Here is a 461,373-nt window from a genome sequence, read left to right as displayed (position 1 = left end):
CGCGGCCGCGCCGCGTCGCGCGCCAAGCGCTGACCTGACGCACGTCCGGTTCGAGACCCGGCCCCCCGCACGCTGTGCGGGGGGCCGGGTCTTTCCTTGCCACTTCAGCACTTGTGTGCGACGGGGAATGTGCTTTCGGCTCTACGTTCCCGATTGTGATGTGTGCACTCGTTCCCCATGACACCTGGGAATCTCTCAAATACCTTGTGGTCCAGCGCTCTTGGGTGTCAGACCGAGGTTCGCATAAGCAAGCAAAAATGGGGGAGTGTCCATGAGTGTGGGATACGGCTAGGTGGTCAGCTGGAGCAAGTCGGCGGAGGGCGCCATCAATTGCGCCACGAAGAGCAAGTCCGGCACGGTGCAGCGCGCGGTCCATGCGTGGTGCCCGTAGCGGCTTCGGTTTGAGCGGACCGTAGTTGACGGCCCGGCGTCCGTCCCTGTGAGGGGAGGGGGGCCGCGCCGGTGTCCTGTGCTCCGCGAGGCCGTACGGGCACTTCCGGACGCGGTCGGTCAACTTAGTTTCGTGGCTCGATCGTCCGGTTATCGACCGTCGCTCTCCGAATCGCGTATTAACAGTCCGTTTCAGGGGTGTCTGTCTGGGATCGCTTTGTCCGGATTTCGAGCCGCACGCACGCCTGATGTTGTCAAACCGAGACCCTTTAAGTGTGGTTTACAGCCTGGCTGTACTCAATAGTTGGCTCCATTGAGCTCGGGTCAATGGGTCACGCGCCTTGGGGAGCGCCGACTCACGAGCACACTGGGGTAACTGATCTTCGCCGTCAGGGGTGTCGGCGCGACATCGGTTGCCCCCTCTTGCAGTGAACAAGTGGACTCATGAGGAGGAAACCCATGCGTGGTGCCAACAGCGCCAAGTGGGTCGCGGGGGCGATTGTTATCGCGCTGGCCGCGACCGCCTGTGGTGGCAGCGACAGCGGTGACAAGAAGAACGAGGGTGGTTCCAGCAAGTCTGGCGGCACCTTCAAGATCGGCATCACCGAGCCGGTCGCGATCGACCCGTACAACGCGCAGGAGTCCGAGGGCATCCTCGTCACGGACAACCTCTTCACCGGCCTGTACGAGCCCACGGCCGACGGCAAGGTCATCCCGGCGCTCGCCGAGTCGAAGGAAGTCAGCGACGACGGCAAGACCTGGACTTTCAAGATCAAGGGTGGCACCAAGTTCACCAATGGTGAGCCGGTGAACGCCGAGGCGTTCATCCGTGGTTGGAACCGCGTGGCGCAGAAGAAGTCCGCCTCGGACGTGGCCTACCACCTCGGTGGCATCGATGGCTTCGCCGATGTCCAGGCCGGCAAGTCCGACTCCCTCTCCGGTCTGAAGGCCGTGGACGAGAACACCCTTCAGGTGAAGCTCTCCGCTCCGGACTTCGAGTTCGACACCAAGACCACCCACACCGTGTTCAGCCCCGTGCCGAAGGTGGCGGGTGACGGCAAGAACGCGGCGTTCAACATGGCCCCGATCGGCAACGGCCCCTTCAAGCTGCAGGGCAAGTGGGAGCACAACAAGAAGATCACGCTCGTTCGTAACGACGACTACGGTCTGACCAAGGCGAAGATCGACAAGGTCGAGGTCAGCATTCTGAACTCGAGCAACGGCGTGACCCTTGAGTACCAGGGCTTCCAGTCCGGCCAGTTCGACTGGGCCCGGATGCCGGTTCCGCAGATGCCGGCCGCCAAGGCCAAGTACGAGCCCCAGGGTGAGTGGATCGCGGTTGACGCCAATGGCATGAACTATCTCCTCCCGATCGCCGACAACGGTCCGCTGAAGTCGGCGAAGGCGCGTGAGGCCGTCTCGTACGCGATCGACCGGGACGCCATCATCAAGGGCGTCTTCCAGGGGACGATGACCAAGTCGACGACGATCCTGCCGCCGGCCTTCGCGGACGTCTACACCAAGGACCTCTGCACGTCCTGCATCAAGCAGGACAAGGTGAAGGCCAAGGCGCTCGCCGCCGAGGCCGGCCTGAAGCCGGGCACCACGGTCGACATCGGCTACAACACGGGCGCGGGCCACGAAGAGTGGATCCAGGCCGTTGCGCAGCAGCTGAAGGACGTCCTCGGCCTCAAGGTCAACGCGCAGGGCAAGCCCTTCGCCGAGCTCCTGGCCGACCAGCAGAAGCCGAAGGCGACCGGCATGTACCGCTTCGCCTGGGGCGCGGACTACCCGACGCCGGACAACTTCCTGTACCCGCTGCTCGACACCGCGTCCATCAACAAGGACGCGTCGGGCAAGGTCACCGGTGACAACCGCGCCCGCTACAGCAACAAGAAGTTCGACGCTCTGCTGACCAAGGCCCGTGGCGAGAAGGACCTGGCGGCCCGCAACGAGATCTACAAGGAGGCCGAGAAGGTCGCCATGGACGACGTTGCGCTGATTCCGCTGTGGAACCGCACTCAGCTCCGTCTCGCCAACACCAAGAAGTGGGCGAACCTCAAGATGGACTTCCATGAGGACCCGAACCTCGCCGAGATCAGCCTGAAGTGATCAACCGCCGCTTGTGAATGCGGTGTAACCGGGGGCCGTGGCGTCAAGCTCGAGTTCGGGCTCGCTCGCCACGGCCCCCGACGACCGTCGGGAGCGGTGCGATCCGCCCTCCCGTCCCGACCCCGTCCCCACCCGGGGCGCGGATGGCTGCTCAGGTGTGGCAGTGAGGTAGAAAGGCAAGTCATGGGTAGGTATGTGGCGCGTCGGCTCGGCCAGTTGGTTGTGGTCGTGCTCGGCGCGACGATGGTCCTGTTCGTGTGCCTGTTCGTGCTCCCCGGAGACCCCGTGGGTCAGATCGCGGGCAGCGACAAGGCGCGCGACCCGGCCGTGATCAAGGAGCTGCACGAGCGGTACGGGCTCGACAAACCCTTGGTCGTGCAGTACGGCAATTACGTGGCCAAGCTGGCAAAGGGTGACCTCGGCGAGGACTTCACGCAGGGCCGCCCGGTCACGGAGATCCTGCAGCCGAAGCTGGTGAACACGGGCAAGCTCGCCATCACGGCGATCGTGTTCGACATCGTCATCGGCATGGCCGCCGGCATCCTCGCGGCGATGCGGAGATACTCGGTCTGGGATGTGTCGGTGACGTTCTTCACCACCGCCGCCATCGGTATCCCTACGTTCGTTCTGGGTATGCTGATGCAGAGCATCTTCGTGATCAAGCTGGGCTGGTTCGACCTCCTCGCCGACGGCAGCTTCAAATCGATGATCCTTCCCGCGATGACGCTGGCCATCATCGACGCCGCGCTGGTGGCGCAGCTGGCCCGGAGCGCCATGCTCGAAGTGCTGCGCGCTGACTACGTCAAGACGGCCGTGGCCAAGGGCCTTCCCCGCCGGACCATTCTCACTCGGCACATCCTGCGGAATTCGGTCATCCCGGTCATCACCTATCTGGGCATCTCCTTCGGAACCCTGCTCGGTGGCGCGATCCTCACCGAAACGATCTTCAACTGGGACGGAATCGGGCTCGCGCTGATCCAGGCGATCCAGCAGAACAACAACCCCATCATCGTGGGGGTGGTGACGATCAGTGTGGCGATCTTCGTCGTGCTGAACCTGATCGTCGACCTGCTGTATGCAGCCCTCGACCCGCGCATCCGCCTCTCCTGACCCGGCAGGGTCGTCCCGAACTAGGAGTCACACCATGACTGAGCTCGTCACGGGCACGGAGGAGCCGACGGCGGCCGATCCCGCCGCGGCGGCACAGGGTGCCGAGCCGAATGTCGCGAAGGTCAGCCAGTGGGCCGACATCCGCGCCCGGTTCTTCGCCAACAAGCTGGCAGTTGTCGGCCTGGGCATCCTGACCGTCCTGATAGTGGTGGCGATATTCGCGCCACTTCTCGCCCCCCACGATCCGCTGAAGCAGGACCTGACAGCAACCCTGCAGTCCCCCGGCGGCGCACATCTTCTCGGTACCGATTCCCTCGGCCGGGACCAGCTGTCCCGTCTGATCTACGGAAGCCGCATCGCGGTGATCGTCGGCGTCGCGTCGATCCTGGTCGCCGCCGGGCTCGGCATCATTTTCGGCTCCCTGGCCGGCTACTTCGGCCGGATCACGGACTCGATCATCATGCGCATCGCAGACGTCTTCTTCGCCTTCCCGCTGCTCATCGGCGCCATCGTCATCATCCTGCTGATGGGACGCGGCGTGCTCCCCGTCGTCCTCTCGCTGGGCATCTTCTCGTGGGCCACCTACGCCCGACTGCTGCGCAGCCAGATCCTGTCGGTGCGCGAGATGGACTATGTCCATGCCGCCGCCGCGCTGGGGGCCGGCAAGGCGAGGATCATCCGTAAGCACGTCCTGCCCAACTCGCTGACTGCCGTTCTGGTCTACGCGACCAGCAACGTCGGTATCGCGATCGTCGCGGAGGCCTCGCTCTCCTACCTGGGCGTCGGCGTCAGCCCCGAAGTCGCGGAGTGGGGCAACATGATCGCCGCCGGCAAGGACTTCATGGGCGTCAAGGACTTCATGTGGACCTACCCGAGCATCGCGATCGTGATCACGTGCCTCGGCTTCATCCTCCTCGGCAACGGTCTGCGCGACGCGCTCGACCCGAAGCTCCGGTGAGGTCCCCCCATGAGTCGAACCAATGTGAGCAAGCAGGACGAAGGTGACGGCATGACCACGGTCGACATGGCCACCTCGAGCACCGGGGCGGCCGACACCGCGCCCCTGCTCGAAGTGCGCGATCTGCATGTGGAATTCAAGGTCCGTGACGACATAGCCAAGGCCGTCAACGGAGTCAGCTACAGCGTCAACGCCGGTGAGACGCTCGCCGTGCTCGGCGAGTCGGGTTCCGGCAAGTCCGTGACCGCGCAGGCGATCATGGGCATCCTGGACAGCCCGCCCGGACGTATCTCGCACGGCGAGGTGCTCTTCCATGGCGAGGACATCCTCAAGCTGCCGGAGAGCGAGCGGCGCAAGCTGCGCGGCGCGAAGATGGCGATGATCTTCCAGGACGCGCTGTCCTCGCTGAACCCGGTCCTCTCCGTCGGCTTCCAGCTCGGCGAGATGTTCCGGGCGCACCTGGGGCTCTCCCGCAAGGACGCCAAGATCAAGGCGATCGAGCTCATGGATCGGGTCCGCATCCCCGCCGCCAAGCAGCGGGTGGGCGACTACCCGCACCAGTTCTCCGGCGGTATGCGCCAGCGCATCATGATCGCTATGGCGCTGGCCCTGGAGCCGGACCTGATCATCGCGGACGAGCCCACCACGGCCCTGGACGTCACCGTTCAGGCCCAGGTCATGGACCTGCTGGCGGAGCTGCAGCGTGAGTACAACATGGGTCTCATCCTGATCACCCACGACCTCGGTGTAGTTGCCGATGTCGCGGACAAGATCGCGGTGATGTACGCGGGCCGGATCGTCGAGACCGCGCCGATCGGCGAGCTGTACAAGCGGCCGGCCCACCCGTACACGCGTGGTCTGCTCGACTCGATCCCGCGCCTGGACCAGAAGGGGCAGGAGCTCTACGCGATCAAGGGCCTGCCCCCCAACCTGCTGAAGATTCCGGCCGGTTGTGCGTTCAACCCGCGGTGCCCCAAGGCGCAGGACATCTGCCGCACCGATGTTCCGGACCTGCTGCCGGTCACCGAGCTCGACGGTGGCGAGCTGGTCGGCCGCGGCAGCGCGTGCCACTTCTGGAAGGAGCAGCTCCATGGCTGACCTCAACAAGGCCGATGCGCCCATGGACGCCACGCCGAACGTCACCGAGGTCGAGACGGTGGATGCCGCGACGGCCGAGGAGGCCGTGGCCGCCATCAACGCTCCGGTCGAGCGCGGCGAGCCGATCCTGCAGGTGCGCAACCTGGTCAAGCACTTCCCGCTGACCCAGGGCATCCTGCTCAAGCGGCAGATCGGCGCGGTCAAGGCGGTCGACGGCATCTCCTTCGACCTGCACCAGGGCGAGACTCTCGGCATCGTCGGTGAGTCCGGCTGTGGCAAGTCCACCGTCGCCAAGGTGCTGATGATGCTGGAGACGGCGACCGCGGGCGAGGTCTTCTTCAAGGGCCAGGACATCACCAAGCTGTCCGGGCGCGCGCTCAAGGCCGTACGCCGCAACATCCAGATGGTGTTCCAGGACCCGTACACGTCGCTCAACCCCCGTATGACGGTGGGCGACATCATCGGGGAGCCCTTCGATATCCACCCCGAGGTGGCCCCGAAGGGCGACCGCCGGCGCAGGGTCCAGGACCTGCTGGATGTCGTCGGCCTCAACCCGGAGTACATCAACCGGTACCCGCACCAGTTCTCCGGCGGCCAGCGCCAGCGCATCGGCATCGCCCGCGGCCTTGCGCTCAACCCGGAGATCATCATCTGCGACGAGCCGGTCTCGGCCCTGGACGTCTCCGTCCAGGCGCAGGTCATCAACCTGATGGAGAAGCTGCAGGACGAGTTCAACCTCTCCTACATCTTCATCGCGCACGACCTGTCGATCGTCCGGCACATCTCCGACCGGGTCGGCGTCATGTACCTCGGCAAGATGGCCGAGATCGGTACGGAGACGCAGATCTACGACCACCCGACACACCCCTACACTCAGGCGCTGCTGTCGGCGGTCCCGGTTCCGGACCCGGAGGCCCGCGAGGGCCGCCAGCGGATCATTCTGACCGGTGACGTCCCGTCACCGGCGAACCCGCCGTCGGGCTGCCGCTTCCGCACCCGCTGCTGGAAGGCCGAGGACAAGTGCGCGACGGAGGAGCCGCTGCTGGCGGTCCCCGAGCGCTTCAAGGCCTCGGAGACCGCGGCCGCGCATGAGTCGGCCTGCCACTTCGCCGAGGAGAAGGACGTCGTCGGCGCGGCATGATTCTGCCTCGGCAGACATAACAACGACAGGGCGCCCGGAACACGGTTCCGGGCGCCCTGTCGTGTGCCCGCGCAGTCACTCCGGGCGGTCCCGGCAGGCGTATGTCCAGGTGCCGGACTTCGACCGGGCTGCTGCGGCCGTTCCGGTGACGGGGAAACACGGACGGCCGTAGTGCTGATGCGTTGATCTGTTGATGAGGTGATATTTGGCGCTACGTGCGATGAGGACCGATAAGGAGGCTTTCCATGCGCGGAGCCACACCGGCCAAGTGGGCCGCCTGCGCGGTTGCCGTTGCCCTGACGGCGACGGCCTGCGGCGGGGGCGGCGGTGGTGGCGGGGGTGGCGGCGCCAATGGGATGGTGAGCGCCTCCTGGGGTGACCCGCAGAACCCGCTGGAGCCCGCCAACACCAACGAGGTGCAGGGCGGCAAAGTCCTCGACATGGTCTTCCGGGGGCTGAAGAAGTACGACCCGAAGACCGGTGCGGCCACGAACATGCTGGCCGAAAAGATCGAGTCCACCGACTCGCAGAACTTCACCGTCACATTGAAGGACGGCTGGACCTTCAGCAACGGCGAGAAGATCACGGCAAACTCGTTCGTGGACGCCTGGAACTACGGCGCCCTGCTGAAGAACAATCAGAAGAACGCCTACTTCTTCGGCTACATCGACGGCTACGACAAGGTCCACCCGGACACCGGCAAGGCCTCCGCGGCCACGCTCTCCGGCCTCAAGGTCGTCGACCCCAAGACCTTCACCGTCAAGCTGTCGCAGAAGTTCTCGCTCTGGCCGGACACCCTCGGCTACCCGGCCTTCGCGCCCCTGCCGAAGAGCTTCTTCACCGACCACGCCGCCTGGGTGTCCAAGCCCGTCGGCAACGGCCCGTACACCATCGAGAAGTACACCAAGGGCTCCTCGATGAGCCTGCGCAAGTGGGACGGTTACCCCGGGGACGACTTGGCGCAGAACGGCGGCATCGACCTCAAGGTCTACACGGACAACAACACCGCCTACACCGACCTGGTCGCCGGCAATCTCGACCTCGTCGACGACGTACCGGCCTCGCAGCTGAAGAACGTCAAGGCGGACCTCGGCGACCGCTACATCAACACCCCGGCCGGCATCATCCAGACGATCGCCTTCCCCTTCTACGACAAGAAGTGGGACACCCCCGGAGGCATCAAGGTCCGGCAGGGCCTGTCGATGGCGATCAACCGGGACCAGATCACCAGCCAGATCTTCCGGAAGACCCGCACTCCCGCCTCCGACTGGACCTCCCCGGTCCTCGGCGAGGCGGGCGGCTTCAAGAAGGGGCTCTGCGGTGCCCCGTGCGAGTACAACGCGGCGGGCGCCAAGAAGCTGGTCCAGGAGGGCGGCGGGATCCCCGGCGGCCAGCTGAAGATCTCGTACAACGCAGACACCGGCTCGCACAAGGAGTGGGTCGACGCCGTCTGCAACAGCATCAACAAGGCGCTGGGCAACAACCAGGCCTGCGTCGGCGCCCCGGTGGGCACCTTCGCCGACTTCCGCAGCCAGGTCTCCCAGCAGAAGCTGACCGGACCCTGGCGCGCGGGCTGGCAGATGGACTACCCGCTGATCCAGAACTTCCTGCAGCCGACCTACTACACCAACGCCTCGTCCAACGACGGCAAGTGGAGCAACAAGCAGTTCGACTCCCTGATCGACAAGGCCAACGCCGAGTCCGACAAGGCCAAGGCCGTCTCCACGTTCCAGGACGCGGAGAGGGTCCTCGCCGAACAGATGCCGGTCATCCCGCTCTGGTACCAGAACGGCAGCGCCGGCTACTCGGACCGGATCACCAACGTCTCGCTGAACCAGTTCAGCGTCCCGGTGTACGAGCAGATCACGGTCAAGTAGGACCCGGAAGCCGGGTGGCCGGTGCACACCCCGCACCGGCCACCCGGCTTCCCCATCCCCGAGCAACTGCCCCCGCGACCCCCGGAGCCCCTCATGGGACGTTATGTGATCCGGCGGCTGCTGCAGATGATCCCGGTCTTCTTCGGCACCACGCTGTTGATCTTCCTCATGGTGAACGTGATGGGTGACCCCATTGCGGGTCTCTGCGGCGAGCGCCAGTGCGATCCGGCGACCGCCGCCCGACTCCGCGCGGAATTCGGCCTCGATAAGCCGGTCTGGCAGCAGTACCTCACCTACATGGGCAATGTCTTCACCGGCGACTTCGGCACCGCGTTCAACGGCCAGAAGGTCACCGAGCTGATGGCCACCGCCTTCCCCATCACCATCAGGCTCACCGTCGTCGCGATCGTCTTCGAGATCGTCATCGGCATCAGCCTCGGCGTCGTCACCGGCCTGCGCCGCGGCCGGCCCGTCGACACCACCGTGCTGATCCTGACCCTCGTCGTGATCTCCATCCCGACGTTCGTCACCGGTCTGCTGCTCCAGCTCCTCCTCGGTGTCCAGTGGGGCATCATCAAGCCGTCCGTCTCCCCGGAGGCGCCGGTCAACGAGCTGCTCGTCCCCGGACTCGTTCTCGCCTCCGTCTCCCTGGCGTACGTCACCCGGCTCACCCGGACCTCGATCGCCGAGAACGCCCGCGCCGACTATGTCCGTACCGCCGTCGCCAAGGGCCTCCCCAGGCGCCGGGTCGTCGTCCGGCACCTGCTGCGCAACTCGCTGATCCCCGTCGTCACCTTCATCGGTACGGACGTGGGCGCCCTGATGGGAGGGGCGATCGTCACCGAGCGCATCTTCAACATCCACGGCGTCGGCTACCAGCTCTACCAGGGCATCCTGCGCCAGAACTCCCAGACCGTCGTCGGGTTCGTCACCATCCTGGTCCTCGTCTTCCTGGCGGCCAACCTGGTCGTCGACCTCCTGTACGCCGTACTCGACCCGAGGATCCGCTATGCCTGAGCAGGCGCCGGACGAAGCGATCTCCGCGGGAGGAGCGGGTGCGGGGATGGACCTTGCTGTCGAGGAAGGGGGGACGCTGCAGAAGACCCCGGGCGGCCCCGAAGGGACCGGACCCGCGGAGAAGCCGCGCAGTCTCTGGTCGGACGCCTGGCGCGACCTGCGCCGCAACCCGGTCTTCATCATCTCCGCCCTGATCATCCTCTTCCTGTTGATCATCTCGATCTGGCCGTCGCTGATCACGGACCAGGACCCCCTCAACTGCGACCTGGGCAAGGCCCAGGAGGGCTCCCAGCCAGGCCATCCGTTCGGCTTCGACGGACAGGGCTGCGACGTCTACACCCGTACCGTCTACGGAGCCAGGGCCTCGGTCACCGTCGGCGTCTGCGCCACCCTCGGGGTCTCGCTCCTCGGCGGCATCCTGGGCGGGCTGGCCGGCTTCTTCGGCGGCTGGTGGGACTCGATCCTCTCCCGTATCACCGACGTCTTCTTCGGCATCCCGGTCGTCCTCGGCGGCCTGGTCTTCCTCTCCGTGGTGACCGGCTCCACCGTCTGGCCTGTGATCGGCTTCATCGTCCTGCTGGGCTGGCCGCAGGTCGCCCGTATCGCCCGCGCCTCGGTCATCACCGCCAAACAGAACGACTACGTGCAGGCGGCCCGCGCGCTCGGCGCCTCCAACAGCCGGATGCTGCTCCGCCACATCACCCCGAACGCCATCGCCCCGGTCATCGTCGTCGCGACCATCGCCCTCGGTACGTACATCTCGCTGGAGGCGACCCTCTCGTACCTCGGTGTCGGACTGAAACCACCGGCGGTCTCCTGGGGCATCGACATCTCCGCAGCCTCCCAGTACATCCGCAACGCCCCGCACATGCTGCTCTGGCCCGCCGGGGCGCTGGCGATCACCGTGCTCGCATTCATCATGCTCGGCGACGCGGTGCGCGACGCCCTCGACCCCAAGCTGCGCTGAGGAGCCCGTGCCATGTTGCTCGAAGTGCGCGATCTGCATGTGGAGTTCCACACCCGGGACGGGGTGGCCAAGGCCGTCAACGGGGTCAACTACTCGGTGGCCGAGGGCGAGACGCTCGCCGTGCTCGGCGAGTCCGGCTCCGGCAAGTCGGTCACCGCGCAGGCGATCATGGGGATCCTCGACATGCCGCCCGGGAGGATCAGCGGCGGCGAGATCGTCTTCAAGGGCCGCGATCTGCTGAAACTGAAGGCGGAGGAGCGCCGGAAGGTCCGCGGTCAGCAGATGGCCATGATCTTTCAGGACGCCCTGTCCTCCCTCAACCCCGTGCTCAGCGTGGGGGAACAGCTCGGCGAGATGTTCGTGGTGCACCGAGGGGCGTCCCGCAAGGACGCCAAGCTGAAGGCCATCGAGCTGATGGACCGGGTCCGCATCCCCGCCGCGAAGGAACGGGTCGGGAACTACCCGCACCAGTTCTCCGGCGGCATGCGCCAGCGCATCATGATCGCCATGGCGCTGGCGCTGGAACCGTCGCTGATCATCGCGGACGAACCCACCACCGCCCTCGATGTGACCGTCCAGGCCCAGGTGATGGACCTCCTCGCCGAGCTCCAGCGCGAGCTCAACATGGGCCTCATCCTGATCACCCACGACCTGGGCGTGGTCGCCGATGTCGCCGACTACATCGCCGTGATGTATGCGGGCCGGATCGTGGAGTCGGCCCCCGTCCACGAGATCTACAAGGCGCCCGCCCACCCGTACACCAAGGGCCTGCTCCAGTCGATTCCGCGGCTGGACCAGAAGGGCCAGGAGCTGTACGCCATCAAGGGACTGCCGCCCAACCTGCTGCACATCCCGCCCGGCTGCGCCTTCAACCCGCGCTGCCCGATGGCCCAGGAGATCTGCCGCGGCGAGGTGCCACCGCTGTTCGAGGTGGCCGAACACCGCGAGAGCGCCTGCTACTTCTGGAAGGAGACGCTCGATGCGCGCTGAACAGGGGAGCATGAGCGCGGGCGGCGAACCCATTCTGGAAGTCATCGACCTCGTCAAACACTACCCGCTGACCCAGGGCATCCTGATCAAGAAGCAGGTCGGTGCGGTCAAGGCGGTCGACGGTGTCTCGTTCGAGCTGGCCGCGGGCGAGACCCTCGGCATCGTGGGGGAGTCCGGCTGCGGCAAGTCGACCGTCGCCAAGATGCTCGTCCATCTGGAACAGCCGACGTCCGGCACGATCAAGTACAAGGGCGAGGACATCACCAATCTGTCCGGGCGTGCGCTGAAGGCCGTGCGGCGCAACATCCAGATGGTGTTCCAGGACCCGTACACCTCGCTCAATCCGCGGATGACGGTCGGCGACATCATCGGGGAGCCGTACGAGATCCACCCCGAGGTCGCGCCCAAGGGCGAGCGGCGGCGCAAGGTGCAGGACCTGCTGGATGTCGTCGGCCTCAACCCGGAGTACATCAACCGCTATCCGCACCAGTTCTCCGGCGGCCAGCGCCAGCGCATCGGTATCGCCCGCGGGCTGGCCCTCAACCCCGAGATCATCGTCGCCGACGAACCGGTCTCGGCCCTCGACGTCTCCGTACAGGCCCAGGTCATCAACCTGCTCGACCGGCTGCAGGCGGAGTTCAACCTGAGTTACGTCTTCATCGCGCACGACCTCTCGATCGTCCGGCACATCTCCGACCGGGTGGGCGTGATGTATCTGGGCAGGCTCGCCGAGATCGGTACGGACGAGCAGATCTACGATCACCCCACGCACCCGTACACCCAGGCTTTGCTGTCCGCGGTGCCGGTGCCGGACCCGATGGCGCGCGAGTACCGCGAGCGGATCATCCTGCACGGCGACGTGCCGTCCCCGGCCAACCCGCCCTCCGGCTGCCGCTTCCGTACCCGCTGCTGGAAGGCGCAGGAGCGGTGCGAACTGGAGGTGCCGCTGCTCGCGGTCCCGGCCGTCTTCCGGCTGACGGACACCGCGGCCGCACACGATTCGGCGTGCCATTTCGCGGAGGAGAAGCAGGTGGTGCCGCCGGAGGAGCTGCTGGAGGCGCCGGAGGCGGAGCCCGGGGCGTCGGAGGAGCCGGGCGGGCCCGGTGAGCCGGCTGCACCCGACGACGGCACGGGCAGGGGCGACGGGCCGGCACCCCCGTCCGGAGGCGCGCCACCGCGGCCGGGAAGGCACCCCCGGAGACGTTGACGCACGGGCAACTTGACCGTCACACGTCCGATATACGAACGCGTCAGCATGGACATCGTACGGCCGTGCGGGTGCCGTGAACCGGTCGGGGGGCTGTCATGTCCCTCCGGCCGGTTACCCGTTTCAACCTGCCGACCGAGGGCCGGCTCACGGTACCGACGTGGTTCTTCGAAACTCTCGCCGGAGTGGTGGTGCGGCCGGCCATGGCCCGCAGAGGTTTCCCCGACAGCACACCCCCGCACCCACCGCCCAGGACCGGCGCTACGGCTACCCGCAGCCCGGTGCGTCCGGGCCCCCGCCGCCCTCCCAGCCCCCACGGGCTGGTAGGACCCGCCCGGCCGGTGGAAGGCGTCGAGGGTCTCCCCCCGGGCCTTCGAGCCCGGGGGGAGACCGAGGACGGAACGCCCGCCTACCTGTCCAGCCCCAGTGCCCGCTTCAGGAAGTCCACCTGCAACAGCAGCAGATTCTCCGCAACCTGCTCCTGCGGAGTCATGTGCGTGACCCCGCTCAGCGGCAGCACCTCATGCGGCCGCCCGGCCGAGAGCAGCGCCGACGACAGCCGCAGCGAGTGCGCGACCACCACGTTGTCGTCCGCCAGCCCGTGGATGATCATCATCGGCCGGACCTGGTCCGCGGCCTCGGACAATCCCTCGTCGGTGAGGAGCGAGTTGTACGCGTACACCTCGGGCTGCTCGGCCGGATCGCCGAGATAGCGCTCGGTGTAGTGCGTGTCGTACAGCCGCAGATCCGTCACCGGCGCACCCACCACTGCTGCATGGAAGACGTCCGGCCGCCGGAGCGCGGCCATGGCCGCCAGGTATCCGCCGTACGACCAGCCGCGGATCGCCACCTTGGAGAGGTCCAGCGGGAAGCTTTCGGCGAGTGCGTGCAGCGCGTCCACCTGGTCGTCGAGGCTGAGGGCGAAATTGTTCTTGACCGCCTTCTCCCAGCCGGGTGAGCGCCCCGGTGCGCCCCGGCCGTCCGCGACGACGACCGCGAAGCCCTGATCGGCGAACCACTGCGACGTCAGGTGCGGATTATGGGCGGCGAGGACCCGCCGCCCGTGCGGTCCACCGTACGGATCCATCAGGACCGGAAGCGGACCATCCGACTCCTGATAGCCGGTGGGGAGCAGCACGGCGCACGGAATCCGCCGTGCGCCCCCCTCGGTGAACTGCACCCGGGCCGTCAGAACCGGCTCCTCCGCGTGGTTCGCGACCGTCGCGACCTGCTTGCCGCTCCGGAGCACCCGCACCTCCGTGCCGGGCCGCTCCGGCGACGCCGAGACCAGCACGGTCACCTCGCCCGCCCGGACCGCGGAGTGCACCCCCGCCCCCTCGGAGACCCGCTCCACGCCCAGCTCATTGACCCGGTAGACATGGCTCTGCCCGATCTCCGGCTCCGCCGCGTCCTCGCCCGCCGAAGCCGACACCAGGACGTCCGACTCACCGATGTCCAGGACCGCCTGGATCTGCAACTGTGCCCCGGTCAGTGGACGGTCGCCGACCGCGAGGACCCGCGCCCCGCCCTCGTCCACGATCCGCACGAGCCGCCCGTCCGGCGCCCACGCGGGCACCCCGGGGAACAGGTCCAGCCACACCAGGTCCTCGTCGACGTGAACCGTCCGCGTCGCACCGCTCTCCGTGTCCACCGCGAGGAAGAGCTGACTGCGCTGGTCACGGGCCTGCACCAGGATCAGCGGGGCGCCGTCCGACGACCAGTGCACCTGCGCCAGATACGGATACCGGGCCCGGTCCCACACCACTTCGGTACGGACCCCGTCCAGGTCCGTCACCAGAAGCCGTACCTCCGCGTTGGGCGTCCCCGCCGCCGGGTACGCGACCTCGGCGGGCTTGCCGTCGGGGTGTGCCGGGTCGGCGATCCACCACCGCTTCACCGCACTGTCGTCGACCCTTGCCACCAGCAGCCGGTCCGACTCCGGCGACCACCAGAAGCCGCGCGAGCGCTGCATCTCCTCGGCCGCGATGAACTCCGCGAGACCGTACGAGATGTGCGCGTCCTCCGGCTCCGCGAGCGCCCGGTCCCCGTCACCCTCCGCCCCCACGACGCGCAATGCGCCCTTCGATACGTACGCGACATGGCGCCCGTCGGGCGACGGACGCGGGTCCAGCACCGGGCCCGGTACCGGCAGCGCGCGTGCCGTCCCGGCCCTCAACTCGGCGACGTACACCTTCCCGGAGAGCGCGAACGCCGCCAACTCGGCCGCGGAGTCGACCGCATAGCCGACGATCCCCGCAGACCCCTCGCGGCTCCGCTCGCGCCGCGCCCGCTCCTGCGGGGACAGCTTCTCCGCCGAACCGCCCAGCAGCGCCTCGGGGTCGGCGACGACCCGCTCCTTCGGCGTGGAACCGTCCGCCAGGTCCAGCACCCACAGCCGGTTGGTGCGGTCCGTGCCGGAGGCCGACCGCAGGAAGATCACCCGCTCCCCGTCCGGTGAGACGGTGAACGCCCGCGGAGCACCAAGGGTGAACCCCTGTGTTCTGGCGTGCTGACGGGGAAACGAGAGCTTCTGCGAGGTCATACCCCGAACCCTAGGGCCTGATCGGAGCGGGAACCACGGAACCGGATACGGCGCCCGGCCGTCCGGCCGTGCGCCCCTCGTGCTGCTGTGCCCCGATCAATGCGATGGCACGGATCGTTATGATCCGTAGCGCTCGGTGGGTATGAACCTGCTGGCTCCATGTGTGCTGCCCGTCCCGACCGTACTGATGGAGGTGAACCGCCGTGGCACTCTCGATTTCGGCGGTGGTGCTGCTGGCGATCATCGTCTTCCTGCTGATCCGGAAATCCGGGCTGAAGGGCGGACATGCGGTGGTCTGCATGCTGCTCGGTTTCTATCTCGCAAGTTCGTCCATTGCACCCACCATCTCGGAGCTGACCACGAATGTGGCCGGGATGATCGGCGACATCAAGTTCTGATCCGGGGTCCTTCCGGTCATGCCGGGCTCGCGGGGTCCGGCAGGCGCTGCGACGGGCCCCGGCCCCCTCCGTGGTCGGCCCGCAGGGCAGTCGGCTCGTAGGGTGGGTTCCATGACGGACCTTCCCGCCCGTCGTCTGCTCCTGGTGCATGCGCACCCCGACGACGAGTCGATCAACAACGGCGCCACCATGGCCCTGTACGCGGCCCGGGGCGCCCGGGTCACTCTGGTGACCTGCACGCGCGGCGAGGAGGGCGAGGTCATCCCGCCCGAACTCGCCCATCTCGCGGCCGACCGGGACGACACCCTGGGGGACCACCGCATCGGTGAACTCGCTGCCGCGATGAAGGAGCTCGGGGTCACCGACCACCGTTTCCTCGGCGGACCCGGACGGTTCCGCGACTCCGGAATGATGGGCGCCGAGCAGAATCACCGCCCGGGCGCCTTCTGGAACACGGACGTGGACGAGGCCGCCGGGTACCTCGTGGAGGTGATCCGCTCGGTACGCCCGCAGGTCCTCGTCACGTACGACCCCGACGGCGGGTACGGGCACCCCGACCACATCCAGGCGCACCGCGTCGCGATGCGCGCCGCGGACCTGGCAGCCGACCCCGCGTACCGCGGCGCAATCGGTGCCCCGCACGCCATCGACAAGATCTACTGGAACCGGATGCCGCGCTCCGTCGCCGAGCAGGCCTTCGCGCGGCTGCGCTCGACGGCCCCCGACGCCTTCCCGGGGATCGCTGCGATCGACGACGTACCGGGTGTGGTGAACGACACCTGGATCACCACGGAGATCGACGGTGCCGCCCACGCGGCGGCCAAGACCGCTGCGATGCGGGCACACCGCACCCAGATCGCCGTGGACGGCCCGTTCTTCGCCCTCTCGAACGATCTGGGGCAGCCCGTCTTCACCACCGAGTACTACGAGTTGGTACGCGGAACGTCCGGAGCGCCCGCGGGTGCACGGGAACACGATCTCTTCGCAGGCGTACCGGGCGCACCGGGTGTATCGGGCGTACCGGGCGCATCGGGTGCGGAGGACGCGCCAGGGGCTGAGTCGGGAGCACGGTCATGAGCAGCGGCAAGCAGCGCCGGCCCCGCACCGGCGCCCCGCCCCGGGAGCCCGCGCCCACCGGTCTCGCCGCACCCCTGAACCCGGGCCGCATCGGGGCCTACCTGGGCCTCGCGGTCCTCGGTGCGCTCGTCGGGCTCGCGGGAGCGTTCGTCCAAGCCGCCTGGTTCCCGGGCGGTTTGCTGCTCGCGCTGGTGGCCTGCGCCGGACTGTTCTACGGGGGCCGCATGCTCATCGGGACCCAGATCGGCGCCCTCGCGCCCGCCGCGGGCTGGCTGATTTCGGTCATCGTTCTGCTCGGCGGACGCCCGGAGGGCGACTACGTCTTCGGAGACGAACTGGGGCTCACCCTCTTCATGCTGGGGGGGATGGCCGTCGCTGTGATGTGTGCCACCATGTCGCGGTCGCCCCAACAAGGCGCCGACAACGGCCGACCTGGCAAGTAATGTGCCACGTCCGATCCCGTAATGCCCCCTGTCCGTCCGGGAGGCGCACCGTCGTTTCCCCCGGTCGCGGGGTGTCTGTCGGTGGCGGCCAGTATGGTGGTTCGCGCGCCGAGCCGTCCCCTGGCCCGCGGCATGGGGGAAGTACGGGCGGCGGAGCCAATCGGGAGAACCTGCTTTGAGTCGTGAAACTGACAGTTCGTCCACCGGCCCCCAGGGGCGCGGGGGAGCCGCGTATCCCTCGGGTACGCCGCCGTACGGATCACGCCAGTATCCGTCGCTGCACCCTTCGCAGGACGCCCCGGAGGAGACCCCGGAGCCTACGGATCCGCCTCAGTCCGAAGAGCCGAGGACCGAGACGACGCTGACGACGCGTATCCGGATCAACATCCCCGGCTCGCGCCCCATCCCGCCGGTCGTGATGCGTACGCCGATGAGCGACGCGGACGCCACGCGTGAGCGCACGGGCAGCACACCGCGCCCGGGAGCACCCGCGTCCGGCGGTGCGCCCGGTACGTCGAGCGGGCCGGGTGCATCGGGGGGACCGGACACCGACGCGAGAGACGGCTCCGCGAGCGCGGACCCGAGCGCCGGGAAGCCGGCCAGGGAGAAGAGCGGCGGCGACTGGTTCGCCCCGCGCAAGGCACCGACGAACACGTCGGTGGCCGCCGCTGCGGCCGGCCCGGCCGGCAGTGCCGCCGCCGCCGGATCCGCCGGTGCGGGCGGGGGTGCCGGATCCGGTGCTCCCACCCCGCCGCGCGCCGATCTGCCGTACCTCTCGGACGGCCCGCAGCGCACCGGCGACCAGGGCGCACCCCGCCCGGGCGACGACTCCGCGGTCCCGGGCGGGCCGCGTGCCACGCCGAATCCCGGTGTGCGTACGCCGGGCCCGTCCGGCCCGACGACCGGCCCGGTCACCGGCACCTCGTCCCTGACTCCCCGCCTCGGCGGACCGGACGGCTTCGGCCCCGGCTCCGGCCCGGCAGGTCCGGGTGCAGGCCAGACGCGTCCCGGCGGACCGTCCGCTCCCGGCGCCCCCGGTGGCGTACCCCCGCGGATGTCCGACGACACGGCCGTCCTCACACCGCAGTTCGCACCGCCCGGCCCCGGCGGCCATGTCTCGGGGGAGACGCTCAACAGCGGTATCCCTGTCGTCCCGCCGGAGCACCGCTCGGCGTCCGCCCCGTCCCCGTTCTCGAACGCGGGCGGCCCGGGGGGTCCCGGTCCGCGCGCCGACCTGTCGCCCCGGATCCCGAACGACCCGATGGGCAGCGGACCGGCAGGACCGGGCGGCCCCGCCGCCCAGGCGCCCGCCCCCGCCCGCCCTGCCCCGGCCCCCGCGAAGAAGAAGGGCCGCTCGAAGCCGGTCCTGCTCGGCGCGGGCGTCGTTGTCCTGGCCGGTGTCGCCTACGGCGCGGGGCTGTTGATGAACCACTCCGAGGTCCCCAAGGGCACAACCGTCCTCGGCGTCGACATCGGCGGCGGCACGAAGGAGCAGGCTGTCGCCAAGCTGGACGAGGCTCTCGGCGAGCGCGCCAAGACCCCTCTCCAGCTCTCCGTCGACGGCAAGAACGAGAAGCTCGCCCCGGAGAAGGCCGGTCTCGCGCTGGACAGCGTGGAGACCGTGCGTGGCGCCGCGGGCAGCGACTACAACCCGGTCTCGGTGATCGGCTCCCTCTTCGGCGCCGAGCGCAAGGCCGACCCGGTGATCCCGGTCGACGAGGAGAAGCTCGGGGTCGCGCTGACGGACCTGGCGGGAGTGTCCGGGTCCGCCAACGACGGCACGATCAAGTTCGAGCCCGGCAAGGCCGTCGCGGTCCCCGGCAAGGTGGGCAAGGCGCTGGACGTCAACAGGTCGATGATCTCGGTACGGGACGCGTACCGCGCCCAGGTGCAGACGGGCAAGGCGGCGACGGTCCAACTGCCGGTCACCCCCCGCGAGCCCACCATCGCCCAGGCCGAACTGGACCGGGCGATGAAGGACTTCGCGAAACCCGCGATGTCCGGCCTGATCACGATCAAGGCAGGGCCCAAGCAGATCCAGTTCGGACCGGCGAAGTCGCTGCCGCAGATCCTCTCGATGAAGGCGGTCGACGGCCGGCTGGTCGAGGTCTACGACAAGACCGCGATCGACACCCTCTGTGACGGCGTCTTCGACGGCATCATGATCACCAAGGGTGACGGCAAGAAGCACCAGCTCAGTGCGGACGACGTGGCACACGCCATGCAGACCGCGCTGCTCGGCAAAACCCCCACCGAGCGCACCGCCACCATCGCCCTCGACGGCAACGGATAGCACCACCGAAGCACGGATCCGCATGACGCCGTCCCCCGTTCCGGGGGGCGGCGTCATGCGTGGGGCATGACATCTGTCATCCCCGATTCACGATCCGTGACCCTGCCGGGCGGACACCCCGCTCCGCCAGGCTGGACGCATGACGACGACAGCCACCGAAGCCACCACCACGCACGCCGCAGTGGTCAGCTTCGACCAGGTCAGCAAGGCGTACGGAGACGTACGCGCCGTCGACGGGCTCACCCTCGACCTGCACCCCGGCGAGACCGTGGCGCTCCTCGGCCCCAACGGCGCCGGCAAGTCCTCCACCCTCGACCTGCTCCTCGGCCTGCGCACCGCGGACTCCGGCACGGTCAGGCTCTTCGGCGCGTCCCCGCAGGAGGCGATCGCCAAGGGCCGGGTCGGCGCGATGCTGCAGACCGGCGGCCTGATGGAGGACGTCACCGTCGAGGAGATCGTCCGGCTCACCTGTGATCTGCACCCGCGGCCGCATCCGGTCGGCGACGTGCTGGCCCGCGCGGGCATCGCGTCGATCGCCGGACGGATGGTCAACAAGCTCTCCGGCGGCCAGGAGCAGCGCGTACGGTTCGCGCTCGCCACCGCCGGGGCCAATGACCTGATCGTCCTCGACGAGCCGACCACCGGCATGGACGTCACCGCCCGCCAGGCGTTCTGGGCCACCATGCGGGAACAGGCCGAGCAGGGCCGTACCGTCCTGTTCGCCACCCACTACCTCGAAGAGGCCGACGCGATCGCCGACCGCGTGCTCGTCCTCCACAAGGGCCGGCTCCTCGCCGACGGCACCGCCGCCGAGATCAAAGCGAAGGCCGGAGCCCGCCGGATCTCGTTCGAGCTGGAGGGCGCGGCCGACGAATCGGCACTGCGCGGCCTGCCGTTCCTGTCCGCGCTCGACATCAGCGGCAACCGGGTCCGTATCCAGTCGCACAACGCCGACGCGACCGTCCACGCGGTCTACGCACTCGGCCTCTACCCGCGCGAACTCGAAGTCGCAGGACTCGGCCTGGAGCAGGCCTTCGTCGCCATCACCGAGGCCGAGGAGGCCAGGACCGCATGCTGAATTTCTTCTCGTGGGCGCTCATCAAGCTCGAAGTGACCCGCACCCTGCGGAACAAGAAGTTCATGTTCTTCTCGATCATCTACCCGTCGTTCATCTACCTGCTGATCTCCGGCACCCGGAACGTCACCGACAAGGTCCCGCACACCGATCTGACCCTGCAGGCGTTCTTCATGGTCTCGATGGCCTCCTTCGGTGCGCTGACCGCCGTCCTCATGGGCAACAGCGAGCGCATCGCCAAGGAGCGCGAGAAGGGCTGGGTCCGCCAGCTGCGCCTGACCGCGCTGCCCAGCCGCGGCTATGTCCTGGCGAAGATCGCCAGTGCCGCGATGGTCACCCTGCCGTGCATCGTGGTCGTGTTCCTGGTCGCCGCCGTCGTCAAGCACGTACGGATGGAGACCTGGCAGTGGTTCGCGCTGGTCGGGGTCATCTGGGCCGGATCGCTGGTCTTCGCCGCGCTCGGGGTCGCCATCGGCTATGTCGCCAGCGGGGACTCGGTCCGCCCGATCACCATGATCATCTATTTCGGTCTGTCGATCCTCGGCGGCCTGTGGATGCCGAGCGCGACCTTCCCGCAGTGGCTCCAGAACATCTCCGAGTGGCTGCCCACCCACGCGTACGCTGCACTCGGCCAGGCCGTCGAGATGGGCGGCCCGCCGCACGCCAAGGACATCGCCATCCTCTGCGTCTACTTCCTGCTCTTCGCGGGCGGCGCGGCCTGGCTCTACCGGAAGGACACCCTGAAGGCGTGAACGACGACGAGACGTTCGTGGGGACCGGGCGCCCGCCGACCAACCGCCGTCAGGTGGGCGTCAAGCTGCTCTGGATCGGCGTCTGGCTCGCGTTCATGAGCGCCCCGGTCAAGGACCTCACCGACGGCAACCACACCCCATGGGCCTCCGCGCTGGGCGCCCTCGGTCTGGTGGTCTTCGTCGGGACGTACCTGGTCCTGGTCTTCCGCCACACGTCGAAGGCGCTGGAACGCCGCCGGGTCGGGGCGACGATCGCCTTCCTCGGCGCCCTGGCAGCCGCCCTCTCCCTGACGCTGGGCACCCCGTGGCTGGTCCTCTTCGTGTACGTCTCCGTCACTGTCGGGGCCACCCTGCCCGTGCGGACCGCCGGCTGGCTGATCCCCGTCGTCACCGCCGTACTCGTCGGCATCGGTCTGACCGGCGACCACCCGCGTGATGTCATCACCGCCCTGGTCTTCCCCGCCCTGCTCGGCGGGTTCGCCATGACCGGCGTGCGGCAGATGATCCGTACGACGATCGAGCTGCGTGAGGCCCGCGCCACCGTCGCCCAGCTCGCCGCCAACGAGGAGCGGCTGCGGCTCGCCCGCGATCTGCACGACCTGCTCGGCCACTCCCTCTCCCTGATCACGCTCAAGAGCGAGCTGGCGGGGCGGATGCTCCCCGACCACCCCGACCAGGCGGCGCTCCAGGTTGCCGACATCGAACAGGTCAGCCGCCAGGCGCTGGTGGACGTACGCGGTGCGGTCACCGGCTACCGGCGGCCCACGCTCCCCGGCGAACTGGCCGGGGCCCGTACCGCACTCGCCGCCGCGGGCATCACCGCCGACATCCCGACCGACGCCCCCGACGAACTCCCCGAGAAGCCGGAGGAGGTCCTCGCCTGGGCGCTGCGGGAAGCCGTCACCAATGTCGTACGCCACAGCGGCGCCCGCCGCTGCGCGGTCACGCTCACCCCCCGCCAGACGCTCGACGGCCGGGTCCTCGAACTCACGGTGGCGGACGACGGCCGGGGCGGCTCCGGAACGAAGCCGGGCAACGGCCTCACCGGCATCAGCGAACGACTCGCCACGGTCGACGGCACGCTCACCACCCGGGCCACCGGCTCCGGCTCCGGCTCCGGTTCCGGTTCCGGTTCCGGTTCCGGTTCCGGTAAAGGCTTCACCCTCACCCTCAGTGTTCCGCTCGGATCCGCCCTAGGATCCGGTGAATGAGCATGATCCGACTCCTCCTTGCCGAGGACCAGTCCATGGTGCGCGAGGCCCTCGCGGCGCTGCTCGGCCTGGAACCCGACATCGAGGTGGTGGCCCAGGTCGCCCGCGGTGACGAGGTCCTCGCGGCGGCCCGCGAGAATGCCGTCGATATCGCCCTCCTCGACATCGAGATGCCGGGCATGACCGGCATCGAAGCCGCGGCCGTGCTGCGCCGGGAGCTCCCGGCCGTGAAGGTCGTCGTCGTCACGACTTTCGGCCGCCCCGGCTATCTGCGCCGGGCGATGGAGGCGGGCGCGGACGCGTTCCTGGTGAAGGACGCCCCGGCGTCCCAACTCGCGGAAGCGGTACGGAAGGTGCTCGCCGGCGAACGCGTCATCGATCCGACCCTGGCGGCCGCCGCGCTTGCCGACGGCGCGAGCCCACTGACCGAGCGCGAACGCGATGTGCTGCGCACGGCGGCCGACGGTTCCACCAACGCGGAGATCGCCACAGCCCTCCATCTCTCGCAGGGCACGGTCCGCAACTACCTGTCCACGGCGATCCAGAAGACGGCGGCACGTAACCGGGCGGAAGCGGTGCGCATCGCGAGCGAGAAGGGCTGGTTGTAGCGTCCGCCCCGGGAGTGCGGCAGCCTTCGGCGCCTCCCTGACCGGGAGAAATTCCGGTTTCGCAGGATCGGCGGAGCCGGCACACTCCTGCTTCATGACGACTGGACGGAGCGCGGGCGTGACCCTGCGCGTCGGTGCGCAGGACGCGGAGCTCTCCGCCCGGCTGAGCGAAGAGCTGACGGCCTTCAACAACCATGCGACGGGCGCCCACGACGACCGGGGGCTCTCGGTGCGGGTCACCGACGAGGCGGGTGACCTGGTGGCGGGGCTCGTCGGCTGGACCTGGGGCGGGTGCGCCGGGATCTCCGAGGTGTGGGTCCGGGCCGACCGGCGTCACGAGGGGTGGGGCGCCCGACTGGTGCGCGCCGCCGAGGACGAGGCTCTGGCGCGCGGCTGCACCTCCGTGATCGTCTCGTCGATGTCCTTCCAGGCGCCCGGTTTCTACCGCCGACAGGGCTACCTGGAGACCGGCAGCGGCGGTGGACTCCCGGGCGGCCACACCCGTCATCACTTCTTCAAGGAGTTGGAACGGACGGAGAACGCCTGCTGAGGGCTGTCCCGCGACAGGGAGTGGGGGAGGCCGTTGGTTCAGGTGTTTCAGGCACGCGTCTCCTTGTCGAGATGGGCGAACACCACCACGTTGTCCTTGTAGTCCTTGGCCTTCCTGTCGTAGTTGCCGCCGCACGTGATCAGGCGGAGCTGGGCGGACGGCGTGTCGGCGTACACCCGCTTGTCGGGGAAGTTCGCCTTGCTGAAGGTCTCCACCGAATCGACCTTGAACGAGGCGACGCTGCCGTCCGCCCTCGTGATGTCGACCGTGGCGCCCGGTTTCAGGAACCGGAGCTGCAGGAACACCGCCGGGCCGGTCGTCGTATCGACGTGACCTGCGACGATGGACGCACCGCGCTCACCGGGCGTCGCGCCGTCCTTGAACCAGCCCACCAGGTTCTTGTCGTTGGGGGGCGGGGCGTTGAGCTGTCCGGTCCGGCCGATGGAGAGGGGGGTGAAAGGGGCGTCGACAGCGATCGTCGGGATCCGGAGCCGCTTCGGGGCGGAAGGAGGCATGGACAGCCCCTGGAGGGAAGCGGAGGCCGAGGGGGTGGCGGGGGCTGGGGGGGCGGGTGCCGGGGCTCCGGGAACGCCGGGCCCGGGGACGGCGGGTGCGAGCACCGCGGGGGTGGTCAACGGCTTGTTGTCGTCCGAGACGCCGAGGGAGTTGTAGATCAGGAGCAGGCCCAGCCCTGCCGCTGCCGCGGGCCAGAGCAGGGCGCGGCCGATGGCGGGGGAGCCAGGCCGGGAGGGGGTGGAATCGGACGACTGCGGGGCGGCCATGGGAGCGTGCCTTTCTTCTGTCCTTCTTCTGTGTCGCATCAGTCAGTTGGTTCTCGGTCAGCCGGCGGAACCGGGGAAACGCAGCCGCCGCGACCGCCGCCCCGGGGGACGGCGACCGCGACAGCTGCGCGAGATCAGCGGTTCAGTTCGTTCAGGCCACCGCACCGCCCGTGGCCTGACGGCGGCGCACCTTGTATGCACCGACGCCGAGCCCACCGATGAGCAACGCCGAACCGGCAGCCAGACCGCCACCGGTCACCGCGGTCCCGCCGCCACCGGTGTGCATGCCACCGCGGGGCTTGCCGCCCTGGTCGCCGCCCTGGCCGCCGCCGTAGCCGCCCTGGTCGCCGCCCTGGCCGCCCTCGTCGTCGCCGTAGCCGCCCTGGTCGCCGCCCCGGCCGCCCTCGTCGTCGCCGCCGCCGTAGCCGCCCTTGTCGCCGCGGTCGTCTCCGCCCTTCTTCGAGTGGTCGCCGGAGTCGTTGCCGGGCTGCCATTCCTTGGCCACCGTCATGGCCATGGCGCCGCCACCGGTGTGGACGCCACCGCGGGGCTTGTCGCCCTTGCCGCCGTGGTGGCCCTTGTCGCCGTGGTCGTCCTTGCGCCCGTGGTCGTCCTTGCGCCCGTGGTCGTCCTTGCGGCCGTGGTCGTCCTTGCGGTCGTGGTCGCCCCGGCCCTTGTCGCCGTGCTTGTCGCCCCAGCCGCCCTTGCCGTGGTCGGGCCGGGCGTCCTCGTTGCCGCGGTCGCCCCGGCCGCCCTCGTCGTCGCCGTAACCGCCCTCGTCGCCCTGGCCGCCCTCGTCGCCGCCGTCGTCGCTGCCTTCGTCGCCGTTACCGTAGGAGTCGCCGTCGTCGTCGCCGGCCACCGTCATGGCCATGGCGCCGCCACCGGTGCGGATGCCACCGCGGGGCTTGTCGTCGTTGCCGCCGTGGTGGTCCTTGCGGTCGTGGTCGCCCTTCTCGCCGTGGTGGTCCTTGCGGTCGTGGTCGCCCTTCTCGCCGTGGTGGTCCTTGCGGTCGTGGTCGCCCTTCTCGCCGTGGTGGTCCTTGCGGTCGTGGTCGCCCTTCTCGCCGTGGTGGTCCTTGCGGTCGTGGTCGCCCTTCTCACCGTGGTCGCCGCGGCCGCCGTGGTCGTCTTCGCGGTCGTCGCCGCGGCCGCCGTGGTCGTCTTCGCGGTCGTCGCCGCGGCCGCCGTGGTCATCGCCGCGGTCATCGCCGCGGCCGCCGTGGTCGTCGCTGCTGGAGGAGGAACCGCCGTCCCAGTCATCGGTCAGGGTGATGGCATGGGCAGCAGGAGTGGTGATGGCGAGGACCGCGGTGATCGCGGCCGAAGCGAACAGGGTGCGGGCAGAGCGCATCTGAACACATTCCTTTCGACGCGACTGCGATGAGTGACGGGCTGTCGACTCAAGGTGACGCAGTTGCGACGTGATCCACCGTTAACCGGAATGCGACTCGGCGCCATCGGGAATCTGTGCATTGGAGCTACGCCGTGGGCCCTTCGGGTGGCGAATTACCGATAATCACCCATCGGACTGCATACCATGGCGTAATCAGGTTTGGCCCCGCAGACTCATCTGTTTGCTGACACTTCCTCATGGTGACGCACCGTGCGATCGGGGCGGCGAGACCCTCGCGGTCGGCTCGAACCCGCTTGCATCGATGGCCGGTTGGCGATGTCCTGTACGCAGGTGATCGCCTGGGGGCGTCCTCCGCGTCACTCAAGAGGACCCTGCCGGGCCAGTGCGAGGAGCGGCGCGCGTGGCACGCAGGAGAGATCACGCGACCTCTCGGACCTGCGCGGCTCCCGTTCCGATCCGATGCAGGGCACTTGTGGCAGCCGCCCACCACCGCCCGCAGGGAGTCAGCGCACCGTTGACCACCGCTGAGATCGCATACCAGCAGGACCATCTCGACTTGCTTCACACCCGCGTGAAGGCCCTCCGGGCCACGCCCGGCGGCAGCTGACCGCCGTGCTGCGCGAGACCGGCGGGACCCGGCAGGGGCGGCTGGAGAGCGGGATGCCGCTGCCGCCCGCTACGCCGGGCAGGTCGCGCGGTGACGCCGCCGAGAACGGGCTCTGCTTCGGGCGCCTCGACCTGCGCGACGGCGACCAGCACTCCATCGGGCGCGTCGGGCTGCCCGCCGAGTCCGCCGCCGACGACCTGCTGCCGGACTGGCGCGCGGAGAATGCGGCGGCCGCACTGGACGACGGCCGGCCGGCGGTGATCGCCCCCGACGCGCGCCGCGACGAACTGGGCGCCGCGGTCGCGAGGCGGCCCCGGGAACGGTGTACGGGGACGAACCCGACCTGGAGAACCGGGTGGTGGCGCTGGGCGTCCGGCAGTTGAAGGGGCGGGAGTTCGACGCGGTGCTGATCGCCGGCCCGAAGGAGATCGTCGCCCGCTTCTCCCGGGGCCCGAAGGACTTGTGCGTGGCCCTGACGCGGGCGACACAGCGCCTCGGGATCCTCCACGAGGGCCAGCCCCCGGCGGTCCTCGAAGGGACGGTGGCTCCTCTCGCCTGACGACCCCGCTTCAAACCGACCGGCGGTCTTTTCAGGCCCGCCGGTCGGCATGTCGGGCCCGGTCGGCGATCGAGGTCCGAACGCCCACCGGACGACCCCGGTCCCCACGCCCGCGCACCCCTAATTCAGCAAGGCCCGCGCCGCCCGTGCCCGCACCCGAACCATCTTCGCCGCCGTCGGCTCCACCGCTTCCACCAGCTCCGCGTACTCCTCCATCTCCTCCGCCCCGCGAAGGAACTCCCCGCTCTGTACGAGCAGCTGCGCCCGCTCGTAGCGTAGCCGCGCCGGATGCGAGGGCAGCAGCAGCGACAGGTCCACCGCCCACAGCGCCACTCGCGTGCACTCCGGGCGGGCCGCCGCCCACGCCCTGATGTTGTTCAGGATCCGCAGCACGATCTCCAGAGGCCGGGCCGGCACCAGCATCGACGGCTCGAGTGGTGCCCCGGTCGCCCCCGTCACCAGAAGCTGCGCGTCCTGGCCGGTCATAGGCCTGCCGCCGGCGAACGGGTCGGCCAGCACTTGTTCCGCCGGATCGCCGAACCCGACAACGAAATGACCCGGCAGCGCCACCCCGTACACCGGAGCGCCCGCCCGCCGCGCCACCTCGATCCACACCACCGACAGCAGGATCGGCAGCCCGCGCCGGCGCCGCAGCACCTCGTGCAGCAGCGAGGACTGCAGCCGCTGGTAGTCCGTCGACGAGCCCTCGAACCCGCACCGTTCGCCGAGCAGTTCGGCCAGCGCCGAGGCCCAGGCGCGCCCGCCCCGTACACCGTACGGAAGCAGTCCCGCCAGCCGGTCCAGTTCGATCTGCGCAGCGTCTATCCCGTCCGCGTCCAGCGCCGGGTCGGCCTCCGCGGCCAGCAGCAGGCAGAGCAGCGCGAGGTCGGGGCGTTCGGCGCGGGCCTCCTCGGCGAACTGCCGGCGTGGGTTCAGCCCTGGGTTCATGGGGGACATGCTCCTGCCCCTACGCGGACCGGAAGTGGTGGTACAGGTGATGGGTCACGAACCCCATTCGGTCGTACAGCACACGTGCCCCCTCATTGTCCGTCTCCACCTGCAGCCACGCCGCCGACGCACCCTCGTCCAGCGCCTGCCGGGCCAGTGCGGTCATGACGGCGGAGGCCAGCCCCCGCCGCCGATACGCGGCATCGACCTCGACGGCCATGAAGCCCGCCCAGCGCCCGTCCACGACACACCGTCCGATCGCGGCAGGCGCGTCGCCCGCCGCGTCACCCGGCACGGTCGCGAACCACACCGAGGGCCCGCTGCCCAGCACCTTCAGTACATTCGGGCCCGGTGCGTCGAAGCGCTGGTACCGGGAGAGCCACGCCTGGTCGATCCCCCGGCTCAGCCGCACCCGCGCAACGTCCGCGTCCAGATCGCCGATCGGCGCCAGAGCCGCGATCCGCACCTGTGCCGTGACCTCGCGCCGCCACCCGTGCTCCTCCAGCTCCGCGCACAGATTCTCCTGTGTGCCCTCCGCGCCCGTCGCGGTCTGGATGTACGCGGGCAGCCCGCGGGCCTCGTACCAGCGCTCCACCCGCATGAGCGCCTCGTCGAGCGGCACCCCCGGATCGCCGAGCGGCAGTACGGAGTTGGCGCGCCGGGTGAACCCGTCCGCCGCGCGCAGCTGCCAGTCGCCGAGCGGTTCGCTCTCCACCGGCTGCCAGGCGCGGGCACAGACGTGGGCGAGTTCGGCGAACGTGGCCGACGGACCCCGGCGCCGGGCCGGCGCGGATGGGACGACCTTGCCCGCCACCAGCGAGGATTCCGCGATGTGGACGGATTCACCGCTCTTCGGTGTGATCGACAGCACATGATTTTTCCAGGATGTGAGAACCCCTACGGTGTCGGTGAATCTCCAGCCCGCCGCGCCGTCTTCCGAACGACGTCGGACTGATACCCGTTTGCCCACGTCAGCCGGGGTAATCCGGACCTCAGCCCGTCCGCCGATGGTGAATTCCACAGCTCTCTCCGCCCCTCCTGTTCGGTTCGTGCCCAGGAACGGAGATACTAGGTGCGGGCATCGACGACGCCGCGCTCCCGCGCGAGAGCCAACGCCCTACCGAGGAGGAACGACAGCGTGACCTACGTCATCGCGCAGCCTTGTGTCGACGTAAAGGACAAGGCCTGCATTGAAGAGTGCCCCGTCGACTGCATCTACGAGGGCCAGCGGTCCTTGTACATCCACCCGGACGAATGCGTCGACTGTGGAGCCTGTGAGCCGGTCTGCCCGGTCGAGGCGATCTTCTACGAGGACGACACCCCGGAGGAGTGGAAGGATTACTACAAGGCGAACGTCGAGTTCTTCGACGACCTCGGTTCGCCGGGTGGTGCCTCCAAGCTGGGTCTGATCGAGCGCGACCACCCGTTCATCGCAGCATTGCCGCCGCAGAACCAGTAACCAGCGGCCGGCACGTGCGCCGCCCCGGCCCCGTACGGCTCGTCGCCGTGCGGGGCCGAGGTGTTTTCCGGTCCGGGCCGCAGGCAGACCCGACGCCGCACGAACCATCCGAACCATCCTCGTCACCCTCGTACGAGAAAGCAGAGAGCCGTGTCCGCAGCAGTCTCCTCCCGCCTCCCGGTCTTCCCCTGGGACAAGCTCGCGCCCTACAAGTCGACCGCTGCGGCCCACCCGGACGGCATCGTCGATCTTTCCGTCGGCACGCCCGTCGACCCGGTGCCGGAACTGATCCAGCAGGCGCTCGTCGCCGCCGCGGACAGCCCCGGCTACCCGACGGTGTGGGGGACGACCGAACTCCGCGACGCCCTCACCGGCTGGGTGGAGCGGAGGCTCGGCGCGGATTCCGTGGCGCACGAGAACGTGCTGCCGGTCGTCGGCTCCAAGGAACTCGTCGCCTGGCTGCCGACCCAGCTCGGCCTCGGCGCGGGCGACAAGGTGGCGTACCCGCGGCTCGCCTACCCGACGTACGAGGTGGGTGCCCGGCTCTGCGGCGCCGAGCCCGTCGTCTACGACGACCCCACCGAGCTCGACCCGGACGGACTCAAGCTGCTCTGGCTGAACTCGCCGTCCAACCCCACCGGCCGGGTCCTGTCCAAGGACGAGCTGATCCGGATCGTGGCCTGGGCGCGCGAGCACGACGTGCTGGTCTTCAGCGACGAGTGCTACCTGGAGCTCGGCTGGGAGGCCGAACCGGTCTCCGTGCTCCACCCTGATGTCTGCGGCGGCATGTACGAGGGCATCGTCGCCGTCCACTCCCTCTCCAAGCGCTCCAACCTTGCCGGATACCGCGCGGCGTTCATCGCGGGCGACGCGACCGTCCTCGGCGAACTGCTGCTGATCCGCAAGCACGGCGGGATGATGACGCCCGCCCCGGTCCAGGCCGCCACCGTCGCGGCGCTCGGAGACGACACGCACGTGGCCGAGCAGCGGACGCGGTACGCGGGCCGGCGTACCGCGCTGCGGGCGGCGCTGGAGGCCCACGGCTTCCGGATCGAGCACAGCGAGGCGAGCCTCTACCTGTGGGCGACCCGCGACGAACCCTGCTGGGACACCGTGGCGTACCTTGCGGAGCTCGGCATCCTGGTGGCGCCGGGCGACTTCTACGGACCGGCGGGCGACCACTTCGTACGGGTGGCGTTCACGGCGACGGACGAACGTGTGGCAGCCGCGGTCAAGCGGCTGTCCTGACCTCTTGCAGGACAGGCGCGAGGGCCTCGGGAGTACGCACTCCCGAGGCCCTCCTGCATGTCCGGTACGGGGTCAGCCGATCGGCAGGCCCTGGGTGGGCAGGCCCCGCGTCGTCGGCAGACCGCCACCGGCGAGACCGCCGGTCGGCAGACTGCCCCTGGTCGCCGCACCGGTGGCCCCGCCGACCAGCTCACCGGCGTTGCCCGCGGCCTCACCGGCGACCTTCTGCGCGGCGGGGGCGGCCTTGCTGCCCGTGCTGCCGACGGTCTTGCGCGCGGCCGGGACGGCCGTCCCGACGATCTTGCCGCCGGTGGCACCCGCGACCTTGGTGCCCTGCTCGGACGCGCCGCCGAGGGTCTTGCCGAGACCGGCACCGTCGACGGTCGTCAGACCGCCGAGCTTTGAGGCCTGCGGGAGCTCCGCGGCACCTGCGGCGCCGGCCGCACCGACCACCGGGGCTGCACCCGCCGCGATCAGCAGCGCGGCACGGGCGATCCGACGGGTCAGGGGGAGGGACATGATGCTCCTTCGACGGGATGTGGAATCTGTCTGTCCGTGGATCGGACGCAGTGACAACCGTCGTGGGGGCGGGGGAGGTTGCGGTGGACCGAAGTAAAGAGTCGGTAATGCGTCACATAATCCACAGCGGAGGAACTCGGGCAAACATTGCATTCCCCAAACGTCGGATGGGCCGCCACTTCCCTTTTCCTGCAAGGGAAGTGGTGCATGAAGTGGAGAGAGCCGGAGGCGTGTGGTGACGGCAGCTTCCGGACGGACTGGATGGCCCCTGCGGGGGATCCTTCGTACTGGTGTCTTTCCCGCCAGGTTTTGCCCCTTGCACCGCCCGGCACGCCCGCTCGCCGCGTTGGCCAAAAGCCCTGGCAGCTCCTTCCCCAAGCTCTCCACTTCGTTCGAGCAGGGGAGACCCCACTGGGGGACTTCCGGCCGCCTTGCGGTCGCACTGGACGACGCTCCGCACGGGACAGCCCTTAGCGAACGAGCTGTATGCGGACCTGCGTGGTGCCTGATTCCTCATGGTCTGTTCGCCAGTCCGACCCGGCCCTCCACACCCGGCCCGCGTACGCGACCTCGTCGATGCCCAGCGATTCGGCCTGCGCCACCGCCCAGTGCGCGAGCTCCCAGCCGCGCTGCGCTCTGCCGCCGTCCCCGGTGGTCCGCGCCGCCTTCACCGGCACCGAGACCGTGCCCGCAGCCGGTGCCCCGCCCGACACCCCGTCACCCGCTTTGCCCGAGGGGGGCAGCACACCCTTGCCGAAGGCCCGCACCAGCGCCGACCGCACCTGTGCCGCATCGGCGGGCCCCGCTGCCGTCTGCGTCGGCGTGCAGGTCAGCGCGGCGGGCGTGCGGCCGGTCAGTGCGGCGGACAGCAGCGCGGCATCCGGCTCGTGCTTCGCGTACGCCTGCGGGAAACCACTGCGCTGCACCCGCTGCGCGGCGACCGTCAGCGGCAGCCGCGAGTAACCGGGGACCTCGGCCAGATGCTGGTAGAACATCCCGGCCGAGTAGACCGGGTCCAGGATCTGCTCCTCGGTGCCCCAGCCCTGCGAGGGGCGCTGCTGGAACAGTCCCAGCGAGTCCCGGTCGCCGTGCGAGATATTGCGCAGCCCGGACTCCTGCAACGCCGTCGCCAGCGCGATCGTCACCGCACGCTCAGGCATCCCGCGCGTGGTGCCGACCGCGGAGATCGTCGCGGCGTTCGCGGCCTGCTCCGGGCTCAGCCGGTATGTACGTCCCCGGCCCGCCGAACCGTCGGCGGACTGCACGGTGCACCGCTCGACGCCCTTCTTGCCCGAGATGTACTGAAAGGTCAGATAGCCGGCCAGGGTCACGAGCACGGCAAAGGCCGCCGCGATACGGAAGAGGCGGCCGCGGCCGGTGTGTCGGCGGGCGGAGGAGGGGGTCCGGGGCACGCGCCCACCGTACTGGAGGGCCCGTGGCCGGGGCCGAGGGCGAAGTCCCTCAGGGACTTTCCTTCCGGATCATGCCGGGCTCGCGGGGTCCCCGATCCGGCCCGGATCCGAAAGAAGGTCCCGGGCCCGCCCGGCGGATCAGGGCCGGACAGGCCTTAGGGTCGGGGCCATGCCCGAAAGCACCCTTGACCTCACCCTGGACGGCCCGGCCCTCACCGCCCGCCTCGTCGACTTCCCGTCGGTCAGCGGGGACGAGAAGGAACTGGCGGACGCGATCGAGACGGTCCTGCGCACGCTCCCGCACCTGACCGTCGACCGGCACGGCAACAACGTCGTGGCCCGGACCAGCCTCGGCCGCGACGAGCGCGTCGTGCTCGCCGGACACATCGACACCGTGCCGATCGCCGACAACGTCCCGTCCCGGCTCGACGAGAACGGCGTGCTCTGGGGCTGCGGCACCTCCGACATGAAGTCGGGCGTCGCCGTCCAGCTGCGGATCGCCGCGACCGTGCCCGAGCCCAACCGTGACCTGACCTTCGTCTTCTACGACAACGAAGAGGTCGCCGCGCACCTCAACGGGCTCGGCCATGTCGCAGACGCCCACCCCGACTGGCTGGCGGGCGACTTCGCCGTCCTCCTCGAAGGGTCCGACGCCCAGGTCGAGGGAGGCTGCCAGGGCACCCTGCGGGTCTTTCTCCGTACGGAGGGGGAGCGGTCCCACTCCGCACGCAGCTGGATGGGGTCCAACGCCATTCACGCCGCGGCCCCGATCCTCACGCGCCTCGCCGCCTACGAACCGCGCCGGCCGGTCATCGACGGGCTTGAGTACCGAGAGGGCCTGAACGCCGTACGCATCGAGGGCGGTGTCGCCAACAACGTCATCCCCGACGCCTGCACCGTCGTCGTCAACTACCGGTACGCCCCCGACCGCAGCCCCGAGGACGCCCTCGCCCACGTCCACGAGGTCTTCGCGGACTGCGGCGTCGTCGAGTTCACCGTCGACGACCACTCCGGCGCGGCGATGCCCGGCCTCGCCCACCCGGCGGCCAAGGCGTTCATGGCGGCGGTCGGCGGCACCGCCCGGCCCAAGTTCGGCTGGACCGACGTCTCCCGCTTCGGCTCCCTCGGCGTTCCTGCGGTGAACTACGGACCCGGCGACCCGCTCCTCGCGCACAAGCGCAACGAGCACGTGGCGGTCGACCGGATCACCCACTGCGAGGACCGGCTCCGCTCCTGGCTCACCAGCTGACCCACGGCATTCCCCTGCCCGTAACCTCCGTAGATCTACCCTGGCCTGACACAGCACGTCGTCACGGCGTCACGTCGTCGGAGGGAGCAGGTCATGGGCAACCCAGAAGAAGCTCACGTCCCCGAGGAGCAGCGGCTCGGTCCGGTACTGCGCCGCAGGGAACAGGTACAGCCCGGCACCACCGATCAGCGGTTGCTGGACTCCGAGGGCGATTCCGAGTGGGTGCACACCGATCCCTGGCGGGTGATGCGCATCCAGTCGGAGTTCGTCGAGGGCTTCGGCGCGCTGGCCGAGCTGCCGAGCGCGATCAGTGTCTTCGGCTCGGCCCGCAGCCCGGCCGACGGCCCGGACTACGAGGCGGGCGTACAGATCGGCAAGGCGCTGGTCGAGGCCGGTTTCGCGGTGATCACCGGGGGCGGTCCCGGAGCGATGGAGGCGGCGAACAAGGGGGCGCGGGAGGCGAAGGGCATCTCGGTCGGCCTCGGTATCGAGCTGCCCTTCGAGTCAGGGCTCAACCCGCACGTCGACATCGGTGTGAACTTCCGCTACTTCTTCGTCCGCAAGACGATGTTCGTGAAGTACGCGCAGGGCTTCGTCGTCCTGCCCGGCGGCCTCGGCACACTCGACGAGCTCTTCGAGGCGCTCACCCTCGTCCAGACGGGCAAGGTGACCCGCTTCCCGATCGTGCTCTTCGGCACCGCGTACTGGGGCGGCCTGGTGGACTGGCTGCGGAACACGGTGGTGGCGCAGGGGAAGGCGTCCGAGAGGGACCTGCTGCTGTTCCACGTCACGGACGACGTGCAGGACGCGGTCGACCTGGTCACGAAGGAAGTCGGCCGCTGGCCACGGTGAGCCCCTCCGGCGAATGAGGAGCGGGAACCGGGGCAGCGCCCCGGTTCGGGAAGGGGCGGGTAGGGGACACGTCTCGCGCAGCGGCCCCGCCGCCCCGGGCCCGGCTCGCGCCCGCCCCGACAGCCTCTCACCGTCGCTACGCCAGCCCGCGCCGGGCCACCGCCGGCGCCCGGTGCCCCGCGATCGACGCCACCATGTCCAGTACCTGTCGCGTCTCCGCCACCTCGTGCACCCGGTAGACCTGTGCGCCCAGCCACGCCGAGACCGCGGTCGTCGCCAGCGTCCCGATCACCCGTTCCTTCACGGGGCGGTCGAGCGTCTCCCCGACGAAGTCCTTGTTGGACAGCGATACGAGGACGGGCCAGCCGGTCTCCGCCATCTCACCGAGGCGACGCGTCGCCTCCAGTGAGTGCCGGGTGTTCTTCCCGAAGTCATGACCGGGGTCGATCATGATGCCGTCCGGCCTGACCCCGAGTTCCACGGCCCGTTCGGCCAGCCCCACCGTCACCCGCAGGATGTCCGCCATCACGTCGTCGTACGCGATCCGGTGCGGCCGGGTCCGCGGTTCGGCTCCGCCCGCGTGCGTACACACCAGCCCCGCTCCGTACCGCGCGGCCACCTCCGCGAGCTTCGGGTCGACACCGCCCCACGCGTCGTTCAGCACATCGGCACCGGCCTCGCAGACCGCCTCACCGACCTCGTGGCGCCAGGTGTCGACGCTGATCACCACATCGGGGTGGCGCCGCCGCACCTCGGCGACGAACCCGACGGTGCGGCGGGCCTCCTCCGCGGCGGTCACCTCCTCGCCGGGACCGGCCTTCACTCCGCCGATGTCGATGATCGCGGCGCCGTCGGCGACAGCCTGCTCGACCCGGGCGAGCGCGGGCTCGTCGCGGAAGGTCGCGCCCTGGTCGTAGAAGGAGTCCGGAGTACGGTTCACGATCGCCATGATCACTGGCTCGTGCGCCCCGAATTCGCGCTGCCCCAGCCTGAGCGCACCGCTTCGCATCCTGTGTTTCTCCTCTGGATAGATCCCCCGCCGCCGCCTGCGACCCTAACTGTCCGTACCGCATGGCACGATCGGAGCCGGACAGGTTTCCGCCCCAGGGGAGATGCGTGTGTTCTGGTTCTTGCTGCTGGCGATGGTCGTGGTCGTGGCCGCGGTCACCCTCGCGGTGGTCGGCGGAGGGAAGAGTGCCGTCCTGCGGGACGTGGCGCCCGAGCAGCTGACCGACCCGCTGCCCGCGACCCGTCCGGTCGGCCGCGCGGACGTCGAGGCGCTGCGGCTGCCGGTGACGGCACGCGGATACCGGATGGCCGACGTCGACGACGCGCTCGGCCGGCTGGGCGCCGAGCTCGCCGAGCGGGACGCGCGGATCGCCGAGCTGGAGTCGGCGCTCGCCGGAGCGCAGGCGACGGCGGTGGGCGGTGTCGGGCTCCTCAAGGAGCCGCAGGACCGGCCGCGGCCCGAGCGGGCACCCCGGTCGGCGCCGCAGTCCGGGCAGCAGGCCGACCGGCAGCCGGAGCCGCGTGCCTGGCCCCCGTCCGGACCCCAGTACGGACCCCGGTACGGGCCCCGGTCCGGATCCCAGCAGGAGCCGCCGCCCGGTCCACCGCCCGGTCCACCGCCCGGTCCGGAGTCCGGTCCGGAGTCCGGGCCCCGGTCCGGCGAGGAGCCGCAGCGATGAGCGGCGGCGCCGAAGCGGGGGCGGACGGCCGGCTGCGCTGTCCGTGGGGACTGTCCACCGATGACTACCTCGCCTACCACGACACGGAATGGGGCCGCCCCGTCCACGGCGACGACGCCCTGTTCGAGCGGCTCTGCCTGGAGGCGTTCCAGTCCGGGCTGTCCTGGCTGACGATCCTGCGCCGCCGGGAAGGATTCCGCAGCGCCTTCGCCGGGTTCAAGATCCGTGCGGTGGCGGAGTTCACCGACGCCGACAAGGATCGCCTCCTTGCCGACGCCGGGATCATCCGTAACCGCGCGAAGATCGAGGCGACGCTCGCCAATGCCAAGGTGCTGGCCGCATGGCCGGACGGTGAGCTGGACGAACTCATCTGGTCCTACGCCCCGGACCCGGCCACCCGCACCGCCCCGCGCATCCTTGGCGACGTCCCGGCGGTCACGCCGGAGTCCACCGCGCTCGCCAAGGACCTCAAGAAGCGCGGCCTGCGCTTCATCGGCCCCACCACGGCCTACGCCCTGATGCAGGCGTGCGGCCTGGTCGACGACCACCTGGCCGACTGCGTGGCCCGCGGCACCGGGTCGTAGCCACGCTGCGGGGCCGGCGGTGCCGTGGAGGAAGCCACCCACCGGTGAGCAACCGTCCACGCCCCCGGGCCCGGACCGGCCCCTGCCAGGCCCTATCGCCCCAGATACTTCGGCTTCGCCTTGTCCAGGAAGGCCTGCACCGCGATGGTGTGGTCCTCCGAGGCGCCCGCCTTCGTCTGGAGTTCGTCCTCCTTCTCCAGCGTCTCGCTCAGCGTGTGGCCGGCTCCGTAGGCCAGCGACGCCTTGAGCGCGGCATACGCCACCGTCGGGCCGTCCGCCAGCGTGCGGGCCACTGCCAGGGCCTCCGCGGCGAGGTCGGCCGCGGGCACCAGCTTGTTCACGATGCCCAGCTCGTACGCGTCCTGAGCCGAGATCGAACGCGGGAAGAGCAGCAGGTCGGCTGCGCGGCTCTGGCCGATCAGCCGGGGCAGTGTCCACGAGACACCTGAGTCCGCGGTGAGGGCGACCCCGGCGAACGAGGTATTGAACGACGCGCTGTCGGCGACCACCTGGTAGTCGCAGGCGAGCACGAAGCCGAAGCCCGCACCGGCGGCGACCCCGTTCACCCCGGCGACGACCGGCTTCTCCATCTCGGTGATCGCCCGCACGACGGGGTTGTAGTGCTCCTGCACGGTGCTCAGCGCATTGCCGGAACCCGACTCGCGGGTGGCGGTCAGCGTGGCGATGTGTTCCTTGAGGTCCTGGCCGACGCAGAAGGCGCGCGAGCCGGCCGCCGTGAGCAGAACCGCCCGGACAGCGGTATCGGCCGCGGCCGACTGCAGCGCGTCACGGAGGGCCACCTTGGCCGCTGTGTTCATGGCGTTCATCGCGTCGGGACGGTTGATCGTGATCGTCGCGAGTCCGTCCGTCACTTCGTAGAGCACGGTGTCGGCCACGTTGTCCGCCATTTGCTGTCCCCTTTGCGCCTCGGGCAATGCCTGTCCGGGCAAGCATGGCCGACATCACCGAGGGGGAACATGTGACCTGCGTCTAACGATTGCGCCCCGATGGAGGGGTGAGGGCGACGGAGTATCGCAGTCGGATCGCCGAATTGGGTGGTTTTGCGAGAGCGCGTTGCGCAAGCGATGCAGACCGATGTTGGTCATCGGGGTCTGTGATGCGGGATAATGGCTTGGAAGCAATGTGTTCGATGCCGGTGAGGCAGCGCCTGTCATGGGGCCGCCGGTTGTTATGAGCTGGTTTCAGGAAGGGGAACGAGCATGGCGGCCATGAAGCCGCGGACGGGCGACGGCCCGCTCGAGGTGACAAAGGAGGGGCGGGGCATCGTCATGCGCGTTCCGCTCGAAGGCGGCGGTCGGCTTGTTGTGGAGCTGACTCCGGACGAGGCCGATGCACTCGGCGACGCCCTCAAGAAGGTCGTCGGCTGACGCAGAGGCGCCCACACTTCATCACTGCCCCGGCACGGGTCCGTGCCGGGGCAGTGATGCATTCGGAACAAGCCCGTCGAAGGGGTTCCCGGTCCTTCGAGGCTGTGGGGGAGGTCGGGGGAGACCGAGGATGCCCGGCCGGCCCGGCGAGGGGCACGGAACGACGAACGGTCACCCACGCCGGACGGCGCAGAGCAACCCGTCGCCCACCGGCAACAACGTAGCCATCAGCTCCTGGCTCTCCCGCACCGCCCGCAACAGCTCCCGCAGCCGCAGTACCTCCGCCGGCTGCGCCGCGGAGTCGACCGTACGGCCGTCCGCGAAGACGCCCTCGAAGCAGACCAGACCGCCAGGTCGCAGCAGGCGCAACGATTCAGCGAGGCAGTCCAGGCTCTCCAGCCGGTCGCCGTCGCAGAACACGAGGTCGTATCCGCCGTCCGCGAGCCGCGGAAGTACGTCGAGCGCGCGGCCGGGGATGAAACGGGCCCGATTGGCCGCGAACCCCGAAGCCCGGAAGGCCTCGCGGGCGAACTGCTGCCGCTCCGGCTCCGGATCGACCGTGGTCAGCACCCCGTCCGGCCGCATCCCGTGCAGCAGATAGATGCCGGACACGCCGGTTCCGGTGCCGATTTCGGCCACCGCCTTGGCGTCGGTCGTGGCAGCGAGCAAGCGCAGCGCGGCGCCGGTGCCCGGTGACACCGAGCGGAGCCCTGCCTCCCGGGCCCGGTCTCTGGCCCAGCGCAGTGCTTCGTCCTCGGCGACAAAGGCGTCGGCGAACGCCCAGCTCGTCTGCCGGTTGGCGGTAATGACCCTCTCCTGTCCCCGTAGTTGGCGCAACGGTGACTGTATCCGCTGCACCCGGGAACCCGCAGATGGGACCGGGCGTTAGGAAAGGACAGGGGAAAGCCCATGGATCCGGCCCGCAGACCGGGCCCGGGATCATGGGCCGGCGGTTCCGGGGATGATCCCGGACCCGGCAGAAAAAAGGTTTATCCGGAGCTAACGGGCGAGGTGGCTATGGTAGGGGCTCCACTGGACACCACCAGAGCCGACAGGGGAGGTGCGGCTGCGCCTGTGGATCGGAGTGGAGTGCTGCGGCGCTTTCTCAGGTCGGCGGGTGAGCCGAAATCCGTGACCAACATTGCTGACCGTTCTTCCAACGACTCCGCACCGACCGCGACCTTCGCCTCAGATGCGGACTCCCAGGCCTGGATGCCGCCCTCATGGGAAGAGATCGTCAGCACGCACAGCGGTCGTGTCTACCGCCTTGCCTACCGTCTGACGGGAAACCAGCACGATGCCGAGGACCTCACTCAGGAGGTCTTCGTCCGGGTGTTCCGTTCGCTGTCGACCTACACACCCGGCACCTTCGAGGGCTGGCTGCACCGCATCACGACCAACCTGTTCCTGGACATGGTCCGTCGTAAGCAGCGGATCCGTTTCGACTCCCTCGGTGACGACGCCGCCGAGCGGCTGCCGAGCCGTGAGCCGTCCCCGCAGCAGGTCTTCAACGACACCCACTTCGACGCGGACGTACAGCAGGCGCTGGACACCCTTGCGCCCGAATTCCGTGCCGCGGTCGTGCTCTGCGACATCGAGGGACTTTCGTACGAGGAGATCGCCGCGACCCTCGGCGTGAAGCTCGGTACCGTGCGCAGCCGTATTCACCGCGGCCGCTCGCACCTGCGCAAGGCTCTGCAGCACCGCTCTCCCGAGGCCCGCGCCGAGCAGCGCTCGCTGGCGGGAGCCGTGGTGGCAGGGGAGGGCGGGCCGGCGTGAGTGGCACAGGTCCGACCCCTGCGGAACAGCACCTGGGGGACCGGCTCGCCGCGCTTGTCGACGGTGAGCTCAAGCATGACGCCCGAGAGCGGGTGCTCGCCCATCTCGCGACCTGCGCGAAGTGCAAGGCCGAGGCTGCCGCCCAGCGGCGGCTGAAGAGTGTCTTCGCACAGTCGGCCCCGCCGTCGCCGTCCGAGGGGTTCCTCGCCCGGCTGCAGGGCCTTCCTGGGGGGCCGGGCGGTGACGACGACCGCCAGGGAAGACCGTTCGGCGGCTCCGGGCGGTTCGCCGACGGACTTTTCCCGGTGATGCGGCCTTCCGGCAGCCGCACCGATTCGCCGTCGGGGAAGTCGCCGCTTGACCGTTTCGGCTACCTCGCGGCCCCGCACGGCTCGACGGCCGTACTCCCGGTCGACGGATCGCGTGGGTCGTTCCGGATCCATGAGGTGGGCCGGGAGGGGGACCGGTCGCCGTGGCGCGGCCGCAGGTTCGCCTTCGCGGCGGCCAGCGCCGTCTCGCTGGCGGCCATCGCGCTGGGTGGCGCCCTGCCGACAGAGTCAGGTCCCGACGCCGCGACCCGCGCCGAGGGCGCCGGAAACAACGTGACCCCGCTCGATGCCGCCGCGCGGGTCGAGAGCGGCAGCGTGACCAGCCGTCGCGGTGGCAGCAGCCTCGGCTCGTCCGGCGTGCCCGGCGGTGGTTCCACGACCGGTGACCCGGCCCAGCCGCTGAATACCGCGGCACCCGTCCCCGCCCTGTTCGGCACCGGCCGGCTCACGGCCAACCCCTTTGCCGCGGCGGCACTGACGGATATGTCCGCGTCCCCCCTGATACGTCCGACCGCCACCGGCCCGCTGTTCACACACGCGCTCGGAATCGGCCTGAACCCCGTTTCCCCCACGCCCTCGCCGACCGCGTCCTGGGCACCCACGTCTGCGGCCGCCCTGCCCACCTCCGCCGATCGCCGTCTGCCGCTTTCGGCCCGGCGCTGACGGGGGTCTGCGCAGCGATTCGTAAACCTGGTTGAATCCCCGGAGGAATTCCGGGAGGGACGTCCTTTCGGGCGCGTGCAGAGGCCAGTTGTGGCGGTTGCGGGGAGAGCATGGACGACGGGAAGCCCACCGGGCCGAAGGCGAAGTGGTGGAGCCGCCCCACGGCGGGGCGCGCCACCGCATCAGCGCCGCAGGAGGCTCCCGCCCCGGCGGTGGCACCGCCGGAGGACGTGCGGCCCGTGGGCACACCGGCCGGCGACCCGGACACCACGGTCGTCGCAGACGTGAGCCCGGCGCCCGTACTCCCCGCCCAGCCCGCACCGCCCGAGCCCGTGGCGCCCGCACCGCTGCTGGCACCCGCGCCGGTGACGCCCGAGCCCGGAGTACCTGACCCCGCAGCGATGGCCCAAGCGCCAGTGCCTGCGGTGAAGCCGTTGCACGAGCCCGATCAGTACAGCACCCCGCCGTACGGCGGCCCCGGCCCCTGGGCGCCCGCACCACCCGTACAGCGCCCGGTGCCGACACCGGCGCACGGCACTCCTGTACCGCCGCCGTACGCAGGCACCGGCACGAACGGCGCAGGCATGCCCACGGTCCCCGCGCCCCTCCCGGCCCCTGCTCCGGCCTTCACACCCCCGCCCCAGCCGCCACAGTCCTTGCAGTGGTCGCAGTACGACCCCTGGGGTGCGCCCCGGCAGCCGCTGACCCATTCCGGCCCCCCGCTCGGGTCGGACGGCGGGGGCAGGAAGAGCCGACGCGGCTCCCTGCTCGTCGGCGCGCTGCTGCTCGCTCTGGTGGCGGGCGGCATCGGCGGCGGCATCGGTGCCTACGTCGAGCGCAACGGCGGTCTGACCACGGTCGAGCTTCCGCAGGCCGCGAGGAACAGCGGCGGCCGCGCCCCCGACAGTGTCGCGGGCATCGCCGCCAGCGCCCTGCCCAGCGTGGTCACCCTCCATGTCAGCGGCACCACCGAATCCGGCACCGGCACCGGCTTCGTCCTCGACAAGTCGGGCCACATCCTCACCAACAACCATGTCGTCGCCCCGGCCGGCTCCTCCGGTTCCATCACGGTGACGTTCAGCGGCGGCGAGACCGCGCGCGCCGAGGTCGTCGGCAAGGACAGCGGCTACGACCTGGCCGTGGTCAAGGTCACCGGCGTCTCCGGACTCAAGCCACTGCCGCTGGGCAATTCCGACAATGTGCAGGTCGGCGACCCGGTGGTGGCCATCGGCGCCCCCTTCGACCTGTCCAACACCGTCACCTCCGGCATCATCAGCGCCAAGGACCGGCCGATCACCGCGGGTGGCGATAAGGGCGACGGCAGCGACATCAGCTACGTCGACGCGCTGCAGACCGACGCCCCGATCAACCCGGGCAACTCCGGGGGCCCGCTCGTCGACACCGACGCCCATGTCATAGGCATCAACAGCGCCATCCGCGCCGCCGACAACAGTTCGTCGGCCGAGGGCGGCCAGGCCGGTTCCATCGGCCTCGGCTTCGCCATCCCGATCAACCAGGGCAAGCGGGTCGCCGAGGAACTGATCAACACCGGCAGAGCCACGCATCCGGTGATCGGTGTGACGTTGGACATGAAGTACACCGGTGACGGCGCCAAGGTCGGTGCGAAGGGCGCGGCGGGCAAGCCCGCGGTGACACCCGGCGGTCCCGGGGCGAAGGCCGGCATCAAGCCGGGCGACATCATCACCGAGGTGGACGGGCAGCGGGTGCACAGCGGCGAGGAGCTGATCGTGAAGATCCGCGCGCACCGTCCGGGTGACCGCCTGGACCTCGGTCTGACCCGCGGTGGTAAAGACCTGTCCATGAGTTTGACCCTGGGGTCGGCAACCGGCACCTGACGTCCACTGGACGCTACCGTCCAGACAGTTCGGACGGGTACCGTGGGCGGGTCCGGACCTCAACCGACCTGGGCTCGGGGAACACGAGGAGCAACAAGGTGTTCAATGACATAGGCGCACTAGAGCTGGTGACGCTCGTGATCCTCGGCGTGCTGATCTTTGGCCCGGACAAGCTGCCCAAGGTCATCCAGGACGCCTCACGCTTCATCCGCAAGATCCGTGAGTTCTCCGAGAGCGCCAAGGAAGACATCCGTACCGAGCTCGGCCCGGAGTTCAAGGACTTCGAGTTCGAGGACCTCAACCCGAAGACGTTCGTCCGCAAGCAGCTCATGGACGGAAACGACGATCTCGGGCTGAAGGAGATCCGCGAGAGCTTCGACCTCCGTAAGGAGGTGGCCGAGGTCACCGACGCGGTCAACGGTCGCGAGAGCGCGTCCCAGGACTCCGCTGGCGGCGTGTCGGACAGCGCGGCGATCACCGCGGCGAACGGCTCCCCGGGCGCCCCCGACCTGCTCAAGAAGCGCGAGCAGCCCGCGAAGGACGATCGTCCGCCCTTCGACGCAGACGCCACCTGACACCGGTCAATCCCGACTCGTCCGGACGGTATCGCTATTCTCCATCTGTCCGGTTGCGAGGACGCCCGAGGGGGGCGGGCCGCTGCGGACCCCTAGGGATCGAGGAGGCGGCCGGGCAGATGGAGACGACGAGTCGGGCAGGCGCGGAAGGTGCGCCCAGCACAGTCACCGCAGAGGGGGTGCCGGCGACCCGGCGTACGGTCGACGGCTATCTGCAGGCGTCGTTCCCCTGGTACGGACTGGACGAGGCCTTCGCCGGGCCGCGCTGGCTGATGCAGGTCGGCACGGCGGCGGACGGCACGGTGCAGCACGGTTCGACCGGGCACGGCGAGGAGCCTGTGGTACGGGGCGACTCCGGCGGGGAGAAGCAGCGGTTCGCGGTCGTGGTGACGGTGGCGAGCAGTCCGGTACGGCGCAGTGGCGACGGTACGGGGGTGCTGGAGGCGACCACGGTGTCATCGGCGGCGTGGCTGGCGGGCTCGGGTCTGCTGGCGTACACGTGGCCCCCGCAGCTGGACCACACGCTGCGCGACGACTGGCTGGACCAGCAGACGGAGACGGCGTTCGAACTCGCCGACGATCTGGACGGGCCCGCGTGGTCGGTGCTGTCCCTGCCGGTGGACGGTGTTCCGGTGCCGTTCCACTACCGGGAGTCCGAGTTCGGGTGGGTGCTGGCGGGGTCGGCACCGAGCGGGGTGCACATCGGGGCGTACGGGCGGGGGATGAGCGCGTACGGGCTGGGGTTCTCCGTGGTGGAGGACATCGCGACGTACGCGTAGCGGGTGCGGTGACCGGGGTGCCCGGTTGCCGCTCCGTCCTCGGTCGCCGGACGGGCTCGATGGCGCCGCCGCGCGCCGTGGGACCGCGCGCCGAACGGGATTGACAGTGCCGCCGGGCGGGGCCCTGTGCCCTGCCCGGCGGTTGTGCTGTGGCCTCGTCAGGGGGCCGCGGTTCAGACCGACCGGCAATTGGGGGGCGGCGTCACGGGGCTGGGGCACGCACCTCACGGCGTTGTCGTCCATCACCATGTTCCCCGAGCTCTCGGCTTCGCTCGAGCAGGGGAGGCCCCATTCGCCATGGCTCAATCCTCCGCCTGGCGATGCACGCACCCCAGCCCCGCTCCTTCACCCACCCCCCAATTGCCGGCCGGTCTCAGAACTTGTTGCGGGGGGTGATGCCCAGCGACATGCCCGACAGACCGCGCCGGCGGCCACCCAGCCTGTCGGCGATCGTGCGCAGGGCCTTGCCGGCCGGGGAGTCCGGGTCCGAGAGGACCACCGGCTTGCCCTCGTCGCCGCCCTCGCGCAGGCGTACGTCGATCGGAATGGAGCCGAGCACCGGGACCTCCGCGCCGACCGTCTTCGTCAGGCCCTCGGCGACCTTCTGGCCGCCACCGGTGCCGAACACGTCGACCATCTCGTCGCAGTGCGGGCACGGCATGCCCGACATGTTCTCGACGACGCCGACGATCTTCTGGTGGGTCTGCACGGCGATCGAGCCGGCCCGCTCGGCCACCTCGGCCGCGGCCTGCTGCGGGGTCGTGACGATGAGGATCTCGGCGTTCGGGACGAGCTGGGCCACGGAGATCGCGATGTCACCGGTGCCCGGCGGCAGGTCGAGCAGCAGGACGTCCAGGTCGCCCCAGTACACATCCGCGAGGAACTGCTGCAGTGCGCGGTGCAGCATCGGTCCGCGCCACACCACCGGGGCGTTGCCCGGGGTGAACATCCCGATGGAGATGACCTTCACGCCGTGCGCCGACGGCGGCATGATCATGTTCTCGACCTGGGTCGGCCTGCCGTCCGTGCCGAGCATCCGGGGCACGCTGTGCCCGTAGATGTCCGCGTCCACGACGCCGACCTTGAGGCCGTCGGCCGCCATCGCCGCTGCCAGGTTCACCGTCACCGACGACTTGCCGACGCCGCCCTTGCCGGACGCGACCGCGTAGACCCGGGTCAGCGAGCCGGGCTTGGCGAACGGCACCTCGCGCTCCGCCGTGCCGCCGCGCAGCGAGGACGTGAGCTCCTTGCGCTGTTCGTCGCTCATCACCTCCAGCGTGACGTCGACCCGTGTGACGCCTTCGACCTTCGCCACCGCATCGGTCACGTTCTTGGTGATGGTCTCGCGCATCGGGCAGCCGGAGACAGTGAGATACACCGTGACAGCGACCGCACCGTCAGCTGCGATCTCGACCGACTTGACCATGCCGAGTTCGGTGATCGGTCGGTGGATCTCCGGGTCGTTCACTGTCGCCAGTGCTTCGCGCACCGCGTCTTCGGTAGCCATACCGACGATGTTACGGCGCCTGGTGCTACGCGTGAGTAGCACCCGTCAGCGGTCTTCGTCACTCTCGGCCGGGTACAGGGCCTGCCGGTCGTGCAGGTCCCTCGCGAGGTCTTCCAGTTCGGAGCGGATCCAGTCGCGCGTGGCGACCTCGCCGAGACCCATCCGCAGCGACGCGATCTCCCGCGTGAGGTACTCGGTGTCCGCGATGGAGCGCTCGTTCTGCTTGCGGTCCTGCTCGTAGGTGACCCGGTCGCGGTCGGCCTGCCGGTTCTGCGCGAGCAGGATCAGCGGGGCCGCGTACGAGGCCTGGAGCGACAGCATCAGCGTCAGGAAGATGAACGGGAACCCGTCGAACCGCCACGCCGCGGGCGCGGAGACGTTCCACACCAGCCAGGTGATGATGAACAGAGTCATCCAGACGATGAAGCGCCAGGTGCCCAGGAATCGGGCGATGCGCTCGGAGAGCCGGCCGAATGCCTCTGGGTCGAATTCGGGCAGCAGTCGCCGCCGCGGGGCCTTCGGCTGGTCCAGCCGGGAACGGGGCGGGCGTGCGATGCCCGAGGCACCCGCCGGCGCCCCCTTCGAGCGGTCCTCACCGGCCACGCGCGATCTCCTCCTCACCGTGGAGGTCGGTCTCCCGCCAGTCCTCGGGCAGCAGGTGGTCGAGGACGTCGTCGACGGTCACCGCGCCGAGCAGTGATCCGCTCTCGTCCACGACCGGCACGGAGACCAGGTTGTACGCGGCCAGATAGCTCGTCACGTCCGGCAGCGGAGTGTCCGGTGTGAGGGGGACGAGATCGCTGTCGACGATCGAGCTGACCAGGGCGTACGGCGGGTCCCGCAGCAGCCGCTGGAAGTGCACGGTGCCCAGGTACTTGCCGGTCGGTGTCTCGTCGGGGGAGCGGCACACGTACACCTGGGCGGCGAGCGCCGGGGACAGGTCTGCCTGCCGGACCCGCGCGAGTGCGTCGGCGACCGTCGCGTCCGGCCGCAGAATGATCGGCTCGGTGGTCATCAGACCGCCCGCGGTCCGCTCTTCGTACGACATGAGGCGCCGTACATCCGCCGCGTCGTGCGGCCGCATCAGGGTCAGCAGCCGCTCCTTGTCCTCCTCGGGGAGTCCGGACAGCAGATCGGCGGCGTCGTCCGGGTCCATGGCCTCCAGGACATCGGCGGCGCGCTCCTCCTGGAGCTTGCCGATGATCTCCACCTGGTCGTCCTCGGGCAGCTCCTCCAGGACGTCGGCGAGCCGGTCGTCGTCGAGCGCGGCCGCGACCTCGGCCCGTCGCTTCGGCGACAGATGGTGCAGCGCGTTGGCCACGTCGGTCGGCCGGAGCTGCTCGAACGTGGCGACCAGTGATTCGGCGCCCTGCCCGTCCTCCTCCAGTGAGAATCCGCTGACCGCCGACCATTCGACCGTCAGGGCCTCGCCCTTGCGCCGCAGCGCCCCGCCCTTGCCCTTGCGTACGAAGTACTTGTCGATCTCCCAGTCGCGGCGCGCCGGGAGCTGCGACACGGAGACATCGAGGATGGTGACCTCCTCGCCGGTCTCCACGAGGCGGACCCGCCGGTCGAGGAACTCGCCGAGCACCAGGCGTTCGGTGGGCCGCTGTTCGAAGCGCCGCATGTTGACCACGCCGGTGGTGATGACCTGACCGGACTCGATCCCCGTCACCCGGGTCATCGGGAGGAAGATGCGGCGGCGGCTGAGCACCTCGACGACCAGGCCGAGCAGCCGGGGCGGCCGGCCGCCGACCCGCAGCATCGCGACCAGGTCGCGGACGCGGCCCACCTGGTCGCCGTTGGGGTCGAAGACCGGGACGCCGGCGAGGTGCGAGACGAAGACCCGGGGGGCGCCTGCCGCCATGCTCTTCGCCTCCTTCCGTCCCGTAGCGAGGGGACGGTCCGTTCAGGGGTGAATTCCACCGTTATGACGGGATCAGGCTAGCCCGTACCGCTCCGGGTCGGCCCGGTGAGCAGTCCGTACGGCTCTGCGCCGGACGGCGTGGGCGACACGGGTACGCTGCGGTCTGCCAGCCCCCGACATGCAGATGAGAGGCAGTGCGCCAGTGACCTCTTTTGTCCCGCCCGTCCGGACCCGCCGCCGGACCGCTCTTGCCGTCGTGCTCTGTGCGGGGCTGACCGCAGCCCTGACGGGGTGCGGCGACGAGGATCCGGACAAGGGGACCAACGGCATCGGCAGACTCTCGGCGGCCCAGATCGAGAAGAAGGCGCAGGCGGCAGCCGACTCCGCGGACGCGGTGCGGCTGGCCGGGACCCTGGTCAGCAAGGGCGGCGCGTACAAGCTCAACATGCGGCTCAAGGTGGACGGCGGCACCGGCTCCGTCACCTCGAAGACCAGCACGTTCGAGCTGCTGCGGATCGGTGACCAGGTCTACCTGAAGGCCGACTCCGGCTTCTGGAGTCATGAGGAGAAGGACAAACAGAGCAGCGATTCCGGTGCGGCGGTGGGGGACAAGCTCCAGGACAAGTATGTGAAGGTCCCGCAGGACGACCCGACGTACAAGCAGCTGCGCGGCTTCACGGACATGAAGACCCTGCTCGACGGCATGCTGACGCTGCACGGCAAGGTCAACAAGGGCGACCGCGGCAAGGTCGGCTCCGTCCGCACCATCCAGATCCTGGGCGGCAAGGGTGAGGGCGGGGCGCTCGACGTCTCGCTGAAGGGCACGCCGTATCCGCTGCGGTTCGCCCGTGCCGGCGGCGGGGGCACCATCACGCTCGCCGACTGGGGCAAGGACTTCACGCTGGAAGCCCCGGCCAAGGACGACACCGTCGACTACGGGCAGCAGCTTCCCAAGTCGACCTCGTGACGCCGCGGTGACAGCCCTCAGCGGCGGCGCTTCAGCAGCAACCGCGGGAGGGCGTCGGGGACGGGGCGGCGGGTGGTCGCCGGGGTCGGCAGTGGCGCCGCCGCGTGCGAGGTGTCCGGCAGCTCCGTACGGAACTCGCCGGGCGTCAGCCGCAGCACCCGGCACTCGCGCGCCCAGCGCTCGGTCATCTGCTCGGCGTCCGGCGCGTTCAGCCGCTTGCCCTTGAGTTCGGCGACCGCCGCCTCCCACTCCTCGGAGTGCGGCGCGAGCTCCGTCACGGCGGCGGTCCAGGCGATCAGCCGGCCGCCCTTGTCCTTGCTGCGCACGGTCACCTCTGCGGCGGACCCGTCGGCGAGACCGGCCGGGAGCGGCTGCTCGCCGGGGCCGTCCCCGACGAGATGGGCCGCGCCTTCGTGCCATACGTGCCACAGCGCCTGCGCGGGCCCGGTGCCCCGTACCCAGATCAGACCGGACTTCTTGGTGGCCTCCTCGACGAGGGCCGGTCCGAGCAGCGAGTCAGCGGCAGCAGCAGTCATGCCATCAACTCTATTAGAGCCAGCCGTTGCGCTTGAGCGAGCGGTGGATGGAGAAGCAGACGACCCCGATGACGCCCATCACCATCGGATAGCCGTACGTCCACCGCAGCTCCGGCATGTGCTTGAAGTTCATGCCGTAGACGCCGCAGATCATCGTCGGTACGGCGATGATGGCCGCCCAGGACGTGATCTTGCGCATGTCCTCGTTCTGCGCGACGGTCGCCTGCGCCAGGTTGGCCTGCAGGATCGAGTTCAACAGTTCGTCGAAGCCGATGACCTCTTCGTGCACCCGTGCCAGGTGGTCGGCGACGTCCCGGAAGTACTTCTGGATGTCCGGATCGACCAGCCGCATCGGCCGCTCGCTGAGCAGCTGCATCGGCCGCAGCAGCGGGGAGACGGCCCGCTTGAACTCCAGGACCTCACGCTTCAGCTGGTAGATCCGGCTTGCGTCGGAGCCGCGCGGGCTGCCCTTCGCGGGGGTGGAGAAGACCTCGATCTCCACCTCGTCGATGTCGTCCTGGACGGCGCCGGCCACGGCGATGTAGCCGTCGACGACATGGTCGGCGATGGAGTGCAGGACCGCCGAAGGTCCCTTGGCGAGCAGCTCCGGGTCGTCCTGCAGCCGGTGGCGCAGCGCCCGCAGCGAGCCGTGTCCGCCGTGCCGGACGGTGATGACGAAGTCCCGGCCGGTGAAGCACATCACCTCACCGGTCTCGACGACCTCACTGGTCGCGGTGAGCTCGGCGTGCTCGACGTAGTAGATGGTCTTGAAGACGGTGAAGAGCGTGTCGTCGTACCGCTCCAGCTTGGGCCGCTGGTGGGCGTGGACGGCGTCCTCGACGGCGAGCGGGTGGAGGCCGAACTCCCGGGCGATCCCGGCGAATTCCTCCTCGGTCGGCTCGTGCAGGCCGATCCAGGCGAAGCCGCCGTCCTCGCGCACCTGAAGCATCGCCTCGTGCGGGGTCAGGCAGCCGGCGCTCTCCACGCGGCGCCCGTCGCGGTAGACCGCGCAGTCGACGACCGCGCTGGAGGCGGACGGGTCACGGGTGGTGTCGTAACTGCTGTGCAGGGCGTTGGTCTTGCGCAGGGACGGGCGCACAGCGGCGCGCAGGTCACGGATCATCGACATGGCTGGCTCCTTCACGGAGGGCCGTCGTCGGGCGCGTGGAACAGCCCGGAATGGGGACGTGTGCTCACATCCGCAAAGCGGGCGGCACCGCGGCGGCGCGATGACGGCGTTCGCTACAGACAGGCAAAAAAGAAGTGCTCTTCCGTCGTGCGCAACGCCCTGGGTTCTGACGGGGGAGGCGTCAGATCACCGAAGAAGGGTGTGGGGCGGAAGAGCGGTTGGTACTGCATGATCGACTTCGATCCATTGCAGCCCCACCTCCTCCAGCCGGTCCCCCGTGGGGGATGACGTGTTGTCGGGACTGAGAGCGACGCTTCTGCGTGCTGTCCCGACCAGCGGCCAAGACTATCAGCCGACTCCGGGCCAATCCCTTACTTTGCCCATTCCATACGCGTCCTATGCTCGCGGCATGGAAGAAATTCTTGCTCTGGTCGAGGCCCGGCTCCGTACGGCTCTCGGTGAACCGGACGCGCGCGCCGCGGTGACGTTTCTCGGTACGGACCGGATCGAGGTACTCCGTTTCGTCGACGGCGATGTGGTGCGCTACGCCACGCTCGGCATGTCCGTCCAGCCGATGTCCGATCCGACCGCGGCCCTTGCGGACCCCGTGAAGGGGCCGCGCGCCGAGCTCATTTTTTCCGTGCGGGCCGGGCTCGCCGACACCGACAAGGTGCTCCGCGGACTGGCCGTGCTGGCGGCTTCCCCGCAGGTCGAGGGGTTGATCGTGGCTCCCGGCGCCTCGCTGGACCTGGGTGAACCACTGTGGCCCGGGGCGCCGTTCAGCTCCGTACTGGTTGCCGAGCCGGGCGGGCTGGTCGAGGACCTGGACCTGAATGAGCCTGCACCGCGCAGCGGCTCCGTGGGGGGCGGCGGCCGGGAGACGGGCGGGCCGATGGAGCCGGTGCGGTTCCTGCCGCTGCTGCCGATGACGCCCAACGAGGCGGCGTGGAAGCGGGTCCGCGGGGCGCAGGAGCTCCAGGAGCGCTGGTTGTCGCACGGGACGGATCTGCGGGATCCGCTGCGTACCTCCGTGACCCTGGACTGAGACGAACGCCATACGGGCATGGGGGGAAGCCCCGCCGCGCGGCCAGGAGGGGGAGCCGCGGGCGGGGCGGAACAAGGTTCGCACAAGGGTCAGCTGGCGAAGGCGGTGACGCCGTCCTCGGTGGCGTGCTTCGGCTCCAGCTCCTCCGCCTCATGGGTCAGTGCCGTGCGCCGGACCCAGACGACGGCGGCGCCGACGACGGCCGCGACCGCGGCGACCACGAACGGGATGTGGATGTTGCTCCATTCCTCGATCTTCGGGGCGAGGTACGGGGCGGCTGCCGCGGCAAACCAGCGGACGAAGTTGTAACCCGCGCTCGCCACCGGGCGCGGCGCGTCCGAGACGCCGAGCGCCAGTTCCGTGTAGACGGTGTTGTTCATGCCGATGAAGGCGCCGGAGACGATCGTGCAGACGATGGCCGTGGTGTGGTTGCCGTAGCCGAGGATCAGCAGGTCGGCGGCGAGCAGCACCAGTGAGGCGCCGAGCACCTTGAGCGAGCCGAGGCGCTTCTGCAGCCGGGGTGCGACGAGCACCGAGAAGACGGCGAGCAGCAGACCCCAGGCGAAGAAGACCGCTCCGGACTTGTACGGCGTCATGTTCAGCACGAACGGCGTGAACGCCAGGATCGTGAAGAACGCGTAGTTGTAGAAGAACGCCGAGGTCGCGACGGATGCGAGGCCGCCGTGGCCGAGCGCCTTGACCGGGTCGAGCAGTGAGGTCTTGCGGGCGGGCTTCGGCTGTTCCTTCAGGAACGCGGTGATGCAGATGAAGCCGATCGCCATCAGGGCCGCGGTGCCGAAGAACGGATAGCGCCAGCTGGCGTCGCCGAGGAGTGCGCCGAGCAGCGGCCCGCACGCCATGCCCAGGCCGAGCGCCGACTCGTACAGCAGGATCGCCGCCGAGCTGCCGCCGGCCGCCGCGCCGACGATCACGGCGAGCGCGGTCGAGACGAAGAGCGCGTTGCCGAGACCCCAGCCGGCCCGGAACCCGACGAGTTCCGCGACGGACGACGAGGTGCCGGAGAGTGCGGCGAAGACGACGACGAGCGCGAGACCGGTCAGGAGGGTTTTGCGGCCGCCGATCCGGCTGGAGACGAAGCCGGTGACGAGCATCGCGACCGCGGTGATCAGGAAGTACGAGGTGAAGAGCAGGGACACCTGGCTGGGCGTCGCCTCGAGCCCCTTGGCGATGGACGGCAGAATCGGGTCCACCAGCCCGATTCCCATGAACGCGACAACTGAGGCGCCCGCGGTGGCCCAGACGGCCTTCGGCTGGCGCAGGATGCTGCCCGCTCCTTGATCGAACGGATCCTCTCCCTGCATGGGCCTTCTCGCTCTCCATTAGATCGATGCGTTATACACAGAATAAATTAGAGAAGCTAATGAGTGCAAATTACATCTAATTTCCCTGGTGGGAGCCACGCTGCGGACGGGTGATCGTCCTTGACGCGGCGACAGCCGGGGAGGACCGTTGGTCGCTATGAGGGGCGAACCCAGTTGCCCGAAGTGCGGAGGCCGGGTCAGGGCGCCCGGTCTTTTCGCCGACACCTGGCAGTGCGCGGTGCATGGCGCCGTGTATCCGCTCCAGCCGGTGATTCCGCCCAGCGTCGAGGCACTCGGGGTGGTGGTGGCCCGCGCCCAGGTGCCGGTGTGGATGCCCTGGCCGCTGCCGGTCGGCTGGCTGTTCACCGGCGTCTCGTACGCGGGCGACGACCGCAGCGGCGGCCGCGCCACCGTCGTCGCCTGCTCGGGCCCTGGTCCACTCGGCGGTATGGGCGAGCTGCTGCTCGTCGCCGAGGAGCTGGGGGTCGGACTCGGTGCGCGTTACGCCGGGATCGACGGCCCCGACCCCGGCCCGTCCTTCAATGTCGACGGACCTCCCGACGCCAAGGTGCTCGCCGCCGGACGCCCCACCTCGCTCTGGCACGTCAAGGGCGCCCCCGAGGACCGGGCGGTCTTCGCCGGTGAGGCGCGCGGGCTCTGGCTCTGGGCGATCGTCTGGCCGGAGCAGTCCGGGCTGCTGATGTACGACGAGCTGATACTGACCGATCTGCGCGAGGCCGGGGCGGAGGCCGATCTCGTGCCGTGCGGGGCGCTCACACCACGGCTGCTCGACCGGCCCTGACCGCCGGACGCGAGCCCGGGCGCCGTCGTGACCGGCCGGGCGCTGTTCGAATGCCGGTTATCCTTGGGCTGTCCCCCTGTCCGGCTGCGAGCACTGGAGTACGCGTCGTGCGCATCGACCTGCACACCCACTCCACCGCCTCGGACGGCACGGACAGCCCCGCGGAGCTGGTGCGGAACGCCGCCGCCGCGGGCCTCGATGTCGTCGCCCTCACCGACCACGACACCGTCCGCGGCCACGCCGAGGCGATCGCCGCGCTCCCCGAGGGCCTCACCCTCGTCACCGGCGCCGAGCTCTCCTGCCGGATCGACGGTGTGGGGCTGCACATCCTCGCGTACCTCTTCGATCCCGACGAGCCGGAACTGGCACGCGAACGCGAGCTGGTACGGGACGACCGGGTGCCGCGCGCGCAGACCATGGTCCGCAAGCTCCAGGAGCTCGGCGTCCCGGTCGAGTGGCAGCAGATCGCCCGGATCGCGGGGGACGGCTCGGTCGGCAGGCCGCACATCGCCACCGCGCTCGTCGAGCTCGGCGTCGTCGAGACGGTCTCCGACGCCTTCACGCCCGAGTGGCTCGCGGACGGCGGACGCGCGTACGCACGGAAGCACGAGCTCGACCCGTTCGACGCGATCCGGCTGGTCAAGGCCGCCGGTGGCGTCACCGTCTTCGCCCACCCGCTCGCCGTCAAGCGCGGCGAAGTGGTGCCCGAGGCGGCCATCGCGCGGCTCGCCGCCGCGGGCCTCGACGGCATCGAGGTCGACCACATGGACCACGACGAGCCGACCAGGGCCCGGCTGCGAGGGCTCGCCAAGGAACTGGGGCTGCTGGCCACCGGCTCCAGCGACTACCACGGCAGCCGGAAGACCGTACAGCTCGGCGAGTACACCACCGATCCGGAGATCTACGGCGAGATCACCCGGCGCGCCACGGGAGCCTTCCCGGTGCCGGGCGCCGGCGGGCCCCGCAACGTGTAAGCGCCTGTCCGCGCATCTCGTCCCTCCTCACCTTCTTCCCGCACGCCCGGCCGCTCACGGCTGCGGTCTGCGCACGTCCCGTCTCGACCCGCTCTCTTCTCGCAAGGCCTCACTGTGTTCGACGTTGCTGTCTTCGGATCCCTATTTCTCACGCTTTTTGTGATTATGGATCCACCCGGAATCACCCCGATCTTCCTCGCCCTCACCGCCGGCCGGCCCGCCAAGATGCAGCGCAGGATGGCGCTCCAGGCGGTTGCCGTCGCCTTCGGCGTGATTGCCGTCTTCGGTGTGCTCGGTCAGCAGATCCTCGACTATCTGCATGTCTCCGTCCCCGCCCTGATGATCGCGGGCGGGCTGCTCCTGCTGCTGATCGCACTCGATCTGCTGACCGGCAAGACCGACGAACCGACGCAGACGAAGGACGTCAACGTCGCGCTCGTACCGCTGGGGATGCCGCTGCTCGCCGGCCCCGGCGCGATCGTCTCGGTGATCCTTGCGGTGCAGCACGCCGACAGCTTCGGGAGTCAGCTCTCGGTCTGGACGGCGATCGTCGCCATGCACCTCGTGCTCTGGCTGACCATGCGCTACTCGCTGCTGATCATCCGCGTGATCAAGGACGGCGGCGTCGTCCTGGTGACGAGGCTCGCGGGAATGATGCTCTCGGCCATCGCCGTTCAGCAGATCATCAACGGGGTCACCCAGGTCATCCAGAGCTCCTGACGCGGCCCCGGACACCACAGCGCCCCCGCCACGGACCGTCCGTGCGGGGGCGCTTCGTCTTTGTACGTCGGTGAGGCGTTACGAAGCCGAGTTCTCGGCCGGGCGGATATAGATGCGCTGGCCTATCGAGGCGGCCTGCTGCACGATCCGGTTGACGGAGGCGGCGTCCACGACGGTGCTGTCCACGGCGGTACCGTCGACATCGTCGAGTCGCATGATCTCGAAGCGCATATGGCTTCCCTTCGTCTGATCCTCCTGCTGGAGAACTACTGGGAGGACGGGTGATCCGTCCGCAAGGATGTGGAGCGTCGGACATCGGCGTCCCGCGCTCCACAGGGTGTACAACGGCTTGCCTCCGGCAAACATTCCCTACGCTAAGGAAATTTTTTGGATGTCTAAGTACCAGCGGGAAATCGGCCGTGCACGGGCAATGAGGTCCGCATGAACGAGGCGGAGATCGGCGAACGCCTGGCCCGCACCAACGAGCTGCTCCAGCGCATGCTCGCCGAGGTGTCCAAAACCCCCTCGACCCACGCGATCTTCGTGGACGCGGGCTATGTGTACGCCGCGGCCGGTCTGCTCGTCACCGGCACGGAGGACCGGCGCTCCTTCGATCTCGACGCGGAAGGGCTGATCGAGGCCTTCATCGACAAGGCCCGCACCATCTTCGCGGACAGCAGACTTCTGCGTGTGTACTGGTACGACGGGGCCAGGCGCCGGATCCACACGGTCGAGCAGCAGTCCATCGCCGAACTTCCGGACGTCAAGGTCAGACTCGGCAACCTCAACGCCAACAACCAGCAGAAGGGCGTCGACTCACTCATCCGCACCGACCTCGAATCCCTCGCCCGGCACCGCGCGATCAGCGACGCGGCGCTCGTCGGCGGTGACGAGGACCTGGTGTCCGCGGTCGAGGCGGCGCAGGGCTACGGGGCCCGGGTCCACCTCTGGGGCATCGAGGCGGGCGAAGGGCGCAACCAGGCCGAACCGCTGCTCTGGGAGGTCGACAGCCAGCGCACCTTCGACCTGGACTTCTGCCGCCCGTACGTCACCAGGCGCCCCGTCACCACGTACGAGGACGACACTCCGGCCCCCTCCCGCGAGGACGTCCGCTTCGTCGGCGCGCAGATCGCCGCCGCCTGGCTCTCCGCCCGCGGCCGCGACGCCCTCGCCGACCTGCTGCCCGGACACCCCTACCTGCCGGGCTCCGTGGACCAGGACCTGCTGGTCGAGGCCGAACGGCTGCTCCAGCACTCGCTGCGCGGCCACGCCCATCTGCGCCGGGCGCTGCGCGACGGTTTCTGGCAGCACCTGCAGGCGCAGTACTGAGCTAAGACCTGCCCCAGAAGGCGGCCAGCGCGGCAGCGGTCTGCTCCGGGCGGTCCGTGTTGGGGGAGTGCTCGGCGCCCGCGATCCGGCTGCGGTGCGCGCCGAGCCGCTGCGCCATCTCGTCGAGCAACGGCACCGGCCAGGTGTCGTCGCGCTCGCCGGAGAGCACATGGACGGGCAGCGGTACGGCGGCGAGTTCGGCCACCCGGTCCGGCTCGGTCGCGAGTTGCCGCCCGGTGGCGATCAGCTGGGCGGGACGGTGACGCAGCCAACGCCGGCGCAGCCCCTCGCCGTCCGCTGCCGCCGCGTCCTCGGGCGGGTCGAGGGCGCGCATCGCGTCCCACACCTCGGCCATGGTCAGCGTCGCGAGCGCGTCGCTGAGCATCTTCACCTTGAGCTGCTGGGCCTCGACGACCTGGGCGGGGCCGGAGGACATCAGCGTCAGCGAACGGAACGGTGAGGCGTCGAGCAGCACGGCGGCGCGGGCGATCTGCCCGCCGAGCGAATGCCCGAGAAGATGCACGGAGCCACCGAGCGCGTCCGCCTGCGCGAGCACATCGCGGGCCAACTCGCTTTGTTCGTAGTCTTCCTGACGGTCCGTTCCACCGGTCTCGTACTGCCCGCGCCCGTCGGCGGCGACGATGCGGTAGCCGGCGGCGGAGAGCGGTTCGAGGAGCGCGATGAAGTCCTCCTTGCTGCCGGTGTATCCGGGCAGCAGAAGGGCAGTTCCGCGCGGTTCGGCGGGCGGCGAGGCATCCAGCACGGCGAAGGCCCCGCGCGCGGTGGGCAGCGCGTGGGCGCGGGTGCAGGGGGGCGGGGTGAAGGTGGGCGGCCGACTCATGACACGAGGCTATCGGCCTTCCCCCGGGAGCCCACTTCCTATCGCGGGGCAGGCCGTATGTCCTCACCCACCGGACGGGCCGACTGCGTCCTCGAACGCCGGACGGGCCTGAGGATGTCCTCAAGCCCGTCCGGCACGATCAAGCCCCTCCGGCAATCGAGGAGCGGGGTCCGGGGCGGAGCCCCGAACGACCATCGGCGTGTGCTCAGCCCTCGGTCCTGGCCGCGGTGCGCGGCGCCCGCCGCCTCCGCGGCTTGGCCTCGCCCTCCGCGACCGGAACCTCCACCACGGTCTCCGCCTTCGGCTTCGCCGCGGCCCGCGTCCGCCGACGCGGCCTGTCCGGCTCGGGCTCGGCGATCGGCGCGATCTGGAAGTCGACCTCGTCCTCGGCCGGCTTGGCGACGATCCGGGCGCGGCGCCGCGGCTTCGTCACCGGCTTCGCCTCCACCACCGGCTCGGTCATGGGCGCGATCTGGAAGTCGACCTCGTCCGCAGGCTTGGTGACGGTGCGGGCCCGACGGCGACGCGGCTTGGCCTCGGCCTCCGCCTCGACGACGACCGGTGTCCCGACGACGGCCGGAGCCTCCGCCAGGGCCACCGCGGCCCCGGCCGCGACATCCGGGACCGCGACCCGCGTACGGCGACGACGGCGCGGCGTGCGCGGCTCCACCGGGGCGTCAGCGGCGGGCGCGGCCACCGCAGCGTGCACGGGCTCCGTGGCCGGCGCCGGCACCGCGGCAGCGGTGCCCTCCGCGAGCGCGGATCCGCCCCGCGTACGACGACGCTGACGCGGCGTACGCGGCGCCCGCTCCTCCCGTGCGGCAGGAGCCGACGGCGCGGACGACTTGCGGCCGCGGCCGCCCGTCTCGCCCAGGTCCTCGATCTCCTCGGCCCGCAGACCCGCACGGGTCCGCTCGGCGCGCGGCAGCACACCCTTGGTGCCGGCCGGGATGTCGAGCTCCTCGAAGAGGTGCGGCGACGTGGAGTACGTCTCGACCGGCTCGTTGAACTTCAGGTCCAGGGCCTTGTTGATCAGCTGCCAGCGCGGGATGTCGTCCCAGTCGACCAGCGTGATCGCGATGCCCTTGGCGCCCGCACGGCCGGTCCGGCCGATGCGGTGGAGGTAGGTCTTCTCGTCCTCCGGCGACTGGTAGTTGATGACGTGCGTGACGCCCTCGACGTCGATACCGCGGGCCGCGACATCGGTGCAGACGAGCACGTCCACCTTGCCGTTGCGGAAGGCGCGCAGCGCCTGCTCACGGGCGCCCTGGCCGAGGTCGCCATGGACCGCGCCGGACGCGAAACCGCGCTTCTCCAGCTGCTCGGCGATGTCGGCGGCCGTCCGCTTGGTGCGGCAGAAGATCATCGCCAGCCCACGGCCGTTGGCCTGCAGTATCCGCGAGACCATCTCCGGCTTGTCCATGGAGTGGGCACGGAAGACGTGCTGCGAGATGTTGGCGACGGTCGCGCCCTCGTCGTCGGGCGAGGTGGCGCGGATGTGCGTCGGCTGCGACATGTAGCGCCGCGCGAGGCCGATGACCGCACCCGGCATGGTCGCCGAGAACAGCATCGTCTGGCGGGTCGGCGGCAGCATGGTGATGATCCGCTCGACGTCGGGCAGGAAGCCCAGGTCGAGCATCTCGTCGGCCTCGTCGAGGACGAGGGCACGCACGTGCGACAGGTCGAGCTTGCGCTGGCCGGCCAGGTCGAGCAGGCGGCCCGGGGTGCCGACGATCACGTCGACGCCCTTCTTCAGGGCCTCGACCTGCGGCTCGTACGCACGGCCGCCGTAGATCGCGAGAACGCGGACGTTACGTACTTTGCCGGCGGTCAGCAGGTCATTGGTGACCTGCTGGCAGAGCTCACGCGTGGGGACGACGACCAGCGCCTGCGGCGCCTCGGTCAGCTGCTCGGGCTTGGCCCGGCCCGCCTCGACGTCCGCGGGGACGGTGACGCGCTCCAGCAGCGGAAGACCGAAACCGAGCGTCTTGCCGGTACCGGTCTTGGCCTGTCCGATCACGTCGGAGCCGGAGAGTGCGACGGGGAGCGTCATCTCCTGGATGGGAAAGGGGGACACAATGCCGACGGCCTCAAGGGCCTCGGCCGTCTCGGGAAGAATCCCGAGGTCTCGGAACGTAGTCAGGGTGCTGCCTCTTCTGTGAGACGCGGTCCGAGGCGAACGCTGGGGGTCGTACCGTGCCGGGGTTGGTCATCCGGCCGTGGATGGGCCGGGTGGCGCGGGACCACTGCCGTCGCTCGAGCGCTCGTGCCGCTGAGGGGGCCCCTCATCTGCGGTCGTACGTGGCGTACGCCCCGCGTGGAGGGCTGTCGGGTCGGAGCCGATCGGGCCACCGACCGGGCATCCTCATTCAAATCGCCCGCTGAATGCTCGGCAGGCGCATTACCACCATACCCCGGATTCGCGCATCCGTGCTGGGGGTGCATTGCAAAGGGCCCCGCCCGGCAGTGCCGGACGGGGGCTTTCCTTATGCCGACCGCGGGCTATTCTGCGGTTCGTGACTCCTCCCCGAGGGGCTTCTCACCCGACTGCGAAGCAGTCTCATGACGGACAAGCCCTGCCCGACGCAACACGCGTGGCAGGAAAGTATCAGCCGGACGCGATGCTCCGCTGACAAATCGGAAAGGCTGCGCTGTGGCAGAGAGCGAGCACACGGGAATCGCCGCCCAGGACTGGGCCACCGCATCCGCTGAGCCGCAGTACCGTGCCGCGGTCGTGGATCTGCTGGGAGCACTCGCGTACGGGGAGCTGGCGGCCTTCGAGCGGCTCGCCGAGGACGCAAAACTCGCGCCGACGCTGGCCGACAAGGCGGAGCTGGCAAAGATGGCGTCCGCCGAATTCCATCACTTCGAGCGGTTGACGGACCGGCTGACCGCGATCGAGACCGAGCCGACCGGGGCCATGGAGCCGTTCGCCAAGGCGCTCGACGACTTCCACCGCCAGACCGCCCCGTCGGACTGGCTGGAGGGTCTGGTCAAGGCGTACGTCGGCGACTCGATCGCCAGTGACTTCTACCGTGAGGTCGCCGCCCGCCTTGACTCGGACACCCGCTCGCTCGTCCTCGCCGTGCTGGACGACACGGGCCACGGCGACTTCGCCGTCGAGAAGGTGCGCGCCGCGATCGAGGCCGACCCGCGGGTCGGCGGCCGGCTCGCGCTGTGGGCCCGGCGGCTTATGGGTGAGGCGCTCTCCCAGGCCCAGCGGGTGGTCGCCGACCGCGACGCGCTGTCGACGATGCTGGTGGGCGGGGTGGCGGACGGGTTCGACCTGGCCGAGGTCGGCCGGATGTTCTCGCGGATCACCGAGGCGCACACCAAGCGGATGGCCGCGCTCGGACTGGCTGCCTGACAGACCGCCGACGGGCCCCCTCAGGCCGCCGCTGATCGGCTCAGGCGGCGGCTGCGCGGGCGGATCAGCAGCGACAGCGTCACCGCGCCGATCAGCACCGCGCCGATCAGGGTGGGCAGGACATGTCCGGGGCCCAGCACCGAGTGCATCAGATACGCGCCGAACAGGGCACCCAGAGCACCGGTGGCGAAGACGGCACGGCCGGACGGGAGCCGGCCGGGCAGCGAGCGGAGCGCCGCCCAGGAGAGGACGAGTCCGAGCGCGACGGAGCCGAGGGATTCCCAGATCACAGACGATCACCTCGCGGGTTGCGGAGGGGTATCTCCCATGCTTCCAGAGCGATGGGGGAGGGCAAAACGGTCGTAGGCCGTACTACCCGTGGGCTGCGGAACGCAACCCTCCCGGGGACAGGTGCCGCACAGCGGAAACCGGCACTGAGCAGCGGCAGAACGCAGAAGCGGCCCGGAGGGGATACACCCCTCCGGGCCGCTTCGCACTGCCGCGCCTCTGTCCCTACAGTGCGCCGAACCCCACCCGCCGCGTGCTCGGCTCGCCGATCTCCACATAGGCGACCCGGTCGGCCGGCACCAGGACCTTGCGGCCCTTGTCGTCCGTGAGGCTGAGCAGCTGCGTCTTGCCGGTGAGAGCCTCGGCGACCGCGCTCTCGACCTCCTCGGCGGAAAGCCCGCTCTCCAGAACGATCTCCCGGGGTGCGTGCTGCACGCCGATCTTGACCTCCACGGCTATGTCCCTCCGACGGTCAGTCCTCTTGCGCGTGAGCCGCGCCGTACGCACCACACATTAGCCCGGTGAGCGGGGCTGTCAGAGGTCGGCAGGCAACGCCCGCAGCGAACACGTACCGCGGACACGGAGGAGTACCGACCGGACGTCAGTGCTGATCGATGCCGTGCAGGGGGAACCCGGCGATGCCACGCCAGGCCAGCGAGGTGAGGAGCTGTACCGCCGTGTCGCGCGGGATCGCCGACCGGCTGGACAGCCAGTACCGGGCGACGACCTGGGACACGCCCCCCAGACCGACCGCGAGCAGCATCGACTCGTCCTTGGAGAGCCCCGTGTCCCCCGCGATGACGTCGGAGATCGCCTCCGCGCACTGCAGCGAGACCCGGTCGACCCGTTCCCGTACCGCCGGCTCGTTCGTCAGGTCCGACTCGAAGACCAGCCGGAAGGCACCGCCCTCGTCCTCGACGTACGCGAAATAGGCGTCCATCGTCGCGGCGACACGGAGCTTGTTGTCCGTCGTCGACGCCAGCGCGGTACGGACCGCCTGCAGCAGCGATTCGCAGTGCTGGTCGAGCAGAGCCAGATAGAGCTCCAGCTTGCCCGGGAAGTGCTGGTAGAGCACCGGCTTGCTGACGCCGGCCCGCTCGGCGATGTCGTCCATCGCGGCGGAGTGGTAACCCTGCGCGACGAAGACCTCCTGCGCGGCGCCCAGCAGCTGGTTGCGTCGGGCGCGGCGAGGCAGGCGAGTACCCCGCGGGCGCGCCGCCTCTGTCTGCTCGATGGCTGTCACGCCGCCTCCCAAAATTGTGATCGAACACAGCCTTTTTCTGCACGCTGCGCTGTACAGCCATCGTACTTTTGAGTAACCCGGGTGCGCGCGGCGCGGACGCAGAATTTCACGGACCGGACGGCTGCGGTAGCCACAGATTCGCCGACCTGCACGGCAAAGCGGGGCGTATCAGCGGTAATCGTCCTCGTCCTCCGAGACGACGCGTGCCTGCTCCGCCGCATCCGCCTCATTTGCGCTGTCCCGGTCGATGTCCGTGAGTGGGTCGTCGCTCCTCGGCTGGAGATCGGCCTGCTGCTCGGCCGCGTCAGCCTCGGGTGCCTCCGGGTCCGGCTCGTCCGGCTGAATTCTCTCGAAGGTCTCCGGGTCGCTGGGGTCGACCGTCATGGTGACTCCCTTCCTCAGCTTCGAGCGTAGGAGCTACCCCAGCACGGCGCTACGCGATCTGTGACGGCGAACACATGAACCGCGGTGTGATCGTCTCGTAACATTGCCGCATGTCTTCGACCGAGCTGCCGGGAGTCCGAGCCGCCGCTGCGGCGGCGGCCCCCACGGTGAGCACCGTCCGGGTCGCCGAGGGGGAGGAGCTGCGCTCCGTCGCGCTCCCCGGCCTGACGCTGAACGTCCGCACCCGGCCGCCGGAGCGGACCGGGCTGCCGCCCGCCCTCTACGTGCACGGGCTCGGCGGCTCCTCGCAGAACTGGTCGGCGCTGATGCCGCTGCTCCAGGACGTGGTGGACGGCGAGGCGGTCGACCTGCCCGGCTTCGGGGACTCCCCGCCGCCGGACGACGGCAACTATTCGGTCACCGGGCACGCCCGCGCGGTGATCCGGCTCCTGGACGCGGGGGAGCGCGGGCCCGTCCATCTCTTCGGCAATTCGCTCGGCGGCGCGGTGGCCACCCGGGTCGCGGCCGTCCGCCCCGACCTGGTGCGGACGCTCACCCTCATCTCGCCGGCGCTGCCCGAGATCCGGGTGCAGTGGCCCGCCGTACCGACCGGACTGCTCGCCGTTCCGGGGGTCGCATCCCTGTTCTCCCGGATGACCAAGGACATGACGGCGGAAGAACGGACGCGCGGAGTCATGGCACTCTGTTACGGCGATCCGGCACGCATCTCCGAAGCCGGCTTCCGCGAAGCGGTGGCCGAACTGGAGCGACGGCTGGAACTGCCGTACTTCTGGGATGCGATGGCGCGCTCGGCGCGTGGCATCGTCGATGCGTACACGCTGGGCGGGCAGCACGGACTGTGGCGCCAGGCCGAGCGTGTGCTCGCGCCGACCCAGCTCGTGTACGGCGGACGGGACCAGCTCGTCTCGTACCGGATGGCACGCAGGGCGTCCGCGGCCTTCCGTGATTCGCGGCTGCTGACACTGCCCGATGCCGGGCACGTGGCGATGATGGAGTACCCGGAAGCGGTCGCCCAGGCGTTCCGGGAACTGCTCGACGAATGCGGCGGGAGCTGATCCGGGGCGTGGGACGACACAGTCGAAAAGGGCCCCAAGTCAGTGAGCGAGATATCGGTGCCGCGGCGGCGGACCGGGGGGGCGCTCGTGAGGCGGTCCGGGCGGAGCCCGGCAGCGGACGGCGCAGGAGGGTGGCCGGAGCACCGCCCGGCACGGACGGGCACACTCCGTTCCAGGGGGTCCCGCAGGTGCGTGGCGGCCATCCCGAGCAGCGCGAGCCGGGCGCTGGCTGGGGGACCGGACCGCAGCCGGTGTTCGGCGACCAGCAGGCTCCGGGGCGGCCGGGCGGCCCGGGTCTGCGGCCCGGGACGCCGCAGATGCCTCGGCCCATTGCCCGGCCGATGCCGCAGGGGACGTCGGACCGGCAGCCTGCGGCCGGTACGCGGTCGCGGATACCGGGTCCGCGGCAGGAGTTCGTCGACGCCTTCGACGCACCGCCCGCACCACCCGCCCCTCGTTCCCCGTCCGCCCCACCGGCCCCGCCGGTCGACCCGTTCACCTCGGTCGGCGACGGCGACGAGCAGCCGCCTCCCGGCGGCGCCGATGCCCCGCCGGTCACCAGGAGCAGCAAGGGGCGCACCCTCACCGGTGTCGCGGCCGCCGCCGTGACCACCGTGCTGGCGGTGGTCGTGGCCGGTCAGCTCGCGCATGACGGCAGCGGGCGGGTCGGCATGGCCGCACCCGGGGCGGGCGTCGACCGGGACAGTGGCGAGGACAGCTCCTCCCGCTCGGACGACCGGCAGACGCCGAAAGCGGTGGCGGTCGCGCCCCTTTCGTACGCGCAGAAGATGGCCATGGCCTATCCGCTCGCTCCGGAACTCAAGGGTTCCGGACACTTCGAGACGGTCCCGGGAGCGGCGAAGGCTCCGGGCCAGGGGCATAAGTATCGCTATCGGATCGATGTCGAGAAGGGTCTCGGTCTCGACGCCGGCCTTTTTGCCGAGGCGGTCCAGAGAACCCTTAACGACGACCGTAGTTGGGCGCACGACGGCGCCATGACTTTCGAGCGGATCTCCTCGGGCGATCCGGATTTCGTGATCACTCTGGCCAGCCCGGGAACCACCGGTGACTGGTGCGGGAAGTCGGGTCTCGATACGACCGAAGACAATGTCTCGTGCGATTCGGCGGCGACCGAGCGCGTGATGATCAACGCCTATCGCTGGGCGCAGGGATCGTCGACGTTCGGCCCGGAGAAGCTCTTCTCCTACCGTCAGATGCTGATCAACCACGAGGTCGGCCACCGGCTGGGTCACAATCATGTGAGCTGCCGCACGCCGGGCGCCCTGGCTCCCGTGATGCAGCAGCAGACCAAGTCCCTCGATATCGATGGCATCAAGTGCCGGCCCAACGCCTGGGTGTATCCGAACAGTTGAGACCGGCCGGACCGCCCGTCGGCCCCGCCGGCTGCCTCCCGGCCGATGTCCGCGATCGGGTCGAGTGTCCGGCCCTTGGCAAGGGCGTCCAGTATGTGGGACGACTGTCTCATTCTGCGTTGACATCAAGGGTGTCGTCGCGCATATTTCTCGGCATGTCACGCAACCCCGTCACCTTCGAACGCGCCGCCATAGAGCTGGCGCTCATCGGTGTGACCGGGCACAGCGTCGCCGACATCCACTGTTGCTGACGCCTGCCTGAGTGCGCGTCGACTCCCTTTCCCCGAGCCCTGTCTCGCAGGGAACGGCTCTTCCCGACTGCCGCGCCGGGCGTACTCCGTCCGCAGGCGCGGCAGTTTTGGTGTCCCGGTCCGGTTCATCCTGATCCTTGACCGTTTGTCCCACCCCGCGCCCTCGCTGCTGCCTGCACGGATTCTCGTTCAGCCTTCTTCCGTCAGCAGTACTCCGAGAGGTCATCTTCCGATGCGTCAACCGTCCGTCATATCGCGCCGCGTGGCAGCGGCCGTCGTGGTTCTCGTCGTGGGTTCGGGCGCCGCCGCCTGCGGGCCCCAGGACGGCAAGGGCAGCGACGGCAACTCCGGCGCTGCGGGCAAGCCCGCCAAGGGCGGCACGCTCACCGTCCTCAACAGCAACCCGCAGGAGGACTTCGACCCCGCACGGCTCTACACCTCCGGTGGCGGCAACGTCCCGTCCCTGGTCTTCCGTACGCTGACCACCCGCAACCGGGAAGACGGCGCGGCCGGCGCGAAGGTCGTGCCCGACCTGGCGACCGACCTGGGCACGCCCAGCAAGAACGCCACCGTCTGGACGTACACGCTCAAGGACGGCCTGAAGTACGAAGACGGCACCGCGATCACGAGCGCCGACATCAAGTACGGCATCGAGCGCTCCTTCGCTGCCGAACTCTCCGGCGGTGCGCCCTACCTGCGCGACTGGCTGATCGGCGGCGCCGACTACCAGGGCCCGTACAAAAACAAGAAGGGCCTCGCCTCGATCGAGACGCCCGACGCGAAGACGATCGTCTTCCACCTCAACAAGCCGGAGGGCGAGTTCCCCTACCTGGCGACGCAGACCCAGACGACCCCGGTGCCGAAGGCCAAGGACAACGGCACGAAGTACGAGAACCACCCGATCTCCTCGGGTCCGTACAAGGTCGTCAGGAACGAGGGTGACGGCGAGCGCCTCGTCCTGGAGCGCAACACGTTCTGGTCGGCCGCCACCGACGAGGAGCGCAAGGCGTACCCGGACCGGATCGACGTACGCTCCGGACTCGACTCCGCCGTCATCAACCAGCGGCTCGCCGCCTCCCGGGGCGCCGACGCCGCCGCCGTCACCACCGACACCAACCTCGGGCCGGCCGAACTCGCCAAGGTCACCGGCGACAAGACGCTCGCCTCGCGCGTCGGCACCGGTCACTTCGGCTACACCAACTACATCGCCTTCAACCCGAAGGTGAAGCCGTTCGGCAACCCGAAGGTGCGCCAGGCGATCTCGTACGCCGTCGACCGCACCTCGGTTGTCAACGCGGCCGGTGGCTCCTCGCTCGCTGAGCCCGCCACCACCTTCCTTCCGGAGCAGCCGTCCTTCGGCTACAGCGCGTACGACGCCTTCCCGGCCGGCCGGACCGGCAACGCGGCCAAGGCCAAGCAGCTGCTGAAGGAGGCCGGTTACGCCAAGGGCCTGACCATCACGCTCACGCACTCCAACGAGAAGAACTTCGCCACCAGCCCGGAGATCGCCACCGCGATCCAGGAGGCGCTGAAGAAGGCCGGGATCACGGTCGAGCTGGAGGGCCTGGAGGGCAACGCCTACTCGGACAAGATCTACAACGTGAAGAGCGAGCCCGGCTTCTTCCTCACCGGCTGGGGCGCCGACTGGCCGTCCGGCGGTCCGTTCCTCGCACCGATCTTCGACGGACGCCAGATCGTCAAGAACGGCTACAACTTCAACGCCTCCCAGCTCGACGACGCCTCCGTCAACAAGGAGGTCGACGAGATCAACAGGCTGACCGACCTGAGCGCGGCCGCGAAGCGCTGGGGCGCACTCGACCAGAAGATCGGTGAGCAGGCGGTGACCGTGCCGCTGTTCCACCCGGTCTACAAGCGCCTGTACGGCGAGTCCGTCAAGAACGTCGTCATCAGCGACTGGACCGGCGTGCTCGACATCTCGCAGGTCGCGGTCAAGTAACCATGGCCGAAGCACTGCTGGTCAAGGAGGCGGGGGCCGTTGCGGCGGCCCCCGCCTCCGGGGCCCCCTCGTTCCGGCGGCGGCTGCGCGCACGGCGCTCCGCCGTCGTGGCGGCCGTCGTCGTCGCCCTGCTGGTCCTGGTCGCGCTCGCCGCGCCGCTGCTGGCGGGCATCGAGGGCCAGGACCCCACCACGTACCACGCGAACCTCGTCGACTCCGCCACCGGCGGCGTACCGCTGGGATCGTTCGGCGGCATCAGCGCCGAGCACTGGCTGGGCGTCGAACCGCTCACCGGCCGCGACCTGTTCGCCCGCGTCGTGTACGGGGCGCGGGTCTCGCTCGGCGTCGCCTTGGCCGCGACCCTGCTCCAGGTGATCATCGGCGTGGTCGTCGGTCTGGTCGCCGGACTCGGCAACCGGTTCGTCGACCAGGCGCTCAGCCGCGTCACCGACATCGTCGTCGCCCTGCCCGTCATGGTGATCGCGCTCGGCGCGCTCGCCGTCGTCCCCGCCGGCTTCCCGCGCCCGGTGCTGATCGCCGCGATCGTCGGGCTGGTCGGCTGGTCCGGCATCTCCAAGATCGTGCGCGCCCAGACCCTCGCGCTGAAGTCGCTCGACCATGTGGCCGCCGCCCGGCTCAGCGGCTGGGGCGGCCTGCGGATCGCCCGGCGCGAACTGCTGCCCGCGCTCGCCGCACCCGTCATCACGTACGCCGTGCTGCTCTTCCCCGGAAACATCGTCGTCGAAGCGGCGCTGTCCTTCCTCGGCGTCGGCATCAAGCCGCCCACGCCGTCCTGGGGACAGATGCTCAGCGACGCCGACACCTGGTACCAGGCGGCGCCCACCTATCTGCTGATCCCCGCCCTGCTCATCTTCATCACCGTGCTGGCGCTGACCATCCTCGGCGAGGGCGTCCGCAACGCACTCGACCCGCGCGTCGCCTCCCGGCTGCGGATCGGCACCGGACGCAAGAAGGAGGCCGGAGCATGACCCGGTTCCTGTTGCGGCGCCTCGGCGGGGCGCTGTTCGTGCTCCTCGCCCTCAGCGTCGTCGTCTACGCCGCGTTCTACGTCGCCCCGGGCAACGTCGCACAGATCGCCTGCGGGCCGCGCTGCTCACCCGCCCAGGTGGCGCAGGTCAGCGACCAGCTCCGGCTCGGTGACCCGCTGTACCTGCGGTACGCGCACTTTCTCCAGGGGATCTTCGTCGGCCGCGACTACTCGACCGGCACCGGGATCCTGCACTGCCAGGCTCCCTGCCTCGGCCGCTCCTACCAGGACGACCAGCAGGTCACCCAGATGATCCTCACCAAGCTCCCGGCCACCGCCTCGCTCGCCATCGGCGCCTTCGTGCTGTGGATCCTGCTCGGCGTCGGCACCGGACTGCTCTCGGTGTGGCGGCGCGGCCGCGCGACCGAGCGGATCCTCACCGGACTGACCCTGGCCGGCATGGCCACGCCGGTCTTCGTCATCGGTCTGCTGCTGATCATCGTGTTCTGCTCGGCGCTGCAACTGCTGCCGTTCCCCGACTACGTACCGCTCACCGAGAACCCGGAGCAGTGGGCCTGGAACCTGCTGCTGCCCTGGGTCTCGCTGGCGCTGGTCTCCGCCGCTCCGTACGCCCGGATGACCCGGTCGTCCATGCTGGAGACCCTTGCGGAGGACCATGTGCGCACCTTCCGCGCATACGGGGTGAGCGAGCGGGGACTCGTCGGGCGGCATGCGCTGCGCGGCGCACTCGGCCCCGTGATCGCGCTCGGCGCACTGGACATCGGCTCGATGTTCGGCGGCGCCGTCCTCACCGAATCGCTGTTCAACATCCCCGGCGTCGGACGTGAACTCGTCGTCGCCGTGAAGAACGTCGACCTTCCGGTCGTCGTCGGCCTGGTGCTCGTCACCGGCTTCTTCGTCGTCCTTGCCAATGCCGTCGCGGACATCCTGCAGGCGATGGCCGACCGTCGGGTGGTCCTGTCATGAGCCTCGTCGAGGTCTCCGATCTGACGATCTCCTTCGACGGCGCGGCAGGCGTCCGGGCCGTGGACGGCGTCTCCTTCACGCTGGAAGCGGGCGCCGCGCTCGGTGTCGTCGGCGAGTCCGGCTCCGGCAAGAGCGCGTCCGCGTATGCCCTGCTCGGACTGCACCGGGGGACAGGCGCCACCGTCGGCGGCTCGATCCGGGTCGCGGGCGTGGACGTACAGGCGGCGGACGACGCGGAACTGCGGGCGCTGCGCGGGGCGAAGGCCGCGATGGTCTTCCAGGACCCGCTGTCGTCCCTGGACCCCTACTACGCGGTCGGCGACCAGATCGCCGAGGTGTACCGGGTCCACGCGCGTGCCTCACGGCGGGCGGCGCGGGCGCGGGCCGTGGAGGTTCTCGACCGGGTCGGTATCCCCGACGTGGTACGGCGTTCCCGGTCCCGGCCGCACGAGTTCTCCGGCGGGATGCGGCAGCGCGCCCTCATCGCGATGGCGCTCGCCTGCGAGCCGCAGCTGCTGATCGCCGACGAACCGACGACCGCGCTGGACGTCACCGTCCAGGCCCAGATCCTGGACCTGCTGCACACCCTGCGCCGGGAGACCGGCATGGGACTGCTGCTGGTCACCCACGATGTGGGCGTCGCCGCGGAGAGCGTCGACGAGGTGCTGGTCATGCAGTCGGGCCGGGAGGTGGAGCGCGGGCCGGTCGCCGAGGTGCTCGGTGCGCCGCGGCAGCCGTACACACGCGAACTGCTGGCCGCCGTACCGCGGGTGGACACGAAGCGCCCGGAACCGGTGCACGTTCCGGCGGCTCGTGTCGCGGACGGGGGCGGGCCGAGGCCCGAAGGTGCCGTTCCTCGCGTGGCGCAGGCGGGCGAGCCGCTGCTCGAAGCCGTCGATCTGCGACGCGAATTCGGGCGGGGCCGCAACCGGGTCACCGCCGTGGACGGCGTATCGCTCACCGTCCACCGCGGCGAGACGCTCGGCATCGTCGGCGAGAGCGGCAGCGGCAAGACGACGCTCGGCCGGATGCTCGTACGCCTCCTCGACCCGACCGGGGGCAGGCTCCACTACGGGGGTGCGGAGATCGGCTTCCTGTCCGACAAAGCACTGCGGCCGTACCGGCGCGAGCTCCAGATGGTCTTCCAGGACCCCGTCGCCTCGCTCAACCCGCGCCGCTCGATCGGCGAATCCGTCGCCGATCCGCTGCGCGCGGCGGGCGCACTCGACGACACCCGGATCCGGGCCCGCGTCCAGGAACTGCTGGAACGCGTCGGCCTCGACCCCGACCGGTACGACCGCTACCCGCACGAGTTCAGCGGCGGACAGCGCCAGCGCGTCGGCATCGCCCGCGCGCTCGCCGCCGACCCCAAGCTGATCGTCTGCGACGAACCGGTCTCCGCGCTCGACGTCACCACCCAGGCCCAGGTCACCGCACTCCTCGCCGAGCTCCAGCGCGAACTCGGCCTCGGGCTGGTCTTCATCGCCCATGACCTTGCGGTCGTACGGCAGGTCAGCGACCGGGTCGCGGTGATGCGGCAGGGCCGGATCGTCGAACAGGGCGGTGTCGACGACGTGTACGGGGCGCCCCAGGATCCGTACACCAAGCAGCTCCTGGCCGCCGTGCCCGCCCTCGATCCGGCGCGCGCGGCAGTGCGCCGCGCAGCCCGCAAGGAGCTGGCCGCAGCCTGACTCTGCGTAACCGATCACCTCATAGCGCGACAGAACGCTACGGGGGCGGGAAAGTTACGACGGTTCACCCCTTTCGGTGGCGCGATGGACAACCGTCCGTCGCGCCACCGGCGTATCCGCTTACGGTCGTCCCGCTGCGAGTCGCCAAACCCATGGCGGCCGCCCACTAAGGAAGATCGGGGGTGCGCTCGTGCGGATCGGACTCCTCACCGATGGTGGTTATCCGTATGCGATCGGTGAGTCCAGACTCTGGTGCGACCGTCTGGTGCGCGGGCTGACGCAGCACGAGTTCGACCTCTACGCGCTCAGCCGCTCCGCCGAGCAGGAGGCGCAGGGCTGGGTACGGCTTCCGTCCCAGGTCAGCCGGGTACGGACGGCGCCACTGTGGATGACCGACGAGGACATCCTGGGCGGCCATGCCCCCAAGGGGCTGCTCGCCCGACTGGTGACCGGAGGGGGCGGGCGGTCGTACGGACGGCGCGAACGGTGCCGGTTCACGGCGCACTTCACGGCGCTCGCCACGTCGATCTGCACGGCGGAAGCGACCGCGGAGGCCGGCGGTGGCGGATCCACGGGCGCCGCCGACACACAGTTCACCGACGGGCTGTACGGACTCGCCGAACTGGCCCGCGAACACGGCGGACTTCCCGCGGCGCTCCGCTCCGAGACCGCTGTGCGCGTACTGGAAGCAGCCTGCCGGGCCCCAGGCACCGGGCGGACCGTCCAGGCCGCGACCGTCCCCGACCTCCTCGCCCTCGCCGCGGAACTGGACCGCGTCCTACGCCCGCTCTCCCTCGACTGGTACGACGAGGAGAGCCTCGGTGCGGTCGACCTCTGCCACGCGGCGTCCGGCGGGGCAGCGGCCCTGCCCGGGCTGTTGGCCAAACGCTTCTTCGGCGTCCCGCTGCTGGTCACCGAGCACGGCGTGCAGTTGCGGGCCCACTACCTCGCAGCGGCCGGCACGCCCCTGGGTGCACCGGTACGCGCCCTGCTTGCCGTGTTCCACGGACGGCTCGCCACCGAGGTGTACCGGCAGGCCGCGCTCATCACCCCCGGCAATACGCACGCACGCCGCTGGCAGGAACGGTGCGGCGCCGACCGCGCCAAGCTGCGCACGGTCTACCCCGGCATGGAGGCGGCCCGCTTCGCAGCCCTGGGGGAGAGCGATGACGAGGGCGGTCCCGACACCCTGGTCTGGGTCGGCCGGATCGAGCCGTCCAAGGATCTGATCGCACTGCTGCACGCCTTCGCAGAAGTACGGAAGGCCGAACCGGACACCCGGCTGCGGATCGTCGGCGCGCCGGCGCCGGGCGCGGAAGGCGCCACGTACCTCGCGCACTGCCGGGCACTCGCCGCCCAGCTCTTCCCGGACGAGGCCGCCGACGCACATGCCGTCGGCGACAACCCGGTCTCCTTCGAGGACATCGGCGGTGCCGAGGTCGCGGACCTCGCCGAGGCGTACGCGGCGGGCGGGATCGTCGTCCTCTCCAGCGTCGTCGAGGGCTTCCCGATCAGTCTGGTCGAGGCGATGTTCTGCGGGCGGGCCACGGTGTCGACGGATGTCGGCGCGGTCGTCGAAGTCATCGGCGGTACGGGTCTTGTGGTGCCCCCGCGCAACCCCCGGGCGCTCGCCGACGCGTGCATCGCGCTGCTGCGCGACCCCGAGCGCCGTGCACGTCTCGGCGCGGCGGCGCGCGCCCGTGCGCTCGAACTCTTCACCGTCGAACAGAACCTTGCGGCATTTCGCGGCATTTACCTGGAGCTGATCTCCCGCTCCCCGGTGCGCAGGGAGGCGAACGGCGCCCCGCGCCCGTTCGCGACTCCGCCCGAGGCCCAGGTCCTGGGCAGCTGGACGGTTCCCGCGCACACCCCGAGCTGGGCCATCGAGGGCGTGTGCGCGGGTGCGCGCGGGACGGCGGATCGCGATGTGTGAGCAGCAGACGGACAGAAGGACGAGCCGGTCCGGCGGACCCGGCATGGATCACGGAGGATTTCCCATGGGCGGCCGCCCGACCGAGGCGCTCGACGTCTCCGGCACCCCGACGACCGACAGAAGCTGGAACCCCCGCTCGGAGGTCCTGGTCTCCGAACCCCGGGTCACGGAGATTTCCGCCCCGGCCTGGGAGCGGCCCGGGACGGGGGAGATGCCGGGCCTCGCGGGAGTGGGACCGGTGGCGCTGATGGAGCAGTCGCCGGCGAAGGGGGCGGCCGAGGGGCCGGACTTCCCGCAGGAACGGGACCCGGACGCGGATTCGCTGCGGGACCCGGCGCCGGATCGGGAATCGGCGCGGGAGCCGGACGTGACCGGGAGTCCGGCACCCGACCGCCCCGCGACCGCCGACGAGTCCCCTGCCGTCACGGGCTGGGCGCTCCCGGGCGTCGGAACCGCCGATGTGCGTACGGACCCCGCAGAGCCCGCACAGCCTGGTGCTGGTGCTGGTGCTGGTGCTGGTGCTGGTGCTGGTGCTGGTGCTGGTGCTGGTGCGGCCGGCGCTGTGCAGGGCGCCGGTGTTGCGGCGGGGAGCGGAGGCGCGTCCGAGGACGGTGTCCTCGCGGAGGCCGAGGCCGGAGCTCTCGAGCAGGCCGCCGCAGGGCCCGCCGCCTGCGCCCCGGCGGCGGCCGAGACCGAGACACGGACCGACACGCCCGACGAGGTGCGGCCGCAGACGCCGACCCGGACACACCCCGACAGTGACGACGCACCCGCCCCCACCCGACGGCCCCCCGAGATCGCGCACACCCGTGCCACCCCCGCACGCAAGCTCAGCGCCTCCCGGCGCGGGCCCGTCGATCCCGTGAAGACCCTCATGCACCGCCACCGTGACCTCTGCGAACGCGCCGTCGACCCGCTGGAGATCGCCGCCGGGCTCGAAGCCCACGGGGTCACCGACCGCACCGCCGCCCGTTACCGGCACCGCGATGTCTTCTCGCTCGCCGAGGAGCTCTACGCGCGGGTGCCCGCCGTGACGGGGGAGCCGGCGCGCGCGGTGCCTCCCGCGCCGGTGCGCGACATCGAGACGCGCGCCGTCTGGTCGCTCCTCGCGCTGCTGCCCGGCGCGGCCTGCACAGCGACCGCCGTCGTCCTGAAACTCACCGAAGGCGCACTCGGCGGTGGGGCACGGTTCACCGTGTCCCTCGGCGGGGCACTCGTCGCGTTCCTCGGGCTCGGCCTCTGCCTGCGAAGTGGCCCCCTCCGCGCCCCGGAGGGCCGCTCCTCGGCGGCAGCCACTCTGTACGTGGGCTGGCTCCTCGGCTACGTCCTGTACGGCCAGGCGCTGCTCGACCAGGTCCTCAGCGGCGGCCCGGAAGGACCCTGGGCGCTCACCCCCGCACCCCTGCTGGGACTCGCGCTCGCCGTCGCTCCCGCCGCCTGGTGCGCGCACCTCTTCTCCGTACACGCACACCGCAGACTCACCGGCAGCCGCGCACTGGAGGAGTTCGCCGCAGGGGTGCGCCCCCTCCTCTTCGGGACCGTCGCCCTCTTCCTCTGCGTGCTCTCGGGGCTGCTCCGCCTCGCCGAGCTCGGGTACGGAGGCGGCGGCACCCTCGTCGCGGCAGCCGCACTCGGCGTACTCCTCCTGCTCGCCCGGCTGCTGACCGTCCACGGCTTCCCGGAGCCCGCCACCACCGGACTCGCCGCCGCCTGCGCCGTCGAGGCGGCCGCCCCCGCCCTGATCCTGGCCGGGCGGCTGCCCGGCCTCCATGTCCTCGCCCGCCCCGTCGACGCGGTCATCGAGGCGGGCGGCACCGGAGCCGTACCCGCCATCGCCTGCGGTGCAGCCGCGCTCGGGTTGCTGATCCACGCCACCGTCGCCCTCTCCCGGGCGTCCGCCCACACCACCGCGTAAGCCGCGATGAAGAACCACTCCCTGCACGACCGCCGCGGAGCCGACGCCGCGGGCCCTTGCCCCTCGGCGCCTGCCTTTGGACCCGACAGGCACTTACCGCTCACCACCTCCCCAAGGAGACACCGGACATGACCCCCCAATCCCCCGCACCGGCAGCCCGCCGTCGGCACGAAGGGGGCACCCGATGAGGGTTCTGCTGCTCGGCGCCAACGGGTTCCTCGGCCGGTTCGTGGCCGACCGGCTGCTCGCCGACCCCGCCGTGCACCTCACGGCGCTCGGCCGCGGCGACGACGCCGACGTACGGTTCGACCTCGCGGGCGGCTCCCCCGGAGCACTCACCCGCTTCCTGGACGCCGTCCACCCCGGCGTCGTCGTCAACTGCGCGGGCGCCACCCGCGGCGGCGCCCGCGACCTGACCCGGCACAACACCGTCGCCGTCGCCACCGTCTGCGAGGCGATGCGGCGCAGCGGCTGCAGCGCCCGCCTCGTCCAGGTGGGCTGCTCCTCGGAGTACGGGCCCTCGCAGCCCGGCTCCTCGACGGCGGAGGACGCCGTCCCGCGCCCGGGTGGGCCGTACGGCGTCTCCAAGCTCGCCGCCACCGAACTCGTCCTCGGTTCCGGCCTCGACGCGGTCGTACTGCGGGTCTTCTCGCCGGTCGGCCCCGGCACCCCGGCGGGCTCCCCGCTGGGCCGGCTCGCCGAGGCGATGCGCCGCGCCATGCAGTCCGGCGACGGCGAGCTGAAGCTCAGTGGCCTCGGGGTGCAGCGCGACTTCGTCGACGTACGGGACGTCGCCCGCGCCGTGCACGCCGCCTCGCTCTCCGCCGCGCAGGGAGTCGTCAACATCGGCACCGGCCGAGCCGTACGGCTCCGCGACGCCGCCGCCGTGCTTGCCAAGGTCGCGGGTTACCCGGGTGCGCTCCACGAGCTGGACACGGCCCCGCCCCGGATGCCCATCGGCCCCCCCCGCACCTCCTCCGAGTCCGTCATCGAACACCTCTCGGCGACCCCGTCCCCGTACCCCGACGGCTGCGGCGCCTGGCAGCAGGCAGACGTCCGCACCGCCCGTGACCGGCTCGGCTGGCGTCCCCGGATCAACCTGGAGGAGTCCCTCGCCGACATCTGGATGGAGGCGGCATGCCGCATCTGACCAGCGCCGGAACGGCACGCAGGACCGGCGGCGCCGAGCAGCTCGGCTTCGGCGTCCCCGGCTACGGGCACCCACTGCTCGCCCCCACCGAATGGGCCGAACTGACCCGCCCCGGTACCCACTTGCACTGGGCGGTCCTCAACATCGACACCGGTCCCGGCGCCCGGCCCGACCCGCACTGTCTGGAAGCCACGGGCCGGCTCCGCAACGCCCGCGAACGGGCCCTGCACGGCGAGACCGCGCAGGACACCGTCCGGGCAGGCGGCGGCCGGCTGCTGGGCCACCTCGATCTGGCCCACGGCGACCGTCCGTTCGACGAGCTGATCACCGACGCGCAGTCCTTCCTCGACTGGTACCGCGTCGACGGCTTCTACCTGGACCGGTGTCCCGCCGACCGCGCCGACCTCCCGGCGGTCCGTCGCCTCACCGGCACGCTCGCCACGCTCCTCGAGGACGGGCTGCTGGTGCTCGGGCACGGGACCCATCCGTACCCCGGCTACGCCGAGACCGCCGACCAGCTGGTCACCTTCTCCGGGGCGTGGACCGACTACCGTTGGTCGCAGGTGGCGGAGTGGACCGCCGCCTACCCGCCGGGATGCTTCGCGCACTTCGTGCACGGTGTTCCGCGCACCCACCTCGACGAGGCCATGCGCATCGCCCGCTGGCAGGGCGCGGGCACGATCTTCTTCACCGACCGCACCGTGCGGAGAGGCAGCAGGGGACAAACCGATCCATTCGCGGCGCTGCCCGGGTACTGGGACGAAATTGTCTCGCGGATCGGACTTGGTATCTCGGAATGAGAGGGGGCGTGGCAGTGTTACGGCAAGAACAACCGTACGTAGATGAAGTACGTAGAAACCGACCACCTGCATTGTTGAGGTTCCTGTGTCGCTGCCACCCCTGGTCGAGCCAGCTGCTGAGCTCACCGTCGACGAGGTCCGCAGGTACTCCCGCCACCTGATCATCCCGGAGGTCGGGATGGACGGGCAGAAGCGGCTGAAGAACGCGAAGGTGCTCTGTGTGGGCGCCGGCGGTCTCGGCTCGCCCGCCCTGATGTACCTGGCCGCGGCCGGTGTCGGCACGCTCGGCATCGTGGAGTTCGACGAGGTCGACGAGTCGAACCTGCAGCGCCAGATCATCCACAGCCAGTCCGACATCGGCCGTTCCAAGGCGGAGTCCGCCAAGGACTCGGTCCTCGGCATCAACCCGTATGTGAACGTGATCCTTCACGAAGAGCGGCTCGAGGCCGAGAACGTGATGGAGATCTTCTCCCAGTACGACCTGATCGTGGACGGCACGGACAACTTCGCCACCCGCTATCTCGTCAACGACGCTGCGGTACTGCTGAACAAGCCGTACGTGTGGGGTTCGATCTACCGCTTCGACGGCCAGGCGTCCGTCTTCTGGTCCGAGCACGGTCCCTGCTACCGCTGCCTCTACCCGGAGCCGCCGCCCCCCGGCATGGTCCCGTCCTGCGCCGAGGGCGGCGTGCTGGGCGTGCTCTGCGCGTCCATCGGTGCCATCCAGGTCACCGAGGCCATCAAGCTGCTCACCGGTGTCGGCGACCCGCTGGTCGGCCGACTGATGATCTACGACGCCCTGGAGATGCAGTACCGCCAGGTCAAGGTCCGCAAGGACCCCGACTGCGCGGTCTGCGGCGAGAACGCGACCGTCACCGAACTCATCGACTACGAGGCCTTCTGCGGCGTCGTGTCCGAGGAGGCCCAGGAGGCGGCGCTCGGCTCCACGATCACTCCGAAGCAGCTCAAGGAGTGGATCGACACGGACGAGAAGATCGAGATCATCGACGTCCGCGAGCCGAACGAGTTCGAGATCGTCTCGATCCCCGGCGCGAAGCTGATCCCGAAGAACGAGTTCCTGATGGGCAACGCCCTCCAGGACCTCCCGCAGGACAAGCGCATCGTCCTGCACTGCAAGACCGGCGTCCGCAGCGCCGAGGTCCTCGCGGTCCTCAAGTCGGCGGGCTTCGCCGACGCGGTGCACGTCGGTGGCGGCGTGATCGGCTGGGTCAACCAGATCGAGCCCGAGAAGCCGGTGTACTAGGCCCGTACTTCGCGGGTCACGCTTTCAGGTCGGTGGCCAGCGGGTTTGTGTGACTTGAACGCCGAGGAGTTCGAGGAGGTTGAGCGGGACGCCGCGGGTGACCTGCACGGTCGGTGGGTCGACCACGTTTCCGATCCGCAGGTTGAGTTCGCCGAGGTGGTAGAGGATCATCCGGCCGGTGGGCCGGACTCTGCGGTTGTCCGGGTAGAGCCCGGCCATGGTCTGCTCGGGTCCCAGGGCCCGTCCGGCCTGGCGTTCGATCAGGCAGAAGACCAGCAGGGCCAGGCAGATGACCTGGATCAGTGCGGCGGCGCGGCGGTCGTGCTGGACGAAGACCGGGGTGACGGCGAGCGGGCCCTTGAAGTCCGAGTAGCGGCGCTCGACCGCGCCCTGGCCCTTGTACTGGATCAGGACCTGGGCAGGGGTGGCCTGCGCGGCGGTGATCGGCGTGATCAGCGCGTACCAGCCGTCGGCCTTGGCCTCGGCGTCGAGCACGTCCTGGTCGAAGCTCCACTCCAGTGCGGGTACGCCTGCCTCGTCCTGCTCGACATGCCAGCGCAGGCAGGCGGTCACGCGGCGCTTGGCGCGATACCGAAGACCTCCTCCACGGCCCAGACCCGTGCCCAGTCCCCGACCCGCACCAGCGGTGCCGGGGAGGTGAGCCGGTTCGCCACCAGCGCCTCGATCACCTGCCCGTGCGTCAAGTACGCGCTCGCAGCAGACGGGCACAGCCCGTCGACGATCCCGGCCACGTCCAGCCGGCACAGAAACTCGGCAGCGACAGGCAGAGCGCCCAGACGCTTCTCCACCACGGACGTCACCACGCACTCCAGGCGCTGACGCTCCGACCGTGGCCGCGGGGACCGGGAAATCATCGACACACCCGAACCAACGCCGGCGGACCGGCCTTGGACACCGCTCCCAGGCCCCAACCACTCGATTCAACGACCCGCGAAGTACGGGACTAACGACCCGCGAAGTACGGGACTAGGGTGTCGCTGATCGACTCATCGGCGGGGGCGCCGGGAGTTGTCGTCAGTCGAAACTATGGGGAGGGCGGGCTGATGTCCGGGACGTGGAAGTGGAACGCACGAAGATCCGCAGGGGCGGGCGTGTGCACGGCAGTTCTGGCGGGGGTACTGATGACGCCGCCAGCCACCGCGTCGGACGCGGACCCGGGGACTGTGGGCCGGATCTCCGAAGTGAAGGGCACGGCCGAGGGCGTGTCCCAGGGTGCCGGTCTTGGAAACGGCGAGCGCCTCGAGATCGTCGACGGTGACGTACGCATGACGGACGGGGGCGGGGCCCGCGGCAAGAGGTACGCCATCGGCTCCACGAACGGCGCGCTGGACGTACGGCCGACCGCGCTGCAGGAGCCGGTGCAGGCCACCAGGGTGGCCCTACCGACGGGGACAGGGGCGACGGCGCTGACGCAGGCGGCCGCGGCCACGTACTCCGTGAAGCTGACCATCACCAACGCCGCCGTCACGAGCAAGTACTTCTACGTCTGGGACCGCAAGACCTGGGCGGGATACGCCGTCAACAGCGACGCCGTCGGCCCGTCCTCGACCGTGAAGCTGCCGCCGGGCGACTACTTCTCGGTGGCGCTGCACAGCGACTGGCAGCGGCCCAGCTATATCCTCACCCGCGCCTTCAAGGTCGGCACGGCTGCCACGACCGTGACCTTCGACGAGCGGGCCGCCAAAGAGACCGGGATCCGGGTCGACGACACGACGGCCACCCGCGGCGGTTCCGCCGTGTGGATCGCCGTGCCCGGAGGCGGCCTCGCGGGCTTCGCAGGTTCGGGTGCGGACAAGGTCTACGTCACACCGTTCTCACAGCCGGGTGCAGCACTGCGGATCCACGACGTCCTCACCCAGCAGACCACCACGGCAAGCACGCCCAGCCCCTACCGGTACGACCTCACGCACACGTTCCAGGACGCCGTGCCCGCCTCTCCGATCGCATCGGTGAAGCGAGCTGCGCTCGCGAAGACGGTCACCCACGTACGCGCCCCGGGCACGAAGACCACCGCACTGTTGCAGACGGTCCCGAATCTCGGGGAGTGGACCGGTGTCTACGTGGGCTCAGCCGTGCCGGTGGCCGGTTCGGTCACCGAGTACGTCACCCCCGGCATCGCCTACAGCCGGCTCCTTGCCTACGGGACCGGTGACTACAGCCTCACGCTGCCCGACCGTTCCCTGGCTGCCGGACCCGCGGCCGCTGAGACAGTCGGTGAGGCTCCGCTGCAGCCGACCCTTCGCAAGTGGGGAGGGTCGCAGCGGCAGGGCGACAAGATCTGGCTGTACGAACCGTACGGCTTCAGCGACGCGGCCGGGCACGCGGGCACGGACGGCCGGTCCGTCATCTCGTACCGCCTGACGCGCGGCGGCGTCACCTACGCCGAGGCCACCGGCACGACGCCGTACGAGCAGCTGTCGGCTACCGTGCCGACCGATACCGGAACGTACGCCCTCGACCAGACCATCAGCCACCGCGTGCCCTACCGGCGACTGTCCACGAAGATACGCAACGAGTGGACCTTCGCCTCCGCCCGCGTGTCAGCGGCGACCGAACTGCCGCTGATCGACGCCCAGGTGAAACTCACGGGGCTCGACGCCTCCAACCGCGCCGGCACCGACGCCCCGGTGCGTATCACAGCTACCGCCGCCACCCGCAACTCCAACGCCGTGGAGACTGTCACCGGCATCGAGTACTCCGTCGACGACGGCGCCACGTGGACCGGTCTCCCGCTCACCGGCAACACGGCGGCCCTCACGGTTCCGGCCACCGCGTCCTTCGTCTCGCTGCGCGTGACCGCCACCGACGACCAGGGCGGCAGCTTGCGCCGCACCATCGAGCGCGCCTTCGCCGGACCGCGTCCGCAGGGCGACGAGAAGGCCGGCTCCACCCGGATCTCCAACGTCGTCGTCAACGGCGGCAAGGGTGTGGAGCTGACGAACGAACCGCTGCAGGAGTTCAAGGCGAAGTTCACCGCGACGGACCCGGCCGGCATAGCCGACGGTGACATGTACCTGTACCACGGCTCGTACGGCGCCCCGGACGGGGTCCTCTACGGGACATGGCCCGCGACCTGCACGAAGATCAACACGACAACGGCCGAGTGCGAGGCCCACTTCGCGTACATTGCACCCCGCTGGACACTTGGCCGCAATGCACTGGCGGGCACCTGGAAGCTCGCGGCCTGGGCGGAGTCGGCGGACGGCAGAAGTTTCACCGATCTGCACGCCGTCGCATCGGCACTTATCCAGCGCGACTCGACCCAGACGGTCAACGCCTCCCCCGAACCCGTGGCCAAGGGCAAGACGCTCACCATCACCGGCAAGCTCGCACGGGCCAACTGGGAGACCGGCAGCTACCACGGGTACACCGCGCAGCCGGTGAAGCTCCAGTTCCGCAAGTACGGGACGACGGCGTACACCACGGTGAAAACGGTGACGACGGACAGCACCGGCAACCTCAAGGCCACAGTGACCGCATCGGTTGACGGGTACTGGCGCTATACCTTCGCAGGCACCACAACGACCCCGCCGGCCACAGCCGCGGGCGACTACGTGGACGTCCGCTGATCCACGCACTGCGCTGGAAGGCCCCGACCGGATGTCGGGGCCTTCCGCACACGTGCTGCCGCACACGGCGAGGCTCCCGGCGCGGCCTCCAGCTGTTGGGGCGGGGGCCGCAGTAGCTGGAAGTGGCGCCCGTGGCCGGCGACGCTGGCCGCGACCCCGCGCGGGTCGAAACTCACCAGGTCGTAGCGGGCGTTGAGCTTCCCGTACGAGCCGGCGGCGCGCGGCAGTATCGAGACGCCGGAACCGCCGGGGCCACCGAAGTCGAACAGCATCGAGCCGAGCCGGCGGCCCTTGTCCTGGGCCTCCTTGCGGATCAGCGTGCGGCGGCAGGCCAGGGCCCGTGAGCCCGGCGTGATCCGGAAGGGGGCCTCGGGTGCCGCCGCCGACAGCTTCAGCGGCAGACGGTACCGGCTGCCGGGACCGTGCCGTCCAGCAGGTAGCTGCCCACCGTCTTCTTCACGCAGGCGTTGCCGCTGTTGTACGCGCCGTGCCCCTGGCCCTCGTAGGTCATCTGCACCCCGACGCCCTGCCCCAGCTCTCCCGCCATCGCCTGTGCGCCCTTGTACGGGGTCGCCGGGTCGCCCGTGTTGCCGATGACCAGAATGGGGGCCGCGCCGGGAGCGCTGACGTCCGGGGTCTTCCACGCACCCGCGACCGGCCAGCCGGTGCACTGCATCAGACCCCAGCCCAGATAGTCGCCGAAGACCGATGACGCCTTCTGGAACTCCGGAATCAGCGCCCTCGTCCCGTCGACGGTGAACCGCTGTTTCGAGTCGGCGCAGCTGACGGCCGCGTTGGCGGCCGTCGAGTTGTCGTACCGGCCGTTCCGGGAACGGCCGTTCAGCGAGTCGGCGAGGGCCAGGAGCAGCGCGCCGTTCCCGCCGTCCGCCTCGTCGACCCCCTGTTCCAGCAGCGGCCAGGTCTCCTTGGAGTAGAGCGAGGCCACGATTCCGGTGGTGGCCTGGGACTGCGTCAGCTGCCGGGAGCCCAGCCCCGGGACCGGCTGCTTGTCCAGCCGGTCGAGAAGTTCGGCGATCCCCTGCTCGACCTCCTTCCCGGTGGTACCGGGAAGCTTGCAGGCGGCGCCGCGATCCGCGCAGTTCTGGGTGAAGTTGTCCAGCGCCAGCTGGAAGCCCTTCGCCTGACTGAGGGAGAACTGCTTGTAGTCCTCGGTCGGGTCGACGACCGCGTCGAGCACCGCCCTGCCGACCTTCTCCGGGAACAAGTGTGCGTAGACGCCGCCCAGTTCGGTGCCGTACGAGACGCCGAAGTAGTGCAGCTTGTCGTCGCCGAGCACCTGGCGCATCAGATCCATGTCGCGGGCGGCGTTGGTGGTGCCGACGTAGGGGAGTTCGGGGCCGGAGTTCTTCTCGCAGGCCACGGCGAACTTCTTCTGCTGGTTGAGGAGGGCCTGCTCCTCGGCGGCGTCGTCCGGGGTGGCGTCGCTCTGGAAGCGCGCGTCGAGCTGTTGGTCGTTCTCGCACTTCACCCCGTCGCTGCGGCCGACCCCGCGCGGATCGAAGCTCACCAGGTCGTAACGGGTACGGAGGTTGGCGTACGTGGGGCCGAAGGCGGGCAGCGTGGCGACGCCGGAGGCGCCGGGGCCGCCGAAGTTGAAGATGAGCGAGCCGATTCGCCTGTTCTGGTTGGCGGCCCTGGCACGGATCAGCGCCAGCGCGATCGTGTCGCCGCCCGGCTTCGCGTAATCGCGCGGGACCTTCATGAAGGAGCACTCCCAGACGGCGCCGCCCGGGAGCGGGGTCGGGGCGGTTCCGCCGCCCTGCGCCGTGGACGGAGCGGCGCAGGGTTTCCACGTCAGTTTCTGGGAGGCCAGGGCGGCCGATCCGGATGCGTCGGCGGCGTTCGCCGCGTGCGGGAGGTTCTTCGTACGGTCCGTACCGGTGGCCTCGTTGCCGCTGTTGTCCGAACAGGCGGTGAGGGGCAGCAGAACGGTGGCGGTGGCCGCGAGGGCCGCGGCGCGCAAGGCAGGGGAGGTCCTCATCGCCCCATCGTGCGACGGCGCGCGGGGTGGCGCGCGGGACACCGGTCCAAGTGGGTGGCCCAGGGCACCCGGGTACGGGGTCGACCTGGGGCAGGGGCCGTGGGATGTTCTCCCCGGTGGGCGGTTTCCCCAGGGGGCGGCGGCGTGTCAGAGGGCGCCCTTGCGGGTGAGGCGGTTGAAGCAGAGCCAGCCGGGCAGCACCGGCAGCCACAGGGTCATCAGCCGGAACAGCAGCACGGCGGGCGCCGCGACCTCCTTCGGCAGACCGACCGCGATCAGTCCCAGCGTCAGCGCGCCCTCGACCGCACCCATACCGCCCGGCGTCGGCGCCGCCGACCCAAGTGCGTTGCCGGCGAGGAAGACCACCGCGATGCTCGCGTAGCTGAGCTGCGGCACGCCGGGACCGCTGAACGCCCGGATCGACGCGTCCAGGCACATCACGAACAGGCCGGTCAGCAGCAGCATGCCGCCGATACCGGTGAACAGCTTCTGCGGGCGCTGCACGACGTCGAGCATGCGCGGTACGACCCCGGCGAACAGTGACCGCACGCGCGTCACCACGAACTTCCGCAGGAACGGGATCGCGGTCACCACCAGGACCAGCACCGCGACCGTCAGCAGCCCGGCGATCACCGTCCTGGACGGGGCGAGCGACGACGGAGTCTTCTCGGTCCCGGTCAGGTATCCGAACGCGGCCAGCAGCAGGATGTGGCAGCCGAGCCCGAACAGCTGCGAGGCGCCGACACTCGCGACGGCGAGCCCCGGGCGTACCCCGGAACGCTGCAGGAACCGCGTGTTCAGCGCCACGCCGCCGACCGCGGGCGGCGCGACGATCTTCACGAACGAACCGGCGACCTGCGCCAGCACGGTCTTGCCGAACGGCACCCGCTCCGGCACGAACCCCAGCAGGCTCATCGCCGCCGCGACGTAACTGAGCGCCGAGAACCCGAGCGCCGCCGCCACCCAGCCCCACTCCGCCTGCTCGACGACCGCGCCGAAGTCGGCCTCCGTGACCTGGGAGATCAGGAAGTACGCGGCGATCGCACCGGCGATGAAGCTGAGCAGCGTGCGCGGCTTGATCCGCTCCAGCCGGACCGGCTCCACGGGCGCCTGCGGCCGGATCAGCAGCACCTGGCGGCGGATCTGGGTCAGCAGATCCTCCTCCCGGGCCTCGTCCAGGGCATCGTCTATTGCCCGCTTCTCCGCGCGCTTCTCCGCCTGCTTCTCGTTGCGGAGCGCCTTGCGGTCGGCAGGGACCGACGCCTGTGCCTCCTGGGCCTTGGCGAGCTTTGCCGCGTCCGACGCCGCGATCACGGCCTCGCGCTCGCGCTGCGACCGCTCACGGGCCAGCCTGCGCAGCGCCGCCCGGGTGGAGCGGCTGAGGGCGATCGGCTGGAGCAGCGGCAGGCAGTCCGCCACGGCATCGGGGCCGAGGACCTCGAGCGCCGCCGCGACGGCCCGCTCGGCCCCCACCCGCAGACCGGTGGTGGTGAGCAGCTGGGCGATGTCCATCCGCAGCACCAGATCACCGGCCGCGATCTCACCGCCGCGCAGATCGGTCACGAACACCGTGCCTGAACGATCCACCAGGATCGCGTCGCCGGTGAGCCTGCGGTGCGCGATCCGCCGGGACTGGAGCGCCTTCACCTGCCGCCAGGCGCCGCGCACCGGGTCGTCGGTGATCTCCACGTCCTCCAGCGCATCGAGGGAGCGCCCGCCGATGTGCTCGTACACCAGCATCACGGCGTCCGGACCGAGCTCCGAGGTGGCGATCAGCTTGGGGGCGTTGGCTCCGGCGGCGATCGCCGCGTACGCGAGGAGCGCCTCCTGCTCCAGGGCCTGGCGCAGCGACTGGATGGACCGGCGCTGGGTGATGCCGCGCAGGGTGAGTCTGCGCCACACCCGGTAGAAGAAACCCTGCGCCTGCTGTTCCCGGTCGACGACCGTCACATCCAGCGGTGGACCGTCCTCCAGGGAAACCAGATAGCGGCGGCCCCGGTCGCTCGGGTCGCCGGAGTCGGGGGTGTCCTCGGCGCGCATCGCGGTGACCGGGCGGAAGCCGACGTGACGCAGACCGGCCATCAGATGCTGACCGGTCGGCCGGACGTTCGGCGAGCCGACCGCGTACAGCGTGCCGTACGCGACGGTCCAGCCGATCAGCACGGTGAGGACGATCGAGAACGGGGTCGTGTAGCCGCCCACCAGCATGGCGAAGGCGTCGAGCAGCAGCACCACCCACAGCACGACCCGCCAGCGCGGCCGTCTCGCCATCCCGACCGCCGTCATGTAGGCGATCACCGGTGCGAGATAGCCGTGTACGGGATCGGTGAGCGCGGCACCGGGCTGAGGCTGGGTGAGGGCGTCCTGAATGGTGTTGGAGGCGGATTTGGCGACCCAGAGGTCGGTGGCGAGCGTCACCCCGTGCGCGAGGACGGCGGCGAGGACACCGTCCGCGATCCGCAGCCCGTCGCGTTTGATCAGCCGCTCGATGGCGAAGGCGACGGGCACCAGCAGCACCGCGATGCTGGAGACCAGGCCGGCGAGCTTGATCAGAACGTCGGGTGCTTGGTCCGTGCCCTTGTTGATGTCGTTTTCGAGACCGGTGGTCGTGCCGTGGGCGAACGCGGCGATGGAGAACAGGACGACGATCGCCAGGACACCGACGAGGAGCCGCATGAGATCGGAGGGGCGGTGCACCCGGGCGGGGAGAAGCGGCTCGTCACCGGAGACCCGGTCGGCCTGTTCGGCCTCGGCGACGGTCGAGAGGGTGGAGCCGACCAGATGGTGCGGGGCGGATTCCCGCTCCTCGCGCTCCTGCGTCGGCCCCTGCTGCTCCCGCTGCTCTTCCGGGCGCCGCTCGGCGTCGGAGGCGTCGGCCGCCTTCGGTGGCTGCACGCCCTGCTCCTTCGTCGCCTCTGGTTGGTCTTCGTGGTCTCGTATCACCGGTCACCGCCCGCATGATGGTGGCACGGCCTGGAGACAGAGGGGGGTATCAGGGTGTACTGCACGGTCGCGCGATGCGCAAGATACGCCCCTTTGCTCTCGCGCGCACACTCAGTGAAGGCATCCCTACGCGCCCCTCGGCCGGGGACCGGGCCGGACTGTCGGTGGCATACGGCACCATGGGCCGGATGAGCCAACACCGGACGAGCGGCGACGGGGCGAGGGGCGACCGGGCGCCCGACGCGTCGCCTGAGTACGACGCACTGCCGGAGTACGCGGAGCGCGTGCTCGATGTCGCCGACCTGATCCCGCCCGGCCGCGTCATGACGTACGGCGATGTCGCGGAGTGGCTGGGGGAGGGCGGCCCGCGCCAGGTCGGCCGGGTCATGGCGCTGTACGGCGCCGCAGCGCCGTGGTGGCGGGTGGTGCGGGCCGACGGGGCGCTGCTGCCCGGTCACGAGCTGCGGGCACTGGACCACTACCGCGAGGAGAGCACCGCGCTGCGCGAGGCCTCGCGCAGCGCGGAGGGCCACCTGCCGCGCCTCGACATGAAGCGCGCACGGTGGGACGGCGTGACCGGTGGGGACGGGGGCACCGACCGGGACGAGGACCAGGACGGGGTCGGGGGAGCTCACACCTGACAGCTTCCGCCATTCGGCCCCGTGACGGGCGCAGCCGGGCCCGTTCGATGGACGAGAAATCCTGCGTGACCTGCCGTGCGACGCGGAACGTGACGTTCGACGCAGTGGACCCGCCGCATCCCACGCCCCCGCTGGCGTAGCGTCGACAGTTCGCGGCAGGCACCCCCGCCCCCTCACCATCAGCACACCCCCCAGGACCGGCGATCCACGTGAGCTCCTCCTCCTTCACCCGGCACAGTCCGCACCGTCAGGCACGGCAGGGGGTCCCCCCACGCCCGCAGGGGCGTAGGGGGAGGACCACGGGCGCGTACCGACTGGTGCGCACCCGGCCGGGTGCCGTGGACCCCCCTGTTCTGGACGCAGCGCAACAGACGGTGGTTGATCACCCCGGCGGCCCGCTGCTGGTCCTCGCTGGACCGGGCACCGGCAAGACGACCACGCTCGTCGAAGCGGTCGCCGCCCGCGTCGCCAGGGGCGGCGATCCGGCCCGCATCCTGGTCCTCACGTTCAGCCGCAAGGCAGCGGTGGAGCTGCGCGACCGGATGGCCGCCCGGCTCGGTGCCGCCCGCGGCCCGCTGGCCACCACGTTCCACTCTTTCTGCTACGCACTGGTCCGCGCCCATCAGGACGCCGACCTCTTCGCCGACCCGCTGCGGCTGCTCTCCGGACCCGAGCAGGACGTCACTGTCCGCGATCTCCTGGCCGGCCAGCTCGAACTGGAGCAGGAGGGCATCGCGCACATCCGCTGGCCCGATGAGCTGCGGGCCTGCCTGACCACGCGTGGCTTCGCCGACGAGGTACGCGCGGTGCTCGCCCGCAGCCGCGAGCTGGGCCTCGGCCCGGATGCCCTCGCCGACTTCGCGCGCCGCACCGGCCGCCCGGACTGGGGCGCGGCCGCCGCGTTCCTCGCCGAGTACCTGGACGTGCTCGACGCACAGGGGGTGCTGGACTACGCGGAGCTGGTCCACCGGGCGGTGCTCCTCGCCGAGCGACCCGAGGTGTCGGCGGTGCTGGCCGGGGCGTACGACGCGGTGTTCGTCGACGAGTACCAGGACACGGACCCGGCGCAGGTGCGGCTGCTGCACGCGCTGGCGGGCAACCGCGGGAGTGCGCCGGGGGTCGGCGGCGGCCGGGACCTGATCGCGTTCGGCGACCCGGACCAGTCGATCTACACGTTCCGGGGCGCCGACGTGAACGGCATCCTCGACTTCCCGGAGACGTTCCGGCGGGCGGACGGCGGCCCGGCCCCGGTCGGCGTCCTCACCACGTCGCGCCGCTCCGGCGCACAGCTGCTGGCCGCCACCCGGCTGCTCACCCGCCGGATGCCGCTGACCCGGCTGCCGTCGGCGAAGGTCCGCGCCCACCGGGAGCTCGCCGCGGTACGCGAGGGCGGGCACGTCGAGACGTACACCTACCCGACCGCCTCCACCGAGCTGGACAACATCGCCGACCTGCTGCGCCGCGCCCACCTGGAGGACGGCGTGCCATGGAACGAGATGGCGGTGCTGGTACGTGCCGGGGGCCGCACGATCCCCGCGGTGCGCCGCGCCCTGACGTCGGCGGGCGTGCCCCTGGAGGTCGACGGCGACGACCTCCCGCTGCGCCACGAACCCGCTGTGGCCCCGCTCCTCACCGCCCTCCGCACGGTCGCCACGGCCGCGCTGCACCGCACGACGGCTGCGGAGCCGACGACCCCGGACGGCGACGCCGCCCCCGCGTCCGAGGAGCCCGCCGCCCCCTGGCTCGGCACCGAGACCGCCCTCACCCTCCTCACCTCCCCCCTCGGCTCCATGGACGCCGCCGATCTGCGCCGGCTCGGCCGGGCGCTGCGCGACGAGGAGCGGGCCGCAGGGAACCGGGTACCGCCGCCCTCCGGCGAGCTGCTGGCCCGCGCGCTCGCCGAACCCGAACGCCTCGTCGCACACGACCCCGCGTACGCCCGCGGTGCCCAGCGCCTCGGCGCGCTGCTGCGCAAGGCACGCGAACTCCTCGAAGGCGGCGGCACCGCCGAAGAGGCCCTGTGGGAGCTGTGGGCAGGCACCCCCTGGCCGGGGCGGCTCGAACGCGCCGCGCTGCGCGGCGGCGCGGGCGGCCGCAACGCCGACCGCGATCTCGACGCCGTCTGCGCGCTCTTCGACACCGCGGCCCGCGCCGAGGAACGCACCGGTGGCCGCGGCGCGCTCAACTTCCTCGAAGAGGTCGACGCCCAGGACATCGCCGCCGACACCCTCTCCAAGCGGGTCGGACGCCCCGACGCCGTACGGCTGATGACCGCACACCGCTCGAAGGGCCTGGAGTGGCGGCTGGTCGTCGTCGCCGGGGTGCAGGAGGGGCTCTGGCCGGACCTGCGCCGCCGCGGCTCGCTGCTCGAAGCGGACCGGATCGGCCGCGACGGCCTCGCCGAACCGCTCACCCCGGGTGCCCTCCTCGCCGAGGAACGACGCCTGTTCTACGTGGCGGCGACCCGCGCACGGGAACGGCTGATCGTCACCGCGGTGAAGGCCCCCGCCGACGACGGCGACCAGCCGTCCCGCTTCCTCACGGAGCTGGGCATCGAACCGCGCGACGTCACCGGACGCCCGCGCCGCCCGCTCGCCGTCGCCGCGCTCGTCGCCGAGCTGCGCGCCACCACCATCGACCCCGATGCCTCCGACGCCCTGCGCGACGAGGCCGCCCACCGGCTGGCCCGGCTGGCCGCGCTCACGGACGACGAGGGGCAGCCGCTCGTGCCGTCGGCCCATCCGTACCGCTGGTGGGGGCTGTACGAGCCGACCCGCTCGGCCGTCCCGCTCCGCGACCGGGACCATCCCGTGGCGCTCTCCGGCAGCGCACTCGACCAGCTGGCCAACACCTGCGCCCTGCAATGGTTCCTCGGCCGCGAGGTGAAGGCGGACGCCCCGGCGACGGCCGCGCAGGGCTTCGGCAACGTCGTGCACGTACTCGCCGACGAGGTCGCCTCCGGCCGTACCCCCGCCGACCTGGCGGTCCTGATGGAGCGCCTCGACTCGGTCTGGGACGGGCTGGTCTTCGACGCCCCCTGGAAGTCGCAGCAGGAGAAGGAACAGGCGAGGGTCGCCCTCGAACGCTTTCTGCGCTGGCATGTCATGGACCGCACCGGCCGCACCTCCGCCGCGAGCGAGCACGACTTCGACGTGACGCTCGAAGCGGGGGAGTACGAGGTACGGATCCGCGGCTCCATGGACCGCGTCGAACGGGACGCCGACGGCCGTGCGTACGTCGTCGACTTCAAGACCGGCAAGCAGTCCCCGACGAAGGACGAGGTCGCCCGCCATCCCCAGCTCGCCGTGTACCAGCTGGCCGTCCGGGAGGGGGCGGTCGACGAGATCTTCGACGGCCACCGCCCCGCCCCCGGTGGCGCCGAACTCGTCCAGCTGCGGCAGCCGGCCCCCAAGAAGGAGGGCGGCGACGCCCTTCCCAAGGTGCAGGCCCAGGAACCGCCCACCACCGAGTGGGTCTCCGACCTGCTGGCCACGGCCGCGGGCCGGGTCCTGGACGAACGCTTCACACCCACGACCGGCCAGCACTGCACCCACTGCACGTTCCGGGCCTCGTGCAGCGCTCAGCCCGAGGGCCGCCACATCCTCGAGTGACCGGGTGTTCCGGCCCCGGCCGGTCAGACCTTGCGGGCCACGGCCGTCCGGCCCTCGGCGCTGCTGGTGAGCAAGGCCTGCGCGTGGACCAGGACGACCGGGTCGTGGCCGGCGTAGACGATTCGGGACTCCGGGGCGATGTCCTGGACGATCTGGTGCACGTTCTGCCGGGTCGGCAGCCCAGCCCCGCCCCCACATCCAGGAACTGCCGGATGCCCGCGCCCGTGGTGAGTTCGGTCACGGCCCGTCGTACGAAGTCCCGGTTGTGCCGGACGTCGAGGTGGACCCGCGTATTGGCCGCCGGTGCCATGGCCGCGGCCTCCCGGTCGGCGGGGTTGTCCGTGCCGCCGAGGAATACGTCATACACCCGAGCCGGATGCGCCTTCGTCGTATCGATGCGTTTCATGAGCTCGACGGAGTCCGATCCGGAGTCCGGCCCGAGGTCGGGGGAGGGTGCGCCGGGGCTCATATGACCCTCCTCGTAAGGCCGTTGATGCGATCACATGCGATCGGGACCGATCGGTCTTCACCCTGGACCGGCCAGCAGCCCCGGACGAGGCACTTCCCGGCCACAGGCCGGTCCGGCTCATCGCCCCGCACGCTGTCGGTCCGCCCGGTTAGCCTCTGTGGGGTGTCCCCACGTATCACCGGTCCCGAGCAGCTCAAGGAGCTCCTCGGGATCCCCTTCACTCCGGAGCAGACGGCCTGCATCACCGCGCCGCCCGCCCCGCAGGTGATCGTGGCCGGAGCCGGGTCGGGGAAGACCACGGTGATGGCGGCGCGCGTGGTGTGGCTGGTGGGGACCGGGCAGGTCGCCCCGGAGCAGGTACTCGGGCTCACCTTCACGAACAAGGCGGCGGGCGAGCTCGCCGAGCGCGTCCGCAAGGCGCTCGTCGCCGCCGGGGTCACCGACCCGGACGCCATCGACCCGGACAACCCGCCGGGCGAGCCCAGCATCTCCACGTACCACGCCTTCGCCGGACGGCTCCTCACCGAGCACGGGCTGCGCATAGGACTCGAACCCACCACCCGCCTCCTCGCCGACGCCACCCGCTACCAGCTCGCCGCCCGCGTGCTGCGCGAGGCCCCGGGCCCGTACCCGGCACTGACCAGGTCGTTCCCCACCCTCGTCAGCGATCTGCTGGCACTCGACGCCGAGCTGGCCGAGCATCTCGTACGCCCCGAGCAGCTCGCGGAGTACGACACCGAGCTCCTCCGTGCGCTCGCATCGGCCCGGCTCACCAACGCCGAGCTGCGCAAGGTCCCGGAGACCGCCGAGGCCCGCCGCGAACTCCTCTCACTGACCCGGCGCTACCGCGACGCCAAGCGCAGCCGCGACCTCCTCGACTTCGGCGACCAGATCGCACTCTCCGCCGAGCTGGCCCTCACCCGCCGCGAGGTCGGCGCGATCCTGCGCGACGAGTACCGGGTCGTCCTGCTCGACGAGTACCAGGACACCTCCGTCGCCCAGCGGCTGCTCCTCTCCGCCCTCTTCGGCAGCGGCCCCGACGGCACCGCGTCCGGGCACGCCGTCACCGCCGTCGGCGACCCCTGCCAGGCGATCTACGGCTGGCGCGGCGCCTCCGTCGCCAACCTCGACGACTTCCCGCACCACTTCCCGCACGCCGACGGCGCCCCCGCCACCCGGTACTCCCTCAGCGAGAACCGCCGCAGCGGCGGCCGCCTGTTGCACCTCGCCAACGGGCTCGCCGAGCCGCTGCGCGCCATGCACGAGGGCGTCGAAGCGCTGCGCCCCGCCCCCGGCGCCGAACGCGACGGCATCGCCCGCTGCGCCCTGCTGCGCACCCACACCGAAGAGATCGACTGGCTCGCCGACTCGATCGCCCATCTCGTACGGACCGGGAAGGAACCCGGCGAGATCGCCGTGCTGTGCCGCACGGCGGGTGACTTCCCGGAGATCCAGGCCGCGCTCGTCGCCCGCGACATCCCCGTCGAGGTCGTCGGCCTCTCGGGGCTGCTGCACCTGCCCGAGGTCGCCGACCTCGTCGCAGTCTGCGAAGTCCTCCAGGACCCCGGAGCCAACGCCTCCCTGGTCCGGCTGCTCACCGGCCCCCGCTGGCGGATCGGCCCCCGCGACCTGGCCCTCCTCGGCCGCCGCGCCCGCCTCCTCGTCCACCGCGCGGCTCACGCGGACGACGACGACTTCGATCCCGACCGCCGGCTCGCCGAGGCGGTCGAAGGCATCGACCCGGCCGAGGTGATCTCGCTCGCCGACGCCCTCGACACCTTCCTCGAATCGAGCGGTACGGAGGACGACGGGCTGCCGTTCTCCGCCGAGGCACGCGTCCGCTTCGCCCGCCTCGCCACCGAACTGCGCGAGCTGCGCCGCTCGCTGGCCGACCCGCTCATGGACGTCCTGCACCGGGTCCTCGCCACCACCGGTCTCGAAGTGGAGCTCTCCGCGTCGCCGCACGCGCTGGCCGCCCGCCGCCGCGAGACCCTCGCCAACTTCCTGGACGTCGCGGCCCGCTTCGCCGCAGTCGACGGCGAGGCCACGCTGCTGGCCTTCCTCGGCTTCCTGCGCACGGCCGTCCAGTACGAGAAGGGCCTGGACAACGCGCTGCCCGGCGGCGAGAACACCGTCAAGGTCCTCACCGCCCACAAGTCCAAGGGCCTGGAGTGGGACGTCGTCGCCGTGCCAGGCCTGGTCACCGGCCAGTTCCCCAGCAACCGGTCCCGCGACGCCTGGACCTCCCAGTCCAAGGTCCTCCCGCACGCCCTGCGCGGCGACGCACCCACCCTGCCCGTCATCCACTCCTGGGACGCCAAGGGGCTGGGGGCCTTCAAGGAGGAGATGAAGGAGCACCAGCACACCGAGGAACTCCGCCTCGGCTACGTCACCTTCACCCGGCCGCGCAGCCTGCTGCTCGGCTCCGGCCACTGGTGGGGGCCGTCCCAGAAGAAGCCGCGCGGCCCGTCGGACTTCCTGCAGGCGCTGTACGAGCACTGCGCGGCCGGCCACGGCGAGATCGAGGCCTGGGCGGACGAGCCGGCCGAGGACGAGGAGAACCCGGCCCTCGCGGAGGCGGCCGCCGACCACGCCTGGCCGCTCCCGCTGGACGACACGGCGCTGGCCCGCCGCCGGGCGGCCGCGGAGACGGTGCTGGCCCACCTGGAGACACTGGCGGGGGAGTCGGCGGCGGGTGCGGCGCCGGGGGCGTACCCCGTGGCACCGGACGACCAGCGGTATGCCGATGACGAGCCGTACCCGGACGAGGCCGCGGACTGGGACTCCCTGTCGAGTGAACCTCCCGCGGACCCTGCCCCCACGTCACCGGCCCCCCGGATCCCCGCCCCCCACGTCCCCGCCGCCCGCACCCCCTCACGGCTCACCCCGGAGGAGACCCGCACCCTCGCCTCCTGGGACCGGGACCTCGATGCGCTCGCCGGTGAGCTGCGCCGCGCCCGCGCCACCGTGCGCGAGGTCCTCGTGCCCGCCTCACTCTCCGCCACGCAGTTGCTGAGGCTCGCCGACGACCCCGACGGCTTCGCCCAGGAGCTGGCCCGGCCCATGCCGCGGCCGCCCGCGCCCGCGGCCCGCCGGGGCACCAGATTCCACGCCTGGGTGGAGGCCCGCTTCGAGGAGCTGCCGCTGCCCATGCTCGGCCCCGACGAGCTGCCCGGCGGCGACGGGAGCGACACCGACATCGCGGACGAGGCCGACCTTGCCGCGCTCAAGGAGGCCTTCGAGCGCACCCCGTACGCCCACCGCACCCCGTACCGCGTCGAGACACCGTTCCAGATCACGCTCGCGGGCCGCGTGGTCCGGGGCCGGATCGACGCCGTGTACCGCACGGAAGGTGCGGACGGGGTCACCTACGAGATCGTCGACTGGAAGACGACCCGTCACACCCCCCAAGGCCACGAAGACACCTCGGCCGTCCGCACGGCCGACCCGCTGCAGCTGGCCGTCTACCGCCTCGCCTGGGCCGAATTGCACGACGTACCGCTCGACTCCGTCACCACCACGTTCCTGTTCGTCCGTACCGGAGAGGCCGTCCACCCCACCGATCTCCCCGGCCGGACCGAGCTCGAACACATCCTGTGGGACGAGCCACCTCCCACAGGCCGATAGGCTCAAGACCATGAGCGACACCCCGGACAGCGCCGTCCGTACGTACATCGAACAGCACCGCACAGCCTTCCTCGACGACCTTGCCGAGTGGCTGCGCATCCCCTCCGTATCCGCCCAGCCCGAGCACGGGGGAGACGTACGGCGCAGCGCCGAGTGGCTGTCCGCCAAGCTCAAGGAGACCGGCTTCCCGGTCGCGGAGGTCTGGGAGACGCCGGGCGCTCCCGCCGTCTTCGCCGAGTGGCCCTCCGAGGACCCGGACGCCCCGACCGTCCTCGTCTACGGCCACCACGACGTGCAGCCCGCCGCCCGGGAGGACGGCTGGGACACCGACCCGTTCGAACCGGTGGTCCGGGACGGCCGGATGTACGGGCGCGGCGCCGCCGACGACAAGGGCCAGGTGTTCTTCCACACCCTCGGTGTCCGGGCCCACCTCGCCGCCACCGGCCGCACCACCCCTGCCGTCCACCTCAAGCTCCTCGTCGAGGGCGAGGAGGAGTCCGGTTCCCCGCACTTCCGCGCCCTGGTCGAGCAGCAGGCCGCACGCCTCGCCGCCGACGCCGTGATCGTCTCCGACACCGGCATGTGGGACGAGACGACCCCGACGGTCTGCACCGGCATGCGCGGTCTCGCCGAGTGCGAGATCGAGCTCCACGGCCCCGAGCAGGACATCCACTCCGGATCGTTCGGCGGCGCCGTCCCCAACCCGGCGACCGCCGTGGCCCGCCTCGTCGCCGCGCTGCACGACGCGGACGGCCGGGTCGCGATCCCCGGTTTCTACGACGGCGTGACGGAACTCACCGACACCGAGCGCGCGCTCTTCGCCGAGCTCCCCTTCGACGAGGCCGGCTGGCTGCGTACCGCCAAGTCGCAGGCCGCGACGGGCGAGGCCGGCTACTCCACGCTGGAGCGCATCTGGGCGCGCCCCACGGCCGAGGTCAACGGCATCGGTGGCGGCTACCAGGGCGCCGGGAGCAAGACCATCATTCCGTCCTCCGCCCTCGTGAAGATCAGCTTCCGGCTGGTCGCGGGCCAGGACCCCGACCACGTCCAACAGGCCGTCCGGGCCTGGGCCGAGGCGCAGTTCCCGGCCGGCATCCGCCACCGGATCACCTTCGCCCCCGCCACCCGCCCGTGCCTGACCCCGCTGGACCACCCCGCCCTGCAGGCCGTGGCCCGCGCCATGGGACGGGCCTTCGGCCAGAAGATCCTCTTCACCCGCGAAGGAGGCTCGGGGCCCGCCGCCGACCTGCAGGACGTGCTCGGCGCCCCCGTCCTCTTCCTGGGCATCTCCGTACCGTCCGACGGCTGGCACGCCCCCAACGAGAAGGTGGAGCTGGACCTCCTGCTCAAGGGCGTGCAGACGACCGCCCACCTCTGGGGCGAACTGCCCGCCGCACTCCGCTGAATCCTCTGAACACCCGATCCATCCCGGGGGAGTAGGAAGCACCTGTGAGCACTTTCGACAACGCCACCACAGACCGGCCCATCGGTCTCACCGCGCACAGCGGTATCGACCGCGCGGCGCACCACCGCCTCGACGAGGCCTGGCTCTCCGCCGCCTGGAGCCACCCGACCACCCGGGTCTTCGTGGTCTCCGGCGGGCAGGTGCTGATCGACGATCCCGCAGACAGCACAGACGGCGGCACGGAGATCGTCATGACCCCGGCCTTCGAGGCCCCGGTCACCGAGACCCACCGCTACTTCCTCGGCACCGACGAGGACGGCGTCAGCTACTTCGCGCTCCAGAAGGACTCGCTGCCCGGCCGCATGGACCAGCCGGCCCGCCCGGCCGGGCTGCGCGAGGCCGGACTGCTCCTCGGCCCGCGCGACGCGGGGCTGATGGCGCACGCGGTGGCGCTGGAGAACTGGCAGCGGCTGCACCGTTTCTGCTCCCGCTGCGGCGAACGCACCGTCATCGCAGCGGCAGGCCACATCCGCCGCTGCCAGGCCTGCGGCGCCGAGCACTACCCGCGCACCGACCCGGCGGTGATCATGCTGGTGACGGACGACCAGGACCGCGCCCTGCTGGGCCGTCAGGTGCACTGGCCGGAGGGCAGGTTCTCGACGCTCGCGGGCTTCGTCGAGCCCGGGGAGTCGATCGAGCAGTCCGTCGCCCGCGAGGTGTTCGAGGAGGCGGGTGTCACGGTCGGTGAGGTCGAGTACATCGCCAGCCAGCCCTGGCCCTTCCCGTCCAGCCTGATGCTGGGCTTCATGGCGCGGGCCACGTCCGCGGAGATCAACGTCGACGGCGAGGAGATCGAGGAGGCCCGCTGGTTCTCCCGCGAGGACCTGACAGCGGCCTTCGAATCGGGCGAGATCCTGCCTCCGTTCGGCATCTCGATCGCGGCCCGTCTGATCGAGCTCTGGTACGGCAAGCCGCTCCCGAAGCCGGGCAGCGTCGGCTGACACACGGTGCGGGGCGGGCGACGGGGCACGCACGGCCGGGTCGTCCGCCCGCCACTGCCACCCGGTTCCTCCCCCAGGACGCTCCTGTCCGTTAATCTGGCCCTGGGCCGTGACTGGCGCTGAGGTGGAGCACCACCGGGGAGCGGTCCGACGGAAACACTCGACAACCGTCGATGCCGTGCGCCTGGGCGATTCCTCGTGATCCTCGTGATCCTCGTGACGCTCAGGAGTGAAGCGTGGCCCAGACACAGACAGCCCGTCCGATGGACGGCACCGCCCTCGCCCGCCGCATCATCGCGACCAGTGCCGCGACAGCGGCGGAACTCCGGTTGCGCACCGGGAAGGCACCCTGCCTGGCGACCGTGCTGGTCGGCGACGACCCGGCGTCCGTGACCTACGTCCGGGTGAAGCGCCGCCGCTGCGAAAGCGCGGGCATCGCGTCACGGCACGTGGCCCTTCCCGCCACCTCCACCACACAAGACGTGGTCGACGCGGTCACTGTGCTGTCGAACGACCCCGATGTGCACGGCATCCTGCTGCAGCATCCCGTGGGTCCCCACATCGACGAGCGCGCCGCCTTCGAAGCGATCGACCCGGCCAAGGACGTCGACGGGGTCACCACGCACTCGTTCGCGGCGATGAGTTTCGGCCTTTCCGGCTTCGTCTCCTGCACACCCGGCGGCATCATGCGCCTGCTCGACGAGTACGAGGTCGACCTCGCGGGAAAGCACGCGGTCGTCGTGGGCCGCAGCGCCATCCTGGGCAAGCCCGCCGGGATGCTGCTGCTCGGCCGGGACGCCACCGTGACGTACTGCCACTCACGGACGGCCGACCTCCCGTCGATCGTGCAGCAGGCGGACGTACTGCTGGCCGCGGTCGGCAAGCCGCGCTTCATCGCCGGTGCGGACATCAAGCCGGGTGCGGTGGTGCTCGACGCCGGATACAACGACGGCAACGTCGGCGATGTCGACTTCGAGACCGCGGCCGAGCGGGCACGGCTGATCACCCCGGTCCCCGGCGGCGTCGGACCGATGACCATCGCGGTCCTTCTCGAACAGACAGTGGCCGCGGCTGCCTTGCAGCTCGGCGCCGCGGCGTGAGCTGACGTCCGGTTGCCCGGCACGGGAACGCCTGCCGGCTCGCGGGCACGGACACGCCCGCCGCCTTCCGGCGGACCGGAGGGCGGCGGGCGTGTCTGCAGGCGCGTCGGTGCGGGCGTTCCGCTGAACTGCGCCCCCTGGTGGGGAGGCGGCACGGTACCGAGGAACGGCGTCGGCCGTCTATGCGGTGACGCCAATATTTGCGTTGTCGCGGTGGCTCCCCAGAGGCTGACCGGCTGCGAGACGGCCCGTGAGGGGCCGCTGTCAGTCCCCTGCATACAGCGCGCTGCGTCCCCTCCGGTGACCTCGACCAGAGGGGACGCAGCGCGCGGGAGCGTCAGACCGCGAGGGCCTGCTTCACCTGGGCCAGGCTCGGGTTCGTCATGACGATGTTCTCGCCACCATCGGGGGGAACTACCAGCACGGTCGGGACGGTCTGGTTGCCCCCGTTGGCCTTCTCGACGAAGGCCGCGGATGCCGGGTCCTGCTCGATGTTGATCTCGTTGTACGTGATGCCCTCGCGGTCCATCTGGCCCTTGAGCCGACGGCAGTAGCCGCACCACGTGGTGCTGTACATCGTCACAGTGCCCAGCATATTTTCGCGCTCCTCTGTCTTGTTCGTCTCACTCACGACTGCGGAAAAGCCGCCCATACGTATCCCCGCAGGGAGTGGAACGTACGTGACCTGGTCACCATTCCCGCCGCCGACCCCGCATTAGTACGACGGATGCTGCTCCCCTGTGGACAACTTCCGCGTCCGCCTCTCCCGACCTGGCAGCATGGCGGGGTGACAGCAGCAACGCATTCCTCTCTATTCCCGCAGGTCCCCGAGTCGGCGGACGCCGTGCTCGACGGGCTGGACCCCGAGCAGCGCGAGGTCGCCCTGGCCCTGCACGGCCCGGTGTGCGTGCTGGCCGGAGCCGGTACGGGCAAGACGCGAGCGATCACGCACCGCATCGCGTACGGGGTGCGCGCCGGAATACTCCAGCCGACCAATGTGCTGGCCGTCACGTTCACCAACCGGGCCGCGGGCGAGATGCGGGGCCGGCTCCGCCAGCTCGGCGCAGCCGGGGTGCAGGCGCGGACCTTCCACTCCGCCGCCCTGCGCCAGCTCCAGTACTTCTGGCCGAAAGCAGTCGGTGGCGAGCTGCCGAGGCTCGTGGAGCGCAAGGTCCAGCTGGTCGCCGAGGCCGCCGCCCGCTGCCGCATCCGGCTCGACCGCAACGAACTGCGGGACGTCACCAGCGAGATCGAGTGGGCGAAGGTCACCCAGACCGTGCCCGCCGACTATCCGGCCGTGGTCGCCAAGTCCCAGCGCGACGCCCCGCGCGACACCGCCGAGATCTCCCAGATCTACGCGATGTACGAGCAGCTGAAGCGCGACCGCTCGGTGATCGACTTCGAGGACGTGCTGCTCCTCACCGTCGCCATCCTCCAGGACCGTCATGACATCGCCGACCATGTCCGCCGCCAGTACCAGCACTTCGTGGTCGACGAGTACCAGGACGTCAGCCCGCTCCAGCAGCGCCTGCTCGACCTCTGGCTGGGCGACCGGGACAACCTGTGCGTCGTCGGGGACGCCAGCCAGACGATCTACTCCTTCACCGGGGCCACCCCCGAGCACCTGCTGAACTTCCGCACCCGCCACCCGAACGCGACCGTGGTCAAGCTGGTCAGGGACTACCGCTCCACGCCCCAGGTGGTCCACCTGGCCAACGGCCTGCTCGGCCAGGCCCGTGGCCGCGCCGCCGAGCACCGGCTCGAACTCGTCTCGCAGCGGGAGAAGGGTCCCGAGCCGGCCTACACGGAGTACGGGGACGAGCCCGCGGAGGCGGAGGGCACCGCCCGCCGGATCCGCGATCTGATCGCCGCCGGCGTCCCGGCCGGGGAGATCGCCGTGCTCTACCGGGTCAACTCCCAGTCCGAGGTCTACGAGCAGGCCCTCTCCGACGCGGGCGTGCCCTACCAGCTGCGCGGCGCGGAGCGCTTTTTCGAGCGCGCGGAGGTGCGGGAAGCGGGCGTCGCCCTGCGCGGCGCGGCGCGCGCCGGGGGGAACGACTCCTTGCTCGACGACGCGGAGGGGCTGCCCTCCCAGATGCGGGCCGTGCTCTCCACCAAGGGGTGGACCACGGAGCCGCCCGCGGGCTCCGGCGCGATGCGCGACCGCTGGGAGTCCCTCGCCGCGCTGGTCCGGCTGGCCGAGGACCTCGAACAGGCCAAGCCGGGGGCGACGCTCTCCGATCTGGTGGCGGAGCTGGACGAGCGGGCTGCCGCCCAGCACGCCCCGGCGGTCCAGGGCGTCACGCTGGCCTCGCTGCACTCGGCGAAGGGCCTGGAGTGGGACGCCGTGTTCCTGGTCGGGCTGACCGAGGGCATGATGCCGATCACGTACGCCAGGACGGATGAGCAGATCGAGGAGGAGCGCCGCCTGCTGTACGTCGGTGTCACCCGGGCGCGCTTCCGTCTCTCGCTGTCATGGTCGTTGTCCCGGTCGCCGGGCAGCCGCGGCGGGCGGCACCCGAGCCGCTTCCTGAACGGAGTGCGTCCCGGCTCGGCGGCGCTCGGCGGGCGTGGCGCGGTCGGCGGCGGAGGCATCGAGCGCCCCGGGGTGATCAAGCGCAGGCGTCGTGGCCCCGCGCTGTGCCGGGTCTGCGGCAAGACACTCACCGACGCCGGCGAGATGAAGCTGATGCGCTGTGAGGACTGCCCCTCCGACATGGACGAGGCGCTGTACGAGCGGCTGCGCGACTGGCGGGCGGACCGGGCGAAGGAGATCGGCCAGCCCGCCTACTGCGTGTTCACCGACAAGACGCTGATGGCGATCGCGGAGGCGGTGCCGGGCAGCGAGGGCGAACTGGCGGGAATCTCCGGGGTCGGTGTCCGGAAGATGGACCGGTTCGGAGCCGCCGTGCTGGCCATTTGTGCAGGTGAGGACCCGGTCGAGGGGCTTGGGGGAGACGACGGGGAGGTGTGAGAAAAACTCGTCGAAAAAATAGTTTGCGCCCGCCCCAGTCATCACCATAGGTTCTTAACCACGGGAACAGCGACTTCTCTGAAGCCCTGATCCTGTGCTGTACTTATCCGAATACGCAGGACCGGCCCGCCGGTCCACCGAGACGCCGAGAGGAGGCGATTGTCGTGATCAGCATCATCGAGACCAACAAAATGACCGATCTTTCGGTCGTTTCCGCCTGCTCGCTCGGCCTCGCCTGCTCTTCGGAATTTTCGCTTCGTGGCACCGGTCTGTCCGGCATTTCCGCCGTCAGCCCGCTGTCCCTGGCGAGCGTCCCCGTGCGGGAGCGCAATGAGCGACCGACCCAGGCATCGACGGCAGCAGTAGCGAAGGGACAGGCCAAGGCGGCCTATGCCTTTGCGGCAGTCGGTGCCGGAGCCGAGCAGCAGACGACGCACCACCACATGATGTGGGCCTTCCGTGGGCCTGAACCCTGGAGTGATCCAGCCTGATCCACCATCAGGCCGGCGCCTTCAGGGCCGCGGAACCCCACTCGGGATCCGCGGCCCTTTTGTTTTGTCCCAACGGACGACACAGCGAGAAGGCGCCTCGGGACAAGCAGTACCCGGTACCAGCAGCCACCCGGCCGACCGGCCGGAACAACCAGACGAGGACACCACCACCGTGCAACTCGAAGCGCACGCCCCGTCCGTACCGCCTTCCGAAACGATCCCCCCGCCCGGCCTCACGGAGGACTCCACCTTGATCCCCCTCACTGCGCTCACCGCGCTCGACGACGCCATCGAGAACCTCGGCGTGCCCGTCCCCTGCCGTTCCTACGACCCGGAGGTCTTCTTCGCCGAGTCGCCGGCCGATGTCGAGTACGCCAAGTCGCTCTGCCGCACCTGCCCGCTCGTCGAGGCCTGCCTCGCCGGCGCCAAGGAGCGCCGCGAGCCGTGGGGCGTCTGGGGTGGCGAGCTCTTCATCCAGGGCGTCGTCGTCGCTCGCAAGCGGCCGCGTGGCCGTCCGCGCAAGAACCCGGTCGCGGCGTGACCGCCGGCCTGGGAGCCACGGCTCCCAAACCCATGAAGCGCATCGGAACCATCGACCGTCCCCGGACCCACGACCCTCGAAATCAGGCACCAATGACCGTCCCCACGAATGAGCCCATCGGCTCCGCGACACCGAACGTCACGATCATCGGCGCGAACGACTCGCGTCAGAACAGGACCCGCGAGATGCAACTCATCCCAGAAGCCCTGGCGCGTGCGCATATGCACGACCGCCTGAGGGAAGCCGACGCGGAGCGCCGGGCCGTGCGCCTGGTCACCGCTCGGCGGATGCAGCGCCGGGCGGAGCGCGTTTCGATGCGCGCCCGCCGCGCGCTGGCCATGGCGGTCATGCACTAGCCAGGCCGGAAACCGCAGCACCCGCTGCCGGGCGCCGCTCCGTCCGGCAGCAGCCAGTACCCCCCCTTGTCAGTACCCCTTCCGCGGGGCCGGTCCGAACGGACCGGCCCCGCGGTCGTGCTGTGTGGTGCCGTGCCGCGCAGCGAGGACGGAGTTATCGTCACGGGGTGGACGAGGAGACTCATCACCCCGCGCAGCCGGGTGCCGAGATCGTGGTGTGCGCCCTGTGCGGCACCACCGCCGACAGCGCGTACGCTCCGCCGACCTGGATCTGTTCCGTGGAGAACGGCAGGCGCCAGTACTTGTGCGACGACTGCGCCCGCACTCACATCAGGGCGATCGAGGGTCGCCTCGATTCGGCCTGGTGGTGACCTGCCCCCTCGGCGCCGAGGCCCGTGCCGGTGCCGGGGTCGGGGTCGGCGGTCCTGGACACTGTGCCGGATCCTAGGCCGGCCGGTCGTCGAGCAGCTCGTCCTCGGTCAGATCCTGGCCGGTCGGTTCCTGATCCGGGAACCCCAGATTTCGGCTCTGCTGATCGGGCAGGTCCTCGATGGGCAGGAACCCCGGGACCCAGGACTCCAGTTCGTCCCGCAGCCGCACCGTCGCACCCAGCTGGCACAGCACCCCGATCGTGCTCAGCGTCACCCGGTGTATCAGCAGATAGGCGGGCGGCAGATTCAGCTGCTTGCCCAGCTGATGGGCGGGGGAGCGGGGATCCGCTATCCGGGCCGCCTGATTGCGCATCCAGCTCCGGGTGAAGGTGAACTCCTCCACCTGCGCCGGCTCGATGATGGGCAGGAGGTAGTCGAGTACCTCATCCGGGTCGAGGTCGATGGATTCCTTGACGAAGCCCTCCTTGCGCAGCAGTTCGTACACTGCCTCCGCGTCACCCTCCAGCGTCAGCCGCAACGAGTCCCCGATGGGCTGAGGCAGGCCGCCCGGCAGCCGGTCCACCGTGCCGAAGTCCAGCACCCCGAGCCGCCATGGCCCGCTCCCACCGCTGTCTGCCTCCCCGTCCACTTCGCCGCCCCCGGGCAGGAGCCGGAAGTTGCCGGGATGCGGGTCGGCGTGCAGCAGATTCGTGCGCGCCGGACCTGAGAAGAGGAATCGCGCCAGCAGCTGGCCCGCCCGGTCCCGTTGTTCCTGGGTGCCCTCCGCGATCACCTCGGACAGCGGGACGCCGTCGATCCACTCCGTCACCAGCACCTGGTCGGACTGGTGCACCACACCGGGAATCACCACATCGGGGTCGTTCGCGAACTCCTCGGCGTGTTCCCGCTGCGACTGCGCCTCCAGTTCGTAGTCCAGCTCCTCCGACACCCGGTCGCGCAGCTCCGCGATGAGCGGCTTGATATCCATTCCGGGGATCAGTGGGCCGAGCAGCCGGGCGAAGCGGCTGAGTTGGGTCAGATCCGAGAGCAGGGCCTCCCCGGCGCCCGGATACTGCACCTTCACGGCGACGGCCCGCCTGTCGTGCCAGACCGCCCGGTGCACCTGCCCGATCGACGCGGCGGCCGACGGCTTGTCGTCGAATTCGAGGAACAGCTCCCGCCAGTCCTCACCGAGCCGCTCCGTGAGCACCGCGTGGACGGTGCGGGTCGGCATGGGGGGAGCGGCTTCCTGCAGTTTGGTGAGCGCCGCCCGATACGGCCCGGCGACATCCTCGGGCAACGCCGACTCGAAGACGGACAGGGCCTGACCGAGCTTCATGGCACCGCCCTTCAGCTCGCCCAGCGTGCGGAACAGTTGGTCCGCCGTGCGCTGCTGGAGTTCACGGGCCACTATCTCCGCGGACCTGCCGCCGATCCGCTTGCCCAGCCCCCACGTGGCACGGCCGGCGAAGCCGAGTGGCAGTGCGGCCAACTTGGCTGTACGGGTGACCGCTTTCCGGGGAAGATCAGACATACGCCCCTCCAATTCCCAGACTGCCGTGCCGCGTGCGGCGGTTACCCGGCCATTGTGTCCTGCCCCGCGCCGAGCCCGGAGGTGCGCTCCCTCCCCATGTGCCCACTCGCCCCGCAGGAACAGTCGAGGTGTGGCCGGACCCGCTCCGACCGCCAGTCCAACAGCGGCAGCGCGGCCTCGCATCTGGCTCCCGTGCCGGCGGGCAGTTCGCCATCGAGAAACGCCAGCGTCTGGGCCGCCGCGAGACCGGCCACCGCTGTCGCCAGCCCCAGGTCGCACGCCTGTACGGCGCCACGCCGCCCGGACCGCCACTGTGCAAGCATCCGCGGCCACTGCGGATCCCGGTCCGTGCGGTGCAGGTCCAGGCATTCCGCGCAGGCCGTACCGCCGGGCAGTACCAGCGGACCGACCACGCCGGTGGCCTCGATCACGCCGGCATAGAGATGAGGAGTGCCCGAAGCGATCCATGGCTCGGCTGCACGCGGGTCGGGGGCGTACGCCGCGAGACCGTCCCGCGGAGCGACCACGACCAGGGACAGCCCGGGACCACCACGCGACGGGGAGCGGTCCGGACCCGTCGTCCGGGGGGCGGGACCGACAGCGGATCGTCGCACCAACTGCCGGGCGGCGGTGTCCCTGCGCTCACCGACCGCAGTGGCCGGAAGCCCGCCGGGTGCGACGTCCGACTGCTCGGTGACTCCACCGTCCAGGACTTCGACCAGGCCCACACCGGACCCGGACAGCACCGCCGCGATTGCCGCACCGACCCGGCCGGAGCCCCGCACCTGGACCCGCATCGCGCGGCGGGCCGCCAGCCGCCTCAGCCCGCCCCCGGGTTCGGGGTGCACGACCGAGAGCGACGCGAGGTCGGGGCGCTGTCGCTCCAGTACGTCGGCCCGGTTCCGTAATGCATCGGCTTCCGGTCCGCCCGCCCGGACATCATCGATCAGTCCCGCTTCCGCCAATCGCGCCACCAGCACGTCCACCTGATGGTCCGACAGGTCCAGCGCCCTGGCTTCCTCGCGCAGCAGCGGCAGGCCGCGCGTTCCGTCGAGCAGTTCCAGGAAACTGCTCGTGGCGATATCCATCGGCCCCACCTTCACCGCATGAGCGGGCGTCACACCGAATTGCACGGTGCTCCTTCCACGCCACGCTCGGCGCAGTGCGGGTTTCAACATCGGATGCATGGCTTCCCCCTGGCCCGTGTTCGTTCTGCTGCTGTCGTTGTTCCGTGCGATCTCTGTACGATCTCTGTGCGGTCCGGAGTGATCTGCGTGCGCGGGCCGCGGACCGGAACTTCGCGAGATCCGTTGCCAGAATGCAGGCCGGCGCCGAAGCGTGCAGAAAGTTATCCACAGGCATGGGGTATTAGTCGTTCAAATGGTGCATGCCATGGACCGGATCATGCGCGAACCCTCCCGGAGGTGGGACTTCCCGCACTGACAGCGGGTAACGTCGGGGCGTGCCCGCCGACCCGTCACCCGGCTTTGCCGGGAAGACCCCCGCGCGCAGCGCCAAAGACCATCAGCGCAGCGCGGCCAGCCATCCGCCCCGTGTCTCGGTGACGAGCGCGGTCGAGGTCCGCAGGAGCACCCGCCGTAGCAGAACGGTCTCCGCGTACCGGGAGGGCGACCGCACCATCGTGCTGATCCCCGCCAGGATGTCGGAGGCGGAGGAGCGGCGCTGGGTGACCGTGATGCTTGACAAACTCGCGGCCCAGGAGAGCAAGCGCATCCTCGGCGACAGCGAACTCGCCGAGCGGGCCGAGCGGTTGTCCACGCAGTATTTCGCGGGCCGGGCCAGGCCCGCCTCGGTGCGGTGGGTGACCAACCAGAACACCAGATGGGGGTCCTGCACCCCGGCGGAGGGCAGCATCCGTCTGTCGCACCGTCTGCAGGGTATGCCGGAGTACGTCGTCGACTACGTGCTCGTCCACGAGTTGGCGCATCTGCTGGTGCCCGGTCACGGTCCGCGGTTCTGGCGGCTGCTGGAGGCGTATCCGCGTACCGAGCGGGCCCGCGGCTACCTCGAAGGAGTGGTGGCGGCGGACCGGCTGCCTCATCTGCCTGCCGCGCGTGGTGAGTGACGTTCAGTGATTCTGTACCGGGTGTGTACCGACTTAGCTCAATGTCGGAGTTTGCGGTTAGCCTGGCGCGACGCATTCACATTCGGGATGGGGGACGGTCGTTACGCATGGCCAGGGAATTCCAGCGCGGCCACAAGGCCAAGATCAGTGATCTCACGCCGGGGACGGATCTGTACGTAGGTGTGCAGATCGCCGGTCCCGGACTGACCTTCGACATCAGCTGCTTCGGCCTCGATGCCCATGAGCAGCTCTCCGACGACCGGTATTTCATCTTCTTCAATCAGCCGAAATCGCCCGAGGAGTCCATTCAGCTCCTCGGTGCCCAGTCCGGTGACACCGAGTCCTTCCGCGTCACTCTGGACCGCATTCCGGCGAACATCCACAAGCTGTCGTTCACTGCGACCGTCGACGGCGCAGGGCAGATGTCGCAGATCGGTCCGGGATACATCCGGATCGTCGCGGGTGGCGAGGAAGTCGTCAGGTACGCCTTCACCGGCTCCGAGTTCACCACCGAGCGCGCGGTGATGCTGGGCGACTTCTACCTGAAGGACGTCTGGCGGTTCGCCGCTGTCGGACAGGGCTTCGACGGCGGCCTCGACGCGCTGCTGAAGAACTTCGGCGGCGAGGTCGCCGAGGAGGCGCCCGCCGCACCGCAGCCGCAGGCGGCGGCCCCCTCGTTCGCCCCGCCCGCGCAGGCCCCGGCGCCCGCTCCGTCTTTCGGCGTCCCGGTCACCCCCCAGGTCCCCCAAGTCCCGCAGCCGGCTCCGTCCTTCGGCGTCCCGGCCGCGCAGGCCCCCACTCCGCAGCAGCAGATGCATGCCGCGCCGACGATCGCGGCGCCGATGGCACCGCAGGGTGGCACCGTCCCGCCACCCGCGCCCGCCCCTGCTCCCTACGGTCAGCCGGGACAGCCGCCCCAGTTCGGGCAGTTTCCCGGCCAGGCCATGCCGGCCGCCCCTTACGGTCAGCAGGCCCCGGCACCGTACGGTCAGCAGGCCTCGGCTTCCTACGGGCAGCAGCCCCCCGGAATGCAGCCGGGCATGCCCCAAGGTGTGCCGCAGGCCGGCGCCGGTCTGCAGGCCGCGCTCCAGCCGTACAAGGAGACGGCCACCGGCCAGCGTTGGACGCCGCAGAACCAGCAGCTCATGCGGGTCGACCTCACCATGGGCGGTACACCGGTGCTCGCCCGTCAGGGCTCCATGGTGATGTATCAGGGCAAGGTCGACTTCAGCTACAAGGGTGCCGGTTTCGCAGGCCGCATGGTCGGGAATGCGACCGGCCAGGAAATGCAGTTGATGCGCTGTACCGGTCGCGGCCAGGTCTTCCTCGCCGAAGACGGCGCCCATCTGCACTCCATCGAGCTCCAGGGCGACGGCATCTGCGTCTCCGCGGAGAGCGTCCTCGCCTTCGACGAGTCGCTGCAGTACGAGGTCCGCAGGATCGAGGGTCACGGCATCCCCGGCGGCGCCCTGTTCACCATGCAGTTCCAGGGCAGCGGCACGGTCGTCGTCAAGACCCACGGCGTCCCCGTCGTCCTGCCGGTCACGCCGACCACGTTCGCCGACTGCAACGCCGTCGTGGCGTGGTCGTCCGCGTCCCAGGTGATCATCTCCAGCCAGGTCCGGCTGCGCCGCAACGCGTACCCGGGACACAGCGGAGAGACCGTGAACCTCCAGTTCCGGGGAGCCCCCGGCAACTTCATCGTCGTCCAGCCCTACGAGGTCTGAGGGAGCCCGTCATGAACCAGCAACTCGCGGGCTTCGCCCCGACCCCCGTCACGGCCCGTATGGAGAACCACGGCCATACGATGCTCAAGGTCGCCATGGCCACGGGCCAGGACCTCTACGCACGTACCGGCTCGATGGTGTCCTACGAGGGCTTCATCCAGTATGAGCCCAACCCGCCGGCCGTCCGGCAGATCGCCTCCCAGTGGATCACCGGCGAGGGCGCGCCCCTGATGAAGTGCTCCGGTGACGGGCTGCTCTACCTCGCCGACTACGGCGCCGATGTGGTCGTCATCAATCTCAACAACGACTCCCTCTCGGTCAACGGCACCAACGTCCTGGCCTTCGACGGCCACCTCACCTGGGGCGTGGAGCGGGTCAAGGGGCTGGCGAAGTTCGCCGGCCAGGGCCTGTGGAACGTCTGCATCGCCGGCACCGGCTGGGTCGCGATCACCTCGCGCGGCACGCCGATCGTCGTCGACTGCGGACGCGGCGAGGACGAGACCTATGTCGACCCGGACGCCCTTGTGGCGTGGTCCCCGAACCTCAAGGTGAAGGGCAAGCGCAGCTTCAAGGCCTCCTCGCTGATCGGGCGGGGAAGCGGCGAGGCGTTCCAGATGGCGTTCTCCGGCCAGGGCATCGTCGTCGTCCAGCCGAGCGAGGACAGTACGGACCGCCTGCGGGTCCGGAACTGAGGGGGAGCGAGAACACACCATGCAGAGTCCGCTTTTCAACTACACGGAACAGCAGTCCCAGGACCGGTACACCCTGCAGAACCCGCAGCTCCTGCGGGTCTCGCTGACCGGCCACGACGACGTCCTCGCCCGCAAGGGAGCCATGGTCGCGTACCAGGGGCTGATGGAGTTCGACGGCGAGTACCAGTCGCACGGGCAGCGCCGCGCCCGCGCGGACACCGGTGAGGGCCTCGACCTGATGCGCTGCTCGGGGCAGGGCACCGTCTACCTCGCCAACCTCGCGCAGTACGTCCATGTCGTGGACGTCGACCAGGACGGCATGACGGTGGACAGCGCCTATGTCCTGGCGCTCGACTCGTCGTTGCACACCGAGGTCATCGCTGTGGACAGCCAGTACGGCATCTCGGGCACGGGCAAGTACCAGCTCAACATCTCCGGCACCGGCAAGGTCGCCCTGATGACGTCCGGCCAGCCGCTGATGATGCAGGTCACGCCCGACAAGTACGTCAACGTCGACGCCGACGCGATCGTCGCCTGGTCCAGTTCGCTGCGCGTGCAGATGCAGGCACAGACGCACTCCTCGGGCGTCTGGCGGCGGCGCGGCAACACCGGTGAGGGCTGGGAGCTCAGCTTCCTCGGACAGGGCTTCGCCCTGGTCCAGCCGAGCGAGGTGCTGCCCCCGCAGAGCGCCCAGATCGGCCAGGGGCTGCGCGCGCAGTACGGCATGGGCCAGCAGGGAGCGCACGGCCAGAACCAGAACAACGCCTGGAACTGAACCGAGGCGCACGGACACGGGTAAGGGGCGACCTCGTGGGAGAGCGCCCCTTACCTGTTGATGTGCCGGTGCCGGTGCCGGGGGCCGTCGGTACGGCTATCGGCCGCCTTCCAGCGCCGCGCGCGTACGTGCCACCAGCCGCACGACCGAGGTGTCGGCCACCTCGGTCACCTCGTCGTACGCGAACCAGCGCAGATCCAGCGACTCGTCGCTGATCTTTTCCGTCGCGCCCGACGGCGCCAGCGCCGCGTACTGCACATCCAGATGCCAGTGGCAGGGCGCCGGGATCGCATGCCGGTCCAGCACCACCGGGCCGCCCGCCAGCAGCGTCAGACCGCTGATGCCGGACTCCTCGGTGGCCTCACGCAGCGCCGCGGCCGCCAGCGTGGCGTCCTCGGGTTCGCAGTGGCCGCCCATCTGCAGCCACATCCGCAGCTTCCGGTGCAGGGTCAGCAGTACCCGTCCGCGCTCCGGATCGACGACCAGCGCGCTGGCCGTCAGATGCCCGGCCCCGCACGCCTTCCACATGCCGTCCGCATGCTGTGCCAGATGGTCGAGATAGGTCTGCCGCAGCTGCTCCTGATCAGCGTCGGCCCGGTCCTCGTACCTCTTCAGTACGAGAACGGCGTCGTCGTGCAGGCTCACTGGTCGGTGTCGTCCTTGCCGTCGCTGTCGCCGGTGGCGCCGGTTTCCTCGCCCTTGTCGTCCGCAGGCTTCCGGGGACCCTTCGCGGCCTCGCCGAGCATCTTGTCCAGCTCGGAGAAGTCCAGCTGCTCGTGGTGCACGAACCCGTCCGGGTCGTCCAGGTCATGCGCGGTCGGCAGCATGTCCGGGTGCTCCCAGAGCGCGTCGCGCCCGTCGAGACCGCGCGCGTCCGTGAGCGACGCCCACAGCCGCGAGGCGTCCCGCAGCCGCCGCGGCCGCAGCTGCAGCCCAATCAGCGTGGCGAACGTCTGCTCGGCCGGGCCGCCGGAGGCACGGCGCCTGCGCATCGTCTCGCGCAGTGCGTCCGCCGAGGTCAGCCGGGACTTCGCGGCCTCGTGGACCACCGCGTCCACCCAGCCCTCGACCAGCGCGAGCGCCGTCTCCAGCCGGGCCAGCGCCGCCTTCTGCTCCGGTGTGTCCTCTGGCTGGAACATGCCCTGCTGAAGGGCGTCCTGAAGCTGCTCGGGCTGCGACGGGTCGAACTGGCCGACCACGTCCTCCAGCTTGCTGGTGTCGACCTTGATGCCGCGCGCGTACCCCTCGACAGCGCCGAACAGGTGCGAGCGCAGCCACGGCACATGGGCGAAGAGCCGCTGGTGGGCAGCCTCGCGCAGGGCGAGATAGAGCCGCACCTCGTCCTGCGGCACGCTCAGGTCCTTGCCGAACATCTCGACGTTCAACGGAAGGAGCGCGGCCTTGCCCGCCGGGCCGAGCGGCAGCCCGATATCGGTCGAACCGACGACCTCACCCGCCAGCACACCCACGGCCTGCCCGATCTGCTGACCGAACATCGCACCGCCCATCGACCTCATCATGCCGATCAGCGGGCCGGCCATGGCCTGCATCTCCTCGGGCAGCACATCGCCCATGGCCATGCCGACACGCTCCGCCACCGGGTCGACCAGCTTCTGCCAGGCGGGAAGGGACGCCTCGACCCACTCCGCACGGCTCCACGCCACGGTCGAGACCGCACCGGAGGGCAGCGACGTCACGCCGTCCAGCCAGTGATCCGCCAGGCGCAGCGCCTCGTCGACCGCCGACCGCTCGGACGGGCCGACGCTCGCGTCCTTCGTTCCGTCCGGCGTGCCCTGCGCAACCGTCTGGCGGGCGATCTGCTTGGCCATGTCCCAGTTCACGGGACCGCCCTCGTAGCTCAGCATCTGGCCGAGCTGCTGGAAGGCGGCTCCCAGGTCGTTGGGGTTCATCGTGCCGAACATCGCCGCGAACGGGTTGTCCCCGCCCGCGCCCGGCCCGAAGCCGAACGGGTTCGCCGGCCCGCCCGAACCCTGCCCACCTCCGGTGGGGTCCTTCTTCTTGCCCTCGTCGCCGTTCTCCGGCTCCTCCGGCGGAAGGCCGAATCCGAATGGGGTGTCACTCACGGGTTTCCTCGGCTCGTAGGGCCGCCGGCTCGAACCGACGGCGACTGCCCGACATCACCATCCAGCGTAGACACCATGTCCGCTCAGGGCCTCAGTGCTCCGCCGGGTCCCGGCCTGCGGCAGGATGGACGCCACCTGGTACGTACGCGTCATTCGGGTACGTACTGAAGACAACCGCTGGAGACGCCCGGTGAGTTCCCCAGATCCTCAGGTTCGCGCAGCGCGAAACCTGGCCGACCCTTCGCCCGAGAGCACGCCCTCGAAAAGCCGCTCCAAGAGCCGCGGCCCCGTCGTCGCGGTCACCGGCGCCGCGACCGGCGTCGGTGAGCTGCTCACCGCGCGCCTCGCGGCATCCGAGGAGATCAAGCAGGTCATCGCCATCGACGAGCGCCGAGGCGAGGTCTCCGACGCGACCTGGCACATTCTCGACGTGCGCGACCCCGCCATCGCCGAGAAACTGCGCGGCGCAGACGTCGTCGTCCATCTGGCACTTGATCTCGACCTGGAGACCGACCCAGCCGCCCGTACCGCGTACAACGTCCGCGGCACCCAGACCGTGCTGACGGCCGCCGCGGCCGCCGGAGTCCACCGGGCCGTGCTCTGCACCTCGGCGATGGTCTACGGGGCGCTGCCCGACAACGACATCCCGCTCGCCGAGGACGCAGAGCTGCGCGCCACGGCCGAGGCCACCGGTGTCGGTGACCTCCTGGAGATCGAACGGCTCGGCCGCCGCGCACCTCGTGCCCACCCCGGGCTCCACGTCACCGTGGTCCGCCCCACCGTTCTGGTCGGCGGTACGGACACGGCGCTGACCCGCTACTTCGAGTCGCCGCGGCTCCTCGTCGTCGCCGGGTCGCGCCCCGCCTGGCAGTTCTGCCACGTCGACGACCTGGTCACGGCCCTCGAGTACGCCGCGCTGGAGAAGATCGACGGGGAGTTCGCGGTCGGCTGCGACGGCTGGCTGGAGCAGGAGGAGGTCGAGGAGCTCAGTGGTGTACGCCGGATGGAGCTGCCCTCAGCCGTCGCCCTCGGCGCCGCAGCCCGGCTGCACCGGATCGGTCTCACCCCGTCCCCCGCGGGCGACCTCGCATACACGATGCACCCCTGGGTGGTCAGCGTGAGCCGACTGCACGACGCCGGCTGGCGTCCCCGGTGGACCAACGAGGAGGTGCTCGCCGCGCTCCTCGAAGAGGTCGAGGGCCGCCACACCGTCGCCGGACGCCGGCTCGGCCGCAAGGACGCCACCGCTGCCGGTGCCGCCGGTGCGACCGTCGCGCTGCTCGGCACCGCCGCCCTGGTCCGTCGCGCCCGCAAGGCGCGCCGTCGCATCTAGGGTCGTTCGTTCTGATCATGCCAGGCGGGTCTGCAGGAGGCTCCAAGGCCGGCGATGGTCCACCGGTGGAAAGGGCTATTCCGCGATGTCGGCGCGGTACGGCACCATGGGCGGCATGGCACCCACCCACGACCACCCCGGTGAGCAGGCAGCGCAGGACCCGATCCGGCTGCTGGAGATCCGCGAGACACCGTTGTCGGTCGACGAGATCTTCCGCGCCGTCGGGGACGACGCCGCGGGCGGCACCGCGCTCTTCGTCGGCACGGTGCGCAATCACGACGGCGGACAGGACGTCGGCGCGCTGGGCTACTCCTGCCATCCGTCGGCGCAGGACGAGATGCGCCGGGTGGCCGAGAAGGTCGTGGCCGAGTTCCCGGTCCGGGCGCTGGCGGCAGTACACCGTGTGGGTGAACTGGAGGTAGGAGATCCGGCCGTCGTCGTCGCCGTCTCCTGCCCGCACCGTGCGGAGGCGTTCGCGGCGTGTCGCAAGCTCATCGACGACCTCAAGCACGAGGTTCCGATCTGGAAGCACCAGCGGTTTTCCGACGGTACGGAGGAGTGGGTCGGCGCCTGCTGAGCTCAAACCCAACCGGCGGTGATCCGCCCCGATTTGCGTAACCGCACCCCTGCCATGAGCGTTGATTCTGCAGATGGCTAATCTGCTGATCGGCAGTTGCGGTCGCTCATGGGGAAGGGAGGTCGTCATGGCAGCACTCGCCTGGTTGCTGATTCCGTTTTTCGCTGCTCTCGGCGCTGCGATATGGGGGAGCTGGGCCGCCAGAAATCGCACGACCGGCGATGTCACCGAACTCGCCGGGTATGCCCGGTTCCGTGAGGCGATGGAGAAATCTCACTCCGGTTCCGACGCTGCCTGAGGCAGCACCGCACGTACGCAGTCGCCAATCCGCATCGCGGCGCCGGCTGCCCACGCCGATCGGCGCAGCACCTCACCTGGCCCTCCGCCTCTTACGGACCGGCCCCGGCGGTGCACTGAGAGACCCTTCCCGTACTGTCGTTCCATGCCACGCCGCACCGCGACGATGCTCGCCTCCACACTGATTCTCATCGCGCTGCTCTGCGCAGGCGTGCTGATGAAAGTGCCGTACTCGGAGATGTCTCCCGGTCCGACGGTGAACACGCTCGGCAAGGTCGGTGGAGATCCGGTCCTGCAGATCTCCGGGCACAAGACGTACAAGACGTCCGGCAACCTCAATATGACGACGGTGCGGGTCACGGGCGCCGACTACAACATGAACCTCGTCGAGGCCGTCTACGGCTGGCTCGCCCACGACAGCGTCGTCGTCCCGCACGACACGCTGTATCCGGACGGCAAGACCGAGCAGCAGTCGACGCAGGAGAACGCCGAGGAGTTCAGCCAGTCCCAGGAGAGCGCCAAGGTCGCCGCCCTGACCGAGCTGGGCATCCCGGTGACCTCGCGCGTCGTGGTCTCCACGGTGATCAAGGACAGCCCCGCGCAGGGCAAGCTGCACGCCGGCGATGTCATCAAGGCGGTCGACGGTACGGCGGTCAAGCAGCCCGAGGACGTCGCGAAGCTCGTCACCAAGCACAAGCCCGGTGAGAACGTCACGTTCACGGTGATCCCGGCCAAGACGGCGGCCGCCGCCGAGAAGGCCGGCAAGGAGCCACAGGGTTCCGAGAAGATCACCATCACGACGGCGAAGGCGGCCAAGGAGAACCGGGCGATCGTCGGCATCCAGGCCGGGACGGACCACACGTTCCCGTTCCGGATCGACATCAAGCTCGCCGATGTGGGCGGCCCGAGCGCCGGTCTGATGTTCTCCCTGGGCATCGTCGACAAGCTGACGCCCGGCCAGCTGACCGGCGGCAAGTTCATCGCGGGCACCGGCACCATCGACGACCAGGGCAAGGTCGGCCCGATCGGCGGCATCAACATGAAGCTGGTCGGCGCGCGCAATGCGGGCGCCAGGTACTTCCTGACGCCGGACGACAACTGCAGGGCCGCCGCGTCCGACACCCCGAGCGGGCTCACGCTCGTGAAGGTCAAGACGATCGACGACGCGAAGAAGTCGCTGGAGAAGATCCGCACGGGGGACACGGCCGCTCTGCCGAGCTGCTCGGCAGGCTGACCGCGCCCCCCACGGGGACGGCGGGCGCGATACCGCCCGCGGTGGTCGGACTATCAGGCCTCGAACGTGGCGGCCAGCGCCTCGGCCAGCCCCGGTACCAGACCCGCGCCGGTCAGTACCTCGCTCGCGGAGTCCTTCTCCCGGAGCCGTACGGCGGACTCCCGCGCACCGTTGCGCAGGACGGCCACGGTCATCCGCACCTCCTGCCGGTCGGGGTGCCGGGCGACCCACTTCGTCAGCTGGGCGTCACTGAGCCCGTCCGGTACGGAGGCCTCGGCGGACGGCGGCAGCATCAGGCGCTCCACCGTCATCGCACATCCGGCCACCGCGTCGGGCCAGGCAATGGTGGCGAGGAACTCGTCCAGCGCCTTTCCGCGGGGGATCTCCTCCTGCTCGATCGGGGTGAGTGCGGCGGTCGTCGACTCCGGGCTGTCGAGACCGAGCTGGGCGGCGAGCCCCGGCTCCTGGGCGCGCAGCTTGGCGGTGTCGACGAGAGCGAAGAGCCGGGCGGGCTGGTCCCACCCGAGGCCGGCGGCGTACTCGTCGATTTCGAGCACGGCGACGGTGAGGGGGCTTGCGGCCATCGGGGGGCCTGAGGGGGAAACGTTGGGCATGCCCAACATCCTGCCTCCTTCCGCCCCGGGAACGGGAACTAGGTAAAGCCTCAGTAAGTTGCATAGGTGGGCTCTACGATCGCTGGGCCCGCTTCACACGACCGCGAACTTCGAGGTGCGCACGTTGGCTTTCCAGATGCCGGACCGCGGCGGAGGCCCGACCGGGCCACGGATCAGAGTCGGCCGCCCGTCCCGGCGCGCCCGTACCCTGCTCATGACACTCGGCGTCCTGGCGATTCTCGCCATGGCGTTCGTCATGTTCGCAGGGTTCTGGACGGACTGGCTCTGGTACCGGTCGGTCGACTATTCGTCCGTCTTCACCACCACCCTGTGGACCAAGATCGGGCTGTTCCTCGTCTTCGGACTGCTGATGGCGATCGCTGTCGGCCTGAACATCTGGCTCGCGCACCGGCTCCGGCCGCCGCTGAGCGCGATGTCGCTGGAGCAGCAGAGTCTGGACCGCTACCGGATGAGCCTCGCCCCGTACAAGAGGTGGGTACTGCTCGCGGTCACCGCGCTCGTCGGGCTGATCGCCGGAGCGTCCGCATCGGGCCAGTGGCGCACGTGGTTGATGTACGTGAACGGCGTGGCGTTCGGGCAGAAGGACCCCCAGTTCCATCTGGACGTCTCCTTCTACGCCTTCGACCTTCCGTGGTACCGCTTCCTGCTGGGCTTCGGCTTCGCGGCCACGGTGCTCTCGCTGATCGCCGCCGCGCTGACCCACTACCTGTACGGCGGGCTCCGCATCACCAGTCCCGGCGCGCGGGCGACCGGCGCGGCCACCGGCCATCTGTCGGTGCTGCTCGGCGTCTTCGTCTCGCTGAAGGCCGTGGCGTACTGGCTCGACCGGTACGGGCTGGCGGTGAAGTCCAGTGACTTCAAGGCGACGGACAACTGGACGGGCCTGCGGTACGTCGACGCCAACGCCTATCTGCCGGCGAAGACGATCCTGTTCTGCATCGCCGCGATCTGCGCCGTGCTGTTCTTCGCGACGCTGTGGCGCCGCACCTGGCAGCTCCCGATGATCGGCCTCGGTCTGATGGTGCTCTCCGCGATCCTGATCGGCGGGCTGTACCCGGCGATCGTGCAGAAGTTCCAGGTCCAGCCGAACGAGCAGGCCAAGGAAGCCCCGTTCATCCGGAAGAACATCCAGGCGACGCGTGACGCGTACGACATCGACGACGCCCAGGTGACCGACTACTCGGGCAAGAGCACCACGACGGACGACGTGAAGCTGCGCGCGAGCGCGGACGACGCGGCGAGCTACCGGGTGATGGACCCCAACGTCGTCTCCCCGGCCTTCCAGCAGCTCCAGCAGAAGCGGAACTATTACCAGTTCCCCAAGACACTGGACGTCGACCGCTACAAGGATGCCGCCGGCAAGGACCAGGACACGGTCATCGGTCTGCGCGAGCTCAACCTGGACGGCATTCCCAAGCGCAACTGGATCAACGACCACTTCACGTACACCCACGGCTACGGCGCCATCGCCGCGCGGGGCACCACGACGGGCAAGAACCCGAAGGGGTCCCCGGACTTCACCGAGTCGGGTCTGCCGACCACCGGCGAGCTCGGCACGTACCGGCAGCAGATCTACTACGGCGAGAAGACCGAGCAGTACTCCATCGTCGGCGGGCCCCAGAAGGAGCTCGACTACGAGGAGGACGGTGAGAAGACCACCAGCTACCAGGGCAACAGCGGAGTCAGCCTCTCCAACGCGTTCAACCGCGCCGCGTACGCGGTCTCGTTCAGCGAGCCGCAGATCCTCTACTCGGGGGCCATCGGCGAGGGCTCGCGGATCCTCTACAACCGCACGCCCAAGGAGCGCGTCGAGGCGGTCGCCCCGTGGTTGACCATCGACGGCGACGCGTACCCGGCGGTGGTGAACCACCGCATCCAGTGGGTCGTCGACGCGTACACCACCACCAACGGGTACCCGTACGCCTCGCGCACGACGCTCGGTGACACCACGGCCGACTCGCTGACCACCAACCAGCGCGCAGTCGTGGCCCAGCAGAACCAGGTCAACTACATCCGCAACTCGGTGAAGGCCACCGTCGACGCGTACGACGGCAAGGTCACGCTGTACGAGTGGGACACCAAGGACCCGGTCCTCAAGACCTGGCGCAAGGCGTTCCCCGGGACGGTGAAGCCACGGGGCGACATCCCCCAGGACCTGATGGCCCACCTGCGGTACCCGCAGGACCTGTTCAAGGTGCAGCGCGAGCTGCTCACCCGCTACCACGTCACCAACCCCGCACAGTTCTACAGCGGCAGTGACGCGTGGCAGGTCCCGGACGACCCGACGAACAAGCAGTCCGGCGTCGTTCCGCCGTACTACCTGAGCATAAAGATGCCGGACCAGTCGGCCCAGAAGTTCTCGCTGACCACCACGTTCACCCCGAAGGGGCGGCCCGACCTCGGGGCGTTCATGGCGGTGGACGCGGATGCGGCCAGCAAGGACTACGGCACCATACGGCTGCTCAGAGTCACCACGACGGTGAAGGGCCCCGGGCAGGTGCAGAGCGAGCTCAACGGCAACGACGATGTCGCCGAGTTCGTGAGAAACCTCAAGGGAACCGACTCCGACATCGAGTACGGCAATCTGCTGACGGTGCCGCTCGACGGGGGGTTCCTCTACATCGAGCCGGTCTATACGCGCGGTGGCACGCAGAACTACCCGCTGCTGCGCAAGGTGGCTGCCTCGTACGGTTCGAAGACCGTCTTCGAGAACAGCCTCGGGGAGGCGCTCAACGCGGTCTTCGGGGTGGACGGCACCGAAACCACGCAGCCGCCGGGCACCACGCAGCCGCCGGGCGAGACCACGAAGCCACCTGTGACCACCGGCGACGCCGCGCTCAAGCAGGCGATCGCGGATGCGCAGAGGGCCTATGCGGAGGGTGAGGCAGCCCTGAAGAAGCAGGACTGGAACGCCTACGGCAAGGCCCAGGCCGATCTGCAGGACGCGCTGAAGCATGCGGCGGCGGCCGCGCCCAAGGCGGACAAGGGCAGCTGAGCAGCTGCCGGTAAAGCCCCACCCCCGCGTCGTGGTACGGTTTGAACACAACGACGCGGGGTGGAGCAGCTCGGTAGCTCGCTGGGCTCATAACCCAGAGGTCGCAGGTTCAAATCCTGTCCCCGCTACTGAAAGACGAAGGCCCGGATTCTTTCGAGGATCCGGGCCTTCGTCGTGCCGTGAAACCTTCCCATGTGGTGGGAGTGAAGTGCGGTTCGCAGGGCACGAGTTGGGTCCGGACGTGTTTGACTTATCTCTCTGTGGGCATGTCGACAAAACGCTGAAGTGACCTCACTGGCCGCGGTATACCAGATGTACGCGGGTCGCAGGTGGTGGGACGATGGTATTTATGGGGGACAGGGCAACTCTGTTGGAGACAGGGCGGTTTGTGCAGCGGCACGTCCATGGGATGGAAAACGTGACGGACGCGGCTTTTGTCGCTGACGCTGCGGGTAACGCCGTGACCGTTGAGAACGCCGAGACCGTGGAAGGCATCGAGGTCGCGGGGGCGGCCGGGACCACGGGAGTCGCCGGGACCGTGGCGGCCTCCGGCGGCGCCGAGAGCACGGAGAGCGCCGAGACCGAAGCGCGGCACCGCCGCGCCGCCGACGCCGGGGACACCGCGTCCATGAGCGTCCTCGGCGCACTGCTGCTGCGCCGTGGTGATCTGAACGGCGCCGAACCCTATCTGCGGGGAGCCACAGCCGACGGCGACCGGGCCGCCGCCAACAACCTGGGGGTTCTCCTCCACCAGCGCGGATATGCCGACGAGGCGGCCGGCTGGTGGCGTATCGCCGCCGTCGCCGGTTCCGCCGCCGCCGCGCACGCCCTGGGCCGCCACTACCGCGAGCGCGGCGACGAGCCCGGCGCCGAGTACTGGCTGCGCCAGTCCGCCGAGCAGGGCCATGCGCTGGGCGCGTACGCCCTTGCCGACCTGCTGGAACACCGCAGCGATGTCGGCGCCGAGCGCTGGTTGCGCGCCGCCGCCGAGCAGGGCCACCGGGAGGCCGCCTACCGCCTGGCACGCGCCCTGGAGCGCAGGGCCGCCGCCGACCCGCACGACGCGTTCGGCCGTCCCGGAGCGGACGCGGGGCTCGGGATGGGCATGGGGCCCGGTCCGGGGGCGACCGGTGGTCCCGTGACCGGTACACGTAACGCGGGCGGGGCCGCCGTGCGCAAGGACGACGGACCCGTGGCCGGTTCCGCCGGGCAGGTCGGTGAGGCCGAACAGTGGTACCGGCAGGCCGCCGCGCGCGGACACCGTCGCGCCGCCCTGCATCTCGGCGCCATCCTCGAACGGCGCGGCGAGCTCAAGGAGGCCGGCCGCTGGTACCTCACCTCCGCCAGGGACGGCGAGGCACGGGCCGCCTGCGCGCTCGGATTCCTGCTGCGCGATGCGGGCGACGAGGAGAGCGCCGCCGTGTGGTGGCTGCGCGCCGCCCAGGACGGTGACGGCAACGCCGCCAACGCCCTGGGCGCCCTGCACGCCGCCCGCGGCGAGCAGCAGACCGCCGAGCGCTGGTACCGCGCCGCCATGGACGCGGGCGACGTCAACGGCGCGTACAACCTCGGACTGCTCTGCGCCGCCCAGGACCGTACGCCGCAGGCCGAGCAGTGGTACCGCCGTGCCGCATACGCCGGTCATCGCGAGGCCGCCAACGCACTGGCCGTGCTCCTGCTCCAGGCGGGGGACGCGACCGGTGCGGAGCCCTGGTTCTCCAAGGCCGCCGAGGCGGGCAGCGTCGACGCAGCCTTCAACCTCGGCATCCTGCACGCAGGGCGCGACGAGGACCGGGCAGCGCTCAGCTGGTACGAGCGGGCCGCCGCCGCCGGGCACACGGAGGCGGCGCTCCAGGTCGGCATGGCGCTGCTGCACCACGGCGAGGAGCAGGAGGCCGAGCGCCATCTGCGCTGCGCCGCGGGCGGCGGCAGCGCCGAGGCCGCCTTCCGGCTGGCCGGGGTGCTGGACTCGCGGCAGCCGCCGCCGGGACCGCCCGCCCTCGGCGAGCCGATGCCGGAGAAGACCGAGTGCGAGGAGTGGTACGAGCGGGCCGCCGAGCAGGGGCACCGCCGTGCCCAGGTGCGCGTCGGCATGCTCGCCGCCGCTCGCGGCGATGTGGACAGCGCCGCCCGCTGGTACCGCGAGGCGGCCGAGGCGGGCAGCCGTAACGGGGCCTTCAACCTCGGGCTGCTCCTCGCCCGCGAGGGCAGCGAGCGCGAGGCCGCGCTGTGGTGGAGCCGTGCCGCGAACGACGGGCACGGGCGGGCCGCGCTGCGCCTCGCCCTGCTCGCCGCCCGTCGCGGCGAACTCACCGAGGGGCAGCGCTGGTGCGCACGGGCGGTCGAGCTGGGCCCGGCGGAGGTCGCCGAGCGGGCAGCACGGCTGCGCGAGGCACTGCACCAGGAGCTGACCGCGTAGGGGAGCACCAGGGGTGCGGTACGGGGCGTGGCACCGGCCGGGGCGCCCCACCCGTCCGAGCCGGTGCAGGGTCGACGGGCATGCTGCATGCCACGGGGATGTGCCGGCGGGTCCGGCGCCGTGCCACGGTCAGCCCCGTCACCCGCGATCCTTCCCCGAGCCCCCGGCCCCCTGTGCGGGCCGGTACGCCGAGTCTCCGCGGGCCGCCGCCCCACCCCCGCAGAAACGGATTTGCGCTGGTCGGGGGCGTCACGTAATGTTGTGTTCACCGACGCGGGGTGGAGCAGCTCGGTAGCTCGCTGGGCTCATAACCCAGAGGTCGCAGGTTCAAATCCTGTCCCCGCTACTGAAGGCAGAGGGCCGGATCCTTTTACAGGGATCCGGCCCTCTGTTCATGTCCGAGGCCATCGCCTCAGAGCGTGTGGCCCACCGCCTCCCCGCACATCGCCCGGTCGACGGCTTGGAGTCGGTCACGGCACCGGAAACCGCCGTCGCCCGCACCGGGTCTTTCGCGGCGTCTCAGGCCGTTGCCGCGCAGTTCGGGCAGATGCCGCGGTACGTCACCTCGACGTCGGAGACCGTGAAGCCGAAGCGCTCGTCGGCCGGCAGGTCCGCCAGCGGATCGCCCGCCGGGTGCACGTCACGGATGGCGCCGCACCGGGCGCAGACCAGGTGGTGGTGGGGGCGGTGCGCGTTCGGGTCGTATCGCTTCGCGCGGCGATCGGTGGAGACCTCGATGACTTCACCGAGGGTCACCATCTCGCCGAGCGTGTTGTAGACGGTGGCACGGGAGATCTCCGGCAGCTTGGCGACGGCCCGGGCGTGGACCTCGTCGGCCGTCAGGTGCACATGGTCCCCGTCGAGGACTTCGGCCACGACACGCCGCTGCGCAGTCATGCGCCAGCCGCGTCCGCGGAGCCGTTCCAACAGGTCACTCATGGAAACAAGCCTAACAGTGAGGGGACCCTGGTCCCGAACGGGTGTTACTTTAGATATTCACTTGACTTGGACTGAGTCCATTGTAGGATCGGGACCGGCATACGCCAAGGGACAGGCTGTGCGGACATCAGGACATGACGGATGTGCAGGAACGACGCAGGAGGCGCACGTGACGCAGGGACCGCTCACCACGGAGGCCGGCGCGCCGGTCGCCGACAACCAGAACAGTCAGACCGCGGGCGTCGGCGGTCCGGTCCTGGTGCAGGACCAGTCGCTGCTGGAGAAGCTCGCGCATTTCAACCGCGAGCGCATTCCGGAGCGCATCGTGCACGCCCGCGGCGCCGGTGCGTATGGCACGTTCACGGTGACCCGCGACGTCTCGCAGTGGACGCGGGCGAAGTTCCTCTCCGAGGTCGGCAAGCAGACCGAGACGTTCCTGCGTTTCTCCACCGTCGCGGGCAACCTCGGCTCCGCCGACGCGGTGCGTGACCCCCGCGGCTTCGCGTTGAAGTTCTACAGCGAAGAGGGCAACTACGACCTCGTCGGCAACAACACCCCGGTGTTCTTCATCAAGGACGCCATCAAGTTCCCGGACTTCATCCACACCCAGAAGCGCGACCCGTACACCGGCTCGCAGGAGGCGGACAACGTCTGGGACTTCTGGGGTCTGTCGCCCGAGTCCACCCATCAGGTGACCTGGCTCTTCGGTGACCGCGGCATCCCGGCCACGCTGCGTCACATGAACGGGTACGGCTCGCACACCTATCAGTGGAACAACGAGGCCGGCGAGGTGTTCTGGGTCAAGTACCACTTCAAGACCGATCAGGGCATCAAGAACCTCACCCAGGCCGAGGCGAACAAGCTCGCCGGCGAGGACCCGGACAGCCACCAGCGCGATCTCCGCGAGGCGATCGAGCGCGGCGACTTCCCGTCCTGGACCGTGCAGGTCCAGATCATGCCCGCGTCGGAGGCGGCCACCTACCGCTTCAACCCGTTCGACCTCACCAAGGTGTGGCCGCACGCGGACTACCCGCCGATCGAGATCGGAAAGCTGGAGCTCAACCGCAACCCGGAGAACATCTTTGCGGAGACCGAGCAGTCGATCTTCAGCCCCGCGCACTTCGTTCCTGGCATCGGCCCGTCCCCGGACAAGATGCTCCAGGGCCGCCTCTTCGCGTACGGCGACGCCCACCGGTACCGCGTCGGCATCAACGCCGACCACCTGCCGGTGAACCGTCCGCACGCCACCGAGGCGCGGACGAACAGCCGGGACGGCTACCTGTACGACGGCCGCCACAAGGGTGCGAAGAACTACGAGCCCAACAGCTTCGGCGGTCCGGTCCAGACCGACCGTCCGCTGTGGGAGCCCACCACGGTCACCGGTGAGATCGGTACGCACGAGGCCCCGAGCCACGCCGAGGACAACGACTTCGTGCAGGCCGGAAACCTCTACCGGCTCTACTCCGAGGACGAGAAGGCGCGCCTGATCGACAACCTCGCCGGGTTCATCGCCAAGGTCTCGCGCGACGACATCGCCGAGCGCGCGATCAACAACTTCCGTCAGGCCGACGGCGACTTCGGCAAGCGACTCGAGGCGGCGGTCCAGGCCCTGCGCGCCTAGTGCCCCTCCCGGCACTGGAGCGTATCCGCCGCGTACCGGCTCTCCGGCCGACGATGGGCCTGTCCCTCTTCACCGAGGGGGACAGGCCCATCGGCCGTACGTACGGGGGGTGCTCAGCCGACAAGCTCCACCGGATGGCGCCGGGCCGGTGCCCAGCAACGGATGATGTCGCGGACCGAGACGATGCCGACGGGCCCGTGGTCGTCCAGCACGATCAGATGGCGGAATCCGCCGTGCGTCATGGCCTCCGCGGCCTCTTCCAGGGTCCAGCTGGGCGCGGCGAAGACCACATCGTTGGTGGTGTGGGTGGACGCGGTCTCGGTATCGGGGTTCTGGCCGGAGCCGACCGCGTTCAGGATGTCGCGTTCGGTGAGGATGCCGATCCCGCTGGTGTCCCGGTCGAGGACGACTGCTGCCCCGATGCGGCGTGCCGACATCAGTTGGGCCGCCTGGCGGAGCGTATGGGTGGGGCCGATAGTGAGGACCATCGTGCTCATGGCGTCACGGACGAGCATGAAGGGAGCCACCTCCTTCGTGAAGCGACTGCGTGAGCCGATTCACAAGTTCACAAGTGGGGGGACTCTCAGCGTTGCATCCTTGGGGGGAGTCCAACAAGGGGTGCGTGGAGATCATTCGAGGGGCGCGCGGAAGTGCACCACACGCCCCTCGGAGTCCGCACGGCTCGTGACGGCCCGGGATCAGTAGCGCTGGTTGAGATACCCCAGCAGCTCGTGGTGGAGCAGGCTGTTCGAGGCCGCCGCGTTTCCGCCGCCCGGACCGGAGACTCCGTCCAGGCTGGTGAACCGGCCCCCCGCCTCCTGGACGATGATCGCGTTCGCCGCCATGTCCCAGAGCGAGAGCTCCGGCTCCGCGCAGATGTCGACGGAACCCTCGGCGACCATCATGTACGGCCAGAAGTCGCCGTACCCACGCGTACGCCAGCAGGCCCGCGTCAGGTCCATGAAGCCGTCGAGCCGGCCCTGCTCCTCCCAGCCGGTCATCGAGGCGTACGCGAACGAGGCGTCCGCGATCCGCTCGACCTTCGAGACGTGCAGCCGGGTCGCGGAGGTGAGGCTGCGGCCGGAGTACGCCCCCGCGCCCTTCGCCGCCCACCAGCGGCGGCCCAGCGCGGGCGCCGACACGACACCGACCACCGGCTGGAACCCTCCCCCACTCTCGGCTCCGCTCGAGCGGGAGGTGCCCCCTCCGCCCGCCTCCATCAGCGAGATCAGGGTCGCCCAGACCGGGACACCGCGGACGTAGTTCTTGGTGCCGTCGATCGGGTCGATGACCCAGCGGCGCGGACCGGTGCCCTCGATCCCGTACTCCTCGCCGAGGATCGCATCGCGCGGACGTGCCCGATGGAGGTGGCCGCGGATCAGTTCCTCGGCGGCCTTGTCGGCCTCGCTCACCGGTGTCATGTCCGGCTTGGTCTCGACCTTGAGGTCCAGAGCCTTGAACCGGTCCATCGTCGCCGCGTCGGCGGCGTCCGCCAGCACGTGGGCGAGGCGCAGATCATCGTGGTAATCGGGCATGTCGTCACAGTATCGACCGCAGGTGAACAGGGCCACACGGCCCCGGAGGCTGCTCGAAGTCTTGACAGTGCCCAGTGGCGCGTCAACTCTGAACCGCAGAGTCCCTGGCGTGGGAGGCGACGATGCCCACAGCGCGCGAAGCATTGCTGGACGCCGCCCTCTCGGCGCTCACCATCCGGCCCTGGCCGACCGTGCGGATGGTCGATGTCGCGTCCGCCGCCGGAGTCTCCCGGCAGACCCTCTACAACGAGTTCGGCAGCAAGGACGGCCTGGCCCGGGCCCTGGTCCGGCACGCTGCCGACGGCTATCTCGCAGGTGTCGAACGGGCGCTGGGATCGCCCGGCGGCACGGGGGACAGGGTGGCCGCGACCGCCCTCTGGACGGTGCGGGCGGCCCGTACGAACGCCCTGGTCAGGGCGTTGCTCACGGGTTGCTGGAGCGAGCGATTACCCCGTCCCGTACGCCTGACGGCGCCGGCCGGTTCGTCCGTACCGGCGCAGCGGCGGGCCGATGCCGGACCGCCGACCCCCGTCGAACTCCTCGGTCTGGTGTGCGACCGCGCGGTGGCCGCGCTGGACGAGGGGCGCCCGCCGCGCGACTCAGCAGCACTGGCCACGACCTGCGAGGTCGCGATGCGCCTCGCGCTCTCGTACGCGGTCGCCGCGTCCGCCCTCCCCACGGACGCGGCGCCGCTGGTGCGCGAGGTGGTGGAGCGGTGGCCCGCGGCGTGACGGGCGGGCCACCGGCGCCCCGGAGCGCGAGCGCCGCGTGCGCGAGGTGCCGGCCGTGGATGCGGCCGGGCACAGTGCCGCCTGTCACTGTCAGTGGGACGAGCCCGACAGCTGCAGTCCGATCACACCCAGGATCACCAGCGAGATCGACACCAGCTTGAGGGTGGAGACCACATCGTCCAGGAAGACCATGCCGTAGATCGCGGTGCCCGCTGCACCGATGCCCGTCCAGACGGCGTAGGCGGGCCCCACGTCGAGCTTCTTCAAGGAGAGCGTCAGCAGACCGAAGCTGCCGAGCGCGAAGACGCAGAACGCGATGGTCGGCCAGAGCCGGGTGAAGCCGTGGGACAGCTTCAGACAGACGGCGAAGCCGGTCTCCAGAAGTCCTGCGACCACGACCAGCAGCCACGCCATCGTCAGTGCCCTCCCACGTCGGTGACTGCTCCGTCCCGCTGAGCGCGATTATGCACTTACCGTCAGCAGCAGGTCGCAAACGTACCCGGATCAGTCGCCTTCGCGGCGCTCCCGGGTGGCCAGCAGCCGGTGCAGGGAGTCCAGCCGTGCCGGATCGGCGTGCCCGGAGGCGACCCAGGCGCCCAGCGCGCATTCCGGTTGGGTGGCGTCATGGGTGCAACCGCGGGGACAGCCCTCGGTGCCCGGTTCCAGGTCGGGGAACGCGTGGATGACCCGTGAGGGGTCGATGTGGTTCAGCCCGAAGGAGCGCACCCCGGGGGTGTCGACCACCCAGCCGCGCCCGTCCGGCAGTGGCAGCGCGAGCGCCGAGGTGGTGGTGTGACGGCCGCGGCCCGTGACCGCGTTGACGACGCCCGTCGTACGCCGCCGGTCCTTCGGCACGAGGGCGTTGACCAGGGTGGTCTTCCCGACGCCGGAATGCCCGACAAAGGCGGTCACCCGGTCGTTCAGCTGCTCGCGCACCCGTTCCGCCGCGTCGCCGTTCTCCAGCTCCTCGCGGTTGGTGACGATGTACGGGACCCCCAGGGGGGTGTACGCCTCCAGGAGCTTGTCCGGCGATGCGAGGTCGGACTTGGTCAGGACCAGGAGCGGGGAGAGTCCGCCGTCGTACGCCGCCACCAGACAGCGGTCGATCATCCGCGGGCGGGGCTCCGGATCCGCCAGCGCGGTGACGATCGCCAGCTGGTCGGCGTTGGCGACGACCACCCGCTCGTACGGATCGTCGTCGTCCGCCGTCCGCCGCAGCACCGAGCGGCGCTCACCGATCCGGACGATGCGCGCGAGGGTGTCCTTGTCGCCGGACAGATCGCCGACGATCGAGACGGTGTCGCCGACCACCGCGGCCTTCCGGCCCAGTTCCCGGGCCTTCATCGCCATGACCGTACGGCCGTCGACGAGGCATGTCAGGCGGCCGCGGTCCACGGTGAGGACCATGCCTTCCTCGGCGTCCTCGTGCTTGGGGCGGGTATGTGTACGAGGCCGGTTGCCCTTCGGGTTGGGGCGGAACCGGATGTCGTCCTCGTCGGGGTTCTTGCCGTAGCGACGCATGATTCAGGCCCCGAGCATTCGGGTCCACATCTGCGGGAAGTCCGGCAGGGTCTTGGCGGTTGTCGCCACGTTCTCGATCTCCACTCCGGGGACGGCAAGGCCGATGATCGACCCAGCGGTTGCCATCCGGTGGTCGTCGTACGTATGGAAGGTACCGCCGTGCAGCGGGCGCGGCTCGATGTGCAGCCCGTCGGCGGTCTCGGTGACGTTGCCGCCGAGCTCGTTGATCTCCTTGGTGAGCGCGGCCAGCCGGTCCGTCTCGTGCAGCCGCAGATGTGCGACACCGCTCAGTGTGGAGGGGGAGTCGGCGAGGGCCGCGACCGCAGCGATGCCGGGGGTCAGTTCGCCGACCTCGCCGAGGTCCACGTCGATGCCGTGGATACGCCCCGATCCGGTGAACGTCAGACCGCGTTCGGTCAGTTCACAGCTGCCGCCCATCGTGGTGAAGATCTCGCGCAGCGTGTCACCCGGCTGGGTGGTGTGCTCCGGCCAGTCCGGGATCGTCACCCGGCCACCGGTGACCAGCGCCGCCGCGAGGAAGGGCTGGGCGTTGGAGAGATCCGGCTCGACCGTCAGGTCGCGGCCGAGCAGTGCCGACGGGGACACCCGCCAGACATTCGGCTCGCCGCCCGTCTCCGGCTCGTCGACCTGGGCGCCGACGGCCCGCAGCATGTCGACCGTCATCCGGATGTGCGGCATCGAAGGCAGCCGGGAACCGGTGTGGCGTACCTCCACGCCCTGGTTGAAACGCGGTGCCGACAGCAGCAGCGCCGAGACGAACTGGGACGACGAGGAGGCGTCGATCGCCACCGGGCCGCCGTCCAGCGCCCCGCCGCCGTGCACGGTCATCGGCAGCGAACCGCGCCCGTCGTCGTCGATCCGGGCGCCGAGCACCCGCAGCGCGTCGATCACGCCGGTCAGCGGCCGCTCGTACGCACGCGGGTCGCCGTCGAAGCGGATCGGACCGTCGGCGAGGGCCGCGACCGGCGGCAGGAAACGCATCACCGTTCCGGCGTTGCCGACGTCGACCGTGGTGGGGCCGTGCAGCCCGGCCGGAATGACCCGCCAGGCCTCGCCGGAGCCGTCCGGGCCGACGCCCTCCTCGATGCCGACGCCCATGGCACGCAGCGCCTGCGCCATCAGCAAGGTGTCGCGGGAGCGCAGCGGGCGGCGCAGCCAGCCCGGCTCGGCGGCGAGGGCGGCCAGGACCAGCGCCCGGTTGGTGACCGATTTCGATCCGGGCACGGTGACGGTCGCGTCGACGGCCCCGCTCGCATGGGGGGCGGGCCAGAGGGCGGGGTGCACGGAACTTTCGGTCATGGACCTCACTTTAGTGGCTCGCCGCAAACCCGGATCTTGATCAAACAGGCTGAAACCGGGGCGTAAGAGAAGCGTGGTAGGCGTTGCCGCAGGCTGTTGTCCCTCACCGGCCGAGCATCCAGCGGCCGCCGCCGATCAGTGAGCAGATCGACACCGCATGGAAAAAGCCCAGCCACAGCACGGCCGGCACATCCGTGAGCCGGGACAGCTGGTCCGCGTCCGAGTCCGGCGCCCCGCCGCGCCGTCGCTTCGACTGCAGCTCGAACGCCGGACGCACACCCCCGAGGAGCAGGAACCAGACCACGGTGTACCCGAACAGCGACTGCACCGCGGGTGAAGCCAGCCAGGACACCAGCAGGAACGCCGTGCCGGTGAAGATCACCGCGAGCGCCCCGTACAGATTGCGGATCATCACCAGCATCACCGCGAGCAGCGCGGTCGACACCCACAGCAGCAGCGTGATCCGGCCGTCGGTGAGCAGCCAGGCGCCGCCGAGTCCCAGCAGCGGCGGCGCGGTGTAGCCCGCCGCCGCGGTGAGGATCATGCCTGTGCCGGTGGGCCTGCCGCGGCTGACGGTCAGCCCGCTGGTGTCCGAGTGCAGCCGGATGCCTTCCAGTCTGCGCCCGCTGACCAGGGCGATCAGCCCGTGCCCGCCCTCGTGGGCGATGGTGATCGCGTTGCGCGAGAGGCGCCACAGGATATTCGGTACGACGGCGATGAGCGCGACCGTGGCCGTCACGACCACCAGCCACTGCTCGGGTGCGGGCTGGGTACCGAAGACGCGATCCCACAGGTTGCCCAGTGCGGCGCTGTCCATGTGCGGGCGGCTCCTTGCGGTCGTGTCGGTGGGTCGTGGCAGTCTGGCACTTATGTGCGGACGGTATGCAGCGAGTCGGCGGCCCGAGGATCTGACCGGACTCTTCGGCGTCGAGAAATGGGAACCGGCGGAGACACTGGAGCCCGACTACAACGTGGCGCCGACCAAAGAGGTCTACGCCGTACTGGAACGTCCCGTGAAAGACGCGGATGATCAACGCCCGGTTCGCCAGCTGCGCGCCCTGAAGTGGGGACTCGTCCCCTCGTGGGCCAAGTCGCCCGAGGGCGGAGCCCGGATGATCAACGCCCGAGCGGAGACCGTCCACGAGAAGCCGTCCTTCCGCCGCCCCTTCGTCTCGCGCCGCTGCATCCTGCCCGCCGACGGCTACTACGAGTGGGTCACCGGCACCGACGAGCGGCAGCTGGAGGAGAAGGGGAGGAAGAAGCGGCCGCGGAAGCAGCCGTACTTCGTGACGCCCGCCGACGGATCGGTCTTCGCGATGGCCGGACTGTACGAGTTCTGGCGTGACCGGACGCTGCCGGACGACCACCCGCAGGCCTGGTGGGTGACCTGCTCCGTGATCACCACCGAGGCGGAGACCACCCCGCTCGCCGTCGCCCCCGCCGAGGGCCCGGGCGCACTCGCCGACATCCACCCCCGGATGCCGCTGATGCTGACCCCGGACCGCTGGGACGCCTGGCTGGACCCCTCGCGCACCGACATCGAGGAGCTGCGGGCGCTGCTGGCACCGCCGCCCGGCGGACTGATGCGGGCGTACCCGGTGGCCACGGCGGTCAGCAACGTCCGCAACAACGGGCCCGAGCTCCTGGAGGAACTGACCGCGCCGGAGGTCGGCACGCTCTTCTGACCGGGCAGGATGAGTGTTGTGAGTCGTAGAGAGACAGCCCCGAGGGCCGAGACGGTCGACACCGCCACCGGGCCCGCCCGGATCACCTGGTTGCCCGCGCGCAGACCCCGTCTGGTGCTCGCCGTCAGCCACGGCGCCGGCGGCGGCATCGAGGCCCGCGACCTCCAGGCGCTGGCCGCCGCACTGCCCGCACGCGGTGTGACCGTCGCGCTGGTGGAGCAACCGTGGCGGGTCGCCGGGAAGAAGCTCGCGCCCGCCCCGAAGACCCTGGACACCGGCTGGCGCGATCTGTGGCCTGCTCTCACCGCACCCGGGCTGCCCGTCGTCGCCGGCGGACGCAGCGCAGGCGCGCGGGTGGCCTGCCGCACGGCGGCCGAGCTCGGCGCGCACGCCGTCCTCGCGCTCAGCTTCCCGCTGCACCCGCCGGGCAGACCGGAGAAGTCCCGCAAGGACGAACTGCTCGGCGCGGGCGTGCCCACACTCGTCGTGCAGGGCGGCCACGACCCGTTCGGGCGGCCGGCCGAATTCCCCCCGGGGGAGTACGAGATCGCCGAGGTGCCGTACGGGGACCACGGCTTCGCCGTACCGAAGAAGTCCGGACTGACCGAGGGCCGGGCGATGGAACTCCTCACCGCCGCCGTGACGGAATGGCTGGACCGACTCCCGTAACGCAGGCCCGCACATCCCCAGTGGATCGGATCACACCCCGCGGACGACCCGGCGCACCCCGGGAATGTTGCGTCGGGGACCACTGTTGTTCGGGACATCGGTACATCAACGTCGTACGTGGAGAGGGAGTCCGTCGCATGGGTTCGACCATCTGCCCGCGCCGCTCGAACGCCGCTGACCTGGAGTGGACGGTGCTGCACGCGGCGAAGACACCCCCCGGGGGGGCACGGAGCGGATCGGAACGACAGCCCGCGTCGAAGCAAGGTCGACTATTCTCCGATTCGAGCGGGTCCGGTCTCGGAACCGCCACAGCGTTGGAGGAGGTGGGTCCGGTCACCGGTACCGACACAGGGACCGACGACGGCCGCGCGGAGGAGACGACCGCCGAGCGCAATGCGCGCTTCGAGCGGGACGCCCTCGGTTTCCTCGACCAGATGTACTCGGCCGCGCTGCGCATGACGCGCAATCCCGCAGACGCCGAGGACCTGGTTCAGGAGACGTATGCGAAGGCGTACGGCTCCTTCCACCAGTTCCGCGAGGGGACGAACCTCAAGGCGTGGATGTACCGCATCCTCACCAATACGTTCATCAACTCGTACCGCAAGAAGCAGCGCGAACCCCAGCGCAGTGCCGCCGAGGAGATCGAGGACTGGCAGCTGGCGCGCGCCGAGTCGCACATGTCCACAGGTCTGCGCTCCGCCGAGTCGCAGGCGCTCGATCACCTGCCGGACTCGGACGTGAAGTCCGCGCTGCAGGCGATCCCCGAAGAGTTCCGCATCGCGGTATACCTCGCCGATGTAGAGGGCTTTGCCTACAAGGAGATCGCGGACATCATGGGGACTCCCATCGGTACGGTGATGTCCCGACTGCACCGGGGCCGCCGCCAACTGCGCGGCATGCTGGAGGACTACGCCCGTGAACGCGGGCTCGTCCCCGCCGGTGCCGGAGAGTCGGACGATCGGAAAGGCTCGGGCTCATGAGCTGCGGAGAGCCGCACGAGACAGACTGCTCAGAGGTCCTCGATCATCTCTACGAGTTTCTCGACCACGAGATGCCCGACAGCGACTGCAGCAAGTTCGAGGTGCACTTCGAGGAGTGCTCCCCGTGCCTGGAGAAGTACGGGCTGGAGCAGGCGGTGAAGAAGCTGGTCAAGCGCTGCTGCGGTCACGACGACGTGCCGGCCGACCTGCGCTCCAAGGTGATGGGCCGGATCGATCTGATCCGCTCCGGGCAGACCGTGCCGGACCAGGACGTGGTGGCCGACCTGCCGAGCGCCGCCACGGAGTGACCGGCGGCCCCCCTGAAGGCGGGGGCCTTTTTCTGCACGCTGAGGGCGTGCCGCGACTGTCGCGGCACGCCCTCACCCGTACCACCGCCAACGCGTGCACTTCACCCGAACGTGCTAATCGGGTTCAACCATGCTCGACCGAGTGCCCAACTCGCTAGCGTGGCGCCTCCATCGACCTAGTGGGGGGGCGGGCAGGGCGGGTGAGAGGCACCGGGGCTGCGGCGCGCGCGGTCATTCTGGCCGCCGCGGTCTGCGCTGTCCTCTGTGTGCGGCCCGCGCTGCCGCCCGGCGGTACGGGGGTGCCCTGGGGCACCGTCGGCCTGCTCACCGGGCTCTATCTGGCCTGTGAACTGCCCGGACGCCGCCCGTTCTTCGGCAGCTCCGTGCCGATCAGTGCCGGATCGTTCTTTCCGCTGCTGCTCGCGGCGGCGTTCCTGCTGCCGCCCGCCGCCGCGGCGCTGGTCGCGATTCCCGGCTCACTCGCAGGCCGGGTGGAGAACGCGCCCGTGGCGGCCCGCCGCGTCTGGCGCACGGCCCAGCTGGTGATCACTGTCTGGGTGGCGTCGACCGTCCACGGCCTGCTCGGCGGCGGCGCCACGCTCGGCGGGTCCGGCCCCGGCCTGCTGCCCGACTTTCCGTACGCCGTCCTGCCCGCCTGCGTCGCCGCGCTGGCCTTCAGCCTCGTCCTGACCGCCCTGGACGGCTCGATCCGGGCCGCGGCCGAACGGCTGCCCGTCCGCCGCGCCTGGAGCGGGCTGCTGCCGAGCTCGCTCGGACCGCACCTGGTGCACGGGCTCGCCGGACTGATGATGGCCCTGCTGTGGCGCAGCTCGTACGGGCCGCTGTCGGCGCTCTTCGTCCTGCTGCCGATGTACATCTCCTGCTGGGTCTTCTCCCAGTACCACCGCCAGCAGGCAGCACACCGCGCCACCATCCGGGCACTGGTGCAGGCCGTCGACATCAAGGACACATACACCCGGGGGCACAGCGAGCGGGTCGGGCAGGCCTCCGTGCTGATCGCCAGGGAGCTGGGCATGGCGGAGGACCGGCTCGAAGTGCTCCGGTTCGCCGGGATCCTGCACGACGTCGGCAAGCTCGGCGTGCCGACCCGGGTGCTGCGCAAGGAGGGGCCGCTCACCCCGGAGGAACGGCGCGTGATCGAGCTGCACCCGGAGTACGGCCACGAGATCGTCCGGGGCATCGGCTTCCTGGGCGAGGCGCGGGCGGCGATCCTGCACCACCACGAGCGGCTCGACGGCAGCGGCTACCCCTACGGGCTGAGCGGGCGGGAGATTCCCGAGTTCGCACGGGTCGTCGCGGTGGCCGACGCCTTCGACGCGATGACGTCGACGCGGTCGTACCGCAGGGGACGGTCGGTGCCGGTGGCGGTGGCGGAGCTGAAGCGCTGTGCGGGGACGCAGTTCGATCCGCAAATGGTGCGGGCGCTGGCGCGGGCGGTGGAGCGGTGCGGGTGGGCTGCGGAGACGGTGGCGGTGACGGCGGACGAGGCAGTTCCGTCGCCGGGTGCGGGCGCCGGGTTCGTCCCGCAGGCTTCTCGTCCCCGGCCGCCGGACGGGCTTGATGGTGCCGACGGGCCCGACGGTGCGGACGGGCTCGACGCCGCCGCGGAACGTCCCCGGTGACCGGCGCCGTCGCTGCCGTCCGTGGCGGTGCCGTTGTGCTTGCCCTCGGGGGGCTGGCCCACACTCTCTGGCACGGAGTTCATGAACCCGGGCATGCCCTTGTCTTCGGGGCGCTCATCACCGTCGGCGAGCTCGCCCGCTGGGGTGCGCTGCCCGGGGAGCGGGAGCCCGCGCCGCTCGGGGCCGCCGGCGCGCTCGCGTACGCCCTGCTCGGCCGCAGTGGCGGGCAACCCACCACCCACGGGGTCCTCCAGGTCATCGCCGTCCTCGTCGCCGCGCAGCTTGTCGCCGCCGTGCCCCATGTGGCGCGCGGCAGCGGGCCCACCGCCGACCAGCTCGCCCGGCGGATCGTCACCGTCTCGTTCGCCGCCGTGTGCTTCCAGCCGCTCTACAACTCCGGCCGGACCGCCGACTGGTTCGGCGACGGCCCGTTCTTCGCGCTCTTCCTTCTCGTCCTGCTCGGGCTCACCGCCCTGTGCGACGCCGTGCTCGGCGCCCTGCTGCTGCGCTCCGGCACCTTCCCCCACGGCTTCAGGAGCAGGGGCGGCACCTCCATCCCGTACGGGCCGCTGCTCCGCGACGAGCTGCGCGCCCTCCTCGGCATCGGTTCGGCGGTCTGTGCGACCGGTGCGGTGATGGCGCTCGGGGTCGCCGTCGCCGGGCTGTGGGCGCTGCCCGTGCTCTGCGTACCGCTGCTGCTGACCCAGGTGTCGTTCCGCAGGTTCGTCGCGGTGCGCACCACCTACCGGCAGACCATCGCCTCGCTCGCCCGGTCCACCGAGATCGCCGGCTACACCCCCCACGGGCATGCCCGCAGGGTGGCGGTCCTCTGTACGGCCGTCGGCCGGGAGCTGGGGCTCTCCGGGGCCGAGCTCACCGTGCTGGAGCACGCCGCCCTGATGCACGACATCGGTCAGCTCTCCCTCGTCGACCCCGTGCCCGACGGGGCGACCGCCCCGCTGCCCGCCGCGGAGCAGCGCAGGATCGCGCTGCTGGGCGGGGCCGTGGTCCGGCAGACCGGCGTGGACTCCGAGATCGCCGTCGTGGTGGAGCGGCAGGCCGACCCGTACCGCGAGCAGCCGCTGCCCGCCCGGATCGTCCGTGCCGTCAACGCATACGACGACCTGTGCGGGGAAGGTCTCAGCGGCCCGCTCGGCGCTTTGGAACGGCTCCGGCTCGGCACCGCCCACGACTACCAGCCGGAGGTGGTCGAATCGCTTGCCAGGGTCCTGGCCCGGGGCGGTCTGACCCCCGTCCCGCCTGGGTAACCCATGGGTAATGAGCGGGCGTCCTGCCAGGCATGGTTGGATGCGAAGGAGAGCGCAAGAACGAGGGTGTCCAGTCGGGACAGGCGGGAATCGTGAGGATCTTCGGGAAGGTACGGCATCGGCCCTCCGCCTCTTGGCGGCAGGCCACGGACCGCGCGTTCACGCTGATCGGCGACGGCCGGTACGAGGACGCGGGCGCACTGCTGACACGGGCGGCGGACCTGGAACCCTGGCTCTCCGAGTCATGGTTCAACCTGGCGCTGCTGCACAAGTTCCGGCATGACTGGGAACAGGCGAGAGCGGCGGGGCTGCGCGCCGTCGCGCTCCTCGACAAGGAGTTCGGAGCCCCCGACTGGTGGAACGTCGGGATCGCCGCCACCGCCCTGCAGGACTGGCCGCTGGCCCGCCGCGCCTGGCAGGCGTACGGCCTGAAGGTGCCCGGCGCCGGCCAGCACACCGCGGCGGCCAACAGCGAGCCGGTCGGTATGGAGCTGGGCAGCGCGGCCGTGCGGCTGTCGCCCGAGGGCGAGGCCGAGGTCGTCTGGGGCCGCAGGCTGGATCCGGCCCGGATGGAAGTGCTGTCGATCCCGCTGCCCTCCTCCGGTCGGCGCTGGGGCGAGGTCGTCCTGCACGACGGGGTGCCGCACGGCGAGCGGGTCACCGCGGCCGGCCCCTCGTACCCCGTGTTCGACGAGATCGAGCTCTGGGCGCCGTCCCCCGTACCCACCTGGGTGGTGCTCCTCGAAGCTGCCACGGAGGCGGACCGGGACGCTCTGGAGCAGCTGGCGTCCGATGCCGGGTTCGCCGCCGAGGACTGGTCGTCATCCGTACGGCTGCTCTGCCGGGCCTGTTCCGAGAGCCGGATGGAGAGCGACGAGGGTGACGGCGAGCATCTCGACCCGCACGACCGCAGCGAGCCCGGCCATCCGGGTCCGCTCGGCCACCGCACCGCCGGAGACCTGTGGGTGCCGGAGCGCGAGTGCGGGATAGCGGCACCGGCCGGGCTGGTGCGGGGACTGCTGGACGGCTGGGTGGCGGACAGCCCGGACAGCCGTGAGTGGCGGGATCTCGAAGAAGTCTGCTGAGCCGTGCGTCCGCGGCCCGGCCGCAGGGGCCTCCCCCGCGCTCGGGGAGCCCGCTCCCTGCCGTGGGGCAGGCCGTTACGCTGTACGGGCATCGATTCGGGTTTTGAGGAAGGCGTACGGCGGACATGGCGCAGCAGGAGACGGACGAGCAGATCAGCGTCGACGACGAAGGCTTTGTCGTCGACACCGAGGACTGTGAGGCGCGCGAGGCGGCGTACCGCGAGCGCGGGACCTCCCGTCCGATCACGGTCGTGGGCAACCCGGTGCTGCACAAGGAGTGCAAGGACGTCACCGAGTTCGGTGACGAGCTGGGCCGGCTGATCGACGACATGTTCGCCAGCCAGCGGACGGCGGAGGGCGTGGGCCTGGCCGCCAACCAGATCGGCGTGGACCTCAAGGTCTTCGTCTACGACTGCCAGGACGACGACGGCGTGCGGCATGTGGGCGCCGTCTGCAACCCGGTGCTCGAAGAGCTGCCGCCGGAGGAGCGCATCCTCGACGACTCCAACGAGGGCTGTCTCTCCGTCCCGACCGCGTACGCCTCGCTGGCCCGCCCGGACTACGCGGTGGTGCGCGGCCAGGACGCCAAGGGCAACCCGGTCAAGATCCGCGGCAACGGCTACTTCGCGCGCTGCCTCCAGCACGAGACGGACCATCTGTACGGCTACCTGTACATCGACCGGCTCTCGAAGCGGGACCGCAAGGACGCGCTGCGGCAGATGGCGGAGAACACGCCGCGCTACGAGATCGTGCCGAACGAGTAGAACCTTCGGCGGGCCCGGTCTCCCCGAGTGGGGCCGGGCCCGTTTGCGCTGTTATGGATCAGGCCACTTCGGTCATAGCGGTCGGGCCGCGGAAGGCGCGGCGGTACGCGATGGCGCAGCGCGGCCGCGTTTCCGAACCCGGTCTGCCCGGCGATCGTGTCCATCGTTTCGTCGGATGTCTCCAGCAGATGCTGGGCGAGCAGGACGCGTTGCCGCAGCAGCCAGCGGTACGGGGTGGTGCCCGTCTCCCGGTGGAAGCGGCGGGCGAAGGTGCGCGGGGACATGTGCGCCTGGGCGGCGAGATGTTCGACGGTCATCTCCTGGTCGAGATGGCGCTCCATCCAGGCGAGCCTCCCGCCGACCGTGTCGCACGCGGTACGCGGCAGCGGGCGCTTGATGTACTGCGCCTGGCCGCCGTCGCGGTGCGGCGGCACCACCATGCGGCGGGCGATGGCGTCGGCGACATCGGGGCCGTGTGCCTGACGGACCAGATGCAGGCAGGCGTCGATCCCGGCGGCGGTGCCCGCCGAGGTGATGGGGCCTGATCCGCAGTCTCATCCATGACATGGAGCGAGAGCGCGAGCAATTTCTTGCGCGGCTGGCAGAGGAGAATCTCCTTGCAGGATTCAGCCGTGAACGTTGGATGTTGTTCGATACGAGACGGAGGAGGGGTGCTGTCTCCGCAGTCGTCAAGGAGATAGTGGTCCATCCTCTGCCCAAGGGGCGCCCCCGGAACGCACCCTTCGATCCCGCGTTCATCGAAGTGGTACTCCGGGGCGACGACTGATCCCGGCGGGCTGTCCTCCGAGACATTGCGAAGGACAGCCCACCAGATGGTGCGATCAGAAGTCCTCGTCGAAGTCGACCTTGCCCTCGACGGCCACCTGGTACGCCGATGGACGGCGCTCAAAGAAGTTCGTCAACTCCTGGACACCCTGCAACTCCATGAACGAGAAGGGGTTCGACGATCCATAGACCGGAGCGAGACCGAGCCGACGGAGGCGATCGTCGGCCACGCACTCCAAGTACTGCCGCATGGAGTCGGTATTCATTCCAGGCAGGCCGTCACCGCAGAGGTCGCGGCCGAACTGGAGCTCAGCTGCGACCGCTTCCTCGAGCATCGCGGAGATGTCCTTCTCCAGCTCCTCGTCGAAGAGGTCGGGCTCCTCCTTGCGGACCGTGTCGACCACCTCGAAGGCGAAGCTCATGTGGCAAGTTTCGTCCCGGAAGACCCAGTTCGTCCCCGTGGCGAGACCGTGCAGCAGACCGCGCGAGCGGAACCAGTACACGTACGCGAACGCGCCGTAGAAGAACAGCCCCTCGATGCACGCCGCAAAGCAGATCAGGTTCAGCAGGAAGCGGCGGCGGTCGGCCTTCGTCTCCAGCCGTTCGATCTTCTCGACCGAATCCATCCACTTGAAGCAGAACTGCGCCTTCTCGCGGATCGAGGGGATCTCCTCGACCGCGTCGAACGCCGCCGCACGGTCCTCCGGGTTCGGCAGATACGTGTCCAGCAACGTCAGATAGAACTGGACGTGCACGGCCTCCTCGAAGAGCTGACGCGACAGGTACAGCCGCGCTTCCGGGGAGTTGATGTGCTTGTACAGCGTCAGCACGAGGTTGTTGGAGACGATCGAGTCACCGGTCGCGAAGAACGCGACGAGCCTGCCGATCATGTGCTGCTCGGCGGGTGTCAGCTTGGCGAGATCGGCGACGTCGGAGTGGAGGTCGACCTCCTCGACCGTCCAGGTGTTCTTGATCGCGTCACGGTAGCGCTCGTAGAAGTCCGGGTAGCGCATGGGCCGCAGGGTCAGTTCGAAGCCCGGGTCGAGCAGATTCTTGTCGGTCGAGCTCATTACTGACAGGCCTCGCAGGACTCGGGGTTTTCGAGGGAACAGGCGATCGCGTCCGCGTCGGGAGCCGAAGCCTGCTGCACGGGAAGGGAAGCGTCGGCCGCGGCCCGGCCGGACGCCGCGCGGGCGATCCGGGTGGCCGGGCGCGAGCGCAGGTAGTACGTCGTCTTCAGCCCCTGCTTCCAGGCGTACGCGTACATCGAGGAGAGCTTGCCGATCGTCGGCGTCTCCAGGAACAGGTTCAGCGACTGGCTCTGGTCCAGGAACGGCGTACGCGCCGCCGCCATGTCGATCAGACCGCGCTGCGGGATCTCCCATGCCGTGCGGTACAGCGCCCGTACGTCCTCCGGGATCCAGGCGAAGCCCTGCACCGAGCCGCTCGCCTCGCGCAGTGCCTCGCGGGTCCGCGCGTCCCACACGCCCAGTTGCTTCAGCTCGTTCACCAGATAGGCGTTGACCTGGAGGAACTCACCGCTGAGCGTTTCGCGCTTGAAGAGGTTGGAGACCTGCGGCTCGATGCACTCGTACACCCCGGCGATCGAGGCGATCGTGGCGGTCGGAGCGATGGCGAGCAGCAGTGAGTTGCGCATGCCGGTCTTCGCGATCCGGGCACGCAGCGCGTCCCAGCGCTCCGGCCAGCTCAGCTCGGTGTCGTAGTGGTCGGGGTGCAGCACGCCGCGGGCGGCGCGCGTCTCGGACCAGGCGGGCAGCGGACCGGACCGCTCGGCGAGGTCGCAGGACGCCTCGTACGCGGCGAGCATGATCCGCTCGGAGATCTTCGTGGAGAGCGCGCGGGCCTCGGGGGAGTCGAACGGCAGCCGCAGCCGGAAGAAGACGTCCTGGAGCCCCATCGCGCCCAGCCCCACCGGACGCCAGCGGGCGTTGGAGCGGCCGGCCTGCTCGGTCGGGTAGAAGTTGATGTCGACGACCCGGTCGAGGAACGTCACGGCGGTACGGACTGTGGAGTCCAGCCGCTCCCAGTCGATGTCGCCGTCGGCCACGAACGAACCGAGGTTGACCGAACCGAGGTTGCAGACGGCGGTCTCGCCGTCGTCGGTGACTTCGAGGATCTCGGTGCACAGGTTCGACGAGTGGACGACGCGACCCGGCTCGGCGGTCTGGTTGGCCGTCCGGTTGGAGGCGTCCTTGAACGTCATCCAGCCCTGACCGGTCTGCGCGAGCGTCCGCATCATCCGGCCGTACAGCTCACGCGCGGGCATCGACTTGCGGGCCAGGCCCTTGGCCTCGGCTGCCCGGTACGCGGCGTCGAACTCGTCGCCCCACAGGTCGACCAGTTCCGGCACGTCGGCGGGGGAGAACAGCGACCAGTCGCCGTCCGCGTCGACCCGGCGCATGAACTCGTCCGGGATCCAGTGCGCCAGGTTGAGGTTGTGCGTACGCCGCTGGTCCTCGCCCGTGTTGTCGCGCAGCTCCAGGAATTCCTCGATGTCCGCGTGCCACGTCTCCAGGTAGACGGCGGCGGCGCCCTTGCGGCGGCCGCCCTGGTTCACTGCGGCGACCGAGGCGTCGAGCGTCTTCAGGAACGGCACGATGCCGTTTGAGTGCCCGTTGGTGCCGCGGATCAGCGAACCGCGGGCGCGGATCCGGGAGTACGAGAGGCCGATGCCGCCCGCGTGCTTGGACAGCCGCGCCACCTGGTGGTAGCGGTCGTAGATGGAGTCGAGCTCGTCCAGCGGCGAGTCCAGCAGATAGCAGGAGGACATCTGCGGGTGACGGGTGCCGGAGTTGAAGAGTGTGGGGGAGGAGGGGAGGTAGTCGAGGCGGCTCATCAGACCGTACAGCGCGGCGACCTCGTCCAGTGCGCGCGCCGACTCGTCCTCGGCGAGACCGGCGGCGACGCGCAGCATGAAGTGCTGCGGCGTCTCGATGACCTGGCGGGTGAGCGGGTGGCGCAGCAGATAGCGGCTGTGCAGTGTCCGCAGCCCGAAGTAGCCGAACCGGTCGTCGGCGCCGTCGGCGAGGGACTGCTCGACCAGCGCGTCGAGCCGGGCCGCGTGGAGCGCCACGAACGCGGCCGTACGGTCCGCGATCAGACCCTCGCGGTGGCCGACGGCGACCGAGGCGGAGAACGACAGCGCGCCCTGACCGGCCGCCTCGTCCGCGATGGCGCGGGTCAGGAGGCGGGCGGCGAGCCGGGAGTACGCGGGGTCCTCGGCGATCAGACCCGCGGCGGCCTCGGTGGCCAGCGCGCGCAACTCCGCCTCGTCCGACGCGGCGTTGCGGCCGCGCAGCGCGGCGGCGGCGACGCGGCCGGGGTCGGTGTCGGGCAGATCGGCAGTGAGGTCGGTCAGGGTCCGCAGCAGTGCGGTCCCGGGTCCGTCGTTCGTGGTTCCCGCGGACTCGGCGACTGAAGCCGGATCGGCTGGCGCGATGGTCACGTGGTGCTCTCCCTCGCTCGGCTCGGGGCCGGCGGGGGAGCGGGGCGGCCGCGCGGAGGCATGCCCGAGGAAGGAGGGCAGCACTGCGTGCGGCGTCCACCGGCCCATCCGCGAGGCCCGGACGTCTGGGCGTCCGGATCGGTCGAGCCGGACGCGCTGTCGGCAGGTCCTCGGACTTTCAGGGTGCACAAAGGGGCACCGAACACACCGTTGCGGGACAGTTCCGGATTCGCACCGGATTTCCCTGCGGCGACAGCGAGCACGAGCATACATGTGGGGGCCGCCCGATGAGGCGGCCCCCACATGTTGTGTCACAACGGTTCAGAAGCTCAGGCTGTACGTGAGCAGCGCGAGGCCCGCGATGGGATCCGAGTCGCGTTCCGGCGTGCGTACGAAGCCGAGTCGATGGTGGATCCGGTGGGCGCCGAGCATGGTCGGCTGGGTGCAGCCCGTCCGGCGAGGGAACCAGGGCCTGTCTTCCGGATCGGGCCTGATCCAGACGAAGGGCCCTAGCCGGCGGACGGGCTCGCGTCTGGTGACGGGCTCGACTCGGGCCTGGCCGACGGGAGTTCCACCCGGACACCCGGGTCGCCCGCGTCCGCCGTGTAGTCCGCCGGGGAGGTCTCGTCGATGCCCACCGGGGCCTTCACCGCGTTCAGGACGAACGTCAGCACCACCGTCACCACGGCGTTCAGCACGAACGCCGTCAGACCGATGTAGCCGATCTCGCCGATCCCCGGGATCTCCTTCGAGGAGCCGCCGAAGTGCGCCTGGGTCGGGCTCGCCACCCCGTACGCGGCGAGCGTGCCGTACACCATGCCGACCGCCCAGCCCGCGAGCAGCGCCCAGCGGTGGAACCACCGGGTGAACAGGCCGCCGACCAGCGCCGGGAACGTCTGCAGGATCCAGATCCCGCCGAGCAGCTGGAAGTTGATCGCGACCGTCTTGTCCATGGTGAGGACGAAGACGAGCGCACCGACCTTCACCAGCAGCGACACCAGCTTGGAGACCTTCGTCTCCTGGGCCGGGGTCGCGTCGGGCTTCAGGAAGTCCTTGTAGATGTTCCGGGTGAAGAGGTTGGCCGCGGCGATCGACATGATCGCGGCGGGCACCAGCGCGCCGATGCCGATCGCCGCGAACGCCACGCCGGCGAACCAGTCGGGGAACATGTTCTCGAACAGCTGCGGGATCGCCAACTGTCCGTTCTCCACCTTGACTCCGGCGGCGATCGCCATGAAGCCGAGCAAGGCCAGCAGGCCCAGCATCAGCGAGTACAGCGGCAGGATCGTGGTGTTCCGCCGGATCACCTCACGGCTGCGGCTGGAGAGCGTCGCCGTGATCGAGTGCGGGTACATGAAGAGGGCGAGCGCCGACCCCAGGGCCAGGGTCGCGTAACCCCATTGGCCGGGATCGGCCGGCGCGAGGGCGCCGCGCGGTTTGCCGGTTGCGGGGTTGGTCTGCGAGAACGCGTCGCCCGCCTTGGCGAAGATGTCGTCGAAGCCGCCCAGCTTGATCGGGATGTAAATGATCGCCACCGCGATGACCAGGTAGATCAGCCCGTCCTTGACGAACGCGATCAGCGCGGGGGCGCGCAGCCCGGAGGAGTACGTGTACGCGGCGAGCACCGCGAACGCGATCAGCAACGGCAGGTCCTTGACGAACCAGCTGGTGTTCTCGCCGCCGCCGACGCCCATCACGTCCAGCACCGCCTGGATGCCGACGAGCTGGAGCGCGATGTACGGCATCGTGGCGAGGATGCCGGTGACGGCGACCGCCAGCGACAGCCCCTTCGATCCGAAGCGGCCGCGGACGAAGTCCGAGGTGGTGACGTACCCGTGCTTGTGCGAGACCGACCACAGGCGCGGCAGGAAGGTGAAGATCAGCGGGTACACGAGGATGGTGTACGGGACTGCGAAGAAGCCGGCCGCTCCCGCTGCGTAGATCGCGGCGGGTACGGCGACGAAGGTGTACGCGGTGTACAGGTCGCCGCCGAGGAGGAACCAGGTGACCCAGGTGCCGAACGACCTGCCGCCCAGGCCCCATTCGTCGAGACTGGCCTCGTTCTCGGCCTTGCGCCAGCGCGCGGCCATGAAGCCGATGACCGTGACGGCCAGGAAGAAGAAGATGAAGACGCCGAGCGCGACGCCGTTCACGCCGTCCTTCATGCCGACGCACCCCCCTTGCGGGCGCGCTGGTCACGCTGCCAGAGCTTGTACGCGACCATCGTGAGCGCCGTGGAGATCAGCACCCAGACCATCTGGTACCAGTAGAAGAACGGGATGCCGATGAAGGTGGGGTCCACCTTCGCGTACGAACCCACCCAGAGCATCGCCACGAACGGGGCGGCGAGACAGAGGGCGATGAGCACTCTCACCGGTGTGACTGCCGGTGGTTTCGCGTCTGCTTCTTCGGGCATGTGGCGACTCCGTCCCCTCGCTGATCACCTGTTGTAATGCGCAGGCAATCTAGGGGAGTATCCCGGCCACCGTCACCCCCTGTCCGGCAAAAGTGTGACGGAGCCGCTGGAGGGATTCTGCCCGGGGGACCGACTCCTGATGCTCTGTCCGGGTCCGGACAGTGGTCCGGTCAGGAGCCGGTCCGCGGTCTCAGTCGGTCGGCCGCTTCAGACGCGCCACGAACTTGTAACGGTCGCCGCGGTACACCGACCGCACCCATTCAACCGGTTCGCCGTGTCCGTCCAGGGAGTGACGGGACAGCATGAGCATCGGCAGGCCCACGTCCGTACCGAGCAGACCGGCTTCGCGCGGGGTGGCGAGCGAGGTCTCGATCGTCTCCTCGGCCTCGGCGAGCCGTACGTCGTACACCTCGGCCAGCGCCGTGTAGAGCGAGGTGTACTTCACCAGCGAACGACGCAACGCGGGAAAGCGTTTGGCCGAAAGGTGTGTGGTCTCGATGGCCATCGGTTCACCGCTGGCCAGGCGGAGCCGCTCGATCCGCAGTACCCGGCCGCCGGTTGTGATGTCCAGCAGCCCGGCGAGGGTGTCGTCGGCCGTGACATAGCCGATGTCCAGCAGTTGTGATGTCGGTTCCAGGCCCTGGGCGCGCATGTCCTCGGTGTAAGAGGTGAGCTGCAGGGCCTGCGAGACCTTCGGCTTGGCCACGAATGTGCCCTTGCCCTGGATGCGCTCCAGCCGGCCCTCGACGACCAGCTCCTGGAGCGCCTGGCGCACGGTGGTGCGCGAGGTGTCGAACTCGGCGGCCAGGGTCCGCTCCGGTGGCACCGGGGTGCCGGGCGGCATGGTGTCCGTCATGTCGAGGAGGTGGCGCTTCAGCCGGTAATACTTCGGGACCCGCGCGGTGCGCGTGCCCGCGCCCGTCTCGTTCTCCGTACTGCCCCCGTCGGCACTCATGGCCCGCCTTCCCGACTGCTGCGTTGCTGCCGTCACCTGCTCCTCCGTCTGTTGCGGCTCACATGGTGGCACGGTCCGGTCACGGCTCGTCGCCCTCCCTCAGGTGTCGGTCCTGTAACGGACGCGAGTGCACTTCTTATACACCCTTGACACCCCTAAAGGTCTAGGCCAAGCTCCGAGTACTGGTCTAAACCATTAAAGACCAGGTCCCAGCCCCACGGGCAGTACCCGTCGTATGCAATTGTGCGACGGACGGCGATCTCGGGTGGTGGGGGGGAATTCTCTTGCATCCCTGAGGAGGGTGTCGTGAAGCGCGGACTCATCGCGGCCATTGGTGGGGTGGCTCTCTTGGCCGGTGCCACTGCCTGTGGCTCGGACGAAGTCGACGGCTGCACCCGCCCGCAGGCGTTCAGGAAGGTGATCCTGCCGCTGCTCGGCCCCGGTCTGATGGCGACCTCGCTCTTCGGTTTCATCACCGCCTGGAACGAGTTCCCGCTCGTCCTCATCCTCAACAAGGACATCGAGTCCCAGACCCTGCCGCTCTGGCTCTCGCAGTTCCAGACCGCGTTCGGTGACGACTGGGGGGCGACCATGGCTGCCTCCTCGCTCTTCGCGATCCCGATCCTGATCCTCTTCATCTACTTGCAGCGCAAGGCCGTCAGCGGTCTTACCGACGGCGCCGTGAAGGGATGACGCCGCGTCATGACCACACTCACCTCCACCACGGACACCGTCACGCGCGACGCCCTCGCCGTCCTGCAGCCGGGGTTCGCCGGCACCACCGCGCCGGACTGGCTGCTGCGCCGAGTCGGCGAAGGACTCTCCTCCGTCGGTCTGTTCGGCCGCAACATCGAGACGCCGGAGCAGCTCTCCGCGCTCACCGCCCAACTCCGGGCCGAGCGGGACGACGTACTCGTCGCGATCGACGAGGAGGGCGGTGACGTCACCCGGCTCGAGGTGCGTCATGGCTCGTCCTTCCCCGGCAACCTCGCACTCGGCGCCGTCGACGACCTGGGGCTGACCCGTGCGGTCGCCCAGGAGCTCGGCCGCCGGCTCGCCGAGTGCGGCGTCAACCTCAACTGGGCGCCGTCCGCCGACGTCAACTCGAACCCGGGCAACCCGGTCATCGGCGTACGGTCCTTCGGAGCCGACCCGCACCTGGTCGCCCGGCACACCGCCGCGTACGTCGAGGGACTCCAGGCCGCCGGGGTTGCCGCCTGCACCAAGCACTTCCCGGGGCACGGCGACACCGCGGTCGACTCGCACCACGCGCTGCCCCGCATCGATGTGGACCTCGACACCCTGCACGCCCGTGAGCTGGTGCCTTTCCGGGCGGCGATCGCAGCGGGTTCCAAATCGGTGATGAGCGCGCACATTCTGCTTCCCGCGCTCGACCCCGGCCGCCCGGCGACGCTGAGCCCGCAGATCCTCACCGGTCTGCTGCGCGAGGAACTGGGTTACGACGGGCTGATCGTCACCGACGGCATGGAGATGCAGGCCATCTCATCGACGTACGGGATCGAGCGCGGTTCCGTCCTCGCGATCGCCGCGGGCGCCGACGCGATCTGTGTCGGCGGCGGGCTGGACGACGAGGGCACCGTGCTGCGGCTGCGCGACGCGCTGGTCGCGGCGGTACGGACCGGCGAACTGCCCGAGGAGCGGCTGGCCGACGCTGCGGCACGGGTACGTGCCCTCGCGTCCTGGACGCAGCGGGCGCGGGGGGCTCTCCCGGAGCCGGGCGCGGCGACGCAGGAGGGGACCGCGCCCCGCACCGGTATCGCTTCCGGCATCGGCCTGGTGGCCGCCCGTCGTGCGGTGCAGGTGACCGGCACGGCCGAACCGCTGATCGAGCCGGCGTACGTCGCCGCGTTCACCCCGGTCGCGAACATTGCGGTCGGCGACGAGACCCCGTGGGGCATCGCGGCCGAACTGGCCCGGATCCTGCCGGGCACCGGCACCGACATCTACAACAGCGAGGCCGAGGCCCCCGTGACAGCGGTCCTGGACGCCGCGGGGGACCGGCGCATCGTCGCGGTCGTCCGCGACGCCCACCGTCACCCGTGGATGACGGACGCTGTGGACACCCTGATCGCCGAGCGCCCCGACACGGTGGTCGTCGAAATGGGCGTTCCCCAGGAGTCCCCGAGAGGCGCGCTGTACGTAGCCACCCACGGCGCAGCCCGAGTCTGCGGCCAGGCAGCAGCAGAGGCCATCACGGGATCATCCGGCCCGTCCGGAGCCTGACACGGGAACGGTCCACGCGCTGTCGGGGGTTCCGACCCCGGTCCGGCGTTCGAGGACGACACGCAAGCCGGTCGTGCATCCGGCACACGAAAGGGCCGGGACACCCCACACGGTGCCCCGGCCCTTTCGGGCCCTGACGGCCTCCCCCACTCCCTGTCGTGGGGCAGGCCGTCAGATCCCCTGCCACCGCGGCTTCGCCGCATACGTGGCCCGGAAGTAGTCCGCCAGCTTCAGCTTCGACGCCGCGGCCTCGTCCACGACCACCGTCGCGTGCGGATGCAGCTGCAGGGCCGACGCCGGTACGAACGACGCCACCGGCCCCTCGACCGTCAGCGCCACCGCCTCGGCCTTGCCCTCGCCCGTCGCCAGCAGGATCGGGTGGCGGGACTCCAGGATCGTGCCGATGCCCTGCGTGATGACGTGGTGCGGCACCTGGCTGATGTCGTTGCCGAAGAAGCGCGCGTTGTCGACGCGGGTCTGCTCGGTCAGTGTCTTGATCCGGGTACGGGACGCCAGCGAGGAGCACGGCTCGTTGAAGCCGATGTGCCCGTCCGTGCCGATCCCGAGCAGCTGCAGGTCCACTCCGCCCGCCGCGGCGAGCGCCTGGTCGTACGCCTCGCAGGCGGCCTGGACGTCCTCGGCGGAGCCGTCCGGGCCCATGAAGGACTCCTCGGACAGTCCGAGCGGCTCGACGACCTCGCGCAGCACCACCGAACGGTACGACTCGGGGTGGCCGGCCCGCAGTCCAACGTACTCGTCGAGCTGGCAGATGCGCGCGCGCGAGGCGTCCACCTCGCCGGAGCGCACCTTGGCCGCCAGCGCCTGGTAGATGGGCAGCGGGGTCGAGCCGGTGGCAACGCCGAGAAGGGCGTCGGGCTTGCGGCTCAGCAGGGCACCGATGGCTCCCGCGATGAGTTCGCCGCCTGCCTTGCCGTCCGGGACGATGACAACTTCCACGCGGGGCCTGCCGATCTGAAGAGTGGTGAACGTGGTATAGACCAATCTAAGGCCAATCTAGCAGAGCCTGGCAACCCGCGGGCGATCTCCGGGTTCCCTTCGTGCGCTGTCCGGGGTCGGCCCCAAGGCCCAGGTGGAGGCGGCGTCCGCGGGATTCGTACTGCCGACGGCCGGGGTCGCCGAGGAGGTCCAGCCGATCCGGGAGATCCTGCCGCTGCAGATGCCGACGTACGAGGTGACGATCGCCCGCGGCCAGGGCCCGGACGCGCCCCGCGCCCTGGCCAAGGTCACCGAGACCCGCTGACTGTGCAGGTTTCCGGCGGGAGGTCCGCAGAAACACCCGCGGGCCGCGGCGCCAGGACGGGACCCTCAGCCCGTCCGGCACCGCAGCCCGGAGTTGCTCGGCCGGCGGTGTGCGGTGCCCCCGGCCGGGGGAGGTGCCGGCGCAGTCAGGGCAGAGAGCGCGGGTACCTCGATCCACTCTCCTGTGCGGGGAGAGCGGAAGCTCTGTCTTGAGCATTGTGGACTAGACCATTCTCGTCTGTCCATCCATCGGAGCACGCCAATTTCCGGCCCCTCTCCCCTTGCACGTACGGGCAGGTCGTTCGGTTCGGAACCAGCACGTATCCACAGGTACGCTCGCACACGTGCCCTCCATGAACGACCTCGTCCGCCAGCACACAGCCCTCGGCGACACCGACCTCGAGTGGCTGCATCTGCTGGTCTCGGAGTGGCAGCTGCTCTCCGACCTGTCCTTCGCCGACCTCGTCCTGTGGGTGCCCACCCGCGACGGGACCCGCTATGTGTCCGTCGCCCAGATGCGGCCCAACACGGGACCCACCTCGTACCAGGACGACATGGTCGGCCATCTGGTGCCGCGCGGCCGCCGCCCGCTGCTGGACGCGGCGCTCGACGAGGGCCGGATCGTACGCGAGGGCGACCCGGAGTGGCGCGAGGAGGTGCCGGTACGGGTCGAGTCGATCCCCGTACGTCGTGAGGGCCGGGTTCTGGGCGTCATCGCCCGCAACACGAACCTTTTGACCGTCCGTACCCCGTCCCGGCTGGAGCTCACCTATCTGCAGTCGGCCGCCGACCTGGCCCAGATGATCGCCGCGGGGTCCTTCCCGTTCCAGGGCCAACAGGTCGACATGGATGCCTCGCCGCGCGTCGGTGACGGTCTGATCAGGCTCGATGCCGACGGTGTCGTCCAGTACGCCAGCCCCAACGGTCTCTCCGCGTACCACCGCCTCGGTCTCGCCTCCGACCTCGTCGGGCACCACCTCGGCCGGATCACCGCCGAACTCGCCCCCTCCCGCGGCCCGGTGGACGAGGCCCTGGTCAAACTGGCGAGCGGTTACGCGCCCCGCGAGTTCGAGGTCGAATGCGCGGGCGGCGTGATCCAGCTCCGGGCGATCCCGCTCAAGCCCAAGGGGGTCCGGATCGGCTCCCTGGTCCTCCTCCGTGACGTCACCGAACTGCGTCGCCGCGAGCGCGAGTTGATCACGAAGGACGCCACCATCCGGGAGATCCACCACCGGGTGAAGAACAACCTCCAGACGGTGGCTGCCCTGTTGCGCCTGCAGGCCCGCCGGATGGACTCCGCGCAGGGCCGCGAAGCCCTCAACGAGGCGGTACGGCGCGTCGGTTCGATCGCCATCGTCCATGAGACGCTGTCCCAGAATCTGGACGAGCGGGTCGAGTTCGACGAGATCGCCGACCGCGTCATCGCGATGGTCGCCGAGATTTCCCCGGGCCGGGTCACCTGCCGGCGTACGGGGCGCTTCGGCATCCTCGATGCGGAAGTGGCCACTCCGCTCGCCATGGTGCTCACCGAGGTGCTGCAGAACGCCCTGGAACACGCGTTCACCGTCGGCCAGACCGGCACGGTCGAGGTCTCGGCGGTGCGCGGCGGTTCGTCGGCCGAGGCGCGATTGCTGATCACCGTCCAGGACGACGGGTGCGGGCTGCCCGAGGGGTTCGACCCGCAGCAGGCCGGCAATCTGGGGCTGCAGATCGTACGGACGCTGGTGGAGGGCGAGTTGAGCGGATCGTTCGGCATGGTCCCCGCCCCCGAGCGCGGCACCCACGTGGTCCTCGACATTCCGGTCCGCGCGGAGAAGTGACGGCCGCCGCCGGGGCGCGCCCCTGCGGCGGCACGAACGGGAATGTGCAAAGCAGTGAGCCCGGACCGTTGATCACGGTCCGGGCCCACTGCTTCATGCATGCGCTTTTGGGGTGCTGCGCGCTGCGACTCGGGGGGCGGGTTCGTGCGTACGCTCTGTACGCGCCGCCTGACTGAGGCTCGTAGCGGTGGCGTCGAATCAGGCGCTGGCGTTACGCGCCCGGTTGCGAGCGGCACGGCGCTTCATTGCGCGGCGCTCGTCCTCGCTGAGGCCACCCCAGACGCCGGAGTCCTGGCCGGACTCGAGCGCCCACTGCAGGCACTGCTCCATGACGGGGCAGCGACGGCAGACGGCCTTGGCTTCCTCGATCTGCAGCAGCGCAGGACCGGTGTTGCCGATGGGGAAGAACAGCTCGGGGTCTTCCTCACGACAAACGGCGTTGTGACGCCAGTCCATGGCTGCTACCTCTCCTTGGTATTACATACACGTTGCTTGTGAATGTGAACGCTTTCACGAATCCCCCCACAGGTGATGGGCCGACGCCCAGACGAACTGGTTGTGGTCCTGTGCAAGTGAGGAGGGGTTCTGGCTTTCAGTGGAGGCCGTTGTTGCGGGCCGTCCCGATCGCCATGTAGAGATTCGCAAACCTCGGCGGCGGATACAACCCCTTCTGGAAACTTTTTTTTGATTCCTCGGTGTCGGCTAGGTCACAGCCGTACTTCCATGGGGTGGAAGCCAGTCCAAACGTTCGAGTTAAAGGACTTTGGGCCCTTCCACTCACACAATCACACGCAGTGCACGGCGTACGCCTGTGAACGTCACACTCGTACGCAGGCCCAGGTGGTCACCGTCCATCTGGAAGGGCAGTGGGGCCTTTGAATGCAAGGTGAAGTCCGTGAGGTCATGGAGTGAAACCGCGTGCTTGCCGTGCGGGCCCTTCTCGGGGCTCGAGGTGAGCAGCTGGGTGCCGTACCGGGCGACCGCCGGAGTGGAGAGACGCTTCAGCCCCAGGACGTCCAGGGCGGTGTCGAACGACGCCTTCGGGGACGCGTACATCGGGCGATTCCCCAGGTAGGTCCAGGGGGCGGTGTTCGAAATTATGCAGAGCGCGAGATCGGTGACCGGGTCCTGGCCGGGGGCGTCCAGTGTGATCACCCCGTGCCGCCGGTGCGGCTCCTCCAGGAACTGCCGGACCACCTGACGCACGTACAGCGCATGCGTGGACCGCTTCCCGCGTTCGCGCTGCTGTTCGACACGGCCGACCACGCCCGCGTCGAATCCGAGACCGGCACAGAACGTGAACCAGCGTTCGGGGACCGACTCGTCCTCGGTGCCCGGCGTGCCGGCCGCAAATCCCAGGCCGACCGTGCGTTCGGTCCGGTTGGCGAGCGCGTCCAGGATGGCGCCGGTCGCCTCCACCGCGTCGTTCGGCAGGCCGAGGGCGCGCGCGAAGACATTGGTGGAGCCACCGGGGACCACGGCCAGGCTCGGCAGGCTGTCGATGTCGGGACCGCGGTGCAACAGACCGTTCACGACCTCGTTGACCGTGCCGTCACCGCCGAGGGCGACGACGAGATCGATGTCGTCCGAGTCTGCGGCCCGCCGTCCCAGGTCCCGGGCATGCCCCCGGTACTCCGTGGTCACCGCCTCCAGCTTCATCTCGCTGGCGAGCGCGTGGATGAGCACGTCACGGGTACGCGCACTGGTGGTGGTAGCAGCTGGATTGACCACGAGGAGTGCGCGCATGACCGCCAGACTACCTACCGTGCGGTACCGGTCCGAAGACCTGCCCCCTGCCCTTCACGTTCGGTGACGGCCCGGCTGCGGGGGGCTCGGGTGCGGCACCCCGGCTTCGCTTTCACCGGGCCGGGATGTCAACCTGCAAGGGTGAGTACTCAGCAGAACACGCCGTCCTCGTCGCCCATGGCCGAGCCGACGAAGCCGGCCAGGATCACTCTCGTGGCCGGGCTCAATGCCCTCGAAGGGGCGGCACTCGCCCTCGGCGGGATCTACATGCTGGTCATGGGGCTGCTCGGTCGGCCCGATAGCCCGCAACAGGCGGAGATGGGCGGGCTCACTCTGATCGCCCTGGGCCTTATCCCGCTGATCGCGTCCCGCGGACTGATGCGGCGGCGCAGCTGGAGCCGCGGCCCGGCGCTCATCACACAGATCATCGCGCTGCCGGTGGCCTGGACGCTGCTGCGGTCGCAGGGCGCGCTGATCCCGGCCGGGATCGTCCTCGCCGCGGTTTCGTTGACGGCGCTTTTCCAGCTGGCCAGGCCGACGACCCGGGAAGCGCTCGGCATCCGGGGACCGGGCGCGACGCCGGAGGCGTGACCTCGCGGCGCAGCACGTCCCTAGCCGGGCGCGGAAGCGCACCGTACGGCCGCTGAACCACAGCGCCCGCAGCCCGTCCGGCTACTCCTCGACGAGCAGCCGTTCGCGCAGCTGCGCCAGCGTGCGCGCCAGCAGACGCGAGACATGCATCTGCGAGATGCCGACCTCCTGCGCGATCTGCGACTGGGTCATGTTGCCGAAGAACCGGAGCAGCAGGATGCGCTTCTCCCGGGGCGGCAGGTCCTCCAGCAGCGGCTTCAGTGACTCCCGGTACTCGACGCCCTCCAGCGCCTCGTCCTCCGAGCCCAGCGTGTCCGCCACCGCCGGGGACTCGTCGTCCGTGTCCGGCACGTCGAGCGACAGCGTGCTGTACGCATTGGCCGATTCCAGGCCCTCCAGGACCTCTTCCTCGGAGATGCCCAGCCGCTCCGCCAGCTCGTGCACCGTGGGCGACCGGCCGTGCTGCTGGGAGAGCTCGGCGGTGGCCGTGGTGAGCGAGAGGCGCAGCTCCTGCAGCCGGCGCGGCACCCGGACCGCCCAGCCCTTGTCGCGGAAGTGGCGCTTGATCTCGCCGACGACGGTCGGCGTGGCGTACGTCGAGAACTCGACGCCCCGGTCCGGGTCGAACCGGTCCACCGACTTGATCAGGCCGATGGTGGCGACCTGGGTCAGATCGTCGAGCGGCTCGCCGCGGTTGCGGAACCGGCGGGCCAGATGCTCCACGAGCGGCAGATGCATCCGCACCAGCCGATTGCGCAGCTCGGCCTTCTCCAGCGAGCCGTCGGGGAGTTCCCGCAGCTCGTAGAAGAGTGCCCGCGCCCCGCTGCGGTCATGTGGATCGTGGTGCCCGTGCTCGCTCATCTGGCCTGCCCGCTCCGCCTGCGACTGCTCCACCGCGACCGTACGGACCACCGGCCCGTCCGCCCCGTCCACCGGATGGGGCAGGGCCTGCTGCTCCGGGATGCCTGCTGCGCGCACCACCCCTGGTCGGATCGTCTCGTCCCGCACCGGACCGTCCCCGTTCCCGTTGCTCACGCCGGCCCGGGTCCCGCGCCGCGCTGTTTGTACAGGCTGATGCTGACCGTACGGTCATCGGCGACCGTGGAGTCGACCTTGCCGGCCAGCGCGGAGAGCACCGTCCAGGCGAAGGTGTCGCGCTCCGGGGCCCGGCCGTCCGTCGTCGGGGCGGCCACCGTCACCTCAAGGGAATCGTCGACGAGCCGGAACACGCAGCTGAGGACGGAGCCCGGCACGGCCTGCTGAAGCAGGATCGCGCAGGCCTCGTCGACCGCGATGCGAAGATCCTCGATCTCGTCGAGAGTGAAGTCCAAGCGCGCTGCGAGACCGGCCGTGGCCGTACGCAGCACCGACAGGTAGGCACCCGCAGCGGGCAGCCGGACTTCCACGAAGTCCTGATTCCCGGGCTCGCCTGCGATCTGGGACACCCTCACCTCCAAGGTGGCACAAACTCATTCGAGGTTCCGGGAGGGTGCCCCGGAGCCATGCGGTACGTCTTCGGTTCTTGGTCCGGCGACGCTATCGCGATCCATGATGCCGTGTCGCCGGGACCCCATCCCATAACTGTCACTCATGGTAAACCCATGAGTACACACAGTGGCTAGAGGTCTGCGGCGGTCAATTACTAAGAACCGGCGCCGGTTTGACGTACCCAGGCGTCAGACGATCGAACCGTCCTCGAAGCACCAGCGCCAGCTCTCTCCCGCCTCGAAGCTCCGCATGACCGGATGGCCAGTCTCCTTGAAGTGTCCCGTCGCGTGCTGCAGGGGCGACGAGTCGCAGCAGCCGACATGGCCGCAGATCAGGCAGAGCCGCAGTTGCACGGGATGGGTGCCCGCGGCAAGACATTCGAGACATGTCTCGCTGAGCGGGACAGGCTCGGGGCGGGGCAGTTCGGGAACATGCAGGCACTCACTCATGATTGTCAGGTTACGACGGATGTGAGGACCGTGAGATGGATGCATTGCCGCTGGTGGCACTGGTCGCGGCCAGTGCCGCGATCGCGGGCGCGGCGAGGCGCACCCCGGTACCGGCCCCGCTGCTGCTGGTGACCGCGGGGCTGCTCGCCTCCTACCTGCCCGGCGTGCCGACGTACACCCTGGACGCGCACATCGTGCTGCCGCTGCTGCTGCCGCCGCTGCTCTACACGGCTGCGGTCGACAGCTCATATCTCGATCTGCGGGCCAATATCAGGCCGATCGCCCTGCTCTCCGTCGGCTACGTCCTCTTCGCGACCTTCGCGGTCGGCTGGCTGGCGTACCGGCTCGTGCCCGACCTGCCGCTGACCGCCGCGCTGGTGCTGGGCGCCGTCATCGCGCCGCCGGACGCCGTCACGGCCGCCGCCATCGCCCGTCGGGTCGGGCTGCCCGCCCGGGTCACGACGATTCTGCAGGGCGAGTCCCTGGTGAACGACGCGACGGCGATCACGGCCTACAAGGTCGTGCTGGCCGCCGCCGTCGGCGAGGGCGTCAGCTGGGGCGCCGGGATCGGCGAGTTCCTCCTCGCGGCGGTCGGCGGTGTCGGGGTCGGCCTGGTGCTGATGGTGCCGCTGCACTGGCTCCGTACCCACCTCAGGGAACCCCTGCTGCAGAACACCCTGTCGCTGCTGATCCCCTTCGTGGCGTACGCGGCGGCGGAACGGGTGCATGCCTCCGGAGTGCTCGCCGTGGTCGTCGTGGCGCTCTACGTCGGGCACCGCTCCTGGCAGGTCGACTTCGCGACCCGGCTCCAGGAGGCGGCCGTGTGGAAGATGGTCGCGTTCATCCTGGAGTCGGCGGTCTTCGCGCTGATCGGACTGCAGCTGCCCTTCGTGCTGAAGGGGCTCGGTACCTATGCCGTCGCGGAGGCCCTCTGGTATGCGGTGGCCGTGTTCCTCGCCGTCGTCGCGGTCCGTTTCATCTGGGTGTACCCGGCCACGTATCTGCCGCGGTGGCTGTCGAGACGGATCAGGGAGCGCGAGCCCGGGACCAACTGGACCGCGCCCCTGATCGTCGGCTGGGCCGGGATGCGCGGCGTCGTCTCGCTCGCCATCGCCTTCTCCATTCCGGTGGTGACGACCGCAGGGGCCCCCTTCCCGGCCCGCAACCTGGTGCTGTTCCTGACCTTCACGACCGTCATCGGCACGCTGGTCATCCAGGGGCTCACCCTGCCGCTCCTGGTGCGCGTCCTGAAGCTCCCCGGGCGCGACGCGCAGGCTGAGACCCTCGCCGAGGCACAGGCCCAGAGCGAGGCGTCCGCGGCCGCCGAGGCGCGTCTGGAGGAACTTCTCCAGGACCCGCGCAACTGCCTGCCAGGACCGCTCACCGACCGGCTCCGCACCGTCCTGGAGCGCCGCCGCAACGCCGTGTGGGAGAGGCTCGGCGCCTCCAATCCGCTGACCGGGGAGTCGGCGGACGACACCTACCGGAGGCTGGCCGGCGAAATGATCGAGGCCGAGCGCACCGTCTTCGTCCGGCTGCGGGACGAGCGCCGGATCGACGACGAGATGCTGCGGAACCTGCTGCGGCGGCTGGACCTGGAGGAGGCGGCGGCCTACCGGGAGGAGTCCGACGCTCCCCAGGGCTGACCCGTGACGACAGCGGCGACCGTGGTGCCCGGAACGAAGGCGCCCTCCTGGGCGAGTGTCGTCAGTCCATAGAGCAATTTGGCGACATAGAGCCGTTCGACGGGCAGCCCGTGCCGGTCCTCGAAGTCGTTGGCGAAGGCGTGCAGCTCCGGCGTCGTACGGGCGTAGCCGCCGAAGGCGAAGCGCTCGTCCAGCGACCATGCCCCGGCCGGGCCGCCGAACGCCTCCCGCTGCAGTTCCCGTACCGCGTCCCCCAGGAAGCCGCCGCGCAGCACCGGGATGCCGAGTGCCCGCTGACCGGGTGCGAGGCCCGCGGCGAGACCGGCGAGGGTGCCACCGGTGCCGCATGCCACCGCGACCACGTCGGCCCGGCCGTGCAGCTCCCGCCCCAGCGCTGTGCAGCCCTGTGCGGCCAGGGCGTTGCTGCCGCCCTCCGGGACGACGACGCAGTCACCGCAGTCGCTCAGCAGCCCCGCCAGGACCGCTGGATCGGCCTTCGCGCGGTACGTCGCACGGTCCACGAAGCGCAGACGCATGCCGTCGGCCGCGCACTGTGCCAGCGACGGGTTGAGCGGGCGGCCGGCCAGCTCGTCGCCGCGCACGACGCCGACGGTCGGGAAGCCGAGCAGCCGGCCGGCGGCGGCGGTGGCGCGCAGATGGTTGGAGTACGCACCGCCGAAGGTCAGCACGGTGCGCCCGGCGGCGGCCGCCAGGTTGGGGGAGAGTTTGCGCCACTTGTTGCCCGGCAGATCGGGGTGGATCAGATCGTCGCGCTTGAGCAGCAACCGCACGCCGTGCCGGGCGAAGCGCTCGTCCTCGGCCGGTTGCAGGGGCGAGGGGAGCACCGGCTGCAGCCGGGAGAGGGCGGGCGGGTCACAGGGCATGCGCCCATTGTCGCCCGGCACCCCGGTGACCTCGGGCGGGGGCGTGCGGGCCACTTCAGCCGGTCGCGGATCCGGGCGACGGTGAGCCCTTCGTTCGCCAGGGCTTCGAGGAAGGTGCTCGCGGACATGGGTGAGGACATGGCCGACTCCTTGGGCGCGTGGGGAGCGAGTCCTTGCAGCGCTTGTACCGGAGCGCCGGGCTCCGGGCCATTCCCGGGCCCTCTGTTCGGCCGGTGTGCGAGCCGGTCCGGTCAATTCCGCGAGCACCCAAAGCGGCTCAGCCCTCGGCGAGCCACAGGTCGGGGCCGAACACCTCGTAGTGGATGTCGGCCGCCGGGACACCCTTGGCCAGCAGCTGGGTGCGCACGGCCCGCATGAAGGGCAGCGGACCGCAGAGGTACGCGTGCGTGCCGGGCAGGACCGGGATGCTGCCCAGGTCGACCAGACCGGTGCGGTCGGCCGGGTGGCCGGGCTCCGGGTTCTCGTACCAGAAGTGTGCCGCGGCGTCCGGGAGCTTGGCGGTGAGCTGTGCGTGGTCGTTGCGCAGGGCGTGGTCGGCCGGGGAGCGGTCGCCGTGCACGACGGTGACGGGGGCCCGGTGGCCGGTCGCCGCGAGGTGCTCCAGCATCGACAGCATCGGGGTGCAGCCGATGCCCGCGGAGGCGAGCAGCAGCGGGGCGTCGACGGCGTCGATGACCAGATCGCCGTACGGGGCGGAGACGCGCAGCCGGTCACCGGCCCGGGTGGTGGCATGCAGGTGCGTCGAGACCTCGCCGTCGGGCGAACCGCCGCCGTGCACCCGCTTGACGGTGATCGAGTGCAGCTGGGAACCGGGGCCGCCGGAAAGGCTGTACTGCCGTATCTGCCGGGCCCCGTCGGGCAGTTCCACCTGCACGGAGACGTACTGGCCGGGCCGGAAGGCGGGGGCGGGCGCGTCGTCGGCCGGGCGCAGCTGGAGGGTGGCGACGTCGTCGTTCTCCTCGATCCTCGCGACCACCTCCCACTCGCGCCAGACGTCGCCGGCGACGAGGCCCTGCTGGGCGTAGAGCCGGTCCTCGATGGCGATCAGGGCGTTGGCCATCAGCCAGTAGACCTCGTCCCAGGCGGCCGCGACCTCCGGCGTGACCGCGTCACCGAGCACCTCGACGATGGCGGCGAAGAGATGGGTGTGCACCACCTCGTACTGTGCGGCGGTCACGCCGAGCGAGGCGTGCTTGTGGGCGATGCGGCTGAGCATCACGTCGGGACGGGTGTCCGGGTGCTCGACCAGCTGGGTCGCGAACGCGGCGATGGACCCGGCGAGGGCCTGGCGCTGGGCGCCGGAGGCCTGGTTGCCGCGGTTGAAGAGGTCGCGCAGCAGCTCGGGGTGGGCGTCGAAGAGTTTCCGGTAGAAGAGATCGGCGATGTCCCCGATGGCTGCGCCGACGGCGGGGAGGGTGGCACGGACGGTGGCGGTCGACGACTCGGAGAGCATCGGGCGGACTCCTCGGGGTGTTGAATTGGTATTTTGGATTCTTATTTTTGGGCAGAGGTGAGACCGGGCTGTGCCGGGCGGGGGATTCAGTCGGCGGGACGGCTGCTGCTGATGCCGATCAGCAGGGGGCCGGTGGGGGAGGTGACGATTTCGGCGACGGTGATCGGGTCGAGCGAGGCGTAGAAGGCCTCCTCCGCCAGGCGCAGGGCGCCGCGCAGCCGGCAGGCCGAGCGCAGCGGGCAGGGGGTGCTGCCCTCGCACTCGACGACATCGCCGGGCCCTTCGAGCTCGCGGACGAGTCCGCCGATCGATGCGGACCGGCCGGCTCCGGTGAGGGTGAGCCCGCCGCCGCGGCCGCGTCGCGCCTCGATCAGGCCGAGGTGCTGGAGCCGGGCGACCACCTTCGCGGTGTGGGTGTACGGCACCTGCATGGTCGCCGCCACCTCCCGGGTGGTCGGCGGATCCTCGTTCTCCACGACGGCGAGGCGCATCAGTACGCGCAGCGCCACGTCGGTGAATTTCGTCAGCCGCATGACCGTCACGTTAGATAACTTGCATCCAGGATGCAAGTTATCCGAGTCCGGAGACATCGCGGAGCGTTGTGCCCGGCCCAAAGCCCGATTAGTCACACTCTTTTGTGTAATGGCGCGCCGAGTCCCCATGCTGAAAGGCTTTTCACGCAGGTCAGCCGATGATCGAGAGGACGTCAGATGTCCGTTGGTGAAGAGGTTCAGGACGCGCAGGTACCGCCGCAGCAGAGTCTGGGCACGGCGGCCGCGCGGAACCTCGCGACGACCACCAAGTCCGCTCCGCAGATGCAGGAGATCACCTCGCGGTGGCTGCTGCGCATGCTCCCCTGGGTGCAGGTGCAGGGCGGCACATACCGGGTGAACCGCCGGCTGAGCTACTCGGTCGGAGACGGCCGGGTGACCTTCGTGCAGACCGGTGACCGGGTCACGGTGATCCCCGCGGAACTCGGCGAGCTGCCCGCCCTGCGGGACTTCGCCGACGAGGAGGTGCTCGCCGAGCTGGCCCGCCGGTGCGAACAGCGCGAGATCGCCGCGGGACAGGTGATCGCCGCGTCCGGGGAATCGGCGGACCGGGTCTTCCTGCTGGCGCACGGCAAGGTCGAGAAGGTCGGCACCGGTCCGTACGGCGACGAGACCGTGCTCGGGGTGCACGCCGACGGGGCGTACTTCGGCGACCACTCGCTGGTCGAGGGCGACGCCGTCTGGGAGTACACCGCACGTGCCGTCACGGCGTGCACGGTGCTCACGCTCAGGCGCGCGGACGTGCTCAACCTCGCCGAGCGGGCGGACTCGCTCCGCGCGCATCTCACCGGGCTGCTCAACATCCCCCACCAGCGCACGAACAAGTACGGCGAGGCGGAGATCGACCTCTCCGCGGGCCATGTCGGCGAGGCCGTCGTCCCGCACACGTTCGTGGACTACGAATCTGCCCCTCGTGAGTACGAGTTGAGCGTGGCCCAGACCGTGCTGAAGGTCCACAGCCGGGTCGCCGACCTCTACAACCAGCCGATGAACCAGACCGAGCAGCAGTTGCGGCTCACGGTCGAGGCGCTCCGCGAGCGCCAGGAGCACGAGCTGATCAACAACCGCGAGTTCGGGCTGCTCAACAACTGCGACTACGGGCAGCGCCTCCAGCCGCACGACGGGGTGCCCAGCCCCGACGACATGGACGAACTGCTCTCGCGCCGCCGCGGATCGAAGCTCTTCCTCGCGCACCCACGGGCCATCGCCGCCTTCGGCCGTGAGTGCAGCAAGCGTGGACTGGTGCCGGAGAGTGTGGAGATCGGCGGACATCATGTGCCCGCCTGGCGCGGAGTGCCCATCTTCCCGTCCAACAAGATCCCGGTCACCGACGCCCGCACCACGTCGATCATCTGCATGCGAACGGGCGAGGCCGAGCAGGGGGTCATCGGACTGCAGCAGACCGGCATCCCGGACGAGATCGAGCCGAGCCTCTCGGTCCGGTTCATGGGCATCGACGAGCAGGCGATCATCTCGTACCTGGTGACGGCGTACTACTCGGCGGCCGTCCTGGTGCCGGACGCCCTGGGCATCCTGGAGAACGTCGAGGTCAGCCGCTGGCGCTGACGGTCAGGGGGCCCGGACCGGACCGTCAGGATCCGGGTCCGGGCCCGTGACGGCCTCGGCCCGGGTCGCGCCCGACCGGGCTGCCCCACCGCAATGACCGCGCGGAAACCACCCACTCAGCGAGTCCATCCATGCCCCGGGTCCGGGTTGCTCCGGACCCGGGTGCTCACCGAAACCACCCACGCCCCCGGTCCGGGGGGTGCGCCTGACCGGGGTGCCCCGAGCCGGCGCACCCCGGTCAGGGGTAGCCCCAGGGGGAGCCTGTGACCATGATCAGTACGGACGCCGCCACCGAGGGCAACGAGGCCGCGGCGCTCCTGGAATGCACCCGGAACCTCGTAGACCCACAACTGCGGGCCGCAGTCGAATCGTTGCCCGGATCCATCCGACGCGTGGCGATGTACCACTTCGGCTGGGAGCACGCCGACGGCTCCGCGGCCTCCGGGCAGGCCGGCAAGGCGATCAGGCCCGCGCTCGTCCTCGCCGCGACCAGGGCGGTGGGCGGCGACCCCGAGCGGGCGGTGCGTGCAGCCGTGGCCGTGGAACTGGTCCACAACTTCAGCCTCCTGCACGACGATGTCATCGACGAGGACCGGACCCGCAGGCACCGTCCCACGGCCTGGACGGTCTTCGGTATTCCGGCCGCCGTCATCGCGGGCGACGCCATGCTCGCCCTCGCCCACCGGCTGCTCGCCGAGGACCCCCGCCCGGTGTCGGCGCGCGCCTCGGCCCGGCTCGCCGGCTGCGTCATCGAACTGTGTGCCGGTCAGCAGGCGGACTGCTCCTTCGAGAAACGCGGCCCCGACGAGGTCTCGCTGGACGAGTGCCTTGCCATGGCCACAGCCAAGACCGGCGCCCTGCTCGGCTGTGCCTGCGCGCTCGGCGCGCTGTACGCGGGGGTGGAGGAGCGGGCTGTCGGCGCGATGGACGGCTTCGGCCGGGAGGCGGGCCTCGCCTTCCAGCTCATCGACGACCTGATCGGCATCTGGGGGGACCCGTTGCAGACCGGGAAGCCGGTCGGGGCGGATCTCGCCGCCCACAAGAAGTCTCTGCCGGTGGTCGCCGCACTGACGTCCCACGCGCCGGCCGCGGCCGAACTCGCCGGTCTCTACCGGGGTTCCATGAGCACACCCGACGAGGTGAGCCGCGCCGCCGATGCCGTCGACCGGTCCGGCGGCCGGGACTGGGCACAGGCCTGCGCGGGGGACCGGATGGCCCGCGCCGTCCACCATCTGTCCCGGGCGGTGCCCGACCTGACCGCGGCGGGTGACCTGCTTGCCCTGGCGGAGTTCGTCACCCGCCGGACGCACTGAGCGGGGAAAGGAGGGAAGCGGTGACCGGCCGGGCTCCCGCCGGACCCGTACGGCTTCAACTCTAAGATCCTGTGCGTGGGTTGAGATCGCGCGAGTTCATGGGCGAGTGAGGGCGGGAGCCGGGCATGGGCGTACGGATACGGCAGGCGGACGCGGCGGACCGGGAGCAGGTCGTGCGGCTCCTCGACGAGTCGTTCCACGACGACCCGGTCAGCAGCTGGGTCTTCCCGGACGAGACGCATCGCCGGGCCGTTCATGGAAAGTTCCTCGGCGTCTTCGTCGATGTCACGCTCGCCGAAGGCCGTATCGATTTACTGGAGGACGGAACGGCCGTCGCGTTGTGGCTGCCCGTGCCCGCCGGTGCACCCACGGAGGAGGACCCCACCCCTGCGCTGATGCGGGCGACTGCGGACCCCGACAACGAGCGGACCGAACTGGTCGGGAAACTGACGGGTGCGATCCATCCGCACGACAGGGCCCATGAGTACCTGCTCATGATCGGCGTGTCCCCGGAACGCCAGGGGGAGGGGATCGGGGCGGCCCTGATGGCCGACGTGCTGGAGCGCTGCGACCGCGACGGCGTTCCCGCCTATCTGGAGGCGAGCAGCGCGCGCAGTCGCCGGCTCTACGAACGGCTCGGGTTCACCTTCATGGGCACGACCGTGGATCTTCCGGACGGTCCCGCGATGTGGCCCATGTGGCGGGAACCGCAGGCGGGCTGAGTCCGCGCGGCACGTAAGCGGAGGGCGGCAGGGGGACGCCGGCCGGCACGGGCTACAGTCCCTGCCCATGACAGACGAGTCATGGGCAGGCTGGTACCGGGACCGCCAGGGTTCCGACGCCATCATCCTCACCACCGACGGACAGCAACTCCGCATCCGGATCCGGGGCGTCGATTTCGAGGGCGAGAGTTTCGGCGACCTCGGACCGGTCTCCGGCATGCCGCCGGAGAGCGGCATGTTCGCCCTGGCGGACGGCGCGCTCACCGACTGCGTGCTGGAGTGGGACCTGCCGCTGCCGGTGATCTCGGACGGCACGGTCCACCAGGCCACCCTCAGCTGCCTGCTGTCGCTGCGCCGCCCCGACGCCGATCTCCATCTGGAGCTGCACTTCGGCGGCGCGGTCTACGGTTCGCGCCGGGCCGAGTGCGACTTCGCCACCGCGCTCGCCACGATCCAGCGCATCCTGCCGCCCGGAGTCCGTCTGCAGACCTGCATCGCCTGCGCGTTCTCGGACTACTTCCCGGTGCCCGGCCGTGGACTGTCCGGTGGCCTCGCCTGCTTCCGGGGTGCGAAGGACGCGTACCGGGGGGCGGCGGGCGAGGACGACGTCATCGGTCTGTGGGACCGGCGGACCGGATTCGTCCAGGAGATCTGGAGCTGCCGTGAGTTCGAGGCGCGCCCGGCGGAGGGTGCGGGCACCGGACACCGCGGCGCGTTCCCCCTCGAACACGCCTGACCACTCTCTCGCCCGACGGCATGTCAGGCGACGCGCTGTGCCCCGTACCGGATGAACCTTCCCGGTGCGGGGCACAGCGTTTTACTGGGACCTCATTGTTCTACTAGCATGCGAACAAGGAGGTTTTAATGAACCGTAAGAATGTCGGCCGCGCGACCCTTGTCGCCCTGCCGTTCCTGCTCGCGCTCATCGTCGACCTGGCCCTCTTGGCCGCGTTCCGTGACCGGCTGCCCGGACAGTTGGCCAGCCACTTCGAGGCCGGCGGGCAGGCGAACGGCCATGTGGGCCGGACGTCGTACGTCCTCGTCACCGTCGTCCTGTTCGTGGTGACCGGCGCCTTGTGGGCCACCATGATGGTGAAGGAGAACTTCTCCGGCCGGGCCTACCGCCTGCTGGTCGCCGGGGGATACGCCTTCGCCGGATTCTTGGGCTATCTGATGGCCGCCGTGCTGATCGTGAACCTGGACGCCGGTGAAGGCGCGCCGGGTGTGTCGTTCCCGATGTGGCAGTTGGCCGCTGCCCTCGGCGCCGGCACGCTCGCCGCCGGTCTCGGATTCGTGCTGGCCGCACTGGGCCCGGTACCGCAGCAGCCGGACCGCTCCGTGGAGGCCATGGACGGAGAACGCATTGTGCTCGCCGACGGGGAGGTCGCCGGATGGGCACGCAGCGCCGACAGTTGGTGGCTGCCGCTCATCGGGCTCGGACTCCTCGTCCTCGGAGTCGTCCTCTTCTTCCTCGGCAACTGGTCAGCCGCTGTTCTGCTGCTGATCGTCGGGGTGGTACCGGCGAGCTTCACCCGGCCGTACGTGAGCGTGGACCGGCGGGGCATCACCGTCTCCGGGATGCTGCCCTGGCCGCGCATCCGGGTGCCGCTCGACCGGATCGAGGCGGCGACCAGCCGGGACATCAACGCCCTTGCGGAGTACGGTGGCTGGGGCTACCGCATCCGGCCCGGACGGACCGGGGTCATGATCCGCTCAGGCGAGGGGATCGTGGCGAGGCTGGTGGACGGGCGGGAATTCGCGGTGACCGTCGACGACTCCGCGACCGGTGCAGCGCTCCTCAACACCCTGATCGACCGGCGCCGGGCGGGGCACTGACCATGCTCTTCCGGGTCGATCCCACCTCCACCGTGCCGCTCGGCGACCAGATCGCGGCCTGCGTCCGCCGGGCCGTCGCCGACGGGGCAGCGGTCCCGGGCGAGCGGCTCCCGGCCGCCCGGGTCCTTGCCGAGTCCCTCGGCGTCAACGTCCACACGGTGCTCCGCGGCTACCAGCAGCTCCGCGAGGAAGGGCTGATCGAACTGCGCCGGGGCCGGGGCGCGGTCGTCACCGGTGGCGCCTCGCCGCACCGCGCCCGGCTGCTGGAACACGTACGCCACGTGGTCGCGGACGCACGCGAGCTGGGAATGACGGAGGACGAACTGCTGGCCCTGATCCGTGCCGAACTCGACCACACGTAAAGGACGTTGCAGGCAGGGGTCAACGCAGGCCGTCCCATCCCCAGCGTGGTGTCGGCCCGGGATCGTCGAGGTCTTCGCCGGCCGGGGACGCCGAGACATCGCGTGCGATCTTCGTGTCCCAGCGGGTGGCCGGGTACCACCCGTGGCTGGTGTGCCACCGCAGCCCGCTCGCGCGACCGCCCTGACGTCCAGCCCGGACCCGGCCGATTCCGCCCAGAGCGAGAGGCTGTTCCCAACTGCCCCGGCTGCGGGCAGAGTCGGTCCCATGAGGCTCTTGATCCTGGGCGGTACGGAATTCGTCGGGCGCGCCGTCACCGAGGCGGCGCTCGCACGCGAATGGCAGGTCACCGTGTTCCATCGCGGCCGTCACGCACCCCCGGCGGGCGTCACAGAGCTGTTCGGCGACCGCACCGGCGCCGACGGACTCGTGGCGCTCGCCGCCGCCGCGGGGGAGAGCGACGGAGGGGCGCACACCTGGGACCTGGTCGTCGACACCTGGAGCGGCGCCCCCTCGGCCGTACGGGACGCGGCCCGGCTGCTCGCCGGCCGTGCCGGGCGGTACGCGTACGTCTCCAGCCGTTCGGTGTACGACTACCCCGCTCCGGCCGGACTCCCCGAGGACGGCCCGCTGGTGGGCGGGGCCTCGCCGGACGCCGGGGCGGACGTCCCGTACGCGCAGGCCAAACGCGGCGGTGAACTGGCCGCACTCGACGCGTTCGGCGACCGCGCCCTGCTGGCCAGGGCGGGACTGATCCTCGGTCCGTGGGAGAACATCGGCAGACTGCCGTGGTGGCTGCAGCGGATCGCCCGCGGTGGACCGGTACTGGCCCCGGGGACACCGGACACCCCGCTCCAGTACATCGACGCCCGCGACCTCGCCAACTGGCTGCTGGACGCGGCGGAACGCGGACTGCACGGACCGTACAACGTGGTCAGCCGCCCTGGGCACACCACCATGGGTGAGCTGCTGGACGCCTGTGTCCGTGCCACCGGCTCCGGCGCCGAACTCCGCTGGACGGCCGCCGAGGAGATCCTCGCGGCGGGTGTCGAGCCATGGAGCGAGCTGCCGATCTGGCTGCCGCCGGGCGAGCTGTACGACACCCTGCACCAGGGCGACGTCAGCCGGGCGCACACGGCCGGGCTGCGCTGCCGGCCGGTCGGGGAGACGGTCACGGACACCTGGGACTGGCTGTGCGGGCTGGGCGGCGCGGCGCCGCAGCGGCCGGACCGGCCCGCGGTGGGACTGGACCCGGAGACCGAGGCGAAGCTGCTGACGGACTGAGCCGCCGGTGGCACGGCCGGGCGGATTGCGACGGTGCTGCTCGCGGCCGGTTCACAGGCCACGCCGATGGCCCGGAGGATGCGCCGAAGCGGCTAGTTTGGCCCCATGGCCGAACTCCTGCTGCACCTCACCGAAGGCCCTCTGTGGGAGGAGGCCCGCGGGATCGGGACGTACGAGATGTCCACCCGCGGCCGCACCCTGCACGAAGAGGGCTTCATCCACTGCTCGCTGCCCCACCAGCTCCCCGGCGTGGCCGAGATGCTGTACGGCGCCGGGGCCCCGGCCGATGCCGAGACCCCGGCCGACCTGGTGGTGCTCGTCATCGACCCCGCGCGGCTCTCCGTGCCCGTGCGGTACGAGTCGTTTGCGCCGGGCGGCGAGGAGTTTCCGCACATCTACGGCCCCGTCCCGGTGGAGGCGGTCGTGGAGGTACGTCCCTGGCCGCGCAAGGAAGGCAGCCCCGCGTGAACACCACACCCCCCACCGATGCCCCGATCATCGCGGTCACCGGAGCGAGCGGCGCAGTCGGCGGCCGCGTCGCCCAGCGGCTCGTGCGCGCCGGCGTCCCCGTGCGGCTGCTGGGCCGTGACCCGTCCCGGCTGCCGGACCTGCCCGGCGCGGTCGCCGCTCCACCCGCCTCCTACGGCGACGGGGCGGCCATGCGCCGGGCGCTCGCCGGGGCGCACACCCTGTTCCTCGTCTCCGCGCACGAGAGCCCCGACCGGGTACGCGAACACACCACCGCCGTGGACGCGGCGGTCGCCGCCGGTGTCGAACGCATCGTGTACGTATCCTTCCTCGGCGCCGCACCCGACGCCACGTTCACCTTCGGCCGCGACCACTGGCACACAGAGGCGCACATCCGTGTCGCCGAGGTGCGCTACACCTTCCTCCGCGACAGCTGGTACCTCGCCGGGATCCCGGCGATGACCGGGTCCGACGGAGTGCTGCGCGGCCCGGGCGGCGACGGCCGGGTCGCGGCGGTGGCGCACGAGGACATCGCGGACGCGGCGGCGGCCGTCCTGCTGGCCGGCGCCCAGAGCGTGGACACCCGCCACGACGGGGTGACGTACGACCTCACCGGACCAAAGGCATTCACCCTCGCCGAAGCCGCCGAGGAACTGAGCCGGGCCACCGGACGGACCATCACCTACCACCCGGAGACCCGGGAGGAGGCATACGCGTCACGGGCGCAGTACGGCGCGGCGGACTGGGAGGTCGCCGGCTGGGTGACGTCCTACGAGGCGATCGCGACTGGCGAGATGGCCACCGTCTCGGACGCCGTACCGCGTCTGACCGGCCGTCCGGCGCAGAACCTGGCCACGTACCTCCGGGAGCATCCGGACAGCTACCGGCACCTGCTCAGGACCGACTGAACTGCCGATCCTGAGCGCCGGCCAACGCGCCTGGCTGACCGAGACCCTCACCCTGGCGCACGGCGCCGACCATCCGTCGGCGGTGAGGCTCCGCAGGCAGTGGTGAGGAAGCGCGGCGCAGCCTCCGCCCGGCGCGCACCGCGTCACCTCACGTACACGCCCGCGCGCGCCGCGGCCGCCGCGGCCTCGGCGGCGAGGTCGGCGGCCGCCGCGTCGAGGGGAGCGCCGCTGGCCAGCAGCCGGTAGTAGAGCGGGGCCGAGACCGCGCGGATCACCTCGTCGGGGTCCGTGCCCGCGGGCAGCTCGCCGCGTTCCAGGGCCGCGGTGACGCATCCCGCCCACTCCTTGACGCGGATCGCGTAGAAGCGGTGCAGGGACTCGGCCGTGCGCGGGTCGCACGTCGCCGCGGCGATCACCGACGTGAAGAGCGGGCCCTGGCGCGGGTCGGTCAGGGTCTTCACCACGAGCTGCGCATTGGCCCTGAGGTCCTCGATCAGTGAACCCGTGTCCGTACGGGGAGAGGACTGCTCGGCCATGTCGTCGAGCAGATCGGCGATGAGACCGGTGGGGGTGGACCAGCGCCGGTAGACGGTGGTCTTGCCGACCCCCGCACGGCGGGCGACATCGGCGAGGTCGAGGCCGTCGAAGCCGTGCTCGACCAGGGCGTCGCCCGCCGCCCGCAGGACGGATTCCCGGACCCGGGCGGTACGCCCACCGGGCCGGACGGTGCCGGGCTCCACACCCTCAGAAGTCATAACGGGTCTCCAGTTCCATTAGGTGAGCTTCCCCTGCTACGGTGATCCCACCTTAACGGAACCATGGAACCGTTAAAACTCCTGCCTGAGGAAGACACTCATGTCCGCACCCAGCACAACCCCGTCACCGACGGTTGAAGCCGGCGCCGCCGCTGCCGCCTCCGCGCGGCCCGGGATCCGCATGACCGGGCGGCAGAAGCTCGTTCTCACCCTTCTTCTCGGCGCCCAGTTCATGATCGCCGTGGATTTCTCGATCCTGAACGTCGCACTGCCGGTCGTCGGCAAGGGGCTCGGCTTCTCCCTCGCCGACCTCCAGTGGATCGCGACCGCCTTCGCGCTCGCCGCCGCCGGCTTCACCCTCCTCTTCGGGCGTGTCGCCGACATCGTCGGGCGCAAGCGGCTGTTCCTCGGCGGGATGGCCGTCCTCGGCGCCTCCTCCCTCCTCGGCGGACTCGCCACGTCGCCCGAAGTCCTGCTCTCCGCGCGCGTGCTGCAGGGTCTGGCCACCGCGGCCGTCACTCCGGCCGGACTCGCCCTGCTGACGACGGCCTTCAAGGAGGGCCCGCTGCGGGAACGCGCCCTCGGTCTCAACGGCGCCCTGATGTCGGCCGGGTTCACCGCAGGGGCCATTCTTGGCGGACTCCTCACCGACCTGCTCTCCTGGCGCTGGGCGTTCTTCATCAACGCCCCCGTCGCCCTGCTCGTCCTCGTTCTCGCTCCGTCCGTCATCACCGACTCGCGCCCCACCGGGCGGCCCAGGCTCGACATCCCCGGCGCCGTGACCGTCACCGGCGGACTCCTCGCCCTCGTCTACGGACTCACCCAGGCCGGTGAGACCGGCTGGACCACCCCCACCACCCTGGCCGCGCTCCTCGCGGGCGTCGCCCTTCTCGTCACCTTCTGGTTCGTCGAGAAGCGGGCCGCGACCCCCCTGGTGCCCGTACGGATCCTGAAGCGACGCAGCGTCATCTGGGGCAACGCCGCAGGGCTGATCGCCTTCGTCACCGAGACCTCCCTCGTCTTTCTCCTCACCCTCTACCTGCAGGAAGTTCTCGGCTACTCGCCCCTCGCCACCGGACTCGCCTTCGGGGTCCTGGGCCTGGGCACGGTCATCGGTGGCACCCTCGGCGGCCGCGCCGCGGGCCGCTACGGGACGCGGACCACCATCGTCACCGGCGGCATCGTCCAGGCCGCCGCCACACTCACCCTGGTCGCCCTCGGCACCTCCGGCGCCTGGATCTGGCTCCTCCTCGCCGCCACCTTCATCGGCGGCATCGGCAACATGCTGATGATCGTCGGCTTCATGGTCACCGCCACCTCCGGCCTCCCCGACACCGAACAGGGCCTGGCCACCGGCCTCGCCACGATGACCCAGCAGGTCGGCATCACCATGGGCATCCCGGTCATGAGCGCCGTCGCCGCCGCCCGGATGACCTCGCTCGGCGACACCGGCCCCACCGGCGTCCTGTCCGGAGTCACGGTCGCGATCCTGGTCAACTCCGCACTGGTCCTGACGGGTTCGCTGCTGGCCGGCGCGTTCCTGGGAACCCGGCGTCGCGCGGGAGTCACCGGCCGGTGACCGCCCGGGCGGTCCCGCCGGATCGCAGAGCCGCCGGGCCGTCCGCCCGGCAGCTCCCTTTCCTTCCACGGCGCCGCGGAGGCCGAGGAAAACGGCTTGCGAGGGGCTTCCCGGCCGCTCGTCGATGTCCTCGCATCCAGCGAGAACCGCATCGTGGACCCGAAGATCCGCAACGCGATGAAGATGGACGGCTCGGAGATTCTGGCCGACGTCATTCCCGGGGATGCGGAAGCGAGCGCTCTTGCCCACATCAAGAAGATGGGGTGGACTCCCGTCGCCCGTGCTGCCAACCGGCCGGTCTGCCCCTGTGCCAGAACGAGCTGTTCGAACCGTTCAGCGACACCGTGGGCGCTGCCCGCCTTGTGGGGACTCACTGGAAGACTGTGATCCTCAACAAGTTCCAAGAATCCGAGCGGGGGTGCCTTCACCGGCGCCCGGTGGTTCGCTGGGTAGGGATAGGGAAGATGTCCGAAGTTGAAGTAGCGTCCGCGGGGCTGGCCGAGGTCAGCCCCGCGGGGCGGGCGGTCATCGCGTCGCTCGCTCTGCACAGGGTCTCGCTGTTCCCGATGGAGGGCGGATTCTCCGAGCTTTTTCCCGGTTCGGAGGCATTCTTCCAGCGGGCTGTGGCCGTCTCCAAGGCTCTGGCCTCGGGAGAGCCGGCCACGGACGAACTCGCGGAAGTTCTGGAGGTGTACAACGAGCTCGTCCAGCCCGATGGCGAGCACATCGAGGAACCGGACGGCTCGGATGCCTGGGGAATGGACGTCCTGGACATCGCAGGTTATGTCCTCGAAGCGTGGGACGATCCGGATTCCAGCGCCGAAACGGTCGCGGACGCCCTGGATGCGATGCATTCCTTCGCAGACGCCCTGGAAGAGATGATCCCTGTGGTGAGGGACGGCGACGATCCGGCGGATCTCCGCGAACTGGAGATCCAGCGCCAGGTCGACGATGTCGCCGATGTCCGTGCGGTCACCGCCCGGGGCGGCATCGATGCAGCGGCCATCGACCGCCTCTACACGGCATCGCTGCCGCTCGCGCATGCCTATCGGGAGCGGATCGGCCTGCTTCCGTAGCGTGAGCGGTGAACTGTTCACCGCGCCGGCTGCGGAGGCACCTACAACCGCTACGACAGGGTGTGCGCATGCTGGCCGCCCTCGACCTGACCACCGGCAAGATGTACTACCGCATTTGCCGGAGGAAGCGCTGGCGCGAGTTCCTGACCCTACTCAAGGCCCTGCGCACCTGCTGGCCCGGGGAGAAGCTGCACGTCGTGCTGGACAACGTCTCCCCGCACAAGCACCCGAATGTACGGTGCCGGTCGGCGAGGTCGTCATCGACGCGCTCCTCGGGCATCTCGCAGCGCGGCCGTCGAAGGAATGGCTGTTCGCGATGGAGGAGGGCGAGCCCCTCAACTACCGCCGTTGGAAGACCGAATGGAACTGCGCCCGCAAGGTGCTCCAGGCGGCGGAGAACAGGGCGGCCGAGCGCGAGGGCCGCAAGCCCGTCGGGCTGCCGCACATGGTGACCCACGATCCGCGGCACTTCTACGCCTCCGCGCTCATAGGCGGCGGGGCGAGTGTCAAGCAGGTCCAGCTCGTCCTCGGCCACGCGTCCGTCGTCATCACGCTGCGGATCTACGCGCACTTGTGGCCGGGCGAAGAAGACCACACCCGGTCTGTGATGGACACCGTTCTTGGCGGCCTGCGAGCCGGGTGCGGACAGGTAGACCAGGCGACCAAAGGATTCGCAGGTCAACTGGCATGATCGAAGATCAGGCCTTCTTGGTCTCCTAGTAACGGGGCGGGTCGGTGACCTGCGGGAATCTTCCCTGCGGGTCGCTGACCTGGCCTTTTGGTGATTGCTGGCGATGGGGTGCGACGGTCTCGATCGGGTGTCTTGCGGACTGTGTGCGGACTACCGGCGCGGCTGTGGAGCAGGGCGAAGCCAGCAGCGCTGTCTCATTGGGCCAGCAGGGGAGACATCTCTCGCTCGACCAGGGGTTTGAGCAGGTTGAGTGCCGCGCCGCGTGTGGGCGCGAGGGGGCTTGGGGCCTTGTTGGGGCGTACGACACCCCCCTCGACGATGCTGCGGAGAACGGTGGCCACCTCGGCGGCGTCGGTTTCGGCCAGGGCAGCTGCAAGACGCAGAGCATTCGTCCGGGGCCCCGTGGCCCAGCGTTCTGCCAAGTGCCGGATGCGTGCACTCGAGGCGCTGTGCTGAGTTGCTGCCGCGAGGGCGGCGAGGGTGAACTGTACGGCTTCGTCCTCGCTGTCCCAGCGGCCCAGAAGGTACGGTGCTGCGGCTTCGACCGCATGGCGGGCGGCGAGTTCGTCCGCTGTCTCCTCCAGTGGAAGGCCCAGGGCGACTCTGCGGTCGGCCCCGGAAGCGGCCAGGCGCTGCCCGATGGTGGCTGCTTCGAACAGGAATGTGGTAAAGACGGCTCGATGCGCGGGACGGATGTCCTCGTGGCATGCGAGACCGGCCAGCAAGGGAATCTCGTCGGCGGTGTGCGGGTAGCAGGTGCCCTGATGCATGACCGAGTCGGCCAACTCGAAGATGACTTCGCGATCGTTGGAGAATCCGTCGGCCTCGATGGTGAGCCACCAGGCAGTTCCGTCGGGCAGATTGCCCTGCTGAGCTTCTTGATCGCGGGCAACTTGTCGCGCACACTCAAGCACGGGTGGGAATGGACGTTCGATGGTGGTGCACTGGAGCGGGGTGGCCGGAGCTGGTTCCTCCGTCGGTGGAGGGAAGCTTGAGATCACGTCGCGCCGAATGCGATGGGCGTGCTTCTGGTCGATATCATGGACCAGCCCCTGGTGGTCGAATCTGGGCAGCATGGTCTCTCGGTTAGCGAGGGATCCGCCGTTCCAGAAACCGCCGTGCGCTCTACCGATGGCCTCGACAGCTGCCTTCTCGCAGTCGTGCTGGTGGAACTCCGAGGTCGGGTCGGGAGCTTCTTCGTCCACAAGGCTGTCGACGCTCCACCAACCCTCCAGCTCAGGCCGGGAGAACTCGGGCTTGCCGAACAGGCGGTTCCCGGGGTCCAGATGCGGAAGATATACCGGGCGCACGGTCACCCACCGGTGTCCGCGTTGAGTCAGTGCCGAAGCCACTGAGCGAGCGTCCGCTTCACTCGGAGCGGCGACAGAGTAGTGGACCACCATCTCGGAAGCCGGCCAGGAGGTTGGCTCGTCGACGCCATGACGTGGCGCAAGTTCGTTCGGCATGTGGCGAAGCATAGGCAGCAGATCGGACAACGGACCGCCCGGCACTATGCGCTGGAAGACGTACATGATGGGCTTTGGGGCGATCGTGGGACTCATCGGCGGCAAGGTGGCGTAAGACCCTCTCTCTGCAGGCTGAGCGGGCGATCCGCCGCTTGCGAAGGAGGTAAGCAGCAGCCCACGCCGCATCGGGTCTCTTCGCGGAGGAGTTCATTCCGCCAGATCTTTGCGCCAGAACCGACCCCTTATGGTTCCGCCCGTGATCCGCCCGGCAGACCCCGGGGCGGGCGTCAGAACGTGCGAAGTGCTTCCGGGAGGAAGCGGTCGATCTCTGAGCTGCTGAACGTCAAGTCCTCGTCGATCTGCAGGGCTCGCTGTGAGGAAGCCGTTGGGGGCCTCAACACCCCAGGAACCGTGGATGATGTGGGCGACCTTCAGGGACTCGGGCTTCACGGCCAGCCCCGTCTCCTCGTACAGCTCGCGGACCGCCGTCTCCGTGATCGGCTCGCCAGGCTCGCTCTTGCCGACGGGGAGGTCCCACATGCCCTGGGCGAACTTGGCGTTCTCGCTGCGCTGGAGGAGGACGACGCGGTTGGCAGCCTTGTCGTGGACGATGACGGCGGCGACCAGCAGGGTCATGGATTCCAGGGCCGGCTTGAGGCCCTTCGGCTGGTCGTCGGTTGTCTGCTGAACCACGGTCATCCCTTCGTCGGGCGGGTTGTTGGGCATGCTGGGCGAGGGCCTCGCGGGCGCGGCGGGCGAGATCGGCGGCGCCGGGTACTTTGCGCCGCTGGTAGACCGCGAGGGTGGAGCGGATCGAGGTGATCGCTTTGCGGGTGCGGTCGGAGGTCATGCCTTCCATGAGGACCAGGGCCTGGGTCCAGGCGGCGACGGCTTCGTCGGCGCGGGCCTGGGCGGCGAGGCTGTCGCCGAGGTCTGCGTGGGTGAGGGCGTGGACGCGCTTGTACTTCTTGGGGTCCCAGCGGGTGAGGGCGTCGCGGTGCTGCTGTTCGGTGCCGACGTGGTCGGCGAGGTCGGTCAGGGTGCGGGCGGTGTGGCTGGCCACGGTGCCGGCGGCGGGGCCGCTGACGCGGGAGTAGCTGGGCTGGGGGTCGTCGTTGCGCAGGAGGGCGTCTTCGGCGGCGAGCAGGGCCCTTGCGGCCAAGGGGTGCTCGTTGACGGCCGCGTAGGCGCGGGCGTGGGTGATGTGGAGGAGGGCCTCGGTCTGGCCGTCGACGTGGCCGATTTTGCCGAGGCCCGGACGTGGGCCGGGCGGCTGCTCACTGCGCGGACTGCTGCACCCGCTGCTCCGAACGAAACCGAAGCAGCCTGACGCGAACCCGGGGCAGAAGGGCCGATGCTGCCCTGATGAAGCTCATTGAAACTGGCTCTGCCCGGAGTTCCGTGAACGATCTTGAGCTTGGTGTAATGCCAGGGTGATGCTGAGCGCCGGGAATCGGCGCGGCTCGGTGTGTGGACGGGGACGGGGACGGGTGGAGACATGCAGCAGAGCTTCGGGGTGCTGTGAGGGGGCCGGCGCGGTTGGACTGGGAGCTGATGCCCCTGGAAGGCGTCGGGCCGCTGTGTTTCGGCATGCGTATCACTGAGGTCGCCGCAGTGCTGCCGGGCATGAGCGAGCTGCGTCGGTTCCAGGTCGACCCCTCGCTTCGGGAGACCCTCGGTGTCGAGTTCGGCATGGGGCGTGCGGAGCCTGCCGTGTACGCCTACTTCGTCGACGGCCGGCTGTTCTGCGTCGCGGTCGACGCAGTCCGTGGACCCCAGGTGACGCTCTGGGGACGGGAGTTGACCGCCTGCGTCCCAGCCGATCTGGAACGGTTCCTCTTGCACGCTCACGGGTGTGGGGTGCTCGATGTGTCCTACGGGCCGCGGGGGAACCCTGGCGTCAATGGGCTCGGTCTGGTGCTGCGGGTGCAGGAGGTCGCCAGCGGCGTGGTGACCCGGCCGGTCATGGTGGTGGGCCGGACCTGGGCCAACCGGTGCACCGACGACTGGGAAGGCGCGATCCCGGAATGTGAATGGGTGGGCCGCCTGTGGCCCCATCCAGGTGAAACGGGATCCTGGTCCCAGCCGGGCCACAAGACGCACTGGGGCGGCTGGCAACCTCCTTTCTAGCCGGGCCCCTTCCTGCGGCGAGCTTCTGGCGCATGCGCGTTCCCTGGAGCCCGACCTGCGGATTCACGGAACTCATTCCGTGATGCCTACGGCTGAACGAGGACGCGGGCTCTGAGTAGTGCGAATGAGGCTCGCCCGTACATTTGCCGCTTGATCGTTTTGATTCTGGCAGGCACCGCGATGCCCTCCCGGATGGCCATCACATAGCGGTTCACAACGTGGTATCCACTGGTGTAGCCGAGGGCGGTCAGAACCCTTCAGTTGGCCAGTTGAGAAGGGGTGGCGCGCCCACACCGTCCGCCCAGCCGGCCTCGCTGTCAGCGCTCTGTGCCATGATGCGGACGCGTCCCAGGGGAGTGGGCTGCGGTCTACTGATTGCCAGGGGGTTGGGGATGGGCGCGGGCACGGAGCCGGACGGCTCATCCAGGTCCGACGAGGAGTGGGAGCGGTTTCTGCGCGAGTCGGTGGCGGGTGCCGCCGACTCGCCCAAGGAGCCGTCGGCGCGGGCCCGCGACGTGGCAAAGCGGCTGCGCGCGGAGCCCGGCCGCGGCCTGGAGGGCTGGCGCAGTTACACGCCCGCGCGGCCCAAGCGGCGCACGGGCTGGTACGTGGTCGGGCTGCTGGCCTCGCTGGTGCTGCTGGTGGTGGCGCTCGCGCCGGGGCGGATAGTGGACCTGTTCGCCAGCGCTGACTCCCCGCCGCTGGCGGCCGAGACCGCCCGCCCGACCCAGGTACCCCCGGCGGAGGCGGCCCAACGCCCCACCATGGACGAGCCGTTCCGCGGTTCGCCGGCGGCGAGCTGGGCGAGCGGAGCGGCGGGGATCACCGTGCCGAAGGCCGGGGCGGTCGGCTGGATGAGCGCGGCCGAGGTCGAGCGGGCCCTCGCCCGCAGCCGGGACTTCCTCGTCGCGTCCGGCCTGGACCGCGGGGTGCTGCGGGGCGAACGCCCCGAGAAGGCGATTGCACTGATAAACCCGCACCAGAAGGACGTCCAAGACCTTCTCAAAACCGCTTTCCGAACCCCGAGCGAGAAGAACGACCCCCTCCTCCTCTTCAGCCGCTTCCAGCCCTCCCGCACCCAGCTGGTCGGCGACGTAGTGAAGACCCGGGGCCGGCTCACCTACCGGGAGGGCGAGCGCGGCGCGCTCCAGGTGACCGCCGACATCACCTTTGTCTACCCGGTCACCCGCGCGGAAGCGGGCGGCGACGACGAAATCGTGCGCACGATCGTCCGGCGCGAGCTGGTCCTGAGCTGGGACGACCCTGACAAGGTGATCACCGAGCCGGGCACGTTCTCGATCGTCTCGTACAAGTACGACATGACCAACGGCGGCTGCGGCGCCCCCACGGGCTACTTCACCCCGCCCTTCGGCACGGACCGCCGGGCAGACGAGGCCGGCACGGAGGTCGACCCGTACGACCGCAGCGCGCCGGTCGGGCGGGGCGAGTCCTCTGGGGACGAGTGCGGGAGGGCGACGCGGTCCTAGCGGGCGTTACTCGGTGGCGGCCACCCCAATCCCGAGGGCGATGAACATCCAGCCGCCGATCCGCTCCCAGCGCCGGCGCCAGGCCGGTCGCCCGAGCACCGCGCGCAGCCGGGCGGCGACGTGCACGAGCGCCAGCCAGTAGACGACGCCGATCGCGACATCGAGCGCGCCGAGTCAGCCACGTCCGGCGTGAGGCCTACGGCATCCGCGGGTCAGTGACAGACGGCGGGGATCGCCGGTTGCCGCTGCTCCGCAGGTCAGAGGGTGCTGAGATGCTGGACGGAAGAGATGCTGTTGGTGATCTTCGGCGCGAGCCCCCTTCGAGTTCCGGCGGTCGCTGGTCATGCAACAGCCGCCAAGCCAGGCTGCCGGCTGAGGGCAGTACGAGAGACGCCCATCGGCTACGACTCCGCCATCCCGCACAGGCGTAACGGCACGACGTCCATGGACCCCAACAAGATCACCAACAGCATCCGGAACTCCGGTCAGAGCCATTTCCAAGGAGCCCCAACAGATCCCGCCACGATGCGTGGCGAGGGGATCTGACCTGGGTCAGCGGTGCCGACTGCGCTCTCCGGGCCGCATGGCCACTGGTGTGGCCGGTGGGTGTGGCGTGGCTGACATGGACGACGTGCCGCTGACCGTACTTCGCCTGCGAGCCGCTTGAGCCCGCCTGTTCGGTTGAGCGGTGATGCGCCAGTTGAGGTCCGCGTCATGACGGCCGCCGCTGATCGGCCCGCCGAAGACCGCCAAGTCCCGGCGTACCGTCCCGGTTGGCGAGGTCGTCACCGACGCGCTCCTCACGCACCTCGCCGCGCGCCCCTCCAAGGAGTGGCTGTTCACGATGGAGGAGGGAGAACCCCTCAACTACCGTCGCTGGAAGACCGAATGGAACTGCGCTCGCCGCGCACTCCAGGCGGCGGAGAACGAGGCGGCCGAGCGCGAGGGCCGGGGGCCCGTCGAGCTGCCGCACATGGTGACCCACGACCTGCGCCACTTCTTCGCCTCCGCGCTCATCGCCGGCGGGGCGAGCGTCAAGCAGGTTCAGTTGGTCCTCGGGCACGCGTCCGCCGTCATCACGCTGCGGATCTACGCCCACCTGTGGCCGGGCGAAGAAGACCGCACCCGGTCCGTCATGGACGCCGTGCTCGGCGGCCTGCGGACCGGGTGCGGACAGGTAGGCGATGCGACCCGCGAAAGCGCAGGTCAGACGGCCTAACTAAAGATCAGGCCTTCTTGGTCTCCCAGAAGATCTTGTCGATCTCGGCGATGTAGTCCAGCGCCTTCTGGCCCGTCGCCGGGTCCGTGGAGGCCTTCGCGGCCGACAGCGCCTTGAGGGCGTCGTTGACCAGCTGGTGCAGCTCCGGGTACTTCTCGAAGTGCGGGGGCTTGAAGTAGTCGCTCCACAGCACCGAGATGTGGTGCTTCGCGAGCTCGGCGCGCTGCTCCTTGATGACCACCGCGCGGGCCCGGAAGTGCGGGTCCTCGTTGGCCTGGTACTTCTCCTGGACGGCCTTGACGGACTCCGCCTCGATGCGGGCCTGGGCCGGGTCGTACACGCCGCAGGGCAGGTCGCAGTGGGCGCTGACCTTCACCTTGGGGGCAAACAGGCGGGAAAGCATTGAGCTGTCCTTCCTCGTGATCGTCTTCTCAGGTGGGACATTACTCCGTGAGGGACGTGTTTTCGTGGGTGCCCCCATGGGCTTAGGCCAAAAGTCCAGGGTGAGTATGGGACCAGTAGTCGAATGCGCGGAACGGACCGGGGAGGTGCCGGAGATGCCGGAGTTGGCGCAGGAGCCCGTGCGGGGCATGGCGGGGCGGGTGCCGTTCCAGGTGGTGGAGGTGACGGGGCCGTCGATGGTGCCCACGCTCCATCACGGGGACTGGCTGCTCGTGCAGTACGGGGCGCCGGTGCGCCCCGGTGACGTGGTCGTTCTGCGCCACCCCTTCCAACAGGACCTGTTGGTCGTCAAGCGCGCCACCGAGCGCCGGGCGGGCGGCTGGTGGGTGCTGGCCGACAATACGTTCGCAGGCGGGGACAGCACGGACTACGGAACCGTCCCCGAAGAGCTGGTGCTGGCCCGGGTCCGGGCCCGCTACCGGCCGCTGAGGAAGGATCAGCGTTCGGTCCGTGCGATGCTGGCCTGGGCGGTCTCCGCGCTGCGGCCGGTGTCGGCGGCGCGCTCCGTCTCCAGGCGCTTGCGGGCCCGGTAGGCAGCCACATTGGCGCGGGTCGCGCAGCGGTCCGAGCAGTAGCGGCGGGACCGGTTGGTCGAGGTGTCGAGGTACGCGTTGCGGCAGGGCGCGGCCTCGCAGAGCCCGAGCCGGTCCACCCCGTACGACGTGAGGTGGAAGGCGAGACCCATCGCTGCGATGGCCGCGTAGCCGGCCGTCGCGTTCGAGGGGTGGTCGGCCAGGTGCATGTGCCAGTCCGGTTTTCCGTCCGCGTCACGGGTGTCGTGGCCGGAGATCTGCGGGCTGACCGGGAACTCCAGCAACAGCGAGTTCAACAGGTCGACGGCGAGCGTCTCGTCGCCGATGTCGGCCGCCTCGAAAACGGCGCGCAGCCGTGCCCGTACCGACCGGAAGCGGGTCACGTCCGCGTCGGTGGCGCGCCTTGCCGCCTGTCTGTTGGCGCCGAACAGATCGCGGACCGCCTCGACGGAGGTGAGGACGTCCTTGTTGCGGGCCGGCTCCTCGGTGTTGACCAGGCGCACCGCATAGTCCGAGTAATAGGCCAGTTCCACTTGTAGTCCTTACAGGGTCGGTCTAAGGTCTGGGTACGGGGACCGATGTAACGGTCGTTTCTGCTTCGAGGGTATTACGTAGTGGAGGGGTTCGGGTGACGGAGACATCGATGGGCACTGACTGGCAGGTTTGGCAGCAGAGCTGGGACCGGCAGCAGGAGTGGTACATGCCCGACCGCGAGGAACGGTTCCGGGTGATGCTGGACATGGTCGAGGCCTTCGTCGGGCCGCGGCCGAGGGTGCTCGACCTCGCGTGCGGTACGGGAAGTATTACGGACCGGCTCCTCAGGCGGTTCCCGGAGGCCACCAGTACCGGCGTCGACCTCGACCCGGCGCTGCTCGCCATCGCGCGCGGCTCCTTCGCCGGCGACGAGCGCGTCACCTTCGTCTCGGCCGACCTCAAGGACCGGGCCTGGGTCGATCGGTTGCCGTACGACACCTACGACGCCGTCCTCACCGCCACCGCCCTGCACTGGCTGCACAGCGAACCGCTCGCCACGCTCTACGGGCAGCTCGGCGGACTCGTCAGGGACGGCGGGGTGTTCATGAACGCCGATCACATGATCGACACCGACACCCCCCGTATCAACGCGGCCGAACGCGCCCACCGTCACGCCGGGATGGACCGGGCCAAGGCCGCGGGAGCCCTCGACTGGGCGGACTGGTGGGCCCTCGCGGCCAAGGACCCGGTCCTCTCCGGACCGACCGCCGAGCGGTACGAGATCTACGGCGAGCACGCCGACGGCGACATGCCGTCCGTGCGGTGGCACGCGGACACCCTGCGCGCCGCGGGTTTCGGCGAGGCACGGGCCGTCTGGGCCTCTCCGTCGGACGCCCTGGTGCTCGCCGTGAAGTAGCGGCAACGTGCGCCGCATGGGGTGGTACGGACTCCGGTCCGTACCGCCCCGAACTTTTTCCGCCCCTGCTGCAACCCGCCGCGCACCCCGGCGCACTGGAAGGGTGAGACGGTCCGCACCCGCGGACCCGGGAGGGGGCGCCGACGATGCGGATCGATGACGATGCCGCGCTGCACGCCTTCGTCGAGGGCAGACGTACGGCACTGTTCCGCAGCGCCTATCTGCTCTGCGGCGACCGGCACGAGGCCGAGGACCTGGTCCAGTCGACCCTCGTGAAGGTCGTGCTCGGCGGGCGGCGGCACGGGCGGCTGGACAACATCGAGGCGTACGCGCGCAAGACGCTGGTCAACACCTTCATCGCCGCCCGCCGCCGGTTCTGGCGGCGCGAGCAGGCGTACGGCGAATTGCCCGACCGCGCGGGCCGGTCGCCCGACACGGACACCGGCCTTGCGGTACGGGCGGCCCTCGCCCGGCTCTCGGCCAAGCAGCGGGCCGTCCTGGTGCTGCGGTACTGGGAGGACCTGAGCGTCGAGGCCACGGCCGACATGCTCGGGATGCGGGAGAGCACGGTCAAGAGCCACGCGGCTCGGGGGTTGGCGGCGCTGCGCGCCGACATGGTGGAGGAGTACGCATGAGCGACGTCAGGGAGCTGCTGGGGCGGGCCGCCGAGCACGCGGGGCAGCCGGTCATCAGCACCGAAGGGGTGTACGCGAAGGCCGCCCGGGTGCGGTGGCGGCGGCGGGCGACCGTCGCGACGGCCGCGTTCGCCGTGGTCGCGGCCGGAGCGCTCGCGGTGCCCGGGCTCACCGCGCAGGAGAAGCCGCAGACGAGTTCGGTGGCCGCGCCCGCCGAGCTGGTCGGCAACAGCGGCAGGGCGAAGGCGCTGGTCAATCTGTTGCCCAAGGGAGTCGGCTCGCTCGAGCAGGTCTCGCTCGCCGTGATCATCAAGAACGCGACCCCGCAGCAGGCCAAGGAGCATCCGGTGGGGCCGCTGGACGGGCAGTACGCCGTCCGGAGGGACGGAGGCGTCGGCTACCTCGTCATCGGCGCCATGAACGGCAAGCAGGTCGGCCAGAAGTTCGGCGGAGTCGATCCCGCCGCGAACCTCTGCAAGCCGACCAACGGGGAGCGGCGCCCGGCCGACTGCGTACGCGAGGAACTGCCGGACGGCCGGGTGCTGACCATCTGGAGCGACTCGATGGAGTACGGCAGTATGCCCCTGTGGGGTCATGAGCTCGTCGCACGGCTCACCCTGAAGGACGGCGGGCTGCTGGCCGTACGGGACAGCACCGGCCTCAAGAACGACACCGCGCAGGGGCCGCTGCTCAAGAGCACGCCGCTCACCCGCGCCCAGCTGCGCACGCTGATGCTGAGCCCGGAGCTGCTGCCGAAGAAGTAGCCCGGGGCCGGACACGGGAGAGGGCGGTACGGACCGGGGTCCGTACCGCCCTCGTGTCATTCCCGTACCGCTACAGGACCTTCGACAGGAACGACTTCGTCCGGTCGTGCTGCGGGTTCGTCAGTACGTCGCGAGGGTGGCCCGACTCGACCACCACCCCGTCGTCCATGAAGACCAGCGCATCGCCGACCTCCCGGGCGAAGCCCATCTCATGGGTCACGACGACCATCGTCATGCCGTCGTCCGCGAGTCCGCGCATGACGTCCAGGACGTCGCCCACCAGCTCCGGGTCGAGCGCCGAGGTCGGCTCGTCGAAGAGCATCAGCTTCGGCTCCATGGCCAGGGCGCGGGCGATCGCCACCCGCTGCTGCTGGCCGCCGGAGAGCTGCGACGGGTAGTTCTTCGCCTTGTCGGCCAGGCCGACCCGGTCCAGCAACCGCTCCGCGCGGGCCCGGGCGACGGCCTTCGCCTCGCCCTTGACCTGGACGGGTGCCTCCATGACGTTCTCGATGGCCGTCATGTGCGGGAAGAGATTGAAGCGCTGGAAGACCATGCCGATGTCCCGGCGCTTCAGGGCGACCTCGGTGTCCTTGAGCTCGTAGAGCTTGTCACCCTTCTGGCGGTAGCCCACCAGATCGCCGTCGACATAGAGCCGGCCGGCGTTGATCTGCTCCAGGTGGTTGATGCACCGAAGGAACGTCGACTTGCCGGAACCGGACGGGCCGATCAGGCAGAAGACCTCCCGCGGGGCGACCTCCAGGTCGATGCCCTTGAGAATGTGTGCGGCGCCGAAGGACTTGTGGACGCCCTCGGCCTTCACCATGGCGGTCATGCCATGCCTCCCGACGGGCGTCCCAGGGACAGCAGGTTGGCCCGGATCTTCTGTATGGGGGTCGGCGGCAGGCTGCGGCTCGAACCGCGCGCGTAGTAGCGCTCCAGATAGAACTGGCCGACTGTCAGCACGGACGTCATGATCAGGTACCAGGCCGCGGCGAGGAAGTACATCTCCACCGGGGCTCCGGACGACGATCCGATGTCCTGGGCGTACCGGAACAGTTCGGTGAACTGCACGGCCGACACGAGCGACGTCGTCTTCAGCATGTTGATGACTTCGTTGCCCGTCGGCGGCACGATCACCCGCATGGCCTGCGGGATCACGATGCGCCGCAGTGTCTTGCCGTGGCTCATGCCCAGCGCGTGCGACGCCTCCGTCTGGCCCTCGTCGACCGAGAGCAGACCGGCGCGGCAGATCTCCGCCATGTACGCGGCCTCGTTGAGGCCCAGGCCGAGCAGCGCCGTCAGCAGCGGCGTCATGAAGCTCGACCAGTAGTCCTTGTAGATCGGCCCGAGGTTGATGTACTCGAAGACCAGACCCAGGTTGAACCAGACGAACAGCTGGACCAGGACCGGGGTGCCGCGGAAGAACCAGATGTAGAACCACGCGATGGACGAGGTCACCGGGTTCTTGGACAGCCGCATCACCGCGAGCAGGATGCCCCCGACGATGCCGATGACCATCGACAGTGCGGTCAGCAGCAGGGTCTGGCCGACGCCCCTGATGATCCGGTCGTCGAAGAAGTAGTCGGGGACGGCGCCCCAGTTGATCTTGCCCTGGGAGAAGGCGTAGACGATCGCGACGAGCGCGGCGATGGCGATGGCCGCCGAGACGTACCGGCCGTAGTGCCGGACCGGGATGGCCTTGATCGCCTCCGGTCCGGCCGGCGGGGTGGGGGGGACGGGCGGCTTGTCGGCCGGGCCCGTCTTCTCGATGTCAGTCACAGGTGAAGCCTTTCGGTGCGGGGCCTGGTCAGGATCCGCCGTTGATCTTGGCCTCGGTGACCGCGCCGGCCTCCACGCCCCACTTCGCGATGATCTTTCCGTACTCGCCGTTCTTGACCAGCGCGTCCAGGGCCGCCTGGATGGCCTTGGTGAGCTGGTCGTTGCCCTTGGCGATGGCGATGCCGTACGGAGCGGCTTCGACCTGCTCGCCGACCAGCTGGAAGTCGTTGCCGCCACCCGAGGTCTTCACCGCGTACGCGGCCACCGGGAAGTCGGAGGAGACCGCGTCGACGCCACCGCTGCGCAGCCGGGTCTGGGCCTCCAGGTCCGTGTCGTACGACTCGATCGCGATCGTCTTGCCGCCCGTGCACTTCTTGGACTCGGCCTTGGCGAGGTCGTGCGAGACGGTGCCGCGCTGCACGGCGATCTTCTTGCCGCAGAGGTCGGACCAGGTCTTGATGCCCTTGTCGTCACCCTTCTTGGTGTAGATCGAGACACCGGCGGAGAAGTAGTCGACGAAGTCGACGCCCTCGCCGACCTTCTTCTTCGTCTCGGAGTCGATGCCTTCCTGGCGGTCCTTGGTGTCGGTCATGGCCGACATCGCCAGCTGGTAGCGCTTGGCGCGCAGGCCCGAGATCAGCGTGTCGAACGTGCCGTTCTCGAACTCGAAGCGCACACCGAGCTCCTTGCCCAGCGCGGCACCGAGGTCGGGGTCGATGCCGACGACCTTGCCGGACTTGTCCTTGAACTCGACCGGCGGGTACGCGATGTCCGAGCCGACGTTGATGACGCCCTTGGCCTTGATGTCCTGCGGCAGGAGGTCGGCGGGGGAGGACGCCCCGGAGGAGTTCTTCGTCGATTCGGACGCCGTCGTTCCGCCCTTGGTCTGGTCGCCACAGGCGGTCAGCAGCATGGTGCCGGCGACCGCGATGGCGCAGACCGCTGCAATCCGGGACTTTGCGGTCGTACGACAGGTGGTGCGTGCGGTCATGATCGGGTTCCTCCGGCAGGTGAGGGTGGGGTTGCCAGGCGGTATGGCACACATCGTCGGATGTCGCCGCCTCGTATGGTTACGGCATCTTGCCATTCGGACTAGCCCAATCAGGGGGCCAGTCATGTCAAAATCGGGTAACGGGCGATCCCCGAACCTCAGTAGGCCGGTACACCAAGGCCGGACCTTCTATGGGGTTTTCTACTTCCGGCCGGAGAATCTTCGGCGCGTCTCGACTGGTGGACGGATATCTGGTTGATTAGTCGACTTGTCCAGATATTCGACTATGAGGCACGTCACCGCGCCGATCTCGACTCGTCCGGGATGCGGTCTGTCCGGTAAGAAAGACCTTTACACCCCTCATCCGGGGCTCAGGGCGCGTGTGCGGCGCGCCCGCGCGTACGTACCTCCCCCTGCCGGAGCGGGCCAACCGCCCAGCGCAGGGAACGTACGCGGTGCCCGCCCACCCCTCCTCAACCAGGAGTGGCCACCCTCAGACAAAGAAGACTTAAGGGGTCATCACCATGGCAGCGGAGATCGTCAATCCTCGCAGCGACAGCACGACTGACAGCAGTACCGGGAGCGCCACCGATGAGCCGTTCGACGCGGCCTTCGCGCTCCACCGCGGCGGGAAGATGGCCGTGCAGGCCACCGTCCCGCTGCGTGACAAGGACGACTTGTCCCTCGCGTACACACCGGGCGTTGCCAAGGTGTGCAGCGCCATCGCGGAGAATCCCGAGCTGGTTCACGACTACACCTGGAAGTCGCAGGTCGTCGCCGTCGTGACGGACGGCACCGCGGTGCTCGGGCTGGGAGACATCGGACCGGAGGCGTCCTTGCCCGTGATGGAGGGCAAGGCGATCCTCTTCAAGCAGTTCGGCGGGGTCGACGCGGTGCCGATCGCGCTCGCGACGACCGATGCGGACGAGATCGTGGAGACGGTGGTCCGGCTCGCACCCTCCTTCGGAGGGGTGAATCTGGAGGACATCTCGGCGCCCCGCTGCTTCGAGATCGAGCGCAGGCTGCAGGAGCGGCTCGACATTCCGGTCTTCCACGACGACCAGCACGGCACGGCCGTGGTCACCCTGGCCGCGCTGCGCAACGCCGCGAAGCTGTCCGGGCGGACCCTCGGTGACCTGCGCGGCGTCATCTCCGGCGCGGGCGCGGCAGGCGTGGCCATCGCCAAGTTCCTGCTGGAGGCGGGGCTCGGTGACGTCGCCGTGGCCGACCGCAAGGGGATCGTCAGCCGGGACCGCGAGGACCTGACGGACGTCAAGCGTGAGCTCGCGGAGATCACCAACAAGGCCGGCATCTCCGGTTCGCTGGAGACGGCTCTGGTCGGCGCGGACGTCTTCATCGGCGTCTCCGGCGGTACGGTGCCGGAGGCGGCGGTCGCGTCGATGGCGCCCGGTGCGTTCGTCTTCGCCATGGCCAACCCGGACCCGGAGGTCCACCCCGACATCGCGCACAAGTACGCGGCGGTCGTGGCGACGGGCCGGTCGGACTACCCGAACCAGATCAACAACGTGCTGGCCTTCCCCGGCATCTTCGCCGGTGCGCTGCAGGTGCGTGCGTCCCGCATCACCGAGGGCATGAAGATTGCCGCGGCGAATGCGCTGGCGGATGTGGTGGGGGACGAGCTGGCGGCGGACTACGTGATTCCCTCGCCGTTCGACGAGCGGGTTGCTCCCGCGGTGACGGCCGCGGTTGCCGCGGCCGCGCGCGCGGAGGGTGTGGCGCGCCGCTGAGGTGAGCTCGGGGCGGGGTGGGGTGCGGGACGCCTGCGCGGCGTACCTTCGCCCCGCCCCGCCCCTTCCCGAACGAACCGGGGCCCGGCCCCGGGCCCCGCGCCTCGAACGCCGGCGAGGCCGAACGATGCTCCGCGCCCCCGGGTACGGCCACGCGGGCCACGTCACACCCTCCGGCGGTTCCGCCCCACCCGCCCCGCGCCTAGTGTCAGGGCCATGTTCGCCGCCTACGCAGCCCGCATCGACCGCGACCAGCCCCTCACCGGCCTTGAGCTGGGCGAGCGCCCCGCTCCCGAGGCGCGCCCCGGCTGGACCACCGTCCATGTCCGGGCCGCTTCCCTCAACCATCACGACCTCTGGTCGCTCCGTGGCGTCGGCCTCGCCGAGGACAAGCTGCCGATGATCCTCGGCTGCGACGCAGCCGGGATCGACGAGGACGGCAACGAGGTCGTCCTGCACTCCGTCATCGGCCAGACCGGGCACGGCGTCGGCCCGAACGAGCCCCGGTCCATCCTCACCGAGCGCTACCAGGGCACCTTCGCCGAGCAGGTCACCGTCCCCAGCTGGAATGTGCTGCCCAAGCCGAAGGAGCTCACCTTCGAGCAGGCGGCCTGTCTGCCGACCGCCTGGCTCACCGCGTACCGGATGCTCTTCACCAATGCCGGAGTACGGCCCGGTGACTCCGTCCTCGTCCAGGGCGCCGGCGGTGGTGTCGCGACCGCCGCGATCGTCCTCGGCAAGGCTGCCGGGCTGCGGATCTACGCCACCAGCCGCGACGAGGCCAAGCGCAAGAGGGCCGTCGAGCTCGGTGCGATCGAGGCGTACGAGCCCGGCGCGCGGCTGCCGCAGCGCGTCGATGCCGTCATCGAGACGGTCGGCGCTGCCACCTGGTCCCACTCGGTGAAGTCGCTGAGCCCGGGTGGCACCCTGGTCATCTCCGGCGCGACCAGCGGCGACCGGCCCTCGCACGCCGAGCTGACCCGGATCTTCTTCCTGGAGCTGAAGGTCGTCGGTTCGACGATGGGGTCCAAGGACGAGCTGGAGGACCTGCTGGCGTTCTGTGCGACGACCGGAGTGCGGCCCGTCATCGACGAGGTGCTGCCGCTGGACCGCGCCCGCGAGGGGTTCGAGCGGCTCGCCTCGGGCGACCAGTTCGGGAAGATCGTACTCACCACATCCTGAAGTGCTGCGATGTGGTGGACGTGCCGGGGGCGTGCCAGGTGGCATGCCCCCGGCCCTGCTCACTCCTTGGCGTCGGTGCCCTTCCGCAGGAGCGCGCCGATGCGGGCCGCCGCCGTCGACAGATGGCGGCGGGCCTCCACCAGCTGGCCCTCCGTGACGCCCCGGTCGCGGGCCGCGTCGCGGATGTCGTCCCGGAAGCGGTCGAGCAGGCGGTCCAGGTCGCGCGCCGGGTCGCCCGTCGTGCCCGTCTCCTTGCCCCAGTCGGGGTCGGCGGCCGCCGGTTCGGGCTTGGTGTACGGGGGCCGGCCGGTCGTCCCGGTGTAGCCGGCCAGGCGACCGGTGATCTCGGCCAGCCCCTCCCGTACGCCGGTGGGCCAGTCGCCCCGGGCGAAGTGCTCCTGGACCTGCCGGGCCGCGTTCTGCATCTGCTCGCGCGCCTTCTCCTGGGCCTCCTCGGCCTGGCGGCGCGCCTGCTGGGCGTCCTCGCGGGCGCGGCGGGACTCGTCCTTCGCCCGGCGGGCCTGCTCCTTCCACTCCTGCTTGGCCTTGCGCAGCTCCTCCTTGGCGATGCGCCAGGCCTCACTGTCGCCGAAGTCCGTGAAGTCGCCGAACGGGGAGCCCCGGTCGCTCTTCGCGCCGGTCCCGGTGGCGGAGGTGTGCCGGGTCTCGCCGGCTGCCGCGCGCATCTCGCTGCGCAGCTTCCCCGCCGCACCCCGCACGTCGTCCCGCATCTCGGCGGCCAGTTCGGAGACCGACTCGCGGATCTCCAGCTCCAGATCGGCCAGTTCGCCGCCGCGGTCCGCCAGTTCGGCGCGGCCCGCGTCGGTGATCGAGTAGACCTTGCGGCCGCCCTCGGTGGCATGCGTGACGAGACCCTCGGCCTCCAGCTTGGCCAGGCGCGGATAGACGGTGCCTGCCGACGGTGCGTACAGGCCCTGGAAACGTTCCTCCAGGATCCGGATCACCTCGTAGCCGTGACGGGGCGCCTCGTCCAGGAGTTTCAGCAGGTAGAGGCGGAGCCGCCCATGGGCGAATACGGGGGGCATGTCAGAGCACCTTTCCGGTCGACTCGGCGTCGTACGGATCGTCCTCGGCCGGTGGGCGGCGCAGCAGGGCTATCGACCCCGACACGGTCGTGGCCCTCAGTGTCCCGGTGCCTGCGCCGAGCGTCCCGGTGATCCGCTTCGCACCCCACTGGCCGCCGACCCGCAGATCCTCGAAGCCGTTGGAGACGGCGCCGCTGGCCGTGTTCGCCTCGACCGTCGCGTCCGCCGGGTGTGGCAGCCGGATGGCGACCTCGCCGGAGACCGTGGTCAGCCGGATGTCCGTGGGCTTCCCGGTCGGGTCCAGGTCCAGCACCATGTTGCCGCTGACCGATTCGGCCCGTACCGCCGCCCCGGCGCCCTCGACGACCGTGAGATCGCCGGAGACCGACTTGAAGCGGAGCTCCCCGGTGACGGACTGGGCCTCCACATTGCCGGAGACCGTGTCCGCGCGGACCGTGCCGGCGAGGCCGACGAGCGTGGTGTCGCCGGTGATGCCGCGCACGTCCGTGCGTCCCCGGATGCCCGAGACCAGCGCTCCGGCGCCGACCGTGCCGAGCTCGACCGTCGACCCGGCCGGCACGGCGAGCGAGACCACCGCGCTGCGGTGCCGCCCCTTGCGGTCGAACCACTTCAGGAAGCCGTGCCAGGGCAGATCCTCGTAGGCGACCGTGAGGATGCCGTTCTTCTGCGTCACGCTGAGCGGCGGGCCCTCGATCGCGGAGACCTCCAGCCGCGCGGTCGGCTCCTCGGTGCCGACGACGTTGACGGTGCCGTTGACGATGCGCACGCTGAGCGCCGTCACCGGGTCGTCGAAGGTGAGCTTCTGAGGCTCGGCGATGGCCCACGTCGACACAGGCATGGATCTGACCTCCCAGGAGCGCGCCGTGACGCAACATATCGCGTCCCTTGAAGAACACGATATATCGCGGTTCCGGGAAGTCAAGGGAGGGCCAGGTGACCTGGGTCGATCAAAGAGCGCCAAATATGGGCAAATTGCCCTACGGTGTGGGGCATGAACGCGACATCACCCGTGGGTGCGCTGCTGCTCTGCCGGACCGAACCCGACTCCGTACGGCCGGTGGCCCATCTGCTGCGCGAGCGGATGCTGCTCGCGCCCGCGGGTGACGGGTGGAGCGTCCTCGTGCCGGAGGGAAAGCCCTGGCAGGACGCGGGAGAAGGGGATCAGCCGGTCGACAGTGTGGTGGGCGGCTGGGCCACCGCGCTCGCGGTCGGCTCCACCTGGCCGGTTCTCGCGCTGTGGTGGGACGGCGACCGGGCCGGCTACACGCTCGCGTCCGGCTTCCGGCGGCCCGTCGGATACGTCTGGCTGGCGGACGGGACTCCGGCGGGTGAGGACGAGGCGATGCGTACGTTTGCCGCGCGGCTCGGCCTCGACCCCGTCCTGGACATCCAGCGGCTCGAAACGCTGACCCGCCCGGATCCCGACGCGGACGCCCGCACCCGGCTGCGCGGTCTCCTCGCCGCACTCACCCGCATCGGACTGACCCTCCCGGCCGGCCTCGATCCCGGCGAACCCGCCGACCGGCTGCACGCCTCGGCCGACAGCAGGCCTGGAACGGAGCGGATTGCCTGGGCGGGCTGGCGCGACGCCGTGAAGATCGAACTCGACGCGGTCGAGAGCGGCAGACTCGGCCCGTGGCTGCGGGGCCCCAAGGCGCGTGCGCTCGCCACCGCCCAGCTCGCCGCGGGGGTACCGCTCGTCACCTGGGGGATCGGGCGCCGCAGCGGAGGGTGGGCGTTCGCGGGAGCGCTGCTGATCGTGCACGGGGCACTCGGTCTTGCGTACGACCGGATCCGGGCCGACGGTCGCTGATCCGGGACGAGGGGGCTGATCCGGGCCGGCGGGGCCGACGGACGCGCCCCGGGGCGTCGCCCTATTCCTCGTCCTCGTCGTCCAGCCGGGCCAGCCAGGTCGCGAGGCGCTCGACGGGCACCTCGAAATCGGGATTGAGGTCGACGAACGTACGCAGCTGCTCGGCGAGCCACTCGAAAGTGACCTCCTCCTCGCCGCGCCGCTTCTCCAGCTCCTCGATGCCACGGTCGGTGAAGTACATGGCGCAAGTTTAGACCGCCCCCCAATTGCCGGTGGGTCTTCATGCCTGGTGACAGCCCTCAGGGGCCGGGAGTGCGGGCGCCGGGACCCTCGGCGGGGGCGCCGGAATCCGGCCGGGAAACGTCCGAGAACCGGTGCACCCGGCCCCGGCGTCCTGACGGATGTGCATCGCATCGATCGCGTACTGCCGTTAACCTGCGGGGAGTTCGGGGAACGGGGGGTGTCATGAGTGACAGCAGGGCCCGTATTGCACGCATTGAGATGCCAGACGGCACACCGGTCTGGGCACGCATCTCCGGGGCCGAGGAACTTGAGCGGCGGCCGGCCGGGAACGGACTGTCCTACACGGACACCGGCTTCTCGGACTTCGCCGACCAGGTGCAGGCCCGGGTGGAGAGCCTGCAGGGGGTGGTGACCAGCGTCGCGCGGTCGCTCGCCGAGCCGCTGCGGGCCGTGCGGCCGGACGAGGTCAGCGTCGAATTCGGCATCGAGCTCACCGCCAAGGCCGGCAAGGTGGTCGGACTTCTCGCGGACGGGGAGGCCAAGGGCGCCATCAAGGTCACGCTCACCTGGAGCGGTGGCGGCCCGGCCGTCGATCCGCCGATCACGCCGCAGGTGCCCGCGCAGGCCGCCGCGCCACCCATGCCACCCATCCCGTCCGCCCCGCCCGCGCCCGCCGCCCCGCCCGCACCACCGGCGCCGCCGGGACCGGCACCCGCGGGGTCCGTGCAGCCGGGGTCCGCGCGGCCCGACCCCGCGTCCCTGCCGTCGCACGCCCCCGCATCCGCGGACGATGCGTCCGCCGGAGCATCCCCCGGCGCACCGGCGCACCCCGACGGTGCCGCGACCCCCGACGGCGGCGGGTCATGACGCAGGAGACCGCCGGGGGCGCGGAAGGGGGTCCGGGGCCGGAGGAGGCTGCGCTCATGGACCTCGTGCGGGACGCCACCGTACGCATCCATCGCCGGGGGGACGGGTATGCCACTGACGAACCCGGTCCGGGCTTCCTGGGGAGTGGCTTTTTCATCGCCCCGAGCTGGGTCCTCACGTGCGCACATGTCGCCATGCAGGGGGAGGGGCGCGAGGTGAACGTGCTGTTCAGGGCCGACCCCTACGACGCCGGGCTGACCGAGGTCCCCGGCGTGGTGCTCACCGCGCTGCCCGAGACCCGGCCGGCCGGCGCCCAGGGCTGGCCCGCGCCCGACCTCGCGCTCATCCAGCTGCGGCGGCCCGTCGAACACCCCTGCGTGTACGTCACCGAGCGCTCGGAGGCCATGCTCCGCGGCCGCAAGGTCCGCGTCGTGGGCTGGGCGCCCGCCCCGGGCGGCGGGCTGACGACGCTCAGCGGCGACTGCGAGGTGAAGGGCACGTTCGGCGGCTGGGCCGATGCCGACCAGCAGATCCGGCTTGCCGAGGACTGGCTGGCGCCAGGGATGTCCGGCGGGCCCGTCGTGGACGTCACCCGCGGTGAGGTCGTCGGCGTGATCAAATCGCGGCTCGACGGCCACCAGGGCGGCACCGCCATCGGAATCGAGCGGCTCCGCTCCCTCACCGTGCCCGCCGGACCCGTGGAGACCGAGACGGACGACACGTACCAGGCCGTCTTCCACGCCCACGACCGTTACCACGCCGACCGGCACAGCAGCCCCGCGTCCACCGAGCGGACCTGGGCCGATGTGCAGAGCGAGCTCCCCGGCCCGCCCGGCCGGGTGCTCAGCCCCAAGCGGCGGATCGACCTTTTGGGCAGGCTCGCCGAGTTCCCGCCGCCGGTCAGCACCCGCAATCTGCTGCGGCTCCTCGATGGCCTGCCGAACGTCCATGCGCGCGATCTCCGTCCGGCGCCGCGCGGCTGGCGCGACGGACTCGGCGCGCTGTACGACGCCCGCGTCCGCGACCGCGACGCCGCACTCGAACTGATCCTGCGCTACTGCATGGGCGTCCTCGCCGCCGACCGTCCGTACGACGTGCCGTCCACCCGGGCCGCCACGAAGTCCCTGTGGGAATGGGTGAAACGGATCGCCGACGAGGACCTGTCCCGCGACTTCCGGCAGGAACTCGTGCTGCACTGGCGCGCCGTCCGGCAGAGCCGGGACCAGGAACACCAGCGGGCCCCCGAGCCGAGGGGCGGGCCGGCCCGGTACGGCGAACGCGCCTTCGTCCTGCTGGAACTGGAACCGAGGGGCTGGGAACGGGACCGTTACGACTGGCGGATCGGCGTCGCCCGCCGCACCGGGGAGGTCCTGCCCGTCGCCGAGGACAGCCAGGGCACCGGGCTCGGCGCGCTACCGGACCGGCTGGCCGCCCCGCTCGCCGAGGCGTTCCGGCGGTGCGACGAACCCGACAGCCCCGCCATGCTCCAGGTCGCGGTCCCACCGGCGCTGCTCGGCCTGGACGTCGACAACTGGCAGGTGACCCCCGACGGGCTGCCGCTCGGGGCCGTACGCCCGGTCGTCGTCCGCTGCTCGGAGCGGGGGCAGCCGCCGGACGACGACGGGGAAAGACGGCGCATGGCCCGCTGGAACAGCACCCGGAACTCCTTGATGCAGGCCGAAGTCGTCGACTGCGAGGACGGAATGGGGGTACGCGTACCGGAGGTGGCGAGGCTGCACACCCTGGCGTACGAGACCGTGCCGGTCCTCTGCCGGTACGGCGGCCGGCCGGACCCGGAGACCACGGCCGGACTGGTGCGGATCCTCGACGGCGGCTTCGGGGTGGCCCTGTGGCGGCGGACCGGGGAACCGGACGGGGTCTGCTCCGAATTCCATCGGCGCGCCCTCAACACCGTCGCGGAGACCCGCACCGCCGACCGGCTGCCGCAGCGGATCCACGAGTTGAGAAGGGACGTGAAGGCGGAACGTGCCGATGCGTTCTGGTCCTACGGAGTCGTCCTGTTCTATGACGATCCGCACCATATGCTCCCCGGTTCCGGTCAGCTCCTGGAGGCGCCGTGAACAGCGCCGACCGGCCTCTTACGGGGGAGTTCACGGATCGATACCGTGAGGCACGTTCGACGGCTGCTGCCCCTCACACCGGACCTGGCGGACGAGTGACGACGAGGAACACGCTATGAGTGAACCCAGCGAGTGGCTCATCTACCGAGGGGCCGGTGAACCGCACGACGGCATCGAACAGCTGCCGTCCCCGCCACCCTGGCGGGACTTCGCGGCCCGCGAGGCCCCGGACCCCGGCGACGAAGGGACCGGGAGCGACCGGACGGACGGGTCCGCCACCCGGCGTCTCGGCGGCCACCGGCACATCGCCGAACTCCACCGGCCCGGCGCGGAAGAGCTCGAAATGATCAACGCGGCGCTGTACCTGCGGCGCCCGCTGCTGGTCACCGGCAGCCCCGGTGCCGGAAAGAGCACCCTGGCACACTCCGTCGCCCATGAACTCAGGCTCGGCCGGGTCCTGCGCTGGCCCATCGTCAGCCGGTCCACGCTGCTCGACGGCCTCTACCACTACGACGCGATCGCCAGGCTGCAGGACGTCCAGATCGCCGCGCACGGCGCAGCCGCCGGGGCGGCCGGCTCGGACGCGGCGGAGAACGTCGGCAGCTACATCCGGCTCGGCCCGCTCGGCACCGCGCTGCTGCCCTCCGACCGGCCCCGCGTGCTGCTCATCGACGAGCTCGACAAGAGCGACATCGACCTGCCGAACGATCTCCTCAACGTGCTGGAGGAGGGCGAGTTCGGCATTCCGGAACTGGAGCGCATCGCCGACCGGCTGCCCGACGGGGAGGCCGAGGTGCTGACCGACGACGGCACCAAGGTGACGGTCAAGGGCGGCCGTGTGCAGTGTGCAGCGTTCCCGTTCGTCGTGCTCACCAGCAACGGCGAGCGCGACTTCCCGGCTCCGCTGATGCGGCGCTGCATCCACCTGGAGCTGGGCCGCCCCGACCACCAGCGGCTCGCCACCTTCGTCCGCGCCCACCTCGGCGACGAGGCGGCGCGCTCCGGAGACGATCTCATCGCCCATTTCCTGGAGCGGTCGCGCAGCGAACTCCTGGCCACCGACCAGCTGTTGAATGCCATCTACCTCACCGACGCGGCCGCCCCCGCCGGCCGGGACCGGCTCGCCGACCTGCTCATCCAGCGACTCGACAGGCCGAGGTGATGAGCTGATGCCCGACGCCGCGGCACGCCACGGCCCGGACGGAGCAGGGGGAGGGCGTCCTGCGGAACCGGAGCCGTACGACGGAGGCCTGCTGCCCGCGCTCGTCGCCCGGCTGCGCGAGGCCGGGCTCGACCCCGACGCCGAACAGCTCTGCGACGCCCTGTGGCTCGCCCAATGGACCCGTCACGCCGACACGCCGGAAGGAGCCGAGGCGCAGGGCGGCCCCGCCGTACCGTTCTCACGCGCCGAGCTGTCCGACGCGGGACCGGCCACACCGTCCGCCCGCACCACGGCCGGGCGCGCCCACGGCACGGGCGCCGCCCCGGACGACGACGAGCCCGCGGAGCAGGGGGAGTCCGCGGCCACCGACCGCCGGATAGCTCTGTATCCGGTACCGCCCGCGGACTCCGTCCCGCACCGCGACGGGCAGCGCGAGGGTGACGGGCCGCACGGCCATGGGCGTCGCAGCGCCGCCACCCTCACCCTCGGCGTGCCCGCTGCCCCCGCCCTGCCCGCACCTCTTGAAATCCAGCGAGCCTTACGTCCCTTGCAGCGCTATCGCCCCGCCGCGCCACCCCTGCGCCGCACCCTGGACGAGACGGCCACCGCCGAACTGAGCGCCCGCGCAGGAGGGTTGATCATCCCGGTGTTCCGCGGGGTGTCCCGCGCCGACGCACTGCTGCAGTTCGTCATGGACGCCTCCTCGTCGATGCGTGTCTGGGACCGTATGTTCGGCGAACTCCAGCAGATCTTCAGTCAGTTGGGCGCGTTTCGGGATGTCCAGGTGCGCTATCTGCACCGTGGCCCCGACGGTTCCTGCGCGGTCAGCCGCAGTCCCGACCCGGCCGCCGCCCCGCTGAACTCCGCCGACCGGCTCAGTGATCCGACCGGCCGCCGCGTCACCGTCCTGGTCAGCGACTGCGCCGGACCGCTCTGGCACAGCGGGCGCGCCCACCGGCTGCTCCACCAGCTGGCCCGGCAGGCCCCCACCGCCGTACTGCAGCCGTTGCCGCAGCGGATGTGGAACCGCACCCGGCTGCCGGTGACCTACGGTGCGCTCTCCCGCGGCGAAGGGCTCTCCGGTGCCGCGGTCCTGAAGGTCACCGAGGAGGCGGGCGGGGTACCCACCGCGCGTCCCGGCGCCCTCGCCGTGCCCGTACTCCCGCCCGTGGCGGGCGCGCTCGCCGCCTGGGCGCGACTGCTCTCCGGCACCGGCGCCGGCCGGATCTCCGGGGCGGTCGGCTGGGTCAGGGCCGACCAGCCCGCCGCGCCCGCACCACGCCCCGGCGACCGGCTGTCCTCGCTCCAGCTGGTCAGCCGCTTCCGCTCGGCGGCCTCACCGGTCGCCGGGCAGCTCGCGGTCTATCTCGCCGCGGCGCCGCTCTACCTGCCGGTGATGCAGCTGGTGCAGCGGACGATGCTGCCCGACTCCGGCCCCTCCGAACTCGCCGAGGTGCTGCTCAGCGGACTGATCTCGCGGAGCAAGGGCGACGGCGCGGGTGACGGGCAGTGGTACGAGTTCGCGCCCGGCGTCCAGGAGGCGCTGCTCGGACCGCTGGGACGGGACGAGGCACTGCTCGTGCTCAAGCACTGCTCGGAGTACATAGAGCAGCGGTTCGGCAAGGGCGGTCCGAACTTCCCCGCGCTGGCGTTCGCCCAGCTCGGAGACGGCCGGCGCGCCTCCTCGTACGCCACCGACCTCGGCCGCCACGCGCAGGGCGGCGGCATCGGGGAGAACGACGAGGGTGACGAGAACGGGGAGAGCGGCAGCAGCGGCGGGTCGCGCGTTCCCCATCCCTTTGCCGAGGTCGCGGCGCGCGTACTGGAGCGCTTCATGCCCCTGCCCGAGCAGTTCGCGCTCTACGGCGACCGGGGCGGCCGCGACACTCCCGGCCGGACGGCACACACGGCGGTGGAGAGCGCCCGCGCACTCCTGCGCCAGTTCGACTCGGACAGCATGGTGCAGTACCTGATCGACGCCGTGCAGCTGCTCCGGGGTGCGACCGAGCGCGAGCGGCACCCGGGCGCCGACCCCGAACTGTGGGCCGAGTACGCGCGCTGCGTGCTGCGGCTGTGGGAGGTCCAGGGCGGCGACGACCTCCTGCGCGAGGCCGAGAACGCCGCGGAACGGGCCGCCGCGCATCCCGGGGCGGTACGCGAACGGGCGGTGCTGGCCAAGGTGCTGCACGCCGCGGCCGACGACCGGCGCAGGCGCGGCGACCGGCGCGCGGCGCTGAGCCTCCTGCGCCGCGCCGACGCCGAGTACACGGTCGCCTGCGCGGCGCCCGGACTCGACCCCGCCGAAGCGCTGCGGCTCACCCTGGAGCGGGTGCGGGCGATGGAGGCGCAATGGCGGCTCAGCGGTGACAGTTCTCTGCTGCAGGGGGCGGTCGGCATGCTGGAGGCGTTCGCCGATGTCTGGCCCGACCAGGAGAACCGCCCGATGAGCCTGCCGCTGGCGCACGGCCGCACACTGCTGCACCTGGCCCGGGCGACCGCCGACCCCGAGCAGTCCCGGCTCTACGCGGGACAGGGGGCCCGTTCGCTGCGCAGGGTGCTCGCCGGGGAGGGTGGCGCGCAGACCACGGGCACGCAGACACGGATCCTGCTGGACCTGGTGGATGCCCTGCTGGCCTCGGGTGCCGAGCCCGACGAGGCATCGACACTGGTCGAGCAGGCGCTGGCAACCGTACGCGACCAGCGCACGCGCGCCTTGCTGCAGATCAGAGCCGGCCGGGTCTGCGCGGCTCGGTACGAGCACACCGCTGACGCGGACGAACTCGGCTGCGCGGCAGAGTGGTTCGGCCGGGCCGCCCGCGGTGTGCCGCGGGACTCCCGGGCCTACGCGGATCTGCTCGCCGAATGGGGCGAGATCATGCTGCGCCGTGCCGAACTGCCCGACGGGCGGCCGTACATCGGCACGGCAGTGCGCATCCTGCGCGACTGCCGCACGGAGACCCCTTCGGACAGCAACAGCCAGGCGGGCCGACTGCTCATGCTCGGCCGGGCCCTCATGCTGCGCCACCGAGCCACCGAGGACCGGGTCGATCTGCGGGAGGCCGAGCATCTCTTCGGGCTCGCGGCCCGGGAAGCACGCGATCCGCTGACTGCCGCACGCTGCCTGCTGGAACTCGGCCGGTCGCACGTCGACGCGTACCACGTGCTGCACCGGCCGACCCGTCTGGACGAGGCGGCCGAGGCGTTCCGGGGCGCTGCTGAATCGGCCCGGACGGCCGCAGCCGAGCGCGAGAATCCGCAACAGTTGCAACAAGCAGTGGAGTTGAGTGCTCAGGCCAACCACTGTCGGGGTATGACCTATGAAGAAGCAGGCCGGCCCCGAGCGGCACGCGAGGCCTACCGCGCGGCCGCCCAGGAGTGGCGCACGATGCCGGACGGCGGCGGCGCGGCGGGTGAGTCGACCGCGGCCCGCCTTGCCGAGCTCGAGCGATGAGCGCACAACGGCGTGCGCTCGCAGCCGGAACACCAGGTGCCTTGCGCCCACGGACGAGCGCAGGGCAGTGAGCCGAGTACGACGGTAACCGGGAGCGGTGATGAGCGTGTCCGCACGCAAGGACGAGGCAAGCCCGACGCAGGGGCCGGAGAGTGGCGCAGGGGTCCTCCCCGACCTGCTGGAGATCGATCTCGAGACGCTGCGCACCGTGGACCATCCGGTCCTCAGGGCGGTGATCGAGGACCTGCGCGGTCGTTCCGAACGGCCGGGGGAGATGCTGTGGGGTTTCCAGAGCGCCCTTTGAGCGGTTGGGCCGGGCACCCCGGCAGGGAAGCGGGCCCGTGCCGGGCGGGCGACCCGGCCGGTTTCGGCCGTCCGCCCCAGCGAACAGGGCAACCTCGCCGCAGCGGTGTTTGCGGTCCCGCCGGGCCAGAGAGACTCCCCTCGACGGCGGGGGCCGTCCGGCAGGGCGTGCCGTGGGCCGCACAGCGAGGGGGTCGGCGTGTCTCGACAGACGACCACGCGCGCGCCGTCTGACACCTGGCCCGAACGTCACGACGCGGTGCCGTTCCGGCAGTTCATCGTCAAGATGCACGGCCGCTGCAACCTCGCCTGCCGGTACTGCTACCTGTATGCGGGGCCGGACCGGACCTGGCGGGACCGCCCCGCCGCGGCGCGGACCGATGTCCTGGAGCACACCGCGTCCCGCATTGCCGAGCACGCCGCGGCCCACCGGCTGACTGAGGTGGCCCTCGTACTGCACGGCGGCGAACCCCTGCTGGCCGGCGTCGAACGGCTCGCGGCGTTCACCGGCCGGGTGCGTGAGGGGCTTCCCGAAGGCTGCGTCCTGCACACCACCGTGCAGACCAATGCCACGCTGCTCACCGACGCCGGCATCGCGACCCTGGCCGGCGCGGGCATTCGGGTCGGCATCAGCCTCGACGGCGGTCTGCCCGCCCACAACACCCAGCGTGTCGACCACGCGGGCCGCCCGTCCTGGCCCGCCGCCCTGCGGGGCGCACGCCTCCTCACCGACCACCACCCCGAGGCCTACGCCGGCATCCTCGCCGTGGTCGACCTGCAGAGCGATCCCGTAGAGATGTACGCCTCGCTCCTCGACCTTCGCCCGCCCACCCTGGACCTGTTGCTGCCGCACGGGAACTGGTCCGCTCCGCCCCCCGGTCTGACCGGCGTCCGGCCGCAGGACGCCACGGCAGCGAGAGCGCAACGGACCGGCGGCCGGCCCACCCCGTACGGCGACTGGCTGTGCTCCGTCTTCGACCGTTGGTGGCCGGCCGGGCGACGCGAGACCCGGATACGGCTCTTCGAGGAATGCCTCGCGCTCCTGCTCGGGCTGCCTGCCGCGGCCGAGGCCCTCGGCCTCGACCCGCTCAATGCCGTGGTCGTGGAGACCGACGGTTCGATCGAACAGGTCGACTCCCTCAAATCGGCCTATGACACGGCAGCCGCCACCGGACTCGACGTCTTCCGGCACAGCTTCGACCGGGCCCTGCGCCACCCGGGGGTCGCCGCACGTCAGACGGGCGCCGGTGCGCTCGCCGCCACGTGCCGTTCCTGCCCCCTGCTCACGGTCTGCGGCGGCGGCCACTACGCCCACCGGTACCGCGCCGGACACGGCTTCATCAACCCCTCCGTCTACTGCGCCGACCTCGACCGGCTGATCCGCCATGTCGCGGCCGGGCTGTCCGACGCGACCGCTGGAGCCCCCGCATGACCTCCGCCGTCCCCGACCGGTTCCTGCGCGAGCTGGGCCGGACCGAGGGAGGGCCCGAGGCGCTCGACCTGCTCGCCCGGGACCAGCACACCCGCAGGCTCGCCTCGCTGCGGGCGCTGCTCGACGCCGCCGGCCAGGCGCCTGCGGACGTCTGCCCCACCGACCGACTCGACCGGCTCCACGACCACTGGACGCTGCTGGCGGCGGCGGAGCGAGCCGACCGGGACGCCGCGCGATCGGTGCTGTTCTATCCGCTGGCGGGCCCCTGGGTCCGCAGTTGCCTGTACGGCCTGCTCTCCGGACGGGGCGGACCGGTGCTGCGAGCCGGTCTCTCGCACCTGGGAGCCATCGCCGCGGCGGCGGCCATCCGGTCCGCACTGCCCTTCACCGCTCGGCTCACCGCCGTCGCCACCACGCTGCCGCTGCCCACGCTCGGCTCGTTGCGCACGCTCCCGGGCGAGGCCGACCTCCGCTTCGACGGGGAGCGGCTGACGGTACGACAGAGGGACGCGACGGACCTCGTCGTCCGGTTCGGCGGTCGCACGGCCGAGCCCGCCGACCCGCGCTGGCTGCCCCTGCTCGCCCTTCCGGCCCTGGTGGCGGGCGGTGTCCTCGTGCCGCTCGACGACCTCGACCCCTACCGCACGTCCGGCAGCGGGCAGCGCCGCCACGGCCTCGGCGACGCCGCCCCGCGGGACACCGGGGAACAGGGCGCCTGGGCGGCGTCCTGGGCGCGCGTGACGCCCCTGCTGCGCATCGGGGGCGCTCACCGGCTCGCCGAGGCGGGCACCCTGTTGCGGTGTGTGGTCCCGCTCGCGCCGCCGCCCGGATCCGGCGGTGGCGGTGACGGGGCCGCCCACTGCAGCGGGACCCGCCGCGAGGCGTTCGGCGCCGTCCTGAGCAGCAGGCCGGCCTCCCCGGCCCTCCTGGCCTCGACGCTCGTGCACGAACTTCAGCACACCAAACTGGCCGCGCTCGCCGCGCTGGTTCCGCTGCACCGCGAGGACACGACCCCGCGTCACTTCGCGCCCTGGCGACCCGACCCCCGGCCCTTCGACGGGCTGTTCCAGGGCGCATACGCCCATCTCGCGCTCGCCGACTTCTGGCAGCGGTGTGCACTCGACGCGCAGAGCGCCGGGTTGCGTGACATCGCCTGGACCGAACACACACGCAGCCGGGAGCAGACCGGTGCGGTTCTGCCGATCCTCGCCGGGTCCGGCGCGCTCACCCCGGAGGGAAGGGCCGTCGTCAATGAACTGATCACGCTTTACCACCGTCTGGCGGATTGTCCGCCCCCGACAGGCCATCTGGCCCGCGCGCGCGCCTATGTGAGCACGGCCCGCGTGATATGGCAGCAGAGGAACGACTCCGGTCGTGTGTGACGGCGGCCCCCGCGTGGCATTGGATCACCGTCACCGACCTTTCCTGATGATAAGTTAGTAGGGCTTGTACTGATGCAGGGAGACGGCTGAATGCCCCTAGCAGGTAAGCAAGTTGAAACATCGGGGACGCAATCCGTCACGATCAGTTTCGCCGGATTCAACCGAGCCTGGGCAGCCTGGATCGGGGACCGTCTCGAACGGCGCGGAGTGCATGTCGTCTATCAGCGCTGGGATCCGCAGGACGATGCCACGCTGGAGGAATCGCTCCAGGACCTGATGCTCGCGCCGGGGCGCATCCTCGTCGTTCTCAGCGAGTGGTACTTCCAGCTCGGCCCCCGGAGCCATGACGAGTGGAACAGGGCGCTGCGGCAGGTCGTCGCACTCGACCGCGAGCGCTTCGCGGCGGTCTCGCTCACCACGTCGGCGCTGCCTGCCGCCACCTCTGTCTTCGGAGCCGCCGATCTCACTAACGTCGGCGCCGCTGAGGCCGAACGCCGCATGCTGCTCAGCCTGTCCCTGCCCACGGACCCGCTGCCCGACCAGGCAGACACCAGGCCCGGGCCACGATTCCCGGCGGACACCCCCGAGGTCTGGGGCGGAGTTCCCCGCCGCAACACACGCTTCACCGGACGCGAGCGCCTGTTGGGCGACACCTATCACGCGTTCCAGGGAGCCGGGCGTGGCGCCGGTGTCGTCACGTTCCACGGGATGTCCGGCGTGGGGAAGACGCAGCTGGCCGCCGAGTACGTCTACCGGTTCGGCTCCGAGTACGACGTGGTCTGGTGGGTACCGGCCGACCGCCGGGCCCTGTACCGCCAGAAGCTCGCCGAACTCGCCCCCGAACTCGGTCTGCCCACCGGTGCCGAGTACGGCGAGCGGCTCCGGGCGGTCCGCGACTCCCTTCGGCGCGGCGATCCGCACGCCCACTGGCTGCTCGTCCTGGACGGCGCCGACGAACCCGAGCACATCTGGGACCTGGTGCCGACCGGCCCCGGCCATGTGCTGATCACCTCGCGCAACCCCGAGTGGGGCGAGCACAACAGCAATCTCGTCGAGGTCCCGGTCTACAGCAGGGACGAGTCGGTCTCCTTCATCCGCCGCCGTGCACCCCGGCTGACTCCCTCCGACGCGGACCGGCTCGCCGAGGCCCTGGAGGATCTGCCCCTCCTGCTCGACCAGACGGCGGGCTGGCTCAACGACTCCGACATGTCGGTCGAGGAGTATATCGAACTCCTGAGCGGAGGCATCGACCAGGACGTCGTCAAGGTGTCCGCGGACTTCCCGCTGGCCTTCCAGACCGCCTGGTCGATACTGCTGAACAAACTCAGGGAGACCGTCCCCGAGTCCGTCGACCTGCTGCGCCTGTGCAGCTTCTTCGCGCCCGGGTCGATTCCGGTGCGGCTGCTGAAGGACATGCCCTCCGGCGATCTGCCCGAGCAACTGGCCGGGCTGATGAACGACCCACTGCTGTGGAACCGTGCCATCAGCCAGCTCCGCCAGTACTCCGTAGTCCGGCTGGAATCCCACGAGCCGTCCGTCGACGAGGCGTCCATCGCCGGGGAATCGGTCTACCTGCACCGCATGGTGCACCAGATCATCGGCAAGGACATGCCCGAGCGGGACCGGGAGGAGTTCGCCGGCGTCGTACGTCGCGCGCTCACCGCCGCGGACCCCGGTCGGCCCACCGACTCCCGGCAGTGGCCCGCCTACGCCGAGATCACACCGCACCTCAAATGGGCTGATGTCCTGCGCAGCACCGATCCTGCCGTACACACCCTGGTGCTCAACTGCCTGCGCTACATGTACTTCTCCGGGGAGTACCGGGCGGGCATCAAGCTTGCCGGGCGGGCCATGACCGCCTGGAAGGAACTGCTCGGCGAGACCCATCCGCGGATCTGGGACCTCACCTACAACTACGCCAACCTGCTGCGGTCGGTGGGCAACTACGCGGAGACCGCAGCCATGGAGCAGGCCGCGGTCGATCATCTGCGCAGGGAGCGGGGTGAGAAGGACCTGGAGTTCCTGCGGGCCTCCACCGGCCTCGCCGCGGATCTCCGGGGGCTCGGCAGGTACGAGGACGCCCTGGAGATGTCGCAGCGGCTGTTGAACTCCTACCGCGAAATCCTCGGCGAAGACTCCCGTACCTTCACCGCCCAGAACAACCTGGCCATTTCGCTCCGACTGCTCGGCCGCTACGAGGAATCGCAGGAGCTCAACCGGCGCACCCTGGAAAAGCACCGGGACCGCCTGGGACAACGCCACCGCTGGACGCTGAGCTCCGAGATCAACTACTCGACCGATCTGCGGCTCCTGGGCCGGTACGCCGAGGCCGAGTCCCTCCAGACGCGCAGCACCCGCATCCACCACATCGTCCTGGGCAAGGACAATCCGCAGACGCTCCTGTCCGAACACAATCTGGCCCTGTGCCTCTACCGCGGTGGCGACCGGACCGCAGCGGCGTCCCGCTTCACCCGCGTACTCGAGCGCAGCGAACGGGTGCTCGGCGAGGACGACCCCCTCACCATGATGTTCGCGGCCGGACAGAGCTGCTTCGCCCGCGAGCACGCGGACATCGACCAGGCGAGGGCGATAAGCGAACGCGTCGTCGACGGGTACGTACGGATGCTCGGCGAGAACCACCCGTACGTAGCGGGGGTCCGTTCCAACCATGCCCTGATCCTGCGCAACGTCGGAGAGCGGGAGCAGGCGCACGTCCTGGGCGAGAACGCGCTCCTGGACATGACGCGCGCCGTCGGTGAGAACCACCCGTGGACCCTCGGCGTCGCCATCAATGCCTCGGCGCTGCGCAATCTCGTGGGTGAGCCGGAGTCCGCGGCGGCCCTGATGGAATCGGTCATCGCGCGTGCCGCCGAGGCACTCGGCCGTACTCATCCGCTCAGCCTGTCCGCCCGGATTGCGTACGCGGCGGATCTGCGCGGCACCCGGGACCGGCAGCGGGCCGACAAGGTGGAGAGCGAAGCGCTGGGCGACCTGGTCTCGACGCTGGGGGCACAGCACGTGCACACGGTCTCGGCGCGTTCGCGCAACCGGCCCTTCTGGGATTTCGAGCCGCAGCTGATCTGACGTCCTGCCGGAAACCGCCGGAAGCCGCCGCACCCCGTACAGGCCGAAGGGCCCGGCACCGCGAGACGATCGCGGTGCCGGGCCCTTCGGTTCGTACGTCTGCCGGTCAGGCCTCGAAGACCTCGGCGACCAGCTGTGCCTGCTCGGCCTGGTGGCGCTTGGCCGAGCCGACCGCCGGGGAGGAGCCGTGCGGCCGCGAGATGCGACGCAGGCGCTCACCGTGCGGGACGTCGGCGCCGACGGCCAGGTCCAGGTGGTCGATCAGGTTCAGGGCGATGAACGGCCAGGCACCCTGGTTGGCCGGCTCCTCCTGGGCCCAGAGGTACTTCTCGGCGTTCGGGTACTTGGCGATCTCGGCCTGCAGCTCGGCACCCGGCAGCGGGTACAGACGCTCCAGCCTGATGATGGCCGTGTCCTTGACGCCGCGCTTCTCGCGCTCGGCATCCAGGTCGTAGTAGACCTTGCCGGCGCAGAAGACGACCTTGCGGACCGCGCTCGGGTCGACCGAGTCGTCGCCGATCACCGGGCGGAAGCCGCCGGTGGTGAACTCCTCCGCCTTGGACGCCGCCGCCTTGAGACGGAGCATCGACTTCGGGGTGAAGACGACCAGCGGCTTGTGGTGCGGGTTGTGCACCTGCCACCGCAGGAGGTGGAAGTAGTTCGACGGGAGCGTCGGCATGGCGACCGTCATGTTGCTCTGCGCGCACATCTGGAGGAAACGCTCCGGGCGGGCGGACGAGTGGTCCGGGCCCTGGCCCTCGTAGCCGTGCGGCAGGAGCAGCGTGACGCCCGAGGTCTGGCCCCACTTCTGCTCGGCCGAGGAGATGAACTCGTCGACGACGGTCTGCGCGCCGTTGACGAAGTCACCGAACTGGGCCTCCCAGATGACCAGCGACTCCGGGCGGGCCAGCGAGTAGCCGTACTCGAAGCCCATCGCCGCGTACTCGCTGAGCAGCGAGTCGTAGACGTTGTAGCGGGCCTGGTCGTCGGAGAGGTAGAGCAGCGGGGTGTAGTCCTCGCCGGTCACCTGGTCGACGAGGACCGCGTGGCGCTGGCCGAAGGTGCCGCGGCGGGTGTCCTGGCCGGCGAGCCGGACCGGGGTGCCCTCCATCAGCAGCGAACCGATGGCCAGGGTCTCGCCCATGCCCCAGTCGATCGTGCCGTTCTCCACCGATGCGGCACGGCGCTGCATCTGCGGCATCAGGCGCGGGTGGACCGTGATCCGCTCCGGAATGTTGACCTGGGACTCGGCGATCCGCTTCACGACCTCCGCGGAGACCGCGGTGGTGACGGCGACCGGGAACTCGGGCTTCGCTTGCGGGACATGGGTCTGGGCCGGGTGCGAGGTGGCTTCGCGGACCTCCGCGAAGACCTTCTCCAGCTGGCCCTGGAAGTCCTGGAGTGCCTGCTCGGCCTCTTCCAGCGTGATGTCGCCGCGACCGATGAGGGACTCGGTGTAGAGCTTGCGCACCGAGCGCTTCTTGTCGATCAGGGTGTACATCTGCGGGTTGGTGAACTCCGGGTTGTCGCCCTCGTTGTGACCGCGGCGGCGGTAGCAGATGAGGTCGATGACAACGTCCTTGTTGAACGCCTGCCGGAACTCGAAGGCCAGCCGGGCCACCCGGACGACGGCCTCGGGGTCGTCACCGTTGACGTGGATGATCGGCGCCTCGATCATGCGCGCCACGTCGGTGGCGTACATCGAGGAGCGGGAGGACTCCGGGGCGGCGGTGAAGCCGACCTGGTTGTTGATCACCACGTGCACGGTGCCGCCGGTGCGGTAGCCGCGCAGCTGCGACATGTTGAGCGTCTCGGCGACGACGCCCTGGCCCGCGAAGGCCGCGTCGCCGTGGAGCGCCACGGGAAGGACCGTGAAGTCCGTGCCGCCCTTGTTGATGATGTCCTGCTTGGCGCGGGCGATGCCCTCGAGGACCGGGTCGACCGCCTCCAGGTGCGAGGGGTTGGCGGCCAGCGAGACCTTGATCTGCTCGCCGTCCAGACCGGTGAAGGTGCCCTCGGCGCCCAGGTGGTACTTGACGTCGCCGGAGCCGTGCATCGACCGCGGGTCGAGGTTGCCCTCGAACTCCCGGAAGATCTGCGCGTACGACTTGCCGACGATGTTCGCCAGGACGTTCAGGCGGCCGCGGTGGGCCATGCCGATGACGACCTCGTCGAGGCGGGCCTCGGCGGCGGAGTCGATGACCGCGTCGAGCAGCGGGATGACGGACTCGCCGCCCTCCAGCGAGAACCGCTTCTGGCCGACGTACTTGGTCTGCAGGAACGTCTCGAACGCCTCGGCGGCGTTGAGGCGGCGCAGGATCCGCAGCTGCTCCTCGCGCTCCGGCTTGGGGCGCGGACGCTCCACCCGGTCCTGGAGCCACTTGCGCTGCTTCGGGTCCTGGATGTGCATGAACTCGATGCCGGTGGTGCGGCAGTACGACTCACGCAGCACACCGAGGATGTCGCGGAGCTTCATCAGCGTCTTGCCGGCGAAACCGCCGACCGCGAAGTCCCGCTCCAGGTCCCACAGGGTGAGGCCGTGCTCGGTGATGTCCAGGTCGGGGTGCTTGCGCTGGCGGTACTCCAGCGGGTCGGTGTCGGCCATGACGTGGCCGCGGACCCGGTAGGAGTGGATCAGCTCGAAGACCCGCGCGGCCTTGGTGACGTCGTCGTCGTGCGAGGCGTCGATGTCCTTGAGCCAGCGGACCGGCTCGTAGGGGATGCGCAGCGCCTTGAAGATCTCGTCGTAGAACTCGTTCTCGCCGAGCAGGAGCTGGGACACGATCCGCAGGAACTCGCCGGAGGCGGCGCCCTGGATGACGCGGTGGTCGTACGTCGAGGTCAGGGTCATGACCTTCGAGATGCCCAGCTTGTTCAGCGTGTCCTGGGAGGTGCCCTGGAACTCCGCCGGGTAGTCCATCGCGCCGACACCCATGATGAGGCCCTGTCCGGGCATCAGGCGGGGCACCGAGTGGACGGTGCCGATGCCGCCGGGGTTGGTCAGCGAGGCGGTGACTCCGGTGAAGTCGTCCATGCCGAGCTTGCCGATGCGGGCGCGGCGGACGATGTCCTCGTACGCCTGCCAGAACTCGAAGAAGTTGAGCGTCTCGGCCTTCTTGATGGCCGCGACGACCAGCTGGCGGTCGCCGCTCGGCTTCACCAGGTCGATGGCCAGACCGAGGTTGACGTGCTCCGGCTTGACCAGGGTCGGCTTGCCGTCCTTCTCCGCGAAGGAGTGGTTCATCGACGGCATGGCCTTGAGGGCCTGCACCATCGCGTACCCGATGAGGTGCGTGAAGGAGATCTTCCCGCCGCGGGCGCGCTTGAGGTGATTGTTGATGACGATGCGGTTGTCGAAGAGCAGCTTCACCGGAACGGCGCGGACGGACGTGGCCGTCGGCAGTTCCAGGGAGGCGTTCATGTTCTTCGCCACGGCGGCGGACGGGCCGCGCAGCGTCACGTACTCGGGGCCCTCGGCGGCAGTGGCCGGGGCCGCCTTGGCGGGTGCGGCGGCCTTCGCGGCGGGAACGGCGGGCGCAGCCGGAGCGGCCGGAACGGCGGGCGCAGCCGGAGCGGCGGGCGCGGCCGGGGCCACCGGGGCAGCGACCGGAGCGGCAGCCGCGGGCTTCGCCGGGGCGGCCGGTGCGGCGGCAGGGGCAGCCGGAGCGGCAGGCGCGGCGTGATCGGTCCGGGCCGGTGCGGTGGCGGCCGGGGCCACCGCAGCCCCCGCGGCTGCGGCGCCGGGAACGGGCTTGTCCGCCGTGCCGGACGTACCCGGCTTGTAGTCGGCGAAGAAGTCCCACCAGGCGCGATCGACCGAATTGGGATCCTGGAGGTACTGCTGATAGATCTCGTCGACGAGCCACTCATTGGGGCCGAAAGCCGCAGCCGGGCTCGTGCCCGGGCTGGCTTGGTCGGTCGAGATGCTTGAGTTACTGGGGGACTGAGACGACACGGCGGCAACCGCCCTCTTCCGCTTCACAAGGTGATGGACAGCGGAAATCAAGGCTACGCCTCCCTGACCGTTCCATGCAGACCGGGCCGGTCTTCGTCGTGCAAGTCACATCAAAGAGCGGGTTTCGATGCAGGAAATGGCGGGAAATAAGCCTGGTTCCGCTTCAGTCCGGGTACGCGAGGCCGTGGCTACGGCTACGTGGACCGTATCCCTCTTGCGGGACGACACGTAGAACGAGCCCTTCCGGTTCGAACCCTATGTCAACTGCGTGGTTGAGGGATCCCCGGAAGAGTGACTTGGATCCGGCAGCCGCGAGCTGATTCAGCCACTCCGATGCGGCCGCCGTGCAGATCCACCGCCCAGCGGGCGATCGCGAGCCCCAGACCCGTACCACCGTCGCTGCCCGGACCGTGCGGGGACGGCACCTCGCCCCGGTTGAAACGCTCGAAGACCCGGTGCCGCTCGGACTCGGGGATGCCCGGACCCTCGTCCAGGACCTCCAGGTCCAGCGACTCCGGCTGCGCGCCGCGCCGCGCCCGCACCGTGACCCGGCCGTGCGGCGGGCTATGCTTGACAGCGTTGTCGATCAGATTGGCCACCACCTGGTGGAGCCGCTCCGCGTCCGCATGCGCGGTCAGCTCGGGCGGCGACACGTCCAGGTGCAGATGTACGTCCTTGCGGCTGTGGTTCCCGGATCCTGAGGAGAGCCGGCGGTGCGAGGCGGCCAGGTTCGCTTCCTTCAGCACGCCCGAGAGATACGGCCACACCTCGAAGCGGCGGGCCTTCAGGGAGACCACCCCGTGGTCCAGCCGGGAGAGGTCCAGCAGCGTCTCCACCAGCCTGCCGAGCCGCTCCGTCTGTTTGAGCGCCGTGCGCATCGTCTCCGGGTCGGCCGCGGAGACCCCGTCCACGACGTTCTCCAGCACCGCTCTCAGCGCCGCGATCGGCGTACGCAGCTCGTGCGAGACGTTGGCCACCAGCTCCTTGCGGTGCCGGTCCACGGCCTCCAGATCGTCCGCCATGAGATTGATCGTCTGCGCCAGGTCACCGAGCTCGTCACGCCGGTCGGCGCCCCTCACCCGTCTGGTGTAGTCGCCGTGCGAGATCGACCGGGCGACCTTCGTCATCTCGTCCAGCGGCGCCGTCAGACCGTGCGCCACGAACTGTGTGATCAGCAGCGTCGCGATCACCGAGAACACGGTGATGAACCGCAGCTCGGTCCTGGTGCGCACCGCCACCATCAGAAGCCCGGTCGTGATGAACACCGAGACCACGACGAGCGTGCCCAGCTTGGCCTTGACCGAGAAGGGACGCAGTCGGGAGCCGGGCCGGGTCATGGTGCCGGGGTCTCCAAGGCGTAACCGACACCGTGCACGGTGCGGATCCGCTCCGCACCGATCTTCCGGCGCAGCGCCTTGATGTGGCTGTCGACGGTACGGGTGCCGGAGGCGTCCGCCCAGTCCCAGACCTCCGCGAGCAACTGCTCCCGGGAGAGCACCGCGCGCGGTGTGCCGGCCAGGCAGACCAGCAGATCGAACTCGGTCGGCGTGAGGTGTACGTCCTCGGCACGCACCCGCACCCGGCGCTGCGCGTGGTCGATCTCCAGCTCGCCGAGGCGCAGGATGCCGCTGCGCGGCGTCACCGCGGCCAGTGCGGCACGCTCCACCCGGCGCAGCAGGACATGTACCCGGGCGGCCAGCTCACGCATCGAGAACGGCTTGGTCATGTAGTCGTCCGCGCCGACACCGAGGCCGACCAGCATGTCGGTCTCGTCGTCCCGGGCGGTCAGCATCAGCACGGGCACCGGCCGTGTGGCCTGCACCCGGCGGCACACCTCCAGGCCGTCGAAGCCCGGCAGCATGATGTCGAGCACCATCAGGTCGGGCTGCCAGGACTCGGCCGCGTCGACGGCCGCGGGGCCGTCGAGGGCGGTCTGCACCAGGAAGCCCTCGGCCCGCAGTCGGGCGGAGATGGCATCGACGATCGTCGCGTCGTCCTCGACCACCAGCACCCGGCGCTGCGCGCCCGGGGTGGCCGCGACACCGTTGTGGGTGGTGTGTGTCTGTTCCATCGCCCCGCCCCTGCCCGTTCTCGCGGGGGCCATTCCCCCGGACGCACGGTCTTCGCTTGTGAATTTCGTGGGTGATCCTGTTTGCCGCTCAGCAGCGTAAAGCCACCGAACGGCTCCCGGCTACGCAGGGTGTAACGGCACGGGAACGGGTTGGGTGCGAGGAGGGGGCGGAGTGTCTGCCTTGTGGCGCTTGGCCCCCGGGCGTCCGGGGCCGCGCATACCCGGTGGGGGGACCTCAGGCGGTCCGAAGTGCGAGATGAACCACGTCGGGCACACCTCGGGCAACGTGCACCTCTTCCGTCCTTACCCCGCTGAATCCGGCATTCCGCAAGGCCTGTTCGAAGTGGGCGGACGGCTGCGCGGACCAGACCGCGAGTACCCCGCCCGGATTCAGCCGCTCCCGGCAGTCGGCGAGACCGGCGGGCGAGTACAGGCTGCCGTTGCCGTCGGTGACGGTCCAGTCCGGTCCGTTGTCGATGTCCAGGCACAGCGCGTCGTAACGGTCCGTAGTCGTGCGGAGGTGCGCAACCAGATCTGTCGCCAGGATCTCGGTCCGCGGATCGGCGAGCGCGGCACCGGTGATCCGGGCCAGCGGGCCACCCCGGTGCCAGTCGATGATCGCCTGCTCCCGCTCGACGACCGCGATCCGCCCCCAGCGCGGCTCGGCTGTCGCATGGGAGAGGGAGAAGCCGACCCCGAGACCGCCGATCAGCACCGCCGGGTCCGGCCGCGCGGCGGGCAGCGCGGCAAGCGCCGCGTCGATCAGCAGCCGCTCGGAGCGACCGTCCGCCGTGTCCATCAGGAAGCAGCCGTTGGCGATGATTTCGAAGTCGTCACCCCGCTCCCGCAGGACGACCTCCCCGTACGGTCCTTCACGGCGGTCGAGCGTGACGGGGCTGTGGGCGGTGCGGCGGTCGGCGGTGGGCATGTCCTCGGTCTCCGGTAGAGGGTGGGTGAGTCCCTGTCATCCTCGCCCGGCCGCGCGGCCGGGACCAGCGAATTGCCGGATCCGTACGGGGCGCGGGGAGGCGAAGGCGTGGTCACACGGGCTCCGGCCGTGCGCCGCGCACCACGAGGAGCGCCCCGCGTGCCGCGTACGCCGCCACTGCCACCGCCCACGCCGCCCCTTGCGGCCCCGGCTGGATCGGCCAGGCCCATACGGCGGCCGCGCCGCCCAGGGTGCGGGGCGCCGCCAGGTGGACGGCACCGCCGTGGACCGTCATCGGTAGCCGGCTCTGCCGGGCACCGATCAGCGCCGCCGACCCGGTCGCCACCCCGGTCGCCCCGAGCGTGTTGCGCACCATCCCCGGCGCACCGAACGCCTCCGGATGCCCCGGCACCGCTGGCGAACACGGTGAGGGTCGGGTTCGGCGCGCAGGGCGAGCAGCAGGTCCAGATCGGAGACGCCGGGAATGGCCGTGCCGCGCGGAATGCTGCCGTAGAGGTAGGCGCCCGCGCCGGCCGTTGTCGGTCATGCGGGCACTGTGCCGGGTGCGCGCCGCGGCTGCCGAGTGGTTTTTCGCAGGTGACGGGCGGGTGGAAGAAGATCGCTGAGAGCGAACACGGCCCCGGGAACATAAAGTCGCTCAGGAGCATTGAGCCTGCATAGCTCAACTTGAGTGCCGAAGGGGAGATCATGGCTACTGAGTCCAATGCGGTCACTCCGCTCACCTTGCCTGTGCTGCCGCTCGATGACGAGGTCGTGCTGCCCGGAATGGTGGTTCCTCTGGACCTGTCCGACACCGATGTCCGGGCCGCCGTCGAGGCTGCCCAGGCCGCCGCCCGTCCGGGTGGCGGCAAGCCCGAGGTGCTGCTGGTGCCGCGGATCGACGGGACCTACACCGGGACCGGTGTACTCGGCACCGTCGAGCAGGTCGGCCGGCTCTCCGACGGAGACCCGGGCGCCCTCATCCGCGGCCGTGACCGCGTGAGGATCGGTGCCGGAACCACCGGACCCGGGGCCGCGCTCTGGGTCGAGGGGACCCGCGTGGACGTCTCGGCTCCCGAGCCGCTCCCCGGCGCCGCCGCCGAGCTGGTCAAGGAGTACAAGGCCCTCGCCACCAGCTGGCTGAAGAAGCGCGGCGCCTGGCAGGTCGTGGACCGGGTCCAGCAGATCGACGACATCTCCGCACTCGCCGACAACTCGGGTTACTCACCGTTCCTCACCACCACCCAGAAGGTGCAGCTCCTGGAGACCGCCGACGCGGTCGCCCGGCTGAAGCTCGCCATCCGGTGGCTCGGCGAACACCTCGCCGAACAGGACGTCGCCGAGTCCATTGCCAAGGACGTCCAGGAGGGCGTCGACAAGCAGCAGCGCGAGTTCCTGCTGCGGCGCCAGTTGGAAGCCGTACGCAAGGAGCTGTCCGAGCTGGGCGGCGACGCGGAGGACGAGTCCGACGACTACCGGGCGCGCGTCGAGTCCGCCGATCTTCCCGAGCACGTCCGTGAGGCCGCGCTCAAGGAGGTCGGCAAGCTGGAGCGCTCGTCGGACCAGAGCCCCGAGGGCTCCTGGATTCGAACCTGGCTGGACACTGTCCTCGAACTGCCGTGGACCGAACGGACCGAGGACGCGTACGACATCCGCGCGGCCAAGGAGATCCTCGACGCCGAGCACGCGGGCCTGGAGGACGTGAAGGAGCGGATCACCGAGTACCTCGCGGTGCGCAAGCGCCGTGCCGAACGCGGCCTCGGGGTCGTGGGCGGGCGTCGGGGCGGTGCCGTGCTGGCCCTCGTCGGACCGCCCGGCGTCGGCAAGACGTCCCTCGGTGAGAGCGTCGCGCACGCCATGGGCCGCAAGTTCGTCCGTGTCGCGCTCGGCGGTGTGCGGGACGAGGCGGAGATCCGAGGCCACCGGCGTACGTACGTCGGCGCGCTCCCCGGACGCATCGTCCGCGCCATCAAGGAGGCCGGTTCCATGAACCCGGTCGTCCTGCTCGACGAGATCGACAAGGTCGGCTCCGACTTCCGCGGCGACCCCGCCGCGGCGCTCCTCGAAGTCCTCGACCCGGCGCAGAACCACACCTTCCGTGACCACTACCTGGAGGTCGAACTCGACCTCAGCGACGTCGTCTTCCTGGCCACGGCCAATGTCCTGGAAGCCATTCCGGAGGCGCTGCTCGACCGCATGGAGCTGGTCAGACTCGACGGCTACACCGAGGACGAGAAGGTCGTCATCGCCCGCGACCACCTGCTCCCGCGCCAGCTGGAGCGGGCCGGTCTGGAGAAGGGCGAGGTGACGCTCGACGAGTCGGCGCTGCGCAAGCTGGCCGGCGAGTACACCCGTGAGGCGGGCGTACGCAACCTGGAGCGGGCCGTCGCCCGGCTGCTCCGCAAGGTCGCGGCCCAGCACGAACTGGGCGACCGGGAACTCCCGCTCACCGTCACCGACGAGGACCTGCGGGGTCTCGTCGGACGGCCGCACCACGTCCCCGAGTCCGCCCAGGACCCGGCCGAGCGCCGCACCGCGGTGCCGGGCGTGGCGACCGGACTCGCGGTGACCGGCGCCGGTGGTGACGTGCTGTTCGTCGAGGCGTCGCTGGCCGACCCGGAGACCGGCGCGGCCGGCCTGACCCTCACCGGTCAGCTCGGCGACGTCATGAAGGAGTCCGCGCAGATCGCGCTGAGCTTCCTGCGCTCGCACGGCGCCGAGCTGGAACTGCCCGTCGCCGACCTCAAGGACCGGGGAGCGCACATCCACTTCCCGGCGGGCGCGGTGCCCAAGGACGGTCCGAGTGCCGGTATCACGATGACGACGGCGCTGGCCTCGCTGCTCTCCGGACGGCTGGTCCGTACGGATGTGGCGATGACCGGTGAGGTGTCGCTGACGGGACGGGTACTGCCGATCGGCGGGCTGAAGCAGAAGCTGCTGGCCGCCCACCGGGCCGGTATCACCACCGTGGTGATCCCCAAGCGGAACGAGGCCGATCTGGACGACGTCCCGGCCGAGGTCCTGGAGAAGCTGGAGGTCCACCCGGTGACGGATGTCCGCCAGGTGCTGGAGATCGCCCTCGCCCCGGCCACGGCCGGGGCGGAGGAGAGGATCCCGGCCGCGGCGTGAGCGCCATGGCGTGACGGGCGTGGCATGACGTGCGCGGCCGGTCGGACGGCCCGCACCACCCGAAAGGGCGGTGCGGGCCGTTCCGCTTGTCCGGGTACGGGAACGTGCTGTTCCGCGTCCGGGCGGGGCGCGGAAAGGCCACGCTGCTGCCGCAGACCGGCGCGCCGCGGTCCGCCGGCCGGACCGCCGTCCCCGTGGACTCCATGGTGCGGCGGGTCGGCGAGGGGGCGGACGAGGGGCGGCTCGCGATCCGCCGGGTGAACCCGGACGGCACCGGGCTCGAGGACACCGGCGCACCGGTGCCGGGGCCCTGCTGTGCGTCGTGACGGCTCAGGGGCGGTAGACAGTTCCCGGCACCGGCTCGGCGGGGGCCATCAGCTGCGGGACCGTCACCAGGCTGTAGCCGCGCTCCTTCAGCGCGTCGATGATGCCCGGCACCGCGGGCACGGTCCCCTTGTAGATGTCGTGCAGCAGGATGATGCCGTCCTTGCTCGCCTGGTCGAGTATCCGCTTCTTGATCAGCGCGGAGTCGGTCGTCGAGTAGTCCTTGGCGGTGGCGCTCCAGAGGATCTGCGAGAGCCCCAGGTCCTTGCTGATGCCGGAGACCGTGTCGTCGGTACGGCCCTGCGGCGGGCGCATCAGCCGCGGCTTCTTGCCGGTGATCTTCGCTATCGCGTCCTGCGTCTTCTCCAGCTCGGAACGTATGTCGGCGGGCTTCCGGTCCGTCAGGATCTCGTGCGACCAGGTGTGGTTGGCCACCTCGTGGCCCTCCGCCTCGATGCGGCGCACCGTGTCGGGGTGCTTCAGCACGTGGTTCCTGCCGAGCAGGAAGAAGGTGGCGTGCACCTTCTTCTCCTTGAGGATGTCCAGCAGGTGCGGGGTGTCCTCGCCGGGCCCCGCGTCGAAGGTCAGCGCTATGCACTTCGCCTTGCGGCAGTCCACAGGGCCGAACGAGCCCTTGGCGTCGGAGGCTGCGTCCCCCCGCGCCGAGCCCGGGGCCGTGGTCTGCATCGAGCAGCCGCTCAGTGTGAGAGTGACGGCCGTCACGAGAGCGACGGTCAACCCCGTACCGATCGGCTTCGTCTTCCTGGGCAAGATCACGTCACTCCCTCACGGCTGAACAGCGCACACGGTGTGCGCTGTTCAGGGACTATACATGGGGTGTATACATCGAGTGCATAGCGGCGTGGACGGAGGCGGAGGTGACGGTGGAGGCGTGCGGGAGCCCCGGTGGCGGGGTGCGTCACCGGGGCTCCGGGGAGCGGAGGCTCAGCCGTTGGCGAGTGCCTGTACGCGGTCGAGAGCGCCGTTGAAGTGGTTGTGGTCGCCGACGTACGGGCCGGACGACGTGTACTGCCAGATCGTGTAGTAGCCCCAGCCGGCCGGGAGCGTGCCGACCGTGGTGTCGTAACGGGCCACCCACAGCGGGTTGGTGGTGCCGAAGCCCGCGTTGTTCCCGGTGCAGGTCGTCCACCAGCTGGTCGCGGTGTAGATGACCGCGTCACGCCCGGTGCGCGCCTTGTACGTGTTCACGAAGTCGCGGATCCAGGAGACCATGCCGGCCTGTGTCTTGCCGTAGCACTGCGCGCCGTACGGGTTCCACTCGATGTCGAGCACGCCGGGCAGTGTCTTGCCGTCCCTCGACCAGCCGCCCCCGTGGTCCACGAAGTAGTTGGCCTGGGTGGCGCCGCTCGTGGTGTCCGGGGTGGCGAAGTGGTACGCGCCGCGGATCATGCCGACGTTGTACGAGCCGTTGTACTGCTGCGCGAAGTAGGGATTCGTGTAGTACGTGCCCTCGGTGGCCTTGGTGTAGGCCCACCGGACGCCGCTGTTCCAGAGAGTCGCCCAGTCGACGTTGCCCTGGTGACTGCTGACGTCCACGCCTTCGGTCTGGGCGACAAGCGTGTCGCGCGGCAGGCCGCCCTGGCCGTCATGGGCGATGACGCCCATGCCCATCGTGGCCGACCCGCGCGCGGGCTTCTTGGCGGCGGCCGTGGGGGAGTCGGCCGCGGTGGCCGCGCCGGGCAGGGTGAGCAGGAGCGAAAGTGCTGCGAGGAGGGTTCCCAGCGCCGCCAGGCGTGAGCGGCGGGTCGTTCCGGATCCGGATCTGTGCACGGGCATGTGCGTGCCTCCGAGGCCTTGGTGGGGGGATCTGCAGACCCAGGGGGGCGGCTCGGCGCACCCCTGTGGCATGTCATGGTGTGGACATGTCAGTAATGACGCTACGCACGTAGACCCGTGCGGCGGAAGAGGGTCTGCGCAGTGCCGTTGGTCTACGCCTGCGAAATACTGGCGGAGCTGCGGCGATGACCAGCGGCGAAGGAAACTTTCAGCGGCAGGAAAGCTCATGAGGGGTGTTGACGTGCACGGGAGCGAAAGCGGTAGTGAACCCGGCGCGACCGGAGGAAGTGGTGTGGACCACGAATTCCTGGCACTGGAGCGGGAATTGGCTGTCTTTCTGCGCCGCGCGCGGGCCAGTTCCGGTGAGATGGCGCGGGAGGTCCATCCCGAGCTGGAGGCCGCGGCGTACGGACTCCTCGTACGGCTGGAGTCGGTGGGGCAACAGCGGGCCACCGATCTCGCCGCGTACTTCGGCGTCGGGAAGGCGACCATGAGCCGTCAGCTGCGCGCCCTGGAGGAGCTCGGACTGGTGGCGCGCGAGCCCGATCCGGCCGACGGGCGGGCCTTCCTCGTCCATCTCACCGACGAGGGGCTGGCGCGCTTCCGCAGCGTCCGCGACGCGCGCCGCGACCGGTACGTGAGCAAGCTCGCCGACTGGGACCGGACCGAGGTGGCGGAATTGGCACGGCTGCTGCACCACTTGAACGCGCGGGCCGAGGACTGACGTCGGCCGGGCCCGAACCCGGCCCGGCCAGGCAGCTCCGGGTGCTCTCGGGCCCCCGCCCCGTGGAAACCGCCCACGCCACCGGCGCGGACCAACCCCGCACCCGGGTGACCTACAGCACCACGTAGACCGCCGTCGCGTCGTCGTGCGTCTTGCTGCGCCGCAGATACGCACGCTCCGTGTCCGCGTCCTCCAGGGCCCTGACCCGGTCGATCAGCCCCTGCGTGCCCTCCTTGTGGAGCACCGCGAGGCAGGCCGCCCAGTCGCCCTCGTGGAACATCTCCGTCCAGCGGCTCGCCCCGTCCGTCAGCGCGGCCACCGCCCGCACATCGATGAGCGGCGTCCGCCCGGTCACGGCGCGGACCGCCACCCCGGGGTCGGCGGCGGCGGTGAAGAAGCCGCCCTCCTTGTTCCGTACCTGCGTATCGGCGATCGCGTCGGTGGCCAGGGAGCCCGGCGGCAGCCGGTCGAGCCGGTCGTCGAGCAGCGTGCGCACCGTTCCGTCCGGCGACTCGAACAGTAGTACGGAATCGGAGAGCACCAGGTGTTCGATCTCTTCCTCGTCCCAGCGCACCACGACGACGGTCGCCTGGGGAGTGCGTGCGTGAGAAAGGTCACACAGGGTGCGATGTGCGTCGGCGGTGCGCCGGATGGACTTGGCGAGGATCTCGGTGAGCGTCAGATCCCGCCGCGAACCCGACAGTTCGACCAGTGATCCGCCCAGCCGCGCGGTGAACCAGGGCACGGAGTGCACACAACCGTCGTCCCCCCGTGGCGGAGTGACTCCGTCGAGCAGAACCAACGTCCCACCCCCGCCGGAAGCGGGAAGTGCGGTGGCTGCCCAGTCCTCGTTGGGGCGCTCGGGGCTACCAGGGGCCGAGGCGAGTTCGATGCGCATACGGCCAGTCTGCACGACGCCTTCACGGGGCCTGCACGATCGCGGCGTTGGGCCGTACCAGCAGGTCAGTGGGGAGGCTTGGGCGGAAGGAGTGGCTCCGCGCCGGGTGCGGGCGGGCATCCTGCCAAAGCCCGGACGGAAGTTCCAGCCGATGGCTCAGGTGTGGGCTGCGGCGCCCGGGGGGAGACTTGTTCGTCAACTCCGGAGTGATGTTCACTCGTTCAGGTGGCGGAGCGGTTGATGCGCGCCCCCCTCTCAAAAGCACTGGAATGGTCAGAAGCCGTACCAGGGGTCGGGGCGTCCTTCCACATATGACCGTGCGTCACCTCTGCTTCAAGGGCGGACGAGTCAAGATTGCGAGCACCGGTGCAGAAGAAGCGGCCGCGGGGCAAAGGCAGCGAGCGAAACGGTACCGGGGCGACACCTCCGGCGCCGAGTGGGAGTGAGCCGACCCGGCGCACCGTCCGCGTACGCAGCCGGCTGGTCGCCGGCGTCGCGGTCGTCGGCATCACCGTCATCGCCGCGGGCGCACCCGCGGCCCTCGGCGCCTCCACCGAACTGACCGAGTCCCAGCGGTTGGTCACCCTTGCCCAGCTGAACCAGCAGGCGGTGGCCCTCGCCCACTCCCTCGCGGACGAGCGCGACGAAGTCACCGCCTATATCGCGGGCGGCCGGGACGGGAAGTCCGACGCGAAGAACGACGGCCCCAGCGCCCGCGTCGACCAGCAGATCGACGAGATCCGAGACACGGCTCCCGCCGCGCTGCGCCGCGACCTCTCCACGATCCCCTCCCTGCGCCGCACCGCCCTCACCGGCAAGGGCTCGGCACTCACCGCCCACCAGGCGTACTCCGAGGTCATCGCCAAGCTCCACGACCTCGCCGACGACCTCGCCGAGAAGACCCCGCCGCGGGCCGCCGAGGCCACCCGTGCGCCCCTCGCCCTCGGCCGGGCCGCCGATCAGGCCTCCGCCACCCGCGGGCTGCTGATCGCGGCGCTCTCCGTGCCCCGCGAAGAGGCCACGGTCCCGCAGATCGACCCGTTCACCGGGCTGCCCGTCCAGACCCAGGACGAGGGCAGCAGCGAGGACGCCCGCAACCGTGACGAGCTGAGCGCCGCCGCCCAGCAGGCCAGGGTCCGCGAGCTCTCCTCGCTCGCCGACTTCGACCAGGCCGCGGGCAGCACCGCCCGCGAGAAGCTCTCCTCCACCGTCACCGGGCCCGAGGTCAACCGCGCGGAGAAGTACCTCGCCGCACTCACCGACCGTCCCGAGCTGTCGGACTCCGACCAGAAGGCCGACCGGAAGAAGGTCGAGGCGGCACTCTCCGCCCGCGTCGACCGGATGCGCAGCGTCGAGTCCGCCCTCGGCACCGCCCAGGTGCGACGCCTGGAGCAGCTGCGCGACGACGACGTCACCGCGCTCGAACTGCGCATCGCGCTTCTCGGCGGCTGTCTGCTGATCGCCGTCGGAGTCTCCACCGCCGTGGCCCGTACGCTGACCCAGCCGCTCGCCGTCCTGCGGATCGGCGCCGCCCGCCTCGCCGCGGAGCCCGCCACAGCCGAGCCGGTCCGCTACACCGGCCGCAACGACGAGTTCGCCCAGGTCGTCCGATCCCTCAACGCCCTGCACGGCAAGCTGCACGGGCTGCTCCACGAGTTCAACGGCCGGTTCGAGGATCTGGAGAACGAGCGCGGCGAACTGATCGCCGGCCGCGAGGCCCTCACGCTCCAGTGCGCCGAACTCCAGGTCCGCACCGCCGATCTGGCTGCCCAGCTGGAGCGGCTCAAGAACACGGTCCACCACACCTTCGTCAACCTCTCGCTGCGCAGCCTCGGCCTCGTCGAGCGCCAGCTCGGCGTCATCGAGAACCTGGAGGAGCGCGAGCAGGACCCGGAGCGGCTCACTACCCTCTTCAAGCTCGACCACATGGCCACGGTCATGCGGCGCCACAGCGAGAACATGCTGGTCCTCGCGGGCGCCGAGCACGGCCGCGGGCACTCCGGCCCGATCCCGCTGGTCGACGTGTTGCGTGCGGCCGTCAGCGAGATCGAGCGGTACGAGCGGGTCACCATCCAGTCCCTGCCGCCGCACGCCCAGATCGCCGGTTTCGCCGCCGACGACCTCAGCCACCTGGTCGCCGAACTCCTGGAGAACGCGACCTCCTTCTCGCCGCCCGACTCGCATGTCGAGCTCTCCGGCTGGCTGCTGGAGACCGGCGAGATGATGCTCTCCGTGCAGGACGAAGGCATCGGCATGTCGTCCGTACGGATGGGTGAGCTCAACGCCCGCCTGGCCGACCCGTCCTCGTTCGAGGCGGGCGAGCGGAGCGCCGACGGCGCGGGGCTCGGACTCCAGGTGACGTCGCTGCTCGCGGCGCGCCACGGGCTGCGGGTCCAGCTGCGCGAGCAGAAGGGCGGCGGGGTGACGGCGGTCGTCGTGCTGCCGCAGGCGCTGCTGCCGAAGGCGCCGCCCGGCGCCACGCCGCCGCCCGTGACCGTGCCGGGGGGCGCGCCCGCGCTGAACCTGCCCGGATCGGTTGCCGAGGCCAACTCCAATGCCCTGCCGGGCCGGACGCTCGCGCTGCCCGGCGACCCGCTGATCGCCGCCGCCGAGCAGAAGATCCGCGAGTCGGCAGCGGACCCGGCCCAGGCGGAGGATCCCGCTCCGGCGGAGGATCCCGCTCCGGCGGCGCCCGCTCCGGCGGAACCCGAGCCGGTCGCCCCCGCCGAGTCCGAGTCCGAGACCACGATGCAGGTCCGGCTCCCGGAGCTCCGCGATGTCCCCGCGGCTCAGCCGGTCCCGTCGGCCGCACCGGCCCACGAGACCCCGGCGACCCCCGACCCGTACGCCATCGGCCCCGACCGCCACGAGCGCACCGCGGACGAGACCCCGGAGCCCTTCACCGCTCCGGCTCCTTCCCCGGCGCCCGCCGCCGAGGCCTTTCCCGGCCCCCGGCAGCCGGAGCCGCAGGCCGAGCGCATCACCGACAAGGGCCTTCCCAAGCGCACCCCCAAGGTCGTCAGGCCCGCCGCCGCCCCCACCGCCGAGCGCAAGGGCAGCCTGGACAAGGACGCGCTGCGCCGCCGCCTCGGCGGTTTCCACCAAGGGGCGAAGGACGGCCGCCGCGACGTCGAGGCGGAGATCGTCGACGGTGCCGCCACCGGTGCCGGCACCCCACAGACCGAGCACACCGAGCTGGCAGACCGTTTCGGCGGTCGAACCGATGAGACGGGGGACACAGTCGAGGAGGCACGCAGTTGACTGCGCCCAGCACAATCGGCCTGAGCACCGAGGCCCGGAACCTTCACTGGTTGCTGAGCAATCTCGTGGAGGAGGTGCCAGGGGTCCGTTCGGTCACCGTTGTCTCGTCCGACGGACTGATGCTGCTCTCCTCCGACCCAGGCCGCCAGACAGCCGCAGCGACAGGCGGCCTGCAGGACGGCCCCCGGGGCTCCAGCGCCGACCTGGCGACCATCGTCTCCGGCATCGGCTCCCTCACTATCGGCGCCGCGAAACTGATGGACGGCGGCGGCGTCAAGCAGACCATGGTCGCCATGGACGAGGGCAGCGTCTTCGTCATGTCGATCAGTGACGGTTCGCTGCTCGGCGTGCACGCCACCCCCGACTGCGACATGAGCGTCATCGCGTACCACATGGCGCTCTTCGTCGGCCGTGCCGGACACGTACTCACCCCCGAACTCCGCAGTGAACTGCGCAAATCGATGGAGAGCGCCCAGTGACGCCCGCTGCTGAACCCGCCCGCAGGCTCCCGGTCCGCGGGGCCGACCGACGGCCCGCCCGGGTCCGCCCGTACTCGCTCACCGGCGGCCGCACCCGCTTCGGTCACGTCCTTCTCGTCGAGACGTTCGTGGCCGCGCTGGAAGCGCCCGAGGAGCGCCGCGAGCTCACCAACGGCAACCTCGCCACGCGGGTGATGCCGGAGCTCCAGGCCATTGTCGAAATCTGCCGCCGCATGCGTACGGTCGCGGAGATCTCGGCCCTGTTGAAGATGCCGCTCGGCGTGGTCCGAGTGCTGCTCAGCGACTTGGCCGACCAGGGAAAGATCCGTGTGTACGGGACCGGTCACGGCACCGGCCAGCCCGACCGCGCACTGCTCGAAAGGGTGCTGAATGGACTCCGTCGTCTCTGATCCGCTCCTGTCCGCCCCGCGTCAGCCGGGACCGGAGGACCAGGCCGAGGAGTCGCTCCAGGCCTGGCAGTTGGATCACACCAGGGCCCCCATCGCCACGAAGATAGTGGTCGCGGGCGGGTTCGGGGTCGGCAAGACGACCTTCGTGGGAGCGGTCTCCGAGATCACCCCGCTGCAGACCGAGGCGCTGATGACCCAGGCCAGCGAGGAGACCGACGACCTCACCGCGACGCCTGACAAGGTCAGCACAACCGTGGCGATGGACTTCGGCCGTCTCACGCTCGACGACGATCTCGTGCTGTACGTGTTCGGCACGCCCGGACAGCAGCGCTTCTGGTTCATGTGGGACGACCTGGTGCGCGGCGCGATCGGCGCGGTGGTGCTCGCCGACACCCGGCGGCTCTCCGACTGCTTCCCCGCGCTCGACTACTTCGAGAGCTGCGGACTGCCGTACATCGTGGCCGTCAACCACTTCGAGGGGACGCCCGGTTACGAGGCGGAGGACGTCAGGGAGGCCCTGACCGTACCTCCGGACGTGCCTGTTGTGATCATGGACGCGCGTAACAGGATCACCGCCGTCGAGTCGCTGCTGGCCCTCGTGGGTCACGCTCTTGACGCGACCCCCGCCTAGGCCCTGTCCGGCCGATCTTCGTGGGCCCCCAACGTCCGGCACGGCACCTCGCCGCGTTGTCTTCAGTCGCCCAAGTAAGCCCAGTACGGGGACGATCCTCCGCCTTGCGATGCACCGCACCGGACGCCGCAGGCTGATCCACGAAGATCGACCGGACAGGACCTAGACACACCTCGCGCACGTACCACGCAGACGTAACGGAGAACCGCGATGCGGAAGATACTCATAGTCGGAGCCGGCCAGTCCGGTCTCCAGCTCGCCCTCGGACTGCAGTCCAGTGGGTACGAAGTCACCCTGATGTCCAACCGCACCGCCGACGAGGTCCGGTCCGGCCGGGTCATGTCGACGCAGTGCATGTTCGACACCGCGCTGCAGCACGAGCGAGACCTCCAGATCAACTTCTGGGAGTCCCAGGCCCCGCGCATCGAGGGCCTCGGCCTCTCGGTCGCCGCCCCCGACTCCTCGCGCGCCGTCGACTGGGTCGGCAAGCTGGACGGCTTCGCCCAGTCCGTCGACCAGCGCGTGAAGATGGCCGGCTGGATGGAGACGTTCGCCCAGCGCGGCGGACAGCTCGTCATCCACGGTGCCGCCGTCTCCGACCTCGACTACTTCTCCCGCACCTACGACCTGGTGATGGTCTCCGCGGGCAAGGGCGAACTGGTCTCCATGTTCGGCCGGGACGCGTCCCGTTCGCCGTTCGACGCCCCGCAGCGCGCCCTGGCCGTCGCATACGTCCACGGCATGGGCCCGCGCCCCGAGCACCCTGAGTTCGACGCGGTCCGCTGCAACCTGGTCCCCGGTGTCGGCGAGCTCTTCGTGATGCCGACCGTGACCACGTCCGGCCGCGCCGACATCCTGTTCTGGGAGGGCATCCCGGGCGGCCCGCTGGACGTCTTCCAGGGCATCAAGGACCCCTCCGAGCACCTCGCGAAGACGCTGGAGCTCATGGAGCAGTTCACGCCGTGGGAGTACGCGCGTGCCACCAAGGTCGAACTGACCGACGCCAACGGCACCCTGGCCGGCCGTTACGCCCCGACCGTGCGCAAGCCGATCGGCCGGCTGCCCGGCGGCGGCCTGGTGCTCGGCGTGGCGGATGTCGTCGTCGCCAACGACCCGATCACCGGCCAGGGCTCCAACTCCGCCTCCAAGTGCGCCGACGCGTACCTGAAGTCGATCATCGAGCACGGCGACCAGGCGTTCGACGCGGACTGGATGCAGTCCACTTTCGACCGCTACTGGGACACCGCGCAGCACGTCGTGAAGTGGACGAACGCCATGCTCGGCGTACCGCCGGAGCACGTGCTGAACCTGATCGGCGCCGCCGGTCAGCTGCAGCCGGTCGCCGACCGGTTCGCCAACGGGTTCAACAACCCGGCGGACTTCGACAACTTCTTCTTCGACCCGGAGAAGACGAACGCCTACCTCGCGCAGGTCTCGGAGGCGGCGGCCTGACCGCCGTAGCGCCAGGACAGACATGACAGCCGGGCCGGTTCCCGTCGTGAGAGCGACGGTGCGCGGCCCGGCTGACGTGTGTACGGGGGCACTGTATGCGGCTACTCGTCGCCCGGCGCGGACGAGGAGTCGTACCCCGCATCCGAGCCGCTGGACGTGCCCCGCGCCGGCTCCGGGGGGCTGTACCTGCTCAGCGGCGGGCTCTCCGGATCCGGACGCACGGCGCCCAGCAGCGGATTCGACGCCAGCGGCGAGACCTTCACCTGTGACCCGGGCCGGGGCGCCTGCACCACCAGGCCGTTGCCGACGTACAGGGCCACGTGCGTGGCCTTCGGGAAGTAGATCACCAGGTCACCCGGGCGCAGCGCGTTCAGCGGTACCTTCCGCAGCTCCTTCCACTGCTCCTGCGAGGTCCGCGGAATCGCGTGCCCCGCGTTCGCCCAGGCCTGCGAGGTGAGCCCGGAGCAGTCGAACGACCCCGGACCCTCCGCACCCCACACATACGGCTTGCCGAGCTGCCTCACCGCGTACTTCACCGCCTCGTCGCCCTCCTGAGACGGCGGCCGGGCCGAGGACAGGGCGCCCGAGGTGACCAGCGTGCCCTGGGCCTTGTCCGTGGCCTGCTGCTCCAGCCGGGACACCTTGGCGACCTGCTCGGCGGAGAGCTTGGCCAGCAGCGCCTCCACCTTCCTCAGCCGCGACTGCACGGTGTCGCGCTGCTTCTTCTGCCGCGCGGCCAGCACCTGCTGCTTCTCGAGCACCTTGCGGGACGCGGAGGCCAGCCCGTCGGCGCGCTTCTCGGCGCCGGTGAGCCGCTTCACGGTCGCGGCCCGGCCGGCCGCCACCAGCTGAATGACGTGTTCCTGGTCCAGGGCGTGCTCGGGATCGCGGGACAGCATCAGCTGGACGTACGAGGAAAAGCCGGACTGCCCCTGGTACTGCTCCCGGGCCAGCCGCCCCGCGTCGTCGCGGCTGCGGCCCAGCTCGGTCCGCGCCACGGCGAGAGCGGTGTCCAGCTTCTTCGCCTCCGCCTTCCGCTTCTTCAGCTTCGCCGTGGTTCCGTTGTACGCCTCGCTGGCCTCCTCGGCCTGCTGGTACAGCTTCTTGAGCTCGGTCAGCAGCTCAGCGATGCTCTTCGTGGCGCGTGGCTCACGGGAGGCGCCGGGACTGCTCGGGTCCGCGGAGGCGGCGACGGCGGGTGAGGCCGCGACCGCCGCGGCGAGTGCCGCCGCGCAGACGGTGCGCAGAACCCTGGACGACACGGGATCACCTCCGATGACGGGGCGATCGCGGGACTGCCCCATGAGTGAGCGCAACGCGTCAATACGGTCACTCGGGGGCGGGCGATGCAAGAACCGTGCGACGTGGCGGCGCCCGGATTCGCCCGGACGGCGGGACGCCCGTCAAGGGGCCTGGCGGATCACGGCCGGGGCCCCGATCCGCCGGACACCCCCGAGGTCACTTCACCGGGAACGCGTAGAACATCCGTTCCCGCTGGACGACGGCGGACTTCCCGAAGGCCAGCACCCGGTACGGGGCGGTGACCGTGGCGCCCTTCGGGTCCTGCACCCCGATGTCCTGGAACTTCCACAGTCGCCGGCCGTCCGCCGCGGCGAACGCGGTGACCTGCGCGGCCCCGGCCGCCAGCACCGTCCTGCCGCTGGAACTCACGGTGACGACCGGCGCCCATCCGCCGGGCACCGCCTCGGTGGACCGCTGCCAGCGCAGCTTCCCGGACTCCCGCTCGACCGCGCCCACCTCCTGGTTGCGGCTGGTGGTGTGCAGCAGGGCCCCGGCCGGGACCGGTGTCCCGAACACGGACCCGGGCGTGCCGTTCAGCGTCCAGTTCGGCTTGCCCGTGGGCATCTCGAACGACTGGAGGGCGTCGCCCGCCGCCGCGTACAGCAGTCCCCGGTCATCCCCGACGGCTGCCCCGTCCGGACCGACCGTGCCGAACGACTTGGTCCACAGCAGCTTCCCGTTCCTGCGGTCGAACCCACGGAAGACTGCCTTGCCCTTGGCGGCCTTGACGTCGCCGGGGGTGAGCGTCGCGCTCTTCTGGCGTACGACGATGTCGTCGGGGCGGACGGCGATCAGCCGGTAGGCGGGGGTCGTCGATTCCCGGCCGGTGGGTACGGGGGTCCGCCACAGCTCCTTGCGCCGCACGATGTCGTACGCGAACAGGAACGACGTGACGACCTGCGTGTCCTTCCCGGGCTTCTTGCCCTTCTTCGGCTTCTTGGCCTTCACGGTGACCTTGTGCGAGCCGGTGAACCAGATCGCCGGACCGGACTGGCCGATGACGTCGGACACGGTCAGGAACGGTGCACCCTCGAACTGGTTCTCGTACGCCACCCGGTGCGCGACCGTTCCGTCCTTCGGCGACAGCCAGAGGAACTCGGACGGCCCGGCGACGAAGCAGAACGCGTCACCCGCAGCCAGGGCCGCCTGCCCCTTCGCCGCGTCCGGGCACTCCCAGAGGCGGCGGCCGGTTCGCAGATCGACGGCGGAGGCCTGCGTCTCGCCGGTCAGCACGAGCAGCCGGTCGCGCCAGAGCGCGGTGGTGAGCGGCGCGGGTTCGACCTCGGGGTGGCTGTACACCCAACGCGGCTGCGGCGGCAGCCCGGCCACGGTGGGGCCGTTGGGGGACGGGGCGGGCTTGCCGTCGTCCGGGGCGTCGGAACCGTCGGACCCGAGGGCGAGCACCCCCCCACCGCCGACGATCAGCCCGGCCGCGCCGGCAGCCGCACCGAAGAGCAGGGTGCGACGGTCGAGGGCGGCGGAGGGCGACGAGGAGGAGGGTGCGGGTGGGGGCGTGGGCGTCACGGGCGGCGGGGGCGAGGCGGGAATTGCCGCTGCCGGGGCCGGGAGGGGGCGCGGCACGAGCGGCGCGACGGGCGGCAGGACGGCGGGCAGCCGGTCCGGGGGACCGGTCCGTTCACGCGGGATGGACAGCTGGGTGGTCGGCCGGTCGGGCTCCGGGGCGCGGGGGCTGCCGACGCTTCCGATCCGGGTGGTCCGGGTGTCCTCTCCGAGGCCGCCGTCGCCGGGCGCGCCGGTGGCAGGGCTGTCGGGTGTGGCAGGGCTGTCGGGTGTGGCGTCGGCAGGTTCGGTGAGAGCCCCGCGCGGGGCTGTGCCGACGGGGCTGTCCGCCGGCTCGTCGGCCGCGCCTGCGGACACCAGTTCCCTGACGCGGGACTCCTGTTCCGCAAGCGTCTTCGACAGCTGCTCCGGCAGCCAGCCGCCCCTCGCGAGGCCCGCCGCGCCCTCCAGTGCCAGTTCCGCCGCCACCGTCCCGGAGCTCGGCCGGTCGGCCGGGTCCTTGGCCAGGCAGCGCGCGATCAGTCCGCGCAAGTCCTCCGGGACCGCGCCGAGTTCCGGCTCCGCATGCGCGATCCGCTGGGCTGCCTCCGCCGCCGGGCCGTCCGCGAGCGGGGTCGTGCCGGTCGCCGCGTACGCCAGCAGCAGGCCGAGCACGAAGAGGTCCGAGGCCGGTCCCGCCGTCTCGCCCTCGACCTGCTCCGGGGTGAGATATCCGAGCCGTACGGAGAGCTGCCCGCCCGTTCTGGCCTCGGCCTCGGCCGCCGCGCCCAGCGGGCCGAAGGCGGTGAGCCGCGGTCCGTCCCCGGCCAGCAGCACGGTCCTCGGGGCGAGCCCCTCCAGTACGGCCCCGGTGGCGTGCACCCGGGAGAGCGTCTCGGTGATGCCAGCGCCCAGTATCCGCACGGCACGCTCGGGGAGGGGACCCGCGGCATCGATGGCCTCGGCGAGCGTCAGCGCCGGCACGTACGCCACGGCCGTCCACAGCTCCCCGTCGTCCGTACGGGTGGCGACCTGCGGCTGGACCCAGCCACCCGCCAGCCGGTCCGCGGTGCGCGCCTCCGCCTCGAAGCGGCGGTGGAAGGCGGGCAGTGCGGCAAGCTCGGGCCGGGCCGCGGTGATCACGACGGTCCGGTCCGCGGTGCCGTCCGTGGTGTCGGCCGCGCTCGCGTCGTGCGCGAGGTACTGGACAGCGCTCGCCGTCTCACGGAACCGCGCCAGCACGGTGTACGGACCGAAGCGGCGTGGATCGTCCTGACGCAGCGCCTCCATGGCGCACCCCCTTGTGACCGTTCTCGTGACCATGGATCCGTCGATCCTAGAGGGTTCGGCAATTGGGAGGCGGCCGACGCACCCCGCCCGGACCAGCGGGTCAGCTCGGTTTCGACCAGGGCCACTTGAGAGTGTGGCGCTCGCGGCCCTCGGGGGCGTACTCGTACACCCAGCCGCGCTGCACACCCAGCCGCTTGGAGTATCCGGCCGGGACCCGCCGGTACGCGTACACGGTGGCCGGCCCGCCGTCTGCGTCCGGCACCGGGACCTCGTACCACTTGGGCGGGTGGCCGGTCGAGCCGACGAGGACGGGGAGGACCCGCCCGTCCAGCGGGCCGCCCCTGAAGGTGGTGTTCTCGCTTCTCACGTACCCAGTCTGACCCAGGGCGTGTTCCGGGGCTCACGGCCTCCCCGCGACAGGGAGGGGGAGGCCGTCAGTCCGGCGGCAGCAGGTGGGCCGCCCCGCCGACCACGGGGACCAGCCGGGCCGCCAGCTTCCCGGCAGGACCGGAGGAGGTCTCCAGTGGCAGGAGTGCCGCCACCACGGATGCCGTCTCCTCGTCCGTCGCCGCGGTGGCCGCGAGCAGGGCGATCAACTGGTCGACCAGCCAGGCGCGCAGTTCGTCGGCGATGGGCTGTTTCTCCTCGTCCAGCCAGATCAGCGAGGCCGCCTCGACAGCTGCGATCCAGGTCCGCACCAACATCCGCAGCCGGGGCCCAGCCGTACATCCGTCTCCCCGGCCCAGATGCAGCAGGATCTGTTCGGCGGCCGCCCGCCGCACCTCGTCGACGATCGCCGTCGTCCGGGACGTCTCGGCGACGCTTCCGCCGCGCAGCAGGGCGCTGAACCCGGCGTCGTGCTCGTCGACGAACCTGAGGTAGCGGCCGAGCACCCGCGTCACCCGTTCCGTGGGCGGGCCCTCGGCCGGCTCGGCGAAGCAGAGCTTCAGTTCGTCCGCCGCGGACCGGAGCGCCGCCTCGTACAACTGCTGCCGTCCACCGGGGAAGTAGCGGTAGACGAGCGGGCGGGAGACGCCGGCGACGGCCGCGACCTCGTCGAGCGAGACCTCGTCCGGCGCCCGGTGCGCGAACAGGGTGAGGGCGGCGCCGAGGAGTTGCGTGCGGCGTTCCTCGACGCTGAGCCTTCGGTACGCGCGGTTCGGCGGGGCTGCGGCGGCAGGGGTCATGCCTCGAAGCGTAGGGCCTCTCGTTTGGATCACGCCGGGCTCGCGGGGTCCGGCACGCACATCTGCCGCGTTGTCGTCGGTCTTCCCCAAGCTCCCGGCTTCGCTCGAGCAGGGGAGACCCCATTCGCTCCGCGTGGGCTCCTTCCTCCGCCTTGCGGCTGCACACGCCACGGCGACACCAGCCGCTCCGCGGCGGGCCGCTCCCTGATACGGCCTGATCCAAACGAAAGACCCCAGGGTGTCCGGCGGATCAGGGGCGGACAGGTCGCGGCTCCCGGCCATGATCCGCCGGGCACTCCCTGCGGCGCTCCCTCCGCCGGGGGAACCGGCTCAGGCCAGCAGACCCGAGCTCTTCCACAGCCTGCGCCCCACCCCGTTCAACATGCCGATGTCGTCCAGGAAATCCGTCAGCCGCTTCGCACCCGACTGCATGACCTCCGCCCGGTGGCCGCCCGCCTTCACCTGGGCGACGGCCTCGCGGCGGTTCAGGCCGACGTTCTCGTACACCTGCGGGTTGATGAAGCAGACGGAGAAGACGCGCGCCGCCTCCCCGCAGCTCAGCCGGGTGAACTCGCGCTCCCAGCGAGGTGCCGTGACCATCTGGCGGCGCAGCTCCTCGCGGGCGTAGCGCACGTGCCGTGCCTCCTCGACCACATGGATCCGGGTCACGCCGCGCACCAGCGTCTGGACGCGCTCGTCCGGGAACGTCAGCCGCTGCATCCAGTCGAGGATCTCCTCTCCGAGCAGGGTCGCGGCGAACGAACCGGGCGTCGTGGACACGGTCTTCAGTACCCGCGCCAGGTTGTGGTAGACGCGCGGTACGGGATAGCTGGGCGCCTGCCCCCACTGGATCATGCGGCCGAACATCATCGAGTGCCGGCACTCGTCGGCTATCTCGGTGAGCGCGTAACGGACATGATTGCTGGTCACCGGCTTGTCGTAGATGTGCCGGACCAGCAGCTGCATCAGGATGATCTCGAACCAGATGCCGAGCGAGGCCAGCGACGCCGCCTCGTGCCGGGCCAGGTCCATCCGCTGCTCCTGTGACATCTTCCGCCACAGCGGGGTGTCGTAGAGAGAGACGAGCTCGGGCGGCCAGAACCACTTGCCGTCCTCGACCGCCGCATCCCAGTCGAGTTCGGTGTCCGGATCGAAGGAGTGCTTGGCCGAGGACTCCAGGAGGCGCTCGGCGATCTGCTCGCGGTCCCGTAGCGGGCCGAGTGCGTCGCGGAGCACCTGCACGTCGCGTTCGGTCACTGTCGTCATGGCTGGGGGCACCTCACACGTGGGTTACCGGGGGTCACTCCTTATGAGACTGCTTGTCAGTAAGGCGGTCAATCCCTCGCGCACGACTTGTTGACCCGGCGTCTACCAACGTGTGAACCTGCCAACGGACGCAACCGCAGCGGAACTTGTCCGAGCATGCGAGGCGAAGGAGCCGTCCGTGTCGACACACGACCTCTACACCACCGCCCCCGACACGCCCCTGTGGCAGGTGCCCGTCTCCGGCGCCGCCCGCTTCAGCTGGGACTACGACGACGGCCGTGAACGCCTCCTCGCCCTCTACCAGAAGGGCAAGGACAAGCAGTGGGACGGCAACAAGCGCATCGACTGGTCCCTGGAGGTCGACCCCGCCGACCCGCTGGGCACCCCCGACGAGGCCCTCACGCTGTACGGCACCCCGCACTGGACCAAGATGACCGAGAAGGACCGGGGCGAGCTGCGCAAGCACTACACCTCGTGGCAGTTCAGCCAGTTCCTCCACGGTGAACAGGGCGCGATGGTCTGCGCCGCCCGGATCGTGGAGTCCGTCCCCGACCTGGACGCGAAGTTCTACTCCGCGACCCAGACCATGGACGAGGCCCGGCACGCGGAGATATACGGCCGGTTCCTGCACGAGAAGGTGCAGATGCTCTACCCGATCAACGACAACCTCCAGGGCCTGCTCGGCGACACCCTGCGCGACTCCCGCTGGGACATGCCCTACCTGGGCATGCAGGTCCTGATCGAGGGCCTGGCGCTGGCCGCGTTCGGCATGATCCGCGACACCACGACCAAGCCGCTGCCCAAGCAGATCCTCGCCTACGTCATGCAGGACGAGGCCCGGCACGTCGCCTTCGGCCGGATGGCGCTGCGTGACTACTACAAGCAGCTGAGCGACGCCGAACTGCGCCAGCGCGAGGAGTTCGTCATCGAGGGCTGCTACCTGATGCGCGACCGCCTCAGCGGCGTCGAGGTGCTGGAGAACTTCGGCATAGGTAAACAGGAGGCCAAGGACCTCTCCGAGCACTCGGAGTACCTGCAGCTCTTCCGCAAGCTGCTGTTCAGCCGGATCGTCCCATGCGTCAAGGACATCGGTCTGTGGAGCGAGCGGCTGCAGAAGGCGTACGTCGACATGGGCGTCTTCGAACTCGGCGACTCCAGCCTCGACCTGCTCATGGCCCAGGACGAGGAGATGGCCGAGCAGCTGGACCGGGACCGGTTCGCGGCGGAGGAGCAGGCGCGGGTCGCGGAGGTCGAGGAGGCGATAGCGGAGGGCGCTGCGTAGAGGATGTGGGGACCGACCGGTGCGAGGGTCTTGGCGGATGGTGCCCAGAGGCCGGCCGTGAAGCCGCACCCCGGCTCCGCCACCCGTGCCGGCGCGTCCAGCAGCACGGCGTGCGTCCGATCGGTTGATCAGCCCGCGGCCCGGGCGGGCGCCGGGAAGCTGGTCCGCAGCGTGAACGCCCGGTCCGTCGGGCCGTGTTCGCGCAGGATCCGCAGGCGCTCCTCGGCGTCCTGCACCGTCGGGCGCTCGCCCACCGGAACCCACCACAGTGCGGTCATCGCCTCCTCCACCCGCTCGAACCATTCGCGGCGCCGGGCGAGGAGTTCGCGATGCTGCCCCTGGTACATGAAGGCTGTCAGTGCGTCCGTGTCGCGCCACACCGACATGTTCACGATCAGCCAGGAGTCTCCGAAAACCGGTACGTCGGTGGCGTTCCCGGTCTCGCTCTGCAGCCTCCAGATGAACCCCGCGGCTTGGTCGGCGACCGCGTTGACCGGATCGAGGGCATCGACAAAGTCTTTCAACTCGGGTGAGTCCAGCGGGAATGTGAGCCGGGCGATGTTCACCTGGGCGAGTTCGTGGCCGGTCTCAGGCGTCATGGATGTCATGGCCGCACAGTAATCAGCGTGTGCCGCGCCGCACGCGCCGTTCCGAGCCGTGAGACGCCCCGGACGAGGGCGCGCCCCCCGTGCCGTCAGCCCGCAGCGCCGCCTCCATGACGGCCCGGGCGATCGGCGCCGCGCTGCCGCCACCGCTGATGTCCGCCCGCTTCGCGGCGGCGTCCTCGACGACCACCGCGACCGCGACCGCCGGCCGGTTCGAGTTCGGCGCCTGCGCCCAGGAGATGAACCAGGCGTACGGGGTGCCGGAGTTGTCGATGCCGTGCTGAGCTGTCCCGGTCTTGCCGCCGACCGTCGCCCCGCCGATCGCCGCATTGGATCCGGTGCCCTGCTCCACGACGTCGATCATCATCTGCCGCAGCTGCGTCGCCGTTCGCGGGCTCATCGCCTGATGGTAGGAGCGGGGACTGTTCTGATGGACGGTGGTGCCGCTGCTGGTCGTCGTACGGTCCACCAGATACGGGTGCTTGAGGTCACCGCCGTTCGCGACGGCCGACGCCACCATGGCCATCTGCAGCGGTGTCGCCGTCGTGTTGAACTGTCCGATCGACGACAGGGCCAGCTGGTCGTTGCTCATATCGGTGTCGAAATTGCTCTTCGCCACGCCGGACGGGATCTTCAGCCCGGTGTCGTTGAAGCCGAACTTCCGCGCCGCCTTCACCATCCCGTCCAGCCCGACCTCCACCCCCAGATGGGCCATCACGGTGTTGCACGACACCCGGATCGCCTCGGCGAGCGGCGCGTTCTCGCAGCCGCTAGCCTCATTGGGGAGCGTGGTGCTGGTCCCCGGCAGGACATACGGCGACGGGGTGTCGGTCTCCGCGTCGGGGTCCTCGACCACACCCGCGTCGAGCGCCGCGGCCGCCGTCACGATCTTGAAGGTGGAGCCGGGCGGATAGGTCTGCCGGATCGCCCGGTTGAGCATCGGCTGGCTCCTCGCCCTGTTGAACTGCCGCCAGGCGTCGGTCACCGACGAACCGGTGCCGGAGAGCCGCTCGGGGTCGTACGAAGGGGTCGAGACCAGCGCCAGGATCTTGCCGGTCGACGGTTCGAGGGCGGCGACCGCACCCCGCCGCCCGCCCAGCCCGGCGTACGCGGCGCGCTGCATGGAGTCCTTGACGGTCGTTGCGACATTGCCGCCGGGCTGCCGGCTCCGGGTGATCTCGTCCCACAGCGGCAGTGGGGCGAGCAGCGGGTCGGTGCCGGAGAGGATGTCGTCCTCGGCGTTCTCGATGAGCGTCGTGCCGTAGGTCTGCGAGGCGTACCCGGTCACCGGCGCGTACAGCGGCCCGTCGGTGTAGGTGCGCTCGTACGTGAGCCGCTCGTCCGTGTTCCTGGAGCCGGTGACGGACTTCTTGCCGACCAGGATGTTGCCGCGCGGCTGGTCGTAGCGGGCGATCGTCCGGCGGCGGTTGGCGGGGTTGTCGTCCAGCTCGTCCGCCTGGAAGACCTGGATGCGGGCGGCGTTCAGCAGCAGCGCCACGAGCAGCAGCAGGCAGAACGCGGCGGCCCGCCGGATGTAGCGGATCACGACGGGTCCTCCACGATCGGTGCGATATCCACGGTCTCCGCCTGGTCGGGGTGGGGGGTGCGGGCGAGGTCGCTGATCCGGATGAGCAGCGCCACGATGATCCAGTTGGTCACGACGGACGAACCGCCCTGGGCGAGGAACGGCATCGCCATGCCTGTCAGCGGGATCAGCCCCATCACGCCGCCCGCGATCACGAAGACCTGGAGGGCCAGGATCGATGCGAGCCCGATCGACAGCAGCCGCCCGAAGGGGTCGCGCAGGGCGAGCCCGGCCCGGTAGCCGCGGGCGACCAGCAGCGCGTACAGCAGGAAGATCGCGGTCAGCCCGGACAGTCCGAGCTCCTCGCCCGCCGTGGCCAGGATGAAGTCGGACTTGGCGGCGAAGCCGATGAGGATGGAGTGGCCGAGACCGAGTCCGGTGCCGAGCATTCCGCCCGCGGCGAACGCGAACAGTGACTGGGCGAGCTGGCTCGGTCCCTGGCCCGCGTTGATGGAGGCGAACGGATCGAGCCAGTCCTGCACCCGGCTGTGCACATGCGGCTCCAAGGAGCCGACGGCGAACGCGCCGACGGCGGCGAGCAGCAGCCCCACCGCGATCCAGCCGGTCCGGCCGGTCGCCACGTACAGCATGATCACGAAGAGGCCGAAGAAGAGCAGCGAGGTCCCCAGGTCGCGCTCAAGGACCAGCACCCCGACACTGAGCAGCCAGATCGCCACGATCGGTCCGAGCACCCGGCCGGTGGGCAGTTGGAGCTTCCAGATCCTGCGGCCCGTGTAGGCGAGCGCGTTGCGGTTCGCGGAGAGGTACGCGGCGAAGAAGACGGCGAGCAGGATCTTGGCGAACTCGCCGGGCTGGAACGAGAATCCGCCGATCCGGATCCAGATCTTGGCACCGTTCACCGCAGGGAAGAAGATCGGCACGATCATCAGGACCAGCGCGGCGGCGACCGACAGGTACGCGTACCGCTGGAGCACCCGGTGGTCGCGGAGGAAGACGACGACCACGATGAAGAGCGCGACCCCGAGCGTCGACCAGATCAGCTGGGTGGGCGCCGCCTGGTCCTTCGGGGTCTCCAGGTCGAGCCGGTAGATCAGCACCAGCCCGAGACCGTTGAGCAGGACGGCGATGGGGAGCAGCAGCGGATCGGCGTGCGCGGCGCGGAAGCGGACGGCGAGATGGGCGAGGAGTGCGAGCAGCCCGAGACCGGCACCGTAACCGGCGACATCGGGCGGGATCGCGTGGTCGTGTGCGAGGCCGACGGCGGCGTAGCCGTAGACGGAGATGAGGACGGCTCCGATGAGGAGTGCGAGCTCGACCCCGCGCCGCTTGGGCAGGCGTAGCTGCGGCGGGGGCGCGTCCGTCCTCGTTGCGGTCATGCCACGCAACGTAGCAAGAGGTGCACCATATTCCTCTTATGTCACTTCATTTCCCTTACGTCGCCTCTGTCTGGCCGTCGTGGCCGGGCGGTTCGCCGCCGTCGAGTCGTACGTATTCCGGGAGCGTCAGCCGCGCCACCGCCCCGCCGTCCTCCGCGTTGGCGAAGACGAGCTCGGCGCCGATGACCGCCGACTGCCCGACGGCGATGGTCAGTCCGAGCCCGTGGCCCTTGCCGCCTCCCTCGGTACGGAACCGCTGCGGACCACCGGCCAGCAGATAGTCCGGGAATCCCGGACCGTGATCGCGTACGGTCACCACCGGCCCGTCGACCGTCACGACCACCGGTGGCCGGCCGTGCTGGTGCGCATTGGCGATCAGATTGCCGAGGACCCGCTCCAGCCGCCGCTTGTCGGTCTCCACCCGCACGGGCCTCGCCCCGGTTCCGGCTTCCGCCCCCAGGACGCGGACCTCGGTCTCCGTTCCCGAGGCGCCCGCCACTCGCACGGCGAGCGGAGCCAGTTCGTGAACCGCGAGATCGACCTCTTCCGTGTGGGCGTCGAGCCGGGAGATCTCCAGCAGATCCTCCGTCAGCGCCCGCATCGCCCGCACCCGGTCCCGCACCAGCTCGGCCGGGCGGCCCGCCGGCAACAGCTCGGCCGCGGCCGAGAGACCGGTCAGCGGGGTGCGCAGCTCGTGCGCCACATCGGCGGTGAACCGCTGCTCGGCCAGCAGTTTGCGCTGGAGCGTGGACGCCATCGTGTCCAGTGCGCCGGCGACGATCGCCACCTCGTCCTGCCGGCGCGACGGGTCCGAGGTACGGGGATCGTCGACGCGGGCGTCGAGATCGCCCGCACCGATCCGGCGGGCCACCTGGGCGGTCTGGTGCAGCCGACGGGTGACCCGGGTGACGGCGAATGCGCCGACCAGCAGTGTGGCGCCGATCGCCAGCAGCGAGGAGCCGACGATCGCCCGGTCGAGGCTGTTGATCACGTGGGCGCTCCGGCTGTAGTCGATCGCGGTGGCCAGCGCGCGGCCGTCGGCCGGGCCTGCCGCCCACATGGTCGGACGCCCGTGGTGGTCGGCGACGAGCGTGCCCTGACGCCCGCTCACCGCGAGGGCGCGCAGGGACGCGGGCAGCCCGGGCGGATCGATACCGGAACCCGGCGGGAGCGCCTCGCCCGCCTCGTACGCCGCGGTGACGTCGTTCAGCCGGGAGAGCGCCTCGGCGCGGGCCTCGTCGACGGTCTCCCGGGTCACCGCGGTGTGCACCAGTACGCCCAGCAGTGCGGCGAGTGCGCAGCACATCACGGTGATGAACACTGCCGACTTCCAGGTGAGCGTCGCGGTCCACGCGGGCGCGCGCAGTCTCCGTCGCCTCATCGCCGCCCCGCGGAGGCGGTGACCGGCGGCGGCACCATGGTCGCTTCGGGGCTGGGCTTCGCGCTCGGCCGGCCGGTGGGCGCCACCCCCGGGGTCTTCCGCAGGATCTCGTCCTGAGTCGGCAGCATCGCGCGCTGGTGGTCGTCCCAGGACCAGGCCGTCCGGTACTCGTATCCGGCGATCGCCGACGGCACTCGCATGATCACGTCCCGCCCGGCCAGCTCCACGCTGATCACGGAGTCCGAGACGGCCATGATCCGGGTCAGCCCGCCCGGCTCCGCCGTGTAGACGCGCACCGAGATCCGCCCGTCGTTCCGCCGCACGCCGACCACCATGTCGTCCCTGCCGTCGCCCGTCAGATCGCGGTAGTACGGCTGCAGGACCGGGCAGGCGGCCGGCGCGGTGCGGCACGCGGTGATCTTCCGGACCGTGTCGGCGGGGAGCTCGTCCGAACCGCTGGACCGGCTGGTGGTGGCCTTCAGGTCGGCCAGCACCACGGCGACCGGGTCCACCTCGTGCACATCGTCGTGCGGGACCGTGATCCCGGGGATGCGCGCCGTCGCGCCCTCGCCGTAGTCGTACGGGGCGGCGGAGGCGGGCGGCAGCTGCGGCCAGAGCCGGGCGGGCCCGATGGCGGTCGGGGCCCTTCCGGCAGTCTTCAGCTCGCCGCCGGTGCCACAGCCGGTCAGCAGCGCGGCGCCGACGCCGGCCACGAGGGCCGCCTTCGCGTGGCGCGTCACCCGGTGATGCGGGCGCATGACTCCCTCCCTTCCCGGACGTCCGGTCATGGGTCCGCCGACCCATGACCCATCGACCTTATGCGGAAGGAAGTCCCTTATGCCTTTTTGTTACCGGTGCAGCCGTTGTGTCAGCGCTGGTACGGGTTCTGTCCGTCCTGGGCATATCCCGGCTGCTGCTGGGCCTGTCCGAACGGGTTGCCGTCCTGCGATGCCACGTGCTGCGCCAGCAGTTGGTCGGCCTGCTCCTTCGGGATCTTCTGCTCCCCGCCGCAGAACGTGCACTGCGTCGCGTACTTCGTCGAGAACGGGAACAGCGGCACGAAGAACAGCGTGAACTTCGTGACCCGCTTCCGCAGTGTGTGCGCGGCCGGATTGCCGCACCAGCCGCAGACCATCGTCAGAACGGCCAGTTGGTACAGATAGCCTCGCGTACCAAAAATGATCATGTCGTGGGTCCCTTCCCCGTTACTTCGCGAAGCGCTCGCCGGCAGAGCACCAGCAGCTTTTCGTCCTCGTATGTGTCGTGGCTGCCGTACCCGCCGTCCATGGCGTTGTGACGTCGTGGGGAGGCGAGTTCGGCGCGCAGCGCATGTGCCGCATCCGACCCTGCACCAGCAACACCCATCAGCGCCAGGCTTTCGGCCACCCGGACCCTGACATGACGGTTCATCTCCCAGGCTGCCAGCATGACCGGTACGGACTCCTCGGTCCGCCCCGTCACCTCCCACAGCGCGATCGCCGCATCCACCCGCAGCCACAGCTCGTCATGGAGCAGCAGCGCCCGCAGCCGGGGTGCCACCACGGCCGCGTGCGCACCCAGCCCGCCCAGCGCGCTCACCGCCGCGCGCCGCTCGTGCGCATGCTCCGCCCCCAGCCCCTCGATCAGAACCGGCAGCACGGCCTCCGCGTCCCCCTCGACCGCCCACAGCGCCTGAGCCGCTTCCGTCGCCGCCGGGGTCCCGGGGCGGCGGATCAGAGCCCGCAGCTCCGGGACGGCGCACCGGGCGGCCGGGCCGAACGAGCCGAGCGCCCGCAGCGCCGAGGTCCGCAGCCACTCCCCGCGGTACTCCGGCGCCCCGCGGAGCACCCGCAGCACCTCCGGCGCCGCCTCGCCCGCCCGCAGCGCGGTCAGCCCGCCGAGCAGCGGACTCGCCCGGTCGTACACCCCCTCGTCGAGATCGAGCCCGCCCAGCCGGCGCCGCAGCACTCCGGCGAGCGGGGCCGCGGCCGCGCCCAGATACCCGATGGCGAACCCCACGTCGTGCGGCACCTCGGGCCGCTCCAGCGCGGCAGCCAGCGCGGGCACCACCCGGGCGTCACCCAGCCGGGCCAGCGCCTTCACCGCGCTGCCGAGCCCCGGCGGTTCGCTCGCCCACTCCTTCACCCAGGACCCGGGATCCGCCGCCACCCGCGCCGCCAGCGCGTCCGCGGCGGGCGCGGCCAGCCCGAACAGCTCCTCCAGCATGTGCGAGGCGGCCTCGGCCAGTCGCGGCTCGGGGTCCGCGAGCTGGGCACCCACGAGGCGGACCAGCTCCTCGTACGAGCCCCGCCAAGCCCGTATCAGCCCGCTGCTCATCCGTACCGCATCGATACGCTGCCAGCGGTCGGGGCTGCGCAGCTGGTCGATCAGCAGCGCGCTCCGGTCGGCGACCCGGTCGTCGAGCCCGACATGCAGCGTCCGCAGCAGATCCGCCGTCCAGGGGGCGCTGCGCCCGGCGGATTCCGCCGCGGACAGTGCCCGCACCTGCCCCACCAGGGTCACCGGCGCGCCCCGCTCCTCGGCGGGTTCGCCCGGCCCCGGCTCGTCGACCTGTGCGGCGGCGCCCACCGGGTCCGGCACGCCGACCGCCGTGCCGGGCGTCGAGCGCAGCTCCGTCAGCAGCCCCGCCACCATCCGTACGACATCGCCCGGCAGCGCGTCCGGCGCGCAGCGGGCCAGCTGGGCGAGGGCAGCCAGCCGCAGTGCCGGGGAGTACGCCTCCGCGGCGAGCCGGCTCAGCCAGTCCGCCGCCTGCCCGGCCAGCGGGCGGTTCCGCAGCGCGACCCGACCCGCCGCCTCCACGAGCGCGAGCCGCACCTCCTCGTCCGGCTCCACCGGCAGCCGCTCCCGCAGCAGCGCGAGGACCCGCGCCGGGTGGCTGTGCAGCGTGGCGAGCGCCAGCGGCGCGGTGAGCCGTACCCCCGGGTCCTCGTCGGCGATGAGCTCGAAGAACGCCCCGGCGCCCGCGGTGACGGCCGAGGCCGCCATCGCGTAGTTCGCCGCGCCCTCGATCTCCTCCTCGTCGAACTCCTCCTCGTCGAAGTCTTCGTCGTCGTCCTCGTCCAGATCGATGCCGCCGATGCTGGTGAGCAGCTCGACGATGCTGCCCCGGTCGTGGATCCCCGGATCCACGACCAGCTCGAAGAGGAAGGGAATGCAGGCGAGTGTGCAGTCGTACACATCCCCCTGGTGGTGAACGGCCATGTACATACCGTCCAGCGCCTGTTCGCGCTCCGCCGGATCGGCGGCCGCGAGCCCCCGGAGCAGGCCCGGCACATCGTCGGCAGGCCCGTAGGCATGCTCCATCGAGGCCCAGTCGACCTCGTCGATCCCCGCGAACATGCCGTCGCCTCCCTGCGCATTCACGTATTGGAGTGTCTGCGCAGAGTGTGCACCACGGCCCGGGCAATCCACCCGCCACATGCAGCCTTTTGCTTGCAGACATGACAACGGCCGGATGCGTGCGCCATCAGGGCAGCGGCCGGGCCCGGTTCGGATCGATGAGCGGGCCGAGCAGATCTCCGTACCGCTCCAGCCGCCCGGCCATGTCACCGGCCAGAAAGACCAGCTCGGCGGGGTTCCGGCAGTCCTCGATCTCCGCCCAGGTGACGGGCGCGGACACGGTCGGCTGGGCCCTGGCGCGCAGCGTGTACGGGGTGGCGGTCGTCTTCGCCGCCGCGTTCTGACTGAAGTCGACGAACACCTTCCCCGGCCGCAGCGCCCGTGTCATCCGGTGCACCACCAGCTCCGGAAGATCCCGCTCCGCCTCCACCGCCAGCTGTTTCGCGTACGCCGACACCCGATCGGAGGAGGCCGGTTCCAGCGGTACGAGAACATGCAGCCCCTTCGATCCGGAGGTCTTCCCATACGCGAGCAGCCCGTCCGCCGCCAGCCTGTCGCGCAGCCACAGGGCCACCGCGCAGCACTCCACGACGGTTGCCGGAGCCCCCGGATCGAGGTCGAACACCATCCGGTCGGCGATCCCCGGCCTGTCGGCCTGCCACTGCGGCGTATGGAACTCCACCACCAGGTTTGCCGCCCACATCAGCGACGCCAGATCCTGGATGAGCACCTGTTCGGCCTGCTGCGCCGTATGCCGCGGCACCTCGGCGATCCGTACCCAGGACGGGGTGCCCGGTGGGGGGTTCTTGGTGAAGAACCGCTGCCCGTCCGGCCCGTCCGGATAGCGCAGGAAGGACACCGGCCGGTTGTAGAGATGCGCGAGCAGGGACCCCGCCGCCGTGGCCGCGTAGTAGTGCAGCACCTCGCCCTTGGTGGTTCCGGTGGCCGGATACAGAACCTTGTCGAGATTGCTGAGCGCCAGGCGCCGCCCCTCCACCTCGGTGATCGGCGTCATACGATAAGAATCACATGAATTCAGGATCAACAGTGATCTATCGGTATTCCCATGGACAAAGGGGTGAACGGTGAGGTCCATCTGGAACGGCGCGATCTCCTTCGGGCTGGTCAGCATCCCTATCAAGCTGGTCAACGCCACCGAGAGCCACTCGATCTCCTTCCGCCAGATCCACCTCGCCGACGGCGGCCGGATCCGCTACCGGAAGGTCTGTGAAGTCGACGAGCAGGAAGTGACGGCCGCCGAGATCGGCAAGGGGTACGAGGACGCGGACGGCTCGATCATCCCGATCACCGACGAGGACCTCGGCTCGCTGCCGCTCCCCACCGCGAAAACGATCGAGATCGTCGCCTTCGTGCCCGCCACCGAGATCGACCCGCTCCAGATGGACACGGCGTACTACCTCTCCGCCAACGGAGTCCCCGCCGCCAAGCCGTACACGCTGCTGCGCGAGGCCCTGAAGCGGAGCCAGAAGGTGGCCGTCGCCAAGTACGCGCTCCGCGGACGGGAACGGCTCGGCATGCTGCGCGTCGTCGACGACGTGATCGCGATGCACGGTCTGCTCTGGCCCGACGAGATCCGTGCCACCGACGGTGTGGCCCCGGAGACCGACGTCACGGTCCGCGAAGCCGAACTCGACCTGGCCGACGCCCTGATGGCCACTCTCGGCGAGGTCGACATGGACACCCTCCACGACGACTACCGCGAGGCGGTCGAGGCGCTGATCGCTTCGAAGGCCTCCGGCGAGGCACTCGAACCGGCAGCATCCGGCGAGACCGGCGGCGGCAAGGTCATCGACCTGATCGCGGCGCTGGAGAACAGCGTCCGGGCGGCGAAGAAGGCCCGCGGCGAGGAGGCGGAAGAGGTGGAGGAATCCGAGAGCGCGCCGGTGGCAGGGGTGACGTCGCTCGCCGCCCGCAAGAAGAGCGGCGGAACCGGCGCGAAGAAGAAGGCCGCCGCGACCGCCACCCCCCGGAAGGCCGCCGCGAAGAAGTCGACGCCGGGCAGAACCCCGGCGAAGAAGACCGCCGCACGGTCGACCACGAAGTCGACCGCGAAGTCGACCGCGAAGACGGCGACGAAGAAGACCGCGAAGACCACGGCCAAGAAGGCAACACCCAGGAAACGCGCATCGGCCTGACGGGGGAGCCGGCAGCCGTTGTTTCTGCCCGCGGCGAGGAGGTGCGGTCGACCGCTGCCGGTCCATGCCGATGGGTGCCGCGCCGGCGACTCCCGATGAGCGACCACCGGCGCGGCTGTGTACGGAAGACGGAACCGCCCGCCGGTGCGTGGCGCCGACGGGCGGGGCGGAAGGTGACCGGTGCACGGTCATCGACTCCGGGCAGGGCGAGCCCATCCGCCGTGACCGGGCGTCCGCAGGGCTGCCCACGCGGGACTGCCCCGGAGCCGAAGCCCCGGGGCAGTCATCGCATCGAGCCCGTGCGTCAGTACCGGCGGTACGAGTTCACGTATCCGGCTGCCGGAGTCCCGACACCCGTCACGTCGTCGTATCCCTTGACCGCCTTGAGCGAGGCGTCCTTGCCGAGGCTGCGCACCGACGTCAGCAAGCCGTCCGCCGCGTCGGAGCCGTTGGCGAAGTCGACGCGGGCGACCGCGAGGTCACGGTCGGCACCCAGCGGGTGGTCGGTGACGTCGTGGTACGCCGTCGAGCCGTACCGGGCGTAGATCGCCGGGTTGGCGAAACCGAGCGGGCGGCCGTGCTGGGCCTGCTGCGCGAGCGCCTGGACGCCCGCGATGACCGGCGCCGCCAGCGACGTACCGCCGATCCGGTACTCGTCGTAGCCGAGGGAGCCGTCGGGCAGGGTCTGCGTCTGGCCGACCAGGAAGCCGGTGTTCGGGTCGGCGACCGCCGCGATGTCCGGGGCGGTACGCATCCGGGCCTTGCCGTTCGCCTGCGCGAGCGAGTCCAGGACGACACCGCGCTGGTAGAACGGCTGCTTCACGGTCGAGCTGGTGCCGCCGCCCGCGCCCGAGGTGTACGCGCCGGGGAAGCCGGTCCAGCTCTTGCCGTCGGCGGCGAGGGACGCCTTCAGCGTGCCCCAGCCGGTCTCCCACTGGTACGTGTCGTGCTTGCCGACGGCCAGTGAGGTGCCGCCGACCGACGTCACCCAGGCGGAGTTGGACGGGACGTCGATCTGCTTCGTGCCGGTGGACGCGACGTTGTCGCCGTCGTCGCCGGAGGAGAAGTAGAAGCCGATGCCCTCGACCGCACCCATCTTGAAGACCTGGTCGTACGCGGCCGCGACGTCCGGCGTCTCGTTGGCCTCGATGTCGCCCCAGGAGTTGGAGACGATGTCGGCGAGCCGGTGGTCGACGATCTTGTTGAGCGAGTCCAGCAGGTCGGCGTCGTAGCAGGACGCACCGCCCACGTAGACGATGTCGGCGGCGGGCGCGACCGCGTGCACGGCCTCGACGTCGAGGGTCTCCTCGCCGTACCAGCCGGAGGCCCCGCACTCCTCGGTCTTCGTGTAGTCGTCCGGCAGGACCTGGCTGAGCTGCCCGCGCCGGTACGGGGCGTCGCCGTTGCGCGCGGCGTACTCGGCGGCGTCCTTCGCGATGGTCGGCGAGGCGTACGCGTCGGTGATCGCGACGGTCACGCCCTTGCCGGTCCAGCTGCCCGCACCGTACGCGGCGCGCAGCTGCCTGCCGGTGTAGCCCTTGATCGCGTACGGCACCTTGGAGCCGTAGGCGCTCGGCAGCGTCGAGGCCGTCCTGGAGCCGAAGTACGAGGAGAACGGACCGGAGTTGCGGAACACCGCGTCCGGCGGCGGCAGCGTCTCGTCGTGGCTCGACTTGTGCGGCGCGTTGTCCAGACCGGAGACGGCGAGGACGGCGTCGCTCAGCGCGGCCGGGACGGAGGCCGTGGAGGACGGGGCGCGGTAGGTCCGGCTGCCCTTGCGGTAGTTGCGCAGCTGGGTGCTGAACGCCTTCTCGGCCGCGGCGACGTCACCGGTGGCGGAGACGTAGTGCTGGTTGGAACCGGTGACGGTCAGGCCGTTCGACTTCAGCCACTGAACGACCTGGTCGATCTGGTGCCGGGTCGCCCCGAAGCGGGCCTGTGCCTCCTTGGCGCTCAGGTACTTCCCGTACGAAGGGGACGCCGGGTCGGACACGGCGGCGGCGTAGGCGGCCAGCCCTTTCGCGTCCCGGCCGGCCAGATGGACCCGGACACTCACCTTTGCGCTGTCGGCGGTGGCCCCCTGGTCGGCCTTGGCCGTGGCCCAGACCGGCTTGGTGCCCTGCAGAGCGTCACGACCGGCGGGTGCGGAGTCCGCGCTGGCGGACGGTATGCCGAGGGCGAGTGCACCGGCGAGCAGCGGCAGTGTCGCTGCCATGCTCAGCCCGGCGCGACGTCTGGCACGACTCATTCTCATGTAACCCCCTGCGATGTGGGTCTTCGCGTGTGGAGCATGTGCCGGATGATGTGCACATGTAAGCCGCCACTCTGGCGAGGAACCTCTTACGTAAGGGGCATGCGTTCACCAAGAAACTGCCAAGAGGGGGCGAGCGAAAGGTAGTTCGAGGTGAAAGGCCAGGAATGCACGCGACCGGGAACGTCGCCTGGCGGGGCAATGTCGTCCGGGAGGGGCAGGGTGACCTGCCCCAGGACTGTGGCGTCACCGCCGGTCCCCGGCTGAAGGCGGACGGGATGGACAGCAGTTATGCGATCGTGGACCCCTCGTCGCCGTTCCAGAACGATCAGCCGGTGCTCCGGGTGTACGTCTGCGACAAGTACGGCGGCGCCTTCCTCACCGCGCACATCGACGGCTGGATCATCGAGAAGAACCCGCGGGCGCAAGGCTGACGGAATCGGTCGGCGAGGGCAGCCCCAGCCCGTACTTCTCGACGACGTACGTGCAACTCGTATACGTATAGCCGGGTTTGATCCGCGACCCGGACGAGTAGCTGTCGACGGCCGCGCTCTCACCCGTGCCGTGCTTGTACAGGAAGTGGTACTCGCCCGCAGGAAGTCGCAACCGCACCTTCGGGTAGCTCCTGCCGCCGGACTTGCAGGCGAGCGACGACCCGCCGGCCTCCGAGGTGTACTTCCGGCAACTGCCGCACCCCCCCAGCGAGAAGCGGCCGGTGACCGGACCGGTGTAGAGGATCTCGACGCCGCTCGGGGCGTCGTTGCTGATCACGAGCTCCATCCGGGAACCGCCCGGACTCCCGGACGGCGGCAGCCGCTTGCCCGCCGCGGGCCGGTCGGCGGCGATCTCCGCCGCGATGGCGATGTCCCGGGCGTGCGCCCGCCGCTTGTCGCCCCTGTACGTGGCGGCGAACTCCGTCAGCGTTTTCCGGGCTTCGGCGAACTGCTTGGACCTGAACTGGTCCACCCCGCACGCGTACACGCCGTTCCGGATCCCGGTATCGGCCTCCCCGGCCCGCGCGGCGACCGACGTGTCGGGCAGCGCCTTCACGGTCGTCCGGAGCCCGCGCAACGTCTCGGTGGCCGCGCACGGACTGCTGCCGCCCACCGCCCCGACCTGCTCCTTGATCTTCCCGGAGACCGCGGGCCCGACCTTCTTGGCCTGCGCCGATCCGGGGAACGTACGCAGCAGCTCGGCCAGCTCGCCGCCGGACGAACCCACCGTCGAGTCGCCCAGCTCCGACATCCCGCATGCGTACAGCGAGGTGGCCAGCGGGTCGTCGGGCCAGTCGGCCAGGTCGCCCAGGAGCTTCGGGTCGATCGACTTGGGCACGGTCCGCAGATACGTCAGCGGCGCGACCGCCTCGCAGTGCTTCCCCCGACGGTACGGGGCGGCGACCGCCTCGTAGTACGCGCTCAGCCGCTTCGGTACGAGCTTCCCCGCCCTCGACCCCGCATGTTCCTCACCGAGCTCCCGGTACACGGCGAGCGCGGAACGGTAATCGGCCCGGGCCGCGTCGAAGGTCCTGCCCGATGCGGCCTTCACCGTCCGGTCGCCCTCACTCAACCGGTCGAGCAGCATCTGCTCAACCGCCTCGTCCTGCGCGGAGCCGTAGAACACCACGCCCCTCGCCGGTACCGCCAGCAGTACCAGTCCGACCCCGGCCGCCACCACCGGCCGCCACGAACCCCCGACAGCGCTACGCCGTCCGATCCACGCCCCGTGCACAGCCGCCAACACCACCACGACCACATACGCGACGACCAGACCCCCGGTCACACCGTCGGGGTCGGCGGGCAGTGCGACCAGCAGCAGCACACCGGTGGCCAGCCAGCACAGAACGGCCCAGCCCCAGCGCCCCACCAGGGCATACCCGATTCCGAGACCCGAAAGATTGAGCAGCCCCACCGCCGTGGCGCGCAGCGCTGCACCGGGAGGCGGCGGTCCCACGGTCGGCGGACGGGACGGCGGAGGCGGTACCGGAGGGGAGTCTTCCGGCCCGAAATTTGGATCGCCCCAACTCATACCGGCCCCCCAACCGTTGGGCGCGGCACCCCTGACCGCGCCCGGCCCTACCACCATCCTCGTCGCCACGAAGAGTGTCAATCAGGGCGGAACATCCACGAACGGCCCATCAAACAGCCACCCGGGCCGCCCCCATCAGTAGGCTGAGAGACGCCGCGACTGGCGCGCATCCCGGCAGGGGTGCTCCGTGGAACCGACCACGAGGAAGCGGCACACTCCGGGCCTGCCCGGAGGCGTCACCACCGGAGAGCCGTCCGCCTGGGCATCCGGGTCCACGCCGCGGCCATGCGCCAGACCCGGGAGGATCCCGTGACGACACCCGAAAACCGCCGCCCCGCGCTCACCGCCACCGACCCGGAGCTCGCCGCCCTCGTCACCGCGGAGGAGCAGCTCCAGGCCGACACCCTGCGCCTGATCCCCAGTGAGAACTACGCCTCCGCAGCCGTGCTGGAAGCCTCCGGCACAGTGCTCCAGAACAAGTACTCCGAGGGCTACCCCGGCAAGCGGTACTACGAGGGCCAGCAGATCATCGACCAGGTGGAGACGGTGGCCGTCGAACGGGCCACATCCCTCTTCGGCATGGACCACGCCAATGTGCAGCCGTACTCCGGCTCGCCCGCCAACCTCGCGGTGTACCTGGCCTTCCTGCAGCCCGGCGACACCGTGCTCGGCATGTCGTTGCCGATGGGCGGCCACCTCACACACGGCTGGGGCGTCTCCGCGACCGGCACCTGGTTCCGCGGTGTGCAGTACGGCGTCCGCCGCGACACCGGCCGTATCGACCTGGACGAGGTCCGCGACCTGGCCCTCGCCGAGCGCCCCAAGGTGATCTTCTGCGGCGGTACGGCAGTGCCCCGGGAGATCGACTTCGCCGGCTTCGCCGAGATCGCCGAGGAGACCGACGCGGTCCTGGTCGCCGACATCGCCCACATCGCGGGCCTGATCGCGGGCGGCGCCCACCCCTCGCCCGCCCCGTACGCCGACGTGGTCTCCACCACCACCCACAAGACCCTGCGCGGTCCGCGCGGTGCGATGCTGCTGAGCCGGGCGGAGCACGCCCGCGCCATCGACCGCGCCGTCTTCCCCGGGCTCCAGGGCGGCCCGCACAACCAGACCACGGCGGCGATCGCGGTGGCTCTCAAGGAAGCCGCGACCCCCGGCTTCAGTGCCTACGCCCACCAGGTCGTCGCCAACGCCCGCGCCCTGGGAGAGGAGTTGGCGTCCCGCGGTTTCGACCTGGTCTCCGGCGGCACGGACAACCACCTCCTGCTGATCGACCTGACCGGCAAGGACGTACCCGGCAAGATCGCGGCGAAGGCCCTGGACCGGGCCGGCATCGTCGTCAACTACAACGCCGTCCCGTACGACCCCCGCAAGCCGTTCGACCCGTCCGGCATCCGCATCGGCACCCCGGCCCTGACCTCCCGCGGGATCCCCGCCTCCGAGATGGGCACGGTCGCGGAGTGGATCGACCGGGTGGTCGAGGCGGTGCGCACGGGCGACGAATCCGCTGTCGAGAAGGTACGCGGCGAGGTGAAGCACCTGATGGACGCGTATCCGGCGCCGGGGCTGCCGTTGGCGTGACCTGTCCCTCGCCCACCCCGCGGGGAGCAGGGGCGGCGCTGCGCGATCCGCCCGTATCGCTACCGCTGCCGCATCATCGCTCGTGGAGCACCTCAGGCCGGGTGACCGGCACCACGGTGCGGGTTTTGGGAGGGCGGTGTGCTAATGGGTGGCACGGAGGGGTCAGTGTGCGGCCCGGGGCACGCGGGGCGGCCCGGGTGACGGACTGGTGGCCGTCAACCGTGAGCTGGACCCTTGGAACAACAAAAATCGGGTGCCAGTACCGAAGTACTGCCACCCGATCTTGGCACCCATGGGCCGGATACCGGTGGAAACCACCGATCCGCTTCCCATCTGGACCCGGAGATCACATGAACAGACCCGAGGATCCTTTGAGTTGATCGCATTGTCAGTCCTCTCTGCCATCATCCCGCCATGCTGTACGACGCCTTGGTGGCCGAATCCCGTAGGAACGACTCGCTCGACGACGTGAGGTCCGCCGCGCTCGACCGCGTCCGCTGGCTCGTCGACCTCCTGGAACGTCAGCGGACCGAGTTCCGGCGGTCCATGGGGCACGAGCACCGGCGATCCAGGGCGGCGGGCGCGGCGACCCAGGCCGAGATCGACGGGCGGCTCGCGGCATGCGCGGATGAGGAGGGCAGGGCCGCGGTCCTGTGCCTCATGCTGGCCGCCTGCTTCGACGACACGAGCTTGTGGCAGTACGACGCCGAGATCGGGCCCCTGATCTCGCGGGTACGCGGCTGGAAGCCCGACGAGGTCGCGGTGATGCTGCTCCGCGCCACCGAGTACGACATGGGCTTCTGGTTCGCCAATTCGCTGGGGCTGGTGCTGAACGCCGCCGATCGGCTCGACACCGACGGCCGCCGTGCGGTCATGCCCTGGCTGCGGCATGCACACACGAAGCTCATGGACGCCACTGTCGAGGCGCGCCTGCGCGCGTCGCTCGCCCAGCGCCTCCGCGCGCTGCTCGCGAGCGTGGACGAGGCGCACATCCCCGAGGGACTGATCCCCGCCGACGCTCCCTGGGCCTCCCCGCTGAGCGACCGTGCGAAGACCTCTCCGACGTCGGAACTGGCGTGCTTTGTACGGCACTTGGCGAGTCTGTCGGGGCCGCGTCCCGCGCAGAGGTGGCGGCGGACGTGCCTCGAACTCGCGGACGCGGCGTCGGCGCGGGACATCGTGGCCGACGTCCTGCGGGCGCTGGCCGGGGACGATCCGCTGTGCAGCAGGGGAAGCGGTGCGCACACCGGCTGGCTCCACGGCGATTACCGCTACCACTACGTCGTCCACCAGAACGACGGCGACCTGGCGCGCGGCGTCGTCTGGGCGGCCGCGCTGACCGGCGGCCCGGCCGCGGTGCAGCACCTCGGCGCGCTTGCTCTGAGGACCGGCGGCCCCGGAACCGGCGTGATCGAGGATCTCAAGCTCGCGGGCGCGGCGATCAACGCGCTGGCCGAGACCGGCGATGCGGCCTCTCTGGAGGCCCTGTGGCGGCTGCAGTCCCGGATCAAGCACCGGGCGCTGCGCAAGCAGCTCGACACCGCGCTGGTGACGGCAGCCGGGAAGCAGGGCATCACGGCGGAGCAGCTCATCGAGCGCAGCGTGCCGGACCACGGCCTGGCGCCGGACGGTTCGCTGGAACGGGAGTTGGGCGGACACCGGGTACGGGTGGCGATCGAGGAAGCGGCGACCGTGCGGCTCACCTTCACGCGCCCCGACGGGGGGACGTCCCGCACGGCTCCGGCGGCAGTGAAGGACGGTTTCCCGGACGAGCTCCAGGAGTTGAAGGCCCTGGCCAAGGAGGTGAGGGGGACACTGTCGGGTGAGCGGGCCCGCGTCGAGGCGCTGATGTCGGCCGGGCGCGAGTGGCCGTACGACGAGTGGTGCCGCTACTACCGCGACCATCCGGTCACCGGGGTCCTCGTCCGCGGCCTGATCTGGGAGTTCCAGGACGCGGAGGACGGCGTATGGCGCGCGGTGGCACCGATGACGGAATCGCCAGGCGACCCCGAGCGCGTCCGGTTGTGGCATCCGATCCGGGCGTCGACGGACGACATCAGGGCGTGGCGGGAGTGGCTCGTCGCCGAGCGGCTGCGGCAGCCGTTCAAACAGGCCTTCCGGGAGATCTACCTGCTCACCCCGGCGGAGGAGGAGACCGGCGTCTACTCCAACCGGTTCGCCGCCCACATCGTCCACTACCGACAGCTCTACGCGCTGTTCAAGGAACGAGGCTGGCAGGCCAACTTCCTCGGCCGGCACGACGGCGGCTACGACGGGAAGGCGCGGGCCGAGTTCGGCGACGGCGAGTGGCGGGCCTGCCTCCACCACGAGCCCGCCGCGGACGACGACGGCAGCTACGCGCCCGAGCACGCCGCGACGGACCAGGTCCGCTTCGAGCGGCGGGACGGCCGGCGCTGGCGGGAGGTTCCGCTGGCGGAGGTGCCCCCGCCGGTGTTCAGCGAGGCGATGCGGGACGTCGATCTGTTCGTGGGCGTGACCTCGATCGCCGCCGATCCCGACTGGACCGACCGGGGCGAGGACCGCTATGCCGTGTACTGGCGGACGGCCACGTTCGGTGCGCTGACGGCGAGCGCCGAGGTCCGCCGCGAGGCGCTGGAGCGGATCCTGCCGCGCCTGAAGATCGCCGGCCGGTGCTCGCTCGACGGCCGCTTCCTGGTGGTCCGCGGGGACCTGGGCACGTACAAGATCCATCTGGGCTCGGCCAACATCCTGATGGAACCGGACGACGCCTACCTGTGCATCGTCCCGTCGCGCGGCAAGGCCGACGGCAAGGTTTTCCTGCCCTTCGAGGACGAACGGCTCTCCCTGGTCCTCAGCAAGGCGTTTCTGCTCGCCGCCGACACCAAGATCACCGACGAGACCATCCTCATGCAGATCAAGCGAGGTGCCTGATGGCCACCGTGACGTTCCGGGACGAGACCGCGACGGGCAAGCCGGTCACCGAGTGGGAGGTCGCCGGGCTGCCGGAACGGATGACCGTACGGGAGCTGATCAGGCTCCGGGTCCGCGAGGAGGTCGCCCGCCACAACGCCCGCCCGAGCGATCGCTTCAACGGGCTCGTCCGCCCCGACGACGCCGAGGCGGAGCTGAACGGCTACCGTCTCCGCGAGCCCCGCCGCATCGACTGGGAGCGCCAGGCCGAGATCGCCGAGCGCGCCTTCCTGGCCAACGGGTTCTTCGTGCTGGCCGGCGACCGCCAGGTCGAGGACCTGGACGAAGTCATTGATCTCACCGTTGATCCCGGCCTGGTCTTCATCAAGCTCGTCGCCCTCGTCGGCGGCTGAGGGACCGGCACTTCTCCCGGGTACCCCCGGGGTGCACCAATCAGCGCAGGAACCCAGACCAGCCCCAACCTGCACAAAAGCGGAACAGAGCCGAGGGGGGCCAGGGAAACCTGACTGGCCCTCAGCTGCTGGGCTGCCCCAAAAAGCGCACTGACCTGTAGTTATGCTGCGGAGGCGAGTGCCCCCGGCAGGATTCGAACCTGCGCACCCGGCTCCGGAGGCCGTGGATGTCTCACGCGGTTCCGCAGGCCAAAGGCTTAACTGACGAGTCGTCAAGCGTCTCGTCCCACGTATATCCCGCGACGTGCGCATGTGCTGAATGCCCTGAAATTGAAGTGTCAGATCTTGATGGCGGTGATTCGGTTGCCGCACAGCGCGGTGAGGTCTTCCGGGGCGGAGGTGAGCACGGTGACAGGGCCGGGTGCGGCAAGAGCGGTGGCGCCGAGCATGGCGTCGATGGCGTACTTGTGGCCGTGCAGGCCGGCGTCGGCGAGGAGGGTGGAAGCGTGGCGTGCGATCGACTCTGTGATCGGTTCGATGACGAGGCGGGAAAGGGTCCACTCCAGGGCTGGACGGTTGATGCGGGGGTGGGTCACTTCCGCCAAGGTGGCGGCGGACGTGATCACGCGCAGGTCGTCGGTGCGGGCAAGGGCGAGCCAGGCCGTGACTGCGCGATTGCGCAGCACGGCCTTGGCCAGCCCTTCGCTGTCGAGGACGAGCGTGCCGCCCGGGGTGGCGGGGGAGCGTGTCACGCCGCGTTCGCCTCGTTGTGGGCCTGCTGCCGGCGCGCCTGGAGGAGCTGGTCGCGGAGGCACTGGATCTCGTCCTCGGTGATGGGTCCGTGTTCGGCCTCGGCGACCTGGATGAGTTCGTTGAGGTTGTCGCGCTCGATCTGGCGGGCGACGGCGGCGGCCACGTAGGCGGACAGCCCCGACGGGCCACTGCGGGCCTTGGCGGCTTCGGCGATGTCGCGGGGCATGGTGATCGAGTACTTACCGGTAGGCTCGCTCATGCCATCCATCCTACCTGCGATCCTCCCGATGTTCGGCGGAGCTGGAAAAGGGATCGCTCCCGCCCGTATCAATGCGCGCTCGCGTCCCACGCATGTCCCGTAACGCGGGGCGCCGTGCGGTGGCCAACCGGTAGCGCTCCGCTTCGCCTCGGGGCAGCCCCCGGCCGAGGCTTGTTGCGGGGCCGTATTCGGAGAGCATGCGCGGAGTGTCAAGTGCCAGGGCGGAAAGGGGTGTTGCTCGCGTCCCGCATGTGTCCCACAGTGCAGGGCGACGTGGGACGGCCGGCTGACAGCGCTTCGCCTCGGGAAAGCCGCAGGTCAGGGCCGGTCGCGCGGTTCCGGAACGTAAAGTGCAACGGCCGCCGGTCCGGAAGCGTCCAACGGCATGAAAAAGACCCTCTGCTCAGCGTGTCCGCCGATCAGAGGGTCTATCCGGAAGTGCCCCCGGCAGGATTCGAACCTGCGCACCCGGCTCCGGAGGCCGATGCTCTATCCCCTGAGCTACGGGGGCGTGTCGCCATATTGCTTGGCGACGAATGAAACACTACCAGCTTCTGGCGGGTGTCCGTGAACAGGTATTTCCGTGCGGCCGCCGTCGCGCGTCGCCCCCGCGCCCCCGCGGCGCCGTGCCCCGCGCCGCCGGCCCGGTCGCGCGACCGTCCGCCGGGCCGCCGTGTCGGCCATGTGCCGTCCGCCCGCCACCCGTCCGGGGTCGGAAGTGGGCAAAACCCGGACGCAGCCCCTACGCCCGGCCTACCCTCTGAGTGTGTCAGGGGCGTGTGGTCGCGTGCTTGTTGTCGACGACAACAAGGTCATCCGGCAGTTGATCAGGGTCAATCTTGAGCTTGAGGGCTTCGAGGTCGTGACCGCGGCCGATGGTGTCGAGTGTCTGGATCTGGTGCATCAGGTCTGTCCGGATGTGATCACCCTTGATGTCGTCATGCCCCGGCTCGACGGTCTGCAGACCGCCACCCGGCTCCGTTCCGATCCCCGGACCAGCCATCTGCCTGTCGCGATCATCAGCGCCGGTACGCAGTACGACGTGGACAATGGCGTCGCCGCCCGGGTCGACGCCTTCCTGGCGAAGCCCTTCGAGCCGAGCGAGCTGGTGCGGCTCGTACGAGAGTTGGCGAACAGGGAGGCCCCGCCGTCGATCGACGGCAGACACCGTGCCGGGAGGGCGGAGAGCGCCGCGGGCTGACCGCATGGCGAAACCGGGTCGCGAAAGGCCCCCCTCCCTCCCATACGCTTGTCCCGTGACCCCCGCCGATCTCTCCAGGACCGTGCTGCACGCCGTGCGCCGCGCGGTCGACGAGGACGTCCTGCGCGCGCCCGTGCCCGCGCGCGTGCGGGTGGAGAGGACCAGGCCCGGCGGGACCGGGGACTACGCCTGTGCCGTCGCACTGCAGCTGGCCGGGCCCGCCGCGCGTCCGGCCAGGGAAGTGGCCGAGATCCTGCGGGACCGGGTCGCCGGTGCGCCCGGGATCGGGCGGGTCGACGTCACCGGGCCCGGGTTCCTGAGCTTCACCCTCGACGCGTCGGCCGATGTCCGGGCGCGCGAGGAACTCGTACGCGAGGTGCTGGCGCGAGGGGCCCGGTACGGGCACGGGGACGCGCTCGCCGGGGATGCTCTGCGGCTCCGCCACGCCCGCGAGGTCCGGGCCGCGGTCATCGCCCACGCGGTCGGCGCGATCGCGCGTACGCAGGGCGTGGCGGTGCGTACCGGCTGCGACGCGGCGCCCGACCCGGAGTGGGCGCGGCTGGGTGTGAGCGTCGAAGGGCCGGGGGAGCCGCACGCCCCGGTCAGCGCCGTCCGCTCCGTTTCCGGGCCGCAGGCTCCCATCACCGCCGTCCGGCCCGTTCCCGCCGGTGCCGGCGCGGGGGAGCTGCTGCGGCGGCTCGGTCCCGACGCCACCCGGTGGGGACTGCTACGGCCGGCCGGGCACGACCACGCCCCGCTCGGCGCGGAGCTGCTCGTCCAGGGCAACGGCAACCCGCTCTTCCTGGTCCGTTACGCCCACTCCCGGGTCTGCGCCCTCACCCGCGGCGCAGCCCTTCTCGGATTCACCGGGACGTACGACGAAGACGTCGACGCCCCCGCGCTGCTGCGTACGCTGGCCGACTACCCCCAGGCTCTCGCCGCCGCCGCCCGTCACCGCGCGCCCGACCGGCTCGCCCGGCAGCTCGAAGAGATGGCGCACGCCTTCTTCGACTTCCACGACGCCTGCCCGCCGCTGCCCATGGGTGACGAGAAACCCTCGGCCGCCCACCGCTCCCGGCTGGCCGTTGCCGAAGCTGCCGGGACGGTGCTCGCAGGCGGCCTGTCCCTGCTCGGCATCAGCGCACCCGAAGTCCTCTGAGAGACCTGAGAGAGCAGAGCAACACCATGAGCCGATCCGCACACCCCGCCGGTCCCCGTCACGCCGACGTCCTGACCGAGGGCCACTACGCAGCCCCGCCCGCCGACCTCAACGTCCTCGACGAGAAGGTCTGGGCCCGCACCGTCTCCCGCAACGACGACGGCGTCGTCGCCGTCGGCGGGATCGAAGTGACCCGGCTTGCCGAGGAATTCGGGACGCCCGCCTACTTCCTCGACGAGAGCGACTTCCGCGCCCGTTGCCGCGCCTGGGCCGACGCCTTCGGGCGGGACGCCGATGTCTTCTACGCCGGAAAGGCGTTCCTGTCGCGGGCCGTCGTGCGCTGGATCCAGGAGGAGGGGCTCAACCTCGACGTCTGCTCCGGTGGTGAGCTGACCATCGCGCTCGACGCCGGGATGCCCGCCGAACGCATCGCCTTCCACGGCAACAACAAGACCGTCGCCGAGATCGAGCGCGCCATCGAGGCCGGAGTCGGGCGGATCGTGCTCGACTCGTTCCAGGAGATCGTCCGGGTCTCGCACGTCGCGCAGCGGCTCGGCAAGCGGCAGCGCGTACAGATCCGGGTGACCGTCGGCGTCGAGGCGCACACCCACGAGTTCATCGCCACCGCGCACGAGGACCAGAAGTTCGGCATCGCGCTGGCCGGGGGAGAGGCCGCCGAGGCGGTCCGTCGGGCGCTCACCCTCGACGGGCTCGAACTCATCGGCATCCACTCGCACATCGGCTCGCAGATCTTCGACATGGCCGGCTTCGAGGTCTCCGCCCGACGTGTGGTCCAGCTCCTCGCCGAGGTGCGCGACGAGCACGGCATCGAACTGCCGGAGATCGACCTCGGCGGTGGTCTCGGCATCGCGTACACCTCCGACGACGACCCGCGCGAGCCGCACGAGATCGCCAAGGCGCTCGGCGACATCGTGACCCGCGAGTGCGAGGCGGCCGGGCTCGCCACCCCGCGGATCTCCGTCGAGCCGGGGCGCGCCATCGTCGGACCCACCGCGTTCACGCTGTACGAGGTCGGCACGATCAAGCACCTCGAAGGCCTCCGTACGTACGTCAGTGTCGACGGCGGCATGTCGGACAACATCCGCACCGCGCTGTACGACGCCGAGTACTCCGTCGCGCTCGTCTCCCGCCGCTCCGACGCCGAGCCGATGCTCGTCCGCGTCGTCGGCAAGCACTGCGAGAGCGGCGACATCGTGGTCAAGGACGCGTTCCTGCCGTCCGACCTCGCGCCCGGCGACCTGATCGCCGTGCCCGCCACCGGCGCCTACTGCCGCTCCATGGCGAGCAACTACAACCACGCGCTGCGCCCGCCCGTCGTCGCCGTGCGCGACGGAGAGGCGCGCGTGATCGTCCGGCGCGAGACGGAGGAAGATCTCCTGCGTCTCGATGTCGGCTGATGAAATAGATGTCTCAGGATCCGGACGGGTGGCAGAAACTCCCGTCCGGTGAGTGAGACTGGTCCACACATGAGCATGTATGAGAAACGAGGTCGGATGATGCGTACGCGTCCGCTGAAGGTGGCGCTGCTGGGCTGTGGAGTGGTCGGCTCAGAGGTGGCGCGCATCATGACGACGCACGCCGACGACCTCGCCGCGCGCATCGGCGCGCCCGTGGAGCTCGCCGGTGTCGCCGTCCGCCGTCCTTCCAAGGTGCGCGAGGGCATCGACCCCGCACTCATCACCACCGATGCGACCGCCCTGGTCAAACGGGGAGACATCGACGTCGTCATCGAGGTCATCGGCGGCGTCGAGCCCGCCCGCACGCTCATCACCACCGCCTTCGAGCACGGCGCGAGCGTCGTCTCCGCAAACAAGGCGCTGCTCGCCGAGGACGGCGCCGCACTGCACGCCGCCGCCGAGCAGCACGGCCGGGACCTCTACTACGAGGCGGCCGTCGCCGGTGCCATTCCGCTCGTACGGCCGCTGCGCGAGTCCCTCGCCGGCGACAAGGTCAACCGGGTGCTCGGCATCGTCAACGGCACGACCAACTTCATCCTCGACAAGATGGACACCAGCGGGGCCGGCTACTCCGAGGCGCTCGACGAGGCCACCGCCCTCGGGTACGCCGAGGCCGACCCGACCGCCGACGTCGAAGGCTTCGACGCCGCCGCCAAGGCCGCGATCCTTGCCGGGATCGCCTTCCACACCCGGGTGAAGATCGGTGAGGTGCACCGCGAGGGCATCACCGAGGTCACCGCCGCCGACATCGCCTCGGCCCGCCGCATGGGCTGCACCGTCAAGCTCCTCGCCATCTGCGAGCGGGCCGCCGACGGGCAGTCCGTCACCGCGCGCGTGCACCCCGCGATGATCCCGCTCAGCCACCCGCTGGCCTCCGTCCGTGAGGCGTACAACGCGGTCTTCGTCGAGGCGGAGGCCGCCGGGCAGCTGATGTTCTACGGCCCCGGCGCCGGTGGCTCGCCGACCGCCTCCGCGGTCCTCGGCGACCTGGTCGCGGTCTGCCGCAACAAGCTCGGCGAGGCCACCGGCCCCGGAGAATCCGCGTACACGCGTCTGCCGGTCAGCCCCATGGGTGAGGTCGTCACGCGGTACCACATCAGCCTCGACGTGGCCGACAAGCCTGGCGTACTCGCCCAGGTCGCGACGGTCTTCGCCGAACAGGGCGTATCCATCGATACGGTCCGCCAGCAAGGCCGAAATTCAGGCAGCGGCGACGAAGTCGCCATCGAGCAGGGTGGCGGCGGGCGACGGGCGGTCGGAGGCGGCGAGGCATCCCTCGTCGTCGTCACCCACCGCGCGCCCGACGCCGCCCTCTCGGCGACCGTCGAGGCGCTGCGCAAGCTCGACACCGTGCGCGGTGTCGCCAGCATCATGCGTGTTGAAGGGGAGTAAGGACCCATGACCACCAAGGGCACCCACCAGTGGCGCGGCATCATCGAGGAGTACCGGGACCGTCTTCCGGTCACGAGCACGACGCCGGTCGTCACGCTTCGTGAGGGTGGTACGCCGCTCGTTCCCGCTCAGGTCCTCTCCGAGCGTACGGGCTGCGAGGTGCACCTCAAGGTGGAGGGCGCCAACCCCACCGGGTCCTTCAAGGACCGCGGGATGACGATGGCGATCACCCGGGCCAAGGAGGAGGGCGCGCAGGCCGTCATCTGCGCCTCCACCGGCAACACCTCCGCCTCCGCCGCGGCGTACGCGGTGCGGGCCGGCATGGTCTGCGCCGTCCTCGTGCCGCAGGGCAAGATCGCGCTCGGCAAGATGGGCCAGGCGCTCGTCCACGGCGCCAAGATCCTGCAGGTCGACGGCAACTTCGACGACTGCCTGACGCTGGCCCGCTCGCTCTCGGACAACTACCCGGTGGCTCTGGTCAATTCGGTCAACCCGGTCCGGATCGAGGGCCAGAAGACCGCGGCGTTCGAGATCGTCGACGCGCTCGGCGACGCCCCGGACATCCACGTCCTGCCGGTCGGCAACGCGGGCAACATCACCGCGTACTGGAAGGGTTACACGGAGTACGCGGCGGACGCGATGTCCACGCACAAGCCGCGCATGTGGGGCTTCCAGGCCTCCGGCTCCGCGCCCATCGTCCGCGGCGAGGTCGTCAAGGACCCGTCGACCATCGCCACCGCGATCCGGATCGGCAACCCGGCCTCCTGGCAGTACGCGCTGGCCGCGCGGGACGAGTCGGGCGGTTTCATCGACGAGGTCACGGACCGTCAGATCCTGGCCGCCTACCGGTTGTTGGCCTCCCAGGAGGGCGTCTTTGTCGAGCCCGCCTCGGCCGCGTCGGTCGCCGGTCTGCTCAAGGCCGCCGAAGAGGGCAAGGTCGACCCGGGCCAGAAGATCGTCTGTACGGTCACCGGCAACGGCCTGAAGGATCCCGACTGGGCCGTCGCCGGTGCCCCGCAGCCGGTCACCGTACCGGTCGACGCGGCCACCGCGGCGGAGAAGCTGGGGCTCGCGTAACCCGAACAGCAGCAGCTCAACCGCCCCTTTCCGGGGCGGAGAGCGCATGGGAGGTGTGCGACACGCATCGTGCGCCTCCTGTGCGCCCTATGTCGCGACAGAACCTTCCTTCGATAAGCTGTACCCAACCCGCCACGCAGCACCTGTCGCGGTGTTGCCGTCGTGGCCATCGGGTTCTCCACAGGCTTACGAAAGATCCACCGCCACAATCCCCGCCGCAACACATCCCCGCTGCCTCACAAGGAGAGTCGTCGAAGCGATGGCCGGTCCCGCCTTCCGAGCCGCCGCCGTCCGGGTGCGCGTCCCCGCTACCAGCGCCAACCTGGGCCCGGGTTTTGACGCCCTCGGCCTGTCGCTGGGGCTCTACGACGACGTCGTCGTCCGCGTCGCCGACTCCGGCCTGCACATCGACATCGCCGGCGAGGGTGCCGACACCCTGCCTCGTGACGAGAGTCACCTCCTCGTACGCTCCCTGCGCACCGCGTTCGACCTGCTCGGCGGACAGCCCCGCGGTCTGGAGATCGTCTGCGCCAACCGCATCCCGCACGGGCGCGGCCTCGGCTCCTCCTCCGCCGCCATCTGTGCCGGCATCGTCGCGGCCCGCGCCGTGACCATCGGCGGCGACGCCCGGCTCGACGACGCGGCCCTGCTGGAGCTCGCCACCGAGATCGAGGGCCACCCCGACAACGTCGCCGCATGCCTCCTCGGCGGCTTCACGCTGGCCTGGATGGACGGCGGATCCGCCCGGGCGATCAGGATGGATCCCTCTGATTCCATCGTTCCGGTGGTTTTCGTCCCCGGCAAGCCGGTGCTCACCGAGACCGCCCGCGGACTGCTGCCACGCACCGTCCCGCACGTCGACGCCGCGTTCAACGCAGGCCGTGCGGCGCTCCTCGTCGAGGCCATGACCCGGCGCCCGGAGCTGCTGCTCGCCGCGACCGAGGACCGACTGCACCAGGAATACCGTGCCCCGGCGATGCCGGAAAGCGTGGAACTTGTCAACCGACTGCGCGCCGACGGCGTCCCTGCAGTCATCTCCGGTGCCGGGCCGACCGTGCTCGCGCTGGCCGAGGACGGTGCGGCCGACAAGGTCGCACGGCTGGCGGGCGAGGGATGGGCGGCCAACCGGCTCACTCTCGACGCCTCGGGCGCGAGTGTGCTGCCGCTCGCCCCGTAGCGAGAAGTGATTGCCGGTGAGCGAGAGGGGGAATGTTTGTTGGAGCCGGTAGTGTTAACCTCAAGTCTGCAACCGACGTCTACGTGGCGCGTTGCTTCGTGTCCCTTTCCGGGGCCACCATTTCTTCCGAGAGCCTCCCCAACTGCCTGAGCAGCCTGCCTGAGCAGTTTCGAGCACGCTCCGGAACCGGCACGACACCCCTCGCTTGTCCAGGAGTGGGCCGAGCAGGGGGATGCTCGCGCCGGACCCTTGCACATTCATCTCTCCGCCGTACCCGGCGGACCACCGCCCCGGCACGGTCCGCAAGATCAAAAGACCGCAGTCGGACAGCACAACCGGTCGCCGAGCCAGAAGGCCGACGTCCGCTCCAGGGAAGGACCCTTCGTGAGCGACACCACCGATCTGATGGGCGTGACTGCCGACAAGACTGTCGACAGCGCCGCGCCCGCCGAAGGTGCTGCCACTGGCACCACCGCACGGCGCCGCCGCTCCGGCACCGGCCTCGATGGCATGGTCCTGGCCGAGCTGCAGCAGGTCGCGTCCGGCCTCGGCATCAAGGGCACTGCGCGGATGCGCAAGAGCCAGCTGATCGAGGTCATCAAGGAGGCGCAGGCCGGCAGTGCTGCGCCCAAGGCCGCTGCCGCGCCCGCCGAGACCAAGCCCAAGCGGCGCGCCACCTCCAAGTCGCGCGCCGGGGACGAGGCCGCCGCCGCGCCCGCCGAGAAGGCCACGGCTCAGCAGCAGATCGACATTCCCGGCCAGCCGGCCAGTGACGACCAGCCGGCGGGCGAGCGCCGTCGGCGCCGTGCGACCGCGCAGGCGGGCAGCCCGGAAACCAAGGCGGAGCCCAAGGCCGAGGCCCAGGTGGAGACGCCGGCCGAGCCGAAGAGCGAGGACCGCTCCGAGGCGAAGGCCGAAGCCGCTGTGGACACCGCCGAGGGCCGCCGTGGCGACCGGGGCGACCGTGGTCAGCGCGGTGAGCGTGGCGACCGCGGCGACCGCCGTGACCGGCAGCGCGACCGCCGTGGCAAGGGCGACGAGCAGGGCGGTGGCCAGGCTCAGCAGGGCGGCCAGCGCCAGCAGCGCCAGGGCCAGGGCCAGGGGCAGAGCCAGGGCCAGGGCCAGGGCCAGCAGGGTGGCGGCGGCCCGCAGGACGACGGTTACGACGACGAGGCAGGTGGCCGTCGCGGCCGCCGTGGCCGCTACCGCGACCGCCGTGGCCGTCGTGGCCGCGACGACTTCGCGAGCGACGCACCGCCGGTCACCGACGACGACGTCCTGATCCCTGTCGCGGGCATCCTGGACATCCTCGACAACTACGCGTTCATCCGGACCTCCGGCTACCTGCCGGGCCCGAACGACGTGTACGTCTCGCTCGCCCAGGTCCGCAAGAACGGTCTGCGCAAGGGTGACCACGTCACGGGTGCGGTGCGCCAGCCCAAGGACGGCGAGCGCCGCGAGAAGTTCAACGCGCTCGTCCGCCTCGACTCCGTCAACGGAATGGCGCCCGAATCCGGCCGCGGCCGCCCGGAGTTCCAGAAGCTGACCCCGCTCTACCCGCAGGACCGGCTCCGTCTGGAGACCGACTCCAACGTCCTGACGACGCGGATCATCGACCTGGTCGCTCCCATCGGCAAGGGCCAGCGAGGCCTGATCGTGGCCCCGCCGAAGACCGGCAAGACCATGATCCTGCAGGCGATCGCCAACGCGATCACCGTCAACAGCCCCGAGTGCCACCTGATGGTCGTCCTGGTCGACGAGCGTCCGGAAGAGGTCACCGACATGCAGCGGTCGGTGAAGGGCGAGGTCATCTCCTCGACCTTCGACCGTCCCGCCGAGGACCACACCACCGTCGCCGAGCTGGCCATCGAGCGCGCCAAGCGTCTCGTCGAGCTGGGTCACGACGTGGTCGTCCTGCTGGACTCGATCACCCGCCTCGGCCGCGCGTACAACCTCGCGGCCCCGGCATCCGGCCGCATCCTGTCCGGTGGTGTCGACTCGACCGCGCTGTACCCGCCGAAGCGCTTCTTCGGTGCCGCGCGCAACATCGAGGACGGCGGCTCGCTGACCATCCTGGCCACCGCGCTCGTCGAGACCGGATCGCGCATGGACGAGGTGATCTTCGAGGAGTTCAAGGGCACCGGCAACATGGAGCTCAAGCTCGACCGGAAGCTCTCGGACAAGCGCATCTTCCCGGCGGTGGACGTCGACGCGTCCAGCACCCGTAAGGAAGAAATCCTCCTCGGCAGCGACGAGTTGGCGATTGTCTGGAAGCTGCGCCGAGTGCTCCACGCGCTCGACCAGCAGCAGGCGATCGAGCTGCTCCTGGACCGGATGAAGAAGACCCAGTCCAACGCGGAGTTCCTGCTCCAGATCCAGAAGACGACGCCCGCCCCGGGCAACGGCAACGACTGAGCTCGTACCGTCCCGGCAGTCCTGGACCGCCGGTCGTCAAAAGGGCCGACCCCGCCACCTCGGTGACGGGGTCGGCCCTTTTTCCGGTGTTTCGCTCGAACCGCCCGATCCGAGACCTTCGCCACACGGCGACCGTTCCGCCCCCGCGCCCGAATTGGCTGCAGCAGGCAAGAAACCGCAGGTGGGCGCGGGATCATTGGCTGTTCACCGGCGCTGCGTGCGGGGTCCGTCCGCACGCGGGCAGCACAGGTCGCTGTGCAACCCTTCTCCGAGTCACGCCGTCGTACGAAGTAGCGACAAAGCGACACAACCAGTGCCCGAACACCACAGCAAGGGGTAGCCGGGAGCAAGCGAGGATCGAGGGAGACGGATGACCCGGCAGAGCGGGAGCAGCACCCGAATACGCGCGACCGGCAAGCGCCGGAGGAAGCCGTCCCGCCGCCGCAGGGCCACGGTCATAGCTGCCTGGACCGCGGCCGGTGTGGTCGTCGTCGGCGGTGCGGGGCTGGGATACGCGTATGTGAAGCTCAACGGCAATCTCAAGGCCGTCGACATCAACGCCGCGCTCGGCAAGAACCGCCCCGCCGACGTCGACAACGGCTCGCAGGACATCCTCGTCCTCGGCTCCGACTCCCGCTCCGGAGCGAACTCCGCGTACGGCGTGGACGAAGGCACCGCCCGCTCGGACACCGCGATGGTCGTGCACGTCAACAAGGGCCACAAGACGGCAAGTGTCGTCTCCATCCCGCGCGACACCCTCGTCACCCGCCCGGACTGTACGAGCGACACCACCGGTAAGACGGTCGCGGGCCAGCAGCGCGCGATGTTCAACACGGCGTACGAGGTCGGCGGACCGGCCTGCGCGGTCAAGACCGTCGAGTCGATGTCCGGTATCCGCATGGACCACTACGTCGAGGTCGATTTCACCGGCTTCAAGAAGCTCATCGACCAGCTCGGCGGCGTCAAGATCACCACCACGCAGGCGATCGACGACTCCAAGAGCCATCTGCATCTGCAGCCCGGCACCCACACCCTCGACGGGGAGCAGTCGCTCGGCCTGGTCCGCACCCGCAAGAGCGTCGGCGACGGCAGCGACCTCGGCCGCATCCAGCTCCAGCAGGCGTTCGTCAAGGCGCTGATGGAACAGGCGAAGAGCGTCGGGGTGTTCTCGAACCCGAAGACCCTGTTCGACCTCGCGGACACGGCGACGAAGGCCGTCACCACCGACTCCGACCTGGGTTCGGTCGAGAAACTCACCGGCTTCGCCACCGGTCTCAAGGGGCTCGGCTCGAAGAACGTCACCATGGTGACGATGCCCGTGCAGTACGACCCGGCCGACCCGAACCGCGTCATACCGTTGGAGAAGTCCGCGCAGCAGGTGTGGACCGCCCTCAAGCACGACAAGCCGATCCCGGCCTCCGCCACCGAGAAGTCGGCGGGCGACAAGGGCGTGGCCGGCAAGGTCGTCCGGTAGACCTCCGTCAGACCTCCGTCACACCAGGCCGACCGGCAATTGGGGGGCGGCGTCACGGGGCTGGGGCACGCACCTCGCGGCGTTGTCGTCAATCACCATGGCTCCGCCATGGCTCAATCCTCCGCCTTGCGATGCACGCACCCCAGCCCCGCTCCTTCACCCACCCCCCAATTGCCGGTCGGCCTCAGTAACAGGACAGGCACGATGTGTTCCCGAACGGTCGGGAATAGTTGCGGCCCGCCCCCGGTTTTGGGAGATACGGCCGGTCCTGGCAGACTGGTACGTCGGCCCCGGTTCACGGATGCGCAAATCCGCGCGTACGACCCGGCGCCCTCCCGAACCTAGGAGACACCCTTGAAGCGCGACATCCACCCCGAGTACGTCGAGACGCAGGTCAGCTGCACCTGCGGCGCGTCGTTCACCACCCGGAGCACCATCGACGGCGGCAACATCCGCGCCGACGTCTGCTCCGAGTGCCACCCGTTCTACACGGGCAAGCAGAAGATCCTCGACACCGGTGGCCGTGTGGCCCGCTTCGAGGCCCGCTTCGGCAAGGCTGCAGGCTCCGCCAGCAAGTAGCGAGCTCTTGCGCCGGTCCTTGGCGCCCTCTTCCCGGGGGCGCCGAGGCCGGCGTTTTTTTCCGGCCGGGTGTACGGGGTCTCCCCGCACCCCGCCCGGACAGCACGACGCCGTTCAGCAGGCATAACGAGTAACTTCCCCAAGCTCTTAATGAGCAGGGGATACCCCACCCCCAGGAGCCCCCGATGTTCGAGGCGGTCGAGGAACTGATCGGCGAACAGGCCGATCTCGAGAAGAAGCTCGCGGATCCCGCGGTCCACGCCGACCAGGCCAACGCGCGCAAGCTCAACAAGCGCTACGCCGAGCTGACCCCGATCGTCGGTGCGTACTGCTCCTGGAAGCAGACCGGTGACGACATCGAAACCGCCCGCGAGCTCGCCGCGGACGACCCCGAGTTCGCCGCCGAGGTCAAGGACCTGGAGAAGCAGCGCGAGGAGCTCACCGAGAAGCTCCGCCTCCTCCTGGTCCCGCGCGACCCCAGTGACGACAAGGACGTGCTCCTGGAGATCAAGGCGGGCGCGGGCGGCGACGAGTCCGCCCTCTTCGCCGGCGATCTGCTGCGCATGTATCTGCGGTACGCCGAGCGCATCGGCTGGAAGACCGAGATCATCGACTCCACCGAGTCCGAGCTCGGCGGCTACAAGGACGTCCAGGTCGCCGTGAAGACCAAGGGCGGCAACGGTGCCACCGAGCCCGGCCAGGGCGTGTGGGCCCGGCTGAAGTACGAGGGCGGGGTGCACCGCGTGCAGCGCGTGCCGTCCACCGAGTCGCAGGGCCGTATCCACACCTCCGCCGCCGGTGTGCTCGTCACGCCCGAGGCGGAGGAGGTCGACGTCGAGATCCACGCCAACGATCTCCGTATCGACGTCTACCGGTCCTCGGGCCCCGGCGGCCAGTCCGTCAACACCACGGACTCCGCCGTCCGCATCACGCACCTGCCGACCGGTGTCGTCGCCTCCTGCCAGAACGAGAAGAGCCAGCTCCAGAACAAGGAGCAGGCGATGCGTATCCTGCGTTCGCGACTGCTTGCCGCGGCCCAGGAAGCGGCCGAGCAGGAAGCCTCGGACGTCCGGCGCAGCCAGGTGCGTACCGTCGACCGTTCCGAAAAGATCCGTACGTACAACTTCCCGGAAAACCGGATCTCGGACCACCGCGTCGGCTTCAAGGCGTACAACTTGGACCAGGTGCTCGACGGGGAGCTGGACGCCGTGATCCAGGCCTGTGTCGACGCCGACTCCGCCGCCAAGCTCGCCGCCGCATAAGAACGCCCGCCCCGCCCGTAAACCCGTACGGAGAACCGCGATGAACCTGCTGCTCGCCGAGGTGGCCCAGGCCACCCAGCGGCTGGCCGACGCCGGTGTACCCTCGCCGCGATTCGACGCGGAGGAACTCGCCGCGTTTGTGCACGGCGTCAAGCGGGGCGAGCTGCACCAGGTGCCGGACGAGGACTTCGACGCCCGGTACTGGGAGACCATCGCCCGCCGCGAGGCCCGCGAACCGCTCCAGCACATCACCGGCCGCGCCTTCTTCCGCTACCTGGAGCTCCAGGTCGGCCCCGGCGTCTTCGTGCCCCGCCCGGAGACCGAGTCGGTCGTCGGCTGGGCGATAGACGCCGTCCGCGCGATGGACGTCGTCGAGCCGCTGATCGTCGACCTGTGCACGGGATCGGGCGCCATCGCCCTCGCCATGGCCCAGGAGGTGCCGCGCTCGCGCGTGCACGCCGTGGAACTCTCCGAGGACGCCCTCAGATGGACGCGGAAGAACGCCGAGGGGTCTCGGGTCACCGTGCACCGCGGAGACGCTCTGACGGCCCTTCCCGAGCTCGACGGCCAGGTCGACCTGGTCATCTCCAACCCGCCGTACATCCCGCTCACCGAGTGGGAGTACGTGGCACCCGAGGCCCGTGACCACGATCCGGAGATGGCGCTCTTCTCCGGCGAGGACGGCCTCGACACCATCCGCGGCCTTGAACGCACCGCGCACCGCCTGCTGCGCCCCGGTGGCCTCGTCGTCATCGAGCACGCCGACACCCAGGGCGGCCAGGTGCCGTGGATCTTCACCGAGGAGCGGGGCTGGGCCGACGCGGCCGACCACCCCGATCTGAACCGACGGCCCCGGTTCGCGACGGCCCGCAAGGCCATGCCGTGACCGGCGCCCCGCACCCGCACGACCCGTACCCGCCATACCCGTACATGCTTGAGGAGGCCGGCTGATGGCACGGCGATACGACTGCAACGACGCGACCGACCGTACGACGGGTCTGCGTGAAGCCGCGTCCGCCGTCCGCCGCGGAGAACTGGTCGTGCTGCCCACCGACACCGTGTACGGGATCGGTGCCGACGCCTTCAGTTCCGAGGGCGTCGCCGACCTGCTCGACGCCAAGGGCCGCGGCCGCAACATGCCGACCCCTGTCCTGATCGGCTCCCCGAACACCCTGCACGGCCTCGTCACGGACTTCTCCGAGCAGGCCTGGGAGCTCGTCGACGCCTTCTGGCCGGGAGCCCTCACGCTCGTCGCCAAGCACCAGCCCTCGCTCCAGTGGGACCTCGGCGACACCCGCGGCACCGTCGCCATCCGGATGCCGCTGCACCCGGTCGCCATCGAACTGCTCACCGAGGTCGGCCCGATGGCCGTCTCCAGCGCCAACCTCACCGGACACCCGGCTCCCGAGGACTGCGACGCCGCCCAGGAGATGCTCGGCGACTCCGTCTCCGTCTACCTCGACGGCGGCCCGACGCCCGGCATCGTGCCGTCCTCGATCGTCGACGTCACCGGCAAGGTCCCGGTCCTGCTGCGGGCCGGAGCCCTCTCCGTCGAGGAACTCCGCAAGGTGGTACCCGACCTCGAGGTGGCCAATTGACCGCCCCTGAGGGGCGTGGCATAGCGGGGCGGACCGACACCTTCCGCATCCTCCACGTCAGCACCGGCAACGTCTGCCGCTCGCCGATCACCGAGCGGCTGACCCGCCATGCCCTGGTGGACCGGCTCGGCGACTCGCTCAGCGGCGGCCTGATCGTGGAGAGCGCGGGCACCTGGGGGCACGAAGGCGCCCCGATGGAGGCCAACGCCGAGATCGTCCTCGCCGACTTCGGCGCCGATGCCACCGGCTTCGTCGGCCGCGAGCTCCTCGACGAGCACGTGATCCGCGCCGACCTCGTCCTGACCGCCACCCGGGACCACCGCGCCCAGGTGATTTCGATGGGTCACTCGGCCGGCCTGAGGACGTTCACGCTCAAGGAATTCACCCGGCTGGTCCGGGCCATAGACCCCGCGACGCTGCCCGACCCGCGCGACGAGGGCGTCGTCGAACGCGCCCGTGCGCTGGTCCATGCGGCCGCCGCGCTGCGCGGCTGGCTGCTGGCCCCCACTGCCGAGGCGGACGAGGTCTACGACCCGTACGGCGCCCCGATCACGTTCTTCCGTTCCATCGGCGACGAGATCAACCAGGCACTCGACCCGGTGGTCACCGCACTGACGGGCGTACCGGCCCCGCACTGACGCGCCCGGGCAGCGGGCGGGCGCACGCGTACCGTCCTACATTGGATCCGACGCCAACGCATCCCCCTCCCCAGGCCCGGAGCCGTCAGATGTCGGTCACCACTCCCGCCTCACCCTCCTCCGCCCCGGTCACCGCCCTGCCGCAGGACTTCGGCGCCCTGCTCCGGGGAGACCCGGAAATCGCCGACGTGCTGCTGGGGGAGCTGCACCGGCAGTCGAGCACGCTGCAGCTGATCGCCGCCGAGAACTTCACCTCGCCCGCGGTACTCGCCGCCCTCGGCTCGCCGCTCGCCAACAAGTACGCCGAGGGCTACCCCGGCGCCCGCCATCACGGCGGCTGCGAGCTGGCCGACGCCGCCGAACTCATCGCCGTCCAGCGGGCCACTGCGCTCTTCGGCGCCGAGCATGCGAACGTTCAGTCGCACTCCGGCTCCTCGGCCGTCCTGGCGGCGTACGCGGCCCTGCTGCGCCCCGGCGACACGGTGCTCGCGATGGGACTCCCGTACGGCGGACATCTGACCCATGGCTCGCCCGCCAACTTCTCCGGCCGATGGTTCGAGTTCGTCGGGTACGGGGTCGACTCGGAGAGCGGCCTGATCGACTACGAGCAGGTGCGCACCCTGGCCCGGGCACACCGGCCCAAGGCGATCGTCAGCGGCTCGATCTCGTACCCCCGCCATCCCGACTACGAGACGTTCCGCGAGATCGCCGACGAGGTCGGCGCGTATCTGATCGCCGACGCCGCGCACCCGATGGGGCTGATCGCCGGGGGAGCGGCGCCCAGTCCCGTCCCGTACGCCGACGTGGTGTGCGCCACCACGCACAAGGTGCTGCGCGGTCCGCGCGGCGGCATGATCCTGTGCGGATCGGAGCTGGCCGAGCGGATCGACCGGGCGGTCTTCCCGTTCACCCAGGGCGGCGCGCAGATGCACACGGTCGCGGCGAAGGCGGTCGCGTTCGGCGAGGCGGCAACACCGGCGTTCGCCGCATACGCCCATCAGGTGGTGGCACACGCCCGGGTTCTGGCGGCCGGTCTGGAGGCCGAGGGGTTCGAGGTGACCACCGGCGGCACGGACACCCACCTGATCGTCGCGGACCCGGCGCCACTGGGCGTCGACGGCCGCACCGCCCGCGAACGGCTCGCGGCGGCGGGCATGGTGCTGGACACCTGCGCGCTGCCTTACGGGGACGCCCGGGGCATCAGGCTCGGCACTGCCGCGGTCACCACCCAGGGCATGAACGTCACCGACATGGCACGGCTCGCGGTGCTCTTCGGGGCTGCGGTACGTGACGAAGGCGACGTCCGCGCCGAGGTGAGGGAACTGGCCGGGAAATATCCTCCCTATCCGGGGTAGACGCGGTCCATGCAACCATCACCCGTACCTCCGTGTCCTCAAACATGAGGCCGACGTAGTTAAGGTGTGGGCTGAGATGGCCGGCGATATCTGTGGGGCAGCCCGTGCGTGATTACTTGCTGACGCTCTGTGTCACGGCCGCGGTGACCTATCTGCTCACCGGCCCGGTGCGGAAGTTCGCCATCGCGGTCGGGGCGATGCCCGCGATCCGTGCGCGTGACGTCCACCGAGAACCGACACCGAGGCTCGGTGGCATCGCCATGTTCGGCGGGCTGTGCGCCGGACTGATCGTCGCGGCCCATCTGCACAATCTCGACAGTGTGTTCCAGCTGTCCAGCGAACCGCGGGCGCTGCTCTCCGGTGCCGCGCTGATCTGGCTGATCGGCGTCCTCGACGACAAGTTCGAGATCGATGCGCTGATCAAGCTCGGCGGGCAGATGATCGCCGCCGCGGTCATGGTCATCCAGGGGCTGACGATCCTGTGGCTGCCGATCCCCGGCATCGGCACGGTCGCGCTCACCCAGTGGCAGGGCACGCTGCTCACCGTCGCGCTGGTCGTCATCACGATCAACGCGGTCAACTTCGTCGACGGCCTGGACGGCCTGGCGGCCGGCATGGTGTGCATCGCCTCGGCCGCGTTCTTCCTCTACACGTACCGGCTCTGGTACGGACACATGATCGAGGCGGCCGCCCCCGCGACGCTCTTCACAGCGATCCTGATGGGCATGTGCCTCGGCTTCCTGCCGCACAACATGCATCCCGCCCGGATCTTCATGGGTGACTCCGGCTCGATGCTGATCGGTCTCGTGCTGGCCGCCGGTGCGATTTCCGTCACGGGGCAGGTCGACCCGGACGCGATGAAGCTCTTCGCGGGCAGTGAGCGAGAGGCCACGCACGCGATGCTGCCGGTCTTCATTCCGCTGCTGCTGCCGCTGACGATCATCGCGATCCCGGCCGCGGACCTGGTCCTGGCGATCGTCCGGCGCACCTGGAACGGCCAGTCGCCGTTCGCCGCGGACCGCGGCCATCTGCACCACCGGCTGCTGGAGATCGGCCATTCGCACAGCAGGGCCGTGCTGATCATGTACTTCTGGTCGGCCCTGATCGCCTTCGGGGCGGTGGGCTACTCCGTGCACTCGGCGTCGCTGTGGATCGTGCTGGTGGTCATGGGGCTGAGCGCGGTGGGTCTGGTGCTGCTGCTGATGCCCCGCTTCACACCGCGCGCCCCGCGCTGGGCGGAGCGCTTCGTGCCGCCCCGCTACCGCCGCTGGGACCAGCGGGGCAAGGGCTCCGGAGCCGCGTCCTCAACCGCGCACCAGGCACAACAGGATGACCGGGAACCGCAGATGGGGCAGGACGACGAGCCCGAGCCGCAGGAGCGGGCACGCGTTGTCGTCGGTGTCTCCGGCGTCAACGGAGCGACTGCGATCGGACCCCGTGCGCGTTCTTCGGAACGTCGTAAGGCTGATTCCGCCCGCTGACGATTCGGGCGCCAAGGGGCAATATCAGACAAGATGTCGAGTTGTCTTGCTCACACGCGCGGAGTAACTCTCATGTGTGACAGCAAGCACACTTTCTTAGTAAAGACCTCATCAAATAGTTTGTGATACCGTTCACTAAGCCCGATGACACAGCCGAAGGACCCCGGTGAGACGGTCCATCGGCCCGAGGCATCGACTCGGACCGGGCCTACGCTCGTCCATGACGACACACTGCCCACCCCCTGCAAGCGGAGCTGCCGCCATGCCGTCCAACGACGTCCGGACTCTCCTCCAGACCGCCGTACCCACCGCCGTCGCCGGTGCTGTTGCCGCCGCGATCAGTGGTGGCGTAGCCGGCGGCAAGGGAGCCCTGGGTGCGGTCGTCGCGACGGTCCTGGTGATTCTCTTCATGGGGGTCGGACTCGTGGTCCTGCAACGGACCGCCAAGTCCTTCCCGCAGCTGTTCCAGGCAATGGGGCTGATGCTCTACACGGCACAGCTCCTGCTGCTGTTCATCTTCGTCGCGGCCTTCAAGAACACCACGATGTTCAATCCGAAGGCCTTTGCGATCACGCTGGTCGCGACCACGCTCGTGTGGATCGCCGCACAGGCGCGCGCACACATGAAGGCCAAGATCCTTTACGTCGAACCCGAGTCCGACAAGGGTGACAAGCCCACGGACACGGGGTCGAAGTCGTGAAGGGTAGGGGCGGGATAAGTGCGGGTTCACGACCCTGCTATCGTCCGGTTCCAACTGCGGCACTGCGGGCGCGGGCATGTGAGCTGACGCCTGCTCGATCGCGAGGCTCAATGCCTGACTGCCGCCCACACATCCGTTACACCAGTCCAGTGCCGAACCGCGGCTGTGCGCCGCGCCGACACAACGAGGTTGCCGTACCTATGCGCCACGCTGAAGGAGCCCGCGGTGAGTGCTGACCCGACACAGGTGCTCGCCTTCGAGACCGATTGCCACATCTTCCAGAACAACGGTTGTGGTTTCCCGGCTCCCGGCCTGCACTCGTTCCTGTTCGAGCCCCTCTGGGGCAACGGGGACAGCAACTTGTACTTCAACAAGACGATGCTGCTGGCGCTGCTCGGCTCGATCATCATCGTCGGCTTCTTCTGGGCTGCTTTCGCCAGGCCGAAGATCGTCCCGGGCAAGCTGCAGATGGTGGCCGAGGCCGGCTACGACTTCGTCCGCCGAGGCGTCGTCTACGAGACGATCGGCAAGCGCGAGGGCGAGAAGTACGTCCCGCTCGTGGTCTCCCTGTTCTTCTTCGTCTGGATGATGAACCTCTGGTCCATCATTCCGGTCGCCCAGTTCCCCGTGACGGCGATCATCGCGTACCCGGCCGCGCTCGCCGCGATCGTGTACGTCCTGTGGGTCGGCCTGACCTTCAAGAAGCACGGTTTCGTCGGAGCCTTCAAGAACTTCACGGGCTACGACAAGACGCTCGGCGGGGTCCTGCCGCTCTCGATGACCATCGAGCTCTTCTCGAACCTGCTCGTCAGGCCGTTCACGCACGCCGTCCGGCTCTTTGCCAACATGTTCGCGGGCCACACTCTGCTGCTGCTCTTCACGATCGCCAGCTGGTACATGCTCAACGGCATCGGCATCGCCTACGCAGGTGTCTCGTTCGTGATGGTCATCGTGATGACCGCCTTCGAGCTCTTCATCCAGGCTGTCCAGGCGTATGTGTTCGTTCTGCTGACCTGCAGCTACATCCAGGGCGCTCTCGCCAAGGGCCACTGAGCACCCCCTCCCGAAGCACCCGGTGGCCAACCCCCACCGGACCAAGAAAGAGAAGGAAGAACCGGCATGTCTGCTCTCCAGACCCTCGCCGCCACCAGCGTCGAAATCAAGGGCAACCTCGGCTCCATCGGTTACGGCCTCGCCGCGATCGGCCCCGGCGTCGGCGTCGGCATCATCTTCGGTAACGGCACCCAGGCGCTCGCCCGTCAGCCCGAGGCTGCCGGTCTGATCCGCGCCAACCAGATTCTCGGCTTCGCCTTCTGTGAGGCGCTCGCCCTGATCGGTCTGGTCATGCCGTTCGTCTACCCGACCTCCTGACCGGTCGCGAACAGCCCATTCGACGGAAGGCACTGACGTGAACCCTCTGGTTCAGCTCGCGGCGGAAGGACCGGAAAACCCGCTCGTCCCGCCGATCCCTGAGCTCGTCATTGGCTTCATCGCCTTTGTCATCGTCTTCGGCTTCCTCGCCAAGAAGCTCCTCCCGAACATCAACAAGGTTCTGGACGAGCGCCGCGAGGCCATCGAAGGCGGTATCGAAAAGGCCGATGCGGCCCAGACCGAGGCCCAGAGCGTGCTTGAGCAGTACAAGGCTCAGCTCGCCGAGGCCCGCCACGAAGCCGCTCGTCTGCGCCAGGAGGCGCAGGAGCAGGGCGTCGTGATCCTGCAGGAGATGCGGGCGGAAGGCCAGCGGCAGCGCGAGGAGATCATCGCTGCCGGTCACGCCCAGATCGAGGCCGACCGCAAGGCTGCGGCTTCCGCGCTGCGTCAGGACGTGGGCAAGCTCGCCACCGACCTGGCCGGCAAGCTCGTCGGTGAGTCCCTCGAGGACCACGCCCGGCAGAGCGGCACCGTCGACCGTTTCCTCGACGAGCTCGAGGCGAAGGCCGAGGCTGTCCGATGAACGGCGCGAGCCGCGAGGCACTGGCTGCCGCACGTGAGCGTCTCGACGCGCTGACCGACAACACGTCGGTCGACGCGGCGAAGCTCGCCGAGGAGCTGGCCGCCGTAACGGCGCTGCTCCAGCGCGAGGTATCGCTGCGACGGGTCCTGACCGACCCGTCGCAGGTCGGCGAGGCAAAGGCCGAGCTGGCCGGACGACTGCTGCGCGGTCAGGTGGGCGGCGAGACCGTCGACCTGATCTCCGGCATGGTCCGCTCGCGCTGGTCGCAGTCGCGTGACCTGGTCGACTCGGTCGAGGAACTGGCGAGCACCGCAGACCTCACCGCCGCCCAGCGCAGCGGAGACCTCGACGACGTCGAGGACGAGCTGTTCCGGTTCGGCCGGATCGTCGCCTCCGACAAGGAGCTGCGCGCCGCGCTCACCAGCCGGTCCGCGTCCGTCGCCGCCAAGAGCGAGCTGCTGCGCAGCCTGCTCGGCGGCAAGGCACGGCCCACCACCGAGCGCCTCGTCGTGCGGCTTGTGACCCAGCCCCGGGGACGTAGCCTGGAAGCGGGACTCGAGTCCCTCTCCAAGCTTGCCGCGGAGCGCCGGGACCGCATGGTCGCCGTGGTCACCTCGGCAGTGCTGCTGAGCGATCAGCAGAAGCAGCGCCTCGGCGCCGCACTGGCGAAGATCTACGGCCGTCCGATGCACCTGAATCTCGATGTGGACCCCACGGTCCTCGGCGGGATCGCGGTGCGGGTCGGTGACGAGGTCATCAACGGCACCATCGCGGAGCGCCTCGAAGAGGCGACCCGTCGCATGGCCGGCTGACGAGCGCAGCAACAGATACAGAGCAAGACCAGCGGCCCGGTTGGGCCGTGCAGAAATTGCAGAAGATTCCTGGGGGTCGGCCCCCAGACCCCCTTAAGAAACTTCGGGCCCAACAAGGAGAGCAGGGAACCCAGATGGCGGAGCTCACGATCCGGCCGGAGGAGATCCGGGACGCGCTGGAGAACTTTGTCCAGTCGTACAAGCCGGACGCGGCCTCGCGCGAGGAGGTCGGTACGGTCAGCGTTGCCGGCGACGGCATCGCAAAGGTCGAGGGTCTTCCCTCGGCCATGGCGAACGAGCTGCTGAAGTTCGAGGACGGCACCCTCGGTCTCGCCCTCAACCTCGAGGAGCGCGAGATCGGTGCGATCGTCCTCGGCGAGTTCAGCGGCATCGAAGAGGGCCAGCCGGTGCAGCGCACCGGTGAGGTGCTCTCCGTCGGCGTCGGCGAGGGTTACCTCGGCCGCGTCGTCGACCCGCTCGGCAACCCGATCGACGGTCTCGGCGAGATCGCGACCGACAGCCGCCGCGCCCTCGAGCTGCAGGCCCCTGGCGTCATGGTCCGTAAGTCGGTGCACGAGCCGATGCAGACCGGCTACAAGGCCGTCGACGCCATGGTGCCGATCGGCCGCGGCCAGCGTCAGCTGATCATTGGTGACCGTCAGACGGGTAAGACCGCTCTGGCCGTCGACACGATCATCAACCAGCGCGACAACTGGCGCTCGGGCGACGTGAACAAGCAGGTGCGCTGCATCTACGTCGCCATCGGTCAGAAGGGTTCCACCATCGCCTCCGTGCGTGGTGCCCTGGAAGAGGCCGGCGCGCTCGAGTACACGACCATCGTCGCCGCCCCGGCGTCCGACCCGGCCGGCTTCAAGTACCTGGCGCCGTACACCGGTTCGGCCATCGGCCAGCACTGGATGTACCAGGGCAAGCACGTCCTGATCATCTTCGACGACCTCTCGAAGCAGGCCGACGCCTACCGCGCCGTGTCGCTTCTGCTGCGCCGTCCGCCGGGCCGCGAGGCCTACCCGGGCGACGTCTTCTACCTGCACTCGCGTCTGCTGGAGCGCTGCGCCAAGCTCTCCGACGAGATGGGCGCCGGTTCGATGACCGGCCTCCCGATCGTCGAGACCAAGGCGAACGACGTGTCGGCGTTCATCCCGACCAACGTCATCTCCATCACCGACGGCCAGTGCTTCCTGGAGTCCGACCTCTTCAACGCCGGTCAGCGTCCGGCCCTGAACGTCGGTATCTCGGTCTCCCGTGTCGGTGGCTCCGCCCAGCACAAGGCGATGCGCCAGGTCTCCGGCCGTCTGCGTGTCGACCTCGCCCAGTACCGCGAGCTGGAGGCGTTCGCCGCCTTCGGTTCCGACCTGGACGCGGCCTCGAAGGCGTCGCTGGAGCGCGGTAAGCGCATGGTCGAGCTGCTGAAGCAGCCGCAGTACTCCCCGTACCCGGTCGAGGAGCAGGTCGTCTCCATCTGGGCCGGCACCACCGGCAAGATGGACGACGTCCCGGTCGAGGACATCCGTCGCTTCGAGAGCGAGCTGCTGGAGTACCTGCGCCGCGAGCGCAAGGACCTCCTGACCAGCATCGCCGAGGGCGCCAAGATGTCCGACGACACGCTGCAGTCGGTTGCCGACGCGGTCGCCGCCTTCAAGCAGCAGTTCGAGACCTCGGACGGCAAGCTTCTGGGCGAGGGCTGATCGATGGGCGCTCAGCTTCGCGTTTACAAGCGCCGCATTCGCTCCGTCACCGCCACGAAGAAGATCACCAAGGCGATGGAGATGATCGCCGCTTCGCGCATCGTCAAGGCGCAGCGCCGGGTGGCGGCGTCGACGCCGTACGCGACCGAGCTCACCCGTGCGGTGACCGCGGTGGCGACCGGCTCCACCACCAAGCACCCGCTGACCACCGAGGCCGACGCTCCGGCACGGGCCGCGATCCTGCTCATCACGAGCGACCGCGGTCTGGCCGGCGGTTACTCCTCCAACGCCATCAAGGCGGCGGAGCAGCTGACCGAGCGCCTGCGCGGTGAGGGTAAGGAGGTCGTCACGTATGTGATCGGCCGCAAGGGTGTCGCCTACTACGGCTTCCGTGAGCGCAAGATCGCGGACTCGTGGACCGGCTTCACCGACAGCCCGACGTACGCGGATGCGAAGCGGGCTGCGGCCCCGCTGATCGAAGCGGTCACCCAGGAGACCGCCGAGGGCGGCGTGGACGAGCTGCACATCGTCTTCACGGAGTTCGTGTCGATGATGACGCAGAACCCGGTGGACAACCGGATGCTGCCGCTCAGCCTCGACACGACGAAGGAAGAAGAGGGCAAGGGCGAGATCCTGCCGCTCTTCGACTTCGAGCCGTCGGCGGAGGACGTCCTCGACGCCCTGCTTCCGCGGTACGTCGAGAGCCGTATCTACAACGCACTGCTGCAGGCCGCTGCTTCCGAGCACGCTGCCCGCCGCCGCGCGATGAAGTCGGCCACCGACAACGCCGGAGATCTCATCAAGAGCCTCTCCCGGCTTGCCAACGCGGCCCGCCAGGCCGAAATCACCCAGGAAATCAGCGAGATCGTCGGTGGTGCCAGTGCGCTGGCCGACGCGACCGCGGGGAGTGACAAGTAATGACGACCACAGTTGAGACGGCCGTTGCCACGGGCCGCGTCGCCCGGGTCATCGGCCCGGTCGTCGACGTGGAGTTCCCCGTCGACGCAATGCCGGAGATCTACAATGCGCTGACCGTCCAGGTGGCCGACCCGGCCGAGAACGGCAAGCTCAAGAAGCTGACGCTCGAGGTCGCCCAGCACCTCGGTGACGGCGTGGTCCGCGCGATCTCGATGCAGCCCACCGACGGTCTGGTCCGCCAGGCCCCGGTGACGAACACGGGTTCCGGCATCACGGTGCCGGTCGGCGAGATGACCAAGGGCAAGGTGTTCAACACCCTTGGTGAGATCCTGAACAAGCCCGAGGCCGAGGCCGAGGTCACCGAGCGCTGGCCGATCCACCGCAAGGCGCCCAGCTTCGACCAGCTCGAGTCGAAGACCGAGATGTTCGAGACCGGCGTCAAGGTCATCGACCTTCTCACCCCGTATGTCAAGGGTGGAAAGATCGGTCTGTTCGGTGGTGCCGGTGTCGGCAAGACCGTTCTGATCCAGGAAATGATCTACCGCGTGGCCAACAACCACGACGGTGTGTCGGTGTTCGCCGGTGTCGGCGAGCGCACCCGTGAGGGCAACGACCTCATCGAGGAAATGGCTGACTCGGGCGTCATCGACAAGACGGCGCTTGTCTTCGGTCAGATGGACGAGCCCCCGGGCACCCGTCTGCGTGTCGCGCTGGCCGGTCTGACCATGGCGGAGTACTTCCGCGATGTGCAGAAGCAGGACGTGCTCTTCTTCATCGACAACATCTTCCGGTACACCCAGGCCGGCTCCGAGGTCTCCACGCTGCTCGGCCGTATGCCGTCCGCAGTGGGTTACCAGCCGAACCTGGCCGACGAGATGGGTCTGCTGCAGGAGCGCATCACGTCGACCCGCGGTCACTCGATCACCTCGATGCAGGCGATCTACGTCCCCGCGGACGACCTGACCGACCCGGCCCCGGCGACCACCTTCGCCCACCTGGACGCGACGACCGTTCTGTCGCGTCCGATCTCGGAGAAGGGCATCTACCCGGCGGTCGACCCGCTGGACTCGACGTCCCGCATCCTGGACCCGCGCTACATCGCGGCGGACCACTACGAGGCCGCCATGCGTGTCAAGGGGATCCTCCAGAAGTACAAGGACCTCCAGGACATCATCGCGATCCTCGGTATCGACGAGCTGGGCGAGGAGGACAAGCTCGTTGTCCACCGTGCCCGTCGTGTCGAGCGCTTCCTGTCGCAGAACACCCACGTCGCCAAGCAGTTCACCGGCGTGGACGGTTCGGACGTGCCGCTCGAGGAGTCGATCGCCGCGTTCAACGCGATCTGCGACGGTGAGTACGACCACTTCCCGGAGCAGGCGTTCTTCATGTGCGGTGGCATCGAGGACCTCAAGGCCAACGCCAAGGAGCTCGGCGTCTCCTGAGCCCATGGCTCACCGAGGGGGGCGGGTGCGTCCCGTCCCCCTCACCACGCCCCGTAGAATTGACCCAACACCCGGCTCCAACGGCCGGGTGGTGACCCGAGGAGCCACTCTTGGCTGCTGAGCTGCACGTCGAGCTGGTCGCCGCGGACCGCAGTGTCTGGTCCGGCGAGGCCACCCTGGTCGTCGCGCGTACCACGTCCGGCGACATCGGCGTCATGCCCGGTCACCAGCCGCTTCTCGGTGTGCTGGAGTCGGGCCCGGTGACGATCCGTACGAGCGAGGGCTCAACCGTAATTGCGGCTGTGCACGGCGGTTTCCTCTCGTTCGCGGACAACAAGCTTTCGCTGCTGGCGGAGATCGCCGAGCTGGCGGACGAGATCGATGTCGAGCGCGCCGAGCGTGCGCTGGAGCGTGCGAAGTCGGACGCGGACGACGCCGCCGAGCGTCGCGCCGATGTGCGAATCCGCGCGGTGGCGGTGCGTTAGGCACCCCGCCGAATGTCTTTACCCTCAGCCGCGGCCCGAGCTGGAACTCTCCAGACCGTGCCGCGGCTGAGGCGATGCAGGTGCAGGTGCAGGTGCAGTCCGGGTGGTATCCGTTACTCGACGATGCGAGGAGGTCGGTGGAGATGGTCCTCGCTTTGTGGGTGTGCGGCCTGGTCGTCGTACTGGTTGCGGTGGGTCTCTTCGTCTTCGGTCTGCGCCGGCGGCTGATCCAGCGGTCCGGTGGGACCTTCGACTGCAGCGTGCGGTGGAACGTGTCGGCCGAGCCCGACATCTCGGGCAAGGGCTGGGTGTACGGCGTGGCGCGCTACAGCGGCGACCGCATCGACTGGTTCCGCGTCTTCTCGTACGCTCCCCGGCCCCGCCGGATCCTTGAGCGTTCCGCGATCGAGGTGGTCGACCGACGGCTGCCCGAGGGCGAGGAGGAGCTCGCGCTGCTCTCCGACGCCGTCGTGCTCGGCTGTCTCCTCCGGGAGACGCGCCTGGAACTGGCGATGAGCGAGGACGCCCTGACCGGTTTCCTCGCCTGGCTGGAGGCGGCTCCGCCCGGCCAGCGAGTCAATGTTGCTTGAGACGGGCCTCGCTCGAAGGGGCCCCCGGGCGATGTCCGGGACAGGGTGAACGTCGCCCGACAGCCTCTCAGGCTCATAACAGCAGGCCGGCACGGACGCCACGCACGACACGGACAGCAGCACAGCACAGCGAAAACCGGGGAGACAGGGAGCGGACCTGTCTCCCCGGCTGCTTTCCGGGGTCGTGCGCCGATCCCGAAGGGGATCGAGGGGGTTACTTCAGGCCGCTGTTGATCGCGGTCACGAGCTCACCGTTGCTGGTGTCGCCGCTGAACTCCCAGAAGAACGCGCCCCCCAGGCCCTGGCCCTTCGCCCAGGTCATCTTGGACGCGATGGTGGCCGGGGTGTCGTAGCTCCACCAGTTGGTGCCGCAGTGCGCGTACGCCGTGCCGGCGATCGTGCCGGTGGCCGGGCAGCTGGTCTTGAGGACCTTGTAGTCCTCGATGCCCGCCTCGTACGTACCGGGGGCCGCGCCGGTGGCGGTGCCGCCGGGCGCGTCCTGGGTGACGCCGGTCCAGCCGCGGCCGTAGAAGCCGATGCCCAGCAGCAGCTTCGAGGCGGGGACGCCCTTGGCCTTCAGCTTGGTGATCGCGTCGGACGCGTTGAAGCCGGCCTGCGGGATGCCGCTGTACGAGGTGAGCGGCGAGTGCGGGGCCGTCGGGCCCTTGTCCGCCCACGCGCCGAAGAAGTCGTACGTCATCACGTTGTACCAGTTCAGGGACTGGGCGGCGCCGGCGTAGTCGGCTGCGTCGATCTTGCCGCCGTCCGAGCCGTCGGCGGTGATGGCGGCCGTCACCAGGTTGTTGCTGCCGAACTTCGAGCGCAGTGCGGTGGTGATGTTCTTCAGTGCGGCCGGGCCGCTGGTGTCACAGGTCAGACCGCAGGCGTTGGGGTACTCCCAGTCGATGTCGATGCCGTCGAAGACATCGGCCCAACGGGGGTCCTCCACCAGGTCGTAGCAGGACTGGGCGAACGCGGCCGGGTTCTTCGCCGCCTCGCCGAATCCGCCGGACCAGGTCCAGCCACCGAAGGACCACAGGACCTTGATGTTCGGGTACTTCGCCTTGAGCTTGCGCAGCTGGTTGAAGCTGCCGCGCAGCGGCTGGTCCCAGGTGTCGGCGACGCCGTCGACGGACTTGTCGGCGGTGTACGCCATGTCGTAGTCGGCGTAGGCGTCACCGATCGCGCACCTGCCGCCGGTCACGTTGCCGAAGGCGTAGTTGATGTGTGTGATCTTCGCGGCGGAACCGGAGGTGTCCAGGTTCTTGACGTGGTAGTTCCGGCCGTAGACACCCCAGTCGGTGAAGTAACCGAGGTTGACCTTGCCGCCGGTGCCCGGGTCGGGGTTGCCGCCGCCACCGGTGGTGTGGACCTTGACCGCGCCGCTGACCGGACCGGTCTGGTCGGCCGTGTCACGGGCCTGGACGGTGTACGAGTAGTCGGTGCCCGCGGTGAGACCGGAGTTGGTGTACGTCGTACCGGTGACCGTGGCGACCACGGCGCCGTCGCGCAGCACGTCGTAGTTCTTGATGCCCTTGTCGTCGGTGGCTGCCGTCCAGCTCAGCTTCACCGAGGTGTCGGTGATGGAGCTCGCCGTGGGGGTCCCGGGAGCGGAGGGTGCGTCGTCGCCGGGGACGCTGCCGCCGTCACAGGAGGCACCGTTCAGTTTGCAGCCGGTGGGGGCGCCGGGACCGGCGCCGTTGAAGCCGAAGCTGACACTGGCGCCGGGGGCGACCGAACCGTTCCAGCCGGCGTTCTTGGCGGTCCAGTGGGTTCCGGAGTTGGTGACGGTGGCGTCCCAGGCGGACGTGACCGACGTGCCGGAGGGGAAGTCCCACTCGATGGTCCAGGAACTGAGCGCGGTGGCGCCGGTGTTCTTCACCGTCCACTGGCCCTCGAAGCCGGTGCCCCAGTCGGTCTTCTTGAGGTACGTGGCAGTCGCGGAGGTGGCGGCCTGGGCCGGGGCGGCCAGTCCGACCATCGCGGCGAGGAGGAGCAGCAGCGCGGTGAGGCCTGCCATCGCTCTCGTGCGGGTGGTGGTGGTTGCCGGGCCGAATCCGAATCCGGTTCGGCGTAGGGGGGTTTCGGTGTTCAACGGTGCTCCTCGGGTGAGGTCCGGACAAACGGGGGTGGTCCGCGGACTGCAAACCCTGCGCCGCCCTGAGCCCGCCTTGTCATGGCGTGCTCACCGCAGTGTGCTCGGTGAGATTAGGAAGGTCTGGACCAACCGTCAAGAGGTCTGGACCATAGATCGGTTCTCAACCTCAGATGCCCAACTCCTGTGCCAGCACCGCTGCCTGGACCCGGCTCCGCAGATCCAGCTTCCCCAGCAATCGGCTGACGTGCGTCTTCACCGTCGCCTCCGCCATCGAGAGCCGCACCGCGATCTCGGCGTTCGACAGCCCCTGGCCCAGGCACCCCAGCACCTCGCGCTCGCGTCGCGTCAGTGCGTCGAGGGCCGCAGGATCGGGTGCGCCGGCCGCTTGCGCCGGGGCGGTCCCGGCGAACTCCGCGATCAGTCGGCGCGTCACGGCCGGGGCGATCATGCCCTCGCCGCGCGCCACCGTACGTACCGCTTCGAGCAGTTCATGCGCCTCGGTGTTCTTCAGCAGAAAACCCGCGGCGCCCGCCCGCAGAGCCCCGAAGACGTACTCGTCCAGATCGAACGTCGTCAGCACCAGCACATCGGCCAGCCCCTCCGACACCACCTGCCGTGTCGCCGACACCCCGTCCAGCCGGGGCATCGACACGTCCATCAGTACCAGATCCGGGCGCAGTGCACGGGCCAGCCGCACCGCCGCCTCACCGTCCGGTGCCTCCCCGACCACCTCGACATCGGGCGCGCTGCGCAGAATCAGTACCAGCCCCGCCCGCACGGCCGACTGGTCCTCCGCCACCAGTACCCGGATCGTCATCCCTTCACCGTCCTTTCCTCGACGGGCAGTTCGGCCCGCACCCGCCATATCCTCGGCCCGTCCCCGGTGGTGACGGGACCCGCCGCGATCTCGCCGCCCAGCAGGGCGACCCGCTCCTGCATCCCGACCAGGCCTGCCCCCGACCCCGGTGCGCGCGGCCCCGGGCGGTCCCCGAGCACGCTCGTGACCTCCACCGTCAGCAGCTGTCCGGCCCGCCCGAGCCGCACCCCCACCGGGCCCGGCGCGGCATGCTTGAGCGCGTTCGTCAGCGACTCCTGGACGATCCGGTACGCGGCCAGCTCGACCGGCGTCGGCAGTGCGTCCGGCTTGGTGCGGGTGTCCTCGAGGGTGCAGGTCAGCCCGCTCGACGCGGCGACCGTGCGGGTCTGCTCGATCAGTGTGTCCAAGGCGGCCAGGGTCGGCGCGACGCTCGGCTCCGCCGCCTCGCTCCCGGTACGGAGCAGCCCGATCAGCCGCTGCATCTCGGCCAGCCCCTCGACACTGTTCTGCCGGATGACGCCGAGCGCGTCCCAGGTTGTCGAGGGCTCGTCGATGGAGAGCGCCGCGGTGGAGTGGATGGCGATCGCGGAGAGATGGTTGGCGACCATGTCGTGCAGTTCACGGGCCATCCGGGCGCGTTCGGCGGTCACCGCCTGCGCCCGGTCCATCTCGGCCAGCAGCGCCGTCTGTTCGGCGCGCAGCCGGGCGGTCTCCGCGGCGTCCCGGTGGTTCCGCACGCTGACCCCGGTGATCGCGGGCCCGAACGAGACCAGGCCGGTGACGATGCCGATGGGCAGCGCCTCGGCGCTGCGGAACCAGGCGAGGAACCCGATCGTGACGGCGACCGTGATGAGGAACGTGGTCACCGGGATCCGGCGGGCGGCGGCCGGGGACCCGTACACCACCGCCGCGTAGACAAGGTCCGTGAACATCAGCGCGGTCGCCAGATTCCCCGGCGTGAACTGATCGGCCATCAGCGTGAGCGTGCCGATGACCAGCGCCGTCTGGGGCGCCGATCTGCGCAGCAGCTCCAGCGCCGACATCACCGCGAGCGGCGGCAGCGTGGCCCACAGGGAGTCGAAGAGCCGGCCGGACTGCATATGCAGACCGACGGTCGCCAGGGACACACCGCTGAACAGCCCGATGACCGCGATGAGTACGTCGTGGCGATGCGGGCGGGCAGGAAGGAGCACCCCCCCATCCAACACGGCCGTCGCGCCGCGGACCTCTGTACCCGGAGCGAGCCGCGACTACATCGAAGGATGCAGTCGCGGCTCGTCACTGGCGATGATGAAGCGCGCAGGTGGAGCAAGCAGGATGAAGGGGACCGGGAGGAGAAGTGCCGTGATCGTCACGCTGATCGTGCTCTGCGAGATCGCTTTCTGGGTGCTGCTGGCCGCGGGACTCGCGATGCGGTACCTGGCGAAGAAGCCGAGGCTCGGGGCTGCACTGCTGCTGTGCGAGCCGCTGCTGGAGCTCGCGCTGCTGGTGGTGACGGCCATCGACCTGAAGAACGGCGCCGAGCCGGACTGGAGGCACGGACTGGCCGCGGTGTACATCGGCTTCACTGTCGGACTCGGTCACTCGACCATCACGTGGGTCGACGTCCGCGTCGCCCACCGGTTCGCAGGCGGCCCGCCGCCGGTGAAACCGCCGAAGTACGGGATGCCGAGGGCGGTCCACGAGTGGCGGGTCGCGGCGCGGTGGGTGCTCGCGGCGGTGACCGCGCTGGCGCTGCTGGAAGGGGCCATCCGGTACGTGGGCGGGGACGGGGACGTGGGGTCGCTGCGGTCCTGGCAGCAGATGATGTTCTTCGTGATCGGGATCAACCTGATCATCGCCGTGAGCTACACCGTGTTCCCGAAGCGGGCGAAGGCGGAGCGGTAGGGGGCCGGTCCCGTCCGGCCGACGTTGTCCCGCCGGACGGGCCGAAGGGACCCCGTCCTACCGCTCCCCGCCCGGTACCCACAGCACGTCGCCGACTTCCTTGTTCGCCGTCCTCGCGAGGATGAACAGGAGGTCGGAGAGGCGGTTGAGGTACGTCGCGGTCAGCGCGTTCATCACCTCGCCGTGCACCTCCAGCGCCGCCCAGGTGGACCGCTCGGCCCGCCGGACCACCGTGCACGCCTGGTGCAGCAGCGCCGCCCCCGGTGTACCGCCCGGCAGGATGAAGGACCGCAGTTTCTCCAGCTGCTCCAGGAAGTGGTCGCAGTCCGCCTCCAGCCGGTCGACGTAGTGCTGCTCGACCCGCAGCGGGGGGTACTTCGGTTCCTCGACGACCGGCGTCGACAGATCCGCACCCACGTCGAACAGGTCGTTCTGCACACGGACGAGGACCTTCACGACCTCCTCCGGCAGCTGCCCGAGCGCGATCGCCGTACCGATGACGGCATTGGCCTCATTGGTGTCGGCGTACGCCGAGATCCGCAGATCGGTCTTGGCGGTGCGGCTCATGTCACCGAGGGCGGTCGTGCCCTGGTCGCCGGTACGGGTGTAGATGCGCGTCAGATTGACCATGCGGCCGAGCCTAGTGCCCATCCCGGCAAGCTCCGCCCCGTCGCACTGCCCGGCACGCCCGCTCGCCGCGTCGGCCAAAAGCCCTGGTAGCTCCTTCCCCAAGCTCTCAGCTTCGTTCGAGCAGGGGAGGCCCCACCCAAGGACGTCCGGTTCGACGGGGACGCGTCCGGTCGCGCAGGTCCGGGCGAGCCCGGTTGCGGTGATGACTGGCATGGCACCAGAAAAACAGAGTCCATGAAAGTTTGTAATGACTCCAAAAATTAAGCCAGCGAAGCTAGGATGGCGCTGTGGCAGAGGGACTCAGGGAGCGGAAGAAGCGGCAGACCAGACAGCACCTCTCGGACGTGGCCACCGCCCTCTTCCTGGAGCGCGGCTTCGACGCGGTCACCATCGCCGAGATCGCGCAGGCCGCGGACGTCTCCGTGAACACGGTTTACAACTACTTCCCCACCAAGGAGGACCTGTTCCTCGACCGCAGCAGCGATATCGTCGGCCGCCTCTCGCGGTACGTGCGCGGCCGCGGCCGGGGCGAGTCCGCGGCCGACGCCGTCCTGCGTGAATTGCGCATCCAGGTCGAAAGCGTCTCGCCGACGGTCGGCCTGATCGAGGGGTACGAGCGCTTCATGCGGGTCGTCCACGACGCCGACAGCCTCAAGGCCCGCCTCTGGTACATCCAGCAGGACGCGCTCGTCCACCTGGAGACGACCCTGCGCGAGGAGGCAGGCGCCGGCTCCGGCGGCCCGCTGCCCCTGCTGGTGGCCGGTCAGCTCTCCTGGGTCCACTCCACCCTGCTCGGCCACATCGGCCGTGAGATGGTCGCCGGCCGCAAGCCCGCCGAGGTGTCCCGCGAAGCCCTCGTCCTCCTCGACGAGATGGAGGACGTGCTCGGGGACAAGGTGCTCAACTACGCGCGACGCGCTGCCGAATGACGCGTCCCGATGTGATGTCCGTCATGTGAGACGTGACGCGCATCTCTTCGCCGCCCCAGCGCGCCTCACGGGTACTAATCTCCGCCGGAGAGCATGTGAACAACCGTTAAGAATCCGTCCGGACCGTCGTCGCGGACGACGGCCGTCGGGGCCGAACACAAAGGGGTGCGAACGTGGCCAGGAAGCTCGCAGTCATCGGGGCCGGACTCATGGGGTCCGGTATCGCGCAGGTCTCCGCCCAGGCGGGCTGGGACGTCGTGCTGCGTGATGTCACCGACGCGGCCCTGACCCGTGGTCGCGACGGCATCAAGGCCTCGTACGACAAGTTCGTCTCCAAGGGGAAGCTGGAGGCGGCCGACGCCGGCGCCGCGCTGGCCCGCATCACCACGACCACCGATCTCGACGCCGTCGCCGACGCGGACGTCGTCGTCGAGGCCGTCTTCGAGAAGCTCGAGGTCAAGCACGAGATCTTCCGGGCCCTCGACAAGATCGTGCGGGACGACGCCGTCCTCGCCTCCAACACCTCCGCCATCCCGATCACCAAGATCGCGGCTGTCACGGAACGCCCGGAGCGCGTCGTCGGCGTGCACTTCTTCTCACCGGTCCCGATGATGCAACTCTGCGAGCTCGTACGCGGCTACAAGACCAGCGATGAAGCCCTCGCCACCGCACGTGAGTTCGCCGAGTCCGTCGGCAAGACCTGCATTGTGGTCAACCGTGACGTCGCCGGCTTCGTCACCACCCGGCTGATCTCGGCGCTCGTCGTCGAGGCCGCCAAGCTGTACGAGTCGGGTGTTGCCTCGGCCGAGGACATCGACATCGCCTGCAAGCTGGGCTTCGGCCACGCCATGGGCCCCCTCGCGACGGCGGACCTGACCGGCATCGACATCCTGCTGCACGCCACGTCCAACATCTACACCGAGTCGCAGGACGAGAAGTTCGCGGCACCGGAGCTGATGCGCCGGATGGTCGATGCAGGTGACATCGGCCGCAAGAGCGGGCAGGGCTTCTACACCTACTGATCGCTTTCGGCCCCCGGGTGCCTGATCTGCCGTCGATCAGGCCCGGGGGAGCCGGGGGAGGCTCCCGGCTGCGGTGGACCTTCAGCGGGCCGATGTCACTCCACGGAGTGAATTCGGTATCGGTTCGCTTACAGACGGCAACTTCCCTGTGGCCGGCACAGTCAGTTGTGGCAGAGACGGAGCAGGGGCAGGAACAGACAGACGGACCGTCCATGGAGTATTCCCGGGGAGCGCATATGCACATCAGGGGCGACCACACCGAGCTGGTCGTCGGGGGCCGCCTCGACGTCCGGAGCGCGGCGGACGCCCGTACGGTCCTGCACTCCGCCCTCGACGACGGAGTCGGCGACCTGGTGCTCGACCTGACCGAGCTGGACTCCTGGGACGCCACCGGACTGGGCGTCATCATGGGCGCACACCGGAGGGCCGGGCGGGCCGGGCGGCGGCTGGTGCTCCGCGGAGTGCCGCCGCAGATGCAGCGCCTGCTGGTGGCGACCCGGCTGCACCGCATTCTGGCCATCGAGGGTGGAATCGCCGCAGACTCCCTGCCGCGGGTGTAGAGGGCGTCCATCCGAACACGCACAATCCTCACGAGACCGTGACGTCCTGGGCGGCGTGGCACCCCGATGGTTTGTAGCTACTGCGCGAAGGTCTAGGGTTCGGCCGTCCCCCGAATGACGGAACCCATGGGCGGACACCGGACCAGAAGCGACAGCGGTGCGTGCGAGGCCGGGAGGGGCAACCGCGCGACGCGTCTGGGGGACTTTGGCGATGGACCCGATACACCGGGGGCCGGAAGATTTCGGCCGTGACAATGACGGCTACGGCGAGGAAAGCGGACGGCGAACGCAGCCCCGCGCGCCGCTGACCAGCGATTTCGGTCAGCAGTCGATGCAGCGGGCGCGTGTCGTGCAGGTCGTCTCCGGCGACTTCCTGCTCACCGTCAACCCGGTCGACGGCAGCGAGGTCGAGCTCTGCCCGCCGGGGGAGCAGCCCCCCGTGCCGGTCCGCCGTACCGCCGCCGAGCGCACCGACCGCGAGCGTGCCGCCGCACCGCCCGTACCACCGGGTCCGCCTGCCCCCCAACTGCCGCTCCTGGAGCGCCAGGAGGAGCGCGAGCGGCTGGTGCGTCTGCTGGCGCGCGGCCGCTCGGTACGGCTCACGGGGCCGGCCGGATCCGGTCGCACGGCGCTGCTGAGCGCCGTCGCCGCCGACTGCGCGGACCTCGCGCCGGACGGAGTCGTCCGGCTCTCCGGCCTCAAGCGCACCGTCACGGACCTGCTGTACGGACTCTTCGAGGCCGTCTACGACGCACCGCTGCTCCGCCCCGACCGCGCCGTACTTCTCGAAATGCTCCGGTCCATCGGCGCCGTCGTCGTCCTCGACGACCTGGAGTTCGGCGGGGCCGCGCTGGACGAGCTGCTCGACGCGACGCCCGAGTGCGCCTTCCTGTTCGCCACGACCCCCGACGTCCCGGCGCCCACCGCCGACGCGCACCTCGAAGAGGTCTTCCTCGCAGGACTGGGCCGCAGCGCCTCCGTCGCGCTGCTGGAAGAGGTCGCCGAGCGGCCGCTCACCGACGACGAGGCGAACTGGGCGGGTGACCTCTGGTTCGAGTCCGAGGGGCTGCCGCTGCGCTTCGTCCAGGCGGGCGCCCTGCTGCGCCGGCGCGACATGCTGCGCACCGACCCGACCGCCTACGACGAGCAGGGCTACGTCGAGGGCCGGCCCGTCGACGACGTCTTCGCGAAGGGCGCCGACGCCGAAGGGCAGGACGCACCGCTGCCCAGCCTCGGCGAGGGCGCGGCACCCGCCGCACTGCTCGCCTCCCGGCTGAGCGGCCCGGCACGCGACACCCTGCACTTCGCGGTCGCGCTCGGCGGCGAGGTGCCGCACCAGGCGCATCTGCCGGCGCTCGTGGGGGACACCCACGCCGATGCCGCGCTCGGTGAGCTGGCCGGCTGCGGACTGCTCTCCCCGGCCGGTTCCCGCTACCGGTTGGCCCCCGGAGTCGTCGCCCAGCTGGAGGCCGCCGGATACGGCGAGGACGCGGACGACCGTGCCCGCACCGCCGCCCAGCACTACGCCTGGTGGGCCGGGCACTCCTCGGTCACCGCCGCTCGCGCGGTCGCCGAGGCCGACGCGATCGTCGCGGCCATGACCCGGCTGGTCCCCGGCGACGGGGCCGGACAGGCCAGCGCTGCCGTGCTGCTGGCCCGCAGTGCCGCCCCCGCCCTCGCGGCCGGGCTGCACTGGAGCGGCTGGGAGAAGACCCTGCGGCTGGGCCAGGAGGCCGCCAGGATCGCCGGTGAGGTCGCGGAGGAGGCCTACTTCCATCACGAGTTGGGCGTCCTCGCGCTCTGCAACGGGAATCCGGACCGGGCCAGGGCCGAACTGGAGACCTCGATCAGCATGCGCGGCGCGCTCGCCGACAAGTCCGGGGCGGTGGCCGGACGCCGGGCACTCGCCCTGGTCGCGGACCGCTCCGGCACGTTGCCCGGCGGCCGCACACCGGTGGGCGAGGAGGTGCCGGCCGCGCGGTACGACGAGTCGGCGTCCCCGCCCGGCGGCATACCCGCGGCCGGGCCGATGGTGCTGCCATGGATGTCCGAGGACGACACCGCGCTGATATCCCGGGCCCCGGCATCCGGCACCGATGGATTCGGCGGCCGCAAGGCGGTGCTGGGCGGCGCCCGGCGCAATCTGGTCGCGGCGGGCGCGGGCGTCCTGCTGGCCGCGGTGCTCGGCACCGTGGTGACGCTCGGCATGATGCCCAGCAGCGACGCCCAGGACGGCGGAAGCGTCTCGACCGAGCAGTCGGCGGGCGAGGACGACAGCGAGAACGGGCTCCCGGCCGACGAGCCGGCGGACGACTCGACACCGGGCGGGGCCTCGTCGAGCGGCTCGCCTTCGACGCCGGGACCGTCTGGCAGCCAAGTCTCCCCGAGCGGCAGCGGTGCACCGTCCTCGGAGTCGAGCGGGCCGAGCGACAGCCCGAGTTCGGGCCGGCCGGCGAGCGGGAGGCCCAGCTCCCCGGGCACGCCCACCAAGTCGCCGACCGACACATCCACGAAGACGCCGACCAAGACGGCCACTCCGACCCCGACGGAGACGGAGACGACCGGCTCCCCCACCCCGGCCGAGACCCCGACGGACACGACATCCCCGGGCGCCTCCGACTCGGCGAGCGGCCCGTCCACGACGGCGAGCGCGTCCGGCAGCTCTCCGGAACCGGTCGTGGCCTGAGCGGACGTCCGCGGAGACGTGGAAGGCCCCGGACCCGCGCAGCGCGGGTCCGGGGCCTTCCGTGGTGCGGAGGTCGTGGTCAGAACAGGCGGAGCTTGTCGTCCTCGATGCCGCGCATGGCGTCGTAGTCGAGCACCACGCAGCCGATTCCGCGGTCCGTCGCCAGCACCCGGGCCTGCGGCTTGATCTCCTGCGCCGCAAAGATGCCCTTCACAGGGGCGAGGTGGGGATCGCGGTTGAGCAGCTCCAGATAGCGGGTCAGCTGCTCCACGCCGTCGATGTCACCGCGGCGCTTCAGCTCCACGGCCACGGTCTTCCCGTCCGCGTCCCGGCACAGGATGTCGACCGGGCCGATGGCGGTGGGGTACTCGCGGCGGATCAGGGTGTAGCCCTCGCCGAGGATCTCGATCCGGTCGGCGAGGAGCTCCTGCAGGTGCGCTTCCACGCCGTCCTTGATGAGGCCCGGATCGACGCCCAGTTCGTGCGAGGAGTCGTGGAGGATCTCCTCCATCGTGATGATCAGTTTTTCGCCCGCTTTGTTCACCACGGTCCAGACGCCTTCGGTGTCGTCGGCGCCCTCCTTCAGCGTGCAGGGCGGTGACATCCAGTTGAGGGGTTTGTACGCCCTGTCGTCGGCATGGATGGAGACGCTCCCGTCCGCCTTCACCAGGATGAGACGGGGAGCGGAGGGCAGGTGGGCCGTGAGCCGGCCCGCGTAGTCCACGGAGCAGCGGGCGATGACGAGACGCATGGTCGGCAACGCTACTCGACGACGGGTGCCCGGCGCGATTCTCCCTCCGCCGCCCCACCGCCACCGCCCACCACAGCGCCTCAGGACCTCGGGCTTGCCCCTCTTTGCGCACCTTCGTTATTGGCCGGTTGTGTTCCCAATCTCCTGGTGCGGCCCGGACTGCGCCCTTACCGTGGAAGCAGGAGGTCGCCGTGCATGTACGCTGCGTCGCCGTCCTCCTTCCCTGCCCGTAAGGCCCCGGCCGTCCGCCGGGGTCGCGAGAGGAGAACCCATGTCGCTCGACGTCTCACCGGCGCTGTTGGAACAGGCCGAGCGAGGCGAGGTCGACGAAGCCGACTTCGTCGACTGCGTCCGGACCTCCCTGCCCTACGCATGGGAGATGATCAGCTCTCTGGTGGCCCAGCTGAAGGTCGACGGCGGAGATTTCGCCGACAACCAGACGCCCCCGCCGGACGAGCAGGCACGTGGTCAGCTGCTGCGTGCGCTCGCGAGTGATGCGATACGCGGTGCGCTGCAGCGGCACTTCGGGGTGCGCCTGGCATTCCAGAACTGCCACCGCGTCGCGGTGTTCCCGCTGGACGCCTCGGTCGACGAGCGGCTGGCCCGATTCACCTCGGTGAGGGGTCAGTTGCTCAACCAGTCGCCCGAACTACGGGACTGCTGAACGCTTCTGCTGCCGTTCCGGGCCGCGGGAGGTGCAACTGGCTCCGGGGCGGCAGCTCCCCGTACTCCTACGGGTGTTCATGTCAGTAGTGGCAGTACCTCGGTGCCCAGCCGCGCTACGTTCTCCTCCGTGGCCGCCAGATCTCCCGAACCCTCCACCAGGAGCGCGAACCTGGTGATGCCTGTCCGCTCGGCGGTCGCGGCGAGCCGGTCGGCGGCGAGCCGGGGCGGGCCCACCGGATGAAGGCCGCAGAGCAACTCCGTATAGGCGACCGGGTCGCGCATCACGCGGTGCCTGCCGTCGACCGTCACATGGGCGTCCAGTCCCTGTCGCAGCCACCCCGGCATCGCCTTCGCGAGTGTCTCCACGGCCTCCGCGGACCGGTCCGCGATCTGGGCGACGCCCGCGGAGACATGGCCCGCTTCCCGGACACTCTCGGGCGACCGGCCCGCGGCGAGCGCGGTGGAGGCCCACAGGGCGACCATCTCGGCCTTCTCCTCGTCGCCGCAGTGCATTCCGAGGAGCATCGGCAGGCCGTTCTCGGCGGCGAGTCTCACGCTCTTCGGCGACGTGCACGCGACGATCACCTCGGGGCCACCCGGCCCTTGGGCGCCTTTCCCGTCGTTCCCGTCGAGCAGCTCGTCGGCCCGGGGGACCACCGCGACCTCACGGAAGCCGAATCGCTCCCCGTTGCCCGCCACGCGTGGTTTGCGCAGCCAGTCGAGCAGCAGGTCCAACGACTCCGGGAAGCCCTTCTCGTACGCCTCCAGGCCCCCTCCGAACACCTCCAGGTCCACCCAGGGCCCGCCCCGTCCCACACCGAGGGAGAACCTGCCCCCGCTGGTGAGTTGGAGCAGCGCGGCCTGTTCACCGAGCGCCACCGGATGCTGGTTCGGCAGCACGCTGACCGCCGTACCGACCCGGATCCTGCGGGTGCGGCCGAGCAGCAGCGCGGCCAGCGTGACGGCGGACGGGCAGACCCCGTACGGCACGAAATGATGTTCTGCCAGCCAGACCGAATCGAGCCCGGATTCCTCTGCGACCTCGGTGGACCGGATCGCGCGATGCAGCGCTTCCCCCGGCCCCTGCCCCGGAAACTGGGCTGCCAGTACGAACGTTCCCACGCGCATCGCCGATTACCTCCTTGTGGCCGACGCGGCTCTCCCCTACTGGCAACAACGTCTGACACGTGCCAAAGGCACGGTCCGCGGCGAAGTTGTTGCGATTTTCCGGTAACCCGTCCTGTCCCGGGCCGTACCGGACGCCTGCCCCGGCCGAATGGCCCTACGCTTGACGGGAACTGCCCAGCCTGCCCCGTGAGGTGTCACGTGTCCCCGCGCCGTAACCGTCCCCGAGGCGGCGAGAGTCCCACCGACAGCGCAAGCGTGTCGGGGGAGCGCTACGGCGGGGGCGGGCGCGCCGAGGAGTGGCAGGGCGAGCAGTGGTCGGTGCGCCCGGTGAGCGGCGCGAGCGCGGCGGGCAAGCGGTACCGCTGCCCCGGCTGCGACCAGGAGATCCCGTCCGGCGTACCGCACCTCGTCGCCTGGTCCGAGTACGGCGGGATCGACGACCGCAGGCACTGGCACAAGGCGTGCTGGAACGCGAAGGACCGCCGCACCACAAGGGTGCAGCGGTCCAGGAACGCGCCGCGCTACTGAGCTCTGCCGGCCGGTGACCGGTCAGGCGTCGCGCCGGTCCAGCGACACATAGGCGCCGGCCATGGCCACGGCCGTGACGCCCAGCATGATCCACAGCGGCTCCCAGCCGGACGGCCCCGACGCGGAGACCGAGGCGTCGTACAGCCCGCCGAGCTGGCTGGGGATCGAGTAGTTGAACAGGGCCTGCTGCACGTCGGCGAGCGACGGCGAGAACATGAACATGGCCAGCACGAGCGGCAGCAGTACCACCGCGATCATGATCGTGATCGCGCCGGCGGAGTGCCGGATGAGGGCGCCGACCGCGAGCGACAGCAGTCCCAGGGTCGCGATGTAGAGACCGACGCCGACCGTGGCGCGCAGCCAGTCGTCACCGCTGGCGGTACCGCCGTCCACGAGGGCCGTCTGCAGCGCGGCGACGAGCGTGGTCATCACGGTCGTGATGGTGAAGGTGAGCAGGAAGAAGACGATCGCCTTCGCGCTCAGCACCCGGGCGCGGCTGGGGCAGGCCGTCAGCGTCGTACGGATCATGCCGGTGCCGTACTCGGTGGCGAGGGTCATCACGCCGAGCGTGATCACACAGATCGAACCGAGAAGCACCCCGAAGAAGCCGAGGCTGAGCACCGTGGCGGAGCCGATCTCGGAGCCGGACATGTTGACGGCGGCGGCCGACAGCAGTCCGATGCCGAGCAGCAGCACGATCATGACGCCGAGCGTCCACATCGTGGAGCGCACGGAGCGGATCTTGGTCCACTCGGAGGCGAGTGCGTCGGCGAGGGTGGCGCGGCGCTGCGGGATCGGCGAGGTGTACAGATCGGTGGGCGCGGGCGCCCAGTTCTGCTGCGGGTACTGCTGCGCCTGCTGCTGGTACGGCGCCTGCGGAGTCGGCGGCGTTGTCATCGGGCGTCCTCGCTGGTGTCGTGCTTGGTCAGGTCTGCGGGGCCGGCTGCGGGCGCGGCGGGTGCGGTCGTGGGCACGGCCGGGGCGGCCACGGGCGGTGCCGTGTACGGGTTCTGTCCGGGCGGCGGCGGGGCGTACCAGCCCTGCTGCGGTACCTCAGGGACGGTCGGCGGCGGCGGTGCGTATCCGCCGCCCGGCACGGGCTGCTGCAGCCCGGCCTTCTGGTCCACTGTTGAGCGGTAGTCCACGGCGCCCTGCGTCATCCGCATGTACGCCTCCTCCAGCGAGGCCTGGTGCGGTGAGAGCTCCCACAGCCGCACATCCGCTCCGTGCGCCAGGTCACTGATCCGCGGCAGCTGCAGTCCGGTGACCCGCAGGGCCCCACCCGGCTCCGACATGACCTGGCCGCCCGCCTCGGTGAGCGCGGCGGTCAGCTTCTCCCGCTGCTCGGGCTGCGCATCCGGGACCCGTACCCGCGCGAAATCGGCCGAGTTGGCGGAGATGAAGTCCGTGACGCTCATATCGGCGAGCAGCTGCCCGCGCCCGATCACGATCAGATGATCGGCGGTGAGCGCCATCTCGCTCATCAGATGGCTGGAAACGAAGACCGTACGGCCCTCGGACGCCAGCAAGCGCATCAGATTGCGGACCCAGAGAATGCCCTCCGGGTCGAGACCGTTGACGGGCTCGTCGAAGAGCAGCACCTGCGGGTCGCCCAGCAGCGCCGCCGCGATCCCGAGCCGCTGCCCCATGCCGAGCGAGAAGCCCTTGGACCGCTTCCTGGCGACGTCCTGCAGGCCCACGACGCCGAGCACCTCGTCGACCCGGGCGGCCGGGATACCCGCGAGCTGCGCCAGCGAGAGCAGGTGGTTACGGGCGCTGCGGCCTCCGTGTACCGCCTTGGCATCCAGCAGCGCACCCACCTGGCGCGGCGCGTTCGGCAGGCTGCGGAAGGGACGCCCGCCGATCGTCACATGGCCGGAGGTCGGCCGGTCCAGGCCGAGCATCATGCGCATCGTGGTGGACTTGCCCGACCCGTTGGGACCGAGGAATCCGGTGACGGCGCCGGGCCGCACCTGGAAGGAAAGGTTGTACACGGCTGTCTTCGCGCCGTAGCGCTTGCTCAGGCCGACTGCCTCGATCATGCTCCAGCCCCATCGACTTATCTGTCGTCGGGGCCCAGGCCGTCCGGCCGCACGCCCCCCGTAAGAGTTAGGAGGATATCCGGGCTTTGACGGTTCCGGCCAAGCCGTTACCAGGGCGCGCCGCCCTCGTGACGGACGCCGCCCCGCAATTGCCGGCCGGTTTTATGCGTCCCGCTTCTTGAGCACGAGGTACCCGCCGATCAGCGCGGCCACCACCCATGCGGCCAGAATGCCGAGCCCGCCCCACGGCCCGTACGGCGCCGGTTCGCTGTTCATGGCGGCCGGAACCACCTGCATGATCTTGGATCCCGCCTGATCGGGGAAGTAACGGGCCACGTTCTTGGTGCCCGGGACCGCCGACAGGATCTGCGAGACGAGGAAGAAGAACGGCATCAGGATGCCGAGCGACAGCATCGAGCTGCGCAGCATCGTCGCCACGCCCATGGAGAAGATCGCGATCAGCCCCATGTAGATGCCGCCGCCGAAGACCGCGCGCAGGACATTGTCCGCACCGATGTCCGTGCGATGGTCGCCGAGGAGGGCCTGGCCGAGGAAGAACGTGGCGAAGCTGGTGACCAGCCCGACCACCAGCGACAGCACACCGGCCACCAGGATCTTGCTGAAGAGGAACGAACCGCGCTGCGGCACGGCCGCCAGCGAAGTACGGATCATGCCGGAGCTGTACTCCGTGCTGACCACCAGGACACCGAAGACGACCATCGCGAGCTGACCGAGGACCAACCCGGAGAAACTGAGCAGGGCCGGGTCGAAGGTGGCCTGCTCCGCCAAGGGGAGTTCGTCGAACTGGGAGTTCATCAGCGCGCACAGTGCCGCGCTCATCGCCACGGTGACGGCGAACGCGGAGACCAGGGTCCAGGTGGTCGAGGAGACCGTACGGATCTTGGTCCACTCGGAGTTCAGCAGCGCGGGTACCGATGCCATCGTCGTCACGCCCCCTTTCCGGGGCCGGAGGTGCCGGACGTGAAGCTGTCGCGCTGCTGGTTCCACTGCTCGCCCCACTGGGGGCCCGCGGGCGGTGGCGGCCACCCGGCGTGGTCCGCATGGGCGTGGTACTCCACGGAGTCCGCCGTCATCTGCATGAACGCCTCCTCCAGCGAGGCCCGCTGGGAGCTCAGCTCATGCAGCACGATCTGGTGCTGCGCGGCCAGCTCGCCGAGCTGTTCGCCGGTGGCGCCGTCGATCTCGAGCACGCCGCTACCCGATTCGACCGCGACGATGCCCGCCTCGTGCAGCACATCGCGCAGCCGTTCCTGCTGCGGGGAGCGCATCCGCACATAACTGCGCGAGTTCTGGTGGATGAAATCGGCCATCGAGGTGTCGGCGAGCAGCCGGCCCTGGCCGATGACGATCAAATGGTCCGCTGTGAGTGCCATTTCGCTCATCAGGTGCGAGGAGACGAAGATCGTCCGGCCTTCCGCCGCGAGCGTCTTCATCAGATTGCGGATCCAGTGAATTCCCTCGGGGTCCAGACCGTTGACGGGTTCGTCGAACATCAGGATCTCGGGATCACCGAGCAGCGCGGCCGCGATCCCGAGCCGCTGGCCCATTCCGAGGGAGAACGACTTGGACTTCTTCTTCGCCACCGCGCTCAGGCCGACGGTGTCGAGGACTTCCGGGACGCGGCTCTCCGGAATGCGATTGCTCTGCGCGAGACAGAGCAGATTGTTGTACGCGCTGCGTCCTCCGTGCATCGACTTGACGTCGAGCAGCGCACCGATGTGCCTCAGGGGCTCCGCCAGCTCACGGTAGTGCCTGCCGTCGATCCGCACCGATCCGCTGGTCGGGTTGTCGAGATCGAGCATCATCCGCATCGTGGTGGACTTGCCCGCCCCGTTCGGGCCCAGAAAACCTGTCACCATTCCAGGTCTGACCTGGCATGAAAGGTGGTCGACGGCAACCTTGTTGCCGAAGCGCTTGGTGAGGTCATCAAGCTCGATCATGCGTTCACGCTAGAACGGCCACGCGCCCGGCGCCACCACAAGGGCGGAACCGGGCGCGCAAAGGGTACAGCTGAGGTACCGCGGCGTCAGCGGGTCTGCTGAGCCGGGACACCACGGGTGACGGGCTCGTCGTCCACCGGCGAACCCGCGGCGGCCACCGCGGCACCGGTCAGCGTCGCCAGCATCTCGCGGACGTTGGTCAGCTGCGCGTTGATGGAGTCGCGGCGGTTGGTGAGCGCCGCCAGCTCGCGCTCCGATTCGCTGCGGATCCGGTCGGCCTTGGCGTTCGCGTCGGCCACGATGTCCTCGGACTGGCGCTGCGCGGTCTCCACGGTCTGACGCGCCCGGCGCTCGGCGTCCGTACGGAGCTTCTCGGCCTCCAGGCGGAGCTGCTCGGCGCGGTGCTCGATCTCGGCGAGGCGCTTCTCGGCCTTGGCCTGACGGGACGCGAGGTCGCGCTCCGACTGGTCGCGGCGCTTGGCCAGGTTGGTCTCGAAGTCCGCGGCGGCCTGGGCGGCCTTGGCGCGGGTCTCCTCGAAGAGGGCGTCGGCCTCCTCGCGCTTCTGCGCCGCGTCCTTCTGGGCCTCGGTACGCAGCGCGTTGGCCTCACCCTTGGACTTCTCGACGATGCGGACGCCCTCGTCCTCGGCCTTCGCCTTGCGCTCGGAGGCGAACGACTCGGCGTCGTTGCGCACCTGCTGGGCGGCCGACTCGGCGAGCTCGCGGTGCTGCTCGGCGGCGCGACGGGCCTCCTCGCGCAGGTCCTTCGCCTCCTCCTCGGCGAGGCGGAGAATCTTCTCCACACGCGCACCGAGACCCGCGTACGACGGCTCTGCGTCGTTCACCTGGGCCTGGGCGTTCTGCGTCTCGAGGTGGAGCTCCTCGATGCGCTTTTCCAGAGACGTGATGCGGGTCAGAGCACTATCACGGTCGGCGACGAGCTTGGTAATGCGGTCATCCACCTGACCGCGGTCGTAACCACGCCGCACTAGCTCGAAGCCGAAGGGGGAGGAAGGGTCACTCATGGGGTTCCTGTCGAAGTAAGACCGGTGAGGTGATAGAGGGAATCCTAGGGGCCCGGGCGGCGTGTCATCGAGTGGATGCCCGTTTGATCTGGAGAATGACACCCCTTTTGAGTGGCTGACCCCCGGAACCCTTGCCACTCGGAGGGTTGAACGTTCTTGTCGAAGCACGTGACACGGTCGCTCGACTACCCCTCGGACGACTTGCCACTCGATCGAGTGCCTGCCGACGCTCCGGCTTTGACGCCGGTGGACCCGCCACCCGTGCCCTTGCCGCCGCCCGTCGGTGCCTCGAAGGACTCCAATGCCTCCAGTACGTCCTGGACGCGGGAGATCTCCGTGTTGATGTCCTTGCGCCGGCGCACCAGGACGTCGAGCTCGCGCCGCCCCTCGTCGACCGTCTGCTTCGCCTCCTGCTCGGCGTCGGCCCGCAGCTTCTCGGCCTCGCGGACCATGCTGGCCTTCTTCTGCTCGGCCTCCTTCAGCAGCGATTCGGCCCGCTTCACCGCGGCGATCCGGACCTTGCTCGCTTCCGAATTCGCGTCCGCCAGCAACTCCTTCGCCTTCGCCGCGGCCTCCTCGCGCTGCTCGGTCGCCGCCTTCATCAGCTTGTCGACGCGCTCGCCCGCCGTCTTCATCTGCTCGGAGGTCTCCCGCCGGGCCCGGTCGTGCAGCTGCTCGATCTCGCTCTCCAGACGCGCCCGGAGCTCCTCCGTCCGCTCCCGAATGGCCGTGGCGTCCCGGCGCGCACCGACCAACAGCTCGTCCGCGTCCGTACGCGCCCGCTCCACCAGGGTGTTGCCCTCGACGGTCGCCTCGGAGGTGATCCGCACGGCCTCCTTGCGGGCCGCGCCGACCATCGTGTCGGCCTGCTCCTCGGCCTCGGTGGCGGCGCGCAGCGCCTCCTCCTGGGCCTTGTTCATGAGCTGGTCGGCCTGCTCGGCGGCATCCGCACGACGCTTCGCCGCCGCCTCGCGCGTCTCGTCGACCAACCGGTCCGCCTCCGCGCGGGCCTCGCCGCGCAGCTGTTCGGCCGCCGCCTCCGCGTCGGTGCGCACCCGCTCCGAGTCCTCGCGGGTGCGTGCCGCGTGCTCCTGCGCCGAGCCGACAGTGGCCGCCGCCTCCGCGCGCAGCCGCTCCGCCTCGTCGGTCGCCTCGCCGAGGAGCCGCTCGGCCCGGGCGGTGGCGTCGCTGACGAGGGTCGTCGCCTGCTCTGTCGCCTCGGTACGGATCCGCTCGCTCTCGCCCGTCGCCTCGCCGACGAGCCGGTCGACCTGCGCCGCGGCGTCCGAACGCATCCGGTTGGCGTCCTCGCGGGCCTCCGCACGACTGCGGGAGGCATCCTGCTCGGCCGACGCCAGCGCGTCCGAAGCCTCGGTACGCATCCGCTGGCTGTACTCCGCGGTGTCCGAGCGCAGCCGATCCGACTCGGTGATCGCGTCGCTGACGGTCCGTTCGGCCATCGCCTTGGCGGCCTCGGACTCCTCCTGCGCCTCCCTGCGGATCCGGCTCGCGTCCTCGCTCGCCCGCTCCCGCTCCGCGTACGCATCGGCGCGGACCCGGTCCGCCTCCTCCTGCGCCTCGGCCTTCGTCCGCTCCGCCACGTGCTCGGCGGTGGAACGCAGCCCGGCGATCTCCGCCTCGGCCTGCTCCTGGAGCCCGGAGACCGAGTCCCGTACCTGCTGGGCGGTCTGCTCGGCCGCGGAGACCATCTCGGTCGCCCGCGCGTCCGCCTCCCCGACCAGGCGGTGCGCCTCGGCCTGCGCCTCCTCGACCCGCTTGCGGGCGGAGGCGAGCAGCTCCTCGCTCTGCTCGCGGGCGCGCTCGCGCTCCTGGTTCGCCTCGGTGCGCGCCGCATCGAGGGTCTCCTGCGCCTCGCGGCGGCGCCGGTTCGCCTCCTCCTGCGCGGCGGCCAGCGCCTCGGCGGCCTCGGTGCCCACGCGTTCGGCGGCGGCCGCGGCCTCGGCCCGTACCCGGTCGGCACTGTCCTGGGCCTCGGACTTGAGCCGTTCCGCCTCGGCGGCCGCCTCGCTACGCAGCCGTACGGCGACGGACTCGCCCTCGGCACGCGACTGCGACGCATCCGCCGCGGCCTCGTCGCGCAGCCGCTCGGCCTCGGTCTGCGCCTGTGTCTGCAGGGCGCGCAGCCGCTCGGCGGCCTCCGAGCGCAGTCGCTCGGCCTCCTCGTTCGTCTCGCGGCGGATCCGCTCCGCCTCGCCGCGCGCGTCCACCAGCGTCTGCTCGGCGGCGGTGACCCGGGTCTCGGCCTCGGTGTGCAGCCGGGCCAGCTCGTCGGCGGCCTCGGCCTGCCGGGCGGCGACCGCACGCTCGGTCTCCTCCCGGAGCCCGGCCGCCGCCTGCTCGGCCGCGGCCGTGGTGGATTCCGCCTGCTCCTCGGACTCCGTACGCAGCCGGTCGGCCTCGGCACGGGCCCGCTCCAGCGCTTCCTCGGCCTGGGTGCGCAGGGCCGTGGCGCGCTCGACGGCCTCGGTACGGACCCGGTCGCTCTCGGTGCCCGCGGCGGTCCGCAGTTCCTCGGCGTCCGCCTTCGCCTTGGACAGCAGCTCTTCGGCGGTCTTCGCGCCCTCCTCGATCTGCTGGACGGCCTCGCGGCGGGCCTCGCCCCTGATCCGCTCGCCCTCGGCGACCGCCTCGGAGCGCAGCTGCTCGGCCTCGCCGCGCAGCCTGCGGGCCTCCTCCTGCAGCTCGACGGTCCTGGCCCGGTACTCCTCGGTGTCGTCCTTGGCCGCGCCCTTGAGCTGGTCGGCCTGTTCGGCGGCCTCGCCGCGCAGCCGGTCCGCCTCGGCCTCCGCCTCGCGGCGGATCCGGTCGGCCTCCTCGCTCGCCGCCTTCGTGGTCGACCGTGCGTCCTCGGACGCCTTGGTCAGCACCTCCTCGGCGGTCCTGGCCGCCTTGGCGAGCTGGGCCGCGGTGTCCTCGACGGCCGCCGTGCGGGCCTTCTCGGTTGCCTCGGACTTGATCCGGTCCGCCTCGGCGCGGGCGTCGGCGAGCGCCTGCCCGGCTTCCGCCTTCAGCGCCTCGGCGTCCTTCGTGGCCTCGCCGACCAGCCGGGCGATCTCCGACTTGGCCGTACGGGTGCGCTGCTCGTTCTGCGACTCGGCGCCGGCCAGCCGCTTGACCGCGGCCTCCTTCGCCTCGGCGAGGACCTTCTCCGCCTCCAGGCGGGCCTCGCGCAGCTGCGTCTCGGCCTCCTGCATGCGCTGCTCGGCGGCCCGGTTCAGCTCGGCGGTCTGCTGCCGGGTCTGCTCGGTCTCCGCGGTCGTCGACGTACGCAGCTGTTCGGCGTGGCTGGTGGCCTCCTGCGCCTGGCTGGAGGCGGCGCCCAGCAGCCGCTCGGCGTCCTTGCGGGCGCGCAGCAGGATCGCTTCGGCCTCGGAACGGGCGGACTCCGCCTCGGAGCCGAGCCGGTGCCGGGTCTCGTCGGCGAGCCGGGCGGCCGCGGCGCGGGCGGCCGCCAGGGACTGCTCGGCCTCGGCCCGGGACTCGTCGAGCAGCCGGCGGGCCTGGGACTCGGTCCTGGCCCGGAGCTGCTCGGCCCAGGCGACGTTCTCGTTGACATGCGACTCGACGGTCTGGCGGCGCTCCGCCAGCTCCTGGTCGAGGCGCTGCCGGCGCTGCACGGCCTCGTTGTGCAGCTCGGCCTGCAGCCGCGCCTGGTGCTCGGCGTGCTCCTGCAGGATCCGCTGCGTCTGCGCCCGGGCGTCACGGAGCTCGCGCTCGGCGTCGGTGCGCAGCTGGTCGGCCTGGATCTGGGCATTGCGGAGCAGCTGGTCGGCCTGGTAACCGATGTCCGCGCTGTCGTAGGCGGGACGGGTCGCGAGATTGCGCCGAGCCTCGTGCAGCTTGGCGCGCAAGACCTCGACCTGGTAACCGAGGTCCTCGGCGTGCTGGACGGCCTTCTCCCGGTCGGTCCTCAGCCGGTCCATCTCGGCTTCGAACCGCGAGAGATGGTCGTCTTCAGCTCGGTGGCTCTCCTGGCGTTCGTAGCCCCGCACTGCGCGGTCCCATCCGTCCCCTGGTCGCAACTCTCCAAACGAGTACCGCTCGCCGGCGAACGGTCCCCCGGGGAATGGTGACAGATCAACGGCTGGGGACGCGGCGCGGCCCCGACCCGGCCCCGGCCCGGAACCGCCCACTCTACCGGGCCGGGTATCCGGAGGTCAGTGCTCCGCCCGGGACGTGACCAGTTCGGTGAGTACGCCGTGGCAGTCCTTGGGGTGCAGGAAGGTGATCCGCGACCCCATCGACCCGGTCCTGGGCTCGTCGTACAGCACCCTGACGCCCTTGGAACGGATGTCCGCGGCGTCCTCGTCGACGTCTGCGGTGCCGAAGGCGATGTGATGGACCCCCTCGCCGTTCTTGGCCAGCCATTTTCCGACGGCCGAGTCCTCGCGGGTGGGTTCCAGGAGCTGGAGGTACGAGGCACCGCCGTCCGAGGTCTCGTTGATCTTGAGCATGGCCTCGCGTACGCCCTGCTCCTCGTTTACCTCGGAGTGGAAGACTTCGAAGCCGTAGGTCGAGCGGTAGAACTCGACAGTTTTGTCAAGGTCGAAACAGGCGATTCCGATGTGGTCGATTCGCGTCAGCATGGACAACAGTGGAGCGCTCCACCGATGGTTACGCAACGTGCGCGCGATCACACCCGCTGCTGGATGACGGGCGGCGTACCGCTCAGTACATTCGAGTAAACCCTCGTTCACATCTAATCCAAGGGGCCGTGCCTCATGTCTGGAACGACCGGTACCACCTCAGTGATCGTCGCGGGCGCCCGTACGCCCATGGGCCGTCTTCTCGGCTCCCTGAAGAGCTTCTCCGGAGCCGATCTCGGCGGCTTCGCCATCAAGGCCGCGCTGGACCGGGCCGGTATCGGCGGCGACCAGGTCGAGTACGTGATCATGGGCCAGGTGCTCCAGGCCGGGGCGGGGCAGATGCCGGCACGCCAGGCCGCGGTCAAGGCCGGTATCCCGATGAACGTTCCCGCGCTCACCGTCAACAAGGTCTGCCTCTCCGGCCTCGACGCCATCGCCCTGGCCGACCAGCTGATCCGCGCGGGTGAATTCGACGTCGTCGTCGCCGGCGGCCAGGAGTCCATGACCAACGCCCCGCACCTGCTCCCGAAGTCCCGTGAGGGCTACAAGTACGGCGCGATCGAGATGCTCGACTCGATGGCGTACGACGGTCTGACCGACGCCTACGAGAACATCCCGATGGGCGAGTCCACCGAGAAGCACAACACCCGCCTCGGTCTGAGCCGCGCCGACCAGGACGAGATCGGCGCCCTGTCCCACCAGCGCGCCGCCGCCGCCCAGAAGAACGGTCTCTTCGAGGCCGAGATCACCCCGGTCGAGATCCCGCAGCGCAAGGGCGACCCGATCCTCTTCTCCAAGGACGAGGGCATCCGCGCCGAGACGACCGTCGAGTCCCTCGGCAAGCTCCGCCCGGCCTTCACCAAGGACGGCACGATCACCGCGGGCACCTCCTCGCAGATCTCCGACGGCGCCGCCGCGGTCGTCGTGATGAGCAAGGCCAAGGCCGAGGACCTGGGCCTGGACTGGATCGCCGAGATCGGCGCCCACGGCAACGTGGCCGGCCCGGACAACTCGCTCCAGTCGCAGCCGTCCAACGCGATCAAGCACGCGCTGAAGAAGGACGGCCTGAGCGTCGAGGACCTCGACCTCATCGAGATCAACGAGGCGTTCGCGGCCGTCGCCGTCCAGTCGATGAAGGACCTCGGCGTCTCCCCGGAAAAGGTGAACGTCAACGGCGGCGCCATCGCGCTCGGTCACCCGATCGGGATGTCCGGCGCCCGCGTGGTGCTGCACCTGGCGCTGGAGCTGAAGCGGCGCGGCGGCGGCACGGGTGCGGCGGCGCTGTGCGGTGGCGGCGGTCAGGGCGACGCGCTGATCATCCGCGTCCCGGGCAAGTAGTCCTCGTCACGTACGCGCAGAGCAAACCGAACGGAGCGGTTGATAGTGGACGTCCCCACCCTGGTCGAGCAGGCCCGTGAAGGCCGGCCGCGGGCCGTGGCCCGGCTCATCTCCCTCGTGGAGGGGGCGTCGCCGCAGCTGCGCGAGGTGATGGCGGCCCTCGCGCCGCTGACCGGGAACGCGTACGTCGTCGGGCTCACCGGTTCACCGGGTGTCGGCAAGTCGACCTCGACCTCGGCGCTCGTCTCGGCGTACCGGCGGGCCGGCAAGCGGGTCGGCGTCCTCGCCGTCGACCCGTCGTCGCCGTTCTCCGGCGGCGCGCTCCTCGGCGACCGGGTCCGGATGTCGGAGCACGCCTCCGACCCCGGCGTCTACATCCGCTCCATGGCCACCCGCGGCCACCTGGGCGGCCTCGCCTGGTCGGCGCCGCAGGCGATCCGGGTGCTGGACGCGGCAGGCTGCGACGTGATCCTGGTGGAGACTGTCGGCGTCGGCCAGTCGGAGGTGGAGATCGCCGCCCAGGCCGACACCTCGGTGGTGCTCCTCGCGCCCGGCATGGGCGACGGCATCCAGGCGGCGAAGGCCGGAATCCTGGAGATCGGCGACGTGTACGTCGTCAACAAGGCCGACCGGGACGGCGCGGACGCCACCGCCCGCGAGCTCAACCACATGCTGGGTCTCGGGGAGTCCCGCGGCCCCGGCGACTGGCGGCCGCCGATCGTGAAGACGGTCGCCGCCCGGGGCGAGGGCATCGACGAGGTCGTCGAGGCCCTGGAGAAGCACCGGGCGTGGATGGAGGAGCACGGCGTCCTGACCGAGCGCCGCACGGCGCGCGCGGCCGGTGAGGTCGAGACGATCGCGGTCACCAGACTCCGCGAACGCATCGGCGACCTGCACGGCGACCGCCGCCTCGGCGCCCTGGCCGAACGCATCGTGGCGGGCCGCCTGGACCCGTACGCGGCGGCGGACGAACTGGTGGCGGGGATCACGGGCGAGTCCTGACAGGCGGGTACCGGGGGGCGAGGGGTGGCGTGCGGGCCGCCCCTCGCCCGCTCGCCCTCGTCAGCCGTTCGGGTGAGTCGTCCGCACCGGAGCCTTGCGCGGGCCGTGACCGGCGCATGGCAGGATGACGGACCACACGTGTCATGCACACCGGGGGGAAGCGACACATGCTGGGGCCGCTGCGTGAGGACTCGCCCAGACGGATCGGGCCGTACGAGATACGGGCCCGGCTCGGCGCGGGCGGCATGGGGGAGGTCTTCCTCGGAGACCCGGGCGACGGCGGGGATCCTGTCGCCCTCAAGACGGTGCGCCGCGATGTGGCGCAGGACCCCGGCTTCCGTCACCGTTTCCGCCGCGAGATCGCGGTCGCCCGTTCCGTCACCAGCCCCTTCCTTGCCCCGCTGCTCGACGGGGACGCAGACTCCGAAGTGCCCTGGCTGGCCACCGGATACGTGGCCGGGCCGACCCTGTCCGCCGCGGTCCGCCGGGCCGGTGCGATGGACGAGGGCGAGGTGCGGATGCTCGGCGCCGGGCTCGCCCGCGCGCTCGCGGCCGTCCATGCGGCCGGGGTCGTGCACCGGGATGTGAAGCCCGGCAATGTGATGCTGGCCGAGGACGGTCCGCGGGTCATCGACTTCGGGATCGCGCGGGACGGCAACGCCACCCCGCTGACCACCACCGGCCGGATGGTCGGCAGCCCCTCCTTCATGTCCCCGGAACACGTGGCGGGCAGCGGGCGCGTCACCTTCGCCTCCGACGTCTTCTCTCTCGCTTCCGTGCTCTGCTTCGCCGCCACCGGCCGCGATCCCTTCGGCGACGGGCCGGTAGCCGCCGTGCTCTACCGGGTCAAGTACGTCGAGGCCGATCTCGAAGGCGTACCGGACGCGCTGCGCGCCGTACTCGCCGACTGCCTGGCCGCCGACCCCGCCGACCGCCCCACCGCCGCCGGACTCGCCGAGCGGCTCGCCCCGGGCGCAGCGCAGCAGTGGCCCGAGCCGGTGCGGCAGCACATCGCCGAGTACGGCAGGGAACTGGCCCGGGTCCGTACCCTCGACGGACCGCTGCTGCCCGGCTACACGCCGACCGAGGCGGCCACCGGCAGCCGGGCGCCGATCCATCAACTGCCCACCCAGGGAACTGATTTCGCGCCGGGTCTGCATGTCGCGCACACGCAGGGTCCCGGGCTCCCCCAGGCCGGAGGCCCGCCCCGGCGGCGCGCTCTGGCGGCCGCTCTGGCGGCACTGGTCCTCGCGGGTGCGGCGACAGGCGCGATCCTGGCCCTGCGCAACAACGACCGTGGCAACAACATCGCTTCTCCCGGGGGGAGTTCGCCCGCGCCCGTCACCATGGTCGCCGGAGTGGACGAGGACGGTGGACTGGACGGCTCGGGCACGGTTCCGTACGGCCGCCAGGTCCGTCCCGCGGGATGGAAGCCCTGGCGGGGGAAGTTCACCAAGCCTCCGCTGGGCTGCACGGCGGGCAACCGCGTAGTCGTGTGCCGGATGGTGGACGGCACCTATGAGGCGCTGTCGGCAGCCGACGGCAGGCACTTGTGGTCCCGGGACACGGGGGAGACCGGACATTCCGCCGGCTACGGGCCGCGCGGGCAGTTCTTCATGCCCACGGGCGCCACCCGTCCCGCCGTTTCCGGCGACACCGTCGTGATCGTCGCGGCGCAGCGGGTGCAGGTCCTGGACGCCAGGACCGGCAAGGTCCGCTGGGACGCGCGGGCCGGCGGGGCCTATACGCCGGAGAGCAAACCGCTGGTCGCCGACGGCATGGTCTTCGTCGCGTCGCTGCAACTGCCCGAAGGCACAGAGCTCCTGGCGTACGACCTGCGGACCGGGACGGAGAAGTGGCGCGCACCGCTGGCCAAGAAGGAGCTGGCCTCTTTCGAGAAGCGCAACTACTGGCCGCTCGCCGCCCAGGGCGGGGCGCTCTACGCCATGACATCGGATGGTGTGAGGGCCTATCGGATCAAGGACGGCACTGTGCTCGGCACGGCCGCCGGACGGACGATGCAGACCGCAGGTGACGGGATTCCCGACAGCGGGTGCGGCTCCGTCCGAGTGCGCGGATCCGCGGTCTTCTGCCCGACCTATGTGTCCACCGGTGAACGCGGCAGCTTCCGGGACGACCTGACCCTTCTGCGCTTGAAGGGACCGGGGCTGGGCGAGCCGGACGAATACCGGCTGCCCAAGGAATCCGTCGCCGACACGCTGCTGGGCGCGGTCGCCGACAACGTCGTGACCTTGCGGCGGCAGTCGCTCGAAGCCACCGACGAAGCCGGTGCCGCCCAGCCGCAGATGATCGTGGTCGGCGGGGCGGACGAGAGCGCCGTCGGCCGGTACCCGCTGAAACTGTCGGCGCCGGGCGGCCGCTCGAACCCCACCTCCGACCCCATGATCGTGGCGGGCCGCGTGGTGTGGGCGGACAGCTCCGCGCTGTACACCGTGCCGCTCGGCAGGGACGGCAGGCCGGGCGCGGTCCGCCGGACGGTGCTCGACGGGGCGCCGGGCCCGACGGTCGCGCCGGCGTACGACGCCGTCACGAACGGCGTGGACTTCGAGAAGGAGCTGCTCGACCCGGTCCTCCTGCCGGTCGGCGGCGTGGTGCACGTGATCTACGACCAGGGCATGGCGGTCTCCGTGCCGCTGCCCGAATGAGCCGTCCCCGGGTGAAGTGGAGTGCGCGGTGATCGAGCCGCTTCCGGCTGGACAACGCCGGGTGATCGGCCCGTACCAGCTGCTCGGGCTGCTGGGCGCGGGCGGCATGGGCGAGGTGTATCTGGCCAGGCCGGTCGTGCCCGAGGACGGGCGTCTGGTCGCGCTGAAGACCATCCGCGCCGATCTGGACCTCGACGACGGCTTCCGCATCCGTTTCCGCCGCGAGATCGATGCCGCCGGGCTCGTACGCAGTCCGCACACCGCGGCCCTCGTCGGTGGCGACCCGGGCGACCGGCTGCCCTGGCTGGCGACGGAGTATGTCCCCGGACCCTCGCTCGCCGAAGCGGTCACGCGCAGCGGTCCGCTGCCGGAGCCGCTGGTACGGGCGCTGGGCGCCGGTCTTGCCCGTGCGCTCGCCGACATGCACGCCGTGCGCGTACTCCACCGCGATCTCAAGCCCGGCAATGTGCTGCTGGGCGCCCACGGGCCGAAGGTGATCGACTTCGGGATCGCCCAGGCCTTCGACGCCACTCAGCTGACCCGGACCGGCGTCGTGGTGGGCAGCCCGGGCTACATCTCGCCCGAGCACGTGGGCGGCTCGCGGGCGCTCGTACCGGCGTCCGATGTGTTCTGCCTCGGCGCAGTCCTCGCCTTCGCGGCGAGCGGACGGGGGCCGTTCGACGACTCCGACATGGCGGCCGTGATCTTCCGGATCTCCCAGGGGGATGCCGAACTGGCCGGTGTGCCGGCGCAGTTGCGTGCGGTGATCGAGCGATGCCTCAGCAGTGGCCCTGCCGACCGCCCGACCCCCCAGGAACTGATCGCCCTGTTGCAGCCGGGGGAAGCGGCGCCGGGGGCATTCGTGTGGACGGACGGGGTGCGGGCGCAGCTCGCCTCGTACGAGGCGGATGCCCGCGCCTGTGCCGACGCGGCTCCACCGGCGTGGGCGGACCGGCCGATGCCCGCGCCTGTGCCCCCTGCTCGCACGCCGACCTTCCCCGGTTACGCCCCTGCAGTGGGCACGACCGCGGCGGGGGGCGCATCCCGGAGCAAGCGGCTGCGCAGGGGAGGGGCGGTCGCCGCTGTCGTCGTATGTCTCGTGCTGGGCGTCGTGCTCCTGCCCGGTCTGTTCAAGCCGGGCGGAAGCGGCGGTGGTGCGGCGACCGGCGCGAGCCCGAGCGAGTCCGCGGCCGCGCCCGCCGCGAAACGGCCGACCGGACCGGTCGTCGTACCCGCCGCGGACGCGGGGCACACCGGAGACTTCGGGAGCGCGGGCGCGGACCGCTCGCTCCGGTCGGCCGACTGGCAGCCCTGGAGCGCGAAAGTCGCGGACGGCGAAGTGGGATGTGTGCTGGCCGGTGCGGTGCTGGTCTGCGCCGGAACCGGTGGCGTCACCGCGCTGAATGCCGCGGACGGCTCACAGCTGTGGAAGACGCGTGCGGGGACGGGGACGGCGCTGATGGGTGGGGCCGTGAAGGACACTGCCTACGCCTTCGTAGGTGACCGCCTCGTCGCGTTCCGCGTCCGGGACGGTCACGAGGTGTGGAGCCTGCCGCTTCCCGCCGGGCAGCGCGCCACCACCGCCATCGAGAAGGACGGCGTCCTCCTGTACGTCACCCAGGACGAAGGCGCATCGGCAGGGAAGCTGTATGCCCGTCGACTCACCGGCGACCGTGCGCAGCTGTGGACGCGCCCGGTCGACGGTGGCGACGTCACGCTGGCCGCCGCCGGGGACCGGGTCGTCGTGGTGGGCCGCTCCCTCGATGTTCTGGACGCTGCGAGCGGCCGGCCGGCCGGACACGTGGAGAACGGTGGAGACCGGTGCGGCTCACCGGTGCTCGCCGGGCACGAGCTGCTCTGCACGGCCGACGCCGGCCTGAACGTCATCGATGTGAACTCCCCGCAGAAGGCTGGGCGGACGATTGCCGAAGGGATCCATGCCATCAGGCGGCCCGCCGTCTCGAATGACGGCACGGTCGTCGTGACTGCCGAGAACCAGATGTACGCGTACGCTCTCGCCGACGGCGGGCTGAAGTGGACCAGCGGTGACACACTCGGCTTCGACGGCACGCCCCATGTGGTGGGTGACCAGGTCGTTGTCACCACAGAGACGTCGATGGAGGCGTACGACCTGCACGCGGAGGGGAACAACGACAGCAGGAGCGGGAAGCGCTACACCGGCTGGCCCGAGAAGAAGACCGAGCCGGCGCTGATCGCGAGCGGCGACATGAACTTTCTGATCTTCGCCACAGGGCAGGTGGTCTCGGGGTACGGGCTCTGATCGGTCGTCCCCGTGGTCGTCCCCGTGGCGGCCGTCGTCCGGGCGGTCCGCGGTGGTCCCGGGACGAGGGCGGCGCCCGCTTCGCACTGCGCCTGCCCGGAACGGAATCAAGCCCCTCCGGCGACTGAGGGCAGAGCCCGCACCCCCGTGCAACGCCGCACCCCCGTGCAACGCCGCACCCCGTGCAACGCCGCGCCCCGTGCAACGCCGCGCCCCGTGCAACGGCTTGCCCCGTGCATCGGCTTGCCCCGCACAAGCGCGCCCGGCGGGCGCTACGGCTTACCCCGCCGCCCTCGCAAATGCTCCGCAACCGGCGTCAGCGCCGCGTGCAGGTCCGCCAGTGCCTCCGGCGTCAAAAGGTCCATGAAGTGCTTGCGCACCGATGCGACATGGTGCGGCGCGACCTTCTGCATCGTCTCCGCGCCCGTCTCCGTGAGCACCGCGTACAGACCGCGCCGGTCGGACTCGCAGTTCTCCCGGCGGACCAGCCCCGCCGTCTCCATGCGGGTGATCTGGTGCGAGAGCCTACTCTTGGACTGCAGCGTGGCCGCGGCCAGGTCGCTCATCCGCATGCGCTGGTCCTCCGACTCCGAGAGGTTCACCAGGATCTCGTAGTCGTTGTTGGTCAGGCCGAACGGCTGGAGGTCCTTCTCCAGCTGGTGCATCAGCAGCCTGCTGACGTCCAGGTGGGTGCGCCAGGCGCACTGCTCCGCGTCGCTCAGCCACTGGGTGGCCGTCTCGGTCTCCATATGGGGATTCTACCTAAGAAGTTGAAAGCCGGACGAAGTGGAGTTCTGTGACGCCCGGCACCGGCCCGGGGCGCCGGTTCCGGAAACGGCTCCGGAAACGGCTCCAGCGCTGGGCGCAGGCGGTCGCCGTCACACTCCGAAGTCTACCGTTCACAAACCGAAGCGACGCTGGAGGTCCCCCAGCTGGCCGGGCAGACGGGGGTTGGCGCCAGGTTGACCCGCGCCGCCACCCGGGACCCCTGCCTGCTGCGGCGTCGCCCCTGTCGGCTGCTCCGCCATCAGGACCTCGGTCGACTGGAGCAGCACCGTACCCGCGCCGACGAACTCGAACTGGTGCTCCTCGCCCGACGTCCCGCCGATCCCGGTCAGCGACCTGAGCCCGCCCATCACGCCCGTCATGTAGCCGTGGTCGTAGTGGTGGCACGGCGAGGGGCAGTCCGCCCAGCCCACCAGCGCCTGCGGATCGACCCGCAGTGGCGGCTCCATGAAGACCACCGGGCCGTTGGACGCGGCCACGAACTTGCCCGTGCCGATCAGCGTGAGAAAGCCCGGCACGATCGACTGCTTGAGCGCCAGCGTCGGCTGGTACGCGAGGAGGTTGCCGGACCGGATCGTCAGGTTCCCGTCGTCCAGGTCGTACGAGTTGACGTCGAAGGCCCGGTCGGCGAGCAGCATCTTGCCGCTTCCCTCGGCCACCACCCAGTCGCTCGCGTGCAGCGGCGAGTGGAAGCTCGTCCGGATCAGCCGTTCGAAGCGTCCGTGGCCGATGCCGTTGAACTCGATCCGCCCGTAGTAGGCGATCATCTTGCCCTTCTGCAGGAACCACTGGCTCCCCTTGAGCTCCACACAGAAGGTGTACGCATTGACGTTGTCGTCCGACGGCAGCGTCATCGGGTCAAAGATCACGGGCGTGCTCACAGCTTCTCCTCCGACGCCTGGACGTACACCGCGCCACTGCCGCTCAGCTCCAGCTGGAACGCCTCGCCGGAGCCGCGCCCCACCATGTCGCGCCAGCCGAGCGCGGTGGAGAGCTTGTTGCGTACGTCGCCGTGGTGGGCGACATAGGCCTGCGGGTCCACATGCACCTCGCGGCCCGGCGTGATGGGCAGCTCGATCACCCCGCCGTGTGCCATCACCGCGACCGCGCCATGACCCTTCAGCGTCGTGGTGAACAGGCCCTGCCCGGTCACCTGGCCGCGCACCATGCCCATGACCCCGCCCTGCGACCCCATGAACATCGTGCCCTGCTGCAGGGTCCCGTCGAAGGCGAGCAGCCGGTCGGCCTCCACGTACAGGGTGTCGCCGGCCAGGTTGATGACCTGGATGTGATGGCCGCCGTGGCCGAACATCACCGTGCCGCATGGGGTCTCCCCAGGGCCGCCAGGCCCGAGGGGAACTTCGACGGTCATCAGCGGCGTCGCCTCATTGGCCATCCGGCGGCCGATCATCGACATCACGCCGCCCTGGCCGCCCTGGATGTTCGGGGTGAACGACACCTCGCCGCGGTATGCGAGCATCGCGCCGCGCTGGCTGTACATCTTCTGGCCGGGGACCACTGTCGCCTCGACCATCTTCGAGTTGATCTCGCGGAACGGCATCAGACATCGCCCCCGATGGTGTTCCGCTCGCTCGGCTGCACGTAGACGAGTCCCTCGCCCTCGAATCTGATCTGGAACGACTCGCCCGAGCCCTCGCCCATCAGCGTCCGGAAGTTGACCCCGGACTGGAAGTGCTGCTGCAGATTGCCCTGGTGGGCGATGTACGCGCCGGGGTCGACGAACAGCGGGTACTGGGCGGTCACCCGCAGCACCACGGCCGAACCGTCCGACATGATCGCCGCCTGGCCGGTGCCCTCGACGGTGGTGGTGAACAGGCCGTTGCCGGTCGCCCCGCCGCGCAGCCCGGTGAAGGTGGTGCCGGTGCGCAGCCCGGCATCGGTGCAGAGCAGGTTGCTCGCCTCCACGTAGAGCTTCTCGCCGCGCAGCGAGACGAGGTTGATCTCGCTCGCGCGGTCGGCGAAGTAGCAGGTGCCCTGCCCGGTCACCTCCATCACGGTCATCTGCTCGCCGGTCAGCCGACGGGTCACCATGCCGCGGATGCCCTCACCGCCGCCGGACATCTTCTTGAACGCCATCCGGCCGTCGTACGCGACCATCGAGCCGTTCTTCGCCTTGACGGCGTCGCCGGTCAGATCGACGGCGAGCGTCTTGCTGCCTTGGAGTCGGAACATTGCCACCCCGTGACGGTAGCGGCAGGGGGCCTGGGTCCGACAGGGTCTGTGGGCCTATCCGGACCCTGAGTCGACCCTGATATGCGCCGATACGTTCCCCGGAGTGTCAACCGGCCCCCGCCCCCGGACCCGGTGGGTGACGATGCCACAATGGGACACGATTGTGCCTGTATTCACAAGCTGTGACGACCCTCCCACCGAAGGTGCCCTCGTGGACATCAAGACCGCTACCGCCCTGCACCGGCTGCGCCTCATCTCGATTCCCGAGGCGCTCTCCTTCCCGGCGCTGATCATCTTTGGCTCGATCCTCAGCCGCGTTTCGGACATCGACTTCCTGATGATGCCGCTCGGCATGCTGCACGGCGTCCTCTTCGTGACCTACGCCGTCCTGCTGCTGGACGTCTGGTCCAAGACCAAGTGGCCGTTCAAGCGCGTCGCGTTCTTCTTCCTGCTGGCGCTGCTGCCGTTCGGCGGGCTGTACGGCGACAAGGTACTGAAGCGCTACGAGGCCGACGGGGTCATCGCCGCCCGCGCCCGCCGGGAAGGCGTGGTCAGCGCGTGATCGTCGCCTTCTCCGTCAGCCCGCTGGGGGTCGGCGAGGATGTCGGCGAGTACGTCGCCGACGCCGTCCGGGTCGTCCGCGAGTCGGGGCTGCCCAACCGCACGGACGCCATGTTCACCTCCATCGAGGGTGAGTGGGACGAGGTCATGGACGTCGTCAAGCGCGCCGTCGCGGCCGTCGAGGCCCGTGCCGGACGTGTCTCCCTCGTACTGAAGGCCGATATCCGGCCCGGTGTCACCGACGGTCTGACCTCCAAGGTCGAGACGGTCGAGCGGTACCTCGCCGGCTGACGTCTCTCCGCATCATCCGGAGACCCCCCGCGCCGCACGGCGAGGGGGGTCTCCGTCACCCGTGGTGCGTTTCGGGCTCCACCGCCAGCGCGATCCCGAGCGGCGTCCGCTCGTACAGCACCTGGTGCCCGTACCGCCGCGAGGTCAGCAGCCCGGCCGCCCGCAGCACGGACAGATGCTCCGACACGGAGGACGGCGCCAGGCCGAGCCGGTGGGCGAGGGCGCTCGTCCCCGCCGGTTCGTCGAGCATGCACAGGATGTCGGCCCGCGCCCGCCCGAGCAGCCGTGCGAGCGTCTGTGGCGTACGGCCGGCGGGTTCCGTCCACAGACCACCGATCCCGCGCGCCGGATAGATCACCGCGGGCTGGTAGGGCGGCTCGTACCCGCTGACCACATCCGGCCAGGCGAAGACGCTCGGCATCAGGACGAGACCCTGCCCGCCGAGCACCCGGGAGTGGCGGCCCCGCATCCCGACGAGCGTGAGCGTCGAGTCCGCCCAGCTGAGCTGGGGACTCAACTCACCGAGCAGCCGCGCGAAGCCGACCGCGGCGAGCCGACGCGAGTGGTACGCGATGTCCGCCTCCAGCAACGCGCGCAACCGCGGCCAGTCCGGCTCGACCAGGACCCGCCACGCCTGTTCCAGAAGCGCGGACAGCTCCCGCTGTGCGCGGGCGGGGTCGTCGAGTATCGCCCGTCCGGCGGGGGAGTCCAGCGCCCCCGGCACACAGGCGAGCGTCAGCGCCAGATCCTCACGGACGAGCTCGGGGCCGATGGCGCGTACCCCGGCGATCTCCTCCTCGAACGAGGCATACGGCCCGAGCGGTGGCAGGGAAAGAAAGTCCGGATTGTGTCCGCTCTCCGGCATCAGCGACCACAGCGGCCCGAGGTCGAGCCCGGCGGCGGCGCTCCGGATGCGCCGCAGCCACGGCTCGTGGTAGCCGTGCCGCCCGGGGCGCAGGAGGGTGCGGACCGCCTGTTGCGTCTCCCAGAGCGGGGAGAGGGCGAACCTGCAGCGCAGCAGATCGCTCTCGTCGAAATGCAGATGGAACGGCATCGGCGCACCTCGCGGAGATTCGGTGTCAGCCGAAAGTTTATGGAGTGCGGGCCGTACTCCTCCACGCTGCGTCCATGCCGAGCAACAGCCCCGCCCCGGCGGGCAGCCCACGCGACGCGGTGGACCCCCCGAGCGGCCCGACGAGCCCCTCACCCCAGGACCCGTCAGCCGCATGCCGCGCCGCGAACGTCCGCCCCGCAGGAGCGGCGCCGTCCCCGGCCTCGGCCCCGGAGCGCGCCGACCCCATTGACCCGAACCCGTCGCCCGCGCTCCGGGCTCCGGCTTTTGCCCCGGACCCCGGCACACCCCGCGGCTACCGCGCCGTCTTCGCCGTACGGGAGTTCCGTGCCGTCTTCGCCGCACACCTGCTCTCCCTCCTCGGTGTCGTCGTCAGCGAGATCGCGCTCACCGTCCTCGTCTACGACCTCACCGGCTCGCCCCTGCTCAGCGCCCTCACCTTCGCGCTCGGTCTCCTCCCGTATCTCGTCGGCGGCACGCTCTTCGCCGGGGTCGCCGACCGCTACCCCGCCCGCCGGGTCCTCGTCATCTGCGATCTGATCTGCGCGGGCTGTGTCGCCGTCATGGTGCTGCCCGGCACCCCCGTCGGCGGGCTTCTCGCGCTGCGCTGTCTCGTCGCCTCCGTGTCGCCCGTCTTCACCGGGACGCGTATGGCCGCGCTCACCGACATCCTCGGTGATGGCGACCTCTATGTACTGGGCCGCTCCCTGCTGCGGATCGTGTCGCAGAGCGCGATGCTGCTCGGCTTCGGCGTGGGCGGTGTGCTGCTCGCCGCGGTGTCCGCGCGCGGGGCGATCACCATCACCGTCGGGACCTTCCTCTGCTCGGCGGCGCTGCTCCGCTTCGGGACCCGGGACCGGCCCGCCCGGAGCGGCGGCGACGCAGGCGGCGCCCTGCTCAAGGACTCGCTCGCCGGAGCCCGTACCGTCCTCGCCGACCGCAGGATCCGCGCCCTGCTGCTGCTCTTCTGGCTCCCGCCGATGTTCGTCGTGGCACCGGAGGCGCTCGCCGCACCGTATGCGGACGAGATCGGCGTCGGCCCGGCCGCGCTCGGACTGCTGATGTGCGCGATGCCGGTCGGCCACATCGGCGCCGAGCTGTACGTGGGCGCGGTGCTCGCCCCGCGCCTGCGCTCCAGGATCGTGCTGCCGGTCGCCGCCGCCGGGCTGCTGCCCCTCCTGCTGTACGGGTTCCGTCCCGGCATGGTCCTGAGTGCCGTCGCGCTCGCGCTGGCCGGGGTGGGGGCGGCGTACGTCATCGGTCTCGACCAGTGGTTCGTGGACGCCGTCCCGGAGCAGCTGCGGGGCAGGGCCATGACCCTGCTCACCGCCGGGCTCATGACGATCCAGGGCGTCGGCATGGCCCTCGCCGGGCTCGCCGCCGAATTCCTCCCCGTACATCAGGTGGTCGCCGGGGCGGCCGTGATCGGTACGGTGTGCACGCTCGTCCTCGTCCGCGAGGTCAGGAGCACGGAACCCGCTCACGGTCCTCGGACCGAAGTTCGAGACGGGGCTGACCAGCATATGACCAGTGGGTAAGGTCGATGCCGTGCCGAAGCCGCTCAGTCTCCCGTTCGACCCCATCGCCCGCGCCGACGAACTCTGGCAGCAGCGCTGGGGTCCTGTCCCCTCGATGGGGGCGATCACCTCGATCATGCGTGCGCAGCAGATCCTGCTCGCCGAGGTCGACGCGGTCGTCAAACCGTACGGGCTGACCTTCGCGCGGTACGAGGCGCTGGTGCTGCTCACTTTCTCCAAGGCCGGTGAGCTGCCGATGTCCAAGATCGGCGAGCGGCTGATGGTCCACCCCACCTCCGTCACGAACACCGTGGACCGGCTGGTCAGGTCCGGTCTGGTCGACAAGCGCCCCAACCCGAACGACGGCCGCGGCACCCTCGCCTCGATCACCGACAAGGGCCGCGAGGTCGTCGAGGCGGCCACCCGGGACCTGGTGGACATGGAGTTCGGGCTCGGGGTGTACGACGCCGAGGAGTGCGCGGAGATCTTCGCACTGTTGCGCCCACTGCGGATCGCGGCCAAGGACTTCGAGGAGAAGTAGCGCCGCGCGCCCCCGGCCCGCTGCAAGATCGCCCCCGGCGCCCGGTTACGCTCGACGTCATGAAACGCAGTGTGCTGACCCGGTACCGGGTGATGGCCTACGTCACCGCCGTCATGTTGCTGGTGCTCTGCACCTGCATGGTCTTCAAGTACGGCTTCGACACCGGTGCGGGGCTGACGCTCGTCGTCTCCCAGATCCACGGTGTGCTGTACATCATCTACCTGATCTTCGCCTTCGACCTGGGCTCCAAGGCGAAGATGCCGCTCGGCAAGCTCCTCTGGGTGCTGATCTCCGGCACGATCCCGACGGCCGCGTTCTTCGTCGAGCGCAAGGTCGTCCAGGAGGTCGAGCCGCTGATCGCGGACGGCTCCCCGGTGACCGCCAAAGCCTGACCCGAACCGCCCCGTGCAAAGCACCGGGCGGTTCGGCATCGACATTTACTAGGACGTCCTAGTAAATTGGGGTCCATGGACGCTGACGCGATCGAGGAAGGCCGCCGACGCTGGCAGGCCCGTTACGACAAGGCCCGCAAGCGTGACGCGGACTTCACCACGCTCTCCGGGGACCCGGTGGAGCCCGCGTACGGGCCCCGTCCCGGGGACACGTACGAGGGATTCGAGCGGATCGGCTGGCCCGGCGAGTACCCCTTCACCCGGGGGCTCTACCCGACCGGCTACCGCGGCCGCACCTGGACCATCCGCCAGTTCGCCGGCTTCGGCAACGCCGAGCAGACCAATGAGCGGTACAAGATGATCCTCGCCGCGGGCGGCGGCGGGCTCAGCGTCGCCTTCGACATGCCGACGCTGATGGGCCGCGACTCCGACGAGCCGCGCTCGCTCGGCGAGGTCGGGCACTGCGGTGTCGCCATCGACTCCGCCGCCGACATGGAGGTCCTCTTCAAGGACATCCCGCTCGGCGACGTCACGACATCCATGACGATCAGCGGACCCGCCGTCCCCGTCTTCTGCATGTACCTGGTCGCCGCCGAGCGCCAGGGCGTCGACCCGGGGGTGCTCAACGGCACGCTCCAGACCGACATCTTCAAGGAGTACATCGCGCAGAAGGAGTGGCTCTTCCAGCCCGAACCCCATCTGCGCCTCATCGGCGACCTGATGGAGCACTGCGCGCGCGACATCCCCGCGTACAAGCCGCTCTCGGTCTCCGGTTACCACATCCGCGAGGCCGGGGCGACGGCCGCGCAGGAGCTCGCCTACACCCTCGCCGACGGCTTCGGCTACGTGGAGCTCGGCCTCTCCCGGGGGCTCGACGTCGACACCTTCGCCCCCGGTCTCTCCTTCTTCTTCGACGCGCACCTCGACTTCTTCGAGGAGATCGCCAAGTTCCGCGCCGCCCGCCGGATCTGGGCCCGCTGGATGAAGGAGGTGTACGGGGCGAAGACCGACAAGGCGCAGTGGCTCCGCTTCCACACCCAGACCGCAGGGGTCTCCCTGACCGCCCAGCAGCCGTACAACAACGTCGTACGGACCGCGGTCGAGGCGCTCTCCGCCGTCCTCGGCGGCACCAACTCGCTGCACACCAACGCCCTCGACGAGACCCTCGCGCTCCCGTCCGAGCAGGCGGCGGAGATCGCCCTGCGCACCCAGCAGGTGCTGATGGAGGAGACCGGCGTCGCCAACGTCGCCGACCCGCTGGGCGGTTCCTGGTACGTCGAGCAGCTGACCGACCGGATCGAGGCCGACGCCGAGAAGATCTTCGACCGGATCAAGGAGCGCGGCACCAGGGCGCACCCGGACGGGCAGCACCCCATCGGGCCCATGACTTCCGGCATCCTGCGCGGCATCGAGGACGGCTGGTTCACCGGCGAGATCGCCGAGTCCGCGTTCCGGTACCAGCAGTCGCTGGAGAAGGGCGACAAGCGCGTCGTCGGCGTCAACGTCCACCACGGCTCGGTCACCGGCGACCTGGAGATCCTGCGGGTCAGCCACGAGGTCGAGCGCGAGCAGGTCCGCGAGCTCGCCGTCCGCAAGGCCGCCCGCGACGACGCCCGGGTCCGCGCCTCGCTGGACGCGATGCTGGCCGCCGCCCGTGACGGCTCGAACATGATCGGACCGATGCTGGACGCGGTCAGGGCCGAGGCGACGCTCGGTGAGATCTGCGGGGTCCTGCGGGACGAGTGGGGCACGTACACCGAGCCGCCCGGCTTCTGAGGGGCTTCGGGGCCGCCCGCTACGTGGCGGCTGCCGCGCCCAGCCCCGCAAGCAGCAGAACGGTGAAGCGCCGGGCCCAGTCCTCGTCGACGGGCTCGGCGCTCACCAGCGTCCGGTGGACGACCGCACCGGCGATCACATCGAAGATCAGGTCGGCGGTCGAGGCCGCCGACGCCTCGTCCGGTTCGACGGGCAGCTCGCCGCGCTGCTGCGCCCGTTGCCGTCCCAGCAGCACGAGCCGCTTCTGCCGGTCCACGATCGAATCGCGGATCCGGGCCCGCAGCGCGTCGTCACGGGTCGACTCGGCGACCACGGCCATCAGCGCCGTCCTGGTCTCCGGGCGGTCCAGCAGCGCCGCGAACTGCAGCACCACGTTTTGCACATCGGCCGACAGGCTGCCCAGGTCCGGCAGTTCCAGCTCGTCGAAGAGGGCCGCGACAGCGTCCACGACCAGTTCGTTCTTGCCCGCCCAGCGCCGGTAGAGCGTCGTCTTGGCGACCCCGGCCCGCGTCGCCACATCGCCCATCGTCAGCTTCGACCAGCCGAGGTCGACCAGGGACGCGCGGCAGGCCTCCAGGATGGCCTCATCGGCCGCGGCGCTGCGCGGTCGTCCCGTTCGCGCGGGTTCGGGGTGGCTCAGCATGCCGTGACCATACCCGCCAGTAAGAAGAACCGGCCGGTCGCGTTCGCCGTGAGACAGATCACCGGACACTCCTGTGCGTGAGGCGTGCGGGACAGTTACGCTACGGGCCGTAGCGTAAGGACGACGGCCAGGCCGTTGTCACGCCACGAGCGAACGACAGCCACATGTGCCGGGTGGGGACCCGGCGCCGAGAACAGGCCCTTCGAGGGGCATTGGACCGCTGAGGTCCGCGTGTCCCGCACGCCGGCGGGTACCACGGACGGATGCGGATCCCGGATCGCTTTCCGGAACAGCGTGCCGAGGGGGGAGGATGTACGTATGCAGCCTAGGAACATGTCCATGAGCGGCGTCGTCGACCTCGCCGCGGTGAAGGCGGCCGGCGAGGCCAAGGTGAAGGCGGAGCAGGCCCGCGCCGAGGCCGCCCGGCAGGGGGGCGGCGGCGGCGCCGCCCCCCCGTCCTCCCTGGTGATCGATGTCGATGAGGCGGGCTTCGAGCGCGATGTCCTCCAGCGCTCCGTCGAGGTCCCCGTTGTCATCGACTTCTGGGCCGAGTGGTGCGAGCCGTGCAAGCAGCTGGGCCCGCTCCTGGAGCGCCTGGCCCACGAGTACAACGGCCGCTTCGTGCTCGCCAAGGTCGATGTCGACGCCAACCAGATGCTGATGCAGCAGTTCGGCATCCAGGGGATCCCGGCGGTCTTCGCCGTCGTCGCCGGGCAGGCCCTACCGCTCTTCCAGGGCGCGGCCCCCGAGACCCAGATCCGGCAGACGCTGGACCAGCTGATCCAGGTCGGCGAGGAGCGGTTCGGGCTCACCGGGATCGCGGTCGACCAGGAAGCCGCCGGCCCGGAGGACGCCGGGCAGGCTCCGGCCGAGGTGCCCGCGGGACCGTACGACGCACTGCTCGAAGCGGCCGTACGGGCGCTGGACGCCAATGACTTCGGCGGCGCCGTCCAGGCGTACAGGAACGTGCTCGCCGACGACCCGGCCAACACCGAGGCCAAGCTCGGCCTCGCCCAGGCCGAACTGCTCGGCAGGGTGCGGGACATGGACCCGCAGCAGGTCCGCGACGACGCCGCCGAGAAGCCGGCCGATGTGGCGGCGCAGATCGCCGCCGCCGACCTGGACCTGGTCGGCGGTCATGTCGAGGATGCCTTCGGGCGTCTCGTCGAGACCGTCCGCCGGAATTTCGGCGAGGACCGGGACGCGGCGCGGCTGCGGCTGCTGGAGCTTTTCGACGTCATCGGCCCCGACGATCCACGTGTCGTCGCGGCCCGCACGGCGCTGGCGCGCGTCTTGTTCTGATGTGACAACGCGGCCGTGGCGCCCCGGGGGCGTCACGGCCGTTTTCGCGATCCGGCGACAACAGTCGCCCTCGCTTTACCAAATCTTGATAAAAGCACGGACTGTTACTGCCAGTAAATCGTGTGCGGGATTCTGTCCGCTTAAGGACCTCAATTCTCCCTTTCCTCCTTACGAGGGATGCCACCCTGTGTGGCCGGGTGGCGCCGCCCTGTCGTGCCGTGGTTATCGGGCCGTTACTAGCGAGTAACGAACCCCCTTGTGTCGCGGGCGCTAATGCACCACGATCGGCCACGCTCGGTCCGATGACGCCAGCCCGACCGCCAGTCGGCGCGGCGGCCGATTGGGTCCCCACCGAGTGGGTCGGCGGCAGTGGCGCCGACCGCGGACAGGGGGGTTCCTGCCGTCCGGCAGGGCCTGTCCGAACAGGTTGCGCGAACGCGTGGCCAGTGGTTGTCGCTCGGGGGTGATCGCCAGTGATTCGGACGCGGTTGACGCCTCCGGTTCCGGCGCTCTCCTTTCCGAGGACGTAGCACTTCTCCCATCCCAGGACGGGCTCCGGCCCGGACCGGAGATGTACGTCCGAGAAGGAGGAAAGTCATGGAGTCCCAAGTTCGTGGCGGGACCAGATGGAAGCGGTTCGCTCTCGTCATGGTTCCGAGTGTGGCCGCGACGGCCGCCGTCGGTGTGGCCTTGGCGCAGGGCGCGCTGGCCGCGTCGTTCAGCGTCTCCGGCCAGTCGTTCAAGGTGACGGCGCAGCACCTGGACGGCAAGGGCTTCTCGCAGTACGGCGCCATAGACGTCGGCTACGCGGAGCTCGAGGGTGACAAGAAGACGGTGCACCCCGTCGCGATCTCGTCGTTCAAGTCGGCCGACATCACGGGCATGTGCCAGTCCGTCGTCACGCCGGACATCCCGGTCCTCGGGTCCGTCAGCCTCATGCTGAAGGCCGGCGGCGGCGGTACCCCGGTCCACGCCGAGAACCTGTACCTCGACGTCGCCGATCTGGACGCCGATGCCAAGTTCACCAACATCGAGATCGGTGTTGCGACGAAGGACGCCAGCAAGGGTCCGGCCATCAAGTCCGGCGAGAACATCAAGGAGAACGGTTTCGCCCAGCAGGCGGACCGCGCGATTCTCGACAACGTGAAGCAGAGGGCGTGGGCCACCACAGCCGGCACCTTCAAGCTCAGCGGCCTGAGCATGCGCCTCTACAACGGCGTCAAGGAGTGCTACTAAGCACTCCGTCCGGGCGGGCGGAGGAGCGGCCACGCTGCTCCGCCCAACCGGCTCCCTCTTCTTTCACAGCAATACCGGTTCCAGGGAGCTGTTTTCCATGAGCGCCGACTCCACGGGGCAGAACGAGCACTACACCCGCGTCCTTCGGCAGCGTTTCCGCGCCTGGCGGGGCAGCCGGCCGTTCTGGGCGGGCCTGCTCACCGCACTCGGTGGGGCGCCGATCGCGTACTTCCCGTACGCCAATCTCAAGATCGGTCACCTCACGCTGGCCATGGCGACCACCGCGGGTGCGGGCTCACTGATCATCGGTGTACTGCTGGTCACGCTCGGTCTGACCATGTGGTTCCACCAAATCGTCCGGGTCTTCGCCGGCGTCGCCTCGATCCTGCTGGCGCTGGTCTCCATCCCGGTGTCCAACCTCGGCGGGTTCCTCATCGGATTCCTGCTCGCCATGATCGGTGGCTGCCTCGCCCTTTCCTGGGCACCGGGCACGCCGGTCGCCGAGCAGCCGGCCGAGCCCGGACGTTCCCCGAGGGACCCGGCAGGGCCCGACGGTGCGCTGCCGGACGGTTCCGACCCGCAGCACGGTGCCGCGGGGACGTACAGCCCCGGTCCCGGTCCGTGGAACGACGACAGCACGAACGGCAAAGTTGACGCGGGCGGCGGGAGGAACAGTGCGGGGTGACGAGACGCAGCTGAACTCGACCGGGGACGAGGATCTCCGGGCGAGAAGCGGGCCGCGCCACGCGGCCCCGAGGAAGTCGCTGCTGACGAAGCTGCACATACCCGCAGGCAAGGCCTTCGCGCTCGCCGCGATGCCGACGGCTGTCTTCGTCGGGATGGGACTCACCCCCAAGCTCGCGCTGGCCGACGACGCGACGGACATCCCGTTCGCGCCGGGCCCCTGTGTGACGCGTTCGGACGAGCCGAGCCAGTCGCCGGAGCCCTCGGCGTCCGCGTCGGAGACGAAGACGCCGTCCCCGTCCGTCAGCGCGTCCACCGGTGCCGGCGGCAGCGGTGCAGACCAGAGCCCCGAGGCGACGCCCAAGCCGACGGCGACCCCGTCGGCGAACGGAGCGGCGGACCAGCAGAGCGTGGCGCCCCCCGCGACGCCGAGCGTCTCCCCGTCGCCCACCGCGACGAACAACCCGCTCGACCCGCTGGGCGTCGGCGACGCGCTGGGGGACCTCTTGGACGGACCGGACCAGGAGACGGCGAGCCCGTCCCCGAGCGCCACCACGGCGTCCCCGAAGCCGTCGGCCTCCGCGACGAGCGAGCCCACCGAGAAGCCCGTGGCCGAGGTGACGGACGCGGCGAAGGACACGGCCGGCAAGACCGCCGACGCCATCCGCGACGCGGCCGACAAGGCGGGCACGTCGGTGAAGGATCTCGACGAGAGCGCCAAGGGACTCGACCCCAAGAACGACGACGACATCCCGGACGGCGCCAAACAGCCGTTCCCGTGCCCCACCGCAGACCCCAAGGCGCTGGCCGCGGCGGACCTGGAGCAGGGCATCCCCAGGCTTCCGAACCAGCCGTGGATCCTGGAGAGTTCGCTGCTCACCCTGAACGGGCTCGACTACAAGGGCATCGTCGAGGTGGAGAAGGGCGACGGCACCACGAAGAAGGTGCTGAAGTTCACCGCGTCGTCCATCGACATCAAGGACCTGCACCAGCTGACCGAGGGGCCGGGCGGCACCACCGGCCACGTCCAGGCGCGGAAGGGCTCGACGTCCACCATCCGCAACGGCACGGTGACGATGTACACGGAGGAGCTGAAGGGCAACCTCTTCGGTCTCATCCCGATCACGTTCAGCCCCGAGACCCCGCCGCCGCTGAACGTGCCGTTCGCGTTCTTCACCGACGTGAAGGTCACCCAGGCCGGCCAGTTCGGCGGTACGCTCACGGTGCCCGGGATGCACAACTACTTCACCGGCGGCAACAGCTGATGAAGTGACTGGGGGACCCGTCAGGGAGCCGCACAGGGCTGTGGCCCGCACCCCCGTCGAAGGGGGTGCGGGCCACAGCTGTATGCCGGTGCGGGCGACGCGTCAGTCGCGACTGCCGCCGCCCACGTGGTGCACCCGGACCATGTTGGTGGTGCCGGGGACGCCGGGGGGCGAACCGGCCGTGATGACCATCGTGTCGCCGGCGTTGTAGCGGCTCAGCTTCAGCAGCTCCGCGTCGACCAGGTCCACCATGGCGTCGGTGTTGTCCACGTGCGGCACGACGTGGGCCTCGACGCCCCAGCTCAGCGCGAGCTGGTTGCGGGTGGACTCGTCGGTGGTGAAGGCCAGGATGGGCTGCGCGGCGCGGTAGCGGGAGAGCCGGCGGGCCGTGTCACCGGACTTGGTGAAGGCGACCAGCGCCTTGCCGTTCAGGAAGTCCGCGATCTCGCAGGCCGCGCGGGCCACCGAACCACCCTGGGTACGGGGCTTCTTGCCCGGGACCAGCGGCTGCAGGCCCTTGGAGAGCAGCTCCTCCTCGGCGGCGACGACGATCTTCGACATCGTCTTGACCGTCTCGATCGGGTACGCGCCCACGCTGGACTCGGCGGACAGCATGACCGCGTCGGCCCCGTCCAGGATCGCGTTGGCGACGTCGGACGCCTCGGCGCGGGTCGGCCGCGAGTTGGTGATCATCGACTCCATCATCTGGGTCGCCACGATCACCGGCTTGGCGTTCCGCCGGCAGAGCTCCACGAGGCGCTTCTGCACCATCGGGACCTTCTCCAGGGGGTACTCGACGGCCAGGTCGCCACGGGCGACCATCACACCGTCGAACGCCATGACGACGCCCTCCATGTGCTCGACGGCCTGCGGCTTCTCGACCTTGGCGATGACGGGGACCCGGCGGCCCTCCTCGTCCATGATCTTGTGGACGTCCTTGACGTCGTCGGCGTCGCGCACGAAGGAGAGGGCGACCAGGTCGCAGCCCATCCGCAGGGCGAAGCGGAGGTCCTCGACGTCCTTCCCGGACAGGGCCGGGACGTTGACCGCCGCACCCGGCAGGTTGATCCCCTTGTGGTCGGAGATCACCCCGCCCTCGATGACGATGGTCTTGACCCGGGAACCCTCGACCTCGACGACCTTCAGCTCGACGTTTCCGTCGTTGATCAGGATCGGGTCGCCCTTGTCGACGTCGCCCGGCAGTCCCTTGTAGGTCGTACCGCAGATCGACTTGTCACCGGGGACGTCCTCGGTGGTGATGGTGAACTCGTCCCCGCGGACCAGTTCGACGGGACCCTCGGCGAACTTCGCCAGACGGATCTTCGGGCCCTGGAGGTCGGCGAGTACACCGACGGCCCGGCCGGTCTCGGCGGCGGCCAGGCGGACACGGTCGTAACGGCCCTGGTGTTCCTCGTGGGAGCCGTGGCTGAAGTTGAATCGGGCCACGCTCATGCCGGCCTCGATCAGAGCGACGAGCTGCTCGTGGGAGTCGACGGCGGGACCGAGGGTGCAGACGATTTTGGAACGGCGCATGAGGCGGATCCTATCGGTTTGTTTCGCTGCGGAATATTCCGGCTGGTGGAAGATACAAAGGGGCGCGGGGGTGCTCAGTTGTCGACCTGTCCGAGCGGTTCGGCCTGCCCGGGCTGCGCGGTCCGTCCGAGCCGTTCGACCAGCGCAAAGGTCTGGCCGGCGATCTCCAGTTCCTCGTCCGTCGGCACCACGGCGACCGCGACCCGCGCGTAGTCCGGCGAGATCAGCCTCGGTTCACCGGACCGCACGGCGTTGAGACCGGCGTCCACCGCGAGGCCGAACCCTTCGAGACCGGCGATCGCAGCCTCCCGTACGGGCGCCGAGTTCTCCCCGACCCCCGCCGTGAACACCACGGCATCCACCCGCCCGAGGACCGCCGAATAGGCGCCGATGTACTTCTTCAGCCGGTGCACATAGATGTCGAACGCCAGCGCCGCCCGCTCGTCGCCCTCGTCGATCCGGCGCCGGATCTCCCGCATGTCGTTGTCCCCGCAGAGCCCGACCAGACCGCTCCTCTTGTTGAGCAGGACGTCGATCTCGTCGACCGACATCCCCGCCACCCGCTTCAGATGGAAGGTGACCGCCGGGTCGATGTCCCCGGACCGGGTCCCCATCACCAGCCCCTCCAGCGGGGTCAGTCCCATCGACGTCTCCACGCACCGGCCGCCTGCCACCGCCGATGCCGAGGCGCCGTTGCCCAGGTGCAGCACGATGACATTGACCTCCTCGGCGGTACGTCCCAGCAGCTCGGCGGCCTTGCGGGAGACGTACGCGTGCGAGGTGCCGTGGAAGCCGTAGCGGCGGATGCGGTGGGCGTCCGCGGTCTCCACGTCGATCGCGTAGCGCGCGGCGTACTCCGGCATCGTCGTGTGGAACGCGGTGTCGAAGACGGCGACCTGGGGCAGGTCGGGGCGGAGCGCCTGTGCGGTACGGATCCCGATGATGTTCGCCGGGTTGTGCAGCGGCGCCACCGGGACGAGCCGCTCGATCTCCGCCAGCACCTCGTCGGTGATCACGGTCGGCTCGGTGAAACGCAGGCCGCCGTGCACCACCCGGTGGCCGATCGCCGCCAGCTCGGGAGAGTCCAGCCCCAGCCCGTCCGCGGCCAGCTCCTCGGCCGCCGCCTTCAGCGCCGCCTCGTGGTCGGCGATCCTGCCCGTGCGCTCGCGTGTCCCGGCGCCTCCACCGGTCAGCGGGGTGTGCAGCAGACGGGAGGTGTCCTCGCCGATCCGCTCGACCAGGCCGATCGCGAGCCGGGAGCGGTCGTCCATGTCGAGGAGCTGGTACTTCACCGATGAGGAGCCGGAGTTGAGGACGAGGACGCGACGGGCCTGCACGGCGGCGGAACCTTCCTTCGTGGGGGTGGTCATGCGGATCACTCCTCGCCCTGCGCCTGGATTGCCGTGATCGCAACGGTAGTGACGATGTCCTGGACGAGCGCGCCGCGGGAGAGGTCGTTGACGGGCTTGCGCAACCCCTGGAGCACCGGGCCGACGGCGACCGCGCCGGCCGAGCGCTGCACGGCCTTGTACGTGTTGTTGCCGGTGTTCAGGTCCGGGAAGATCAGCACGGTCGCCTGCCCCGCCACCTCCGACCCGGGCAGTTTGGTCGCGGCGACGCTCGGTTCGACCGCCGCGTCGTACTGGATCGGACCCTCGATCCTGAGATCCGGCCGGCTCGCGCGCACCAGGTCCGTCGCCTGCCGCACCTTGTCGACATCGGCGCCCGTGCCCGAGGTGCCCGTCGAGTACGAGAGCATCGCGATCCGCGGCTCGACACCGAAGCGGGCGGCGGTGGCGGCGGACTGGACGGCGATGTCCGCGAGCTGCTCCGCGTCCGGGTCCGGGTTGACCGCACAGTCCCCGTACACCAGGACCTTGTCCGAGAGGCACATGAAGAAGACCGAGGAGACGATCGACGCGTCCGGCTTCGTCCTGATGATCTCGAAGGCCGGGCGGATCGTCGCGGCGGTGGAGTGCACGGTCCCGGAGACCATGCCGTCGGCCAGGCCCTCCTGGACCATCAGCGTGCCGAAGTAGTTCACGTCCGAGACGACGTCGTACGCCAGCTCCACCGTGACCCCGCGGTGCGTCCGCAGCTTTGCGTACTGCTCCGCGAACGCCTGGCGCAGCTCCGAGGTCTGCGGGTCGATCAGCTGCGTATCGGCGAGGTCGATGCCGAGGTCGGCGGCCTTCTTGCGGATGGTGTCGAGGTCGCCGAGCAGGGTGAGCTCGCAGACGTCGCGGCGCAGCAGCACATCGGCGGCGCGCAGCACCCGCTCCTCGGTGCCCTCCGGCAGCACCACGCGGCGCCGGTCCGCGCGGGCCTGTTCCAGCAGTTCGTGCTCGAACATCATCGGCGTGACGCGGCCGCTGCGGGCCACCGAGATCCGCTCCAGCAGGGCGCCGGTGTCGACGTGGCGCTCGAAGAGGCCCAGTGCGGTCTCCGCCTTGCGGGGCGTCGCCGCGTTCAACTTTCCTTCCAGCGCGAAGAGTTCGCCCGCGGTGGGGAAGGATCCGCCGGCCACCGACACGACCGGGGTGCCCGGTGCGAGACGTGCGGCCAGCTTGAGTATCTCCTCGCCGGGGCGCTCGTTCAGGGTCAGCAGCACGCCCGCGATGGGCGGGGTTCCGGCGCTGTGCGCCGCCAGCGAGCCGACCACCAGGTCCGCCCGGTCCCCGGGCGTGACCACGAGACAGCCCGGCGTCAGCGCGTTCAGCAGATTCGGCAGCATCGCCCCGCCGAAGACGAAGTCCAGCGCGTCCCTGGCCAGCCCCGCGTCGTCGCCGAGCAGTACCGTTCCGCCGAGCGCCGCGGTGATCTGGGCGACCGTCGGCGCGGAGAGTGCCGCGTCGTCCGGCAGCACCGAACAGGGAACGGGCAGCCGCGCCGCCAGCCGCTCGGCGATGACCTCGCGGTCCTCGGCCGCCACCCGGTTCACCACCATCGCGAGGACGTCGCAGCCCAGCCCGGCGTACGCCCGGTAGGCATTGCGCGTCTCGGCCCGTACGGACTCCGCGTCCTGCCCCTTCCCGCCGACCACCGCGATCACGGAGGCGCCGAACTCATTGGCCAGCCGGGCATTGAGCGCCAGCTCGTCGGGGAGCTGGGTGTCCGCGAAGTCCGTGCCGAGGACCAGCACCACCTCGTACGAACGGGCCACCTGATGGAAGCGGTCGACGAGCAGCGAGACCAGTTCGTCGGTACCCTTCTCCGCCTGCAGCGCGGACGCCTCCGCGTAGTCCAGGCCGTAGACCGTCGACGGGTCCTGGGAGAGCCGGTAGCGGGCCCGCAGCAGCTCGAACAGCCGGTCGGGGCTGTCGTGGACCAGCGGCCGGAACACCCCGACCCGGTCCACCTGACGCGTCAGGAGCTCCATGACCCCCAGATCGACGACTTGGCGGCCGTCTCCCCGGTCGATTCCTGTCACGTACACGCTGCGTGTCACGCGTGCTCTCCCGTCGTTCTGTCCGGTTGGAGCGATATCGCCGTGTTGACGATACCTGTGGGGGCGGATACGCCGCCCGCCGGACGAAAGGCCCTGATCGGGTGCGGGAAGACCTCCGTCGCGCCGGCACTCCGTCCGGTGCGGTGCCGGTGGCAGAGTCGGTAGCGCGAGGTCCAGACCTGACGTGGGACAATCGTTGTGGCTCACGGTACGGGGGATTCTGCAGTCGCCCCCGGAATGCACGGCACTAGCGAGCAGGAGATACAGCACGATGCGTATCGGAGTTCTCACCGCAGGCGGCGATTGCCCGGGCCTGAACGCAGTGATCCGGTCGGTCGTGCACCGCGCCGTGGTGGGTCATGGCGATGAAGTCATCGGCTTCGAGGACGGGTTCAAGGGACTCCTCGACGGTCACTTCCGCCCCCTCGACCTCAACGCGGTCAGCGGCATCCTCGCCCGCGGCGGCACCATCCTCGGCTCGGCCCGGCTGGAGCGCGACCGGCTCCGCGAGGCGGCCGAGAACTGTGACGAGCTGAGCCGCCGTTACGGCATCGACGTGCTGATCCCGATCGGCGGCGAGGGCACCCTCACCGCGGCCCGGATGCTGTCGGACGCCGGAATGCCCGTCGTCGGCGTCCCGAAGACCATCGACAACGACATCTCGTCCACCGACCGCACGTTCGGCTTCGACACGGCGGTGGGCGTCGCCACCGAAGCCATAGACCGTCTCAAGACCACGGCCGAATCGCACCAGCGGGTCATGGTCGTCGAGGTGATGGGCCGGCACGCGGGCTGGATCGCCCTGGAGTCCGGCATGGCGGGCGGTGCGCACGGCATCTGTCTGCCCGAGCGGCCGTTCGAGGTCGCGGACCTGGTCAAGATGGTCGAGGAACGCTTCGCACGCGGCAAGAAGTTCGCGGTCATCTGCGTGGCCGAGGGCGCGCACCCGGCCGAGGGCTCGATGCCGTACGCCAAGGGCGAGATCGACCAGTACGGCCACGAGCGCTTCCAGGGCATCGGCAACCGGCTTGCGATCGAGCTGGAGACCAGGCTCGGCAAGGAAGCCAGGCCGGTCATTCTCGGCCACGTGCAGCGCGGCGGCACGCCGACCGCGTTCGACCGGGTGCTCGCCACCCGCTTCGGCTGGCACGCGGTCGAGGCGGCGCACCGGGGCGACTTCGGCCGGATGACGGCGCTGCGCGGCAACGACATCACGATGGTCCCGCTCGCGGACGCGATCACGCAGCTGAAGACGGTACCGAAGGACCGGATGTACGAGGCCGAGTCGGTGTTCTGACCGGTTCCGGGCACCGGCCGGGCCCGTGACGCCCAGCCCGTCCGGCGTTCGAGGGAAGAGCACCGCCCCGTACATCGTGTCGACCGGATCGAGCTGTACGAAGAGTCTGTACGCCGGCACTGAGAGGTGCGCGGGGAACGTACGGAGGCAGGAACCGTCAGCGAGTCTCGGCCACCCACCGGTAGTGCAGCTCCGGCCGTCCGATCTGCCCGTAGTGGGGGCTGCGAACGGCGCGCCCCGTCGACACCAGATGCTCCAGATAGCGGCGGGCCGTGATCCGCGAGATGCCCAGCTCCACCGCGGCGGCCGCTGCCGTCACCCCGTCCGGGGAGGCCCGCAGCGCACGCGTCACCGCCTCCAGCGTCGGGCCGCTCAGCCCCTTGGGCAGCCGGACCGGCTGCGGCGCCCGCAGCACGCCGAGCGCCCGGTCCACCTCGGCCTGCCCGCTCGCCTCGCCGGCCGCCGCACGGAACTCGGCGTAGCGGACGAGACGGTCGCGCAGAGTGGCGAAGGTGAATGGCTTCAACACGTACTGGACGACACCGAGCGACACCCCCTCCCGGACCACCGCCAGATCACGCGCCGACGTCACGGCGATGACATCCGCCGCGTGCCCGGCCGCGCGCAGCGAACGCAGCAGCTGCAGGCCGTGCCCGTCGGGCAGATACAGATCCAGGAGCAGCAGATCGATGGGGGTACGCTCCAGCGCCCGTACCGCCTCCGCACGCGAATGAGCGACCGCGGCCACGGTGAAGCCGGGAACCCGGCCCACGTACAGCTGGTGGGCGTCGGCGGCCACGGGATCGTCCTCGACGACCAGCACCTGGATCACGGGGTGGGCTCCTTGGAGGCGTGCGTGGGCGCGGACGGCGTGGCTGCGGGCGGCAGCGGCAGTCGTACGGTGAACTCCGCACCGCCGTCCGGGCCCTCGCTCAGGGTGACCGTCCCGCCGCCCCGGTGCACGGCCTGCTGCACGAGCGCAAGACCGAGCCCGCGACCGGCGCCGTGCGTCGACCAGCCGCGGTGGAACACCTGGGCGGCGTCACCGGGATCGACCCCGGAGCCGGTGTCGGCGACCCGCAGCAGCAGCTCGCCGTCATCGGCGAGCGCGGTCACGGTGACCCGGGCGCGGACCGGACGGCCCGCCGCAGGACCCCGCTGACCGGGAACGCCCCCGGAGTGGGACGGGCCCGTCGCCGCCTCGGACGCCGCATCCACCGCGTTGTCGATCAGATTGCCGAGGATCGTCACCAGATCGCGCGGCGACAACGTCTCGGGAAGCGCCCCGTCGTCGATCAGGCTGTCGTCCGCGAGCACCAGCTCCACCCCCCGCTCGTTCGCCTGCGCCGCCTTGCCCAGCAGCAGGGCCGCCAGCACCGGTTCGGCGACGGCGCCGACGACCCGGTCGGTGAGGACCTGGGCCAGCTCCAGCTTCGCCGTGGCGAAGCCGACCGCCTCCTCCGCCCGGCCGAGCTCGATCAGCGAGACGACCGTGTGCAACCGGTTCGCCGCCTCGTGCGCCTGCGAGCGCAACGCCTGGGTGAAGCCCCGCTCGGAGTCCAACTCGCCGGACAGCGCCTGGAGTTCCGTGTGATCGCGCAGCGTCACGACGGTGCCGCGCTGCTCCCCGCCCACCACCGGACGGGTGTTGACCACGATCACCCGGTCCGCTGTCAGATGCAGCTCGTCGACCCGCTCCTCGGAGGCGAGCAGCGCACCGGTCAGCGGCGCCGGCAGATCCAGCTCGGTGACGCTGCGCCCGACCGCACCCGGCTCAAGCCCGAGCAGCTCCCGGCCCGCGTCGTTGATCAGCGCGATCCTGCGCCGCCCGTCGAGCATCAACAGCCCCTCGCGCACCGCGTGCAGCGTGGCCTGGTGGTAGTCGTGCATCCGGCTCAGCTCGGCGGCGTTCATGCCATGCGTGTGCCGCCGCAGCCGGGCGTTGATCACGTACGTGCCGATGCCGCCGAGCGCCAGCGCCCCGCCCGCCGCCAGCCCCAGCGCCCCGAGCTGCGCCCGCACCTGCGAGGAGACCCGCTCGACCGTGATGCCCGCGCTGACCAGACCGGTGATCCGGCCGCCGTCCCGGACCGGGGTGACGACCCGGATCGACGGGCCGAGCGTGCCGGTGTACGTCTCCGAGAACGTCTCGCCGCGCAGCGCCTGCGCGGTGTGGCCGAGGAAGGGCTCCCCGATCTGGTCCGCGTCGGGGTGCGTCCAGCGGATCCGGTCCGGGCTCATGATCGTGACGAAGGCGATCCCGGTGTCCTTGCGGACCTTCTCCGCGTACGGCTGGAGCACGGCGGACGGTTCCGGGGTGCGGATTGCCTCCCGTACGGACGGCGAGTCGGCGATCGCCAGCGCCGCCGTCCTGACCTGCCGGGTCGCGGTCTCCTTCGCCTGCGCGCTGCCGGACACGTAGGCGAAGAACGCACACCCCGCCACCACGGCCGCCACCAGCACGACCTGCATGGCGAAGAGCTGGCCGGCCAGGCTGCGAGGGCGGGTACGTGGGCGGGGGATACGCATGACCACAGTCTGCCTGGCCGAAAACATATGAACGAAATGCACGTAACCGTGACCGGCATCACAAGCAGAGGGATAGTCGCCGGGACCCCCAGGGACGGGGGAGCGACCAGGACGAACCGAGGAGACCCCCGTGGGAGTGGCAGCCGCCAAGCGGGACCGTACGCACTATTTGTATATCGCCGTGATCGCGGCCGTGGGGCTCGGCATCCTCGTGGGCTTCGTGGCCCCGGACGTTGCCGTCGAACTCAAGCCAATCGGTACCGGCTTCGTGAACCTCATCAAGATGATGATCTCGCCCATCATCTTCTGCACGATCGTGCTGGGCGTCGGCTCGGTCCGCAAGGCCGCCAAGGTCGGCAAGGTAGGCGGTCTCGCGCTCGGCTACTTCCTGGCCATGTCGGTGGTCGCGCTGGCGATCGGCCTGGTCGTCGGCAATGTGCTGCACCCCGGCGACGGCATGCACCTCACGCAGTCGGTGAAGGATGTCGGCCACACGGCGGCGAGCGACGCCGCCGAAGGGCCGGTCGACTTCCTGCTCGGCATCATCCCGACCACCTTCGTGTCGGCCTTCACCGGTGGCTCGGTGCTCCAGACCCTGCTGGTCGCGCTGCTCGTCGGCTTCGCGCTGCAGGCCATGGGCGCGGCCGGTGAGCCGGTGCTGCGCGGGGTCGAGCACATCCAGAAGCTGGTCTTCCGCGTCCTGTCCATGATCATGTGGGCGGCCCCGGTGGGCGCGTTCGGCGCGATGGCCGCCGTCATCGGTGAGACCGGCGTGGACGCGCTCAAGGCGCTCGCCACGATCATGCTGGGCTTCTACGTCACCTGCATCCTGTTCGTGGTCCTGGTGCTCGGCACTCTGCTGCGCCTGGTGACCGGGGTGAACCTCTTCCAGCTCTTCAAGTACCTGGGCCGCGAGTTCCTGCTGATCCTCTCCACGTCCTCGTCCGAGTCGGCGCTGCCGCGCCTCATCGCGAAGATGGAACACCTGGGTGTCAGCCGCCCGGTCGTCGGCATCACCGTGCCCACCGGGTACTCGTTCAACCTCGACGGCACGATGATCTACCTGACCATGGCGTCGCTGTTCATTGCCGACTCGATGGGCCAGCCGCTGGCGCTGGGCCAGCAGGTCTCGCTCCTCCTCTTCATGATGATCGCCTCCAAGGGCGCCGCCGGTGTCTCCGGTTCCGGCATCGCCGTGCTGGCGAGCGGGCTCCAGTCGCACAAGCCCGCTCTGGTCGACGGCGTCGGCCTGATCATCGGCATCGACCGCTTCATGAGCGAGGCCCGCGCTCTGACCAACTTTGCGGGCAACGCCGTCGCCACGCTGCTCATCGGCACCTGGACCAAGGAGATCGACAGGGAACGGGTCGACCAGGTACTGGCCGGCACCATCCCGTTCGACGAGAAGACGCTCACCCAGAACGCGGAGCACGGCGACAGCGCGGACAACGTTCCGGAGCCGCGGGATGGCGGCCAGGAGCCCGCCATGGCGAAGGGCTAGACACCGAACGCCGAATACCCAGCACAGCGGCAGGGCCGTCGCGGGAGCTCCCGCGACGGCCCTTCGCGCTTGCCTTGACGTCCGCGTCAACCTTTACCGTCGAAGACATGCGAATCGGGGAGCTGGCCGAGCGGGCCGGGACGACCACGCGGACTCTGCGGTACTACGAGTCACGCGGACTGCTGCCTGCGCGGCGGGCCGGAAACGGGTACCGGGCGTACGACGAGGACGATCTGCGTCTGGTCCAGCAGATCAGGACCCTGCAGGACTTCGGGTTCGAACTGGAGGAGACCCGGCCGTTCGTCGAGTGCCTGCGCGCCGGCCACCCGGCCGGTGACGCCTGCCCCGCCTCGCTCGCCGTCTACCGGCGCAAGCTCGGCGAGCTCGACTCGCTCATCGAGCAGCTCCAGGCGGTACGCGCCCAGGTGGGCGCGCAGCTCGCGAGGGCCGAACTGGAGGCCGCGGCAGAGCTTCCCGGCGGTCCGGAACCACGTTGTGAACTGGGAGGATGACAGATGATTCATGCAGCAGAGGGCGTGGCCGAGGTCACCGACACCACCTTCGACGGGGAGGTGCTCGGGGCAGACCTCCCCGTACTGGTCGAGTTCACCGCCGACTGGTGCGGCCCGTGCCGCCAGCTCGCCCCCGTGCTCAGTGCCATCGCGGCCGAGGAGGCCGACCGCATCAAGGTCGTCCAGCTCGATGTCGACCACAACCCCGGGATCGCGAGCCGGTACGGGGTGCTGTCGATGCCGACGCTGATGGTGTTCCGGTCCGGCGAACCGGTGAAGTCGATGGTGGGCGCCCGCCCCAAGCGCAGGCTGCTCCAGGAGCTGGAGGACGTGTTCGAGACGGTGTGAGGCGGGGCGTACGTATCTCCAGGCGGCCGTCTGCGCGGTGCCTGAGCAACCCGACGCGTTCAAGGGGTTTTCATCAGGTCGCGGAGGGTGCCGACCAGTGCGTGGATGTCACGTGCGACGGGCGGGTCGGCGGGGGCTGTCGGGGCTTGACCCAGGGCGGGTGTGCGGCAGGGGCGGCAGAGGCCGTCGGGGAGTGCCCCGGATGGGCCGGGTGTGCCGCATTCGGTGCATTCCACCATCAGGCGGCGGACGGGAGTACCTGGCGTGGCCGGTGTCCGGGTGGTGGGCAGACCGGGTGGGATCTTGTCGTTGAGGCGGCGGCGTACGAAGCCGATGGGGGAGTCGACCTGGGCGGGGAGGCCGGAGGTGAGGGCGTGGGTGAGGTAGTCGGCGTCCACGCCTCGGGCGAACCACTGGGCGGCCAGTGGTTCCAAGACGGTGCAGTCGGCGGCGGAGAGGGGCAGTCGCGGTTCGAGTCGGCCCAGTTGGGCCAGGGCGAGGTACGCGGGTGAGGGGTGCCCCGGGGCCGGTTCGGGGGTCCGCTGCTGCGGTACGACGGGTACGGGAGCGGGCGAGGCGGGTTGCGCTGCGGGCTCGGCCGGTGCGCGGGGGTCGGGGCCTCCGATTCCGCCCCGGCTCGGGGAGTGGTTGCTTCTTGGGTGGCTCGGTTGTTCTCGGCGTCCAGGAAGGCGCCCCACCATTCGTTGTCGCGGGCGGTGCGGGACCAGAAGGTGCGGGTGACCCAGCGGACCTGGCCGCGCTCCTCGACCCGGCACTGGGCGTGCCGCAGGTGACCGGCCACTCCCAGTGCCCTGAGGGCGCTGCCGACGGCCATCTGTCCGTACGGGGGGATGTCCTTGGCCAGCGATTTGATGTCCATGGCCGCACCGTCGGGCAGATGGTCGACGTACCCTGCGATGTGGCGCTCACGCTCGGGCAGCAGCGCGAAGTCATCAGCACGCGGCGGGCGTTGGTCCGGTGCGGATCGCTTGCCGTAGCCACGGCTGGCTTTCGCGTACGGGCGCGAGGATGCGGGTGCACGCAGGGCAGGGCTAAGGTTCTTGGTAGCCACAGGATCGGTCTCCGTCGATCTTGGGGTGAGACCCCGGCCCGGTGCGCTAACACCGTGTCGGGGTCGTTTCGTTGGGGGCACCGTAAGCAGCCGCAACAGCGCGCCGCAAGCTGGTCAGGATTAGTCGTACTTGCTGGCCGTGATGGGTCGGGGAGGGCGGGGAGGTTTCCCCAACCCCCTTCTTTCACCTACCGGTTAACCAAGAGAGCTCGAATCCCGGAGCACGGATCCCGACGCCCGGATCCCGAAGCTCAAGCGTCGGGACCGGCCCCCTCCCCGTACCCACGAAGGAGTGAACCGGCCGGTCCCGGAGCTCGAACCTCGACCCTCGAAGCCCGCGACGCTCTCCGCGCGCCAGGAGCTGACCGTTCGCCTCGCTGCGCTCAACGCCGAATCCAGGCGCGGAACTTGAGCGTGTCCGGGCCATCGTGAGGCACATTCAGTGGACCCTTGTGCCGAACCAGGAGCCGGATGCCCAAGCGCAGGCTCCTCCAGGAGCTGGAGGACGCGCTCGAGAAGGTGTGGACCACAACGCTCAGTAGTTTCCGCCGCCACAGCTGCTGCCACCGCCGCAGCTGTGGTGGTGACCCCCTCCGTCGTACGAGGAGCCGTGCGAGCCGTACGAGTCATGGGGGCCGCCGGATCCGTAGGAGCCGTGGCTGCTGTCGCTTCCGTAGCTGTCTGGGTTCTGATGGTCGGAGTCCGAATCCAGTGCCTTCCCGTACTTGATCAGCATCCGGCCCACCGACGGCAGACGGCGCCCGCCCCCGTCCCACCGCCGAGAGCGCCGCCGCTCACCCGGCAGCGCGCTGCGCCCGTCGAACACCACGGCCCCCAGCGCGGCCGATGCCCACAGCTCGCCGGTGCGCATCGCTGCGAGGCGGCGACGGCCCGCCGGGGTCAGCGGACCCCGCGCCGGGCACAGCACCCGCACGGCCAGACAGCAGGCGCCCACCGCGATGAACGGTGCCGCCTGCCGCAGCCCCTGCGGGACGGCGAAGGCGGCCAGGACCGCTGTGCTGCACACCACGACGACCAGGCCACGTGCGGCGTACAGACGGGCCAGGGCGCGTGGCGGGGCCATCAGCAGACCGTACGAGACAAGCCGGTCGCCGATCTCGCGTACGGCCCCGGACCGCACCGCCCGTACCCGCAGCAGCGTCGGGGCCGTGGAACCGGAGGTCCGCCACTTCTCGACCACGGCATGCTCCACCGGATGCTCGGGTTCCGTCCAGGGCTCGGGCAACCGCAGCCGCCCACCCGACCCGATCACGACGTTGTTGTCGCTGCCCCACAGGGTATGGAGCGCCGCCTCCACCACCCGCTCGGGCCCGCCCGCCAGGAAAGCCGCATCGTACGGACCCAGCTCAAAAGCGCGCTCCCGGCGCCGCCAGGGCAGCAACCGCCGTCCGGACAGGGCCAGGCAGGAGGCGGCGCTGACCAGCGCCGCCGCGGAGTCGATGAGCGTGAGTGCGGTCCACATGGCAGCCCCCGATCCGGACGTGCTCCGGACGAATGTGCGTATGCGGGGGGTATCTCCGCCTGACGCCCGCCCAACCCGAACAAGCCCGATTTCAGAGCTTGTTCTGAGCTTTCTCCCCCGTTTCTCCGAGCCCCCCCTGCTTACCTTCTGGTGCGTATCCCACATGAAAGTCGGTTCTTGTGGGCCCGGGTCACGGCGATGAGCATGATGCGCATGACCCCTTCTGCGAGTACATCCACGCCCGCCCCTGCCCCCGTCACGGTGATCGGCCTCGGCGCGATGGGCCGGGCACTCGCCGGCGCCTTTCTGGACGCCGGCCATCCCACCACCGTCTGGAACCGTTCCACCGACAAGGGCGAGGAGCTCGTCGCCCGGGGCGCGGTCCGCGCGCCATCGGCCGAAGAGGCGGTACATGCAAGCGAGTTGGTGGTTGTCTGTGTCGTCGACCACGACGCGGCGCACACGATCCTGGCCCCGCTGACGGACGCGCTCGCCGGGCGCGTCCTGGTCAATCTCACCTCGGACACCCCGGACCGCGCCCGTGCCGCCGCCGCCTGGGCGGACGCGCACTCCCTCGACTACCTGGAGGGCGCGATCATGGTGCCGATCGAGGTGATCGGCACCCCGGGTGCGCTGATCTTCTATGCAGGCTCGCAGCGCGCGTACGACACATATGGGACCGTGCTCAAGGCGCTCGGTGCCAACGCCCCGTTCCTGGGCCAGGACCATGCCCTCGCCGCCGCGTACGACATGGCGATGCTGGACTTCTTCTACGGCAGCATGGCGGGACTGGTCCACGCCTTCGCGCTGGCCAGGGCCGAGAACATCCCCGCGGCTGCCCTTGCCCCGTATCTGCAGACCATCGTGAACATCCTGCCGCCGATCGTGACCGGGACGGCGGCCGACATCGACGCGCGGAAGTACGACGGCGTGGGTGCCAACCTCGCCATGATGACCGCAAGTGTCGACCACCTTCTGCACGCCGCTCGTGACAAGGGACTGGACACGTCGCAGCTCCGGGCGATCAAGTCGGTCTCCGACCGCGCGATCGCACAGGGGCACGGCGCCGACTCCTGGGCCAGCACGGTCGAGGCACTCGGCGGCTGAGGGATCCCGTCGGCGGCGGCGCCGGGCTCGCGGGACATCAGCCCCCGCGAGCCTTCCGGCCGCGTCACACCGGCTGCAACCAGACCGTCGCCAGCGGCGGCAGGGTCAGAAGAGGTTGTGGAGGCGCTGGAGTACGTCGAGGCACCCGACGCGGACGAGGCGCTGGCCGCCGCCGGGCTCGTCGCGGCCGGGCTGCCGCGCGGCGATCCGGTCGATCCCGCCTACGGACCGGAGGAGCCCGTGCCGGCGCTGCCGTCGGACTTCTCCGTGCTCGCGGCCCTCTGCTAAGCCCCTCCTGGAGGCAAACAAAAACCCCGGTCCGAATTGACGGCCGGGGTATTTCTTCGCCTATATTGAATAGTTCCGTGTGCGCATAGTGCGCAATATGCGGACAACCTCAATAAACATACTCTATCGCGTCAGGGGCTGAATTGTCAATCGAGGAAATGCGGCAGGAACAGCAATTCGTCTCTCTCGCCCACGAGCGGCTCGACCAGCTCCGGGTAGCGGCCGAAGCCGCCATGAGCGCCACGATCGCGCAGCTCAGCAGCAGTCGACAGGCGCGGGTGGAGCGCGATATCGGCGTCGCCGAGCACTCCGCCTCGCTGGCCGCGCTGAATGCCGCCGTCACGGGACTCTGTTTCGGACGGATCGACAGGCGCGACGGAGTCACCTACCACATCGGGCGCACCGGAATCCGGCGGGACGACGCCGAGCGGACCCCGTTGCTGATCGACTGGCGGGCTCCCGTCGCGCGGCCGTTCTATCTCGCGACCGGGTATGAACCGATGGGGCTGCGCCGCAGGAGGCACATCACCACGCAGGGGCGCACGGTCACCGGGTTGCACGACGAGATCATGGATCTCGCCGACACCACCCGCACCGGATACGAGTCGCACGACGCCGACGAGGTGCTGCTCGCCGCGCTGAACAGCGCCCGCACGGGCCGGATGGGCGACATCGTCTCGACCATCCAGGCCGAGCAGGACCACATCATCCGCGCCCCGCAGCGCGGGGTGCTCGTCGTCGAGGGAGGGCCGGGCACCGGGAAGACCGCGGTCGCGCTGCACCGGGCCGCGTATCTGCTGTACGCGCACCGGGAGCAGCTCGCCAAACGGGCCGTGCTGATCGTCGGGCCCAACCCGGCCTTCCTCGGCTACATCGGCGACGTGCTGCCCTCGCTCGGTGAGACCGGCGTGCTGCTGTCGACGGTCGGCGAACTGTTCCCCGGCGTGCACGCCACCGGCACCGACAGCCCCGCGGCCGCCGCCGTCAAGGGCCGGGCGGACATGGCCGGCGTACTGGCCGAGGCCGTACGGGACCGGCAGCAGGTGCCCGACAAGGGCGAGCCGATCGTCATCGCGCACGACGACGGGGAGCTGATCCTCGACTGGGGCATGGCGGTCGAAGCGCGGCACAAGGCCCGCGAGACCGGGCTGCCGCACAATCTCGCCCTGCCCACCTTCGCCTTCCGGATCATCGACGATCTCACCACGCAACTCGCCGACCGCATCGGCGCCGACCCCTACGGCGGCCCGAACTTCCTCGGCCCCGACGACATCGCCCAGCTCGGCAAGGGCATCGCCGCCAGCACGGAGGTGCACGCCGCCATCACCTCCCTGTGGCCCCCGCTCACCCCGCAGGAGTTCCTCGCCGGCTATCTGGAGGAGCCCACGCATCTGGCCGAGGACGACGCCGAGTTGCTCCGGCGCGCGGAGAAGGCCGCCTGGACACCTGCCGACGTGCCCCTCCTCGACGAGGCCGCCGAGCTCGTCGGTGCGGACGACTCCGCCGCCCGGGCCGCCGCCGAGGCCGAGCGGGCCCGCCAGATCGCCTACGCGCAGGGTGTCCTCGACGTCTCGTACGCCTCCCGTACCTACGAGTTCGAGGACAAGGAGGACATCGACGAGGACGCCTCCGAGGTCCTCGCGGCGCACGACATCATCGACGCCGAACGGTTCGCCGAGCGTCAGGAGGAGGCCGACCACCGCAGCGCCGCCGAGCGCGCCGCCGCCGACCGGACCTGGGCGTTCGGGCACATCATCGTCGACGAGGCGCAGGAGCTGTCGGCCATGGCCTGGCGGCTGCTGATGCGCCGCAGCCCGACCCGCTCGATGACCCTGGTCGGCGACCCGGCCCAGACCGGCGACCTGGCAGGCTGCGACTCCTGGCAGGAGATCCTCGTGCCGTACGTCCAGGACCGCTGGCAGCTGGCCCGGCTCGGGGTCAACTACCGTACGCCCGCCGAGATCATGGAGTACGCGGCCGAGCGGCGCCGGGCCGCCGACCCCGCCTTCGAACCCCCGCGCTCCATCCGCTCCACCGGTGCACGGCCCTGGGAGCGCACCCTGCCGCTCGCCGACGTGGCCGGGCTCGCCGAGGCCGAGACCCCGGCGGAGGGCAGGCTCGCCGTCATCGCCCCGCGCGAGCTCCACGCGGAACTCACGGGACTCGACGACGGGCCGCTGGATCTGCACCGGCCCGTCGTCCTGCTCGACCCGCGCCAGGCCAAGGGCCTGGAGTTCGACACGGTTCTCGTCGTCGCGCCCGCGCTGATGACCGCCAACGATCTCTATGTGGCGCTGACCCGGGCCACCCAGCGGCTCGGGATCATCACACCGGCTTCAGCCACACCGTCGCCAGCGGCGGCAGAGTGAACTGGACGCTCGTGCGGTGACCGTGGGCGGCGACGGACTCCGGCTTCAGTGGATCCGGGTTGAGGACGTCACCGCCGCCGTACCGTGCCGCGTCCGTGTTGAGCACCTCCGCCCAGGCGGACACGGACGGCGGCACGCCCAGCCGGTACTCGTGGCGGACCACCGGCGAGAAGTTCGACACCGCGAGCAGCGGCGCACCGTCCGCGTCGAAACGCAGGAAGGCGAAGACATTGTCCTCGGCGGCTCCGCCGTCGACCCAGGCGAAGCCCTCGGGGACGGTGTCCCGCTGCCACAGCGCCGGTGTCGCCGCGTACACCGCGTTCAGCTCACGCACCAGGTCCCGTACGCCCCGGTGGTCCGACTCCGCCGCGTACGACGGGTCGAGCAGCCACCAGTCGGGGCCGTGTCCCTCGGACCATTCCGCGCCCTGGGCGAACTCCTGTCCCATGAAGAGGAGTTGCTTGCCCGGGTGGGCCCACATGAAACCGAGGTAGGCCCGGTGATTGGCGCGCTGCTGCCACCAGTCGCCGGGCATCTTGCTGACCAGCGACTGCTTGCCGTGCACGACCTCGTCGTGCGAGATCGGCAGCACGTAGTTCTCGCTGTACGCGTACACCATCGAGAACGTCATCTCGTTGTGGTGGTACTTGCGGTGCACCGGCTCTTTCGACACGTACTCCAGGGAGTCGTGCATCCAGCCCATGTTCCACTTCAGCCCGAAGCCGAGTCCGCCGAAGCCGCCGGGGCCGACATGATGCGTGGCGCGCGTGACACCGTCCCAGGCCGTGGACTCCTCGGCGATGGTGACGACACCCGGATTGCGCCGGTAGACGGTGGCGTTCATCTCCTGGAGGAAGGCGACGGCATCCAGATTTTCCCGGCCGCCGTGCTCGTTCGGAGCCCAATCCCCGTTCTCGCGCGAGTAGTCCAGGTAGAGCATCGAGGCGACGGCATCGACCCGCAGCCCGTCGATGTGGAACTCCTCGCACCAGTAGGTGGCGTTGGCGACCAGGAAGTTGCGCACCTCGGTGCGGCCGAAGTCGAATTCGAGCGTGCCCCAGTCGGGGTGCGCGGCCCGGGCCGGGTCCGAGTGCTCGTACAGCGGACGGCCGTCGAACTCGGCAAGTGCCCAGTCGTCACGCGGGAAGTGCGCGGGCACCCAGTCGACGATGACGCCGATGCCGGCCCGGTGCAGTGCGTCGATGAGGAACCGGAAGTCGTCCGGTGATCCCATCCGCGAGGTCGGGGCGAAGAAACCGGTGACCTGATAGCCCCAGGAGCCGCCGAACGGATGCTCTGAGACCGGCATCAGCTCCACATGCGTAAATCTCAGATCCCTTACGTAGGAGGGGAGTTGATCGGCCAGCTTGCGGTATGTGAGGCCCGGCCGCCAGGACGGAAGATGCACCTCGTACACCGAGAACGGCGCCTCGTGCACGGGTACGTCCCCGCGGTGCGCCATCCACTCCTGATCCCGCCACTCATGGTGCGAGGCCGTCACGATCGAGGCAGTGGCGGGCGGGACCTCGGCACGGCGGGCCATCGGGTCGGCGCGCACCGTGTGGGAACCGTCCGGCCGGCAGATGTCGAACTTGTAGAGCGCGCCCTCCCCGATCGCGGGAAGGAACAACTCCCAGACCCCGGTCGAACCGAGCGAGCGCATCGGGAAGCCCGTGCCGTCCCAGTAGTTGAAGTCCCCGACGACCCGGACCCCGCGGGCATTGGGCGCCCAGACGGTGAACCGTGTTCCCGTGACCCCCTGGTGCTCCATGGGCCGCGCACCGAGGGCCCTCCACAGCTCCTCGTGCCGCCCCTCGCCGATCAGATGCAGATCGAGATCGCCGAGCGCGGGCAGGAAACGGTACGGATCCTGGACCTCGATCTCGTTGTCCTCGTAGCCGACCAGGAGCTGGTACTCGGGGACGGCGGGCATCGGCAGCAGCCCGGAGAACAACCCGTCGCCGTCGTCGTGGAGCTCCGCCCGCAGCCCCTTGGCGAGCACAGTCACGGAACGCGCGTACGGACGCAGCACCCGGAGCGCCACACCGCCGCGGACCATGTGCGCGCCGAGCAGATCGTGCGGTGCGTGGTGCTCACCGGCGAGCAGCCGCCCGCGGTCGCCGTCGTCGAGGGCACGCACCGGCCGGACCCCGCGGCCACCGCCGCCTGCGCGCCGGGGACGGGGCGCTGCGGCAGCGGTCCGCTTCTCCGCCCCCTTCTTCCGCTTGGCGGGGGAAGCCGTTGAGGCCGGGGGGCCCGCAGGTGCTGACGGCGCCGCGGGGGCCGGAGTCGCTTCTTGCGTTGCCGGGGTCGCGGCGGCCGCGGCGGCGACCGGAGTCACGGTGGTTGCGGGTGTCGCGGCGGGCTCCGGGGGCGCGGGCTCGACGGGCGTCGGCGGCGGCGCGGCCACGGTGGGATCGGGCGCGTTGCGGGACGGCTTGCGGGCGGTCACAGGGACTGCCTCCTCGGGGGTGTGGGTGAATCGGGGCGGGCGGGGCGTGACGGGCGGGGGAACGCCGCCGTGGCCGAAACCGGGCGGCGTGCGGCGCATCAGTCGACGGCGGCGGCCAGACGTTGGATGGCGGCCATCGGCACCGGCAACCAGTCGGGCCGGTGCCGGGCCTCGTACACCACCTCGTACACCGCCTTGTCCGTCTCATGGGCCCGCAACAACTCCGGTTCGCTGCGCGGATCGACGCCCGCGGCCTGCGCGTACCCGTCGCAGTAGGCAGTCCGGCAGCGTGCCGCCCACTCGGCGTTCCAGGGCCGGTGGGAGCGGGCCGCGTAGTCGAAGGAACGGAGCATGCCCGCGATGTCGCGCGCCGGAGGCTGCGGGCGGCGGCGTTCCAGAAGGGGCCGCGCCGGTTCGCCCTCGAAGTCGATCAGTGACCAGAAGCCGTCGGCCGCGCGCAGGGTCTGGCCGAGATGCAGATCGCCGTGCACGCGCTGCGTGGCCCAGCTCCGGCCCCTGTGGCCCAGTGCGGCAACGGCGTCGAACGCGGTACGCAGCCCGGGAACATACGGCGCCAGCGCCGGCACCGCGTGGGCAGCCGCCTCCAGCCGCTCCATCATCCCGGCGGCGAGATGCTCGGTCTGGGAGCGGCGCAGCACGGGCGTCGGCAGCGCGGTGGCGAGTGCCGTGTGCACCTCGGCGGTGGCGCGTCCGAGTGCGCGGGCCTCACGGGTGAAGTCATGGCCCGTGGCCAGTGTCCGTAGCGCAAGTTGCCAGCCGTCCTCCGCGCCCCGCAGGAAGGGCTGGAGAACGCCGAGGGTGAGCGGCTCCGATGCTGTCGCCTCGAACCAGGCGACGGGTTCCGGCACCCGACCGCAGCCCTCCCGGGAGAGGGCGAGCGGCAGTTCCAGATCGGGATTGGTCCCCGGGAAGACCCTGCGGAAGATCTTCAGGATGTAGGCGTTGCCGTAGACGAGCGAGGAGTTGGACTGCTCCGTGTCGAGCACCCGCGGGGTGAGCCCGGCGGGGATGGGGGCGGCGCCCCGGTCGAAACGGAGGGGGCCGAGGGTCCCGGGGGTGCGCAACCGTTCCAGCAGAAGTTCGGCGAGCCGCGGATCGTGCAGCCCCTCGTAGACCGCCAGGCCGGCCAGTGGACCTCCCTTCACGTGGCCGATGAGGGCGGGGGCGAGCCATGGTGGCAGCGTGGCCCGGACTCCGAGCAGCATCTGGTAGCAGTCGTCGGGCGAGGCCGGCATGGACGGCTGATGGACCCGGACCAGCAGATGGAGCAGCCCGGCCCCGTTGCCGGCGCCGCTCCCTGCGGATTCGGCGTCCACCGGCAGTATTTCGGTCGCCGAGACAAGGGAGAAAGCCGTGACCGGCTGTCCCTTGCCTGCGAACCACCGCTGCCGAGGCAGCCACTCATGCAGCAGTGGGGCGAGTGACGGGAGTAGTGCTGTGCTGTTGGCGAGGGCGACCCGAGTGGATGCAGCCTTCGACATGGCATCGCGTCCTTTCCCCGGGCACACCACAGGATGCGAAGAGTGTCCCGGATTGCGGCAATAGCTGTCCGGCTGTGCGGGACGTGTCGGGTCAGGATGGTCCGTACGGACTCGACGTGCAGGGTTCCAAGAACCCCGGAAGCCCCCTGAGAGGCTGTCGGGCGACCTCTGAGGCCCCCGACGGACTCCGGCGAACTCCGGCGAACTCCGAAGTGCTTTGGCGAATTCGGGGTGAGAAGCCCTGAAGAGCTCGATGTGGGGGAGATTGCCCCGTGCGGGGCGGCGGAAACCGCCCCGCTGGGTATGCGCGAAAGTGGCGCCGCATCAGATCGACGGCGCGTCCTTCCGCAACCTGAACCAGTAGAACCCGTGCCCGGCGAGAGTCAGCAGGTAGGGCCACTGACCGATGGCGGGGAAGCGCACCCCGCCGATCAGCTCCACCGGATGACGCCCGTTGAACGTCCGCAGATCGAGCTCCGTCGGCTGCGCGAACCGCGAGAAGTTGTGCACGCACAGCACGAGATCGTCCTTGTACTCGCGGGTGAAGGCGAGCACCGCGGGGTTCGAGGACGGCAGTTCGTTGTACGACCCGAGACCGAAGGCCCGATTCTGCTTACGGATCTCGATCATCCGCCGTGTCCAGTGCAGCAGCGACGACGGCGAGGCCATCGCCGCCTCGACGTTGGTCACCTGGTAGCCGTAGACCGGGTCCATGATCGTGGGGAGGTAGAGCCGCCCCGGATCGCTGGAGGAGAATCCCGCGTTCCGGTCGGGCGTCCACTGCATCGGGGTGCGTACGGCATCCCGGTCGCCCAGCCAGATGTTGTCGCCCATCCCGATCTCGTCCCCGTAGTACAGAATCGGGGAACCCGGCAGCGACAGGAGCAGGGCTGTGAACAGCTCGATCTGGTTGCGGTCGTTGTCCAGGAGGGATGCGAGACGCCGCCGGATGCCGATGTTGGCCCGCATCCGCGGATCCTTGGCGTACTCCGCGTACATGTAGTCGCGCTCTTCGTCCGTGACCATCTCGAGCGTGAGCTCGTCGTGGTTGCGCAGGAAGATGCCCCACTGGCAACCGGACGGAATCGCCGGGGTCTTCGCCAGGATTTCCGAGACCGGATAGCGGCTCTCGCGGCGCACGGCCATGAAGATGCGCGGCATCACCGGGAAGTGGAAAGCCATATGGCACTCGTCGCCGCCGGCCGGGTAGTCACCGAAGTAGTCGACGACGTCTTCCGGCCACTGATTGGCCTCGGCGAGCAGCACGGTGTCCGGGTAGTGCGCGTCGATCTCCTTGCGCACCCGCTTGAGGAACTCGTGGGTCTCCGGCAGGTTCTCGCAGTTGGTGCCCTCCCGCTGGTACAGATACGGCACGGCGTCGACGCGGAAGCCGTCGATACCGAGATCCAGCCAGAACCGGAGGGCGGAGATGATCTCCTCCTGCACCGCCGGGTTGTCGTAGTTGAGATCCGGCTGGTGGGAGAAGAACCGGTGCCAGTAGTACTGCTTGCGCACCGGGTCGAAGGTCCAGTTGGACGTCTCCGTGTCGACGAAGATGATCCGCGCGTCCGGGAACTGCTTGTCGTCGTCGGCCCAGACGTAGTAGTCGCCGTACGGCCCGTCGGGATCGCTGCGCGACTGCTGGAACCAGTCGTGCTGATCGCTCGTGTGGTTCATGACGAAGTCGATGATCACGCGCATCCCGCGATGGTGCGCGGCATCGACGAACTCCACGAAGTCGGCGAGATCGCCGAAGTCCGGCAGCACGGCGGTGTAGTCGGAGACGTCGTACCCGCCGTCGCGCAGGGGTGACTTGAAGAACGGCGGCAGCCAGAGGCAGTCGACGCCCAGCCACTGCAGGTAGTCCAACTTGGCGGTGAGGCCCTTGAGATCGCCGATGCCGTCGCCGTTGGAGTCGTGGAAGGACCGGACGAGGACCTCGTAGAAGACGGCGCGCTTGAACCAGTCGGGATCGCGGTCCTTGGCAGGGGTGTCCTCGAACTTGTCGTGGACGGGCTCATTGACAATCATGGTGTGGGTGACCCTCCGGTCGGCGGGGACGGTCGCAGGACGACGATGTGCGCAGGCGTGACGCCCGGCTCCAGACGCACATAGAAGGTCCTGCCCCAGTGATAGGTGTGGCCGGTGAGCTCGTCGCGCACCGGCACGGTCTCGTGCCAGTCGAGGCCGAGTTGCGGCATGTCCAACGAGACCGTGGCCTCCTGGGTGTGGTGAGGGTCGAGGTTGACGACCACCAGAACGATGTTCGAACCCGAGCGCTTGCTGTAAACGATCAGCGCGTCGTTGTCGGCGGCGTGGAAGTGCACGTCGCGCAGCTGCTGCAGTGCGGGATGACGGCGCCTGATCCGGTTGAGCGAGGTGATGAGCGGAGCCAGGGAACGGCCCTCGCGCTCCGCCGACTCCCAGTCCCTGGGCCGGATTTCGTACTTCTCCGAGTTCAGGTACTCCTCGCTGCCGGCCCGCACCGGGGTGTTCTCGCACAGCTCGTACCCCGCGTACACGCCCCAGGACGGAGAGAGTGTCGCGGCGAGCACGGCCCGCGCCTCGAAAGCCGGGCGTCCGCCGTCCTGGAGATAGCCCGGCAGGATGTCCGGGGTGTTCACGAAGAAGTTGGGCCGCATGTAGGAGGCCGCGTCACCGGCCAGCTCGGTGACGTACTCCGTGAGCTCCTGCCTGGTATTGCGCCAGGTGAAGTACGTGTACGACTGCTGGAAACCGACCGTGGCGAGCGTATGCATCATCGCGGGGCGGGTGAACGCCTCGGCCAGGAAGATCACATCGGGGTCGGTGCGGTTGATGTCGGCGATCACCTTCTCCCAGAAGATCACCGGCTTGGTGTGCGGATTGTCGACGCGGAAGATCCGTACGCCGTGGTCCATCCAGAACCGCAGGATGCGGACGGTCTCCGCGACCAGCCCCCGCAGATCCTTGTCGAAGGCGATCGGATAGATGTCCTGGTACTTCTTGGGCGGGTTCTCCGCGTACGCGATGGTGCCGTCCGGGCGGTGGTGGAACCACTCGGGATGTTTCTCCACCCACGGATGGTCGGGAGAGCACTGGAGCGCGAAGTCCAGCGCGATCTCCATGCGGAGGGCGCGGGCGGTTTCGACGAAGTGGTCGAAGTCGTCGAGCGTGCCGAGTTCGGGGTGGACGGCGTCGTGACCGCCCTCGGCCGAACCGATCGCCCACGGCACCCCCACGTCGTGGGCGCCGGGGGACAACGAGTTGTTCGGGCCCTTGCGATGAGTGGTCCCGATGGGGTGGACGGGCGGCAGATAGACGACGTCGAACCCCATGGCGGCGACCGCGGGAAGCCGCTCGGCAGCAGTACGGAACGTGCCGCTGACGACCCTTCCCCGGTGCCCCTGCAGATGGTCCGCCGCCTTCCCCGTCCTGCCCTTTCGCGTGGCCTTGCCTGCCTTCGCCGGCTCGGCCGGCTCGAACCTGGCGCCCTCCGACCGCGGGAACAGTTCGTACCAGGAACCGAACAGGGCCCGTCGGCGCTCGACGACGAGGGGGAGCGGTCGGGCCGAGGTCACCAGTTCGCGCAGAGGATGCTGGGCTAGCGCGGCGGTGGCCTCGGGGGCGAGCGCGGCAGCGAGCCGCGCGGCGGCCGGCCGTGACTCGTCGCGCAACGCATCGGCCGCGGCCAGCACCGCCTCACGCCCGTCCCGTTTCGGTACGCCCCCGGCGGCCCGCTCGTACAGCTCGGCGCCCTCCGTCAGGACGAGCGCGGTGTCGATCCCCGCAGGGATCTTGATCTGTGCATGCTGGCGCCAGGTGGTCACCGGATCGCTCCAGGCCTCGACCGTGTACGTCCAGTGCCCTTCGGAGTCCGGCGTGACATCGGCGCCCCAGCGGTCGGTGCCGGGAGCGAGCTCCCGCATCGGCGCCCACGGACCCGGGCGGCCGCTCGGATCCCGCAGCACGGCATTGGCGGCGACCGCCTCATGCCCCTCACCGAAGACGGTGGCCGTGACCTGGAAGGTCTCACCGGCAACGGCCTTGGCGGGCCTTCTGCCGCAATCGACGAGAGGACGGACGTCGAGGACGGGAATGCGACCGATCATGGAATCACCTGGGGACTGGAGCTCGGGCTGCACGGGACGCGGTGCGGGCGTGGAGAGATGAGTGCGTACGCCGCGACTGTGAGGGTCCGTCCTTTCTAGCTGCTCCGTTGACGGCTGATGGGGTGTGAGCATGGCCGCTCCTGTCCGCATTCACTCGAATGGCACGCGAATGGCTGGGGCGCGGGTGTGGTGCGCGGGTGAGTACCGGACGCGTACGGACTGCATACGAACCGCTGCCGGATCGCAGATGAACCGCATTCGGGCTGTATTCGGGCTGTGTACCGCAGAAGCCTTCCCACGGTTGTCGGGGGGCCAATCCGGTGGTTTGTTAACTACTCGGGCGTAGCGGTGAAGGTCTGAGTACGCCGGGCTCCGCCCCGTGTGCGGAGGCTCGCGGAGACCGCCCTCAGCCGTCGCCGAGGCAGCGACAGGGGCCTCGACCACGCCTGTCCGCATCGTTCTGTGGCGGTCGTGGGTGTCGCCGTGTCAGTCCCATGAACCGAAACCTCCTCCTCCTCGACGTGGTGCGCGCCGCACGGAGTCGCGTCGAAGGCCGGCCGGTCCGCCTCGACCCGGCCCCCGTACACGCCACTGGGCAGCCTTCCCTGTGTTGTGAAGGGCTACAAGGCTGCCCGAGGGGGTGGAATCGGCCATAACGTCCGTGGCGGATGAGTACCGATCTACGGAGAGGGGGCGGTGGGGCGGACGAGACGCAGCGGGCCGCTGATCCGACGCCGGGACTGCGGTGGGCGTCGGGGCCGGGGCCGGGGCGGATCCGGGAGCGAGCGGCTCGCCGGGTGCCGTTCGTTGTGAGCCGGTCGCGCGCCGTGGTTGCGGAGTACGGCACACCGTTACCGTCGAGGGTGACGGAGCGGCGCACACCGTGGTGCGTCCCCTCGGATTCGTACGTCCCCTGTAAAGGTGGAATACGTGAAGGCCATTCGTCGACTCACCGTGCGTCCTGTCCTCCCCGATCCCCTTCAACCGCTCAGCGGCCTCGCCCGCAACCTGCGCTGGTCCTGGCACACCGAGACACGTGAGCTCTTCCAGGCCGTCGACCCGGAGGGCAGGCGCTCGGCGGACTCCGACCCCGTACGTCTGCTCGGCGCCGTCTCTGCCGGGCGCCTTGCCGAGCTGGCCCAGGACCAGCAGTTTCTGCACCGGCTGACCGAGGCGTCCGCCGCCCTCCAGGAGTATCTCAACGGTCCGCGGTGGTACCAGGAGCAGCTGGCGCAGGGTGCGGAACTGCCCGCCGCCGTGGCGTACTTCTCGCCCGAATTCGGCGTGACCGCAGCCCTTCCGCAGTACTCCGGCGGACTCGGCATCCTCGCCGGGGACCATCTGAAGGCCGCCAGCGACCTGGGCGTGCCACTCGTCGGGGTCGGCCTGCTCTACCGGCACGGCTACTTCCGGCAGAGCCTGTCGCGCGACGGCTGGCAGCAGGAGCACTATCCCCTCCTCGACCCGAACGAACTGCCGCTCACCCTGGTGCGCGAGGCCGACGGAACACCGAGCCGCGTAGTCCTGGCCCTTCCGGGTGGCCGCTCGCTCCACGCCTACATCTGGCAGGCCCAGGTCGGCCGCGTCCCTCTGCTCCTGCTCGACTCCGACGTGGAGGAGAACGCACCCGGCGAGCGCGAGGTCACCGACCGGCTGTACGGCGGTGGCAGCGAACACCGGCTGCTGCAGGAGATGCTGCTCGGCATCGGCGGCGTGCGAGCCGTGCGGACCTACTGCCGGCTCACCGGGCACGCGGCCCCGGAGGTCTTCCACACCAACGAGGGGCACGCCGGTTTCCTCGGTCTTGAACGCATCCGTGAACTCTCCGGAACCGGGCTGGATTTCGACTCCTCGGTCGAGGCGGTGCGGGCCGGCACGGTGTTCACCACCCACACCCCGGTGCCTGCCGGAATCGATCGCTTCGACCGGGAGCTCATCGCCCGTCACTTCGGCGACGACGGCGAACTGCCGGGTGTCGGGGTCGAGCGGATCCTGCAGCTCGGTATGGAGACGTACCCCGGTGGCGAGCCCACCCTCTTCAACATGGCGGTCATGGGCCTGCGGCTCGCTCAGCGGGCCAACGGCGTCTCCACCCTGCACGGGGCGGTCAGCCGGCAGATGTTCGCCGGGCTGTGGCCGGGCTTCGACGCCGCGGAGGTGCCGATCACCTCGGTGACCAACGGCGTTCACGCGCCCACCTGGGTCGCCCCCGAAATCTTCGGGCTGCGATCCCGGTACGGCGGCACGCCGGGACGCTGGGATGCGGCGGCCGGAATCCCGGACCGCGAAATCTGGGACCTGCGGCGGACGCTGCGCGAACAGCTGGTGACCGAGGTCCGCACGAGGCTTGCCGCCTCCTGGCGCACGCGTGGTGCGGAACCGGCCGAACTGGGTTGGATCGACGGCGTGCTGGACCCGGATGTGCTGACGATCGGCTTCGCCCGCCGCGTGCCCTCCTACAAGCGGCTGACCCTGATGCTCCGTGACCGCGACCGGCTGACGGAGTTGCTCCTCCACCCGACGCGGCCGATCCAGATCGTTGTCGCAGGCAAGGCGCACCCCGCCGACGACAGTGGAAAGCGGCTGGTCCGGGAATTGGTCCGGTTCTCCGACGACCCCAGGGTCCGCCACCGCATCGTCTTCCTGCCCGACTACGGGATGGCCATGGCGCAGAAGCTCTACCCCGGCTGCGACGTCTGGCTCAACAACCCGTTGCGGCCCCTGGAGGCCTGCGGCACGAGCGGAATGAAGGCCGCGCTCAACGGCTGTCTCAACCTGTCCGTGCTCGACGGCTGGTGGGACGAGTGGTTCGAACCCGACTTCGGCTGGGCGATCCCGACCGCCGACGGGTCCGCGATGGACGAGGACCGGCGCGATGAGCTGGAGGCGAATGCCCTCTACGAGCTGATCGAGGAGCGGGTGGCGCCGCGCTTCTACGACCGGGGCGACGACGGGCTTCCCGAGCGCTGGGTCGAGATGGTCCGCCGCACCGTGGGCACGCTCGGCCCCAAGGTCCTCGCCGGACGCATGGTGCGCGAGTACGTCGAGCGGCTGTACGCCCCCGCCGCGCTCGCCCACCGCTCCCTGGACGCCGCCACGGCGCGGGAGCTCGCGGACTGGAAGGCCCGGGCCCGTGCTGCCTGGCCGCGGGTCGCGGTCGACCATGTGGAGGCCGTGGCGCCCAGCACGGTCGGCGCTTCGGCCGAGCTGGGGGCGACGCTGGCGCTGCGTGTCCGGATCGCTCTCGGAGCACTGGAGCCGGACGACGTGGAGGTGCAGGCGGTGGCCGGGCGGGTCGACTCCGCCGACGCGATCTCGGACACCCAGTTCTTCCCGCTGAAGCCGACCGGAGGCCAGGACCTGGAGGGTCGCTGGCTGTACGAGGGCCCGCTCGCCCTCGACCGCACCGGCCCCTACGGCTACACCGTGCGAGTGCTTCCCGCTCACCCGTTGCTGGCAACCAGCGCGGAACTCGGCCTGGTCGCACTGCCGACGGAGGCGACGGGCGACGGTGCGGGCCTGCTGATGCGCTGACCACCCGTCCTCCCGACAGCTTCGTGCCCGTCCCCGGCTTCGGTGACGACCTCGATGGCGGGGTCGGTGGCGAGGATCGCCCGGACACCCGCGCGGATCACGCTTCCGTCGTCGGCAAGCAGCACCCTGATCTGTGGCTCACCCTACGGCGAACCGCCCGGGAGGAATGAGAGCTCCTCCCGGGCGGTTCGCCGCATCACGTGCTCGGACTGCGGTGCTGGGTTCAGAAGGTCAGCTTGAAGCTGTTGATGGCGCCGGTGTCACCCGAGTAGACGTCCTGGACCTTCAGCTTCCAGGTGCCGTTGGCCACCTCGGACGAGGCGTTGACCGTGTAGGTCGTCTGGACGTTGTCGGCCGAGTCGGAGAGCGAGGAGTTCTTCAGCCGGTAGGCCGTGCCGTCCGGGGCGACGAGGTCGATGACCAGGTCACCGCGCCAGGTGTGGGTGATGTCCACACCGACCTGCAGGGTGCTGGGTGCGTTGCCCGTGATTCCGGTGACGTTGACCGAGCTGGTGACGGCCGCGCCGTGGTCCGGGATGGCGATGCGGGTGGTGTTCTCGAAGACCGTGCCGCCGGTGCCACCACCGGAGCGCGAGCCGACGTTGATGCCGGCCCAGGCATCGGCGACCGCCTTGTACTCGGCGCTCGTCGTGCCGTACAGGTCACCGGCCGCGGCGAGGGTACCGGTGCGAGCAGCCGCGTAGTTCGTCGTGGAACTGAACTTGGTGGTGAGCGCCTTGAACCAGATCAGCGCCGCCTTGTCGCGGCCGATGCCGGTGACCGGCAGACCGTCGGAGGTCGGGGAGTTGTACGAGACACCGTTGATGGTCTTGGCGCCGCTGCCCTCGGAGAGGAGGTAGAAGAAGTGGTTCGCCGGACCCGAGGAGTAGTGGACGTCCACACTGCCGATGCCGGAGTACCAGGCGTCCTTGGACGCGCCGTCCTTGCTCGGCTTGTCCATGTACCGCAGCGGGGTGCCGTTGCCGTTGATGTCGATCTTCTCGCCGATCAGGTAGTCACCCACATCGGTGGCGTTGTTGGAGTAGAACTCGACCGCGGCGGCCATGATGTCACTGGTCGCCTCGTTGAGGCCGCCGGACTCGCCGCTGTAGACCAGGTTGGCGGTGGCCGAGGTGACACCGTGCGTCATCTCGTGCGCGGCCACGTCGAGGGAGGTCAGCGGTTTGGCGTTGCCGCTGCCGTCTCCGTAGGTCATGCAGAAGCAGCTGTCGGACCAGAAGGCGTTGACGTAGCTGTTGCCGTAGTGGACGCGGGAGTACGCGCCGACGCCGTCGCCCCGGATACCGGTGCGGCCCTGCACGTTCTTGTAGTAGTCCCAGGTCTCGGCCGCGCCGTAGTGCGCGTCCGCGCCGGCGGTTTCGACGTTCTGCGGAGTGCCGTCGCCCCAGACGTCGTCGGAGCCGGAGAAGAGCGTCCCGGTGCCGGACGTGCCGTGGTTCAGGTTGTACGTCTTGTGGTTGCCGCGTCCGGTGTCGGTCAGCGTGTACGACGGCGCGGTGCCGAGCGTGACCTGGCCGCTGTACTGGGTGTTGCCGGTACCGGTCTCGATGGCCTGCCACTCGTAGAGCTTCGCACCGGTGGACGCGTCAGTGACGACGTGCAGTTCGTTGGGGGTGCCGTCGTGCTGGAGCCCGCCGACGACGGTCTCGTAGGCGAGCTGCGGCTTGCCCTGGGCCATCCAGACCACCTTGCGCGGTGCCCGGTCGGCGACGGTCTTCTTGGAACCGGCATCCTTGGCCGCACCGAGAGCCTGCGTCTCGGCCTTGGCCGGGGCGATGTCGGCGGCGGTGTCGACGGCCTTCAGCTGAGCAGAGGTGACCTTGGACGCCTTGGTGACGCCCTCGGTCTCACCGGCCTTGGACTCCTGGACGATCAAGTCGCCACCGAGGACCGGAAGCCCACTGAAGGTGCGCTCGTAACGCGTGTGCGTGGTGCCGTCGTTGTCCTGGATGACATCCCGGACGACGAGCTTCTCCTGAGAGCCGAGACCGAGCTCCTTGGCCGTGGCCGCCTTGCTCGCGTTGGCCTCGCGGATCAGCTCGGCACGTGCGGAGGGGGAGAGGTGCTTGGCCAGCGCGCCATGCTTGGCGTTGGTCGCGACCGGGGCAGCAGCGGCGGAACCGCCGGCTGTGGCACTTGCCGTGCCCGTCTGGACTCCTACGGCGAGGAGGGCTGCTACGGCTATCAGAGCGCCGGTCGCGGTGGCGCGACGGCTGGGCGTGGATCTCACGCGGACTCCTTCTGCGAGGGGGGTACCGGCGGCTGGGTGAGCCGACCGGGCAGAGCAGGCTGTGCGCGGAACGGGGGAAGAGTGTCAGCAGACGGATGCCCTTGTCAGGACCGCGTCAACAAGTTGGCCGGAATTCGTCCGTTGCCAGAAAGGTCATGTTCGTTAAGCGGACGTTTCACCGATCGTTACCGAGAAGGCGTCCACGGCCCGGAGCGGCCGATTTCGAACAGCGGGTCCCGGTTGAGCTCGAACACACCGTGTTCGAATGGCGCGTTCGGCGCGGGGTCGTGGCCACCGGCCGAAAGTGTCTTGAATTGTGGCTCGTTCTGAACGGGTCAGCCCGTGTCGTGCAGCAAAGGCCAGGTAAAGCGCCGGGCGACGCGGTTGGCCGTGGCGACCTGGCAGCGCGACGGGGGGCAGGCCGGCAACGGCACCTGCCCCACCGCTACCGAGCCGGTGCGCGGCACCGCCGCACCGGCCGGTCGTCCGCCCGGCGTGGTTGTGCCGACGCCGGTGGTTGTTGCCGGGCAGCGGGTCAGGCCAGACTTTCCCGCCAGGCGCGGTGGAGCCCGGCGAACCGGCCGGTACCGCCGATGAGTTCGGACGGGGAGCCGTCCTCCACGATCCGGCCGTGCTCCATGACCAGTACCCGGTCCGCGATCTCCACGGTCGACAGCCGGTGAGCGATCACGACCGCGGTACGGCCGTGCAACACCGTGTCCATGGCCCGTTGCACGGCGCGTTCGCCGGGGATGTCGAGTGAGCTCGTCGCTTCGTCGAGGATCAGGACCGCTGGGTCCGCGAGTAGGGCGCGGGCGAAGGCGACCAGTTGGCGCTGGCCCGCCGAGATCCGCCCGCCCCTCTTGCGTACATCCGTGTCGTACCCGTCGGGCAGACCGCTGATGAAGTCGTGCGCGCCGATCGCCTTCGCGGCCCGCTCGATCTCCTCGCGAGGGGCCTCCGGGCGGCCGATGGCAATGTTCTCGGCGACCGTCCCCGAGAAGAGAAACGCCTCCTGGGTCACCATCACCACACCGCGCCGCAGTTCGGGCAGGGCCAGATCGCGCAGATCGGTCCCGTCCAGCAGCACCCGGCCGTCGGTCGGGTCATAGAACCGGGCCAGCAGTTTGGCGAGCGTCGACTTCCCGGCACCCGTCGAGCCGACCACGGCCACGGTCTGCCCGGCCGGGATCGTCAGATCGAAGCGGGGCAGCACTTCGCCGCCCGTGCGGTAGGCGAATCTCACCGAGTCGAAGGCGACGTCCCGCCCTGGGTGCTCACCCGTGCGGGCAGGCAGCTCCCGCGGGTTCGTCGCCTCGGGGACAGTGGGGGTCTGGGCCAACAGCCCCGCGATCTTCTCCAGCGAAGCCGCAGCCGACTGATAGGAGTTGAGGAACATGCCGAGCCGGTCTATCGGGTCGTACAGCCGTCGCAGGTAGAGCACGGCCGCGGCCAGCACGCCGAGCGCGAGCGTCCCGGAGGCGACTCGGTACGCACCCCACAGCACGATGCCGGCGACCGCCGTGTTGGCGACCAGTCGGGAGCCGACCACGTAGCGCGCCATCTCCAGCAGCGCGGCGCCGTTCGTCCGGCAGTGCTGCTGGTTGAGACGCCCGAATTCTGTGTCGTTGATGCGCTCGCGACGGAATGCCTGGACGGGGCGGATCCCGTTGATCGTCTCCGCGAACTTCACGATGACCGATGCGATTGCTGTCGACCGGGCGGCGTAGATCACCCCGGCACGCCGTTGGTAGAGCCGCACCAGCAGATACAGCGGCACGAACGAGAGGACGGCGACCGCTCCGAGACCGACGTCCAGCCACAGCAGCAGCAACGAGATGGAGATGAAGGAGAGCACGACGCCGATCAGTTCCTGCAGCCCCTCGCTGAGCAGCTCCCGCAACGACTCCACATCCGTGGTGGACCGGGAGATCAGCCGGCCCGAGGTGTAGCGCTCATGGAAGTCCACGCTCAGTGCCTGTGCATGACGGAAGATCCGCCCCCGGAGATCGAGCAGTACCTCCTGGTTGATCCGGGCGGAGGCCTGGATGAACGCGTACTGCATGCTCCCCGCGCCGGCCGAACACAGCGCGTACCCGATGGCCACGGCGATCAGTGGTCCGTAGTCCTTGTCGCGGAACGCGGGTACGCCGCTGTCGATGGCGTACGCGACGAGCAGCGGGCCCGCCTGGACCGCGGCCTGCTGGATCAGCAGGAACAGCGCGGCCACCACCACCCTGCCCCTGTGCGGGCCGAGCAGGGACAGCAGCAGGGCGCGGGTCGCGCCGCGCGGAGTGGGCAGGTCGTCCTGGTCGAAGGCGTCCTGGGCGCCGGAGGCGGAGCCGGGTTCGGGAGCGGCCTCGGGCGTCTTCCGTGTGGTGTCGTCCGGTCTTGTTGCCGGCCGGTCACGGGTCAGGGTGTCCGTACCCGTACCCGTACCCGTACCCGTACCCGGATCCGTGCCCCTGGCCGCGTCCGCAGTGCCGGTGGTTGCGTCGGTGCCGCTCAGGGGCTCGTTCTCGTCGCTGTCGCCGGCTCCCGCGGTGCGTCCGGTCGTTGTATTGGTCATCGGGTGCTGTCCTTCTCGGCAGGGACGTCCATGGCAGGCATGCCGTCGGTGGACAGGAATTCGGGCGCGTCCCCGGCGCCGGACATCAGCCAGGCGTACTCGGCGTTGCTGCGCAGCAGTTCCTGGTGGGTGCCGACGGCGCTGATCCGGCCCTCGGACAGCAGCGCCACCCGGTCCGCGAGCATCACGGTGGACGGCCGGTGGGCGACCACGATGGCCGTGGTCGACTCGAGCACGCGCCGCAGGGCGGCCTCCACCAGCGTCTCCGTATGTACGTCCAGGGCGGAGAGCGGGTCGTCGAGCACCAGGAAGCGCGGCTGCCCGACGACGGCGCGGGCCAGTGCGAGGCGCTGCCGCTGGCCGCCGGAAAGACTGAGCCCCTGCTCGCCGACCTGGGTGTGGATGCCTTCCGGCAGGTCGTACACGAAGTCGGCCTGGGCGATCGAGAGCGCCCGCCGCAGCTCGTCCTCGCCGGCGCCGTCGGCGCCCATGAGGATGTTCTCCCCGACGCTCGCCGAGAAGAGCGTCGGTTCCTCGAACGCCACGGACACCAGCTCACGCAGCTGTTCGCGCCGCATGGTGGTGATGTCGGTGCCGTCCAGCGTGATCCGCCCGGCGGTGGCCTCGTGCAGCCTCGGTACGAGGGCGGTGAGCGTCGTCTTCCCCGATCCCGTGGCCCCGACCAGGGCCATCGTCTCGCCGGGCCGGATCCGCAGATCGATCCGGGTCAGTACGGGTACGGAGTCCGACTCCGCGTCGGGGTAGCGGAACTCGACGCCTTCGAAGACCATTCCGCCGTCCGCGTGCTGCTGCGAGGGCGCCGCGGAAGACTCCGCGGCGGTCTCGCGCTCCTCCTCCACATCCATCACCTCGAAGAACCGCTCGGTCGCCGTCGCCGACTCCTGGCTCATCGCCAGAAGGAAACCGATCGACTCGACCGGCCACCGCAGCGCGAGAGCGGTCGACAGGAACGCCACCAGCGTGCCCGCCGAGAGCTCTCCGTCGGCGACCTGGATCGTGCCGAGAACCAGCGCCGCGCCGATCGCCAGCTCCGGGATCGTGGTGATGAAGGCCCAGATGCCGGCCAGCAGCCGCGCCTTGTCGAGTTCGGTGCCGCGCAGTCGCTGCGAGAGGCCGCGGAAGGCCAGGGCCTGGCTTCGGTGCCTCCCGAAGCCCTTGATGATCCGGATGCCGAGGACGCTCTCCTCGACGACGGTCGTCAGATCGCCGACCTGGTCCTGGGCCTTGCGTGCCACCACCGCGAACTTCGTCTCGAAGACGGAGCAGAGAATCACCAGCGGCACGACCGGTACGAGCAGCACCAGGCCCAGCATCCACTGCTGCACCAGCAAAATGATGAAACCGACCAGGATGGTGGTGGCGTTGACCAGGAGAAACGTCAGCGGGAATGCCAGGAACATGCGCAGCAGCATCAGGTCCGTGGTTCCGCGCGACAGCAGCTGCCCGGACGGCCAGCGGTCGTGGAAGGCCACCGGCAGCCGTTGCAGATGCCGGTACAGGTCGGCCCGCATAGATGCCTCGACGCCCGCCAGCGGCCGCGCCACCAGCCATCGCCGCAGCCCGAAGAGCAGTGCCTCGGCGATGCCCAGCAACAACAGGTACAGCGCACCGAGCCAGACTCCGCCCGGATCACGGCGCGCGACCGGGCCGTCCACGATCCACTTCAGTACGAGGGGTATCACGAGGCTGAGGCAGGAGGCGACGATCGCCACGGCTGCCGCCGCGGACAGGCGGATACGTACAGGCTTCACGTAAGGCCACAGCCGCAGCAGGGAGCGCGCGGCGGACCGGTCCTTGGGCTCTACATGTGTTTCGGGCATCAGGGGCGAGCCTACGGTTCACCACTGACATCGCTCAGCTGCTTTTCGTCGCTCTGTCGACATCCCGCCCCCCCCGATGGCCCGAGACCGCCCGGTCGTACCCCGGAGTCAGCCGATCGGCCGATGTCGATTCGAGCGTGATGGCCGATGCCGCGCGGGGCCGCCCGACGGGACCCTTATACCCATGGCAATCATCGAAGTGAACGCGGTGCACAAGGCCTACGCCGGGCGCACCGCGGTGGACGGAGTGACTTTCGCCGTCGACGAGGGGGAGATCTTCGGGATTCTCGGCCCCAACGGCGCGGGCAAGACGACCACCGTCGAATGCGTCGAGGGGCTGCGCATCCCCGACGCCGGTACGGTCCGGGTCGCCGGACTCGACCCCGTCGCCGACCACGGACGGGTGACGCAACTGCTGGGCGCCCAGCTCCAGGAGAGCGAGCTGCAGGCCAAGCTCACGGTGCGCGAGGCGCTGGAGCTGTACAGCGCCTTTTATCCGAACCCCGCCGACTGGAGGTCCCTGGCCGAACGGCTCGGTCTGCACACCAGGCTCACCACCCGGTTCGCCAAGCTGTCGGGCGGTCAGAAACAGCGGCTGTCCATTGCCCTTGCGCTGGTCGGCAACCCGCGCGCCGTGGTGCTCGACGAGCTGACCACGGGTCTGGACCCGCGGGCCCGCCGGGACACCTGGAAGCTGATCGAGGACGTACGCGAGAGCGGCGTGACGGTCCTTCTGGTCACCCACTTCATGGAAGAGGCCAGTCGGCTCTGCGACCGTGTCGCCGTGATCGACAAGGGAAAGGTCGTCGCCCTCGACACCCCGTCCGGCCTGATCAGCAGGGGCGGCAGCGCCACGGTCATCTCCTTCACACCGTCACAGCCGCTGGACGACACAGAGCTGGGCCGGCTGCCCGGGGCGGCCTCTGTCGAGCAGAAGAACGGCCGGATCGTCATCAACGGCACCGACGAGACGGTCAACGCGGTCATCTCGCTGCTGGCCCGCCACCGCGTCACGGCACACCAACTCCGCGTCTCCGAAGCCACTTTGGATGACGTCTTCCTCGACCTCACAGAACAGGCGGCCTGAGATGACCACGGCGAACCCGGCCAGGGCGACGGCCACCTCCACCCCATGGGCAGCGGTACTCAGGACCGAGACACGGCTCTTTCTCCGCGAGCCCGGCAGCCTGTTCTGGATCCTCGTCTTCCCGACCGTGCTGCTGACGATCCTCGGCCTGATCCCGTCCTTCCGGGACCCCGACGACGCACTCGGCGGCCGCCGCGTCATCGATCTGTACGTACCGGTCTCGGTGCTGCTCGCCATGATCATGGCCGGACTGCAGGCCATGCCGCCCGTTCTGACCGGCTACCGCGAGCGCGGCATCCTGCGTCGCATGTCGACCACTCCGGTTCGGCCGTCCGCCCTGCTCACCTCGCAGATCGCCCTGCACGGCGCCGCGGCGCTCGGCTCCGCCGCGCTGGTGACGGCCGTCGGCCGGACCACCTTCGGCGTCACGCTGCCCGGACAGCCCTTCGGCTATGTCCTGGCGCTGCTCCTGGCGACGGCGAGTGTTCTCGCCCTCGGCGCGCTGCTCTGTGCGCTCTCCCGCACCACCAAGGCCTCCGCCGCCATCGGCTCGGTCGTCTACCTCGTGATGATGTTCACCGCCGGGGTCTGGATCCCGGTGCAGACCATGCCCGACACCCTTCGGCGCATCGTTCAGGCCACCCCGTTCGGCGCGGCCTCCCAGGCGCTGGACCGGGCGGCGTCCGGTGGCTGGCCCGGCTGGGCCCAGCTGGGCGTGATGGCGCTGTGGGCGACCCTGGTCACCGTCCTCGCGACCCGTCTGTTCCGGTGGGAGTGACCGGTTCCGGGGGAGACTTCACCCATGGACACGGGGGACACGGCGGAAACGGCAGAGGCATCCACCACCGGAGCGACGACGGCCGCGCAGTGGTGGGAGCGGTTCTTCCGGTACGGGCCGTACGGTCTGCTCGGCCTGGCCACCGCGGTCTCGGCCGTGTCCGCCGACCTCATCATGTCCCGCTCGAACGTGTACGCTGTCGTGGCGCTGGTTCCGGTGGCGCTCGTCCTCCAGCTCTGGTGGGGGCGCGCCAGGCGGAAGGTTCCCCCGCGGTCGCAGGCGGCGCAGTTCTACTTCGTCGCCCGCACGTCGCTCGCCTTCGCGCTGACCTGGTGCAACCCGTTCTTCTCGATGTTCGCGGTGCTCGGCTACTTCGACGCGGGCCGGCTGCTCCCGGATCGGGCCTTCCGGGCGGGCCTGCTCGCCACCGCCGTCATCATGGCGGGCTCGCAGTCCGGCAGCGGCCTTCCGCCGGAAAGCTTCACGAACTGGATCGCCTTCGGCATCCTCCTCGCCCTGCACGCAACCATCACCATGGTCTTCGCCCAGATCGGCGACCGGGAGGCCGAGCAGAACCGCGCCCAGGTCGACACCATCGCCGAACTGGAGTCCGCCAACGCCCGCCTCGAACAAGCCCTCGCCGAGAACGCGGGCCTGCACGCCCAACTCCTCGTCCAGGCGCGCGAGGCGGGCGTCGCGGACGAGCGGCGCCGGCTCGCCGCCGAGATCCACGACACGCTCGCGCAGGGCCTGACCGGCATCATCGCCCAGCTCCAGGTGGTGACCTCGGTCGCCGACAACGACCCGGCACTGGCCCGGCAGCACCTCGACCGCGCCGCCGCCCTCGCCCGGCACAGCCTGGGCGAGGCGCGCCGCTCGGTGCACAATCTGGTCCCCGCCGCACTGGAGCACGACGACCTCCCGGGCGCGCTGAAGAAGACGGTCACCGGCTGGGCGGAACGCCACGGGGTCCGGGCCGACTTCACCGTCACCGGTACCGTCGAGCCGATCCACGACGAGATAGGCGCCACCCTGCTCCGTATCGCCGAGGAAGCCCTCGCGAACGTCGGCCGCCATGCCGGGGCCTCGCGGGTCGGCATCACCCTGTCCTTCATGGGTGACGAAATCACCCTGGACGTACGGGACGACGGCCGCGGCTTCGACCCGGCCGCCCTGCCGCCGTACAACCGCGCGGGCGGCTTCGGGCTCGGCGGCATGCGGCCCCGCGCCGAACGCGTCGCCGGTACCGTCGAGGTGGAGACCGAGCCGGGTGACGGAACGGCGGTCAGCGCCCGGGTGCCACTGGTTCAAAACAGCGGATGACCAGTACGGTTGGCCTGCCATGGCTGAGGATTCCGCACGCGTCATCACGCTCGTCGTCGTCGACGACCACCCCGTCGTACGGGACGGTCTGCGCGGCATGTTCGATTCGGCCCCCGGCTTCGAGGTCCTGGGGGAGGCGTCGAACGGCGTGGAGGGGGTCGACCTCGTGGCCCGGCTCGACCCCGATGTCGTCCTGATGGATCTGCGGATGCCGGGCGGCGGCGGAGTCGCCGCCATCGCCGAACTCACCCGGCGCGGCGCCCGTTCCAAGGTGCTCGTCCTTACCACGTACGACACCGACTCCGACACGCTGCCCGCGATCAAGGCGGGCGCGACCGGCTATCTGCTCAAGGACGCACCCCGCGAAGAGTTGTTCACAGCCGTGCGCGCCGCCGCCGACGGACGTACCGTGCTGTCGCCCGCGGTCGCCTCCCGGCTCGTCTCGCGGGTACGTGCCTCCGGCGCCGCGGGCCACGAGGCGCTGTCCGCTCGCGAGCGCGAGGTGCTCGAACTGGTCGCCAAGGGCACCTCGAACCGGGAGATCGCCGCCGAACTGTTCGTCAGCGAGGCAACGGTGAAGACCCATCTCACGCACATCTTCGCGAAACTGGGCGCCAAGGACCGCGCCGCGGCCGTCGCGACCGCCTACGAGCGCGGCATCCTCGGCTGACCCCGGCCGTCCGCCCTGTTCCGCATCACTCCCTGACGCGCAACAGCACCACCGCCCTCGCCGGCACCGTCAGCATCTCGGAGCCGCGGTGCACGGTTCCCGGAGCGGAGGACTGGTCCTCCCGCGAGGTGTCCAGCACCAGTTCGTACGCCTGCGACCACGGCGGACCGGGAAGCCGGAAGCTGCTCGGACGGTCGGCGGCGTGCAGGATCGCCAGGAAACTGTCGTCCGTGACCTGTTCGCCGCGCGCGTCCCGGCCCGGGATGTCACGTCCGGAGAGATAGAGCCCGATGGTCGCGGCCGGTGCGTACCAGTCCTCCTCCGTCATCTCCGTCCCCTGCCGGGTGAACCACGCGAGGTCCCGCAGCCCGTCCGCGGCCTGCGGCCGGCCGGAGAAGAAGGCGCCACGGCGCAGCACCGGATGGGTGTGGCGCAGCGCGAGCAACCGCGCCGTCAGCTCGGTCAGTTCCCGCCACTGCGGCTGGTCGAGCAGCGACCAGTCCAGCCAGCCGATCTCGTTGTCCTGGCAGTACGCGTTGTTGTTGCCGCCCTGCGTCCGGCCCATCTCGTCGCCCGCGACCAGCATCGGCACCCCGGTCGACAGCAGCAGGGTGGTGAGCAGATTGCGCAGCTGGCGGCGGCGCAGCGCGTTGATCCCGGGGTCGTCGGTCTCGCCCTCGGTGCCGCAGTTCCAGGCCCGGTTGTCCGATGTGCCGTCCCGGTTGCCCTCGCCGTTCGCCTCGTTGTGCTTCTGCTCGTAACTGACCAGATCGCGCAGCGTGAAGCCGTCGTGCGCGGTGATGAAGTTGACCGATGCGTACGGGCGGCGGCCGCCCCACGCGTACAGATCGCTGGATCCGGTCAGCCGGTAGCCGAGATCCCGTACGTCGGGCAGGGCGCCGCGCCAGAAGTCCCGTACGGCATCGCGGTAGCGGTCGTTCCACTCCGTCCACAGCGGAGGGAAGGCGCCGACCTGGTAGCCGCCGTTGCCGACGTCCCATGGCTCCGCGATGAGCTTCACCCGGCGCAGCACCGGGTCCTGGGCGATCACCGCGAGGAACGGGGACAGCATGTCGACGTCGTGCATCGAGCGGGCCAGCGCCGCCGCCAGATCGAAGCGGAAGCCGTCGACGCCCATCTCGGTGACCCAGTACCGCAGCGAGTCCGTGATCAGCCGCAGCACATGCGGCTGCACCACATGCAGGGTGTTTCCGCAGCCGGTGTAGTCCGTGTATCTCCGGGCGTCGGACTGGAGCCGGTAGTAGCCGCGGTTGTCGATGCCGCGCAGTGACAGCATCGGACCCAGCTCACTCGCCTCCGCCGTGTGGTTGTAGACCACGTCGAGGATGACCTCGATCCCGGCGTCGTGCAGCGCCCGCACCATCCGCTTGAACTCGCCGACCTGCTGGCCGCCCGTACCGCTCGCCGAGTAGTCCGCGTGCGGGGCGAAGTAGCCGATGGAGTTGTATCCCCAGTAGTTGTGCAGTCCGCGCCGCAGCAGGTGGTCCTCGTGGGCGAACTGATGCACCGGCAGCAGCTCCACCGCCGTCACGCCGAGCCGGGTCAGATGGCCGAGAGCCGCCGGGTGGGCGAGTCCGGCGTACGTGCCCCGGAGCTCCTCCGGGATCTCCGGGTGCCGCTTGGTGAAGCCACGCACATGCAGTTCGTAGATGACGGAGTCGGCCCACGGGGTCTTGGGGCGCCGGTCCTCCGCCCAGTCGTCGTCATCGTGGACGACGACGCCCTTCGGTACGTACGGAGCGGAGTCCCGTTCGTCCCGGACGGTGTCGGCGACCTGTTGCTGCGGCCAGTCCCTCACATGGCCGTAGACCTCGGCCGGCAGGGTGAACGAGCCGTCCACCGCACGTGCGTACGGATCCAGCAGCAGTTTCGCCGGGTTCCAGCGGGCACCCGTCCACGGGTCCCAGCGGCCGTGCACCCGGTAGCCGTACCGCTGACCCGGCCGTACGCCCGGCACGAAACCGTGCCAGATCTCATGGGTCAGCTCGGTCAGCGGGAGGCGTGTCTCGTCCCCCTCCTCGTCGAAGAGACAGAGCTCGACCGCCTCGGCCCCGCCTGCCCAGAGCGCGAAGTTGGTGCCCGCCACCCCGTCCGGGCCCACCCGGAAACGGGCTCCGAGCGGCATCGGCGCACCGGGCCACACGGCCGGCGGCCGCTGCCCGCCGTCGAGCACCCGCTTTTCCACCGGGCCGGTCCCCGCCTCGGCCCCTGCCTCCCTCGACGCCCGTTCCAGAACCTTCCCGACCGACTCCCGCACTGCCTCCTGCTCGGCTGCGCTCGACACCTTTCAGCCTCCCGCGGCTCATCGGACCCGGCGCCGAAGGGGAGCGCACGGCGTCCCGGCCGCGGCTCCCCGAATGTGGTCCTCCCCTCTGTTCTGCCCACGGCGGGGCCCGCACTCACGTTTCCCCCGGCAGGACCGCTCGCCGTACTGCCCGCGCTGTCCGCTCATCGGGGACGTCGTCGAGGTCGTCAACTCCAAGGACAAGCACGTGGCGCCGGACAACAGGCTCGGCGGCCGGAACCTGAACCGTACCCAGTGGAAGGCGGGCTCCGCGCTCCGTTGAAGCGCGTCCGCGCCGAAGCTCCGTGGTGCCTCCCGAGGGTGTCCCGAACCGGGACGGGCCGGCCGGGCACCCTTGCGCCCCTACCAGGCGTCACCTGGTGTAGTCCTGGGACAACTTGGGACTGAACGGTGACATCCATGGGGGGATCTCTCAAAGGTCCGTGTGATTATCTTTCGCTAGCGCGCATGTGCAGCGCGCGGGGGTAGGAGCCTGCAGGCTCCCAGGGCCATGGCGGGGCCAGGCCGTGTGAGGGGAGACGACCACATTGAACGGGCAGCCGATATCGGGGACATCGGTCGGGACGGACAACGGACGGCGTGGTCGGGGGACCACCGGACTGCTGGCTCTGGTACTGGGTGCGCTGCTTTTGCTGGTGACGGCGTGCGGCGGGGGAGACACCGACGCCGGTGACAAGGGCGGGAAGAGAGGCGGGGGCAGGAGCGCGGACACGACCGCCTCGCAGGCGGTGGTGACCGTCGTGCCCAAGGACGGTGCCGACTCGGTCGCCACCAGCGGGGCGCTGAAGATCTCCGCCGAGCAGGGCAAGCTGACCACGGTCAAGGTCGAGGACCCCAAGGGCGTCGAGGTCGAGGGCAAGATCACGGCGGACGGCGCGAGCTGGGAGCCCGAGCAGCACCTGGCCGCGGCGACGAAGTACGCGGTCCACGCGATCGCCAAGGACGCCAAGGGCCGCGAGTCGGCCAAGGACACCACGTTCACCACGCTGGTCCCGAAGAACACCTTCATCGGGCAGTACACGCCGGAGGACGGTTCCACGGTCGGCGTCGGCATGCCGGTCTCGATCCACTTCACCCGCGGTATCACCGACCCGGAAGCGGTCGAGAGGGCCATCAAGGTGACGGCGGAGCCGGCGGTACAGGTCGAGGGCCACTGGTTCGGCAACGACCGCCTGGACTTCCGCCCGGAGAAGTACTGGGCCGCGGGCACCAAGGTGACCGTGAAGCTCAACCTCGACGGCGTCGAGGGACGCCCGGGGGTCTACGGCAAGCAGGCCAAGACGGTCTCGTTCACCATCGGCCGCAGCCAGGTCAGTCATGTCGACGCGAGCACGCACCGGATGAAGGTCGTCCGTGACGGCAAGCAGATCAAGAACATCCCGATCTCCGCGGGCGCCCCTGCGACCACCACGTACAACGGTCAGATGGTCATCAGCGAGAAGCTCAAGGTGACCCGGATGAACGGCGACACCGTCGGCTTCGGCGGTGAGTACGACATCAAGGACGTGCCGCACGCGATGCGTCTGTCCACGTCGGGCACCTTCATCCACGGCAACTACTGGGGCGCGCCCTACGTCTTCGGTTCGACCAACACCAGCCACGGCTGCGTCGGTCTGCAGGACGTGCGCGGCGCCTGGAGCAAGAAGACCCCGGCTGCCTGGTTCTTCGACAACTCGCTCATCGGCGACGTCGTGATCGTGAAGAACTCCCGCGACAAGACCATCCAGCCGGACAACGGCCTCAATGGCTGGAACATGACCTGGGCGGAGTGGACCAAGTAGTTCGCGACGTACGACACGACGGTGGGCCCGGTGCTGTGACCAACAGCACCGGGCCCGCCGTCGTTAGCGACGGTTAACCTGCCTCTCATGACCGTAACCCTCGAAGCAAGCGACGGCGTCGGCACGATCCGGCTGGACCGTCCGCCCATGAACGCCCTGGACGTCGCCACCCAGGACCGGCTGCGTGAACTCGCCGAGGAGGCGACCCGGCGCGACGATGTGCGCGCCGTCGTCCTCTACGGCGGCGAGAAGGTGTTCGCGGCGGGCGCGGACATCAAGGAGATGCAGGCGATGGACCACACGGCGATGGTCGTACGGTCCAAGGCGCTGCAGGATTCCTTCACCGCGGTGGCCCGCATCCCCAAGCCCGTCGTCGCCGCTGTCACCGGTTATGCGCTCGGTGGCGGATGCGAGCTGGCGCTCTGCGCCGACTTCCGGATCGCTGCCGACAACGCCAAGCTGGGCCAGCCCGAGATCCTGCTCGGCCTGATTCCCGGCGCGGGCGGCACCCAGCGGCTGGCCCGGCTGGTCGGCCCGTCCAAGGCCAAGGACCTGATCTTCACCGGCCGTCATGTGAAGGCCGAAGAGGCGCTGACGATCGGCCTGGTGGACCGGGTGGTGCCCGCGGCCGAGGTGTACGAGCAGGCGCACGCCTGGGCGGCCCGGCTGGCCAAGGGGCCGGCTCTCGCGCTGCGCGCGGCGAAGGAGTCGGTCGACGCGGGGCTGGAGACGGACATCGACACCGGCCTCACGATCGAGCGGAATTGGTTCGCCGGCCTGTTTGCCACCGAGGACCGTGAGCGCGGTATGCGCAGCTTTGTCGAAGAGGGGCCGGGGAAGGCCAAGTTCCTCTGACCGAACGCCAATTGGGCACAGACTGTCGCGGGTTCATCCGTGCGAGCGGATTGGCTGAGCCTTAAGAGAACCTTAAGGCTCAGTGCTCGAGTGACCGGGGCAACCTCGCTCTGACGGGGCATACGCGCAGGTCAGTGGCGGTATCAAGCGTCGCATTCTGCCGCTGGCATATGCCTACCGACCACTACGGAATGTCCCATTCCGGGGTAGAGATTCCCTCGGAACGGCCCCGGAGTGCCCGCCGTGCAGCCATGATGGTGGGCATGGCGGGCCTGGAGGGTGTGGAACAGCCGCGACAACGCAGCGGCGCGACTGCGGCACGCTGGATGCCGACTGTCGAGGACGAACAGGCGTTCAAGGCGCTGGAGTTGTTCGGGAATCCGGCGGAGGACGAAGTCCGGCTGGACTCCCGTCCGGAGTCCGCGGCCATCGCCCGGCGGCTCACCTCCTGTGTGGTGCTGCGCCAGTGGGCGCTTTCCCCGCAGACCGCCGAACATGCCGTTCTGCTCGTCTCGGAACTCGTCGGCAATGCGGTACGGCACACAGGCGCGCGCAATTTCGGGCTGCGGTTGCTGCGCCGGCGCGGCTGGATCCGGATCGAGGTGCGCGACCCCTCGCGCGGGCTGCCGTGCCTCATGCCGGTCCAGGAGATGGACATCAGCGGTCGCGGGCTCTTTCTCGTCGACAAGCTCTCCGACCGCTGGGGGGTGGACTTGCTGCCGCGCGGCAAGACCACCTGGTTCGAGATGCGGATCTCCGACCGCTGAGCCGTTCCGGCCCCTGCCCCTGCGCCCGCTGTGACGACACCCGGCACGACGCACAGAAGCCCCCGGTCGGCCGTGGTGCGGCGCTGCGGGGGCTTCTGTGCGGGGCCGTGAAATGGGGGGTGTGTTCACGGCCGCTATGGACGACCTGGCCCGGGTCAATGGGGGTCGTGGAACCGACTATGGCAGATGGGCGACCCGGGATCCAAAAGGGCTAATCGGATAAATCTGGTCACATCGTGACTCTTCGCCGGTTAATCGTAGGTGTGATGGGTCACTGGCCTGGTAATGCATGAATGATTATGTGGTTCGGCGGGTGAATCATCGACTGATCGAGCCATTGGCGGCATTTCCTTCGCGACCCGAGAAGGGGCGTGAATGTGGGTGATTGTTATCTTTCTGACATTTCGCCCCTACTGTTCTGCCCATGAAGGCCTCCGAGACGCCGGTGCACCGCCGCAGCACACTGCGCGCGGGCGCAGGAGCAGCCTTGGCTGGCGTCCTTGCGGTGGGATGTACGGACGAACGCGGCGCCGTCAACACCTCGGCGAAGACTCCGGCCACCACCCCCGCGACGACCCCCGGGGGTGCGAAGCCCCCGGCCCCGCGCCCCGCACCCGCCCCGCACCGCTTCCCCGGGCAGCCGGTCCAGATCGACCACGGTCCTCGTCACCGCGCCCGCGTCGCCCTCACCTTCCACGGCCAGGGCGACCCCGCCATCGCCCGGACCGTGCTCGCCGAGGCGGAACGGGCCCACGTCCGGATCACCGTCCTCGCCGTCGGGAGCTGGCTCGACGAGCACCCCGACATGGCCCGCCGGATCCTCGACGGCGGCCATGACCTCGGCAATCACACCCAGCACCATGCCGACATCTCGGCGATGGGCGAGACCGAGGCGTACGCGGAGATCACCGGCTGCGCCCAACGGCTGCGCCGGCTCACCGGCTCCATCGGCACCTGGTTCCGGCCCTCTCGCACCCAGAACGCCACCCCGCTCGTCCAGCGCCTCGCCCGCCGGGCGGGCTACCCGCATGTCCTCTCGTACGACGTGGACTCCCTCGACTTCACCTCTCCCGGCGCCGCGGCCGTCACCCGCAAGGTCGCCGGGGAGATCCGCAACGGATCGGTGGTGAGCCTGCATTTCGGCTACGCGGACACGGTTGCCGCACTGCCGGTCCTCCTCACCGAAATCGACCGCCGCGGACTGCGCGCGGTGACGACCACGGAGCTGCTGACCTGATGCTCACCACCACCCGCACCGCATCCCTGCTCGGCGGCATCCTCGTCGCCGTCCTCACGGGCTGTGGCACCCCGGCCGAGAAAGGGACGGCCGAGGCCGCCACACCCCGGCCGGCCCAGGGGAACGCCACCCCGGAGCAAGCCGCCCCCGGTCGCGCCACGTCGCCCGGACTCGCCGGGATGCCGCCGGTGCTCGATCCCAAGGACGTGTACGCGGCCGACCGGCCAGGAAAGATGTCACCGGCCGTCAAGGACTTCCCGGCACGGATCTACGTACCCAACACCAACTCCAACACGGTGTCGGTGATCGACCCGAAGACGTACAAGGTCATCAAGACCATCCCGGTCGGACACCAGCCGCAGCACGTCGTCCCGTCCTGGGACCTGAAGACGCTCTGGGTCAACAACGACCTCGGCGACAGTCTCACGCCCATCGACCCGGCCACCGGGAAGCCCGGAAAGACGGTCCCCGTCTCCGACCCGTACAACCTGTACTTCACCCCGGACGGCAAGTACGCCGTCGTGATGGCCTCGATGGACCGTGAGCTGGTCTTCCGCGATGCCCACACCATGAAGACGGCCAAGACCGTTCCGGTCGACTGCGCAGGCGTCAATCACGCCGACTTCTCCATGGACGGCCGGTACTTCATCGTCTCCTGCGAGTTCTCCGGCGAACTCCTCAAGGTCGACACGGCGAAGATGAAGATCGTCGGCAAGCAGAAGCTGCCGTTCAACGGCGCCATGCCACAGGACGTGAAGCTGTCGCCGGACGGCAGTACGTTCTACATCGCGGACATGATCGCGAACGGCATGTGGGTGCTGGACGGGAAGAAGTTCACCACCCCGAAGCTGCTGTCCACCGGCAAGGGGGCCCACGGGCTGTACGTCAGCCGGGACTCCAAGGTGATGTACATCTCCAACCGCGGCGAAGGAACCATCTCCATCTTCGACTTCGCACGGAACAAGCTGACGAAGAAGTGGCACCTGCCGAACGGCGGCAGCCCGGACATGGGCGGTGTCTCGCCGGACGGCAAGGTCCTCTGGCTGTCGGGGCGTTACAACGCCGAGGTGTACGCGATCGACACGTCCACCGGAAAGCAGCTCGCCCGGATCCCGGTGGGCAGCGGACCGCACGGACTCGCCGTCTATCCGCAGCCGGGCCGCTACTCACTCGGCCACACCGGCGTCTTCCGCTGACCCGTCGCAGAGTCCGTGACTCAGAGGCTGTCGGGCCACCTCTGATCGGGCGGTCGTGCCCTGATCGAAGGCAGCCCGACAGCCTGTCAGTCCGCGACCAGCAGCGCCTCCGAGCCCACCGGCCGGTAGCCCGCCGCCTGGAACGTCCGCACACTGCGGGCGTTCCCCGGCGACTGCTGCGCCCACACCACCTCGTCCGGCACCAGGTGCCGGGCCGCCCGCGCCAGGCGCTCCCCGAGCCGGCGGCCGCGCGCCTCCTCCGCCACCTCGATCGCCGTCTCCCAGCGCCCGGCGACCCCACGGCCGAGGATCAGCACCCCGCCGTCGGCGGCCCAGACCCGGACCTCGTCGCGGAACTTCATCGCCCGCGCCACCCGCGGGTGCTCCGGGTCCTCGATCTCGCGGAGCCCGATCTCCGGCTCGCCCGGCAGCGCGCCCGCGACCGTCAGCAGATCGATGGTGTTCATGTGGCGTCCGGTACGGGCCAGCAGCGCGCCCAGGAAGTGCGGATTCATCGTCGCGGCGAGCGCATCGCCCGGGGTGCCGGCCAGCGTGGCCCGTACCCAGTCCGGATCCTCGTCGGTGAACACCACCGAGTGCGCGGTGAATGCCAGCACTCCGGCGTCCCGTGCGTTCGGCTGTGCCACCACGGTCGTGGACCCGTCCGGCGGCGGGAACCGCCCGTCTGCGGCAGCCGTCAGGATCCGCGCCAGTGCGTCGGTCATGAAGTGGTTCCCTCCCGGGTTCCCGGTCCTGTCCGCCGTCCGCGGACACCCCACCCATGATCGACGACCGGCCGCCGCAATCGGTCTCCCTCGCGCCCGTTAATCTGACCCACATCAGTTAGGTATGACGAAGGGGCTGAACAGTGGCGGACATGGAGTCGGCGCGCAAGGCGTTCGAGCGGTACGACCTGAACGGTGACGGTCTGATTTCGGCCGCCGAGTACAAGAGCGTGATGGCTCAGTTGGGTGACCCCTACGTCACCGAGCCGGTGGCCCAGGCCGTCATCAACTCCCACGACACGAACGGTGACGGTCTCCTCACCTTCGACGAGTTCTGGGCTGCCCAGAACAAGGGCTGATCGCCGGAAGGACCCCCGGCCCTGCCCGGCCGGGGTCCGCCGGACCACCTGGCGCTCAAACCTCCGGGCGGACGGCGCCCGCCGGAGCGGCGACAGGGCGGAGCCGTTCACGCCCCTGTCCGGCCCGTTGCAGCCGCGGCATCCTCGGGCAGCCGCGGATCAGCCGGAACTGCCCCTCGCGCACGCCGCCGGGCCCGCGGGGGCCCTACGGCCTTTCTTCCCGGTACGGTGCCCAGCCGCGCAGTTCGTCGTTGCGCGGGGCGTGCACCACCGCGGGCGCGCCGGGGCCGAAGACCATCACCGGGCGGGACGCGTCCCAGGACGGCCAGCCGGGGTTGCCGGTCGCGGCGAGCCGCACCCAGGCGGGCCCAGATCCTCCCGGCGCCGGTTGCCCTCCTCACCAGCCGTTCCACCCGCGCCAGTTCATCCGGTTCCAGCGCGGGCATGGCGCGCAGCCCCGGCCAGCTCTCCGGCTTCGCCGGACAGCCCTCCGCCCAGTCGTCCCGGTCAAGGCAGCGCTCCCGTACAGCCTCCGGGTCCGGCAGCACGTCGCCCAGCACCCAGTAGTCGCGTCCGCGTGTCGGCTTGCCGTAGGGAAGTACCGGGAGGGAAGCAGGAGGTGAGGGCATGGGAGGGAACGCAGCGGCGCCTCGTCCGGCCGCTCGCCACGGAAGGGGGCAACCTTCTGCCAAGAATGTCCCATGCGCAGGACCCTGCGAGGGCGGTCCTCGGCTCCTCAGGGACTCCGGGGCCGGTACACGTCGGCCAGGGTGCGGGCCGCTTCGTACAGCCCGTCCCGCAGCTGGGGCGGCTCCAGCACCTCGACGTCCGGGCCCAGAGCGAGAAACACCCCGATCGCGTGCTCGAGGGACTCCGTGGGCAGCACCGCCCACGACCAGCCGTCCCGCTCGGGCACCGCTGTCTCGGCAAAGGCCCGCGCGGCGGCCCCGGTCAGCCGGGAGAACGCGCCGGGAGCCACCCGTACGACTGCCTCGCCCTGGTGCAGCCGGGCGTGGAAGTCCTCCTGCGCCAGGCGCCAGTGCTCGGCCAGATCGAATCCGTCCGGTATCTCGAATGTGTCGTCCGAGACGCGCATTTCCAGGATCTGGTCGACCCGGAAGGTGCGCGGGCCGGGCCCCGCGACCAGGTACCAGCGCCCGGCCTTGAGCACCAGGCCGTACGGGTCCAGCGTGCGGTCGACCTCGGTCGGGGCCTTCCACCGCCGGTAGCGGACCACCAGTCTCCGCCCGGTCCACACGGCCTCCGCGACCGCGGGAAGATGGCGCAGGTCGTCCACCTCCGCGTACCAGCCGGGAGCGTCCAGATGGAAACGGGCCCGCATCCGGTCGGCCTCGGCGCGCAGGTCGGGCGGCAGCGCGGCACGCAGCTTGAGCTGGGAGGAGGCGAGCGCGGACCCAAGACCCAGCGCGGCGGCCGGCCCGGGCATCCCGCCGAGGAACAGGCTCTGCGCCTCGTCCTCGGTCAGCCCGGTGAGCCTCGTGCGGTACCCGCCGAGGAGCCGGTAGCCGCCGTGATGCCCGGCGTCGCCGTAGAGCGGGACACCTGCGGCGTGGAGAGCCTCGATGTCCCGGTACACGGTCCGTACGGAGACCTCGAACTCCCGCGCGAGCTCGTCGGCGGTGACCCGGCCCCTGGTCTGGAGCAGGAGGAGGATCGCGAGCAGGCGGCTGGACTTCACTGACACAGGATGTCAGTGAAGTGCGCCTAGTTTCCCAGGATCGGCACACACACCGGACACGGAAGGCCCCACTCATGACCAGCTCCCCCCGCACCGCCACCCCCGTATCGACGGACTTCGACTTCCTGGTGGGCGAATGGGACGTCGCCAACCGCTGGCGGACCGACTTCCTGGACGAGGCGAGCGAGTGGGAAGAATTCCCGGCCGTCAGCCACGGCACACGGCACTTCGACGGTGGTGCCAACTTCGACGAGATCGAGTTCCCGACGAAGGGCTTCGCGGGTCTCACCCTGCGTCTCTTCGACCGTGAGACACAGCTCTGGGCGCTCCACTGGGCCAGCCGCCGCACGGGGCAGCTGTTTCCACCGGTGGTCGGCGTCTTCGTGGACGGCCGGGGTGAGTTCTACGGTGACGACACACATGAGGGCAAGCCCGTACGTGTCCGCTTCATCTGGTCCGGCATCACAGCGGATTCGGCCCACTGGGAGCAGGCGTTCTCCGTGGACGACGGCGGCACCTGGGTCACCAACTGGCACATGGATCTCACCCGGCGCTGAGCTGAGGCGAGCGACGCCGTCGCTGCCCGCAACCCGGGCCGTCGCACCGGTATTCTGACGCTCGCCTCGACCACACGTGTCCGCGGTGAGCGGTAAAGCGCCCCGATCAGGACCGGCAGCAGGTGGGTGAGCCCCCTTGAGGCTCACCCACCTGTGTTTTCGGTCCGGGTCCCGACCGGATCGGATCAGGACCGATCAGGTCATCTCAGGTGGAGCTTGAGCTGATGGTTGCGCTCTGTGTGCTCGACCACGACTCCGGTGACCGCCTCACCCAACTCGGGCCAGATCACCGTAGAGCCATCGGCGCCGCTGTGGTGCATTCCCGCCACATCCGCGAAAGCGCAACTCAGTTGCACACCCTCGACCGAAATGAAGATTCCGAAGGGAGCGACGCGATCGACAGTGCCGGTCACATGGGACCCGACCGGGAACTTTCGCTTCGCAGAGGTCCATTCATCACTCGTCATGTGTGCCAGAGCCTCTCGTAGGAGCCGAGCCGATCGAACATATCGGACCACGCCCGAGCAGGAGCCGCCTCCACCACCCCCTCGGGCAGCGTTCGCTCGCTTTCCGTCCCGGGCACCGAACAGCCTTGCGTGGACTCCCGGTTCGCGGTGCCGGGGGTGCGGGACGCCATGGATGCGGACTTCGTCGGCCGACCCCGGCCTTGATGTCACTCATCACGTCAGTCATCAACTGTCGCTTCCAGCTCGGGAGTTACACCGGTTACCGTACAGACCCGCTCACGGCCTGACCCCGGAATTACGCAGCAGAGTCCTGCAGGCCGTCTTTACATGATCACAGTCGCGTCACGACAGTCTGCTCACGACTTTGAAATGGCTCTGACCCGCCCATGCCGCTCGCGGCGGTCGCCCGCGCCGTGGCCAGCTCATCGCTCAGCAGGCGAATCCAGTCCAGCACCTGGGAGTCGCCGGAGTTCCCCGGGCCGCCTGTTCGCAGTGAACCAGCGCCGCCCGTGCCTCCTCGGTCCGGCCGGTCCGCAGCAGGACCTGGGCGAGATTGGCCAGGGCGGGGGCAACGCCCAGGACCGGTGTGGCCGTGGCCCGGGCCGACTGGAGCGCCTTGGGTCGACGCCTGGCTCCGCCACTTCGTCGGCGCGTTTGTGCCATGGCGTTTTTGCGCCTTTGGCAGCTCTTGATTCGCCTCATGCCTCAGTCGAGACTCCGAAGGCCCAATCGACAAGGCAGTTGGCGCGGGCGGTGATCCGCACCGCGTTTTCTACATCCCACGGCGGGCGACACTCGTCGTTTTTCGGAAGGATACATTGTGGCAAGACAGAGCAGATTGCTGCGTTTGGCCTTGGCGGCCTTGGTCTTACCTTTGCTGGTGCCGCTCGCCGGCGGCACCTCGTTCGCCCAGCCGGTCCCGGACGAGCCCGCAGCCGAGCGGAAGGTGGAACCCGAACTGCTCGGACAGCTCCAGAAGGAGCAGAAGGCCACCTTCTGGGTCGAGTTCGACCGCGACGCCGACCTGCAGGCGGCGGCGAAGGCCCGGACGAAGACCGAGAAGGCGACGGCCGTCCTGGCGGCGAAGCAGAAGCAGGCCAAGACGTCCCAGGCCAACGCGATGAAGCTGCTGAAGTCGGCGGGAGTCGACCACACCTCTTTCTGGATCAACAACTCCATCCAGGTTGTCGGCGGTCAGAAACTTGTCGAGAAGCTGGCTGCCCTGCCCGAGGTCGCGCAGATCAACTCGGACGAGGAGATCAAGATCGACACGCCGGCCGCGGGCAAGGCCGAGCCCGCGGTCGACGCGGTCGAGTGGAACCTCGACCGGATCGAGGCTCCGAGGGTCTGGAGCGAACTCGGGGTGCGCGGTGAGGGCATCGTGGTCGCCAACATCGACTCCGGCGTCCAGTACGACCACCCGGCCCTCAAGAACCAGTACCGCGGCCTCGACACCGACGGCACGTACGACCACAACTACAACTGGTTCGACCCGACAGGCAGTTGCGGCGTTGCCGCGCCGTGCGACGACAACGGCCACGGCACGCACACCATGGGCACCATGGTCGGCGACGACGGCGGCGCCAACAAGGTCGGCGTCGCGCCGGGTGCCAAGTGGATCGCCGTCAGGGGTTGCTCAATCACCTGCACCGAGGCCTCGCTGCTCGCCTCGGGGCAGTGGATCATCGCGCCCACCGACCTCAACGGTGCCAACCCGCGGCCCGACCTGGCCCCCGATGTGGTGAACAACTCCTGGGGTGGGGACGGCTTCGATCCCTTCTACCAGGAAATTGTGGCCGCCTGGCGGGCCGCCGGCATCTTCCCGGCGTTCTCCAATGGCAACACCGGACCGAGCTGCAACACCAGCGGTTCGCCCGGCAGCTACGTGAGCAGTTACAGCTCCGGCGCGTTCGACATCAACAACGACATTGCGAGCTTCTCCTCCCGGGGCACCGGCGAGAACGGGACGATCAAGCCGAACCTCGCCGCGCCAGGCGTCAACGTGCGTTCCACCTGGCCGGGCGGCGGCTACAACGCGATCTCCGGCACCTCGATGGCCTCCCCGCACACTGCAGCCACGGCCGCACTGATGTGGTCGATGTCCCCCGCCCTCCAGGGCGACGTGGCACAGACCGAAGCGCTCCTCAACCAGACCGCCATCGACGCCAACAACACCACCTGCGGCGGCACCGCGGCCAACAACAACGTCTTCGGTGAGGGCAGGCTCGACGCCTATGCGGCAGTCTCTGCCACACCGCGAGGGCCGACCGGCGCGCTGAGTGGCACAGTCACCGCGGGCGGCGCGCCGGTCGCCGGGGCGAAGTTGAACGTGGACGGCCCGATGGACCGCACCCTCAACACCGCAGCCGACGGCACGTTCGCGCTGCCCAGGCTGCCCGTCGGCGACTACACGCTCACGGTCAACAAGTTCGGCTACTTCACGGGCACCGGTGCGGTCACGATCACGGAGGGGCAGACCACCACCCGGAACTTCACGCTGGAGCAGGCGCCGTCGGTCAAGGTCTCGGGAACGGTCACCTCCAAAGCCGGACCCGCGGCGGGCGCGGCGATCACCGTCAAGAACACCCCCGTCACCGCCACCGCGAACGCCCAGGGCCACTACGAGGTGACCCTGCCGCTCGGCACGTACGACCTGACGGCCTCGCCCCATATCCGCTGCGCCGCGGCGGGCACCGCGCACGTGGAGGTCACGGCCGAGGCCACCGCGGACATCACCCTGCCGGACCGCACGGACGCCTTCGGGTACGCCTGCCAGGGCGCCAGCAACACCGAGTACGTCGCGGGCACGGACAAGACGACCCTCACCGGCGACACGGCGCTCCTGCCGGTCACCCTGCCCTTCCCGGTCCCGTTGTACAGCGCGACCTACACTTCCGGTTGGATATCCACGAACGGTGCGCTGTCCTTCGCCTCCCCCTCGGCGAGCACCAACACCACCATCCCCCGCGCCAGCGCACCCAACGCGGCGCTCTACCCGTTCTGGGACGACCTGATCGTGAATGGGGGCTCTGCTGCGGGCGTCTACACCGGCGTCATCGGTACCGCCCCGCACCGCTCGTTCGTCGTCGAGTGGCGCAACGTCACCCACAAGTCGGCCCGGTCCGAGGAGTTCTCGTTCTCCGCAGTCATCGGCGAGGACGGCAAGATCTCCTACCACTACAAGGACATCACCGGCGTCGGCTTCGAATCGGGCTCCAGCGCCACCATCGGCTTGGAGAACGCCTCGGGCACCGATGCGTTCCAGTATTCCTACGCGACCCCCGGTGTGCTCTCCGACGGCTTCAGCATCGGCTTCCGGACCAGCAAGTCCGGCGTGGTGCGGGGCAAGGTGGTCGACGCCAACGACGGTGAGGCCCTCGCGGGAGCGACGGTCACCGTGGGCACGGGTGGCACGGTGGTGACCGGCAGGACCCGAGCGGACGGCTCATACCTGGTCCAGGCGCCGTCCGGTGCAACCTCGATCAGGTTCACCGCCCCGGTCTACCAGCCGTTGGAGCAGGCGGTGACGCTCGATGCGGGCGGTGTCGTGACGACGTCCGAGGCGCTCAAGACCGGCAAGGTGACGGCCGCCACGAAGGCGTACGACATCGCCGTCCCCGCCGGCCAGCAGCGTGCCCGCGCCTTCGAGCTGACCAACTCGGGCTTCCCGACGGCGTACACCGTCGTCGAGGACGCCCCGTGGCTGACGGTCAGCCTGACCGGCGGCGATCTGGCCACGGGCGAGAAGGCCACCGGCACACTCTCGGTCGACCCGGCCGGGTATGCGGCGGGCGAGGTGCTCACCACCACCGTGCGGGTGAGCTCGGCAAGCGGCCGGGCACCGGTGATGAACATTCCGGTGAAGGTCGTCGTGCCCCGCTACCAGGCAGCACTCCAATCCGGTGCCTCCAGCGCCGCCGTGGACACACTCGGCGACACCTGGCAGCCGGACCAGAAGTACCTGGCGGGCTCCTTCGGCTATGAGGGCACATCAAGCGTCAAGTCCACGACGAAGGACATCGCCGGCACCGACGATCCGAAGCTGTTCCAAGACGCGCGCGAGGGCATGGACGGATACCGCTTCGACAACGTCCCCGACGGCGTCTACACGGTGGAACTGGACTTCGCCGAGGTGTCGAGCAGCAAACCGGGCCAGCGGATCTTCGACGTCCTCGCCGAGGACATCGAGGTACTGCCGTCCCTCGACATCGCCTACCAGGCCGGCTCCTACGCCGCGGTCACCCGGACCTACACGGTCACCGTGACCGACGGTGTGCTCAACGTGCGGTTCCCGGCGACCAGCGGTAAGTCGCTGGTCAACGCCATCCGCGTCACCGAACGGCCCGACAAGGCCTGACAGACCGACCACAAGGGGCCCGTCCCGCCGCCCGGCGGGGCGGGCCCTTCGCTGTCGTTCGCCTTGGGTCGACGCCTGGCTCCGCCACTTCATCGGCGCGTTTGTGCCATGGCGTTTTTGCGCCTTTGGCAGCTCTTGATTCGCCTCATGCCTCAGTCGAGACTCCGAAGGCCCAATCGACAAGGCAGTTGGCGCGGGCGGTGATCCGCACCGCGTTTTCTACATCCCACGGCGGGCGACACTCGTCGTTTTTCGGAAGGATACATTGTGGCAAGACAGAGCAGATTGCTGCGTTTGGCCTTGGCGGCCATGGTCTTACCCTTGCTGGTGCCGCTCGCCGGCGGAACCTCGTTCGCCCAGCCGGTCACGGACAAGCCCGCGGCCGAGCGCAAGGTGGAGCCCGCGGCCGAGCGGAAGGTGGAGCCCGAGCTGCTCGGACAGCTCCAGAAGGAGCAGAAGGTCACCTTCTGGGTCGAGTTCGACCGGGACGCCGACCTGCAGGCGGCGGCGAAGGCCCGGACGAAGACCGAGAAGGCGGCGGCCGTCCTGGCGGCGAAGCAGAAGCAGGCCAAGACGTCTCAGGCCAACGCGATGAAGCTGCTGAAGTCGGCGGGAGTCGACCACACCTCCTTCTGGATCAACAACTCCATCCAGGTTGTCGGCGGTCAGGAACTTGTCGAGAAGCTGGCTGCCCTGCCCGAGGTCGCGCAGATCAACTCGGACGAGGCGATCAAGCTCGACACGCCGGTCGCGGGCGAGGCCGAGCCCACGGTCGACGCGGTCGAGTGGAACCTCGACCGGATCGACGCTCCGAGGGTCTGGAACGAACTCAAGGTGCGCGGTGAGGGCATCGTGGTCGCCAACATCGACACCGGCGTCCAGTACGACCACCCGGCCCTCAAGAACCAGTACCGCGGCCTCAACGCCGACGGCACCTACGACCACAATTACAACTGGTTCGACCCGACCCAGGAATGCGACGTTGCCGCGCCGTGCGACACCAGCGGCCACGGCACGCACACCATGGGCACCATGGTCGGCGACGACGGCGGCACCAACAAGGTCGGCGTCGCGCCGGGTGCCAAGTGGATCAGCGTCAAGGCTTGCACATTCAAGCTCTGCAACACCGCCCCGCTGCTCGCCGCGGGGCAGTGGATGATCGCGCCCACGGATCTGAGGGGCGGCAACCCGCGCCCGGATCTGGCGCCCGACGTGGTGAACAACTCCTGGGGTGGGGACGGCTTCAACCCCATGTATCAGGAAATTGTGGCCGCCTGGCGGGCCGCCGGCATCTTCCCGGCGTTTTCCAATGGCAACTCCGGACCGATCTGCAACTCCAGCGGTTATCCCGGTTCGTACGTGAGCAGCTACAGCTCCGGCGCGTTCGACATCAACAACGACATCTGGTTGTACTCCTCCCGGGGCACCGGCGAGAACGGGACGATCAAGCCAAACCTCGCCGCGCCGGGCGTCAACGTGCGTTCCAGCTCGATAGGCGGCGGCTACAACACGAGATCCGGCACCTCGATGGCCTCCCCACACACTGCAGCCACGGTCGCACTGATGTGGTCGGCGTCCCCCACCATCCAGGGCGACGTGGCACAGACCGAAGCGTTCCTCAACCAGACCGCCATCGACGCCAACAACACCTCCTGCGGCGGCACCGCGGCCAAGAACAACGTCTTCGGTGAGGGCAGGCTCAACGCCTATGCGGCAGTCTCTGCCACACCGCACGGGCCGACCGGCGCGCTGAGTGGCACAGTCACCGCGGGCGGCGCGCCGGTCGCCGGGGCGAAGTTGAACGTGGACGGCCCGATGGACCGCACCCTCAACACCGCAGCCGACGGCACGTTCGCGCTGCCCAGGCTGCCCGTCGGCGACTACACGCTCACGGCCGGCAAGTTCGGCTACTCCACGGGCACCGGTGCGGTCACGATCACGGAGGGGCAGACCACCACCCGGAACTTCACGCTGGAGCAGGCGCCGTCGGTCAAGGTCTCGGGAACGGTCACCTCCAAAGCCGGACCCGCGGCGGGCGCGGCGATCACCGTCAAGAACACCCCCGTCACCGCCACCGCGAACGCCCAGGGCCACTACGAGGTGACCCTGCCGCTCGGCACGTACGACCTGACGGCCTCGCCCCGCATCCGCTGCGCCGCGGCGGGCACCGCGCACGTGGAGGTCACGGCCGAGGCCACCGCGGACATCGCCCTGTCGGACCGCACGGACGCCTTCGGGTACGCCTGCCAGGGCGCCAGCAACACCGAGTACGTCGCGGGCACGGACAAGACGACCCTCACCGGCGACTCGGAGTACCTGCCGGTCACCCTGCCCTTCCCGGTCCCGTTGTACGGCGAGACCTACAACTCCGGTTGGATATCCACGAACGGTGCGCTGTCCTTCGACGCCCCCTCGTCGGCCACCAACGTCAACACCCCCATCCCCCACCCCTACAGACTCAACGCGGCGCTCTACCCGTTCTGGGACGACCTGATCGTGAATGCGAGCTCCGGGGGCGTCTACACCGGCGTCATCGGCACCGCCCCGCACCGCTCGTTCGTCGTCGAGTGGCGCAACGTCACCCAATGGTCGGCCCAGTTCGAGAGGTTCTCGTTCTCCGCAGTCATCGGCGAGGACGGCAAGATCTCCTACCACTACAAAGACATCACCGGCGTCGGCTTCGAATCGGGCTCCAGCGCCACCATCGGCGTGGAGAACGCCTCGGGCACCGATGCGTTCCAGTATTCCTACGACACCCCCGGTGTGCTCTCCGACGGCTTCAGCATCGACTTCCGGACCAGCAAGTCCGGCGTGGTGCGGGGCAAGGTGGTCGACGCCAACGACGGTGAGGCCCTCGCGGGAGCGACGGTCACCGTGGGCACGGGTGGCACGGTGGTGACCGGCAGGACCCGCGCGGACGGCTCATACCTGTTCCAGGTGCCGTCCGGTGCAACCTCGATCAGGCTCACCGCCCCGGACTACCAGCCGTTCGAGCAGGCGGTGACGCTCGATGCGGGCGGTGTCGTGACGACGTCCGAGGCGCTCAAGACCGGCAAGGTGACGGCCGCCACGAAGGCGTACGAGTTCGTCGTCCCCGCCGGCCAGCAGCGTGCCCGCGCCTTCGAGCTGACCAACTCGGGCTCCCCGGCGGCGTACACCGTCGTCGAGGACGCCCCGTGGCTGACGGTCAGCCTGACCGGCGGCGATCTGGCCACGGGCGAGAAGGCCACCGGCACACTCTCGGTCGACCCGGCCGGGTATGCGGGCGAGGTGCTCACCACCACCGTGCGGGTGAACTCCGAAAGCGGCCGGGCACCGGTGATCAACATTCCGGTGAGGGTCGTCGTGCCCCGCTACCAGGCAGCACTCCAATCCGGTGCCTCCAGCGCCGCCGTGGACACACTCGGCGACACCTGGAAGCCGGACCAGAAGTACCTGGCGGGCTCCTTCGGCTATGAGGGCACATCAAGCGTCAAGTCCACGACGAAGGCCATCGCCGGCACCGACGAGCCGAAGCGGTTCCAGGACGCGCGCGAGGGCATGTACGGATACCGCTTCGACAACGTCCCCGACGGCGTCTACACGGTGGAACTGGACTTCGCCGAGGTGTCGAGCAGCAAACCGGGCCAGCGGATCTTCGACGTCCTCGCCGAGGACATCAAGGTACTGCCGTCCCTCGACATCGCCCACGAGGCCGGCTCCTATGCCGCGGTCACCCGGACCTACACGGTCACCGTGACCGACGGTGCGCTCAACGTGCGGTTCGTGGCGGCCAGCGGTAAGTCGCTGGTCAACGCCATCCGCGTCACCGAACGGCCCGACAAGGCCTGACAGACCGACCAGAAAGGGGCCCGTCCCGCCGTCCCTCAGATTCTAGTGGTCGTCGCAACACCCCAGTTCAGGGGATGCGATGGACTTCCAGATCCGGAAGGTGCGGAGCCCTCAGGGGGCGAAGAAGCTCTCTGCGGAGCGGGCTGCATAATTCCAGCTCATGCAGCAGGGCGTGAGCAACAACGACGCGTGCCGGATCGTCGGGATCAACCCGAAGACCGGCAGGCGCTGGCGCAACGGCCGCAGGCCGTCCGGCCGGAACAAGGCGGCACCACCGGTTCGTCCGGTGGTGCCGCCGTCCGCGTCATCGGTGCGGTACCTGCGCGAGGAAGAGCAGATCTACATCGCCGACCGGCTGCGGGAGAAGGCATCGGTCCGTGCGATCGCCGCCGAACTGGGCCGCAGCCCGTCCACCATCAGCCGTGAGATCCGCCGCAACCGCACGGTGGGCACCCGCGGCCAGTGTCACTACCGGCCCTACGCGGCCCAGGCTCGCTCGGACAGCCGCCGTCCCCGCCCCAAGCCTCGCAAGGTCCTTCAGAATCCCCAGCTGCGGGACTTCGTCCAGGCCGGCCTGGACCGGCGGTGGAGCCCGGAACAGTCTGCCACGCTTTGAAGGCACAGTTTCCCGACCGGCCGGAGATGCACGTGGGCCACGAGACCGTCTACCAGGCTCTTTACGTCCAGGGACGCGGAGAACTACGCCGCGAGAGGTGGCCCGCGCACTGCGCTCGGGACGCACCCGCCGCAGGCCCCAGCGGCAGGCCAACTGTCGGCAGCCCCGGTTCAGGGACCCCATGGTCGTGATCAGCGAACGCCTTGCCGAGGCGGAAGACCGGGCGGTTCCCGGCCACTCGGAAGGCGACCTGATCAACGGCGAGGACGGCACCTCGGCGATCGGCACCCTCGTCGAAGGCGCCACCCGCTACGTGATGCTCCTGCACCTGCCTGATGGCCGCATCGCCGAGCACGTCCGCGATGCCCTGGTGGCCACCGTCCAGACACTGCCCGGCCACCTGGCCGCTCGCTGACCTGGGACCAGGGCTCCGAGATGGCTGCCCACCTCTCCTTCACCGTCGCTACCGACGTCCCGGTCTACTTCTGCGACCCCGCCAGCCCCTGGCAGCGCGGCTTTCAACGAGAACACCAACGGCCTGCTGCGGCAGTACTTCCCCAAGGGCACAGATTTGTCCGGCCACAGCCGCGAACACCTCGACGCCGTCGCCGCCGAACTCAACGGCCGCCCACGCAAAACGCTCGGCTGGGAAACCCCAGCCGAGCGCCTGCATACACTGCTCGCGGCCTGATCAACACGACCACGTCTCGCGACGACCTCTAGAAACGGCCTCCGGCGGGGCGGGCCCTTGCGCGGGCCCTTGCAAAGAGATGAACGTGTCCCTAGATCACGAGGAGGAGCATCATGCTGTCAGACGTGCTGGGACTGACCCCCGAACAGTCGGACACTTACCACGCGCTGATCTCGGTAGTCTCCGCCACCCCCGCCGAGCTCGCCGAGTCCGTCGGCTGCGGCGCCAGCCAGGTGGTTCGTATCCTCGGCATGCTCGAAGGCTGGGGGCTCGCCGCGCGCAGCCACGGCGATACCACCCGGTTCGTGGCCTCCCCACCGGCGGCGGCGTTGGGGGCGCACCTGGTCCAGCGACAGAACGAGCTCAAGTTGGCGGAACTCGAACTCGACTCCCTCGACGAAATCTACCGCGCGGCCGCCCTCGGGCGCGGCGTGGCGGGCGTCGTTGACGTGATCCGCGGCACCGAGGCCGTCCGCAAGCGCGTCGGTCAAATGCAACTCGGCGCCCGGGAAGAGGTCATGAACTTCGTCAAGGCGCCAGTCATTTCAGCCGGTAACCTGACCGACAGTGCGATCATCGCGCGCGGCGTTCGTTACCGGGTGATTCTCGAACGCGCGATACTCGAGGAGGGAGCCACGTCGTTCGCCGAGGTCGTCCAGGCGCGGGCCGCAGGAGAGCAGGTCCGAATAGCTGAGACGCTGCCACTGAAACTCCTTGTCGTGGACCGCGAGTTCGCCATTGTTCCGCTCCTCGGTCCGGCCAACACCGCAAAGGAGGGAGCCCTGCTCGTGCACGAGAGTAGCTTGCTCGATGCGCTGATAGCGCTGTTCGAGTCCGAATGGGGGAAACTGGCGCAGTTCGTCAGCGCCGCCGATGCCGTGCAGAACGCGTCCGCAATCGAAGATCTGGATGCACAGATCCTCAGCCTGTCGCTGGCCGGCCTCACCGACCGCGCGATCGCCGCCCAGCTGAACACATCCCTGCGGACGGTGACGCGCCGGGTCCGGCACCTGATGGATATCGCGAAGGTGCAGACTCGCATGCAGTTGGGCTTCCAAGTGGCACGGCTGGGCTGGCTCGAAGCCGAGCGGGACGGCAGCCGGACCGTATGAGGCCGTGGGCGATGGGACGCGACGCGACGCGCATCGGCGGACCAACCGCAGTCTGCCTTCAATGGCTCAGGGCCGGTTCCCGCTTGGGCGGGGCCCCAACTTCGGCACTGAGGCCCTCCTGGACGTGATCGCGGACTCCTCGGCGCCGGCGACCTTTGTCGGCGAGCAGACCCGGCTTCTCCACCTCGACTACGATCTGCGGCGCATCCCCCTGCTTGCTGCGCCGTATGACGGTTGCCGGCACAGCCGTCAGACGTCTCGTCCGGCACCGCCAACCAGGCCACCGGCTACTACGGCGCCGTGTACGCACCCCGTGACTCCGACCTCGCCGCCGCCATCGAGGAGGCGCAGACCGTGGCAGCCCTCCCCGCCGACGACACCCGGCGCGGCGCGGCGCGGCCACATTCACCATCAAAACGCCCGAGTACGTCGCGCAGAACACGCTGGCGCTGAGCACGCCGGACGTGCCTGCGGGCGCCTCGGCCTCCCACACGGTGCGGGTGCGTGCCGTCGACCCCGGGCGGCTGAGGGTGCTGTTCCGGCTCGCGACATCCGCACGACGTGCAGCGACTGCGCTCCACACCCTGAGGCGGTTTCAAGGGCGCCGGGTCGGTCTGGAAGGCGGCTCGGTCCAACTTCCGAGAGCGAGGCGCGGCTGGGACATCCCAGGGACTTTTCAGGGACTTTCACGCCTGTCCCAGGGAGATTCCAGGGACCTTCCGCCGCGTAGGCAGGTAAGGCCCTGACAGTGCTGAAAGAAGCAAACGCGCTGGTCAGGTCCTGCTTCCCTCAGCACTCGATGATGTTCACCGCGAGACCGCCCCGCGCCGTCTCCTTGTACTTCACGGATAAGGGAGCGGCATGTGATCAACGCTCTGACCTGCTGTTTCTTATGATTCTCGCCTCTGTACCGGTGTATCAGGGACTTTCCGTGGATATTTCGCCCCTGGGTTCCTCAGTTGCGGCCGTACAACTGGGCGAGGTCAATGAGCTGGACGTCGGGGGAGGCCTCGGCGGCCGCGCGGAGCTTGTCGTTGAATCCGGCTCCGCTGAAGCAGAGCAGGCGGGTTTGAGCGGTGTCGTAGCGTCCGGCCTGAGTGACGAGGTCTCGGATGTGCTGAAGGCGTTCGAGATGGGCGATGCCCATGGTGTCGTTCCACTTGGCTTCGCCGATCGCAAGCAGCGGGGCCTTGGTGCCGTCCGCGATGCCGATGGCAGCGACGTCGACTTCGTATCCGGTGCGGGCCTTTGTGTCGTGCACGACGCCGTGCCCGACGCGGGCGGGCAGTCCTCCGAGACTGTCGGGGTCGGCATGGTGCAGGGCCCAGTCGCGGCAGACCTGTTCGAAGTGCGGGCCGAGGATGTTGCTGGTGAAGCGCCGACGGCTGGCCTGCCAGACGCGGGCGGCGTTGCCGGGGCGTTCCAGTTGGTCCCAGACCGGGCGCATGATGGCGTGGTAGAAGGCGATGAGGGGCTCGGCGATGCGGTAGGTGGGCCGGTTTTCGCGGAAGGCGTCGGCGTCGCGGTGGAGCAGCCCCGCGTCTTCGAGGACGTTGATGGGGTGCGCAATGTCGGTGGCCTTGCGCTCGAGATAGCCGGCCATGCCGCCGCGGGTCGCGTTGCCCTCGGCGACGGCGGCCAGGACCGACAAGTACAGGGTCGTGTCGCGTAGATCGGGTTCCTCGGCCAGCAGGTAGCGGGCCTCACGGAACAGTGGGGTCTCGGGGTTGAGGACGGTGCGGGTGACCCAGCTGTCGAAGTCGTCGGGGTCGCTGGGGCTGTCGCCACGCGCGAATTCGCGACGATAGGCAGGCGTTCCGCCGACGACGGCATGGACCTGCAGGGCGAGGCGCGGGTCGGTGATGTCCCAGAAGTCGGCGGCGAGCCGGTGATCGAGAGGACGTACGAGGAGATCGAGGCCGGCGCGTCCGCGCAGTGGGGCGTTTCCGGCGAGGAGCCTGCCCATGAAGGACAGGGCCGAGCCACACAGGAGGAGCCGGGAGCGGGATGCGGTGCGCTGGTCACGCAGCGGCCGCAGAGCTTCCTGGAACAGGGAGGGCAGCTCCGGGTTGGCCTTCACCAGGTACGGGAACTCGTCGATGACCACAGGGACGGGACGTTCCTGGCCGAGTGCGAGCAGTGCGTCGATGGCCTCGGCCCAGGTGGCGAAGTGGTACGGACTGGCGGGGCGCGAGTGCTCGGTCAGAGCCGCGCTGATCCGGCGTAGCGATTCGGCGTCAGTGGCCTCGGTGGCTCCGAAGTAGAAGCCCCCCGCGGCGCGGCAGGCCGCGTCCAACAGGAAGGTCTTCCCCTGTCGGCGCCTGCCGGAGACCACGCCGAGGGTGGCGCCCACCTGCGGGTCGGTGATGAAGCGTTGCAGCGCGGCCCACTCGTAGTCGCGGTCGAACATGTCGGAGGGCTTGTCCATCCGGACTCCCGGAATAATAGGGATACACTTCTATTAACTGTACCTCTATCTCTCCCCGCCAGCCTCGCACCGGCTGACCTACGCCCGACGCGCCGGTGACCCGAGGACGATCTCGGCATGCGCCGCCACTGGAGCGGTCCTGCTCGCCGCCGGTGGTGCCTGGATGGTCCGCCGCGCCTTCTCCTGAGCAACCTGACTTGGCCTGGCCGCAGCTCACCGACAGCGCCCGCGGGTCAAATCTTGATCACACAGATGCCGGGGCCGCACAGCATCAGGAGATCTTCTGGGTCCGACGTCAGGACGGTCACCGGGCCCGCCGCGTTGAGTGCAGTGGCGGCCACGATGGCGTCGAGGGCGTATTTGTGGCCGTGTAATCCGGCTGCGGCGAGGAGCTTGCTGGCGTGGCGGGCGATGGCTTCGGTGGGCGGGATGATGCTGACGCGGGAGACGGCGTAGTCGAAGCGGGCCTGGTTGATCTTGGGGTCGCGTGCTTCGACGAGGGTGACGGAGCTGATGACGACGCGGATGTCTTCGGCTTCGGCTGCGGCCAGCCACTCGGTGATCTCGGGTGAGCGTCGTACCAGCTTGGACAGGCCTTCGCAGTCGAGGACGAGCGTGCCGCTCACGCGGCGTCTGCCGAGTCGGCCGTATCACCGCGGAGGATCACTCGCTTGGCGTCGACTGCCGCCTGATCGACCGGGCCGTGTTCGGCTTCCGCGTCTTCGATGAGTTCGCGCAGTCGGTCCCGCTCCAGTTGGCGCTGGATGAGGGCTTCGACGTAGGCGGACATGCCTCGCTTGCCCGTACGCGCCTTGAGGGCAGCGATGGTGCCTTCGTGGAGCGAGATGGATACGGGACGGACGGGTCCTTCGCCGGGGGCTGGGGAGGTAGCCATAGGGTCGAGTTTAATAAAACTCTTGTTATTACGGGCTGTGGGTGGCTGCTCCCGAGGGACATCCGTCGCCACACAGGTGCCATGAACTTCCACGGCACGCGCCCATCCGCGAGCGATTTCCCAGGGACTTTTCAGGGACTTTCACGTCTGTCCCAGGGAGGTTCCAGGGACTTTCCGCCGCGTAGGCAGGGAAGGCCCTGACAGCGCCGAAAGAACGAAACGCGCTGGTCAGGGCCTACGTCCTCAGCACTCGATGATGTTCACCGCGAGACCGCCCCGCGCCGTCTCCTTGTACTTCACGCTCATGTCCGCGCCCGTCTCCTTCATGGTCTTGATGACCTTGTCGAGGGAGACCTTGTGGCTGCCGTCGCCGCGCAGCGCCATCTTCGCCGCGGTGACCGCCTTGACCGCCGCCATGCCGTTGCGCTCGATGCAGGGGATCTGGACCAGACCGCCGACCGGGTCGCAGGTCAGGCCCAGGTTGTGCTCCATGCCGATCTCGGCGGCGTTCTCGACCTGTTCGGCGGAGCCGCCGAGGACCTCGGCGAGCGCTCCCGCGGCCATCGAGCAGGCGGAGCCGACCTCGCCCTGGCAGCCGACCTCGGCGCCGGAGATCGAGGCGTTCTCCTTGAACAGCATGCCGACGGCACCGGCCGCGAGGAGGAAGCGGACGACGCTGTCCTCCTTCTCGGCCTCGGTGGCGCCGCCCGCGGCGAAGTTCATGTAGTAGTGCAGCACGGCCGGGATGATGCCGGCCGCGCCGTTGGTCGGGGCGGTGACGACGCGGCCGCCCGCGGCGTTCTCCTCGTTGACCGCCATCGCGTAGAGGGTGATCCACTCCATCGCGTGGGCCTGCGGGTCGCCCTCGGCGCGCAGCTGGCGTGCGGTGTTCGCGGCGCGGCGGCGGACCTTCAGACCACCGGGGAGGATGCCCTCGCGTGCCATGCCGCGCGATACGCATGCCTGCATGACCCGCCAGATGTCCAGCAGACCGGAGCGGATCTCCTCCTCCGTCCGCCAGGCCCGCTCGTTCTCCAGCATGAGGGAGGAGATCGACAGGCCGGTGTCGCGGGAGAGCCGCAGCAGTTCGTCGCCGGTGCGGAAGGGGTGCTTCAGGACGGTGTCGTCGAGGACGATCCGGTCCTCGCCCACCGCGTCCTCGTCGACGACGAAGCCGCCGCCGACGGAGTAGTAGGTCTTCTCCAGCAGCGGGGCGCCGTCCCGGTCGAACGCGAAGATCGTCATGCCGTTGGCGTGGTAGGGGAGCGCCTTGCGGCGGTGCAGGACCAGCTGCTCGTCGGCGTCGAAGTCGATCTCGTGCATGCCCAGCAGGTTGAGCCGGCCCGAGGAGCGGATCGCGTCCACCCGGTCGTCGGCGGACTCCACGTCGACGGTACGGGGGGACTCGCCCTCCAGGCCGAGCAGGACGGCCTTGGGCGTGCCGTGGCCGTGGCCGGTGGCGCCGAGCGAGCCGAACAGCTCGGCGCGTATGGAAGCGGTGTGGGCGAGCAGGCCCTCGTTCTTCAGGCGGCGCGCGAACATACGGGCCGCGCGCATCGGGCCGACCGTATGGGAGCTGGACGGGCCGATGCCGATCGAGAACAGGTCGAAGACCGAGATGGCCACGGTGTGACTCCTAAGGGGTTGGTAGACGCCGTTGTCTGCCGGGTGGTGCGGTACGGACCGGTCGGTCCGAGGAGCGGCGGGACAAGGGTTGGGGCACCGCGCTCACTGTCCAGTGTGCGTGGTGCCCCGCCCCAAACGTGCGAAAAGTGATCCGGACTACTTCAGGCCGGGGTACAGCGGGAACTTCTCGGCCAGCGCGATCACGCGGGCCTTGAGGTCGTCGGCGTCGTACGACGGCTTGAGTGCCGACGCGATGATCTCGGCGACCTCGGTGAAGTCCTCGGCCTGGAAGCCACGGGTGGCCAGGGCCGGCGTGCCGATCCGCAGACCCGAGGTGACCATCGGCGGCCGCGGGTCGTTCGGGATGGCGTTCCGGTTGACCGTGATGCCGAGCTCGTGGAGCCGGTCCTCGGCCTGCTGGCCGTCCAGCTCCGAGTTGCGCAGGTCGACGAGGACCAGGTGCACGTCCGTACCGCCGGAGAGGACGGAGACGCCGACCTCGCTGACGTCCGGCTGGACCAGCCGCTCGGCGAGGATGCGCGCGCCGTCCAGGGTGCGCTGCTGGCGCTCCTTGAACTCGTCGGTTGCCGCGATCTTGAACGAGACCGCCTTGGCGGCGATCACGTGCTCCAGCGGACCACCCTGCTGACCGGGGAAGACGGCAGAGTTGATCTTCTTGGCGAGCTCCTGCGTCGACAGGATGACGCCACCGCGCGGACCGCCGAGGGTCTTGTGCGTGGTGGTCGTGACGACGTGGGCGTGCGGCACCGGGTTCGGGTGCAGACCCGCGGCCACCAGGCCCGCGAAGTGCGCCATGTCGACCATCAGGTACGCGCCGACCTCGTCCGCGATGCGGCGGAAGGCGGCGAAGTCCAGCTGACGCGGGTAGGCGGACCAGCCGGCGACGATGAGCTTCGGCTTCGACTCCTTGGCCAGGCGCTCGACCTCGGCCATGTCCACGACGCCGGTGTCGTCGACGTGGTACGGGACCACGTTGTAGAGCTTGCCGGAGAAGTTGATCTTCATGCCGTGGGTCAGGTGACCGCCGTGGGCCAGGTTCAGACCCATGATCGTGTCGCCCGGCTTCAGCAGCGCGAACATCGCGGCGGCGTTGGCCTGCGCACCCGAGTGGGGCTGGACGTTGGCGGCCTCGGCGCCGAACAGCGCCTTGATCCGGTCGATGGCGATCTGCTCGACCACGTCGACGTGCTCGCAGCCGCCGTAGTAGCGGCGGCCCGGGTAGCCCTCGGCGTACTTGTTGGTGAGGACGGAGCCCTGGGCCTCCATGACCGCGACCGGAGCGAAGTTCTCCGAGGCGATCATTTCGAGGGTGGACTGCTGACGGTGGAGCTCGGCGTCGACGGCGGCGGCGACGTCCGGGTCCAGCTCGTGGAGGGAGGAGTTGAGAAGCGACATCAGGTGGTCCCTTGGAGTCTTTAGTTGCCGGAGAACTCGGTGTACTCGTCGGCGGAGAGCAGATCCTTCGGCTCCTCCGCGACGCGTACCTTGAACAGCCAGCCGCCCTCGAAGGGAGCGGAGTTCACCAGCGACGGGTCGTCCACGACGTCCTGGTTGGAGGCGGTGACCTCGCCGGTCACCGGCGAGTACAGGTCGCTGACGGACTTGGTCGACTCGAGCTCGCCGCAGGTCTCGCCCGCGGTCACCGTGTCACCGACCTCCGGGAGCTGGGCGTAGACGACGTCACCGAGCGCGTTGGCCGCGAACTCGGTGATGCCGACCGTTGCCACACCGTCCTCGAGGGCCGACAGCCACTCGTGCTCCTTGCTGTAACGCAGCTGCTGGGGGTTGCTCATGACCTGAATTCTCCTGTACTCGGGGGAGTGCTGATGAACGGTGGTCTTACGGTGTGAGACGCGACTACGTCACTTCTGGCGCTTGTAGAACGGCAGGGCGACGACCTCGTACGGTTCGTGGCTGCCGCGGATGTCCACTCCGACGCCCGTGGTCCCGGGCGCGGCGTGCGTGGCGTCCACGTACGCGATGGCGACCGGCTTGCCGAGCGTCGGCGACGGGGCGCCGGAGGTGACCTCGCCGATGACCTGGCCCTCGGCGACGACGGGGTAGCCGGCGCGCGGCACCCGGCGGCCCTCGGCGATCAGACCGACGAGCTTGCGCGGCGGGGCGGTCTCGGCGCGCTCGGCGGCGGCCTCCAGGGCCTTGCGGCCGACGAAGTCGCCCTCCTTCTCGAACTTCACGACCCGGCCGAGACCGGCGTCGAACGGGGTCAGCTCGGTGGTCAGCTCGTGCCCGTACAGCGGCATGCCTGCCTCCAGGCGCAGCGTGTCGCGGCAGGACAGACCGCACGGGATCAGGCCACGGGAGGCGCCAGCCGCCGTGAGGGCCTGCCAGAGCTGCTCTGCGTGCTCGGGGGCGACGAACAGCTCGAAGCCGTCCTCGCCGGTGTAACCGGTACGGGCGATCAGCGCGGGCACACCGGCGACGGTGCCGGGCAGGCCCGCGTAGTACTTCAGACCGTCCAGGTCGGCGTCGGTGACCGAGGCCAGGATGGCGGGGGACTCGGGGCCCTGGACGGCGAGCAGCGCGTACGCGTCGCGGTCGTCGCGCACCTCGGCGTCGAACCCGTCGGCGCGGGCGGTCAGCGCGTCCAGCACGATCTGGGCGTTCCCGGCGTTGGCGACGACCAGATATTCGGGGGCCGCGGCCTCTCCCAGCCGGTAGACGATCAGGTCGTCCAGGATGCCGCCGTCCTCGGCGCAGATCATCGTGTAGCGGGCGCGGCCGACGGCTACGGTGCCGATGTTGCCGACCAGCGCGAAGTTCAGGAACGCCGCGGCCTGCGGGCCGGTGACGGTGATCTCACCCATGTGCGACAGGTCGAAGAGACCCGCCTTCGTGCGCACCGCGTTGTGCTCGTCGCGCTCGCTGGCGTAGCGCAGCGGCATGTCCCAGCCGGCGAAGTCGGTCATGGTCGCGCCCAGCGAGCGATGCAGGGCGTCGAGGGCGGTGAGACGGGGGGCGTTGCTCATAGGTGTGGCTCCCAGGGCATGACGACGAGGACGATCCCTCCCCATCTGTCATCGGAACCTGAGAGGTTCGCCGAGAGACCCCCGGGGGGTTCGGCTTGCACCTTGGGTGGAGCCGCGGGGCGACTCGCTTTTCAGATCTGCCTCATCCACGCGGTACGGGGCCTGAGAGATTCAAGGGAGGATCTTGCTCCTTCGGCGCCCGGCACACACTGTGGCCGGAGCTCTCCCGCGCGGATTCAAGCGGCCTTTATGCAGTTGGCCGGGTCATCATCGCACGCATTGCGGAAAAGTGGGGCGTCGGTACCCGATGCACGGAACGAGTAGTGGGACGGTTGCCTCGCATTACCTTTTCTTTACACTTCTTGGGCAGGCGTGGGTGACCCGACAGGGGGAGGGCGATGACGTTGCAGCGGTACGCGACGACCGCGGGGGTCGCGCACGGCGCGATGCCCGCGCAGCCGGGCGCACCTGCCCGGGAATTGCTGGGCACGCACGCGCCCGTCGTGCGGGACCTGCGTGAGCGCGCCGGGCGCAGCCCGCGCGAACTGCATTTCGCGACAGGCGATGTGGTGGTGGTCTCCGGGCTGCCCGGAGGCGGCAAGTCGACACTGATCCGGCGGGCGGTGGCCGTACGGGCCATCGACTCCCAGGACACCCGGGACCGCTGGGCGCAGCAGGTGCCCCGCTTACTCCCGTACGCCCTCTACCGCCCGCTGGTCCGCGTCGCCCATTACTGGGGGCTGTGGCGGGCGCTGTGCTCCGGTGAGTCCGTCGTCGTCCACGACTGCGGGACCCAGACATGGGTGCGGGGCTGGCTGGCCCGGCACGCACGGCGTCGCGGCCGCACGCTGCATCTCGTGCTGCTCGACGTCACCCCCCAGGAGGCCAGGGAGGGCCAGCGCGAGCGTGGGCGCGGAGTCTCCGGATACGCCTTCGCCCGGCACCGCAGGGCCGTCGGCCGGCTGCTGCGGGACACCGAGGCGGGCGTCCTGCCGCTCGGCTGCTCCTCGGCGGTGCTGCTGGACCGGGAGGCGGCCGGGATGCTGGCGAGGATTACGTTCGCCGACGCCCAGGGGATGACGGGACAGCCCTGAGGGTCGTTCATTTCGGATCAGGCACCGCGCGCGCCCGGCATGATCCGCGCTGGAGAGGCGCCGGCACCCGGTCGTCCGTCACCGCGGAGGGGCGCGCCGGAGTTACTGTTCTGCGGCAACGCATGAGGGTGAGAAGGGGAAGCAGCGCAGTGGACATTCCGGCATCGGTCCAGAACCATCCGCAGAGCGGATGGCCGGCCAATGAGCTCGAAGAGGTGCTGGTTGCCTCGCTGGGCAGCCCGGAGGCGGGCGGCCGGCTCGTCGAAGTGCTCGGCCGCAGTCACCTCTGGGTGCCGCTTCCCAGCGGCGGGGGCCCCGATGCCCTGTCGCTCGACCTGCCGACGGTGGAGATCGAGGGAGCTGCGTACGTCCCCGTCTTCAGCTCCGAACACCAGTTCCTGCAGTGCGTCGGCACCCATATGTCCTTCACCGTGGCGCCCGCCGTGGAATTCGCCCGCGGGCTGCCCCCGCAGCTCGGCATCGCGGTCAACCCGGGCGGCGCCGTCGGCATGCCGCTGCCGCCGCCCGCCGTCGCCGAACTCTGCCGCACCGGCCGCACCTCGCTGGACGGGCCGGCCACCGGCGGCCGGGTCCGGCTGTATGAGCCGGACTGGCAGGAGGAGCCCGTCGACTTCCTCGCGGCCGCGGCCGGGGAATTCGAGGAGAGCGGCGTCGTGCGCACTGCCCGCCGGACGCTGGCCAGCATCGAGGGCGGCGATCCCGTTCTCTTCATAGGCGTCGAGTTCTCCACCTGGGACGGCGCGGGGCGCAACGCCCCGATGGACGCCCTGGGCCGCGCGCTGGGCCGTGTCGAGGTGCCCTGGCCGGTCAATCTGGTCCTGCTCGATGTGGCGCAGGACCCGGTCGCCGACTGGATGCGGGCCAGGATCCGGCCGTTCTACCAGCGCGAGGGTTACTAGTGCCGTGACCGGCAATGTTTGCCCCATGAGGAGCGTCCTCCAGTGCGTGCGATCGCAAGGCGGCCATAAGTCCTGGTAGCGCCGCTACCAGGACTTATGGCCAACGCAGCGAGCGAGCGCGCCGGGCGGCGCGGCGGGGCAAAGCCTGCCCGGAGGGGTACTGGAGCGCGGAGTCACCGACTCCGGGGATTGCGGGCGCGACACCGTCGACCTGTGGCGTCAAGTCGGTGTCAGGGGCGCCGCATAAGCTGGTTTGATGGCTAGTGCCTCGGCCACCGAGCCGCACCCGTGTGCCCCGGGAGCGGCAGGCCGACACAGTGGAGCGAAGAGGGGCGGGACCCAGGGTGAGTGCGTCAGGCACCGCGGCGGCCGGGCAGGTCGAGCACATGCTGCGCCAAGTGACGCCCGGGCGCTACGACGCGTACGAGGCACTGCTCCGGGCGCTCGCCGGCGACCGGATCTGGATGCTGCTCTGGCACGGCCGGGCGGGCTCGCCCGATGCCCAGTACGGGAACATGGAGGTCGACGGGCTGGGCTACGCGCCCTGTGTGACCTCTGCCCAGGAACTCTCGGCCAGCGGCTGGAACCGGGCCCATGAAGTAGTCACCGGACTCGACATCGCCCGCGCTCTCTTCCCGGACCGCTGGGGCATCTGGCTCAACCCGCACGCCCCCGGCGGCGGCGTCGGCATCCCGTGGCTGGATCTGCGCCGTATCGCCACCGGCCTCGACCGGATGCCCGCGGGACCGCTCCGGCTCACCGAGCCGGCCATCGAGATCCCGCAGTTCTACGCCCTGCTCTCGCAGAACGCCCACCACACCCCCGCGATCCGCTCCCTGCGCCGGGCCTGGGTGCAGCCCGCGCTCGGGGTGCCGTACCTCGCCATCGGTCTCGATCTTTACGACGCGAGCCAGACCTCCGTCGACGCGGTGCGCGCGATGATGCAGCAGTCGATCGGCGCGGTCCCGGACGGGCTGCCCGTTTCCACCGTCGCGATGTCCGACGAGTACGACCCGGTCGCGATGTGGCTCCGCGCCAATGCCCGCCCGTTCTACGACCGTGAGGCGCACGTCGCGCCCGCTCCCGCCGTTGGTTACGGCTACCCCCCGGCCCACGGCTGACCGGCCCGGACGCCCGCCAATTAGAGCCGGGATGAACCCCGTTGGGGCACCTGTCCGATCTGGGCGAAGAGTGCCGACTTGGTTCGCTGGGACGATCGCGGCGTCCGGATAACGGAAGCTGGCTGGTCACATCACGGTTGCGCATCCATTCCCCATCAGGGCTGGCGGGTGATCCGCGACGCGTTGAAGACTCCCCGAAACAAGAAGCGTTCGGCGCCCTGTGCGGCCTGCGGCTTCTGGTTGGACCAGTTGAACTGCTCCACTCGCACCACCTGCATTTTCCGTAACACCCGCACCAAACGTGCGACTTGCACCTGTGATGTGAACAGGCCGCTACAGCGGCGGGCACGGGCCGGCCACAGTCGGTCGAGCCGAGAGGGGTCCCCACAACGATGACGGCACCACTGCACGACAGCGCGGCCGAGACAGCGACCGTCGATGTCACGGCCGATGTCCCGGCCAAGGACATCGACGGCCGTTCGCCGGGACGTATCGCCTGGACACGGTTGAAGCGCGACAAAGTGGCGCTCGCCGGTGGTGTGGTCGTGCTCCTGCTGATCCTGATCGCGGTGTTCGCGCCGCTGATCGTGAATCTCCTCGGCCACCCGCCGAACGAATTCCACGAGGATCTGCTCGACCCGGACCTCGGCACCCCCAAGGGCTCCTTCGGCGGGATGAACTCGGACTACCTGCTGGGTGTCGAACCCACCAACGGCCGCGATGTGTTCAGCCGCATCGTCTACGGCGCGCGCATCTCACTCCTGGTGGCCTTCCTCGCCGCGGTGGTCTCCGTGGTCATCGGCAGCATCCTCGGCTCGGTGGCAGGCTTCTTCGGCGGCTGGGTCGACGCACTCATCAGCCGGCTGATGGACCTGCTGCTCGCCTTCCCGCAGTTGCTGTTCACCATCGCCCTCGTCACCGTCGTGCCCGACTCCCTCTGGGGGCTCACCGGTTCGGGCGTCAGGATGGGCGTGCTGATCGTGGTCATCGGCTTCTTCGGCTGGCCCTATATCGGCCGTATCGTCCGGGGGCAGACGATGTCCCTGCGCGAGCGGGAGTACGTCGAGGCGGCACGCAGCCTGGGCGCCGGCCGTGGCTACATCCTCTTCAAGGAGTTGCTGCCCAACCTGGTCGCGCCGATCCTCGTCTACTCGACGCTGATCATTCCGACCAACATCCTCAGCGAGGCCGCGCTCAGCTTCCTGGGCGCGGGTGTGAAGCCGCCGACCGCCTCGTGGGGCAAGATGCTCTCCGACGCGATCAACACCTACCAGGCGGACCCGACATACATGGTGGTCCCCGGAATCGCGATCTTCATCACCGTTCTGGCATTCAACCTCTTCGGCGACGGGCTGCGTGACGCCCTCGACCCGAAGGGCAGCTGAGTCGACCCCCAAAAGGTCTCCGGCGCGAGCCGGTTGGCACTCGATTGACCGTCGGGCGCGGACTGCGTACCCACGGGCCACACCACATCACGGAGGTTGCAAGACAGTGAATCGCTCACGGAAGGCAGTTGCGCTCACGGCCCTCGCGGCCGCGGTTGCGCTGACCGCCACCGCTTGTGGCGGAGGGGACAGCAACAACAAGTCCTCCTCGTCCCAGGGTGCCGGTTACGACGCAGCCACCAAGGGCAAGGTCGTCAACGCGTCCGACAAGAAGGGCGGCACGCTGAAGCTGATGTCCCCTCAGGACGTCGACTTCCTTGACCCGGCCCGTGCCTACTACGGCTTCGTCTGGAACATGCAGCGGCTGTACATCCGTCAGCTGCTCGCGTACGACGCGAAGCCCGGTGAGGCCGGCACCAAGCTGGTCCCCGACCTCGCCGAGTCGCTGCCGACGCTGAGCAACGGCGGCAAGACGTACACCTTCAAGCTGAAGGCCGGTGTCAAGTTCGAGGACGGTACGCCGATCACCTCGAAGGACATCAAGTACGGCATCGAGCGCGTCTTCGCGCAGGACGTCCTCTCCGGCGGTCCGACCTACCTGATCGACCTCCTCGACCAGGGCCAGAAGTACCCCGGCCCCTACAAGGACAAGGACCCCAACAAGCTGGGTCTGAAGTCGGTCCAGACGCCGGACGACCAGACGATCGTCTTCAACCTGGCGAAGCCGAACTCGGACTTCTCGTACCTGATGGCCATGGCCGACTCCTCGCCGGTACCGGCGGCCAAGGACGACGGCGCGAAGTACACCAACCACCCGGTCGCGACCGGCCCGTACAAGGTCCAGTCCTTCAAGCCGGGCAAGGAGACGATCTTCGTCCGGAACACCAACTGGGACCCGAAGACGGACCCGTTCCGCACGGGCCTGCCGGACAAGGTCTCGTTCACCGTGACCTCGAACCCGGACGACATGGACGCGCGTCTGCTCTCGGGCGACGTCGACTACGCGGTCGACGGCACCGGTGTCCAGCAGGCCGCCAAGATCAAGATCCTGCAGTCGCCGAAGTACAAGGCCAACGCGGACGACCCGTTCACCGGCTACATCCGGTACTTCGCGTTCCCGCAGACGGTCGCGCCGTTCGACAACATCGAGTGCCGCAAGGCGGTCATCTACGCCGCCGACCCGAAGTCGCTGCAGACCGGCCGTGGTGGCCCGACCAGCGGCGACCTGGGCGCCAACATGCTGCCGCCGGGTGTCCCGGGTTCGGACAAGTCCTACGACCCGTGGGGCCTGACCCAGGGCAAGCCGCAGCTCGACAAGGCCAAGGCGGCCCTGAAGGCCTGTGGCAAGCCGAACGGCTTCAAGACCACCATCGCGGTCCGTAACAACCGCAAGCCCGAGGTGAACACCGCCGAGTCGCTGCAGGCTTCGCTGAAGGCCGTCGGCATCGACGCCTCCATCGACCAGTACGACGGCAAGAACTCTTCCTCCGTGATCGGTGCTCCCGACAACGTGAAGAAGAAGGGCTACGGCATCATCGTGATGGGCTGGGGCGCCGACTACAACTCGGGTGCGGGCTTCCTGCAGCCGCTGGTTGACGGTTCCTTCATCCTGAAGAACGGCAACAACAACTACACGATGCTGAACGACAAGACGGTCAACGGTCTCTTCGACCAGGCCGCCGCCGCAGCGTCGCCCGAGGCCGCCGCGCCGATCTACACCCAGATCAACAAGGCGATCATGGAGAAGGCTCTCTATCTCCCGATCAACTTCGACAAGGCGCTCGTCTACCGCAACCCGCGGCTGACCAACGTCTTCTACAACGAGTCCATGGGCCGTCTCGACCTCGCGGTCATGGGCGTCGTCAAGTAGCAGTTGGACATGCGGGTCCTTCACCTCGCATGCGCTAGTTCGAAGGGCAGGTGAAGGCCGCGGGCGGGCGGTTGTCGTCCCCACAAGGGACGGCAGCCGCCGGCTGATCAGGCCGACTGCAGTGCTCGTCTACCTCCTCCGACGACTCGTCAATGTCGTCGTCATGCTAGTGATCGTCTCCATGGTCACCTTCGGCATCTTCTTCATGGTGCCGAAGATCACCGGAAGCGATCCCGCACTCCTCTATGCCGGCCGTGAGACCAACAAGACGGCCATCGAGGGCATCCGTAAGAAGATGGGCCTCGACAAGCCCGTCACCACGCAGTACGGCCTCTTCCTCAAGGGCATCGTGGCCGGCCGGGACTACGACCAGGGCTCCCAGATCACCCACTGTCCGGCCCCGTGCTTCGGCTACTCGTTCAAGAACGAGCAGCCGGTGTGGCCGGACCTGAAGCAGCGCATCCCGGTCACCCTGTCGCTGGCCGCGGGAGCTTCGGTGCTCTGGCTGATCGGTGGTGTCGCCACCGGCGTGATCTCCGCACTGCGCAGACGCACTGTGCTCGACCGGGTCACGATGATCACCGCGCTGGCGGGGGTGTCACTGCCGATCTACTTCACCGGACTGGTCTGTTCGGCCGTCTTCATCTACAGCCTGGAATGGATGCAGACGATCAACTACGCGCCGCTCACGGATGATCCGGCGGCCTGGCTGAACAGCATGATCCTCCCCTGGATCACCCTGGCCTTCCTCTTCGCGGCAACCTACGCCCGGCTCACCCGCGCCACCATGCTGGAGATTCTGGGCGAGGACTACATCCGTACGGCCCGCGCCAAGGGCCTCAAGGAGCAGGTGGTCATCCGCAAGCACGCCCTGCGGTCCACCCTCACCCCGATCATCACGGTCTTCGGTCTGGACCTGGGCGCCCTGCTCGGCGGCGCGGTGCTGACCGAGTCGACCTTCAGTCTGCCCGGCATGGGCAAGGCCGCGGTCGACGCGATCAACTCCGGTGACCTGCCAGTCATCATGGGCGTCACCATCATCGCGGCGTTCTTCGTAGTCATGGCCAACTTGATTGTCGACCTGCTGTACGCGGTCGTCGACCCGCGTGTGAGGCTGACGTGACCGACAACACCCCCACCCAGGACGTGCAGTCGGCCGGTCCGGCCGGTGTTCCCGAGCAGGGCGGCGCACGGCCCGAAGCATTCCTCTCCGTGCGCGACCTGAAGGTGCACTTCCCGACCGACGACGGCATCGTCAAGTCCGTCGACGGGCTCTCCTTCCAGCTGGAGAAGGGCAAGACCCTCGGCATCGTGGGCGAGTCCGGCTCCGGCAAGTCGGTCACCTCGCTGGCCGTCATGGGCCTGCACCGGTCCGGTCAGGCGCGCAGCCGCCCCGACATCAGCGGTGAGATCTGGCTGGACGGCGAAGAGCTGATCGGCGCCGGCGACGACCACGTCCGCAAGCTGCGCGGTCGGCAGATGTCCATGATCTTCCAGGACCCGCTGTCGGCGATGCACCCGTACTACACGGTGGGTGCGCAGATCGTCGAGGCGTACCGCAACCACCACGACGTCAGCAAGAAGGTGGCCCGCACCCGGGCGATCGAGATGCTCGACCGGGTGGGCATCCCGGAGCCCGCCAAGCGCGTCGACGCCTATCCGCACGAGTTCTCCGGCGGTATGCGGCAGCGCGCGATGATCGCGATGTCGCTGGTCAACAACCCCGAGCTGCTGATCGCGGACGAGCCGACGACCGCCCTGGACGTGACCGTCCAGGCGCAGATCCTCGACCTGATCCGGGATCTGCAGAAGGAGTTCGGCTCCGCGGTCATCATGATCACCCACGACCTGGGCGTGGTGGCCGAGATGGCCGACGACATCCTGGTGATGTACGGCGGCCGTTGTGTCGAGCGCGGCACCGCCGAGGAGGTCTTCTACCAGCCCCGGCACCCGTACACCTGGGGCCTGCTCACCTCGATGCCGCGCATCGACAAGGAGGAGACCGACCGGCTCGTCCCGGTCAAGGGCTCCCCGCCCAGCCTCATCAACATCCCGACCGGCTGCGCCTTCAACCCGCGCTGTCCGTACGCGGACGTCCCCAAGGGCGGCATCACCCGGACCACGCGCCCGGAGCTGCAGCAGGTCAGCGGCAACCACTTCTCGGCCTGTCATATGTCGCAGGAGGAGCGGACCCGTATCTGGACCGAAGAGATTGCGCCGAAGCTGTGAGCGAGAAGGCTGTGACTGAGAAGACCGGCGCCGAGACGGCGATCCCGCAGCAGGCCGAGGGCTCGCCCGAGCCGCTGCTCAGAGTCGAGAACCTGGTCAAGCACTTCCCCATCAAGAAGGGGCTGCTGCAGCGCCAGGTCGCCGCGGTCAGGGCGGTCGACGGCATCTCCTTCGACGTCCGCCCGGGGGAGACCCTGGGTGTCGTGGGCGAGTCGGGCTGTGGCAAGTCGACGATGGGCCGACTGATCACCCGGCTGCTCGAACCGACCGGTGGCAAGGTCGAGTTCGAGGGCAAGGACATCACGCACCTGGGCGTCTCGGCCATGCGGCCGATGCGCCGTGACGTGCAGATGATCTTCCAGGACCCGTACTCCTCGCTGAACCCGCGGCACACGGTCGGCACGATCGTCAGCGCGCCCTTCAAGCTGCAGGGCGTCACCCCCGAGGGCGGGGTCAAGAAGACGGTCCAGGACCTGCTCTCGCTGGTGGGGCTCAACCCCGAGCACTTCAACCGCTATCCGCATGAGTTCTCCGGCGGCCAGCGCCAGCGCATCGGCATCGCCCGGGCGCTCGCGCTCAAGCCGAAGCTGGTAGTCGCCGACGAGCCGGTCTCCGCGCTGGACGTGTCGATCCAGGCGCAGGTGGTCAACCTCCTCGACGACCTCCAGGACGAGCTCGGTCTGACGTACGTGATCATCGCGCACGACCTCTCGGTCATCCGCCATGTCTCGGACCGCATCGCGGTGATGTACTTGGGGAAGATCGTCGAGTTGGCGGACCGCAAGTCGCTGTACTCGGCGCCGATGCACCCGTACACCAAGGCGCTCATGTCGGCCGTGCCGGTGCCCGATCCGCGCCGTCGCGGGGTCAAGAGCGAGCGCATCCTGCTCAAGGGCGACGTGCCGTCCCCGATCTCGCCGCCCAGCGGCTGCCGCTTCCACACCCGGTGCTGGAAGGCGACGGAAATCTGCAAGACGCAGGAGCCGCCGCTCATCGCGCTGAAGACCGGGCACCAGGTGGCCTGCCATCACCCGGAGAACGCGCCGGACCAGATGCCCGGCGACGCCGTGCTGGAATCGGCGCGGGACGCGGTGGAGATCGTGGCGCTGAAGAAGGAGCCGGAGCCTGCCGCACAGGAGACCCCGGCCAAGATCACCAAGGCGTCCCAGGAGCCCGAAGCCGCGGCGGATTCGGAGGACGCGGCGGACTCCGGGGATGCGGGGGACACCCCGAAGGAGTAGGACCGGCACAATTGCCCGGTGCTCAACGAACTGTTCACGCCCTCCGTCCAGCATGCGCTCGACATCGTCGGAATCTTTGTCTTCGCGATCTCCGGCGCACTGCTCGCCGTACGCAAGAACTTCGATGTCTTCGGCATCGCGGTACTCGCCGAGGTGACAGCGCTGGGCGGGGGGCTGTTCCGTGACGTGATCATCGGAGCGGTCCCGCCCGCCGCCTTCACCGATCTCGGCTACTTCCTCACCCCACTGCTCGCCGCCGGCCTGGTCTTCTTCCTGCATCCGCACGTCGAGCGGATCCAGGTCGCCGTCAACGTCTTCGACGCGGCGGGCCTCGGGCTGTTCTGTGTCGCCGGCACCGTCAAGGCGTACGACTACGGCCTCGGTCTCACCGCATCGGCTGCCCTGGGCCTGGCCACCGCGGTCGGCGGCGGTGTGCTGCGTGACGTACTCGCCAACGAGACGCCGTCGCTGCTGCGCTGGGACCGCGATCTGTACGCCGTGCCCGCGATCGTCGGCGCCACCATGATCGTGCTGTGCATCCGCTTCGACGCGCTGAACGCCTTCACCAGCGGCACCGCCGCGATCACCGCTTTTGTTCTGCGGCTGCTGGCGATGCGCTTCCACTGGCGGGCGCCCCGCGCCTACAACCGTTCCTCGGCCACGGCGGAGGAGAGCTCCGCGGCCACCTGACCGGACACCATGTGCCCGTGATACGCCGATACATCGACGACTCAAAAAAGCTACCGCTCAGTAATGCATTCGGTGTACGGTGCATCTCATGGCACAGGCAGCTCAGGCACTCATCGGTGACAGCGAGTTCGACAGGGACACCGCCGTCACCCTTCGCGAAGAAGGCGTCTACGACGCCGAGCTCTCCGCGGGCTGGACGATCATCCGCGCCGTCAATGGCGGGTATCTACTGGCCATGCTCGGCCGCGCGCTCGGCGAGGCCCTGCCCCACTCCGATCCCTTCTCGGTCTCCGCGCACTACCTCACCGCGTCGGTCCCCGGCCCCGCGGTGATCCGTACGCAGGTTGTCCGCACCGGCCGGACCCTCTCCACCGGCCAGGCGTCCCTCTTCCAGTACGCGGAGGACGGCACCGAGGTCGAGCGCATCCGGATCCTCGGCACCTACGGCGACCTGGACTCCCTCTCCGACGACATCCGTACGTCGGCGAAGCCGCCGGCCATGGCGCCGATCGAGCAGTGCTTCGGCCCGGACGACGGCCCGGCGCCCATCCCCGGAAGCTCCGCGATCACCGAGCGGCTCAGTATCAAGCTCGACCCGTCGACCGTGGGCTGGGCCGTCGGCGCCCCGTCCGGCAAGGGCGAGATGCGCGGCTGGTTCGGCCTTGCGGACGGCCGCGACGCCGACCCGTACTCCCTGCTGCTCACCGTCGACGCACTGCCGCCGACCTCGTTCGAGCTGGGGCTCAAGGGCTGGACGCCGACCATCGAGCTCACCACCCACATCCGCTGCCGCCCGGCCCCCGGCCCGCTGCGTGTCTCCATCACCACCCGCAACCTCGCGGGCGGCTTCCTGGAGGAGGACGCGGACGTCTGGGACAGCGCCGACCGGCTGGTCGCTCAGTCCCGCCAGCTGGCCCGCGCCCCGCGCAGCTGACCCATGGTTCGCCGGGCGGCGTGAAATCCGACCGGCTGCTCTCGATCCTGCTGCTGCTCCAGACGCGCGGTCCGGTCCCCGCCACCGAGCTCGCCGAGCGTCTCGATGTCTCCGTACGCACCATCTACCGCGACATCGAGGCGCTCTCGGCCTCGGGCGTCCCCGTCTACGCGGAACGCGGCCGGCACGGCGGTATCGCCCTGCTGCCCGGCTTCCGGACGGATGTCACCGGCCTGACCATCGACGAGGCGCGCGCCCTGTTCGTTCCGGCCGCGCAGGGCGCCCTCCCCGGGCTCGCCCTCGGTATCGCCGATCTCGTCGTCCTGGCCTTCCTGGTCACCGGAAACGGCACCGTCTCCTGGAGCTTCGGCAGCTGACCGACGGTGCGCCCCGGCACCGCTCCCGACCGGATCGGCTCCGGATCGGGACAGGCGGCACAGCACCCGCCCACCGTGCACGGGTACCGGACCGCGATGCGCCCGGCATGCGCCCCGCCACAGGCTCGTAGAATCGAGCCCACCATGGCTTACCTCGACCACGCCGCGACCACGCCGATGCTTCCGGAGGCGATCGCGGCGATGACCGCCCAGCTCGCCGTCACCGGCAACGCGTCCTCACTGCACGCCGCCGGGCGCCGGGCCCGCCGTACCGTCGAGGAGTCGAGAGAGACCCTCGCCGACGCCCTCGGCGCACGCCCCAGCGAGGTGGTCTTCACCTCCGGAGGCACCGAGGCCGACAACCTCGCCGTGAAGGGCCTCTACTGGGCCCGCCGCGACGCCGACCCACGGCGCACCCGCGTTCTCGCCGGTCCCGTCGAGCACCACGCGGTGCTGGACGCAGTCGACTGGCTCGCCGAACACGAGGGCGCGACCGTCGAATACCTCCCCGTCGACACGTACGGGCGCGTCCACCCGGACGCACTGCGCGAGGCGATCGTGCGCAATCCCGACGATGTCGCGCTGGTCACCGTGATGTGGGCCAACAACGAGATCGGCACCATCATGCCGGTACGTGAACTGGCCGCCGTGGCCAACGAGTTCGACGTGCCGATGCATGCCGACGCGGTCCAGGCCTTCGGCCAGCTGGACGTCGACTTCGCAGGCTCGGGGCTGGCCGCGATGACCGTCAGCGCGCACAAGATCGGCGGCCCGTTCGGCATCGGCGCGTTGCTGCTCGGCCGCGAACACACCCCCGTACCCGTGCTGCACGGCGGCGGCCAGGAGCGGCATGTGCGCTCCGGGACCCTCGACGTGCCCGCCGTCGCCGCCTTCGCGGTGGCAGGCCGGCTTGCCGCCGAACGGCGCGAGGAGTTCGCCCGCGAGATCGGCGGGCTCCGCGACGAGCTGGTCGCGGCCGTGCTGGCCGCGGTCCCCGACGCCATCCTCGGCGGCGACCCCGCCCCCGGCGGCCGGCTCCCGGCCAACGCCCACTTCACCTTCCCCGGCTGCGAGGGCGACTCCCTCCTGCTGCTGCTGGACGCCCAGGGCATCGAATGCTCCACCGGCTCCGCCTGCACGGCGGGCATTGCCCAGCCCAGCCATGTGCTGCTGGCCACCGGCACCGATCCGGACCTGGCCCGCGGCACGCTGCGGTTCTCGCTCGGCCACACGTCGACCAAGCAGGACGTCGAGGACGTGGCACGGGCGATCGGGCCGGCGGTCGAGCGCGCCAGGACGGCGGGGCTCAGCTAACGGGTGCCGGGCCCTGATCCGCCGGACACCTCCTGGGGTCCCGGGCCCCCAGGGCCCCTCGTCGGGCCGGCAGCCGCTGTCCGTACCAGCTTGAGATACCGGTCCCAGTCCCAGTGCGGACCGGGATCGGTGTGGTCCGTGCCCGGCACCTCCACATGCCCGATGATGTGCTTGCGGTCCACCGGAATCCCGTACCGCCCGCATATCGCGGCCGTCAGCCGCGCCGACGACGTGTACATCGCCGCCGTGAAGTCCTGCGGCCGGTCCACGAAACCCTCGTGCTCGATGCCGACACTGCGCTCGTTGTACGACCTGTTCCCGGCGTGGAACGCCACATCCAGCTCACGGATCATCTGCGCCACGTGGCCGTCCCGGCGCACCACGTAGTGCGCCGCCGCCCCGTGCTCCGGGCTCTGGAAGACCTTGACCGCGCCGCGGTAGCTGCCCTGAGTGACATGGATGACGACCCGGTCGATGTCGTAGTCGGCGGGGCGGTCCGCCCGCCGCCAGTTCGCCGGGGACGCCGCTATCCACTCCGCCCGGGCGTAATCCAGCTCACCCGGCTTCCGGGGCTTGTTGACTCCCGGCAGCCGCCACCAGGCATGCTCCAGCTTCGTCCGCGCCAGCGCCGCCGTGCCCACGGCCGTGACAGCAGCGCCGATCAGCAGCCCACGCCGGCTGATGCCGTGCTCCGACTTGGCCCCTGCGGAGCCCTTGGCGCCCGCCGTCCCCTTGGTCCCCATGTGATCGACAACGCATATCCGCGAGCGTTCGGTTCCCGGCGACCCGTACCCTGGTGGAGCTATGAATCAGACTTCCCCGCGCCCCCTCCGGGTGCTCGCCGCCATGTCGGGCGGTGTCGACTCCGCCGTCGCAGCGGCCCGCGCCGCCGAGGCGGGCCACGACGTGACCGGTGTGCACCTCGCCCTCTCCGCGAACCCGCAGTCGTTCCGTACCGGAGCGCGCGGCTGTTGCACCATCGAGGACTCCCGCGACGCCCGCCGCGCCGCGGACGTCATCGGCATCCCGTTCTACGTCTGGGACCTGGCGGAACGCTTCCGCGAGGACGTGGTCGAGGACTTCATCGCCGAGTACGAGGCGGGCCGCACCCCCAACCCGTGCCTGCGCTGCAACGAGAAGATCAAGTTCGCGGCGCTGCTCGACAAGGCGCTCGCCCTGGGCTTCGACGCCGTCTGTACCGGCCACTACGCCACGGTCGTGCTGAACGAGGACGGCAGCCGTGAGCTCCACCGCGCCTCGGACATGGCCAAGGACCAGTCGTACGTCCTCGGCGTCCTGGACGAGAAGCAGCTCGCCCACGCCATGTTCCCGCTCGGCGACACCCTCACCACCAAGGAAGAGATCCGCGCCGAGGCGGAGGCCCGCGGCCTGGCCGTCGCGAAGAAACCCGACAGCCACGACATCTGCTTCATCGCCGACGGCGACACCCAGGGCTTCCTGGCCGACCGCCTCGGCGGCAAGGCCGAGGGCGACATCCTCGACGAGTCCGGTAACAGGCTCGGCACCCACGAGGGCGCCTTCGGCTTCACCATCGGTCAGCGCAAGGGCCTGCGCATCGGCCACCCCGCCGCCGACGGCAAGCCGCGCTACGTCCTGGACATCTCCCCGGTGAACAACACGGTGACGGTCGGCCCGGTCGAGGCCCTCGACGTCACCGCGCTGACCGCCATCAAGCCCCGCTGGTGCGGCACCGCCCCGGTCGGCCCCGGCACCTACACCGCCCAGCTCCGCGCCCACGGAGGTGAGACCGAGGTGACCGCCGAGCTCGTGGACGGCACACTGAACGTCACCTTCACCGAGGCGGTACGGGGCGTGGCCCCCGGCCAGGCCGTCGTGCTGTACGACGGGACGCGGGTGGTCGGCTCGGCGACGATCGCGACGACGGTGCGGCGCACCGAAGCAGCAATTTTCGATTCGGCACGTGAGAGCGGTGACTGACGATCAGTCGGAGATGGTCTCGGTGTCGTAGAAGCAGAAGTGGTCCTTGATCGCGGCGACTTCGGGCTTCGGGTCCGGATAGGCCCAGACGAGATCGGCCGCGTCCGGCAGTGACCAGTAGGAGGCATCTCCCTTGAACGGACAGTGGGTGTGGGTGTCCGACGCCGTCAGCAGTTCCGTACGGACGTCGGCCGGCGGCAGGTAGTAGCGCACCGGACAGCCCGTCTCGCGCAGCACGAGCGGACGGCGGCTCTCGGCGAGCAGCTGTCCGTCGCGCACCACGCGCACGTGCTCGGTGCCGGGCTCGACGGTGATGCGGTGTCCTGAGGTGGAAGTCATGTCAGGTGCAGCCACTCCGTCCGCCGTTTTCTTCCCCGCCTCCGTGGAGTGTCAGTGGCGGCGCATACGGTGAATCCATGAACATCTGCGTCTTCCTCTCCGCCGCCGACCTCGACGACCGCTACACCCGCCCCGCCCGTGAGTTCGCCGAACGGCTCGGCCGCGGCGGGCACACCCTGGTCTGGGGTGGTTCGGAGAGCGGGCTGATGAAGGTCGTCGCCGACGGGGTGCAGGAGTCGGGCGGCAGGCTCGTCGGGGTGTCGGTGGACTTCCTCGCCTCGAAGGCGCGGGCCAACGCCGACGAGATGGTGATCGCGCGCGATCTCGCCGAGCGGAAGGCGCTGCTCCTGGAGAAGGCCGACGCCGTCGTGATCATGGTCGGCGGTACGGGGACGCTCGACGAGGCCACCGAGATCCTGGAGCTGAAGAAGCACGGCAAGCACAACAAGCCGGTCGTCCTGCTGAACACGGCGGGTTTCTACGACGGGCTGCGCCAGCAGTTCCAGCGCATGGAGGACGAGGGCTTCCTGCCGCTTCCGCTCGCCGAGCTGGTGTTCTTCGCGAAGGACGCGGTCGGGGCCCTGGCGTACCTCGAGGAGTGGTCCGGGCTGCGGTAGGCAGGCGGGTGGATGCGACCATGGGGCCATGTCCACTCATCTCATCACCGGCGCCGGCTCCGGCATCGGCGCGGCTGTCGCACGCCGTCTTCTGGAGCGGGGCGACGAGCTCGTGCTGCTGGCCCGGGACGCGGGCCGCGCCAAGGAGCTTGCCGCGCTGTACCCCGGCGCCCGAACTCTCGTCGGCGACCTCGGCAACCCGGACCGGCTCTCCTGGGCGTTCGCCCAGCAGTCGCTGCCGGAGCGGCTCGACTCGCTGCTGCACATCGCGGGCGTCGTGGAGCTCGGCCGGGTCGGCGACCTCACGCCCAAGGCTTGGCACTTCCAGCTCAACGCCAACCTGGTCGCCCCCGCCGAGCTGACCCGGCTCTTCCTGCCGCAGCTGCGGGTCGCCCAGGGCCATGTCGTCTTCGTGAACTCGGGCGCCGGGCTCAGCGCGCACGCGGAGTGGAGTGCGTACGCCGCGAGCAAGCACGGCCTGAAGGCGCTCGCCGACTCGCTGCGCCACGAGGAGCACGAGAACGGGGTACGGGTGACCTCCGTCTACCCCGGGCGCACCGCCGGCCCCATGCAGGCCAAGGTCCACCGGCAGGAGGGCAAGGAGTACGACGCCTCCCGGTTCATCGATCCGGAGTCCGTGGCCACCACGCTGTTGATGGCGCTCGATCTGCCGCGGGACGCCGAGGTCAACGACCTGACAGTCCGCCCGGGGCGCTGACCGGGACCCGGGCCGGGACCAGGGTCGCGGCCGGACCGGGACCCGGGCAGGGACCGGCGCAAGCGCTGTGCCGGGCCCGCCCCGCGACGGGCCCGGCGGCCCGGACCGTAGGCTTCCTGCGTGAGCGAGAAAAGCAAGTTCAGCGGGTGCCGCGCCACCGGGATCGGGTCGATGCCCGGGGGAGACGCGCGGGAGGCGGCGAAGACCGTCACCGGGTCCTTCGGGGACGGCGAGGGGCTGCCGTATCTGCCGGAACTGCCCGCACGCGGGCCCGGCGCGGACATGATCGGGCGGACCATCGGGCTGCTCGTCGACATGTACGGCCATGTCGAGCCGAGTGGCTGGCGGATCAGTGACCGGCCGGGCCGCGACACCCGCCGGGCCCGCTCCTGGCTCGGCGAGGACCTCGACGCCCTGGAGGAGTTCACCCAGGGGTACGAGGGACCGCTCAAGGTCCAGGCCGTCGGCCCCTGGACGCTGGCCGCCGCGCTGGAGCGCCGGGGCGGCGAGGCAGCGCTCGGCGACCCGGGCGCCTGCCGCGATCTGGCGGGCTCCCTGACGGAGGGGCTGCGGAACCACCTCGCCGACGTACGGCGCAGGGTGCCCGGCGCGCAGGTCATCCTGCAGCTCGACGAGCCGTCCCTGACCGGTGTACTCCGTGGACGGATCCGCACGGCGAGCGGATACCGCACCTACCGGGCCGTGGACCGGCAGGTGGTGGAGGGCACCCTCCGCGATGTCCTGGCGGTGAATGGGGACGGCGCCACGGTGGTCCACACCTGCGCACCCGACGTCCCGTTCGCGCTCCTCCGTCGCGCCGGGGCCGACGGTATTTCGTTCGACTTCTCCTTGCTCACCGAGCGTGAGGAGGAGGCGATCGGAGAAGCGGTCGAGGGCGGTACCCAGCTCTTCCTCGGAGTGGTGCCCGGCACCGACCCGGCTTCGGACGCATTGTCGGACCCGGGCGGTAGCGTCATGGGTGTCAGGACGCTGTGGCGCAGGCTGGGGCTGAATCCGGGGACTCTCGCCGAGTCCTTGGTCATCACCCCGACGTGCGGGCTCGCGGGTGCGTCGCCCGCGTACGCGCGCGCCGCGCTCGCCCATTGCGCCCGGGCCGCGAGATCGCTCGCAGACAACCCTGAGTAACGGGTATCGGGTAACGGGAGGACAAGACGATGGCCGGCGGACAGCAGTCGGAAGTGCCCGCGGAGGTACAGGGGCGGCATGCGCTCCTCGCCGAGCAGATCGAGGAGCACCGCTTCCGCTACTACGTGAACGACCAGCCGGTCGTCAGCGACGCCGAGTTCGACCGGCTGATGCGCTCGCTGCAGGAGCTGGAGGACGAGTATCCGCAGCTGCGTACGCCCGAGTCGCCGACCCAGAAGGTCGCGGGGCCGTACCTGACGGAGTTCACCTCGGTCGAGCACCGCGAGCGGATGCTCTCCCTGGACAACGCCTTCGACGACGAGGGGCTGGCGGTCTGGGCCGAGCGCGTCGTCAAGGACATCGGCACCACGGACTACCACTTCCTGTGCGAGCTCAAGGTGGACGGCCTCGCGGTCAATCTCACGTACGAGCGGGGGCTGCTGACCCGCGCGGCGACCCGCGGCGACGGCCGCACCGGAGAGGACATCACCCCCAATGTCCGTACGATCGCCGAGATCCCGCACCGGCTGAAGGGCGACCGGATCCCGGAGCTGGTCGAGATCCGCGGTGAGGTCTTCTTCCCGATGGAGGCCTTCGAGGCGCTGAACGCCCGGCTGGTGGCGGCCGACGACAAGCCGTTCGCCAACCCGCGCAACGCGGCGGCGGGTTCGTTGCGCCAGAAGGACCCGAAGGTCACCGCGGGCCGCCCGCTGCACATGGTGGTGCACGGCATCGGTGCCCGTGAGGGCTTCGGGATCGACCGTCTCTCGCACGCCTACGAGCTGTTGCACGAGTGGGGCCTGCCCACTGCCGGACACAACAAGGTCGTCGACTCCCTCGACGGTGTACGGGAGTTCATCGCGTACTTCGGCGAGAACCGGCACTCCGTGGAGCACGAGATCGACGGCGTCGTCGTCAAGGTCGACGAGATCGCGCTCCAGGGCCGGCTGGGCTCCACCTCGCGCGCCCCGCGCTGGGCGATCGCCTGGAAGTACCCGCCGGAGGAGGTGAACACCAAGCTGGTGAACATCCGGGTCGGCGTCGGACGCACCGGCCGGGTCACTCCGTACGCGCAGGTCGAGCCGGTCGAGGTGGCGGGCTCCGAGGTCGAGTTCGCCACGCTGCACAACCAGAACGTGGTGAAGGAGAAGGGTGTCCTCATCGGCGACACGGTGGTGATCCGCAAGGCGGGCGACGTGATCCCGGAGATCCTCGGCCCGGTCGTCGATCTGCGGGACGGCACAGAGCGGGCGTTCGTGATGCCGACCCACTGCCCCGAATGCGGGACGGAGCTGCGGCCCATGAAGGAGGCCGACATCGACGTCCGCTGTCCCAACGCGCGCTCCTGCCCGGCCCAGTTGCGGGAGCGCGTCGCCTACCTCGCGAGCCGCAAGTGCCTGGACATCGATCACTTCGGCTACGTTGCCGCGGCCGCTCTGACCAGGCCGCTGGAGCCCGTGGAACCGCCGATGGGCGACGAGGGCGATCTCTTCGGACTGACCATCGAGCAGTTGCTGCCGATCCGGGCCTATGTGCTCGACATGGACAGCGGACTGCCCAAGCGCGATCCGAGGACCGGCGAGGAGAAGACCGCCCTGGTCTTCGCCAATCAGCACGGCGAGCCGAAGAAGAACGCCGTGGCGATGCTGGAATCCGTCGCCGCCGCCAAGGAGGCTCCCCTGGCCCGGATTCTCACCGGGCTGTCGATCCGTCATGTGGGTCCGGTCGCGGCCGCGGAGCTGGCCCGTCAGTTCCGTTCGATGGACCGCATCGAGGCGGCCACGGAGCAGGAGCTGGCCGACGCCGACGGGGTCGGACCCATCATTGCCGCCTCGGTCACCCAGTGGTTCGCGGAGGACTGGCACCGGGAGATCCTGCGCAAGTGGCGGGAGGCCGGGGTCCGGATGGCGGACGAGGCCGCGGGCGAGGACGAGGGGCCGCGGCCGCTCGAAGGCCTCACCGTCGTCGTCACCGGCACGCTGGCCGACCACACCAGGGACGGTGCGAAAGAGGCCCTGCAGAGCCGGGGAGCCAAGGTCACCGGTTCCGTTTCGAAGAAGACATCCTTCGTCGTGGTCGGCGACAACCCGGGCTCGAAATACGACAAGGCCATGCAGCTGAAGGTTCCGGTTCTGGACGGGGCGGGCTTCGCCGTGCTGCTCGAAGAGGGGCCCGAAGCGGCGCGCGCGGCGGCTGTGCCTGTCGCCGAACCGGTTGAGGGGTAGCGGGCCGCGATGGCGCCGGACGGGGGTCGGGACGGGGCGGGACGCGATACGGAACGGTCCCGTCCGGGCAACGGGGCCCGGTCGGGACGTCCGGGTTCAACCGTTCGGCGCACAACCAATTCTGACGGATAGTCGGATTGCATTCGGGCAACAGCTGTAGAGCGCTGCCCGTAGGGGGTTTCGCGGCCTACTGTTGAGACGTGCGCCTGCCGAGCCCCGGCTGCACGACCGACGTGGGGCCGTGGTGGCATGGGAGCGGGACAACAGGTGACATCGGCACCGCCGGCTGTGAGAGGGACGGAATGAAACCGACCGAGAGCGCCGGACCGGTGTCGCGGCTGCAAGGTTTCGTCGGCCACACCCCCAAAGTGGGTGCCGTCGTCATGGCGATCGCCACGGTCCAGCTCGCGACCGGTTTCTACCGGAGCGTGAGCGACGGGCACGCGCTCTTCCCGGACGGCGCGGCCGGCTGGTCGCTCGCCGTCCTCACCGGAATCATCGTCGGTCATCTGGTGGCCCTCGGGCGCGACCGCTGGTGGGGCGGGACCGGATCCGGCGCCGCCCTCACCCTGGCCGTCCTGCTGCTCTACGGCTGGGTGCCCGCCGGACTCGTCAGCATGGTCGTCGTCGTCCTCGTCGGCGTGGCACGAAGACGCCGCTGGTCGCAGGGGCTGCTGCACGGGGCGGTGGACATTCTGGGGATAGGGGCGGCGGCGCTGGTCCTCGCCGCGTTCGGTGAGGCGCAGACCGTCGAGTCGCCCTGGCAGCCACTCGACTGGGGCGTCGACGCAGTCCCGGAAGTCCTCCTCGCCGCCGCCACCTATCTCCTCGTCACCCGGGTCCTCCTGTGGTATGCGCGGGCACCCCAGGGCGGCGGACTGCCGACCATCGGACGCACAGCCCTGCTGCGGCAGGGGCTCGTCGTGGTCGCCCTGCTCGGCATCGCCCCGCTGATCTGTGTCGTCGCGATGGCCATCCCCGTCCTGCTGCCGCTCTTCGCGGTCCCGCTGATCGCCCTGGACTCCACCCTCTGGATCGCCCGGGCCAGAGCCGAGGAGCAGCTGCGGGACCCGCTGACCGGACTGCCCAACCGGCAGTGGATGCTGGAACGCACCTGGACGGCCCTGGAGTACGCCGAGAGCATCGGCGCCAGATCCGCCCTCGTCCTGATCGACCTCGACCGGTTCCGGGCCGTCAACGACACCCTCGGTCATCTGGCGGGGGACCGGCTGCTGCTGCAGATAGCGGAACGGCTCCGGCTGGCCCTGCCGCGCGGAGCGGAGGCCGCGCGGCTCGGCGGCGACGAGTTCGCCGTACTGCTCCCGACCGCGGACTCCACCACCAGCGCCCAGCGCGTCGCCCGCCATCTGGTCGCCGAGCTCTCCTCACCGCTGGACCTCGACGGACTCACCCTGGTGCTGGAGGCCAGTGCCGGCGTCGCCGTCTACCCCGAGCACGCACTGGACGCCGAAGGGCTGCTCAGGCGCGCCGATGTGGCGATGTACCAGGCCAAGCGGGACCGTACGGGCGTCGAGGTGTACGAGTCGAAGCGGGACAGCAACACCCCGGACCGGCTCGGTCTCCTCGGTGACCTGCGGCGCGCCCTGGACGCCGGCGAGGTGGAGCTCCACTATCAGCCGAAGGTCCGCTTCGACGGGCAGGTGGCCGGACTCGAGGCGCTGGTGCGCTGGGTGCATCCGGAGCGCGGGCGGGTCCCTCCGGACGAGTTCATCGCCATCGCCGAGTCGTCGGGTCTGATGCCGCATCTCACCGAGTACGTGCTGGAGACGGCGCTGGCGCAGGTCGCCCGGTGGCGGGCGCAGGGACTGCTCGTCCCGGTCGCGGTCAACGTCTCCCCGCGCGACGTCCACACCCCCGGCTTCGCGGGCAGCGTCGCGGCCCGGCTCGCCCGGCACGGCGTCCCTCCCGGCTCCCTGCAGCTGGAAATCACGGAACACGTGCTGCTCGAGGACCCGCAGCGCGCCGCGGACACGCTGGCCGGGCTGACCGGGCACGGCGTGAAGATGTCGCTCGACGACTTCGGGACGGGGTACTCCTCGCTGGTCCACCTGCGTCGGCTGCCGGTCAGCGAGCTGAAGATCGACCGGTCGTTCGTGGCCCGGCTGGCCGTCGACCACGAGGACGCGGAGATCGTCCGCTGCACGATCGACCTGGCCCACTCGCTGGGCCTGCTGGTCGTCGCCGAGGGCGTCGAGGACGACGAGACGTGGGAGCGGCTGCGGGACCTGCGCTGTGACGCGGTGCAGGGGTGGCTGGTGGCTGCCGCGATGCCGCCGCAGGAGACGACGGCCTGGCTGAGGGCGCGCGGCGAGCACGGCTGGCGGCGGCCGGCCGAGCTGGAAGCCGCGGCTGCGGCCGCAGCCGCGGCGGCGGGGGCGGGGGCGGGGGTGGCCGAGCTGGAGCAGCGGTCTCCCGGGCGAGGGGTTCCTTCGCGTCCGGCGACGACGTGAGCGGGCGGGCCGCCTGGTAGGGATAGAGAGCCTGGCGGAACGTCCGGGTGGCGTCCTGTCCTCGATCTCCCCCATGGCATCGAAGACGCCTCACACACACGGGGGACCTTCTCGACGGGCCCGACCGGCCCCGATACGCGCAGAACTGAGCGGAGTGTTCCATGGGTGGCGGCCCCTCCCATGGCGGACCCCATAGGATTGGGGCCAAAACCACAACACTCACCCCTGAGGATCGCTGCATGCCTGGCATCACGCGCGAGGAGGTCGTCCACCTCGCACGGCTGGCGCGTCTGGAGCTGAAGGGCGAAGAGCTCGATCACTTCGCCGGTCAGCTCGACGACATCATCGGCGCGGTCGCCCGCGTCTCCGAGGTCGCCGACCAAGACGTACCGCCGACCTCCCACCCGCTGCCGCTGACCAATGTCATGCGCGCGGACGAGGTCCGTCCGTCGCTCACCCCCGAGCAGGCGCTTTCCGGCGCCCCGGCCCAGGAGCAGCAGCGTTTCAAGGTGCCGCAGATCCTGGGGGAGGACTAAAAGTCATGACGGACAACAGCTCCATCATTAAGCTCACCGCTGCCGAGATCGCCGCGAAGATCGCCTCCGGTGAGCTCACGGCCGTCGAGGTCGCCGAGGCGCACCTGGCCCGGATCGACGCGGTCGACGAGAAGGTCCACGCCTTCCTGCACGTCGACCGTGAGGGTGCGCTCGCGCAGGCCCGCGCCGTCGACGCGAAGAAGGCTGCGGGCGAGAAGCTCGGCCCGCTGGCCGGCGTCCCGCTCGCGCTCAAGGACATCTTCACCACGAAGGACATGCCGACCACCGTCGGCTCGAAGATCCTCGAGGGCTGGGTCCCGCCGTACGACGCGACCCTGACCAAGAAGCTGAAGGCGGCCGACGTCGTCATCCTCGGCAAGACCAACATGGACGAGTTCGCCATGGGGTCCTCCACCGAGAACAGCGCCTTCGGCCCGACCGGCAACCCGTGGGACCTCACCCGCGTCCCGGGCGGCTCCGGCGGTGGCTCCTCGGCCGCCCTCGCGTCGTACGAGGCCCCCCTCGCCATCGGCACGGACACCGGCGGTTCCATCCGTCAGCCCGCCGCCGTCACCGGCACCGTCGGCGTCAAGCCCACCTACGGCGGCGTCTCCCGGTTCGGCATGGTCGCCTTCTCGTCCTCCCTCGACCAGGGCGGCCCCTGCGCGCGCACGGTCCTGGACGCGGCCCTCCTCCACGAGGTGATCGCCGGACACGACCCGCTGGACTCGACGTCCATCGACGCCCCGGTCCCGCCCGTCGTCGAGGCCGCCCGCAACGGCAGCGTCGACGGCATGCGCATCGGTGTCGTCAAGCAGTTCTCCGGCGAGGGCTACCAGGCCGGTGTCGTCCAGCGGTTCAACGAGTCGGTCGAGCTGCTGAAGTCGCTCGGCGCCACGATCGTCGAGCTGGACTGCCCGTCGTTCGACCTGGGTCTGTCGGCGTACTACCTGATCGCGCCGTCCGAGTGCTCGTCCAACCTGGCCCGCTTCGACGCCATGCGCTACGGCCTGCGGATCGGTGACGACGGCACGAAGTCCGCCGAGGAGGTCACCGCGCTCACCCGCGAGGCCGGCTTCGGCGACGAGGTCAAGCGCCGCGTCATCCTCGGGACGTACGCACTCAGCTCCGGCTACTACGACGCGTACTACGGCTCGGCGCAGAAGGTCCGCACGCTCATCACGCGGGACTTCGAGAAGGCCTTCGAGCAGGTGGATGTCATCGTCTCCCCGACGACGCCGACCACCGCCTTCCCGATCGGCGAGCGTGCCGACGACCCGATGGCGATGTACCTGGCCGACCTGTGCACCATCCCGACCAACCTGGCCGGCAACTCCGCCATGTCGCTGCCCTGCGGTCTGGCACCGGAGGACGGTCTGCCGGTCGGTCTGCAGATCATCGCCCCCGCCATGAAGGACGACCGGCTGTACAAGGTCGGGGCCGCAGTCGAGGCCGCCTTCGTGGAAAAGTGGGGGCACCCGCTGCTGGAGGAGGCTCCGTCACTGTGAGCGCACTGACCAAGGCCAAGGGCTTCAAGAAGTCCAAGACCGGTACGTACCTGTCCATCGGCACCACCGCCTTCGGCGCGATCAGCGTGCTCAAGCAGGCCAAGAAGGCGCGCTTTGAGCACGACACGCTCCGGCTGGTCGACGCCGTCGTCTCCGCTGCCGCCATCGCCACCGGCATCGCTCTGCTCTGCCGAGAGCTGAAGCGCCTGGGCGACGACGACGTACTGCTGGGTTGAGAGGGAAAGTTTCACCGTGACTGTCACTGACCTGGTGCCGTACGAGGACGCCCTCGCGACGTACGACCCCGTTATGGGCCTTGAGGTCCATGTCGAGCTCGGCACCAAGACCAAGATGTTCTGCGGCTGCTCCACCGAGCTGGGCGCGGAGCCGAACTCGCAGACGTGCCCGACCTGCCTCGGCATGCCCGGCTCGCTCCCGGTCGTCAACGCGATCGGCGTCGAGTCCGCCATCAAGATCGGTCTCGCGCTCAACTGCGAGATCGCCGAGTGGTGCCGCTTCGCCCGGAAGAACTACTTCTATCCGGACATGCCGAAGAACTTCCAGACCTCGCAGTACGACGAGCCGATCGCCTTTGACGGCTATCTGGACGTCCAGCTGGAGGACGGCGAGATCTTCCGGGTGCAGATCGAGCGCGCCCACATGGAGGAGGACACCGGCAAGTCGCTGCACGTCGGCGGCGCCACCGGCCGTATCCACGGCGCGTCCCACTCGCTGCTGGACTACAACCGTGCGGGCATTCCGCTCATCGAGATCGTCACCAAGCCGATCGAGGGAGCGGGTGCGCGCGCACCCGAGGTCGCCAAGGCGTACGTCGCCGAGCTGCGCGAGCTCATCAAGGCGCTCGGCGTGTCCGAGGCCCGCATGGAGCAGGGCCAGATGCGCTGCGACGTGAACCTGTCGCTGCGTCCCAACGGCACCGAGACGTTCGGTACGCGCTCCGAGACGAAGAACGTGAACTCGCTGCGTTCCGTCGAGCGTGCCGCCCGTTACGAGATCCAGCGCCACGCCGCGGTGCTGAACTCCGGCGCCGAGGTCGTGCAGGAGACCCGGCACTTCCACGAGGAGGACGGCTCCACCACGGCCGGCCGCATCAAGGACAACGCCGAGGACTACCGCTACTTCCCGGAGCCGGACCTGGTGCCCGTCGCTCCGGCCCGCGACTGGGTCGAGGAGCTGCGCAAGGGACTTCCCGAGCTGCCGCGCGTACGCCGCAACCGGCTGCGCGAGGAGTGGGGCGTCTCCGAGTTCGACATGCAGTCGATCCTCAACGCGGGTGCGGTCGACCTGATCGTCGCCACGACCGAGGCGGGCGCCGCGTCGGACCAGGCCCGCAAGTGGTGGATGGGCGAGCTGGCCCGTCACTCCAACGAGACCGGCACCGCCCTGGACGAGCTGGCGATCACCCCGGCGCAGGTGGCCCGGGTGACCGAGCTCGTCGCCTCCGGCGACCTCAACGACAAGCTGGCGCGCCAGGTCATCGAGGGTGTCCTCGCGGGCGAGGGCGACCCGGACACCGTCGTCGAGAAGCGCGGCCTGAAGGTCGTCTCGGACGAGGGTGCGCTGGGCACGGCCGTCGACGAGGCCATTGCCGCCAACGCGGCCATCGCGGACAAGATCCGCGGCGGCAAGGTCGCGGCGGCGGGCGCGCTCGTCGGCGCGGTCATGAAGGCCACCCGCGGCCAGGCGGACGCGGCCCGTGTCCGCGAGCTGATCCTGGAGAAGCTCGGCGTCGAAGGCTGAGCCCTTCCTGCCGCTGCATGCGGATGAAGGGGCGGTGCACCTGTTGACCGGGTGCACCGCCCCTTCCTGTTCTTCCCGCGCCCGGAGAAGGTCCGCTGAACACCGTCACCGCCGAAATCGTCTCCGTCGCGCTGCTCCTCGCGGTGCGGGCGTTCGCCGTCGTACGCCCCGGAGGGCTGCCCGAGGCGACCATTGCCGTACCCGCGGCCCTGCTGGTCGTCGTCATCGGCGCCGTGCCGTTCGCCGACGCCCGGGCTCAGACCGGCGGCCTGCGGCTTGGGCTTTCCCCGGCGACCTCTTGGACGTTCACCGCCGGGCCGTGCTGTGGCCTTTCCGCAGCCACCTGCCTTCATTAGCTTCCCCGCTGTACGACCGGACTCGGGAGGCTCAACTTGACCACGGACATTTCACGGCGTCGGCTCTTCGCACTGGGTGGCGGCGCGCTCGGCGTCGCGGCGGCCGGTTCGCTGCTGCCGCCGTCGCTGCAGGCCGCGATGGCCGCACAGCCTTCGCCTGCGGCGGAGTCCGGCGGCGGGCTCGGGGACATCAGGCACGTGGTGATCCTGATGCAGGAGAACCGTTCCTTCGACCACTACTTCGGGACCCTGCGCGGCGTACGCGGGTTCGGCGACCGCAACGCGATCGAGCTGCCCTCAGGGAAGCCGGTCTTCGAGCAGCCGGGCGCGGCCGGCACCTCCGTGCTGCCCTTCCCGGTCCGGGATGCCGCCGCGACGCAGAAGAAGGACCTCCAGTACATCGGCGCCCTCGACCACTCCTGGAGCGGCGGCGGCAAGGCATGGGCCGGCGGCTGGATGAACGGCTGGGTGACCGCGAAGACGGCCGCCACCATGGCGTACTACGACCGCCGCGACATCCCGCTGCACTACGAACTGGCCGACACCTTCACCGTCTGCGACGCCTACCACTCGTCCATCCACACCTCCACCAGCCCCAACCGCAACCACCTGTGGAGCGGGAAGACGGGCTTCGAGGCGAACGGCAAGCGGGCGGTCGGCAACGACGCGTACAGCGAGGGCACCCATCCGGGGTACGGCTGGTCCACGTACGCGGAACGGCTGGAGGAGGCCGGGCACAGCTGGAAGACGTACACCGAGTGGGAGAACTTCACCGACAACCAGATCGAGTTCTTCGCCACCTTCAAGGCGATCGCCCGCAAGGCGCTGGCGAAGACCGGTGGCCACACGTACATGGAGTCCTTCTACGCGGCTGTGCGGCGCACGGACGACGCGGCGGAGCGGGCCAGGCTGCTCGGTCTGCTGGAGGACGGTGTCGCCACGCTGACGGATACGGAACGCAGCCTGTTCGAGCGGGCGCTGCGCCGGGTCGAGACCGGCACGCTGGCCGACGCGTTCGCCGCGGATGTGGCGGCGGGCACGCTGCCCGAGGTCTCCTACCTGGTGCCGTCGGCGGTCGACTCGGAGCACCCGAGTGTCTCCTCCCCGATCCACAGCGCGACGATCGTCTACAAGGTCCTGGACGCGCTGGGCAAGCACCCCGATGTGTGGCGGCACACCGCCGTCATCATCAACTACGACGAGAACGACGGCTTCTTCGACCACGTTCCGCCGCCCGTGGCACCGCCCGAGGTGACCGACGAACAGTGGGACAACAAGCCCACCGGCCTCGGCATACGGGTGCCGCTGCTCGTCGTGTCGCCGTGGACCGTGGGCGGCTACGTCTGCTCCGAGGTCTTCGACCACACCTCGGTGATCCGCTTCCTGGAGCGGTGGACGGGTGTGAAGGAGCCGAACATCAGTGACTGGCGGCGCACCGTCACCGGCGATCTGACCTCCGCGTTCGACTTCACGCGCGGGCTGCGCAGGCCCGAGGTCGAGCAGCCCGGCGCCATTCCGGCCTTCAGCGGACGCTGGCAGCCGAAGCCGCCGGCCGTCCAGCAGATGCCCGTACAGGAGCCCGGCGCCCGGCCCGCCCGTCCGCTGCCGTACCAGCCGGACGCCCAGTCGACCGTGGCGAACGGGGCAGTGCGGGTGGCCCTCAGCAACACGGGCCGTTCGTCGGCGCACTTCGCGCTGTACCCGTACGCGGGCGAGTTTCCCGTCCCGCAGCACCAGGATGTACGGGGCACGGCGCAATGGACGGTCCCCCTCACCGGTGACGCGTACCGGTTCACGGTGACCGGGCCGAACGGCTTCCGGCGCGAGTTCGCAGGACCTGCCGCCGGCGGACCCGAGGTCGCCACCTGGATCGATGCCCACGAGCGCGATCTGCACGTCACCCTGCGCAACACCGGGCAGCGGACGCTCACCTTCACCGTCCGGCCGCTGGGGTACGTCGACGAGGCGGACCTGCGCGACTGGACCCGGACCATCAAGGTCAAGCCCGGCCGGAGCCGTACGGTCGTCCACTCGGCCGCCGACGCGCACGGCTGGTACGACCTGTCCGTCACCGTCGACGGGGACGACGTGTTCCGCCGCCGGCTGATGGGGCACATCGAGAACGGCCGGGCGAGCGTCTCCGGCTGACCGCCGGACACCGCCGCGGACACGCGGACCCGCGCCCCGTGCGACGGACGTATTCACGATCATGACTGAACCGATCGAGAACTGGTCCGGCGTCACGACGGGGTCCACCCCGGACGGGGCGGACCCCGTCGTCCTGGAGTGCGCCCGCCTGCTCGCCGCCGAACCGGGCGGCGAGCAGACCGTCCCGCTGACCTTCGCCCTGGTGGGCATGGCGCCGTACATCGTCGGGCGGCAGGGCACCCCGGTCGGGCGGCACCGACAGCCAGGCCCGGGAGGGCATCCAGCTGCAGAGCCCCGGCGGCCGGGCCGGCCTGCGCGAGGACCACGAGGACGGGTACGGGGCGTCGCTGGAGGCATGGACCTGCACCACGTTCCTGCGCAGGCTGGCCGTCGAGGCCCGCGACCATCTGAGCGATGCGGTCGACGAGCTCTTCGGCACCCGTGACACGGCGCATCTCGACGCGGTGTATCTGCTCCCCGACGGGCGCCTGGACATCAAGTCGCTGAGCGAGCGGCATGTGCCGTACCGGGACGAGGCGGCGTCGACGGAGGCGGCGTTGTGGGCGGCCCGGCGGTACGACGCGATCGGCCCCGACGGAAATCCGCTCGACCGGAGCGTGCTGTTGCTCCTCGGCTGCGCGGCAGCCGACTCCCTGGAGCTGCCGTACGGCGTCGCGCGGGAGATCCTCGGGATCCTCCGTGACGCTGCCGCCGCACTCCCCGCCGACGCGGCAGGCGTAGGGGAAATATCAGTCCCTGTGAGCATCGCCACGAAACGGGCAAAGGATCACTGACGGCTGCCAGAGTGACGATTCTCAGGTCAGGTGTTCTTTGCGGGCTGTTCATCAGATCTCCCGAAAAAGATCCACAAATCACCAGGGAGCATGTCCGTTGGCTGCCATCGCCCGCTGGTGCATCAGGCACCGTCTCCTCGCCGTCCTCATCTGGCTGCTTGCCCTCGGCGGCGCGGCCACCGCGGCGGGATTCGCGGGGTCCTCCTACTCCAACAACTACGACGTGCCCGGCACCGAGTCCGGGCGGGCTACCGACCTGCTCAAGAGCGGATTCACGGACCTCGGCGGCGACACCGACACCGTCGTCTGGCACACCAGCGACTCCACCGTCCAGGCCGCCGACGTCCGGCAGACGATGACCCGGACCCTCCACGAGATCGAGCAACTGCCCGGCGTCGGCGGCGTCACCGGGCCCTACGGGGCCTCCGGCGCGGGGCAGATCAGCGCGGACGGGCACACCGCCTACGCCACGATCACCTTCGACCGGCAGGCCGACGACATCCCGGTGCAGCAGGCCCGGTCCGTCGTCGACACCGCGAAGGCGGCCGCCGGCGACGGACTCCAGGTGGAGCTGGGCGGCCCCGCCGTCGCCCTCACCGAGGCACCGTCCGCCCATCTCAGCGAGGCCATCGGAGTGGTCGTCGCCGCGGTCGTCCTCTTCCTCGCCTTCGGCTCGCTCGCCGCCAGCCTGCTGCCCATCGCCACCGCCCTCGTCTCCGTCGGAACGGCGTACGCGGGCATCGTGTTGCTCGGGCACCTGATGACCGTCGCCGACTTCGCTCCCATGCTCGGCATGCTGATAGGGCTCGGCGTCGGCATCGACTACGCGCTGTTCATCGTCACCCGGCACCGCAGAGGACTGCGGCGCGGCATGACGGTCGCCGAGGCGGCGCAGAACGCCGTCGCGACGACCGGGCGCGCCGTCGTCTTCGCCGGAGCCACCGTCTGCATCGCCCTGCTCGGCATGCTCATCCTGCGGCTCGGGTTCCTCAATGGTGTCGCGATAGCCGCCTCGCTCACCGTAGTGCTGACCGTGGCCGCCTCGGTGACCCTGCTGCCCGCGCTGCTCTCCTTCATCGGGATGCGGGCGCTGAACCGGCGCGAGCGCAAGCAGCTCGCCGAGTACGGACCGCAGCCCGAGCTGCCCACCGGTTTCGCCGCGCGCTGGTCGGCGTTTGTCGAACGCCACCCCAAACTGCTCGGCGCGGTCGCCGCCGTGGTGATGCTCGTCCTCGCACTGCCCACGTTCGCGCTCCATCTCGGCAGCTCCGACCAGGGCAACAACGCCGCGTCGTCCACCACCCGGCAGGCGTACGACCTGCTGGCCGATGGATTCGGGCCCGGAGTCAACGGCCCGCTGACCATCGCCGCGCAGCTCGACGGGGCCGACGACCGGCTCGCGATGGACGGTCTGCCCGCCACCCTCCGGGCCACCGACGGTGTCGCTTCGGTCAGCCCCGTCACGTACAACAGCGGCGGCGACGCGGCGTTCGTCACCGTCGTCCCGGCCTCGTCGCCGCAGTCGCGGGAGACAAGCGCACTCGTCGACCGGCTGCGCACGGACGTCCTGCCGCACACCGAGGAGAACACCTCACTGCACGCGTATGTGGGCGGTGAGACGGCCGGCTACGACGACTTCGCCCAGATCATCATCGGCAAACTCCCGCTCTTCGTCGGCGCGGTCATCGGGCTCGGCTGCCTGCTCCTGCTACTGGCGTTCCGGTCGATCGGCATCCCGCTGAAGGCGGCCGTGATGAACGTGGCCGCCGTCGCCTCCTCCTTCGGCGTCGTCGTCGCGATCTTCCAGTGGGGATGGGGGAGCGAACTGCTGGGGCTGGGCAGCGCCGGGCCCGTCGAACCCTTCCTCCCGGTCATCATGGTCTCCGTGCTCTTCGGCCTCTCCATGGACTACCAGGTGTTCCTCGTCGGCCGGATGTACGAGGAGTGGCTGGAGACCGGCGACAACCGGCGGGCGGTCCGGGTCGGCCTCGCCGAGACCAGCCGGGTGATCAACTCCGCCGCGGTGATCATGATCTCCGTCTTCCTCGCCTTCGTCCTCAGCGGAGACCGAGTCATCGCGATGTTCGGCATCGCACTCGCCGCCGCGGTCGCCCTGGACGCCTTCGTCCTGCGCACCCTGCTGGTTCCCGCCCTGATGCACATGCTGGGCGGCGCCAACTGGTGGCTGCCGCGCCGGCTGGACCGATGGCTGCCGCGCATCAGCATCGAGCCGCCCGACTGCCGGGCCCCGCATGCGAAAATTCTTTCGGCGCGCAGCAGCGAGGACGACGAACCGGCCGCGCAGCGCGTCCACTGACACGGCAGTTGGAGGAGCACGATGTTTGCGGTATCCCTGGGTGACGACGGTGCGGAACTGCGCCCGCTGGAAGTCTGGCAGGCGGAGGAGTTCCTCGCGCACATCGACCGGGCCCGCGAGCTCGTCGACCCGTGGATCCCGTTCGCGGCCTTCGCCACCGATCTCGAATCGGCGCGCGCCCTGCTGCAGCGGTACGCCGACAAGCAGGCGGCCGACACGGGCCGGCTGTACGGCATCTGGCTGGACGGCACGCTCGTCGGCGGCGTCCTCTTCCGGATCTTCGACACCGAGTCGGGGAACTGTGAGGTCGGCTGCTGGCTGGAGTCCGCGGGAGAGGGGCGCGGTCTGGTGACCCGGGCGGTGCGGAAGCTGATCGACTGGGCGGTCGAGGAGCGAGGGATGCATCGCGTGGAGTGGGTGGCGTCCTCCGCCAACACCCGCAGTGTCGCGGTCGCGAAGCGGCTCGGCATGACGCGCGACGGGGTGCTCCGCGAGAGCTACCCGTACCGGGGGACGCGGCACGACTCGGAGATCTGGTCCGTGCTGGCACCCGAGTGGCGCGCTCAGCGGGGCTGAGAGCCTGTCGGGCGACCTCTGATCGGGCGGCCACGGCGTGGCACGCACGCTTCCGGCGTTGCCGAAATGGCCTAGTAGTTCCTTCCTCAGGCTCTCAGCTTCGTTCGAGCAGGGGAGGCCCCGTCCGAGGACCTTCCGGCGCCTTGGAATCGCACGTACCACGCCGCGTCCGCTCTCCGATCGAAGGTCACCCGACAGGCTCTGAGACGGGACTGCAGCCCGGTGCGAGTCCGCTCCGGGCCGGGCGGTACCGGACCGGCCGCGGACGTAAACGGTCTCCCCCGCAGTAGGGAGCCCAGTCCCTGTCGTGGGGTCGGTCTTAAGAGGGTTCTCATCCGGGCCGCCTAGCGTGCGGCGCATGAACCCCACGACGTCCAAGACCACCGAAGTTCCTGCCACCGAGGCGCCCGAAGCCACGGACACGACATCCACGACGCTTGTGAAGGGTGCGTCGGACGCTTCCGATGTGTCCGACGAGGCGGAGGGCGAAGCCGAGGGCGGGCGGGCGCCGGGCGGCGGCGACGGTCCCGGGCACGGCAACAGCGCCGATACCGACTCCGGTCCGGACCTCGGCTTCGGTCCGAAGGACGACGACTTCGACCGGGCGCCGTCCGGGCTCGGCGCGGCTGCCGCGGGCGTCGCCGCCGCCGGCCTCGGCGTCGTCGGCCTCACCGGGGCATGGTCGGGCCGGGTCGCCGCCGAGCGGGAGACCCTGCTGGGCCAGATGAAGACCGCATCCGGCGGCTCCGTGGCCCAGCAGATCTCCGAGATCTACGGCGACGCCTGGCACTCCACCGCCCTCGTCAACGGCCTCTTCGCGCTCCTCGCCGTGCTGGTCGGCGTCTTCGCCCTGGTCCGCCCGGCCTTCGGCGCACCCGCCAGGGACCCGCAGCCGGGCTGGGTCCGCGCCGTGGCGACCGCCGGAATCGCACTCGGTGTCCTCGGCGTACTGATCTCCGTCGGCATGTACTTCGACCTCATCGTCGCCCTGCCGACCGCGAGCGCCACCGGCTGAGACAGGCGATCGGGCCGCAGCTGGGGCGGGTGATCGGGTCGCCGCAAGGGATGGCCGATCGGCCAGTACGCACCAACCGGCGGTGCCCTAAGGCATCCGCCCGGGGGGCCTTGGTCCGGATGCGGCACCTGCCGCCTGCGCCTAAGGCCCCCCGCCCCGCAGAGATGCGGAAGTCGCCCGATGCGGCGACACCCCCTGGAAGACGAAAGTAGAGGCACGGCAGGGAACGAGCCCGGCAGAACCGGGACCGTCGCACCAACTGCCCCTCCACCAGGCTCCACCGGGCCGTCGACATCCAGGAGAACCACATGTACGCGTACGACCTCCACAAGATCAGGGAAGCCGAACTCCTGCACCGGGCCGAGCACGAGCGCATCCTCCGGCAAGTCCGCCGGGACCGCCGCGCCGCTCGCCGGTCCGGACACAAGGAGGACGAGGGGGCGGTGAGTTCGCTACGGAACAGGTTCGTCCACGCCGCGTAACGGGCGTGAGATGAGCACCGAATTCCCTCCCGCCGTCACGGTGTCGCACCCATGTGCGATGCTCGGCGACGTGGAGACCAGGTCTGTCAGTCCCGTGTTCGTCGGTCGCGCAGGCGAACTCACCTCGCTGACCGATGCGCTCGTCCGCGCCACCGGCGGGCACCCCGACAGCGCCGGGGAGCCGCAGGCGCTGCTCATCGGTGGCGAGGCCGGCGTCGGCAAGACGCGGCTGGTCGAGGAATTCCTGATCGCGGCCGGCCGCCGCGAGGCAGTCGTCGCCGTCGGCGGCTGCGTGGAGATCGGCGCCGACGGGCTGCCGTACGCCCCGTTCTCCACGGCCCTGCGCGCCCTTCGCCGCACCCTGCCCGACGCGATGGCCGCAGCCTGCGCCGGGCAGGAAGGCGAACTGGCCCGGCTCCTCCCCGAACTCGGCGAGGCCGACCGGGACGCCACCGACGAGCACGGCACCGCCCGACTCTTCGAGCTCACCGCCCGGCTGCTGGAACGCATCTCCGCGGACCGGCCCGTCGTTTTCGTCCTGGAGGACCTGCACTGGGCCGATGCCTCCACCCGGCACCTCCTCGCCTATCTCTTCCGCACGCTGCGCAGCGGCCGTCTCGTCGTCATCGGTACCTACCGGGCCGACGACATCCACCGCCGCCACCCCCTGCGCCCCCTCCTTGCCGAACTGGACCGCCTCCGCACCGTCCGCCGGATCGAACTCGCCCGGTTCAACCGCGCCGAGGTCCGCCGTCAGCTCACCGGCATCCTCGCGGCCACCCCCGAGCCCGCCCTCGTGGAAGAGATCTTCGAACGCTCCGACGGCAACGCCTTCTTCGTCGAAGAGCTCGCCTGCAGCCTGGAGTGCGGCGACAGCGCCGGACTCTCCGACTCGCTCCGCGACCTTCTCCTCGTTCGTGTCGAAGCGCTCTCCGAGGATGCCCAGAAGATCGCCCGGGTCATCGCCGAGGGCGGCTCCACCGTCGAGTACGAACTGCTGGCCGCGGTCTGCGGACTGACCGAGGACGAACTCATCGAGGCGCTGCGCGGAGCCGTCGGCGCCAACCTGCTTCTCACCACCGGGGAGGGCAACGGCTACCGCTTCCGGCACTCGCTGGTCCGCGAAGCCGTCAGCGACGACCTGCTGCCCGGCGAACGCTCGCGCCTCAACCGCCGCTACGCCGAGGCGCTGGAGGCCGACCCCATGCTCGTCCGCGCGGGCGAACGCGCCACACGCCTGGCCAGCTACTGGTACGGCGCCCACGATCCGGCCAAGGCACTCCCCGCCGTTCTGAAGGCCTCCGTCGAGGCCCGCCGCCGCTACGCCTTCACCGAGCAACTCCGGCTGCTGGAACGCGCGATGGAACTGTGGGACGACGTCCCCGACGAGATACGCCGCACCCTGCGCCCCATCGACTACGCAGAGGCCTACCCGGCCTGTGGCTGCGACCCCGAGACCACCCCGCTCCGCTATCTCGACCTGATGGCCGAAGCCACTGTTGCCGCCCGCTTCGGCGGCGAGCGTGAACGCGCTCTCGCCATCTCCAAGAAGGCCATGCGGGTCCTGGACGACGACCCCGACCCGCTCCGGGCCGCCTGGTTCTGGGTCCAGCGCTCCCACCTGGTGCAGGCCCTCACCCGCGGTGACGGCTGGCAGGAACTGGCCATCGCCCAGGACCTGGTCCGCGGCCTGCCCCCGTCCGCCGTCCACGCCGATGTCCTCATGAGCGTGGCCGGATGGGGTGCCATGCACTGCCCCGGCGAGGAGACGCTCGCCGCAGCCGACCGGGCCGTGGAGTACGCGCAGCTCGTCGGCGACGAGTACATCGAACTTCACGCCCGGCTCACCCGCGGCTGGCTCACCGCCGATGCGGGCGGTATCGACGAAGGCATCGCCGAGATGTACGCCGTCCGCGACCGGGCCGATGAACTCCACCTCGTGGGCATCATGGGCCGCGCCAGCATCAACCTCCCCTCGACGCTCGAAGCCATGGGCCGCTCCCTGGAAGCGGTCGCCGCCGCGGACCACGGCATCGAGGTCTGCCACAGCCACGGTGTCGCCGAAATGGAGGCGTGGGTCCGCACCAACCAGGCGATGTCGTACTTCTCCCTCGGTCACTGGGACGAGAGCCGGGCGACCACGGATGCGGCGGCCCGCACCGCACAGTCCCGCAAGGCGCAGGGCCTCGTGGCCGCGCGCCGCACCGAGCTGGCCCTCGCCCGCGGCGACTTCGCCGAGGCCGAGGTCCAGCTCGCGCTGACTCAGCGGCACTTCGGTTCACGCGACCCGCAGCCCCAGCACCTCATCAGTCCCGCGTGTCATGCCATGACCCTCGCCGTGCAGCAGGGGCGCCTCCTGGAGGCGCGGGCCGCCTTCGAGGCGCAGGCGGAGCAGGGCTTCCCGCCCGGCACCCAGCGGTACGCGCTGCCGCTCCTCCATACCGCCGCCGCGGCGGAGGCGGACGCCCGCGGGCTGCCCGCCACGGAGCCCGGCCGGCCTGCGATCCTCGCCCTCATCCGCAAGCACCTGGGGCAGCTGCCCATGTTCGTCCCGGTCTGGGCCGCGTACGGTCTGCTGATCAACGCCGAGCTGGCCCGGGCGGAGGGCGCCGACACCCCCGACCACTGGTCCCGCGCGGCCGCCGCCTTCGCCCCCCTCTCCCGCCCGTACGAACAGGCCCAGGTCCACCACCGCTGGGCGGAGGCCATCCTCGTCGCCTCCGGTGACCGTGCCACGGCGGTCGGTCTCCTGCGCGACGCCCACAGCATCGCCGAACGGCTCGGTGCGCGCCCGCTGACCGAGACCATCGAGCTGCTGGCCGGCCGCGCGCGCATCCCGCTCGCTCCCTCACCCGACGACATTCCGATCGCCGTCACGGTCCCGGCCGAGGCGGGCTCCACGGGCGGGGCCGCGGAGCGGGAGCACTCCGATGACCAGCTCCAGGACGCGGCCGCCGCGGCAGTGGAGTCGTTCGGGCTGACGAGGCGCGAGCAGGACGTGCACCGGCTTGTCGCTGCGGGGCATACGAACCGGCGGATTGCCGAGGAGCTGTACATCTCGCCCAAGACCGCGAGCGTGCATGTCTCGAACATCCTTGCCAAGCTCGGCGTCTCCAGCCGCGGCGAGGCTGCGGCCCTGGCGCACCGCCTCCGCCTGTACCGGGGCAACGGGGCGTCCTAGAGGCTGTCGGGCTACCTCTGATCGGGCGGTCGAAGGTAGCCCGACAGCCACTTGGGGAGAAGGGCGGGGCCGGTGCGGGGAGCGGGTACCCGGGCCGTCCGGTGACCGTTCCGTCCTCAATCGCCGGACGGGCCTGAGCGGCTTGAGGGGGCCTCGGTGTCTTCCGGGCCCCGCAGCGGGGTCGGCGGGGGTGACGGGGTGCCCTCAGGACCGGGGACGCGCACCGTCACCTTTCCCGAGCTCAGGTCTACCGGGCCGCGGGCGGGGTCGCCCGTGCCCAGATCCACCCGGGTCAGCTCCAGCCGCTTCTGTTCCTCCGCGGCGTGCTTGCGGCTCGGGGCGAAGAGTTCCTCGAAGAAGTTGAACACCGGCTCGCACCCTTTCACCTTCTGTCGCTGGCGCCGCTACCGCACCTGGAGCACCAGGACTCTGTCGTCTCCCGGTTTCGGGGTGCCGCGGGTGTCCGTGTTGCTCGTGACCAGCCAGAGTCTGTCGCCGCCCGCTGCGAGCACCGTGCGCAGACGGCCGTACTTCCCTTGCAAGAACGACTGCGGGACCGCCAGAGGTTCCCTGCCCGGGCTGCCGGACAGCGGAATCCTCCAGAGCCGCTCACCGCGGAGGCCCGCCATCCAGATCGAGCCCTGGGCGAAGGCGATCCCGCTCGGGGATGCCTCGGACGGTCTCCACTGGGCCACGGGGTCGACAAAACCCGCCTTGCCCACCTTGCCCTCGTACTTCGGCCAGCCGTAATTCCCGCCGGGCACGATCTGATTCAGCTCGTCCCAGGTGTCCTGCCCGAATTCGGACGCCCACAGCCGTTTCTGCCCGTCCCAGGCCAGACCCTGCACATTGCGGTGCCCGTACGAATACATCAGCGAGCCGGGCACGGGGTTGCCCGGTGCCGGTCTGCCGTCCGGGGTCATCCGCAGGATCTTGCCCGCCAGGGACTTCTTGTCCTGTGAGAGCTCCCTGGTCTGCCCTGTCTCGCCCGTGCCCGCGTACAGCATGCCGTCCGGGCCGAAGGCGATCCGGCCGCCGTTGTGGATGTAGCCCTTCGGGATGCCCCGCAGGATTGTGTGCGGTGCACCCAGCCGGCCGGGAGCCCTGCCGGTCCCGTCGTACCGCATGCGGGCGATGCGGTTGTCGGACGCGGTCGTGAAGTACGCGTACAGCAGATGGTCCGTGTCGAACGCCGGGGAGACGGCGATCCCCAGCAACCCGCCCTCCCCGGCGGGCGAAACGCCGGGCACGGTGCCCAGCAGCGTCTGCTTCCCCGTGCTGCCGTTGATCCGGGTGATCGTTCTCCCGTCGCGCGAGGACACCAGCAGATCACCGCCCGGCAGCTCCGCCAGCCCCCATGGAGACGCGAGCCCCTCCGTCAGCGTCGACACCACCTTCACCGAGCCCTTCGCCGACGGTGGAGAGGAGGACGGCGAGGAGGGCACCGTGGCGGGTGCGCCCGCGGGGCGGACCTGCGTGTTTCCCGAGTCGTCGTTCGATGAACATCCCGCGGACAGCAGCAGCGAGCCCGCAGCCAGCGCGGCCACTGCAGCGCGGCACGCGCCCGGGAGGATGCGCGGGTGTCCCGCGGGGGTTCTCAGCGATCCGAATACAGCAATGCGCACAGCACCGGTCCCTTCGACGGCTGCCTGACTACTGTTCCTACACCGCAGCCCGGCCCCGGGTTCCGCAAGCCCACGAACTTTCTCGGCGGGTGCAGGACCCGCGCACCCCGCTCTCAGCGGCTGTCCGGCTACCTTCGATCGGGAAGCGGGCGTGCCAGGGCACGACCGCCCGATCAGAGGCAGCCCGACAGCCTCTCAGTCCCACGACCCCCGCGCCCGCGGCAACCGCGCGATCTCGGCCAGATCCTGCGCCGCCAGCTCCAGCCCGGCCGCCCCCGCGTTCTCCACCGCCCACTGCTCCCGCTTCGTGCCCGGCACCGGCACCACATGCGGGCCCTGCCGCAGTACCCAGGCCAGCGCCACCTGGGCCGGAGTCGCCCCGTACCGCTCGGCGATCCGGCGCAGTCCCACCACCAGCGGCTGGTTCGCCGCCATCATCTCGGCGGTGAACCGCGGATGCCTGGCCCGCAGATCGTCCGGCTCGAAGCCCTGGCCCGGCGTCAGCGTGCCCGTCAGATAGCCGTTCCCCAGCGGCATCGCAGCCAGCAGACCCACACCCCGCGCCTCGCACCACGGCAGCAGCGCGTCCAGCGCCTCCGGCGACCACGCCGAGAGTTCCGCCTGGACCGCGCTCACCGGAAAGACCTGCTGCACCCGCTCCAGCTGCCGGATCGTTCCGTCATGCATCCGCGCCCCCGGCCGGCGCGAGGCCCGTGCCCCGACCGCACTCAGCCCGAGCGCCCGCACCTTCCCCGCGGTGACCAGCTCCGCCATCGCCCCCCAGGTCTCCTCCACCGGCACCTCGGGGTCGGCCCGGTGCAGGTGGTACAGATCGATCACATCGGTCTGCAGCCGGCGCAGCGACGCGTCACAGGCCCGGCGCACATAGCCGGGACGGCCATTGGCCACGATGTGCTGATCGCCCACCAGCAGCCCGCACTTGGTGGAGACGAACGCCTCGTCCCGGCGCCCCTTCAGCGCCCTGCCGATCAGGAGCTCATTGGTGAAGGGGCCGTACATGTCGGCCGTGTCCAGCAGGTCGACACCCGCGTCGAGCGCGGCGTGCACCGCCCGCAACGCACGGTCACCACGCTGCTGCGACGCGCTGTACGCCCAGCTCATAGGCATGCAGCCGAGTCCGACCGCACCCACGGCGAGCGCCGCCGCCCCGAGACTCCTGCGCTCCAACTCCCCGAACCCTCCTTGGTACCCCGCCCGGCGAGGCACTCGGCCCCGCCGTCAGGGGACCGCACCGCACCCAAAAGTAACCTCTGCCGCCCGCCGGGCTTCGCATAGCCTCCTGACCATGACTTCTACGAAGACTCCCGACGTATGGCTGCCGATTCCGGCCGACGAGATCGAAGGGCTCCCCAAGGGTCTCAACTACCGGTTCTGGGACGGCGCGCAGGACTTCCCCGCCGATCCCGCGGACTGTGCCTTCTACGTTGTTCCCTACATGAAGGGCCTGGAGATCGCGGTCCGCCCGCTCGCCGGAATGAGGGCCGTGCAGGTCGTGCAGACGCTCTCCGCGGGCATCGACCATGTCCAGCCGGGGCTCGGCCAGTTGCCCGCCGGGGTGCGGCTGTGCAACGCCAAGGGGGTCCACGAGGCCTCGACGGCGGAGCTCACCCTCGCCCTGATCCTCGCCTCGCTGCGCGGCTTCCCCGGATTCGTCCACGGACAGGACAAGGAGGAGTGGCGTTCCGGTTTCTACCCGGCGCTCGCGGACAAGTCCGTACTGATCGTGGGGTACGGATCGATCGGCGCCGCCATCGAGGACCGGCTCGCGCCCTTCGAGTGTGCGCGGGTGGCGCGCGTCGCGCGCTCCGCACGGACAACTGCGCGCGGCCCCGTCCACACGCTCGACGACCTGCCCGCACTGCTGCCCGAGGCCGACATCGTCGTCCTGTCCACTCCGCTGAACGCCTCCACGCAAGGGCTGGTGGGCGCCGACTTCCTGGCCGCGATGGCGGACGGCGCGCTGCTCGTGAACGTCGCGCGCGGCGGCGTCGTGGACACCAAAGCCCTGCTGTCCGAACTCGAGTCCGGCCGGCTGCGCGCCGCCCTCGATGTCACCGACCCCGAACCGCTGCCCGCCGGCCATCCCCTCTGGCATGCTCCGAACGTCCTGATCACGCCGCATGTGGGAGGCAGCACCTCGGCATTCCTGCCGCGTGCCGGGCGCCTGCTGGCCGGCCAGCTCACCCGGTTCGCAGCGGGGGAGCCGGTGCAGAACGTCGTACTCACCACCGGCTGACCACGGTGCGGATCCGTTCCGCAGCACACCGTGTCGACAACTCTCCGGATCGTCACGGAGAGTAGAGGGGCTATGTCGCTGTGTGACGAGTCTGGTGTATCGTCCCGGGTGGGGGGCTGCGTTGTGGAAGGGGCGGCACCGGGGTGGCAGCGGAACGCGAGGGGGGCGACGGGCGATGTACGGACGATGGACGAACGATCCGACGCGACAGGGCGGTCGACGGCGACCGCCGGGCCGGCCACCCCGCCGGGCCCGCGCCTATCCGATGACATCGGGGGCACCCCGGTGAGCGCCCCGGCAAACGCGCTCGGGGCGCTCCTCTCCCGGCAGCCGCCCGTCGGCGGGGCCTCCGGGCTGGTCTCGCAGCTCCTTCTCGGCCTGGTCTGCGGTGGTTACGCCGTGGGGGCGGCCCTGGGCTGGGGCTCGTCCGAACTGGCACTCGTCATGGGTGACTTCGGCCTCAGCGGTGCCGCCCTGATCGCGGCTGTCTCCTGCTTCCTCTACGCGCGCGCCGCGGAGAATCGCTTCCGGACCGCCTGGCTGCTGTTCTCGCTCTCCTCGCTGATGGCCGCCGGGGGAAACGCCGTCTGGGGGTGGTACGAGGTCGTGCTCGGGCTCCCGGTGCCCACCCCGTCCCTCGCCGACATCTTCTACCTCTGCTTCGCCCCGCCCGCGATCGTCGGACTGCTCGTCCTCGCCAAACGCCCCGCCACCCGGGCCGGCTGGGTCTGTCTCGTACTGGACTCCTGGCTGATCGGCGGATCGCTCCTGACCCTGTCCTGGAGCCTCGCCCTCGCCCACACCGCGCACCTCGCGGACGCCGGGGGGACGAGCGTGGCCCGCGTGGCGCTCTCGCTCGCCTATCCGCTGCTCGATGTCGTGCTGGTCTCCATGGTCCTCGCCCTGCACTTCCGGCGGTCCAACGTCAACCGCTCCGCGGTGAACACCGCCATCGCCGCGCTCGCCCTGACCGTCCTGTCGGACGCGCTGTTCACCTCGCCGCTGCTCCGCCAGACCTACCACTCCGGCCAGTTGCTGGACGCCGGCTGGTTCGCCGGGTCGCTGCTCCTCGCGTACGCCCCCTGGGGTGCGAACCGGGCGTCGGACAACGCTGTCCAGCAGCGCGCCGCCGCGCGTACCACCAGCCGCCCGATCGCCGGTTCGCTGGCCGCCCTGACGCCGTATCTCGCCGCAGCCGTCTGCACCCTCGGCATCCTCTACAACGTCATCGAGGGCCGCAGGGTGGACCGCGTCGTGGTGTTCACCGGCTGCACGGTGGTGCTCGCCCTGGTCGTCCGGCAGGGCATCATGCTCGTCGACAACATCGCCCTCACCCAGGAGCTGGCGCAGAAGGAGAACCACTTCCGCTCCCTGGTCCAGGGCTCCAGCGATGTCATCATGATCGCCGCACCCACCGGCATACTCCGGTACGTCAGCCCCGCCGCCTCCGGGGTGTACGGGCGCGAGGCCGACGACCTGATCGGCGCCGAACTCGCCTCGATCATCCATCCCGAGGACCTGGGGCGCGTGGTCCACGAGGTGCGGCGGTTCCTGGCCGCCCCGCCCAGTGAGGAACCCACCACACGGATCGAGTGCCGGTTCAGGTCCGGCACCGGTGACTGGCTCATTGTCGAGTCCACCGTCAACCGTCACCAGGGCGGGCTGATCCTCAACAGCCGGGACGTGACCGAACGGGTCCGGCTCCAGGCCCAGCTGCAGCACAACGCCGAGCACGACCCGCTCACCGACCTGCCCAACCGCGCCCTGTTCACCGACCGGGTCCGGCAGGCCCTCGGTGGCCGCCGCTCCGGCGACCGCGGCACCGCAGTGCTCTTCATCGACCTCGACGGCTTCAAGGCGGTCAACGACCGGCTGGGCCATCAGGCGGGCGACGAGCTGCTCATCCAGGCCGCCCGCCGCCTCCAGGAGTCCGTACGGGTGGGGGACACCGCCGCCCGCCTCGGCGGCGACGAGTTCGCGGCGCTGATCCTCGGCGACGGCATCCGTGACCAGTCGGCGCGTGAGTACCAGGTCCACGAGATCGCCGACCGGCTGCGCCTCACGCTCTCCCAGCCCTACCGGATCGGCGGCGGCGAGGTCCGCGTTGCCGCCTCCATCGGCGTCGCCTTCGCCGAGCCCGCCATCACCCCGACCGACCTCATGCGCAACGCCGATCTCGCCATGTACCGGGCCAAGGCGGGCGGCAAGGACCGCGTCGAGCTGTACGCCCCGCAGATGCAGGCCGACGTGGTACGCCGCTCGGAGCTCGCGGCCCGGCTGCGCACCGCCCTGCGGGACGGCGAGTTCGCCCTGCTCCACCAGCCCGTGATCCATCTCGCCACCGGCAATGTCGCCGCCGTCGCCGCACAGGCCCGCTGGCGCTCCGCCCAGGGCATCCTGTTCACCCCCGCAGAGTTCCTCCGTGTCGCCGAGGACAGCGACCGCACCGCCGAGCTCGGCCGCTGGCTCCTCGAAGAGGCCGTCGAGCAGGCCGCGGACCGGGCCAGGGCAGGGCACCACGTCTCCGTGGCCGTCCGGCTCTCCGCCCGCAGGCTGCTGGACAAGGCGATGCCGTTCGGTTCCGTCGAGGCCCTCCTCACCCGCTACAGCCTGCCTTCAGGGGCGCTGATGATCGAGGTCTCCGACAGCGACCCCCGGGTCTCCTTCGACGAGCTCGAACAGCGCCTCGTCGCGCTGCGCCGGCTCGGCGTACGGATCGCGCTCGACGGCTTCGGCAGCGGTTACGCCGCGATCAACGCGCTGCGCCGGCTCCCCATCGACGTACTGAAACTGGACCGCGGTCTCGTCGAGGGCGTCGTGGAATCGGCCCGGCTGCACAAGATCACCAGCGGGCTGCTGAGGATCGCCTGCGACCTCGGTCTGCAGTCCGTCGCCGACGGCGTCGACGTACCGGAGCAGGTCCTCGCGCTGCGCGCCATGGGCTGTACGCACGGGCAGGGAATGGCCTTCTCGGGACCGCTGGACGAGTACCGGCTGCGCCGCGCACTGGCCCGCGGCGAGTTCCCGGTGCCCGGTGGTCCGGTCGCACAGCCCGTCCTGGCAGGCGGCTCGATCCCGCTCCTCGGCGGCTCACATGGTGAGATGCCCATCCCACCCACTTGACACGTCGGGCGCGTCGGAGAGAGGGTCAATGCCATGCGCACCCGAATTCTCGTACTTGGAAAGCGCGTCGGCTGAAGCGGAGTCCCTCGTTGGCACTCTGCAGACCACACCGACGCGCTCCCCTCGCTTGCCTCACGGCACGAGGGGTTTTTTGTTGCACCAGAACACCCCAAAACCCCGCAAAAACCCTCAGCTTCGAGAAGAGAATGCCGATGACCGAGCAGGCCACCGGGGCCCACCATCCCCAGCCGCGGGCCCGTAGCGGCGGATCGTCCCCCGCCACCGTTGAGCACGTCACGGGTGCGCAGTCCCTCATCCGGTCTCTTGAGGAGGTGGGGGCCGACACGGTATTCGGCATTCCCGGCGGCGCCATCCTTCCGGCGTACGACCCGATGATGGACTCCACCCGGGTCCGTCATGTGCTGGTCCGCCACGAGCAGGGTGCGGGCCACGCCGCCACCGGCTACGCGCAGGCCACCGGCAAGGTCGGTGTCTGCATGGCCACCTCGGGCCCCGGCGCCACCAACCTGGTCACCCCGATCGCCGACGCGCACATGGACTCCGTCCCGCTGGTCGCGATCACCGGCCAGGTCGCCTCGAAGGCGATCGGTACGGACGCCTTCCAGGAGGCCGACATCTGCGGCATCACGATGCCGGTCACCAAGCACAACTTCCTGGTCACCCGCGCCGAGGACATCCCGCACACGATTGCCGAGGCCTTCCACATCGCCTCCACCGGCCGTCCGGGCCCCGTCCTCGTCGACATCGCCAAGGACGCACTGCAGGCACAGACCGCGTTCAGCTGGCCGCCGACCCAGGACCTGCCCGGCTACCGCCCGGTCACCAAGCCGCACGCCAAGCAGATCCGCGAGGCCGCCCGGCTCATCACCCGGGCCAAGCGACCTGTGCTGTACGTCGGCGGCGGCGTCATGAAGGCCGGCGCCACCGCCGAACTGAAGGTGCTCGCCGAGCTCACCGGAGCGCCTGTCACCACCACCCTGATGGCGCTCGGTTCGTTCCCCGACAGTCACCCGCTGCATGTGGGAATGCCGGGCATGCACGGTGCGGTCACCGCCGTCACCGCGCTGCAGAAGGCCGACCTGATCGTCGCCCTCGGAGCCCGTTTCGACGACCGCGTCACCGGCAAGCTGGACAGCTTCGCCCCGTACGCAAAGATCGTGCACGCCGACATCGACCCGGCGGAGATCGGCAAGAACCGCGCCGCCGACGTGCCGATCGTCGGTGACGCCCGCGAGGTCATCGCCGACCTCGTCCAGGCGGTCCAGGCCGAGCACACCGACGGTCACGTCGGCGACTACTCCGCCTGGTGGAAGGACCTCAACCGCTGGCGCGAGACCTACCCCGTCGGCTACGACCTGCCGGAGGACGGCAGCCTCTCGCCGCAGCAGGTCATCCAGCGCATCGGTGAGCTGGCCCCCGAGGACACCATCTTCGCGGCGGGCGTCGGCCAGCACCAGATGTGGGCCTCGCACTTCATCCAGTACGAGAAGCCCGCCACCTGGCTGAACTCCGGCGGCGCCGGAACGATGGGCTACGCGGTCCCGGCCGCGATGGGCGCGAAGGCCGGCATGCCGGACCGTACGGTCTGGGCGATCGACGGCGACGGCTGCTTCCAGATGACCAATCAGGAACTGACCACCTGCGCGCTCAACAACATCCCGATCAAGGTCGCGATCATCAACAACGGCGCGCTCGGGATGGTCCGCCAGTGGCAGACCCTGTTCTACAACCAGCGGTACTCCAACACCGTGCTGCACTCCGGCGCCGACACCGAGGGCACCCCGGCGAAGGGCACCCGGGTCCCGGACTTCGTCAAGCTGTCCGAGGCCATGGGCTGCTACGCGATCCGCTGCGAGGACCCGGCCGACCTGGACAAGGTCATCGCGGAGGCCAACTCCATCAACGACCGCCCCGTGGTGATCGACTTCATCGTCCACGAGGACGCCATGGTCTGGCCGATGGTCGCCGCCGGCACCTCCAACGACGAGGTCATGGCCGCCCGCGGTGTCCGCCCCGACTTCGGCGACAACGAAGACGACTGAGAGACAGAGAGAGACCGACTCCATGTCCAGCAAGCACACGCTCTCCGTCCTGGTCGAGAACAAGCCCGGTGTCCTCGCCCGGATCACGGCCCTGTTCTCCCGCCGCGGCTTCAATATCGACTCACTCGCGGTCGGTACCACCGAGCATCCCGACATCTCCCGCATCACCATCGTCGTGAATGTCGAGGACCTGCCGCTCGAGCAGGTGACCAAGCAGCTCAACAAGCTGGTCAACGTACTGAAGATCGTCGAACTCGAGCCCTCCGCTGCGATCCAGCGTGAGCTCGTCCTGGTGAAGGTCCGCGCCGACAACGAGACCCGCTCCCAGATCGTCGAGATCGTTCAGCTGTTCCGCGCCAAGACCGTGGACGTCTCTCCGGAGGCCGTCACGATCGAGGCGACCGGCGGCGCCGACAAACTGGAGGCCATGCTCAAGATGCTGGAGCAGTACGGCATCAAGGAGCTCGTCCAGTCCGGCACCATCGCCATAGGGCGCGGCGCGCGCTCGATCACCGACCGTTCGCTGCGCGCACTCGACCGTACGGCCTAGCCGCCACCCCCTCGCCGCTCGCATGGCGAGACCCGAAAACGTTTCTGACGCACCCCGCCGTACGGTGGGACGCAACACCTGCACACCAAGGAGAAGACCCAGTGGCCGAGCTGTTCTACGACGACGATGCCGACCTGTCCATCATCCAGGGCCGCAAGGTCGCGGTCATCGGCTACGGCAGCCAGGGCCACGCCCACGCGCTGTCGCTGCGTGACTCGGGTGTCGACGTCCGTGTGGGTCTGCACGAGGGCTCCAAGTCCAAGGCCAAGGCCGAGGAGCAGGGCCTGCGCGTGGTGACCCCGTCTCAGGCCGCCGCCGAGGCCGACGTCATCATGATCCTCGTCCCGGACCCGATCCAGGCCCAGGTCTACGAGGAGTCCATCAAGGACAACCTCAAGGACGGCGACGCGCTGTTCTTCGGCCACGGTCTGAACATCCGGTTCGACTTCATCAAGCCGCCGGCCAACGTCGACGTCTGCATGGTCGCCCCGAAGGGCCCGGGCCACCTGGTCCGCCGTCAGTACGAGGAGGGCCGCGGCGTTCCGTGCATCGTGGCCGTCGAGCAGGACGCCTCGGGCAACGGGCTGGCGCTCGCCCTCTCGTACGCGAAGGGCATCGGCGGCACCCGCGCCGGCGTCATCAAGACGACCTTCACCGAGGAGACCGAGACCGACCTGTTCGGTGAGCAGGCCGTCCTCTGCGGTGGCACCGCCGCTCTGGTCAAGGCCGGTTTCGAGACCCTGACCGAGGCCGGCTACCAGCCGGAGATCGCGTACTTCGAGTGCCTCCACGAGCTGAAGCTCATCGTCGACCTCATGTACGAGGGCGGCCTGGAGAAGATGCGCTGGTCCATCTCGGAGACCGCCGAGTGGGGCGACTACGTCACCGGACCGCGGATCATCACGGACGCTACCAAGGCCGAGATGAAGAAGGTCCTCGCCGAGATCCAGGACGGCACCTTCGCCAAGAACTGGATGGCCGAGTACCACAATGGTCTGCCCAAGTACAACGAGTACAAGAAGGCCGACAGCGACCACCTGCTGGAGACCACCGGCCGTGAGCTGCGCAAGCTCATGAGCTGGGTCAACGACGAGGACGCGTAAGTCCTTCGACGCGGGGCGGGTCTTCGGACCCGCCCCGCGGCGTATCCATCGCCACACCGCTGGAAGAAGCGGCGTCGTACGTGTGTACAAGTCGTCCAGCCCCGTGCGGGTGATCCTTCCAACGGGGCGCAGAGTGCGCCCTCGCGCATGACTACACTTCTGCACATACACGCGTCAGGCCCACAGTGTCGTGCGTCTTCCACGCGGCAAGCACCTCCACCGCCTGCGGCCGTCGGGACGGCCGTCCGCACTGGACCTGTGAGGACTCACGTGAGCTCGAAACCTGTCGTACTCATCGCTGAAGAGCTGTCGCCTGCCACGGTTGACGCCCTGGGCCCGGACTTCGACATCCGGCACTGCAACGGCGCGGACCGCGCCGAGCTCCTCCCCGCGATCGCCGATGTCGACGCCATCCTGGTGCGTTCCGCCACCAAGGTCGACGCCGAGGCCATCGCCGCCGCGAAGAAGCTGAAGGTCGTCGCCCGCGCGGGCGTCGGTCTGGACAATGTCGACGTGTCCGCGGCCACCAAGGCCGGCGTGATGGTCGTCAACGCCCCGACCTCCAACATCGTCACCGCCGCCGAGCTTGCCTGCGGTCTGCTGGTCGCCACCGCGCGCAACATCCCCCAGGCCAACACCGCCCTCAAGAAGGGCGAGTGGAAGCGCTCCAAGTACACCGGCGTCGAGCTGAGCGAGAAGACCCTCGGTGTCGTCGGCCTCGGCCGCATCGGTGTCCTGGTCGCGCAGCGCATGTCGGCCTTCGGTATGAAGATCGTCGCGTACGACCCCTACGTGCAGCCGGCCCGCGCCGCGCAGATGGGCGTCAAGCTCCTCGCGCTGGACGAGCTGCTCGAAGTCTCCGACTTCATCACCGTGCACCTGCCCAAGACCCCCGAGACGCTCGGCCTGATCGGCAACGAGGCGCTGCACAAGGTGAAGCCCTCGGTGCGGATCGTCAACGCCGCGCGCGGTGGCATCGTCGACGAGGAGGCGCTCGCCTCCGCCCTCAAGGAGGGCCGCGTCGCCGGCGCCGGTCTGGACGTGTACACGAAGGAGCCCTGCACGGACTCCCCGCTGTTCCAGTTCGACCAGGTCGTCTGCACCCCGCACCTCGGCGCCTCCACTGACGAGGCCCAGGAGAAGGCTGGCATCGCGGTCGCCAAGTCCGTGCGCCTCGCGCTGGCCGGTGAGCTCGTGCCGGACGCGGTCAACGTCCAGGGCGGCGTCATTGCCGAGGACGTACGTCCCGGGCTGCCCCTCGCCGAGAAGCTCGGCCGTATCTTCACCGCGCTCGCGGGCGAGGTCGCGGCCCGCCTCGACGTCGAGGTGTACGGCGAGATCACCCAGCACGACGTGAAGGTGCTCGAACTCTCCGCGCTCAAGGGTGTCTTCGAGGACGTCGTCGACGAGACCGTGTCCTACGTCAACGCCCCGCTCTTCGCCCAGGAGCGCGGTGTCGAGGTCCGCCTCACCACCAGCTCCGAGTCGCCGGACCACCGCAATGTGGTGACCGTGCGTGGCACGCTCGCCGACGGCGAGGAGGTCGCGGTCTCCGGCACGCTGGCCGGACCCAAGCACCTGCAGAAGATCGTCGCGATCGGTGAGCACGATGTGGACCTGGCGCTCGCCGACCACATGGTCGTCCTCAGCTACGAGGACCGTCCCGGCGTCGTCGGCACGGTCGGCAAGATCCTCGGCGAGGCCGGGCTGAACATCGCGGGCATGCAGGTCTCGCGCGCGGCCGCGGGCGGCGAGGCGCTGGTCGTGCTCACCGTCGACGACAACGTCCCGCAGACCGTCCTCAGCGAGATCGCCGAGGAGATCGGCGCGACCTCGGCCCGTTCGGTGAACCTCACCGACTGATTCCACTGCTTTCTCAGCAGCACCCGGTATACGGACGTCCGCATGCCGGGTGCTGTTGTCGTGGGGCGCCGCGAGGATCTGCCCGCAGGCGCCGAGCGGTGCCTGCTCGAGAAGGGGGCCGGGCGGACGGGGGCCCCGCTGTCGAGGAGACCACGCCGTCGGCACAGGATCTGACGGACGGTCCACGGACGTCGTGACCTGCGCCACGCCGGCGGGCACGTGTGAGCGGGCACCACTGAATGCCGGGCCGGGTTCGTCCCCCCACCGGCCCGGTGAGGTGCAGGCCCGGTCAGACGGAGGGCGGCGGAAGGGCCCGGCACAGTGCCTCCAGGGCCGCGCCATACGCATGGTCCGGCGGCGTCGCGTAGCCCACGACCAGGCCGTCCTCGGCGGGCATCGTGGCGGCCGGATGCCGGAAGCCGGCGAGCGGGTCCAGAGCGAGCCCCTGCCAGGCCGCGGCCTTGACGGTGGAGCGCTCGGTGCCGGGCGGCAGCCGCAGAACGGCGTGCAGACCTGCCGCGATGCCGGTGGGCGTGATGTGCGGGGCGTGTTCGGAAAGGGCGGCGACCAGCTGGTCGCGGCGGCGCCGGTAGCGCTGCCGCATCCGGCGGATGTGCCGGTCGTAGTGGCCGGACTCGATGAACTCGGCGAGCGCGAGCTGGTCCAGGACGCTCGCCCAGCCCTCACGTTCGCCCTTGGTGGCCAGTACGGCGTCGACGAGCTGCTCGGGAAGCACCATCCAGCCCAGCCGGACCGCGGGGGAGAGGCTCTTGCTGACGGAGCCGAGGTGGACGACCCGTTCCGGGTCGAGCCCCTGGAGGGCGCCGACCGGTTCGCGGTCGTAGCGGAACTCCCCGTCGTAGTCGTCCTCCAGGACCAGCCCGCCGCGGGTGCGCGCCCAGTCGACGGTGGCCGTGCGCCGCTGCGGGTGCAGGGGACCACCCGTCGGGAACTGGTGGGCCGGGGTGAGCAGCACACTCCGCACGCCCGGCAGTCCGGTCAACTCGCCGGTGCGTGCCCCGTGCTCGTCGAGTGCCAGCGGTACCGTACGCACCGAGGCGGCAGCCAGCAGGGAGCGGTGGAAACCGAGCCCGTACGACTCCACCGCCAGCGGTCCGCGCAGCACCCCGCCGCCGAACAGCAGTCGCAGCGCGTGCGCGAAGCCGGAGCAGATCACGATCCGTTCGGGCGCACAGCGCACCCCTCGGGCGCGTGCCAGATAGTCGGCCAGCGCCCGGCGCAGCTCGATCCGGCCCTGCGGATCACCGGGGCCGAAGGCGTCGTTCGGTGCCGCGTTCACGGCGCGACGGGAGGCGGCCAGCCAGGGCGTACGGGGGAAGGAGCCCGCGTCCGGCTGACCCTGCCGGAGGTTGTGCACAGGAGGGGCCGGGCGGGTCGGCGCCCTCTTCGGCACGCGGACCGGGGCCACCGGGGCAGCGCGGTGCGCGACCCGGGTGCCGGAGCCCTGCCGGGCGGTCAGCCAGCCCTCGGCGACCAGCTCGGCATAGGCGTCGGCAACGGTGTTGCGGGCCAGGCCGAGGTCGGCGGCGAGCGAGCGGTAGGGCGGCAGCCGGGTGCCCGGGGCCAGCCTGCCCTCCCGTACGGCGTCCCGCAGCGCACGGATGAGAACGGTCCGGCGACTGCCGGGACCGGTCAGCTCCAACAGCAGGTCGCTGCCGATCCGCGCCGCCGAATTGACCCATGATTCCGCCATGGAAATGCACCCTATGCGAGGTCGCCCGGCTCCGTAGCGTAGTGGGCATGACGAACATCGACGCAGTCACCCGCACCCCTCGGATCAACTTCGCCAAGGCCGCGCCGAAGGCGTTCAAGGCCCTCATCGGCTTCGACGCCGCCGCCCGCCAGGACCTGGACCCCGCACTCGTCGAGCTGGTCCAGATCAGGTCCTCCCAGCTCAACGGATGCGCGTACTGCCTCCATATGCACACCACGGACGCCCGCAAGGCCGGTGAGAGCGAGGAGCGGCTGCACATGGTCGCCGTCTGGCCGGAGGCCGCGCACTTCTTCACGGAGAAGGAGCAGGCGGCGCTCGCCCTCACCGAGGCCGTCACCCTGGTCTCCAGGGGCGGCGTCCCGGAGGAGGTCTATGCCCGCGCGGCCGCCCACTTCGAGGAGGCCGAACTGGCCGGGCTGCTCGCCCTGATCTTCACGATCAACACCTGGAACCGCATCGCGCTGAGCACTGCCAAGGTGGCCGGCACGGACGAGCGGGTGGCGCACTGAGCGCGGCCGGGGCTCAGAGCCGGGCACCCTTCAGCGCCATGTGCAGCAGCAGCCGGTCCTCGCCGTCGTTGAGGTCCAGGCCGGTGAGCTGCTCGACCCGGGACAGCCGGTAGTAGAGCGTCTGACGGTGGATGCCCAGCTCGGCCGCCGTCCGGCTCGCCTGGCCCGCGCAGTCGAGGAACACCTCGGCGGTGCGGGCCAGCTCCGCGTGGGGCGGGGTGAGCAGCGTCCGGACAGTGAGGTCCGGGGCGGTGTCCGTGGTTGGCGGGAGGGAGGTCAGCAGACGGTACGGGCCGATGGCCGACCACTCGGCGACCGGGCCGAGGCGGGACTCCGCGGCCGCCGCGCGGGCCGCGGCCGCGGCCTCGTGCCAGGCCGGGGCCAGCTCCGGCAGGCCTCGGCGGGGGACTCCGATTCCGGCGGTCGCCGTGCGGCCCGCGGTGGTCCGCAGCCGGTCCGCGGCCGCGACAGCCGGGTCGAGCACGTCGGAGGAGCGCAGCCGGACCAGCGCGGCCAGCGACAGGGTGCCCGCCCGCGCCGGTGACGGGACGGTGGACAGCGCCGCAGCCGACGGCACCGTACGGGCCGACGGGGTCTCGTCCGGCCACGGCGTCACACAGACCACCGTGTGCAGGCCGTCCGCGTCCGGGCCCAGCGCCTCCCGGAGCGCGGCGACCGCCATGTCGCGCTGCCAGCCCCGCCCGGCGGTGAGCACCGCGCCGAACTCCCGGGACAGGTCCGTGCCGGCCCGCGCCTCGTCGGAGAGCAGCGCCCCGATCCGGGCCGCCACGTCCATCGCCGCGGTCAGCTGCTCGTCGGTCGGCCCGGGGTCCGCGTCGAGCAGCCATACGTAACCGAGCACGACCCCCCGATGGCGTACCGGCAGACAGATCCGGCCCCGGAACACACCCGCCTCCGGCGCGGCGGGGATCCGGACCGGGCCGGTGGCTCGGGCGATGCCGAAGCCCTCGAACCACGCGCGGACTGCCGGGGTGGAGCGCCGGGTCAGGATCGACCGGGTGCGGACCGGATCCATCGCCGTGTCGTCGTCGCTGTCGTGCGCCCCGAAGGCGACCAGGCCGAAGTCCCGGTTCTCCAGCGTGGCGGGGACGCCGAGCAGCGCGGAGATCTCGTCGACCAGCTCCTGGTAATCGCCCTTCACCCAGCCATTCTCGCACCCACTTCAGACATATGTCTGAGATCCAGTGCTCGGATACGTGACAGCTGTCGATGGCACAGGATCGGGGAGATCCTTAGATTTCACGGTGGTTCTCCGTGCTGTACCGGTCTGATTCAGTTCCTGCCGATACGGCCCTCGTACATACCTTTCCGTTGGAGGTGCCCCGTGCTGGCTCCCGTGATTCTCGCTGCGTCGCGCAGTGACAAGATGCGCCGATTCATTTCGGCCGCCCCGGGGACCAAGCAGGTCGTCGACCGGTTCATCGCCGGTGAGACGGTCGAGCAGGTCGTCCCGATCATCAAGGACGCCACCGGGAAGGGCCTGGAGGTCACCCTCGACGTCGTGGGCGAGGACATCACCACGCCGGAGCAGGCCACCGCCGCGCGCGACGCCTACCTGGAGCTGATCGACCGCCTCAAGGACCTCGGCCTGGGCACCAGGGCCGAGATGTCCGTCAAGCTGTCGATGTTCGGCCAAGCGCTGGACGGCGGCCACGAGATGGCGCTCGCCAACGTGCGCCCCGTCGTCGAGGCCGCCGCGGCGATCGGCACCACGGTCACCCTGGACGCCGAGGACCACACCACCCTCGACTCGATGTTCGCCATCCACGAGGAGCTGCGGAAGGACTACCCGCAGACCGGCTGTGTCATCCAGGCGTACCTGTTCCGCACCGAGGAGGACGCCCGCCGCCTCGCCGCCGCAGGCAGCCGCGTCCGCATCGTGAAGGGCGCCTACAAGGAGCCCGCCTCCGTCGCGTACCAGGACAAGGCCGAGATCGACAAGGCGTACGTCCGCATCCTGAAGATCCTGATGGACGGCGAGGGCTACCCGATGATCGGGTCCCACGACCCGCGGCTGATTGCCATCAGCCAGGAGCTGGCACGCAAGGCCGGGCGCAAACTGGATGAGTACGAGTTCCAGATGCTGTACGGGATCCGCAGCGACGAGCACGTCCGGCTCGCGGCCGAGGGGCACCGGATGCGTGTCTACACCGCGTACGGCACCGACTGGTACGGCTACTTCATGCGCCGCCTCGCAGAGAAGCCGGCCAACCTGCTGTTCTTCGCCCGCTCCATCCTCACCAAGGGCTGACCCGCCCGCCCCCCGCTGCCCCCCACCCCGCTGAAGCAAGGAGACAAGGCACTCATGGACGCTGTGACCCAGGTCCCCGCGCCGGTCAACGAGCCGGTCCACTCCTACGCCCCGGGCTCCCCGGAGCGTGCCCGCCTGGAGGTGAAGCTCAAGGAGCTCGCCGAGAACCCGATCGACCTGCCGATGACCATCGGCGGCGAGAAGCGGATGGGCGGCGGCGAGCGCTTCGACGTCGTGCAGCCGCACAACCACAAGGCCGTCATCGGTACCTTCGCCGGCGCCACCGAGCAGGACGCCCAGGACGCGATCGACGCCGCCCTCGCCGCTGCCCCGGCGTGGCGCGCGATGTCCTTCGACGACCGCGCCGCGATCATCCTGCGCGCTGCCGAGCTGCTGTCCGGCCCCTGGCGCGAGACGCTGGCCGCGTCCACGATGCTCGGCCAGTCGAAGACCGCCCAGCAGGCCGAGATCGACACCCCCTGTGAGCTCGTCGACTTCTGGCGCTTCAACGTGCACTACGCGCGCCAGATCCTCGCCGAGCAGCCCCCGGCCAACTCCCCGGGCGTGTGGAACCGCATGGACCACCGCCCGCTCGAGGGCTTCGTCTACGCGATCACGCCGTTCAACTTCACGGCCATCGCGGGCAACCTGCCTACCGCCCCCGCCCTCATGGGCAACGTCGTCGTGTGGAAGCCGTCCCCGACGCAGACCCACTCCGCGGTGCTGCTGATGCAGCTCCTGGAGGAGGCCGGTCTGCCCAAGGGTGTCATCAACCTGGTGACCGGCGACGGCATCGCCGTCTCCGAGGTGGCCCTGAACCACCGCGACCTGGCCGGTATCCACTTCACCGGTTCGACCCCGACCTTCCAGCACCTGTGGAAGACGGTCGGCAACAACATCGCCAACTACCGCACCTACCCGCGGCTCGTCGGCGAGACCGGCGGCAAGGACTTCGTCGTCGCCCACCCGTCGGCCGACCACGCCGTCCTGAAGACCGCGCTGACCCGTGGCTCCTTCGAGTTCCAGGGCCAGAAGTGCTCGGCTTCCTCCCGCGCCTACGTTCCGGCCTCCATCTGGAACTCCGGCTTCAAGGAGAAGTTCGCCGCCGAGGTCGACTCCATCACCATGGGTGACGTCACCGACCTGTCGAACTTCATCGGTGCCGTCATCGACGAGCGCTCGTTCGCCAAGAACAAGGCCGCGATCGACCGTGCCAAGTCCGACCCGTCCTGCACGATCATCGCGGGCGGCACGTACGACGACTCCGTGGGCTACTTCGTCCGCCCGACCGTCATCGAGTGCAGCGACCCCTCGAACGAGGTCTTCACGACCGAGTACTTCGGCCCGATCCTCGCCGTGCACGTCTACGAGGACGACGCGTACGACGAGATGCTGGAGCAGATGGAGTCGGTCTCCGACTACGCGCTGACCGGTTCCGTCATCGCGAACGACCGCGCCGCGGCCGCGCACACGATGGAGAAGCTGCGGTACGCCGCGGGCAACTTCTACATCAACGACAAGTCGACCGGTGCCGTCGTCGGCCAGCAGCCCTTCGGTGGCGGCCGTGCCTCGGGTACGAACGACAAGGCGGGCGCCCCGCAGAACCTGCAGCGCTGGACGCTGACCCGCGCCATCAAGGAGACGCTGGTCCCGCCGACCGACTACACCTACCCCCACCAGGGCTGACGCCCTCGGGGTGCGGCACGCCCGCACCCCGCCACAAGTCCCGCCCCCGTCCGGCTCCCCCCAGCCGGACGGGGGCGGATTCCATGACCGGCGCCTCCGCCACCGGGGCCGGCCTGTACGCGGCGCGTGGCTGGCGGGTGTGGCAGGGGCGGATCGGCGTGCAGGGGCTGAGCCGGGTGGAGCTGCTGCCGGACGAGGAGGGCAGCACGTACGTCAGGGCGGCGGGCAGCCGCCCACTGCCCTCCCCGTCCCGGAAGCTGATCTTCGACTGGCGCGACGGCGACGTGTTCTGATCCCTACAGGGCCCCCGCGTCCCGCGCCGTCCACACCGACGGATACAGCGGCCGGAAGCCCAGCTCGTCCCGGGCCCGCAGCGTCGACGTGATTCCGTACCACGGGTCGGGGTCGACCCGGTCCGCCGACTCGGCCGGCAACGCGACGCCGTTGAGCTGGTGCAGCTCCACCGCCGTCACCGGCGCGTCGTCCGAGAAGTTGTAGCGGCGACCCGCCGGGCCCGGTGCGTACAGCAGCCGCAGCAGTCCCTGCGCGACATCCGCGTGGTGCACCATCGCGAGCCGCTGCGTGGCCGCCCACTGCCCGGCCCAGGCCATCGACTGCGCGAGGTGCGGGTCGCCCTCGCCGTACACAAAGGCCAGGACGGCGATCCGGACATCGAGCCCGTGGTCGCGGTGGAGCGCGAGCAGGCCCTCCTCGGCCGCCACCTTGGATTCGGTGTACGCACCCCACAGCTGCCCGCCCGGCACCGGGGCGTCGTCCTCCGTCAGCGGCCTGCCGCGCCCCGCGCCGTACGCGAGGTTCGTGCCGACCTGCACGAATCGCTGCGTGCCCGCCTCCACGGCCGCCCGGCCCAGCGCCACCGCGGCGGCGTGGTTGACCGCCCACGCCTCCTCGTCCGGCACCCCGCGGAACGCCGCCGCGATGTTCACCACCGCGTCCGTTCCGGCCAGCGCCTTCCGTACGTCCTCCGGGTCCCGCAGGTCACCGACGACGACCTCGCCCCCCAGCGCCGCGAAGGGCGTACCCCGCTCCTCGTCCCGCACGATCACCCGCACCGTGTCACCGGGGGCGATCCGCTGCAGCAGCCGCGGTACGAAACGTCGGCCGACCTCACCCGTGGCACCCGTCACCAGAATCAGCATCATCGGTTCCTCTCGTCGCTTCCGATGTCCATCACCCTGCGACGGGTCGCCGGCCGGCGGCAGAGACGCGGCTATCCGGGGACCGGCACTCCCTGGATACGGATCCGCGCACGAGCCATGCTGGGGACGTGGACCTCGACCGATCGGAACTCGCCGACTTTCTGCGCCGATGCCGCGCCCGCCTCGAACCGGCCGACGTGGGGCTTACCGCCGGCTCCCGGCGACGCACCCCGGGTCTGCGGCGGGAGGAGGTCGCCCATCTCACCGGTGCCTCCGTGGACCACTACACACGCCTGGAGCAGGGCCGCGGCTCACGCCCCTCGCGGCAGATGCTCTCCGCAGTGGCCAGGGCGTTGCGGCTGAGCGAGGACGAGCGCGACCACCTTTTCCGGCTGGCCGGGGAGGAGCCGCCGAGCGACCGCCACGGCCCCACCCAGCATGTGCGCCCCGGGCTGTTGATGGTCCTCGACCGGCTGCACGACGCACCCGCCCAGGTCCTGAGCGACCGCGGGGAGGTCCTCGCCCAGAACGCCATGGCCGTGGCGCTGACCGGTGAGCACCAGCCGGGGTACAACATCATCCGGTCCTGGTTCACCGCCCCCGAGGGGCGGGCGCTCTTCCCGGCCGAGGACCACGAGGCGCACTCCCGCAGCCATGTCGGCCAGCTCCGCGCGGTGCTCGCCGCCCGCCCCGATGATGTCGCGCTCATCGCGCTCGTCGATGAACTGCGGGCGGCGAGCGATGAGTTCGATCTGTTGTGGACCGAGCACGTGGTCGCCGTGCGGCGCGCCGAGCACAAGCGGTTCGTGCACCCGGTCGTCGGGGAGCTGGACCTGGAATGCGAGGCGCTGCTCAGCGCCGACCACGGACAGGTGCTGGTCATCCACACGGCCCGGCCCGGCACGGACGCGTACGAACGGCTGCAGCTGCTGCGTGTGGTGGGCCTCCAGGACCTGACCGTCGGGCCGTGACCGGTCACCAACTCTCACTGCACATTCCGGTAGTTGCGGACCAACCCCCCTTCCAGGTGCAGGCTCCTGCCCACCACGTCGTACAGGTTGCGCGGGGCGGCCGGTGGCCGGTCCGCGGGGTGGTACTGGGTGATCGCGCCGACCCGGGCGATCCGCCCGTGGTCGCGCAGGGCGGAGAACCTGCCCGCGGGCAACGATGGAGGCTGAGGACGGCGGAGCGGTGCTCTCGATGGTGTCCCGTGGTCTCGGAATGGCGATCATGCCGCAGCTCTCCCTCGAAGGAGTACCCGACAACGTCGAGATCGCTGATCTCGGACCGGAGCGGCCGACCCGCTCCGTCGGCCATGTCGCCATCCCTGAGCAGGCACAATCCCTCGCCGTCCGGGCTCTGATCCGGGAACTGCGGGCGGCAGGCCGTAAACCCCCGTCTCAGATAGTAGGAAGTCCGAGTAATTGTGGAGACAGACCGGCCGAGCTGTCCTAGCTTTGTAGAAGCCGAACGTTTCGCTAGATCCAGCGACTGGCGGTCGTGAGCGTGTGCCCCCATGCAGGTAACCCCTGCGGCATCCGCTTCCCGCCCCTTCCGGCGCCTCGAAATCCCGATCTCGAAATCACGCTCACGTTTTTTCGATCTCGAAATCCTCGCGATCTCAAGGAGTCGATCCACCATGGCCGAGACGACTGTCCGCCGCGTCCGACACACCCACCGCCCGACCGAGTCGGAGCGCCAGAATGCCGCCGCCGCCCTGCAGCGAGCCCTCGACCGAAGGGACAACGGCGGCTCCACCGGCCATTGAGCCCGGTCCGTCCGGCAGTGCTCAGCCGCGGCTGATCTCGAAGTGGTCACCGCGCTCGCCCGACTCGGCGGGCGCGGTGACCTTCAACCGGGCATGCCGCCCGGGTTGGACCCGGAAGACCGGCGAGCCGTCCGCCTGGGTGGAGGTGCGCGAGGTGAGCACCGTGGGTGCGGCGGAGGCGGGCGAGGCCGCGAGCCCGGTGCTCACACCGGCACCGGCGACGGCCGCGGTCGCCACGCTCGTGCGCAGCACGCCGCGCCGGGTCAGCCGGGTGCGCAGATGGTCGTGCTGCTCCGCCATGGTCATGCGGTCGGCGAGCTTCTCTGGGATGCCGAAGCGAGAGATGCCCATGGCCAGAACATCCACCCGTGTGCTGACACCATCCCATCGGATGGGTGAACGGCACCCGCACAACTCCCCGTGCGTCCGTATAGTGGACGTGAAATGTCACAAGGTGGGACGGAGAGTAGGGTGCCGACATGACTCGCAGCATCAATCTCGCAGTGGTCCCCGGTGACGGTATCGGCCAGGAGGTCGTGGCTCAGGGCCTCAAGGTCCTCAACGCCGTTCTCCCGCAGGATGTGAAGCTGGAGACCAAGGAATTCGACTTCGGCGCCAAGCGTTACCACGCGACTGGTGAGACCCTCACCGACGCCGATGTCCAGGCGCTCAAGCAGCACGACGCGATCCTGCTCGGCGCGATCGGTGACCCCTCGGTCCCGTCGGGCGTCCTGGAGCGCGGCTTCCTGCTGAAGCTCCGTTTCCTCTTCGACCACCATGTGAACCTGCGGCCGTCGAAGCTCCTCCCGGGTGTCGCGACACCGCTCAAGGGGCAGCCGGAGATCGACTTCGTCGTGGTCCGTGAGGGCACCGAGGGTCCGTACACCGGCAACGGCGGCTCGATCCGCACCGGCACCCCGCACGAGGTCGCCACCGAGGTCTCGGTCAACACCGCCTTCGGTGTCGAGCGTGTGGTCCGTGACGCCTTCGCCCGCGCCCAGGCCCGCCCGCGCAAGAAGCTGACGCTGGTCCACAAGAACAACGTGCTGGTCCACGCCGGGCACCTGTGGACCAACATCTTCAACAAGGTCGCGGTCGAGTTCCCGGACGTCACCACCGACTACCTGCACGTGGACGCGGCGACGATCTTCCTCGTCACGCAGCCCGAGCGCTTCGACGTGATCGTCACCGACAACCTCTTCGGCGACATCATCACCGACCTCGCCGCGGCCGTCTCCGGCGGCATCGGCGTCGCGGCCTCGGGGAACATCAACCCGAGCGGCGAGTTCCCCTCGATGTTCGAGCCGGTCCACGGATCCGCCCCGGACATCGCGGGGCAGGGCAAGGCCGACCCCACGGCCACGGTGCTCTCCGTCGCCCTCCTGCTGCGCCACCTGGGCTACGAGGCCGAGGCTGCGCGCATCGAGGAGGCCGTCTCCGCCGACCTCGCGGAGCGAGGGGGGCACCTCCCAGGCCCTTCAGGCTCTGGGGGAGACACCCCTCGTACGACCTCGGAAATCGGTGACGCGCTCGCGGTACGCGTAGCGAGCTGACCCGACGACTCCACTTCGAAGCCGCCGGGTCCCCACCGCACCCGGCGGCTTCTCCTGTGTGGTCCCGGGTGCCACCATCGAACCCTGGACCGCTATCACGTCATTTCGTGCACGGGTCCCCGCGAGAGATAATCGAACGGGCCGTGGCTAGCGGTAAAGCTCGGACGTCCCAGCACCTGTCTGACAGGAGCCGGCGTGAGCGCGGTCCATCACACACAAAACCGGTGAAGGACACGCACTCATGACGACGCCCACGATCGAGCTCAAGCCCTCTTCGACCCCGCTGTCCGACGCGGAGCGCGAGGCGATCCTGGCCAACCCCGGATTCGGCCGCTACTTCACCGATCACATGGTGATCATCAAGTGGACCGAAGGCCGCGGCTGGCACGACGGCCAGCTCGTTCCCTACGGCCCGCTGTCGATCGACCCCGCCACCAACGTCCTGCACTACGCGCAGGAGATCTTCGAGGGGCTCAAGGCCTACCGCCAGCCCGACGGCTCGGTGGCCAGCTTCCGCCCCGAGGCCAACGCCAAGCGTTTCCAGCGTTCCGCACACCGGCTCGCCATGCCGGAGCTCCCGGTCGAGACGTTCATCGAGGCGTGCGACGCGCTGGTCCAGCAGGACAAGGCATGGGTTCCGGCCCACGGCGGCGAGGAGTCGCTCTACCTGCGCCCGTTCATGATCGCGTCCGAGGTCGGCCTCGGTGTGAGGCCCGCCAACGAATACCTCTTCATCGTCATCGCCTCGCCCGCCGGCGCGTACTTCCCCGGTGGCGTCAAGCCGGTCTCGATCTGGCTCTCCGAGGACCGCGTCCGCGCCGTCCCCGGCGGCATGGGCGACGCCAAGACCGGCGGCAACTACGCGGCGTCCCTCCTCGCCCAGGCCGAGGCGTCCGCGAAGGGCTGCGACCAGGTCGCCTATCTCGACGCCGTGGAGCACAAGTGGGTCGAGGAACTCGGCGGTATGAACCTGTACTTCGTGTACGGGAACAAGATCATCACCCCCTCCCTGACCGGCTCCCTGCTCGCCGGCGTCACCCGTGACTCGCTGCTCCAGGTCGCCCGCGACCTCGGCTACGAGTCCGAGGAAGGTCGCGTCTCCATCGACCAGTGGCGTGCCGACACCGAGAACGGCACCCTCACCGAGGTCTTCGCCTGCGGCACCGCCGCCGTCATCACCCCTGTCGGCATCGTCAAGTCCGCGGGCGGCGAGTGGACCCAGAGCGAGGGCGAGCCCGGCAAGGTCACGCTGAAGCTGCGCGAGCGCCTGCTGGACATCCAGCGCGGCGTCGCGCAGGACACGCACGGCTGGATGCACCCGCTCGGCTGAGCCACGGTCCCATACCGCGACGCCCGCCCCGGCAGCAGCCGGGGCGGGCGTCGTCGTTCCTGTTCAGGACACGGCGGACGGCTGTGCCTCCGTGTCGGCCGACACCGCGGGCTCCGTACGCCTGCCCCGCGTCAGCGTCGTGTACGCGACACCGCCCACCAGGACCGACAGCAGGAAGCTGCAGTCCACCCCGCCGGTCAGGGAGAGCAGCGGACCCTCGTACGAGGGCAGCGAGACGGCGGAGATGCCCACTGCCGCGCCCAGGGCCCAGGAGGCCGTGGCGGGCAGGTTCCAGCCGGCCGTGTACCAGTAGGCGCCGCCGCGCGAGCGCCGGTTGAAGACTTGGAGGGCCTCCGAGTCGTAGACACCGCGACATCGGACGAAGCCGATCAGGGTGATCACCGCCCACGGGGTGCCGATGGCCGTCAGCAGCAGGACGAACGACGTCATCGCGGATTCGGCGGCTCTACCGACATGAGGTCGCCCCTGACGCTCGACAGTTTGAGTGCCGCTCTATGTGAGCCTAAGAGCAGTTCTCCAGCTCTCCGTCAGTGGTTCTCGGATGGGGAAATCTTGATTAGAGTGGTGTTCAAATTGGAGGTGTACTGACGTGCGACTTACCCCTACCGAGCGAGATCGGCTCCTGCTCTTCGGTGCCGCCGAACTGGCACGGGCGCGCCGGGCGCGTGGACTGAGGCTCAATGTCCCCGAGGCGACCGCGCTCATAGCGGACACCGTCTGCGAGGCGGCCCGGGACGGAAAGCGGCTCGCCGAGGCGATCGAGGCCGCGCGCGGCGTGCTGGGGCCCGACGACGTCCTGCCCGGTGTGGCGGATGTGGTCACCGAGGTGCATGTGGAGGCCGTCTTCGACGACGGGTCCCGGCTCGCGGTCGTCTCGCAGCCGATCGGGGGAGGGCTCGGCGACGCCGCACCCGGCGCCGTACTGCCCGCACCGCCGCACGCCGAGCCCGAGCCGGCGCTGCGGCTGACCGTGCACAACACCGCGACCGTCCCGGTCAGCGTCACCTCGCACTTCCACTTCTTCGAGGCCAACCCGCGCCTTGACTTCGACCGGGCTGCGGCGTACGGAATGCGGCTGTGCGTCCCCGCCGGATCGTCGGTCCGCTTCGACCCGGGCGGCGAGACCGAGGTCGGCCTGACGCCGATAGGCGGCGCCCGGATCGCGATCGGCTTCGCCGGCCTGGTCGACGGACCGCTGGACGCGCCCGGCGCGAAGGAAGAGGCCCTGCGGCGCGCGGCGGCCTGCGGCTATCTGGGAGCGGAGGACGCCTGATGGACCCCGACGAATACGCATCGGTCCACGGACCGCGCGCCGGAGACCGGGTCGTTCTCGGCGACTCCGGCCTGGTGGTGCGCGTCGAGTCGGATGCGCAGGCGCACGGCGACGAGTTCCTGGCCGGCTTCGGCAAGACCGCGCGCGACGGGCTGCACCTCAAGGCCGCGGCCGTACGCGACACCTGCGACGTCGTCATCAGCAACGTGCTGGTCATCGACGCTGTTCAAGGCATCCGCAAGGTCTCCATCGGCATCCGCGAAGGCCGGATCTGCTCCATCGGGCGGGCCGGTAACCCGGACACGCTCGACGGCGTGGACGTCGTCGTCGGCACGGGCACCTCGATCGTGTCCGGCGAGGGCCTGATCGCGACGGCCGGTGCCGTCGACACCCACGTCCATCTGCTCTCGCCGCGCATCATGGAGGCCTCGCTCGCCTCCGGGGTCACCACCGTCATCGGCCAGGAGTTCGGCCCGGTGTGGGGCGTCGGCGTCAACTCGCCGTGGGCGTTGCGCCACGCCTTCAACGCCTTCGACGCCTGGCCGGTCAACATCGGCTTCCTGGCCCGCGGCTCGTCCTCCGACGACGCGCCCCTGGTGGAGGCGCTCGCCGAGGGCGGTGCATCCGGCTTCAAGGTGCACGAGGACATGGGCGCGCACACCCGTGCGCTCGACACCGCCCTGCGCGTCGCCGAGGAACACGACGTGCAGGTCGCCCTGCACAGCGACGGGCTGAACGAGTGTCTGTCCGTCGAGGACACCCTGCGTGTCCTGGACGGCCGGACGATCCACGCCTTCCACATCGAGGGCTGCGGCGGTGGACACGTACCGAACGTCCTGAAGATGGCGGGTGTGCCGAACGTCATCGGCTCGTCCACCAATCCGACTCTGCCGTTCGGCCGGGACGCGGTGGCCGAGCACTACGGGATGATCGTCTCGGTACACGACCTCAAGACCGACCTGCCCGGGGACGCCGCCATGGCGCGGGACCGGATCAGGGCCGGGACGATGGGCGCCGAGGACGTGCTGCACGACCTCGGCGCGATCGGCATCACCTCGTCGGACGCGCAGGGGATGGGGCGCGCGGGCGAGACCGTGCGACGCACCTTCGCCATGGCCGGGAAGATGAAGGCCGAGCTGGGCCCGATGGAGGGCGACGGCGCGCACGACGACAACGCCCGGGTGCTGCGCTACATGGCGAAGCTGACGATCAACCCGGCCATCGCGCACGGTCTCGCGCATGAGATCGGTTCGATCGAGGTGGGCAAGCTCGCCGACATCGTGCTGTGGAAGCCGCAGTACTTCGGGGCGAAGCCGCAGATGGTACTGAAGGCGGGCTTCCCGGCGTGGGGCGTGACGGGCGACCCCAACGCAGCGACCGACACCTGTGAACCGCTGGTCCTGGGACCGCTGTTCGGGGGGCACGGCGCGACCCCCGCCGATATCTCGGTGGCCTTCGTGGCGAAGGCCGCGGCCGAGCTGGGCTCCGACCTGATGCCGACGCGACGGCGCAGGGTGGCCGTGCGCGGCACCCGCGGGATCGGCCCGGCGGATCTCCGGCTCAACTCCCGCATCGGGGATGTGGCGGTGGACGGGCGCAGTGGGCTGGTCACGCTGGACGGTGCCCCGATGCGCTCGGAACCCACCGAATCGGTGTCCCTCAACCGCCTCTATTTCCTCTAAGACCGCCCCCCAATTGCCGGTCGGTCTAAGAACACACCCTTCCAGCACACAGCCTTGAGGAGTCCAACGACATGACCTTCCGTATGCCGCCCGAGTGGGCCCCGCACGAGCGCACCTGGATGGCCTGGCCGGGCCCCAACGTCACGTTCACCGGTGACGACCTTGCCGAGTCCCGCGAGGCGTGGGCCTCGGTGGCCCGGGCCGTACGCCGTTTCGAGCCGGTCACCATGGTCGTCGGGCCGGGCCAGTCGGAGGGCGCCCGTGCCCTCCTCGGTCCGGACATCGACCTGGTCGAGCGCGAGCTGGACGACGCCTGGATGCGCGACATCGGTCCGACCTTCGTCACAGACGGCACCCAATTGGCCGCCGTGGACTGGGTCTTCAACGGCTGGGGTGCACAGGACTGGGCGACCTGGGAACACGACGCGAAGATCGCCCGCCATGTCGCGGATCTCGCGGGGGTACCCGTGCACAGCTCGCCTCTCGTCAACGAGGGCGGCGGCATCCACGTGGACGGCGAAGGCACCGTCCTCCTCACCGAGACCGTCCAGCTCGGTTCCGAGCGCAACCCGGGCTGGACCAAGGAGGAGGTCGAGGCCGAGATCCACGCCAAGCTCGGCACCACGAAGGCGATCTGGCTGAAGCGCGGCCTGACCGGTGACTACCCGCCCCACGGCTTCGGCACGCTCGGCCATGTCGACATCGTCGCCACGTTCGCCGGCCCCGGAGTCGTCGTCGTCCACACCCAGCCGGACCCGTCCCACCCCGACCATGAGCTCTGCGAGGAGAACGTGGCGATGCTCAGGGCTCAGACCGATGCTCAGGGGCGTCCCCTGGAGGTCATCGAGGTCCCTGCCCCGACTGTGGTGCGGGACGAGGACGATCACTGGGTCGACTACTCGTACATCAACCACTATGTCTGCAACGGTGGCGTGGTGCTGTGCGGCTTCGACGACCCCAGTGACGAGATCGCGGCAGGTATTTTCCGCCGTCTCCACCCCGAACGGACCGTGACTCTGGTCGACGCCCGTACGATCTTTGCCGGCGGTGGGGGCATTCACTGCATCACGCAGCAGCAGCCTAAGACCGACCGGCAATTGGGGGGTGGGTGAAGGAGCGGGGTTGGGTGCGTGCAGCTGCAAGGCGGAGGATTGAGGCATGGCGGAGCCATGGTGATTGACGACAACGCGGCAGATGTGCGTGCCCAGCCCCGTGACGCCGCCCCCCAATTGCCGGTCGGTCTAAGGTCTGATCCATGACGAGCAAGTTCCAGGTAGCCGGACAGGGCTACGCGATCGAGCGCTGCTACTCGGTGCCGGACGACGCGTGGTACCTGGAGCTTGCCGGGACGGACCCTGCCGGCCGCACCTTCCT

393 protein-coding genes, 3 tRNA genes, 19 pseudogenes and 3 riboswitches (2 of these 418 running past the window's edge) are annotated in these 461,373 nt (G+C 70.1%); of the genes and pseudogenes, 259 read left to right on the top strand and 156 right to left on the bottom strand.

All coding sequences use genetic code 11. The features are described 5' to 3' along the window. The 11 genes from typA to OH809_RS15385 form a co-directional block, all read left to right on the top strand. Positions 1 to 33 carry the final stretch of a translational GTPase TypA gene (gene typA, locus OH809_RS15435; protein WP_406421845.1) on the top strand. The gene continues 1,839 nt to the left of window position 1, outside the view, so the window shows 33 of its 1,872 coding nt (coding positions 1,840–1,872); the start codon falls outside the window, past its left edge; the stop codon is at positions 31 to 33. 816 nt (positions 34 to 849) lie between these two features. Then, complete coding sequence (locus OH809_RS15430) at positions 850 to 2,502, top strand: ABC transporter substrate-binding protein (protein WP_406421846.1); 1,653 nt, start codon at positions 850 to 852, stop codon at positions 2,500 to 2,502. A gap of 183 nt (positions 2,503 to 2,685) precedes the next feature. Next, positions 2,686 to 3,612 carry an ABC transporter permease gene (locus OH809_RS15425; protein WP_406421847.1) on the top strand — a complete coding sequence of 309 codons (927 nt, stop codon included), beginning with the start codon at positions 2,686 to 2,688 and terminating at the stop codon, positions 3,610 to 3,612. 34 nt (positions 3,613 to 3,646) lie between these two features. Beyond that, on the top strand, positions 3,647 to 4,570 hold the full coding sequence (locus OH809_RS15420) for an ABC transporter permease (RefSeq protein ID WP_406421848.1): 924 nt from the start codon (positions 3,647 to 3,649) through the stop codon (positions 4,568 to 4,570). A 51-nt stretch (positions 4,571 to 4,621) separates the two neighbouring features. Continuing rightward, on the top strand, positions 4,622 to 5,668 hold the full coding sequence (locus OH809_RS15415; RefSeq protein WP_406425178.1) for an ABC transporter ATP-binding protein: 1,047 nt from the start codon (positions 4,622 to 4,624) through the stop codon (positions 5,666 to 5,668). Continuing rightward, the gene (locus tag OH809_RS15410; protein WP_406421849.1) at positions 5,661 to 6,809 is read left to right on the top strand and encodes an ABC transporter ATP-binding protein; all 1,149 of its coding nucleotides are present in this window, start codon (positions 5,661 to 5,663) and stop codon (positions 6,807 to 6,809) included. Before OH809_RS15415 ends, OH809_RS15410 begins: the two co-directional genes overlap by 8 nt. A gap of 245 nt (positions 6,810 to 7,054) precedes the next feature. Continuing rightward, the gene (locus tag OH809_RS15405; protein ID WP_406515240.1) at positions 7,055 to 8,686 is read left to right on the top strand and encodes an ABC transporter substrate-binding protein; all 1,632 of its coding nucleotides are present in this window, start codon (positions 7,055 to 7,057) and stop codon (positions 8,684 to 8,686) included. Between the two features lie 93 nt (positions 8,687 to 8,779). Beyond that, positions 8,780 to 9,703 (top strand): ABC transporter permease, encoded by a 924-nt coding sequence (locus OH809_RS15400; protein ID WP_406515239.1) that lies wholly within the window; start codon positions 8,780 to 8,782, stop codon positions 9,701 to 9,703. Then, the gene (locus tag OH809_RS15395) at positions 9,696 to 10,670 is read left to right on the top strand and encodes an ABC transporter permease (protein ID WP_406515238.1); all 975 of its coding nucleotides are present in this window, start codon (positions 9,696 to 9,698) and stop codon (positions 10,668 to 10,670) included. Before OH809_RS15400 ends, OH809_RS15395 begins: the two co-directional genes overlap by 8 nt. A 12-nt stretch (positions 10,671 to 10,682) precedes the next feature. Continuing rightward, positions 10,683 to 11,660: an ABC transporter ATP-binding protein gene (locus tag OH809_RS15390; RefSeq protein WP_406421853.1), complete on the top strand. Its 978-nt coding sequence runs from the start codon at positions 10,683 to 10,685 to the stop codon at positions 11,658 to 11,660. Continuing rightward, complete coding sequence (locus OH809_RS15385; protein ID WP_406421854.1) at positions 11,650 to 12,867, top strand: ABC transporter ATP-binding protein; 1,218 nt, start codon at positions 11,650 to 11,652, stop codon at positions 12,865 to 12,867. Before OH809_RS15390 ends, OH809_RS15385 begins: the two co-directional genes overlap by 11 nt. Positions 12,868 to 13,276: 409 nt before the next feature. On the opposite strand, the gene OH809_RS15380 is transcribed toward OH809_RS15385, so the two are convergent. Next, complete coding sequence (locus OH809_RS15380; RefSeq protein ID WP_406515237.1) at positions 13,277 to 15,409, bottom strand: alpha/beta fold hydrolase; 2,133 nt, start codon at positions 15,407 to 15,409, stop codon at positions 13,277 to 13,279. Positions 15,410 to 15,612: 203 nt separating this feature from the next. On the opposite strand from OH809_RS15380, the gene OH809_RS15375 reads away from it, so the two are divergent. The 9 genes from OH809_RS15375 to OH809_RS15335 all read left to right on the top strand — a co-directional run bounded on the left by OH809_RS15375 (position 15,613) and on the right by OH809_RS15335 (position 23,816). Next, positions 15,613 to 15,807: a hypothetical protein gene (locus OH809_RS15375; RefSeq protein ID WP_406421856.1), complete on the top strand. Its 195-nt coding sequence runs from the start codon at positions 15,613 to 15,615 to the stop codon at positions 15,805 to 15,807. 111 nt (positions 15,808 to 15,918) lie between these two features. Beyond that, complete coding sequence (mshB, locus tag OH809_RS15370) at positions 15,919 to 16,884, top strand: N-acetyl-1-D-myo-inositol-2-amino-2-deoxy-alpha-D-glucopyranoside deacetylase (RefSeq protein WP_406421857.1); 966 nt, start codon at positions 15,919 to 15,921, stop codon at positions 16,882 to 16,884. After that, positions 16,881 to 17,327, top strand: coding sequence for a DUF6113 family protein (locus OH809_RS15365; RefSeq protein WP_406421858.1), 447 nt, complete (start codon positions 16,881 to 16,883; stop codon positions 17,325 to 17,327). The genes mshB and OH809_RS15365 overlap by 4 nt, the downstream gene beginning before the upstream one ends. Before the next feature lie 175 nt (positions 17,328 to 17,502). Beyond that, positions 17,503 to 19,620, top strand: a complete 2,118-nt coding sequence (locus OH809_RS15360; protein WP_406515236.1) for a hypothetical protein — start codon at positions 17,503 to 17,505, stop codon at positions 19,618 to 19,620. Between the two features lie 139 nt (positions 19,621 to 19,759). Continuing rightward, complete coding sequence (locus OH809_RS15355; RefSeq protein WP_406515235.1) at positions 19,760 to 20,698, top strand: ABC transporter ATP-binding protein; 939 nt, start codon at positions 19,760 to 19,762, stop codon at positions 20,696 to 20,698. Beyond that, positions 20,692 to 21,447 carry an ABC transporter permease gene (locus OH809_RS15350; RefSeq protein WP_406421861.1) on the top strand — a complete coding sequence of 252 codons (756 nt, stop codon included), beginning with the start codon at positions 20,692 to 20,694 and terminating at the stop codon, positions 21,445 to 21,447. The genes OH809_RS15355 and OH809_RS15350 overlap by 7 nt, the downstream gene beginning before the upstream one ends. Beyond that, positions 21,444 to 22,658 (top strand): sensor histidine kinase, encoded by a 1,215-nt coding sequence (locus OH809_RS15345; RefSeq protein WP_406515234.1) that lies wholly within the window; start codon positions 21,444 to 21,446, stop codon positions 22,656 to 22,658. Before OH809_RS15350 ends, OH809_RS15345 begins: the two co-directional genes overlap by 4 nt. After that, positions 22,655 to 23,266, top strand: a complete 612-nt coding sequence (locus tag OH809_RS15340) for a response regulator (RefSeq protein WP_406515233.1) — start codon at positions 22,655 to 22,657, stop codon at positions 23,264 to 23,266. Before OH809_RS15345 ends, OH809_RS15340 begins: the two co-directional genes overlap by 4 nt. Before the next feature lie 94 nt (positions 23,267 to 23,360). Further along, the gene (locus OH809_RS15335) at positions 23,361 to 23,816 is read left to right on the top strand and encodes a GNAT family N-acetyltransferase (RefSeq protein WP_406421864.1); all 456 of its coding nucleotides are present in this window, start codon (positions 23,361 to 23,363) and stop codon (positions 23,814 to 23,816) included. A gap of 47 nt (positions 23,817 to 23,863) precedes the next feature. On the opposite strand, the gene OH809_RS15330 is transcribed toward OH809_RS15335, so the two are convergent. Both OH809_RS15330 and OH809_RS15325 read right to left on the bottom strand, forming a co-directional pair. Next, on the bottom strand, positions 23,864 to 24,598 hold the full coding sequence (locus OH809_RS15330; protein WP_406421865.1) for a class F sortase: 735 nt from the start codon (positions 24,596 to 24,598) through the stop codon (positions 23,864 to 23,866). 151 nt (positions 24,599 to 24,749) lie between these two features. Then, positions 24,750 to 25,952, bottom strand: a complete 1,203-nt coding sequence (locus OH809_RS15325) for a hypothetical protein (RefSeq protein WP_406515232.1) — start codon at positions 25,950 to 25,952, stop codon at positions 24,750 to 24,752. Positions 25,953 to 26,567: 615 nt separating this feature from the next. Between OH809_RS15325 and OH809_RS15320 the strand changes: the two genes are divergently transcribed. Beyond that, on the top strand, positions 26,568 to 26,945 hold the full coding sequence (locus OH809_RS15320; protein ID WP_406515231.1) for a hypothetical protein: 378 nt from the start codon (positions 26,568 to 26,570) through the stop codon (positions 26,943 to 26,945). Next, a complete protein-coding gene (locus OH809_RS15315) occupies positions 26,921 to 27,121 on the top strand; it encodes a hypothetical protein (RefSeq protein WP_406515230.1) in 201 nt (66 codons plus the stop codon). The genes OH809_RS15320 and OH809_RS15315 overlap by 25 nt, the downstream gene beginning before the upstream one ends. 120 nt (positions 27,122 to 27,241) lie before the next feature. Here OH809_RS15315 and OH809_RS15310 read toward each other — a convergent pair whose 3' ends face one another. After that, positions 27,242 to 28,078: a tetratricopeptide repeat protein gene (locus OH809_RS15310; RefSeq protein WP_406421869.1), complete on the bottom strand. Its 837-nt coding sequence runs from the start codon at positions 28,076 to 28,078 to the stop codon at positions 27,242 to 27,244. 10 nt (positions 28,079 to 28,088) lie between these two features. Next, positions 28,089 to 29,090: a GNAT family N-acetyltransferase gene (locus tag OH809_RS15305; RefSeq protein ID WP_406515229.1), complete on the bottom strand. Its 1,002-nt coding sequence runs from the start codon at positions 29,088 to 29,090 to the stop codon at positions 28,089 to 28,091. 117 nt (positions 29,091 to 29,207) lie between these two features. Here OH809_RS15305 and fdxA point away from each other — a divergent pair, with 117 nt between their 5' ends. Both fdxA and OH809_RS15295 read left to right on the top strand, forming a co-directional pair. Next, positions 29,208 to 29,528 (top strand): ferredoxin, encoded by a 321-nt coding sequence (gene fdxA / locus OH809_RS15300; protein WP_037688837.1) that lies wholly within the window; start codon positions 29,208 to 29,210, stop codon positions 29,526 to 29,528. A 150-nt stretch (positions 29,529 to 29,678) separates the two neighbouring features. Next, entirely contained in the window at positions 29,679 to 30,776 is a 1,098-nt protein-coding gene (locus tag OH809_RS15295; RefSeq protein WP_406515228.1) for a bifunctional succinyldiaminopimelate transaminase/glutamate-prephenate aminotransferase, read from the top strand. Between the two features lie 72 nt (positions 30,777 to 30,848). Here OH809_RS15295 and OH809_RS15290 read toward each other — a convergent pair whose 3' ends face one another. Together OH809_RS15290 and OH809_RS15285 are read right to left on the bottom strand one after the other, a co-directional pair. Beyond that, positions 30,849 to 31,295, bottom strand: coding sequence for an ATP-binding protein (locus OH809_RS15290; protein ID WP_406515227.1), 447 nt, complete (start codon positions 31,293 to 31,295; stop codon positions 30,849 to 30,851). Positions 31,296 to 31,765: 470 nt separating this feature from the next. Beyond that, positions 31,766 to 32,707: a hypothetical protein gene (locus OH809_RS15285; protein ID WP_406515226.1), complete on the bottom strand. Its 942-nt coding sequence runs from the start codon at positions 32,705 to 32,707 to the stop codon at positions 31,766 to 31,768. 169 nt (positions 32,708 to 32,876) lie between these two features. On the opposite strand from OH809_RS15285, the gene dapE reads away from it, so the two are divergent. Continuing rightward, positions 32,877 to 33,956 (top strand): succinyl-diaminopimelate desuccinylase, encoded by a 1,080-nt coding sequence (gene dapE / locus OH809_RS15280; protein WP_406421874.1) that lies wholly within the window; start codon positions 32,877 to 32,879, stop codon positions 33,954 to 33,956. A gap of 93 nt (positions 33,957 to 34,049) precedes the next feature. Further along, positions 34,050 to 34,808, top strand: a complete 759-nt coding sequence (locus OH809_RS15275; RefSeq protein ID WP_406421875.1) for a TIGR00730 family Rossman fold protein — start codon at positions 34,050 to 34,052, stop codon at positions 34,806 to 34,808. A gap of 136 nt (positions 34,809 to 34,944) precedes the next feature. Here the strand turns inward: OH809_RS15275 and folP are convergent, their stop codons facing one another. Then, a complete protein-coding gene (gene folP, locus OH809_RS15270; protein WP_406421876.1) occupies positions 34,945 to 35,817 on the bottom strand; it encodes a dihydropteroate synthase in 873 nt (290 codons plus the stop codon). Positions 35,818 to 35,920: 103 nt separating this feature from the next. On the opposite strand from folP, the pseudogene OH809_RS15265 reads away from it, so the two are divergent. After that, a pseudogene (locus OH809_RS15265) lies at positions 35,921 to 36,316 on the top strand (hypothetical protein); the annotation flags it as partial. A gap of 176 nt (positions 36,317 to 36,492) precedes the next feature. Beyond that, positions 36,493 to 37,080 (top strand): DNA-3-methyladenine glycosylase I, encoded by a 588-nt coding sequence (locus OH809_RS15260; RefSeq protein WP_406421877.1) that lies wholly within the window; start codon positions 36,493 to 36,495, stop codon positions 37,078 to 37,080. A gap of 92 nt (positions 37,081 to 37,172) precedes the next feature. Here the strand turns inward: OH809_RS15260 and OH809_RS15255 are convergent, their stop codons facing one another. Continuing rightward, positions 37,173 to 37,988 carry an enoyl-CoA hydratase/isomerase family protein gene (locus OH809_RS15255; RefSeq protein WP_406421878.1) on the bottom strand — a complete coding sequence of 272 codons (816 nt, stop codon included), beginning with the start codon at positions 37,986 to 37,988 and terminating at the stop codon, positions 37,173 to 37,175. 312 nt (positions 37,989 to 38,300) lie between these two features. Between OH809_RS15255 and OH809_RS15250 the strand changes: the two genes are divergently transcribed. Then, complete coding sequence (locus OH809_RS15250) at positions 38,301 to 38,468, top strand: DUF3117 domain-containing protein (protein ID WP_003966491.1); 168 nt, start codon at positions 38,301 to 38,303, stop codon at positions 38,466 to 38,468. A 171-nt stretch (positions 38,469 to 38,639) separates the two neighbouring features. Here OH809_RS15250 and OH809_RS15245 read toward each other — a convergent pair whose 3' ends face one another. After that, positions 38,640 to 39,305 (bottom strand): O-methyltransferase, encoded by a 666-nt coding sequence (locus tag OH809_RS15245; RefSeq protein ID WP_037688857.1) that lies wholly within the window; start codon positions 39,303 to 39,305, stop codon positions 38,640 to 38,642. 180 nt (positions 39,306 to 39,485) lie between these two features. Between OH809_RS15245 and sigE the strand changes: the two genes are divergently transcribed. The 5 genes from sigE (at position 39,486) to OH809_RS15220 (ending at position 44,449) form a co-directional block, all read left to right on the top strand. After that, positions 39,486 to 40,247, top strand: coding sequence for an RNA polymerase sigma factor SigE (gene sigE, locus OH809_RS15240; RefSeq protein WP_406425180.1), 762 nt, complete (start codon positions 39,486 to 39,488; stop codon positions 40,245 to 40,247). Then, the gene (locus OH809_RS15235; protein WP_406515225.1) at positions 40,244 to 41,239 is read left to right on the top strand and encodes a zf-HC2 domain-containing protein; all 996 of its coding nucleotides are present in this window, start codon (positions 40,244 to 40,246) and stop codon (positions 41,237 to 41,239) included. Before sigE ends, OH809_RS15235 begins: the two co-directional genes overlap by 4 nt. A gap of 110 nt (positions 41,240 to 41,349) precedes the next feature. Beyond that, positions 41,350 to 43,095, top strand: coding sequence for a S1C family serine protease (locus tag OH809_RS15230; RefSeq protein WP_406421880.1), 1,746 nt, complete (start codon positions 41,350 to 41,352; stop codon positions 43,093 to 43,095). Between the two features lie 98 nt (positions 43,096 to 43,193). Further along, entirely contained in the window at positions 43,194 to 43,670 is a 477-nt protein-coding gene (locus OH809_RS15225) for a sec-independent translocase (RefSeq protein ID WP_406421881.1), read from the top strand. A gap of 119 nt (positions 43,671 to 43,789) precedes the next feature. Next, positions 43,790 to 44,449: a hypothetical protein gene (locus OH809_RS15220; protein ID WP_406421882.1), complete on the top strand. Its 660-nt coding sequence runs from the start codon at positions 43,790 to 43,792 to the stop codon at positions 44,447 to 44,449. Between the two features lie 373 nt (positions 44,450 to 44,822). Here OH809_RS15220 and OH809_RS15215 read toward each other — a convergent pair whose 3' ends face one another. From OH809_RS15215 to OH809_RS15205, 3 genes are read right to left on the bottom strand one after another with little or no spacing between them, the layout of a single operon-like run. Continuing rightward, a complete protein-coding gene (locus OH809_RS15215; RefSeq protein ID WP_406421883.1) occupies positions 44,823 to 45,956 on the bottom strand; it encodes an Mrp/NBP35 family ATP-binding protein in 1,134 nt (377 codons plus the stop codon). 45 nt (positions 45,957 to 46,001) lie between these two features. Then, entirely contained in the window at positions 46,002 to 46,559 is a 558-nt protein-coding gene (locus OH809_RS15210) for a DUF1003 domain-containing protein (protein WP_406515224.1), read from the bottom strand. After that, on the bottom strand, positions 46,549 to 47,823 hold the full coding sequence (locus tag OH809_RS15205; protein ID WP_406421885.1) for a magnesium transporter MgtE N-terminal domain-containing protein: 1,275 nt from the start codon (positions 47,821 to 47,823) through the stop codon (positions 46,549 to 46,551). The genes OH809_RS15210 and OH809_RS15205 overlap by 11 nt, the downstream gene beginning before the upstream one ends. A gap of 202 nt (positions 47,824 to 48,025) precedes the next feature. Between OH809_RS15205 and OH809_RS15200 the strand changes: the two genes are divergently transcribed. Then, positions 48,026 to 48,790, top strand: a complete 765-nt coding sequence (locus tag OH809_RS15200; protein ID WP_406515223.1) for a hypothetical protein — start codon at positions 48,026 to 48,028, stop codon at positions 48,788 to 48,790. Positions 48,791 to 48,807: 17 nt separating this feature from the next. Here the strand turns inward: OH809_RS15200 and OH809_RS15195 are convergent, their stop codons facing one another. Continuing rightward, complete coding sequence (locus OH809_RS15195) at positions 48,808 to 49,326, bottom strand: hypothetical protein (RefSeq protein ID WP_406421887.1); 519 nt, start codon at positions 49,324 to 49,326, stop codon at positions 48,808 to 48,810. A gap of 13 nt (positions 49,327 to 49,339) precedes the next feature. After that, positions 49,340 to 50,455, bottom strand: a complete 1,116-nt coding sequence (locus OH809_RS15190; protein WP_406421888.1) for a magnesium and cobalt transport protein CorA — start codon at positions 50,453 to 50,455, stop codon at positions 49,340 to 49,342. Between the two features lie 409 nt (positions 50,456 to 50,864). On the opposite strand from OH809_RS15190, the gene OH809_RS15185 reads away from it, so the two are divergent. Next, positions 50,865 to 51,500 carry a suppressor of fused domain protein gene (locus tag OH809_RS15185; RefSeq protein WP_406421889.1) on the top strand — a complete coding sequence of 212 codons (636 nt, stop codon included), beginning with the start codon at positions 50,865 to 50,867 and terminating at the stop codon, positions 51,498 to 51,500. Between the two features lie 89 nt (positions 51,501 to 51,589). On the opposite strand, the gene OH809_RS15180 is transcribed toward OH809_RS15185, so the two are convergent. After that, positions 51,590 to 52,822 carry an MFS transporter gene (locus tag OH809_RS15180; RefSeq protein ID WP_406421890.1) on the bottom strand — a complete coding sequence of 411 codons (1,233 nt, stop codon included), beginning with the start codon at positions 52,820 to 52,822 and terminating at the stop codon, positions 51,590 to 51,592. Between the two features lie 157 nt (positions 52,823 to 52,979). Here OH809_RS15180 and OH809_RS15175 point away from each other — a divergent pair, with 157 nt between their 5' ends. The 3 genes from OH809_RS15175 to OH809_RS15165 all read left to right on the top strand — a co-directional run bounded on the left by OH809_RS15175 (position 52,980) and on the right by OH809_RS15165 (position 55,318). Beyond that, the gene (locus OH809_RS15175) at positions 52,980 to 53,624 is read left to right on the top strand and encodes a DUF6758 family protein (RefSeq protein WP_406421891.1); all 645 of its coding nucleotides are present in this window, start codon (positions 52,980 to 52,982) and stop codon (positions 53,622 to 53,624) included. Between the two features lie 107 nt (positions 53,625 to 53,731). Next, positions 53,732 to 54,598 (top strand): PHP domain-containing protein, encoded by an 867-nt coding sequence (locus OH809_RS15170; protein ID WP_406421892.1) that lies wholly within the window; start codon positions 53,732 to 53,734, stop codon positions 54,596 to 54,598. Between the two features lie 114 nt (positions 54,599 to 54,712). Then, entirely contained in the window at positions 54,713 to 55,318 is a 606-nt protein-coding gene (locus OH809_RS15165; RefSeq protein WP_358860512.1) for a MarC family protein, read from the top strand. 78 nt (positions 55,319 to 55,396) lie between these two features. Here the strand turns inward: OH809_RS15165 and OH809_RS15160 are convergent, their stop codons facing one another. Continuing rightward, positions 55,397 to 55,549 (bottom strand): hypothetical protein, encoded by a 153-nt coding sequence (locus OH809_RS15160; protein WP_167747282.1) that lies wholly within the window; start codon positions 55,547 to 55,549, stop codon positions 55,397 to 55,399. A 210-nt stretch (positions 55,550 to 55,759) separates the two neighbouring features. On the opposite strand from OH809_RS15160, the gene OH809_RS15155 reads away from it, so the two are divergent. Beyond that, entirely contained in the window at positions 55,760 to 56,647 is an 888-nt protein-coding gene (locus tag OH809_RS15155; RefSeq protein ID WP_406421893.1) for an NYN domain-containing protein, read from the top strand. Position 56,648: 1 nt separating this feature from the next. Here OH809_RS15155 and OH809_RS15150 read toward each other — a convergent pair whose 3' ends face one another. Both OH809_RS15150 and OH809_RS15145 read right to left on the bottom strand, forming a co-directional pair. Beyond that, positions 56,649 to 57,488, bottom strand: coding sequence for an alpha/beta fold hydrolase (locus OH809_RS15150; protein ID WP_406515222.1), 840 nt, complete (start codon positions 57,486 to 57,488; stop codon positions 56,649 to 56,651). Positions 57,489 to 57,693: 205 nt separating this feature from the next. Further along, a complete protein-coding gene (locus tag OH809_RS15145; RefSeq protein WP_406421895.1) occupies positions 57,694 to 59,541 on the bottom strand; it encodes a DEAD/DEAH box helicase in 1,848 nt (615 codons plus the stop codon). Positions 59,542 to 60,141: 600 nt separating this feature from the next. Here OH809_RS15145 and OH809_RS15140 point away from each other — a divergent pair. Further along, the gene (locus tag OH809_RS15140) at positions 60,142 to 60,855 is read left to right on the top strand and encodes a ferritin-like fold-containing protein (protein WP_406421896.1); all 714 of its coding nucleotides are present in this window, start codon (positions 60,142 to 60,144) and stop codon (positions 60,853 to 60,855) included. 20 nt (positions 60,856 to 60,875) lie between these two features. Here the strand turns inward: OH809_RS15140 and OH809_RS15135 are convergent, their stop codons facing one another. The 4 genes from OH809_RS15135 to OH809_RS15120 form a co-directional block, all read right to left on the bottom strand. Then, entirely contained in the window at positions 60,876 to 61,145 is a 270-nt protein-coding gene (locus OH809_RS15135) for a hypothetical protein (protein ID WP_406421897.1), read from the bottom strand. A gap of 223 nt (positions 61,146 to 61,368) precedes the next feature. Continuing rightward, positions 61,369 to 61,596, bottom strand: coding sequence for a DUF3107 domain-containing protein (locus tag OH809_RS15130; protein WP_277328233.1), 228 nt, complete (start codon positions 61,594 to 61,596; stop codon positions 61,369 to 61,371). A gap of 148 nt (positions 61,597 to 61,744) precedes the next feature. Further along, positions 61,745 to 62,386 carry a TetR/AcrR family transcriptional regulator gene (locus OH809_RS15125; protein ID WP_018105511.1) on the bottom strand — a complete coding sequence of 214 codons (642 nt, stop codon included), beginning with the start codon at positions 62,384 to 62,386 and terminating at the stop codon, positions 61,745 to 61,747. Positions 62,387 to 62,554: 168 nt separating this feature from the next. Further along, complete coding sequence (locus OH809_RS15120) at positions 62,555 to 62,770, bottom strand: hypothetical protein (RefSeq protein ID WP_406421898.1); 216 nt, start codon at positions 62,768 to 62,770, stop codon at positions 62,555 to 62,557. 110 nt (positions 62,771 to 62,880) lie between these two features. On the opposite strand from OH809_RS15120, the gene OH809_RS15115 reads away from it, so the two are divergent. The 12 genes from OH809_RS15115 to moeZ all read left to right on the top strand — a co-directional run bounded on the left by OH809_RS15115 (position 62,881) and on the right by moeZ (position 78,155). After that, positions 62,881 to 63,846 carry an alpha/beta fold hydrolase gene (locus OH809_RS15115; protein ID WP_406421899.1) on the top strand — a complete coding sequence of 322 codons (966 nt, stop codon included), beginning with the start codon at positions 62,881 to 62,883 and terminating at the stop codon, positions 63,844 to 63,846. After that, on the top strand, positions 63,831 to 65,219 hold the full coding sequence (locus OH809_RS15110; protein ID WP_406421900.1) for a DUF3152 domain-containing protein: 1,389 nt from the start codon (positions 63,831 to 63,833) through the stop codon (positions 65,217 to 65,219). Before OH809_RS15115 ends, OH809_RS15110 begins: the two co-directional genes overlap by 16 nt. A gap of 155 nt (positions 65,220 to 65,374) precedes the next feature. Then, the gene (locus OH809_RS15105; protein WP_406421901.1) at positions 65,375 to 65,470 is read left to right on the top strand and encodes an Ms4533A family Cys-rich leader peptide; all 96 of its coding nucleotides are present in this window, start codon (positions 65,375 to 65,377) and stop codon (positions 65,468 to 65,470) included. 232 nt (positions 65,471 to 65,702) lie between these two features. After that, positions 65,703 to 67,427: an ABC transporter substrate-binding protein gene (locus OH809_RS15100; protein WP_406515221.1), complete on the top strand. Its 1,725-nt coding sequence runs from the start codon at positions 65,703 to 65,705 to the stop codon at positions 67,425 to 67,427. Between the two features lie 2 nt (positions 67,428 to 67,429). Beyond that, positions 67,430 to 68,416 (top strand): ABC transporter permease, encoded by a 987-nt coding sequence (locus OH809_RS15095; RefSeq protein ID WP_406421903.1) that lies wholly within the window; start codon positions 67,430 to 67,432, stop codon positions 68,414 to 68,416. Continuing rightward, entirely contained in the window at positions 68,413 to 69,402 is a 990-nt protein-coding gene (locus OH809_RS15090; protein WP_406421904.1) for an ABC transporter permease, read from the top strand. The genes OH809_RS15095 and OH809_RS15090 overlap by 4 nt, the downstream gene beginning before the upstream one ends. Then, a complete protein-coding gene (locus OH809_RS15085) occupies positions 69,399 to 71,093 on the top strand; it encodes a dipeptide ABC transporter ATP-binding protein (RefSeq protein WP_406515220.1) in 1,695 nt (564 codons plus the stop codon). The genes OH809_RS15090 and OH809_RS15085 overlap by 4 nt, the downstream gene beginning before the upstream one ends. Positions 71,094 to 71,283: 190 nt before the next feature. Next, positions 71,284 to 73,026, top strand: coding sequence for a glycosyltransferase (locus OH809_RS15080; protein WP_406421906.1), 1,743 nt, complete (start codon positions 71,284 to 71,286; stop codon positions 73,024 to 73,026). A gap of 64 nt (positions 73,027 to 73,090) precedes the next feature. After that, a complete protein-coding gene (locus tag OH809_RS15075; protein WP_406515219.1) occupies positions 73,091 to 74,941 on the top strand; it encodes a hypothetical protein in 1,851 nt (616 codons plus the stop codon). A 184-nt stretch (positions 74,942 to 75,125) separates the two neighbouring features. Then, positions 75,126 to 76,091 (top strand): NAD-dependent epimerase/dehydratase family protein, encoded by a 966-nt coding sequence (locus OH809_RS15070; protein ID WP_406421908.1) that lies wholly within the window; start codon positions 75,126 to 75,128, stop codon positions 76,089 to 76,091. Beyond that, positions 76,079 to 76,891 (top strand): spherulation-specific family 4 protein, encoded by an 813-nt coding sequence (locus OH809_RS15065; protein WP_406421909.1) that lies wholly within the window; start codon positions 76,079 to 76,081, stop codon positions 76,889 to 76,891. The genes OH809_RS15070 and OH809_RS15065 overlap by 13 nt, the downstream gene beginning before the upstream one ends. A gap of 85 nt (positions 76,892 to 76,976) precedes the next feature. Continuing rightward, positions 76,977 to 78,155 (top strand): adenylyltransferase/sulfurtransferase MoeZ, encoded by a 1,179-nt coding sequence (gene moeZ, locus OH809_RS15060; RefSeq protein WP_406515218.1) that lies wholly within the window; start codon positions 76,977 to 76,979, stop codon positions 78,153 to 78,155. Between the two features lie 24 nt (positions 78,156 to 78,179). On the opposite strand, the gene OH809_RS15055 is transcribed toward moeZ, so the two are convergent. Both OH809_RS15055 and OH809_RS15050 read right to left on the bottom strand, forming a co-directional pair. Continuing rightward, on the bottom strand, positions 78,180 to 78,728 hold the full coding sequence (locus OH809_RS15055; protein WP_406515217.1) for a hypothetical protein: 549 nt from the start codon (positions 78,726 to 78,728) through the stop codon (positions 78,180 to 78,182). Beyond that, positions 78,725 to 78,976, bottom strand: a complete 252-nt coding sequence (locus tag OH809_RS15050) for a DUF4277 domain-containing protein (RefSeq protein ID WP_406421912.1) — start codon at positions 78,974 to 78,976, stop codon at positions 78,725 to 78,727. The genes OH809_RS15055 and OH809_RS15050 overlap by 4 nt, the downstream gene beginning before the upstream one ends. A gap of 321 nt (positions 78,977 to 79,297) precedes the next feature. Between OH809_RS15050 and OH809_RS15045 the strand changes: the two genes are divergently transcribed. Then, on the top strand, positions 79,298 to 81,745 hold the full coding sequence (locus tag OH809_RS15045; protein WP_406515216.1) for a hypothetical protein: 2,448 nt from the start codon (positions 79,298 to 79,300) through the stop codon (positions 81,743 to 81,745). 139 nt (positions 81,746 to 81,884) lie between these two features. On the opposite strand, the pseudogene OH809_RS15040 reads toward OH809_RS15045, so the two are convergent. The 3 genes and pseudogenes from OH809_RS15040 to OH809_RS15030 all read right to left on the bottom strand — a co-directional run. Further along, a pseudogene (locus tag OH809_RS15040) lies at positions 81,885 to 82,062 on the bottom strand (alpha/beta hydrolase); the annotation flags it as partial. 74 nt (positions 82,063 to 82,136) lie between these two features. Then, positions 82,137 to 83,747 (bottom strand): alpha/beta hydrolase, encoded by a 1,611-nt coding sequence (locus OH809_RS15035; protein ID WP_406421914.1) that lies wholly within the window; start codon positions 83,745 to 83,747, stop codon positions 82,137 to 82,139. 147 nt (positions 83,748 to 83,894) lie between these two features. Next, positions 83,895 to 86,642, bottom strand: a complete 2,748-nt coding sequence (locus OH809_RS15030; RefSeq protein ID WP_406421915.1) for a lysylphosphatidylglycerol synthase domain-containing protein — start codon at positions 86,640 to 86,642, stop codon at positions 83,895 to 83,897. A 122-nt stretch (positions 86,643 to 86,764) separates the two neighbouring features. On the opposite strand from OH809_RS15030, the gene OH809_RS15025 reads away from it, so the two are divergent. Together OH809_RS15025 and OH809_RS15020 are read left to right on the top strand one after the other, a co-directional pair. Further along, positions 86,765 to 87,331 (top strand): MGMT family protein, encoded by a 567-nt coding sequence (locus OH809_RS15025; protein WP_406421916.1) that lies wholly within the window; start codon positions 86,765 to 86,767, stop codon positions 87,329 to 87,331. Positions 87,332 to 87,540: 209 nt separating this feature from the next. Continuing rightward, positions 87,541 to 90,942, top strand: a complete 3,402-nt coding sequence (locus OH809_RS15020; RefSeq protein ID WP_406421917.1) for an ATP-dependent helicase — start codon at positions 87,541 to 87,543, stop codon at positions 90,940 to 90,942. Positions 90,943 to 90,986: 44 nt separating this feature from the next. On the opposite strand, the pseudogene OH809_RS15015 reads toward OH809_RS15020, so the two are convergent. Beyond that, positions 90,987 to 91,411 (bottom strand): annotated as a pseudogene (locus OH809_RS15015) (SAM-dependent methyltransferase); the annotation flags it as partial. 162 nt (positions 91,412 to 91,573) lie between these two features. On the opposite strand from OH809_RS15015, the gene OH809_RS15010 reads away from it, so the two are divergent. The 4 genes from OH809_RS15010 (at position 91,574) to OH809_RS14995 (ending at position 98,544) form a co-directional block, all read left to right on the top strand. After that, positions 91,574 to 95,038: an ATP-dependent DNA helicase gene (locus OH809_RS15010; RefSeq protein WP_406515215.1), complete on the top strand. Its 3,465-nt coding sequence runs from the start codon at positions 91,574 to 91,576 to the stop codon at positions 95,036 to 95,038. Between the two features lie 10 nt (positions 95,039 to 95,048). Further along, positions 95,049 to 96,443 (top strand): dipeptidase, encoded by a 1,395-nt coding sequence (locus OH809_RS15005; protein WP_406421919.1) that lies wholly within the window; start codon positions 95,049 to 95,051, stop codon positions 96,441 to 96,443. A 44-nt stretch (positions 96,444 to 96,487) separates the two neighbouring features. Continuing rightward, on the top strand, positions 96,488 to 97,444 hold the full coding sequence (gene nudC / locus OH809_RS15000) for an NAD(+) diphosphatase (RefSeq protein WP_406421920.1): 957 nt from the start codon (positions 96,488 to 96,490) through the stop codon (positions 97,442 to 97,444). A gap of 99 nt (positions 97,445 to 97,543) precedes the next feature. Next, positions 97,544 to 97,641, top strand: a riboswitch (ZMP/ZTP riboswitch). 39 nt (positions 97,642 to 97,680) lie between these two features. Further along, a complete protein-coding gene (locus OH809_RS14995) occupies positions 97,681 to 98,544 on the top strand; it encodes a bifunctional 5,10-methylenetetrahydrofolate dehydrogenase/5,10-methenyltetrahydrofolate cyclohydrolase (protein WP_406421921.1) in 864 nt (287 codons plus the stop codon). A gap of 337 nt (positions 98,545 to 98,881) precedes the next feature. Here the strand turns inward: OH809_RS14995 and OH809_RS14990 are convergent, their stop codons facing one another. Next, a complete protein-coding gene (locus tag OH809_RS14990; RefSeq protein WP_406421922.1) occupies positions 98,882 to 99,139 on the bottom strand; it encodes a glutaredoxin domain-containing protein in 258 nt (85 codons plus the stop codon). Between the two features lie 132 nt (positions 99,140 to 99,271). Between OH809_RS14990 and OH809_RS14985 the strand changes: the two genes are divergently transcribed. The 5 genes from OH809_RS14985 to OH809_RS14965 all read left to right on the top strand — a co-directional run bounded on the left by OH809_RS14985 (position 99,272) and on the right by OH809_RS14965 (position 103,277). Further along, positions 99,272 to 101,518, top strand: a complete 2,247-nt coding sequence (locus OH809_RS14985; RefSeq protein WP_406421923.1) for an ATP-dependent DNA helicase UvrD2 — start codon at positions 99,272 to 99,274, stop codon at positions 101,516 to 101,518. 164 nt (positions 101,519 to 101,682) lie between these two features. Next, positions 101,683 to 102,009 carry a hypothetical protein gene (locus OH809_RS14980; protein WP_406421924.1) on the top strand — a complete coding sequence of 109 codons (327 nt, stop codon included), beginning with the start codon at positions 101,683 to 101,685 and terminating at the stop codon, positions 102,007 to 102,009. 172 nt (positions 102,010 to 102,181) lie between these two features. Further along, entirely contained in the window at positions 102,182 to 102,550 is a 369-nt protein-coding gene (locus OH809_RS14975; RefSeq protein ID WP_030915514.1) for a WhiB family transcriptional regulator, read from the top strand. A gap of 32 nt (positions 102,551 to 102,582) precedes the next feature. After that, positions 102,583 to 102,906 carry a hypothetical protein gene (locus OH809_RS14970; RefSeq protein WP_359106212.1) on the top strand — a complete coding sequence of 108 codons (324 nt, stop codon included), beginning with the start codon at positions 102,583 to 102,585 and terminating at the stop codon, positions 102,904 to 102,906. A gap of 167 nt (positions 102,907 to 103,073) precedes the next feature. Then, positions 103,074 to 103,277: a hypothetical protein gene (locus tag OH809_RS14965; protein ID WP_406421925.1), complete on the top strand. Its 204-nt coding sequence runs from the start codon at positions 103,074 to 103,076 to the stop codon at positions 103,275 to 103,277. Positions 103,278 to 103,350: 73 nt separating this feature from the next. Here the strand turns inward: OH809_RS14965 and OH809_RS14960 are convergent, their stop codons facing one another. Both OH809_RS14960 and OH809_RS14955 read right to left on the bottom strand, forming a co-directional pair. Continuing rightward, positions 103,351 to 104,811 carry an ABC1 kinase family protein gene (locus tag OH809_RS14960; RefSeq protein ID WP_406515214.1) on the bottom strand — a complete coding sequence of 487 codons (1,461 nt, stop codon included), beginning with the start codon at positions 104,809 to 104,811 and terminating at the stop codon, positions 103,351 to 103,353. A 41-nt stretch (positions 104,812 to 104,852) separates the two neighbouring features. Further along, entirely contained in the window at positions 104,853 to 105,998 is a 1,146-nt protein-coding gene (locus OH809_RS14955) for a ThiF family adenylyltransferase (RefSeq protein ID WP_406421927.1), read from the bottom strand. Between the two features lie 275 nt (positions 105,999 to 106,273). On the opposite strand from OH809_RS14955, the gene OH809_RS14950 reads away from it, so the two are divergent. The 4 genes from OH809_RS14950 to OH809_RS14935 all read left to right on the top strand — a co-directional run bounded on the left by OH809_RS14950 (position 106,274) and on the right by OH809_RS14935 (position 110,091). Then, a complete protein-coding gene (locus OH809_RS14950; RefSeq protein WP_406421928.1) occupies positions 106,274 to 106,897 on the top strand; it encodes a M48 family metallopeptidase in 624 nt (207 codons plus the stop codon). A gap of 107 nt (positions 106,898 to 107,004) precedes the next feature. Continuing rightward, positions 107,005 to 108,624, top strand: a complete 1,620-nt coding sequence (locus OH809_RS14945; protein WP_406515213.1) for a TerD family protein — start codon at positions 107,005 to 107,007, stop codon at positions 108,622 to 108,624. 11 nt (positions 108,625 to 108,635) lie between these two features. Continuing rightward, on the top strand, positions 108,636 to 109,316 hold the full coding sequence (locus tag OH809_RS14940) for an AIM24 family protein (protein ID WP_266981740.1): 681 nt from the start codon (positions 108,636 to 108,638) through the stop codon (positions 109,314 to 109,316). A 19-nt stretch (positions 109,317 to 109,335) separates the two neighbouring features. After that, complete coding sequence (locus OH809_RS14935; RefSeq protein WP_406421930.1) at positions 109,336 to 110,091, top strand: AIM24 family protein; 756 nt, start codon at positions 109,336 to 109,338, stop codon at positions 110,089 to 110,091. Between the two features lie 96 nt (positions 110,092 to 110,187). On the opposite strand, the gene OH809_RS14930 is transcribed toward OH809_RS14935, so the two are convergent. Beyond that, positions 110,188 to 110,736 (bottom strand): NUDIX hydrolase, encoded by a 549-nt coding sequence (locus tag OH809_RS14930; protein WP_406515212.1) that lies wholly within the window; start codon positions 110,734 to 110,736, stop codon positions 110,188 to 110,190. Next, positions 110,733 to 112,175, bottom strand: coding sequence for a zinc-dependent metalloprotease (locus tag OH809_RS14925; protein WP_406515211.1), 1,443 nt, complete (start codon positions 112,173 to 112,175; stop codon positions 110,733 to 110,735). The genes OH809_RS14930 and OH809_RS14925 overlap by 4 nt, the downstream gene beginning before the upstream one ends. A gap of 190 nt (positions 112,176 to 112,365) precedes the next feature. Between OH809_RS14925 and OH809_RS14920 the strand changes: the two genes are divergently transcribed. From OH809_RS14920 to OH809_RS14905, 4 genes are all read left to right on the top strand, one after another. Next, positions 112,366 to 113,508 carry an SDR family oxidoreductase gene (locus OH809_RS14920; protein WP_406515210.1) on the top strand — a complete coding sequence of 381 codons (1,143 nt, stop codon included), beginning with the start codon at positions 112,366 to 112,368 and terminating at the stop codon, positions 113,506 to 113,508. 115 nt (positions 113,509 to 113,623) lie between these two features. Further along, positions 113,624 to 114,085, top strand: a complete 462-nt coding sequence (locus tag OH809_RS14915; protein ID WP_406421934.1) for a molybdenum cofactor biosynthesis protein MoaE — start codon at positions 113,624 to 113,626, stop codon at positions 114,083 to 114,085. 127 nt (positions 114,086 to 114,212) lie between these two features. Next, entirely contained in the window at positions 114,213 to 114,383 is a 171-nt protein-coding gene (locus OH809_RS14910) for a hypothetical protein (RefSeq protein WP_167747283.1), read from the top strand. Positions 114,384 to 114,527: 144 nt separating this feature from the next. Beyond that, on the top strand, positions 114,528 to 115,616 hold the full coding sequence (locus OH809_RS14905) for a PDZ domain-containing protein (protein ID WP_406515209.1): 1,089 nt from the start codon (positions 114,528 to 114,530) through the stop codon (positions 115,614 to 115,616). 53 nt (positions 115,617 to 115,669) lie between these two features. On the opposite strand, the gene OH809_RS14900 is transcribed toward OH809_RS14905, so the two are convergent. Beyond that, positions 115,670 to 116,239 (bottom strand): PPA1309 family protein, encoded by a 570-nt coding sequence (locus tag OH809_RS14900; RefSeq protein ID WP_406421936.1) that lies wholly within the window; start codon positions 116,237 to 116,239, stop codon positions 115,670 to 115,672. Positions 116,240 to 116,366: 127 nt separating this feature from the next. Here OH809_RS14900 and OH809_RS14895 point away from each other — a divergent pair, with 127 nt between their 5' ends. The 4 genes from OH809_RS14895 to OH809_RS14880 all read left to right on the top strand — a co-directional run bounded on the left by OH809_RS14895 (position 116,367) and on the right by OH809_RS14880 (position 122,011). Beyond that, positions 116,367 to 119,246 (top strand): UPF0182 family protein, encoded by a 2,880-nt coding sequence (locus OH809_RS14895; RefSeq protein WP_406425182.1) that lies wholly within the window; start codon positions 116,367 to 116,369, stop codon positions 119,244 to 119,246. A 54-nt stretch (positions 119,247 to 119,300) separates the two neighbouring features. Further along, positions 119,301 to 119,374, top strand: a tRNA-Met gene (locus OH809_RS14890). Between the two features lie 212 nt (positions 119,375 to 119,586). Next, positions 119,587 to 121,665 (top strand): sel1 repeat family protein, encoded by a 2,079-nt coding sequence (locus OH809_RS14885; protein WP_406421937.1) that lies wholly within the window; start codon positions 119,587 to 119,589, stop codon positions 121,663 to 121,665. Positions 121,666 to 121,937: 272 nt separating this feature from the next. Continuing rightward, a tRNA-Met gene (locus tag OH809_RS14880) sits at positions 121,938 to 122,011 on the top strand. Between the two features lie 173 nt (positions 122,012 to 122,184). Here OH809_RS14880 and OH809_RS14875 read toward each other — a convergent pair. Next, entirely contained in the window at positions 122,185 to 122,604 is a 420-nt protein-coding gene (locus OH809_RS14875; RefSeq protein ID WP_266981714.1) for a Fur family transcriptional regulator, read from the bottom strand. A 169-nt stretch (positions 122,605 to 122,773) separates the two neighbouring features. On the opposite strand from OH809_RS14875, the gene OH809_RS14870 reads away from it, so the two are divergent. Continuing rightward, positions 122,774 to 124,225: a catalase gene (locus OH809_RS14870; RefSeq protein ID WP_406515208.1), complete on the top strand. Its 1,452-nt coding sequence runs from the start codon at positions 122,774 to 122,776 to the stop codon at positions 124,223 to 124,225. A 113-nt stretch (positions 124,226 to 124,338) separates the two neighbouring features. Here the strand turns inward: OH809_RS14870 and OH809_RS14865 are convergent, their stop codons facing one another. Together OH809_RS14865 and hisN are read right to left on the bottom strand one after the other, a co-directional pair. Then, positions 124,339 to 124,740 (bottom strand): cyclic nucleotide-binding/CBS domain-containing protein, encoded by a 402-nt coding sequence (locus OH809_RS14865; protein ID WP_406421939.1) that lies wholly within the window; start codon positions 124,738 to 124,740, stop codon positions 124,339 to 124,341. 183 nt (positions 124,741 to 124,923) lie between these two features. Continuing rightward, on the bottom strand, positions 124,924 to 125,760 hold the full coding sequence (gene hisN, locus OH809_RS14860; protein ID WP_406421940.1) for a histidinol-phosphatase: 837 nt from the start codon (positions 125,758 to 125,760) through the stop codon (positions 124,924 to 124,926). A 122-nt stretch (positions 125,761 to 125,882) separates the two neighbouring features. Here hisN and OH809_RS14855 point away from each other — a divergent pair, with 122 nt between their 5' ends. Then, positions 125,883 to 126,491: a TetR/AcrR family transcriptional regulator gene (locus OH809_RS14855; RefSeq protein WP_406421941.1), complete on the top strand. Its 609-nt coding sequence runs from the start codon at positions 125,883 to 125,885 to the stop codon at positions 126,489 to 126,491. A gap of 90 nt (positions 126,492 to 126,581) precedes the next feature. Here the strand turns inward: OH809_RS14855 and OH809_RS14850 are convergent, their stop codons facing one another. The 4 genes from OH809_RS14850 to OH809_RS14835 form a co-directional block, all read right to left on the bottom strand. After that, on the bottom strand, positions 126,582 to 126,905 hold the full coding sequence (locus OH809_RS14850; protein ID WP_259928749.1) for a multidrug efflux SMR transporter: 324 nt from the start codon (positions 126,903 to 126,905) through the stop codon (positions 126,582 to 126,584). 90 nt (positions 126,906 to 126,995) lie between these two features. After that, the gene (rsgA, locus tag OH809_RS14845) at positions 126,996 to 128,012 is read right to left on the bottom strand and encodes a ribosome small subunit-dependent GTPase A (RefSeq protein ID WP_406421942.1); all 1,017 of its coding nucleotides are present in this window, start codon (positions 128,010 to 128,012) and stop codon (positions 126,996 to 126,998) included. A 3-nt stretch (positions 128,013 to 128,015) separates the two neighbouring features. After that, on the bottom strand, positions 128,016 to 129,332 hold the full coding sequence (gene aroA / locus OH809_RS14840) for a 3-phosphoshikimate 1-carboxyvinyltransferase (RefSeq protein ID WP_406421943.1): 1,317 nt from the start codon (positions 129,330 to 129,332) through the stop codon (positions 128,016 to 128,018). A 103-nt stretch (positions 129,333 to 129,435) separates the two neighbouring features. Beyond that, complete coding sequence (locus OH809_RS14835) at positions 129,436 to 130,149, bottom strand: M50 family metallopeptidase (protein WP_406421944.1); 714 nt, start codon at positions 130,147 to 130,149, stop codon at positions 129,436 to 129,438. A 52-nt stretch (positions 130,150 to 130,201) separates the two neighbouring features. Between OH809_RS14835 and OH809_RS14830 the strand changes: the two genes are divergently transcribed. The 8 genes from OH809_RS14830 (at position 130,202) to def (ending at position 137,734) form a co-directional block, all read left to right on the top strand. Continuing rightward, on the top strand, positions 130,202 to 131,017 hold the full coding sequence (locus OH809_RS14830; RefSeq protein ID WP_406515207.1) for an SOS response-associated peptidase: 816 nt from the start codon (positions 130,202 to 130,204) through the stop codon (positions 131,015 to 131,017). A gap of 18 nt (positions 131,018 to 131,035) precedes the next feature. Next, on the top strand, positions 131,036 to 131,686 hold the full coding sequence (locus OH809_RS14825) for an alpha/beta family hydrolase (protein ID WP_406515206.1): 651 nt from the start codon (positions 131,036 to 131,038) through the stop codon (positions 131,684 to 131,686). A 323-nt stretch (positions 131,687 to 132,009) separates the two neighbouring features. After that, on the top strand, positions 132,010 to 132,666 hold the full coding sequence (locus OH809_RS14820; RefSeq protein WP_266990480.1) for a sigma-70 family RNA polymerase sigma factor: 657 nt from the start codon (positions 132,010 to 132,012) through the stop codon (positions 132,664 to 132,666). Then, positions 132,663 to 132,974, top strand: a complete 312-nt coding sequence (gene rsrA / locus OH809_RS14815; RefSeq protein ID WP_406421947.1) for a mycothiol system anti-sigma-R factor — start codon at positions 132,663 to 132,665, stop codon at positions 132,972 to 132,974. Before OH809_RS14820 ends, rsrA begins: the two co-directional genes overlap by 4 nt. Positions 132,975 to 133,174: 200 nt before the next feature. Continuing rightward, positions 133,175 to 134,617, top strand: a complete 1,443-nt coding sequence (locus OH809_RS14810) for an HD-GYP domain-containing protein (protein WP_406421948.1) — start codon at positions 133,175 to 133,177, stop codon at positions 134,615 to 134,617. Beyond that, positions 134,614 to 135,885 carry an HD-GYP domain-containing protein gene (locus OH809_RS14805; RefSeq protein WP_406515205.1) on the top strand — a complete coding sequence of 424 codons (1,272 nt, stop codon included), beginning with the start codon at positions 134,614 to 134,616 and terminating at the stop codon, positions 135,883 to 135,885. Before OH809_RS14810 ends, OH809_RS14805 begins: the two co-directional genes overlap by 4 nt. Positions 135,886 to 135,977: 92 nt before the next feature. Continuing rightward, positions 135,978 to 136,970: a tetratricopeptide repeat protein gene (locus tag OH809_RS14800; RefSeq protein WP_406421950.1), complete on the top strand. Its 993-nt coding sequence runs from the start codon at positions 135,978 to 135,980 to the stop codon at positions 136,968 to 136,970. 125 nt (positions 136,971 to 137,095) lie between these two features. After that, positions 137,096 to 137,734: a peptide deformylase gene (gene def / locus OH809_RS14795; protein WP_406421951.1), complete on the top strand. Its 639-nt coding sequence runs from the start codon at positions 137,096 to 137,098 to the stop codon at positions 137,732 to 137,734. A gap of 58 nt (positions 137,735 to 137,792) precedes the next feature. Here the strand turns inward: def and OH809_RS14790 are convergent. Further along, positions 137,793 to 138,276: pseudogene (locus OH809_RS14790) on the bottom strand (helix-turn-helix domain-containing protein); the annotation flags it as partial. A gap of 23 nt (positions 138,277 to 138,299) precedes the next feature. Here OH809_RS14790 and OH809_RS14785 point away from each other — a divergent pair. After that, positions 138,300 to 138,521 (top strand): hypothetical protein, encoded by a 222-nt coding sequence (locus OH809_RS14785; RefSeq protein ID WP_406421952.1) that lies wholly within the window; start codon positions 138,300 to 138,302, stop codon positions 138,519 to 138,521. A gap of 55 nt (positions 138,522 to 138,576) precedes the next feature. Here OH809_RS14785 and OH809_RS14780 read toward each other — a convergent pair whose 3' ends face one another. The 6 genes and pseudogenes from OH809_RS14780 to OH809_RS14755 form a co-directional block, all read right to left on the bottom strand. Further along, positions 138,577 to 139,590, bottom strand: a complete 1,014-nt coding sequence (locus OH809_RS14780; protein ID WP_406421953.1) for a ribonucleotide-diphosphate reductase subunit beta — start codon at positions 139,588 to 139,590, stop codon at positions 138,577 to 138,579. Further along, positions 139,590 to 141,986, bottom strand: coding sequence for a ribonucleoside-diphosphate reductase subunit alpha (locus tag OH809_RS14775; RefSeq protein WP_406515204.1), 2,397 nt, complete (start codon positions 141,984 to 141,986; stop codon positions 139,590 to 139,592). Before OH809_RS14775 ends, OH809_RS14780 begins: the two co-directional genes overlap by 1 nt. 143 nt (positions 141,987 to 142,129) lie before the next feature. Next, positions 142,130 to 142,268, bottom strand: a riboswitch (cobalamin riboswitch). Positions 142,269 to 142,307: 39 nt separating this feature from the next. Then, positions 142,308 to 142,430, bottom strand: a pseudogene (locus tag OH809_RS14770) (GNAT family N-acetyltransferase); the annotation flags it as partial. Positions 142,431 to 142,495: 65 nt separating this feature from the next. After that, positions 142,496 to 144,151 carry a monocarboxylate uptake permease MctP gene (gene mctP / locus OH809_RS14765; protein ID WP_406421955.1) on the bottom strand — a complete coding sequence of 552 codons (1,656 nt, stop codon included), beginning with the start codon at positions 144,149 to 144,151 and terminating at the stop codon, positions 142,496 to 142,498. Then, positions 144,148 to 144,402, bottom strand: coding sequence for a DUF3311 domain-containing protein (locus tag OH809_RS14760; RefSeq protein ID WP_406421956.1), 255 nt, complete (start codon positions 144,400 to 144,402; stop codon positions 144,148 to 144,150). The genes mctP and OH809_RS14760 overlap by 4 nt, the downstream gene beginning before the upstream one ends. A 190-nt stretch (positions 144,403 to 144,592) precedes the next feature. Next, on the bottom strand, positions 144,593 to 145,357 hold the full coding sequence (locus OH809_RS14755; RefSeq protein WP_406421957.1) for a GntR family transcriptional regulator: 765 nt from the start codon (positions 145,355 to 145,357) through the stop codon (positions 144,593 to 144,595). 381 nt (positions 145,358 to 145,738) lie between these two features. Here OH809_RS14755 and OH809_RS14750 point away from each other — a divergent pair. After that, positions 145,739 to 146,050 (top strand): annotated as a pseudogene (locus OH809_RS14750) (carbohydrate ABC transporter permease); the annotation flags it as partial. Positions 146,051 to 146,059: 9 nt separating this feature from the next. Then, positions 146,060 to 147,601 (top strand): glycoside hydrolase family 3 protein, encoded by a 1,542-nt coding sequence (locus OH809_RS14745; RefSeq protein WP_406421958.1) that lies wholly within the window; start codon positions 146,060 to 146,062, stop codon positions 147,599 to 147,601. Between the two features lie 171 nt (positions 147,602 to 147,772). Here OH809_RS14745 and nagB read toward each other — a convergent pair whose 3' ends face one another. Further along, positions 147,773 to 148,558, bottom strand: coding sequence for a glucosamine-6-phosphate deaminase (gene nagB, locus OH809_RS14740; RefSeq protein ID WP_406421959.1), 786 nt, complete (start codon positions 148,556 to 148,558; stop codon positions 147,773 to 147,775). 115 nt (positions 148,559 to 148,673) lie between these two features. Here nagB and OH809_RS14735 point away from each other — a divergent pair. Together OH809_RS14735 and OH809_RS14730 are read left to right on the top strand one after the other, a co-directional pair. Beyond that, a pseudogene (locus tag OH809_RS14735) lies at positions 148,674 to 148,862 on the top strand (glucosamine-6-phosphate deaminase); the annotation flags it as partial. 352 nt (positions 148,863 to 149,214) lie between these two features. Next, positions 149,215 to 150,681, top strand: coding sequence for a sensor histidine kinase (locus OH809_RS14730; RefSeq protein WP_406425184.1), 1,467 nt, complete (start codon positions 149,215 to 149,217; stop codon positions 150,679 to 150,681). Positions 150,682 to 150,879: 198 nt separating this feature from the next. Here OH809_RS14730 and OH809_RS14725 read toward each other — a convergent pair whose 3' ends face one another. Together OH809_RS14725 and OH809_RS14720 are read right to left on the bottom strand one after the other, a co-directional pair. After that, the gene (locus OH809_RS14725; RefSeq protein WP_003953983.1) at positions 150,880 to 151,137 is read right to left on the bottom strand and encodes a WhiB family transcriptional regulator; all 258 of its coding nucleotides are present in this window, start codon (positions 151,135 to 151,137) and stop codon (positions 150,880 to 150,882) included. A 321-nt stretch (positions 151,138 to 151,458) separates the two neighbouring features. Continuing rightward, a complete protein-coding gene (locus tag OH809_RS14720) occupies positions 151,459 to 152,427 on the bottom strand; it encodes a diacylglycerol/lipid kinase family protein (protein WP_406421960.1) in 969 nt (322 codons plus the stop codon). A gap of 213 nt (positions 152,428 to 152,640) precedes the next feature. Here OH809_RS14720 and OH809_RS14715 point away from each other — a divergent pair, with 213 nt between their 5' ends. After that, a complete protein-coding gene (locus OH809_RS14715) occupies positions 152,641 to 153,018 on the top strand; it encodes a hypothetical protein (protein WP_406425186.1) in 378 nt (125 codons plus the stop codon). Positions 153,019 to 153,099: 81 nt separating this feature from the next. Here OH809_RS14715 and OH809_RS14710 read toward each other — a convergent pair whose 3' ends face one another. From OH809_RS14710 to OH809_RS14700, 3 genes are all read right to left on the bottom strand, one after another. After that, the gene (locus OH809_RS14710) at positions 153,100 to 154,053 is read right to left on the bottom strand and encodes an RNA polymerase sigma factor SigF (RefSeq protein WP_406421961.1); all 954 of its coding nucleotides are present in this window, start codon (positions 154,051 to 154,053) and stop codon (positions 153,100 to 153,102) included. Continuing rightward, positions 154,050 to 154,463, bottom strand: coding sequence for an anti-sigma regulatory factor (locus OH809_RS14705; protein WP_030915678.1), 414 nt, complete (start codon positions 154,461 to 154,463; stop codon positions 154,050 to 154,052). The genes OH809_RS14710 and OH809_RS14705 overlap by 4 nt, the downstream gene beginning before the upstream one ends. A 231-nt stretch (positions 154,464 to 154,694) precedes the next feature. Then, positions 154,695 to 154,955: a UBP-type zinc finger domain-containing protein gene (locus OH809_RS14700; RefSeq protein WP_406421962.1), complete on the bottom strand. Its 261-nt coding sequence runs from the start codon at positions 154,953 to 154,955 to the stop codon at positions 154,695 to 154,697. Between the two features lie 35 nt (positions 154,956 to 154,990). On the opposite strand from OH809_RS14700, the gene OH809_RS14695 reads away from it, so the two are divergent. After that, positions 154,991 to 156,601, top strand: a complete 1,611-nt coding sequence (locus OH809_RS14695; protein ID WP_406421963.1) for a Na+/H+ antiporter — start codon at positions 154,991 to 154,993, stop codon at positions 156,599 to 156,601. Here the strand turns inward: OH809_RS14695 and OH809_RS14690 are convergent. The 3 genes from OH809_RS14690 to OH809_RS14680 form a co-directional block, all read right to left on the bottom strand. After that, a complete protein-coding gene (locus OH809_RS14690) occupies positions 156,568 to 157,485 on the bottom strand; it encodes a 1-aminocyclopropane-1-carboxylate deaminase/D-cysteine desulfhydrase (protein ID WP_406515203.1) in 918 nt (305 codons plus the stop codon). The two genes, OH809_RS14695 and OH809_RS14690, sit on opposite strands and share 34 nt — an antisense overlap. Before the next feature lie 277 nt (positions 157,486 to 157,762). Next, positions 157,763 to 158,959 (bottom strand): globin domain-containing protein, encoded by a 1,197-nt coding sequence (locus tag OH809_RS14685; protein ID WP_406421965.1) that lies wholly within the window; start codon positions 158,957 to 158,959, stop codon positions 157,763 to 157,765. A gap of 86 nt (positions 158,960 to 159,045) precedes the next feature. Next, a complete protein-coding gene (locus OH809_RS14680) occupies positions 159,046 to 159,492 on the bottom strand; it encodes an RrF2 family transcriptional regulator (protein ID WP_406421966.1) in 447 nt (148 codons plus the stop codon). Between the two features lie 177 nt (positions 159,493 to 159,669). Between OH809_RS14680 and OH809_RS14675 the strand changes: the two genes are divergently transcribed. The 9 genes from OH809_RS14675 to OH809_RS14635 all read left to right on the top strand — a co-directional run bounded on the left by OH809_RS14675 (position 159,670) and on the right by OH809_RS14635 (position 167,967). Continuing rightward, positions 159,670 to 161,076, top strand: a complete 1,407-nt coding sequence (locus tag OH809_RS14675; protein WP_406421967.1) for a family 2B encapsulin nanocompartment shell protein — start codon at positions 159,670 to 159,672, stop codon at positions 161,074 to 161,076. A 269-nt stretch (positions 161,077 to 161,345) separates the two neighbouring features. Continuing rightward, positions 161,346 to 162,389: a family 2 encapsulin nanocompartment cargo protein polyprenyl transferase gene (locus OH809_RS14670; RefSeq protein ID WP_406421968.1), complete on the top strand. Its 1,044-nt coding sequence runs from the start codon at positions 161,346 to 161,348 to the stop codon at positions 162,387 to 162,389. A gap of 125 nt (positions 162,390 to 162,514) precedes the next feature. Next, entirely contained in the window at positions 162,515 to 163,111 is a 597-nt protein-coding gene (locus tag OH809_RS14665; protein WP_406421969.1) for a GNAT family N-acetyltransferase, read from the top strand. A gap of 67 nt (positions 163,112 to 163,178) precedes the next feature. Then, entirely contained in the window at positions 163,179 to 163,847 is a 669-nt protein-coding gene (locus OH809_RS14660) for a DUF6304 family protein (RefSeq protein ID WP_406421970.1), read from the top strand. A 128-nt stretch (positions 163,848 to 163,975) separates the two neighbouring features. Continuing rightward, complete coding sequence (locus OH809_RS14655; protein ID WP_406421971.1) at positions 163,976 to 164,947, top strand: DUF1648 domain-containing protein; 972 nt, start codon at positions 163,976 to 163,978, stop codon at positions 164,945 to 164,947. 2 nt (positions 164,948 to 164,949) lie between these two features. After that, positions 164,950 to 165,309 carry a GntR family transcriptional regulator gene (locus OH809_RS14650; RefSeq protein WP_406421972.1) on the top strand — a complete coding sequence of 120 codons (360 nt, stop codon included), beginning with the start codon at positions 164,950 to 164,952 and terminating at the stop codon, positions 165,307 to 165,309. A gap of 265 nt (positions 165,310 to 165,574) precedes the next feature. Next, positions 165,575 to 166,591, top strand: a complete 1,017-nt coding sequence (locus OH809_RS14645) for an NAD-dependent epimerase/dehydratase family protein (protein ID WP_406421973.1) — start codon at positions 165,575 to 165,577, stop codon at positions 166,589 to 166,591. A 105-nt stretch (positions 166,592 to 166,696) separates the two neighbouring features. Then, entirely contained in the window at positions 166,697 to 167,059 is a 363-nt protein-coding gene (locus OH809_RS14640) for a DUF952 domain-containing protein (protein ID WP_406421974.1), read from the top strand. Continuing rightward, on the top strand, positions 167,056 to 167,967 hold the full coding sequence (locus tag OH809_RS14635) for an NAD(P)H-binding protein (RefSeq protein ID WP_406421975.1): 912 nt from the start codon (positions 167,056 to 167,058) through the stop codon (positions 167,965 to 167,967). The genes OH809_RS14640 and OH809_RS14635 overlap by 4 nt, the downstream gene beginning before the upstream one ends. 143 nt (positions 167,968 to 168,110) lie before the next feature. Here the strand turns inward: OH809_RS14635 and OH809_RS14630 are convergent, their stop codons facing one another. Beyond that, positions 168,111 to 168,722, bottom strand: a complete 612-nt coding sequence (locus OH809_RS14630; protein WP_406421976.1) for a TetR/AcrR family transcriptional regulator — start codon at positions 168,720 to 168,722, stop codon at positions 168,111 to 168,113. Positions 168,723 to 168,822: 100 nt separating this feature from the next. On the opposite strand from OH809_RS14630, the gene OH809_RS14625 reads away from it, so the two are divergent. The 4 genes and pseudogenes from OH809_RS14625 to OH809_RS14610 form a co-directional block, all read left to right on the top strand. Then, positions 168,823 to 170,301, top strand: coding sequence for an MFS transporter (locus OH809_RS14625; RefSeq protein ID WP_406421977.1), 1,479 nt, complete (start codon positions 168,823 to 168,825; stop codon positions 170,299 to 170,301). A gap of 96 nt (positions 170,302 to 170,397) precedes the next feature. Continuing rightward, positions 170,398 to 170,688 carry a hypothetical protein gene (locus tag OH809_RS14620; RefSeq protein WP_406421978.1) on the top strand — a complete coding sequence of 97 codons (291 nt, stop codon included), beginning with the start codon at positions 170,398 to 170,400 and terminating at the stop codon, positions 170,686 to 170,688. A gap of 77 nt (positions 170,689 to 170,765) precedes the next feature. Further along, positions 170,766 to 171,377, top strand: a complete 612-nt coding sequence (locus tag OH809_RS14615; protein WP_406421979.1) for a hypothetical protein — start codon at positions 170,766 to 170,768, stop codon at positions 171,375 to 171,377. A gap of 235 nt (positions 171,378 to 171,612) precedes the next feature. Beyond that, a pseudogene (locus OH809_RS14610) lies at positions 171,613 to 172,068 on the top strand (tyrosine-type recombinase/integrase); the annotation flags it as partial. A gap of 194 nt (positions 172,069 to 172,262) precedes the next feature. Here OH809_RS14610 and OH809_RS14605 read toward each other — a convergent pair. The 3 genes and pseudogenes from OH809_RS14605 to OH809_RS14595 all read right to left on the bottom strand — a co-directional run. Next, positions 172,263 to 173,630, bottom strand: a complete 1,368-nt coding sequence (locus OH809_RS14605; protein ID WP_406421980.1) for a hypothetical protein — start codon at positions 173,628 to 173,630, stop codon at positions 172,263 to 172,265. Positions 173,631 to 173,741: 111 nt separating this feature from the next. Beyond that, a complete protein-coding gene (locus OH809_RS14600; protein ID WP_406421981.1) occupies positions 173,742 to 174,260 on the bottom strand; it encodes an NUDIX domain-containing protein in 519 nt (172 codons plus the stop codon). 4 nt (positions 174,261 to 174,264) lie between these two features. Continuing rightward, a pseudogene (locus OH809_RS14595) lies at positions 174,265 to 174,777 on the bottom strand (tetratricopeptide repeat protein); the annotation flags it as partial. A gap of 347 nt (positions 174,778 to 175,124) precedes the next feature. On the opposite strand from OH809_RS14595, the gene OH809_RS14590 reads away from it, so the two are divergent. The 3 genes and pseudogenes from OH809_RS14590 to OH809_RS14580 all read left to right on the top strand — a co-directional run. Then, entirely contained in the window at positions 175,125 to 175,664 is a 540-nt protein-coding gene (locus OH809_RS14590) for a hypothetical protein (RefSeq protein WP_406421982.1), read from the top strand. Positions 175,665 to 176,056: 392 nt separating this feature from the next. Continuing rightward, a complete protein-coding gene (locus OH809_RS14585; RefSeq protein WP_406421983.1) occupies positions 176,057 to 177,151 on the top strand; it encodes a hypothetical protein in 1,095 nt (364 codons plus the stop codon). 730 nt (positions 177,152 to 177,881) lie between these two features. Further along, a pseudogene (locus tag OH809_RS14580) lies at positions 177,882 to 178,370 on the top strand (tyrosine-type recombinase/integrase); the annotation flags it as partial. Positions 178,371 to 178,377: 7 nt separating this feature from the next. Here OH809_RS14580 and sodN read toward each other — a convergent pair. Next, positions 178,378 to 178,773 (bottom strand): superoxide dismutase, Ni, encoded by a 396-nt coding sequence (gene sodN / locus OH809_RS14575; protein ID WP_266981604.1) that lies wholly within the window; start codon positions 178,771 to 178,773, stop codon positions 178,378 to 178,380. A 154-nt stretch (positions 178,774 to 178,927) separates the two neighbouring features. Between sodN and sodX the strand changes: the two genes are divergently transcribed. Next, positions 178,928 to 179,365 (top strand): nickel-type superoxide dismutase maturation protease, encoded by a 438-nt coding sequence (gene sodX / locus OH809_RS14570; protein WP_406516249.1) that lies wholly within the window; start codon positions 178,928 to 178,930, stop codon positions 179,363 to 179,365. Here the strand turns inward: sodX and OH809_RS14565 are convergent. Continuing rightward, complete coding sequence (locus OH809_RS14565) at positions 179,269 to 179,898, bottom strand: CGNR zinc finger domain-containing protein (protein WP_406515202.1); 630 nt, start codon at positions 179,896 to 179,898, stop codon at positions 179,269 to 179,271. The two genes, sodX and OH809_RS14565, sit on opposite strands and share 97 nt — an antisense overlap. Before the next feature lie 110 nt (positions 179,899 to 180,008). Between OH809_RS14565 and OH809_RS14560 the strand changes: the two genes are divergently transcribed. From OH809_RS14560 to OH809_RS14550, 3 genes are all read left to right on the top strand, one after another. After that, complete coding sequence (locus OH809_RS14560; RefSeq protein WP_406515201.1) at positions 180,009 to 180,755, top strand: class I SAM-dependent methyltransferase; 747 nt, start codon at positions 180,009 to 180,011, stop codon at positions 180,753 to 180,755. A 146-nt stretch (positions 180,756 to 180,901) separates the two neighbouring features. Continuing rightward, positions 180,902 to 181,390: a SigE family RNA polymerase sigma factor gene (locus OH809_RS14555; RefSeq protein WP_406515200.1), complete on the top strand. Its 489-nt coding sequence runs from the start codon at positions 180,902 to 180,904 to the stop codon at positions 181,388 to 181,390. Next, complete coding sequence (locus OH809_RS14550) at positions 181,387 to 182,154, top strand: hypothetical protein (RefSeq protein ID WP_406515199.1); 768 nt, start codon at positions 181,387 to 181,389, stop codon at positions 182,152 to 182,154. The genes OH809_RS14555 and OH809_RS14550 overlap by 4 nt, the downstream gene beginning before the upstream one ends. Positions 182,155 to 182,224: 70 nt before the next feature. Here the strand turns inward: OH809_RS14550 and OH809_RS14545 are convergent, their stop codons facing one another. From OH809_RS14545 to OH809_RS14535, 3 genes are read right to left on the bottom strand one after another with little or no spacing between them, the layout of a single operon-like run. Then, a complete protein-coding gene (locus OH809_RS14545) occupies positions 182,225 to 182,986 on the bottom strand; it encodes an amino acid ABC transporter ATP-binding protein (protein ID WP_406421989.1) in 762 nt (253 codons plus the stop codon). Further along, on the bottom strand, positions 182,983 to 183,933 hold the full coding sequence (locus OH809_RS14540; protein WP_406421990.1) for an amino acid ABC transporter permease: 951 nt from the start codon (positions 183,931 to 183,933) through the stop codon (positions 182,983 to 182,985). Before OH809_RS14540 ends, OH809_RS14545 begins: the two co-directional genes overlap by 4 nt. Positions 183,934 to 183,961: 28 nt before the next feature. Further along, positions 183,962 to 184,924: an ABC transporter substrate-binding protein gene (locus OH809_RS14535; RefSeq protein ID WP_406421991.1), complete on the bottom strand. Its 963-nt coding sequence runs from the start codon at positions 184,922 to 184,924 to the stop codon at positions 183,962 to 183,964. A gap of 524 nt (positions 184,925 to 185,448) precedes the next feature. On the opposite strand from OH809_RS14535, the gene OH809_RS14530 reads away from it, so the two are divergent. Continuing rightward, the gene (locus OH809_RS14530; protein ID WP_406421992.1) at positions 185,449 to 186,672 is read left to right on the top strand and encodes an NADP-dependent malic enzyme; all 1,224 of its coding nucleotides are present in this window, start codon (positions 185,449 to 185,451) and stop codon (positions 186,670 to 186,672) included. A gap of 216 nt (positions 186,673 to 186,888) precedes the next feature. Next, positions 186,889 to 187,854, top strand: a complete 966-nt coding sequence (locus tag OH809_RS14525) for a zinc-binding dehydrogenase (protein ID WP_406421993.1) — start codon at positions 186,889 to 186,891, stop codon at positions 187,852 to 187,854. 59 nt (positions 187,855 to 187,913) lie between these two features. Here OH809_RS14525 and OH809_RS14520 read toward each other — a convergent pair whose 3' ends face one another. Both OH809_RS14520 and OH809_RS14515 read right to left on the bottom strand, forming a co-directional pair. Then, complete coding sequence (locus OH809_RS14520) at positions 187,914 to 188,900, bottom strand: helix-turn-helix transcriptional regulator (RefSeq protein WP_406421994.1); 987 nt, start codon at positions 188,898 to 188,900, stop codon at positions 187,914 to 187,916. Position 188,901: 1 nt separating this feature from the next. Then, entirely contained in the window at positions 188,902 to 189,759 is an 858-nt protein-coding gene (locus tag OH809_RS14515) for a DUF4097 family beta strand repeat-containing protein (RefSeq protein ID WP_406421995.1), read from the bottom strand. 153 nt (positions 189,760 to 189,912) lie between these two features. On the opposite strand from OH809_RS14515, the gene OH809_RS14510 reads away from it, so the two are divergent. After that, on the top strand, positions 189,913 to 190,734 hold the full coding sequence (locus OH809_RS14510; protein ID WP_406421996.1) for a hypothetical protein: 822 nt from the start codon (positions 189,913 to 189,915) through the stop codon (positions 190,732 to 190,734). A gap of 61 nt (positions 190,735 to 190,795) precedes the next feature. Here OH809_RS14510 and OH809_RS14505 read toward each other — a convergent pair whose 3' ends face one another. After that, complete coding sequence (locus tag OH809_RS14505; RefSeq protein WP_023586593.1) at positions 190,796 to 190,975, bottom strand: DUF6104 family protein; 180 nt, start codon at positions 190,973 to 190,975, stop codon at positions 190,796 to 190,798. Positions 190,976 to 191,199: 224 nt separating this feature from the next. Here OH809_RS14505 and OH809_RS14500 point away from each other — a divergent pair, with 224 nt between their 5' ends. The 8 genes from OH809_RS14500 (at position 191,200) to fxsT (ending at position 204,739) form a co-directional block, all read left to right on the top strand. Further along, complete coding sequence (locus tag OH809_RS14500) at positions 191,200 to 191,844, top strand: CU044_2847 family protein (protein WP_406421997.1); 645 nt, start codon at positions 191,200 to 191,202, stop codon at positions 191,842 to 191,844. A 56-nt stretch (positions 191,845 to 191,900) separates the two neighbouring features. Then, complete coding sequence (locus OH809_RS14495; protein WP_406421998.1) at positions 191,901 to 193,925, top strand: trypsin-like peptidase domain-containing protein; 2,025 nt, start codon at positions 191,901 to 191,903, stop codon at positions 193,923 to 193,925. 115 nt (positions 193,926 to 194,040) lie between these two features. Continuing rightward, positions 194,041 to 195,087 (top strand): AAA family ATPase, encoded by a 1,047-nt coding sequence (locus OH809_RS14490; protein ID WP_406421999.1) that lies wholly within the window; start codon positions 194,041 to 194,043, stop codon positions 195,085 to 195,087. Between the two features lie 7 nt (positions 195,088 to 195,094). After that, a complete protein-coding gene (locus tag OH809_RS14485) occupies positions 195,095 to 198,538 on the top strand; it encodes an SAV_2336 N-terminal domain-related protein (RefSeq protein WP_406422000.1) in 3,444 nt (1,147 codons plus the stop codon). Between the two features lie 100 nt (positions 198,539 to 198,638). Then, positions 198,639 to 198,842 (top strand): FxSxx-COOH cyclophane-containing RiPP peptide, encoded by a 204-nt coding sequence (fxsA, locus tag OH809_RS14480; RefSeq protein WP_406515198.1) that lies wholly within the window; start codon positions 198,639 to 198,641, stop codon positions 198,840 to 198,842. A gap of 285 nt (positions 198,843 to 199,127) precedes the next feature. Continuing rightward, on the top strand, positions 199,128 to 200,273 hold the full coding sequence (locus tag OH809_RS14475) for an FxsB family cyclophane-forming radical SAM/SPASM peptide maturase (RefSeq protein ID WP_406425188.1): 1,146 nt from the start codon (positions 199,128 to 199,130) through the stop codon (positions 200,271 to 200,273). Further along, positions 200,270 to 201,655 (top strand): aKG-HExxH-type peptide beta-hydroxylase, encoded by a 1,386-nt coding sequence (locus OH809_RS14470; RefSeq protein WP_406422002.1) that lies wholly within the window; start codon positions 200,270 to 200,272, stop codon positions 201,653 to 201,655. The genes OH809_RS14475 and OH809_RS14470 overlap by 4 nt, the downstream gene beginning before the upstream one ends. A 90-nt stretch (positions 201,656 to 201,745) precedes the next feature. Beyond that, the gene (gene fxsT / locus OH809_RS14465; protein ID WP_406422003.1) at positions 201,746 to 204,739 is read left to right on the top strand and encodes an FxSxx-COOH system tetratricopeptide repeat protein; all 2,994 of its coding nucleotides are present in this window, start codon (positions 201,746 to 201,748) and stop codon (positions 204,737 to 204,739) included. Positions 204,740 to 204,845: 106 nt separating this feature from the next. Here fxsT and OH809_RS14460 read toward each other — a convergent pair whose 3' ends face one another. From OH809_RS14460 to OH809_RS14435, 6 genes and pseudogenes are all read right to left on the bottom strand, one after another. Then, positions 204,846 to 208,694 carry a multifunctional oxoglutarate decarboxylase/oxoglutarate dehydrogenase thiamine pyrophosphate-binding subunit/dihydrolipoyllysine-residue succinyltransferase subunit gene (locus OH809_RS14460; protein WP_406515197.1) on the bottom strand — a complete coding sequence of 1,283 codons (3,849 nt, stop codon included), beginning with the start codon at positions 208,692 to 208,694 and terminating at the stop codon, positions 204,846 to 204,848. A 260-nt stretch (positions 208,695 to 208,954) separates the two neighbouring features. Then, a complete protein-coding gene (locus OH809_RS14455) occupies positions 208,955 to 210,031 on the bottom strand; it encodes an ATP-binding protein (protein WP_406422005.1) in 1,077 nt (358 codons plus the stop codon). After that, positions 210,028 to 210,765 (bottom strand): response regulator transcription factor, encoded by a 738-nt coding sequence (locus OH809_RS14450; protein WP_266981553.1) that lies wholly within the window; start codon positions 210,763 to 210,765, stop codon positions 210,028 to 210,030. Before OH809_RS14450 ends, OH809_RS14455 begins: the two co-directional genes overlap by 4 nt. A 235-nt stretch (positions 210,766 to 211,000) precedes the next feature. Continuing rightward, complete coding sequence (locus OH809_RS14445) at positions 211,001 to 211,693, bottom strand: spermidine synthase (protein ID WP_406422006.1); 693 nt, start codon at positions 211,691 to 211,693, stop codon at positions 211,001 to 211,003. Between the two features lie 112 nt (positions 211,694 to 211,805). Continuing rightward, positions 211,806 to 212,105, bottom strand: a complete 300-nt coding sequence (locus OH809_RS14440) for a hypothetical protein (RefSeq protein ID WP_406515196.1) — start codon at positions 212,103 to 212,105, stop codon at positions 211,806 to 211,808. Between the two features lie 23 nt (positions 212,106 to 212,128). Then, positions 212,129 to 212,215 (bottom strand): annotated as a pseudogene (locus OH809_RS14435) (nucleotidyltransferase domain-containing protein); the annotation flags it as partial. A 186-nt stretch (positions 212,216 to 212,401) separates the two neighbouring features. On the opposite strand from OH809_RS14435, the gene lon reads away from it, so the two are divergent. Beyond that, positions 212,402 to 214,822, top strand: a complete 2,421-nt coding sequence (lon, locus tag OH809_RS14430) for an endopeptidase La (RefSeq protein WP_406422008.1) — start codon at positions 212,402 to 212,404, stop codon at positions 214,820 to 214,822. A gap of 104 nt (positions 214,823 to 214,926) precedes the next feature. Continuing rightward, positions 214,927 to 215,148 (top strand): hypothetical protein, encoded by a 222-nt coding sequence (locus OH809_RS14425; RefSeq protein ID WP_406515195.1) that lies wholly within the window; start codon positions 214,927 to 214,929, stop codon positions 215,146 to 215,148. 4 nt (positions 215,149 to 215,152) lie between these two features. On the opposite strand, the gene OH809_RS14420 is transcribed toward OH809_RS14425, so the two are convergent. Beyond that, the gene (locus OH809_RS14420; RefSeq protein WP_406516248.1) at positions 215,153 to 215,833 is read right to left on the bottom strand and encodes a polysaccharide deacetylase family protein; all 681 of its coding nucleotides are present in this window, start codon (positions 215,831 to 215,833) and stop codon (positions 215,153 to 215,155) included. Between the two features lie 258 nt (positions 215,834 to 216,091). Next, positions 216,092 to 216,943: a lysozyme gene (locus OH809_RS14415; protein WP_406422009.1), complete on the bottom strand. Its 852-nt coding sequence runs from the start codon at positions 216,941 to 216,943 to the stop codon at positions 216,092 to 216,094. A 226-nt stretch (positions 216,944 to 217,169) separates the two neighbouring features. Between OH809_RS14415 and OH809_RS14410 the strand changes: the two genes are divergently transcribed. Further along, positions 217,170 to 217,667 carry a MarR family winged helix-turn-helix transcriptional regulator gene (locus OH809_RS14410; RefSeq protein WP_406422010.1) on the top strand — a complete coding sequence of 166 codons (498 nt, stop codon included), beginning with the start codon at positions 217,170 to 217,172 and terminating at the stop codon, positions 217,665 to 217,667. 112 nt (positions 217,668 to 217,779) lie between these two features. Here OH809_RS14410 and OH809_RS14405 read toward each other — a convergent pair whose 3' ends face one another. After that, positions 217,780 to 218,565 carry a hypothetical protein gene (locus OH809_RS14405; protein WP_406422011.1) on the bottom strand — a complete coding sequence of 262 codons (786 nt, stop codon included), beginning with the start codon at positions 218,563 to 218,565 and terminating at the stop codon, positions 217,780 to 217,782. Between the two features lie 366 nt (positions 218,566 to 218,931). Between OH809_RS14405 and OH809_RS14400 the strand changes: the two genes are divergently transcribed. The 5 genes from OH809_RS14400 to OH809_RS14380 all read left to right on the top strand — a co-directional run bounded on the left by OH809_RS14400 (position 218,932) and on the right by OH809_RS14380 (position 224,798). Further along, complete coding sequence (locus OH809_RS14400; RefSeq protein WP_406515194.1) at positions 218,932 to 221,826, top strand: nitrate- and nitrite sensing domain-containing protein; 2,895 nt, start codon at positions 218,932 to 218,934, stop codon at positions 221,824 to 221,826. After that, positions 221,823 to 222,305, top strand: a complete 483-nt coding sequence (locus OH809_RS14395) for a roadblock/LC7 domain-containing protein (protein ID WP_406422012.1) — start codon at positions 221,823 to 221,825, stop codon at positions 222,303 to 222,305. The genes OH809_RS14400 and OH809_RS14395 overlap by 4 nt, the downstream gene beginning before the upstream one ends. Next, positions 222,302 to 222,715 carry a DUF742 domain-containing protein gene (locus tag OH809_RS14390; protein ID WP_406422013.1) on the top strand — a complete coding sequence of 138 codons (414 nt, stop codon included), beginning with the start codon at positions 222,302 to 222,304 and terminating at the stop codon, positions 222,713 to 222,715. The genes OH809_RS14395 and OH809_RS14390 overlap by 4 nt, the downstream gene beginning before the upstream one ends. Further along, the gene (locus tag OH809_RS14385) at positions 222,696 to 223,346 is read left to right on the top strand and encodes a GTP-binding protein (protein WP_406422014.1); all 651 of its coding nucleotides are present in this window, start codon (positions 222,696 to 222,698) and stop codon (positions 223,344 to 223,346) included. The genes OH809_RS14390 and OH809_RS14385 overlap by 20 nt, the downstream gene beginning before the upstream one ends. Before the next feature lie 210 nt (positions 223,347 to 223,556). Beyond that, entirely contained in the window at positions 223,557 to 224,798 is a 1,242-nt protein-coding gene (locus tag OH809_RS14380) for a styrene monooxygenase/indole monooxygenase family protein (protein ID WP_406515193.1), read from the top strand. A gap of 101 nt (positions 224,799 to 224,899) precedes the next feature. On the opposite strand, the gene OH809_RS14375 is transcribed toward OH809_RS14380, so the two are convergent. The 5 genes from OH809_RS14375 to OH809_RS14355 form a co-directional block, all read right to left on the bottom strand. Further along, entirely contained in the window at positions 224,900 to 226,060 is a 1,161-nt protein-coding gene (locus OH809_RS14375; RefSeq protein WP_406515192.1) for an NlpC/P60 family protein, read from the bottom strand. Between the two features lie 196 nt (positions 226,061 to 226,256). After that, positions 226,257 to 228,890, bottom strand: a complete 2,634-nt coding sequence (locus OH809_RS14370; RefSeq protein ID WP_406515191.1) for a PQQ-binding-like beta-propeller repeat protein — start codon at positions 228,888 to 228,890, stop codon at positions 226,257 to 226,259. Positions 228,891 to 228,990: 100 nt separating this feature from the next. Next, entirely contained in the window at positions 228,991 to 229,257 is a 267-nt protein-coding gene (locus tag OH809_RS14365) for a hypothetical protein (protein ID WP_327244355.1), read from the bottom strand. A gap of 67 nt (positions 229,258 to 229,324) precedes the next feature. Further along, the gene (locus OH809_RS14360) at positions 229,325 to 230,077 is read right to left on the bottom strand and encodes a TetR/AcrR family transcriptional regulator (protein WP_406515190.1); all 753 of its coding nucleotides are present in this window, start codon (positions 230,075 to 230,077) and stop codon (positions 229,325 to 229,327) included. A 330-nt stretch (positions 230,078 to 230,407) separates the two neighbouring features. Further along, the gene (locus tag OH809_RS14355; protein WP_406515189.1) at positions 230,408 to 231,343 is read right to left on the bottom strand and encodes a diiron oxygenase; all 936 of its coding nucleotides are present in this window, start codon (positions 231,341 to 231,343) and stop codon (positions 230,408 to 230,410) included. A 178-nt stretch (positions 231,344 to 231,521) separates the two neighbouring features. Between OH809_RS14355 and OH809_RS14350 the strand changes: the two genes are divergently transcribed. Then, positions 231,522 to 232,625, top strand: coding sequence for a ferritin-like domain-containing protein (locus OH809_RS14350; RefSeq protein ID WP_406515188.1), 1,104 nt, complete (start codon positions 231,522 to 231,524; stop codon positions 232,623 to 232,625). A gap of 128 nt (positions 232,626 to 232,753) precedes the next feature. Here OH809_RS14350 and OH809_RS14345 read toward each other — a convergent pair whose 3' ends face one another. From OH809_RS14345 to ligD, 8 genes are all read right to left on the bottom strand, one after another. Continuing rightward, a complete protein-coding gene (locus OH809_RS14345; protein WP_406516247.1) occupies positions 232,754 to 233,224 on the bottom strand; it encodes a DUF3291 domain-containing protein in 471 nt (156 codons plus the stop codon). A gap of 22 nt (positions 233,225 to 233,246) precedes the next feature. Further along, positions 233,247 to 234,776, bottom strand: coding sequence for a peptidoglycan D,D-transpeptidase FtsI family protein (locus OH809_RS14340; protein ID WP_406515187.1), 1,530 nt, complete (start codon positions 234,774 to 234,776; stop codon positions 233,247 to 233,249). Continuing rightward, a complete protein-coding gene (locus tag OH809_RS14335) occupies positions 234,773 to 236,152 on the bottom strand; it encodes an FtsW/RodA/SpoVE family cell cycle protein (protein ID WP_406422023.1) in 1,380 nt (459 codons plus the stop codon). Before OH809_RS14335 ends, OH809_RS14340 begins: the two co-directional genes overlap by 4 nt. A gap of 55 nt (positions 236,153 to 236,207) precedes the next feature. Beyond that, positions 236,208 to 237,533 (bottom strand): ATP-binding protein, encoded by a 1,326-nt coding sequence (locus tag OH809_RS14330; RefSeq protein WP_406422024.1) that lies wholly within the window; start codon positions 237,531 to 237,533, stop codon positions 236,208 to 236,210. After that, positions 237,530 to 238,291: a hypothetical protein gene (locus OH809_RS14325; protein ID WP_406515186.1), complete on the bottom strand. Its 762-nt coding sequence runs from the start codon at positions 238,289 to 238,291 to the stop codon at positions 237,530 to 237,532. The genes OH809_RS14330 and OH809_RS14325 overlap by 4 nt, the downstream gene beginning before the upstream one ends. 110 nt (positions 238,292 to 238,401) lie before the next feature. Next, the gene (locus OH809_RS14320; RefSeq protein WP_406422026.1) at positions 238,402 to 238,719 is read right to left on the bottom strand and encodes a zinc-ribbon domain-containing protein; all 318 of its coding nucleotides are present in this window, start codon (positions 238,717 to 238,719) and stop codon (positions 238,402 to 238,404) included. After that, entirely contained in the window at positions 238,716 to 240,875 is a 2,160-nt protein-coding gene (locus OH809_RS14315; RefSeq protein WP_406516246.1) for a HEAT repeat domain-containing protein, read from the bottom strand. The genes OH809_RS14320 and OH809_RS14315 overlap by 4 nt, the downstream gene beginning before the upstream one ends. 127 nt (positions 240,876 to 241,002) lie before the next feature. Further along, the gene (gene ligD, locus OH809_RS14310) at positions 241,003 to 241,890 is read right to left on the bottom strand and encodes a non-homologous end-joining DNA ligase (RefSeq protein ID WP_406422027.1); all 888 of its coding nucleotides are present in this window, start codon (positions 241,888 to 241,890) and stop codon (positions 241,003 to 241,005) included. Positions 241,891 to 241,960: 70 nt separating this feature from the next. Here ligD and OH809_RS14305 point away from each other — a divergent pair, with 70 nt between their 5' ends. Next, positions 241,961 to 243,031, top strand: a complete 1,071-nt coding sequence (locus OH809_RS14305) for a Ku protein (RefSeq protein WP_406515185.1) — start codon at positions 241,961 to 241,963, stop codon at positions 243,029 to 243,031. A 304-nt stretch (positions 243,032 to 243,335) separates the two neighbouring features. On the opposite strand, the gene OH809_RS14300 is transcribed toward OH809_RS14305, so the two are convergent. Continuing rightward, on the bottom strand, positions 243,336 to 245,285 hold the full coding sequence (locus OH809_RS14300) for a protease pro-enzyme activation domain-containing protein (protein WP_406422029.1): 1,950 nt from the start codon (positions 245,283 to 245,285) through the stop codon (positions 243,336 to 243,338). Positions 245,286 to 245,449: 164 nt separating this feature from the next. On the opposite strand from OH809_RS14300, the gene OH809_RS14295 reads away from it, so the two are divergent. Next, complete coding sequence (locus OH809_RS14295; protein ID WP_406422030.1) at positions 245,450 to 245,716, top strand: hypothetical protein; 267 nt, start codon at positions 245,450 to 245,452, stop codon at positions 245,714 to 245,716. Here the strand turns inward: OH809_RS14295 and OH809_RS14290 are convergent. Then, positions 245,685 to 247,307: a hypothetical protein gene (locus OH809_RS14290; protein WP_406515184.1), complete on the bottom strand. Its 1,623-nt coding sequence runs from the start codon at positions 247,305 to 247,307 to the stop codon at positions 245,685 to 245,687. The genes OH809_RS14295 and OH809_RS14290 overlap by 32 nt on opposite strands. Before the next feature lie 285 nt (positions 247,308 to 247,592). Here OH809_RS14290 and glyA (OH809_RS14285) point away from each other — a divergent pair, with 285 nt between their 5' ends. The 3 genes from glyA (OH809_RS14285) to OH809_RS14275 all read left to right on the top strand — a co-directional run bounded on the left by glyA (OH809_RS14285) (position 247,593) and on the right by OH809_RS14275 (position 252,196). Beyond that, positions 247,593 to 248,891, top strand: a complete 1,299-nt coding sequence (gene glyA / locus OH809_RS14285) for a serine hydroxymethyltransferase (RefSeq protein WP_406422032.1) — start codon at positions 247,593 to 247,595, stop codon at positions 248,889 to 248,891. Between the two features lie 414 nt (positions 248,892 to 249,305). Then, entirely contained in the window at positions 249,306 to 251,804 is a 2,499-nt protein-coding gene (locus tag OH809_RS14280; protein WP_406515183.1) for a DUF4132 domain-containing protein, read from the top strand. Beyond that, complete coding sequence (locus OH809_RS14275; protein WP_406515182.1) at positions 251,804 to 252,196, top strand: hypothetical protein; 393 nt, start codon at positions 251,804 to 251,806, stop codon at positions 252,194 to 252,196. The genes OH809_RS14280 and OH809_RS14275 overlap by 1 nt, the downstream gene beginning before the upstream one ends. Positions 252,197 to 252,534: 338 nt before the next feature. Here the strand turns inward: OH809_RS14275 and OH809_RS14270 are convergent, their stop codons facing one another. The 3 genes from OH809_RS14270 to OH809_RS14260 all read right to left on the bottom strand — a co-directional run bounded on the left by OH809_RS14270 (position 252,535) and on the right by OH809_RS14260 (position 253,719). After that, entirely contained in the window at positions 252,535 to 252,948 is a 414-nt protein-coding gene (locus OH809_RS14270) for a type II toxin-antitoxin system VapC family toxin (protein WP_406515181.1), read from the bottom strand. Continuing rightward, positions 252,945 to 253,208, bottom strand: a complete 264-nt coding sequence (locus OH809_RS14265) for a CopG family transcriptional regulator (protein ID WP_406422036.1) — start codon at positions 253,206 to 253,208, stop codon at positions 252,945 to 252,947. The genes OH809_RS14270 and OH809_RS14265 overlap by 4 nt, the downstream gene beginning before the upstream one ends. A 439-nt stretch (positions 253,209 to 253,647) precedes the next feature. Then, positions 253,648 to 253,719, bottom strand: a tRNA-Arg gene (locus OH809_RS14260). Between the two features lie 255 nt (positions 253,720 to 253,974). Between OH809_RS14260 and OH809_RS14255 the strand changes: the two genes are divergently transcribed. The 25 genes from OH809_RS14255 to OH809_RS14135 all read left to right on the top strand — a co-directional run bounded on the left by OH809_RS14255 (position 253,975) and on the right by OH809_RS14135 (position 280,101). Beyond that, positions 253,975 to 254,409: a response regulator gene (locus OH809_RS14255; protein ID WP_406422057.1), complete on the top strand. Its 435-nt coding sequence runs from the start codon at positions 253,975 to 253,977 to the stop codon at positions 254,407 to 254,409. 55 nt (positions 254,410 to 254,464) lie between these two features. Next, entirely contained in the window at positions 254,465 to 255,568 is a 1,104-nt protein-coding gene (nrtL, locus tag OH809_RS14250) for an ArgS-related anticodon-binding protein NrtL (protein WP_406515180.1), read from the top strand. Between the two features lie 26 nt (positions 255,569 to 255,594). Further along, on the top strand, positions 255,595 to 256,986 hold the full coding sequence (gene lysA / locus OH809_RS14245) for a diaminopimelate decarboxylase (RefSeq protein WP_406422059.1): 1,392 nt from the start codon (positions 255,595 to 255,597) through the stop codon (positions 256,984 to 256,986). 96 nt (positions 256,987 to 257,082) lie between these two features. Then, positions 257,083 to 258,438 carry a homoserine dehydrogenase gene (locus tag OH809_RS14240; RefSeq protein WP_406515179.1) on the top strand — a complete coding sequence of 452 codons (1,356 nt, stop codon included), beginning with the start codon at positions 257,083 to 257,085 and terminating at the stop codon, positions 258,436 to 258,438. A gap of 6 nt (positions 258,439 to 258,444) precedes the next feature. Next, positions 258,445 to 259,515, top strand: a complete 1,071-nt coding sequence (thrC, locus tag OH809_RS14235; protein ID WP_406422061.1) for a threonine synthase — start codon at positions 258,445 to 258,447, stop codon at positions 259,513 to 259,515. A gap of 259 nt (positions 259,516 to 259,774) precedes the next feature. After that, on the top strand, positions 259,775 to 260,692 hold the full coding sequence (thrB, locus tag OH809_RS14230; protein ID WP_406515178.1) for a homoserine kinase: 918 nt from the start codon (positions 259,775 to 259,777) through the stop codon (positions 260,690 to 260,692). Between the two features lie 384 nt (positions 260,693 to 261,076). Next, positions 261,077 to 263,107, top strand: a complete 2,031-nt coding sequence (gene rho / locus OH809_RS14225) for a transcription termination factor Rho (protein WP_406422063.1) — start codon at positions 261,077 to 261,079, stop codon at positions 263,105 to 263,107. A gap of 370 nt (positions 263,108 to 263,477) precedes the next feature. Beyond that, complete coding sequence (locus OH809_RS14220) at positions 263,478 to 264,581, top strand: LCP family protein (protein WP_406515177.1); 1,104 nt, start codon at positions 263,478 to 263,480, stop codon at positions 264,579 to 264,581. A gap of 354 nt (positions 264,582 to 264,935) precedes the next feature. After that, positions 264,936 to 265,160: a 50S ribosomal protein L31 gene (gene rpmE, locus OH809_RS14215; RefSeq protein WP_093693080.1), complete on the top strand. Its 225-nt coding sequence runs from the start codon at positions 264,936 to 264,938 to the stop codon at positions 265,158 to 265,160. A gap of 185 nt (positions 265,161 to 265,345) precedes the next feature. Beyond that, on the top strand, positions 265,346 to 266,422 hold the full coding sequence (gene prfA / locus OH809_RS14210) for a peptide chain release factor 1 (protein ID WP_406422065.1): 1,077 nt from the start codon (positions 265,346 to 265,348) through the stop codon (positions 266,420 to 266,422). Positions 266,423 to 266,462: 40 nt separating this feature from the next. After that, the gene (gene prmC, locus OH809_RS14205) at positions 266,463 to 267,308 is read left to right on the top strand and encodes a peptide chain release factor N(5)-glutamine methyltransferase (protein WP_406422066.1); all 846 of its coding nucleotides are present in this window, start codon (positions 266,463 to 266,465) and stop codon (positions 267,306 to 267,308) included. A gap of 64 nt (positions 267,309 to 267,372) precedes the next feature. Next, positions 267,373 to 268,020: an L-threonylcarbamoyladenylate synthase gene (locus OH809_RS14200; RefSeq protein WP_114246670.1), complete on the top strand. Its 648-nt coding sequence runs from the start codon at positions 267,373 to 267,375 to the stop codon at positions 268,018 to 268,020. Continuing rightward, positions 268,017 to 268,658 (top strand): protein-tyrosine-phosphatase, encoded by a 642-nt coding sequence (locus tag OH809_RS14195; RefSeq protein ID WP_406422067.1) that lies wholly within the window; start codon positions 268,017 to 268,019, stop codon positions 268,656 to 268,658. Before OH809_RS14200 ends, OH809_RS14195 begins: the two co-directional genes overlap by 4 nt. 89 nt (positions 268,659 to 268,747) lie before the next feature. Further along, a complete protein-coding gene (gene glyA / locus OH809_RS14190; RefSeq protein WP_406422068.1) occupies positions 268,748 to 270,013 on the top strand; it encodes a serine hydroxymethyltransferase in 1,266 nt (421 codons plus the stop codon). A 92-nt stretch (positions 270,014 to 270,105) separates the two neighbouring features. Beyond that, positions 270,106 to 271,494: an MraY family glycosyltransferase gene (locus tag OH809_RS14185; RefSeq protein ID WP_406422069.1), complete on the top strand. Its 1,389-nt coding sequence runs from the start codon at positions 270,106 to 270,108 to the stop codon at positions 271,492 to 271,494. A 262-nt stretch (positions 271,495 to 271,756) separates the two neighbouring features. Then, a complete protein-coding gene (locus OH809_RS14180; RefSeq protein ID WP_406422070.1) occupies positions 271,757 to 272,194 on the top strand; it encodes a hypothetical protein in 438 nt (145 codons plus the stop codon). 225 nt (positions 272,195 to 272,419) lie between these two features. After that, positions 272,420 to 273,247 carry a F0F1 ATP synthase subunit A gene (atpB, locus tag OH809_RS14175; RefSeq protein WP_406515176.1) on the top strand — a complete coding sequence of 276 codons (828 nt, stop codon included), beginning with the start codon at positions 272,420 to 272,422 and terminating at the stop codon, positions 273,245 to 273,247. Positions 273,248 to 273,313: 66 nt separating this feature from the next. Continuing rightward, entirely contained in the window at positions 273,314 to 273,565 is a 252-nt protein-coding gene (locus OH809_RS14170) for an ATP synthase subunit C (protein WP_037689279.1), read from the top strand. A gap of 37 nt (positions 273,566 to 273,602) precedes the next feature. After that, complete coding sequence (locus tag OH809_RS14165; RefSeq protein WP_406515175.1) at positions 273,603 to 274,148, top strand: F0F1 ATP synthase subunit B; 546 nt, start codon at positions 273,603 to 273,605, stop codon at positions 274,146 to 274,148. Next, positions 274,145 to 274,960 (top strand): F0F1 ATP synthase subunit delta, encoded by an 816-nt coding sequence (locus OH809_RS14160; protein ID WP_406515174.1) that lies wholly within the window; start codon positions 274,145 to 274,147, stop codon positions 274,958 to 274,960. The genes OH809_RS14165 and OH809_RS14160 overlap by 4 nt, the downstream gene beginning before the upstream one ends. Before the next feature lie 134 nt (positions 274,961 to 275,094). Beyond that, on the top strand, positions 275,095 to 276,666 hold the full coding sequence (gene atpA, locus OH809_RS14155) for a F0F1 ATP synthase subunit alpha (protein WP_124716362.1): 1,572 nt from the start codon (positions 275,095 to 275,097) through the stop codon (positions 276,664 to 276,666). 3 nt (positions 276,667 to 276,669) lie between these two features. Further along, positions 276,670 to 277,584, top strand: coding sequence for a F0F1 ATP synthase subunit gamma (locus tag OH809_RS14150; protein WP_406515173.1), 915 nt, complete (start codon positions 276,670 to 276,672; stop codon positions 277,582 to 277,584). After that, positions 277,584 to 279,026, top strand: a complete 1,443-nt coding sequence (gene atpD / locus OH809_RS14145; protein ID WP_406515172.1) for a F0F1 ATP synthase subunit beta — start codon at positions 277,584 to 277,586, stop codon at positions 279,024 to 279,026. The genes OH809_RS14150 and atpD overlap by 1 nt, the downstream gene beginning before the upstream one ends. A gap of 110 nt (positions 279,027 to 279,136) precedes the next feature. Next, positions 279,137 to 279,511 (top strand): F0F1 ATP synthase subunit epsilon, encoded by a 375-nt coding sequence (locus OH809_RS14140; RefSeq protein WP_406422075.1) that lies wholly within the window; start codon positions 279,137 to 279,139, stop codon positions 279,509 to 279,511. Between the two features lie 143 nt (positions 279,512 to 279,654). Continuing rightward, the gene (locus OH809_RS14135; RefSeq protein ID WP_406422076.1) at positions 279,655 to 280,101 is read left to right on the top strand and encodes a DUF2550 domain-containing protein; all 447 of its coding nucleotides are present in this window, start codon (positions 279,655 to 279,657) and stop codon (positions 280,099 to 280,101) included. 214 nt (positions 280,102 to 280,315) lie between these two features. Here OH809_RS14135 and OH809_RS14130 read toward each other — a convergent pair whose 3' ends face one another. The 3 genes from OH809_RS14130 to OH809_RS14120 form a co-directional block, all read right to left on the bottom strand. After that, positions 280,316 to 282,196, bottom strand: a complete 1,881-nt coding sequence (locus tag OH809_RS14130) for a glycosyl hydrolase family 18 protein (protein ID WP_406515171.1) — start codon at positions 282,194 to 282,196, stop codon at positions 280,316 to 280,318. A gap of 169 nt (positions 282,197 to 282,365) precedes the next feature. Next, the gene (locus OH809_RS14125) at positions 282,366 to 283,016 is read right to left on the bottom strand and encodes a response regulator (protein ID WP_406515170.1); all 651 of its coding nucleotides are present in this window, start codon (positions 283,014 to 283,016) and stop codon (positions 282,366 to 282,368) included. Beyond that, on the bottom strand, positions 283,013 to 284,209 hold the full coding sequence (locus OH809_RS14120) for a sensor histidine kinase (RefSeq protein WP_406515169.1): 1,197 nt from the start codon (positions 284,207 to 284,209) through the stop codon (positions 283,013 to 283,015). The genes OH809_RS14125 and OH809_RS14120 overlap by 4 nt, the downstream gene beginning before the upstream one ends. 151 nt (positions 284,210 to 284,360) lie before the next feature. Between OH809_RS14120 and OH809_RS14115 the strand changes: the two genes are divergently transcribed. After that, positions 284,361 to 284,903 carry a hypothetical protein gene (locus OH809_RS14115; RefSeq protein WP_406515168.1) on the top strand — a complete coding sequence of 181 codons (543 nt, stop codon included), beginning with the start codon at positions 284,361 to 284,363 and terminating at the stop codon, positions 284,901 to 284,903. A 57-nt stretch (positions 284,904 to 284,960) separates the two neighbouring features. Here the strand turns inward: OH809_RS14115 and OH809_RS14110 are convergent, their stop codons facing one another. Further along, on the bottom strand, positions 284,961 to 285,533 hold the full coding sequence (locus OH809_RS14110; protein ID WP_266981430.1) for a cob(I)yrinic acid a,c-diamide adenosyltransferase: 573 nt from the start codon (positions 285,531 to 285,533) through the stop codon (positions 284,961 to 284,963). A gap of 287 nt (positions 285,534 to 285,820) precedes the next feature. Between OH809_RS14110 and OH809_RS14105 the strand changes: the two genes are divergently transcribed. The 4 genes from OH809_RS14105 to OH809_RS14090 all read left to right on the top strand — a co-directional run bounded on the left by OH809_RS14105 (position 285,821) and on the right by OH809_RS14090 (position 290,730). Next, a complete protein-coding gene (locus tag OH809_RS14105) occupies positions 285,821 to 286,462 on the top strand; it encodes a TetR/AcrR family transcriptional regulator (protein ID WP_406422081.1) in 642 nt (213 codons plus the stop codon). A gap of 173 nt (positions 286,463 to 286,635) precedes the next feature. After that, positions 286,636 to 287,484: a 3-hydroxyacyl-CoA dehydrogenase family protein gene (locus OH809_RS14100; protein WP_406422082.1), complete on the top strand. Its 849-nt coding sequence runs from the start codon at positions 286,636 to 286,638 to the stop codon at positions 287,482 to 287,484. A gap of 236 nt (positions 287,485 to 287,720) precedes the next feature. After that, positions 287,721 to 288,044 carry an STAS domain-containing protein gene (locus tag OH809_RS14095; RefSeq protein WP_266981423.1) on the top strand — a complete coding sequence of 108 codons (324 nt, stop codon included), beginning with the start codon at positions 287,721 to 287,723 and terminating at the stop codon, positions 288,042 to 288,044. A 211-nt stretch (positions 288,045 to 288,255) separates the two neighbouring features. Then, entirely contained in the window at positions 288,256 to 290,730 is a 2,475-nt protein-coding gene (locus OH809_RS14090; RefSeq protein WP_406515167.1) for an ATP-binding protein, read from the top strand. Between the two features lie 79 nt (positions 290,731 to 290,809). On the opposite strand, the gene nucS is transcribed toward OH809_RS14090, so the two are convergent. Next, positions 290,810 to 291,481 (bottom strand): endonuclease NucS, encoded by a 672-nt coding sequence (nucS, locus tag OH809_RS14085; protein WP_030971518.1) that lies wholly within the window; start codon positions 291,479 to 291,481, stop codon positions 290,810 to 290,812. 271 nt (positions 291,482 to 291,752) lie between these two features. Here nucS and OH809_RS14080 point away from each other — a divergent pair, with 271 nt between their 5' ends. Then, positions 291,753 to 292,145 carry an SCO5389 family protein gene (locus OH809_RS14080; protein WP_358857428.1) on the top strand — a complete coding sequence of 131 codons (393 nt, stop codon included), beginning with the start codon at positions 291,753 to 291,755 and terminating at the stop codon, positions 292,143 to 292,145. Positions 292,146 to 292,222: 77 nt separating this feature from the next. Here the strand turns inward: OH809_RS14080 and OH809_RS14075 are convergent, their stop codons facing one another. Then, complete coding sequence (locus OH809_RS14075) at positions 292,223 to 293,275, bottom strand: LLM class flavin-dependent oxidoreductase (RefSeq protein ID WP_406422084.1); 1,053 nt, start codon at positions 293,273 to 293,275, stop codon at positions 292,223 to 292,225. 198 nt (positions 293,276 to 293,473) lie between these two features. On the opposite strand from OH809_RS14075, the gene OH809_RS14070 reads away from it, so the two are divergent. Next, positions 293,474 to 293,803, top strand: coding sequence for an ATP/GTP-binding protein (locus OH809_RS14070; protein ID WP_406422085.1), 330 nt, complete (start codon positions 293,474 to 293,476; stop codon positions 293,801 to 293,803). A 21-nt stretch (positions 293,804 to 293,824) separates the two neighbouring features. Here the strand turns inward: OH809_RS14070 and OH809_RS14065 are convergent, their stop codons facing one another. The 7 genes from OH809_RS14065 to mce form a co-directional block, all read right to left on the bottom strand. Continuing rightward, positions 293,825 to 294,700 carry an ABC transporter permease subunit gene (locus OH809_RS14065; protein ID WP_406422086.1) on the bottom strand — a complete coding sequence of 292 codons (876 nt, stop codon included), beginning with the start codon at positions 294,698 to 294,700 and terminating at the stop codon, positions 293,825 to 293,827. Further along, positions 294,697 to 295,845, bottom strand: a complete 1,149-nt coding sequence (locus tag OH809_RS14060) for an ABC transporter ATP-binding protein (RefSeq protein ID WP_406515166.1) — start codon at positions 295,843 to 295,845, stop codon at positions 294,697 to 294,699. Before OH809_RS14060 ends, OH809_RS14065 begins: the two co-directional genes overlap by 4 nt. Positions 295,846 to 296,007: 162 nt before the next feature. Further along, complete coding sequence (locus OH809_RS14055) at positions 296,008 to 296,787, bottom strand: ABC transporter permease subunit (protein WP_406515165.1); 780 nt, start codon at positions 296,785 to 296,787, stop codon at positions 296,008 to 296,010. 5 nt (positions 296,788 to 296,792) lie between these two features. Further along, positions 296,793 to 297,806, bottom strand: coding sequence for an ABC transporter ATP-binding protein (locus tag OH809_RS14050; RefSeq protein ID WP_406422089.1), 1,014 nt, complete (start codon positions 297,804 to 297,806; stop codon positions 296,793 to 296,795). Positions 297,807 to 297,892: 86 nt separating this feature from the next. Next, a complete protein-coding gene (locus tag OH809_RS14045; RefSeq protein WP_366689534.1) occupies positions 297,893 to 298,831 on the bottom strand; it encodes a cellulose-binding protein in 939 nt (312 codons plus the stop codon). Positions 298,832 to 299,016: 185 nt separating this feature from the next. Further along, complete coding sequence (gene scy, locus OH809_RS14040) at positions 299,017 to 302,844, bottom strand: polarized growth protein Scy (protein ID WP_406515164.1); 3,828 nt, start codon at positions 302,842 to 302,844, stop codon at positions 299,017 to 299,019. A gap of 165 nt (positions 302,845 to 303,009) precedes the next feature. Further along, the gene (mce, locus tag OH809_RS14035) at positions 303,010 to 303,438 is read right to left on the bottom strand and encodes a methylmalonyl-CoA epimerase (protein ID WP_384042351.1); all 429 of its coding nucleotides are present in this window, start codon (positions 303,436 to 303,438) and stop codon (positions 303,010 to 303,012) included. Positions 303,439 to 303,573: 135 nt separating this feature from the next. Here mce and OH809_RS14030 point away from each other — a divergent pair, with 135 nt between their 5' ends. The 4 genes from OH809_RS14030 (at position 303,574) to OH809_RS14015 (ending at position 310,725) form a co-directional block, all read left to right on the top strand. Then, positions 303,574 to 304,776: an acetyl-CoA C-acetyltransferase gene (locus OH809_RS14030; protein ID WP_406515163.1), complete on the top strand. Its 1,203-nt coding sequence runs from the start codon at positions 303,574 to 303,576 to the stop codon at positions 304,774 to 304,776. A 42-nt stretch (positions 304,777 to 304,818) separates the two neighbouring features. Beyond that, the gene (gene meaB, locus OH809_RS14025; RefSeq protein ID WP_406425199.1) at positions 304,819 to 305,778 is read left to right on the top strand and encodes a methylmalonyl Co-A mutase-associated GTPase MeaB; all 960 of its coding nucleotides are present in this window, start codon (positions 304,819 to 304,821) and stop codon (positions 305,776 to 305,778) included. A 167-nt stretch (positions 305,779 to 305,945) separates the two neighbouring features. Further along, positions 305,946 to 308,444, top strand: coding sequence for a protein kinase domain-containing protein (locus OH809_RS14020; protein ID WP_406422092.1), 2,499 nt, complete (start codon positions 305,946 to 305,948; stop codon positions 308,442 to 308,444). Between the two features lie 28 nt (positions 308,445 to 308,472). After that, positions 308,473 to 310,725: a protein kinase domain-containing protein gene (locus OH809_RS14015; RefSeq protein WP_406515162.1), complete on the top strand. Its 2,253-nt coding sequence runs from the start codon at positions 308,473 to 308,475 to the stop codon at positions 310,723 to 310,725. A 272-nt stretch (positions 310,726 to 310,997) separates the two neighbouring features. Here OH809_RS14015 and OH809_RS14010 read toward each other — a convergent pair whose 3' ends face one another. From OH809_RS14010 to OH809_RS13995, 4 genes are all read right to left on the bottom strand, one after another. Continuing rightward, the gene (locus tag OH809_RS14010) at positions 310,998 to 311,474 is read right to left on the bottom strand and encodes a MarR family winged helix-turn-helix transcriptional regulator (protein WP_406422094.1); all 477 of its coding nucleotides are present in this window, start codon (positions 311,472 to 311,474) and stop codon (positions 310,998 to 311,000) included. 150 nt (positions 311,475 to 311,624) lie between these two features. After that, positions 311,625 to 312,392 (bottom strand): AIM24 family protein, encoded by a 768-nt coding sequence (locus tag OH809_RS14005; RefSeq protein WP_327244299.1) that lies wholly within the window; start codon positions 312,390 to 312,392, stop codon positions 311,625 to 311,627. Then, positions 312,389 to 313,072, bottom strand: coding sequence for an AIM24 family protein (locus tag OH809_RS14000; protein WP_406422095.1), 684 nt, complete (start codon positions 313,070 to 313,072; stop codon positions 312,389 to 312,391). The genes OH809_RS14005 and OH809_RS14000 overlap by 4 nt, the downstream gene beginning before the upstream one ends. Beyond that, positions 313,072 to 313,704, bottom strand: a complete 633-nt coding sequence (locus tag OH809_RS13995) for an AIM24 family protein (protein WP_037689357.1) — start codon at positions 313,702 to 313,704, stop codon at positions 313,072 to 313,074. Before OH809_RS13995 ends, OH809_RS14000 begins: the two co-directional genes overlap by 1 nt. A 211-nt stretch (positions 313,705 to 313,915) precedes the next feature. Between OH809_RS13995 and OH809_RS13990 the strand changes: the two genes are divergently transcribed. Both OH809_RS13990 and OH809_RS13985 read left to right on the top strand, forming a co-directional pair. Next, on the top strand, positions 313,916 to 314,266 hold the full coding sequence (locus tag OH809_RS13990) for a DUF3817 domain-containing protein (protein ID WP_037689361.1): 351 nt from the start codon (positions 313,916 to 313,918) through the stop codon (positions 314,264 to 314,266). Beyond that, entirely contained in the window at positions 314,263 to 314,556 is a 294-nt protein-coding gene (locus tag OH809_RS13985; RefSeq protein WP_030916057.1) for an MTH1187 family thiamine-binding protein, read from the top strand. Before OH809_RS13990 ends, OH809_RS13985 begins: the two co-directional genes overlap by 4 nt. 55 nt (positions 314,557 to 314,611) lie before the next feature. Here the strand turns inward: OH809_RS13985 and OH809_RS13980 are convergent, their stop codons facing one another. Beyond that, on the bottom strand, positions 314,612 to 315,610 hold the full coding sequence (locus OH809_RS13980; RefSeq protein WP_406422096.1) for a DUF5937 family protein: 999 nt from the start codon (positions 315,608 to 315,610) through the stop codon (positions 314,612 to 314,614). A 74-nt stretch (positions 315,611 to 315,684) separates the two neighbouring features. On the opposite strand from OH809_RS13980, the gene OH809_RS13975 reads away from it, so the two are divergent. From OH809_RS13975 to OH809_RS13960, 4 genes are all read left to right on the top strand, one after another. Next, a complete protein-coding gene (locus OH809_RS13975) occupies positions 315,685 to 317,166 on the top strand; it encodes an MFS transporter (protein ID WP_406422097.1) in 1,482 nt (493 codons plus the stop codon). Between the two features lie 10 nt (positions 317,167 to 317,176). Next, the gene (locus OH809_RS13970; RefSeq protein WP_406425201.1) at positions 317,177 to 317,686 is read left to right on the top strand and encodes a MarR family winged helix-turn-helix transcriptional regulator; all 510 of its coding nucleotides are present in this window, start codon (positions 317,177 to 317,179) and stop codon (positions 317,684 to 317,686) included. Between the two features lie 59 nt (positions 317,687 to 317,745). After that, positions 317,746 to 318,078 (top strand): DUF3817 domain-containing protein, encoded by a 333-nt coding sequence (locus OH809_RS13965; RefSeq protein ID WP_366689545.1) that lies wholly within the window; start codon positions 317,746 to 317,748, stop codon positions 318,076 to 318,078. A gap of 75 nt (positions 318,079 to 318,153) precedes the next feature. Beyond that, positions 318,154 to 319,854, top strand: coding sequence for a methylmalonyl-CoA mutase (locus OH809_RS13960; RefSeq protein WP_376664614.1), 1,701 nt, complete (start codon positions 318,154 to 318,156; stop codon positions 319,852 to 319,854). A gap of 19 nt (positions 319,855 to 319,873) precedes the next feature. Here OH809_RS13960 and OH809_RS13955 read toward each other — a convergent pair whose 3' ends face one another. After that, on the bottom strand, positions 319,874 to 320,497 hold the full coding sequence (locus OH809_RS13955) for a TetR/AcrR family transcriptional regulator (RefSeq protein ID WP_406422099.1): 624 nt from the start codon (positions 320,495 to 320,497) through the stop codon (positions 319,874 to 319,876). A gap of 318 nt (positions 320,498 to 320,815) precedes the next feature. Here OH809_RS13955 and OH809_RS13950 point away from each other — a divergent pair, with 318 nt between their 5' ends. The 4 genes from OH809_RS13950 to OH809_RS13935 all read left to right on the top strand — a co-directional run bounded on the left by OH809_RS13950 (position 320,816) and on the right by OH809_RS13935 (position 324,984). After that, the gene (locus OH809_RS13950; protein ID WP_406515161.1) at positions 320,816 to 321,799 is read left to right on the top strand and encodes a tetratricopeptide repeat protein; all 984 of its coding nucleotides are present in this window, start codon (positions 320,816 to 320,818) and stop codon (positions 321,797 to 321,799) included. Positions 321,800 to 322,396: 597 nt separating this feature from the next. After that, the gene (locus OH809_RS13945; RefSeq protein ID WP_406422101.1) at positions 322,397 to 323,035 is read left to right on the top strand and encodes a DUF6230 family protein; all 639 of its coding nucleotides are present in this window, start codon (positions 322,397 to 322,399) and stop codon (positions 323,033 to 323,035) included. A 97-nt stretch (positions 323,036 to 323,132) separates the two neighbouring features. Continuing rightward, a complete protein-coding gene (locus OH809_RS13940) occupies positions 323,133 to 323,720 on the top strand; it encodes a DUF6114 domain-containing protein (protein ID WP_406422102.1) in 588 nt (195 codons plus the stop codon). Beyond that, on the top strand, positions 323,710 to 324,984 hold the full coding sequence (locus OH809_RS13935) for a hypothetical protein (protein ID WP_406515160.1): 1,275 nt from the start codon (positions 323,710 to 323,712) through the stop codon (positions 324,982 to 324,984). Before OH809_RS13940 ends, OH809_RS13935 begins: the two co-directional genes overlap by 11 nt. 102 nt (positions 324,985 to 325,086) lie before the next feature. On the opposite strand, the gene pyk is transcribed toward OH809_RS13935, so the two are convergent. The 3 genes from pyk to pta all read right to left on the bottom strand — a co-directional run bounded on the left by pyk (position 325,087) and on the right by pta (position 329,965). Next, positions 325,087 to 326,517: a pyruvate kinase gene (pyk, locus tag OH809_RS13930; RefSeq protein WP_406515159.1), complete on the bottom strand. Its 1,431-nt coding sequence runs from the start codon at positions 326,515 to 326,517 to the stop codon at positions 325,087 to 325,089. A 74-nt stretch (positions 326,518 to 326,591) separates the two neighbouring features. Next, positions 326,592 to 327,887 carry an acetate kinase gene (locus tag OH809_RS13925; RefSeq protein WP_406515158.1) on the bottom strand — a complete coding sequence of 432 codons (1,296 nt, stop codon included), beginning with the start codon at positions 327,885 to 327,887 and terminating at the stop codon, positions 326,592 to 326,594. Positions 327,888 to 327,892: 5 nt separating this feature from the next. Then, positions 327,893 to 329,965, bottom strand: a complete 2,073-nt coding sequence (pta, locus tag OH809_RS13920; RefSeq protein WP_406515157.1) for a phosphate acetyltransferase — start codon at positions 329,963 to 329,965, stop codon at positions 327,893 to 327,895. 271 nt (positions 329,966 to 330,236) lie between these two features. Here pta and OH809_RS13915 point away from each other — a divergent pair, with 271 nt between their 5' ends. Beyond that, positions 330,237 to 331,262 (top strand): ATP-dependent 6-phosphofructokinase, encoded by a 1,026-nt coding sequence (locus OH809_RS13915; protein ID WP_406422107.1) that lies wholly within the window; start codon positions 330,237 to 330,239, stop codon positions 331,260 to 331,262. A gap of 157 nt (positions 331,263 to 331,419) precedes the next feature. Here OH809_RS13915 and OH809_RS13910 read toward each other — a convergent pair whose 3' ends face one another. Together OH809_RS13910 and OH809_RS13905 are read right to left on the bottom strand one after the other, a co-directional pair. Further along, on the bottom strand, positions 331,420 to 332,094 hold the full coding sequence (locus tag OH809_RS13910; protein ID WP_406422108.1) for a response regulator: 675 nt from the start codon (positions 332,092 to 332,094) through the stop codon (positions 331,420 to 331,422). Further along, the gene (locus tag OH809_RS13905; protein ID WP_406422109.1) at positions 332,091 to 333,791 is read right to left on the bottom strand and encodes an ATP-binding protein; all 1,701 of its coding nucleotides are present in this window, start codon (positions 333,789 to 333,791) and stop codon (positions 332,091 to 332,093) included. Before OH809_RS13905 ends, OH809_RS13910 begins: the two co-directional genes overlap by 4 nt. A gap of 130 nt (positions 333,792 to 333,921) precedes the next feature. Here OH809_RS13905 and OH809_RS13900 point away from each other — a divergent pair, with 130 nt between their 5' ends. The 3 genes from OH809_RS13900 (at position 333,922) to trxA (ending at position 336,152) form a co-directional block, all read left to right on the top strand. Next, complete coding sequence (locus tag OH809_RS13900) at positions 333,922 to 335,292, top strand: cation:dicarboxylate symporter family transporter (protein ID WP_406515156.1); 1,371 nt, start codon at positions 333,922 to 333,924, stop codon at positions 335,290 to 335,292. A 107-nt stretch (positions 335,293 to 335,399) separates the two neighbouring features. Next, a complete protein-coding gene (locus OH809_RS13895) occupies positions 335,400 to 335,804 on the top strand; it encodes a MerR family transcriptional regulator (protein WP_401990420.1) in 405 nt (134 codons plus the stop codon). 3 nt (positions 335,805 to 335,807) lie between these two features. Continuing rightward, on the top strand, positions 335,808 to 336,152 hold the full coding sequence (gene trxA / locus OH809_RS13890) for a thioredoxin (protein ID WP_406422111.1): 345 nt from the start codon (positions 335,808 to 335,810) through the stop codon (positions 336,150 to 336,152). Positions 336,153 to 336,211: 59 nt separating this feature from the next. Here the strand turns inward: trxA and OH809_RS13885 are convergent, their stop codons facing one another. Together OH809_RS13885 and OH809_RS13880 are read right to left on the bottom strand one after the other, a co-directional pair. After that, positions 336,212 to 336,586 (bottom strand): hypothetical protein, encoded by a 375-nt coding sequence (locus tag OH809_RS13885; RefSeq protein WP_406515155.1) that lies wholly within the window; start codon positions 336,584 to 336,586, stop codon positions 336,212 to 336,214. A 1,173-nt stretch (positions 336,587 to 337,759) separates the two neighbouring features. Further along, positions 337,760 to 338,707, bottom strand: a complete 948-nt coding sequence (locus tag OH809_RS13880) for a TIGR04222 domain-containing membrane protein (protein ID WP_406515154.1) — start codon at positions 338,705 to 338,707, stop codon at positions 337,760 to 337,762. Between the two features lie 213 nt (positions 338,708 to 338,920). Between OH809_RS13880 and OH809_RS13875 the strand changes: the two genes are divergently transcribed. From OH809_RS13875 to OH809_RS13865, 3 genes are all read left to right on the top strand, one after another. Next, positions 338,921 to 339,814: an NAD(P)-dependent oxidoreductase gene (locus OH809_RS13875; RefSeq protein ID WP_406515153.1), complete on the top strand. Its 894-nt coding sequence runs from the start codon at positions 338,921 to 338,923 to the stop codon at positions 339,812 to 339,814. A gap of 117 nt (positions 339,815 to 339,931) precedes the next feature. Then, positions 339,932 to 340,102, top strand: coding sequence for a DUF4259 domain-containing protein (locus OH809_RS13870; RefSeq protein ID WP_406515152.1), 171 nt, complete (start codon positions 339,932 to 339,934; stop codon positions 340,100 to 340,102). A gap of 158 nt (positions 340,103 to 340,260) precedes the next feature. Then, positions 340,261 to 342,471 (top strand): HelD family protein, encoded by a 2,211-nt coding sequence (locus tag OH809_RS13865; protein ID WP_406516245.1) that lies wholly within the window; start codon positions 340,261 to 340,263, stop codon positions 342,469 to 342,471. On the opposite strand, the gene glgB is transcribed toward OH809_RS13865, so the two are convergent. The 4 genes from glgB to OH809_RS13845 form a co-directional block, all read right to left on the bottom strand. Further along, positions 342,428 to 344,923: a 1,4-alpha-glucan branching enzyme gene (glgB, locus tag OH809_RS13860; RefSeq protein WP_406422116.1), complete on the bottom strand. Its 2,496-nt coding sequence runs from the start codon at positions 344,921 to 344,923 to the stop codon at positions 342,428 to 342,430. The genes OH809_RS13865 and glgB overlap by 44 nt on opposite strands. Before the next feature lie 98 nt (positions 344,924 to 345,021). Further along, complete coding sequence (locus OH809_RS13855) at positions 345,022 to 346,425, bottom strand: maltokinase N-terminal cap-like domain-containing protein (RefSeq protein ID WP_406422117.1); 1,404 nt, start codon at positions 346,423 to 346,425, stop codon at positions 345,022 to 345,024. Positions 346,426 to 346,749: 324 nt separating this feature from the next. Beyond that, positions 346,750 to 348,456 carry a maltose alpha-D-glucosyltransferase gene (treS, locus tag OH809_RS13850; protein WP_406422118.1) on the bottom strand — a complete coding sequence of 569 codons (1,707 nt, stop codon included), beginning with the start codon at positions 348,454 to 348,456 and terminating at the stop codon, positions 346,750 to 346,752. Next, positions 348,453 to 350,516, bottom strand: a complete 2,064-nt coding sequence (locus OH809_RS13845; protein ID WP_406515151.1) for an alpha-1,4-glucan--maltose-1-phosphate maltosyltransferase — start codon at positions 350,514 to 350,516, stop codon at positions 348,453 to 348,455. Before OH809_RS13845 ends, treS begins: the two co-directional genes overlap by 4 nt. Positions 350,517 to 351,446: 930 nt before the next feature. Here OH809_RS13845 and glgP point away from each other — a divergent pair. Then, positions 351,447 to 354,050 carry an alpha-glucan family phosphorylase gene (gene glgP / locus OH809_RS13840; protein ID WP_406515150.1) on the top strand — a complete coding sequence of 868 codons (2,604 nt, stop codon included), beginning with the start codon at positions 351,447 to 351,449 and terminating at the stop codon, positions 354,048 to 354,050. 14 nt (positions 354,051 to 354,064) lie between these two features. On the opposite strand, the pseudogene OH809_RS13835 reads toward glgP, so the two are convergent. The 4 genes and pseudogenes from OH809_RS13835 to OH809_RS13820 all read right to left on the bottom strand — a co-directional run. Then, positions 354,065 to 354,175: pseudogene (locus OH809_RS13835) on the bottom strand (DNA-binding response regulator); the annotation flags it as partial. 98 nt (positions 354,176 to 354,273) lie between these two features. Continuing rightward, positions 354,274 to 356,301 (bottom strand): M4 family metallopeptidase, encoded by a 2,028-nt coding sequence (locus OH809_RS13830; protein ID WP_406515149.1) that lies wholly within the window; start codon positions 356,299 to 356,301, stop codon positions 354,274 to 354,276. A gap of 535 nt (positions 356,302 to 356,836) precedes the next feature. Then, positions 356,837 to 358,870, bottom strand: a complete 2,034-nt coding sequence (locus tag OH809_RS13825) for an ABC transporter ATP-binding protein (protein WP_406515148.1) — start codon at positions 358,868 to 358,870, stop codon at positions 356,837 to 356,839. Then, a complete protein-coding gene (locus OH809_RS13820; RefSeq protein WP_406422123.1) occupies positions 358,867 to 360,711 on the bottom strand; it encodes an ABC transporter ATP-binding protein in 1,845 nt (614 codons plus the stop codon). Before OH809_RS13820 ends, OH809_RS13825 begins: the two co-directional genes overlap by 4 nt. A 184-nt stretch (positions 360,712 to 360,895) precedes the next feature. Between OH809_RS13820 and OH809_RS13815 the strand changes: the two genes are divergently transcribed. The 4 genes from OH809_RS13815 to OH809_RS13800 are packed head-to-tail and all read left to right on the top strand — an operon-like array spanning position 360,896 to position 364,569. After that, positions 360,896 to 361,798, top strand: a complete 903-nt coding sequence (locus tag OH809_RS13815) for an ATP-binding cassette domain-containing protein (protein WP_406515147.1) — start codon at positions 360,896 to 360,898, stop codon at positions 361,796 to 361,798. 1 nt (position 361,799) lies between these two features. After that, complete coding sequence (locus tag OH809_RS13810; RefSeq protein ID WP_406515146.1) at positions 361,800 to 362,576, top strand: ABC transporter permease; 777 nt, start codon at positions 361,800 to 361,802, stop codon at positions 362,574 to 362,576. 24 nt (positions 362,577 to 362,600) lie between these two features. Beyond that, positions 362,601 to 363,899 (top strand): sensor histidine kinase, encoded by a 1,299-nt coding sequence (locus OH809_RS13805; protein ID WP_406515145.1) that lies wholly within the window; start codon positions 362,601 to 362,603, stop codon positions 363,897 to 363,899. 19 nt (positions 363,900 to 363,918) lie between these two features. Continuing rightward, on the top strand, positions 363,919 to 364,569 hold the full coding sequence (locus tag OH809_RS13800) for a response regulator (RefSeq protein ID WP_406515144.1): 651 nt from the start codon (positions 363,919 to 363,921) through the stop codon (positions 364,567 to 364,569). Between the two features lie 25 nt (positions 364,570 to 364,594). Here OH809_RS13800 and glgX read toward each other — a convergent pair whose 3' ends face one another. Next, positions 364,595 to 366,874: a glycogen debranching protein GlgX gene (gene glgX / locus OH809_RS13795; RefSeq protein ID WP_406422126.1), complete on the bottom strand. Its 2,280-nt coding sequence runs from the start codon at positions 366,872 to 366,874 to the stop codon at positions 364,595 to 364,597. A gap of 73 nt (positions 366,875 to 366,947) precedes the next feature. On the opposite strand from glgX, the gene OH809_RS13790 reads away from it, so the two are divergent. From OH809_RS13790 to OH809_RS13765, 6 genes are all read left to right on the top strand, one after another. Then, positions 366,948 to 367,157 (top strand): hypothetical protein, encoded by a 210-nt coding sequence (locus tag OH809_RS13790; protein WP_406516334.1) that lies wholly within the window; start codon positions 366,948 to 366,950, stop codon positions 367,155 to 367,157. 265 nt (positions 367,158 to 367,422) lie between these two features. Continuing rightward, positions 367,423 to 368,676 carry an Ig-like domain-containing protein gene (locus OH809_RS13785; protein ID WP_406515143.1) on the top strand — a complete coding sequence of 418 codons (1,254 nt, stop codon included), beginning with the start codon at positions 367,423 to 367,425 and terminating at the stop codon, positions 368,674 to 368,676. A gap of 87 nt (positions 368,677 to 368,763) precedes the next feature. Further along, positions 368,764 to 369,531: an enoyl-CoA hydratase/isomerase family protein gene (locus OH809_RS13780; protein WP_406422128.1), complete on the top strand. Its 768-nt coding sequence runs from the start codon at positions 368,764 to 368,766 to the stop codon at positions 369,529 to 369,531. A gap of 251 nt (positions 369,532 to 369,782) precedes the next feature. Continuing rightward, a complete protein-coding gene (locus tag OH809_RS13775) occupies positions 369,783 to 370,298 on the top strand; it encodes an ATP-binding protein (protein WP_406515142.1) in 516 nt (171 codons plus the stop codon). A 424-nt stretch (positions 370,299 to 370,722) separates the two neighbouring features. After that, the gene (locus OH809_RS13770; RefSeq protein WP_406422130.1) at positions 370,723 to 371,535 is read left to right on the top strand and encodes a polysaccharide deacetylase family protein; all 813 of its coding nucleotides are present in this window, start codon (positions 370,723 to 370,725) and stop codon (positions 371,533 to 371,535) included. Next, positions 371,535 to 372,731, top strand: coding sequence for a beta-propeller fold lactonase family protein (locus OH809_RS13765; protein WP_406422131.1), 1,197 nt, complete (start codon positions 371,535 to 371,537; stop codon positions 372,729 to 372,731). Before OH809_RS13770 ends, OH809_RS13765 begins: the two co-directional genes overlap by 1 nt. A gap of 86 nt (positions 372,732 to 372,817) precedes the next feature. Here OH809_RS13765 and OH809_RS13760 read toward each other — a convergent pair whose 3' ends face one another. Next, positions 372,818 to 373,456 (bottom strand): GNAT family N-acetyltransferase, encoded by a 639-nt coding sequence (locus OH809_RS13760; RefSeq protein WP_406422132.1) that lies wholly within the window; start codon positions 373,454 to 373,456, stop codon positions 372,818 to 372,820. A 143-nt stretch (positions 373,457 to 373,599) separates the two neighbouring features. Between OH809_RS13760 and OH809_RS13755 the strand changes: the two genes are divergently transcribed. Next, entirely contained in the window at positions 373,600 to 373,815 is a 216-nt protein-coding gene (locus OH809_RS13755) for an EF-hand domain-containing protein (protein WP_406422133.1), read from the top strand. Positions 373,816 to 374,020: 205 nt separating this feature from the next. On the opposite strand, the pseudogene OH809_RS13750 reads toward OH809_RS13755, so the two are convergent. The 3 genes and pseudogenes from OH809_RS13750 to OH809_RS13740 all read right to left on the bottom strand — a co-directional run. Then, positions 374,021 to 374,179 (bottom strand): annotated as a pseudogene (locus OH809_RS13750) (carboxylesterase/lipase family protein); the annotation flags it as partial. Continuing rightward, a pseudogene (locus tag OH809_RS13745) lies at positions 374,178 to 374,444 on the bottom strand (hypothetical protein); the annotation flags it as partial. The pseudogenes OH809_RS13750 and OH809_RS13745, both read right to left, overlap by 2 nt. A 107-nt stretch (positions 374,445 to 374,551) precedes the next feature. Further along, positions 374,552 to 375,514 (bottom strand): helix-turn-helix transcriptional regulator, encoded by a 963-nt coding sequence (locus tag OH809_RS13740; RefSeq protein ID WP_406515141.1) that lies wholly within the window; start codon positions 375,512 to 375,514, stop codon positions 374,552 to 374,554. A 74-nt stretch (positions 375,515 to 375,588) separates the two neighbouring features. Between OH809_RS13740 and OH809_RS13735 the strand changes: the two genes are divergently transcribed. After that, positions 375,589 to 376,071: a hypothetical protein gene (locus tag OH809_RS13735; protein ID WP_406515140.1), complete on the top strand. Its 483-nt coding sequence runs from the start codon at positions 375,589 to 375,591 to the stop codon at positions 376,069 to 376,071. Between the two features lie 200 nt (positions 376,072 to 376,271). On the opposite strand, the gene OH809_RS13730 is transcribed toward OH809_RS13735, so the two are convergent. Next, positions 376,272 to 376,538, bottom strand: a complete 267-nt coding sequence (locus tag OH809_RS13730; protein WP_406422136.1) for a hypothetical protein — start codon at positions 376,536 to 376,538, stop codon at positions 376,272 to 376,274. Positions 376,539 to 377,418: 880 nt separating this feature from the next. Between OH809_RS13730 and OH809_RS13725 the strand changes: the two genes are divergently transcribed. From OH809_RS13725 to OH809_RS13705, 5 genes and pseudogenes are all read left to right on the top strand, one after another. Beyond that, positions 377,419 to 380,895, top strand: a complete 3,477-nt coding sequence (locus OH809_RS13725; protein ID WP_406515139.1) for a S8 family serine peptidase — start codon at positions 377,419 to 377,421, stop codon at positions 380,893 to 380,895. Positions 380,896 to 381,222: 327 nt separating this feature from the next. Beyond that, the gene (locus tag OH809_RS13720; RefSeq protein WP_406516244.1) at positions 381,223 to 384,726 is read left to right on the top strand and encodes a S8 family serine peptidase; all 3,504 of its coding nucleotides are present in this window, start codon (positions 381,223 to 381,225) and stop codon (positions 384,724 to 384,726) included. Between the two features lie 160 nt (positions 384,727 to 384,886). Beyond that, positions 384,887 to 386,033, top strand: a pseudogene (locus OH809_RS13715) (IS30 family transposase). A 113-nt stretch (positions 386,034 to 386,146) separates the two neighbouring features. Further along, on the top strand, positions 386,147 to 387,145 hold the full coding sequence (locus tag OH809_RS13710) for a helix-turn-helix domain-containing protein (protein ID WP_406422138.1): 999 nt from the start codon (positions 386,147 to 386,149) through the stop codon (positions 387,143 to 387,145). 234 nt (positions 387,146 to 387,379) lie between these two features. Continuing rightward, positions 387,380 to 387,598 carry a hypothetical protein gene (locus OH809_RS13705; RefSeq protein ID WP_406422139.1) on the top strand — a complete coding sequence of 73 codons (219 nt, stop codon included), beginning with the start codon at positions 387,380 to 387,382 and terminating at the stop codon, positions 387,596 to 387,598. A gap of 502 nt (positions 387,599 to 388,100) precedes the next feature. On the opposite strand, the gene OH809_RS13700 is transcribed toward OH809_RS13705, so the two are convergent. From OH809_RS13700 to gcvT, 7 genes are all read right to left on the bottom strand, one after another. Then, positions 388,101 to 389,573, bottom strand: coding sequence for an ATP-binding protein (locus OH809_RS13700; RefSeq protein WP_406422140.1), 1,473 nt, complete (start codon positions 389,571 to 389,573; stop codon positions 388,101 to 388,103). Between the two features lie 233 nt (positions 389,574 to 389,806). Then, entirely contained in the window at positions 389,807 to 390,199 is a 393-nt protein-coding gene (locus OH809_RS13695; protein ID WP_406422141.1) for a type II toxin-antitoxin system VapC family toxin, read from the bottom strand. Beyond that, positions 390,196 to 390,468, bottom strand: coding sequence for a hypothetical protein (locus OH809_RS13690; protein ID WP_406422142.1), 273 nt, complete (start codon positions 390,466 to 390,468; stop codon positions 390,196 to 390,198). The genes OH809_RS13695 and OH809_RS13690 overlap by 4 nt, the downstream gene beginning before the upstream one ends. A 243-nt stretch (positions 390,469 to 390,711) precedes the next feature. Then, a complete protein-coding gene (locus OH809_RS13685) occupies positions 390,712 to 392,094 on the bottom strand; it encodes an L-serine ammonia-lyase (RefSeq protein WP_406422143.1) in 1,383 nt (460 codons plus the stop codon). A gap of 156 nt (positions 392,095 to 392,250) precedes the next feature. Beyond that, positions 392,251 to 393,510 carry a serine hydroxymethyltransferase gene (glyA, locus tag OH809_RS13680; protein WP_406422144.1) on the bottom strand — a complete coding sequence of 420 codons (1,260 nt, stop codon included), beginning with the start codon at positions 393,508 to 393,510 and terminating at the stop codon, positions 392,251 to 392,253. Positions 393,511 to 393,530: 20 nt separating this feature from the next. Next, entirely contained in the window at positions 393,531 to 393,908 is a 378-nt protein-coding gene (gcvH, locus tag OH809_RS13675) for a glycine cleavage system protein GcvH (RefSeq protein WP_037690095.1), read from the bottom strand. Between the two features lie 69 nt (positions 393,909 to 393,977). Next, positions 393,978 to 395,102 carry a glycine cleavage system aminomethyltransferase GcvT gene (gene gcvT / locus OH809_RS13670; RefSeq protein WP_406515138.1) on the bottom strand — a complete coding sequence of 375 codons (1,125 nt, stop codon included), beginning with the start codon at positions 395,100 to 395,102 and terminating at the stop codon, positions 393,978 to 393,980. 141 nt (positions 395,103 to 395,243) lie between these two features. Beyond that, positions 395,244 to 395,341, bottom strand: a riboswitch (glycine riboswitch). A gap of 159 nt (positions 395,342 to 395,500) precedes the next feature. Between gcvT and OH809_RS13665 the strand changes: the two genes are divergently transcribed. The 3 genes from OH809_RS13665 to OH809_RS13655 all read left to right on the top strand — a co-directional run bounded on the left by OH809_RS13665 (position 395,501) and on the right by OH809_RS13655 (position 398,237). Then, complete coding sequence (locus OH809_RS13665; RefSeq protein ID WP_406422146.1) at positions 395,501 to 396,196, top strand: AAA family ATPase; 696 nt, start codon at positions 395,501 to 395,503, stop codon at positions 396,194 to 396,196. 149 nt (positions 396,197 to 396,345) lie between these two features. Then, the gene (locus tag OH809_RS13660; protein ID WP_406422147.1) at positions 396,346 to 397,116 is read left to right on the top strand and encodes an enhanced serine sensitivity protein SseB; all 771 of its coding nucleotides are present in this window, start codon (positions 396,346 to 396,348) and stop codon (positions 397,114 to 397,116) included. A gap of 344 nt (positions 397,117 to 397,460) precedes the next feature. Beyond that, a complete protein-coding gene (locus OH809_RS13655; protein ID WP_406515137.1) occupies positions 397,461 to 398,237 on the top strand; it encodes an enhanced serine sensitivity protein SseB C-terminal domain-containing protein in 777 nt (258 codons plus the stop codon). Between the two features lie 155 nt (positions 398,238 to 398,392). On the opposite strand, the gene OH809_RS13650 is transcribed toward OH809_RS13655, so the two are convergent. Then, on the bottom strand, positions 398,393 to 398,515 hold the full coding sequence (locus OH809_RS13650) for a hypothetical protein (RefSeq protein WP_406515136.1): 123 nt from the start codon (positions 398,513 to 398,515) through the stop codon (positions 398,393 to 398,395). A gap of 114 nt (positions 398,516 to 398,629) precedes the next feature. Here OH809_RS13650 and OH809_RS13645 point away from each other — a divergent pair, with 114 nt between their 5' ends. The 9 genes and pseudogenes from OH809_RS13645 (at position 398,630) to OH809_RS13605 (ending at position 408,277) form a co-directional block, all read left to right on the top strand. Continuing rightward, positions 398,630 to 399,622, top strand: a complete 993-nt coding sequence (locus OH809_RS13645) for an ABC transporter permease (RefSeq protein WP_406422149.1) — start codon at positions 398,630 to 398,632, stop codon at positions 399,620 to 399,622. 106 nt (positions 399,623 to 399,728) lie between these two features. Continuing rightward, the gene (locus tag OH809_RS13640) at positions 399,729 to 401,492 is read left to right on the top strand and encodes an ABC transporter substrate-binding protein (protein ID WP_406422150.1); all 1,764 of its coding nucleotides are present in this window, start codon (positions 399,729 to 399,731) and stop codon (positions 401,490 to 401,492) included. Positions 401,493 to 401,613: 121 nt separating this feature from the next. Beyond that, complete coding sequence (locus OH809_RS13635) at positions 401,614 to 402,615, top strand: ABC transporter permease (protein WP_406422151.1); 1,002 nt, start codon at positions 401,614 to 401,616, stop codon at positions 402,613 to 402,615. 23 nt (positions 402,616 to 402,638) lie between these two features. After that, positions 402,639 to 403,721 (top strand): ABC transporter ATP-binding protein, encoded by a 1,083-nt coding sequence (locus tag OH809_RS13630; protein ID WP_406425207.1) that lies wholly within the window; start codon positions 402,639 to 402,641, stop codon positions 403,719 to 403,721. Positions 403,722 to 403,732: 11 nt separating this feature from the next. Then, positions 403,733 to 404,962, top strand: coding sequence for an ABC transporter ATP-binding protein (locus OH809_RS13625; protein WP_406422152.1), 1,230 nt, complete (start codon positions 403,733 to 403,735; stop codon positions 404,960 to 404,962). Between the two features lie 18 nt (positions 404,963 to 404,980). Next, positions 404,981 to 405,652, top strand: a complete 672-nt coding sequence (locus OH809_RS13620) for a trimeric intracellular cation channel family protein (RefSeq protein WP_366695222.1) — start codon at positions 404,981 to 404,983, stop codon at positions 405,650 to 405,652. 88 nt (positions 405,653 to 405,740) lie between these two features. Continuing rightward, a complete protein-coding gene (locus OH809_RS13615; protein ID WP_406422153.1) occupies positions 405,741 to 406,586 on the top strand; it encodes a thioesterase family protein in 846 nt (281 codons plus the stop codon). Between the two features lie 20 nt (positions 406,587 to 406,606). After that, positions 406,607 to 406,897, top strand: a pseudogene (locus OH809_RS13610) (helix-turn-helix transcriptional regulator); the annotation flags it as partial. Between the two features lie 210 nt (positions 406,898 to 407,107). Further along, positions 407,108 to 408,277 carry a cysteine desulfurase family protein gene (locus OH809_RS13605; RefSeq protein WP_406422154.1) on the top strand — a complete coding sequence of 390 codons (1,170 nt, stop codon included), beginning with the start codon at positions 407,108 to 407,110 and terminating at the stop codon, positions 408,275 to 408,277. Here the strand turns inward: OH809_RS13605 and OH809_RS13600 are convergent. Beyond that, positions 408,274 to 409,020: an N-acetylmuramoyl-L-alanine amidase gene (locus OH809_RS13600; protein ID WP_406422155.1), complete on the bottom strand. Its 747-nt coding sequence runs from the start codon at positions 409,018 to 409,020 to the stop codon at positions 408,274 to 408,276. The two genes, OH809_RS13605 and OH809_RS13600, sit on opposite strands and share 4 nt — an antisense overlap. A 61-nt stretch (positions 409,021 to 409,081) precedes the next feature. On the opposite strand from OH809_RS13600, the gene mnmA reads away from it, so the two are divergent. Further along, positions 409,082 to 410,236, top strand: coding sequence for a tRNA 2-thiouridine(34) synthase MnmA (gene mnmA / locus OH809_RS13595; RefSeq protein ID WP_406422156.1), 1,155 nt, complete (start codon positions 409,082 to 409,084; stop codon positions 410,234 to 410,236). A gap of 3 nt (positions 410,237 to 410,239) precedes the next feature. Here mnmA and OH809_RS13590 read toward each other — a convergent pair whose 3' ends face one another. Further along, positions 410,240 to 410,575 carry a DUF427 domain-containing protein gene (locus OH809_RS13590; RefSeq protein ID WP_406422157.1) on the bottom strand — a complete coding sequence of 112 codons (336 nt, stop codon included), beginning with the start codon at positions 410,573 to 410,575 and terminating at the stop codon, positions 410,240 to 410,242. A 77-nt stretch (positions 410,576 to 410,652) separates the two neighbouring features. On the opposite strand from OH809_RS13590, the gene OH809_RS13585 reads away from it, so the two are divergent. The 17 genes from OH809_RS13585 (at position 410,653) to OH809_RS13505 (ending at position 432,426) form a co-directional block, all read left to right on the top strand. Then, the gene (locus tag OH809_RS13585) at positions 410,653 to 411,192 is read left to right on the top strand and encodes a TIGR00730 family Rossman fold protein (RefSeq protein ID WP_406422158.1); all 540 of its coding nucleotides are present in this window, start codon (positions 410,653 to 410,655) and stop codon (positions 411,190 to 411,192) included. A gap of 28 nt (positions 411,193 to 411,220) precedes the next feature. Next, a complete protein-coding gene (locus OH809_RS13580; protein WP_406422159.1) occupies positions 411,221 to 411,910 on the top strand; it encodes an SDR family oxidoreductase in 690 nt (229 codons plus the stop codon). 120 nt (positions 411,911 to 412,030) lie between these two features. Beyond that, positions 412,031 to 413,056 (top strand): methionine synthase, encoded by a 1,026-nt coding sequence (locus OH809_RS13575; RefSeq protein ID WP_406422160.1) that lies wholly within the window; start codon positions 412,031 to 412,033, stop codon positions 413,054 to 413,056. A 29-nt stretch (positions 413,057 to 413,085) separates the two neighbouring features. Continuing rightward, a complete protein-coding gene (ligA, locus tag OH809_RS13570; protein ID WP_406422161.1) occupies positions 413,086 to 415,281 on the top strand; it encodes an NAD-dependent DNA ligase LigA in 2,196 nt (731 codons plus the stop codon). Positions 415,282 to 415,664: 383 nt separating this feature from the next. Continuing rightward, complete coding sequence (locus OH809_RS13565) at positions 415,665 to 417,752, top strand: putative bifunctional diguanylate cyclase/phosphodiesterase (RefSeq protein WP_406425209.1); 2,088 nt, start codon at positions 415,665 to 415,667, stop codon at positions 417,750 to 417,752. A gap of 239 nt (positions 417,753 to 417,991) precedes the next feature. Continuing rightward, positions 417,992 to 418,288: an Asp-tRNA(Asn)/Glu-tRNA(Gln) amidotransferase subunit GatC gene (gene gatC / locus OH809_RS13560; RefSeq protein ID WP_358862620.1), complete on the top strand. Its 297-nt coding sequence runs from the start codon at positions 417,992 to 417,994 to the stop codon at positions 418,286 to 418,288. A gap of 5 nt (positions 418,289 to 418,293) precedes the next feature. Then, positions 418,294 to 419,796, top strand: coding sequence for an Asp-tRNA(Asn)/Glu-tRNA(Gln) amidotransferase subunit GatA (gene gatA, locus OH809_RS13555; RefSeq protein ID WP_406422162.1), 1,503 nt, complete (start codon positions 418,294 to 418,296; stop codon positions 419,794 to 419,796). After that, positions 419,793 to 420,032, top strand: coding sequence for a hypothetical protein (locus OH809_RS13550; RefSeq protein ID WP_406422163.1), 240 nt, complete (start codon positions 419,793 to 419,795; stop codon positions 420,030 to 420,032). Before gatA ends, OH809_RS13550 begins: the two co-directional genes overlap by 4 nt. A 16-nt stretch (positions 420,033 to 420,048) precedes the next feature. Beyond that, on the top strand, positions 420,049 to 421,557 hold the full coding sequence (gatB, locus tag OH809_RS13545) for an Asp-tRNA(Asn)/Glu-tRNA(Gln) amidotransferase subunit GatB (protein ID WP_406422164.1): 1,509 nt from the start codon (positions 420,049 to 420,051) through the stop codon (positions 421,555 to 421,557). Between the two features lie 143 nt (positions 421,558 to 421,700). Then, on the top strand, positions 421,701 to 421,913 hold the full coding sequence (locus OH809_RS13540) for a hypothetical protein (protein WP_406422165.1): 213 nt from the start codon (positions 421,701 to 421,703) through the stop codon (positions 421,911 to 421,913). A 36-nt stretch (positions 421,914 to 421,949) separates the two neighbouring features. After that, the gene (locus tag OH809_RS13535) at positions 421,950 to 424,061 is read left to right on the top strand and encodes a phosphocholine-specific phospholipase C (protein ID WP_406422166.1); all 2,112 of its coding nucleotides are present in this window, start codon (positions 421,950 to 421,952) and stop codon (positions 424,059 to 424,061) included. A gap of 464 nt (positions 424,062 to 424,525) precedes the next feature. After that, positions 424,526 to 424,855 (top strand): hypothetical protein, encoded by a 330-nt coding sequence (locus OH809_RS13530; RefSeq protein ID WP_406515135.1) that lies wholly within the window; start codon positions 424,526 to 424,528, stop codon positions 424,853 to 424,855. Between the two features lie 97 nt (positions 424,856 to 424,952). Beyond that, positions 424,953 to 427,172: an MMPL family transporter gene (locus OH809_RS13525; protein WP_406515134.1), complete on the top strand. Its 2,220-nt coding sequence runs from the start codon at positions 424,953 to 424,955 to the stop codon at positions 427,170 to 427,172. A gap of 21 nt (positions 427,173 to 427,193) precedes the next feature. Beyond that, the gene (locus OH809_RS13520; RefSeq protein WP_366136806.1) at positions 427,194 to 427,748 is read left to right on the top strand and encodes a GNAT family protein; all 555 of its coding nucleotides are present in this window, start codon (positions 427,194 to 427,196) and stop codon (positions 427,746 to 427,748) included. Positions 427,749 to 428,106: 358 nt separating this feature from the next. After that, positions 428,107 to 428,763, top strand: coding sequence for a hypothetical protein (locus tag OH809_RS13515; RefSeq protein WP_406422169.1), 657 nt, complete (start codon positions 428,107 to 428,109; stop codon positions 428,761 to 428,763). 308 nt (positions 428,764 to 429,071) lie between these two features. Then, positions 429,072 to 429,245 carry a hypothetical protein gene (locus OH809_RS13510; RefSeq protein ID WP_406422170.1) on the top strand — a complete coding sequence of 58 codons (174 nt, stop codon included), beginning with the start codon at positions 429,072 to 429,074 and terminating at the stop codon, positions 429,243 to 429,245. A 58-nt stretch (positions 429,246 to 429,303) separates the two neighbouring features. Continuing rightward, the gene (locus OH809_RS13505) at positions 429,304 to 432,426 is read left to right on the top strand and encodes an AAA family ATPase (RefSeq protein ID WP_406516243.1); all 3,123 of its coding nucleotides are present in this window, start codon (positions 429,304 to 429,306) and stop codon (positions 432,424 to 432,426) included. Between the two features lie 116 nt (positions 432,427 to 432,542). Here OH809_RS13505 and OH809_RS13500 read toward each other — a convergent pair whose 3' ends face one another. From OH809_RS13500 to OH809_RS13490, 3 genes are all read right to left on the bottom strand, one after another. After that, the gene (locus OH809_RS13500) at positions 432,543 to 432,794 is read right to left on the bottom strand and encodes a DUF6191 domain-containing protein (RefSeq protein ID WP_406422171.1); all 252 of its coding nucleotides are present in this window, start codon (positions 432,792 to 432,794) and stop codon (positions 432,543 to 432,545) included. Positions 432,795 to 432,830: 36 nt separating this feature from the next. After that, positions 432,831 to 433,973, bottom strand: coding sequence for a PQQ-dependent sugar dehydrogenase (locus tag OH809_RS13495; RefSeq protein WP_406422172.1), 1,143 nt, complete (start codon positions 433,971 to 433,973; stop codon positions 432,831 to 432,833). A 273-nt stretch (positions 433,974 to 434,246) separates the two neighbouring features. After that, positions 434,247 to 435,203 carry an aldo/keto reductase gene (locus OH809_RS13490; RefSeq protein WP_406425213.1) on the bottom strand — a complete coding sequence of 319 codons (957 nt, stop codon included), beginning with the start codon at positions 435,201 to 435,203 and terminating at the stop codon, positions 434,247 to 434,249. Between the two features lie 154 nt (positions 435,204 to 435,357). On the opposite strand from OH809_RS13490, the gene OH809_RS13485 reads away from it, so the two are divergent. The 6 genes from OH809_RS13485 (at position 435,358) to serA (ending at position 445,010) form a co-directional block, all read left to right on the top strand. Then, positions 435,358 to 436,308, top strand: a complete 951-nt coding sequence (locus OH809_RS13485; protein ID WP_406422173.1) for a 2-hydroxyacid dehydrogenase — start codon at positions 435,358 to 435,360, stop codon at positions 436,306 to 436,308. A gap of 285 nt (positions 436,309 to 436,593) precedes the next feature. Further along, a complete protein-coding gene (locus OH809_RS13480) occupies positions 436,594 to 439,431 on the top strand; it encodes a putative bifunctional diguanylate cyclase/phosphodiesterase (protein WP_406515133.1) in 2,838 nt (945 codons plus the stop codon). A gap of 206 nt (positions 439,432 to 439,637) precedes the next feature. Continuing rightward, the gene (locus OH809_RS13475) at positions 439,638 to 441,494 is read left to right on the top strand and encodes an acetolactate synthase large subunit (protein WP_406422175.1); all 1,857 of its coding nucleotides are present in this window, start codon (positions 439,638 to 439,640) and stop codon (positions 441,492 to 441,494) included. 22 nt (positions 441,495 to 441,516) lie between these two features. Then, positions 441,517 to 442,044: an acetolactate synthase small subunit gene (gene ilvN / locus OH809_RS13470; protein ID WP_266981212.1), complete on the top strand. Its 528-nt coding sequence runs from the start codon at positions 441,517 to 441,519 to the stop codon at positions 442,042 to 442,044. Positions 442,045 to 442,145: 101 nt separating this feature from the next. Next, positions 442,146 to 443,147 carry a ketol-acid reductoisomerase gene (gene ilvC / locus OH809_RS13465; protein ID WP_393303084.1) on the top strand — a complete coding sequence of 334 codons (1,002 nt, stop codon included), beginning with the start codon at positions 442,146 to 442,148 and terminating at the stop codon, positions 443,145 to 443,147. A gap of 270 nt (positions 443,148 to 443,417) precedes the next feature. Next, positions 443,418 to 445,010: a phosphoglycerate dehydrogenase gene (serA, locus tag OH809_RS13460; protein WP_406422176.1), complete on the top strand. Its 1,593-nt coding sequence runs from the start codon at positions 443,418 to 443,420 to the stop codon at positions 445,008 to 445,010. Positions 445,011 to 445,299: 289 nt separating this feature from the next. On the opposite strand, the gene OH809_RS13455 is transcribed toward serA, so the two are convergent. Beyond that, positions 445,300 to 446,724 carry a PLP-dependent aminotransferase family protein gene (locus OH809_RS13455; RefSeq protein WP_406422177.1) on the bottom strand — a complete coding sequence of 475 codons (1,425 nt, stop codon included), beginning with the start codon at positions 446,722 to 446,724 and terminating at the stop codon, positions 445,300 to 445,302. A 47-nt stretch (positions 446,725 to 446,771) separates the two neighbouring features. Here OH809_RS13455 and OH809_RS13450 point away from each other — a divergent pair, with 47 nt between their 5' ends. Next, a complete protein-coding gene (locus OH809_RS13450) occupies positions 446,772 to 447,254 on the top strand; it encodes a carboxymuconolactone decarboxylase family protein (protein ID WP_406422178.1) in 483 nt (160 codons plus the stop codon). 13 nt (positions 447,255 to 447,267) lie between these two features. Here OH809_RS13450 and OH809_RS13445 read toward each other — a convergent pair whose 3' ends face one another. Beyond that, complete coding sequence (locus OH809_RS13445; RefSeq protein ID WP_406422179.1) at positions 447,268 to 448,416, bottom strand: PucR family transcriptional regulator; 1,149 nt, start codon at positions 448,414 to 448,416, stop codon at positions 447,268 to 447,270. 183 nt (positions 448,417 to 448,599) lie between these two features. Between OH809_RS13445 and OH809_RS13440 the strand changes: the two genes are divergently transcribed. The 3 genes from OH809_RS13440 (at position 448,600) to OH809_RS13430 (ending at position 451,505) form a co-directional block, all read left to right on the top strand. Then, a complete protein-coding gene (locus OH809_RS13440; RefSeq protein ID WP_406422180.1) occupies positions 448,600 to 449,526 on the top strand; it encodes a proline dehydrogenase family protein in 927 nt (308 codons plus the stop codon). A 54-nt stretch (positions 449,527 to 449,580) separates the two neighbouring features. Further along, the gene (pruA, locus tag OH809_RS13435; RefSeq protein ID WP_406422181.1) at positions 449,581 to 451,212 is read left to right on the top strand and encodes an L-glutamate gamma-semialdehyde dehydrogenase; all 1,632 of its coding nucleotides are present in this window, start codon (positions 449,581 to 449,583) and stop codon (positions 451,210 to 451,212) included. An 83-nt stretch (positions 451,213 to 451,295) separates the two neighbouring features. Next, positions 451,296 to 451,505, top strand: a complete 210-nt coding sequence (locus tag OH809_RS13430; protein ID WP_406515132.1) for a hypothetical protein — start codon at positions 451,296 to 451,298, stop codon at positions 451,503 to 451,505. Positions 451,506 to 451,508: 3 nt separating this feature from the next. Here OH809_RS13430 and OH809_RS13425 read toward each other — a convergent pair whose 3' ends face one another. Further along, positions 451,509 to 452,372, bottom strand: a complete 864-nt coding sequence (locus OH809_RS13425) for an NAD-dependent epimerase/dehydratase family protein (protein WP_406422183.1) — start codon at positions 452,370 to 452,372, stop codon at positions 451,509 to 451,511. A gap of 128 nt (positions 452,373 to 452,500) precedes the next feature. Between OH809_RS13425 and OH809_RS13420 the strand changes: the two genes are divergently transcribed. Next, on the top strand, positions 452,501 to 453,343 hold the full coding sequence (locus tag OH809_RS13420) for a helix-turn-helix transcriptional regulator (protein WP_406422184.1): 843 nt from the start codon (positions 452,501 to 452,503) through the stop codon (positions 453,341 to 453,343). Positions 453,344 to 453,360: 17 nt separating this feature from the next. Here the strand turns inward: OH809_RS13420 and OH809_RS13415 are convergent. After that, a pseudogene (locus tag OH809_RS13415) lies at positions 453,361 to 453,528 on the bottom strand (NADP-dependent oxidoreductase); the annotation flags it as partial. Between OH809_RS13415 and OH809_RS13410 the strand changes: the two are divergent. Together OH809_RS13410 and OH809_RS13405 are read left to right on the top strand one after the other, a co-directional pair. Further along, positions 453,528 to 453,827 (top strand): annotated as a pseudogene (locus tag OH809_RS13410) (LysR substrate-binding domain-containing protein); the annotation flags it as partial. The pseudogenes OH809_RS13415 and OH809_RS13410 sit on opposite strands and share 1 nt — an antisense overlap. A 184-nt stretch (positions 453,828 to 454,011) precedes the next feature. Beyond that, the gene (locus OH809_RS13405) at positions 454,012 to 454,140 is read left to right on the top strand and encodes a hypothetical protein (protein ID WP_093772350.1); all 129 of its coding nucleotides are present in this window, start codon (positions 454,012 to 454,014) and stop codon (positions 454,138 to 454,140) included. A gap of 21 nt (positions 454,141 to 454,161) precedes the next feature. Here OH809_RS13405 and OH809_RS13400 read toward each other — a convergent pair whose 3' ends face one another. Then, entirely contained in the window at positions 454,162 to 454,491 is a 330-nt protein-coding gene (locus tag OH809_RS13400; RefSeq protein WP_406515131.1) for a hypothetical protein, read from the bottom strand. Positions 454,492 to 454,619: 128 nt separating this feature from the next. On the opposite strand from OH809_RS13400, the gene OH809_RS13395 reads away from it, so the two are divergent. Then, positions 454,620 to 455,693, top strand: a complete 1,074-nt coding sequence (locus OH809_RS13395; RefSeq protein WP_406515130.1) for a 3-isopropylmalate dehydrogenase — start codon at positions 454,620 to 454,622, stop codon at positions 455,691 to 455,693. 241 nt (positions 455,694 to 455,934) lie between these two features. After that, positions 455,935 to 457,023 (top strand): branched-chain amino acid aminotransferase, encoded by a 1,089-nt coding sequence (locus OH809_RS13390; RefSeq protein ID WP_406422187.1) that lies wholly within the window; start codon positions 455,935 to 455,937, stop codon positions 457,021 to 457,023. Between the two features lie 63 nt (positions 457,024 to 457,086). Here the strand turns inward: OH809_RS13390 and OH809_RS13385 are convergent. Continuing rightward, positions 457,087 to 457,485, bottom strand: a pseudogene (locus OH809_RS13385) (cytosine permease); the annotation flags it as partial. Positions 457,486 to 457,633: 148 nt separating this feature from the next. Between OH809_RS13385 and ureA the strand changes: the two are divergent. The 4 genes from ureA to OH809_RS13365 form a co-directional block, all read left to right on the top strand. Next, on the top strand, positions 457,634 to 458,317 hold the full coding sequence (ureA, locus tag OH809_RS13380; RefSeq protein WP_406515129.1) for an urease subunit gamma: 684 nt from the start codon (positions 457,634 to 457,636) through the stop codon (positions 458,315 to 458,317). After that, positions 458,317 to 459,999 carry an urease subunit alpha gene (locus OH809_RS13375; RefSeq protein WP_406515128.1) on the top strand — a complete coding sequence of 561 codons (1,683 nt, stop codon included), beginning with the start codon at positions 458,317 to 458,319 and terminating at the stop codon, positions 459,997 to 459,999. The genes ureA and OH809_RS13375 overlap by 1 nt, the downstream gene beginning before the upstream one ends. Before the next feature lie 71 nt (positions 460,000 to 460,070). Continuing rightward, on the top strand, positions 460,071 to 461,111 hold the full coding sequence (locus tag OH809_RS13370) for an agmatine/peptidylarginine deiminase (RefSeq protein WP_406422190.1): 1,041 nt from the start codon (positions 460,071 to 460,073) through the stop codon (positions 461,109 to 461,111). 143 nt (positions 461,112 to 461,254) lie between these two features. Next, a protein-coding gene (locus tag OH809_RS13365; RefSeq protein WP_406422191.1) for a hypothetical protein crosses the window boundary here: on the top strand, positions 461,255 to 461,373 show its 5' portion. 115 nt of this gene lie beyond the right edge of the window; 119 of the gene's 234 nt are visible here — the first part of the coding sequence; its start codon is at positions 461,255 to 461,257; its stop codon lies beyond the right edge, outside the window.

Origin of the sequence: Streptomyces sp. NBC_00873 (genome assembly GCF_045207415.1) — a bacterium.
Lineage (GTDB): Bacteria > Actinomycetota > Actinomycetes > Streptomycetales > Streptomycetaceae > Streptomyces.
This window is presented reverse-complemented; position numbering and strand designations above follow the sequence as displayed.

What these genes read in the sequence shown, in the direction of transcription:
- gcvT (WP_406515138.1), bottom strand. Translation starts at nt 395,102, where the DNA reads ATGAGCAACGCCCCCCGTCTCACCGCCCTCGACGCCCTGCATCGCTCG.
- OH809_RS14325 (WP_406515186.1), bottom strand. Translation starts at nt 238,291, where the DNA reads ATGCGCCCGCATCACCGGGTGACGCGCCACGCGAAGGCGGCCCTCGTG.
- folP (WP_406421876.1), bottom strand. Translation starts at nt 35,817, where the DNA reads ATGCGAAGCGGTGCGCTCAGGCTGGGGCAGCGCGAATTCGGGGCGCAC.
- OH809_RS14415 (WP_406422009.1), bottom strand. Translation starts at nt 216,943, where the DNA reads ATGCCCGTGCACAGATCCGGATCCGGAACGACCCGCCGCTCACGCCTG.
- OH809_RS15150 (WP_406515222.1), bottom strand. Translation starts at nt 57,488, where the DNA reads ATGAGTCGGCCGCCCACCTTCACCCCGCCCCCCTGCACCCGCGCCCAC.
- OH809_RS14690 (WP_406515203.1), bottom strand. Translation starts at nt 157,485, where the DNA reads ATGCCCTGTGACCCGCCCGCCCTCTCCCGGCTGCAGCCGGTGCTCCCC.
- OH809_RS14345 (WP_406516247.1), bottom strand. Translation starts at nt 233,224, where the DNA reads ATGACGCCTGAGACCGGCCACGAACTCGCCCAGGTGAACATCGCCCGG.
- hisN (WP_406421940.1), bottom strand. Translation starts at nt 125,760, where the DNA reads ATGCCCGATTACCACGATGATCTGCGCCTCGCCCACGTGCTGGCGGAC.
- OH809_RS13975 (WP_406422097.1), top strand. Translation starts at nt 315,685, where the DNA reads ATGCCGAGCAACAGCCCCGCCCCGGCGGGCAGCCCACGCGACGCGGTG.
- OH809_RS14830 (WP_406515207.1), top strand. Translation starts at nt 130,202, where the DNA reads ATGTGCGGACGGTATGCAGCGAGTCGGCGGCCCGAGGATCTGACCGGA.
- rsgA (WP_406421942.1), bottom strand. Translation starts at nt 128,012, where the DNA reads ATGCGTCGCTACGGCAAGAACCCCGACGAGGACGACATCCGGTTCCGC.
- OH809_RS13815 (WP_406515147.1), top strand. Translation starts at nt 360,896, where the DNA reads ATGGCAATCATCGAAGTGAACGCGGTGCACAAGGCCTACGCCGGGCGC.
- OH809_RS14650 (WP_406421972.1), top strand. Translation starts at nt 164,950, where the DNA reads ATGCTCTTCCGGGTCGATCCCACCTCCACCGTGCCGCTCGGCGACCAG.
- OH809_RS14645 (WP_406421973.1), top strand. Translation starts at nt 165,575, where the DNA reads ATGAGGCTCTTGATCCTGGGCGGTACGGAATTCGTCGGGCGCGCCGTC.
- OH809_RS13875 (WP_406515153.1), top strand. Translation starts at nt 338,921, where the DNA reads ATGACCCCTTCTGCGAGTACATCCACGCCCGCCCCTGCCCCCGTCACG.
- OH809_RS14900 (WP_406421936.1), bottom strand. Translation starts at nt 116,239, where the DNA reads ATGTTGGGCATGCCCAACGTTTCCCCCTCAGGCCCCCCGATGGCCGCA.
- OH809_RS14510 (WP_406421996.1), top strand. Translation starts at nt 189,913, where the DNA reads ATGAACGCGACATCACCCGTGGGTGCGCTGCTGCTCTGCCGGACCGAA.
- OH809_RS15045 (WP_406515216.1), top strand. Translation starts at nt 79,298, where the DNA reads ATGACGCCGCCAGCCACCGCGTCGGACGCGGACCCGGGGACTGTGGGC.
- OH809_RS14955 (WP_406421927.1), bottom strand. Translation starts at nt 105,998, where the DNA reads ATGCATCCGATGTTGAAACCCGCACTGCGCCGAGCGTGGCGTGGAAGG.
- pruA (WP_406422181.1), top strand. Translation starts at nt 449,581, where the DNA reads ATGGACGCTGTGACCCAGGTCCCCGCGCCGGTCAACGAGCCGGTCCAC.
- OH809_RS14280 (WP_406515183.1), top strand. Translation starts at nt 249,306, where the DNA reads ATGCTGTACGACGCCTTGGTGGCCGAATCCCGTAGGAACGACTCGCTC.
- OH809_RS14550 (WP_406515199.1), top strand. Translation starts at nt 181,387, where the DNA reads ATGAGCGACGTCAGGGAGCTGCTGGGGCGGGCCGCCGAGCACGCGGGG.
- OH809_RS15035 (WP_406421914.1), bottom strand. Translation starts at nt 83,747, where the DNA reads ATGAGGACCTCCCCTGCCTTGCGCGCCGCGGCCCTCGCGGCCACCGCC.
- OH809_RS15070 (WP_406421908.1), top strand. Translation starts at nt 75,126, where the DNA reads ATGAGGGTTCTGCTGCTCGGCGCCAACGGGTTCCTCGGCCGGTTCGTG.
- OH809_RS15215 (WP_406421883.1), bottom strand. Translation starts at nt 45,956, where the DNA reads ATGGCTACCGAAGACGCGGTGCGCGAAGCACTGGCGACAGTGAACGAC.
- OH809_RS14655 (WP_406421971.1), top strand. Translation starts at nt 163,976, where the DNA reads ATGAACCGTAAGAATGTCGGCCGCGCGACCCTTGTCGCCCTGCCGTTC.
- sigE (WP_406425180.1), top strand. Translation starts at nt 39,486, where the DNA reads ATGGTAGGGGCTCCACTGGACACCACCAGAGCCGACAGGGGAGGTGCG.
- OH809_RS15390 (WP_406421853.1), top strand. Translation starts at nt 10,683, where the DNA reads ATGTTGCTCGAAGTGCGCGATCTGCATGTGGAGTTCCACACCCGGGAC.
- OH809_RS15195 (WP_406421887.1), bottom strand. Translation starts at nt 49,326, where the DNA reads ATGACTGCTGCTGCCGCTGACTCGCTGCTCGGACCGGCCCTCGTCGAG.
- lysA (WP_406422059.1), top strand. Translation starts at nt 255,595, where the DNA reads ATGAGCCGATCCGCACACCCCGCCGGTCCCCGTCACGCCGACGTCCTG.
- OH809_RS13510 (WP_406422170.1), top strand. Translation starts at nt 429,072, where the DNA reads ATGTACGCGTACGACCTCCACAAGATCAGGGAAGCCGAACTCCTGCAC.
- OH809_RS13945 (WP_406422101.1), top strand. Translation starts at nt 322,397, where the DNA reads ATGGAGTCCCAAGTTCGTGGCGGGACCAGATGGAAGCGGTTCGCTCTC.
- OH809_RS14545 (WP_406421989.1), bottom strand. Translation starts at nt 182,986, where the DNA reads ATGACCGCCATGGTGAAGGCCGAGGGCGTCCACAAGTCCTTCGGCGCC.
- OH809_RS13700 (WP_406422140.1), bottom strand. Translation starts at nt 389,573, where the DNA reads ATGGACAAGCCCTCCGACATGTTCGACCGCGACTACGAGTGGGCCGCG.
- OH809_RS14835 (WP_406421944.1), bottom strand. Translation starts at nt 130,149, where the DNA reads ATGGACAGCGCCGCACTGGGCAACCTGTGGGATCGCGTCTTCGGTACC.
- OH809_RS14935 (WP_406421930.1), top strand. Translation starts at nt 109,336, where the DNA reads ATGCAGAGTCCGCTTTTCAACTACACGGAACAGCAGTCCCAGGACCGG.
- OH809_RS14030 (WP_406515163.1), top strand. Translation starts at nt 303,574, where the DNA reads ATGTCTGGAACGACCGGTACCACCTCAGTGATCGTCGCGGGCGCCCGT.
- OH809_RS13735 (WP_406515140.1), top strand. Translation starts at nt 375,589, where the DNA reads ATGACCAGCTCCCCCCGCACCGCCACCCCCGTATCGACGGACTTCGAC.
- OH809_RS13400 (WP_406515131.1), bottom strand. Translation starts at nt 454,491, where the DNA reads ATGGGCATCTCTCGCTTCGGCATCCCAGAGAAGCTCGCCGACCGCATG.
- aroA (WP_406421943.1), bottom strand. Translation starts at nt 129,332, where the DNA reads ATGACCGAAAGTTCCGTGCACCCCGCCCTCTGGCCCGCCCCCCATGCG.
- gcvH (WP_037690095.1), bottom strand. Translation starts at nt 393,908, where the DNA reads ATGAGCAACCCCCAGCAGCTGCGTTACAGCAAGGAGCACGAGTGGCTG.
- prmC (WP_406422066.1), top strand. Translation starts at nt 266,463, where the DNA reads ATGAACCTGCTGCTCGCCGAGGTGGCCCAGGCCACCCAGCGGCTGGCC.
- OH809_RS13955 (WP_406422099.1), bottom strand. Translation starts at nt 320,497, where the DNA reads ATGCTGAGCCACCCCGAACCCGCGCGAACGGGACGACCGCGCAGCGCC.
- OH809_RS14290 (WP_406515184.1), bottom strand. Translation starts at nt 247,307, where the DNA reads ATGAGTTGGGGCGATCCAAATTTCGGGCCGGAAGACTCCCCTCCGGTA.
- OH809_RS14970 (WP_359106212.1), top strand. Translation starts at nt 102,583, where the DNA reads ATGAAGCGCATCGGAACCATCGACCGTCCCCGGACCCACGACCCTCGA.
- OH809_RS14500 (WP_406421997.1), top strand. Translation starts at nt 191,200, where the DNA reads ATGAGTGACAGCAGGGCCCGTATTGCACGCATTGAGATGCCAGACGGC.
- OH809_RS15290 (WP_406515227.1), bottom strand. Translation starts at nt 31,295, where the DNA reads ATGTCCCTCCCCCTGACCCGTCGGATCGCCCGTGCCGCGCTGCTGATC.
- OH809_RS14135 (WP_406422076.1), top strand. Translation starts at nt 279,655, where the DNA reads ATGGTCCTCGCTTTGTGGGTGTGCGGCCTGGTCGTCGTACTGGTTGCG.
- OH809_RS15365 (WP_406421858.1), top strand. Translation starts at nt 16,881, where the DNA reads ATGAGCAGCGGCAAGCAGCGCCGGCCCCGCACCGGCGCCCCGCCCCGG.
- OH809_RS13950 (WP_406515161.1), top strand. Translation starts at nt 320,816, where the DNA reads ATGCAGCCTAGGAACATGTCCATGAGCGGCGTCGTCGACCTCGCCGCG.
- OH809_RS14060 (WP_406515166.1), bottom strand. Translation starts at nt 295,845, where the DNA reads ATGATCGAGGCAGTCGGCCTGAGCAAGCGCTACGGCGCGAAGACAGCC.
- OH809_RS14405 (WP_406422011.1), bottom strand. Translation starts at nt 218,565, where the DNA reads ATGCGCATCGAACTCGCCTCGGCCCCTGGTAGCCCCGAGCGCCCCAAC.
- ligD (WP_406422027.1), bottom strand. Translation starts at nt 241,890, where the DNA reads ATGACGCCGATCACCGAGGTGGAGGGGCGGCGCCTGGCGCTCAGCAAT.
- OH809_RS13780 (WP_406422128.1), top strand. Translation starts at nt 368,764, where the DNA reads ATGACCGTAACCCTCGAAGCAAGCGACGGCGTCGGCACGATCCGGCTG.
- OH809_RS13775 (WP_406515142.1), top strand. Translation starts at nt 369,783, where the DNA reads ATGATGGTGGGCATGGCGGGCCTGGAGGGTGTGGAACAGCCGCGACAA.
- OH809_RS14915 (WP_406421934.1), top strand. Translation starts at nt 113,624, where the DNA reads ATGGCACCCACCCACGACCACCCCGGTGAGCAGGCAGCGCAGGACCCG.
- OH809_RS15350 (WP_406421861.1), top strand. Translation starts at nt 20,692, where the DNA reads ATGCTGAATTTCTTCTCGTGGGCGCTCATCAAGCTCGAAGTGACCCGC.
- mnmA (WP_406422156.1), top strand. Translation starts at nt 409,082, where the DNA reads ATGAATCAGACTTCCCCGCGCCCCCTCCGGGTGCTCGCCGCCATGTCG.
- OH809_RS15340 (WP_406515233.1), top strand. Translation starts at nt 22,655, where the DNA reads ATGAGCATGATCCGACTCCTCCTTGCCGAGGACCAGTCCATGGTGCGC.
- OH809_RS13615 (WP_406422153.1), top strand. Translation starts at nt 405,741, where the DNA reads ATGGCACAGGCAGCTCAGGCACTCATCGGTGACAGCGAGTTCGACAGG.
- OH809_RS14625 (WP_406421977.1), top strand. Translation starts at nt 168,823, where the DNA reads ATGTCCGCACCCAGCACAACCCCGTCACCGACGGTTGAAGCCGGCGCC.
- OH809_RS15255 (WP_406421878.1), bottom strand. Translation starts at nt 37,988, where the DNA reads ATGGCGGACAACGTGGCCGACACCGTGCTCTACGAAGTGACGGACGGA.
- OH809_RS14885 (WP_406421937.1), top strand. Translation starts at nt 119,587, where the DNA reads ATGGTATTTATGGGGGACAGGGCAACTCTGTTGGAGACAGGGCGGTTT.
- OH809_RS14675 (WP_406421967.1), top strand. Translation starts at nt 159,670, where the DNA reads ATGTCCGTTGGTGAAGAGGTTCAGGACGCGCAGGTACCGCCGCAGCAG.
- OH809_RS14745 (WP_406421958.1), top strand. Translation starts at nt 146,060, where the DNA reads ATGACCACACTCACCTCCACCACGGACACCGTCACGCGCGACGCCCTC.
- OH809_RS14170 (WP_037689279.1), top strand. Translation starts at nt 273,314, where the DNA reads ATGTCTGCTCTCCAGACCCTCGCCGCCACCAGCGTCGAAATCAAGGGC.
- OH809_RS13925 (WP_406515158.1), bottom strand. Translation starts at nt 327,887, where the DNA reads ATGACCACCCCCACGAAGGAAGGTTCCGCCGCCGTGCAGGCCCGTCGC.
- OH809_RS14110 (WP_266981430.1), bottom strand. Translation starts at nt 285,533, where the DNA reads ATGGTCAATCTGACGCGCATCTACACCCGTACCGGCGACCAGGGCACG.
- OH809_RS14125 (WP_406515170.1), bottom strand. Translation starts at nt 283,016, where the DNA reads ATGACGATCCGGGTACTGGTGGCGGAGGACCAGTCGGCCGTGCGGGCG.
- OH809_RS15335 (WP_406421864.1), top strand. Translation starts at nt 23,361, where the DNA reads ATGACGACTGGACGGAGCGCGGGCGTGACCCTGCGCGTCGGTGCGCAG.
- OH809_RS15025 (WP_406421916.1), top strand. Translation starts at nt 86,765, where the DNA reads ATGCGCAAGATACGCCCCTTTGCTCTCGCGCGCACACTCAGTGAAGGC.
- dapE (WP_406421874.1), top strand. Translation starts at nt 32,877, where the DNA reads ATGCCCGAAAGCACCCTTGACCTCACCCTGGACGGCCCGGCCCTCACC.
- OH809_RS15395 (WP_406515238.1), top strand. Translation starts at nt 9,696, where the DNA reads ATGCCTGAGCAGGCGCCGGACGAAGCGATCTCCGCGGGAGGAGCGGGT.
- OH809_RS14960 (WP_406515214.1), bottom strand. Translation starts at nt 104,811, where the DNA reads ATGTCTGATCTTCCCCGGAAAGCGGTCACCCGTACAGCCAAGTTGGCC.
- OH809_RS14730 (WP_406425184.1), top strand. Translation starts at nt 149,215, where the DNA reads ATGAACGACCTCGTCCGCCAGCACACAGCCCTCGGCGACACCGACCTC.
- OH809_RS15115 (WP_406421899.1), top strand. Translation starts at nt 62,881, where the DNA reads ATGTCTTCGACCGAGCTGCCGGGAGTCCGAGCCGCCGCTGCGGCGGCG.
- OH809_RS14265 (WP_406422036.1), bottom strand. Translation starts at nt 253,208, where the DNA reads ATGAGCGAGCCTACCGGTAAGTACTCGATCACCATGCCCCGCGACATC.
- OH809_RS13485 (WP_406422173.1), top strand. Translation starts at nt 435,358, where the DNA reads ATGACTTCTACGAAGACTCCCGACGTATGGCTGCCGATTCCGGCCGAC.
- OH809_RS14505 (WP_023586593.1), bottom strand. Translation starts at nt 190,975, where the DNA reads ATGTACTTCACCGACCGTGGCATCGAGGAGCTGGAGAAGCGGCGCGGC.
- OH809_RS13375 (WP_406515128.1), top strand. Translation starts at nt 458,317, where the DNA reads ATGGACCCCGACGAATACGCATCGGTCCACGGACCGCGCGCCGGAGAC.
- OH809_RS15385 (WP_406421854.1), top strand. Translation starts at nt 11,650, where the DNA reads ATGCGCGCTGAACAGGGGAGCATGAGCGCGGGCGGCGAACCCATTCTG.
- OH809_RS14315 (WP_406516246.1), bottom strand. Translation starts at nt 240,875, where the DNA reads ATGTTCGCGGGGATCGACGAGGTCGACTGGGCCTCGATGGAGCATGCC.
- OH809_RS14990 (WP_406421922.1), bottom strand. Translation starts at nt 99,139, where the DNA reads ATGCTGGGCACTGTGACGATGTACAGCACCACGTGGTGCGGCTACTGC.
- OH809_RS13505 (WP_406516243.1), top strand. Translation starts at nt 429,304, where the DNA reads ATGCTCGGCGACGTGGAGACCAGGTCTGTCAGTCCCGTGTTCGTCGGT.
- OH809_RS13825 (WP_406515148.1), bottom strand. Translation starts at nt 358,870, where the DNA reads ATGACCAATACAACGACCGGACGCACCGCGGGAGCCGGCGACAGCGAC.
- OH809_RS14485 (WP_406422000.1), top strand. Translation starts at nt 195,095, where the DNA reads ATGCCCGACGCCGCGGCACGCCACGGCCCGGACGGAGCAGGGGGAGGG.
- OH809_RS14600 (WP_406421981.1), bottom strand. Translation starts at nt 174,260, where the DNA reads ATGCCCAACAACCCGCCCGACGAAGGGATGACCGTGGTTCAGCAGACA.
- OH809_RS13865 (WP_406516245.1), top strand. Translation starts at nt 340,261, where the DNA reads ATGCGGCAGGAACAGCAATTCGTCTCTCTCGCCCACGAGCGGCTCGAC.
- OH809_RS14490 (WP_406421999.1), top strand. Translation starts at nt 194,041, where the DNA reads ATGAGTGAACCCAGCGAGTGGCTCATCTACCGAGGGGCCGGTGAACCG.
- OH809_RS14020 (WP_406422092.1), top strand. Translation starts at nt 305,946, where the DNA reads ATGCTGGGGCCGCTGCGTGAGGACTCGCCCAGACGGATCGGGCCGTAC.
- OH809_RS13855 (WP_406422117.1), bottom strand. Translation starts at nt 346,425, where the DNA reads ATGTCGAAGGCTGCATCCACTCGGGTCGCCCTCGCCAACAGCACAGCA.
- OH809_RS14520 (WP_406421994.1), bottom strand. Translation starts at nt 188,900, where the DNA reads ATGCCCCCCGTATTCGCCCATGGGCGGCTCCGCCTCTACCTGCTGAAA.
- OH809_RS13770 (WP_406422130.1), top strand. Translation starts at nt 370,723, where the DNA reads ATGAAGGCCTCCGAGACGCCGGTGCACCGCCGCAGCACACTGCGCGCG.
- OH809_RS13370 (WP_406422190.1), top strand. Translation starts at nt 460,071, where the DNA reads ATGACCTTCCGTATGCCGCCCGAGTGGGCCCCGCACGAGCGCACCTGG.
- OH809_RS13915 (WP_406422107.1), top strand. Translation starts at nt 330,237, where the DNA reads ATGCGTATCGGAGTTCTCACCGCAGGCGGCGATTGCCCGGGCCTGAAC.
- OH809_RS13590 (WP_406422157.1), bottom strand. Translation starts at nt 410,575, where the DNA reads ATGACTTCCACCTCAGGACACCGCATCACCGTCGAGCCCGGCACCGAG.
- OH809_RS15405 (WP_406515240.1), top strand. Translation starts at nt 7,055, where the DNA reads ATGCGCGGAGCCACACCGGCCAAGTGGGCCGCCTGCGCGGTTGCCGTT.
- OH809_RS13585 (WP_406422158.1), top strand. Translation starts at nt 410,653, where the DNA reads ATGAACATCTGCGTCTTCCTCTCCGCCGCCGACCTCGACGACCGCTAC.
- OH809_RS14275 (WP_406515182.1), top strand. Translation starts at nt 251,804, where the DNA reads ATGGCCACCGTGACGTTCCGGGACGAGACCGCGACGGGCAAGCCGGTC.
- OH809_RS14850 (WP_259928749.1), bottom strand. Translation starts at nt 126,905, where the DNA reads ATGGCGTGGCTGCTGGTCGTGGTCGCAGGACTTCTGGAGACCGGCTTC.
- OH809_RS14665 (WP_406421969.1), top strand. Translation starts at nt 162,515, where the DNA reads ATGGGCGTACGGATACGGCAGGCGGACGCGGCGGACCGGGAGCAGGTC.
- OH809_RS15230 (WP_406421880.1), top strand. Translation starts at nt 41,350, where the DNA reads ATGGACGACGGGAAGCCCACCGGGCCGAAGGCGAAGTGGTGGAGCCGC.
- OH809_RS14535 (WP_406421991.1), bottom strand. Translation starts at nt 184,924, where the DNA reads ATGACCGCACGCACCACCTGTCGTACGACCGCAAAGTCCCGGATTGCA.
- pyk (WP_406515159.1), bottom strand. Translation starts at nt 326,517, where the DNA reads ATGCGCCGTTCCAAAATCGTCTGCACCCTCGGTCCCGCCGTCGACTCC.
- OH809_RS14725 (WP_003953983.1), bottom strand. Translation starts at nt 151,137, where the DNA reads ATGGACTGGCGTCACAACGCCGTTTGTCGTGAGGAAGACCCCGAGCTG.
- OH809_RS14555 (WP_406515200.1), top strand. Translation starts at nt 180,902, where the DNA reads ATGCGGATCGATGACGATGCCGCGCTGCACGCCTTCGTCGAGGGCAGA.
- OH809_RS15330 (WP_406421865.1), bottom strand. Translation starts at nt 24,598, where the DNA reads ATGGCCGCCCCGCAGTCGTCCGATTCCACCCCCTCCCGGCCTGGCTCC.
- OH809_RS14220 (WP_406515177.1), top strand. Translation starts at nt 263,478, where the DNA reads ATGACCCGGCAGAGCGGGAGCAGCACCCGAATACGCGCGACCGGCAAG.
- OH809_RS14530 (WP_406421992.1), top strand. Translation starts at nt 185,449, where the DNA reads ATGGCAGCGGAGATCGTCAATCCTCGCAGCGACAGCACGACTGACAGC.
- OH809_RS14385 (WP_406422014.1), top strand. Translation starts at nt 222,696, where the DNA reads ATGGACTCCGTCGTCTCTGATCCGCTCCTGTCCGCCCCGCGTCAGCCG.
- OH809_RS15155 (WP_406421893.1), top strand. Translation starts at nt 55,760, where the DNA reads ATGAACGAGGCGGAGATCGGCGAACGCCTGGCCCGCACCAACGAGCTG.
- OH809_RS14695 (WP_406421963.1), top strand. Translation starts at nt 154,991, where the DNA reads ATGGATGCATTGCCGCTGGTGGCACTGGTCGCGGCCAGTGCCGCGATC.
- OH809_RS15420 (WP_406421848.1), top strand. Translation starts at nt 3,647, where the DNA reads ATGACTGAGCTCGTCACGGGCACGGAGGAGCCGACGGCGGCCGATCCC.
- OH809_RS14160 (WP_406515174.1), top strand. Translation starts at nt 274,145, where the DNA reads ATGAACGGCGCGAGCCGCGAGGCACTGGCTGCCGCACGTGAGCGTCTC.
- lon (WP_406422008.1), top strand. Translation starts at nt 212,402, where the DNA reads ATGGCTACTGAGTCCAATGCGGTCACTCCGCTCACCTTGCCTGTGCTG.
- OH809_RS13960 (WP_376664614.1), top strand. Translation starts at nt 318,154, where the DNA reads ATGGACGCTGACGCGATCGAGGAAGGCCGCCGACGCTGGCAGGCCCGT.
- sodX (WP_406516249.1), top strand. Translation starts at nt 178,928, where the DNA reads ATGCCGGAGTTGGCGCAGGAGCCCGTGCGGGGCATGGCGGGGCGGGTG.
- OH809_RS13565 (WP_406425209.1), top strand. Translation starts at nt 415,665, where the DNA reads ATGGCGATCGCCACGGTCCAGCTCGCGACCGGTTTCTACCGGAGCGTG.
- OH809_RS13905 (WP_406422109.1), bottom strand. Translation starts at nt 333,791, where the DNA reads ATGCGTATCCCCCGCCCACGTACCCGCCCTCGCAGCCTGGCCGGCCAG.
- OH809_RS14090 (WP_406515167.1), top strand. Translation starts at nt 288,256, where the DNA reads ATGGACCCGATACACCGGGGGCCGGAAGATTTCGGCCGTGACAATGAC.
- OH809_RS14495 (WP_406421998.1), top strand. Translation starts at nt 191,901, where the DNA reads ATGGACCTCGTGCGGGACGCCACCGTACGCATCCATCGCCGGGGGGAC.
- OH809_RS14680 (WP_406421966.1), bottom strand. Translation starts at nt 159,492, where the DNA reads ATGCGGCTGACGAAATTCACCGACGTGGCGCTGCGCGTACTGATGCGC.
- OH809_RS14150 (WP_406515173.1), top strand. Translation starts at nt 276,670, where the DNA reads ATGGGCGCTCAGCTTCGCGTTTACAAGCGCCGCATTCGCTCCGTCACC.
- OH809_RS14760 (WP_406421956.1), bottom strand. Translation starts at nt 144,402, where the DNA reads ATGCCCGAAGAAGCAGACGCGAAACCACCGGCAGTCACACCGGTGAGA.
- OH809_RS15205 (WP_406421885.1), bottom strand. Translation starts at nt 47,823, where the DNA reads ATGGCGGCAGGCGCCCCCCGGGTCTTCGTCTCGCACCTCGCCGGCGTC.
- OH809_RS15065 (WP_406421909.1), top strand. Translation starts at nt 76,079, where the DNA reads ATGCCGCATCTGACCAGCGCCGGAACGGCACGCAGGACCGGCGGCGCC.
- OH809_RS14875 (WP_266981714.1), bottom strand. Translation starts at nt 122,604, where the DNA reads ATGAGTGACCTGTTGGAACGGCTCCGCGGACGCGGCTGGCGCATGACT.
- OH809_RS14065 (WP_406422086.1), bottom strand. Translation starts at nt 294,700, where the DNA reads ATGACAACGCCGCCGACTCCGCAGGCGCCGTACCAGCAGCAGGCGCAG.
- OH809_RS14755 (WP_406421957.1), bottom strand. Translation starts at nt 145,357, where the DNA reads ATGAGTGCCGACGGGGGCAGTACGGAGAACGAGACGGGCGCGGGCACG.
- prfA (WP_406422065.1), top strand. Translation starts at nt 265,346, where the DNA reads ATGTTCGAGGCGGTCGAGGAACTGATCGGCGAACAGGCCGATCTCGAG.
- OH809_RS13520 (WP_366136806.1), top strand. Translation starts at nt 427,194, where the DNA reads ATGTTTGCGGTATCCCTGGGTGACGACGGTGCGGAACTGCGCCCGCTG.
- OH809_RS14300 (WP_406422029.1), bottom strand. Translation starts at nt 245,285, where the DNA reads ATGAGAATGAGTCGTGCCAGACGTCGCGCCGGGCTGAGCATGGCAGCG.
- OH809_RS13710 (WP_406422138.1), top strand. Translation starts at nt 386,147, where the DNA reads ATGCTGTCAGACGTGCTGGGACTGACCCCCGAACAGTCGGACACTTAC.
- OH809_RS13475 (WP_406422175.1), top strand. Translation starts at nt 439,638, where the DNA reads ATGCCGATGACCGAGCAGGCCACCGGGGCCCACCATCCCCAGCCGCGG.
- thrC (WP_406422061.1), top strand. Translation starts at nt 258,445, where the DNA reads ATGACCACCAAGGGCACCCACCAGTGGCGCGGCATCATCGAGGAGTAC.
- OH809_RS14335 (WP_406422023.1), bottom strand. Translation starts at nt 236,152, where the DNA reads ATGACCGCAACGAGGACGGACGCGCCCCCGCCGCAGCTACGCCTGCCC.
- mshB (WP_406421857.1), top strand. Translation starts at nt 15,919, where the DNA reads ATGACGGACCTTCCCGCCCGTCGTCTGCTCCTGGTGCATGCGCACCCC.
- OH809_RS14180 (WP_406422070.1), top strand. Translation starts at nt 271,757, where the DNA reads ATGCCGTCCAACGACGTCCGGACTCTCCTCCAGACCGCCGTACCCACC.
- OH809_RS15275 (WP_406421875.1), top strand. Translation starts at nt 34,050, where the DNA reads ATGGGCAACCCAGAAGAAGCTCACGTCCCCGAGGAGCAGCGGCTCGGT.
- OH809_RS14640 (WP_406421974.1), top strand. Translation starts at nt 166,697, where the DNA reads ATGGCCGAACTCCTGCTGCACCTCACCGAAGGCCCTCTGTGGGAGGAG.
- OH809_RS13805 (WP_406515145.1), top strand. Translation starts at nt 362,601, where the DNA reads ATGGACACGGGGGACACGGCGGAAACGGCAGAGGCATCCACCACCGGA.
- OH809_RS13980 (WP_406422096.1), bottom strand. Translation starts at nt 315,610, where the DNA reads ATGCCGTTCCATCTGCATTTCGACGAGAGCGATCTGCTGCGCTGCAGG.
- OH809_RS13760 (WP_406422132.1), bottom strand. Translation starts at nt 373,456, where the DNA reads ATGACCGACGCACTGGCGCGGATCCTGACGGCTGCCGCAGACGGGCGG.
- OH809_RS13730 (WP_406422136.1), bottom strand. Translation starts at nt 376,538, where the DNA reads ATGACGAGTGATGAATGGACCTCTGCGAAGCGAAAGTTCCCGGTCGGG.
- OH809_RS15100 (WP_406515221.1), top strand. Translation starts at nt 65,703, where the DNA reads ATGCGTCAACCGTCCGTCATATCGCGCCGCGTGGCAGCGGCCGTCGTG.
- OH809_RS14455 (WP_406422005.1), bottom strand. Translation starts at nt 210,031, where the DNA reads ATGACCCGGCCCGGCTCCCGACTGCGTCCCTTCTCGGTCAAGGCCAAG.
- OH809_RS14080 (WP_358857428.1), top strand. Translation starts at nt 291,753, where the DNA reads ATGTCGCTCGACGTCTCACCGGCGCTGTTGGAACAGGCCGAGCGAGGC.
- gatC (WP_358862620.1), top strand. Translation starts at nt 417,992, where the DNA reads ATGCCTGGCATCACGCGCGAGGAGGTCGTCCACCTCGCACGGCTGGCG.
- OH809_RS15250 (WP_003966491.1), top strand. Translation starts at nt 38,301, where the DNA reads ATGGCGGCCATGAAGCCGCGGACGGGCGACGGCCCGCTCGAGGTGACA.
- OH809_RS15310 (WP_406421869.1), bottom strand. Translation starts at nt 28,078, where the DNA reads ATGTCCCCCATGAACCCAGGGCTGAACCCACGCCGGCAGTTCGCCGAG.
- OH809_RS15190 (WP_406421888.1), bottom strand. Translation starts at nt 50,455, where the DNA reads ATGTCGATGATCCGTGACCTGCGCGCCGCTGTGCGCCCGTCCCTGCGC.
- OH809_RS14380 (WP_406515193.1), top strand. Translation starts at nt 223,557, where the DNA reads ATGCGGAAGATACTCATAGTCGGAGCCGGCCAGTCCGGTCTCCAGCTC.
- OH809_RS14780 (WP_406421953.1), bottom strand. Translation starts at nt 139,590, where the DNA reads ATGAGCTCGACCGACAAGAATCTGCTCGACCCGGGCTTCGAACTGACC.
- OH809_RS13515 (WP_406422169.1), top strand. Translation starts at nt 428,107, where the DNA reads ATGAACCCCACGACGTCCAAGACCACCGAAGTTCCTGCCACCGAGGCG.
- glyA (WP_406422068.1), top strand. Translation starts at nt 268,748, where the DNA reads ATGTCGGTCACCACTCCCGCCTCACCCTCCTCCGCCCCGGTCACCGCC.
- OH809_RS15075 (WP_406515219.1), top strand. Translation starts at nt 73,091, where the DNA reads ATGGGCGGCCGCCCGACCGAGGCGCTCGACGTCTCCGGCACCCCGACG.
- OH809_RS14630 (WP_406421976.1), bottom strand. Translation starts at nt 168,722, where the DNA reads ATGACTTCTGAGGGTGTGGAGCCCGGCACCGTCCGGCCCGGTGGGCGT.
- OH809_RS15160 (WP_167747282.1), bottom strand. Translation starts at nt 55,549, where the DNA reads ATGCGCTTCGAGATCATGCGACTCGACGATGTCGACGGTACCGCCGTG.
- rsrA (WP_406421947.1), top strand. Translation starts at nt 132,663, where the DNA reads ATGAGCTGCGGAGAGCCGCACGAGACAGACTGCTCAGAGGTCCTCGAT.
- OH809_RS14045 (WP_366689534.1), bottom strand. Translation starts at nt 298,831, where the DNA reads ATGAGTGACCCTTCCTCCCCCTTCGGCTTCGAGCTAGTGCGGCGTGGT.
- OH809_RS13810 (WP_406515146.1), top strand. Translation starts at nt 361,800, where the DNA reads ATGACCACGGCGAACCCGGCCAGGGCGACGGCCACCTCCACCCCATGG.
- mctP (WP_406421955.1), bottom strand. Translation starts at nt 144,151, where the DNA reads ATGAAGGACGGCGTGAACGGCGTCGCGCTCGGCGTCTTCATCTTCTTC.
- OH809_RS14940 (WP_266981740.1), top strand. Translation starts at nt 108,636, where the DNA reads ATGAACCAGCAACTCGCGGGCTTCGCCCCGACCCCCGTCACGGCCCGT.
- OH809_RS15005 (WP_406421919.1), top strand. Translation starts at nt 95,049, where the DNA reads ATGAGCGACACCCCGGACAGCGCCGTCCGTACGTACATCGAACAGCAC.
- OH809_RS15415 (WP_406425178.1), top strand. Translation starts at nt 4,622, where the DNA reads ATGACCACGGTCGACATGGCCACCTCGAGCACCGGGGCGGCCGACACC.
- fxsT (WP_406422003.1), top strand. Translation starts at nt 201,746, where the DNA reads ATGCCCCTAGCAGGTAAGCAAGTTGAAACATCGGGGACGCAATCCGTC.
- OH809_RS14445 (WP_406422006.1), bottom strand. Translation starts at nt 211,693, where the DNA reads ATGCCCACCGCCGACCGCCGCACCGCCCACAGCCCCGTCACGCTCGAC.
- OH809_RS14660 (WP_406421970.1), top strand. Translation starts at nt 163,179, where the DNA reads ATGACAGACGAGTCATGGGCAGGCTGGTACCGGGACCGCCAGGGTTCC.
- OH809_RS14240 (WP_406515179.1), top strand. Translation starts at nt 257,083, where the DNA reads ATGATGCGTACGCGTCCGCTGAAGGTGGCGCTGCTGGGCTGTGGAGTG.
- OH809_RS15085 (WP_406515220.1), top strand. Translation starts at nt 69,399, where the DNA reads ATGAGCCTCGTCGAGGTCTCCGATCTGACGATCTCCTTCGACGGCGCG.
- OH809_RS14685 (WP_406421965.1), bottom strand. Translation starts at nt 158,959, where the DNA reads ATGCTCTCCGAGTCGTCGACCGCCACCGTCCGTGCCACCCTCCCCGCC.
- mce (WP_384042351.1), bottom strand. Translation starts at nt 303,438, where the DNA reads ATGCTGACGCGAATCGACCACATCGGAATCGCCTGTTTCGACCTTGAC.
- OH809_RS14410 (WP_406422010.1), top strand. Translation starts at nt 217,170, where the DNA reads ATGAGGGGTGTTGACGTGCACGGGAGCGAAAGCGGTAGTGAACCCGGC.
- OH809_RS13880 (WP_406515154.1), bottom strand. Translation starts at nt 338,707, where the DNA reads ATGTGGACCGCACTCACGCTCATCGACTCCGCGGCGGCGCTGGTCAGC.
- OH809_RS15220 (WP_406421882.1), top strand. Translation starts at nt 43,790, where the DNA reads ATGGAGACGACGAGTCGGGCAGGCGCGGAAGGTGCGCCCAGCACAGTC.
- OH809_RS14515 (WP_406421995.1), bottom strand. Translation starts at nt 189,759, where the DNA reads ATGCCTGTGTCGACGTGGGCCATCGCCGAGCCTCAGAAGCTCACCTTC.
- OH809_RS14000 (WP_406422095.1), bottom strand. Translation starts at nt 313,072, where the DNA reads ATGCCGTTCCGCGAGATCAACTCGAAGATGGTCGAGGCGACAGTGGTC.
- atpA (WP_124716362.1), top strand. Translation starts at nt 275,095, where the DNA reads ATGGCGGAGCTCACGATCCGGCCGGAGGAGATCCGGGACGCGCTGGAG.
- OH809_RS14420 (WP_406516248.1), bottom strand. Translation starts at nt 215,833, where the DNA reads ATGCAGACCACGGCCCCGGGCTCGGCGCGGGGGGACGCAGCCTCCGAC.
- OH809_RS15105 (WP_406421901.1), top strand. Translation starts at nt 65,375, where the DNA reads ATGTCACGCAACCCCGTCACCTTCGAACGCGCCGCCATAGAGCTGGCG.
- OH809_RS14855 (WP_406421941.1), top strand. Translation starts at nt 125,883, where the DNA reads ATGCCCACAGCGCGCGAAGCATTGCTGGACGCCGCCCTCTCGGCGCTC.
- OH809_RS14605 (WP_406421980.1), bottom strand. Translation starts at nt 173,630, where the DNA reads ATGAGTCCCACGATCGCCCCAAAGCCCATCATGTACGTCTTCCAGCGC.
- OH809_RS13390 (WP_406422187.1), top strand. Translation starts at nt 455,935, where the DNA reads ATGACGACGCCCACGATCGAGCTCAAGCCCTCTTCGACCCCGCTGTCC.
- OH809_RS14010 (WP_406422094.1), bottom strand. Translation starts at nt 311,474, where the DNA reads ATGGAGACCGAGACGGCCACCCAGTGGCTGAGCGACGCGGAGCAGTGC.
- OH809_RS15400 (WP_406515239.1), top strand. Translation starts at nt 8,780, where the DNA reads ATGGGACGTTATGTGATCCGGCGGCTGCTGCAGATGATCCCGGTCTTC.
- OH809_RS13895 (WP_401990420.1), top strand. Translation starts at nt 335,400, where the DNA reads ATGCGAATCGGGGAGCTGGCCGAGCGGGCCGGGACGACCACGCGGACT.
- OH809_RS14330 (WP_406422024.1), bottom strand. Translation starts at nt 237,533, where the DNA reads ATGAGGCGACGGAGACTGCGCGCGCCCGCGTGGACCGCGACGCTCACC.
- OH809_RS15430 (WP_406421846.1), top strand. Translation starts at nt 850, where the DNA reads ATGCGTGGTGCCAACAGCGCCAAGTGGGTCGCGGGGGCGATTGTTATC.
- OH809_RS13995 (WP_037689357.1), bottom strand. Translation starts at nt 313,704, where the DNA reads ATGTTCCGACTCCAAGGCAGCAAGACGCTCGCCGTCGATCTGACCGGC.
- thrB (WP_406515178.1), top strand. Translation starts at nt 259,775, where the DNA reads ATGGCCGGTCCCGCCTTCCGAGCCGCCGCCGTCCGGGTGCGCGTCCCC.
- trxA (WP_406422111.1), top strand. Translation starts at nt 335,808, where the DNA reads ATGATTCATGCAGCAGAGGGCGTGGCCGAGGTCACCGACACCACCTTC.
- OH809_RS14700 (WP_406421962.1), bottom strand. Translation starts at nt 154,955, where the DNA reads ATGAGTGAGTGCCTGCATGTTCCCGAACTGCCCCGCCCCGAGCCTGTC.
- OH809_RS14865 (WP_406421939.1), bottom strand. Translation starts at nt 124,740, where the DNA reads ATGCTCGTCCGTGACGCCATGAGCACGATGGTCCTCACTATCGGCCCC.
- OH809_RS15260 (WP_406421877.1), top strand. Translation starts at nt 36,493, where the DNA reads ATGAGCGGCGGCGCCGAAGCGGGGGCGGACGGCCGGCTGCGCTGTCCG.
- OH809_RS14370 (WP_406515191.1), bottom strand. Translation starts at nt 228,890, where the DNA reads ATGGAGGCGCTGCGTCAGGACGATCCACGCCGCTTCGGTCCGTACACC.
- OH809_RS13820 (WP_406422123.1), bottom strand. Translation starts at nt 360,711, where the DNA reads ATGCCCGAAACACATGTAGAGCCCAAGGACCGGTCCGCCGCGCGCTCC.
- OH809_RS14320 (WP_406422026.1), bottom strand. Translation starts at nt 238,719, where the DNA reads ATGATCATTTTTGGTACGCGAGGCTATCTGTACCAACTGGCCGTTCTG.
- OH809_RS14355 (WP_406515189.1), bottom strand. Translation starts at nt 231,343, where the DNA reads ATGACGACAGTGACCGAACGCGACGTGCAGGTGCTCCGCGACGCACTC.
- OH809_RS15145 (WP_406421895.1), bottom strand. Translation starts at nt 59,541, where the DNA reads ATGACGCTCCCCGTCGCACTCTCCGGCTCCGACGTGATCGGACAGGCC.
- OH809_RS14910 (WP_167747283.1), top strand. Translation starts at nt 114,213, where the DNA reads ATGGCAGCACTCGCCTGGTTGCTGATTCCGTTTTTCGCTGCTCTCGGC.
- OH809_RS15120 (WP_406421898.1), bottom strand. Translation starts at nt 62,770, where the DNA reads ATGACGGTCGACCCCAGCGACCCGGAGACCTTCGAGAGAATTCAGCCG.
- OH809_RS14295 (WP_406422030.1), top strand. Translation starts at nt 245,450, where the DNA reads ATGCACGCGACCGGGAACGTCGCCTGGCGGGGCAATGTCGTCCGGGAG.
- OH809_RS13665 (WP_406422146.1), top strand. Translation starts at nt 395,501, where the DNA reads ATGACGTTGCAGCGGTACGCGACGACCGCGGGGGTCGCGCACGGCGCG.
- OH809_RS13650 (WP_406515136.1), bottom strand. Translation starts at nt 398,515, where the DNA reads ATGCAGGTGGTGCGAGTGGAGCAGTTCAACTGGTCCAACCAGAAGCCG.
- OH809_RS15090 (WP_406421904.1), top strand. Translation starts at nt 68,413, where the DNA reads ATGACCCGGTTCCTGTTGCGGCGCCTCGGCGGGGCGCTGTTCGTGCTC.
- ilvN (WP_266981212.1), top strand. Translation starts at nt 441,517, where the DNA reads ATGTCCAGCAAGCACACGCTCTCCGTCCTGGTCGAGAACAAGCCCGGT.
- OH809_RS13645 (WP_406422149.1), top strand. Translation starts at nt 398,630, where the DNA reads ATGACGGCACCACTGCACGACAGCGCGGCCGAGACAGCGACCGTCGAT.
- OH809_RS13800 (WP_406515144.1), top strand. Translation starts at nt 363,919, where the DNA reads ATGGCTGAGGATTCCGCACGCGTCATCACGCTCGTCGTCGTCGACGAC.
- OH809_RS13605 (WP_406422154.1), top strand. Translation starts at nt 407,108, where the DNA reads ATGGCTTACCTCGACCACGCCGCGACCACGCCGATGCTTCCGGAGGCG.
- atpD (WP_406515172.1), top strand. Translation starts at nt 277,584, where the DNA reads ATGACGACCACAGTTGAGACGGCCGTTGCCACGGGCCGCGTCGCCCGG.
- fxsA (WP_406515198.1), top strand. Translation starts at nt 198,639, where the DNA reads ATGAGCGTGTCCGCACGCAAGGACGAGGCAAGCCCGACGCAGGGGCCG.
- OH809_RS13845 (WP_406515151.1), bottom strand. Translation starts at nt 350,516, where the DNA reads ATGATCGGTCGCATTCCCGTCCTCGACGTCCGTCCTCTCGTCGATTGC.
- OH809_RS13965 (WP_366689545.1), top strand. Translation starts at nt 317,746, where the DNA reads ATGAAACGCAGTGTGCTGACCCGGTACCGGGTGATGGCCTACGTCACC.
- OH809_RS15425 (WP_406421847.1), top strand. Translation starts at nt 2,686, where the DNA reads ATGGGTAGGTATGTGGCGCGTCGGCTCGGCCAGTTGGTTGTGGTCGTG.
- OH809_RS13940 (WP_406422102.1), top strand. Translation starts at nt 323,133, where the DNA reads ATGAGCGCCGACTCCACGGGGCAGAACGAGCACTACACCCGCGTCCTT.
- OH809_RS13690 (WP_406422142.1), bottom strand. Translation starts at nt 390,468, where the DNA reads ATGGCTACCTCCCCAGCCCCCGGCGAAGGACCCGTCCGTCCCGTATCC.
- OH809_RS15095 (WP_406421903.1), top strand. Translation starts at nt 67,430, where the DNA reads ATGGCCGAAGCACTGCTGGTCAAGGAGGCGGGGGCCGTTGCGGCGGCC.
- def (WP_406421951.1), top strand. Translation starts at nt 137,096, where the DNA reads ATGGCGCAGCAGGAGACGGACGAGCAGATCAGCGTCGACGACGAAGGC.
- treS (WP_406422118.1), bottom strand. Translation starts at nt 348,456, where the DNA reads ATGATTGTCAATGAGCCCGTCCACGACAAGTTCGAGGACACCCCTGCC.
- OH809_RS14945 (WP_406515213.1), top strand. Translation starts at nt 107,005, where the DNA reads ATGGCCAGGGAATTCCAGCGCGGCCACAAGGCCAAGATCAGTGATCTC.
- OH809_RS14720 (WP_406421960.1), bottom strand. Translation starts at nt 152,427, where the DNA reads ATGCGCGCACTCCTCGTGGTCAATCCAGCTGCTACCACCACCAGTGCG.
- OH809_RS14525 (WP_406421993.1), top strand. Translation starts at nt 186,889, where the DNA reads ATGTTCGCCGCCTACGCAGCCCGCATCGACCGCGACCAGCCCCTCACC.
- OH809_RS13405 (WP_093772350.1), top strand. Translation starts at nt 454,012, where the DNA reads ATGGCCGAGACGACTGTCCGCCGCGTCCGACACACCCACCGCCCGACC.
- OH809_RS13455 (WP_406422177.1), bottom strand. Translation starts at nt 446,724, where the DNA reads ATGGCGGAATCATGGGTCAATTCGGCGGCGCGGATCGGCAGCGACCTG.
- OH809_RS14450 (WP_266981553.1), bottom strand. Translation starts at nt 210,765, where the DNA reads ATGGAACAGACACACACCACCCACAACGGTGTCGCGGCCACCCCGGGC.
- OH809_RS14200 (WP_114246670.1), top strand. Translation starts at nt 267,373, where the DNA reads ATGGCACGGCGATACGACTGCAACGACGCGACCGACCGTACGACGGGT.
- ligA (WP_406422161.1), top strand. Translation starts at nt 413,086, where the DNA reads ATGGCCGGCGGACAGCAGTCGGAAGTGCCCGCGGAGGTACAGGGGCGG.
- OH809_RS13395 (WP_406515130.1), top strand. Translation starts at nt 454,620, where the DNA reads ATGACTCGCAGCATCAATCTCGCAGTGGTCCCCGGTGACGGTATCGGC.
- OH809_RS13430 (WP_406515132.1), top strand. Translation starts at nt 451,296, where the DNA reads ATGACCGGCGCCTCCGCCACCGGGGCCGGCCTGTACGCGGCGCGTGGC.
- nucS (WP_030971518.1), bottom strand. Translation starts at nt 291,481, where the DNA reads ATGCGTCTCGTCATCGCCCGCTGCTCCGTGGACTACGCGGGCCGGCTC.
- OH809_RS14075 (WP_406422084.1), bottom strand. Translation starts at nt 293,275, where the DNA reads ATGCGCGTGGGAACGTTCGTACTGGCAGCCCAGTTTCCGGGGCAGGGG.
- glyA (WP_406422144.1), bottom strand. Translation starts at nt 393,510, where the DNA reads ATGTCGCTTCTCAACTCCTCCCTCCACGAGCTGGACCCGGACGTCGCC.
- sodN (WP_266981604.1), bottom strand. Translation starts at nt 178,773, where the DNA reads ATGCTTTCCCGCCTGTTTGCCCCCAAGGTGAAGGTCAGCGCCCACTGC.
- OH809_RS15110 (WP_406421900.1), top strand. Translation starts at nt 63,831, where the DNA reads ATGCGGCGGGAGCTGATCCGGGGCGTGGGACGACACAGTCGAAAAGGG.
- OH809_RS14905 (WP_406515209.1), top strand. Translation starts at nt 114,528, where the DNA reads ATGCCACGCCGCACCGCGACGATGCTCGCCTCCACACTGATTCTCATC.
- OH809_RS14785 (WP_406421952.1), top strand. Translation starts at nt 138,300, where the DNA reads ATGGAGCGAGAGCGCGAGCAATTTCTTGCGCGGCTGGCAGAGGAGAAT.
- gatA (WP_406422162.1), top strand. Translation starts at nt 418,294, where the DNA reads ATGACGGACAACAGCTCCATCATTAAGCTCACCGCTGCCGAGATCGCC.
- OH809_RS14615 (WP_406421979.1), top strand. Translation starts at nt 170,766, where the DNA reads ATGTCCGAAGTTGAAGTAGCGTCCGCGGGGCTGGCCGAGGTCAGCCCC.
- OH809_RS15185 (WP_406421889.1), top strand. Translation starts at nt 50,865, where the DNA reads ATGGAAGAAATTCTTGCTCTGGTCGAGGCCCGGCTCCGTACGGCTCTC.
- OH809_RS14670 (WP_406421968.1), top strand. Translation starts at nt 161,346, where the DNA reads ATGATCAGTACGGACGCCGCCACCGAGGGCAACGAGGCCGCGGCGCTC.
- OH809_RS13600 (WP_406422155.1), bottom strand. Translation starts at nt 409,020, where the DNA reads ATGGGGACCAAGGGGACGGCGGGCGCCAAGGGCTCCGCAGGGGCCAAG.
- OH809_RS14560 (WP_406515201.1), top strand. Translation starts at nt 180,009, where the DNA reads ATGGGCACTGACTGGCAGGTTTGGCAGCAGAGCTGGGACCGGCAGCAG.
- OH809_RS14475 (WP_406425188.1), top strand. Translation starts at nt 199,128, where the DNA reads ATGCACGGCCGCTGCAACCTCGCCTGCCGGTACTGCTACCTGTATGCG.
- OH809_RS15410 (WP_406421849.1), top strand. Translation starts at nt 5,661, where the DNA reads ATGGCTGACCTCAACAAGGCCGATGCGCCCATGGACGCCACGCCGAAC.
- OH809_RS14360 (WP_406515190.1), bottom strand. Translation starts at nt 230,077, where the DNA reads ATGACCCCTGCCGCCGCAGCCCCGCCGAACCGCGCGTACCGAAGGCTC.
- OH809_RS13580 (WP_406422159.1), top strand. Translation starts at nt 411,221, where the DNA reads ATGTCCACTCATCTCATCACCGGCGCCGGCTCCGGCATCGGCGCGGCT.
- OH809_RS14055 (WP_406515165.1), bottom strand. Translation starts at nt 296,787, where the DNA reads ATGGCATCGGTACCCGCGCTGCTGAACTCCGAGTGGACCAAGATCCGT.
- OH809_RS15180 (WP_406421890.1), bottom strand. Translation starts at nt 52,822, where the DNA reads ATGCAGGGAGAGGATCCGTTCGATCAAGGAGCGGGCAGCATCCTGCGC.
- OH809_RS14470 (WP_406422002.1), top strand. Translation starts at nt 200,270, where the DNA reads ATGACCTCCGCCGTCCCCGACCGGTTCCTGCGCGAGCTGGGCCGGACC.
- OH809_RS14585 (WP_406421983.1), top strand. Translation starts at nt 176,057, where the DNA reads ATGGGCGCGGGCACGGAGCCGGACGGCTCATCCAGGTCCGACGAGGAG.
- glyA (WP_406422032.1), top strand. Translation starts at nt 247,593, where the DNA reads ATGCGCCAGACCCGGGAGGATCCCGTGACGACACCCGAAAACCGCCGC.
- OH809_RS13450 (WP_406422178.1), top strand. Translation starts at nt 446,772, where the DNA reads ATGACGAACATCGACGCAGTCACCCGCACCCCTCGGATCAACTTCGCC.
- OH809_RS15175 (WP_406421891.1), top strand. Translation starts at nt 52,980, where the DNA reads ATGAGGGGCGAACCCAGTTGCCCGAAGTGCGGAGGCCGGGTCAGGGCG.
- OH809_RS14050 (WP_406422089.1), bottom strand. Translation starts at nt 297,806, where the DNA reads ATGATCGAGCTTGATGACCTCACCAAGCGCTTCGGCAACAAGGTTGCC.
- OH809_RS13765 (WP_406422131.1), top strand. Translation starts at nt 371,535, where the DNA reads ATGCTCACCACCACCCGCACCGCATCCCTGCTCGGCGGCATCCTCGTC.
- OH809_RS14985 (WP_406421923.1), top strand. Translation starts at nt 99,272, where the DNA reads ATGCTGCTCCCCTGTGGACAACTTCCGCGTCCGCCTCTCCCGACCTGG.
- OH809_RS15380 (WP_406515237.1), bottom strand. Translation starts at nt 15,409, where the DNA reads ATGACCTCGCAGAAGCTCTCGTTTCCCCGTCAGCACGCCAGAACACAG.
- OH809_RS15355 (WP_406515235.1), top strand. Translation starts at nt 19,760, where the DNA reads ATGACGACGACAGCCACCGAAGCCACCACCACGCACGCCGCAGTGGTC.
- OH809_RS13425 (WP_406422183.1), bottom strand. Translation starts at nt 452,372, where the DNA reads ATGCTGATTCTGGTGACGGGTGCCACGGGTGAGGTCGGCCGACGTTTC.
- OH809_RS15325 (WP_406515232.1), bottom strand. Translation starts at nt 25,952, where the DNA reads ATGCGCTCTGCCCGCACCCTGTTCGCTTCGGCCGCGATCACCGCGGTC.
- OH809_RS14895 (WP_406425182.1), top strand. Translation starts at nt 116,367, where the DNA reads ATGCCGGACCGCGGCGGAGGCCCGACCGGGCCACGGATCAGAGTCGGC.
- OH809_RS14095 (WP_266981423.1), top strand. Translation starts at nt 287,721, where the DNA reads ATGCACATCAGGGGCGACCACACCGAGCTGGTCGTCGGGGGCCGCCTC.
- OH809_RS14590 (WP_406421982.1), top strand. Translation starts at nt 175,125, where the DNA reads ATGCGTATCACTGAGGTCGCCGCAGTGCTGCCGGGCATGAGCGAGCTG.
- OH809_RS13790 (WP_406516334.1), top strand. Translation starts at nt 366,948, where the DNA reads ATGTGGTCCTCCCCTCTGTTCTGCCCACGGCGGGGCCCGCACTCACGT.